Origin of the sequence: Halolamina pelagica, assembly GCF_001307315.1 — an archaeon.
GTDB classification, from domain to species: Archaea; Halobacteriota; Halobacteria; order Halobacteriales; family Haloferacaceae; genus Halolamina; species Halolamina pelagica_B.
The window spans coordinates 1,509,677-1,963,255 of sequence record NZ_LGUC01000001.1; the positions used below are offsets into that span (position 1 = coordinate 1,509,677).

General features: G+C 67.8%; 405 protein-coding genes, 5 tRNA genes, 1 other RNA gene and 87 pseudogenes (1 of these 498 running past the window's edge). 246 read left to right on the forward strand and 252 right to left on the reverse strand.

The features are described from left to right. The first annotated feature begins 82 nt into the window (after positions 1-82). From SY89_RS07975 to SY89_RS18320, 5 genes and pseudogenes are all read left to right on the forward strand, one after another. Positions 83-994: a 3-hydroxyacyl-CoA dehydrogenase family protein gene (locus SY89_RS07975; RefSeq protein WP_054583813.1), complete on the forward strand. Its 912-nt coding sequence runs from the start codon at positions 83-85 to the stop codon at positions 992-994. Beyond that, positions 966-1,772 carry an enoyl-CoA hydratase/isomerase family protein gene (locus tag SY89_RS07980; protein ID WP_054583814.1) on the forward strand — a complete coding sequence of 269 codons (807 nt, stop codon included), beginning with the start codon at positions 966-968 and terminating at the stop codon, positions 1,770-1,772. Before SY89_RS07975 ends, SY89_RS07980 begins: the two co-directional genes overlap by 29 nt. A 42-nt stretch (positions 1,773-1,814) precedes the next feature. Further along, complete coding sequence (locus SY89_RS07985; RefSeq protein ID WP_054583815.1) at positions 1,815-2,195, forward strand: PaaI family thioesterase; 381 nt, start codon at positions 1,815-1,817, stop codon at positions 2,193-2,195. A gap of 198 nt (positions 2,196-2,393) precedes the next feature. Next, positions 2,394-2,735 (forward strand): annotated as a pseudogene (locus tag SY89_RS18315) (PAS domain S-box protein); the annotation flags it as partial. 242 nt (positions 2,736-2,977) lie between these two features. Next, positions 2,978-3,826 carry a sensor histidine kinase gene (locus SY89_RS18320; protein WP_239685551.1) on the forward strand — a complete coding sequence of 283 codons (849 nt, stop codon included), beginning with the start codon at positions 2,978-2,980 and terminating at the stop codon, positions 3,824-3,826. A 12-nt stretch (positions 3,827-3,838) separates the two neighbouring features. Here SY89_RS18320 and SY89_RS18325 read toward each other — a convergent pair whose 3' ends face one another. From SY89_RS18325 to SY89_RS08010, 8 genes are all read right to left on the reverse strand, one after another. After that, the gene (locus SY89_RS18325) at positions 3,839-4,525 is read right to left on the reverse strand and encodes a hypothetical protein (protein WP_239685552.1); all 687 of its coding nucleotides are present in this window, start codon (positions 4,523-4,525) and stop codon (positions 3,839-3,841) included. Next, positions 4,522-4,725, reverse strand: coding sequence for a hypothetical protein (locus tag SY89_RS18330; RefSeq protein WP_239685553.1), 204 nt, complete (start codon positions 4,723-4,725; stop codon positions 4,522-4,524). The genes SY89_RS18325 and SY89_RS18330 overlap by 4 nt, the downstream gene beginning before the upstream one ends. 20 nt (positions 4,726-4,745) lie before the next feature. Next, the gene (locus SY89_RS18335) at positions 4,746-4,991 is read right to left on the reverse strand and encodes a hypothetical protein (protein WP_239685554.1); all 246 of its coding nucleotides are present in this window, start codon (positions 4,989-4,991) and stop codon (positions 4,746-4,748) included. 90 nt (positions 4,992-5,081) lie between these two features. After that, positions 5,082-5,726, reverse strand: coding sequence for a helix-turn-helix domain-containing protein (locus tag SY89_RS08000; protein WP_054584689.1), 645 nt, complete (start codon positions 5,724-5,726; stop codon positions 5,082-5,084). A 203-nt stretch (positions 5,727-5,929) separates the two neighbouring features. Beyond that, positions 5,930-6,058 carry a hypothetical protein gene (locus SY89_RS18340; RefSeq protein WP_239685555.1) on the reverse strand — a complete coding sequence of 43 codons (129 nt, stop codon included), beginning with the start codon at positions 6,056-6,058 and terminating at the stop codon, positions 5,930-5,932. Next, the gene (locus SY89_RS18345; RefSeq protein ID WP_239685556.1) at positions 6,058-6,426 is read right to left on the reverse strand and encodes a hypothetical protein; all 369 of its coding nucleotides are present in this window, start codon (positions 6,424-6,426) and stop codon (positions 6,058-6,060) included. Before SY89_RS18345 ends, SY89_RS18340 begins: the two co-directional genes overlap by 1 nt. A gap of 170 nt (positions 6,427-6,596) precedes the next feature. Then, positions 6,597-6,788 (reverse strand): alpha/beta fold hydrolase, encoded by a 192-nt coding sequence (locus SY89_RS18350; RefSeq protein WP_239685557.1) that lies wholly within the window; start codon positions 6,786-6,788, stop codon positions 6,597-6,599. Positions 6,789-6,861: 73 nt separating this feature from the next. After that, positions 6,862-7,443 (reverse strand): alpha/beta fold hydrolase, encoded by a 582-nt coding sequence (locus SY89_RS08010; RefSeq protein WP_239685558.1) that lies wholly within the window; start codon positions 7,441-7,443, stop codon positions 6,862-6,864. 240 nt (positions 7,444-7,683) lie between these two features. Between SY89_RS08010 and SY89_RS08015 the strand changes: the two are divergent. Both SY89_RS08015 and SY89_RS08020 read left to right on the forward strand, forming a co-directional pair. Continuing rightward, positions 7,684-8,633: pseudogene (locus SY89_RS08015) on the forward strand (LLM class flavin-dependent oxidoreductase). A gap of 69 nt (positions 8,634-8,702) precedes the next feature. Beyond that, positions 8,703-9,428 (forward strand): SDR family NAD(P)-dependent oxidoreductase, encoded by a 726-nt coding sequence (locus tag SY89_RS08020; RefSeq protein ID WP_054583817.1) that lies wholly within the window; start codon positions 8,703-8,705, stop codon positions 9,426-9,428. 18 nt (positions 9,429-9,446) lie between these two features. On the opposite strand, the gene SY89_RS08025 is transcribed toward SY89_RS08020, so the two are convergent. The 6 genes from SY89_RS08025 to SY89_RS08045 all read right to left on the reverse strand — a co-directional run bounded on the left by SY89_RS08025 (position 9,447) and on the right by SY89_RS08045 (position 14,957). Further along, positions 9,447-10,841, reverse strand: coding sequence for a M28 family metallopeptidase (locus SY89_RS08025; RefSeq protein WP_054583818.1), 1,395 nt, complete (start codon positions 10,839-10,841; stop codon positions 9,447-9,449). Continuing rightward, positions 10,838-11,176 carry a hypothetical protein gene (locus SY89_RS08030; protein WP_054583819.1) on the reverse strand — a complete coding sequence of 113 codons (339 nt, stop codon included), beginning with the start codon at positions 11,174-11,176 and terminating at the stop codon, positions 10,838-10,840. Before SY89_RS08030 ends, SY89_RS08025 begins: the two co-directional genes overlap by 4 nt. A 150-nt stretch (positions 11,177-11,326) precedes the next feature. After that, positions 11,327-12,724 (reverse strand): sodium:solute symporter family transporter, encoded by a 1,398-nt coding sequence (locus SY89_RS08035; RefSeq protein WP_054583820.1) that lies wholly within the window; start codon positions 12,722-12,724, stop codon positions 11,327-11,329. Between the two features lie 76 nt (positions 12,725-12,800). Then, positions 12,801-12,932: a hypothetical protein gene (locus tag SY89_RS19060; protein ID WP_275575401.1), complete on the reverse strand. Its 132-nt coding sequence runs from the start codon at positions 12,930-12,932 to the stop codon at positions 12,801-12,803. A 26-nt stretch (positions 12,933-12,958) separates the two neighbouring features. Further along, a complete protein-coding gene (locus SY89_RS08040) occupies positions 12,959-13,624 on the reverse strand; it encodes a hypothetical protein (RefSeq protein WP_054583821.1) in 666 nt (221 codons plus the stop codon). 304 nt (positions 13,625-13,928) lie between these two features. Next, a complete protein-coding gene (locus SY89_RS08045; protein WP_054583822.1) occupies positions 13,929-14,957 on the reverse strand; it encodes a zinc-binding dehydrogenase in 1,029 nt (342 codons plus the stop codon). An 84-nt stretch (positions 14,958-15,041) separates the two neighbouring features. Between SY89_RS08045 and SY89_RS08050 the strand changes: the two genes are divergently transcribed. Beyond that, positions 15,042-15,257 (forward strand): hypothetical protein, encoded by a 216-nt coding sequence (locus tag SY89_RS08050; protein ID WP_054583823.1) that lies wholly within the window; start codon positions 15,042-15,044, stop codon positions 15,255-15,257. A 48-nt stretch (positions 15,258-15,305) separates the two neighbouring features. Here SY89_RS08050 and SY89_RS08055 read toward each other — a convergent pair. Continuing rightward, a pseudogene (locus SY89_RS08055) lies at positions 15,306-17,239 on the reverse strand (aldehyde ferredoxin oxidoreductase family protein). A gap of 178 nt (positions 17,240-17,417) precedes the next feature. Between SY89_RS08055 and SY89_RS08060 the strand changes: the two are divergent. The 3 genes and pseudogenes from SY89_RS08060 to SY89_RS08065 all read left to right on the forward strand — a co-directional run bounded on the left by SY89_RS08060 (position 17,418) and on the right by SY89_RS08065 (position 18,341). Further along, the gene (locus SY89_RS08060) at positions 17,418-17,801 is read left to right on the forward strand and encodes a hypothetical protein (protein ID WP_054583824.1); all 384 of its coding nucleotides are present in this window, start codon (positions 17,418-17,420) and stop codon (positions 17,799-17,801) included. Further along, positions 17,798-18,058 (forward strand): annotated as a pseudogene (locus tag SY89_RS15880) (ubiquitin-like small modifier protein 1); the annotation flags it as partial. The gene SY89_RS08060 and the pseudogene SY89_RS15880, both read left to right, overlap by 4 nt. A 16-nt stretch (positions 18,059-18,074) precedes the next feature. Next, a complete protein-coding gene (locus SY89_RS08065) occupies positions 18,075-18,341 on the forward strand; it encodes a hypothetical protein (protein WP_054584690.1) in 267 nt (88 codons plus the stop codon). 58 nt (positions 18,342-18,399) lie between these two features. On the opposite strand, the gene SY89_RS08070 is transcribed toward SY89_RS08065, so the two are convergent. Beyond that, a complete protein-coding gene (locus SY89_RS08070) occupies positions 18,400-18,753 on the reverse strand; it encodes a hypothetical protein (RefSeq protein ID WP_054583825.1) in 354 nt (117 codons plus the stop codon). Positions 18,754-18,882: 129 nt separating this feature from the next. Here SY89_RS08070 and SY89_RS08075 point away from each other — a divergent pair, with 129 nt between their 5' ends. The 4 genes and pseudogenes from SY89_RS08075 (at position 18,883) to SY89_RS08085 (ending at position 22,389) form a co-directional block, all read left to right on the forward strand. Next, on the forward strand, positions 18,883-20,340 hold the full coding sequence (locus SY89_RS08075; RefSeq protein ID WP_054583826.1) for an amidohydrolase family protein: 1,458 nt from the start codon (positions 18,883-18,885) through the stop codon (positions 20,338-20,340). A 57-nt stretch (positions 20,341-20,397) separates the two neighbouring features. Continuing rightward, positions 20,398-21,608, forward strand: a pseudogene (locus SY89_RS08080) (aminotransferase class V-fold PLP-dependent enzyme); the annotation flags it as partial. Between the two features lie 48 nt (positions 21,609-21,656). Continuing rightward, on the forward strand, positions 21,657-22,040 hold the full coding sequence (locus SY89_RS18355) for an iron-sulfur cluster assembly scaffold protein (RefSeq protein WP_239685649.1): 384 nt from the start codon (positions 21,657-21,659) through the stop codon (positions 22,038-22,040). 91 nt (positions 22,041-22,131) lie between these two features. Continuing rightward, entirely contained in the window at positions 22,132-22,389 is a 258-nt protein-coding gene (locus SY89_RS08085; protein WP_054583827.1) for a hypothetical protein, read from the forward strand. 9 nt (positions 22,390-22,398) lie between these two features. Here SY89_RS08085 and SY89_RS08090 read toward each other — a convergent pair whose 3' ends face one another. Further along, a complete protein-coding gene (locus tag SY89_RS08090) occupies positions 22,399-23,484 on the reverse strand; it encodes a bactofilin family protein (protein WP_054583828.1) in 1,086 nt (361 codons plus the stop codon). A 210-nt stretch (positions 23,485-23,694) separates the two neighbouring features. Between SY89_RS08090 and fdhF the strand changes: the two genes are divergently transcribed. Beyond that, positions 23,695-25,851 carry a formate dehydrogenase subunit alpha gene (gene fdhF, locus SY89_RS08095; RefSeq protein ID WP_054583829.1) on the forward strand — a complete coding sequence of 719 codons (2,157 nt, stop codon included), beginning with the start codon at positions 23,695-23,697 and terminating at the stop codon, positions 25,849-25,851. 36 nt (positions 25,852-25,887) lie between these two features. Here the strand turns inward: fdhF and SY89_RS08100 are convergent, their stop codons facing one another. Then, a complete protein-coding gene (locus SY89_RS08100; protein ID WP_054583830.1) occupies positions 25,888-26,130 on the reverse strand; it encodes a SelT/SelW/SelH family protein in 243 nt (80 codons plus the stop codon). Between the two features lie 98 nt (positions 26,131-26,228). After that, the gene (locus SY89_RS08105) at positions 26,229-27,080 is read right to left on the reverse strand and encodes an SDR family oxidoreductase (RefSeq protein ID WP_054583831.1); all 852 of its coding nucleotides are present in this window, start codon (positions 27,078-27,080) and stop codon (positions 26,229-26,231) included. Between the two features lie 199 nt (positions 27,081-27,279). Between SY89_RS08105 and SY89_RS08110 the strand changes: the two genes are divergently transcribed. Both SY89_RS08110 and SY89_RS08115 read left to right on the forward strand, forming a co-directional pair. Next, on the forward strand, positions 27,280-28,392 hold the full coding sequence (locus SY89_RS08110) for an ABC transporter ATP-binding protein (RefSeq protein ID WP_080506638.1): 1,113 nt from the start codon (positions 27,280-27,282) through the stop codon (positions 28,390-28,392). Positions 28,393-28,499: 107 nt separating this feature from the next. Further along, a pseudogene (locus SY89_RS08115) lies at positions 28,500-29,250 on the forward strand (ABC transporter permease). Between the two features lie 44 nt (positions 29,251-29,294). Here SY89_RS08115 and SY89_RS19065 read toward each other — a convergent pair. Further along, the gene (locus SY89_RS19065; protein ID WP_275575422.1) at positions 29,295-29,426 is read right to left on the reverse strand and encodes a hypothetical protein; all 132 of its coding nucleotides are present in this window, start codon (positions 29,424-29,426) and stop codon (positions 29,295-29,297) included. Positions 29,427-29,500: 74 nt separating this feature from the next. Further along, positions 29,501-29,662, reverse strand: a pseudogene (locus SY89_RS19330) (hypothetical protein); the annotation flags it as partial. 243 nt (positions 29,663-29,905) lie between these two features. Between SY89_RS19330 and SY89_RS08120 the strand changes: the two are divergent. Both SY89_RS08120 and SY89_RS08125 read left to right on the forward strand, forming a co-directional pair. After that, on the forward strand, positions 29,906-30,274 hold the full coding sequence (locus SY89_RS08120) for a PAS domain-containing protein (RefSeq protein ID WP_054583832.1): 369 nt from the start codon (positions 29,906-29,908) through the stop codon (positions 30,272-30,274). Between the two features lie 8 nt (positions 30,275-30,282). Beyond that, on the forward strand, positions 30,283-31,314 hold the full coding sequence (locus SY89_RS08125; RefSeq protein WP_275575417.1) for a PAS domain-containing sensor histidine kinase: 1,032 nt from the start codon (positions 30,283-30,285) through the stop codon (positions 31,312-31,314). Between the two features lie 27 nt (positions 31,315-31,341). Here SY89_RS08125 and SY89_RS17230 read toward each other — a convergent pair whose 3' ends face one another. Then, entirely contained in the window at positions 31,342-31,482 is a 141-nt protein-coding gene (locus SY89_RS17230; protein ID WP_189319137.1) for a hypothetical protein, read from the reverse strand. 189 nt (positions 31,483-31,671) lie between these two features. After that, positions 31,672-31,992, reverse strand: coding sequence for a hypothetical protein (locus SY89_RS08130; RefSeq protein ID WP_054583834.1), 321 nt, complete (start codon positions 31,990-31,992; stop codon positions 31,672-31,674). Positions 31,993-32,547: 555 nt separating this feature from the next. Between SY89_RS08130 and SY89_RS19580 the strand changes: the two genes are divergently transcribed. Next, complete coding sequence (locus SY89_RS19580; protein WP_394325751.1) at positions 32,548-32,856, forward strand: zinc-dependent metalloprotease family protein; 309 nt, start codon at positions 32,548-32,550, stop codon at positions 32,854-32,856. Beyond that, entirely contained in the window at positions 32,802-33,236 is a 435-nt protein-coding gene (locus SY89_RS08135) for a hypothetical protein (protein WP_054583835.1), read from the forward strand. The genes SY89_RS19580 and SY89_RS08135 overlap by 55 nt, the downstream gene beginning before the upstream one ends. Before the next feature lie 82 nt (positions 33,237-33,318). Here SY89_RS08135 and SY89_RS08140 read toward each other — a convergent pair whose 3' ends face one another. The 4 genes from SY89_RS08140 to SY89_RS08155 all read right to left on the reverse strand — a co-directional run bounded on the left by SY89_RS08140 (position 33,319) and on the right by SY89_RS08155 (position 36,277). Further along, positions 33,319-33,951 carry a hypothetical protein gene (locus SY89_RS08140; protein WP_054583836.1) on the reverse strand — a complete coding sequence of 211 codons (633 nt, stop codon included), beginning with the start codon at positions 33,949-33,951 and terminating at the stop codon, positions 33,319-33,321. A gap of 212 nt (positions 33,952-34,163) precedes the next feature. Continuing rightward, positions 34,164-34,670 carry a type IV pilin N-terminal domain-containing protein gene (locus SY89_RS18370; RefSeq protein WP_054583837.1) on the reverse strand — a complete coding sequence of 169 codons (507 nt, stop codon included), beginning with the start codon at positions 34,668-34,670 and terminating at the stop codon, positions 34,164-34,166. Between the two features lie 13 nt (positions 34,671-34,683). Beyond that, positions 34,684-35,151 carry a type IV pilin domain-containing protein gene (locus SY89_RS08150; RefSeq protein ID WP_239685560.1) on the reverse strand — a complete coding sequence of 156 codons (468 nt, stop codon included), beginning with the start codon at positions 35,149-35,151 and terminating at the stop codon, positions 34,684-34,686. A 1,055-nt stretch (positions 35,152-36,206) separates the two neighbouring features. Continuing rightward, a tRNA-OTHER gene (locus SY89_RS08155) sits at positions 36,207-36,277 on the reverse strand. A 241-nt stretch (positions 36,278-36,518) separates the two neighbouring features. Here SY89_RS08155 and SY89_RS08160 point away from each other — a divergent pair. The 4 genes and pseudogenes from SY89_RS08160 to SY89_RS08175 all read left to right on the forward strand — a co-directional run bounded on the left by SY89_RS08160 (position 36,519) and on the right by SY89_RS08175 (position 39,006). Beyond that, positions 36,519-36,985 (forward strand): annotated as a pseudogene (locus SY89_RS08160) (30S ribosomal protein S15). A 223-nt stretch (positions 36,986-37,208) separates the two neighbouring features. After that, positions 37,209-38,141, forward strand: a complete 933-nt coding sequence (locus SY89_RS08165) for a hypothetical protein (protein ID WP_054583840.1) — start codon at positions 37,209-37,211, stop codon at positions 38,139-38,141. After that, on the forward strand, positions 38,138-38,380 hold the full coding sequence (locus SY89_RS08170) for a KEOPS complex subunit Pcc1 (RefSeq protein WP_054583841.1): 243 nt from the start codon (positions 38,138-38,140) through the stop codon (positions 38,378-38,380). The genes SY89_RS08165 and SY89_RS08170 overlap by 4 nt, the downstream gene beginning before the upstream one ends. Then, positions 38,377-39,006, forward strand: a complete 630-nt coding sequence (locus SY89_RS08175) for a 30S ribosomal protein S3ae (protein WP_054583842.1) — start codon at positions 38,377-38,379, stop codon at positions 39,004-39,006. Before SY89_RS08170 ends, SY89_RS08175 begins: the two co-directional genes overlap by 4 nt. A gap of 69 nt (positions 39,007-39,075) precedes the next feature. Here the strand turns inward: SY89_RS08175 and SY89_RS08180 are convergent, their stop codons facing one another. Then, complete coding sequence (locus SY89_RS08180) at positions 39,076-39,516, reverse strand: cupredoxin domain-containing protein (protein ID WP_054583843.1); 441 nt, start codon at positions 39,514-39,516, stop codon at positions 39,076-39,078. 128 nt (positions 39,517-39,644) lie between these two features. Between SY89_RS08180 and SY89_RS08185 the strand changes: the two genes are divergently transcribed. Beyond that, positions 39,645-40,379, forward strand: coding sequence for a protein sorting system archaetidylserine synthase (locus SY89_RS08185; protein ID WP_054583844.1), 735 nt, complete (start codon positions 39,645-39,647; stop codon positions 40,377-40,379). A gap of 19 nt (positions 40,380-40,398) precedes the next feature. Here SY89_RS08185 and SY89_RS19845 read toward each other — a convergent pair. The 3 genes and pseudogenes from SY89_RS19845 to ilvD all read right to left on the reverse strand — a co-directional run. Next, a pseudogene (locus SY89_RS19845) lies at positions 40,399-40,746 on the reverse strand (hypothetical protein); the annotation flags it as partial. A 69-nt stretch (positions 40,747-40,815) separates the two neighbouring features. Further along, positions 40,816-42,086, reverse strand: a pseudogene (locus tag SY89_RS08195) (HEAT repeat domain-containing protein). Between the two features lie 47 nt (positions 42,087-42,133). Continuing rightward, a complete protein-coding gene (gene ilvD, locus SY89_RS08200) occupies positions 42,134-43,885 on the reverse strand; it encodes a dihydroxy-acid dehydratase (RefSeq protein ID WP_054583846.1) in 1,752 nt (583 codons plus the stop codon). Positions 43,886-44,034: 149 nt separating this feature from the next. On the opposite strand from ilvD, the gene SY89_RS08205 reads away from it, so the two are divergent. From SY89_RS08205 to SY89_RS08240, 8 genes and pseudogenes are all read left to right on the forward strand, one after another. Continuing rightward, entirely contained in the window at positions 44,035-45,261 is a 1,227-nt protein-coding gene (locus tag SY89_RS08205) for a LeuA family protein (RefSeq protein WP_080506640.1), read from the forward strand. 241 nt (positions 45,262-45,502) lie between these two features. Then, a pseudogene (gene ilvB / locus SY89_RS08210) lies at positions 45,503-47,321 on the forward strand (biosynthetic-type acetolactate synthase large subunit). Continuing rightward, positions 47,318-48,040: an acetolactate synthase small subunit gene (ilvN, locus tag SY89_RS08215; RefSeq protein ID WP_054583848.1), complete on the forward strand. Its 723-nt coding sequence runs from the start codon at positions 47,318-47,320 to the stop codon at positions 48,038-48,040. Before ilvB ends, ilvN begins: the two are co-directional and overlap by 4 nt. Further along, positions 48,033-49,064, forward strand: coding sequence for a ketol-acid reductoisomerase (gene ilvC, locus SY89_RS08220; protein ID WP_054583849.1), 1,032 nt, complete (start codon positions 48,033-48,035; stop codon positions 49,062-49,064). Before ilvN ends, ilvC begins: the two co-directional genes overlap by 8 nt. 2 nt (positions 49,065-49,066) lie before the next feature. Then, on the forward strand, positions 49,067-49,432 hold the full coding sequence (locus tag SY89_RS08225) for a hypothetical protein (RefSeq protein ID WP_080506641.1): 366 nt from the start codon (positions 49,067-49,069) through the stop codon (positions 49,430-49,432). Further along, positions 49,429-50,855, forward strand: a pseudogene (leuC, locus tag SY89_RS08230) (3-isopropylmalate dehydratase large subunit). Before SY89_RS08225 ends, leuC begins: the two are co-directional and overlap by 4 nt. Then, positions 50,852-51,532 (forward strand): 3-isopropylmalate dehydratase small subunit, encoded by a 681-nt coding sequence (locus tag SY89_RS08235; RefSeq protein ID WP_054583850.1) that lies wholly within the window; start codon positions 50,852-50,854, stop codon positions 51,530-51,532. Before leuC ends, SY89_RS08235 begins: the two are co-directional and overlap by 4 nt. Further along, positions 51,529-52,506 (forward strand): isocitrate/isopropylmalate dehydrogenase family protein, encoded by a 978-nt coding sequence (locus tag SY89_RS08240; protein ID WP_054583851.1) that lies wholly within the window; start codon positions 51,529-51,531, stop codon positions 52,504-52,506. The genes SY89_RS08235 and SY89_RS08240 overlap by 4 nt, the downstream gene beginning before the upstream one ends. Here SY89_RS08240 and SY89_RS08245 read toward each other — a convergent pair. Further along, a complete protein-coding gene (locus tag SY89_RS08245) occupies positions 52,503-53,258 on the reverse strand; it encodes a DUF1405 domain-containing protein (protein WP_054583852.1) in 756 nt (251 codons plus the stop codon). The genes SY89_RS08240 and SY89_RS08245 overlap by 4 nt on opposite strands. Positions 53,259-53,391: 133 nt before the next feature. Between SY89_RS08245 and pdxS the strand changes: the two genes are divergently transcribed. After that, the gene (pdxS, locus tag SY89_RS08250) at positions 53,392-54,300 is read left to right on the forward strand and encodes a pyridoxal 5'-phosphate synthase lyase subunit PdxS (protein WP_054583853.1); all 909 of its coding nucleotides are present in this window, start codon (positions 53,392-53,394) and stop codon (positions 54,298-54,300) included. Between the two features lie 225 nt (positions 54,301-54,525). Continuing rightward, positions 54,526-54,990, forward strand: a complete 465-nt coding sequence (locus tag SY89_RS19405) for an NUDIX hydrolase (RefSeq protein WP_342764358.1) — start codon at positions 54,526-54,528, stop codon at positions 54,988-54,990. 27 nt (positions 54,991-55,017) lie between these two features. Here the strand turns inward: SY89_RS19405 and SY89_RS08260 are convergent, their stop codons facing one another. Continuing rightward, positions 55,018-55,488, reverse strand: a complete 471-nt coding sequence (locus SY89_RS08260; RefSeq protein WP_054583855.1) for a DUF5793 family protein — start codon at positions 55,486-55,488, stop codon at positions 55,018-55,020. A 177-nt stretch (positions 55,489-55,665) separates the two neighbouring features. Here SY89_RS08260 and SY89_RS08265 point away from each other — a divergent pair. The 6 genes and pseudogenes from SY89_RS08265 to SY89_RS08290 all read left to right on the forward strand — a co-directional run. Next, positions 55,666-57,266: pseudogene (locus tag SY89_RS08265) on the forward strand (type II/IV secretion system ATPase subunit); the annotation flags it as partial. A gap of 54 nt (positions 57,267-57,320) precedes the next feature. Beyond that, positions 57,321-59,410: pseudogene (locus SY89_RS08270) on the forward strand (type II secretion system F family protein). A gap of 2 nt (positions 59,411-59,412) precedes the next feature. Continuing rightward, entirely contained in the window at positions 59,413-60,063 is a 651-nt protein-coding gene (locus SY89_RS08275; RefSeq protein WP_054583856.1) for a class I SAM-dependent methyltransferase, read from the forward strand. A gap of 62 nt (positions 60,064-60,125) precedes the next feature. Further along, complete coding sequence (locus SY89_RS08280; RefSeq protein WP_054583857.1) at positions 60,126-60,827, forward strand: competence/damage-inducible protein A; 702 nt, start codon at positions 60,126-60,128, stop codon at positions 60,825-60,827. Positions 60,828-61,064: 237 nt separating this feature from the next. Next, entirely contained in the window at positions 61,065-62,129 is a 1,065-nt protein-coding gene (locus SY89_RS08285; protein ID WP_054583858.1) for an ATP-NAD kinase family protein, read from the forward strand. A 239-nt stretch (positions 62,130-62,368) separates the two neighbouring features. Continuing rightward, positions 62,369-63,412 carry a hypothetical protein gene (locus SY89_RS08290; RefSeq protein ID WP_054583859.1) on the forward strand — a complete coding sequence of 348 codons (1,044 nt, stop codon included), beginning with the start codon at positions 62,369-62,371 and terminating at the stop codon, positions 63,410-63,412. A 6-nt stretch (positions 63,413-63,418) separates the two neighbouring features. Here SY89_RS08290 and SY89_RS08295 read toward each other — a convergent pair whose 3' ends face one another. Next, a complete protein-coding gene (locus tag SY89_RS08295; protein WP_054583860.1) occupies positions 63,419-63,988 on the reverse strand; it encodes a GNAT family N-acetyltransferase in 570 nt (189 codons plus the stop codon). A 111-nt stretch (positions 63,989-64,099) separates the two neighbouring features. Then, a complete protein-coding gene (mvaD, locus tag SY89_RS08300; protein WP_054583861.1) occupies positions 64,100-65,098 on the reverse strand; it encodes a phosphomevalonate decarboxylase MvaD in 999 nt (332 codons plus the stop codon). 93 nt (positions 65,099-65,191) lie between these two features. Here mvaD and SY89_RS08305 point away from each other — a divergent pair. After that, a pseudogene (locus tag SY89_RS08305) lies at positions 65,192-65,697 on the forward strand (DUF21 domain-containing protein). A 27-nt stretch (positions 65,698-65,724) separates the two neighbouring features. On the opposite strand, the gene SY89_RS08310 reads toward SY89_RS08305, so the two are convergent. Further along, on the reverse strand, positions 65,725-65,922 hold the full coding sequence (locus tag SY89_RS08310; protein ID WP_054583862.1) for a hypothetical protein: 198 nt from the start codon (positions 65,920-65,922) through the stop codon (positions 65,725-65,727). Positions 65,923-66,389: 467 nt separating this feature from the next. Between SY89_RS08310 and SY89_RS08315 the strand changes: the two genes are divergently transcribed. Then, the gene (locus tag SY89_RS08315) at positions 66,390-66,713 is read left to right on the forward strand and encodes a transcription factor S (protein ID WP_054583863.1); all 324 of its coding nucleotides are present in this window, start codon (positions 66,390-66,392) and stop codon (positions 66,711-66,713) included. Between the two features lie 45 nt (positions 66,714-66,758). On the opposite strand, the gene SY89_RS08320 is transcribed toward SY89_RS08315, so the two are convergent. From SY89_RS08320 to SY89_RS08330, 3 genes are all read right to left on the reverse strand, one after another. Continuing rightward, complete coding sequence (locus tag SY89_RS08320) at positions 66,759-67,490, reverse strand: tRNA (adenine-N1)-methyltransferase (RefSeq protein ID WP_054583864.1); 732 nt, start codon at positions 67,488-67,490, stop codon at positions 66,759-66,761. Positions 67,491-67,494: 4 nt separating this feature from the next. Next, positions 67,495-67,878 (reverse strand): nascent polypeptide-associated complex protein, encoded by a 384-nt coding sequence (locus SY89_RS08325; protein WP_054583865.1) that lies wholly within the window; start codon positions 67,876-67,878, stop codon positions 67,495-67,497. A 62-nt stretch (positions 67,879-67,940) separates the two neighbouring features. Then, entirely contained in the window at positions 67,941-68,369 is a 429-nt protein-coding gene (locus SY89_RS08330) for a DUF2267 domain-containing protein (RefSeq protein ID WP_054583866.1), read from the reverse strand. A 145-nt stretch (positions 68,370-68,514) separates the two neighbouring features. On the opposite strand from SY89_RS08330, the pseudogene SY89_RS15890 reads away from it, so the two are divergent. Next, a pseudogene (locus SY89_RS15890) lies at positions 68,515-69,267 on the forward strand (creatininase family protein); the annotation flags it as partial. Positions 69,268-69,309: 42 nt separating this feature from the next. Here the strand turns inward: SY89_RS15890 and SY89_RS08335 are convergent. Together SY89_RS08335 and SY89_RS08340 are read right to left on the reverse strand one after the other, a co-directional pair. Further along, positions 69,310-69,981 (reverse strand): O-methyltransferase, encoded by a 672-nt coding sequence (locus tag SY89_RS08335; protein ID WP_054583867.1) that lies wholly within the window; start codon positions 69,979-69,981, stop codon positions 69,310-69,312. A gap of 60 nt (positions 69,982-70,041) precedes the next feature. Continuing rightward, positions 70,042-70,497, reverse strand: coding sequence for a hypothetical protein (locus SY89_RS08340; RefSeq protein ID WP_054583868.1), 456 nt, complete (start codon positions 70,495-70,497; stop codon positions 70,042-70,044). Between the two features lie 148 nt (positions 70,498-70,645). Between SY89_RS08340 and SY89_RS08345 the strand changes: the two are divergent. Further along, positions 70,646-72,330, forward strand: a pseudogene (locus SY89_RS08345) (acyl-CoA mutase large subunit family protein). An 8-nt stretch (positions 72,331-72,338) separates the two neighbouring features. Here the strand turns inward: SY89_RS08345 and SY89_RS08350 are convergent. Then, positions 72,339-72,652, reverse strand: a pseudogene (locus SY89_RS08350) (YbjQ family protein). Between the two features lie 97 nt (positions 72,653-72,749). On the opposite strand from SY89_RS08350, the gene mce reads away from it, so the two are divergent. The 6 genes from mce (at position 72,750) to SY89_RS08380 (ending at position 79,709) form a co-directional block, all read left to right on the forward strand. Further along, a complete protein-coding gene (gene mce, locus SY89_RS08355) occupies positions 72,750-73,142 on the forward strand; it encodes a methylmalonyl-CoA epimerase (RefSeq protein ID WP_054583869.1) in 393 nt (130 codons plus the stop codon). Between the two features lie 91 nt (positions 73,143-73,233). Beyond that, complete coding sequence (locus SY89_RS08360) at positions 73,234-75,396, forward strand: DUF4350 domain-containing protein (protein WP_080506643.1); 2,163 nt, start codon at positions 73,234-73,236, stop codon at positions 75,394-75,396. 124 nt (positions 75,397-75,520) lie between these two features. Then, positions 75,521-76,084 (forward strand): DUF6517 family protein, encoded by a 564-nt coding sequence (locus tag SY89_RS08365; RefSeq protein WP_054583870.1) that lies wholly within the window; start codon positions 75,521-75,523, stop codon positions 76,082-76,084. Positions 76,085-76,138: 54 nt separating this feature from the next. Further along, positions 76,139-77,998, forward strand: coding sequence for a class I adenylate-forming enzyme family protein (locus SY89_RS08370; protein ID WP_054583871.1), 1,860 nt, complete (start codon positions 76,139-76,141; stop codon positions 77,996-77,998). 68 nt (positions 77,999-78,066) lie between these two features. Beyond that, complete coding sequence (locus SY89_RS08375; RefSeq protein WP_054583872.1) at positions 78,067-79,218, forward strand: acyl-CoA dehydrogenase family protein; 1,152 nt, start codon at positions 78,067-78,069, stop codon at positions 79,216-79,218. 209 nt (positions 79,219-79,427) lie between these two features. Further along, complete coding sequence (locus SY89_RS08380) at positions 79,428-79,709, forward strand: hypothetical protein (protein ID WP_144427165.1); 282 nt, start codon at positions 79,428-79,430, stop codon at positions 79,707-79,709. Here the strand turns inward: SY89_RS08380 and SY89_RS18380 are convergent. The 3 genes from SY89_RS18380 to SY89_RS17235 form a co-directional block, all read right to left on the reverse strand. Then, complete coding sequence (locus SY89_RS18380) at positions 79,696-80,340, reverse strand: MFS transporter (RefSeq protein ID WP_239685561.1); 645 nt, start codon at positions 80,338-80,340, stop codon at positions 79,696-79,698. The two genes, SY89_RS08380 and SY89_RS18380, sit on opposite strands and share 14 nt — an antisense overlap. Next, a complete protein-coding gene (locus tag SY89_RS18385) occupies positions 80,337-81,035 on the reverse strand; it encodes an MFS transporter (RefSeq protein ID WP_239685562.1) in 699 nt (232 codons plus the stop codon). The genes SY89_RS18380 and SY89_RS18385 overlap by 4 nt, the downstream gene beginning before the upstream one ends. 111 nt (positions 81,036-81,146) lie before the next feature. Continuing rightward, positions 81,147-81,527 carry a hypothetical protein gene (locus SY89_RS17235; RefSeq protein WP_054583874.1) on the reverse strand — a complete coding sequence of 127 codons (381 nt, stop codon included), beginning with the start codon at positions 81,525-81,527 and terminating at the stop codon, positions 81,147-81,149. Between the two features lie 79 nt (positions 81,528-81,606). Between SY89_RS17235 and SY89_RS08395 the strand changes: the two genes are divergently transcribed. From SY89_RS08395 to pyrI, 5 genes and pseudogenes are all read left to right on the forward strand, one after another. Continuing rightward, positions 81,607-82,473 (forward strand): thiamine pyrophosphate-binding protein, encoded by an 867-nt coding sequence (locus SY89_RS08395; protein ID WP_054583875.1) that lies wholly within the window; start codon positions 81,607-81,609, stop codon positions 82,471-82,473. Between the two features lie 206 nt (positions 82,474-82,679). Next, positions 82,680-83,183, forward strand: a complete 504-nt coding sequence (locus SY89_RS08400; RefSeq protein WP_054583876.1) for a thiamine pyrophosphate-dependent enzyme — start codon at positions 82,680-82,682, stop codon at positions 83,181-83,183. A gap of 34 nt (positions 83,184-83,217) precedes the next feature. Beyond that, positions 83,218-84,994 (forward strand): annotated as a pseudogene (locus SY89_RS08405) (P-loop NTPase family protein). Positions 84,995-85,101: 107 nt separating this feature from the next. Then, positions 85,102-86,025 carry an aspartate carbamoyltransferase gene (gene pyrB, locus SY89_RS08410; RefSeq protein ID WP_054583877.1) on the forward strand — a complete coding sequence of 308 codons (924 nt, stop codon included), beginning with the start codon at positions 85,102-85,104 and terminating at the stop codon, positions 86,023-86,025. Further along, a complete protein-coding gene (pyrI, locus tag SY89_RS08415) occupies positions 86,018-86,479 on the forward strand; it encodes an aspartate carbamoyltransferase regulatory subunit (RefSeq protein ID WP_054583878.1) in 462 nt (153 codons plus the stop codon). Before pyrB ends, pyrI begins: the two co-directional genes overlap by 8 nt. A 125-nt stretch (positions 86,480-86,604) precedes the next feature. Here pyrI and SY89_RS08420 read toward each other — a convergent pair whose 3' ends face one another. The 4 genes from SY89_RS08420 to SY89_RS08435 all read right to left on the reverse strand — a co-directional run bounded on the left by SY89_RS08420 (position 86,605) and on the right by SY89_RS08435 (position 89,735). Beyond that, positions 86,605-87,288 (reverse strand): DUF7546 family protein, encoded by a 684-nt coding sequence (locus SY89_RS08420; RefSeq protein ID WP_054583879.1) that lies wholly within the window; start codon positions 87,286-87,288, stop codon positions 86,605-86,607. 2 nt (positions 87,289-87,290) lie between these two features. Then, positions 87,291-88,691, reverse strand: coding sequence for a heme o synthase (locus tag SY89_RS08425; protein WP_189319138.1), 1,401 nt, complete (start codon positions 88,689-88,691; stop codon positions 87,291-87,293). 82 nt (positions 88,692-88,773) lie between these two features. Further along, on the reverse strand, positions 88,774-89,238 hold the full coding sequence (locus SY89_RS08430; protein WP_054583880.1) for an FAD synthase family protein: 465 nt from the start codon (positions 89,236-89,238) through the stop codon (positions 88,774-88,776). Next, on the reverse strand, positions 89,235-89,735 hold the full coding sequence (locus tag SY89_RS08435) for a Mov34/MPN/PAD-1 family protein (protein ID WP_054583881.1): 501 nt from the start codon (positions 89,733-89,735) through the stop codon (positions 89,235-89,237). The genes SY89_RS08430 and SY89_RS08435 overlap by 4 nt, the downstream gene beginning before the upstream one ends. Before the next feature lie 127 nt (positions 89,736-89,862). Here SY89_RS08435 and SY89_RS08440 point away from each other — a divergent pair, with 127 nt between their 5' ends. After that, on the forward strand, positions 89,863-91,803 hold the full coding sequence (locus SY89_RS08440; RefSeq protein ID WP_054583882.1) for a DHH family phosphoesterase: 1,941 nt from the start codon (positions 89,863-89,865) through the stop codon (positions 91,801-91,803). 236 nt (positions 91,804-92,039) lie between these two features. Here SY89_RS08440 and SY89_RS19335 read toward each other — a convergent pair. From SY89_RS19335 to SY89_RS08455, 3 genes and pseudogenes are all read right to left on the reverse strand, one after another. Further along, positions 92,040-92,528: pseudogene (locus SY89_RS19335) on the reverse strand (phospholipase D-like domain-containing protein); the annotation flags it as partial. After that, on the reverse strand, positions 92,426-93,565 hold the full coding sequence (locus tag SY89_RS08450) for a phospholipase D-like domain-containing protein (RefSeq protein WP_080506646.1): 1,140 nt from the start codon (positions 93,563-93,565) through the stop codon (positions 92,426-92,428). The pseudogene SY89_RS19335 and the gene SY89_RS08450, both read right to left, overlap by 103 nt. A gap of 47 nt (positions 93,566-93,612) precedes the next feature. After that, a complete protein-coding gene (locus SY89_RS08455) occupies positions 93,613-93,900 on the reverse strand; it encodes a DUF7111 family protein (protein WP_054583885.1) in 288 nt (95 codons plus the stop codon). Positions 93,901-93,990: 90 nt separating this feature from the next. Between SY89_RS08455 and SY89_RS08460 the strand changes: the two genes are divergently transcribed. Then, positions 93,991-94,800: a DUF7547 family protein gene (locus tag SY89_RS08460; protein ID WP_054583886.1), complete on the forward strand. Its 810-nt coding sequence runs from the start codon at positions 93,991-93,993 to the stop codon at positions 94,798-94,800. Here SY89_RS08460 and SY89_RS08465 read toward each other — a convergent pair whose 3' ends face one another. Both SY89_RS08465 and SY89_RS08470 read right to left on the reverse strand, forming a co-directional pair. Continuing rightward, a complete protein-coding gene (locus tag SY89_RS08465; protein ID WP_054583887.1) occupies positions 94,801-95,199 on the reverse strand; it encodes an OB-fold domain-containing protein in 399 nt (132 codons plus the stop codon). Next, positions 95,196-96,360 (reverse strand): annotated as a pseudogene (locus SY89_RS08470) (thiolase family protein). The gene SY89_RS08465 and the pseudogene SY89_RS08470 overlap by 4 nt, the downstream one beginning before the upstream one ends. An 85-nt stretch (positions 96,361-96,445) precedes the next feature. Between SY89_RS08470 and SY89_RS08475 the strand changes: the two are divergent. The 3 genes from SY89_RS08475 to ffs all read left to right on the forward strand — a co-directional run bounded on the left by SY89_RS08475 (position 96,446) and on the right by ffs (position 98,018). After that, positions 96,446-96,865 (forward strand): DUF7548 family protein, encoded by a 420-nt coding sequence (locus SY89_RS08475; RefSeq protein WP_054583888.1) that lies wholly within the window; start codon positions 96,446-96,448, stop codon positions 96,863-96,865. A 44-nt stretch (positions 96,866-96,909) separates the two neighbouring features. Then, entirely contained in the window at positions 96,910-97,632 is a 723-nt protein-coding gene (locus SY89_RS08480; RefSeq protein ID WP_204374435.1) for a hypothetical protein, read from the forward strand. Positions 97,633-97,708: 76 nt separating this feature from the next. After that, an RNA gene (gene ffs / locus SY89_RS15900) (signal recognition particle sRNA) lies at positions 97,709-98,018 on the forward strand. Positions 98,019-98,111: 93 nt separating this feature from the next. On the opposite strand, the gene SY89_RS08485 is transcribed toward ffs, so the two are convergent. Then, positions 98,112-99,257, reverse strand: a complete 1,146-nt coding sequence (locus tag SY89_RS08485) for an NADH:flavin oxidoreductase/NADH oxidase (RefSeq protein WP_054583890.1) — start codon at positions 99,255-99,257, stop codon at positions 98,112-98,114. 132 nt (positions 99,258-99,389) lie between these two features. Between SY89_RS08485 and SY89_RS08490 the strand changes: the two genes are divergently transcribed. The 3 genes from SY89_RS08490 to fer all read left to right on the forward strand — a co-directional run bounded on the left by SY89_RS08490 (position 99,390) and on the right by fer (position 102,136). Further along, on the forward strand, positions 99,390-100,223 hold the full coding sequence (locus tag SY89_RS08490) for a hypothetical protein (RefSeq protein WP_054583891.1): 834 nt from the start codon (positions 99,390-99,392) through the stop codon (positions 100,221-100,223). 56 nt (positions 100,224-100,279) lie between these two features. Then, positions 100,280-101,368 (forward strand): hypothetical protein, encoded by a 1,089-nt coding sequence (locus tag SY89_RS08495; protein WP_054583892.1) that lies wholly within the window; start codon positions 100,280-100,282, stop codon positions 101,366-101,368. Between the two features lie 114 nt (positions 101,369-101,482). After that, the gene (gene fer / locus SY89_RS08500) at positions 101,483-102,136 is read left to right on the forward strand and encodes a ferredoxin Fer (RefSeq protein WP_054583893.1); all 654 of its coding nucleotides are present in this window, start codon (positions 101,483-101,485) and stop codon (positions 102,134-102,136) included. A gap of 1 nt (position 102,137) precedes the next feature. Here fer and SY89_RS08505 read toward each other — a convergent pair whose 3' ends face one another. Continuing rightward, entirely contained in the window at positions 102,138-102,500 is a 363-nt protein-coding gene (locus SY89_RS08505) for a hypothetical protein (protein WP_054583894.1), read from the reverse strand. 127 nt (positions 102,501-102,627) lie between these two features. Between SY89_RS08505 and SY89_RS08510 the strand changes: the two genes are divergently transcribed. After that, the gene (locus SY89_RS08510) at positions 102,628-102,972 is read left to right on the forward strand and encodes a cupin domain-containing protein (protein WP_054583895.1); all 345 of its coding nucleotides are present in this window, start codon (positions 102,628-102,630) and stop codon (positions 102,970-102,972) included. Positions 102,973-103,022: 50 nt separating this feature from the next. After that, positions 103,023-103,220 (forward strand): heavy-metal-associated domain-containing protein, encoded by a 198-nt coding sequence (locus SY89_RS08515; RefSeq protein ID WP_054583896.1) that lies wholly within the window; start codon positions 103,023-103,025, stop codon positions 103,218-103,220. Positions 103,221-103,315: 95 nt separating this feature from the next. On the opposite strand, the gene SY89_RS08520 is transcribed toward SY89_RS08515, so the two are convergent. Both SY89_RS08520 and SY89_RS19585 read right to left on the reverse strand, forming a co-directional pair. Then, positions 103,316-103,738: an FtsZ/tubulin family protein gene (locus SY89_RS08520; RefSeq protein ID WP_342764373.1), complete on the reverse strand. Its 423-nt coding sequence runs from the start codon at positions 103,736-103,738 to the stop codon at positions 103,316-103,318. 134 nt (positions 103,739-103,872) lie between these two features. Then, positions 103,873-104,220 (reverse strand): annotated as a pseudogene (locus SY89_RS19585) (cell division protein FtsZ); the annotation flags it as partial. A 441-nt stretch (positions 104,221-104,661) separates the two neighbouring features. Between SY89_RS19585 and SY89_RS17240 the strand changes: the two are divergent. Continuing rightward, positions 104,662-104,874, forward strand: a complete 213-nt coding sequence (locus SY89_RS17240) for a hypothetical protein (RefSeq protein ID WP_189319139.1) — start codon at positions 104,662-104,664, stop codon at positions 104,872-104,874. A 2-nt stretch (positions 104,875-104,876) separates the two neighbouring features. Further along, a complete protein-coding gene (locus SY89_RS08525) occupies positions 104,877-105,617 on the forward strand; it encodes a DICT sensory domain-containing protein (RefSeq protein ID WP_080506647.1) in 741 nt (246 codons plus the stop codon). Here the strand turns inward: SY89_RS08525 and SY89_RS08530 are convergent. Next, the gene (locus tag SY89_RS08530; RefSeq protein WP_189319140.1) at positions 105,581-105,844 is read right to left on the reverse strand and encodes a HalOD1 output domain-containing protein; all 264 of its coding nucleotides are present in this window, start codon (positions 105,842-105,844) and stop codon (positions 105,581-105,583) included. The genes SY89_RS08525 and SY89_RS08530 overlap by 37 nt on opposite strands. Before the next feature lie 205 nt (positions 105,845-106,049). On the opposite strand from SY89_RS08530, the gene SY89_RS08535 reads away from it, so the two are divergent. From SY89_RS08535 to SY89_RS08545, 3 genes are read left to right on the forward strand one after another with little or no spacing between them, the layout of a single operon-like run. After that, a complete protein-coding gene (locus tag SY89_RS08535; protein WP_054583899.1) occupies positions 106,050-107,135 on the forward strand; it encodes a putative sulfate/molybdate transporter in 1,086 nt (361 codons plus the stop codon). A 45-nt stretch (positions 107,136-107,180) separates the two neighbouring features. Then, the gene (locus tag SY89_RS08540; protein WP_054583900.1) at positions 107,181-107,501 is read left to right on the forward strand and encodes a rhodanese-like domain-containing protein; all 321 of its coding nucleotides are present in this window, start codon (positions 107,181-107,183) and stop codon (positions 107,499-107,501) included. 2 nt (positions 107,502-107,503) lie between these two features. After that, positions 107,504-107,914: a desampylase gene (locus tag SY89_RS08545; RefSeq protein ID WP_054583901.1), complete on the forward strand. Its 411-nt coding sequence runs from the start codon at positions 107,504-107,506 to the stop codon at positions 107,912-107,914. Here the strand turns inward: SY89_RS08545 and SY89_RS08550 are convergent. From SY89_RS08550 to SY89_RS08565, 4 genes and pseudogenes are all read right to left on the reverse strand, one after another. Beyond that, the gene (locus tag SY89_RS08550) at positions 107,911-108,309 is read right to left on the reverse strand and encodes a YccF domain-containing protein (protein ID WP_054583902.1); all 399 of its coding nucleotides are present in this window, start codon (positions 108,307-108,309) and stop codon (positions 107,911-107,913) included. The genes SY89_RS08545 and SY89_RS08550 overlap by 4 nt on opposite strands. Positions 108,310-108,354: 45 nt before the next feature. Then, positions 108,355-109,988, reverse strand: a pseudogene (locus SY89_RS08555) (thiamine pyrophosphate-binding protein). Between the two features lie 91 nt (positions 109,989-110,079). Next, on the reverse strand, positions 110,080-110,772 hold the full coding sequence (locus tag SY89_RS08560; protein WP_054583903.1) for a LiaF transmembrane domain-containing protein: 693 nt from the start codon (positions 110,770-110,772) through the stop codon (positions 110,080-110,082). Positions 110,773-110,934: 162 nt separating this feature from the next. Further along, entirely contained in the window at positions 110,935-111,780 is an 846-nt protein-coding gene (locus SY89_RS08565) for an aldo/keto reductase (protein WP_054583904.1), read from the reverse strand. Between the two features lie 136 nt (positions 111,781-111,916). Between SY89_RS08565 and SY89_RS19075 the strand changes: the two genes are divergently transcribed. Continuing rightward, a complete protein-coding gene (locus tag SY89_RS19075; RefSeq protein WP_275575402.1) occupies positions 111,917-112,048 on the forward strand; it encodes a hypothetical protein in 132 nt (43 codons plus the stop codon). Then, positions 112,039-112,530, forward strand: coding sequence for a hypothetical protein (locus tag SY89_RS08570; protein ID WP_054583905.1), 492 nt, complete (start codon positions 112,039-112,041; stop codon positions 112,528-112,530). The genes SY89_RS19075 and SY89_RS08570 overlap by 10 nt, the downstream gene beginning before the upstream one ends. 4 nt (positions 112,531-112,534) lie before the next feature. Here SY89_RS08570 and SY89_RS08575 read toward each other — a convergent pair whose 3' ends face one another. The 6 genes from SY89_RS08575 to SY89_RS08600 form a co-directional block, all read right to left on the reverse strand. Beyond that, positions 112,535-113,023: a cytidine/deoxycytidylate deaminase family protein gene (locus SY89_RS08575; RefSeq protein ID WP_080506648.1), complete on the reverse strand. Its 489-nt coding sequence runs from the start codon at positions 113,021-113,023 to the stop codon at positions 112,535-112,537. A gap of 36 nt (positions 113,024-113,059) precedes the next feature. Then, complete coding sequence (gene gatA / locus SY89_RS08580) at positions 113,060-114,358, reverse strand: Asp-tRNA(Asn)/Glu-tRNA(Gln) amidotransferase subunit GatA (protein WP_054583906.1); 1,299 nt, start codon at positions 114,356-114,358, stop codon at positions 113,060-113,062. Next, the gene (gene gatC / locus SY89_RS08585) at positions 114,359-114,646 is read right to left on the reverse strand and encodes an Asp-tRNA(Asn)/Glu-tRNA(Gln) amidotransferase subunit GatC (protein ID WP_054583907.1); all 288 of its coding nucleotides are present in this window, start codon (positions 114,644-114,646) and stop codon (positions 114,359-114,361) included. Between the two features lie 153 nt (positions 114,647-114,799). Further along, positions 114,800-115,960 (reverse strand): acyl-CoA dehydrogenase family protein, encoded by a 1,161-nt coding sequence (locus SY89_RS08590; protein WP_054583908.1) that lies wholly within the window; start codon positions 115,958-115,960, stop codon positions 114,800-114,802. A gap of 144 nt (positions 115,961-116,104) precedes the next feature. Then, positions 116,105-117,088 (reverse strand): transcription initiation factor IIB, encoded by a 984-nt coding sequence (locus SY89_RS08595; RefSeq protein ID WP_049981489.1) that lies wholly within the window; start codon positions 117,086-117,088, stop codon positions 116,105-116,107. Between the two features lie 304 nt (positions 117,089-117,392). Further along, positions 117,393-118,205 (reverse strand): hypothetical protein, encoded by an 813-nt coding sequence (locus tag SY89_RS08600; protein ID WP_054583909.1) that lies wholly within the window; start codon positions 118,203-118,205, stop codon positions 117,393-117,395. A 205-nt stretch (positions 118,206-118,410) separates the two neighbouring features. Here SY89_RS08600 and SY89_RS08605 point away from each other — a divergent pair. Continuing rightward, positions 118,411-119,753 (forward strand): annotated as a pseudogene (locus SY89_RS08605) (diaminobutyrate--2-oxoglutarate transaminase family protein). Here SY89_RS08605 and SY89_RS08610 read toward each other — a convergent pair. Beyond that, positions 119,754-120,662, reverse strand: a complete 909-nt coding sequence (locus SY89_RS08610) for a DUF7260 family protein (RefSeq protein ID WP_054583910.1) — start codon at positions 120,660-120,662, stop codon at positions 119,754-119,756. 113 nt (positions 120,663-120,775) lie between these two features. On the opposite strand from SY89_RS08610, the gene SY89_RS15910 reads away from it, so the two are divergent. Further along, a complete protein-coding gene (locus tag SY89_RS15910; protein ID WP_080506649.1) occupies positions 120,776-121,096 on the forward strand; it encodes an EthD family reductase in 321 nt (106 codons plus the stop codon). Between the two features lie 275 nt (positions 121,097-121,371). Here the strand turns inward: SY89_RS15910 and SY89_RS18395 are convergent. From SY89_RS18395 to SY89_RS08635, 5 genes and pseudogenes are all read right to left on the reverse strand, one after another. Next, positions 121,372-122,094 (reverse strand): annotated as a pseudogene (locus tag SY89_RS18395) (DUF5305 domain-containing protein); the annotation flags it as partial. A gap of 360 nt (positions 122,095-122,454) precedes the next feature. Continuing rightward, a pseudogene (locus SY89_RS08620) lies at positions 122,455-123,617 on the reverse strand (signal peptidase I). After that, positions 123,614-123,856: a hypothetical protein gene (locus tag SY89_RS08625; RefSeq protein ID WP_144427168.1), complete on the reverse strand. Its 243-nt coding sequence runs from the start codon at positions 123,854-123,856 to the stop codon at positions 123,614-123,616. The pseudogene SY89_RS08620 and the gene SY89_RS08625 overlap by 4 nt, the downstream one beginning before the upstream one ends. After that, positions 123,853-124,479, reverse strand: coding sequence for a hypothetical protein (locus SY89_RS08630; RefSeq protein ID WP_054583913.1), 627 nt, complete (start codon positions 124,477-124,479; stop codon positions 123,853-123,855). The genes SY89_RS08625 and SY89_RS08630 overlap by 4 nt, the downstream gene beginning before the upstream one ends. A 47-nt stretch (positions 124,480-124,526) precedes the next feature. After that, positions 124,527-126,011, reverse strand: a complete 1,485-nt coding sequence (locus tag SY89_RS08635; protein ID WP_054583914.1) for a PGF-pre-PGF domain-containing protein — start codon at positions 126,009-126,011, stop codon at positions 124,527-124,529. A gap of 486 nt (positions 126,012-126,497) precedes the next feature. Here SY89_RS08635 and SY89_RS08640 point away from each other — a divergent pair, with 486 nt between their 5' ends. Beyond that, complete coding sequence (locus SY89_RS08640; RefSeq protein WP_054583915.1) at positions 126,498-127,067, forward strand: DUF7344 domain-containing protein; 570 nt, start codon at positions 126,498-126,500, stop codon at positions 127,065-127,067. Next, the gene (locus tag SY89_RS08645) at positions 127,064-127,630 is read left to right on the forward strand and encodes a hypothetical protein (RefSeq protein ID WP_054583916.1); all 567 of its coding nucleotides are present in this window, start codon (positions 127,064-127,066) and stop codon (positions 127,628-127,630) included. Before SY89_RS08640 ends, SY89_RS08645 begins: the two co-directional genes overlap by 4 nt. Positions 127,631-127,653: 23 nt before the next feature. On the opposite strand, the gene SY89_RS08650 is transcribed toward SY89_RS08645, so the two are convergent. Beyond that, complete coding sequence (locus SY89_RS08650; RefSeq protein ID WP_054583917.1) at positions 127,654-128,859, reverse strand: CaiB/BaiF CoA transferase family protein; 1,206 nt, start codon at positions 128,857-128,859, stop codon at positions 127,654-127,656. Positions 128,860-128,937: 78 nt separating this feature from the next. Between SY89_RS08650 and SY89_RS08655 the strand changes: the two genes are divergently transcribed. Then, positions 128,938-129,771 (forward strand): aldo/keto reductase, encoded by an 834-nt coding sequence (locus tag SY89_RS08655; protein WP_054583918.1) that lies wholly within the window; start codon positions 128,938-128,940, stop codon positions 129,769-129,771. Positions 129,772-129,783: 12 nt separating this feature from the next. Here the strand turns inward: SY89_RS08655 and SY89_RS08660 are convergent, their stop codons facing one another. Beyond that, entirely contained in the window at positions 129,784-130,251 is a 468-nt protein-coding gene (locus SY89_RS08660; protein WP_054583919.1) for an erythromycin esterase family protein, read from the reverse strand. A 98-nt stretch (positions 130,252-130,349) separates the two neighbouring features. Here SY89_RS08660 and SY89_RS18400 point away from each other — a divergent pair, with 98 nt between their 5' ends. Next, complete coding sequence (locus SY89_RS18400) at positions 130,350-130,466, forward strand: hydrogenase maturation nickel metallochaperone HypA (protein WP_239685563.1); 117 nt, start codon at positions 130,350-130,352, stop codon at positions 130,464-130,466. Further along, on the forward strand, positions 130,463-130,888 hold the full coding sequence (locus SY89_RS08665; RefSeq protein WP_054583920.1) for a hypothetical protein: 426 nt from the start codon (positions 130,463-130,465) through the stop codon (positions 130,886-130,888). Before SY89_RS18400 ends, SY89_RS08665 begins: the two co-directional genes overlap by 4 nt. 35 nt (positions 130,889-130,923) lie before the next feature. Here the strand turns inward: SY89_RS08665 and SY89_RS08670 are convergent, their stop codons facing one another. Continuing rightward, a complete protein-coding gene (locus tag SY89_RS08670) occupies positions 130,924-131,118 on the reverse strand; it encodes a cold-shock protein (RefSeq protein ID WP_049981479.1) in 195 nt (64 codons plus the stop codon). Positions 131,119-131,249: 131 nt separating this feature from the next. Between SY89_RS08670 and SY89_RS08675 the strand changes: the two are divergent. Further along, positions 131,250-132,181: pseudogene (locus SY89_RS08675) on the forward strand (acetamidase/formamidase family protein). 146 nt (positions 132,182-132,327) lie between these two features. Beyond that, positions 132,328-133,052: pseudogene (locus SY89_RS15925) on the forward strand (creatininase family protein). 95 nt (positions 133,053-133,147) lie between these two features. Here SY89_RS15925 and argF read toward each other — a convergent pair. The 10 genes and pseudogenes from argF to SY89_RS08730 all read right to left on the reverse strand — a co-directional run bounded on the left by argF (position 133,148) and on the right by SY89_RS08730 (position 143,783). Then, a pseudogene (argF, locus tag SY89_RS08690) lies at positions 133,148-134,073 on the reverse strand (ornithine carbamoyltransferase). A 13-nt stretch (positions 134,074-134,086) separates the two neighbouring features. After that, positions 134,087-135,161, reverse strand: a pseudogene (locus SY89_RS08695) ([LysW]-lysine hydrolase). Positions 135,162-135,187: 26 nt separating this feature from the next. Continuing rightward, a pseudogene (locus tag SY89_RS08700) lies at positions 135,188-136,329 on the reverse strand (aspartate aminotransferase family protein). Continuing rightward, the gene (locus SY89_RS08705; RefSeq protein ID WP_054583923.1) at positions 136,326-137,219 is read right to left on the reverse strand and encodes an acetylglutamate/acetylaminoadipate kinase; all 894 of its coding nucleotides are present in this window, start codon (positions 137,217-137,219) and stop codon (positions 136,326-136,328) included. The pseudogene SY89_RS08700 and the gene SY89_RS08705 overlap by 4 nt, the downstream one beginning before the upstream one ends. Further along, positions 137,216-138,265, reverse strand: coding sequence for an N-acetyl-gamma-glutamyl-phosphate reductase (argC, locus tag SY89_RS08710; RefSeq protein ID WP_054583924.1), 1,050 nt, complete (start codon positions 138,263-138,265; stop codon positions 137,216-137,218). The genes SY89_RS08705 and argC overlap by 4 nt, the downstream gene beginning before the upstream one ends. Beyond that, positions 138,262-139,167 (reverse strand): lysine biosynthesis protein LysX, encoded by a 906-nt coding sequence (gene lysX, locus SY89_RS08715; RefSeq protein ID WP_054583925.1) that lies wholly within the window; start codon positions 139,165-139,167, stop codon positions 138,262-138,264. Before lysX ends, argC begins: the two co-directional genes overlap by 4 nt. Positions 139,168-139,171: 4 nt before the next feature. After that, positions 139,172-139,336: pseudogene (gene lysW, locus SY89_RS15930) on the reverse strand (lysine biosynthesis protein LysW); the annotation flags it as partial. 230 nt (positions 139,337-139,566) lie between these two features. Next, a pseudogene (gene argH, locus SY89_RS08720) lies at positions 139,567-141,047 on the reverse strand (argininosuccinate lyase). After that, a pseudogene (locus SY89_RS08725) lies at positions 141,048-142,279 on the reverse strand (argininosuccinate synthase). A 280-nt stretch (positions 142,280-142,559) separates the two neighbouring features. After that, positions 142,560-143,783 (reverse strand): aminotransferase-like domain-containing protein, encoded by a 1,224-nt coding sequence (locus SY89_RS08730; protein ID WP_054583926.1) that lies wholly within the window; start codon positions 143,781-143,783, stop codon positions 142,560-142,562. A 103-nt stretch (positions 143,784-143,886) separates the two neighbouring features. Between SY89_RS08730 and lhgO the strand changes: the two genes are divergently transcribed. Beyond that, positions 143,887-145,095, forward strand: a complete 1,209-nt coding sequence (gene lhgO / locus SY89_RS08735; protein ID WP_054583927.1) for an L-2-hydroxyglutarate oxidase — start codon at positions 143,887-143,889, stop codon at positions 145,093-145,095. Between the two features lie 92 nt (positions 145,096-145,187). On the opposite strand, the gene SY89_RS08740 is transcribed toward lhgO, so the two are convergent. Then, positions 145,188-145,454, reverse strand: a complete 267-nt coding sequence (locus tag SY89_RS08740; RefSeq protein WP_054583928.1) for a hypothetical protein — start codon at positions 145,452-145,454, stop codon at positions 145,188-145,190. A 179-nt stretch (positions 145,455-145,633) separates the two neighbouring features. On the opposite strand from SY89_RS08740, the gene SY89_RS08745 reads away from it, so the two are divergent. Beyond that, positions 145,634-146,536 (forward strand): hypothetical protein, encoded by a 903-nt coding sequence (locus SY89_RS08745; protein WP_054583929.1) that lies wholly within the window; start codon positions 145,634-145,636, stop codon positions 146,534-146,536. Here SY89_RS08745 and SY89_RS08750 read toward each other — a convergent pair. Next, entirely contained in the window at positions 146,533-147,912 is a 1,380-nt protein-coding gene (locus tag SY89_RS08750; protein ID WP_054583930.1) for a M20/M25/M40 family metallo-hydrolase, read from the reverse strand. The genes SY89_RS08745 and SY89_RS08750 overlap by 4 nt on opposite strands. A gap of 240 nt (positions 147,913-148,152) precedes the next feature. Between SY89_RS08750 and SY89_RS18410 the strand changes: the two genes are divergently transcribed. Continuing rightward, positions 148,153-149,700 (forward strand): histidine kinase N-terminal 7TM domain-containing protein, encoded by a 1,548-nt coding sequence (locus tag SY89_RS18410; RefSeq protein ID WP_054583931.1) that lies wholly within the window; start codon positions 148,153-148,155, stop codon positions 149,698-149,700. Positions 149,701-149,814: 114 nt separating this feature from the next. Here the strand turns inward: SY89_RS18410 and serA are convergent. After that, positions 149,815-151,392, reverse strand: a pseudogene (gene serA / locus SY89_RS08760) (phosphoglycerate dehydrogenase). 164 nt (positions 151,393-151,556) lie between these two features. On the opposite strand from serA, the pseudogene serB reads away from it, so the two are divergent. Continuing rightward, positions 151,557-152,194: pseudogene (serB, locus tag SY89_RS08765) on the forward strand (phosphoserine phosphatase SerB). 190 nt (positions 152,195-152,384) lie between these two features. Further along, a complete protein-coding gene (locus SY89_RS08770) occupies positions 152,385-153,503 on the forward strand; it encodes an MBL fold metallo-hydrolase (RefSeq protein WP_054583932.1) in 1,119 nt (372 codons plus the stop codon). A 56-nt stretch (positions 153,504-153,559) separates the two neighbouring features. On the opposite strand, the gene SY89_RS08775 is transcribed toward SY89_RS08770, so the two are convergent. Next, positions 153,560-153,778: a YgaP family membrane protein gene (locus SY89_RS08775; protein ID WP_054583933.1), complete on the reverse strand. Its 219-nt coding sequence runs from the start codon at positions 153,776-153,778 to the stop codon at positions 153,560-153,562. Positions 153,779-154,020: 242 nt separating this feature from the next. Here SY89_RS08775 and trxA point away from each other — a divergent pair, with 242 nt between their 5' ends. Next, the gene (gene trxA / locus SY89_RS08780) at positions 154,021-154,377 is read left to right on the forward strand and encodes a thioredoxin (RefSeq protein ID WP_054583934.1); all 357 of its coding nucleotides are present in this window, start codon (positions 154,021-154,023) and stop codon (positions 154,375-154,377) included. A 65-nt stretch (positions 154,378-154,442) separates the two neighbouring features. Here the strand turns inward: trxA and SY89_RS08785 are convergent, their stop codons facing one another. The 6 genes and pseudogenes from SY89_RS08785 to SY89_RS08810 form a co-directional block, all read right to left on the reverse strand. Next, positions 154,443-155,618 carry a pyridoxal-phosphate-dependent aminotransferase family protein gene (locus tag SY89_RS08785; RefSeq protein WP_054583935.1) on the reverse strand — a complete coding sequence of 392 codons (1,176 nt, stop codon included), beginning with the start codon at positions 155,616-155,618 and terminating at the stop codon, positions 154,443-154,445. 87 nt (positions 155,619-155,705) lie between these two features. Then, a complete protein-coding gene (locus tag SY89_RS08790; RefSeq protein WP_054583936.1) occupies positions 155,706-156,362 on the reverse strand; it encodes a hypothetical protein in 657 nt (218 codons plus the stop codon). A gap of 328 nt (positions 156,363-156,690) precedes the next feature. Beyond that, positions 156,691-157,596 carry a phosphate ABC transporter ATP-binding protein PstB gene (gene pstB, locus SY89_RS08795; RefSeq protein WP_054583937.1) on the reverse strand — a complete coding sequence of 302 codons (906 nt, stop codon included), beginning with the start codon at positions 157,594-157,596 and terminating at the stop codon, positions 156,691-156,693. After that, positions 157,589-159,195 (reverse strand): annotated as a pseudogene (gene pstA, locus SY89_RS19590) (phosphate ABC transporter permease PstA). Before pstA ends, pstB begins: the two are co-directional and overlap by 8 nt. Next, a pseudogene (gene pstC / locus SY89_RS19595) lies at positions 159,192-160,348 on the reverse strand (phosphate ABC transporter permease subunit PstC). Before pstC ends, pstA begins: the two co-directional pseudogenes overlap by 4 nt. 57 nt (positions 160,349-160,405) lie before the next feature. Further along, positions 160,406-161,539 carry a PstS family phosphate ABC transporter substrate-binding protein gene (locus SY89_RS08810; RefSeq protein WP_054583938.1) on the reverse strand — a complete coding sequence of 378 codons (1,134 nt, stop codon included), beginning with the start codon at positions 161,537-161,539 and terminating at the stop codon, positions 160,406-160,408. A 240-nt stretch (positions 161,540-161,779) separates the two neighbouring features. Here SY89_RS08810 and SY89_RS08815 point away from each other — a divergent pair, with 240 nt between their 5' ends. The 5 genes and pseudogenes from SY89_RS08815 (at position 161,780) to SY89_RS08835 (ending at position 166,929) form a co-directional block, all read left to right on the forward strand. Further along, on the forward strand, positions 161,780-162,091 hold the full coding sequence (locus SY89_RS08815) for an MTH1187 family thiamine-binding protein (RefSeq protein ID WP_054583939.1): 312 nt from the start codon (positions 161,780-161,782) through the stop codon (positions 162,089-162,091). Between the two features lie 136 nt (positions 162,092-162,227). Then, positions 162,228-162,934: pseudogene (locus SY89_RS08820) on the forward strand (metallophosphoesterase family protein). A 145-nt stretch (positions 162,935-163,079) separates the two neighbouring features. Further along, entirely contained in the window at positions 163,080-165,428 is a 2,349-nt protein-coding gene (ppk1, locus tag SY89_RS08825; RefSeq protein ID WP_080506653.1) for a polyphosphate kinase 1, read from the forward strand. A gap of 58 nt (positions 165,429-165,486) precedes the next feature. Further along, positions 165,487-166,422 (forward strand): methenyltetrahydromethanopterin cyclohydrolase, encoded by a 936-nt coding sequence (gene mch / locus SY89_RS08830; RefSeq protein WP_054583940.1) that lies wholly within the window; start codon positions 165,487-165,489, stop codon positions 166,420-166,422. Between the two features lie 3 nt (positions 166,423-166,425). Then, positions 166,426-166,929 carry a hypothetical protein gene (locus SY89_RS08835; protein WP_054583941.1) on the forward strand — a complete coding sequence of 168 codons (504 nt, stop codon included), beginning with the start codon at positions 166,426-166,428 and terminating at the stop codon, positions 166,927-166,929. Here the strand turns inward: SY89_RS08835 and SY89_RS08840 are convergent. Together SY89_RS08840 and SY89_RS08845 are read right to left on the reverse strand one after the other, a co-directional pair. Then, entirely contained in the window at positions 166,926-167,327 is a 402-nt protein-coding gene (locus SY89_RS08840; protein WP_054583942.1) for a hypothetical protein, read from the reverse strand. The genes SY89_RS08835 and SY89_RS08840 overlap by 4 nt on opposite strands. A gap of 46 nt (positions 167,328-167,373) precedes the next feature. Continuing rightward, complete coding sequence (locus SY89_RS08845) at positions 167,374-168,996, reverse strand: GTPBP1 family GTP-binding protein (protein ID WP_054583943.1); 1,623 nt, start codon at positions 168,994-168,996, stop codon at positions 167,374-167,376. 243 nt (positions 168,997-169,239) lie between these two features. On the opposite strand from SY89_RS08845, the gene SY89_RS08850 reads away from it, so the two are divergent. Next, positions 169,240-170,058 carry a ParB N-terminal domain-containing protein gene (locus SY89_RS08850; protein ID WP_054583944.1) on the forward strand — a complete coding sequence of 273 codons (819 nt, stop codon included), beginning with the start codon at positions 169,240-169,242 and terminating at the stop codon, positions 170,056-170,058. Between the two features lie 96 nt (positions 170,059-170,154). Beyond that, a complete protein-coding gene (locus SY89_RS08855) occupies positions 170,155-170,523 on the forward strand; it encodes a winged helix-turn-helix transcriptional regulator (RefSeq protein WP_054583945.1) in 369 nt (122 codons plus the stop codon). Here SY89_RS08855 and SY89_RS08860 read toward each other — a convergent pair. After that, complete coding sequence (locus SY89_RS08860) at positions 170,520-171,488, reverse strand: sensor histidine kinase (RefSeq protein ID WP_054583946.1); 969 nt, start codon at positions 171,486-171,488, stop codon at positions 170,520-170,522. The two genes, SY89_RS08855 and SY89_RS08860, sit on opposite strands and share 4 nt — an antisense overlap. A 124-nt stretch (positions 171,489-171,612) precedes the next feature. On the opposite strand from SY89_RS08860, the gene SY89_RS08865 reads away from it, so the two are divergent. The 3 genes from SY89_RS08865 to tpiA all read left to right on the forward strand — a co-directional run bounded on the left by SY89_RS08865 (position 171,613) and on the right by tpiA (position 173,511). Beyond that, positions 171,613-172,224 carry a class I SAM-dependent methyltransferase gene (locus SY89_RS08865; RefSeq protein ID WP_054583947.1) on the forward strand — a complete coding sequence of 204 codons (612 nt, stop codon included), beginning with the start codon at positions 171,613-171,615 and terminating at the stop codon, positions 172,222-172,224. Between the two features lie 61 nt (positions 172,225-172,285). Then, entirely contained in the window at positions 172,286-172,807 is a 522-nt protein-coding gene (locus tag SY89_RS08870; protein WP_054583948.1) for a multiprotein bridging factor aMBF1, read from the forward strand. 59 nt (positions 172,808-172,866) lie between these two features. Next, the gene (gene tpiA, locus SY89_RS08875) at positions 172,867-173,511 is read left to right on the forward strand and encodes a triose-phosphate isomerase (protein WP_054583949.1); all 645 of its coding nucleotides are present in this window, start codon (positions 172,867-172,869) and stop codon (positions 173,509-173,511) included. A 220-nt stretch (positions 173,512-173,731) separates the two neighbouring features. On the opposite strand, the gene SY89_RS08880 is transcribed toward tpiA, so the two are convergent. The 5 genes and pseudogenes from SY89_RS08880 to SY89_RS08895 form a co-directional block, all read right to left on the reverse strand. Further along, complete coding sequence (locus SY89_RS08880; RefSeq protein WP_054583950.1) at positions 173,732-174,013, reverse strand: hypothetical protein; 282 nt, start codon at positions 174,011-174,013, stop codon at positions 173,732-173,734. Then, positions 174,013-174,150, reverse strand: a complete 138-nt coding sequence (locus SY89_RS17245; protein ID WP_189319141.1) for a hypothetical protein — start codon at positions 174,148-174,150, stop codon at positions 174,013-174,015. The genes SY89_RS08880 and SY89_RS17245 overlap by 1 nt, the downstream gene beginning before the upstream one ends. Next, positions 174,147-174,992: a hypothetical protein gene (locus SY89_RS08885; protein WP_054583951.1), complete on the reverse strand. Its 846-nt coding sequence runs from the start codon at positions 174,990-174,992 to the stop codon at positions 174,147-174,149. Before SY89_RS08885 ends, SY89_RS17245 begins: the two co-directional genes overlap by 4 nt. A gap of 117 nt (positions 174,993-175,109) precedes the next feature. Further along, positions 175,110-176,443, reverse strand: a pseudogene (dinB, locus tag SY89_RS08890) (DNA polymerase IV). A 95-nt stretch (positions 176,444-176,538) separates the two neighbouring features. Next, entirely contained in the window at positions 176,539-177,831 is a 1,293-nt protein-coding gene (locus SY89_RS08895; RefSeq protein ID WP_054583952.1) for an eIF2B alpha/beta/delta subunit family protein, read from the reverse strand. A 107-nt stretch (positions 177,832-177,938) separates the two neighbouring features. Between SY89_RS08895 and SY89_RS18435 the strand changes: the two genes are divergently transcribed. Next, on the forward strand, positions 177,939-178,520 hold the full coding sequence (locus SY89_RS18435) for an MFS transporter (RefSeq protein WP_239685569.1): 582 nt from the start codon (positions 177,939-177,941) through the stop codon (positions 178,518-178,520). Beyond that, positions 178,517-179,170: an MFS transporter gene (locus SY89_RS18440; RefSeq protein ID WP_239685570.1), complete on the forward strand. Its 654-nt coding sequence runs from the start codon at positions 178,517-178,519 to the stop codon at positions 179,168-179,170. The genes SY89_RS18435 and SY89_RS18440 overlap by 4 nt, the downstream gene beginning before the upstream one ends. Positions 179,171-179,355: 185 nt before the next feature. On the opposite strand, the gene lrpA1 is transcribed toward SY89_RS18440, so the two are convergent. From lrpA1 to SY89_RS08920, 5 genes are all read right to left on the reverse strand, one after another. Then, on the reverse strand, positions 179,356-179,784 hold the full coding sequence (gene lrpA1 / locus SY89_RS08905) for an HTH-type transcriptional regulator LrpA1 (protein WP_054583953.1): 429 nt from the start codon (positions 179,782-179,784) through the stop codon (positions 179,356-179,358). Between the two features lie 101 nt (positions 179,785-179,885). Further along, on the reverse strand, positions 179,886-180,824 hold the full coding sequence (locus SY89_RS08910) for a thiamine pyrophosphate-dependent enzyme (RefSeq protein ID WP_054583954.1): 939 nt from the start codon (positions 180,822-180,824) through the stop codon (positions 179,886-179,888). Beyond that, on the reverse strand, positions 180,821-181,168 hold the full coding sequence (locus SY89_RS18445; RefSeq protein ID WP_239685653.1) for a hypothetical protein: 348 nt from the start codon (positions 181,166-181,168) through the stop codon (positions 180,821-180,823). The genes SY89_RS08910 and SY89_RS18445 overlap by 4 nt, the downstream gene beginning before the upstream one ends. A 68-nt stretch (positions 181,169-181,236) precedes the next feature. Beyond that, positions 181,237-182,715: a 2-oxoacid:acceptor oxidoreductase family protein gene (locus SY89_RS08915; RefSeq protein ID WP_239685571.1), complete on the reverse strand. Its 1,479-nt coding sequence runs from the start codon at positions 182,713-182,715 to the stop codon at positions 181,237-181,239. Between the two features lie 139 nt (positions 182,716-182,854). Beyond that, positions 182,855-183,076, reverse strand: coding sequence for a hypothetical protein (locus tag SY89_RS08920; RefSeq protein WP_054583955.1), 222 nt, complete (start codon positions 183,074-183,076; stop codon positions 182,855-182,857). A gap of 133 nt (positions 183,077-183,209) precedes the next feature. Between SY89_RS08920 and SY89_RS16535 the strand changes: the two genes are divergently transcribed. Further along, complete coding sequence (locus SY89_RS16535; RefSeq protein ID WP_144427169.1) at positions 183,210-185,966, forward strand: PKD domain-containing protein; 2,757 nt, start codon at positions 183,210-183,212, stop codon at positions 185,964-185,966. Further along, positions 185,967-186,563: a CAP domain-containing protein gene (locus SY89_RS15945; RefSeq protein WP_080506655.1), complete on the forward strand. Its 597-nt coding sequence runs from the start codon at positions 185,967-185,969 to the stop codon at positions 186,561-186,563. Here SY89_RS15945 and aroC read toward each other — a convergent pair. The 4 genes from aroC to SY89_RS08945 form a co-directional block, all read right to left on the reverse strand. Further along, positions 186,560-187,726: a chorismate synthase gene (aroC, locus tag SY89_RS08930; protein ID WP_054583957.1), complete on the reverse strand. Its 1,167-nt coding sequence runs from the start codon at positions 187,724-187,726 to the stop codon at positions 186,560-186,562. The two genes, SY89_RS15945 and aroC, sit on opposite strands and share 4 nt — an antisense overlap. A 94-nt stretch (positions 187,727-187,820) precedes the next feature. Next, a complete protein-coding gene (locus tag SY89_RS08935) occupies positions 187,821-189,128 on the reverse strand; it encodes an alkaline phosphatase family protein (RefSeq protein WP_054583958.1) in 1,308 nt (435 codons plus the stop codon). A 40-nt stretch (positions 189,129-189,168) separates the two neighbouring features. Further along, positions 189,169-190,473 (reverse strand): 3-phosphoshikimate 1-carboxyvinyltransferase, encoded by a 1,305-nt coding sequence (gene aroA, locus SY89_RS08940; RefSeq protein ID WP_054583959.1) that lies wholly within the window; start codon positions 190,471-190,473, stop codon positions 189,169-189,171. A gap of 179 nt (positions 190,474-190,652) precedes the next feature. After that, positions 190,653-191,918: a Zn-dependent hydrolase gene (locus SY89_RS08945; RefSeq protein WP_054583960.1), complete on the reverse strand. Its 1,266-nt coding sequence runs from the start codon at positions 191,916-191,918 to the stop codon at positions 190,653-190,655. Positions 191,919-192,020: 102 nt separating this feature from the next. On the opposite strand from SY89_RS08945, the pseudogene SY89_RS08950 reads away from it, so the two are divergent. The 5 genes and pseudogenes from SY89_RS08950 to SY89_RS08965 form a co-directional block, all read left to right on the forward strand. Further along, positions 192,021-194,873, forward strand: a pseudogene (locus tag SY89_RS08950) (DEAD/DEAH box helicase); the annotation flags it as partial. 57 nt (positions 194,874-194,930) lie between these two features. Further along, positions 194,931-197,192 (forward strand): annotated as a pseudogene (locus tag SY89_RS08955) (AAA family ATPase). Between the two features lie 90 nt (positions 197,193-197,282). Beyond that, positions 197,283-197,492, forward strand: coding sequence for a hypothetical protein (locus tag SY89_RS08960; protein WP_054583961.1), 210 nt, complete (start codon positions 197,283-197,285; stop codon positions 197,490-197,492). A gap of 83 nt (positions 197,493-197,575) precedes the next feature. After that, positions 197,576-197,725, forward strand: a complete 150-nt coding sequence (locus SY89_RS17250) for a DUF7550 family protein (protein ID WP_189319142.1) — start codon at positions 197,576-197,578, stop codon at positions 197,723-197,725. A gap of 71 nt (positions 197,726-197,796) precedes the next feature. Beyond that, complete coding sequence (locus SY89_RS08965; protein ID WP_054583962.1) at positions 197,797-198,879, forward strand: enolase-like domain-containing protein; 1,083 nt, start codon at positions 197,797-197,799, stop codon at positions 198,877-198,879. 13 nt (positions 198,880-198,892) lie between these two features. Here the strand turns inward: SY89_RS08965 and SY89_RS08970 are convergent, their stop codons facing one another. The 4 genes and pseudogenes from SY89_RS08970 to SY89_RS08985 form a co-directional block, all read right to left on the reverse strand. Beyond that, entirely contained in the window at positions 198,893-200,095 is a 1,203-nt protein-coding gene (locus SY89_RS08970) for a hypothetical protein (protein ID WP_054583963.1), read from the reverse strand. A gap of 44 nt (positions 200,096-200,139) precedes the next feature. Next, on the reverse strand, positions 200,140-201,372 hold the full coding sequence (locus SY89_RS08975; RefSeq protein WP_054583964.1) for a hypothetical protein: 1,233 nt from the start codon (positions 201,370-201,372) through the stop codon (positions 200,140-200,142). A gap of 51 nt (positions 201,373-201,423) precedes the next feature. Continuing rightward, positions 201,424-203,585, reverse strand: a pseudogene (gene purL / locus SY89_RS08980) (phosphoribosylformylglycinamidine synthase subunit PurL). 78 nt (positions 203,586-203,663) lie between these two features. After that, positions 203,664-204,509, reverse strand: coding sequence for a ZIP family metal transporter (locus tag SY89_RS08985; RefSeq protein ID WP_054583965.1), 846 nt, complete (start codon positions 204,507-204,509; stop codon positions 203,664-203,666). A gap of 143 nt (positions 204,510-204,652) precedes the next feature. Here SY89_RS08985 and SY89_RS08990 point away from each other — a divergent pair, with 143 nt between their 5' ends. Continuing rightward, complete coding sequence (locus SY89_RS08990; protein ID WP_054583966.1) at positions 204,653-205,336, forward strand: PHP domain-containing protein; 684 nt, start codon at positions 204,653-204,655, stop codon at positions 205,334-205,336. Further along, positions 205,336-206,450: pseudogene (locus tag SY89_RS08995) on the forward strand (asparagine synthase C-terminal domain-containing protein). The gene SY89_RS08990 and the pseudogene SY89_RS08995 overlap by 1 nt, the downstream one beginning before the upstream one ends. On the opposite strand, the gene SY89_RS09000 reads toward SY89_RS08995, so the two are convergent. From SY89_RS09000 to SY89_RS09010, 3 genes are all read right to left on the reverse strand, one after another. Beyond that, complete coding sequence (locus SY89_RS09000) at positions 206,451-206,918, reverse strand: NUDIX hydrolase (RefSeq protein WP_054583967.1); 468 nt, start codon at positions 206,916-206,918, stop codon at positions 206,451-206,453. Between the two features lie 108 nt (positions 206,919-207,026). Beyond that, on the reverse strand, positions 207,027-207,923 hold the full coding sequence (locus tag SY89_RS09005; protein WP_054583968.1) for an alpha/beta fold hydrolase: 897 nt from the start codon (positions 207,921-207,923) through the stop codon (positions 207,027-207,029). Further along, the gene (locus SY89_RS09010; protein WP_054583969.1) at positions 207,920-209,233 is read right to left on the reverse strand and encodes an NAD(P)/FAD-dependent oxidoreductase; all 1,314 of its coding nucleotides are present in this window, start codon (positions 209,231-209,233) and stop codon (positions 207,920-207,922) included. Before SY89_RS09010 ends, SY89_RS09005 begins: the two co-directional genes overlap by 4 nt. Before the next feature lie 268 nt (positions 209,234-209,501). Here SY89_RS09010 and SY89_RS09015 point away from each other — a divergent pair, with 268 nt between their 5' ends. After that, entirely contained in the window at positions 209,502-209,708 is a 207-nt protein-coding gene (locus SY89_RS09015; RefSeq protein WP_054583970.1) for a hypothetical protein, read from the forward strand. 42 nt (positions 209,709-209,750) lie between these two features. Next, a complete protein-coding gene (locus SY89_RS09020) occupies positions 209,751-209,978 on the forward strand; it encodes a DUF7123 family protein (protein WP_053947813.1) in 228 nt (75 codons plus the stop codon). Between the two features lie 17 nt (positions 209,979-209,995). On the opposite strand, the gene SY89_RS18450 is transcribed toward SY89_RS09020, so the two are convergent. Together SY89_RS18450 and SY89_RS18455 are read right to left on the reverse strand one after the other, a co-directional pair. Beyond that, the gene (locus SY89_RS18450; RefSeq protein WP_321163913.1) at positions 209,996-210,643 is read right to left on the reverse strand and encodes a phosphotransferase family protein; all 648 of its coding nucleotides are present in this window, start codon (positions 210,641-210,643) and stop codon (positions 209,996-209,998) included. Further along, entirely contained in the window at positions 210,607-210,954 is a 348-nt protein-coding gene (locus SY89_RS18455; protein ID WP_239685572.1) for a protein kinase family protein, read from the reverse strand. Before SY89_RS18455 ends, SY89_RS18450 begins: the two co-directional genes overlap by 37 nt. A 123-nt stretch (positions 210,955-211,077) precedes the next feature. Between SY89_RS18455 and SY89_RS09030 the strand changes: the two are divergent. Together SY89_RS09030 and SY89_RS09035 are read left to right on the forward strand one after the other, a co-directional pair. Continuing rightward, positions 211,078-211,511, forward strand: a pseudogene (locus SY89_RS09030) (SRPBCC family protein). Further along, on the forward strand, positions 211,508-212,347 hold the full coding sequence (locus SY89_RS09035) for a carbon-nitrogen family hydrolase (RefSeq protein WP_144427172.1): 840 nt from the start codon (positions 211,508-211,510) through the stop codon (positions 212,345-212,347). Before SY89_RS09030 ends, SY89_RS09035 begins: the two are co-directional and overlap by 4 nt. Positions 212,348-212,590: 243 nt before the next feature. Here SY89_RS09035 and gfo6 (SY89_RS09040) read toward each other — a convergent pair whose 3' ends face one another. Then, entirely contained in the window at positions 212,591-213,691 is a 1,101-nt protein-coding gene (gene gfo6 / locus SY89_RS09040) for a D-xylose 1-dehydrogenase Gfo6 (protein WP_054583971.1), read from the reverse strand. Positions 213,692-213,779: 88 nt separating this feature from the next. Here gfo6 (SY89_RS09040) and SY89_RS09045 point away from each other — a divergent pair, with 88 nt between their 5' ends. The 3 genes from SY89_RS09045 (at position 213,780) to SY89_RS09055 (ending at position 215,610) form a co-directional block, all read left to right on the forward strand. Next, positions 213,780-214,289, forward strand: coding sequence for a cupin domain-containing protein (locus SY89_RS09045; RefSeq protein WP_054583972.1), 510 nt, complete (start codon positions 213,780-213,782; stop codon positions 214,287-214,289). Between the two features lie 91 nt (positions 214,290-214,380). Further along, complete coding sequence (locus SY89_RS09050; RefSeq protein WP_054583973.1) at positions 214,381-214,653, forward strand: hypothetical protein; 273 nt, start codon at positions 214,381-214,383, stop codon at positions 214,651-214,653. 69 nt (positions 214,654-214,722) lie between these two features. Beyond that, positions 214,723-215,610 (forward strand): DUF7351 domain-containing protein, encoded by an 888-nt coding sequence (locus SY89_RS09055; protein WP_054583974.1) that lies wholly within the window; start codon positions 214,723-214,725, stop codon positions 215,608-215,610. A gap of 57 nt (positions 215,611-215,667) precedes the next feature. Here the strand turns inward: SY89_RS09055 and SY89_RS09060 are convergent, their stop codons facing one another. Next, the gene (locus SY89_RS09060) at positions 215,668-217,362 is read right to left on the reverse strand and encodes an NADH-quinone oxidoreductase subunit D (RefSeq protein WP_054583975.1); all 1,695 of its coding nucleotides are present in this window, start codon (positions 217,360-217,362) and stop codon (positions 215,668-215,670) included. A gap of 154 nt (positions 217,363-217,516) precedes the next feature. Between SY89_RS09060 and SY89_RS19080 the strand changes: the two genes are divergently transcribed. Next, positions 217,517-218,110, forward strand: a complete 594-nt coding sequence (locus SY89_RS19080) for a helix-turn-helix domain-containing protein (RefSeq protein ID WP_080506656.1) — start codon at positions 217,517-217,519, stop codon at positions 218,108-218,110. A 12-nt stretch (positions 218,111-218,122) separates the two neighbouring features. Here the strand turns inward: SY89_RS19080 and SY89_RS09070 are convergent, their stop codons facing one another. The 6 genes and pseudogenes from SY89_RS09070 to SY89_RS09095 form a co-directional block, all read right to left on the reverse strand. Continuing rightward, positions 218,123-219,934 (reverse strand): hybrid sensor histidine kinase/response regulator, encoded by a 1,812-nt coding sequence (locus SY89_RS09070; protein WP_054583976.1) that lies wholly within the window; start codon positions 219,932-219,934, stop codon positions 218,123-218,125. Between the two features lie 168 nt (positions 219,935-220,102). Beyond that, positions 220,103-221,629 carry an aldehyde dehydrogenase family protein gene (locus tag SY89_RS09075; protein WP_054583977.1) on the reverse strand — a complete coding sequence of 509 codons (1,527 nt, stop codon included), beginning with the start codon at positions 221,627-221,629 and terminating at the stop codon, positions 220,103-220,105. A gap of 49 nt (positions 221,630-221,678) precedes the next feature. Beyond that, positions 221,679-222,561 (reverse strand): annotated as a pseudogene (locus SY89_RS09080) (RIO1 family regulatory kinase/ATPase domain-containing protein). Positions 222,562-222,680: 119 nt separating this feature from the next. Then, the gene (locus SY89_RS09085) at positions 222,681-222,917 is read right to left on the reverse strand and encodes a hypothetical protein (protein ID WP_054583978.1); all 237 of its coding nucleotides are present in this window, start codon (positions 222,915-222,917) and stop codon (positions 222,681-222,683) included. Then, positions 222,910-223,905, reverse strand: coding sequence for a cytochrome d ubiquinol oxidase subunit II (gene cydB, locus SY89_RS09090; RefSeq protein WP_054583979.1), 996 nt, complete (start codon positions 223,903-223,905; stop codon positions 222,910-222,912). Before cydB ends, SY89_RS09085 begins: the two co-directional genes overlap by 8 nt. Beyond that, positions 223,898-225,330 (reverse strand): annotated as a pseudogene (locus SY89_RS09095) (cytochrome ubiquinol oxidase subunit I). The gene cydB and the pseudogene SY89_RS09095 overlap by 8 nt, the downstream one beginning before the upstream one ends. A 287-nt stretch (positions 225,331-225,617) precedes the next feature. On the opposite strand from SY89_RS09095, the gene SY89_RS09100 reads away from it, so the two are divergent. From SY89_RS09100 to SY89_RS09110, 3 genes are read left to right on the forward strand one after another with little or no spacing between them, the layout of a single operon-like run. Beyond that, entirely contained in the window at positions 225,618-226,601 is a 984-nt protein-coding gene (locus SY89_RS09100; protein WP_054583980.1) for an ABC transporter ATP-binding protein, read from the forward strand. After that, positions 226,594-227,382, forward strand: coding sequence for an ABC transporter permease subunit (locus tag SY89_RS09105; protein WP_054583981.1), 789 nt, complete (start codon positions 226,594-226,596; stop codon positions 227,380-227,382). Before SY89_RS09100 ends, SY89_RS09105 begins: the two co-directional genes overlap by 8 nt. Continuing rightward, positions 227,379-228,197: an ABC transporter permease subunit gene (locus SY89_RS09110; protein ID WP_054583982.1), complete on the forward strand. Its 819-nt coding sequence runs from the start codon at positions 227,379-227,381 to the stop codon at positions 228,195-228,197. The genes SY89_RS09105 and SY89_RS09110 overlap by 4 nt, the downstream gene beginning before the upstream one ends. Here the strand turns inward: SY89_RS09110 and SY89_RS09115 are convergent. The 5 genes from SY89_RS09115 to SY89_RS09135 form a co-directional block, all read right to left on the reverse strand. After that, positions 228,194-228,592, reverse strand: coding sequence for a helix-turn-helix domain-containing protein (locus SY89_RS09115; protein ID WP_054583983.1), 399 nt, complete (start codon positions 228,590-228,592; stop codon positions 228,194-228,196). The genes SY89_RS09110 and SY89_RS09115 overlap by 4 nt on opposite strands. A 200-nt stretch (positions 228,593-228,792) precedes the next feature. Further along, positions 228,793-229,353: a class I SAM-dependent methyltransferase gene (locus SY89_RS09120; RefSeq protein ID WP_054583984.1), complete on the reverse strand. Its 561-nt coding sequence runs from the start codon at positions 229,351-229,353 to the stop codon at positions 228,793-228,795. Positions 229,354-229,471: 118 nt separating this feature from the next. Next, the gene (locus tag SY89_RS09125) at positions 229,472-229,909 is read right to left on the reverse strand and encodes an arsenate reductase/protein-tyrosine-phosphatase family protein (protein ID WP_054583985.1); all 438 of its coding nucleotides are present in this window, start codon (positions 229,907-229,909) and stop codon (positions 229,472-229,474) included. A gap of 6 nt (positions 229,910-229,915) precedes the next feature. After that, a complete protein-coding gene (arsB, locus tag SY89_RS09130; protein WP_054583986.1) occupies positions 229,916-230,968 on the reverse strand; it encodes an ACR3 family arsenite efflux transporter in 1,053 nt (350 codons plus the stop codon). After that, positions 230,965-231,354, reverse strand: coding sequence for an ArsR/SmtB family transcription factor (locus tag SY89_RS09135; RefSeq protein WP_054583987.1), 390 nt, complete (start codon positions 231,352-231,354; stop codon positions 230,965-230,967). The genes arsB and SY89_RS09135 overlap by 4 nt, the downstream gene beginning before the upstream one ends. 206 nt (positions 231,355-231,560) lie before the next feature. On the opposite strand from SY89_RS09135, the gene SY89_RS09140 reads away from it, so the two are divergent. The 3 genes from SY89_RS09140 to SY89_RS09150 all read left to right on the forward strand — a co-directional run bounded on the left by SY89_RS09140 (position 231,561) and on the right by SY89_RS09150 (position 234,147). Further along, positions 231,561-232,472 carry an ABC transporter ATP-binding protein gene (locus SY89_RS09140; protein ID WP_054583988.1) on the forward strand — a complete coding sequence of 304 codons (912 nt, stop codon included), beginning with the start codon at positions 231,561-231,563 and terminating at the stop codon, positions 232,470-232,472. A gap of 109 nt (positions 232,473-232,581) precedes the next feature. Continuing rightward, complete coding sequence (locus tag SY89_RS09145; protein ID WP_054583989.1) at positions 232,582-233,301, forward strand: ABC transporter permease; 720 nt, start codon at positions 232,582-232,584, stop codon at positions 233,299-233,301. Between the two features lie 24 nt (positions 233,302-233,325). Continuing rightward, entirely contained in the window at positions 233,326-234,147 is an 822-nt protein-coding gene (locus SY89_RS09150) for an ABC transporter permease (RefSeq protein WP_054583990.1), read from the forward strand. 9 nt (positions 234,148-234,156) lie between these two features. Here SY89_RS09150 and SY89_RS09155 read toward each other — a convergent pair whose 3' ends face one another. Beyond that, complete coding sequence (locus tag SY89_RS09155; RefSeq protein ID WP_054583991.1) at positions 234,157-234,468, reverse strand: ASCH domain-containing protein; 312 nt, start codon at positions 234,466-234,468, stop codon at positions 234,157-234,159. A gap of 114 nt (positions 234,469-234,582) precedes the next feature. On the opposite strand from SY89_RS09155, the gene SY89_RS09160 reads away from it, so the two are divergent. Beyond that, entirely contained in the window at positions 234,583-234,930 is a 348-nt protein-coding gene (locus SY89_RS09160) for a thioredoxin family protein (RefSeq protein WP_054583992.1), read from the forward strand. A gap of 39 nt (positions 234,931-234,969) precedes the next feature. On the opposite strand, the gene SY89_RS18465 is transcribed toward SY89_RS09160, so the two are convergent. Beyond that, the gene (locus SY89_RS18465; RefSeq protein WP_239685573.1) at positions 234,970-235,152 is read right to left on the reverse strand and encodes a hypothetical protein; all 183 of its coding nucleotides are present in this window, start codon (positions 235,150-235,152) and stop codon (positions 234,970-234,972) included. On the opposite strand from SY89_RS18465, the gene hflX reads away from it, so the two are divergent. Beyond that, a complete protein-coding gene (hflX, locus tag SY89_RS09165; RefSeq protein ID WP_239685656.1) occupies positions 235,072-236,325 on the forward strand; it encodes a GTPase HflX in 1,254 nt (417 codons plus the stop codon). The two genes, SY89_RS18465 and hflX, sit on opposite strands and share 81 nt — an antisense overlap. A 119-nt stretch (positions 236,326-236,444) precedes the next feature. Then, positions 236,445-237,697: pseudogene (locus tag SY89_RS09170) on the forward strand (MgtC/SapB family protein). 42 nt (positions 237,698-237,739) lie between these two features. Here the strand turns inward: SY89_RS09170 and moaC are convergent. Next, positions 237,740-238,297, reverse strand: a complete 558-nt coding sequence (gene moaC / locus SY89_RS09175; RefSeq protein ID WP_054583994.1) for a cyclic pyranopterin monophosphate synthase MoaC — start codon at positions 238,295-238,297, stop codon at positions 237,740-237,742. Next, complete coding sequence (locus tag SY89_RS09180; protein WP_054583995.1) at positions 238,290-239,741, reverse strand: bifunctional ADP-dependent NAD(P)H-hydrate dehydratase/NAD(P)H-hydrate epimerase; 1,452 nt, start codon at positions 239,739-239,741, stop codon at positions 238,290-238,292. Before SY89_RS09180 ends, moaC begins: the two co-directional genes overlap by 8 nt. A gap of 80 nt (positions 239,742-239,821) precedes the next feature. Between SY89_RS09180 and SY89_RS18475 the strand changes: the two genes are divergently transcribed. Next, positions 239,822-240,337 carry a hypothetical protein gene (locus SY89_RS18475; RefSeq protein WP_239685576.1) on the forward strand — a complete coding sequence of 172 codons (516 nt, stop codon included), beginning with the start codon at positions 239,822-239,824 and terminating at the stop codon, positions 240,335-240,337. 68 nt (positions 240,338-240,405) lie between these two features. Beyond that, on the forward strand, positions 240,406-240,651 hold the full coding sequence (locus SY89_RS18480) for a hypothetical protein (protein ID WP_239685577.1): 246 nt from the start codon (positions 240,406-240,408) through the stop codon (positions 240,649-240,651). Positions 240,652-240,663: 12 nt separating this feature from the next. Here SY89_RS18480 and SY89_RS09190 read toward each other — a convergent pair whose 3' ends face one another. Continuing rightward, the gene (locus tag SY89_RS09190; RefSeq protein WP_054583996.1) at positions 240,664-242,064 is read right to left on the reverse strand and encodes a LamG domain-containing protein; all 1,401 of its coding nucleotides are present in this window, start codon (positions 242,062-242,064) and stop codon (positions 240,664-240,666) included. Between the two features lie 246 nt (positions 242,065-242,310). Then, positions 242,311-243,173: pseudogene (locus SY89_RS09195) on the reverse strand (fumarylacetoacetate hydrolase family protein). A 90-nt stretch (positions 243,174-243,263) separates the two neighbouring features. On the opposite strand from SY89_RS09195, the gene xacF reads away from it, so the two are divergent. From xacF to SY89_RS09225, 6 genes and pseudogenes are all read left to right on the forward strand, one after another. After that, entirely contained in the window at positions 243,264-244,700 is a 1,437-nt protein-coding gene (gene xacF / locus SY89_RS09200; protein ID WP_054583997.1) for a 2,5-dioxovalerate dehydrogenase, read from the forward strand. A 96-nt stretch (positions 244,701-244,796) separates the two neighbouring features. Further along, positions 244,797-245,874 (forward strand): annotated as a pseudogene (gene gfo6, locus SY89_RS09205) (D-xylose 1-dehydrogenase Gfo6). A gap of 79 nt (positions 245,875-245,953) precedes the next feature. After that, positions 245,954-246,528, forward strand: a pseudogene (locus tag SY89_RS09210) (LURP-one-related/scramblase family protein). A gap of 75 nt (positions 246,529-246,603) precedes the next feature. Then, positions 246,604-247,470, forward strand: coding sequence for an MBL fold metallo-hydrolase (locus SY89_RS09215; RefSeq protein ID WP_054583998.1), 867 nt, complete (start codon positions 246,604-246,606; stop codon positions 247,468-247,470). 65 nt (positions 247,471-247,535) lie between these two features. Then, the gene (locus SY89_RS09220) at positions 247,536-248,708 is read left to right on the forward strand and encodes a mandelate racemase family protein (protein WP_054583999.1); all 1,173 of its coding nucleotides are present in this window, start codon (positions 247,536-247,538) and stop codon (positions 248,706-248,708) included. A 100-nt stretch (positions 248,709-248,808) separates the two neighbouring features. Then, positions 248,809-249,264, forward strand: a complete 456-nt coding sequence (locus SY89_RS09225; protein WP_054584000.1) for a ferritin-like domain-containing protein — start codon at positions 248,809-248,811, stop codon at positions 249,262-249,264. Between the two features lie 313 nt (positions 249,265-249,577). On the opposite strand, the gene SY89_RS09230 is transcribed toward SY89_RS09225, so the two are convergent. Beyond that, positions 249,578-249,652 (reverse strand) — tRNA-Arg (locus SY89_RS09230). Positions 249,653-249,855: 203 nt separating this feature from the next. Here SY89_RS09230 and SY89_RS09235 point away from each other — a divergent pair. Then, positions 249,856-250,464 (forward strand): RAD55 family ATPase, encoded by a 609-nt coding sequence (locus tag SY89_RS09235; RefSeq protein ID WP_054584001.1) that lies wholly within the window; start codon positions 249,856-249,858, stop codon positions 250,462-250,464. A 37-nt stretch (positions 250,465-250,501) separates the two neighbouring features. Beyond that, entirely contained in the window at positions 250,502-250,930 is a 429-nt protein-coding gene (locus SY89_RS09240; RefSeq protein WP_054584002.1) for a CoA-binding protein, read from the forward strand. Between the two features lie 5 nt (positions 250,931-250,935). Here the strand turns inward: SY89_RS09240 and SY89_RS09245 are convergent. Continuing rightward, positions 250,936-252,308, reverse strand: a pseudogene (locus SY89_RS09245) (phosphohexomutase domain-containing protein). Between the two features lie 93 nt (positions 252,309-252,401). Between SY89_RS09245 and SY89_RS09250 the strand changes: the two are divergent. From SY89_RS09250 to SY89_RS09260, 3 genes are all read left to right on the forward strand, one after another. Further along, on the forward strand, positions 252,402-252,692 hold the full coding sequence (locus SY89_RS09250; protein WP_054584003.1) for an acylphosphatase: 291 nt from the start codon (positions 252,402-252,404) through the stop codon (positions 252,690-252,692). A gap of 69 nt (positions 252,693-252,761) precedes the next feature. After that, positions 252,762-253,490, forward strand: coding sequence for a fumarylacetoacetate hydrolase family protein (locus SY89_RS09255; RefSeq protein WP_054584004.1), 729 nt, complete (start codon positions 252,762-252,764; stop codon positions 253,488-253,490). Continuing rightward, the gene (locus SY89_RS09260; RefSeq protein WP_239685578.1) at positions 253,487-253,837 is read left to right on the forward strand and encodes an antibiotic biosynthesis monooxygenase; all 351 of its coding nucleotides are present in this window, start codon (positions 253,487-253,489) and stop codon (positions 253,835-253,837) included. The genes SY89_RS09255 and SY89_RS09260 overlap by 4 nt, the downstream gene beginning before the upstream one ends. Before the next feature lie 18 nt (positions 253,838-253,855). On the opposite strand, the gene SY89_RS09265 is transcribed toward SY89_RS09260, so the two are convergent. Further along, positions 253,856-254,077 (reverse strand): hypothetical protein, encoded by a 222-nt coding sequence (locus SY89_RS09265; RefSeq protein ID WP_054584005.1) that lies wholly within the window; start codon positions 254,075-254,077, stop codon positions 253,856-253,858. A gap of 108 nt (positions 254,078-254,185) precedes the next feature. Between SY89_RS09265 and SY89_RS09270 the strand changes: the two are divergent. Next, positions 254,186-254,829, forward strand: a pseudogene (locus SY89_RS09270) (hypothetical protein). A 147-nt stretch (positions 254,830-254,976) separates the two neighbouring features. On the opposite strand, the pseudogene SY89_RS09275 reads toward SY89_RS09270, so the two are convergent. The 3 genes and pseudogenes from SY89_RS09275 to SY89_RS09285 form a co-directional block, all read right to left on the reverse strand. Beyond that, positions 254,977-256,850, reverse strand: a pseudogene (locus SY89_RS09275) (carbon starvation CstA family protein). A gap of 111 nt (positions 256,851-256,961) precedes the next feature. Further along, positions 256,962-257,936 (reverse strand): ArsA family ATPase, encoded by a 975-nt coding sequence (locus SY89_RS09280; RefSeq protein WP_054584006.1) that lies wholly within the window; start codon positions 257,934-257,936, stop codon positions 256,962-256,964. Then, a complete protein-coding gene (locus tag SY89_RS09285; RefSeq protein ID WP_054584007.1) occupies positions 257,936-258,232 on the reverse strand; it encodes a hypothetical protein in 297 nt (98 codons plus the stop codon). The genes SY89_RS09280 and SY89_RS09285 overlap by 1 nt, the downstream gene beginning before the upstream one ends. A gap of 131 nt (positions 258,233-258,363) precedes the next feature. On the opposite strand from SY89_RS09285, the gene SY89_RS09290 reads away from it, so the two are divergent. Then, positions 258,364-259,623 (forward strand): CobW family GTP-binding protein, encoded by a 1,260-nt coding sequence (locus SY89_RS09290; RefSeq protein WP_054584008.1) that lies wholly within the window; start codon positions 258,364-258,366, stop codon positions 259,621-259,623. A gap of 2 nt (positions 259,624-259,625) precedes the next feature. On the opposite strand, the gene SY89_RS09295 is transcribed toward SY89_RS09290, so the two are convergent. Next, complete coding sequence (locus tag SY89_RS09295) at positions 259,626-259,850, reverse strand: hypothetical protein (RefSeq protein ID WP_054584009.1); 225 nt, start codon at positions 259,848-259,850, stop codon at positions 259,626-259,628. A 79-nt stretch (positions 259,851-259,929) separates the two neighbouring features. On the opposite strand from SY89_RS09295, the gene SY89_RS09300 reads away from it, so the two are divergent. The 8 genes and pseudogenes from SY89_RS09300 (at position 259,930) to SY89_RS09335 (ending at position 268,491) form a co-directional block, all read left to right on the forward strand. Then, positions 259,930-260,163 carry a hypothetical protein gene (locus tag SY89_RS09300; RefSeq protein WP_054584010.1) on the forward strand — a complete coding sequence of 78 codons (234 nt, stop codon included), beginning with the start codon at positions 259,930-259,932 and terminating at the stop codon, positions 260,161-260,163. 86 nt (positions 260,164-260,249) lie between these two features. Beyond that, entirely contained in the window at positions 260,250-260,549 is a 300-nt protein-coding gene (locus SY89_RS09305) for a DUF5798 family protein (RefSeq protein WP_054584011.1), read from the forward strand. Between the two features lie 68 nt (positions 260,550-260,617). Further along, the gene (locus tag SY89_RS09310) at positions 260,618-261,598 is read left to right on the forward strand and encodes a PLP-dependent cysteine synthase family protein (protein WP_054584012.1); all 981 of its coding nucleotides are present in this window, start codon (positions 260,618-260,620) and stop codon (positions 261,596-261,598) included. A gap of 296 nt (positions 261,599-261,894) precedes the next feature. After that, positions 261,895-262,968 carry a BMP family lipoprotein gene (locus SY89_RS09315; protein ID WP_054584696.1) on the forward strand — a complete coding sequence of 358 codons (1,074 nt, stop codon included), beginning with the start codon at positions 261,895-261,897 and terminating at the stop codon, positions 262,966-262,968. 69 nt (positions 262,969-263,037) lie between these two features. Further along, positions 263,038-264,595: pseudogene (locus tag SY89_RS09320) on the forward strand (ABC transporter ATP-binding protein). Next, positions 264,592-265,707: pseudogene (locus SY89_RS09325) on the forward strand (ABC transporter permease). The pseudogenes SY89_RS09320 and SY89_RS09325 overlap by 4 nt, the downstream one beginning before the upstream one ends. Beyond that, positions 265,704-266,933, forward strand: a complete 1,230-nt coding sequence (locus SY89_RS09330; protein ID WP_080506657.1) for an ABC transporter permease — start codon at positions 265,704-265,706, stop codon at positions 266,931-266,933. The pseudogene SY89_RS09325 and the gene SY89_RS09330 overlap by 4 nt, the downstream one beginning before the upstream one ends. Before the next feature lie 193 nt (positions 266,934-267,126). Continuing rightward, on the forward strand, positions 267,127-268,491 hold the full coding sequence (locus SY89_RS09335) for a geranylgeranyl reductase family protein (protein WP_054584013.1): 1,365 nt from the start codon (positions 267,127-267,129) through the stop codon (positions 268,489-268,491). Between the two features lie 168 nt (positions 268,492-268,659). On the opposite strand, the gene SY89_RS09340 is transcribed toward SY89_RS09335, so the two are convergent. After that, the gene (locus SY89_RS09340) at positions 268,660-269,940 is read right to left on the reverse strand and encodes an amidohydrolase (RefSeq protein ID WP_054584014.1); all 1,281 of its coding nucleotides are present in this window, start codon (positions 269,938-269,940) and stop codon (positions 268,660-268,662) included. A 117-nt stretch (positions 269,941-270,057) separates the two neighbouring features. Here SY89_RS09340 and SY89_RS09345 point away from each other — a divergent pair. After that, a pseudogene (locus SY89_RS09345) lies at positions 270,058-271,601 on the forward strand (Na+/H+ antiporter NhaC family protein). Further along, complete coding sequence (locus SY89_RS09350; protein ID WP_054584015.1) at positions 271,598-271,837, forward strand: DUF7513 family protein; 240 nt, start codon at positions 271,598-271,600, stop codon at positions 271,835-271,837. Before SY89_RS09345 ends, SY89_RS09350 begins: the two are co-directional and overlap by 4 nt. Positions 271,838-271,883: 46 nt before the next feature. Here the strand turns inward: SY89_RS09350 and SY89_RS09355 are convergent, their stop codons facing one another. Beyond that, positions 271,884-272,210 (reverse strand): uS10/mL48 family ribosomal protein, encoded by a 327-nt coding sequence (locus tag SY89_RS09355; protein ID WP_054584016.1) that lies wholly within the window; start codon positions 272,208-272,210, stop codon positions 271,884-271,886. A gap of 119 nt (positions 272,211-272,329) precedes the next feature. Here SY89_RS09355 and SY89_RS09360 point away from each other — a divergent pair, with 119 nt between their 5' ends. Together SY89_RS09360 and SY89_RS09365 are read left to right on the forward strand one after the other, a co-directional pair. Then, positions 272,330-272,788 carry a bis(5'-nucleosyl)-tetraphosphatase gene (locus tag SY89_RS09360; protein ID WP_054584017.1) on the forward strand — a complete coding sequence of 153 codons (459 nt, stop codon included), beginning with the start codon at positions 272,330-272,332 and terminating at the stop codon, positions 272,786-272,788. Between the two features lie 3 nt (positions 272,789-272,791). Continuing rightward, positions 272,792-273,841 carry a DUF5787 family protein gene (locus SY89_RS09365; protein WP_054584018.1) on the forward strand — a complete coding sequence of 350 codons (1,050 nt, stop codon included), beginning with the start codon at positions 272,792-272,794 and terminating at the stop codon, positions 273,839-273,841. Positions 273,842-273,860: 19 nt separating this feature from the next. Here the strand turns inward: SY89_RS09365 and SY89_RS09370 are convergent. Then, positions 273,861-273,931, reverse strand: a tRNA-Gly gene (locus SY89_RS09370). Between the two features lie 879 nt (positions 273,932-274,810). On the opposite strand from SY89_RS09370, the gene SY89_RS16540 reads away from it, so the two are divergent. Continuing rightward, entirely contained in the window at positions 274,811-275,083 is a 273-nt protein-coding gene (locus tag SY89_RS16540; RefSeq protein ID WP_144427173.1) for a hypothetical protein, read from the forward strand. A gap of 91 nt (positions 275,084-275,174) precedes the next feature. Beyond that, positions 275,175-275,741 (forward strand): HBL/NHE enterotoxin family protein, encoded by a 567-nt coding sequence (locus SY89_RS16545; RefSeq protein WP_144427174.1) that lies wholly within the window; start codon positions 275,175-275,177, stop codon positions 275,739-275,741. Positions 275,742-275,794: 53 nt separating this feature from the next. On the opposite strand, the gene SY89_RS16550 is transcribed toward SY89_RS16545, so the two are convergent. Further along, positions 275,795-276,190 (reverse strand): hypothetical protein, encoded by a 396-nt coding sequence (locus SY89_RS16550; RefSeq protein ID WP_144427175.1) that lies wholly within the window; start codon positions 276,188-276,190, stop codon positions 275,795-275,797. A gap of 99 nt (positions 276,191-276,289) precedes the next feature. On the opposite strand from SY89_RS16550, the gene SY89_RS16555 reads away from it, so the two are divergent. Beyond that, positions 276,290-276,802, forward strand: a complete 513-nt coding sequence (locus SY89_RS16555; RefSeq protein WP_144427176.1) for a hypothetical protein — start codon at positions 276,290-276,292, stop codon at positions 276,800-276,802. A gap of 472 nt (positions 276,803-277,274) precedes the next feature. On the opposite strand, the gene SY89_RS16560 is transcribed toward SY89_RS16555, so the two are convergent. The 7 genes from SY89_RS16560 to SY89_RS09385 all read right to left on the reverse strand — a co-directional run bounded on the left by SY89_RS16560 (position 277,275) and on the right by SY89_RS09385 (position 285,182). Next, positions 277,275-277,679: a helix-turn-helix domain-containing protein gene (locus SY89_RS16560; protein ID WP_144427177.1), complete on the reverse strand. Its 405-nt coding sequence runs from the start codon at positions 277,677-277,679 to the stop codon at positions 277,275-277,277. A 227-nt stretch (positions 277,680-277,906) separates the two neighbouring features. After that, entirely contained in the window at positions 277,907-278,605 is a 699-nt protein-coding gene (locus SY89_RS16565; RefSeq protein ID WP_144427178.1) for a bifunctional DNA primase/polymerase, read from the reverse strand. 138 nt (positions 278,606-278,743) lie between these two features. Continuing rightward, positions 278,744-278,920 carry a hypothetical protein gene (locus SY89_RS17255; protein WP_189319143.1) on the reverse strand — a complete coding sequence of 59 codons (177 nt, stop codon included), beginning with the start codon at positions 278,918-278,920 and terminating at the stop codon, positions 278,744-278,746. Between the two features lie 334 nt (positions 278,921-279,254). Then, complete coding sequence (locus SY89_RS16570) at positions 279,255-280,103, reverse strand: hypothetical protein (protein ID WP_144427179.1); 849 nt, start codon at positions 280,101-280,103, stop codon at positions 279,255-279,257. Between the two features lie 1,477 nt (positions 280,104-281,580). Then, on the reverse strand, positions 281,581-282,729 hold the full coding sequence (locus tag SY89_RS15950; RefSeq protein WP_080506658.1) for a tyrosine-type recombinase/integrase: 1,149 nt from the start codon (positions 282,727-282,729) through the stop codon (positions 281,581-281,583). 381 nt (positions 282,730-283,110) lie between these two features. Continuing rightward, positions 283,111-284,136 carry an NAD(P)/FAD-dependent oxidoreductase gene (locus tag SY89_RS09380; protein ID WP_054584020.1) on the reverse strand — a complete coding sequence of 342 codons (1,026 nt, stop codon included), beginning with the start codon at positions 284,134-284,136 and terminating at the stop codon, positions 283,111-283,113. Between the two features lie 71 nt (positions 284,137-284,207). Beyond that, positions 284,208-285,182 carry an MBL fold metallo-hydrolase gene (locus SY89_RS09385; RefSeq protein WP_054584021.1) on the reverse strand — a complete coding sequence of 325 codons (975 nt, stop codon included), beginning with the start codon at positions 285,180-285,182 and terminating at the stop codon, positions 284,208-284,210. A gap of 134 nt (positions 285,183-285,316) precedes the next feature. Here SY89_RS09385 and SY89_RS09390 point away from each other — a divergent pair, with 134 nt between their 5' ends. Further along, a complete protein-coding gene (locus SY89_RS09390) occupies positions 285,317-286,465 on the forward strand; it encodes a DnaJ domain-containing protein (RefSeq protein WP_054584022.1) in 1,149 nt (382 codons plus the stop codon). A gap of 1 nt (position 286,466) precedes the next feature. Here SY89_RS09390 and SY89_RS09395 read toward each other — a convergent pair whose 3' ends face one another. Continuing rightward, positions 286,467-287,102, reverse strand: coding sequence for a uracil-DNA glycosylase family protein (locus tag SY89_RS09395; protein WP_054584023.1), 636 nt, complete (start codon positions 287,100-287,102; stop codon positions 286,467-286,469). A gap of 93 nt (positions 287,103-287,195) precedes the next feature. Here SY89_RS09395 and SY89_RS09400 point away from each other — a divergent pair. Further along, positions 287,196-287,698, forward strand: a pseudogene (locus SY89_RS09400) (DUF5797 family protein). Positions 287,699-287,720: 22 nt separating this feature from the next. On the opposite strand, the gene SY89_RS09405 reads toward SY89_RS09400, so the two are convergent. The 3 genes from SY89_RS09405 to SY89_RS09415 all read right to left on the reverse strand — a co-directional run bounded on the left by SY89_RS09405 (position 287,721) and on the right by SY89_RS09415 (position 290,517). After that, positions 287,721-289,091, reverse strand: coding sequence for an MFS transporter (locus tag SY89_RS09405; protein ID WP_054584024.1), 1,371 nt, complete (start codon positions 289,089-289,091; stop codon positions 287,721-287,723). A 169-nt stretch (positions 289,092-289,260) separates the two neighbouring features. Next, on the reverse strand, positions 289,261-290,061 hold the full coding sequence (locus SY89_RS09410; protein ID WP_054584025.1) for an HD domain-containing protein: 801 nt from the start codon (positions 290,059-290,061) through the stop codon (positions 289,261-289,263). Positions 290,062-290,106: 45 nt separating this feature from the next. Then, the gene (locus SY89_RS09415) at positions 290,107-290,517 is read right to left on the reverse strand and encodes a redoxin domain-containing protein (RefSeq protein WP_321163914.1); all 411 of its coding nucleotides are present in this window, start codon (positions 290,515-290,517) and stop codon (positions 290,107-290,109) included. Between the two features lie 179 nt (positions 290,518-290,696). Here SY89_RS09415 and SY89_RS09420 point away from each other — a divergent pair, with 179 nt between their 5' ends. After that, the gene (locus SY89_RS09420; protein ID WP_054584026.1) at positions 290,697-290,972 is read left to right on the forward strand and encodes a Sec-independent protein translocase subunit TatA/TatB; all 276 of its coding nucleotides are present in this window, start codon (positions 290,697-290,699) and stop codon (positions 290,970-290,972) included. Between the two features lie 45 nt (positions 290,973-291,017). Then, positions 291,018-291,090, forward strand: a tRNA-Arg gene (locus tag SY89_RS09425). An 87-nt stretch (positions 291,091-291,177) separates the two neighbouring features. Here SY89_RS09425 and SY89_RS09430 read toward each other — a convergent pair. Then, positions 291,178-291,768, reverse strand: a complete 591-nt coding sequence (locus SY89_RS09430; protein WP_054584027.1) for an AsnC family transcriptional regulator — start codon at positions 291,766-291,768, stop codon at positions 291,178-291,180. A 103-nt stretch (positions 291,769-291,871) separates the two neighbouring features. On the opposite strand from SY89_RS09430, the pseudogene SY89_RS09435 reads away from it, so the two are divergent. From SY89_RS09435 to SY89_RS09480, 11 genes and pseudogenes are all read left to right on the forward strand, one after another. Next, positions 291,872-294,947 (forward strand): annotated as a pseudogene (locus tag SY89_RS09435) (type II/IV secretion system ATPase subunit); the annotation flags it as partial. A 709-nt stretch (positions 294,948-295,656) separates the two neighbouring features. Beyond that, a pseudogene (locus SY89_RS09440) lies at positions 295,657-297,672 on the forward strand (type II secretion system F family protein). Beyond that, entirely contained in the window at positions 297,669-298,169 is a 501-nt protein-coding gene (locus SY89_RS09445; protein ID WP_054584028.1) for a DUF7287 family protein, read from the forward strand. The pseudogene SY89_RS09440 and the gene SY89_RS09445 overlap by 4 nt, the downstream one beginning before the upstream one ends. A 50-nt stretch (positions 298,170-298,219) precedes the next feature. Then, positions 298,220-298,774 carry a DUF7288 family protein gene (locus tag SY89_RS09450; RefSeq protein WP_189319182.1) on the forward strand — a complete coding sequence of 185 codons (555 nt, stop codon included), beginning with the start codon at positions 298,220-298,222 and terminating at the stop codon, positions 298,772-298,774. Continuing rightward, the gene (locus SY89_RS09455) at positions 298,762-299,709 is read left to right on the forward strand and encodes a DUF7261 family protein (protein ID WP_054584030.1); all 948 of its coding nucleotides are present in this window, start codon (positions 298,762-298,764) and stop codon (positions 299,707-299,709) included. The genes SY89_RS09450 and SY89_RS09455 overlap by 13 nt, the downstream gene beginning before the upstream one ends. Then, the gene (locus SY89_RS09460) at positions 299,702-300,022 is read left to right on the forward strand and encodes a DUF7266 family protein (protein ID WP_054584031.1); all 321 of its coding nucleotides are present in this window, start codon (positions 299,702-299,704) and stop codon (positions 300,020-300,022) included. The genes SY89_RS09455 and SY89_RS09460 overlap by 8 nt, the downstream gene beginning before the upstream one ends. A gap of 64 nt (positions 300,023-300,086) precedes the next feature. Continuing rightward, positions 300,087-300,230, forward strand: a complete 144-nt coding sequence (locus SY89_RS17260; protein ID WP_189319144.1) for a hypothetical protein — start codon at positions 300,087-300,089, stop codon at positions 300,228-300,230. An 81-nt stretch (positions 300,231-300,311) separates the two neighbouring features. Further along, positions 300,312-300,659, forward strand: a complete 348-nt coding sequence (locus SY89_RS15955) for an archaellin/type IV pilin N-terminal domain-containing protein (protein ID WP_189319145.1) — start codon at positions 300,312-300,314, stop codon at positions 300,657-300,659. Next, positions 300,656-301,825, forward strand: a complete 1,170-nt coding sequence (locus SY89_RS09470; RefSeq protein WP_054584033.1) for a DUF7289 family protein — start codon at positions 300,656-300,658, stop codon at positions 301,823-301,825. Before SY89_RS15955 ends, SY89_RS09470 begins: the two co-directional genes overlap by 4 nt. Positions 301,826-301,948: 123 nt before the next feature. Further along, positions 301,949-302,533 carry a helix-turn-helix domain-containing protein gene (locus SY89_RS09475; protein WP_054584034.1) on the forward strand — a complete coding sequence of 195 codons (585 nt, stop codon included), beginning with the start codon at positions 301,949-301,951 and terminating at the stop codon, positions 302,531-302,533. Continuing rightward, positions 302,460-303,095 carry a phosphopantetheine adenylyltransferase gene (locus tag SY89_RS09480; RefSeq protein WP_080506661.1) on the forward strand — a complete coding sequence of 212 codons (636 nt, stop codon included), beginning with the start codon at positions 302,460-302,462 and terminating at the stop codon, positions 303,093-303,095. The genes SY89_RS09475 and SY89_RS09480 overlap by 74 nt, the downstream gene beginning before the upstream one ends. Here the strand turns inward: SY89_RS09480 and SY89_RS09485 are convergent, their stop codons facing one another. The 3 genes and pseudogenes from SY89_RS09485 to SY89_RS09495 form a co-directional block, all read right to left on the reverse strand. Beyond that, the gene (locus SY89_RS09485) at positions 303,096-303,404 is read right to left on the reverse strand and encodes a cyclin (RefSeq protein ID WP_054584035.1); all 309 of its coding nucleotides are present in this window, start codon (positions 303,402-303,404) and stop codon (positions 303,096-303,098) included. Between the two features lie 38 nt (positions 303,405-303,442). Further along, entirely contained in the window at positions 303,443-303,841 is a 399-nt protein-coding gene (locus SY89_RS09490) for an acyl-CoA thioesterase (protein WP_054584036.1), read from the reverse strand. Positions 303,842-303,896: 55 nt separating this feature from the next. Next, a pseudogene (locus SY89_RS09495) lies at positions 303,897-304,079 on the reverse strand (HVO_2922 family protein); the annotation flags it as partial. Between the two features lie 165 nt (positions 304,080-304,244). Between SY89_RS09495 and SY89_RS09500 the strand changes: the two are divergent. Then, positions 304,245-307,322 carry an FAD-binding and (Fe-S)-binding domain-containing protein gene (locus SY89_RS09500; protein WP_054584038.1) on the forward strand — a complete coding sequence of 1,026 codons (3,078 nt, stop codon included), beginning with the start codon at positions 304,245-304,247 and terminating at the stop codon, positions 307,320-307,322. 161 nt (positions 307,323-307,483) lie between these two features. Here the strand turns inward: SY89_RS09500 and SY89_RS09505 are convergent, their stop codons facing one another. After that, the gene (locus SY89_RS09505; protein ID WP_054584039.1) at positions 307,484-308,566 is read right to left on the reverse strand and encodes a pyridoxal phosphate-dependent aminotransferase; all 1,083 of its coding nucleotides are present in this window, start codon (positions 308,564-308,566) and stop codon (positions 307,484-307,486) included. Then, a complete protein-coding gene (locus SY89_RS19600) occupies positions 308,512-309,171 on the reverse strand; it encodes a GIY-YIG nuclease family protein (RefSeq protein WP_394325733.1) in 660 nt (219 codons plus the stop codon). Before SY89_RS19600 ends, SY89_RS09505 begins: the two co-directional genes overlap by 55 nt. On the opposite strand from SY89_RS19600, the pseudogene SY89_RS09510 reads away from it, so the two are divergent. The 8 genes and pseudogenes from SY89_RS09510 (at position 309,109) to SY89_RS09540 (ending at position 318,286) form a co-directional block, all read left to right on the forward strand. Then, a pseudogene (locus SY89_RS09510) lies at positions 309,109-311,444 on the forward strand (DEAD/DEAH box helicase). The gene SY89_RS19600 and the pseudogene SY89_RS09510 overlap by 63 nt on opposite strands. 63 nt (positions 311,445-311,507) lie before the next feature. After that, positions 311,508-312,158: a nucleotide exchange factor GrpE gene (locus SY89_RS09515; protein WP_054584040.1), complete on the forward strand. Its 651-nt coding sequence runs from the start codon at positions 311,508-311,510 to the stop codon at positions 312,156-312,158. Positions 312,159-312,292: 134 nt separating this feature from the next. Then, positions 312,293-314,194, forward strand: a complete 1,902-nt coding sequence (dnaK, locus tag SY89_RS09520) for a molecular chaperone DnaK (RefSeq protein ID WP_054584699.1) — start codon at positions 312,293-312,295, stop codon at positions 314,192-314,194. Between the two features lie 659 nt (positions 314,195-314,853). Continuing rightward, positions 314,854-315,378, forward strand: a complete 525-nt coding sequence (locus SY89_RS19085; RefSeq protein WP_275575403.1) for an aminoacyl--tRNA ligase-related protein — start codon at positions 314,854-314,856, stop codon at positions 315,376-315,378. Continuing rightward, positions 315,327-315,830, forward strand: a complete 504-nt coding sequence (locus tag SY89_RS18485; protein WP_275575404.1) for a His/Gly/Thr/Pro-type tRNA ligase C-terminal domain-containing protein — start codon at positions 315,327-315,329, stop codon at positions 315,828-315,830. The genes SY89_RS19085 and SY89_RS18485 overlap by 52 nt, the downstream gene beginning before the upstream one ends. A 97-nt stretch (positions 315,831-315,927) precedes the next feature. After that, the gene (dnaJ, locus tag SY89_RS09530; RefSeq protein ID WP_054584041.1) at positions 315,928-317,100 is read left to right on the forward strand and encodes a molecular chaperone DnaJ; all 1,173 of its coding nucleotides are present in this window, start codon (positions 315,928-315,930) and stop codon (positions 317,098-317,100) included. Between the two features lie 80 nt (positions 317,101-317,180). Further along, a pseudogene (locus SY89_RS09535) lies at positions 317,181-317,498 on the forward strand (cupin domain-containing protein); the annotation flags it as partial. Positions 317,499-317,548: 50 nt separating this feature from the next. Then, a complete protein-coding gene (locus SY89_RS09540) occupies positions 317,549-318,286 on the forward strand; it encodes an acyl-CoA synthetase family protein (protein WP_054584042.1) in 738 nt (245 codons plus the stop codon). Here the strand turns inward: SY89_RS09540 and SY89_RS09545 are convergent. The 3 genes and pseudogenes from SY89_RS09545 to gyrB all read right to left on the reverse strand — a co-directional run bounded on the left by SY89_RS09545 (position 318,283) and on the right by gyrB (position 325,036). After that, positions 318,283-320,288, reverse strand: a pseudogene (locus SY89_RS09545) (AMP-binding protein). The gene SY89_RS09540 and the pseudogene SY89_RS09545 sit on opposite strands and share 4 nt — an antisense overlap. A 333-nt stretch (positions 320,289-320,621) precedes the next feature. After that, on the reverse strand, positions 320,622-323,102 hold the full coding sequence (gyrA, locus tag SY89_RS09550) for a DNA gyrase subunit A (protein ID WP_054584043.1): 2,481 nt from the start codon (positions 323,100-323,102) through the stop codon (positions 320,622-320,624). Continuing rightward, a complete protein-coding gene (gene gyrB / locus SY89_RS09555) occupies positions 323,099-325,036 on the reverse strand; it encodes a DNA topoisomerase (ATP-hydrolyzing) subunit B (RefSeq protein WP_054584044.1) in 1,938 nt (645 codons plus the stop codon). The genes gyrA and gyrB overlap by 4 nt, the downstream gene beginning before the upstream one ends. Positions 325,037-325,376: 340 nt before the next feature. Here gyrB and SY89_RS09560 point away from each other — a divergent pair. The 3 genes and pseudogenes from SY89_RS09560 (at position 325,377) to SY89_RS09570 (ending at position 330,123) form a co-directional block, all read left to right on the forward strand. Beyond that, a pseudogene (locus SY89_RS09560) lies at positions 325,377-327,840 on the forward strand (DNA topoisomerase VI subunit B). Further along, positions 327,837-328,932, forward strand: a pseudogene (locus SY89_RS09565) (DNA topoisomerase IV subunit A). The pseudogenes SY89_RS09560 and SY89_RS09565 overlap by 4 nt, the downstream one beginning before the upstream one ends. 144 nt (positions 328,933-329,076) lie before the next feature. Further along, complete coding sequence (locus SY89_RS09570; RefSeq protein ID WP_144427181.1) at positions 329,077-330,123, forward strand: serine hydrolase domain-containing protein; 1,047 nt, start codon at positions 329,077-329,079, stop codon at positions 330,121-330,123. On the opposite strand, the gene SY89_RS09575 is transcribed toward SY89_RS09570, so the two are convergent. After that, on the reverse strand, positions 330,120-330,575 hold the full coding sequence (locus SY89_RS09575) for a hypothetical protein (protein WP_054584045.1): 456 nt from the start codon (positions 330,573-330,575) through the stop codon (positions 330,120-330,122). The genes SY89_RS09570 and SY89_RS09575 overlap by 4 nt on opposite strands. A 91-nt stretch (positions 330,576-330,666) precedes the next feature. On the opposite strand from SY89_RS09575, the gene SY89_RS09580 reads away from it, so the two are divergent. Then, on the forward strand, positions 330,667-331,476 hold the full coding sequence (locus tag SY89_RS09580) for a nucleoside phosphorylase (RefSeq protein ID WP_054584046.1): 810 nt from the start codon (positions 330,667-330,669) through the stop codon (positions 331,474-331,476). A gap of 72 nt (positions 331,477-331,548) precedes the next feature. On the opposite strand, the gene SY89_RS09585 is transcribed toward SY89_RS09580, so the two are convergent. From SY89_RS09585 to SY89_RS09610, 7 genes and pseudogenes are all read right to left on the reverse strand, one after another. Then, entirely contained in the window at positions 331,549-332,166 is a 618-nt protein-coding gene (locus tag SY89_RS09585) for a CDP-alcohol phosphatidyltransferase family protein (protein WP_054584047.1), read from the reverse strand. Then, on the reverse strand, positions 332,163-332,702 hold the full coding sequence (locus SY89_RS09590) for an adenylate kinase family protein (RefSeq protein ID WP_054584048.1): 540 nt from the start codon (positions 332,700-332,702) through the stop codon (positions 332,163-332,165). Before SY89_RS09590 ends, SY89_RS09585 begins: the two co-directional genes overlap by 4 nt. After that, positions 332,699-333,788 (reverse strand): annotated as a pseudogene (hisC, locus tag SY89_RS09595) (histidinol-phosphate transaminase). The gene SY89_RS09590 and the pseudogene hisC overlap by 4 nt, the downstream one beginning before the upstream one ends. A gap of 146 nt (positions 333,789-333,934) precedes the next feature. Further along, positions 333,935-334,726 carry a hypothetical protein gene (locus SY89_RS09600; RefSeq protein ID WP_054584049.1) on the reverse strand — a complete coding sequence of 264 codons (792 nt, stop codon included), beginning with the start codon at positions 334,724-334,726 and terminating at the stop codon, positions 333,935-333,937. 108 nt (positions 334,727-334,834) lie between these two features. After that, positions 334,835-335,179: a Rab family GTPase gene (locus SY89_RS17665; protein WP_204374436.1), complete on the reverse strand. Its 345-nt coding sequence runs from the start codon at positions 335,177-335,179 to the stop codon at positions 334,835-334,837. Between the two features lie 2 nt (positions 335,180-335,181). After that, positions 335,182-336,183: an HflX GTPase family protein gene (locus SY89_RS09605; protein WP_204374437.1), complete on the reverse strand. Its 1,002-nt coding sequence runs from the start codon at positions 336,181-336,183 to the stop codon at positions 335,182-335,184. 224 nt (positions 336,184-336,407) lie between these two features. Beyond that, complete coding sequence (locus tag SY89_RS09610) at positions 336,408-337,358, reverse strand: FKBP-type peptidyl-prolyl cis-trans isomerase (protein WP_054584050.1); 951 nt, start codon at positions 337,356-337,358, stop codon at positions 336,408-336,410. A gap of 140 nt (positions 337,359-337,498) precedes the next feature. Here SY89_RS09610 and cyaB point away from each other — a divergent pair. The 3 genes and pseudogenes from cyaB (at position 337,499) to SY89_RS09625 (ending at position 340,446) form a co-directional block, all read left to right on the forward strand. After that, a pseudogene (gene cyaB / locus SY89_RS09615) lies at positions 337,499-338,061 on the forward strand (class IV adenylate cyclase). Positions 338,062-338,120: 59 nt separating this feature from the next. After that, the gene (locus tag SY89_RS09620; protein WP_054584051.1) at positions 338,121-339,335 is read left to right on the forward strand and encodes a methionine adenosyltransferase; all 1,215 of its coding nucleotides are present in this window, start codon (positions 338,121-338,123) and stop codon (positions 339,333-339,335) included. Between the two features lie 39 nt (positions 339,336-339,374). Continuing rightward, positions 339,375-340,446, forward strand: a pseudogene (locus tag SY89_RS09625) (CNNM domain-containing protein). A gap of 11 nt (positions 340,447-340,457) precedes the next feature. Here SY89_RS09625 and SY89_RS17265 read toward each other — a convergent pair. Further along, the gene (locus SY89_RS17265; protein WP_189319146.1) at positions 340,458-340,616 is read right to left on the reverse strand and encodes a hypothetical protein; all 159 of its coding nucleotides are present in this window, start codon (positions 340,614-340,616) and stop codon (positions 340,458-340,460) included. Between the two features lie 80 nt (positions 340,617-340,696). Here SY89_RS17265 and SY89_RS09630 point away from each other — a divergent pair, with 80 nt between their 5' ends. Continuing rightward, the gene (locus SY89_RS09630; RefSeq protein ID WP_054584052.1) at positions 340,697-341,887 is read left to right on the forward strand and encodes a tRNA sulfurtransferase; all 1,191 of its coding nucleotides are present in this window, start codon (positions 340,697-340,699) and stop codon (positions 341,885-341,887) included. A gap of 49 nt (positions 341,888-341,936) precedes the next feature. Beyond that, a complete protein-coding gene (locus SY89_RS09635; protein WP_054584053.1) occupies positions 341,937-342,380 on the forward strand; it encodes a DUF5804 family protein in 444 nt (147 codons plus the stop codon). On the opposite strand, the gene SY89_RS09640 is transcribed toward SY89_RS09635, so the two are convergent. Beyond that, positions 342,381-343,322: a PLP-dependent cysteine synthase family protein gene (locus SY89_RS09640; protein WP_054584054.1), complete on the reverse strand. Its 942-nt coding sequence runs from the start codon at positions 343,320-343,322 to the stop codon at positions 342,381-342,383. A 105-nt stretch (positions 343,323-343,427) separates the two neighbouring features. Here SY89_RS09640 and SY89_RS09645 point away from each other — a divergent pair, with 105 nt between their 5' ends. Next, the gene (locus tag SY89_RS09645; protein WP_054584055.1) at positions 343,428-343,991 is read left to right on the forward strand and encodes a hypothetical protein; all 564 of its coding nucleotides are present in this window, start codon (positions 343,428-343,430) and stop codon (positions 343,989-343,991) included. A 119-nt stretch (positions 343,992-344,110) separates the two neighbouring features. Further along, positions 344,111-344,506, forward strand: a complete 396-nt coding sequence (locus tag SY89_RS09650; RefSeq protein WP_054584056.1) for a thioredoxin family protein — start codon at positions 344,111-344,113, stop codon at positions 344,504-344,506. Between the two features lies 1 nt (position 344,507). On the opposite strand, the pseudogene SY89_RS09655 reads toward SY89_RS09650, so the two are convergent. From SY89_RS09655 to SY89_RS09665, 3 genes and pseudogenes are all read right to left on the reverse strand, one after another. After that, positions 344,508-346,702: pseudogene (locus SY89_RS09655) on the reverse strand (thioredoxin domain-containing protein). A 45-nt stretch (positions 346,703-346,747) separates the two neighbouring features. Further along, positions 346,748-347,014: a hypothetical protein gene (locus SY89_RS17670; RefSeq protein WP_054584057.1), complete on the reverse strand. Its 267-nt coding sequence runs from the start codon at positions 347,012-347,014 to the stop codon at positions 346,748-346,750. Then, on the reverse strand, positions 346,975-348,204 hold the full coding sequence (locus tag SY89_RS09665) for a glycosyltransferase family protein (RefSeq protein ID WP_054584058.1): 1,230 nt from the start codon (positions 348,202-348,204) through the stop codon (positions 346,975-346,977). Before SY89_RS09665 ends, SY89_RS17670 begins: the two co-directional genes overlap by 40 nt. 237 nt (positions 348,205-348,441) lie before the next feature. Between SY89_RS09665 and SY89_RS17675 the strand changes: the two genes are divergently transcribed. The 5 genes from SY89_RS17675 to SY89_RS09690 are packed head-to-tail and all read left to right on the forward strand — an operon-like array spanning position 348,442 to position 351,079. Next, the gene (locus SY89_RS17675) at positions 348,442-349,224 is read left to right on the forward strand and encodes a periplasmic substrate-binding domain-containing protein (RefSeq protein ID WP_054584059.1); all 783 of its coding nucleotides are present in this window, start codon (positions 348,442-348,444) and stop codon (positions 349,222-349,224) included. A 4-nt stretch (positions 349,225-349,228) separates the two neighbouring features. Next, entirely contained in the window at positions 349,229-349,474 is a 246-nt protein-coding gene (locus SY89_RS17680; RefSeq protein WP_054584060.1) for a hypothetical protein, read from the forward strand. Next, positions 349,447-349,794: a hypothetical protein gene (locus tag SY89_RS17685; RefSeq protein WP_054584061.1), complete on the forward strand. Its 348-nt coding sequence runs from the start codon at positions 349,447-349,449 to the stop codon at positions 349,792-349,794. The genes SY89_RS17680 and SY89_RS17685 overlap by 28 nt, the downstream gene beginning before the upstream one ends. Beyond that, positions 349,770-350,222, forward strand: a complete 453-nt coding sequence (locus SY89_RS17690) for an ABC transporter substrate-binding protein (RefSeq protein WP_054584062.1) — start codon at positions 349,770-349,772, stop codon at positions 350,220-350,222. Before SY89_RS17685 ends, SY89_RS17690 begins: the two co-directional genes overlap by 25 nt. Further along, the gene (locus SY89_RS09690; RefSeq protein WP_054584063.1) at positions 350,219-351,079 is read left to right on the forward strand and encodes a phosphatase PAP2 family protein; all 861 of its coding nucleotides are present in this window, start codon (positions 350,219-350,221) and stop codon (positions 351,077-351,079) included. The genes SY89_RS17690 and SY89_RS09690 overlap by 4 nt, the downstream gene beginning before the upstream one ends. A gap of 41 nt (positions 351,080-351,120) precedes the next feature. Here SY89_RS09690 and SY89_RS09695 read toward each other — a convergent pair whose 3' ends face one another. Continuing rightward, positions 351,121-352,314, reverse strand: a complete 1,194-nt coding sequence (locus SY89_RS09695; protein ID WP_054584064.1) for an NAD(P)/FAD-dependent oxidoreductase — start codon at positions 352,312-352,314, stop codon at positions 351,121-351,123. Between the two features lie 113 nt (positions 352,315-352,427). Between SY89_RS09695 and menD the strand changes: the two are divergent. From menD to SY89_RS09715, 4 genes and pseudogenes are all read left to right on the forward strand, one after another. Then, positions 352,428-354,259 (forward strand): annotated as a pseudogene (menD, locus tag SY89_RS09700) (2-succinyl-5-enolpyruvyl-6-hydroxy-3-cyclohexene-1-carboxylic-acid synthase). Between the two features lie 62 nt (positions 354,260-354,321). Next, positions 354,322-355,239 carry a 1,4-dihydroxy-2-naphthoyl-CoA synthase gene (locus tag SY89_RS09705; RefSeq protein ID WP_054584065.1) on the forward strand — a complete coding sequence of 306 codons (918 nt, stop codon included), beginning with the start codon at positions 354,322-354,324 and terminating at the stop codon, positions 355,237-355,239. Between the two features lie 85 nt (positions 355,240-355,324). After that, positions 355,325-356,269 (forward strand): 1,4-dihydroxy-2-naphthoate polyprenyltransferase, encoded by a 945-nt coding sequence (locus SY89_RS09710; RefSeq protein ID WP_054584066.1) that lies wholly within the window; start codon positions 355,325-355,327, stop codon positions 356,267-356,269. Beyond that, on the forward strand, positions 356,266-357,327 hold the full coding sequence (locus SY89_RS09715; protein WP_054584067.1) for a mandelate racemase/muconate lactonizing enzyme family protein: 1,062 nt from the start codon (positions 356,266-356,268) through the stop codon (positions 357,325-357,327). The genes SY89_RS09710 and SY89_RS09715 overlap by 4 nt, the downstream gene beginning before the upstream one ends. 151 nt (positions 357,328-357,478) lie before the next feature. Here the strand turns inward: SY89_RS09715 and SY89_RS09720 are convergent. Further along, positions 357,479-358,833 (reverse strand): annotated as a pseudogene (locus SY89_RS09720) (Na+/H+ antiporter NhaC family protein). Between the two features lie 266 nt (positions 358,834-359,099). Here SY89_RS09720 and SY89_RS09725 point away from each other — a divergent pair. The 4 genes and pseudogenes from SY89_RS09725 (at position 359,100) to SY89_RS09745 (ending at position 363,876) form a co-directional block, all read left to right on the forward strand. Then, on the forward strand, positions 359,100-360,377 hold the full coding sequence (locus SY89_RS09725) for an O-acetylhomoserine aminocarboxypropyltransferase/cysteine synthase family protein (RefSeq protein WP_054584068.1): 1,278 nt from the start codon (positions 359,100-359,102) through the stop codon (positions 360,375-360,377). Beyond that, positions 360,374-361,695: pseudogene (gene metX / locus SY89_RS09730) on the forward strand (homoserine O-acetyltransferase MetX). Before SY89_RS09725 ends, metX begins: the two are co-directional and overlap by 4 nt. Before the next feature lie 75 nt (positions 361,696-361,770). Beyond that, a pseudogene (locus tag SY89_RS16575) lies at positions 361,771-362,331 on the forward strand (TetR/AcrR family transcriptional regulator); the annotation flags it as partial. Positions 362,332-362,362: 31 nt separating this feature from the next. Then, positions 362,363-363,876: pseudogene (locus SY89_RS09745) on the forward strand (MATE family efflux transporter). A gap of 48 nt (positions 363,877-363,924) precedes the next feature. Here the strand turns inward: SY89_RS09745 and SY89_RS09750 are convergent. Both SY89_RS09750 and SY89_RS09755 read right to left on the reverse strand, forming a co-directional pair. Next, positions 363,925-364,170: a hypothetical protein gene (locus SY89_RS09750; RefSeq protein ID WP_054584071.1), complete on the reverse strand. Its 246-nt coding sequence runs from the start codon at positions 364,168-364,170 to the stop codon at positions 363,925-363,927. Between the two features lie 57 nt (positions 364,171-364,227). Further along, positions 364,228-364,986: a TrmB family transcriptional regulator gene (locus SY89_RS09755; protein ID WP_054584072.1), complete on the reverse strand. Its 759-nt coding sequence runs from the start codon at positions 364,984-364,986 to the stop codon at positions 364,228-364,230. 343 nt (positions 364,987-365,329) lie between these two features. Here SY89_RS09755 and SY89_RS09760 point away from each other — a divergent pair, with 343 nt between their 5' ends. Together SY89_RS09760 and SY89_RS09765 are read left to right on the forward strand one after the other, a co-directional pair. Then, the gene (locus SY89_RS09760; protein ID WP_204374438.1) at positions 365,330-367,630 is read left to right on the forward strand and encodes an efflux RND transporter permease subunit; all 2,301 of its coding nucleotides are present in this window, start codon (positions 365,330-365,332) and stop codon (positions 367,628-367,630) included. Between the two features lie 65 nt (positions 367,631-367,695). Then, positions 367,696-368,238, forward strand: a complete 543-nt coding sequence (locus SY89_RS09765; RefSeq protein WP_080506663.1) for a hypothetical protein — start codon at positions 367,696-367,698, stop codon at positions 368,236-368,238. A gap of 36 nt (positions 368,239-368,274) precedes the next feature. Here SY89_RS09765 and SY89_RS09770 read toward each other — a convergent pair whose 3' ends face one another. The 3 genes from SY89_RS09770 to SY89_RS09780 form a co-directional block, all read right to left on the reverse strand. Then, a complete protein-coding gene (locus SY89_RS09770) occupies positions 368,275-368,574 on the reverse strand; it encodes a cupin domain-containing protein (RefSeq protein ID WP_054584074.1) in 300 nt (99 codons plus the stop codon). A gap of 52 nt (positions 368,575-368,626) precedes the next feature. Continuing rightward, the gene (locus tag SY89_RS09775) at positions 368,627-369,925 is read right to left on the reverse strand and encodes a hypothetical protein (protein WP_054584075.1); all 1,299 of its coding nucleotides are present in this window, start codon (positions 369,923-369,925) and stop codon (positions 368,627-368,629) included. Positions 369,926-370,015: 90 nt separating this feature from the next. Continuing rightward, entirely contained in the window at positions 370,016-370,249 is a 234-nt protein-coding gene (locus SY89_RS09780; RefSeq protein WP_054584700.1) for a DUF2249 domain-containing protein, read from the reverse strand. Between the two features lie 303 nt (positions 370,250-370,552). Between SY89_RS09780 and SY89_RS15975 the strand changes: the two genes are divergently transcribed. From SY89_RS15975 to SY89_RS09790, 3 genes are all read left to right on the forward strand, one after another. After that, on the forward strand, positions 370,553-370,876 hold the full coding sequence (locus SY89_RS15975; protein WP_239685580.1) for a helix-turn-helix domain-containing protein: 324 nt from the start codon (positions 370,553-370,555) through the stop codon (positions 370,874-370,876). Between the two features lie 94 nt (positions 370,877-370,970). Then, entirely contained in the window at positions 370,971-371,237 is a 267-nt protein-coding gene (locus tag SY89_RS09785) for a DUF7521 family protein (protein ID WP_054584076.1), read from the forward strand. Positions 371,238-371,363: 126 nt separating this feature from the next. Continuing rightward, positions 371,364-371,558 carry a hypothetical protein gene (locus SY89_RS09790; RefSeq protein ID WP_054584077.1) on the forward strand — a complete coding sequence of 65 codons (195 nt, stop codon included), beginning with the start codon at positions 371,364-371,366 and terminating at the stop codon, positions 371,556-371,558. 142 nt (positions 371,559-371,700) lie between these two features. Here SY89_RS09790 and SY89_RS09795 read toward each other — a convergent pair whose 3' ends face one another. From SY89_RS09795 to SY89_RS18495, 3 genes and pseudogenes are all read right to left on the reverse strand, one after another. Continuing rightward, entirely contained in the window at positions 371,701-372,069 is a 369-nt protein-coding gene (locus tag SY89_RS09795; protein WP_054584078.1) for a hypothetical protein, read from the reverse strand. 299 nt (positions 372,070-372,368) lie between these two features. Further along, positions 372,369-372,733 (reverse strand): annotated as a pseudogene (locus tag SY89_RS19605) (helix-turn-helix domain-containing protein). A gap of 137 nt (positions 372,734-372,870) precedes the next feature. Further along, positions 372,871-373,032, reverse strand: coding sequence for a hypothetical protein (locus SY89_RS18495; protein ID WP_239685582.1), 162 nt, complete (start codon positions 373,030-373,032; stop codon positions 372,871-372,873). Positions 373,033-373,160: 128 nt separating this feature from the next. Between SY89_RS18495 and SY89_RS09805 the strand changes: the two genes are divergently transcribed. Then, complete coding sequence (locus SY89_RS09805; protein WP_144427182.1) at positions 373,161-373,376, forward strand: DUF2249 domain-containing protein; 216 nt, start codon at positions 373,161-373,163, stop codon at positions 373,374-373,376. Between the two features lie 3 nt (positions 373,377-373,379). On the opposite strand, the gene SY89_RS09810 is transcribed toward SY89_RS09805, so the two are convergent. Continuing rightward, the gene (locus SY89_RS09810; RefSeq protein ID WP_054584079.1) at positions 373,380-373,652 is read right to left on the reverse strand and encodes a DUF2249 domain-containing protein; all 273 of its coding nucleotides are present in this window, start codon (positions 373,650-373,652) and stop codon (positions 373,380-373,382) included. A gap of 107 nt (positions 373,653-373,759) precedes the next feature. Here SY89_RS09810 and SY89_RS09815 point away from each other — a divergent pair, with 107 nt between their 5' ends. Beyond that, a complete protein-coding gene (locus SY89_RS09815) occupies positions 373,760-374,194 on the forward strand; it encodes a universal stress protein (RefSeq protein ID WP_054584080.1) in 435 nt (144 codons plus the stop codon). A gap of 4 nt (positions 374,195-374,198) precedes the next feature. Here SY89_RS09815 and SY89_RS09820 read toward each other — a convergent pair whose 3' ends face one another. The 5 genes from SY89_RS09820 to SY89_RS09840 form a co-directional block, all read right to left on the reverse strand. Then, positions 374,199-376,319, reverse strand: coding sequence for a type B DNA-directed DNA polymerase (locus SY89_RS09820; protein ID WP_054584081.1), 2,121 nt, complete (start codon positions 376,317-376,319; stop codon positions 374,199-374,201). Continuing rightward, positions 376,316-376,567 carry a hypothetical protein gene (locus tag SY89_RS09825; RefSeq protein WP_054584082.1) on the reverse strand — a complete coding sequence of 84 codons (252 nt, stop codon included), beginning with the start codon at positions 376,565-376,567 and terminating at the stop codon, positions 376,316-376,318. Before SY89_RS09825 ends, SY89_RS09820 begins: the two co-directional genes overlap by 4 nt. Continuing rightward, a complete protein-coding gene (locus tag SY89_RS09830) occupies positions 376,554-377,243 on the reverse strand; it encodes a hypothetical protein (RefSeq protein WP_054584083.1) in 690 nt (229 codons plus the stop codon). The genes SY89_RS09825 and SY89_RS09830 overlap by 14 nt, the downstream gene beginning before the upstream one ends. A gap of 387 nt (positions 377,244-377,630) precedes the next feature. Next, complete coding sequence (locus tag SY89_RS09835) at positions 377,631-378,665, reverse strand: tyrosine-type recombinase/integrase (RefSeq protein ID WP_054584084.1); 1,035 nt, start codon at positions 378,663-378,665, stop codon at positions 377,631-377,633. Continuing rightward, on the reverse strand, positions 378,658-378,954 hold the full coding sequence (locus tag SY89_RS09840) for a hypothetical protein (protein ID WP_054584085.1): 297 nt from the start codon (positions 378,952-378,954) through the stop codon (positions 378,658-378,660). The genes SY89_RS09835 and SY89_RS09840 overlap by 8 nt, the downstream gene beginning before the upstream one ends. 235 nt (positions 378,955-379,189) lie before the next feature. Between SY89_RS09840 and SY89_RS09845 the strand changes: the two genes are divergently transcribed. The 3 genes and pseudogenes from SY89_RS09845 to SY89_RS09850 form a co-directional block, all read left to right on the forward strand. After that, a complete protein-coding gene (locus tag SY89_RS09845) occupies positions 379,190-379,438 on the forward strand; it encodes a MarR family transcriptional regulator (RefSeq protein WP_189319147.1) in 249 nt (82 codons plus the stop codon). 56 nt (positions 379,439-379,494) lie between these two features. Continuing rightward, positions 379,495-379,776: a winged helix-turn-helix domain-containing protein gene (locus SY89_RS15980; RefSeq protein ID WP_239685583.1), complete on the forward strand. Its 282-nt coding sequence runs from the start codon at positions 379,495-379,497 to the stop codon at positions 379,774-379,776. A gap of 55 nt (positions 379,777-379,831) precedes the next feature. After that, positions 379,832-380,620 (forward strand): annotated as a pseudogene (locus SY89_RS09850) (hypothetical protein); the annotation flags it as partial. 16 nt (positions 380,621-380,636) lie between these two features. Here SY89_RS09850 and SY89_RS15985 read toward each other — a convergent pair. Further along, positions 380,637-381,566, reverse strand: a complete 930-nt coding sequence (locus SY89_RS15985; RefSeq protein WP_189319148.1) for an adenylate/guanylate cyclase domain-containing protein — start codon at positions 381,564-381,566, stop codon at positions 380,637-380,639. A 46-nt stretch (positions 381,567-381,612) separates the two neighbouring features. Here SY89_RS15985 and SY89_RS16580 point away from each other — a divergent pair, with 46 nt between their 5' ends. Next, complete coding sequence (locus tag SY89_RS16580) at positions 381,613-382,155, forward strand: Pycsar system effector family protein (RefSeq protein ID WP_144427183.1); 543 nt, start codon at positions 381,613-381,615, stop codon at positions 382,153-382,155. 234 nt (positions 382,156-382,389) lie between these two features. Here the strand turns inward: SY89_RS16580 and SY89_RS09860 are convergent, their stop codons facing one another. From SY89_RS09860 to SY89_RS09885, 6 genes are all read right to left on the reverse strand, one after another. Then, a complete protein-coding gene (locus SY89_RS09860; protein ID WP_054584088.1) occupies positions 382,390-383,355 on the reverse strand; it encodes a hypothetical protein in 966 nt (321 codons plus the stop codon). Next, positions 383,345-384,181, reverse strand: a complete 837-nt coding sequence (locus SY89_RS09865) for a hypothetical protein (RefSeq protein ID WP_054584089.1) — start codon at positions 384,179-384,181, stop codon at positions 383,345-383,347. Before SY89_RS09865 ends, SY89_RS09860 begins: the two co-directional genes overlap by 11 nt. Then, on the reverse strand, positions 384,178-384,714 hold the full coding sequence (locus SY89_RS09870) for a hypothetical protein (RefSeq protein WP_054584090.1): 537 nt from the start codon (positions 384,712-384,714) through the stop codon (positions 384,178-384,180). Before SY89_RS09870 ends, SY89_RS09865 begins: the two co-directional genes overlap by 4 nt. Before the next feature lie 4 nt (positions 384,715-384,718). Next, entirely contained in the window at positions 384,719-386,254 is a 1,536-nt protein-coding gene (locus tag SY89_RS09875) for a hypothetical protein (RefSeq protein ID WP_239685584.1), read from the reverse strand. A 323-nt stretch (positions 386,255-386,577) separates the two neighbouring features. Further along, positions 386,578-386,973 (reverse strand): hypothetical protein, encoded by a 396-nt coding sequence (locus SY89_RS09880; RefSeq protein WP_054584092.1) that lies wholly within the window; start codon positions 386,971-386,973, stop codon positions 386,578-386,580. After that, positions 386,973-387,287, reverse strand: coding sequence for a hypothetical protein (locus SY89_RS09885; protein ID WP_054584093.1), 315 nt, complete (start codon positions 387,285-387,287; stop codon positions 386,973-386,975). Before SY89_RS09885 ends, SY89_RS09880 begins: the two co-directional genes overlap by 1 nt. Positions 387,288-387,570: 283 nt before the next feature. Between SY89_RS09885 and SY89_RS16585 the strand changes: the two genes are divergently transcribed. Continuing rightward, positions 387,571-388,032, forward strand: a complete 462-nt coding sequence (locus tag SY89_RS16585) for a hypothetical protein (RefSeq protein ID WP_144427184.1) — start codon at positions 387,571-387,573, stop codon at positions 388,030-388,032. A 35-nt stretch (positions 388,033-388,067) separates the two neighbouring features. On the opposite strand, the gene SY89_RS09890 is transcribed toward SY89_RS16585, so the two are convergent. From SY89_RS09890 to SY89_RS09900, 4 genes are all read right to left on the reverse strand, one after another. Next, positions 388,068-389,354 (reverse strand): helix-hairpin-helix domain-containing protein, encoded by a 1,287-nt coding sequence (locus tag SY89_RS09890; protein WP_080506665.1) that lies wholly within the window; start codon positions 389,352-389,354, stop codon positions 388,068-388,070. Between the two features lie 181 nt (positions 389,355-389,535). Then, positions 389,536-389,796, reverse strand: a complete 261-nt coding sequence (locus SY89_RS09895) for a hypothetical protein (RefSeq protein ID WP_144427185.1) — start codon at positions 389,794-389,796, stop codon at positions 389,536-389,538. 102 nt (positions 389,797-389,898) lie between these two features. Continuing rightward, a tRNA-Trp gene (locus SY89_RS16925) sits at positions 389,899-390,074 on the reverse strand. A 48-nt stretch (positions 390,075-390,122) separates the two neighbouring features. Next, entirely contained in the window at positions 390,123-390,347 is a 225-nt protein-coding gene (locus tag SY89_RS09900) for a DUF5795 family protein (protein ID WP_054584096.1), read from the reverse strand. A 125-nt stretch (positions 390,348-390,472) separates the two neighbouring features. Between SY89_RS09900 and SY89_RS18500 the strand changes: the two genes are divergently transcribed. Then, complete coding sequence (locus tag SY89_RS18500; protein ID WP_049981067.1) at positions 390,473-390,652, forward strand: DUF5786 family protein; 180 nt, start codon at positions 390,473-390,475, stop codon at positions 390,650-390,652. Positions 390,653-390,756: 104 nt separating this feature from the next. Here the strand turns inward: SY89_RS18500 and SY89_RS09905 are convergent. The 5 genes and pseudogenes from SY89_RS09905 to SY89_RS09925 form a co-directional block, all read right to left on the reverse strand. Then, positions 390,757-391,902: pseudogene (locus SY89_RS09905) on the reverse strand (NAD(P)/FAD-dependent oxidoreductase); the annotation flags it as partial. A gap of 72 nt (positions 391,903-391,974) precedes the next feature. Beyond that, a complete protein-coding gene (gene kynU, locus SY89_RS09910) occupies positions 391,975-393,312 on the reverse strand; it encodes a kynureninase (RefSeq protein ID WP_054584097.1) in 1,338 nt (445 codons plus the stop codon). A 72-nt stretch (positions 393,313-393,384) separates the two neighbouring features. Continuing rightward, a pseudogene (locus tag SY89_RS19610) lies at positions 393,385-394,403 on the reverse strand (AIR synthase family protein). Between the two features lie 76 nt (positions 394,404-394,479). Next, positions 394,480-394,977, reverse strand: coding sequence for a DUF7528 family protein (locus SY89_RS19850; RefSeq protein WP_463467456.1), 498 nt, complete (start codon positions 394,975-394,977; stop codon positions 394,480-394,482). 14 nt (positions 394,978-394,991) lie between these two features. Next, entirely contained in the window at positions 394,992-396,161 is a 1,170-nt protein-coding gene (locus tag SY89_RS09925; protein WP_054584099.1) for an LEA/WHy family protein, read from the reverse strand. Positions 396,162-396,254: 93 nt separating this feature from the next. On the opposite strand from SY89_RS09925, the gene SY89_RS09930 reads away from it, so the two are divergent. Beyond that, on the forward strand, positions 396,255-396,437 hold the full coding sequence (locus SY89_RS09930; protein WP_054584100.1) for a hypothetical protein: 183 nt from the start codon (positions 396,255-396,257) through the stop codon (positions 396,435-396,437). Here SY89_RS09930 and SY89_RS17695 read toward each other — a convergent pair whose 3' ends face one another. The 9 genes and pseudogenes from SY89_RS17695 to SY89_RS17710 all read right to left on the reverse strand — a co-directional run bounded on the left by SY89_RS17695 (position 396,438) and on the right by SY89_RS17710 (position 405,875). Continuing rightward, positions 396,438-397,094, reverse strand: a complete 657-nt coding sequence (locus SY89_RS17695) for an HAD-IC family P-type ATPase (protein ID WP_204374439.1) — start codon at positions 397,092-397,094, stop codon at positions 396,438-396,440. Positions 397,095-397,162: 68 nt separating this feature from the next. Continuing rightward, positions 397,163-398,242: pseudogene (locus SY89_RS18515) on the reverse strand (HAD-IC family P-type ATPase); the annotation flags it as partial. Between the two features lie 230 nt (positions 398,243-398,472). Continuing rightward, positions 398,473-398,790, reverse strand: coding sequence for a cation transporter (locus SY89_RS17705; RefSeq protein WP_204374441.1), 318 nt, complete (start codon positions 398,788-398,790; stop codon positions 398,473-398,475). Positions 398,791-398,850: 60 nt separating this feature from the next. Beyond that, the gene (locus SY89_RS09940; RefSeq protein ID WP_054584101.1) at positions 398,851-400,365 is read right to left on the reverse strand and encodes an ABC transporter ATP-binding protein; all 1,515 of its coding nucleotides are present in this window, start codon (positions 400,363-400,365) and stop codon (positions 398,851-398,853) included. Beyond that, positions 400,362-401,384, reverse strand: a complete 1,023-nt coding sequence (locus SY89_RS09945; RefSeq protein ID WP_054584102.1) for an ABC transporter ATP-binding protein — start codon at positions 401,382-401,384, stop codon at positions 400,362-400,364. The genes SY89_RS09940 and SY89_RS09945 overlap by 4 nt, the downstream gene beginning before the upstream one ends. Further along, positions 401,381-402,331 (reverse strand): ABC transporter permease, encoded by a 951-nt coding sequence (locus SY89_RS09950; protein ID WP_239685588.1) that lies wholly within the window; start codon positions 402,329-402,331, stop codon positions 401,381-401,383. Before SY89_RS09950 ends, SY89_RS09945 begins: the two co-directional genes overlap by 4 nt. A 473-nt stretch (positions 402,332-402,804) precedes the next feature. After that, positions 402,805-403,851 carry an ABC transporter permease gene (locus tag SY89_RS09955; protein WP_054584103.1) on the reverse strand — a complete coding sequence of 349 codons (1,047 nt, stop codon included), beginning with the start codon at positions 403,849-403,851 and terminating at the stop codon, positions 402,805-402,807. Between the two features lie 126 nt (positions 403,852-403,977). Further along, positions 403,978-405,543 carry an ABC transporter substrate-binding protein gene (locus tag SY89_RS09960; protein ID WP_321163915.1) on the reverse strand — a complete coding sequence of 522 codons (1,566 nt, stop codon included), beginning with the start codon at positions 405,541-405,543 and terminating at the stop codon, positions 403,978-403,980. Next, positions 405,525-405,875, reverse strand: a complete 351-nt coding sequence (locus tag SY89_RS17710) for a twin-arginine translocation signal domain-containing protein (protein ID WP_204374443.1) — start codon at positions 405,873-405,875, stop codon at positions 405,525-405,527. Before SY89_RS17710 ends, SY89_RS09960 begins: the two co-directional genes overlap by 19 nt. A gap of 168 nt (positions 405,876-406,043) precedes the next feature. Here SY89_RS17710 and SY89_RS09965 point away from each other — a divergent pair, with 168 nt between their 5' ends. Next, positions 406,044-407,009, forward strand: a complete 966-nt coding sequence (locus tag SY89_RS09965; RefSeq protein WP_054584104.1) for a metallophosphoesterase family protein — start codon at positions 406,044-406,046, stop codon at positions 407,007-407,009. A 114-nt stretch (positions 407,010-407,123) separates the two neighbouring features. Here the strand turns inward: SY89_RS09965 and SY89_RS19615 are convergent, their stop codons facing one another. Continuing rightward, complete coding sequence (locus tag SY89_RS19615) at positions 407,124-407,468, reverse strand: hypothetical protein (RefSeq protein ID WP_189319149.1); 345 nt, start codon at positions 407,466-407,468, stop codon at positions 407,124-407,126. Beyond that, a complete protein-coding gene (locus SY89_RS19620; RefSeq protein ID WP_054584106.1) occupies positions 407,453-408,415 on the reverse strand; it encodes a DUF6498-containing protein in 963 nt (320 codons plus the stop codon). The genes SY89_RS19615 and SY89_RS19620 overlap by 16 nt, the downstream gene beginning before the upstream one ends. Before the next feature lie 11 nt (positions 408,416-408,426). Here SY89_RS19620 and SY89_RS19625 point away from each other — a divergent pair, with 11 nt between their 5' ends. Next, on the forward strand, positions 408,427-408,789 hold the full coding sequence (locus SY89_RS19625) for an RAD23 family protein (RefSeq protein ID WP_394325734.1): 363 nt from the start codon (positions 408,427-408,429) through the stop codon (positions 408,787-408,789). Positions 408,790-408,912: 123 nt separating this feature from the next. Beyond that, positions 408,913-409,530: a hypothetical protein gene (locus SY89_RS19630; protein WP_394325735.1), complete on the forward strand. Its 618-nt coding sequence runs from the start codon at positions 408,913-408,915 to the stop codon at positions 409,528-409,530. Positions 409,531-410,157: 627 nt separating this feature from the next. Here SY89_RS19630 and SY89_RS15995 read toward each other — a convergent pair. Next, positions 410,158-410,939, reverse strand: a pseudogene (locus SY89_RS15995) (ABC transporter ATP-binding protein). Between the two features lie 167 nt (positions 410,940-411,106). Beyond that, on the reverse strand, positions 411,107-411,463 hold the full coding sequence (locus SY89_RS09995; RefSeq protein WP_054584109.1) for a hypothetical protein: 357 nt from the start codon (positions 411,461-411,463) through the stop codon (positions 411,107-411,109). A 126-nt stretch (positions 411,464-411,589) separates the two neighbouring features. Here SY89_RS09995 and SY89_RS10000 point away from each other — a divergent pair, with 126 nt between their 5' ends. Continuing rightward, positions 411,590-411,988, forward strand: a complete 399-nt coding sequence (locus tag SY89_RS10000) for a CBS domain-containing protein (RefSeq protein WP_054584702.1) — start codon at positions 411,590-411,592, stop codon at positions 411,986-411,988. A 1-nt stretch (position 411,989) separates the two neighbouring features. Here SY89_RS10000 and SY89_RS10005 read toward each other — a convergent pair whose 3' ends face one another. From SY89_RS10005 to SY89_RS10040, 8 genes and pseudogenes are all read right to left on the reverse strand, one after another. Beyond that, positions 411,990-413,111 carry a methyltransferase gene (locus SY89_RS10005; protein ID WP_054584110.1) on the reverse strand — a complete coding sequence of 374 codons (1,122 nt, stop codon included), beginning with the start codon at positions 413,109-413,111 and terminating at the stop codon, positions 411,990-411,992. 638 nt (positions 413,112-413,749) lie between these two features. Continuing rightward, positions 413,750-415,843, reverse strand: a complete 2,094-nt coding sequence (locus SY89_RS10010) for a prolyl oligopeptidase family serine peptidase (RefSeq protein ID WP_054584703.1) — start codon at positions 415,841-415,843, stop codon at positions 413,750-413,752. A 13-nt stretch (positions 415,844-415,856) separates the two neighbouring features. Then, positions 415,857-416,378, reverse strand: a complete 522-nt coding sequence (locus SY89_RS10015; protein WP_054584111.1) for a hypothetical protein — start codon at positions 416,376-416,378, stop codon at positions 415,857-415,859. 67 nt (positions 416,379-416,445) lie between these two features. After that, a pseudogene (locus SY89_RS10020) lies at positions 416,446-417,473 on the reverse strand (ABC transporter ATP-binding protein); the annotation flags it as partial. Further along, positions 417,470-418,747, reverse strand: a complete 1,278-nt coding sequence (locus SY89_RS10025) for an ABC transporter ATP-binding protein (RefSeq protein WP_054584112.1) — start codon at positions 418,745-418,747, stop codon at positions 417,470-417,472. The gene SY89_RS10025 and the pseudogene SY89_RS10020, both read right to left, overlap by 4 nt. After that, a pseudogene (locus SY89_RS10030) lies at positions 418,744-419,774 on the reverse strand (ABC transporter permease). Before SY89_RS10030 ends, SY89_RS10025 begins: the two are co-directional and overlap by 4 nt. Positions 419,775-419,777: 3 nt before the next feature. Then, complete coding sequence (locus SY89_RS10035) at positions 419,778-420,725, reverse strand: ABC transporter permease (protein WP_054584113.1); 948 nt, start codon at positions 420,723-420,725, stop codon at positions 419,778-419,780. Between the two features lie 13 nt (positions 420,726-420,738). Next, positions 420,739-422,403 (reverse strand): ABC transporter substrate-binding protein, encoded by a 1,665-nt coding sequence (locus SY89_RS10040; protein WP_054584114.1) that lies wholly within the window; start codon positions 422,401-422,403, stop codon positions 420,739-420,741. A 254-nt stretch (positions 422,404-422,657) separates the two neighbouring features. Between SY89_RS10040 and SY89_RS10045 the strand changes: the two genes are divergently transcribed. Next, the gene (locus SY89_RS10045) at positions 422,658-424,295 is read left to right on the forward strand and encodes a YegP family protein (RefSeq protein WP_054584115.1); all 1,638 of its coding nucleotides are present in this window, start codon (positions 422,658-422,660) and stop codon (positions 424,293-424,295) included. Positions 424,296-424,316: 21 nt separating this feature from the next. Here SY89_RS10045 and SY89_RS10050 read toward each other — a convergent pair. From SY89_RS10050 to SY89_RS10060, 3 genes and pseudogenes are all read right to left on the reverse strand, one after another. After that, positions 424,317-425,920 (reverse strand): annotated as a pseudogene (locus SY89_RS10050) (TrkH family potassium uptake protein). A 53-nt stretch (positions 425,921-425,973) separates the two neighbouring features. Beyond that, a pseudogene (gene trkA / locus SY89_RS10055) lies at positions 425,974-427,307 on the reverse strand (Trk system potassium transporter TrkA). A 33-nt stretch (positions 427,308-427,340) separates the two neighbouring features. Then, complete coding sequence (locus SY89_RS10060; protein ID WP_054584116.1) at positions 427,341-427,910, reverse strand: SRPBCC family protein; 570 nt, start codon at positions 427,908-427,910, stop codon at positions 427,341-427,343. A 121-nt stretch (positions 427,911-428,031) separates the two neighbouring features. Here SY89_RS10060 and SY89_RS10065 point away from each other — a divergent pair. The 9 genes and pseudogenes from SY89_RS10065 (at position 428,032) to SY89_RS10100 (ending at position 437,742) form a co-directional block, all read left to right on the forward strand. Then, positions 428,032-429,985, forward strand: a pseudogene (locus SY89_RS10065) (ABC transporter ATP-binding protein). A gap of 181 nt (positions 429,986-430,166) precedes the next feature. Next, a complete protein-coding gene (locus SY89_RS10070; RefSeq protein ID WP_239685592.1) occupies positions 430,167-431,873 on the forward strand; it encodes an ABC transporter substrate-binding protein in 1,707 nt (568 codons plus the stop codon). A gap of 19 nt (positions 431,874-431,892) precedes the next feature. Beyond that, positions 431,893-432,834 carry an ABC transporter permease gene (locus SY89_RS10075; protein ID WP_054584117.1) on the forward strand — a complete coding sequence of 314 codons (942 nt, stop codon included), beginning with the start codon at positions 431,893-431,895 and terminating at the stop codon, positions 432,832-432,834. A 3-nt stretch (positions 432,835-432,837) separates the two neighbouring features. Next, the gene (locus SY89_RS18525) at positions 432,838-433,440 is read left to right on the forward strand and encodes an ABC transporter permease (RefSeq protein WP_239685594.1); all 603 of its coding nucleotides are present in this window, start codon (positions 432,838-432,840) and stop codon (positions 433,438-433,440) included. After that, entirely contained in the window at positions 433,398-433,790 is a 393-nt protein-coding gene (locus tag SY89_RS18530) for an ABC transporter permease (protein WP_239685595.1), read from the forward strand. The genes SY89_RS18525 and SY89_RS18530 overlap by 43 nt, the downstream gene beginning before the upstream one ends. Before the next feature lie 23 nt (positions 433,791-433,813). Further along, a complete protein-coding gene (locus tag SY89_RS10085; RefSeq protein ID WP_054584118.1) occupies positions 433,814-434,911 on the forward strand; it encodes an ABC transporter ATP-binding protein in 1,098 nt (365 codons plus the stop codon). Beyond that, positions 434,908-435,921, forward strand: coding sequence for an ABC transporter ATP-binding protein (locus tag SY89_RS10090; protein WP_054584119.1), 1,014 nt, complete (start codon positions 434,908-434,910; stop codon positions 435,919-435,921). The genes SY89_RS10085 and SY89_RS10090 overlap by 4 nt, the downstream gene beginning before the upstream one ends. Positions 435,922-436,034: 113 nt before the next feature. Continuing rightward, complete coding sequence (locus SY89_RS10095; RefSeq protein ID WP_054584120.1) at positions 436,035-437,246, forward strand: M24 family metallopeptidase; 1,212 nt, start codon at positions 436,035-436,037, stop codon at positions 437,244-437,246. A 22-nt stretch (positions 437,247-437,268) separates the two neighbouring features. Beyond that, on the forward strand, positions 437,269-437,742 hold the full coding sequence (locus SY89_RS10100) for a GNAT family N-acetyltransferase (protein WP_054584121.1): 474 nt from the start codon (positions 437,269-437,271) through the stop codon (positions 437,740-437,742). Between the two features lie 21 nt (positions 437,743-437,763). Here the strand turns inward: SY89_RS10100 and SY89_RS10105 are convergent, their stop codons facing one another. Beyond that, complete coding sequence (locus SY89_RS10105; RefSeq protein WP_054584122.1) at positions 437,764-438,456, reverse strand: DUF1028 domain-containing protein; 693 nt, start codon at positions 438,454-438,456, stop codon at positions 437,764-437,766. A gap of 181 nt (positions 438,457-438,637) precedes the next feature. Here SY89_RS10105 and hpt point away from each other — a divergent pair, with 181 nt between their 5' ends. Together hpt and SY89_RS10115 are read left to right on the forward strand one after the other, a co-directional pair. Next, positions 438,638-439,201 carry a hypoxanthine/guanine phosphoribosyltransferase gene (gene hpt / locus SY89_RS10110; protein ID WP_054584123.1) on the forward strand — a complete coding sequence of 188 codons (564 nt, stop codon included), beginning with the start codon at positions 438,638-438,640 and terminating at the stop codon, positions 439,199-439,201. A gap of 41 nt (positions 439,202-439,242) precedes the next feature. Next, a complete protein-coding gene (locus SY89_RS10115) occupies positions 439,243-439,698 on the forward strand; it encodes a hypothetical protein (protein WP_054584124.1) in 456 nt (151 codons plus the stop codon). Here SY89_RS10115 and SY89_RS10120 read toward each other — a convergent pair whose 3' ends face one another. Both SY89_RS10120 and SY89_RS10125 read right to left on the reverse strand, forming a co-directional pair. Then, positions 439,699-441,831 carry a S9 family peptidase gene (locus SY89_RS10120; protein ID WP_054584125.1) on the reverse strand — a complete coding sequence of 711 codons (2,133 nt, stop codon included), beginning with the start codon at positions 441,829-441,831 and terminating at the stop codon, positions 439,699-439,701. It lies immediately after the preceding gene. Between the two features lie 57 nt (positions 441,832-441,888). Further along, positions 441,889-442,854, reverse strand: a complete 966-nt coding sequence (locus SY89_RS10125) for a DUF4349 domain-containing protein (RefSeq protein WP_080506668.1) — start codon at positions 442,852-442,854, stop codon at positions 441,889-441,891. 104 nt (positions 442,855-442,958) lie between these two features. On the opposite strand from SY89_RS10125, the gene SY89_RS10130 reads away from it, so the two are divergent. Next, the gene (locus SY89_RS10130) at positions 442,959-443,744 is read left to right on the forward strand and encodes a YqjF family protein (protein ID WP_054584126.1); all 786 of its coding nucleotides are present in this window, start codon (positions 442,959-442,961) and stop codon (positions 443,742-443,744) included. Between the two features lie 42 nt (positions 443,745-443,786). After that, positions 443,787-444,890: an aminotransferase class V-fold PLP-dependent enzyme gene (locus SY89_RS10135; protein WP_054584127.1), complete on the forward strand. Its 1,104-nt coding sequence runs from the start codon at positions 443,787-443,789 to the stop codon at positions 444,888-444,890. Here the strand turns inward: SY89_RS10135 and SY89_RS10140 are convergent. The 3 genes and pseudogenes from SY89_RS10140 to SY89_RS10150 form a co-directional block, all read right to left on the reverse strand. Further along, positions 444,887-445,249: a VOC family protein gene (locus SY89_RS10140; protein ID WP_054584128.1), complete on the reverse strand. Its 363-nt coding sequence runs from the start codon at positions 445,247-445,249 to the stop codon at positions 444,887-444,889. The two genes, SY89_RS10135 and SY89_RS10140, sit on opposite strands and share 4 nt — an antisense overlap. Before the next feature lie 75 nt (positions 445,250-445,324). Beyond that, positions 445,325-446,115 (reverse strand): annotated as a pseudogene (locus tag SY89_RS10145) (ABC transporter permease). Continuing rightward, entirely contained in the window at positions 446,112-447,077 is a 966-nt protein-coding gene (locus SY89_RS10150; RefSeq protein ID WP_054584129.1) for an ABC transporter ATP-binding protein, read from the reverse strand. Before SY89_RS10150 ends, SY89_RS10145 begins: the two are co-directional and overlap by 4 nt. Positions 447,078-447,248: 171 nt before the next feature. On the opposite strand from SY89_RS10150, the gene SY89_RS10155 reads away from it, so the two are divergent. After that, a complete protein-coding gene (locus SY89_RS10155) occupies positions 447,249-447,836 on the forward strand; it encodes an NAD(P)/FAD-dependent oxidoreductase (RefSeq protein WP_054584130.1) in 588 nt (195 codons plus the stop codon). Between the two features lie 398 nt (positions 447,837-448,234). On the opposite strand, the gene SY89_RS10160 is transcribed toward SY89_RS10155, so the two are convergent. Further along, positions 448,235-448,558 (reverse strand): hypothetical protein, encoded by a 324-nt coding sequence (locus SY89_RS10160; protein ID WP_054584131.1) that lies wholly within the window; start codon positions 448,556-448,558, stop codon positions 448,235-448,237. A gap of 25 nt (positions 448,559-448,583) precedes the next feature. Beyond that, the gene (locus SY89_RS17275) at positions 448,584-449,447 is read right to left on the reverse strand and encodes a type II CAAX endopeptidase family protein (RefSeq protein WP_054584132.1); all 864 of its coding nucleotides are present in this window, start codon (positions 449,445-449,447) and stop codon (positions 448,584-448,586) included. Between the two features lie 106 nt (positions 449,448-449,553). Between SY89_RS17275 and SY89_RS18535 the strand changes: the two genes are divergently transcribed. Continuing rightward, positions 449,554-449,895, forward strand: a complete 342-nt coding sequence (locus tag SY89_RS18535; RefSeq protein WP_054584133.1) for an ArsR/SmtB family transcription factor — start codon at positions 449,554-449,556, stop codon at positions 449,893-449,895. Position 449,896: 1 nt separating this feature from the next. Continuing rightward, the gene (locus SY89_RS10175) at positions 449,897-450,199 is read left to right on the forward strand and encodes a DUF7521 family protein (RefSeq protein WP_054584134.1); all 303 of its coding nucleotides are present in this window, start codon (positions 449,897-449,899) and stop codon (positions 450,197-450,199) included. A 13-nt stretch (positions 450,200-450,212) separates the two neighbouring features. Here SY89_RS10175 and SY89_RS10180 read toward each other — a convergent pair whose 3' ends face one another. Next, positions 450,213-451,004, reverse strand: a complete 792-nt coding sequence (locus SY89_RS10180) for an SDR family oxidoreductase (RefSeq protein WP_054584135.1) — start codon at positions 451,002-451,004, stop codon at positions 450,213-450,215. Between the two features lie 110 nt (positions 451,005-451,114). On the opposite strand from SY89_RS10180, the gene SY89_RS10185 reads away from it, so the two are divergent. From SY89_RS10185 to SY89_RS10205, 5 genes are all read left to right on the forward strand, one after another. Further along, positions 451,115-451,816 carry a dolichyl-phosphate hexose transferase gene (locus SY89_RS10185; RefSeq protein WP_054584136.1) on the forward strand — a complete coding sequence of 234 codons (702 nt, stop codon included), beginning with the start codon at positions 451,115-451,117 and terminating at the stop codon, positions 451,814-451,816. A 339-nt stretch (positions 451,817-452,155) separates the two neighbouring features. Further along, positions 452,156-452,548, forward strand: coding sequence for a hypothetical protein (locus SY89_RS10190; protein WP_054584137.1), 393 nt, complete (start codon positions 452,156-452,158; stop codon positions 452,546-452,548). 6 nt (positions 452,549-452,554) lie between these two features. Next, positions 452,555-452,758: a helix-turn-helix transcriptional regulator gene (locus tag SY89_RS10195; protein ID WP_054584138.1), complete on the forward strand. Its 204-nt coding sequence runs from the start codon at positions 452,555-452,557 to the stop codon at positions 452,756-452,758. 179 nt (positions 452,759-452,937) lie between these two features. Beyond that, positions 452,938-453,519: a CPBP family intramembrane glutamic endopeptidase gene (locus SY89_RS10200; RefSeq protein ID WP_204374445.1), complete on the forward strand. Its 582-nt coding sequence runs from the start codon at positions 452,938-452,940 to the stop codon at positions 453,517-453,519. A 26-nt stretch (positions 453,520-453,545) separates the two neighbouring features. Further along, positions 453,546-453,579, forward strand: partial view of a hypothetical protein gene (locus SY89_RS10205; protein WP_054584139.1) — the 5' portion only. Its footprint extends 152 nt past the window's final position; 34 of the gene's 186 nt are visible here — the first part of the coding sequence; it begins with the start codon at positions 453,546-453,548; its stop codon lies off the right edge, out of view.

Below are 453,579 nucleotides of genomic sequence, written 5' to 3' on the forward strand. Positions count from 1 at the left end.
GGCGGCGAACTGCCGCCGAGGTGGCGGCCCCGACGGGCGCGTGACAGGCGGTTTTTTCTCCGCGCCGCCCCGGCGTTCGGACATGCACGTAGCCGTACTCGGCGCCGGCACGATGGGGCACGGGATCGCCCAGGTGTCGGCCATGGCGGGCCACGACGTGTGGATTCGGGATATCGAACGGGAGTTCGTCGACGACGGGCTCGACGCCATCGCGGAGAACCTCCAAGGCGGCGTCGAACGCGACAAGGTGACCCAGGAAGAGAAGGCAGCGACGCTCGACCGCCTCGCCGGTACCACGTCGCTGGAGGCGGCCGTCTCGGACGCCGACATCGTGATCGAGGCGGTTCCGGAGGAGATGGCGATCAAACAGGAGACGTTCGAAGCCGTTGAGGAACACGTCGACGACGACGCGATCGTCGCCTCGAACACCTCCTCGCTCTCGCTCACCGAAATCGCGAGCGCGCTGGACCGCCCGGAACGTGCGGTCGGTTTGCACTTCTTCAACCCTGTGCACATTATGGAATTGGTAGAAATTGTGGTCGCCGAGCAGACGAGCGAGGCGACCCTCGACGCCGCCCGGGAGTTCGTCGAGGGGATCGACCGAACCCCCGTGGAAGTGACGGACTCGCCGGGGTTCGCGTCCTCCCGACTCGGCGTCGCGCTCGGCGTCGAAGCGATGCGGATGGTGCAGGAGGGCGTCGCCTCGCCGGAGGACATCGACGCCGCGATGGAGCTGGGGTACAACCACCCGGAGGGGCCGATCGCGCTCGGCGACGTGGTCGGGCTTGACGTGCGACTGGACATCCTCGAACACCTCCGGGAGGAGTTGGGCGAGCGGTTCCGCCCGCCGCAGATACTGAAGCGGAAGGTCCGGGCCGGCAAGCTCGGCAAGAAGACCGGCGAAGGGTTCTACGTCTGGGAGGACGGTGAGATCGTGGGCACCAGCGGCGACTGGGGGAGGAGTGATGATCGAAGCCGTCGCGTCCGACTGTGAGACCGTCGACGCCGAGGTGGGCGGTCGGGGCGAGCACGTGGCGACGATCACGCTCCGCCGACCCGACGCGCGAAACGCGCTGAACGCCCAGCTTCGCGAGGAGCTCATCGAGATCGTCGAGGCCGTCCCCGAGAGCGACGTGCGAGTGGTCGTGCTCACCGGCGCCGAGGAGGCCGGCGCGTTCGCTGCCGGCGCCGACGTGACCGAACTCCGAGAGCGGGACGCGTTGGAACAGCGCGAGGCGAGCAAGCGCCCGCGGGTGTACGAACACGTTGCGGACTGCCCGATGCCGGTGATCGCCCGGATCAACGGCCACGCCCTGGGCGGTGGCTGTGAGCTCATCCAGGCCTGCGACGTCCGGATCGCCCACGAGGACGCCAAGATCGGCCAGCCCGAGATCGGCCTCGGGATCATGCCCGGCGGCGGCGGTACCCAGCGCCTGCCGCGCCTCGTCGGCGAGGGGCAGGCGATGCGGCTGATCCTCTCGGGCGACCTGATCGACGCCCGGGAGGCCCACGAGATCGGGCTCGTCGACGAGGTCCACGGCGACGGGGCGTTCGACGACGCGGTCGACGACCTCGCGGCGTCGATGGCGGCGAACAGCCCGGTCGCGCTGGAGTTCGCCAAGGAGTCGGTCAAGGCCGCCTCGCAGTTGGGGCTGGAGGACGGGCTCGATTACGAGGCCGAACTGTTCGCCCAACTGTTCGCGACGGCGGACAAAGACGAGGGGATCGACGCGTTCCTCGAGGACCGCGAGCCCGAGTGGCGCGGCGAGTAGGACCCACAGGGGAGTTTTTGCCCCGTAGCGGGAACGGTGGGTATGGACATCGACGCGTTCTTCGAGGCGATGCCGTTCGCGGACCTGCTCGGCATCGAGATCACCGAGGTGAGCGAGGGTCACGCCGAGGGGCGAATCGAGCTGCGTGAGGAGTTGGCCTGGGACGCCGCGGGAACGACGGCCCACGGCGGCGTGACGTTCACGCTCGCGGACACCGTCGGCGGCGCGGCGCTGGTCTCGCTCGTGGAGCAACCGGTGCCGACCGTCGATATGCGCATCGACTACTTGGAGCCCGGCAGCGGCGACCTGGCCGCCGAAGCCGACGTGGTGAGACTCGGCGACGATATCGGCGTCGTCGAGGTCGGCGTGTTCACCGAGGAGACACACGTCGCCGACGCTCGCGGGGTGTACAAGACGGGGTGACCAGTGCTTGCCGACGGATTAAACCAACTACCACGATACAGAACGCCCCGGTGACCGGGGACGACGACAGATTAGCAGGACCGTACAGCGCACGAGTGCCGTACCGCGCTCGTGGTCCCTGAATCAGCCATCGCTGGTGACCGGATACCTCGCTATCGGAGCATAGCCCCTTTTGTGTGCCCCGGCCAAACGTGGACCATGAAAGACGGTACGGCGCCTGTCGAAAACCACGAGACGGCTGCGTGGTATCGGACGCTCGTCGAGGAAGTAAACGATCTCGCGACGGTTGTCGACACCGACGGGACGATAACGTACGTGAGCCCGGCAGTTACACGGATCCTCGGCTACGAGCCTGATGAACTGATCGGCCACGAAGGGTACGAGTTCGTTCACCCCGACGATCGGGACCGCAACGCCGAGGCGGTGGAGCGCGTGCTTTCGGACGGCAGCGAACCCGAGACTGTCGAAGTCAGGTTCAAGCACGCTGACGGATCGTGGCGATGGATCGAGGCCACGATGCGGAACCGACTCGACGACGGCGTCATCGACGGCATCCTCCTCAGCAGTCGAGATATCACCGAGCGAAAAGCGTACGAACTCGAAGCGCAGGAGCTCGCCGACGAGTACGAGGCCCTGTTGAACAACGTCGAGGACGCGATCTTCCTCGTCGACGTCGCAGGGGGCGAGGACGATGTCACATTCGAGTTCGAACGCCTCAGCCCCTCCTACGAGCGACAAACCGGAATCACGACCGAAGAAGTGCGGGGACGGACACCCGGGAGGTGTTCGGTGAGGAGCAGGGTGCGGGGCTCGAAGCGAACTACCACCGCTGTGTCAGCGCCGGGACGCCGATCTCCTACGAGGAGGAGCTACTGGTCGACGAGGGGGCACGCTTCTGGCAGACGAAGCTGGCCCCGGTCATCAGCGATGGCGACGTTACTCGTCTCGTGGGAGTCACGCGGAACGTCACAGACCGCGTCGAACGGGAGCGAAAACTCCGCCAGCAGAACCAACGCCTCGACGAGTTTGCGAGCGTCATCTCACACGACTTGCGCAACCCGCTCAACGTCGCACAGGGTCGTGCGACGCTGCTCGCCGAAGAGGCCGAAAGCGACCATCTCGAGCCACTGCTCAACGCGCTCGATCGGATGGAGGCAATCGTCGAGGACACCCTGACGCTCGCTCGGCAAGGTGACACGATAACCGATACGGAGCCGGTGAGTTTGACTGACCTCGTGGGGAAGTGCTGGGCGACCGTCGATACCGGCGACGCGACCATCGAAATCGTCGACGATGTGACGTTCGAGGGCGACCCCGACCGATTACGTCACGTGTTCGAGAACCTGTTCCGGAACGCAGTCGAACACGGTGGTTCGGACGTGACCGTCCGTGTCGGCTCCCACGGCGAACAGGGAATTTACGTCGAAGACGATGGGCCAGGGATCCCCGCGGACGAGCGCGAATGGGTGTTCGAAGCGGGGCACTCGTCGGCGAAAGGTGGGACTGGTTTCGGGCTGACCATCGTGAAGCGGATCGTCGAAGCCCACGGCTGGGAACTGGCTGTGACCGACGGAACGGCGGGCGGCGCACGCTTCGAGATCGAGATGTCCGAGGACGGCGAACTGTCGTAACTGGGCGGGCGCCTACGCCAGGATCCACGGCTTCTCGTCGGGGTCGTACTCGCTCATCGCGCCCGAGTGGCTCAGGGTCGCCGGCGAGAGCACGCCGACGTGTTTGAGCTGCTGAACGAAGTTGAACAGGACGTTGTTCCGGATCACGTCCCGCCAGACGGACTGATCGGCGTACAGCCGCCGGGTCTGGCCGCTCTCGATCAACTGCCGGGCCCGAACGGCGCCGCGGGTCGTACAGAACGCCCCGAGAAACACGTTCGGGTACTCGTGCACCAGCCGCTCGACGAGGTCGAGGAAGTGAACGCGCGGGCCCTCGGCGCGAAGCGCGTCGAGCAGTAGCCCGAACTCGGGGTGGCGCGAAAAGGCGTTCCGGAGCAGGATCGCCAGCGGGCGATGGCGTTCGGCGACCGTCGAGCCGCGAGTCTCCGCTTTCAGAAGGCGGAGGTCGTCGAGCGCTTCCACGCCGTAGCCCCGGAGCACCGTCGCGGAGAGTTCACCCTGTTCGGTCAGTTCGTGCGGTCGCTCCCCCGTCAGCAGGCCGAGCGTCCGCGCGCTGGCGACGGCGGCGTCGCCGGCACCGAAGCCGTACTCGTCCGCCAGCGCGTCGACGAGTTCGTCGCGGGCGAGGGGGCCGTGGCGGTCGACGGCGACGACTGGCGCGAGGTAGTTCAGCGGCTGGGCGAGGCTGAGCGTCGTCACGTCGCCGCCGAACGCGTTGCCGCGGAGTCGTACCGCGAGCTGCCCCTCGACGTCGGCGACTTCGGTGTCGGCCTCGACGCTCGGGGGCGGCGCCAGCTGTCGAGTCCCCCGTCGTCGACGCCGATGACGCCGACGCCTTTCGCCCGCAGGAGATCGGTGTGCTGGGCAACGGCGTCGGCGTCGCCGGCGAGGTAGGACACGTGGGCGCCCTGCTGGTAGGTCAGCGCCTGGCCGATCCCGCGCAGGAGGTTGCTCGCCCCTTCACCTCGACCGCGAACACGCGGTTGGCGTTCGTGAAGCCGATCACGTCGGGGTAGCGCCCCCGGATCGTGATCTCGTGGCGCTCGCACCGATCGAGTACGTCGGCGTACGTCTCCTCGTGGGCTGCCGGCACGTGGACCAGCGGCTCGAAGCTCCGGGCAGTGAGTTCGTCGACGACGTGATCGAACACCGCTGGCTCGTCCATACCCCGTGCTGTGGGAGCTGGTACTAAACGTCCCCGGCAGTCGCTCCGGGAGTACCCACCCGAGCAACCGGCCCGCGGTTCGGTGTCGACTCAGTCCACGTCACAGTACGCCCGTATCGCCGCGGCCTCGGCTTTCCGGACTAACTCGCCCGCGGTGCTCGGTGAACAGTCCAGAACGCGTGCGACATCCGTGATGGCTCCATCGCGGGGGACCTCGTAATAGCCCACCGAGATCGCGGCGTCCAGTGCCGCCCGTTGCCGATCGGTGAGCGGTGACGAGGCGTGTTTTCGTTCGAAGACGTCGACCTGCTCGATCGTGACGTCGGCGAGCGCGGTGAGTTCGTCGTAAAACCGACGGAGGGCCGTCGCTTCCCCCACCGCCTCGAACGTCACTGATCCGGTGTCGAGAAACACGACGGGCGGGAGGAAGATCACGGCGGAGTCAGCCATCGTCTCGAGTACGGCTGTCGGGAACTCGTAGGCTGACTGCTGGAGGAAGGCGTACGTCCCGTCGATATCTTGGACCAGATTGCTCGTCACCAACGAGTCGATCTCGTCGATCACCGCCGCAGTAGCCTCACGATCCCCATCGCACCACAACAACGTCGTCGCGTCCGCCGTCGGCGTCCACATGAGCAACTCGGCGCGCTGGATGGGGGTGCCGTCCATGATTTTTCGGTGGAGTGGATGCTTGAACTCCGCCGGATACGTCGCCGAGAACTGAATCCGTTTCATGCCGACCGTGAAGGCGGTTTGGCTGAACGGCATATTAATTAGCGTGATCAGTCGGCGTCGACGCCGCGACCGGTGAGACGGTCCGAGGCTGGACTCCAGCCTGAACCGATCGGACGTACGGAACAGAGCCACGACATCGTCGAATCAGGCCCACCCCGCCGCGACGGTGACGACGTAGGCGAAACAGTTGTTCAGCATGTGCATCAACACCGCCCCGTGAGGTTCTCGTACCGCAGCCGGAGGATCGCCGGGAGGAACCCCCAAACGGCGATGAAGACCGTTCCGGCGACACCGAAGTTCGGGAGGTGGATCACCGCAAACAGTAGCGTCATCAACACCGTCGCGACGACGGGCCCGAACCCTCGCTCGGTAAGCGCTTCGAGTACGAGCCCCGATAGAGGATCTCTTCGGTGATCGGCGCCAGCACGACTGCGCCAACCACGACGACGGCCACCGCCGTCGGATCGCGCAACGAATACGACAGTCCCTGCAGATCGTAGCCGAGCAGGGCGTTCAGTTGGGCCGTCGCCTGATACACCCCAAGCCCGACGACGAAGGCGGCGATCGCCGCAGCCGCCTCGGTCACTGAAGGCCACCGGAAGCGGAATACGGCCGATCGCCCGGTGGGCGTCAAGAGCGTGTACAGCAGTCCGACGACGGCCAGGTTGACCACGCCGTAGAACAGATACCCGGTCGGCATCGAGTACGACCCGGGCGACGTCCCAGTGACGGTGCTGTGGACTGCGTACAGTAGCGAGATCAGCGGAACCGGGAGTACCGTGAGCACGAGGATAGTGCCGAACCGGTCACCGGGCGACTCACTGATACGCACGCTCCGCAGGCGCTCAGGGAAGCTGAGCGAGCCAGCCATCAGTACGTGTTCAACACCTCCGGCGTACACTCGAGGAGCGTTCCGAGATGGTCCGCGTCCTCGATAGCGTGCAACTCGGCGGTCGGTATCGCCGTCGCGAGGCGACGAGCCCCGCCGATCGGGACGTTGGTGTCGTTCTCGCCGTGCCAGAACGTCACCTCGGCGTCGATGTCGGCGTAGTCGATCCCCAATCACTGGCCGTGTGGCGGAACTCTGTCACGGCTCCCTGGCGGCTCTGTGCAAACGCCTCGACGAAGTCTCGCTTCACGACCGCCCCCGTCTCGTGGGGGATGGATCCGTCGTTCCCCCCGTAGTGTACTGTGCAGTGACGAACGACGGGTCGAGCCGATCGGCCAGCCACGCCTGCCCCCTGAACAGGCCACGGAGTATCCTCGGTGTTGTCGTGGCGAGCCCCGTAAGGAGTCGCTGGACGGCAGGCGTCTCGTCGTCAGTGGTCGGCGGTGTGGCGCCGGCGACGACGTCGACTCGCGTAATTCGGTCCGGGACCGTCGCCGCCGTCGCCAGTGCGTAGGGGCTGCCGCCGGAAAACGCCACGAGGCCGGCCGTATCGACGCCGGCGTCGTCGAGAACGGGCGTCAGGAACCGAGGGGCGTCGTTGACGGCTCTCTCGGGCCACGGTGACGATTCACCGAACCCAGGTCTGTCCGGGGCGAGCAGGCGGACCCCGGACTGTGCGGCCGCCGAATCGAACAGCGCTGCCAGGCGACTCGACCCGGGTGTTCCGTGCAGGAACACGACCGGCGAGCCGTTCGGATCTCCGTACTCCGCGTACCGGAGGTCACGGTCACCGGCAATCGTGGTCGTTTCGTGTCGTGCTTCGTCCAACTCCGATATTTCGTCGTGCGCTTCGACGGTCGGTGTCGTCATTCAACAACTGGTACGGGCCGATCGTGGATGTGACTACTCCCGGATCTGTACGGTGGTTTAAGTACTCTCGTGAACCGGACTCACGATTGGGGAGGGGCTGCGGGGTCGTCAAGCCCAGGTGATCGCCTTCGAGGCGACGCCGGGCACCCAGTTCGCCGCGAAGGGTGCCATCAAGTACCAAGAACCGGATATCCACACATGGAGTTCGCCGTCAACGTCCCCGTCTGTGCGGGCAGTTCGGAGTACAGCACGCTCGCGTTCTGCGAGGAGCTCGAGTGGGCGAAACAGCGCGACTACGCCGTCGCCGTCGAGGAGTTGGGGTTCGACGGGCTGGCAGTTCCGGACCACATCATGGCCGGCGCCGGGCCGACGACCGAGGGGTTCTCGACGCTCGCCGGCCTCGCGGGCGCCACCGACGACGTGTACCTCTACCCCAAGACGTTCAACGATCAGCTGCGCCACGGCCCGCTGTTGGCGAAGGCGCTCGCGCAGTTGGACCACGTCTCCGGGGGCGGCTGAAAGTCGGGATGGGCGCCGGCTGGAAGCAGGACGAGGCCGAGGCGTTCGGCTACGACTGGCCGGACGCGCCGGACCGCCTGCGCCGGATGGAGGAGACGGTCGAGGTCTGCCAGGCGCTGTGGACCGGCAGCGACGTGGACTACGACGGCGATTACTACCAGCTCGACGGCGCCGACGGACGCCCGCACCCGGTACAGGATCCCTACCCACCGATCATGATCGGCGGCGGCGGCGAGCAGTTCACGCTCCGCATCGCCGCCAAACACGCCGACACGTGGAACTACTGGGGCGACCTCGAGATGCTCCGGGGGAAACTCGACGTGCTCCGTGACCACTGCGAGACGTACGGCACCGACTTCGACGCCATCGAGAAGTCGTGGTTCGCCCGCTGTGTGATCCGTGAGACCGAGGCGGCGGTCGAGGAACTGCTCGACGCGATCCCGCGGTTCCGTCCGGAGAACTTCGAGGACGACGAGTTCCACCTGGTTGGCACCCCTGAGCAGGTCGCCGCCGACATCGAGCGCTACCGCGAGGCCGGGTTCGAGGAGATCGTCCTCGAGTTCGTCGACTTCCCGGACACGACGGGGCCCGAACTGTTCGCCGAAGAAGTCGCGCCGCAGTTCGACTGACCCCGGCGGTTGGGCGTGGTACGTCACCGCTTGCCGAACACGTAAGGTGACTGGCGCCGACGCACACGTATGACCGACGCAGCCATCGTGACAGGTGCGGCAAGCGGTATCGGGCGTGCGACTGTGGATCTGCTCCGGGAGCGGTACGATCTCGTCGCCGGCATCGACGTCGACGACACCATGCGCGAGGTCGCCGAGGAGTTCGACGACGTGGCGGGCTACGTCGCCGACGTGCGCGACCACGAGCGGATCCAGGAGATCGTCGACGACGTGGAGGAGCGGGCCGACGTGGTCGCCGTCGTCAACAACGCCGCCATCTCCCGGTACGAGTGGATCGGCGACCTCGGCCCGGAGGAGTGGCACGAGATCATGGACGTGAACCTCACCGGGCAGTACAACCTCGTCCACGCCGCGGCGCCGCGGATGTACGAGCGCGAGCGCGGCACCGTCGTGAACGTCTCCTCGGGCGCCGGCAAGAAAGGCTCCGCCAGCGGCGGCGTCCACTACTCCGCCTCGAAGGCCGGCATTTTCGGCCTCACGAAGGGGCTAGCCAAACAGCTCGGCCCCCACGTCCGCGTGAACTGTATCGTCCCCGGACTGATGGAGACCCCGCTGACGACCGACTCGGGGCTCTGGACCGAGGACGGGATCGAGTCGTTCACCGACCGTGTGCCGCTTCAGCGCCTCGGCCAGCCCGAGGAGGCCGCGGAACTGATCGACTTCCTCTGTTCGGAGCGGGCGAGCTACATGACCGGCGCCGTCGTCGACGTCGACGGCGGCGCGGGGCTGGTCTGAGGCGATCGGGCGTCGGCGCTACTGCGTTTCGACGAACCGCTCGGCCGCCTCGCGGGCGTTCCGCAGGCGGTGCCGCAGCCGTGTGACTTCGCGGGTCAGCGTGGTCTCGGCGAACCGTTCCTCTCGCCTCGTGCCGTCGACGCCCGCCGCGCGCCGGAGTTCCGGCAGCGGCTCGTGGGGCAGGGCGGGCTCCTGATCGTAGTCGCGGACGCTGTTGTACAGCGCCGGCACCAGCTCGTTGCCGAGGGCGACCTGCAGATCCTCCGCGGCTGCTGCGGTGTCGGAGCCGACGGCGTCGACGCCCTCGATGACGCCGTAGGCGGCTTCGAGGGCGTCCGCCAACGCATCGAGGTCGTCGTGCACCCCGGCGAACTCCCGGTCGGTTTCGGCCTCGACCGCCGCCACTTGCTCGCGTACGTCCGCGACGGTCGCCCGGAAATCGTGGGGGAGCGTCGGCGAGTCACAGATCCGGCTGGCCAGCGCGACAGCGATGCGGGTCTCCTCGGCCAGCACGCCGATATCGACCTTGTCACGGGTGTCAGCGGGCGTGTGCCACCACCAGCCGCCGCCAACGGGGCCGCCCGCCTCGCCGGGCTCGAGCCGCGCGCCGGAGAGCAGCGAGGTGAGGCCGGCGCCCCAGAACGACTGGTCGGAGTTGCGTGCTGGGCGATCGGCGCCGAGGAAGTTCCCGTCGCCGCCGCCGTCCAGCAGCGGGAGGTCGCCCGCGCTCTCCAGCACGTCGAGATGTTCGTCGCCAAGTTCGGCCATCTCCTGGTGCCAGAGCCCGTCGGCGCCCTGCAGGCCGTTGAGGTCGAGGTGGTAGTAGGCGACGCCGTTCTCCCGAAGGTCCAGCCACTGCTGATCGGCCCACCACGCGCTGCCGGCGTAGCGGCCGGTCGAGTGCGCGGGCCAGAAGCCGAACACCAGGCCCCGTGCGGGCGGGTCCTCGGCGAAGATCCGGGCGAGTTCGAGCGTCGCCGCCATCGCGGTCGCGTTGTCGGTGATCCCCTCGTACCAGGAGTCGACGTGATTGCCGACGACCATGTAGCGGTCGCTCTCGGTGCCGTCGATCCGCCCGACTGGACAGGGGAGCGTCGTGAGCTCGGTCGTGACTTCGGTCGTCACGGTCGCCTCGACTCGCCCCGCCGCACAGCGCTCGCGGAGCCAGTCCCCGGCGTCGTGGGTCACCTGCGCCACGGGCAGGTCGGGGATATCCTCGGCGTCGTCGAGCCCGGGGGTCCCCCACACCGGCGTGACGATCATCTCGTGCAGCTGGTCGGCGTTGACGGACTGGTAGATCACCGCCGCCGCGCCGGCGGCGTCGAGGAGCTGGATCGGCTCGGGGGTCGGCAGCCCCGTGGTGAAAGCGATCTTGCCGTCGAGATCCGCGGCGGCGACGGCTTCCTCGGTCACGTCGTCGACGCGGACGACGTCCCCCGAGACGCCGCCGGGGGCGTACTCGCGCCGAAGGAGGTGGTGATGGCCTCGTCGAACGTCTCCCGGGTCGGTGTGGTCACGTCGACCTGGGCGTCCTCGGGAACGCTGATGTACCCCTCGAACTCGTGGATCTCGGCCTCACAGCCGTACTCTCGCAGGGTCTCGACGACGTACTCGCTGGCCTGCCACTCATCGTCGGTGCCCGAGATCCGCTCGGTGCCGTCGAACGCGTCGACGTGGCGTTGGAGTTCCTCCGGGTCCACTCGGTCTCCGAGCGCTGCTTCAGTCGATCTGTCGATGGGGTCGAGCATGTCTATGTGGTTGGTGAACGTGTGTATAGTCCTTCGTGTGCCGGCTATCAGTCGAACCGCTCTCTCGGGTGGTTGATGCGGGTCGGTCCGGATCGGCTCTTTCGGGACCGCAGCCGAGTGGCTCGCGGTCAGCGGAACACCTCGGGGGAGTTAGGCGTCGAAGAACGGCGCGAGTGCCTCCCGCGAGGGTTCCGAGGTGAGGTAGGAGCCGACGACCATCCCGACCAGGCACATGAGCACGCCCGGCACGACCGGGTCGATCTGTGCCAGGACGCCGGTGATGACGCCGGCATCAGTGCCGAAGTGCCACACGAGCACCGACGCGAAACCCAGGATCATTCCGGCGAAAGTGCCGGGGGTGTTGATGCGCTCCCAGTGTAAGCCCAGCAGGAGCGGCATCGAGAACGTCGCGCCGATGATCGCGGCCTGTAGCAGCACGATGAACTGCACCAGTCCGCCCAGCGCCTCGCCGTACAGCGCCAGGAAGAACGGGACGATCCCGACGAAGATCACCGCGAGCCGGTTCGCCCACAGCTTCCGACTCTCGCTGGCCTCGGGGTTGAGGAGTTCGGCGTAGATGTCGTGAGCGATCGCGCCCCCCGAGACGATCATGATGGAGTCGACTGTGGAGAGCATCGCCGAGAGCACCGCGCCGATGACGAGCGCGCCGAGGATCGGCCCGAGCACGTCGATGCTCATGATCACGCTCGCGAGGTCGGGCGTGGTGAGCTGGGGGTAGAGCACGCGCATGCTCATCCCGACCACCGCGACGCCGGTCGCGATCAGGATCTGGAAGATCAGCGTCGTCCCGATCGCGTACCGGACCGTCTGCTCGTCGCGCATCGAGTAGATGCGGACGATCTCGTAGGGCGCGCCGAGCATCCCGAAGCCGAACGCGAGCGCGATGGTGCCGACCTCGAGCGGCGTGAACGCCCAGCCGATGTACGCCGGGTTGAGCGAGGTCAGCATCAGCTCCAGCTCGCCGATGCCGCCGACGTTGCCCAGCAGGATCGGGATCGCGATGATCGCGCCGACGGTCATGATGATGATCTGGACGAAGTCCGACAGCGCGCTCGCGCGCATCCCGCCGAAGGCGGTGTAGGCGATGATGATCGCGACCATGATCGCCATCCCGACCTGGGTCGAGACGCCGAAGATGGACTGGAAGATCAAGCCGGCGCCGGTGTACTGGGCGCTGATGTACACGGTGTAGGCGACGACGATCAGCAGCGCCGAGAACGCGCGCATCCGATCACCGCCGGCGCCGTCGTCGCCGAATCGTACCGCGATGAAGTCGGGGACAGTGATCTCGCCGAAGCGGCGCATCTGCGGCGCGACGAACACCAGCGAGACCAGCCAGCCCAGCCACAGGCCGACCCAGATGTAGATGAAGCTGACGCCCGTCAGGTAGTGGACGCCGATCGTGCCCACGAACGTTCCGGCGCTCATCTGTGTCGCCGAGAGCGTCGCCGACCCGACAGCGGGCCCGATCTCGCGGTTCGCGACGAGGAAGTCGTCCTCGTCTTGGGTTTTGAGGTAGCCGTACACCCGATCCCGAAGATGACGAGGAAGTACAGCGCCAGGGTGATGACGAACACCCAGCTCACGGTACCGATAACCGCCATCAGCGACCACCTCCACGTTCGAGGTCCTCGCTACCGATCTCCTGTTCCGATACCTCCTGTCCTTTATGTCGTGCCCACAGCATCGCGCCCGTCACGAACAGCAAGCCGACGATGACGAACGGTGCGAGCATTGCGATTAGTGATGCCATGTCTCGTATCAAGCCGTCTTGCGGTCGATTGCCAGTCCTCCCACGACGACGCCGACGATCACAACCACCCCGAGCAGCGAGTAGAGCGTATCCTCGGAGAGGATACCGGGGCCGGATTCACCGTACTCGGCCGCGACGAACCCCGGCACGTGCAGGAGTTCGTAGGTGGCGGTGTTACCGTCGACGGCCGTCGGGCTCGGGAACGCGCTGCCGGAGACGGTCGTGCCCTCGGGCAGCGTCAGGGTGGCGTCGACGACGTTCGCCTGTCCGGGCGTCGAGTACTCCGGCACCCAGAGTGGGACTCTGAGGTCGCCAGCCGGGCCGGCGACCTCGTACTCGAGGGTGACAGTGACGGTGTCGCCGTCGCTAACGTCGGCGACGGGTACCGAGACCGACAAGTGGCGATCTTCCTCGGTAACTGACGCGTCGACGCTCTCGCCGTCGACGGTGGCGGAGATGTCGCCGATCTCACGGTCCGGCAGCTGCCACATCGTGCCGCTGATCGAGGCGAGTTCGTTCTCGCCGCTACCAGCCGAGCCGATCTCGAACTGGTACTCGGCGGTGACGGTGCTGGTCTCGCCGCCGTCAACCGCAATCGACGTCCCCGTCAGGTCGACTGACGGCGAAGCGTCCTGCGCGGCGGCCGTGCTGGGCCCGAGGATCAGTCCAGCCACGAGAAACGCCGCGAGAAGCGCGGTTCCGACGGATCTGCTACAGGTTGGTCGACGAAGCATGGTTGGGTAAGGGACGCATGGTTCGTTGTGGTGCGTTACACAGGGGCATGTACTCTCGATTTATAAATAGATTTTCCCAAATTCTGTATATATTGGGAATACGATTAGTTTCGAGACTGGCAAAATCACCGAGTAACGGAGCTAAAACGGCAAACCAAACAATCGGATTGTGAGCGACAACATGTTTCCCCTATCCGATACGTTTCTCACAACAGCCGGCTTGGCTGTCACACGGTCGGCGCCGTCAGGGCCGGATCACGACTTTCCCGATCACGTCGCGGTCCTCGATGGCGGCGTGGCCCTCGGCGATCTTGTCCAGTGAGAGTACCCGGTCGATCCGCGGGTCGAGTTCGCCGTCGGCGACCAACGAGAGCACGTCCCGGAAATCCTGTCGGTTGCCCATGGGCGCGCCGCGGATCTGTCGGTGGTGTTGGTACACCGACCGGATGTCGATGTCCGGGTCCGGGCCGGAGGTAGCGCCACAGACCACCATCCGGCCGCCCATCGCCAGCGAGTCGATCGACTGTTGCCACGTCGCCTGTCCGACGTGTTCGGCGACCAGATCGACGCCGCGGCCGTCGGTCAGGTCCATCACCGCCTCGTCGAACGGGACCTCGGTGTAGTCGATCACCTCGTCGGCGTACTCACCGACGACGTCGGCTTTCGCCGCGGTCGAGGTCGTGGCGTAGGTGGTCGCCCCGAGCCGATCGGCGATCTTGAGCGCGGCGTTGCCGACGCCGCCGCTGGCGCCGAGGATCAGCGCGGACTCGGCGGGTCTGAGCTCGCCGGCAGTGACGATCATCCGCCACGCGGTCGTGAACGTCACCGGCACCGCTGCGGCGCCGACGAAGTCGAGCGACGCGGGTTTGGGTTCGAGCGTCCACTCGGGGACGACGACGTACTCCGCGAGCCCCCCGGGTCGGTCCTCGCCGATGATCTCGTACTCGGGGCACATCGTGTGTTCACCGGCCATGCAGAACTCACACTCGCCACAGGAGACCCCCGGGTAGACGACGACCTCCTCGCCGACCCACGTATCGTCGGCGTCGTCGCCGACGGCGTCGACGACGCCCGCGATGTCACAGCCCGTCCGCTTCGGGAAGTCGCCCTCGTCGCCGGGGTGACCTGTCCGGGCGAACACGTCGAGGTGGTTGAGTGCGACCGCCTCGACCGCCACGCGCACCTCGTTCGGACCGGGCTCGGGATCGTCCACGGTGGTGACTGAGAGCGCTTCCTCTGGGGTCCCGTATTGGGTAATGTGGGCGGTCCGCATACTCGTAAGTCGCGTGTGCAGGGCAAAAAGCCGCGGGTCAGAACCGCCGACGGGTTTTTGTCCTGTCAGGTTATACTGTCCTCTATGAAGAAACGCATTCAGCACGCGGTTCGACGCGCACAGTTCGCCGCCGCCGGCGCCGCCCTCGGTGGTGGACTCGGCGGGCTGGTCGGCAAGAACGCTGCGAGCACGGGCGCCGGCTTCGGCGCGCTGATCGGCGCTACGGTCGCGGAGAAAGTGGGGCCCGCGGACGAACTGAAAAAGCGGCTCAAGCGCGGCGACGCCGACGCCGCCGAGTAGCGCCGCGCCGCTTCTCAGCGTCGCCGACTGTTCGCGTCGGCGATCACCCTAGTCGTCTGCCGGTGCCGAGCTGTCGGTGGAGACGCCAGTGCCCGGCCCCATGTCGATACCGAGGTCGTGGAGCTTCTCGTCGGGGACGACGCCGTCGACCCAGCCGCGGTGGTCGTAGTACTCTTGCTTCATCGCGTCGAGTTCGCAGAGTTCGCCCTCGATACCGCCGCCGGCAGGCACAGCGTCCTCGTCACCCTCGACGAAGCGCCCCGGCAGCGTGTCGTCGTCGCCGTCGAAGCCGGCGAGGTTGTTGTAGTAGCGTTCGAGGTTGTAGACGCGCTCGCCGGCCTCCATGAGCTCCTCCTCGCCCACGGAGCGGCCGGTCATGCCGTTGTACTGGTCGATGTATTCCTCGATCCCTTCGGCGAAGGCGTTGAACTTGCAGATGTCGAAGGAGTCCGAGATGGCATGCAGGTCCTGGAACGCCGCAGTGAGTTCGCCCTTCCCCTCCCACTCGGTCGGGTCGACCTTCTCCGGGATGCCGAGGATCTCCGCGGCGGGCGTGTAGCCGCGCAGGTGGCAGGCGCCGCGGTTCGAGGTGGCGTAGCCGATCCCCATCCCCTTCATGCCGCGCGGGTCGTAGGCGGCGATCGCCTGGCCCTTCACGTCGAGGCGGCAGTCGTGGGCGTCGAGTGCTTCGGCGGCGCGCTTCTGCCCTTCCGCGAGCGTGTCGGCGAAGTCGCCCTCGCGCTGACCGATCTTCTCGATCATCTCGGTCATCGCGTCCACGTCGCCCCAGTCGATACCGTCAGCGTCGTCGATGTAGCCCTTCTCGGTGGCCTCCATCGCGAACGCGAGGATGTTCCCGGTCTCGATGCTGTCGATGCCCAGATCGTTGCACCGGTCCATCATGACCGCGATCATGTCGCGGTCGTCGTTCATCGAGTTCGGGCCGAGCGCCCACGCGGGCTCGTACTCGTAGGACTCCATCCGGACGTTGAGGTCCTGGCCCTTGTGGTGCACGTCGACCTCGACTTCCTTCTTACAGGCGACCGGGCAGGAGTGACAGGTCGGGTCGTCGACGAGGATGTTCTCCTCGACGTTCTCCCCGGAGACCTTCTCGGAGTCGATGTTGAGGTCGTCGGGCTCCTTTTCGGCCTCCGTGCTGGTGGAGGTGAAGCGGCCGTTCCGGGTCGGCAGGCCGTCCATCTCCTCGGTCAGGTTCATCAGGACGTTCGTCCCGTACACCGAGAGCCCGCCCTCGTTGGGCGCGGTCACGTCGGACTCCTGGATCGCCTGCATCGCGGCCTTGTGTCCCTCCATGAACGTCTCGCGGTCGGCCGGCTTGGGCATCTCCGTGCCCGACTTGACGACGACGGCCTTGAGGTTCTTCGACCCCATCACCGCGCCGGTGCCCCCTCGACCCGAGGCGCGGTCGTCCTCGTTGATAATGCAGGCGTACCGAACCTGGTTCTCGCCGCCGGGGCCGATGGCCATCGCCGAGAGGTTCTTGCCGTAGGCGCCGTCGACCTCCTCCTCGAGGGTGTCGATGGCGTCGTGGAGGCCATCGCCCCAGATGTGGCTGGCGTCACGGAGCTCGACCTCGCCGTCCTCGACGACGGCGTAGACGGGTTTGTCGGCCTTCCCTCGAACAGGAGGCCGTCGAAGCCGGCCCACTTCAGGCGGGCGCCGCTCCACCCACCGTGGTGAGAGTCGGTTACCGTCCCCGTCAGCGGGGACTTGGTGACGACGGCGATGCGGCCGCTCATCGGCGCCTGCGTCCCCGTGAGCGGGCCGTTCATGAACGCCAGTAAGTTCTCCTCGCCCAGCGGTTCGACGTCCGGCCCGTTGTCGAACACGTACTTCACGCCGAGGCCGCGCCCGCCGATGTACTTGCGCGCGTCCTCGTTGTCGATGCTCTCGTAGTCGACATCACCCGCACTGAGGTCGATACGGGCGACGTTGTCGTGGAATCCTCCGAGGTCAGTCATAAGTAATGCTCGTTACTTACATAGGGGCTATCAGCTGTTAGTCGTTCTCACACGATTGTAACCACATTCGTTTACTACCCCACCGGCGAGACCGTGCGGGACTGGGGAGCAATCCGGGCGCTGTCATGCGGTTTCCTGCGCCGGGAGCTTTATCCGCGTTGCCGCCCCACTCACAGCCATGGAGACGGTCACACTCGGCGCTCCGGAACCGATCCTCGATTCCCTGCCCGGTGACGACGACGCGCGCAAGGACATGCGCGAGGCGGTGGCCGGGTGGGAGCGCCGCATCAACGACGCGATCGAGGCGGCGGACGACGACAGCGAGGCGGTCGGCTACGTCCTCGACGCCGTCGAGCGGATCGAGTCACGGATGGAGCGGTTCGACGAGTTCATCCCCGAGCTCCGCGCGTGGGGCCAGTCGCCGATTTACGCCATCTCGTGGCGGAACCTCTACGCCGAACTGATCGCACAGCTGTACGACCACGACGTACTCGGCGAGGCGCTGGACCGCGAGCGCAACCAACGCCTCGTCGAGGACGGCATTCGCTTCGGGGACCGATGAACGTCGAGCTTCGCTTCTTCGCGACGTTCCGGCAGGCCGTCGGGCAGAAAGTCGTCGAGCGGGAGTTCCCCGAAGGGACCACCATCGGCGACGTGCTGTACGAACTGGAGGCCGAGTACGACGAGCTGGCGGGCCAACTGATCGAAGACGACGACCTGCGGCCGCACATCAACGTGCTCAAAAGCGGCCGCGAGGCGCTGCATCTCGACGGGATGGAGACCGTGCTCGAAGACGGCGACCGGCTCAGCATCTTCCCCCTGTCGCCGGCGGATGATGCGCAGGGAGAAGCAGTTCCGGGGGATATCGATGCGGCTCGCGCGGAACTACCTCGAGAACCTCGGCGGCACGGCCGTCGACGACACGACGGTCGAGGCCGACGACTGGCGAGTCGACCTCTCGGCGGAGAAAGTCGCGATCGGCCCCTCGATCGAACTGACCGAGGTCTCCGTGGCGTTCGAGGCCGACGACGAGTTCGGCGAGGAGAACTTCGAGCAGCTCGTCGCGGATTTCTCCCGGAAGGCGATGCGCGCGGGTGGCTGATCGGGCGGTCGCAGCGGGCTGGCGGCTGACCGGACCGTCGCTGCAGGCCTGTGCCGTATCAGGCGGTTTCGAGGCTGTCGAGCACGCGCTGTGAGAACTCTACCTCGGTCATCTCGCCGGCTTCGAGCGCGTCGAACCAGTCGGCGTCGGCCCGCCACGCGCCGAGCCGCTCATCGTCCAGGGCGGTGACCGTCGCCTCCACGTCCCGGACGGGCCAGTCGCGCCGGTCGAACAGCTTCCGGAAGTCGTTGACCACGTCGCCCACCTGCTGGTGGGGGATCTCGCCGTGCTGGTCGGCGGCGGCGGACTGGTAGGTGAGCCGGTAGGCGTCGCCCTCGACGGCGACCGACTGGAGGTAACAGCCGTGGTTGGTGAGGCGGGATTCGAGTGCGAACGTGCGGTCGTCGTCCATCGTCGGAAGGTAGGCGTGCCGATCCATAGGCGTTGCCCACCGAAACAACCAGCCTTGATTGCGGGCGAACTCCAAACTCGCCGACACGATGGTCCCCGAGCGACGCCGATCCGCCGGAGGTGCCAGCCCGTGACGAACGAGATACTGCTCCACGACGCCACTGTCCTGACCGTCGACGACCGGAACCGACTGTTCGAGCGCGGGACGGTCCGCATCGAGGACGGCGAGATCACCGAGGTGCGGACGAGCCGTGATGCTGACCGGGGTGCCGACGCGGACCAGGTGATCGACGCCGAGGGAATGCTCGCGATGCCGGGGCTGGTCAACGCCCACACCCATCTGGAGTTGACGCCCCTCATCGGCGCGTTCAGCGACCTCGAGCTGGGCGAGATGATGGGTAGCATGACGGCGATCTACGAACGGTTCGCGGAGGGCGATCTCCAGTACCTCGCTGACGCCGGCTACGAACTCGCGGCGCTGAACTTCCTGCTGGGTGGCGTGACGACGGTGAACTCGATGGACCTGCGCCCCGCGGCGGGCGCGGAGGCGTTCGGCGACGCCGGCCTGCGAGGCTTCTTCGGACCGGCGATCAGCGATCTGTTCTTCGACGTGCCGGTGGACGAGCAGTTCGCCCGGGCCCGGGCGTTCGTCGAGGAGTACCACGAGAGCTACGACGGCCGTATCCGCGCGACGGTCTGCCCGCACGACGACTGGTCGTGTTCCCGGGACCTCTGGGTGCGGACCGCCGACCTCGCCGCCGAGTACCCCGAATTGCTCGTCCACACGCATCTGCTCGAACTCGACCAGAGCGACACGATGGGCCGGGCCAACGGCGCCGATGACTCGCTGGACCTGCTGGAGGAGGTCGGCCTCTTGAACGAGCGGCTGCTTGGCGCCCACTATCGCGTCGCCGACGACGAGGACATCCGGCGGACCGCCGACGCGGGCGCTTCGGTCGCCCACTGTCCGTCGGTGTTCTGCTACTGGAACCCGGACCCGGAGATGCAGTGGACGCCCGTCCCCGAACTCCGCGATGCCGGGGTCGACGTGGGGCTGGGCATCGACGACCACTACTGGCACGACTCCTACGACCTGTTCGGCGAGGCCAGACAGGCCCGCCTCGCGGCCAACCTCAAGCGGACCGCGGGGCAGTACGACTCGATGGAGCTGGTACGAATGCTCACCACCGAGGGCGCTCGCACGCTGGGCATCGGCGACGAGACCGGCAGTATCGAGCCGGGGAAGCGGGCCGACCTGGTTCTGCTCGACGTGGACACACCGAAGTTCACGCCGTTGACTAACGTCCCGGCACAGGTCGTCAACAACGCCAGCGCGGCGGACGTGGCCACCGTCATCGTCGACGGCGAGTTCGTGCTGCACGACGGCGAGGTGCTGACGATGGACGCCGAGGCAGTCCGGGAGCGCGCGACCGACGCCGTCGACCGCTTCGCAGCCGAGTCGGGCTGGGAGATCGGCCTCGGCGGCGCCGACCCGCCGGGCGCCCGGGAGCTTTTCTCCGACCTCCCGAAGCGGGGGCCCGCACGATTGCTATCCCGGCTCGCACTCCAGTCGCTTCGGGAACGCTGAGGACGGGCGCGGCGACACGCGAGAACATTTAACACGAATGGGAGGTATGGTCGTCGCATGTCCCCGAACGTCGCCGACGTACGCGAGGAGTTCCCCGTCCTCGACCGCGAAGTGAACGGCCATCCACTGACGTACCTCGACAACGCCGCAACCACCCACACCCGCGGCAAGTGTACGAAGTGTTCGAGGAGTTCTACGCCGGCTACAACGCGAACGTCCACCGCGGCATCCACGAACTCAGCCACGAGGCGTCGCTGGCGTACGAAGCCGCCCACGACCGGGTCGCCGCGTTCGTCGGCGCCGAGGGCGGCCGCGAGGAGATGGTGTTCACCCGGAACACCACCGAGAGCATCAACCTCGTCGCCCACGGCCTCGCGCTCCCGGAGTTCGGCCCCGGCGACGCGATCGTCACGACCGAGATGGAGCATCACGCCTCGCTGGTGACGTGGCAGCAGGTCGCCGAGCGGACCGGTGCCGAGCTCCGTTTCGTCCGGGTCACTGACGACGGCCACGTCGATATCGAGCACGCCAAGTCGCTGATCGACGACGACGTGGAACTGGTGTCGGTCCCACACGTCTCGAACGTGCTGGGAACGGTCACGCCCGTGCGGACGTTCGCCGACCTCGCCCACGACGCCGGCGCGGTGCTGCTCGTCGACGGCGCCCAGTCGGCGCCGACCCGTCCCGTCGACGTGACGGATCTGGGCGCGGACTTCTTCGCGTTCTCGGGGCACAAGATGGCCGGCCCGACCGGGATCGGCGGCCTCTACGGCCGGAAACAGCTGCTCGAGGAGATGGAGCCGTTCCTCTACGGCGGCGAGATGATCCAGCACGTGACGTTCGACCGATCGACGTGGAACGGCCTGCCCTGGAAGTTCGAGGCCGGCACGCCGCCGATCGCGGAGGGGATCGCGCTCGGGGCCGCGGTCGACTACCTCGAGGACCTCGGGATGGACTGGGTCCGCGAGCACGAGAACCGGCTCGCGCAGTACGCGCTCGAACGCCTGGCGGCCCGCGACGACGTGGAGACGTACGGCCCCGGCCCGGGCGAGGAGCGCACGGGGCTGGTGAGCTTCAACGTCGACGGCGTCCACGGCCACGACCTCTCCTCCCTGCTGAACGACCGCGGGATCGCCGTCCGCGCCGGGGACCACTGCACCCAGCCGCTGCACGACCGCCTCGACGTGCCGGGCTCGGTCCGGGCGTCGTTCTACGTCTACAACACGACCGAGGAGATCGACCGGCTGCTCGACGCCATCGACGACGCGGCGGCGAAGCTCGACGCCTACCTGCGCTCGGACCGCTACGCGGACCGCCTGTACGAACACCACCGGAACCCGCACAACAGCGGTGGCCTCGCCGACCCGTCGCTGGTCAAGTCCTCCGAGGAGACCGCCTGCGGCGACGAGGGGGAGTTCCACGTCGACATCGCGCCGGACGGGACGATCGAGCGGCTGGCGTTCGAGAGCGAGAGCTGTGCCGTGAGCCGAGCCGTGGCCAGCCTCATCACCGAGTACCTCGAGGGCCGCACCCTCGCCGAGGCCGCCGAGATGGAGGGCGAGGTGGCGGCGATGCTCGACGGCCAGTTCCCTGACCTCCGCCGGGACTGCGTCGTCGGGCCGGAGGAGGTGATCCGCGAGGCCGCTCGCGAATATCTGGACGCCGAGGGGACAGTCGAAGAGTCCCCGTCGGCGACGTAGCGGGCGTCTCGGCACCACAGGGGGCCTCCTCCCGCGGCCCACACGGTTATAGCCCGCCCGGCGAAAGTCGCGGCCACACGAGGCTCTCCCGATGCAGACACACCCCGACACGGTCCGCGTGCTCCACGTGGATCCGGACTCGTCGTTCGTGGACGCCGCCGCGGGGCGACTCGAACGCGAGGACGACCGACTCGACGTGACGACGGCGACCGACGCCGACGAGGCACTGGCACTGCTCGCGAGCGACGCGTACGACTGCGTGATCGAACTCCGGGAGGGCGACGACGCCCGGGAAGTCAGAGTGAAAGGGCTCCCGGGCGCCTCGCGCTCGTGGCGCGCGTTCGATTAGCGTCGCCGCTCAGTCCGTCCCCGTCGTCTCGACGGATCGTCCGTCCCGGTTCTCGTAGCTCTCCCGCAGGCCGAGGGCGAGTGCACCCAGGCCGAGCAGCGTCGCGACGAACTCGCCGAGGCCGCCGACGACCGGGATCAGTCCCAGCAGCAGGAACCCCACGAGTCCGAGGAGGAGAGCGAGCCACCGGTTCTCCGTCTCGGTCAGCGAGAGCAGCCACGAACCGACGGCGTACTTGCCGTACACGCTCGCGATCCAGAGCGTGATCAGGAACCCGGCGAACCCGGCCAGCGAGAACGGGATACCGACGATCGTCACCGCCACGAGTACGAGAAGGATCGGGACGCCGACCAGCGTCAGCAGGCCGACACCGAACGTGACGATGGGTGAACCACCCACCCGTGCCGCGACGCCGGCGGAGAACCGGGGGAAGACGAGCAGCAGGATCGCGCCGAGCAGGAGGCTCGTGACGAACCCGAACGCGGTGTCGAACCACGACGGGGTCGAGAACCCGCCGAAGCCGCTCGACTCGCCACGGAGGCTCTTGTCCTCGACAACGTCACCGGCGACCGACGCGTCGCCGCTCTGGGTGAACTGTTCGGCGTCGTAGCGGAACTCCCCGGCCACGTCGGCGTTCGGGCCGAGCGTTACGGTACTCCCACCCGCCTTGACGTTCCCACCGACCGTGCCGTCGACGAAGACGCTACCGCTGCCCACGTCGAGGTCGCCGCCGATCTCCCCCGTCTCCGTGAGATCGAACGATCCAGCGCCGATCTGCACGTCGCCCTCGACCGTCCCGGCGACGATGACGCTCCCGGCGGCGCCCTGGACGTTGCCGGTAACTGTCCCGGACTCCGCGATCCGGATCGTTCCTGCGGTGCCCGAGAGGTCGCCGTCGACCGTCCCGCGAACCACGATCGTGCCCGCGACGCCCTGGATGCCGTCGACGGTCTCGTTGGGCCCGACGACGATCGTTCCGCCCACCTGTCCGGTGGACTGGGCCGTGGCCACACCGCTCGCGAGCGAGAGAAGCACGACGACGACGGCGGCGAGGGCGGCGATACGGCGACTCCGGTCGCTGTCAGTACGAATCATCTACGTACAGATGAACCGCGCGACATATTAGTACTTTGTAACTACGCGCAGGCGCCCAGATGCGGCGGTCTCAGCCCGGGACACCGTGGTACCGCGCCACTCCATGAGTCGGGCCCGGCGCACGCGCCCGAGGCGGGGTTGCTCGGACAACAGTGAGCGAGATTGGGACCCACCGACACACTAATTGACTGACGCGACCGATTACGACGTATGAACAGCGCGTATCAGGGTGAGCGTCATGGTAACGCCGACGAGCCGGTGAAGACGATCTGTCCGTACTGCGGCGTTGGCTGTGGCATCCGGGTCCGGGAGGGCGAAGAGCGCGGCGAGATGAACTTCATGCCCTGGGGCGATGCGCCCGTCAACGAGGGCAGCGTCTGCATCAAAGGCGGCGCGGCGACGCAGGTCGTCGACCACGAGGACCGCCTGACCGAGCCGTTGATCAAGGAAAACGGCGCGTTCCGGGAGGCGACGTGGGACGAGGCGCTCAGCCGCGTGGTCGACGAGATGGAGGCGATCCGCGAGCAGCACGGCCCCGACGGGATGGGCTTTTTCGGCTCCTCGAAGACGTTCAACGAGGAGAACTACCTGCTCCAGAAGCTCGCGCGCCGCTACGGCACGAACCAGATCGACAACTGCACCAGAATGTGTCACGCGTCGACGGTCTGGGCGCTCCGGACCAGCCTCGGGATGGGCGCGATGACCAACAGCATGGCCGACCTGGAGGAGTCGGCGGACGTGCTGTGGATCCAGGGCGCGAACCCGGGTGAGCAGCACCCCATCGCCAACAGCCAGTACTTCCGGCAGGCGGTGCTAGAGGGCGCGACGGTGATCCAGGTCGATCCCCACGCCAACAAGACGACCGAGTCTTTCGACATCGAGGGCACCGATCGGCACATGCACCTCCAGCTGGAGCCGGGGACGGACATCCCCCTGCTGAACGTCGTGTTGAAGACGATCCTCGAACGCCACGAGGCCGAGCCCGACGCCGGCTGGATCGACGAGAGCTTCGTCGAGGAGCGGACGAAAGGGTTCGACCACCTCAAAGAGACGCTCGAAGGGTTCGACAAGGAGGCCGCCGCCGAGGAGTGCGGCGTCCCGCTCGCGGACATCGAACTCGCCGCCGAGAAGTACGCGATGGCCAACGACGCCGCCATCTTCACCGGGATGGGGATGTCCCAGCACACCTGCGGCGTCGACAACGTCCAGAACGAGATCAACCTCGCGCTGATCACCGGGAACCTCGGGAAGCCCGGCGCCGGCGTGAACCCCCTGCGGGGGCAGAACAACGTCCAGGGCACCTGCGACGTGGGTGCGATGCCGAACGTGCTCCCGGGCTACCAGCTCGTCGACGACGACGAGGCCCGCGAGTCCGTTGAGGAGGTCTGGGGCTTCGAGATTCCCAGCGAGCCCGGGCTGACGAACGTCGAGATCTCCCACGCGATCGGCGACACCGTCCACGGCCTGTACGTGATGGGCGAGAACCCCATCATGAGCGAGCCCGACGGCAACCAGACCGAGCAGCGGTTCCGCGAGGAGCTCGGCTTCCTCGTCGTCCAGGACATCTTCATGACCGAGACCGCGGAGCTGGCGGACGTGGTGCTGCCGGCGACGACGTGGGCCGAGCGCGGCGGCACCGTCACCAACACCGACCGCCGCGTCCAGCGCATGCGCGGCGTCCACAAAGTGCACGAGAACACCCGCCACGACCTCGAGATCCTCTCCGAGGTGGGCACGCGGCTGTTCGGGGAGGGGTTCGAGTTCGACGGCCCCGAGGACGTGTTCGAGGAACTGCGTGAGGTCTGCCCGATCATGCACGGGATGACGTACGACGCGCTGGGCGAGGAGGGGATCCACTGGCCCTGCTACGAGGAGGGCGACGAAGGCGACTCCTACCTCTACGCCGACGACTTCGAGACTGACGACGGGCTCGGCCGCATCGAGGGCGTCGTCCACCAGGAACCGAAGGAGACGCCCGACGAGGAGTACCCGCTCGTGCTCACGACCGCACGGCTGGAGGAACACTACAACACCGGGACGATGAGTCGGCGCTCGCCGACGCTGTCGCGGCAGGAGCCCGAGAACTTCGTCGACGTCCACCCCAACGACGCCGAGCGCTACGGCATCGAGGACGGCGATACGGTGCGGCTGCGCTCCCGCCGTGGCGAGATCACCGTCCGCGCGGACGTGACCGAGGACATCAAGGAGGGCGTCGTCTGGACGACGCCGCACTTCGCGGCCGCCTCGGCCAACCGACTCACCAACGACGTGCTCGACGAACGGGCGAAGATCCCGGAGTACAAGGCGGCCGCCGCGGAGATCGACGTCGGCATCGAGCCCGCCGACGACGCCCCGGCGGACGACTGACCGATCCCCCGCTCCGGGATCGACTCGGTTCGCTTCTCAGGCTGCCGCGCCGACGTACGAGCCAACCGCGTCGACGATCGCGTCGGCGTCGTACTCGTCGTCGTCGATGTCGAACACCTGCTCGCCGTCGACGCGCACCTCGAACACGCCGCCGTCGCCCGTCACCAACGCGACGCGGTCGACCTGCAGGCCGTACGCTTCGAGGATCGCGACTTCGAGCTCCTGTGCTCGCGAGAGGTGACCACACGGGACGCAGTACTCGATTTCCACGGATACCATATCGGTCAGTGGTAGGCTCCGACGCGTGTTAAACCTCTGCATGGGGGTCCCGGGACTCGTTGCGGTGGCGGGCCCTGCCAAGGTGGCCGAACGGCGAGTTAGTACTCGCGTTCGAATTCCGGATCGAACAGCTGTGCCGACATCGGCGCCGGGTCGCCCTCGGTGAGGTTGTACTCGGAGAAATCGGTCACGCCCGCCTCACGGAGGAGGGCTTCGTCGTAGAAGCTGTTGCCCGTACACTCCGACGGATCGCGTGCCAGGATTTCGAGGACGGCGTCGGCGACGATGGCCGGGGTGCGCCAGTCGTCTTCCGTCCCGAGCCCGAAGTGGCGCGTCGCCCGCGTGTCGATGCTGGTCACCGGCCAGAACGTGTTACAGCCGACGTCGTCGCTCGCCAGCTCCTCGGCGAGCGAGAGCGTGGTGAACGACATCCCGAGCTTCGACCACGCGTACGGCGCTTTCCCGGGCGATCGATCCGTCACGACCGGCGGCGAGTTCGACAGGAGCCACGACTCTTCGAGTTCCGCGAGGTGCTCGGCGAACTCGTGCGCGACGAGGTGGGTGCCGCGGACGTTGACCTCGGTCAGGAGATCGAACCGGTCAGCCGGCAGGTCGGCGATGTTCGCCAACTGGATCGCGCTGGCGTTGTTGATGACGATATCGACCTCGCCGAAGTGGTCGATCGCCTCGTCGACGACCGCCTCGACGCGGCTCTCGTCCCGGATGTCGAGTTCGAGTGCGAGCGCCTCGGGCCCGCGATCACGCACCTCCCGAGCCGTCTGTTCGATCGATCCTGCGAGGTCGGTGTCGTCGTCGTCGGTCGTCTTCCCCGTCGAGACGATGTTACAACCCTGCTCGGCGAGTGCGAGTGCGAGCTGTTTCCCGATCCCGCGGGTCGTGCCGGTGATAAACGCCGTCGAGCCTGAGAGGTCGGGGTTCGCAAGTCCCATGTCTTTGGGTTAGGCGACCGACCTATAACTCCCGGTGTCTGGGCCGAGCGCTCGGAGTGCCCCGTCAGTGCTGGGACTTTCACGATCGGCGTTGCCGTCGCCGATCCCCGAGGCGGCCTGCAAGCTGGCAGAACACCGGTCGGAGTAGGTACCCGGACAGTAGGCTTATCAGCCGAAGCGACGAACGAACTGCCATTCGATGGTGAGCGAGCCCTCCAACAACGGCCAGGGTCTCGGGGACGACAGGGCGGCCGGTGGGAGCGACGACCCTGCCGCCCTCGGCCCCGACGAGGCCGCGATATACGTCGACGGGCTCGCGAAAACGTTCGGGAGCGGTGAGAACGCCGTAACCGCGGTCGATGGCGTCTCTTTCGCCGTCGCCCCCGGTGAAGTGGTCGGGTTGCTCGGACCGAACGGTGCGGGCAAGACCACGGCGATCAAGTCGATTCTCGGTCTCGTCTTGCCCGACGACGGCACGGTGCGGGTCAACGGCATCGACGTTCACACCAACCCGCGGGCGGCCTACGAGTACGTCGACGCGATGCTCGAGGGTGCGCGCAACGACTACTGGCGACTCACGGTGCGGGAGAACCTCCGGTACTTCGCCGCGGTCAGGGGACAGGATCCCGATGCCGTGGCCGGTCGCCACGAGGAGTTGCTGGAACAGTTGGATCTCGCGGGGAACGCTGACACGGCAGTCCGGGACCTCTCCCGCGGGATGAAACAGAAAGTGTCACTGGCGAGCGTCCTCGCCGGCGACATCTCCGTCGCCTTCCTCGACGAACCCACGCTCGGACTCGATATCGAGAGTTCGGTGACGCTCCGGAATGAGCTCCGGCGGCTTGCCGAGGAGCGCGGATTGACGCTGGTCATCTCGAGTCACGACATGGACGTGATCGAGGACGTCTGTGACCGTGTCGTCATCATGAACGACGGACAGGTGATCGTCGACGACACCGTCGAAGATCTGCTCGCCGGCTTCGAGACGCGAGCCTACCAGCTCACCGTCAGCGGCGGTACCGACGCAGTTCTCGCGGACCTGCGCGAGCGCTTCGATCTCACCGATGTCGAGCGCACCGGCGACCGGCTCCGCTTCAACGTGGCCGCGGACACGGAGACGTTCTACCGCTTGACCGACGCGATGGAGGCGCACAGCCTGGAGGTGGCAAGCGTCGAGACGGTCCAGCCGGATTTAGCGGAGGCATTCGTCGAGATGACCAACGGGTCCCCGGAAACCGGTCCCGTGAGCGAGGAGGGAGCGTCGAACCCCGCGAAGCCGCAGATGGGTCGATCGCCCCCAGCGATGGGGTGACCGACGGTGACGACCGCCGAGGGAGGAGGTAGTCGAGGCGGAGGTAGCAGTGATGGGCCCCCGCCTCGGGTCAGCGAGCCAGAACGAACCGGGGGTACTACCACCTCCTGAAGGCCGTCGTCTACCGCGATCTCCTGATCTGGGTCCGGTACCCGCTGAACGCGGCGCTCGGGGTCTTCATGGGCGTGTTCTTCTTCGCCCTGATGTTCTACGGCGGGACGCTGGTCGCTGGCCAGGCGTTTTCGGACTCCATCGAGGGGCTGATCGTCGGCTACTTCCTGTGGACGCTCTCGATCGGCGCGTATTCGGGGATCATGAACGACATTCAGTCCGAAGCGAGTTGGGGACGCTTGAGCGCCACTTCATGACGCCGTTCGGATTCGGGCCGGTCGTCGTCGCGAAATCTATCGCCATCGTCTTCCGGACGTTCATGACCTCCGCTGTGGTGCTCGTGGTCATGCTGCTGCTCACCGGAACGAGCCTCGACCTCAACGTCGTGACGGTGCTCCCGGTCGCGACGCTGACCATCGCCGGCGCGCTCGGACTCGGGCTCGTGATGGGGGATTGAGCGTGCTCTACAAGCGGATCTCGAACGTCGCCAACCTCCTTCAGTTCGCGTTCATCGGCCTCATCTCCGCGCCCGTTTTCGACATCCCGTGGGCCCGGTTCCTGCCGTTGGCACAGGGGAGTGCGATGCTGCAACGCGCGATGCGCGACGGCGTCCAGCTCTGGGAGTTCGACCCACTGACGGTCGCCGTCCTCGTTGGCACGTCCGTCGGCTACCTGGCGCTGGGCTACGCGGTTTTCGGCCTTACCACGCGCCGGGCTCGGCGCCTGGGTGTGCTCGGCGATTACTGAACTCCGTCCATCTGCGACGGGCTAGCTGCGTCGCGTCCACGCCGTTACAACGGGAGGAAGTTGCAGGCGAGGAGGTATTTCGCCACGATGTCGCGCCCAAACAGCGCGAACAGGCCCGCCGAGGCGTAGCGCACCCACTGCGTCTTGTTGTGAGCCGAGTTGCGGGATGAAACCACACCGTCGGGCCCACCGGGTCGATGGCGAGCATCCCACCCGCCCGAATAGCCGGGGTTGCGCCGTACAGGGCGGCGACGCCGACCGTAACCAGCTGTGTTTTGTCGCCGAACTCGCCGAACACCATCACCGAAAACGACGGTACGACCGCAGCGATCACTAACTGCCTTTTCTCACCGGGAAGCGCCAGAAGCTGACGGACGAACGCAGTAACCAAAATATCGAGCCAGCCGACCATACGAGTGGTGTATCCCTGAGAAGCGTGCCCCCGTCGGTCCTGATTCAGACGCCCGACGCCCCCGCAGGGCGGCGGTTTCGGGTGACCACCCAGTCCGACGGCCGCAGGACCGGTGTGAACTGCTGCGCGTCGCCGTCGACGAAGCGTGTGCCGCTGTCACTCAGCGATATTGGATACGTGTTCCGAGTTCAGAAAATATGGGTAATCGTATATATGTGAGCGGGCGCATTACTGGTCAACGCCATGGACGAGAGCGAGCGACGGTACCAAGAGCTGATTCAAACGTCGCCCGCTCCGATCAACTTGTTCGACGCCACGGGCGAGATCGTTTGGGGGAACGACGCCGTTTTAGATCTCCTAGCTCTCGACTCCCGGGACGATCTGATCGGTCGTTCCATCTTCGAGTTTATCAGACCAGCGGACCGATTTACGGCGGAGACCGAGTTGGCGGAGGTCGTCGATGAGAAAAGATCCGCCGGCCCGACACAGATGCAACTCAGGACTGATGAAGGGGAGGAGCGGACCATCAGGGTCGCCACTGCGCCAGGCCGGTACAAGGGGAAGACATCGGCCAGGCTGTCGTCATCGACATCACGGAACTCAATCAGATAAAGGCTGAACTGGAGGAAGAGCGGGAGTTCGTCGAAAAAGCGCTCGACACGATCGACGACGTGTTTTACGTGATTGACTGCGGGGGAAATCTCGAACGCTGGAACAAGGCACTCGTGGAAATCTCCGGCTACACGCGTGACGAGGTCCTGGCGAGTGATGTTGAAGATTTCTTCGTCGACAGACACGGGGACCGAATCTCCGAATCGATCTCGCGAGCGTTCGTCAACGGGAGCGACACTACCGAAGCTGTCGTCGAAACAAAGTCCGGGGAGCAGATCCCGTACGAGTTCCGCAAAAAGCGACTGATGAAAGGCGACTCGGTCATCGGGGTCGTCGGAATCGGGAGAGATATCACTCAACAGCGGTCTCGAGAACAACACCTCAAAGCGGTCGATTACCTCCTCCAACACAACCTTCGGAACCACTTGAACGTCATTCGTGGCAACGCCGATGAGCTAGTGGGTCGTGAGAAGGAGTCAGACAAACGGCGCATCGAGACGATACACCGGTCCGTCGACAAACTTCTGTCCTTGTTCGACCGTCACCAACAGATCGTCTCGCAGGTGCTCGAGGAGAACAGCAGAGAGCAGATCGATATCGTTGCCGTTCTCGAGGGCCTGTTCGAAGAGTTCAGGGAGCTCTACCCACGGGCTGTATTTAGCCTCTCCGCCCCTAAGACGGCACAGGTCCTCGCCTCTCCCTCAATTGAGCGTTCCCTCCGCGAGCTGATTGTGAACGCTGTGAAACACAACAGTTCTGAGACACCAGAGGTCACCGCCGTCGTCGAAGCCGAGTCAACGCCGGTCACGATAACCCTGCGAGATAACGGGCCACAGATATCCAAAGACGAGTACGAGTTCATCGAGAACCCCGAAGCCCTCAGTTCGACGTCCCATCCGACAGGGCTGGGCCTCTGGGCCGCCAACCTTGCCGTAACGTACTCACGCGGAACGTTCACGATTCGGGAGGCCCCCAAGGACGGGAACGAGATACCCATCGAACTCCCGGTCACAGCGGACGACTGGGAGGACAGAAAGTGACCTAACCGCGTTCTCGTAGTCCCTGCTTTACGGGCTGCCGCGCGCCCCGACGCTGCCGACGAGATCCAAGCCGAACCCGCCCGCTCGGACGATACGGAGGTCGAAGCACTCGTCCAGTTGGCTGAGGTTTTCGGACTCGACGAGGGTGGCGGCGAGATCATCGACCACCTCGATGTCTTACTCAAGGAGGAACTCGATATCTACGAGACTGACGGTCGTGAGCAGCGGGACTTCATCGGCGGAATGGGCCGGGGAAGGACCAAGATCGGCCCCATCCGATCGGGTGCGGGCCAGAGGTTCGCCGAAGAGGTCGAGCCCTCTGCGAGTGGATCGGTCGCGATCGGTGAGCGCACCGGTCTACTCCATCTGCAGCATCACGTCCGCCACTTCCTCAGTGACGGGCGTCATCCACACCGGCAACTCGTCGACGTTCGCGCGCATGCCCTCTTCGTAGGCGCGCACGATCTCGATGCCCTGGGTGCTGATCCGGAAGTCGAAGCTGTACCGCCCGGCCGGCCCGGCTGCCAGAATCGCCATCTGTGTTTGCGCGGTGGCGGTGACCTCGACGAGGACGTGCGACGGCGTGTCGTCGTCGACGGAGTCGGCGTCGGGGCGCTCGCGAGGGTTGATCGTGAACTCGACTGTGCGGCCGGACTCGGTCTGGCTTTTCGTCGCCATGTTCTGACACAGTCACGGTTCCGACAAGAGTGTCGCCCGGGGTGTTCCGAACGGTTCCGATAGGGTATAATCGAAAGACGGTGTCGGGTTCCTAGACTTCCGATCGACCTTCCACTCGTGTTTTTATCATTGTGGAAAACAATTAATTGGCTCGTGATCGATTTGATGACCAATGAAACAGAGGACTGTACTGGTAGCCCTCCTACTCATCCTTTCAGGATGCGGTTCAGGCGTCAATACCGGCACGTCCCAGACCGTAAGTGAGGCGCCCTCCCCGACGGCGACGGGAACGCCTACTGAGGCCCCAACACCGTCGCCCACGCCAACACCCACAGCAACGCCCACTCCAGTACCGCCTCAGAACCCGTGGCTGTCGGATCCAGTCACAGTAGCAGTAACCGACACCACGGACTCGAACAGAAGTTGGGCTCCGTTGGTTCGGGAGGCGATTAGTTTCTGGAACGGAGATGGGGGCAGTACACCGACTACGAGTACCAGTTCAAATACGTAAACTCGACCGCTGAGGCCGATGTCGTAGTTGAGGTCGTCGACAAGATCAGCTACTGCTCTGGCTATGATGAGTCGACAGTCGGCTGTGCACCGGTCTATGAGTACGTCGGTGCTGCTGATGACGACAAAACTGAGATCGAGATTGAGGACGGCTACACGAACGAGTCCACAATCACGACAATCGAACACGAGTTGGGACATACGCTCGGCCTCGACCACGACGACGCCGATCGGCTAGAACTGATGAACGCGACCAGTGTCATCAACGAAACCTCGATTACCGATGCAACTGAACGTGAATGGCCCTGGAAACAGACAAACTTCACCGTCTACGTGAAGGCCGGAGGGGTGTAAGTGAGCAGCGCGCTGATCGGGAGGCGAAGCAGGCCCTCGACTACTACGAAAACGATCCCGATGATTGGCTCCCCCGGGAGATCTCTTTTGAGATGACGGAGAACGTGTCCGCTGCGGATCTTGTGATCGAGATGCGAGCGAGCCCGGACTGCCTAGGTGGGGAAGGGGTTTGCTGGAGTCAATACGGATACAGCCCCGACGGTGATCCGGCTTTGGAGTACTACACCAGCGCGAACGTGACCGTTGTCGGCGTGAGTAAGGACTACTACGGGTGGTATGTTGGATATGGGCTTGGGCGCGTCTTTGGAGCTGAAGAAGAATCGGAACTGCCGCCGCCATTCGCGGATTCTGACAACGCCGACGATCGCTGGTTCAACTGATCAGGCCATCTGAGCTTCGCTTCCAAGGCCCGCAATACTGAAAAGCCAGTGAAGTTAGCGCAAAGTGACAACTTGGGGTCGCTTAAGCCAACCCCAGCTCCCGCACTGCGTCCGCTGAGACGGTCACGCCCTGCTCGAACACGTTGGCCGACTCGCCGGTCACCTCCTCGATCAGGTCGGCCACGTCGAAGAAGTACTGCCGGCTGCGGCGGGTCTTGATGAACCGCGTATCCCGCCGGTCAGTCTCATACCCGCGACCGCGGACGAGTAACAGCGCGAACGTCTCACGCGCCTCGTCTGGGGCATCATCCACCCAGTTCGGTAACTGTCGGACGGTCTCGTCGTTTTTGTGGCCAACTGGTGCGTTTATGACTGACAGCGCCCGCCCGAGGTACGAGGCTCCGTCGGTGGGTCGGATCTGCGCGGTTTCCTCGCCGTTCGGGACTGACCGATAGCCAGTCCCGACCTGTTCGAGCGCGGCCTCGACGACGGCCTCGTTATCGGGCTGGGTGCGCGCCCACGTCGGCAACAGCGTGTCCGTCTCGATCGAGCCGAACGCGAAGATGCTGACGGCCAGCTCGGCGAGCGCGATCGTCGTCGGCGTCCACTCCTCGGCAAGCCAGCCGTGGTCTCTCGCGAACTCGATCGCGTGGACGGCATCGGGCTTGCTGTCGCCGTCGACCCAGCGGGAGATCTCGCCGCGTGAGACATCCATCCGCCGGGCGACTTTGCGCGAGCCCCAGTTATCGGGGTAGGTTTGACTCTCGCGATAGAGTTCGACACCGTCCCACGGGTCAACGCGATTTGGAGGGTCATATGTGCGGGCAAGCGATTTCTGATCCAGTAACTGCATTTTGTGGTTCCTGCCTGCTGCTAGTGGCCGGTTTGAAAGAAAATCGCGGGTGTTAGATGAGGGTTATGCCAGGGTTAGACCTCAGCCTCTCCCTCTGCAATGATCGAGTCACTCGGCGTGTGGATGATCTGGATGCTGTACGTTCCAGCACGGGCATCTCCACCCATAACCTCGATAGTAATCTCGTTGCCAACCTTGAACTCTCCAGGATTGACGTTGTCGACGATTTGGACTGTGTCACCATCTACGTCGACTTGGCTGGCAGTTCCACCTTCAAGCACCGTCTTGTACGTCCCTGTTCCGTTTTTCTGGACCTGGATCTGGTAATCGCCATCCGGAAGCGGATCGCCGCCATTGTGACTAATTGCCACTATACCATCACCAGAGTTCCCTGCACTAGCTGCTGCCGGGTCGACCGAAATCTGGCTACTGGGTGCACTCTCCAAGCTATCGCCGAGTCCGAGGACGAACCCGCCGATAACCGCGGCTAAAATGACGGTGATAGCCACCATTAGGATGACTCCGATCACCGGAGAGACACCACGATCGTCGTCGGAGATTGGGATATATTTAGTATACATTATCAATCAATATTTAGACCTCAACCTCAGTTTCAAGGAGGATCGACTGAGACGGGTCGTGCACGACAGTGATCGTGTATGGACCGGTAGTACCGTCGAATGGGCTACCAACAGTAAGCGTATCGCCAACTGTGAATTCGTCGCCAGACCAACCTGAGATTGTGCTGTAGGAAACGTTATTCCCATTACTATTTTCGGCACGAATCGTAATATCTGCTTTTGCTAGCGCATCCCCACCGTTGTGGTTAATGAGGATATCATCGCTCCCGCTAGCAGCCTCCGCGTCCAGCTGCGCCTGCGGCGCCTGTTCGAGACTGTCGCCCAGGCCGAGAACGAACGTCCCGATCACAGCCGCTAAGATGACGGTGATAGCCACCATCAGGATCACTCCGATCACCGGAGAGACACCACGATCGTCGTCGAGTACTGCTTTGAGTTTGGAAATCATGTCTAGTTCATAACCCGGCAGTAGGGGCAGCATACCACATGTGGGCGCGGCCCCTGGGCTACCGCGTCTACCTGAACAGACTCAGAGTCAGTATAAAAAAGCGCTGACCAAATTATCAACGTCGAAAAACCAGTATGCAACTGCTACTCGGTGACAAACAGCACCCGGGAGGCGGCCATCCCCCGGACTGCCGGGTTATGAGACATGCCCTCGTTACTAGAGGGCTACTGGAAATTTGGGTAGGGGTGCTAAAATGGCATCGGCCCGTCTATCGGTTGTGATAGTGTGATCGACCAGACAGTATCGATCTGGCGCCCAAATATCTCGAACTGCGTTTTTAAGCGCGGGCTGAGTTGTGAGACCAACGGCTCCGCTGGAGCCATCCCGGCTGTAGCGATGACGTGCGCCGCGGATTGACCCTGGTTAACAGACTGGGCGATTTTCGGGGGCTCCCCGTCGGGGCATCGCCGGCCGGTCGCGACAGCAACGCGTACCCTCATTATGCCACGAGTCACTCAGAAGCAGCGCGAGCTGCACGTCCACGACGAACTGGACTTTCTCTCGGCGTCGGCCCACGCCGCCGACGCCAGCGCCAGCCCATACCGTCGCGGCGGTCACTGGGGCGAAGATCTCTCCGACGGCGACGTGGCAGTGGCGAAGCTGGCCCAGCTCGAGCGGGCGAAGACGCCCGGACCTCTGGATTGGGAAGACGGTCCTACGTCGGGAGGCCAGGTGACCCTGCCCACACCGTCAAGAGAACGAGCGCGCGCGAGCGTTGAACTACGGGAACTGCTCGCCGCGGCTCATGGCCGACACCTCCCATCACCGAGTGCAGCGCGCTGTTGATCCGAGTTCGTGATCGGAAGCCCGCAGAACTCGCAGATGAGCGGCTCTTCGTCGGGAAGCGCGCTCATGCGGACCACCTCGTCCCCCCGCCCGCGGTGCCAGAGGGCGGCGACCCACCCTCCCTATAGGGAGCTAATCTCTTTGAAAATGGGACATTCTGAAAAACGCAAGTGCCGAATTCGGCCCGTAGAGGGCGCAGAGAGCTGAAACTCTGGGCTCCTTGCACGCCGGTAAAATTCGAGTGGACTCGCGGGGATTTGAACCCCGGGCCTTCCCCGTGCCAGGGGATGATCTACCACTGATCTACGAGCCCTCGAACGCATCCAACTGTTTCCCGGTTTCGTTATTAAGGGCTTCGATGCCAGACGGCGTGTGCGTCGACGCCACATCGACCCGCCCCGGATGGAAAGCCATTAAGCCCCTCGACGGCCACTCATCGTTGGGAACAGCACGGCCGCAAATCTGACTCGCTCGGACGGACCGAGCTTGGGATTGCGGAAGTGTACCGACGTGTAGTCGGTCTTTTCGCGGTCAGTGCCGTTCCAACTCAGACAATGGCACGAATGCACACACGCCGCCGCGGGTCGTCCGGTTCGGACGCCCCCGTGGCAGACGAGCCGCCGGAGTGGAGCGACGTCGACGCCGAGGAGATCGAATCCCGCGTCGTCGAACTCGCAGAGCAGGGCCACGATCCCAGTCAGATCGGCCTGAAACTGCGCGACGAGGGCGTGAAGGGCACGCCCATCCCGGACGTGAAGCTGGCGACCGGGAAGAAAGTCACCGAGATCCTCGAGGAGAACGATGCCGACTCCGACCTCCCGAGGACCTCCGGAACCTGATGGAGCGCGCAGTCCGCCTGCGCGCCCACATGGACCGGAACCCGCAGGACGCCCAGAACAAGCGCGCCCTGCAGAACACCGAGTCCAAGATCCGTCGCCTGGTCGACTACTACCAGGGCGACGAGCTCGACGCCGAGTTCGAGTACGACTACGAAACCGCCGAAGAGATCCTCGAAGGATAGATGTCGAGCGCCCGCCCAGTCGAGGAGCCACTCGCCGACACCCTGTCGGCGGCCCCGTTCGTTCGGGTCGCCGCCGCCAGCGACGGCGACAGCCTCGCGGCTGCCGGCCTCCTCGCCCGGGCGTGTGCCGAGACCGCCACCCCGTTCCAGCTCCGCCTCGACGACGAGGCGGCCGCCGCCACGGAGGACGCCGTCACCGTCGCCGTCGGGCCGACCGCCGTCGATGGTGACGCGAGCCTCGACCGGCCGGCGAGCCCCAGCGCGTTCGCGCTGGCTCGTCGAGTCGGCGCCGATCCGGATCCCGTCCTCGCCCTCGCCGGCACGATCGCCGCGGGGGGACGGTCCGGACTGCCGACGCGGCACTCGAGGCCGCCCAGGCGGCCGGCCGACTCGACCACGAGCCCGGAATCGCGATCCCGACCGAGGGGTCCCGTCCGGACTCGCGGCGTCGACGCTGCTACACGGCCCGTTCTCGGGCGACGGGGACGCGGCCGCTGCGCTGGTCGCCGAACTCGAGACGGCCGAGGGCGCGGACCACGCCGCCGGCGACAGTGCCGGCAGCGGCGAAGAGTTCGACCGCCGACTCGCGTCGCTGGTCACCATCGATACGGTGGCCGCGGCGGGGGCGACCGAGCGCGCCAGCCGAGCGGTCGAGCGCGCACTCCGCCCCTACCGAACCCCGGACGCGCCGTTCGACACGCTCGGCGGCTACGCCGACGTGTTGGACGCCGTCGCCCGTACCGCACCTGCCGCCGGCATCTCGCTGGCGCTGGGCGAGCGGGCCGCCGGGAACGAGGACGTGCGCGACGCCGCGCTCGCCGCGTGGCGGAAGTACGGGACGGCCGTCCACGAGGCGTTGCAGACGGCGGCGACTGCCCGGCACCACGGTGTCTGGGTCCTCGAACTCGGGGACGCCGACGCCGCGATACTGCCGGCGGTTGCCCGCCTCGCGCGGGACTTCCGCGCGCCCGAACCGGTCGCGCTGGCGGTGGCCGACGGGGCCGCGGCCGCCGCGGGCGAGTCGGGGATCGGCGACGCCGTCGCGACCGCCGCGAGCGCGGTCGACGGCACGGGCCACGGCACGGACGACGCCGGCTGGGCGCGCTTCGACACCGAGACCGAACAGTTCACGGACGCGTTCCGGGAGGCGCTATGAGCGAGGCGACCCACGAGGCGACGCTCTCGACGACCCACGACGAGCCGCGGGTCGTGGCCGCCGCGCTCGCTCCCGACAACACCGATGCGATGACGACGGCCGTCGACGGCGACGCGGTCCGGACCACCATCGTCCGCGAGGACGCTGGCGGGCTGGCCGCCTCCGTCGACGACTACCTCGTCAACCTGACCGTCGCCGACGCCGTCTGCGAGACGGCGCGGGACACCGACAACACATGAGCGAGAAATCCACCACGATCGAAGGCAAACGATGGTACACCGTGCTCGCGCCCGAGCAGTTCGACCGGGCCGAGATCGGTGAGACCGTCGCAGAGGAACCGAACCAGGTCGTCGGCCGAACCATCGAGACCACGCAGGGCGAGATGGAGGGCGACCAGGGACAGAACAACAGCAAGCTGACGTTCAAGATCAACGACGTGGGCAGCGACGCCGCCTACACCGAGTTCATCAAGTACGAACTCACGCGGGACTACCTGCGCTCGCTGGTCCGCCGCGGCGCCTCGAAAGTCGCCGCCACGGTCACGCTGCTGACCACGGACGACTACCGCGTCAAGATCCAGCCCGTCGCGCTGACGACGCAGAAGGCCGACCGCTCTCAGGAGCAGGCGATCCGTTCGGTGATGACCGACATCGTCGAGGACGCCGCCGACGAGCGCACCTTCGAGCAGCTGATCGACAGCGTCGTCGAGGGCCGGGTCTCCTCGGCCATCTACGGCGAGGCCAAGGAGATCTACCCGCTGCGCCGCGTCGAGGTCCAGAAGCTGACGCTCGAAGCCCGACCCGCTGAGGTCGCGGCCGAGGAAGAGGCGTCGGTCGACGTGGACGAGGAAGACGTCGAAGAGTAGCGTCGTCCGACAGCGGATTCACGCGCTTTTCGCTTTTTCACTCGCTGCCAGCGACGGCGCCGTCGCCCGCTACTCCGGCGGCGTCGGCGTGCGGTCCTCGACGATCACGGTCCCCATCATACCGCCGCTCTCGTGGGGGATGCAGAAGTACTTGTACTCGCCGGGGATCTCGAACGTGTAGCTGAACTGCTCGCCGTTGCTCAGCGCCCCGCCGGCGCCGTTGGCCCACGCGTCGCGGGCGGCCTGCTCGCTCTCGTACTCGCCGGAGGCGAAGAAGGCGGCCCCGTCGGGTAGCGACGCCTCGTAGGCGGTGACGGTGTGGTCGCGGGTGCCCGTGTTCTCCCAGACGACCTCCTCGCCACGCGCGACGGTGATCGTCTGTGGGTCGAACGCGGTCGGGCGCATCCCCACGTCGAACTCGTTGTTCTCGCCCCGAGTCAGCCCGAGACAGCCCCCGAGACTCGCCGCGGCGGCGGTGCCCGCGGCGACGAGATATCGTCGGCGCTCCATGTCTCGGCGTAGGAACCCGAGCGATTTAGGCGGCGTGATTCTGGCACACCAGCCGGGGGCGATCAGGCCGCCCGGCGGCCGTCGGCCGGATGTAAACACGTAAACCGGGGCCGGTCGACGCACCGGACATGCGCTCGCGGTTCCTCGGCCGCCTCGGGCTAGCCGACGCCGTCACCGTCGGGAACGCCGCGCTGGGGTTTCTCGCGGTCGTCGCGGTGACCGTCGACATCGGGCTCGCGGCCCGGCTCGTGCTGCTCGGCGCCATCGCCGACGGCCTCGACGGCGTCGTCGCCCGGAAGTACGGCGGCACCGAGGCCGGCCCCTACCTCGACTCGCTCGCCGACGTTGCCACCTTCGGCGTCGCGCCCGCGTTCCTGGTCGCGGTGGTCTCCCTGCGGGAGTGGGGGACGCCGGCGTCGCTGCTCGCCGGCGGCGGCGTCGACGGCCTCCTCGCCCTGGCTGGCGTCGCCGTGCCTGCACTGTACGTCGCCGCCGCAGTCACGCGGCTCGGACTGTACACCGCCTACGACAGCGATAGCGACGAGACCGTCGGCGTCCCGACGACGCTCGCGGCGACCATCTTCGGCGCCATCGTGCTCACGGGCTACCGGACCAGCGAGACGGTGCTTGTGGGGTTTCACGACGCCGGGTTCCTGCTGGCGCTCGCAGCCGTGTTGACGCCGCTGATGCTCTGTGACGTGGTCTACCCCGACCTCCATGCGCAGGACGCGCTGGTGATGGGCGTCGTCCAGGCCGGCGCGATCCTGCTCCCCGGCCTCTACGGCCGGGGATTCGCCTTCGGCCTGCTCTACCTCGCGCTGGCGTATCTCGTGCTCGGGCCGGTGCTCTACTGGCGGCGCTGAGGGGGGACAGCACGCGCTCACACGCGGCGATGAACTCGGAGAGGTTCTGTGCGACCCCAGTGTCGAGCGTGATCACGACCCCCGACTGCTCCTCGAGTTGGAGGTGGATCATGACGGCCTCGTCGTGGATCGCCACCGACGCCCGGTGTGCTCCCATCCCGGGGTAGTCCTGCTCACGGACGAGCGGTTCGTGTCGGCGCGCGCGCTCGGCGAGGGTGGGGACCACCGCTTTGAGCTGGTCGGTCGCGATGTCGGAACGGACGTACAGCGGGGTCCAGTCGTCGCTGTCGTAACAGAAGGCCGCACGGAAGCTCTCCCCTGCCTGCGCTTTGACCAGCCGGACTAGCTGCTGGGCGGACGCGTTCACACTGGCGGTGGGCCTGTTAGCTACTTAATTATTCAGCTTCGGGCGAAAGCAGTCGCGGCCGGCAGCCGATCAGGCTTCGACGGCCGCGGCGTCGTCGGCCTCGAGCGCCTCGCGGGCCTTCTCGGCTTCGGCCTGCAGGGTGTACTCCTGGGCGTCCTCGTACTCGGCTGCGGCTTCGAGCGCCTCACGGGTGCCGATCTGGCGGAGCGCCCACGCCGCGGCGGTGCGGACGGTGCGCTCCTCGTCGTCGGCGACCGTGTCGGCCAGCGGCTCGATCGCTCGGGTGTCGCCGATCAGGCCGAGCGCGCGGGCGGCGAGCGGGCGCACGTTGTCGTCGTCCATCACCAGCTTGTTCGCGAGCGCCTGGGTCGCTTCCTCGCTGCCGATCTCGCCGAGCGCTTTGAACGTCACTTTCTGGAGCTGCGGGTCGGAGTCCTCGTCGACGTACTCGAGCAGCGTCTCGACGGCGTCCTCGGCGCCGGCGCCCATCTTCCCGAGCGCCTCGATCCCGGGCTTGTCACGCTTCTGGGCACGCGCGTGCATCTCCTCGAACGCGGCGGGGTCGCCCATCCGGGTCAGCGCTTCCATGCAGTGGCGCTCCATGAACTCCGACTCCAGCGCGTCGAGCGCGCGAAGCACCTGTTCGACGTTGCCCTGCTGTTCGTGCTCCTTCAGCGCGGCCCACTCGACGGGGTAGTCCTTGTAGTGGCCGAGCACGTCGTAGAACCCCTCCGCCTGGAGCTGTTCGTTGGTCTGGAGGTCGTCCCACTCCTCGGCGTCGTCCAGACCGCTCTCGAGTTCCTCGGTCGCTTCGACTAGCGCCGCCACGGCGTCGGCGTCCGCGTCGGGGTCGAGGTCGGCATCGTCGATCGCGTCGGCGACGGCGTCGAGGGCGCCGGCCAGCGCCTCGGGCTCCTCGTCGTCGGCGGCGGCGAACTCGGTGTCGAGCGCGTCGCCCGCGGCGTCGAGATACGCCGCGACGGCCTCGCGGATCGACGGCAGGCCGTTGGCGGTCCAGCGCGTGTCAGTGAGCTGGGTCTGGGCCGCCTCGATATCGTCGAGCACGTCCTCGGCGTAGGGGCCGCGCTTCTCCTCGATCCCCCGCGGAGCTCGTCGATCCGGTCCTGGATCGCCTCGGCCTCCTCGTCGTCCTCGGCGAAGTCGGCCGTCTCGAACGCGCCGGCAACGCGGTCGACCGTGGCCTCGACGTCGTCGAGGTCGGCCTCGGTCTCGGCGTCCTCGAGCGCCTCGCTGGCCTCCTCGAGGCGGGACTCCATCTCCTCGGTGGAGAGCTGAAGCGCCTCCTCCTCGGTCTCGGTCGGCTCCTCCTCGTCAGTCATACCTGTGACTGGGTTCGAAACTGATTAAGGCGTTTCCCTTCCGAACGCTACCGCTCCCGCCTCAGCGCGGGGTTGGTGACGGCGCCGTCGGCGGCGGAGCCGAACGCGGCGCCGTACTTCCCGAGGACGCCCCCGGTGAAGGCCTGCTCCGGGCGCTCTCGTTCGTCGAGCCGGTCCGCGATCTCGTCGTCGCCGAGTTCGACGGCCAGCGTGCGCTCGGGGATGTCGATAGTGACGTGGTCGCCGTCCTCGAGGGCCCCCAGCGGCCCGCCGACGTACGACTCCGGGGCGACGTGGCCGATCATCGGGCCCCGTGTCGCCCCCGAGAACCGGCCGTCGGTGACCATCGCCACGTCGTCCTCGTGGCCCTGCCCGACGACGGCGGCCGTGACGCCCAGCATCTCGCGCATCCCCGGGCCACCGCGTGGCCCCTCGTTACGGATCACGATCACGTCCCCGGAGGCGATACCGCCCTCCTGGACGTACTGCATCGCGTCCTCCTCGCTCTCGAACACGCGGGCCGGCCCCTCGTGGTGGAACTGGTCCTCGCCGGTGACTTTGAGCACGGCGCCGTCGGGCGCGAGGTTGCCCTGCAGGATCTTGATCGCGCCCTCCTCGTGGAACGGGTCGTCGACGGGTCGGAGGAAGTCGGTGCCGTCCAGCGTCTCGTCGGCGGGCAGATCGAGTTCGTCCAGTTCCTCGCTGACGGTGCGTCCGGTGACAGTCATCGCGTCGCCGTCGAACAGCCCCGCGTCGACCAACCGGCGGATCACGACCGGGACGCCGCCGGCGTCGTGGAGATCCTTCATCACCCGCGAGCCGCCGGGCTGGAGGTTGGCGATCTTCGGCGTGCGCCGACTGATCTCGTCGAAGTCGTCGATCGAGAGATCGATCCCGGCCTCGGCGGCCAGCGCGAGCAGGTGGAGCACGGCGTTCGTGGAGCCACCCATCGCGACCTGCACCGCGATCGCGTTCTCGAAGGACGCCCGCGAGAGGACGTCGGAGGGGCGACGGTCGTGTTCGACGGCGTCGAGCGCGAGTTCGCCCGCGCGCTCGGCGACGGCGGTTCGGCCCTCGCTCTCGGCCGGCGGCGACGCGCTCCCCAGTGGGGCGAGTCCCAGCGCCTCGCTGATGGAGGCCATCGTGTTCGCGGTGAACATGCCGCCACAGGAGCCGGCGCCCGGGCAGGCGTTGCGCTCCAGCTCGTCGAGCTCCGCCCGACTCATCTCGCCCTGTGCGTACGTCCCGACGCCCTCGAACACGTGCTGGACGGTCACGTCGCGCCCCTCGTGCTGCCCGGGGAGAATCGAGCCGCCGTAGAGAAACACGCTCGGGAGGTCCGTCCGGATCGCGGCCATCAGCATCCCGGGGAGGTTCTTGTCGCAGCCGGCGACGGTGACCAGCGCGTCGAGGCGCTCGCCGAACGCGACCAGTTCGACGGAGTCGGCGATCACCTCCCGCGAGATCAGCGACGCCCGCATCCCCTCGGTGCCCATCGAGATGGCGTCGGAGATGGTGATGGTACCGAACTCGACGGGCATGCCGCCGGCGTCGTCGACGCCGGCGATCGCGCCGTCGGCCACGTCGTCGAGGTGGACGTTACACGGCGTCACGTCCGCGGCGGGGTTGGCGACGCCGACCATCGGCGAGGCGAGGTCGTCGTCGTCGAACCCCATCGCGCGGAACATCGCGCGGTGTGGCGCGCGTTCGGGGCCCTCGGTCACTTCGCTGCTCCGCAGCGCCGGGGATTTCCCCCCGCTCGGAGGGTCGTTCTCCCCGGGTGTGTGCTGTCGACTCATACCGTCACCCACGCCCGGGGGCACTTAACTCCGTCCCGGGCGTGGGATCAATACCCACTCTAAGTGGGGTTCATCCCTATTAACCGTAATGGATACCTGCGACAGGTTTATGCCACGGCACGAAATAGCGTGGGACGCAATGTCTCACGATATCGAGGGAGCGTCGGAATCCCCGGCGGATCGAGTTCTCCCAGGGCACGCTGAGAACTGATCCCGAGTTCGCCACGGCTCGGATCTTCGACACCACTCTGCGAGACGGTGAACAGTCGCCCCGTACGTCGTTCTCCTACGAGGACAAACGCGAGATAGCCGCGGCGCTTTCCGCCGCCGGCGTCGACGTGATCGAGGCGGGCTTCCCCGTGAACTCCGACGCGGAGTTCGCGGCGGTCCGCGACATCGCCTCGGCGGCCGACACGACGGTCTGTGGGTTGGCTCGCGTCGTCGAGGACGACGTGGAGGCCGCGATCGACGCCGGCGTCGACATGGTCCACACGTTCGCGTCGACCAGCGACGTGCAGATCGAGGACTCGATGCACGCCAGCCGCGCGGCCGTGCTCGAGCGTTCGGTCGCGAGCGTCGAACGCGCCGCCGAATCCGGGGCGGAAGTGATGTTCTCCCCCATGGACGCCACGCGGACCGACCCCGACTACCTCTTCGACGTGGTCGAGGCGGTCTCGGCGGCCGGCGCCGACTGGATCAACGTCCCGGACACCTGCGGGGTCGCGACTCCCGACCGGTTCACGGCCCTGATCCGGGCGATCCGGGAGCACACGGACGCTCGGATCGACGTGCACACCCACGACGACTTCGGGCTCGCGAGCGCGAACGCGCTGGCGGGGTTCGAGGCCGGCGCGGACCAGGCGCAGGTCTCCGTCGGCGGCATCGGCGAGCGCGCCGGCAACGCCGCCTTCGAGCAGGTCGTCATGGCCGCCGAAAGCGTCTACGGCGCCGACACCGGGATCGACACGACCGCGATCACCGACCTCGCGCGTACGGTCGAAGCACACAGCGGCGTCGACCAGCCGCCCAACGCGCCGGTGATCGGCGACAACGCGTTCGCCCACGAGTCCGGCATCCACGCCGCGGGCGTCATCGAGAACGCGGCGACGTTCGAGCCCGGCGTGATGACCCCGGAGATGGTCGGTGCCGAGCGCGAACTCGTGTTGGGGAAACACACCGGTACCCACTCGGTCCGTGAGCGCCTGCACGAGGCGGGCTTCGACCCGACCGACGAGCAGGTGCGCGCGGTCACCCGCGAGGTGAAAGACCGCGGCGCCGACGGCGACGAGATCACCGACGACACGCTCGACGCCATCGCCGAGGCCCACGACGTGGACCGGGAACCCCAGCGGGTCACGGAGGGCGCGGCTCGATGATCACGACCGAGCGCGCGCCGCGACAGCCGCGGCGCCCCCGATCGTGTCACGCGCCACCATGCCGTGAAAAGAGTTATCACAGTCGCAATCCTCGGGTCGATTATGACGCGTCGACGCCACACTCGTTCGCTCGGCGTCAGCGTCTCGCTCATCATTGTAGGGGCTGCCTGACCCCTACACTACCCACTTCTGACCCGACCGTCGCATCACCCGACCAGCGAGCCTGCAGTCACCAGACACGATGAGCGAGCCAGCACCCGCCGCGGCCCGACCCGCCGAGGGGGAACCGGAGCCACGGCACGACGACGACCGAGCGGAACCGAGCGACGAACAGCCGGCCGACCACGACGAGCCGTCCACGGCGACGACCGGCGCCGACGCCGCGATCGCGGCGCTCGAGGCGGCGGGCGTCGAGTACGTCTTCGGCGTGCAGGGCGGCGCGATCATGCCCGTCTACGACGCGCTCGCGGAGGCCGACGCGGCGCCGACCCACGTCACGATGGCCCACGAGCAGGCGGCCGCCCACGCCGCCGACGCGTACGGGCAGGTGACGGGGACCCCGGGCGTCTGCATGGCCACCTCCGGTCCGGGCGCGACGAACCTCGTCACGGGGATCGCCGACGCCGACATGGACTCCGACCCTCTCGTCGCGCTGACGGGCCAGGTGCCGACAGCGTTCCTGGGCAACGACGCGTTCCAGGAGACCGACACCGTCGGCGTCACCCGGCCGATCACGAAGGAGAACTACGTCGCGGGCGAGGCCGACGCCGTCGGCCCTGCGGTCGGCGAGGCGGTCGAACTCGCCGGCGCCGGCCGTCCCGGGCCGACGCTGGTCGACCTGCCGAAGGACGCCAGCACGGCCGCGATGACGACCGACGCCGATCCCGCGGCCGGGCTCCCTGAGTACTACGAGGCGCCCGAGCGCGCCGACGGGGCCGCGGTCGACGCCGCGGCCGACGCGTTCGCCCGGGCGGAGCGCCCGCTCGTGCTCGCGGGCGGCGGCGTCGTGAAGGCGGCGGCCAGCGAGGAGCTCCGGGCGTTCGTCGAGCGCTTCGACGTGCCCGTGGTGACGACGATGCCGGGCCTCGGGCGGTGCCGGAGGACGACGAGCGCTGTCTCTCCTTTGCGGGCATGCACGGCACCGGCGCCGCGAACATGGCGATCTCACACACCGACTGCCTGTTCGCGATCGGGACGCGCTTCGACGACCGCCTCACGGGCGGCATCGAGACGTTCGCCCCGGAAGCCGAGGTGATCCACGCCGACATCGACGCCGCCGAGATCTCGAAGAACGTCGAGGCGGACTACCCGCTGGTCGGCGACGCCGCGGCGGTGGTCACCCAGGTCCACGACGCGATCGACGCGCGGTCGGAGACGGACGGCCACGCGGCGTGGCGCGAGCAGTGCCGCGAGTGGGAGGAGACCTACCCCATGACGTACGCGGCGCCTGACGACGAGCCGCTGAAGCCGCAGTTCGTCGTCGAGGCCGCCGATGCGGCGACGCCAGAGGACGCGATCGTCACCACCGGCGTCGGCCAGCACCAGATGTGGGCCGCCCAGTACTGGACGTACCGCGACCCGCGCTGCTGGGTCTCTAGCCACGGGCTGGGAACCATGGGCTACGGCCTGCCGGCCGCGATCGGTGCCAAGGTGGCCGCCCCGAGCGGGAGGTCGTCTGCTTCGAGGGCGACGGCTCGTTCATGATGACGCTGCAGGAGCTCTCGGTCGCCGCGCGGGAGAACCTGGACGTGACGGTGATCGTCCTCAACAACGAGGCGATCGGGATGGTCCGGCAGTGGCAGGACGCCTTCTTCGAGGGCCGCCACACCGCCTCGGAGTACGGTTGGATGCCCGAGTTCGAGGCGATCGCCGAGGCGTTCGGCGCGAAGGGGTTCACCCTCGAGCGCTACGACGCGGTGGCCGACACGCTCGAAGCGGCGTTCGCCCACGACGGCCCGTCGGTCGTCGACGCCCGGATCGACCCGGACGAGAACGTCTACCCGATGGTTCCGAGCGGCGGCGACAACAGCGGCTTCGCGCTCTCGGAGGCCCAGTTATGAGCCGGGAGCGCGCCGACGCTGAGTTCGCGACCCGCGACGCCAGCCGGGACGGCCTGACCGGGCCGGGACCGGACGATCGCGACCGGCCGCGCGGGCGACGCTCGTCGGAGGGCGTCCGGGTCGACCCCGAGGCCGAGGCCAGCCACCCGGAGCGACGAGCCACCATCTCGGCGCTGGTCAAACACGAACCCGGCGTGCTGGCGGAGGTCGCGGGGCTGGTGAGCCGCCGCCGGTTCGACATCGACTCGCTGACCGTTGGCCCGACGACCAACCCCGAGACCGCCCGGATGACGCTGACGATCGAGGAGCCGGAGCCGGGCGTCCGGCAGGTCGAGAAGCAGCTGGAGAAGCTGGTGCCGGTGATCTCGGTTCGCGAGCTGGGCCGGGATGCGGTCCGGCGCGAGCTGGCGGTGCTGAAAGTCCACGACGACCGGCCCGCCGCCGTCGAGTCGGTCGCCGAGATGTTCGACTGCCGAGTGCTCGACGCCGAGCCCGGGACGGTGACCGTCGAGGCGACGGGGAGCTCCGCGGAGATCGACCGGGCGATCGAGGCGTTCCAGCGCTTCAGCGTCCGGGAGCTGACTCGAACCGGGACTGCGGCGCTGGCCCGCGGGACCGAGTGGACCACCGACGCCGAGGAGGAGCGCTACGAACGACCGCGGATCGACGCGGCATCGAGCCACACAACGGCGCCGAAGGCGCCGACGACCGATGACTGAGAACACGATCTACCACGACGACGACGCGGCGCACAGCTACATCGAGGAGAAGACGGTCGCGGTGCTCGGCTACGGCAGCCAGGGCCACGCCCACGCCCAGAACCTCGCGGAGAGCGGGGTCGACGTTATCGTCGGCCTTCGCGAGGGGTCGGCCTCCCGCTCGGCGGCCCGCGAGGACGGGCTCACCGTCGCGACGCCGACCGAGGCCGCTGCCGCCGCCGACGTGGTGTCGATGCTCGTCCCGGACACCGTCCAGCCCGACGTGTACGCGGCGATCGAGTCGGAACTGGCGGCGGGGGATACGCTCCAGTTCGCCCACGGGTTCAACGTCCATTACGACCAGATCGAACCGCCCGAGGACGTGGACGTGACGATGGTCGCGCCGAAGGGGCCGGGCCACATCGTCCGCCGGCAGTACGCCGCCGGCGAGGGGACGCCCGGGCTGCTCGCGGTGTACCGCGACGCCACGGGCGAGGCCAGACAGGAGGCGCTGGCGTACGCCGACGCCATCGGCTGCACCCGAGCGGGCGTCATCGAGACCACGTTCCGCGAGGAGACCGAGACCGACCTGTTCGGCGAGCAGGCGGTGCTCTGTGGCGGCGTCACCGAGCTCGTGAAGGCGGGCTACGAGACGCTGACCGACGCCGGCTACAGCGAGGAGATGGCGTACTTCGAGTGTCTGAACGAGCTCAAACTCATCGTCGATCTGCTGTACGAGGGCGGGATGAGCGGGATGTGGGACTCCGTCTCGGACACCGCCGAGTACGGCGGGCTCACCCGCGGCGAGGTGGTCGTCGACGACCACACGCGCAAGCAGATGGAGACTGTCCTCGAGGACGTTCAGAACGGCGAGTTCGCCCGCGAGTGGATCGCCGAGAACCAGGCCGGCCGGCCGTCCTACGGCCAGCGCCGCCGCGCCGAGAAGGCCCACGACATCGAGGACGTGGGCGAGGAGCTCCGTGGCCTGTTCGCCTGGAGCGAGGAGTCGCACCGAGAGAAAGCCAACGCGCCCGCAGACGACTGACAATGCCACGACACACCGACAGCCGAGACACGACGACCCGAGACGAAACCGAGAGCCAGCAGACCGACGACCGGCCTCCCGCCGAGCACCAGACGATGGCCGGCGTGAGCCACACCAACCCCATGACCGGCGAGACGTTCGGCGACTCGCAGGTGTTCGAACGCGGGAAAGTCGCCGTCGTCGACGGCGGCGAAGCCGACGCCGAACCGGCCGACGAGGAGGAGGCGGAACCGATGGGTGACGTGGACCACACGCCGCGTCACGACGCCCCCGACGCCGCCCAGGTGTACGACCGCGGCGTCGAGCGGGCCGACGACGACGGGGCGGCCGAGGACGACTCGGAGCCGGACCCCGGGGCCGACGTATGAGCGAGGGGACGCTGTACGACGCGGTCTGGGACCGTCACCGCGTCCGACGGCTTCCCAGCGGCCAGGACCAACTGTTCGTCGGCCTCCACCTGATCCACGAGGTCACCAGCCCGCAAGCGTTCGGAATGCTGGCCGAGCGCGACCTCGAGATCGCCTACCCCGAGCGCACCCACGCGACCGTCGACCACATCGTCCCGACCGACGACCGGGCGCGCCCGTACGACGACGACGCTGCGGAGTCGATGATGGCCGAACTGGAGGCCAACGTCGCCGACGCCGGCCTGACGTTCGACCACCCCGACACCGGCCGGCAGGGGATCGTCCACGTCATCGGGCCGGAGCAGGGGCTGAGCCAGCCGGGGATGACCGTCGTCTGTGGCGACTCCCACACCGCGACCCACGGCGCCTTCGGCGCGCTGGCGTTCGGGATCGGCACTTCCCAGATCCGGGACGTGTTCGCCACCGGCACCGTCGCGATGGAGAAGCAGGCGGTCCGTCGGATCGAGGTCACGGGCGAACTCGGCGACGGCGTCACCGCGAAGGACCTGATCCTCACGATCATCGGCGAACTCGGCACCGACGGGGGGTCGGCTACGTGTACGAGTACGGCGGTCCGGCCGTCGAGTCGCTGTCGATGCCCGGCCGGATGACCCTCTGCAACATGTCGATCGAGGGCGGCGCCCGCGCGGGCTACGTCAACCCCGACGAGACCACTTACGACTGGCTCCGCGACACCGACGCGTTCGAGGACGACGCCGAGCAGTTTGCCGAGCGCAGGCAGTACTGGGAGTCGATCCGCTCGGGGGAGGACGCCACCTACGACGACGTCGTCACCATCGACGCCGACGCGATCGAGCCGACAGTGACGTGGGGGACGACGCCGGGCCACACTGTCGGCGTCTCCGAGCCCGTCCCGGCACCCGAGGATCTCCCGCCAGCTGACCGCGCGGTCGCCGAGCGCGCACAGGAGCACATGGGCGTCGAGCCGGGCGAGCCGATGGCCGGCTTCCCGGTCGACGTAGCCTTCCTGGGCTCCTGTACGAACGCGCGCCTGCCGGATTTACGCGCCGCCGCCGAGATCGTCGAGGGCCGCGAGGTCGCAGACGGCGTCCGGGGGCTCGTGGTCCCCGGCAGCCAGCGCGTGAAAGCCGCCGCCGAGCGCGAGGGCCTGGACGCGGTGTTCCACGACGGCGGCTTCGAGTGGCGCGACGCGGGCTGTTCGATGTGTCTCGGGATGAACGACGACCAACTCGAGGGCGACGAGGTCTGTGCCGCCTCCTCGAACCGGAACTTCGTCGGGCGCCAGGGCAGCGCCGACGGGCGGACGATCCTGATGAGCCCGGAGATGGTCGCCGCCGCCGCGGTGACTGGCGAAGTCACCGACGTGCGCAACCTGGCAGCGACCCCGGAGGTGGCGCGATGAGCGGCGCCGACGGCGAGGCCGCGAGTGACGGCGGCGTCGACGCCCCGGCCGTCGAGCGCGTCGTGGGGACGGGGGTCCCGGTCCGCGGGAACGACATCGACACCGACCAGATCATCCCCGCGCGGTTCTTGAAAGTGCTCACGTTCGACGGGCTCGGCGAGTTCGCGTTCTTCGACCAGCGTTACGAGACCACCGACCCCGACATGGCCATCGACGCCGAGCACGAGGTCGCCGAGAACCCCACGGACCACCCGTTCAACGACGAGTGCTTCCGGGACGCGACCGTGCTCGTGGTCAACGCCAACTTCGGCTGTGGCTCCTCGCGGGAGCACGCGCCGCAGGCGCTCCAGCGCTGGGGGATCGACGCGATCGTCGGCGAGTCGTTCGCGGAGATCTTCGCGGGCAACTGTCTCGCACTCGGGATCCCGACGGTCACCGCCGATCCCGAGGAAATCGAGGCGCTGCAGGACCACGTCGACGCCCACCCAGACACCGAAATCACCGTCGAGGTGGCCGACGAGGTGGTGCACTACGACGGCCACGAGATCGCCGCCAGCGTCGACCCGGCCCAGCGGCAGTCGCTCGTCGCCGGGGAGTGGGACAGGACCGCGCTGCTCGGTTCGAACTCCGAGCAGGTCGCCGAGACGGCCGCCTCGCTCCCGTACACGGACAAATGACCGAGGAGATCGCGGTCGTTCCGGGCGACGGGATCGGGCAGGAGGTCGTCCCCGCTGCAGTCCGGGTGCTGGAGGCGGTGGACCCGGGGTTCTCCTTCGTCGAGGCCGAGGCCGGCGACGCCGTCGCGGCGGCCCGCGGAACGCCGCTTCCGGAATCGACCGTCGAGACCGTCGAAGCCGCGGACGCGACGCTGTTCGGTGCCGCCGGCGAGACGGCAGCGGACGTGATCCTCCCGCTCCGGGAGGCGGTCGGCAGCTTCGCGAACGTCCGGCCGGCGCGGGCGTATCCGGGCGTCGACGCGCTCCGGCCCGAGACCGATCTGGTGTTCGTCCGGGAGAACACCGAGGGCGTCTACGCGGGCCACGAGAGCGACCTCGGGGAGGGCGTGACGACGCTCACCCGGGTCGTCACCGAGTCCGCCTCGCGGCGGATCGCCGAGTTCGGGTTCGCGTACGCCGCCGAGCGCGGCGCCGACGTGACCGTCGCGCACAAGGCGAACGTGATGCGGACAACCGACGGGCAGTTCCTCCACGCCGTCGACGCCGTCGCCAGCGAGCAGGGCGCGACGTACGACACCGAACTGCTGGACGCGATGGCGACGAAACTCCTGCTCGATCCGAGCCAGTACGACGTGATCGTCTGTCCGAACCTCGCGGGCGACGTGCTCTCCGACCTCGCGGCGGGGCTGGTCGGGGGACTGGGCCTCCTGCCCTCCGGCAACGTCGGCGCCGAGAACGGCCTGTTCGAGCCGGTCCACGGCACCGCGCCGGATATTGCCGGCGAGGGCGTCGCGAACCCCTCGGCGGCGATCCTGAGCGCGGCGATGCTGCTCTCCCACCTGTGCCACGACGGCGAGGCAGCGCGCGTCCGCTCGGCGGTCGAGGCCGTGCTGGAAGACGGGCCGAGAACGCCGGACCTCGGCGGCTCGGCGACGACCGACGCGGTCGCCGGCGCCGTCATCGACCGGCTCTAGCGGTCGGGCTCTGCGAACAGCTCCAGCTTCTTCACCCGCGTCGACAGCGTCAGGAACGTGGCGGTGAGCGTGAGTACGACTGCGCCCGCGGCCGCGAGCAGGTGGATCTCCGAGGGGTGCGTGAGGAACCCGTCGGCGCCGACGATCTGGCCCGGGATCAGGGTGTGATGCGGCGTGCCAACCACCGGGACGAAGTAGTCGACAAGGTCGTTCAGGCCGTACCACAGCACCGCGACGGCGACGGCCCGGACCGGGAAGTCCGAGATCCGGTGGAGCACGAACGCCTGCAGCACCATCGCGAGGTGGCTGAACAGGAGGAAGAGGTACATCGGGAGCGGGTTGACTGCCCGGAACCCATCCGCGAACACGAGTAGGACGTACGGCGTCCAGAGGCCGAGCTTCCAGCAGCCGAAAAAGGCGAGTGCGTTCAGGTACTCGCTGTTCCGTCCGAGCGCCCACGCGCCGAACGCGAGCGCGATGAACAGCGTCGCCACCGGGCTGTCGGGGACGAGCGGCCACATGAGCGCTGGCTCCGCGGCGAGTTGCCCCACGATCAGCGGGTCCGAGAGCGGCAGCGGGTGGACGCCGTAGTACCAGAAGCCGAAGGCGGTGCCGACGAGGTTGATCGCGACGACGAGCCACACCGCTTGCAGCCCGAGATCCTCGACGGCCTGCGGGACGGGGGCGAGCCAGCGCGGGAGCGCGTCGCGGTCGGGCAGGCGCGAGCGGGGGAGTAGGCCCGGGAGCGTCATGGATGCTCGACTGGCCGGGGACGGCAAAGGGCTGCCGGTGCCGGTGCGCCGTGACGGCCGCGCCCCGGGGGCAACTCCCGGCCGAACGGGCCGAAGCCACCCCCCTTAAGTCCCGTCCGCCGTAAGGGAACGTATGGACGAAGTAGACGACATCGAGGAGCTCAAACGGGGAACCGACCTCGTGAAGCGGGGGTTCGCGAAGATGCAGAAAGGCGGCGTCATCATGGACGTGGTCAACCGCGAGCAGGCCCGGATCGCCGAGGACGCCGGCGCCGTCGCGGTGATGCATCTCGAAGCCGTCCCGGCGGACATCCGCAAGCGCGGCGGCGTCGCCCGGATGGCCAACCCCGCCGACATCGGCGAGATCACCGACGAGGTCTCGATCCCGGTGATGGGGAAGGTCCGGATCGGCCACCGGAAGGAGGCCGAGATCATGGAGGCCGCGGGCGCGGACATGGTCGACGAGAGCGAGGTGCTCACTCCCGCCGAGGAGAAGTACCATATCGACAAGCGCGACTTCACCGCACCATTCGTCTGCGGCGCGCGCAACCTCGGCGAGGCGCTCCGGCGCATCGACGAGGGCGCGGCGATGATCCGCACCAAGGGCGAGGCCGGCACCGGCGACGTGAACCAGGCGGTTCACCACCAGCGCAACATCAAGAGCGCGATCCGCAAGCTGGAGGGGATGACCCACGAGGAGCGCGAGATGTGGGCCCGCGAGAACGAGGCGCCCCGCGATCTGGTCCACGAGACCGCCGACCTCGGCCGCCTGCCGGTCGTCAACTTCGCGGCCGGCGGGATCGCGACGCCCGCCGACGCCGCGCTGATGATGTACCACGGCTGTGACGGCATCTTCGTCGGCTCGGGGATCTTCGGCGCGGAGAACCCCGAGGCGATGGGCAGCGCGATCGTCGAGGCCGTCAACAACTGGGACGACCCCGAGGCGCTGTTCGAGATCGCCGCCGACGCGGGCAGCGGCATGCGCGGCGACGCCAACGTCGACCTCCCCGAGGAGGAGAAGCTGCAGGGCCGCGGGAACTGAGCGGCGAGATACTTTTTTCCGGCGGCAGTCCGACCGCGCCGCTATGACGTGGCTCGCCGGCGGCGCAAGCCCGCCCGCCTACTGCCCCCGCTGTGGCGCCGAACTCCCGACGGTCGTCGCCGATCCCGACTTCGACGACGGCAACGATCCCGCCGCTGCGGCGCACGTGATCGACCGCGACGCTGGACACAGTGCGAACGTTTCGAAATTTCCAGACACTCTCGAGTGTTCAGACTGTGGCGCAACCCCACGCCGGGCGCCAGTTCCGAGTGCCCGCGTCGCGGTGATCCGGCGAGAGCCGGGGGTGCCGCCGGGCCGGCGGTTCTCCTCGTACAGATGCGATCCGGGGACGCACCGGGGGCGTGGGTCCTCCCGGGTGGGCACGTCGAGGCAGGCGAGTCGCTCCCGACGGCCGCTGTACGGGAGCTACAGGAGGAGACGGGGCTGTCGGCCCCGAAGGAGGGCCTCCGCACGGTAGGGACTGGAGTAGTTCGATACGACTCCGGCGCGCTGGCTGTCGGCGTGAACTTCACGATCAGTTACGCCGCCACGACGGGGGCCGTCACGGCCGCCGACGACGCCGCCGCGGCCCGCTTCTGGACGCCGGCGGAGATCCGATCCGGTGGGGGTGATGCGTTCCTCCGATTCTCCGGGCGGGAGCAGCTGCTCGACGCGATGGAGAACCACTGAGCGGTAGAAGCCGGCTGCGTGCCGGCCTCAGAGCTCGACGCCCGGCGGGATGAGGCTCCGTTCGCGGAGGAACTCGCCGTCGGCGTCGTAGACGAGGAACGTGTCTTTTTCGTACTCGACCATCTCCTCCCCGTCGATGGAGACGATCACGCGGTAGCCGTCGGCCTCCTTGGCCTCGGTGTACGCTCGCGCGGCCTCGATGAACGCCAGCACGTCCTCGGCCTGTTCGTTGAGTTCGAGGACGTACTCCCCGGTCACGCGGTTCGTGACGGCGACGACGCCCGGCACGGGCTCGCCGGCGTCGAGCTCCTCCTGGAGGCGGAACGCGACGTCGACGTCCTCGCCGGCGAGCAGCTCGCCGTCGGTGTCACTGAGGCGCTCCCGAAGGTTCTCACCGGGCCCGCTGAAGTCGATCTCGACCAGCGGCTGGGCGGGCTCGGCACCCTCCGCCGCCCAGTCGACGTTCGTCACGTCAAGTTCGAAGTAGTCGCGCCTCATTCGATAGCGGAACGTTAGCGATGGGTACCTAAAACCGTGACGCCCGTGGGTGTCGAAGTAGACAATTTCCAGCCCCGTTGGCGGACCGATCAGGAACTGGCGCAGTGGCGCCGAAGGCGGACGCCGGTGTGCGTACAGTTTTAAGGCCGCCCCACCGGTAGGTGACGTAACCACCGTATGTCGGGGGATCGCATCGACGGGTCGGAGACCGATACGACGCTCTCAGGACTCAAACGCCGGATCAGCCGCACGCTTGAGCTACTTCGCGGCGCCGAGCTCGAGACCCGGCCGTTTCGCCCCGGCGAGGACGGGCCGCTGGCGTCGTTCGACGTGCCGGAGGGCCACGAAGAGGTCGACCGCTACTGGGTGAACGCCCCGTACGCCTACGTGGTGATCACCCACGACCCGGCAGCGAGCGAACACCAGTACCACGCCGTCGAGCCGACGCTGGACGAGTTCGAGCGCCTGGTGCTCCAACGGGTCGTTGAGGACATCCGCGACCCGCTCCTCTACCGGTCGGCCGACACCGACGCCGACAGGGAACTCCTGGGCGAGGAGCTATCCACCCTGCTCGAACAGTACGGCGTCGACGCCGACATGGCGACGTTCCACTCCCTGCTGTACTACCTGATGCGTGACTTCCGGCGCTACGGGAAGGTCGATCCGCTGTTGAACGACAGCCACATCGAGGACATCTCGTGTGACGGCTACGACCTCCCGATCTTCGTCTACCACGACGAGTACACCGACATCGAGACGAACATCTCCTTCGAGGCGAACGCGCTGGACAACTACGTCATCCGTCTGGCCCAGCAGTCCGGCCGCCACATCTCCGTCGGCGACCCCATCGTCGAGACGACGCTGCCAGACGGCTCCCGGGCGGAACTGGCGCTGGGCGAAGAGGTCACCCCCCGGGGGTCGGCGTTCACCATCCGTCAGTACGCCGAGGAGCCGTTCACGCCGATCGACCTGATCGACTACGACACGTTCACCATCAGCGAGATGGCGTACTTCTGGCTCTGTATCGAGCACAACAAGTCGCTCATCTTCGCCGGCGGGACGGCCTCGGGGAAGACCACGTCGATGAACGCGGTGTCGATGTTCATCCCGCCGCGAGCGAAGGTGCTCACCATCGAGGACACTCGCGAGCTCTCGCTGTACCACGACAACTGGCTCTCCTCCATCACGCGCGAGCGGCTGGACGAGGGGACCGACATCGACATGTACGACCTGCTGCGCTCGGCGCTGCGACACCGGCCGGAGTACATCATCGTCGGCGAGGTGCGCGGGGCGGAGGCAGTCACGCTGTTCCAGGCGATGAACACCGGCCACACGACGTTCTCGACGATGCACGCCGACTCCATCGAGACCGTGATCAACCGACTCGAGAACGAACCGATCAACGTCCCCCGCGCGATGGTCCAGAGCCTCGACATGATCTCGATCCAGGTGCTCACCCGGAAGGGGAGGAGCGCGTCCGCCGCGCGAAAACCGTCGGCGAGATCGGCGGCATCGACCAGCGGACGGGCGAACTGGACTACTCCGCGGCGTTCCAGTGGGACGCCGAGACGGACTCGGTTCGACGCCGGGACTCCGCGCTGCTCGAAGAGATCCAGGACGAACGGGGGTGGAGCCGGGCGGAGCTGCTCCAGGAGATCCGCGACCGTGAGCGGTTCCTCGAGTTCCTCCAGAAGCGCCGTATCACCGACTACCGAGCGTTCACGGCGCTGGTCAACGAGTACTACGCCCACCCCGACCGCGTGATGGACCGGGTCGAACGAGCCGACGTGGAGCTCTCGGCGGGGACGGGCTCGCCGACACGGTGGAGTGAGATGCTCTGGGCGCTCCCCCTCGTCGTCGCCATCATCCTCCTGGTCCCGGTCGCGGCCGAACGCGTGTTTCGCCCCGCGAAACTGTTGCTCACTCGCGTCTCCATCTCGCTGTTCGGTGACTACGTCGCCGACGAGAGCCCGCGCAAGCGCGATCAGCAGTCCCGGCTTCGGGCGGCCCACGTCCAGACGACCCATCGCGTTTACGCCTCGCGAACGCTGCTGTACAGTCTCCTGCTGGGGGTCAGCGGCAGCATCATCGGCGTCTACGGCGCCGCCGCGCTGCTCTGGACGCTCCGGATCAGCGGCGACACGGTGCGGGCCGCGCTCCCGGCCGCACTCGGGTTCCTGGCAGATCTGACCCACGTCACCGAACTCGGACTCACGGACCTGTTCGTCCTCATGTTCGTCTCCAGTGCGACCGTGGGGACGGCGCTGGCGCTCGGGACGTACTACCTGCGGTGGGCGATACTCGACGAGCGCGCCAGGGAGCGCGCCAGCGAGATCGAGGCGACGCTCCCGCGAACGATCGCCTTCGTCTACGCGCTCTCGCGATCGGGGATGGCGTTCCCCCGATCCTGGATACGTTGACCCGGAACCGTGACGTGTACGGCGAGGCGGCAGTGGAGATCGGCGTCGCCGTCCGCGACATGAACACGTTCGGAACCGACGTGTTGACCGCCCTGGACGGGATGGCCGACCGCACGCCCAGCGACAACCTCGACGAGTTCGGCGAGAACCTCGCCTCCGTGCTCGGCTCGGGGCAGTCGCTTTCGAACTTCCTCAAGGGGCAGTACGAGCGCTATCAGGAGGAGGCCGAGGCCCAACAGCGCCAGTACCTCGATCTGCTGTCGACGTTCGCCGAGGCGTACGTGACAGTGCTCGTCGCCGGCCCGCTGTTCTTGATCACGATCCTCGTCGTGGTCGGCCTCGTCCTGCAGGACACGCTCGATCTCCTCCGAGTGGTGGTGTATCTCGGCATTCCGCTCGCCAGCCTGGGGTTCATCGCGTACATCGACAGCTCGACCAAAACGGTCAGCAGCACGCTCGGGGACATGCGGTCTGAGGTCCCGCCGGTCCAGGTCAGCGGCATCACCGACGTGGAGACGACGGCTGCACTCACCGACGGCGGCACCGTCGCCGACGGCTGGCGCGAGAGCCGCGAGCGACTCGAACTGTACGAGACGTACGAGTCGGTGCTGGGCTGGCTGCGCAGCCCCGGCCGGACCGTGCTCCGCAACCCGGAGTACAGCTTCGCGGTTACGGTCCCGATCGGCCTCTGGTGGGTGGCGATCCGGTCGGGCTCGCTCCCGCTTGCGCCGGTGGCGGCCCTCCGGACGGTCGACAGCCCGTTCGTCGAGGCGACGCTGTTCGTCACGGGCGTGTTCGCCATCCTGTACGAGATCGACAAACGCCGCGTACGGGCGATCGAGCGGGTAATCCCCGACTTCCTCGATCGCTTCGCCAGCATCAACGAAGCCGGGGTGAGCGTCGTCCAGAGCATGGAGCGGCTCACGCAGTCCGATCTCGATGCGCTGACCCCCGAGCTCGAGCGGGCCTGGGAGGACGTGCGCTGGGGCGCCGACGTGCGGGCGGCGTTCCGCCGGATGGAGCGCCGGATCGACTCGCCGATGATGACGCGAGCGACGGTGCTGATCACCAACGCGATGGCCGCAAGCGGAGAGATCGCACCCGTCCTAGAGATCGCCGCCGAGGAGGCCCGGTCGAGTCGCCGGCTCCAGCGCGAACGCCGCCAGGAGATGGTGACGTACATGCTGGTCATCTACATCTCCTTTTTCGTGTTCATCGGGATCGTGTTCGCGCTCTCGACGTCGTTCATCCCGGCGATCGAGAGTGCGGATCTGGGCGGGGGCAGCGGTGGCCTCCCCAGCGGGGTCTCGACCGGGGTGTTCAGCGGCCTCGGCACCGTCGACACCGCCGCCTACACGCTGCTGTTCTACCACGCCGCCGTCATGCAGGCGACCTTCTCGGGGCTGATCGCCGGCCAACTCGGTGAGGGGTCCCTCGCCGACGGCGCGAAACACGTCGTGATCCTGCTCACGATGACCGTCATCGCGTTCGCCTTCCTCTAACGATGCCCGAGGAGAGCTCTCACGCCGGCCGGACGTACGACCGCATCGCCGGCCACTTCTCACAGACCCGCGAGTACCCCTGGCCCGAGATCGAGTCGTTCCTCGCGGGTCGCGCCGGCGCGGTCGGCCTCGATCTCGGCTGCGGCAACGGCCGCCACGCGGAGGTGTTGGCCGACCACGCCGACCGCGTCGTCGGCGTCGACGCCAGCACGGGGCTGCTCGCGGAGGCCGCCGACCGCGCCGCCGAGCGGGGGTTCGAGGCCGAGCTCGTCGCCGGCGACGCGGCATCGATCCCGCTGGGGGCCGACGCCGTCGATCTCGCGGTGTACGTCGCCACGCTCCACCACCTGCGACCGCGGGCGCGCCGACTCGCGAGCCTCGACGAACTGGCTCGGGTGCTCGCGCCGGGCGGGCGGGCGCTCGTGAGCGCGTGGAGCACCGCTCACGACCGGTTCGTCGACGAGGAGACGGGCGGCTCGGGGCTGGACACGGAGATCAACTGGACGCTCCCGGGCGGCGAGACCGTCGGGCGGTTCTACCACGTCTACGACCCCGCGGAGTTCGAGGCGGACCTCGAAGAGAGTGACCTGCGCCTCCTCGAGTGGGAGCTCTCGAGCGGGAACTGTTACGCCGTGGTCGGCCCGCCGGAGTGAGCCAGCGCGCCGGCCAGCCACCGCCGTCGCGCTTTTCCCCGGCTCGCACCTACCGGGGGTAGATGGACGTCGCAATCGTCACCGTCGGCGACGAACTGCTCACCGGCGACACCGAGAACACCAACGCCACCTGGCTCTGTGCGCGCCTCGACGACCGTGGCGTCACAGTCGAACGCGTGACGACCGTGCCGGACCGCGTCGGCGACATCGCCCGCGTCGTCAACGAGTACCACGCCGAGTACGACGCCGTGCTCGTCACCGGCGGGCTCGGCCCGACCCACGACGACGTGACGATGGCGGGCGTCGCCGCCGCCTTCGGGCGCGAGGTGGAACGCAGCGACGAGGCCGTCGACTGGCTCCGGGAGGAGGGGGGCTACGCCAGCGAGGACCTCGTGACCGGCACCGCCGAGCTCCCGGCCGGCTCGCGGCCGCTACACAACACCGAGGGCGTGGCCCCGGGTGCGGTCGTCGAGTCCTGTTACGTGCTCCCGGGCGTGCCCGCAGAGATGAAGGCGATGTTCGCGACCGTCGCCGACGAGTTCGACGGCGAATCGACGTACATCGAGCGCGTCGAGGCCGCCGAGCCCGAGAGTGCGCTGCTCGATCGGCTCAGCGAGGTACAGGACCGATTCGACGTGACGGTCGGCTCCTACCCCGGGGAGACGGTGACGCTGAAGGTCACCGCGACCGATCCGGAGGAGGCAAAACGCGCAGCCGGGTGGCTGGCCGACCACGTCGACCAACTCGACGAGAACGCGGCGTAGTTAGCGGTAGAACGCGAGCGTCCACGCGACCGTCACCACGATCCCCAGCACGAGCGCGACGGCGCCGGTCAGCGCCGGATCGAGCGACACGCCTTCGACTGCCGTAGCCTGAAGCATACGCCTGGCTTCGTCGGTCCGGCGCTTAGCTCTGGTGGTCTCGGGCGTCGACCCCCGGGACGCGGCCGTGCCCGTCGCCGCCTTCGCGGCCGTTTTCCCGCTCCCGGCCGAAGCGCCTCCATGCACGTTGGCTTCGTCCTGAACCCGATCGCGGGCATGGGTGGCCGCGTCGGGCTGAAAGGCACCGACGGGAAGGTGGCTGCGGCCCGCGCCCGCGGCGCGGAACCGCGCGCCCCCCAGCGCGCCCAGCGCGCGCTCGACGAACTCCGGGAGCGCCTGCCGGACGCCGAAATCTCGACCTGGGGCGATCCGATGGGCGAGCAAGAGGTCCGCGCGGCCGGGTACGAGCCGACCGTTCTCGGTCAGCCGGCCGGCGAGGAGACAGACTCCGAAGACACCCGCGAGGCCGTCGAGGCGTTCGTCGACGCCGGCGTCGACCTCGTCCTCTTCGTCGGCGGCGACGGCACCGCGGCCGACGTGGCCGAGACGCTCGAGGGGACCGACACGCCGATGCTGGGGATCCCGGCGGGCGTGAAGGTCTACTCCTCGGTGTTCGCGGTCTCGCCGGAGGACGCCGCCTACATCGTCGCCTCCTACGAGCGAACGGAGCGACGCGAGGTGATGGACATCGACGAGGACGAGTACCGCGAGGGCGAGGTGAACCCCGAACTCCGCGCGGTCGCGCGAGTCCCGGTGGGCGAGCAGATGCAGTCCTCGAAGCAGTTGGGCGGAGGAACCGTCGAGGCGCTCGCCGAGGGCGTCGCCGACGACATCCGGGCCGAACCGGGGAAGACGTACGTTCTCGGCCCCGGCTCCACAGTCGGGACCATCAAGGACGAACTCGGCTTCGAGGCCTCGCCCATCGGCGTCGACGTGTGGCGCGACGGCGAGGTGCTCGTCAGCGACGCGAGCGAGGGGGAGATCCTGGACGCGCTGGGCGAGGACAACGTCATCGTCGTCTCGCCGATCGGCGGTCAGGGGTTCGTGTTCGGTCGCGGGAACCCCCAACTGTCGCCCGACGTGATCCGGCAGTGTGACGTGACGATCGTCGCCTCCCGGGCCAAACTTGACGGCGTAAGCGTGCTGCGGGCGGATACGGACGACCCGGACCTCGACGAGGAGCTGCAGGGCTGGTGGAAAGTCCGCGTCGGGAAGTTCGAGACGCGGATGATGAAGCTCGTCTGAGGGTTCGATACTGGTTTATCGCTGACTCGACTACCGGCGCCCGATGACGAACGCCTCGCTGCGGCGGTGGTGGCCGTGACCCGCCACACCGTCACGACCCTCCTGACAGTCGCGCTGCTCGTCGTCGCCGGCTGTAGCGCGCCCTCCGCGACCCCGAGTCAGCGACGGCGTCACCCACACAGGGATCGACGGAAGCGCCGGAGGCCACGCAAACACTGACGCCAGCGGGTGAGGTCGCGGTGTACGGCGATCTCCCGGTGAACGCGACGCTGGTCTGGCAGCGCGTGGAGTCGATACTCGGCGGCGAGTACGACCCGCCGGCGGTCTCGGTCCGAGACGGAGCGCTGGAGCCACAGACGGACGATTTCGCTGCCCACCTCGGCCTCGGCGACGGTGTCGAGACGTTCGACGCTGACCGTGTTCGCGCGAGCTACTCCCAGCGGACGGGCCGGGTCCGTATCTCGCCGGGGAACGGCTCGGTCGCGCAGGTGACCCGTATCCTCGCCCACGAGTACGTCCACGTGGTCCAGTTCCGGCGCGTCGACGGGAACCGGACGGTGTTCCTCGACCGTGTCTCCGACCGAGAGTCGTTCGGGATCCAGCGCGCCCTGATCGAGGGCAGCGCAGTCTACCTCGAGGACGCCTACACGCGGCAGTTCTTGGGTTTCTCGGCGATCGAGCGGCGCTGTGGGGAGTACCGAAACGGCACGCACTACGAGCGGTACGCCGGCCAAGCGTACTGCTTCGGCGGGCAGTACTTCGCGGCGCAGTTGGACTCCCCGGGCGAGGCCTTCTCGCCGAACACGAGGCTCCCGAACACGACCGAACAGCTGCTCCACCCCGGAACGACGGAGCCGCCGGCGAACCTCACCGTCGTCGACGAGACGCCGACCGACTGGTACACGCCCGCCTCGTTCGCCCGCCGTGGCGAACTGTTCGCCCGGACGGTGCTCGGCACCGAACTCCCCGAGGACCGCGCGGCTGAGGCGGCGGCAGGCTGGGGGAACGACCGGCTCGTGGCCGTCACGGGTGACACCGAGGGCTACGTCTGGGTGCTCCGCTGGGACACCGATGCCGACGCGCGGGAGTTCGAGCGTGCGTTCGCGGACTACCTCGACGCCCGCGGGAACCGAACCGCCGAGGGCTGGCGCGTCGACGGCGAGTACTACCGACTCGCGACCGTCGACGACCGCACGGTCGCCGTCGTCACGGGGAACGAGACGTTCGTCGACGCGGTCTCGGTCGGCGGGGCGGGCGAGAAGGTGGCTGTCGCCGCTGCGTGAGGCGAGTCAGGCGCCGTCGAGATCCGTCGCGAAGATATAGATCGCCTCGGGATCACCGAACGACTCTCGGACCGCGTCGAGGTGTGCGGCGTCTCCGTCTCCGGGATCGACGTAGAGTTTCCGCGTGTCACCCTCGACGCGCTCGTCCATCACCTCGAACCCGGTCTCCGGTTGCGGCCCGTCGACATCGAACCGGACCAGCACGCTCTCTGGTTCGTAGCCGTTCTCGCCGTAGAAATCGTCGACGTAGCCGCCCGCGGAGCCGAGTGTCACGCGCTCGAAGCCGGCGCCGGCGGCGCGCTCCTCGAAGGCGTCGAGCAGGGCCGAGCCGATCCCCTGCCGGCGGTGGGATTCGACGACGGAGAGGCCGGCCAGTTCGACCTCGTTCGCGGCGTGGGGGCGCCCGAGTGCGTGGCCCACGAGTTCGCCGTCGTCGTACGCGCCGACGAGCAGGTCGGAGTGCTCGTCGTGCCACTCGCGGACGGTTTCGAGGGATTCGTCGCGGTCCACGTAGCGGTTGTGGAGCCGGCGGACCGCGGGGAGGTCGGACCTCTCGACGGTCCGTATCTCGACCATGTTCGTGATACCGCGAAGCGGCGGAAAAAGTCGGTGGCCCCTACACAGCCACGGCGTTCGCTCTGAAAGGGGCGACACCGAGGTCGCCATCGGTCGCGCGCCGTGGCTGGCTTAGAACAGCGCTTCGCTCTCGTCGAGCAGTTCTGCGGGCCCCCCGACCTCCCAGACCTGCGTCTCGACGCCCGTCTCGGCTACCTTCTCCTCGACAACGTCGGCGTAGTCGGCGGTCGTGTTCACGTACACCGACGCGCCGGTGTCCGTCGAGAAGTAGACGGGGACGCCCGTCTCCCGGAGCTCCCGCACGGCGTTGAACACGGCGATAGTCTCGGGCTTCCAGTACACCCAGCCCGACGGGCCGGTCATCGTCGTCGCCGTCAGCGACAGCGAGTCGTGCTCGGCGGTGCCGAAGATCCGGTGGAAGTCGCCCTCCCGCAGCGCGTCGCGCATCTCGACCAACTGGTCCTGGACGTGCGCCAGGCGTGCGTCGAACATGTGGCTCGCCTCTGCCTCCGTGTGCGCTTCCTCGGTCTCCTTGTAGGCGGGGACGAGCGCGGTGACGATCCGGAGGTCCTCCTCGGGGTCGAACCCGTCCTCGCCCGTCCCGGTGGCGAGGCGGTGAGAGCGACAGTCCTCGTCGTTCAGGCCGGCCGAGAGGTCGGAGAAGGCGCCCGTAACCGCACGAGCGGCCGACGAAGATCCCCGGCGGGCGATGGTCGAGATCTCCGGTCGGGTGAGGTCCATCCCCGCGGCCTCGCTGGCGGCCATCGCCAGCGCCGCGAAGCCGGAGGAGGAGGAACCGAAGCCGACGTTCGAGGGGAAGGAGTTCTCACTCTCGACTCGGGCCGCGTGGTCGATGCCCGCGAGCGCGCGAACGTGATCAAGCACGTGGCGGATGCGCTCGGCGCCGCGGCCGTCGACGCCCTCGCCGTCGATGATGTACGTGTCGTCGCCGGCGTCGGGCAGGAACTCGACGGTGGTGGTGGTGTTCGACGGCGCCGTACAGACGCTGATCGAGTCGTGGTAGGGGAGCCGAAGCTCCTCGTCGCGCATCCCGTGGTACTTCACGAGCCCCTGGATGGGGTGGGCCCGCGCGGTGGCTTTGAGCGACATCTCTGGGCGCAAATGCTCGGCGCCCCGGGTTAGACGTGTCGGTGCCAGTCGGGCCGCCGCCGGCTTCATTATCGCCCCGGCGGGAGAGGCTCCATGGTCGACCCCCTCGTCGTCGGCGGCGTCGTCGGTACAGTCGCGCTGCTCGCCTGTAGCGCCTTCTTCTCCAGTTCCGAAACGGCGATCTTCTCGCTCCCCTCGGCCGCCGAAACGACCGGCGACGACGACCCCGGGAGCGGACGCTAACCGCGCTCCGCGAGGATCCCCACCGGCTGCTCGTGACGCTGCTGGTCGGGAACAACGTGGTCAACGTCGCGATCTCGAGCATCGTCACCGTGCTGGTCGCCCGCTCGCTCGATCCCGGCCCTGCGGTCGTCGCCGCCACGATACTCACGAGCATGTTGGTCCTCGTTTTCGGCGAGATCGTCCCGAAAGCGTACGGGTTGGGCAACGCCGCGGAGTGGTCGCTCCGGGTCGCCCCCGTGATCGCTGTCGTCGAGCGGGGGCTCTCGCCGGTGATCACCGTCTTCGACTGGGTGACCAGCGCGATTACGGAGTGGATCGAAGGCGAGCCCGATATCGAGCGCCCGTACGTTGACTGAGTCCGTTACGAGCCAGGGGAGGGGCGCTTAGAAGAGGCCGACGTTGAGTGCCAGCGGCCAGTCGACGCCGCCGAGGGCGAGGAACGCAAGCGAGCCACCGAGCAGCGCGGCGTTCTTGAGGAAGTGGGTCATCTCGCCCTGTGTGTCCTCGGCGTTCCAGAAGTCGTGCATCAGCGGCGTCGCGACGACTGCCGGCGCGGTCGTCGGCGCCCTGCTTGCGCCCATCGTCGAAGATCGATCGTTGGGCGCCACAAACGCCGTTGGGCTCCTGCTCGCTGGAGGAACCTGGGTAGCAGGGGTCGAACTCGGGAGCGTGGTCGTGACGGCGGCACTGTTCGGGCTTTCCCGGATCCCCGTCGGCGTGTACAACGTCGGCGTCCAGGCGACGATGCAGACTGGCGTCCCCGACGACCGGCTCGGCCGGGTGACGGCGACGGTCAGCAGCCTGAGCAACGTCGTCGGCCCGCTGGGGCTCCTCCTCGGTGGCGCTGCCGGTGCCGCTGTTGGCGCACGGGCGGTGCTGCTGGCCGGCGGCGTCGGTATCGCGCTCACGGGAGTGTTCTGGGCGGTCGTCCCCCGCTGCGGCAGTTCGGCGCGCCGACCGGGGTGCGCCCGGGTGCGTTCGGCTGAATCCCGACGCTGCGGCGACGAACCCCGGCGCTTAAACCGGGTGGCCCGCTACGCTGCCGATAATGAAGTTCTGCGACGAGTGCGGCTCGATGATGAAGGCCGACGGCGACGAGTGGGTCTGTGGCAGCTGTGGCTACACCGAGGCCCGCAACGAAGCCGAGGAGAGCGACATGACCACCCAGCAGGACCAGGAGGAGAGCGACATCGTCGACATGTCCGACGTGGGCGAGGAGGCGATGGGGCCGACCACCGAGATCCGCTGTCCCGAGTGTGGCAACGACCGCGCGAGCTACGAGATGAAGCAGATTCGCTCGGCCGACGAGTCCGAGACGCGGTTCTTTACCTGTACGGAGTGCGGCCACAAGTGGCGCGAGGACGACCACTGAGAACGGGTTCGAGCAGGCTGTACCGAAACCGTCCCGCCGTACTGCTTACTCCTTCCGCGCGAACGTCAGGTAGCCAGTGTGCCCGACGCCGGCCGTCGACGGCCGCGTCCCGCGGTCGCTCACGTCCATCCGACGCTGGATCGTCTCGAACGTCCGGATCTCCGTGAGCCCGTCGCGGGCGGCCTCGACGGTCTCCCGGACCGACTCCACGAACGGCGAGTAGACGGCGACGAACCCGCCGCTCGTCAGTAACTCCGGCGCCCGTTCGACGACGGCCGCCGAGTCCCCGGTGTCGAGGGTGAGCACGTCGAAGGGGCCCTCCTCGACGAGTTCGTCGAGCTGCTCGGTCACGTCGCCGGTTCGCACGTCGACGCGGTCGTCGACGCCGCCGAGGGCCATGTTCTCGCGGGCCACGTCGGCGAACGCCGGATCCGTCTCGTACGTCGTCACCTCGGCGCCGGCCCGGGCGAGGTAGGCCGCGAGCACGCCCGTGCCGGTGCCGGCGTCGAGCACGCGGTCGCCGCCGCCGGCGCCGGTGTGGCCCATCACGAGCCCGGCGTCGCGGGGCATCATCGGGGCGCCGGTGCGTTCGAAATGCTCGAAGAGGTCGGGCCCGCGGAGTTTCTGGGCGACGAATCGCTCGCCCAGGTGGGTCTCCAGTTCGTCGCCGTGGCGCACGTCCTCGGGTACGTCGAGCACGCCCAGGTCGGTCTGGAGCTCCTCGCCGGGCTGTCGGACGTACTCACGGTCGCCATGAACCAGTAGAACGGCCTCCACCGGACTACTCCAGCTGCGAGACGGCCGCGGCGAGGTCGCCGTCGTTCTCCTCGAGCGCTTCCCGGGCGGTGGACTCGGTGACGCCGGCGCGCTGGGCGACGATCTCCACGTCGGCTTCGGGGATGCCGCCGTCGTCGGCCGCCGCCTCACCTTCCTCGAGCGCGTCGGCCTCGTCGGCGCCCGTCTCGCGGACGTTGGGCTCGCCGACGATCTGGTACGTCTCCTGCCCCTGGGCGTCCATCTTGGTGACCTGGGCGCCGTCGAAGTAGAGCTCCTCGTCGCCGGTCCGGATGATCACTTCCTCGGCGTCGAGCTCCTCGACGTCGATCCCCATCTGCTTCATCATCTGCTGCATCTTGCGCGGGTTGAGTCCGCCGCCTCCAAACATAGTTCTCAGTCGGTGGGGCGGCGTCAAAAGCGTGGCGAAGGGGCCCGAACCACCGGGAATCGTTACGCCGACGACTCAGCCTGCCAGCCGCCGGAGTCGATGACGCCGAACAGCTTCCCCCAGTTCTCGTCGTCCTCGCTCTCGGGGAGCGAGTCGCGGAGCTGGCGGAGATCCGACGGCGGCACCTGCGACGCCACGAGGTCCATAATGACCTGGGCGTGATACGCTGCCTCCTGTCGCTCGACGTGCTCGACCTCGCTAACCCGGGAGACGAACTCCGCCCAGTCGAACCGCTGGCCGTGTTCGTGGACGGCACCCGTCATGTACCACTTGACCTCCATCGGGAGCGAGGCCGCCAGATCCTCCGCGTTCCCTTCGGGGATCCGTTGGCCGAGCGCCATCAGCGTCGCCCGCGTCGCCCGAACTGCCTCCCCAGTTCCTGGTAGCTCGAGTCGGTGCTGGACCTCACCTGTGAATTCATCGAAGTTCATTCATTTCTGATACGCACGCCTCCGTTATAGTTACCCGGGGGATACAGCACGGCGAAGCCACTCGTCGACCGATTGTGACCGAAAGCGGCCGTGGCCGTTGCCTACGCACGGGAGGTTTTTGCCCCCGGCGAGCCAGCGTTAGGCCGTGTATCTCGCCGATCAAACGTGGCCGGACGTCGCCACCGCCGACACCGGCCCCGTCGCGTTCGTCCCGCTGGGTTCGACCGAACAGCACGGCCCCCACCTGCCGCTCTCGACCGATCACGTGATCGCGGAGGGGCTGGCCCGCGCGGCCGCCGAGCGAACTGGCTTCCTCTGTACGCCGACCGTCAACATCGGGGTCAGCGACCACCACCGACAGTTCCACGGCACGATGTGGGTGTCGCCGTCGTCGTTCCGGGACTACGTCGAGGATCTGACCCGCAACCTCACGTATCACGGAATCGACCGCGTGGTGTTCGTCAACGCCCACGGCGGGAACGAACAGCATCTCCAGGAGGTCGGCCGCCGCGTGCGCGCCGACGAAACCGCGTTCGCGACGCCGTGGATGTGGGACAACTCGATCCCCGACCTCGTCGACGAGCTGTTCGAGACCAACGGCCCCCACGCCGGGCCGAAGGAGACCTCGATGCTGCTACATCTCGATCCGGAGACGGTCAAGCCCGGACAGTTCGAGGGTGCCCGCGACGGGGGGCTGACTGACCTCGCCAGTTCGGGCCACAGCCGTCACGGCGCACGGATCCACTACGACACGGTCGAGAACTCCGGCAACGGCGCCTTCGGCGACCCGACCGACGCGACCGCGGAGAAGGGTGAGCGGATCTTCGAGGCGGCTTGTGACGAACTGGTCCAGTTGGGCGAGTGGCTGGCCGATCAGCGCTTTCGGGACCTGATGCCCCCGAACACGTCGACGCGGCCACCGGGACCGAGCTGTAGGGCCCTACTCCTCCCCTCGCGGCGTCACCCGCGTACTCAGACAGAGCCCCGAGCCGACCGGGAGGACGAACGACTCGAACGCCGGGTCCGCGTGGACGTGTTCGACGTAGTCGGCGATCCCCTCGGTGCCGTCGCTGGCGTCGTCCGGCAGCGGCTCCTCGTCGGCGAAGTACGCCGTCAGCGCGTCGAGATCGATCGGGCCGCGGGTCATGTTGTCGGCGACGATCACGCCGCCTTCGGGCACTTTCTCTCGGGCCTTGTCGAACCCCTGTGCGTAGCGCGGTTTGTCGTGGTCGATCAGGACCACGTCGAACGGACCGCCGTACGCCTCGACCAGCTCCAGCGCGTCGCCGTGTTCGAACCGTGCGCGCTCGGCGACGCCGGCGCGGTCGAGAAACTCTCGGGCCATCTCGAGTTCGTCGTCGTCGATCTCGGTGAGCACGACCTCGTCGGCGCCGCCGGCGAGGAACCACGAGGCGCTGTAGCCGTAGCCCGAGCCGAACTCGAACACGCGCCCGGCGTCGGTCAGGCGCGCGAGCATGCGCAGCACCGCGCCCGCGTCGGGGCCGATGATCGGGAAGCCGTTCTCGTCGGCGTAGTCGGCCATCTCCGCCTGTATCTCGCTGTGGCTGGCGCCCGTTGCGCGGACGTATCGTTCGACGGTCTCAAGATCCATGCGCGTCGGTTCGACGGCGGAGAAGTAAGCGTTTGGTCAGGGAACGCGTCCCGGAGTGGATCAGACGAGCGGCTGGGAGAGGTAGCCGCCGAGCAGCAGCAGCACGACCGAGAACGTCGCGGCGACCTTGATGAACGTCTCGGTCTCGCGGCCGGCGGTCTGGATCCGGCCGTCGCCGAGGTGGGGCTGCATCTTCCCGATCGCCATCTCCAGCAGCCCGGTCACGACCAGCCAGAGCGTGAGCATCCCGAGCACGGCGTGGCCCATCGGGTCGCTGAACAGGCGTCCGTCGCCGTAGCCCGTTCCCGCCATGTGGCCGCCGGTGACGACGAACACCACGGCGCCGATCCGGGTGAGCCAGCGCAGCCCGGTCGTGATCGACATCGCGGACGTGGCGTCGATCTCTCCTTCGCTCAGCAGCGGGTGGATCCGCCAGGCGTAGAAGACGGTCGTCCCGGACCAGATCCCGGCGAACAGCACGTGCAGCATACCGAACGCAGTGTCGATGAGTGCCATGTGCCGGCTGTCGACCGCGGACCCGATAAAGCCGGGTGACTCCGGAGCCTCGGCGTCGGGATCGACGGCTGGCGGCGGCGTCGACGGCGGCCGACCTGCCGGCTGTCGTCTCCCCATGCTTAAGTCCGAACCGGCCCCAGTTCGAGGCATGTTCGACGAGGCGGACCTCGCGGCGATCCGTGAGGGGAAGGAACACTGGGAGGAGGAGACCTACGGCCCCACCGTCGACCGGTTCGGCGAGCGGAAGGAGCCTTTCGAGACCGACACCGGCGGCCAGGAGGTCCAGCCGTTGTACACGCCGGCGGACGTGGCCGACCTCGACTACGAGGAGGATCTCGGCTTCCCGGGGCAGGAGCCCTACACCCGCGGCGTCTACTCGACGATGCACCGCGGTCGGCTCTGGACGATGCGGCAGTACGCCGGGATGGGGACGGCGTCGGAGACCAACGAGCGCTTCCACTACCTCCTCGATCAGGGCCAGACCGGGCTCTCGATGGCGTTCGACCTGCCGACACAGATGGGCCACGACTCCGACGCCGACATGGCCACCGGCGAGGTCGGGCGCTCGGGCGTCGCCATCGACTCGATCGAGGACATGAAGACCGTCTTCGAGGGGATCCCGCTGGACGAGGTGTCCACGTCGATGACGATCAACGCCCCCGCGAGCGTGCTGCTGGCGCTGTACATCGCCGTCGGCGACGAGCAGGGCGTCGATCGCGAGGAACTGCGCGGGACGATCCAGAACGACATCCTGAAAGAGTACGCCGCGCGGAACACGTACATCTACCCGCCGGAGTCGTCGATGCGGCTGATCACGGACATCTTCGAGTTCTGTGCCGAGGAGACGCCGAACTTCAACACGATCTCCATCTCGGGCTACCACATCCGCGAGGCGGGCTCGACGGCCGCCCAGGAGGTCGCGTTCACGCTCGGCAACGGGATCGAGTACGTCGAGGCCGCCATCGACGCCGGCCTCGACGTGGACGAGTTCGCCCCCAGCTCTCCTTCTTCTTCAACGCGCACAACAACATCTTCGAGGAGGCCGCGAAGTTCCGCGCCGCCCGGCGGATGTGGGCGACGATCATGGAGGAGCGATTCGGTGCCGAGAACCCCAAGTCGAAGCAGCTGAAGTTCCACACCCAGACCGGCGGCTCGACGCTCACGGCCCAGCAGATCGAGAACAACGTCGTCCGCGTCTCCTACCAGGCGCTCGCCGCCGTCCTCGGCGGCACACAGAGCCTCCACACGAACGGGAAGGACGAGGCGCTCGCGCTCCCGACCGAGGAGTCGGTCCGCACCGCGCTTCGCACCCAGCAGATCCTCGCCCACGAGTCCGGCGCCGCCGACACGATCGACCCCCTGGCCGGCAGCTACTACGTCGAGAGCCTCACCGACGACATCGAAGCGGAGGCGTTCGAGATCCTCGACGACGTGGACGAGCGCGGCGGGATGCGCGGCGCCATCGAGGACCAGTGGGTCCAGCGCCAGATCCAGGAGGTCGCCTTCGAGCGCCAGGAGGAGATCGAGGAGGGCGAGCGGATCATCGTCGGCGTCAACGAGTTCGAGGTCGAGGACGCCGAGCCGGAGATGGAGCTGGAGTCGGTCGACGAGGAGGACGAGCAGCGACAGATCGACCGCCTCGACGACCTGCGCGAGGCGCGCGACGACGACGCCGTCGAGGCGGCGCTCGACGACCTGCGTGACGCCGCCGAGGGCGACGAGAACGTGATGCCGTACATCGTCGACGCCGTGAAGGCGAAGGCGACCGTCGGCGAGGTCTGTAACCTGTTCCGCGACGTGTTCGGCGAGTACCAGCAGGGCGTGTCGGTCTGAGCGGTCGCTTACTCCAGTTTCACCGCCGTCCCGTAGGCCAGCATCTCCGCGCCCGTCCCGGCGATCTCGGAGGTTTCGAAGCGCATCTCGACGACCGCGTCGGCGCCCATCGACTCGGCTTCGGCCAGCATGCGCTCCTCGGCCTGCTCACGGGAGTCCGACAGCAGTTCGGTGTACGCCTTCATCTCGCCGCCGATAAGGTTTCGCAGGCTCTGGGTGAAGTCCCGGCCGACGTTGCGGGCCCGCACAGTGTTCCCCGGACGGTGCCGAGCGTCTCCGCGATCTCCGCGCCCGCGATCGAGTCGGTGGTGGAGGTCTGCATGCCCGGGAGTGTGCCCGACTGGCCCATAATCGTGTCGGCGAGTAGCAGGCTCACCGAACGACCCACGCTTTTGGGCTGTCGGCGCGCAGTCACACCCATGGAGTTCGACCACGCCGGCGTCGCGACCGACGACGCCGCCGAGACCGCGGCACTGTTCGGCGACCTGCTCGGCGCCGAGAACGTCCACGAGGAGACCGACGAGGCCCGCGGGATGCGCTTCGTGTTCCTCGACCTCGGCAACGGGTACGTCGAAGTGATCGAACCGCTCGACGAGAGCAGCACCATCGCCGACTACGTCGCCGAGAACGGTTCGGGGCTGCACCACGTGGCCTTCGCGACCGACGACGCCGCGGCCGCGCTCGACCGCGCCCGCGACCTGGGGATCGAGACGATCGACGACGAGCCACGACCGGGCGCGTGGGGACACGACATCGCCTTCCTCCACCCACGGGATACCGCGGGCGTGCTGGTCGAGTTCGTGGAGCACTGACGGCTATATAGCGTTCTGAGCCCTCAGTGCGGTATATATTCGTGTAGTTCGACGGATGATTTATTGGCCGATGGCCGTAATGTCGGCCCGCATGCGACGACGGCTGTTTCTCAAGGCGACGGCTGCAGGGGCACTGCTCGGGGGCGTCGGCGTCAGCGCGAGCGGGAGCGCGCTGGCGGCGACAGCCGAGATCGAACCGCTCGCGTTCGACTCGACGGCGAGTCAGCTGAACGCGAAGCGCGAACCGCTGACCGACGACTCGCTGGTGGCGGTCTGGGCGAGCGAGACGGCCATCAACGTCGACGAGGACGGGGCGGAGGACGCTATCGACTACCCCGACGACGCCGACATCCCGCTGGTCTCCAGCGACGGCGGCGTCGTCGGCTTCGGCGCGCCGATCGTCGAGAACGGCGCCGATTTCGCCACCGGCAACGAGGAGTTCGTGCTGAACGTCCTCGACGCCGAGGCCGACGGCCCGGCGGTGGCGTTCGACGACGGGCACGGCCAGTACTACGACAGCGACAGCTTCTCGCAGTTCCTCAAGTACGCCGAGGACAACGGCTACCAGACGACCGCGACGGACGACCTGGCTAGCGCGCTTCCGGACGCGGACGCGGCGATCGTCACCTCCCCGTCGGAGGCGTTCACCGACGACGAACTCGACGCGCTCGCGACGTTCGTCGACGACGGCGGCGCGCTGCTGCTGTTCGATCAGTCCGACTTCCGCAACTACGACGCGACGGCCAACCTCAACGAGATCGCGTCGGCGCTCGGCCTCGGCTTCCGGTTCAACGACGACCAGGTGCTCGACGAGGAGACCAATGCCGGGATCGGGTTCGTGCCGAAGACCGAGCGCTACAACGCCGACGCGTTCGACTACTTCGCCGACCGGCCGGGGATCGCCCCGCCCGACCTAGCGAAGGGCGAGCGCTACGAGGTCGACGTGCGCTCGGTCACCGACGGCGACACCATCGACGTCCAGTTCCCCAACGGCTACATCGACACGGTCCGCATCCTCGGCATCGACACGCCCGAGACAGGAGATACCGAGGAGACCACCCAGGAGTGGGAGGGGATCGGCGACGAGCCGTACCTCAAGGCGCGCGGCGACGACGCCACGGCGTTCGCCGAAGCGCTACTGGGCGACCAGACGGTCTCGATCCGGTTCGACGACGAGGAGCCCCTGCGCGGGGACTTCGGCCGCCTGCTCGCCTACATCGACGTGGACACCGATGGGAGCGGGAGCTACGACACGCCGTACAACCGCGCGGCGGTCCGTGAGGGGTACGCCCGCGTCTACGACTCCGGCTTCGGCCAGCACGACAGCTTCCTGCAAGAGGAGTTCGCCGCCCGGCGCGAGGGGAAGCGGCTCTGGGGCGAGAGCGACCCCGACGCCTCGGCGACGATCCGGAACGGGGACGTGGAGCAACTCTACGCCCCGTACGCAGCCGGCGTTCGGACGACCGACGGTCGGCTGGACGCCAAGCGCGTCCCCGTCGCCGCCGAACCGACGGCGACTCAGCTCGGCGCCGATCTCGCGTACACGGACGGCGTTCCACTCGTCGGAATCGACCAGCACGCCCGCGTCGCGATGACCGGATCGAGCCTGATCGACGAGGCGTTCGAGGACGACGAGTTCCCCGACGACGTGTCCGGGTACGGCAACTACGCGTTCCTCACGAGCCTGCTCGACCGGCTCGCCGACCGCGAGGGAGACGTACTGATCGACGGCGGCCACGGCCAGTTCGGCGCCGAGCGCAGCGTCGGCGCGGAGGACGCCGCTAACTACCTCCGGTATCTCGAGGGCGTCGGCCTCGGCTTCGAGCAGGTGAACGATCTCACCGGCGACCTGCTGGCGCGGGGTCGTGCGCTGCTGATCTCAGCGCCCGCCGAGCCGTTCACCGACGCCGAACTCACCCGCCTGCGAGAGTTCGTCGCCGACGGCGGCGGCGTGGTGCTACTGGGCGGCGACGTGCCGACCGAGCACCGCGAGCATCTCGACGCCGTCGCCGAGGCGCTGGCGACGGATCTCCGACTCGGGAGCGGGCGCGTGATCGACGAGCAGTCGAACCTCGCCGACCGCGCGAGCCTCCCCACGACCGGCAACGTCGACGACTGGTACCGTCTGTTCGACGGGTACGACGCCGACGCGACGTACAAAGGCCCCCGAGCCGGGCCGGGCGTCCCCGGCGAGAGCGAGAACGGACCCGGCAAGGGCAAGGGCAAGGGCAAGGGCAAGGGTCACGGCGACTGACCCCACTCCCGATCGCCGTTTTTTGCTGGCGTTCGAGCGTGTCACGAAGGAGAACAGTTATCCCGGCTGCTTCGTAATCCGGGCCCATGCTGCGGAGAGTTCTGTCACTCGTTCTCGTCGCGGGGTGCTGTTCGCGGCCGTCGGCGGCGGCTGGCTCGTCGCCGGCGGACCGATGCGCGGGGCCGCCGACGCGCCGCTGACTGTCGACGCCGACACCGCCGCCGAACACGGGTTCGGCGAGCCGAGCGTCGAACCGATGCAGTTCCAAGAGCGCCTGCGCGTCGGCGGCATCGAGAAGCAGGTCGACCTCTCGGCGTACGTGATGACGACTACTCACGAGGAGACGGGGGCGGCGGTAGTCACGGTGAGTCTCCCGGGCTGGAGCGTCGGCGGCGTCTCGCTGAACCCGCTGACGTACGCGCCGCTGAAGCAGGCCGTCACGTACGTGCTTCCGTACCTCCCGATGGACACGCCCGAGGTGACGTGGGCTGGCGAGGCGACCGTCGATCTCGGCGGTGAGAGCGTGACTGCCGGCGAGTACGAGGTCGAGGGCGACGCCCCGCGGCTCGTCGTCGCCCGGGAGACGATGGACGGGGACACCGTGTTCGCGGTGGGCGTCTACTCCGCGGAGCGCCCGGGGAGTCGCGACGCCGTCGACGCGCTGTTCGCGGCGCTCACCCACGGCTGATCGGTCGCGGGCGTGTGCCAAGAGGCAAGTACCAGTAGTCCCGTGGAGGGAAATATGCACGACTGGCTGGCCCACCGGGTACGGAGCACGCCCGACCGGGAGGCCCTCGTCAACGCGAGTTCCGGCAACGCTTGGACGTACGCGACGCTCGACGAGACCGTCGCGGAGATGGCCGGGCGGCTCTCCGCGCTGGGTGTCAGCGACGGCGATCACGTCGCCGGCGTCCTGGAGACGGGCGTCGAGGCGGTCTGCCTGATCCACGCCACGATGCGGCTGGGCGCCGTGTTGGTGCCGCTGGCGCCGGAGTTCACGCCGCCGGAGCTGGCCGACCGCATCGACCACGCCGACGTGGACACGGTCGTCTGTGACGAAGCCACCGAGTCCCAGGTTCGATCGGCCGCCGAGCAGGTCCCGAGGTCGCCCCCGACGCTCAGCATCCACGAGTCCGGGCGCGACGACGTGACGCCGCTTTCGACAGTCGAGCGCGAGGAGATCACGCCGAGAGCGTGGGACCGTGCGGACACCCAGCTGCTTCTGTTCACCTCCGGGACGACCGGCGATCCGAAGGCGGTCCGACTCACGATGGGGAACCTGCTCGCGAGCGCGACCGCCAGCGCGTTCCGGCTGGGCGTCGATCCCGAGGATCGCTGGCTGGTGCCGCTCTCGCTCCACCACATGGGCGGGATCGCGCCCGTCCTCCGGTCGGCGCTTTACGGAACGACCGTGATCGTCCGGGAGACGTTCGATCCCGGCGGCACCGTCGACGACATCCGCGAGTACGATGCGATCTGTGTCTCGCTGGTGCCGACGATGCTGCGCCGGATGCTTTCGGCCAGAGGGACGCTCCCCGGCTGCCTGCGGTTCGCGCTGGTCGGCGGCGCCCCCACCCCGGCCGAACTCGTCGAGCGCTGCCGGGACTACTCGGTCCCGATCTGTCCGACCTACGGGATGACCGAGACGGCGTCACAGATCGCCACCGCACGCCACGGCGAAGCGTTCGACCACCCCGAGACGGTCGGGAACTCGCTGCTCTGGACCGACGTAACCGTCGTCGACGAACACGGCGCCCCGGTCGAGGCGGGCGAGTCGGGCGAACTCGTGGTGCGCGGACCGACAGTCACCCCGGGCTACTACGACGATCCCGTGGCGACGGGCGAGGCGTTCGGCGAGCACGGACTCCACACCGGCGACGTGGGGTACCGCGACGAGGACGGGCGCTTCTACGTACTGAACCGGCTCGACGACCGGATCCTGACCGGCGGCGAGAACGTCGATCCGGGCGAAGTCGTCGACGCGATCCGGGCCCACCCGTCGGTCGACGAGGCGGCCGTCGTCGGACTCGCCGACGAGGAGTGGGGCGAGCAGGTCGCCGCCCTCCTCGTTCCGGACGGGGAGACGGTCGACGTGGCCGACCTCGAAGCCCACCTGCGCGAGCGCCTGGCTGGGTTCAAGCTCCCGCGAACGATCGGCACCGTCGAAGAGCTCCCGCGGACCGTCTCGGGCACGGTCGAGCGCGACGCCGTCCGTGACCGCCTGCGGGAGGGCGAGACGATGTCGATCGAGCGCAGCCACCCCAGCGCCCGGGCCGCCAGCGACACCGAAAGCGTCCGCGCGGTCGCCGACGATGGGGTCGCCTCGCCTGCCCGATCGGCGGCCGACGACCCGGACGACGACGCCGACAGTGTCCCTGCCGCGAACCGGGAGCTGACTGATTCGGTCGACAGCGAAGCAAGCGACGCGGGCGAATCGGATGATGACGGCGACGATGGCGAAGCGGACACCGATGGGGCAGCGAACAGCGGTGATGAAGCGAACCAGGACGGTGAAGTGGTCGATGACGGCGGCGACACCGGCGACGACGCGAACGGGGCGAGCGAAGCGGGCGACGACGTGTCGAGTGCCGACGAGCACTGACCGGAAACGGGGGACCACGGAGCGGCAGTTCTGAGTGCCTTTTTGCGTGCTGGCTGCGTGTGTGCAGTATGGACTTACTCGACGAGGGACCCGTCCCCGAGCACGCACGCGAGGCGAAAGCGGAAGCCAGAGCGTTCGCCGAGGCGGAGATCGAACCCGTCGCGGCGGAGCAGTACGCCGCGGGCGAGTACCCGTGGGACGTGCTGGAGGCGGCGATGGACGCCGACCTCGTCGCGGCCGATCTGCCCGAGGAACTGGGCGGGCGCGGCTTCGACATCGAGCAGATCCTCGCCATCGGCGAGGAGTTCTTCCGCGCCGACGCCGGCATCGGGCTGACGCTGATGCTCGCCTCCTTCGGCTGTGAGCTGGTCGAGCAGTACGGCACCGAGGAGCAGCACGAGCAGTACCTCCGCCCGGTCGCCCAGAACGACCAGCTCTCCGGGCTCGCGGTGTCCGAGCCCGAGACCGGCTCCGACCTCGCGGGGATGACGACGAGCGCGGAGAAAGACGGCGACGAGTGGGTGCTCAACGGCGAGAAGTACTGGGTCGGCAACGCCGTCGAGGCCGACTGGCTCACCGTCTACGCCAAGACCGGCGACCGCGACGACCGCTACGGCAACTACTCGCTGTTCATCGTCGAGACCGACAGCGAGGGGTACGAAGCCGAGCACATCCCCGAGAAGATGGGGATGCGCGCCTCCAAGCAGGGTCACATCGTCTTCGACGACTGCCGCGTCCCCGAGGAGAACCTCGTCGGCACGGAGGGCGGCGGGTTCTACGCGCTCGCGGACTTCTTCAACCACGGCCGCGTCGTCGTCGGCGGCCACGGACTCGGGCTCGCGGCCGCCGCCATCGAGGAGGCCGAGGCGTTCGTCCACGAGCGCGAAGGGTTCGGCCGCAACATCAACGAGTTCCAGGCGGTCCAGCACATCCTCGCGGACATGCAGACGGAGTTCCAGGCCGCCCGCACGCTGAACTGGCGCGCGGCCCGGCAGGTAAAAGAACACGACAACCCCGGCTACTGGGCGGCGATGGCCAAGACCAAATCCACCGAGACCGCCGTCGACGTCGCCGAGCGCTCGATGCAGCTCCACGGCGGCCGCTCGATCTTCGCTGATCGCCGCATCGCCCGCGTCTACCGCGACGTGCGCATCCCGGTGATCTACGAGGGCGCAAACGAGATCCAGCGCAACCTGATCTACCGGCAGACGCCGCGCTAGCCAGCCACGGCGAGCGACCTGCTGGACGCTCCGTCGCACAGTCACGGAGCCGACGCCGTGGCTGTGAGGCCAGAACCCTTCCGACCCGAATTCGCTGCCGGACACGTCGGCAACGAGTCAGTTTTTGCGGCGTCCTCCAGGTATTCTCCACCGAATTCATTACTAAATTTATCAAACATTCACAAGGCTCGATCGTCGGTATGGCGACGATGCCTGCGCATCGGAGCGCCCTCGGTTCGGTGTCGGCCGCCGCGAGTCGCATCGTCGACGTGGCAACCACCGTCGCGGTCGCCGTCGGATTGGTCGGCTGGACGCTGTTCTGGTCGAACCTCGCGAGGCTCCACTACGCTCACGGTGAGCTCCCCTCGGCGCTGTTCACCGCCGGCGCCTTCGTCGCGCCAGCGCTCGCCGCGCTCGTCTGGTACGTCGGCGAGGGCGTCGGCGCAGACATGCCCACCCCGAGTTTCGGGCCGAGCATCACGAGTAGCTGAACCGCGCGGTCGGTCCCCGGACGAGCGACCTACCCCCGACCGCAACCCCGTTCTCCGCCGGCAACAGCGTGCGCTCGAACGCCAGCAGTCCCACGCCCAGGAGCACGGTTAGGCCGATCAGTGTCGGCCAGAGCCACGCTGCCAACCCGTAGTCGAAGAACACGCCGCCGACGAAGGAGCCGATCCCGAAGCCGGCGCGCTTGGCGACTTCGAGCATCGACAACTGCGCCCCGCGCTCGCCGTCGCTCCCGAGCGCGCTCATCAGCGACGTGGTGATCGGCGAGTGCAGCACCTCGCCGATCGTTCTCGCGACGAGATGGAGGCCGAGAAGTGCCACGCCGGCCGCGAGCAGCGGGTGTCGGCCCGCGGCCGCCGGCCCCAGATCCAACAGGTAGACGAGCCACACCACCGCCATCGACGCCGTCCAGAAGCCGACCGACAGCAGCAGTCCCCGCGTTCGTCGCCACTCCGAGACGGCGTCGACGAGCGGGATTTGGAGCAGCACCAGCGTCAGCGGGTTCAGGACGAACAGCGTCCCGATCTCCGCGGACGACAGCCCCAACTCCGCTTCGGCGACGACGGGGACGGTCGTCTGCATCTGGGCGTACAGCACCGCGAAGCAGACGTTCAACGCCGCGAGACCGAGTACGCGGCGCTTGGTGATCGCTGCCCCCAATCGCCGACGGAGTCCCGGAGTGCAACGTCCTGCTGGCCGGCGTGGATCCGCGGTACCAGCGCGAACAGGACGACCGCGACGATCGCCGAGGTCGCGCCGTCGGCGAGGAACACGGTCACTTCCGCCCACTCGTACAGGAGGCCGCCGACGACGAACCCCGTGCCGAAGCCGACGTTGTTGCCGACTTTCAACAGCGAGTACGCCCGGTCGCGCTCGGCGCCGTCGGTCAGGTCGGCGATGTACGCCTGCCCGGCCGGGGTGTAGAGCCCGTTCGTGGCGCCCGCGAGCGCGGAGACGCCGATGAACGCCCCCGCTGGATCCAGCGGTGCGATCGCCGCCGCGATCGCGGGCACGAACGCGTAGCCCGCGAGCGTGACCGCGTTGCCGGCCATCGCCGCCACCATCACCGGCTTGCGGCCGATCCGGTCGGCGAGGTAGCCGCCGACGGTTGTCGCGACAGCGGTGCTGACGTTCTTCACGAGCAGCCCAACCCCGACGAGCGAGAGCGCGATCCCGACTTCCAGGTGGAAGTGAATGGTCGCGAAGGGGTACACCAGCCCGGAGCCGAACACGTTCAGCAGTTGGCCGAGGGCGACGACGTACACCGCGCGATCGAACCCACGCACGGCGTCGAGTGGGAACCGGGACACGGCGGATGCAGAAGGAGGCGGGATTTATCGGTAGGGGTTCCGGCGACGCTCCGGGCATCGCCGCCCTACGACAGCCAGTCGACCGTCGCAACCAGCCGCAGTCGGGACGGGCTACTTCCGGAGTTCGTTCTGGACGATGTCGATGCCGTCCTCGACGGCCGCCATCGACACGTTGTCGTCGCGCTCGACGGAGAACAGACAGCCCCGCTTGGCGCCGTCGGCGACCCGCGCGACCCAGGAGCGTTCGAACGTCCGTACGACCGCTTCGAGGCTCCCCAGCCTGAACGACTCCTCGACGGTGGGGGCGTCGAGCTGGTGGACGATACTGTTGTCCACGAACGACCTGATCTCCGACTCGCTGTACTGCGCCGCCACGTCGGCCCGGAGCGACTCGTCGATCCGCTTGCCGTCGTACACGATCACCCCTCGGAGTGCGGTGCCGAGCCGGTCGGCGAGCGCGGTGTGGATGGGCTCGGCCGCCAGTTCGCTCATAGGGGCCTCCTCCAGCCCGGGACGCAAAAAACTCCGGTCGGAGAAAGAACTACGGGGGTTCACGCGTGCTCTTCGTGGTATGGACAGACACACTGGCGGCGAGGCGGTCGTCGCACAGCTCGAACGTGAGGGCGTCGACGTGGCCTTCGGGATCCCGGGCGTGCACACCCTGGAGATCTACGACGCGCTCCTCGACAGCGGAATCGACCACGTCACGACCCGTCACGAGCAGGGCGCCGGGTTCGCGGCCGACGGCTACGCCCGCGCGACCGGCCGCGTCGGCGTCTGCCTCGTCATCACGGGGCCGGGGCTGACCAACGTCGCGACCGCGGTCGGCCAGGCGTACTCGGACTCCTCGCCGCTGCTGGTGATCTCGACGACGAACGCGACCAACGAGGCGGGCCGCGGGAAGGGCCACCTCCACGAGCTCAAAGACCAGCAGGGCGTGATGGAGTCGGTCGCCGCCGAGAGCTACCACGTCGACCGCGTCGCCGATGTCCCCGGGACGATCGCCGACGCGTTCGACCACCTCGAGAGCGACCGCCCCCGGCCGATCCACGTCCAGATCCCGACCGACGTGCTCGAACGCGCGGAGCCGGTCGAACTGGTCGACCGCGGCCGCGCCGCCCCGCCGGGCCCGGATACGGCGCGTGCCGACGAGGCTGTCGAGCGGCTCGCTGGCGCCGAGAGCCCCCTGCTCGTCGTCGGCGGCGGGACCCTCGACGCCGCCGAGCAGGTACGCACGTTCGTCGACGAAACGGGGATCCCGGTGATCACGACCGCCGCGGGGAAGGGCGTCGTTCCCGCCGACCACGACTGCTGTGTCGCGACAGCGCTCGGCCACGATCCGGCCCACGAGTTCGTCGCCACACGCGATCTCGTCCTGGCGGTCGGGACCGAACTCAGCGCGCAGGACAGCGCCGACACGCCGTTCCCCAGGAGCTGATTCACGTCGACATCGACCCGCGGAACTTCGGTAACAACCACGAGACGGCGCTGGGAATCGTCGGCGACGCGGGGGCGACCCTCGAGGCGATCCACGACCGCGCGAGCGAGCGAGGGCTGCGGTTCGACGGCCCGGCCGAAGCCGCCGAGGCGGGCCCGGAACCGCTCTCTGTCGACGCCGAGGACGACCGGCTCAAGCTGTTGGCGGTGCTCCGCGGGGCGCTCGACGACGACGCGGTGGTCGTCAACGACATGACGAAGGTCAGCTACGCCGCCCGCACGCGGTTCCCGACGGGCGCGCCGCGGTCGTTCCTCTTCCCTCGCGGGTTCGGGACGCTGGGGTTCAGCCCGCCGGCGGCGTTCGGCGCCGCGATCGGAAGCGACCGCCAGGTGGTGTCGCTCGTCGGCGACGGCGGCTCCCTGTTCACCGTCGGGGAGCTCGCGACCGCCGTGCAGTACGACCTCGCGGTGCCGATCATCGTCTGCAACGACGACTCCTACGACATCCTCGAGGACGTTCAGCGCCGGGACTACGGCCGGACGATGGCGACCGACATCGAGAACCCCGACTTCGTGGCGTTGGCCGAGAGCTTCGGGGCGGCTGCCCGGCGGATCGAGTTCGACGCCGTCGACGCCGAACTGCCCGGGGCGCTCTCGGCGGCGTTCGCGCGGGATCGGCCGACGGTGATCGAGATCCCCGTCGAGTTCTGACAACGCTCAAGAGCCCCCGGCCACACCACCACCCATGCGACTGCAGGAGTACTGGGGCGTCGGCCCGAAGACGGCCGAACTGCTCGAAACCGAACTGGGCGTCGAGCGCGCCGTGCGCGCCATCGAGTCCGCCGACGTGGGGACGCTGGTCGACGCCGGCCTCTCGCGGGGGCGGGCGACCCGGATCCTCCGGCGGGCCACGGGCGCGGCCGGGCTGGACACGCTGGGCACCGGCGACGCCCGCGACGTGTACGGCGACCTGCTCGAACTGGCTGCACGGGACGCGCTGACCGACGGCGCCGCCGACCGCATCCGGGTGCTCACGCCGCTGTCGAGCCAGGCGGCCGCCGCCGACCGACTCGACCGCATCGACGCCGCACGCGAGGTGTGGTCGGGGCTGGACGACGACGGCCGTGAGTCCGTCGTCGCCACCTTCGACCGCTACGACGAGGCCGGCGCGGGTCGCCGCGCGGCGGTCGAAGCCGCGCTCGACCTCCGCGAGGTCGGCGCGAGCGAGGGTGGCCCGTTCGACCGGCTCGCGGATCTCGACGCCGACGCGCTCGACGACGCCGTCGACGCGCTGGGCGCGGTGGAGGGCGGGTTCGGCGTCGAAGGTATCGACGAACCGCTCGCCGTCGGGGAGGGCGCCGACGACCAGCTCGACCGGCTCTGGACCCAGCTCACTAGCGCCAGGCGGCTCGACGACGCCGCGCTGGACGTGCTGGAGACGGTCCGCGGGCAGGGCGTCCGCTCGCTGGAGGAGTTCCAGAGCGCCGTGATCGCCTACGTCGCCGAGGAGACGGGCGTCACCCCCAGCGAGGTCAGGGCGGTCGCGCCCGACGAGGCCCGCGACGAGACCGACTTCGTCTCGGCGACGCTGCGCGGGCTCGTCGGGGACCTGGAGGGGCAGGTCGCGGACCGCGAGGCCGCCGTCGCCGACGAGCTCCGGGAGACCCTCGACACCGCGGGCGAGCAGATCGAGGCCGCCGTCGATGCGGTCGACGAACTCGCCTTCGACCTCTCGCTCGCCCGCTTCGCCGCCGCCCACGACCTCACGCGCCCGACGCTCGTCGACGACGGGCTCGCGGTCCGTGGCGCGCGGAACCTCTTCCTCGACGGCGAGATCCAGGCCGTCAGCTACGGCGTCGGCGACCACGCCGTGTCCGGGGCGCCCGGGGCACCGACCCGCCCTCGGGCGACCGGGTGGCGGTATTGACGGGCGCAAACTCCGGGGGAAGACGACGCTGCTGGAGACACTTTGTGGCGTCGCGCTCCTGGCGTCGATGGGGCTCCCCGTCCCCGCCGAGGCGGCCGAGGTCGGTCGGTTCGACGCGATCGTGTTCCACCGCCGGCACGCCTCGTTCAACGCGGGCGTACTGGAGTCGACGCTGCGCTCGGTCGTGCCGCCGCTGACTGGCGAGGGGCGCGCCCTGATGCTCGTCGACGAGTTCGAGGCGATCACGGAGCCGGGCCGGGCGGCGGACCTGTTGAACGGGCTGGTCGATCTGACCGTCGACCGCGGCGCACTCGGCGTGTTCGTCACTCACCTGGCCGAGGATCTCGCGCCGCTTCCGGAGACCGCCCGCATCGACGGCATCTTCGCCGAGGGGCTGACCGACGACCTCGAACTGCGCGTGGACTACCAGCCGCGCTTCGGCACGGTCGGGCGCTCGACGCCGGAGTTCATCGTCTCGCGACTGGTGGCGAACGCGGGCGACCGCGACGAGCGGGCGGCGTTCCGTTCGATCGCGGCCGCGGTGGGCGAGGAGGCGGTCCAACGGACGCTTTCGGACGCGGAGTGGCAGGGCTGACCTTTCGAGATTCGCAACCCCGCCCATCGCTTGCTGCATCGACGTGAACACTGGTCCGGACCGGCGAGCCGAGAGTTTCAAGGTCGTGCCCAACCCGGTCTCGACTGATGCGTCAGGACCACCTCGTCGCCGCGGGCCAACTCTCGCGGGCCGACGTCGAGCGCGTGCTCGACCGGGCTGCCGAGTTCGACGCCGCGCTGGAGAGCGGTGAGTCGCTCCCGGCCCGGTACCCCGAAACGGTGCTCGCGCTCTGTTTCTACGAACCGAGCACACGAACGAAGATGTCGTTCGAAACCGCGATGAAGCGCCTCGGCGGCGACGTCGTCGACATGGGGAGCGTCGACGCCTCGTCGGTGAAGAAAGGCGAGAGCCTCGCCGACACCGTACGGGTGATCGAGGGGTACGGCGACGGGATCGTGCTCCGACACCCCCGGGAGGGCGCCGCCCGGATGGCCTCGGAGTTCGTCGACGTGCCCGTCGTCAACGCGGGCGACGGCGCGGGCCAACACCCGAGTCAGACCCTGCTCGACCTCTACACGATCCGCGAGGCGGCGGGGCTCGACGACCTCACGATCGGCATCGTCGGCGACCTGAAGTACGGCCGCACGGTCCACTCGCTGGCGACCGCGCTGACGGAGTTCGACGCCCACATGCACTTCGTCAGCCCCGATTCGCTCCGCCTGCCCCGTTCGGTCCGGTTCGACCTCCACGAGGCCGGCGCGCAGGTCCGGGAACACACCGAACTCGACGACGTGCTGCCGGAGCTCGACGTGCTGTACGTCACCCGAATCCAGCGCGAGCGCTTCCCCGACGAGGACGAGTACCAGAAAGTCGCCGGGGAGTTCCAGATCGACGCCGACACGCTCGACGCCGCCAGCGACGACCTGACGGTGATGCACCCGCTGCCACGCGTCGACGAGATCGCCCCCGAGATCGACGACACCGACTACGCGAACTACTTCGAGCAGGCCCACAACGGCGTGCCGGTCCGGATGGCGCTGCTCGACCTCCTGCTCTCGAACCATGAGTGATCACGAACTCCGCGTCTCGAAGATCCGCGACGGCACCGTACTCGACCACCTCCCCGGCGGGAGCGCGCTCCACGTGCTCGCGCTGCTGGGGATCGACGGCAGCGAGGGGACCGGTGTCAGCGTCGCGATGAACGTCCCGTCCGACCGAATGGGCACCAAGGACGTGGTGAAAGTCGAGGAGCGCGAACTCTCCCAGGCCGAGGTCGACGTGCTCTCGTTGATCGCGCCGCGGGCGACGGTGAACATCGTCCAGGAGTACGCCGTCATCGAGAAGAAACGCGTCGAACGGCCCGAGTCGGTCGCCGGCGTACTCGCCTGTCCCAACAGCAGCTGCATCACCAACGCCGACGAGCCGGTGACGACCCGGTTCGACGTGCTCGACGACGGGTTGCGGTGTAGCTACTGCGAGGAGATCATCCGCGAGGGGATCGCGGACCACCTGGACGTCGGCTGACGGCAAGCCGGACTCCGCACGCAGTTTCTTGCCGAGAAGTCACCTCGGGAGCCCCGACACCGTCTCCGCACGGATCAGGCACGCGGCGGCGCTCCCGGAATCATTGCGAAGTTACCGCTGTGGGGTCACCGCAGCGAGCCCAACGACGGTCGCCAGGACAGCAACGCCACCGTCAGCAGGAACACCGCCGTCGACACGTCGTAGGCGTAGGTCGTCGTCGCCACCGCGACGAACGAGCCGCCGCCGAAGGCCACAGTCGCGATGGAGGCGAGGATCGGCCACGAACAGGAGACACAGGAGAACAGCCCCAGGAGCCCCGAGACGGCCGATCGCGACACGTCGACGACCGTGACGAACACGAGGTACGCGAGCGCGAGGTAGCCGACGACTTTCGCGGGCATCAGGATGAGCCGCACGAACTCGTTTTTGAACGTGATCGCGGGCCCCCAGCCCGGGGGGAGCCAGAGCACCGAGAACCCCGCAGTGTAATCGAACGTCGTGGGGATCCCGGGGGCGACGACGCCGCCGGTGTACGCGAGCACTGCGAGGTAGCCCAGAGCGAGCACGCCCGCACGGCGGGCGGTCGATCGGCTCGTGTCCGGTACGTCCGTACGGAAGAACACCCACAGCGAGACGTTGATCCAGAGCAGCCCGTACAGTGCGAACCGGGGTTGGCTGACCGACGTTGTGTTGCCGAACAGCCAGTAGCCCGTCAGCGCCATCACCTCGACGTAGAGAACGCCAGTCCACAGCAGGACGGTCCGCGGTTCGGGGAGGTCGTCGACGCTGGGGACGGCGAACGCCGACATCGTCACAGGACGAGCGTGTCGAGCACGACGGCGAGCAGCACGCCGCCGAGGTAGGCGTTCGAGGCGTGGAACGCGCGGAACGCCGCGGCCTCGGTGCGCTCGAAGTGGAGGCGGACGACCGCCCAGAGGAACACGCCCGCGAGCGCGATCCCGAACGCGACGAACAGCCAGTCCAGTCGGGCCGCGAGCGCCAGCGCGGCCGTCGCCGCGAGCGTCGCACCGAGGTACCAGACGATGTGTCGCCGCGTCGTCGTCTCGCCGCGGACGACGGGCATCATCGGGAACCCGCCGGCCGCGTAGTCGTCCTTGTACGCCAGCGCGAGGTTGTAGAAGTGGGCTGGCGTCCAGAGGAACACGACGGTCGCGAGGCCGACGCCGCCCCAGCCGATCTCGCCGGTGACTGCCGCCCAGCCGATCAGCGCGGGGAGCGCCCCGGCGGCGCCGCCGATGACGGTGTTCTGGACCGTGTTGGGCTTGAGGATCAGCGTGTAGACGACGCTGTAGAACGCGATGGCGGTCACCCCGAGCACCGCCGCGAGCAGGTTGATCGAGGCGAACAGGCCGACGGAGATCGCCGCGAGCGCGAGGCCGAAGGCGACGGCGTTGCGGACCGGCACCAGATCGACCGCGAGCGGGCGATCGCTGGTGCGCTGCATCCGACGGTCGACGTCGCGTTCGAGCACGTGGTTGAACGTCCCGGAGGCGCCGATGGCGAGTGCGCCCCCGACGAGCGTCTTGGCGACGACCGGCACGGTGAAGTTGGCGCCGCCGGCCAGCGCCATCGCCGCCGAGGCGACGAGACAGAGCAGCCACATCAGTCGCGGCTTGGTCAGGCGGGCGTACGCCGCCAGTTTGGCTTTCGTCCGGGGCCAGCCCGGTGCCGGGAGGTCTGGCGAGCCGGAATCCTCGACGGCCGCCGGCGCGTCCGACAGCGGGTCGGTCGGTTCGTCGTCGGGGTCACCGGTGGCGGCCTCGAGCGCCCACGCGAGCGCCGCGAGCACGCCGCCGAAGATGACGACGCCGATCCCGAGGTGGATGGTCGAGACGGCTGCGGTCGGCGTAACGGCCGTCGTGGCGATCACGGCGCCCAGCACCGACTGCAGCGGGAACAGGACGAGCGCGAACAGTAGCGACGCCTTCACACGCCGGGACTCGTCGCGACGCCACGCCATGGCCGTCGTGCCGAGGAGCAGCAGGCCGCTGGCGAGGGCGGCGACGCGGTGGCCGAGGGCGAACCAGCCGTCGGCGGTGGTCGGGACGCCGAAGCCGCTTCCACAGGCGGGCCACCCGCGACAGGCCGTCGCGGCGTCGGTCACCGCCGTGGTCGCGCCGATGGCGACGAGGAGGTACACTCCCATCGCGGTCGCCGCGAGCAGGCCGGCGAACTGGCGGTCGGAACTCACTAACCGAGTTTGCGTCCCGCGGTACTTATCGGCTTCGCGTTTCCCCTCACTCCGGGAATCCACGTCCGACCAAACCGCTGCCTCAGCCCCGCCGTTCCAGGATCCGGTCGATGATTCTCCCCGTCGAGAGCAGTTCGTCGTCGTACTTCGGCTCCCGTGGCCCGGCACGGTCGACCTCGCAGTCGAGGCCCCGGTCCGCGAGCGCGTCCGAAAGCGCCGCCTCGTCGTGGTGCTGGTCGTAGCCCAGCACGATCACGTCCGGGTCGATGCGTTCGATGGGGACGAAGATGTCCGACTCGTTGCCCAGGTGGGCCTCGTCGACGGCGTCGATGGATTCGACGACGTCCCGACGCTGGCGGGCGGCGAGTACGGGATCGGCCTTGTGGGAGACGTTCGCGCTCCGGGCGACGATGACGTGGAGCTCGTCGGCCATCGCCGCGGCCTCCCGGAGGTAGTGGACGTGGCCAGGGTGGACCAGGTCGAACGTCCCCTGTGCGACCGCACGGGTGGGCTCGTCGGCGCCCGTAGCGTCGTCGCCCCCGCTCATAGCTCGTCACCGTCGATGCCGAGTTCGGCGTCGATGTCTTCCTGCGTGAAGTCGAAGAAATCCTCCGGGTCGTCGAGGTCCACGTCGTACACCGGGAGGCTGCGGCGCTTCCCCTCGCGGTCCAGCGCGACCCAGTCGTCGCGACCGTAGGGGTGGCCGACGATGATGTGGACCTGCCCCTTGCCGAACGTCGCGAGGTCGGCTTGAGAGGGTTTGAGCACGCCGTTGGGGTGGGAGTGGATCGAGCCGACCGAGGAGAAGTCGTTGGGCACCATGCTGGTCTTCACCGTCGCACTCACCGGGTTCGACTCCGTGCCGGGGATGATCAGCACGTCCGTGACGAGCAGGCCGTCGTGGCCGATGTCGAACTCGCTGGCGGGTTCCCCACGCAGTAGCCCCATGTACTCGTCGGGGTGGCTCTCGCGAGACGCTTCGAGCGCGAACGTGAGGGCGTCGTCGGCGATGCCGACAACGTCGCCCGACCGGGACAGTCCCATTTCCCCGTACTCGGTGGCGGCGCCAACTAAGGATTCCGGGACGGAGCCGTCGATAGTGAGCCCCGATCGTGACGCGCCAGCGAACCGAACTGGAAGACTTAACACCCGCGACCGCCGAGTTTTCCGTATGACTGATGACTCCGCCGGCGAGGACGCCGGCAGCCCCGAGGGCGGTTCGCCCTCGGCCCGTCGGGATGTTCCCGACGACGCGACCGTGGTTTACGATCTCGACGACGACTGCACGATCGACGACGTGGCGGAGGGTGCGCGCTACCTCGCGACCGTCAACGGCGTCGTCGACTACGGCGTGTTCGTCGACGTGACGGACACCGTCTCGGGGCTAGTCCACGAGTCCGGCCTCGACGGCGAGTACGCGGTCGGCGACGAACTGGTCGTCGGCCTGAGCGAGATCCGGGAGAACGGCGACCTCGCGTTCGAGGAGGTCGACCCCGCGGACAATCGGGTCGTCCACGTCGAACACGAGCCGGATATCACCGCCATCGACGACCTCACCCGCGGCGAGACGGTGACCGTCGAGGGCGAACTCACCCAGATCAAACAGACCGGCGGGCCGACGATCTTCCACGTCGGGGACGAGACGGGGATCGTCGCCGCCGCGGCGTTCGAGGAGGCGGGCGTGCGTGCCTACCCCGAAGCCGAACTCGGCGACGTGGCCCGCGTCACCGGCGAGGTCGGCCTCCACGACGGCGTCCGCCAGCTGGAGGTCGAAGACGTGACCGTCCTCGACGGTGAGAACGCGGCAGCGGCTCGCGAGCGCCTCGACGAGGCCCGCACGGAGCGTGCCGGCCCCGAGGCCGTCGACACGCTGGTCGAGTGGCCCGAGTTCGAGAAGCTCCGCAGTGACCTCGAGGATCTCGCGCGACTGCTCCGCCGGACGGTGCTCGAGGGGCGCCCGATCCGCGTGCGCCACCACGCCGACGGCGACGGGATGTGCGCAGCGATCCCCGTCCAGCGCGCGCTGGAGAACTTCATCCAGGAGGTTCACGCCGACCCCGACGCCGGCCGCCACCTGCTCAAGCGGCTCCCCTCGAAGGCGCCGTTCTACGAGATGGAGGACGTGACCCGGGACCTCAACTTCGCGCTGGAGGGGCGGGCCCGGCACGGCCAGCAGCTCCCGTTCCTGCTGATGCTCGACAACGGGAGCACCGAGGAGGACACCCCGGCGTACCGCAACCTCGCACACTACGACATGCCCATCGCCGTCGTCGATCACCACCACCCCGATCCGGAGGCGGTGAACCCGCTGCTCGACGCCCACGTCAACCCCTACCTCTACGACGAGGACTACAGCATCACCACGGGGATGATGTGTGTCGAACTCGCGCGGATGATCGACCCTCAGATCACCGACGACTTGCGTCACGTGCCGGCTGTCGCGGGCGTGTCGGACCGCTCCCGCGCCGACGCGATGGCCGACTACGTCGAACTCGCCGAGGCCGAGGGGTACGACCGCGGCGACCTCGACGACGTCGGCGAGGCGCTGGACTACGCCGCCCACTTCCTGCGGTACTCCAGCGGCCACTCGGTCGTGAACGACGTGCTCAACGTGGGGTGTGACGACCGGGACCGCCACGAGGAGCTGGTCGAGTTCCTCTCCTCGCGAGCCGAACGCGACGTGGACGAGCAGCTCGACGCCGTCGAAGACCACGTCGAGCACGAGACCCTCGAGAGCGACGCCCACCTCTACCGGATCGACCTGGATCAGTGGGCGCACCGCTTCACCTACCCCGCACCGGGCAAGACCACCGGCGAACTCCACGACACGAAAGTCGAGGAGACGGGCGACCCCGTCATCACGATCGGCTACGGGCCGGACTTCGCCGTGCTCCGGAGCGACGGAGTGCGACTGGACATCCCGGAGATGGTCGAAGAGCTCAACGAGGAACTCCCCGGCGCCGGCGTCTCCGGCGGCGGCCACCTCGTCGTCGGCTCGATCAAGTTCGTGAAGGGCCGGCGCGAGCAGGTGATCGACGCGCTGGTCGAGAAGATGGGCGAGGCCGAGATCGACGAGGCGCTCTCCTCGACCGCCGCGGCGCTGGACGACTGATCATCACGGCGCGGGTCGGCCGTGATGGACGACTGAGCGACCCCCTCGGTCCTACTGCTCCCACTTCTCCACTGTCGCGAACGAGAGCGACCGCATCGCGACGAGGGCGGCGACGACGACCGCGGCTGCCGCACCCGCCGCGAAGAGCCACGTTCTGCCCGCCCCGCTCCCCCTGCCCAGTCGGCATCGAAGCTCTCCCGGAAGTACGCGACTGGTTCAGGCCCGGCGAGTGCGAGCGCCACCTCGCGGTTCCGGGTCGCGCTGTTCTCGTTCCAGTTGAGCGAGCCGACCACCGCGAGATCGTCGTCGACCAGCAGTCCCTTCGCGTGGATTTTCTCGTACCGGCCGCCGGGTTCGGCGACGCGGGCCGACAGCGGCGCGTCAGTGCGGGCGGCCCAGTCGTTCAGCCACGCGACCACGGCCTCGTTCTCCTCGGCGACGTACCAGGCACCCGAAAGCAGGATCCGGACTTCGACGCCGCGCTGAGCGGCTCGCAGCGTCGCGCGGACGAGTGCGTTGTCCTGTCGGCCGAGACTGGGCTGGAGCACGTCCACCCGGGTTTCGGCGGCGTCGATGGCCCGAATCAGTGCGGACTCGGCGTTGCCGGGCGCGGTCAGGAGCGTCACGTTCGTCGCCGTGACCCGTTCCGGGGGTAGTTCGTGGGGTAGCTCCCGTTCGCGCCGGGGGCCGACTCGAACTGGCGGTTCCGGCGGAACGTCTCCCACGCGGTGGTGTCGGCCGCGTCCGCATCGGCCCGGAACAGCGCGGCGAGTTCCTCGGCCGTCGTGCCGTTCTCGACACGCACGCCCCAGCCGCGGCTGGACGCGCCGCCGACGCCCGCGGGTTTCCAGTTCTCCGAGAGCACGAGCGCGCGACCGTCGGCGACGGCGTATTTCGGGTGGTGGTAGTTGAACCGGTCCGCGCCGACGCCGACCACGCGCACGTCGACGCCCGCGGCAGCGAGGCGGTCGAGCACCCGAGCCTGCCCGGCCGTGGCGCCGTTGACCGGCTCGGCCTCGACTAGCACCCGTACGTCGACGCCGCGGGACGCCGCGGCGACGAGGGCGTCGGCGACGCGCTCGGAGGTGAACGTGTAGCCCGCCAGCAGAATGCGGTCGGTCGCGTCACGGAGTGTCGACAGCGGGACCTGGGGCGAGTCCGGAAGCAGGAACACGGTGGCGTTGGCCGCGCCAGTCGCGATCGGCGGACGGGGGTCGAGGCCGCGCGGGCGCCACTCGTCGATCGCGGGGCGGTAGCGCTCCCCTTCGACGGTTTCGCCGTAGCGAACGCGGTGGACGGCCTCCCCGTCGCGACGGAGAACGACCGTCTCACCCGTGTTCGCCAGCGAGATCGAGCCCTCGACGACCACCGTGTCGGCGTCGACGTGGTCGCCGAGAGACCCGGGCTCCGGGGTGACCAGCACTCGTCCCGAGTGATTGCGCAGTCGGACCGGCGACTCATCGTCGGAAACGCTCCAGTTGCCGGCGTGTGGGAGGCTGAGAAGGATATACTCGCCCGTATCCCCGTTCCGGACTGGGTCGGGGTAGAGTTCGACGACGACCCCGGAGGCGTTCGAGACGCTCTCAGCCTCGACTGACGGGTCGGGCGCGGCCGAGACCCCACCTGCGGCGCGTTCGGCGCCGACGTGCCCGACGCTCGCTACGAGTACGCACGCGAGACAGAGGAACAGCGCTGTGGCCACCAGCCACTGGCTGCTGGCGCCATGCAGTCGACCCTCGGTTGAACGGTGCTGTCGCGCCACGGGCCGGGTGGTCCCCGATCCCTGATAAGTTCTTGCCGGCGCGGCCGCTACATGCCCATGTCTGTGGCTGGCTCGGGGACGGGGAGGTCGTCGACGCCGACGCCGAGCAGTTCCGCGGCGTGATCGAGCGCCATGTCGAAGCCGTAGTAGCGTTCGAGCTCGTCGCCGTCGGGGCCGGTCCGGACCTTCAGCATCGCGTAGCCGTCGATGTTCTGCGCGATGGAGGCAGTGCGCCCCTCCCGGTCGAAGTCGAGCCGGCGTTCGCCCGCTTCCTCGACGTAGCGGGCGGTTACGTCGGCCGCCGTCAGTTCGCTCGCGCCGTCATCATCGCTCATGGCCGACGGTTCGATGGCCCGTGAGTAAGAACCGTCGGTGTCGGTAGACCGCGGTGCAGGCTTATGGGTCGCCGGCCCCAACCGGGAACCATGACCGACCGCCGCGACCCCGACCCCGACCCCGAGGAGCTACGCGAACTCCTCGCGGACCTGGAGTCGACGCTCGTCGATCTCCGGGCCGAGCTGGGCGACGATCGACGCGACGTGCCGCGAATCCCCCGCGGGCTCCCGGGCGGTGGCCGCCCCGCTCCCCGGCCACCACGACTCCGTGAGGTGCTGCGGTTCACCGAGGAGTACACGATTCCCACGCTCATCTCGATCCTGGAGGCGAACATCCGGCTGCTCCAACTCGGCGGCGCCGCGCTCCGGGCGCTCGATCCGGATCGCTCGGCGGTTCCCGGCAGTCCGGACGGTGAGGGCGCTGTGAGCCAGGCGATCGACGCCGGACGGGGGCTCTCGGCCGACCGACTCGCGACCAGCCTCGACCAACTGAACGACGCGATCGCGGGGACCGACGCCCCCGATCCCGAGGCCCGAGAGCTCCTCTCCGAGGCCGAAGCGCTCTCCACGGAGATCCAGGAACGCCTCCGGGCGGCGAGCGACCGCGTCGAGACGCGTTCGGACCGGGCGACCGGGGAGGCGGACGACGCGGTCCACCTCGACGTCGCGGACGGGAGCGCCGCCTCCTCGAACGCGGGGGACGAGAGCGAGGGCCCCACGAACGAGGGAGCCACGACCGCGGCGTCCACGGACTCGCCGGCGCCGGATGTCGACGCAGAGCTCGACTCGATCCGCGAGGAGGTCAGGGGATCGGCCGGGAACGGCGACGACGAAGGGGCCGCCGAGGACGAGGCGTCTCCGGACGACGAGAACGGCACGGACCGCGACGAAGCCGAGTAGCTACTCGACGGGGCGGAAACGAAAGCCGTCCCAGGATTGGCTCGCCGGTTCGCGGATCCCCACCTCCGGGTCGCGGAGTTCGTCGACGTGGACGGGCTCGACCGTGTCGCCGATGGCGACGTTGCCGTCTTCGAGTTGGCCCAGCGCGCGGACCGGCCGGCCGTCGACGTCGAACTCCACGATCGCCAGGTGGTTGGGCTGGCGAACGCCCGGCGGCGTCGCGGTCGACGTGGTCCAGGTCACCACCTCGGCGGTGTACTCGCTGAGGTCGACGGTCCCCACCGGCTCCTTGCCGTCCGGGCCGCGCGGGTGGCCGGGGTAGGTGATGCTGCCGTCCGAGTAGCGGTACGCGGTCAGTTCCGGCTCCTCGCTCGCCGTATCGTCGTTCTGGTCAGTCATTCTGCCTCCGGAGTTTCGAGGATGGTGGTCGTCACGCAGTTGCCGAAGCCGCCGACGTTGCAGGCCAGCCCGACTTCGGGGGCGTCGAGCTGTCGGTCGCCGGCTTCGCCCAGTAGCTGTTCGTACACCTCGACGGCTTGCGCGACGCCCGAGGCGCCGAGTGGGTGGCCTTTCGACTTCAGGCCGCCGGAAGTGTTGATCGGCAGGTCGCCGTCGCGTTCGGTACGGCCTTCCTCGATCGCCTTCCAGCCCTCGCCCTTCTCGGCGAAGCCGAGGTCCTCGAACTGCAGGAACTCGAGGATCGTGAACATGTCGTGGAGCTCCGCGAAGTCGATATCTTCGGGTCTCGATCGGCCATCGCGTAGGCCTGGTCGCTCGACTCGACGACGCCGCGCATCGTCGTCGGGTCCGCGCGCTCGTGGACGACGTGGGTGTCCGTCGCGCCCGCGACGCCCGAGACGACGACGTACTCGTCGGTGAGTTCACGCGCGACGGACTCGGGGCAGAACAAAAGCGCCGCCGAGCCGTCGGTGATCGGGCAGAAGTCGTACAGCCGCAGGGGATCGGCGACGATGGGGGAGTCGAGGACAGTCTCCAGATCGACCGCCTTCCGGAACTGCGCCTTGGGGTTGTCGACGCCGTTTCTGTGGTTCTTCACTGCGACTTTCCCCAGACTCTCGCGGGGCGCGTCGTACTCATCGAGGTACAGCCGCGCCGTGAGTCCGGCAAACGAGGGGAGCGTAACGCCGTGTTTGTACTCGACGGGGTGGGTCAGCGAGGCGATCACGTCCGTCGCTTCGCCCGTCGTCTTGTGGGTCATCTTCTCGCCGCCGACGAGCAGCGTCATCTCGCTAGCCTCGGAGGCGACGGACTGCCACGCGGCGTAGATCCCGGCGCCGCCCGACGACGAGGTCTGATCGATGCGTGCAGTGTACGCTGGCTGGGCGGCGAGATCGTGGGCGAGCATGTTCGGGGCGCCGGTCTGTCCCTCCAACTCGCCGCTGGCCATGTTCGAGACGTACAGGTGGTCGACGGCGTCGGCGTCGACGCCGGCGTCGTCGAGGCAGTCCGCGCCGGCCTCGGCCAGCAGGTCGCGGAGCCACTCCCCTCGCGGTCGCCGAAGGGGGTCATCGACGCGCCGACGATTGCGACTCGGTCCATACCGGGGGCCCGGCCGCGGGTCGCTTACGCGTTTCCCTTCGCGGAACACGAGCGATTTATGGCCGCGCCGGCGCCACCACCGGCCATGAACCTCTCAGAGCCCGCCGACGCCGGGAAGCTTGCCGCCGTCGTCGCCGCCGCTCTCGCCGTCGTGATCTTCGCGCCGCTGGTGATGGTGACCGGGGCCGGCGAGACACTCGGTGCGTACTACGCGGCCGGACCGTTCGGGCTCACCGCAGTCGGCCTGTTGGCGGTCGTCGCCGCCGTCGTGTTCCTCTCGGTCGGTCGGCCGCACACCGACACGCTGACGCTCTCCGGCGTCGGCGCCGTCGTCGCGCTGAGTGTGGTGCTGACCGCAGCCGCGTGGGTGATCACGATCGACCCGACGGTCCTGTTCGGTTTCCCGGCCGAGTACGCCTGGATCGAGAACCACCGGTGGGTCGTGCTCGGGGGCGCGCTCGGGCTCGCGGCTGTCTCGGGGCTGCAGGCCCGGACGGTGCTGTGAATCGTGACCGCGAGCGTTATCTTCCTCTCCGGTGAAAGGAACCCGTGACTGATTGGCCACCGGTGGACCCGACCGACGCAGCAGCGATCGCCGAGCGCCGCGACGAGATCGTCGGCGCCGTCGCCGACCACGCCGGCGAGATCGCCTACCAGCTCGCGCGCCTCCAGGGCGGCGACTACGGCCGTGAGACGTTCGACACGCCCGGCGGCGAGTGGACGGTGAAACACGAGGCCGGCGAGCTCGACTTTCTCAAGTTCGACCCCAAGAGCGGCTCCGAGGTGTACGTGGTCTCCACGAAGCGCCAGCCCGACCCCGAGCCGCTCGCCGCCGCGCTCGCGGACTACGCGGCGTTCGTCGACGCCTACGACGAGTACGTCGAAGCGGCCGAGGATACCCTCGCGGGCGTCACCACGGAGTTCCCGGACACCGAGACCACCGAGGCCGCTGTCGCGGAACGCCGACGCGTCCTCGACCGCGTCGAGGAGGTCTGCGACCGGATCGCGGGCGAACTGCACCGCTTCGAGGGTGGCGACTACGGCACCTACGCCGAGCGGATCGACGGCCTGCGCTGGGAGCTCAACTGGGACCGTGACGGCGTCTCCTACCTGCGGGTGGGCGGCAGCGACGGCGTCTACCTGGTCTCCCAGTATCAGCCGCCCGAACCATCCGACGTACGGCGATTCGTTCCGCAGTTCCCGGCGTTCGTCGACGCGTACAACGAGCACGTCCACGACCTGGAGGCGACGCTCGAACCTGTCGAGCTCTGAGTTCTCGCGGCGCGGGTCACGTCTCGCGTGGGTATCTCTGTCCCGAAAGGGCCTTAAGTTCGACCGCGTTAGAAGGAACTGGACTAGGTCGGGCGGTTAGGCCCCGCTCGTCACCCCGAGATAGTCTTCAGGGGGGACCGAACCCCGGGCTCGTCCGGCAGACCGGCACGGGCCTCGGGAGCCGACGTGGAAGCCTCGTCCGCCGGGGACAGCGGTCCACGACGCCCGCCCGCAGGGGCGGTCCGTCGTGGTTCATCGACGGTACCGGGTCAGGCGCGGAAGCGAGCAGCCCACCGTCGGACGCCCGTCGCTCGTCGGGTCGCGGGGTGGAGGAGGCAACCGAGACTCCCCGTGTCGGAACGCCGGGCAAATCCGGCTGTCCGCCATTCATTTCGTTCTCAACTCCCGAGCCGGTGGCTCGCGGTGTACCCATCGGAGAAAGCGGAGAGCGTCAGAAAATTCTGGACTGTGTAAACTGCTCAGGCTCGCTTGTACTGGTCCGGCCACTCCGGCGCGTTCTCGGCGTCGAGTTCGCGGCCGGCGTGGAGCGTGAAGTACGGATCACGGAGGTGTTCGCGGGCGAGCAGCACCGCGTCGGCGCGCTCGTTGCCGACCAGCGCCTCGGCGTGGGTGGCGTCGGTGATGCCGCCGACGGTGCCGACCGCGATCTCGTCGCTGCCGACGGCGAGCGTATCGCCCGAGAGCGTCTGTCCGTCCTCGGCCAGTACCTCCCGGATCGTCTCGGCGTACTGGACCTGATAGCCGGGGCCGGCTCGGGGCACCTGCTGGTCGGGGTGGATTCCGCCGGAGGAGACGTCGAGGAAGTCGACGCCGAGTTCGGCGAGCTCGCTCGCGAGGCGGGCAGACTGGGCCACGTCCCACGATTCGCGGTCCGGGAGCCAGTCGGTCGCGGAGATCCGGACGAAGATCGGCTTCTCGTCGGGCCAGACCTCCCGGACGCCCGCACAGACCTCCCGGAGCAGTTTGGTGCGCCCCTCGAAGTCGCCGCCGTACGCGTCGTCGCGGGTGTTGCTCACCGGCGAGAGGAACTCGTGCAGCAGGTAGCCGTGGGCGGCGTGGATCTCCGGCACCTCGAAGCCGGCGTCGAGGGCGTACTCGGCGGCGTCCACGAAAGCGTCGATCACCTCGTCGATGTCGTCCTGATCCATCCGCTCGGTCGGCGCCGTGTTCTCCTCGTCGCGGGGGTAGGGCTCCTCGGTGGGGCCACGTGGCGTCCAGCCGCCCTCGTCCTGTTTCACGAGGCGGGAGCCGTCCTCCCACGGGCGCCGGGTGCTGGCTTTCCGGCCGGCGTGGGCGAGCTGGATCGCCGGGACGCTGCCCTGCTCGCGGATGAACTCGGCGGTCGGCGCCAGCGCGTCGGCGTGCTCCTGGCTCCAGATGCCGAGATCCTCCGGCGAGATGCGCCCGCGGGGCTCGACGGCGGTGGCCTCGGCGATCACGACGCCGGCGCCGCCGACGGCGCGGCTCCCGAGATGGACGTGGTGCCAGTCGGTCGCCAGCCCGTCGCGGTCGTCACAGGAGTACTGGCACATCGGCGACACCATCACGCGGTTCGGAATTGTCGTCTCACGCAGCGTGAGCGGTTCGAACAGTGAAGCGTTCACGCTCGACGGTTCGCCCGCGCGGGAAAAGCGCTGTCGGCTCGTGTCCGAATTGCCGATTTCGGCGACGGCGACCCCGTCGGCGCCGCCTGCCGGATTCGAGAGCTTTTCACCGCCGCCGCAGGGATGGTGGGTATGGCACTCTCAACGGAAGAGATCATGCAGATCAGTCTGGACCTCGTCGGCTGGGACGAGGTGCCGGCGGACAGCGGGATCCACGTCCCGGGCGACGAGCTCGAAACCGCGCTCGTCGGGATCGACCTCGAATCCCCGGAGATCCAGCTCGCCGAGCGCGAGGGGTACGACCTCGTGCTCGCCCACCACCCGCCCGGCGGCGATCCCCGCGTGAACTTCGCGCCCGTGCTCGACAAGCAAGTCGAGTTCATGACCGCCCACGGCGTCCCCCAGGAGCGCGCCGAGGCGGCGGCGTCGGGGATCATCTCCGGCATGGAGCACGCGGGCCACAGCGCGAACTACCGCCACGACCCCTCCATCGCCGAGCATCTCGACATCCCGTACATGAACGTCCACCTCGCACCGGACGAGCTCGGGCGCCGACGGTTCCGCGAGGTCGCCGACGAACTCGACGACGACGCGAGCGTCGGCCAGTTCGCGGACGCGCTGGGCGAGATTCCGGAGCTCGACGAGGCGATCACCGACGTGGAGCTCCGCCTCGGCGAGCGCGACAACGACCTCGGCGAGGTGGCGATCCACCACGCCGCGGGCACCAACGGCGGCAGCGACGTGGCCAGCGCCTACTTCGACCACGGCGTCGACACGGTACTGTACATCCACGTCGGCGCCGGCGACACGGCGGAGCTTCAGGAGGAGTACGGCGACAGCGAGAAGAACCTCGTCGTCACCGGCCACATCGCCAGCGACGCGATCGGGATGAACGAGTTCATCGACGCGCTGGAGGCGGAAGGACTCGACTGCGACACGATCTCCGGCTGCGGTATCGGCCGGTAAACCCCGCCGACTGCCGGGCGTAACGTTATAGGCCGCGCTCGAGTATCCGTGACGCAATGGGGGAACGCGGAAACGACCGAGGGAGAACCGGGAGGGACCCACAATCGATCCGGGGGGACCACGCGGGCGAGCAGGCGGCGTCGGCCGAGGCCGACGCCGCGACGACCGAGGAGGATCGCGACCGGATCGCGGCGCTCGAGGCCCGGCTGGACCGGCTGGAAGCTGCGAGCGACGAGCGAGCTGCTGACTCCCGAAACGACCGCGTCGGCGACCTCGCCGAGGAGGTCGCGGCGCTGCGTGAGACGACCGACCGGCTGGAGTCGACGCTTTCCGACGCCGTGGCCGAACTCGATACGATCCGGCAGTCGGAGTACGGCGCCATCGACGAGAAGCGCGAGCGACAGTTCGAGACGGCGGTGAAGTCGATGGTGGCGTTCCACCAGCTCGCGACCGACGTGCTCGACGTGCAAGTCGAGAACTACGAGCCGGCTGCCGGCCACGCCGACGCCGAGCGCGTCGAAGCCACCCGGGAGCGGATCGCGGACGCACTCGGCGTCGGGCAAGCGGCCGATACGGGCGACCGACTCGAGATGGACGACGAGGCCGAGTGGCCGGACCCGGAGGAGGCCGCAAGTGGGGGGCGTGTCTTCGGCGACGACGCCAGCGACCGCGGCGTCGACGAGCCACCGGCGCCTGGTGCCACGGATCCCGATGAACCACCGGAGTCAGACGCCCCGGAGACGGGGTCTACCCACCGATCGGAGGCGACGGCGGGTCGGCGTCGGCGGATGGTCCGCGGGCGCCGAGCGACGACGGGCCAGCATCGCCAGGCGACGACGGGTCGAGGTCGCCAGATAACGACGGGTCGGCCGCTTCTGCCGCCGCCGATGCGGTCGAAGCGGGTGCACTCCCGGAAAGCGTTCGGCCCGACATCGACGACGCGGACCCGTGGCGCCTCACCGAGATCGAGCCGGCGACGGCCAGAGACGTTCGTGCGGCGATACAGTCGTCCCGGGCATCGTCGGACGGACCGACGGCCTGGCCGCCCGAGGGGAGGCGTACGCGCGGATCGTCGGCGATTCGCCGAGCGGGCACACGATCGAGCCGTCCCCGGCGAGTGGCGCGGAGACCGCCACCGTCGTTGACGAGCAGTCGCCAGCGACTGACGACGACGATTGACCCCGTCTCAGTACCGGGTTCGACTCAGGGCCGAACCCCGGTTTCGTTCTGCTTAACTCCGCGCACGAGCAAGCCAGCGTGTGGATCCCTTCGACGTGCTCGGCGTCGATCCCGACGCCGACGACGCGGAGATCTCTCGGGCTTACCGTCAGCGCGTGAAGGAGACGCATCCGGACCAGGGTGGCTCCCGCGAGGCGTTCATGCAGCTCCAGCAGGCGTACGCCGCAGTCAGGGAGGGGAAGGTCGAACTGAACGAGGACGGTTCGATCGCCGACTCGACCGACGAGGCCGACGCCGCGGCCCGCAGCGAACCCCAAGGACCCCCGCCTGGCACATCGCGGATGGAGTATCTCGACTACGACGTGCTGGCGGACTACGGCTGGGAGATCGACGACGACGACCTGTTCGAGGCGGCGTCGAACGCCGACCTCGGCCCCGGGGAGTACGGCCGCCTGCTCGTCGATCACGACGAGACGCTGCTCGAGGCCGCCGAGCGCTGCGGCTTCGCGTGGCCGTACGCCTGTCGGGGCGGCGCCTGTGCGAACTGTGCGGTACTGCTTCGGGAGGGGGAAGTCGAGATGGCCAACAGTCACGTGCTCCCCGAGGGGATGGTCGAGGAGGGGATCCGACTCTCCTGTCTCTGCCGGCCGCGGAGCGACGAGCTACAGGTGGTTTACAACGTGAAGCATCTGCCGGGGCTGGACGAACTCCGCCTGCCGTCCCAGCAGTTCTGAGCTATCGGCGCCCGCCGGCGGGGTGTTTTCGGCGCGGTTCGATGGACGGGTTCGTCCACGCCCAGTCGCCTTCGACGTGATCGAACGCGCGAGCGGGGTCGTCGACGGCCTGCCCCAGCGGGCGGGCACTCCCCAGATCCGGGCCCACGTCGGTGATCCGGACCGCCGCGACACAGCGCGTCCGCTCGGAGTAGTACACCGCCTCGTCGGCGCCCGCCAGCACGCCGACGAGCGTTCGGTTCCCAACGTCGGCGTCGTACAGCAGGTCGGCCGTTCGCTTGCGGACGCTCACGTCGGGGGTTCGGGGGCGCAGCGCCCGGACGAGCGCGTCGAACGGCGTCGTGGTACGCGTTCGAGTAGCCATACACCCCAGTCGGGAGCACAGCCTAAAGGGAGTGAGCCATCCCCGGAGTGAAAGTGAAGGAAACGGCGAAAGTAAACGCGGTTGCCGGACGCACAACAGTGATGTAGCGCCCCGCCGACTACTCGGTATGGAGTACGTAGCGTTCGACGACGCCGAAACGTACGAACCCGACGAAGGCTGGCAGCGACGCGCGCTTGCCGGTAGCGACCAGTTCACTTTCGAGTGGTTCGAAAAGCCGCCGGGGCACTCCTCGCCGATGCACGACCACGAGAACGAGCAGGTCTGTGTCTGTCTCCAGGGCGAGCTCACCGTCCACACCGAGGACGAGTCGGTGACGCTCTCGGAGAACGACTCGGTCCACCTGGCGTCCTGGGAGTCCCACCGCGTCGAGAACGCGAGCGACGAGCGCGCCGTCGGGCTGGACGTGTTCGCACCCGGACGCGGCTTCGACTTCTGGACCGACCGCGAGTAACCACTGCGGCGACCGAAACGTTCTCCACCGGGCCGTTCCTCCGATCGCCTATGGCTCAGACCACGCTCACCGTCGACGGAATGGCGTGTGGCAGTTGCGAAGAGACAGTCGAAGACGCAGTGGCGGCGCTCGACGGCGTCGACGCCGTGACCGCGGACAACACGACCGATACGGTCGAAATCGAGGGCGACGTGGACGGCGACGCGGCCGCGGCCGCGATCGAGGACGCCGGCTACACCGTCGCCTGAGCGCCGTCAGTCGTTTTCTCCGGACGCCGCGCCAGCCTGTATCAGCGACGCGACACGCTCCGGCCGGTCCATCCCGGCACAGAGCGTCAGCATCGTCAAGTGGCGGCCGTCCTCGATCGGCGTGTCGCCCCCGCGGACCCCCCGCCCGCGATCGCCTCGTCGAGGCTGCGCCGCGCGTCGACGATGGCCTCGCGGTTGAGCCACGCTGGCGGCCCCATCGTGACCAGCAACGCTCGCGTCGCCCGGGAGAGGTCGGCTTCCGCCGAGCGGTGGCGGAACAGCGAGCGCCGGACCGCGGTCTCGATGGTGCTGTAGCTCTCGATCTCGTCGGGCGTCTCGGTGGCCGACAGCAGGCGGCCGAGCAGCGAGGGCGGCTCTCTGACCTGTTCGCGCCAGTGGCCGATGGTGGCGTACCCGCCCTCCCCCACCGTGGCGATGATCTCACTGGCGTCGACGACGGTCTCGCCAACCGCCGCGGCGTCGGCGGCTTCCCCGCGCCGAACAGCGCGGCGGTCCAGTCGGCGATCGTCTCGTTCGTGGTTCCGTAGGCCTCGGCAGCCTCCGCGTCGGTGGGGCGTTCGGCGGGGGCATCCAGTTCAGCGTTATCGAACAGGAGCTGTGCGTCGGCCGTGGCTTCGAGGCCGCGAAGCCCGGCCCGGGCGTTGGCGGCGACGCCCGTCTCCTCGGCACCCGGGAGCACAGTCAGCGCGTACACCGGGCGATCGACGGCGTCTCTGAGCGTGTCGATCAGTATCGGTGCGGCGCCGGCGCCGGTCGCCCCGGCGACGCCGACGGGGACGAGCACCGCGTCGGCGGCCGCGGGGACGGCGTCGGTGGCTGCCCGGCTGAGCTCCCGGACGTTCGACTCCGCGGCCGTGCGGACGGCCGCAGCGTCGCCAGTCGATCGGGACGTGGTGCCGAACGCGTGGCGATGCTCCCGGGGCACGTCGATCTCGTCGAGCGCTTCGGGGTCGGTGTCGAAGGCGGCGACGGCGGTCACGTACGGGCGGTCCTCCGGGTCGGCGGCGGCGAGCGCTGCCGCCAGCCGCCCCCGGCACCGCCGACGCCGAGCACGGCGAGTTTCACGGTTCGGGGTTGCCCGCCGAGGGGATAGTTGCTTCGTCGCGGACCCTGGCGCCACGCCATCGACGGTGAATCGCCGCCGGGCCCCCGTGATAGCGGTCAAAACCACCGATTTATTCCGATTACATACTGAACGAATCAGTACAAAAATGCTATATCACTACGGAACAAATGTTTCCACAGTGAGAGATATGAAGGAGGACGGATCGCAGACGGACGAGACACGGGAACACCCGTCTCGGCCGTTCGACCACCAGTTCTACCGGGCGATGGCTTCGCGAGATCGTCGCCGACTCCTCTACGTGCTGCTCGACGGTGAGGAGCGTGCCGTCGAGGAGGTCGCGACGGTCCTCGCCGGGTGGGACGCAACCGAGTCCGGCACCGTCGCGCATCCGGACGACCGGAACCTGGTGCTGCTCCGGCTGGTGCACATCCACCTCCCCTGCTCGATGACGCCGGCCTGGTCGCCTACGACGACGAGCGCGGGACAGTCCGACTGGCGTCGCTCGACGAGACCGCGCGTGAGTACATCGAAGGGGGCATCGACGCGAAGCCCGAATCGACGACGTAGCGATGTTCGACTCGATGCTGGCGAGCGTCCAGCAGTCCACCCACCGGTTTACCGTGTACACCGCGGACGACGCTCCGGGCGACGACGACTGGTTCACCAACCACAGCGTCGCGGTGGACCGACAGCCGCTGTTCCCAGGGGGGCCGGATCCGTTCGTCGCGATCGAGCGAAACGGCGAGTTCGCTGGGGTGCTCCCCGTCGCGGTGATCGAGCGACTGCTCGAACCGCCGGTCGTCAGGCCAGAGACCACTGACGGGCTCTCCCCGGCGTACCGAGCGCTGTTCGAGGTGCTCGACGATACCGTCTACACGTCGTTGGCCAGAGGGGAGCTGCTCGCGGTCAGCCGCGAGATCGAGGATCGCGCGGGCCGCCTCGGCACGGGGAGCCTCCACGTCAGCTTCCAGCGGTTGTCAGTGTTCCGGACCCAGCTACCGGCTTACAGTAAACTCGCAGAGACGGGTGTGACCATCCACGTCTACGGCGAGCACGACTGGACGCCGCCGGCGATCCCCGGCGTGATCTATCACCCCGAGTCGGCTGGATCGATGGGAGAGTACTGGGTGGTCGCGTTCGACGGGGGCGACAACCCGCCCGAGTCGTGTGCGCTCGTCGCGCGAGAAGAGGCCGACGGCTACCGTGGGTTCTGGACGAACGACGACGAGATGGTCGCCCGAATCAGGCGGCGATTGGAGACAGTCGACCCCGATCAGTCGCTCACTGAGGGCGACTCCACGCTCCGGTAGCCGACGCCGTCGGGTTCGACCGTGACCAGTCCCTCGCCGGTCACGGAGACCATGCAGTCGGCGTACGTGAACACGATCTCTCCGCGACGCATCCCCTCGACGAGATCAGTCAGCGCGTCCGGATCGACCGCCTCGTACAGCGGCGGCAGCTCCACCGGATCCGTTTTCGTGGTGGTCGCGACCGCCTGAACGGTTCGGTCCGCGACCGAATCGGCGTGGTCCTCCATGTGAGTCATATACACACTATCTGTGAAAAATACTCGTCAGACACACATAAATTGCCGATCATTTACTGCTCGGGCTCGCCCACCAACCCAGGCATTCAGATCGAGCTACGTTTTGGCGTGCGATAACCGTTTCCAGTTACTCACCGTGCCGCCCTCAGTAGCGGAGTCCGAACGTTGATACGGGTAGGGTCGATAGGGCGCGACAGTGGATACTGAAGCCCGACCGTTCCGAAGCTGGGAGCTCTCGTTCTCTCTCAACGAGCTGACTGGCGCGTTAGGGGATTCGGTTACTGTCCTCCCGATCGTCGTCGCCGTGGGAGCGCTCACGGAGCTGTCGCTGGCGCGGATGCTGCTCGGGTTCGGCGCGTTCCAGATCGTTTGGGGGCTCTGGTACGAGCTTCCGATATCCGTCGAGCCGATGAAGGCGCTGGCGGCGCTGGCGATCGGCGGCGTACTGGGCGTCGACGAACTCCTGGTCGCCGGGCTGCTCGCCGGCGTGGTGCTGCTCGGCGTGGGGACGACCGGCGCCTTGGGCCGGCTCGTCCGGTACGTCGGCGAGCCGGTCACGCGGGGCATCCAGCTGGCTGTCGCGCTGATCCTCTTGGAGACCGGCGTCGGACTCGGACTGGGTGCGCCGACGCTGGCGCTGGCCGGCGTCGCCACCGCGGGCGTCGTCGTCCTCGCGGGCTACCGGCGCGCGAGCGCGCTGGTCGTGCTCGCACTCGGGCTGGCGGTCGCGCTCGCGAGCACGGGCGCCCCGACGCCGTCGCTTCCGTCGCTGGGGCTCGCGCTCCCCGACCCGAGTGGGCTCACCCGGGGCGCTGCCGAAGCGACCGCCGCGCAGTTGGCGATGACGGTCGGCAACGCCGCGGTCGCGACCGCGCTCCTGCTCTCCGAGTACTTCGACGCCGACGTGACCCCGGACGAACTGGCGACGAGCATGGGCGCGATGAACCTCGCGGCGATCCCCTTCGGCGCGCTTCCGATGTGTCACGGCAGCGGCGGCGTCGCCGGCAAGTACGCCTTCGGCGCCCGGACCGCCGGCGCGAACGTGCTCCTCGGCGGCCTGTACGGCGTCGCCGCGCTCGGGACGGCCGTCGTGACGGCGTTCCCGATGGCCGTTCTGGGCGTCGTACTCGGCCTCGTCGCGCTCGAACTCGGGCGTTCCGCGTTCGAGAGCGGCCATCTGCCAACGACGCTCGCTGTCGGCGCGATCGGGCTCCTCACCAACGTCGGCCTCGCGTTCGTGCTCGGCGTCGCCTGGTGGGTCGCACGGGATCGCTTCCTGTAACGGGTGCCGAAAGCCGGATGCGTCTCGATGGCGTAGCCACCGGTGATGGCCGACGAACTCGCTCCCGAAGCGCTCCGGCGCAAGCTGGACGACGGCGACGAGCCACAGCTGATCGACGTACGCGACCGGGAAGCGTTCGAGCAGGGGCATCTCCCCGGCGCCGAGAACGTCCCGATGACCGAGCTCCCGACCCGGATCGACGAGATCGAGTTCGCCGACGAGGTCGTCGTCGCCTGCCAGATCGGGCAGGCGTCGCTACAGGCGGTCCGACTGATCGAGAGCTACGAAGGGGCGGCTGGATCGTCGGTCTGGAGCCTCCAGGGCGGAATGGAGCGCTGGAACGGCGAGACCGAGGCCGACGCCTGAGCGTGCTGTCGCTCTCCCGATCGGGCTACGACGAGATCCTCTCCCACGCCGACGCCGGCGGCGAGGAGGAAGTCTGTGGCGTGCTCGCCGGTGAGCGGTGTGAGGACGGAACCGCTCGCGTCGACGCCGTTCACCGCGCCGAGAACGTCGCCGACCAGCCGCGAACTCGCTACCGGATCGATCCGGAGGCGCAACTGGCGATCATCGAGCGAATCGAGGCGGCCGGGCGATCGGTCGTCGGGTTCTACCACAGCCACCCGACGGGCCCGCCGGTCCCCAGCGAAACGGACGCCGAGCGCGCGGCCTGGCCGGGCTACTCGTACGCGATCTGTCTGCCCGGTGACCGACCGTATCTGGGCTCCTGGCGCTGGACCGGCGAGCGGTTCGAGCGGGAAGCGGTGGCCCTGCGCTAGTACTCGTACAGCGACACCACGAACGGCAGTTTGTTGTACATCATCACTGCGATCGGGATGCCGACGATGCTGACGGTGAACACGTAGGCGACGGCGGTCCAGAGCCCGCTGGCCCACCAGCCGACGAGCAGGAACCACGCCCCACGGACGACCAGCCCGTAGCGCTGCTCGCCGGGCTGGCCCTCGCTGTCGACGAACTCCCGCTCCTTCAGCGAGAGCACCTTCGGGGTCGCGTTGATCATCTTGATCCCCAGCGGGAGCCCGATGATGGTGACGTTGAGGAACCACGCGATCCCCAGCCAGATGCCCGTGGCCCACCAGCCGATCAGGAGGAACCACGCCGCTCGAACCGGGAGGGAAGGAGCGCCGTCGCCGCTGTCGGTCGTCGAACTCATACCGCAACCGAGGCGGCTCGCGGGGAAAGCCCTGACGGGCACCGGTTACTTTCCGGAGAGGTAGTCGCTGGCCTGCGGCTCAGCGGGGTCGGTCGGCACCTCGACCAGCCGGGGCTCGTCCGCCTCGACGGCGTCGGCGACGGCCTCGCGCACCTCCTCGGGCGTGGCCGCCCGGGTCGCGGCGACGCCCATCGACTCCGCGAGCGCGACGAAGTCGATGGGGGCGTCGCCCCACGCGTAGGAGCCCGGCGGGAGACCGTGGTCGCGCTCGGCGCCGTCGCTGATGATCGCGTAGTCCTCGTTCCGGAAGACGACGGTCGTCACGGGGAGCGATTCGGCCGCGGCGGTGTGGAGTTCGTGGATCGCCATCATCAGCCCGCCGTCGCCGGCGAGCGCGACCACGTCGCTGTCGGGGTTGGCGGCCTGTGCTCCCAGCGCCGACGGGAGGCCGCTCCCCATCGTCGCCCACGAGCCGGGGTTGACGTAGGATCGCGGCCCATCGCGGGGAACGTCGCGAGCGCCCAGATCCGGAAGCCGCCGGCGTCGGCGGCGACGATCGCGTCGTCGGGGGTCGCCGCACGGACGGCCCGCAGGGCGCCGGGCGAGGAAAGCGGCAGATCGCCGTCGACGAGGTCGTCGACGCGCCGGGCCACCGACTCCCGGAGTCGGTCGGCGACCGCCGCCGCGTCGTGATCGGAGACCGGCAGCTTGCCGTTCAGCGCCGCGAGCGTTGGCTTGGCGTCGGCGACGATGCCGACGGCGGGGTCGTAGTTCGTCCCCAGATCGTCGGGCGAGAGCGTGACGTGGATCAGCTCCCCCGGGATCTCCAGGCTCCGCCCGCGGGTGACGAGCTCGTCGAAGTCCGTGCCGACGGCGAGCACCGCGTCCGCTTCTGCGACGTACTCGTGGATCTCCGGCGTGGTCGCGCCACAGAGCACGCCCGCCGAGAGCGGGTGGGTCTCCGGGAGCACCCCTTTCCCCTTGTACGTCGTCAGCACCGGGGCGTCGTAGCGCTCGGCGAACTCCCGGAGCTCCTCGCTCGCGTTCGCGCTCCGAACCCCGCCGCCGGCGACGATCGCGGGGGCGTCAGCATCGGCGAGGGTCTTGGCCGCGTCGGCGACGGTGTCGGCCGGCGGGCGGACTGGCTCGTCGGAGCCGGCGTCGCCGACGCCGCCGTTCGGCGTCGCCGCCGGGAGGTACGACTTCGGGATGCCGAGCCGGACCGGCCCCTTCGGCGCGGTCGTCGCCGTCTCCACGGCGCGTTCGACCGCCGCGAGGACGCCCTCGGGGTTCTTCACCACTCGGTTGGCTTTGGTGACGGTGTCGTACGTCTCCGGCGGCGTCTCGTGGATGCCGTCGCGGCCCCGAACCTCGGGGTCGGTCTCGACGGCGATGTGGACCAGCGGCGTGTTGTCGTTGTAGGCGTTCTTCAGCCCGTTCATCGCGTTCATGTCGCCCGGGCCCGGGACGACGACGGTCGCGGCGGGCCGCCCGGAGGTCTCGGCGTACCCCCACGCCTGCTGGGAGACCGCGGTCTCGTGGCGGGCCATCACGAACCGTACGTCGTCGCGGCCGTCGATGGCCTCGTTCAGCGGCAGCGTCTGCTTGCCCGGAATCCCGAACACGGTGTCGATCCCGTTGGCGACGAGTCGGTCGATAACGGACGCGGCGAGAGTCATGGTTGGTGTGGCACACGGCGGGGGAAAACTGTATCTCACTCCGTACGCTCGTCGGAACGGTCGACGAAATACGACAGCCGGGGGTCCGGCCTCAGTCGGTGATGGTCACGCCGCCGAAGGCCGCAAAGCCGCTGACGACCAGGTCCACGTCCTCGTTCCGGTGTTCGGCGCGGGCGCGGTCGTCGGAGGCGCCGCCGAGGACGGGCAATACGTCCAGTCGGACGTTCCACTCGCGGGGGACCACCACATCGACGCCGCCGAACAGGGCGACGGCGTTGACCTGGGCGGGGCGGTCGGCGATCGCGGCGTCCCGTAGGTCGAGTTCCGTGCCGCCGAAGATCGCGGTCAGGTCGCCGCCGGTGAACTGGGTCGAGGTGTTGCGCTTCTCGACGCCGCCGAAGGCCACAAAGGAGTTCGTGTAGTCGTCGTTCGTCTCCCGCACCGCCGAGCGGTACTGGCCCAGCAGCACCGAGAGGCCGAAGACGATGACTAACACGGGCCAGAACGCGACGACGTCGTCGACGGTTGTGTAGTCGAGCACGACCAGTTGCCACGCCCCGGCGACGCCGATCAGCACGACGGGGCCGACGAGGTTCCGGAGCCGGCTCTGTAGCAGCGACCACACGCCGACGAGGACGAACAACGACGGGACGTACAGCAGTGCGTCCCTGGTGGAGACAACGCCGGTCGTCTCGAGGAGGAGCAACACCCCCGTCAGGACGATGATACCGCCGAAGAGGAGCTGCCCGGTCGGGACGCGTCGTGAGCGATTCGAGGAGGCCATACGTGAGAGTACGGCAGGTGACACGATAAAGCAGTACGCTGTTCCCCGGCGGGCGGGACCGACGGGAAGCGAACGGCAGCGCGTTTTTCGCCCGCTCGATCGCTCACGACCCGGATAGTTCCGGGGACCACGACGGCCTGACGGATCAGGTGACGAAGCCGATTACTGGTTCCACGCGGCGCCGTCCGGGTCGATCAGGCGGCGCTCCTCGTCGATCCCGTCGATGGTGGCGACGTCTTCCTCGGTCAGGTCGAGTTCGGTGGCCTCCACGTTCGCCCGGATGTGCTCGGGATCGGTCGACTGCGGGATCGGCACCAGCGCCTCCTTCTCGACGGCCCACGCGATACAGACCGCGGCGGCCGTGGTGTCGTGGCGCTCGGCCACCTCCTGGATTTCGGGCGTGTCGAAGATCTCGCCCTGGCCGAGCGGGCAGTAGCCGACGACGGTGTGGCCGTGTTCGGCGGCGTACGCCCGGAGTTCGTCCTGCGGGAACAGGGGGTGACACTCCACCTGGTGGGCGGCGATGTCGGCGTCGAGGATCTCTCGGGCCTCGTCGAGCAGCTCCGGCGTGAAGTTCGACACCCCGACGTTGCGGGCGACACCCTCGTCGTGGAGCTCCTGCAGCGCGCGCAGGCTCTCCTCGGGGTCGTAGGCACCGGTCGGCCAGTGGACGTACAGCAGATCCACCGCGTCGACGCCGAGGCGGTCGAGGCTCTCGTAGCTGGTCCGCTTTGCGTCCTCGTAGCCGAGGTTGTCGGGGAGGATCTTGCTCGCCAGCACCACGTCCTCGCGGTCGCCGGACTGCGTCCGGCTGCCAGAGGGACTACGTCCCTCGCTGTCCACGTCCGAGAGGCGGAGTCCCGCGCCGACTGCGGGCTCGTTGTCGTACATCTGTGCGGTGTCGACGAACCGGTAGCCGGCGTCGAGGGCGGTCCGCGTCGCGTCGGCGCAGTCGTGGCCTTTCGCGCCGGACGTGCCGAACCCGATGTCGGGAAGGTCGAGACTCATAGCTGTAGCAGGTGCGTCGTGTTCCCGGCGTAAAGAACTCCGCTTCCCGGCGGTTTTACTGGCGTCTCCCACCCTGTCCACCGAGCCGACACCCCCGGGCGTACTGCTAAGGGCGAAGCGGGCCAATGTGTTGGGTATGGTCCCCGATCCCCGAACGACGAGCCGCATCCTCGCCGCACTCGCCGTGGCGGCTGCCGTCCTCGCTTCGGTCGTCCTGTTGACCCCCGGCCCCTCGCCGACGCGTTCTTCGCGGGGATCGTGCTCCTGAGCCCGCTGTTCGCCGCCGTCGGCGCCGTCGGCGCGTGGACGAACCGGTCGCCGGTGGTGTGGGTCGCCGCGCTGCTGTCAGCTGTGCTCTCGGTAGCGGGGATGCTGTCGATCGGCCTGTTTCTCGCCCCGGTAACGTTGTTGCTCCTCGGCGCCGCCGTCGCCGCACAGGTGGCTGCCCCAGGCGCTGGCGCCCGGGAGGCGATCCTCGCTGGGGCACCGAGTCGACCTGAGCGATTGCTGCGGGCCGCGGGCGGACTGGCGAGCGTCGCCGTCGGCGTCGCGCTCGTCGACGCCGGCGCGTTCGACCGTGAGCTGTTCGGCTCCTGTGCACAGGAGACGCTCGCCTGCGCGCTCGGAACGACGAACTGGCTCGCAGTCGGGCTGACGCTGCTCGGGTTCGGCGCCGTCGCCGCGGGCGCGTGGCTCGTCTGGAAACAGGTGTACGTCTCCCGAGTGCTCCGGACGACGCGAGCCGGCTAACGCCTCACCACGGCCGAATCGGGAGCAGCGCTTCGGCCCGAACCGTTCGGAGCGCGCCGTCGCCGTCACCAGCGTCGGACTGCTCGGTGGCAGTCGAGAGCTCGTGGCTCCCGTCGACGGGGACGACCACGCGCATCTCGGGGTTGTAGTCCGCGAGGAGTTCTCGACAGACGCCACAGGGCGGGATCGGGCGCGCATCGTCGGCGTCATGCTCCGGCATCGGGTACGCCACCGCGACGCAGGCCTCGATGTCGTCGTGGCTGTGACCGTCCGCGATCGCCGCGCTCACCGCGCCCGGTTCGGCACAGGTCGACGCTCGCCCGATGCTCGCCGGGAGGCTCACGCCGTCGTACACCGCGCCGTCGGCGGTACGGACGCTCGCGGCGACGATGTGGGCGCCGTCGAAGAACTCGGCGTCGAAGGTCTCGCGGTTCAGGTCGGTCGCGTGGTCGAGGAGGGCGTCGTCGGCGTCGGTAAGCGGAGACGTGTCCATACCCACCGGGCCGGGGCTGTCGGTAAGTGCTTTCCCCTACTCCAGTGCGCTCGCGGCGCGGACGATGGTCTCCTCGCCGTACTTCGGGCCGATGAACTGCAGCCCCACCGGCAGGCCGTCGGCCTCGCCGGCGGGCACCGAGATCGCGGGCAGGTCCGCGAGGTTCACGGGCACCGTGTTGGCGTCGGCGAGATACATCGTCCGCGGGTCCTCGAGCCCCTCGCCCAGTTCGAACGGCGGGACGGGCATCGTCGGCGACGCGAGCACGTCGGCCGCTTGCAGCGACTCGTCGAAGTCCTGCTTGATCCACGCTCGGGCGTCCTGGGCCTTCCCGTAGTAGCGATCGTGGTAGCCCGCCGAGAGCGCGAACGTGCCGAGCAGGATCCGACGTTTGACCTCGGGGCCGAACCCTTCCTCGCGGGCGGTCGCGAACGCCTCGTTCCAGTTGCCCGCCTCCGAGAGGTCGTCGTAGTCGCCGGCCTCGACGGCGTTGAGGCCGTAGCGCGTCCCGTCGAAGCGTGCGAGGTTCGAGGAGGCCTCCGACATCGCGATCACGTAGTACGCCGCGACCGCTTTCTCGACGGAGGGCATCGACACTTCGACGTACTCGGCGCCCTGAGCCTCCAAGTCCTCGATGGCGTCCCAGAACGTCTCGACGACGCCCTCGTCGGCGCCGTCGAGCAGCTCCTCCGGGACTCCGATCGTCATCCCCTCCACGTCGCCGTCCGCCGCGGCCGCGTAGTTCGAGTCGTCGCCCGCCTCGACCGTCGTCGCGTCGCGGGGGTCGGAGCCGGCGATCACGTCGAGCAGGCCCGCCGCCTCCTCGACCGTCTGGGCGATCGGGCCGATCTGTTCCAGCGAGTTGGCGTAGGCGACGAGCCCGTAGCGGCTCACGAGCCCGTAGGTGGGCTTGATGCCGACGACGCCACAGAACGCGGCGGGTGCGCGGACCGAGCCGCCGGTGTCGCTCCCCAGCGCGAGGTCGGCCTCGCCGGCCGCGACGGCTGCCGCGGAGCCCCCTGAGGAGCCGCCCGGGACGCGGTCGGTGTCGGCCGGGTTCAGGGTTGCACCGAAGTGGGAGGTCTCGGTCGTCGTCCCCATCCCGAACTCGTCCATGTTCGCCTTCCCGTTGATCGTCGCGCCGGCCGCTTTGAGGCGCTCGACGACGGTCGCGTCGTACGGCGGGACGTACCCCTCGAGCATCTTCGACCCGCAGGTGGTCTCGACGCCCTCGGTGGAGATGTTGTCCTTGACCGCGACGGTTTTGCCCGCGAGCGGGCCGTCGTCGGCGCCGTCGATACGCGCTTTGGTGATGTAGGCGTTGAACTCGGCCATCTACGACACCCGGGGCCCTTTGAAGTAGCCGTCCTCGGTCTCGCTCGCGTTGCTGAGGGCTTCCTCCTGCGTGAGGCCCGCCTCGACCTCGTCGGCGCGCATCACGTTCACGAGATCGGGCTCGCTCTCGATCTCGGGCACCTCGTCGAGCGTCTCGAAGTCCGCGAGCACCGCCTCGAACTGCTCGGCGAACGTCTCGACCTCTTCGTCGTTCAGATCCACCCGCGCGAGGTCCGCGACGTTCCGGACCTCCTCGCCGGTGACCGCCGGCTCGTCTCCGTCGCTCATACCTCACGGTCGCTCGGGACTGGGAGTAAGGGTTTCGGTGAGGCGCGAGCCGGCTGCGCGCCTGCGTTCGTCCGCCGCGGGCCGGGAGTCGACGCCGACGGCGGCGCCGTTTGTCGATCGCTGCGTCAGTGAGAGAAAAGCCGTCTCGACGCCTTAGAGGCCGATCTCGCGGCCGATCACGAGGTGTTGGATCTCGCTCGTCCCCTCGCCGATCTCCATCAGCTTGGCGTCGCGGTAGAACCGCTGGGGGGCGAAGTCCTCGGTGTAGCCGTAGCCGCCGAGCGTCTGGACCGACTCCTCGGCGACCTCCCGGGCGGCCTCGCTGGCGTCGAGCTTCGCGAGCGCCGATTCCCGGCTCACTGACTCGCCCTGATCGTACGCCCACGCCGCCTTGTGGGTGAGCAGGCGGGCGCGCTCGATCTTCCGGTGCATGTCCACGACCTTGTCCCGGACCGCGTCGAACTCCGAGATCGGCTGGCCGAACTGCTCGCGTTCGGTGGAGTAGTCACGCGCGGCCTCGTAGGCGCCCTGTGCGAGCCCCGTCGACAGTGCGGCGATGCTGATCCGCCCGCCGTCGAGCGTTTTCTTCGTCTGCTCCCAGCCTTCGCCCTCCTCGCCGAGGAGGCGGTCCGCCGGGATGCGCACGTCGTCCAACTGGATCTCACAGGTGGGCGAGCAGTTCAGCCCCATCTTCTCCCAGACCGTCGAGATCTCGAACCCGTCGTCGTTCTCGGGGTCGACGATGAACGTCGAGATGCCGTCGTAGCCGGCGTCGGGGTCGGTGACGGCCTTCACGAGCACGCTGTTGGCGACGTTGGCGTTGGTGATGAACTGCTTCGTGCCGTTGAGTACGTACTCGTCGCCGTCTTTCACGGCCATCGTGTCCATGTCGGAAGCGTCGGAGCCGCTGCCGGGTTCGGTGAGCGCCCACGCGCCCATACCCTCGCCCGACGCGAGCGGCTCGAGCCACTCCTCTTTCTGTGCCTCGGTGCCGAACATCTCGATCGGCTTGGAGCCGAGCGAGACGTGCGCGGCGTAGGAGAGCCCGATCCCGCCGGAGACGCGGCCGAGCTCTTCGGTGACCAGCGCGTACATGAGCTGGTCGCCGCCGAGGCCCCCGTACTCCATCGAGACGGGGACGCCCATCATGTCCAGTTCACCCAACTGCTCGAAGATCTCCTCGGGGAACCGGTGTTCGTTCTCGACGTCCTGTGCGATGGGTTCGATCTCCGCTTCACAGAACTCCCGGACGGTGTTGCGGATCATCCGGTGTTCCTCGCTGTCGACGACGTCCAGCAGACCCTGCTCGCTCATGCACGGGCCTTTGGGCGAAGCAAGCAAAAACCCCGCCGGTCCATGGCCGCCGCCGGCCCCGGCGACGAGCGACGCAGCCGCGGCTGGTGAGTGTCGAACGACCCGAAAAGCTGGATCAACGAGTGCGGTGTCTCCCCACCCGTCTCAGGGCATGTGGATGCTCTCCTCGGCCTCCAGCAGCTCGTGGTAGCGGTTGCGGATGGTGACTTCGCTGATGTTGGCGACTTCGCTGACCTCGGACTGGGTCACCTTCTCGTTGGTCAGCAGCGACGCGGCGTAGACGGCGGCGGCCGCGAGGCCGACCGGCGACTTCCCCGAGTGGACCTCCTGTTCCTTCGCGGTCTGGAGGAGCTGTCGCGCACGGCGCTCGGCCTCGTCTGAGAGCCCGAGGTCGCTGGCGAAGCGCGGGACGTACTGTTCGGGGTCGGCGGGCTGGATCTCGAGCTTGAGTTCGCGGACGACGTAGCGGTAGGTCCGGGCGATCTCGTCCTTCTCGACCCGGGAGACCGCGGAGATCTCGTCGAGGCTGCGCGGCGTGCCGGCCTTTCGGGCGGCGGCGTACAGACTCGCCGTGGAGACGCCCTCGATGGAGCGTCCGGGGAGAAGATCCTCAGAGAGTGCGCGGCGGTAGATCACGGAGGCGGTCTCGCGGACGTTCTCCGGGAGGCCGAGCGCGGAGGCCATCCGGTCGATCTCGCCGAGTGCCTGCTTGAGGTTCCGTTCCTTCGAGTCACGGGTGCGGAACCGCTCGTTCCAGGTCCGCAGGCGCTGCATCTTCTGTCGCTGGCTGGCCGACAGCTGGTTGCCGTAGGCGTCCTTGTCCTGCCAGCCGATGTTCGTCGACAGCCCCTTGTCGTGCATCATGTTCGTCGTCGGGGCGCCGACGCGGGACTTCTCGTCTTTCTCGCGGGAGTCGAACGCGCGCCACTCGGGACCGTGGTCGATGCTGTCCTCGTCGACCACGAGACCGCAGTCCTGACACACCGTCTCGCCGTGTTCGGTGTCAGTCGCGAGGCTGCCGCCACACTCCGGACACTGGAGCTCGTCGACGGACTCCTCCTCGGTCTCTTCCTCGCTCTGTGCGGCCTCGGCACGCTCACTGGTGTACGCTTGTACTTTGTCGCTCATTGGATGTGGGGGAGAGACAGATGCGTCTGGACTGCAGTCGTCTCACTTCCGGATAATGCGCCAAGGGTTTTAACTCTACTGGCTGATTTCCCGTAGCCAGTTCTGGAGAAGAAGCCGGTAGAACCGCTGAAACGAGCGAATCGGCCGAAACGTGGCGCCACCGGGTTTCACCGGATGCGGGTGCCGTCGGCTACTTGAGGGTTTCGCCCGGCTGAGCTCCGCCTTTATTGAGCGTTTCGCCCGCAGGAACCGGCGGCGACGCCGGTCACAAACCCGACTCCAGGGTCCCGTCACCGGGGGCCTGTCAGTTGGCCGCCGGGGCGTAGAAACTGGCCCGGAAGAGGCTCCCGCCGTACCACACGATCCGGCCCGTCGCCGACTCGTCGGGGTCGAACCCCAGCCCCGCCAGCAGCGCTTCGAACGCCGAGGATAGTTCTCCTGTCTCGGTGTAGGCGCCGCGACTGATCGCCTCGTCCAGCAGATCGCGGGCGTCGGTCGAGAGGCTGACCGTGGCGAGGTCGGCGTCGACGACCGACGCCAGCACCACGTCGCGGAACGCCTCGCGCGAGTCGGCGACTTCGACGGCCTGCACGGTGTGTTCGGTCAGGGTGAGTTGCTCGCGGCGAACCTCGACGCGCTGGGCGAACGCCCCGTCGTCGGTCATCGTCACCACCTCCCCGTCGAGTTCAGTCGCGAGACGGCTGTCGCGTTCAGCCGGCCGTGCCATCACGTAGGCGTCGCCGCGGAGCAAGTCTGACGCGGCGGAGTCGCCGCCGGTGATGGCGTGTGAGTGGAGGATCTTCAGCGGCCGGGCACTAGGCTGGTCGAGCGAGTCGATCAGCACCGCGTCGTCGGGCACCGCCTCCCCGTCGACCTCACTCACCCGGACCACGGGTCGCGACAGTTCGGCCCGGCCGGTGACGAACGTCACGGTCCGGTAGTACCGACCGTCGTGTTCGACGTAGTTACCGTCCTGGAGTGCCTCGTAGCCGTGCGTGGTGTACTGTCCGTCCGGGAGGATCGCGTCGAGGGCGGCACGGGCCGGCTCGCCGAACAGGTCACCGTTCGGCGGGTCGTACAGCGCGAACGCGACGGGGTCCTGTGTGATTCGGTCCACGTGGAGCTCGTGTTCGGGGACGCCTCGGTACCCACGAGGCTGGACGAACAGCCGGCGAGGGCGGCCAGGACCGCGGTACCGGCGAACTGGAGGGACTGACGGCGAGAGACCATAGCGGCCGTTCCGGGGACGACCACTTGGGCCTATCGGCGCTGTTTTGCCGCTCCCGTCGGGTTTGATAGGCCACCACCACCTACTACCACCAGTGACACCTGACCCCGACGCCACCAACGAAGCGTACTTGGACCGACAGGCTGCGCGGGAGTCGAGCGCGCGAACCTACCCCACTACCTCCCGATGGCGGCCGAGCGCGCCGAGGGCGTGGAGCTGATCGACGTCGAGGGCGAGCACTACATCGACTGCCTCGCCGGCGCCGGCTCCATCCCGCTGGGCCACAACCACCCCGCCATCGTCGACGCCATCGAGGGCGTGCTCGACGACGCGGCGCCGACGCACACCCTCGACATCACCACGCCCCAACGCGAGGCGTTCCTCGACTCGCTGCTGCCGACGCTCCCCGCCGAACTCCGGGAGCACGCCCGCGTCCAGTTCTGTAGTCCCGCCGGCACTGACGCCGTGGAGGCGTCGCTCAAACTGATGCAGAAAGCAACCGGCAACCGCGACGTGATCGCGTTCCGGGGCGCCTACCACGGCATGACCGCCGGATCGATGGCGCTGATGGGCGACACGGACCCCCGCGAGGGAGTCGCAGTGCCGGGAAACGTCCACCACGAACCGTTCCCCTACGACTACCGGCCGCCGCTGGGCATCGGCGGCGCAGCCGAGCACGAGGCGCTCGCGACGGAGTTCGAGACGCTGCTGACCGACCCCGAGTCCGGCGTCGGGGACCCCGCGGCGGTCATCGTCGAACCCATCCAGGGCGAAGGCGGCTCGCTCCCCGCCCCGGACGGCTGGCTGCGGGAGATCCGGCGCATCACCCGCGAGCAGGGCGTCCCGCTGATCCTCGACGAGATCCAGGCCGGCGTCGGCCGCACTGGGGAGATGTACGCCTTCGAGCACGCCGACATCGTCCCCGACGCCGTGCTGCTCTCGAAAGCCGTGGGCGGCGGGGTGCCGCTGTCGGTGCTGGTGTACCGCGAGCGCTTCGACGAGTGGGAGTCGGGCGACCACGTCGGGACGTTCCGTGGCCACCAACTCGGGATGGCCGCCGGCCGTGCCGCGCTCGACTACGTCGTCGAGAACGATCTGCCCGGCCACGCCGCCGAGATGGGTGCGCGCCTCCTCGACCATCTCGACGCGACGGCGGCGGGTCGACCCGAACTCGCGGACGTTCGCGGCCGGGGGCTCCTGCTCGGCGTCGAGGTGGTCGACCCGACGGCGGCAGCGACGCCGACGGGTGCACAGCCGCCGGACGCGGAACTGGCCGAAGAGATCCAACGAGCCTGCTTCGACCGCGGGCTGGTGGTCGAACGCGGCGGCCGCGAGGGCGCGACGGTCAGGTTCCTGCCGCCGCTGGTGATTTCCGAAGCGGAGATCGACACGGTGGGTGAGCGCTTCGACGCCGCGGTGTCGGCGGCGCTGGACTGACTACGCCTGCGCAGTCAGCGCGGTGGTGAGCCGGTGTTCGACGGCGTCCATCCGCTCCAGCAGGCGCGTCCCGTCGGCGAGAACGGGGTAGGTGGCGTCGATGTCCTGATACAGGTAGCGGTACACCGACTCGCTGTCCCGTCGCTGCCAGCCGAACGCGACGCCCGCTTGGATCTGCTCCTGTCGGCGGTCGAGCGTCGCCGTCAGCGAGTCGCGAGCCGTTTCGAGTCGGGTGTAGCGCTGTTGCAGCTCCTCGAACGAGCGCCGGCGGAGTCGCTGGCCGTCGACGGCCTCACAGCGGGTGGCAGCGTCGTCGAGGGCGTTACCTGCTGCTTCGAGTCGGTCGCGCTCCCTGTCGAGCGTGTCGAGATAGCGGTCCCGGCTGGTCACTCCCTCCTGTGCGCTCGCGATCACGGCGCGTTTGACCTGTGGCGAGAGCGCGTCGTTGGCCAGCACCGCGCCGCCCACGCCGTCGCCGAACTCGTTGACGATGTTGACAGGGAACGACTCGCCGTAGTCGCGCTCGTAGTGGGGCACGTCCATCACGGTCTCCCGGTAGGCAGTCCGCACCTCCCCCATCCCGCCGGCTTGGCCCGTCGTCGCGCCGACGACACCGACACCGCCCCCCTCGACCGTCGACTTGAGGCCGGACGGCGAGAGCTGTTCGACCCGGGAGACGAACGCTTTCAGGGCGTCCTGCTCGGCGGTGATCGCCTCGTACTCCACTCGGAGCGCCTCGAGCGCCGCCCGCACGTTCGTTCGCGGGGCGAACAACAGCCCAGTCGCGAGCCCCGCCCACAGCACGAGCGCCACGATCGAGCCTACGAGTGCTTCCAGACAGCCAAGCGCGCCGCTACAGGCCGCCATCTCCCCTTCGATCCGCGGCGCGAGACTGTACGAAGCGGGCATCTACTGTGTGAATAACTACCGTGGAGCTACTTGAAACAACCGCCTCCGGCGACGATCACCCGAAGCCGGGCGGATCGACAGAGCGAAGGTCCGCCCTTCCGACACCACTCGACATGGTCAAGATGGTCGTCCTGCTGGTCCGGAAGGAGTCACTCAGCTACGAGGAGTTCCTGACCTACTGGGAGGAGGAACACGTGCCGCTGGTCGAGGCGCTCCCGGGCGTCGAGCGCTACGTCACCTCCCACCCGACCGACCCCGCAAAGAGCGCCTACGACGGCGTCGCCGAGGTGTACTTCGAGGACATGGAGACGCTGGGCGCCGCCTTCGACTCGGAGGCCGGCGAGGCGCTGCTGGCCGACGCCGAGGCGTTCTCCGACCAGGAGGCCGGCGAAGTGCTGTACATGTCGGAGGAGACGCGCTTCACCGCGGAGTGAGGCTCACCCCCTTGGACTGTCGGCCGACGACTCGTCGGTGAGATCGGACTCCGTTGGCGCCCCGTCCCCCCGTCCTGGGCGCCGGTGTCGTCGGCGCGGCCGTCGTCGGTGCCGTCGATAGCCTCGTTCGCAGCCGACCCGCCGTTCGTCGACGGTCCGTTCTCGTCGGGGAGGGAGACGCCCGCCACGTCGGCCAACACGCCGCCGTCCCCGGACTCGTTCGCATCGTCGCCGATCGATTCGCGTGCGAGCCGCGGCGGCTCGTACACGAGCGCCACCTCTTCGCTGAGCGCGTAGAACCGACCCGAGCCCGGATCCTCGATGACGCCGGTTCCGGCGTCGATGGCGAAATCGACCACGTCCTCGAGCGACGCCGCCTCCGCGCGTGTCCGCCCGTCGAACGTCGGCGAGAGCCGGGCACGGACGACCCACTCGTCGAACTCCGCGCGGTCGTCCTGAAACGCCAGCAGGTCGCGCTCCGCCTCGGAGAGGCTGAACGCCTCCCGCCGCCGACCGACAGCCAGCCCCGCGAGCCCCGCGGCGCCCACGAGGAACAGCAGCGGACCGCCGAGCGACCAGAACGGACCGTACTCCCGGGGAGTGCTAACGGTCGTGGTCGTCGTCATCGGTTGGCTCCCCGCCGTTTCCGGGCCGACAGTGTACGAACCGCCGCCGATGCTCACTGGGAGCCGATGCGTGAACGAGAGATCCGCCGACCCCCCGTCGACGGCGCTCGCGACCGTCACGTCGACCGCCACGAACGTCGATATCTCGCCCTGGGTGTCCCCCAGCGCCGACTGGATCTCCGCCCGACGGTCGGCCACCTCGGTGGCGTTCAGCGTGAAGTCGACTGTCGCCGACTCGCCGGCCGCAAGCGAGTCTACCTGCGTCGAGTCGAGCGGCGTGCGATCGGTCCAGTAAACCCCCTCCTCCCCGCTCGACTGGACCACCAGCGACGCGTTCAGCCCCACCGTCGCCGATGCCGCGTCCCGACCCATGTACGTCAGCACGTACTCGCCGTCGAGCTCCGGCGACACGCCGGTGTAGTACGTCGACCGATTCGAGAGGGTCGACCCGACTGGGAAGATCGGGTTCTCGCGGGTCACGTCGGCAGTGTGGTAGAAGCTGCCGTCGGCCGTCCAGTGCGTCCGCTCGACCTGCTCGGTCGTTTCTCCCGGATCCACGTGGGCAGTGTAGGCAGCAGCACCCCCACGAGCACGAGGGCGATCAGTACCGCTGCGAGCACAGCGAACCACGACCCCACGATCGCCCGCCCCCGAAGTTTGCTCCTCCCCTGAGTCATGGATTTGATTGTGGGATGACGTTACATAGGACTATTGGTCAGCCGACAAGACTGTTCACCGCGTGAGATAGCGAAGGAGTCGACGCCACGTCGATCGATTGTGGCGGGAGCTCCGGTTACGGACCCGCACGCGGCGGCCGCCGAGCAGGACGAGCCCCAGCAGCGCGACGCCGCCAGCCAGGCCGGCATCGATGGCCAAGATCGGGAGCCACGGGTGGACGTCGTACAGCGTGTCGATCACCGGCATCGGGAGGAGCGCGAGATAGCGGTGTTCGGTCACGAACCGACGGTAGTAGCCGGTCTCCGGCGGCGCCGACAGCGTCATCTCGACTGTGGCCTCGCTCCGGCCACCCACGCGGACGCGTTCCGGCTCGATCGCGACGCCGTCGCTCCCTGGCTCGACGTAGGCCACGACGGGCACCAACCCCGCGTTTGGCACGGTGTAGGGGAGCGTCGTCGACTCCCCCTGCTGGATCACGGTCGGGTTCTCGGACGCGAACTCCGCGCTCACGACGCCGAACTGTTGGGTGCCGGCTGGCACCACCATCGCAGCCGTGGCCGCCGCGACGAGCATCCCGGCCAGGAGGAGAACCACGAGCGCGGGGGAGAGCCCCTGATCCCGGCTGCGATCACGGTCGCGATCCCGCTCTCGCCCATCGTTGGCGACGAGATCGTAGAGGTACAGCAGCGCCGAGAGCCCGAGCAGGAGGTACGCGAGCCCCTGTGTCCCCAGTAGCGCCCGGGAGCCCGTCAGCACGGCGAGCCGCTGTTGGACTGCCGAGAAGGCCCCTGGAGCCCAGTGACCAGCGTGCCGAGGTTGGGGATCACCACGACGCTGCCGCCGATCTGGAGCGCCTCCGCGACGATCTGTCCCTCCTTCACCGGTGGCTCGTTGCCGTCCTGATCGGTGAAGGGGTTGGCGTCCCCTCGCGTGATGTACCCCCGTTCTGTTTCGCCGACGACACGGTGGGTCGTCAACCCTCCTCCCTGCAGCTCCTCCGCCCGGAAAACGATCACGTCGCCCTCTTCGACGTCGCCAGTGACGGCGGCGGGGACGGCGACGAAGCCGTCACCCGGTTCGAGCGTCGGCTCCATACTCCCCGTCTCAACGTAGCCGAGCAACACGGGCGTGCCGAGCACCTGGCCGAGCAACAGCGACGCGACCACGAGCACGAGCGCCGCTTCGGCGCCGAGCGTCAGGAGTCGGCGGGGAGTCATTCAGTCAGTCGAAGGGTTGTGTCAGTCTGACAAAAACCCTCGGTCGGCGCCGTCGTCGACGACGCCCGCCACGACCGCGCTGTAGGGACGATGAACCCCAGACAGAAGCCGAGCAGGTGCACGTAGACGTTTACGACGCCGCCGTCTGCCGTCACCGTGCTGAAGCCGACGTACTGGTACCCCAGCAGCGCGACCGCACCGAGCACGCCGGCGTCGAGCCACCCGGCCTGCACGTTCACGGGGGGTTGCCCCGCGGCGATCGGTGGGCCGCGATCACGTAGAGCGCAGCTAACACGGCGCTCGCGACGGCCACGCCGCGGGCCGCACCGTCGGGGAGCGCGACGAGCGATATCGTCACGATCACTGCGAAGAAGAGCGCCGGCGCGTCCCGGACGCGGATCCGGCCGTCGAGTCGGGCCCCGTAAGCCACGAGGACCAGCGCGAGGAGCCCCGAGAACGCCATATTCACCCCTGAAAGTCCGTACCCGACGGCGTCGCGGGGCACCGCGAGGTTCAGCACCGACAGCACGGGGGGAAACGCCACCAGGAACGTCGCGGCGGTGACCCCGAACAGCCGCCGATGCCCCGCGAGCCCGGCGAGCACGTACGCGAACCCGGCCACGAGCACGTAGCCGAGCAGGTTCGCGGCGAGGTGGCTGGCCTCGAAGTGGACGACGTGTGCAGTGTAGGCAGTGAGTAGCGACGGGTCCCGGTAGACGAACGCTAGCGACTCCCGGCGCCCGATCGGGAGCGCGAACGTGGCAAGTGCCAGGGCGGGTACTACCGACAGCGCGAGACAGTCCCGGAGTCGGACGGCGTCCCGCAGCGCCGCCGTAAACGACCTATCGCCCGGCCGAACCATGTGTACCCGAACGATCTAACCTGTCAAAAGCGTACCTGCTCGGCTGGTCACGGCCCCGGCGTGCGGCGGGCGAGTACCAGCACCATCGCGAGGATGGCCAGCAAGCCGACCAGCCCCAGCAGACTCTCCAGCCCGAAGCCACCTGGTTCCGCTACAGGGGTGTCAGTCGCCGAGGCCGTCGACGGTGGCGCAGTCGTTTCGGTCACCGTTGCTGTCTGTGGCGTGTCCTCGGCGACGACGGTGAAGCTGCCCGTCTCGACGCCGTCGACGCTGACGGTGTACTCCCCGGTCTCGTTCCGCACGACGGGGACGGTAACGGTCTCCGTCGCGCCGGGCGCCACCTCGACTGTTCGGGTTGCGGCGATTTCGTCGTTCACTCGCACCGTGAGGGTGCGGTTCCCAGCGAGTGTGCCGTTGTTCGACACCGACGCCGTCACCGTGACGCGCTCGCCGGGTGCGACTGTCGTCGCGGAGAGATCGGCGTCGCTGAGGGCGAGCTGGGGATGCTTGACCGCAACGACGAACGTCGAGAACCCGGGTGTTTCGGCCTCGAACGTCAGCCGGTTGTCCCGCTCGCCGGTCGCCGTCGTGTCGAGTTCGGTGAGGGAGCCGTCTGCGTACCGATAGACGGCGAGGTTCGCCATCTCGACCTCCCGTTCCGCTACGAACGACTTCGCGGCGCTGAACTCCATCGTCGCACCCGAGATCGTGCCGCTGTCGACGGTCATCTGGACCGCGCCCAACGGCTCCGCGCCGGCGTCGACGACGACCGACTCGGCCGCACCGACGCCAGAGGTGTCCGCTGTCAGCGAGTAGGACCGGTTTTCGCTCGTCGTCGAGATCCGGTCTAGTGTGAGTGCCCCGGACGGGTCGAGCGCCAGCCGACTGGCGTTGAACTCGGTCGAGCCGGGGTCGCCGCTAAGCAGGACGAACCGCCGCGAGTGTTCGGTCGGTGCCGTGACCCGTTTCGCGAAGCCGTCGATCGACGGCGTTTCGCTCGTGTCGGCGGTGTCGGCGCCGCCAGTGTTGCCGCCGCCGGTGTCGGCGGCGACCGTCTCGGGCTCGGCCACCAAGGAGTGGATCGTGATGTCGTCGACGAACCCGTCGGCGCGGCCGGTCGTGTCGACCGTGAGCGAGACGGCGACCGACTCGTTGGGCGCGAGGGTGACGTTGTTCGCCTCGGACTGGATCGGCTGGCCGTCGACGGCGAACGTCACGGCGTCGGAGCCGTGTGTCAGCCAGACGTGTGCGTACTGGGAGCCGTCGTACCGGATACGAAACACGTCCTGAATGGTCGTCCGTCCGTCGGCGTTGACGCCCTCGGCATCGAGATCGGGGTTGGTCGGCGAGAGGTCGACCACCAGTTCGTCGTCGGCATCGAGATACGCGTAGTCGCTGCTCGGTGCGAGCTCGATTTCGTCCCCGATCTGGTCCGTGGGTCCGGCGAACAGCGAGGCCGCTGTCGACGGGAACGCGAAGCTCCCCGCGACGACGAGCGTGAGGGCGAGCGCAATCGTTCGGCGGTTAGTCACTTGGGGGTCACCTGTTTAGCGCCGTATCGCCTCCTCGGAGGGCGAACGTACTCCTCAATTACTAGGCATATACCGTAGTATTGGTACTGCTGAACTGGTTCAGGGAGTGCTTGTACCGGCGATCACCCGTATTTGGTGATGGTAGCAACGTCCATCCGCACGCTCGTCGACGCTGAAACAGTTCCCAGCGTCGACAGGTGACTGACGCACGTCTGACGTTGTATGTGTGTCCCAACGCCGAAAACAATCCCGGCCGAGTCTATGGGTTTTGCTCCCAAGGTGTATTAGTATCACATTACGATACAAGATACGAAAGTAGAAATATGCAGTTCAGGGGCTTCTTGATGCTATTTCACGTGATTTCGTTACTAATGAATACCCTACCTATCTTCTAAACTATACCTAGTGTTTATGTGGCACTAAACTAACACTCTATATGTGTCATCCTCAACTCAGAGTCGGCAAAATGGGGAGGTTGCCGGCGAGGTGGGCTCGGGGCCGATCAACGGGGAGTCCCCGAACATCTCGGACGACGAGCTGTTCGAGGTGCTCTCGAACCGCCGTCGCCGGTACACTGTCCACGCCTTGGAGGAAACGAACGGCGCCGCAGAGATCGGCGACGTCGCGGAGCAGGTCGCCGCCTGGGAGTACGACGTCGACGTAGAGGAGGTGTCCTACGAGGAGCGCAAGCGCGTGTACACGGCGCTCCAGCAGTCGCATCTCCCGATGATGGACGACGCGGGTATCGTGAAGTTCAACAAGGACCGAGGGTTGGTCGAGCCGACGGAGTCGCTGAACGACATCGAGGTGTACATGGAGGTCGTGCAGGGCAACGAGATCCCCTGGAGCGTCTACTACCTCGGGCTCTCAGGCGTCGCCGCCACGCTCACGGCGGCGGTCTGGCTCGACGCCTGGCCGTTCGCGATCTTCCCTGACGTTGCGTGGATGACGGCGCTCACCGCGATGTTCGCCGTCTCTGCAGTCGCGCACACGTACTACGCACGCGGCCAGCGTATCGGCGAGACGGACAAACCACCCGAACTCAGGCAAGAATGAACTACCAGCGCGCGGTCAGTGTGCTGCTCGCGGTAACGGCAGCGTCGATGCTCGTCACGGGGAGCTTCGGCTTCACCAGCGTCAGCGCCGACCGCGGCGTCTCGGTCGCCGTCGTCGACTCCGAGAACGCGTACGTTGGTGTCTCCGTCTGCGAGAAGGACAACGGTAACGAGAACGGCGCGAACCCGGTGAAGGTCACCGTCACCAACCAGTTCTCCGAACAGTTTACCGTCGACAGGATCAGTTGGAGCGACTCCGCCCATCCGAACAAGTCCGCGTTAAATCCCGAGGTAACGCTAGATTCGGGCGATTCACACACGTTCAACAACGCCTTCGGTGACCAGGTGGTAACTGTCGAGGTGTCCGACGGGCTGGAGGCGACCGTGAACGCGGAGGTTCAGGATCGCTCGACCTGCAAGACGAATGGAGTTGGTGGCGAGGCCCATGCGGACGGCGATAAACAAGGTAAGGAAAAGACGGAGACGCCGGAACCTGACGAGGAAAAGACAGAGACGCCGGAACCTGACGAGGAAAAGACAGAGACGCCGGAACCTGACGACTGAACACCGACCGGTGCCCCTCCCTTTCAGACCGCGCCCTCTTCCTGCAACCGTTCGATCTCCTCGTCGCTGTACCCCAGTTCCGCGAGCACCGTCTCTGTGTGCTCGCCAAGCAGCGGCGGGTGGCGGCGCGCGGCCGCGGTGTAGTCCTCGAACTGCATCGGCGACCCCGGCAGTTCGATCTCGCCGGCAGTCGGGTGGGAGACGCGCTGGCGCATCCCTCGCGCCTCGGCCTGGGGGTCGTCGAACGCCTCGAGCACGTCCCGGATGCGCCCGACCGGCACGTCGTTGGCCCGGAGCAGGTCGACGACTTCGTCGACCGTGTTCTCGGCGAACGCCTCGGTCAGGATCGACTCTAGTTCGTCTCGGTTGGCGACGCGCTTCTCGTTGGTCTCGAAGCGCGGATCGTCGACGAGCTCCGGGCGGTCGAGCGCCTGACAGAGTCGGTACCAGATAGCCTGGCTCGCGCAGGCGACGACTACGTAGCCGTCGGCGGTCTCGAACGCCTGGTACGGTGCGATGTTGGGGTGGCGAGAGCCCATCCGTTCGGGTGCCTCACCGGAGGCGAAGCCGTCGGTCGCCATGTAGCTGAGCCAGCCCAGTAGCGCGTCGAACAGCGCCACGTCGATGCGGTCCCCGCCCTCGTCTGCGAACTCCCGGCGGAACAGTGCTGCCAGGATCGACTGCGTTGCGTACATCCCCGCCGCGAGGTCGGCGACGGCGACGCCGACGCGAACCGGCGGGCGGCCCTCCTCCCCGGTGATGCTCATCATCCCGCCCTCGGCCTGCATCATCAGGTCGTACGCCGGGCGCTCGGCTTTGGGGCCGTACTGGCCGTAGCCAGTGATGGAGCAGAACACCAGCCCCGGGTTCCGCTCGCTGAGCGTCTCGTAGTCGAGGTCCCACTCCGCGGCTTTCCCCACCCGAAAGTTCTCCAGCACCACGTCGGCCTCCGCGGCGAGGTCGCGGAACGTCTCGCGGCCCGCCTCGGTGGTGAGGTTGAGGGTGATCGAGCGCTTGTTCCGGTTGATGCTGGCGTAGTACGAAGCGACCTCGTCGCCGAACGCCGGCGGCGTCCAGTGTCGCGTCTGGTCGCCGCCGTCGGGGCGTTCGACCTTGATCACGTCGGCACCCAGGTCGCCGAGCTGCATCCCGCAGAACGGGCCGGCGAGCACGCGCGAGGCGTCGAGCACGGTGACACCGTCGAGCGGGCCGGTCGGATCGTCGCTCATGGCACGACCCGAGCGGGCCAGCGCCTTAGTGGCGCCGTTTTCCGGCACTGTTTTCTCGCTGTCATCCACAGCGCCGATATGGAGTACGTCGACGCCGGCGGCGCACGCATCCCGAAGATCGGCCTCGGAACCTGGCAGAACGAGGGGCGGGCGTGCGTCGATGCCGTCCGGACCGCGCTCGATCTCGGCTACAGACACGTCGACACCGCACAGATGTACCAGAACGAGGCCGCCGTGGGACGGGCCATCGACGCCGCCGACGTTCCCCGGGAGGAGCTGTTCCTCACCACGAAAGTGTGGCGTACGAACCTCCGACACGACGACGTGATCGATTCCGTCGAGTCGAGCCTCGCGGATCTCGGCGTCGACTACCTGGACCTGCTCCTGATCCACTGGCCCCATCCCCGCATCCCGGTCGAGGAGACGCTGACCGCGATGACCGAACTCCGGGAGGCTGGCAAGGTCCGCCACCTCGGCGTCAGCAACTTCACGGCCTCGCAGCTCCGGGACGCGGTTCGGGTCGCCGACAGCCCGATCGTCGCCAACCAGGTCCTCTCCCACCCGTACACCGATCAGTCTGAACTGCGCGCCGTCTGTCGGGAGCACGACGTGGCACTGACGGCGTACAGCCCGCTCGCGAGGGGTGCGGTGCTCGACGATGACGTCCTGGCCGAGATCGGCGGCCGATACGGGAAGTCGGCGGCGCAGGTCGCGCTCCGGTGGCTCGTCCAGCAGGACGGCGTCGTCGCCGTTCCGAAAGCGTCGAGCCGCAGTCATCTCGAAGCGAACCTGGCAGTGTTCGACTTCGAACTCTCGGCCGCGGAGGTCGAACGGATCGACGCGCTCACCCCCGGGCTCCGAACGCGGCTCTACAACCTCAGCCCCGCGATCATGCGCCGGAATCCCTTCTGAGCGAGCCGATAGTCACGCGTGGTCGACCGAGGGGGCGTTCCGGACCTGCGCCGACAGCGCACGTCCGGTGTTGAACGCCTCGAGCCACTCGAGCAGGTCGCGGACGGACTCTGTCCGCCACTGCCACATGTCGAGTTCGGCCAGCGCCGCCGCCGCGTCCGCAGAGGCTGTCGAGAGCGCGCTCCCGTCCCGGACGAACGCGTCCAGTACCGTCGCTGCGGCGGCGTCGACCTCGAACGCGACGGTCCGGACGCCGCATTCGGTCACCAGGGAGCGAATCAGCCGGTCCTTGTGCTCGAAACACTCCCGCGTGCCGTGGGTCGCTTCGCCGAGGCCGACGAGACTGGCGTCTGCAAGCGACCGTGCTAGCGCGGGCGGGGACGTCCTCGGGCCCTCCGGTGCTGTCCGGTCGCACAGCGGCGCCGAGTCGAGCGGGATAACGTGCTCCCGGAACGCTCGGAGGCGAGCGGCGGGACCCATACGGCCCCGATGTCGCCAACGACCCATGAACGGCAGGGGGGAACGTGATCGCATACCGCGACAACATTTACCAATGTCGAGCCCCGTAGTCCGAGTCAATGGTCGGCCCCCAGTTTGTCTGTGCGGAGTGTGCCCGGACGGTGAGTAACCGCTCCTACCGTGCGGTCTGCCCCGACTGCGGCGGGGAGCTCGACCGGCAGCGGCCGGAGGCGTGAGCGACGAGTCGGCCGACCCGCGGCGGATCCGCTCGCTGGCAGTCCACCGCGACGACGTGGTGACGGCGCTCGAAGCCCGCGAGCGGGGCCGCAAGCCAGCGGTTCTCCGCGTCGTGGCGCCGTTCTCCGGGCGGATGCGGGCCCGCCTCCACGTCGCCGACACGGCGCCCGGCCAGGGCGAGATCCACGTACAGCCGTCGACGTTCGTCGCCGATCCGCCCCCGTTTCCCCGCGTCGACGAGACGGCGGACCGGCTCCGGGAGCACGGCTCCTACGACGTTGAACGCCACCGTGAAGCCCACGGGCGGGCGGTCGCGCGGTGGCGGGAGACGATCTCGGAGCGCCTCCGTGACCGCATCACGCTCCCGACCGGCGCGGGCGGCGACGACGGCCACGAGGTGACGGTCAGCTACTTGGGGTGAGCTGGCGTCGAAAAGTGGAGTCGCTGCCGGCGCGACTACAGCCGTGTGAGGTTCGTCGCGCGCGGTCCCTTGTCTGCCTGTTCGATGTCGAACTCCACCTCTTGGCCCTCCTCGAGGTCGGGGCCGCCGACGTCCTCCATGTGGAAGAACACGTCGTCGTCCGCGTCCTCGGTCTCGATGAAGCCGTACCCTCCGGTGTCGTTGAAGAACGCAACCTTGCCTGTCGCCATCGCTATCTCCGGTTCCCTAATTCCGTGTGCTCGGATAAATATGTGTGGGTCAGTAGCACGGTCTCTCCTCACGCCACACTCCCACCGGCTGCCGGGCGGACCTTTTTGCTCACAGGAGCCGACCCACGCGTATGGCCAGAGAGACCATTAGCGACGATACCCACGGCGTCGTCTACGAGTTCGCGCCCGAGATGGAGCCGGTCCGAACGGTCGAGCCCAACACCAGCCTCACCTTCGAGACGCGGGACAGTTTGAACGGCGCGATCCAGACGGACGACGACCTGCTCGAGGAGATCCCCGAGGAGGTCAACGCCGCCACGGGCTCCGTCGCCGTCGAGGGCGCCGATCCCGGCGACGTACTCCGGGTCGAGATCGAGGACGTGCGGCTCGCGGAGGATCACGGTCGCGTCGTCACCACCCCTGGGTTCGGCCTCATGCAGGACGACGAAGACGTCGAGGCGCCGTTTACCCGGATCACGCCCGTCGAAGACGGGGAGAACTACGACGACGGCCGCCCGCGGGTACGGTTCGGCGAGCGATCGATCCCGGCGGACCCCTGCATCGGCACGATCGGCGTCGCACCCGCCGAAGAGAGCTACACGACGCTCGTCCCGCACGATCACGGCGGCAACCTCGACACCAACGACGTGACCACTGGGTCGGTGCTCTACCTGCCGGTGTTCCAGTCGGGCGCGATGCTCGCCATGGGCGACTCGAAGGCGGTGATGGCCGACGGCGAGATGTGCGGCACCGGCGCGGAGATCGCGACCGACGTGGACGTGACCCTCGACGTGATCTTCGACCCCGAGTTTGATCTCGAGCGACCGTTGATCGACACGGGTGACCACTGGAAAACGGTCGCCAGCGCGGAGACGATGGAGGCGGCGACCAAGCTGGCCCACAAGGACGCGATGAAGCTGCTCTCGGAGGAACACGGCTACAGTCCGACCGAGGCCCACACGTTCGGCAGCCTCGTCGGGGGCTGGAGATCTCCCAGGTCGTCGACCCGCTGGTGACGGTACGGAACGCGATCCCGAGCGAGCACGTGTCGTCGCCGTTCTGAGTTGCGGGCTCGTCCACTGGCGAGGGACAGTTCCGGATTCGGCGCCGGCAGAGCATGGACCGACGACGGACGCCCCACAACCTTTTCAAATCCGGCAGGTCAGTGGCAGACGCATGTCTTCTCGCGGGTCACCACTCCTTGAGGAGATGGTATGGCCGGAAGTCGAATCGGCACTCGAAGCCGGCACGCGCACGGCGATCGTCGCCGTCGGCTCGATCGAACAGCACGGCCCACACCTGCCGCTGAATATGGACACGTTGGACGGGGACGAGCTCTCTCGACGCATCGCGTCGGCGTTGGGGGACGCGCTCGCTGCCCCGACGATCCGTCCCGGCTGTTCGGGACACCACATGGAGTTCCCGGGGACGATCACCGTCCCCCCGAGACGCTGATGGACCTCGTCCGGTCGTACTGTCGCTCCCTCGACGATCACGGGTTCGAGTATATCGTCCTCGCCCCGACTCACGGAGGGAACTTCGGCCCCGTAAAAACCGTCGCGCCCGAGATCGCCCGGGAGATCGAGGCTGCCGTGATCACCCTCGCCGACCTCGACGAACACATGGAGCTACTGAACGAGGGACTCACCGAGGCCGGTGTCGAGTACGAGCAAGACGTGATCCACGCCGGGGCGGCCGAGACGGCGATGGTGATGGCCATCGACGAGGGGCTCGTCAGGGAGGATCAGTTCGAACCCGGCCCGGAGGGGGATTTCTCGCCCGCACGCCTCCTCAGCGAGGGGTTCCGGTCGATCACCGAAAACGGCGTGCTCGGGGACCCGACCGAAGCGACCGCCGAAGCCGGCGAAACGATCATCGAGCGGGTCGTCGAGGCGTACGTGGACCACATCGAGGCCGAACGGCAGTCGATCTGATCGACGGGGGGCTAATCGGTGCGGACGCTGGTTGATGCACACGACCGTGGAACAGTCCACCGTTCGTGGTTCAGACGGTCTGGTGGGGGCCCGTGCTACCGACGGCGGTCGAGCAGTTCCAGCAACAGCGCCTGCTGGGTCGGCATCCGGTTGCCAGCCTGCTGCCAGACGACCGACTGCTCGCTCTCCAGCGCGCCGTCGGTCACCTCGCGGCCGCGCTCGGCGGGGAGGCAGTGCAGCAGTTTCGTGTCGCCGGCGAGCAGTTCCTCGCCGACCTGGAACCCCTCGAACGCCGGTAGCTTCTCCGCGCTCTCGCCCATGCTGACCCACACGTCAGTGTAGACGGCGTCCGCGCCGGCGACGGCGGCCTCGGGGAGTCGAACAGCGCGGGCTCGCCCCCGGCAGCACGGGCGGCGGCGATGGCCTCGTCGTCGACGCCGTACCCCGCGGGCGTCGCCACGCGCAGTTCCACGCCTGCGAGGGCACAGCCGACCACGAGCGAGCGCGCGACGTTGTTGCCGTCGCCGACCCACGCGAGCGTTGTATCGTCGAGCTGCGCCCCCGATTCGGCCGCGATCTCACGGAGCGTCAACAGGTCCGCGAGCGTCTGACAGGGGTGGGCTTCGTCGGTCAGGGCGTTCACCACCGGCACGTCGGCGTAGGCGGCCAGTTCCGTGAGGTCGTCGTGGCTGTGCAGGCGCGCGACGATGGTGTCGACGTACTGCGAGAGCGCGCGGGCGGTGTCCTTGATCGGCTCGCCGTGGCCCAGATGGATGTCGTCCTGACCGAGGAACGTCGGGTGACCGCCCAACTGCGTCACGCCGGCCTCGAAGGAGGTTCTGGTGCGCGTCGAGGGGTTCTCGAACACCATCGCCACGGTCCGATCGGGCAGCCGCCCCGCCTCCTCGCCGGCCTTGATCGCGGCCGACCGGTTCAGGAGTCGCTGGAGCGCCGCGGGCGAGAGCTGGTCGATCGTGAGGAGATCCGTCGGGAACGTGGGTTCGGTGTCGTTGTCGTACATCGGTTTCAGTCGGTCAGTCGGTGAGCTGTGCACAGGCGGTACCCAGCACGGTCACGGCACGGTCGAACGCGGCGAGCGGCAGGCGTTCATCCGGCGCGTGGTCGAGCGCGGCGTCGCCGGGGCCGTACGTGACCACCGGCACCCCCCACGCGTCGGCGTAGAGGTTCGCGTCGGCGGTGCCGGTCTTGTGGAGGTGAGTCGGCTCGCCGCCGGCGTCGCGGATCGCCCCCTGACCGCCGCCGGAAGCGTGCCGCGGGGCGAGGCAACGTGGGCCGGGATCGACTGGCCCCAGGAAACCGTGCCCGTGCGGCAGCAGTCGTCGACGAGCGAGCGAACCGAAATGGGGGTCTCGCTCGGCGGCACGCGGAACCGCACGGTCATCGAGGCGGTGACGGCTGCGCCGTCGGCGCTGAGCCCGCCCTCGATTGCCTCGGCGGTGGCGGTGACGGTGTCGAAGCCACCGGACTCTGCATCCGCGTTCGCGTCGTCGACAGCCCCGCGAACGCGCTCCCACCACGCGGTCGCCCGGTCGATCGCGTTCGCCTCCGGACGTGCGCCGTGGCTCGCCGGCGTCGTCGCGGTGTACTCGCCGCCGACGATGCCCCGGTAGCCGAGCGTGACCGCGTCCCAGCCCGAGGGTTCGCCGTTGATCACCGTCTCGGGGGCGTCGCGCTCCTCGACCAGGTACCGCGCGCCGCGGGAGTCGGTCTCCTCGCCGACGACGCCGACGAAGGAGGCGCCAGTTTCGACGGCCGCGACGACCATCGCCGCCAGCGCGCCGGTCGCGTCGACGCTCCCGCGGCCCCAGAGCACCGGGCCGGGGACGCCGAGGTCGGCATCCCCCGTCTCGACGCGGACCGAGATCTCGCCAGGCACCGTGTCGATGTGTGAGGTCAGCAGGACCGAGTCGTCGCCGGGCGCACGAACGTTACCGACATCGTCGATCCACGCTTCGCGGTCGTGCTGTTCGAAGAACGCGAGGAGGTGGGCTGCGGCGGTGCCTTCCTCCCCGACGGCGAGGGGATGGCGACGAGTTCGGCGAGCAGTTCGCGTGCCGGCGTGTCGAGCGCGTCGGCGGCGCCGAGAATCTCGCCGGCTGCGTCGCGGTCGGTGCTCACGAGAGCACCTCCACGAGGCTCTCGACGACGCTGTCGGCGTGCTGTTCGTCGATGATCAGCGGGGGTAGCAGCCGCACGACCGAGCGCCCCGCGGGCAGCGCGAGCACGCCCTCCTCGATCGCCAAGTCGCGCAGCACACGCATCGAACCGCGCTTGACCTCGACGCCGATCATGAGCCCCTCGCCGCGCACCTCGCGCACGGGGAGGTCGTGGGCGTCGACGGCCGCGCCCAGTTCCGCGCGCAGGTACTCGCCCACGGCGGCCGCGTTCGCGGGCACGTCGCGGGACTGAATCCCGGCCAGGGTGGCGCCAGCCGCGGCGGCGACGATCGGGTTACCGGCGAACGTCGAGCCGTGGTTCCCGGCGCCCTCGGCGATCCAGTCCGCACAGAGCGTCACCCCAGCGGGAGGCCAGAGGCGACGCCCTTCGCGGCCGTGAGCACGTCCGGCACGACCCCCGCCGACTCGCACGCCCACATCGTCCCCGTGCGGCCGAGTCCGGTCTGGATCTCGTCGAGCACCAGCGCCGCGCCCGCGTCCTCGGTCACGTCGCGAGCAGTCTGGAGGTAGTCGACGCTCGCGGGGTGGACGCCGCCTTCGCCCTGAATCGGTTCGAGGAAGACGGCCGCCGTCTCGTCGTCGACGGCGGCGGCGAGCGCCGCCGCGTCGCCGTAGGGGACGAACTCCACGCCGCCAGGGAGCGGACCGAACGGGGCGCGGTACTTCTCCTTCCAGGTCAACGAGAGCGCGCCGAGCGTGCGGCCGTGGAAGGCGCGCTTGGTGGCGACGACGTTCTCGCGCCCCGTCGCGGAGCGGGCGAACTTCAGCGCTGCCTCGTTCGCCTCGGTGCCGGAGTTCGGGAGCCACACCTTCGAGAGGTCGCCGGGCGCGACCGCCGCCAACTCCGCCTCCAGCGCCGTGCGCGTCGCGACCGGGTAGGAGCCCTGCACGTAGAGTAGCTCCTCGGCCTGCTCGCTGATCGCGTCGACGACCGCCGGCGGCGAGTGTCCCAACGGCGTGCAGGCGTAGGAGGCGCCGAAGTCGAGATACTCGGTGCCGTCCGTAGCCGTGAGCGTGGCGCCCTCGCCGTGCTTGATCGTGATGGGCTTCTCCGAGAACACGAACCCCTCGCCGCTCACGCCGACTCACCCCCAGTTCCGTCGCCGGCGGAGTCGACGACGGCCGCCGGGTCGATCCACGTCCCGTGCCCGTCGAGCGCGCCGAGCAGCGGCTTGCGGAGCCCGGCGTCGGAGACGACGACGCCCGTGGCGCCGCCGGCGAGGGCCTCCTCGGCGGCGTGAACTTTGCGGCTCATGAACCCCGTCGCGGCCGCTTCGACGGTGTCGAACTCGGCCGGCGTCGACGCCTCGTCGATGAGCGTCTCGGGATCGTCCGGATCCCCGTAGACGCCGTCAACGTCGGTCAGCAGCACCAACTCCGCCCCGATCGCCGCGGCAAGCAGCGCAGCCACCCGGTCGGCGTCGGCGTTGACGGCGGTGTCGTCGTCGGCCAGCATCGGCGGCGAGACGGTCGGCACGTAGCCGTCGGCGAGCAGACTGGACAGGAGATCGCCGTTGACCGACTCTGGTTTGCCCGCGTGGTCGCCACGGCGGATCTTCCGCTTGCCGTCCTCGACGATGCGGACCGCCGACTTGCGCGGGCCCGTGAGGAGGCCGCCGTCGACGCCCGAGAGCCCGACGGCGTTGACCCCCGCCGCGCGGAGGTCGGTCACCAGCTCGGTGTTGAGCTTCCCGGGGAGCACCATCGAGAACACGTCCATCGTCTCGGCGTCGGTGAAGCGCCCCGAGACGCCCGCGGGCGTCTCGACGTACTCCGGCTCCGTCCCCATCGCTTCGAGCGTGTCGTCGACGGCCGTCGAGCCGCCGTGGACGACGACGACCTCGCGGCCGGCGGCGACGATGTGGGCCACGTCCTCGATCACGCCAGCCGGATCGACCGCACGCGCGCCGCCGATCTTGACCACCAACGGCGGCTGTCCCGGGTCGACCGCGGCGTTGGACTCGCTCATGGCGATCCCACCGGGTGCAGTCCCGTCTGCGTCAGCCCCGCTGTCTCCTCGAGGCCGAACGCCAGGTTCGCGGCGTGGACGGCCTGCCCGGCCGACCCCTTCATCACGTTGTCGATGGCCGCGAAGGCGACGACCCGCTCGCCGTCGGCCGCGAAGCCCACCTCCGCGAGGTTGGTGCCGGCGACCGCTTTCGGCTCGGGGTAGCGGTAGACGCCGCCGCCGCCAGCGACCAGACGGACGAACGGCTCCGCCTCGTACGCGTCGCGGTAAGCGCTCCAGAGTTCGGGCGTCTCGATGCCGCCGTCGGCCGCGGTGCCGCCCGTCGGGAACGTGTGGCAGGTCGCCGCCGCGCCGCGGACCATCTCCACCGCGTGGACCGTAAAGGAAAGCGAGAGCCCGAGTTGCTCCTCGATCTCCGCCTCGTGGCGGTGACCCGTGGGCGCGTACGGGCGGACGACGCCCGAGCGTTCGGGGTGTGACGACGCCGCGCCGCCACCGGCGCCGCCCTCCGAGGAGCCCACCTTGAGGTCGGCGACGACCTGGTCCGACGGACGGAGCAGGCCGGCGTCGAGAAGCGGTTTCAACGCGAGCATCGTCGCTGTCGCGTTGCAGCCGCCGGCGGCGACGATGTCGGCGTCGGCGAGCCCGTCACGGCTCAACTCGGGCAGCGCGTAGGTCGCCGCGTCGAGATACGCCGGCGCCGTGTGCCCGTCGTACCACTCGTCGTACGCCGCCTCGCTGCCGAGGCGGAAGTCCGCCGAGAGGTCGATCAAGGTGTCGGCGGCAGCGAGATACTGCTCGACGTTCCCCATCGAGACGCCGTGGGGCGTCGCCGCGAACAGCGCGTCGACGGACTCGAGGTCGGCCGGATCCGAAAAACGGAGGTCGAGTTCGCGGAGGTTCGGGTGGACGTACCCCACCGTGCGGTTCTCGTACTCACGGGAGGTCGCTTGGCGAAGCTCGAACTCGGGGTGGCCCGAGAGCAGACGGAGCAGTTCCCCGCCCGCGAAGCCGGAGGCGCCGACGACGCTCGCGGTGAGCGTCACGGCCCCACCTCCGCCGGCGTGGCATCGCTCGCGGCGTCCGAACCCGCGACCGTCGCTTCGAGCCAGTCGACGACCGCCGCCGCCACGTCCACGTCGACCGCGGCGTTGAGCGCCTTGAACTCGACGGTGTGGTTGACCTCGTGGACGGTGTAGCCGGCATCGGCGCCCTCGCCACCCAGCTCCATCAGGTCGACGCCCAACAGGCCGCCGCCGACGGCCTGGCTGGCCTCGTGGGCCAGTTGCTCCGCCTCGGGGTCGAGATCGAACGCGCTCGTCTCCGCGCCCGCGGCGGCGTTGGTGAGCCAGTGGTCCGAACTGCGGCTCATCGCCGCCACCGGCTCGCCGTCGAGCGTCAGCATGCGCAGGTCACGCCCCGGCTTCTCGACGAACTGCTGGACGTAGAACACGCTGTGCTCGTAGTGGCCAAGCGTCGCCTTGTGTTCGAGCACGGCTTCGGCGGCCGAGCGGGAGTCGAGTTTGGCCATCAGTCTGCCCCACGACCCGACGACAGGCTTCAGCACGCAGGGGTAGCCGAACGCCTCGATCGCGTCGAGCGCTGCCTCGGTCGTGAACGCGACGGTGGTCTCGGGCGTCGGGATCCCGGCCGCCGAGAGCGCGAGGGAGGTTTCGACCTTGTCCGAGCACAGCGTCGCCGTCTCGGGGCTGTTGACCACGGGCAGGTCGTAGTGGTCGACGAACCGGCTCGCGTAGCGCGAGCGCGAAGTCGCCAGACAGCGGTCGAGGACGACGTCACAGTCGCCCAGCGGCTCCGGCGGTGCGTCGAGGCCGAACGTCACCTCGCGCACGTCGACCTTGTGGACCTCGTGCCCCCGCTCGCGAAGCGCCGTCAGCAGGAGCTTCTCGTCCGGGCGAATGCGGGAGTAGAGCAGACCGACCTCCATCACTCCCCCAGTCTTCTGCGAGCTCGGGCGCCTTCGCCAGTTCGGCGGGATCGACGCCCACGACTTCGAGTTCGGTGCCACAGCTCCCGCAGTCGACGATCTCGCCGATCTCCACGTCGTCGGGCAGTGCAACGCTGTCGCCGCAGGTTACGCAGTCTGCTTCTGGCATCGTACCCCGAGAGAGGCGAGGGGTGTACTTTAATCCATCTACTCTAGTTTTGCAAAATAAATGTATAGGGCACTCTAGTCGGCGGTTTCGGACGAATCGGTGCCGCGCGGCAAACCGGCCGCGACGGCGCGAAGTGAGTCATGGCCCGGGTGGGCCGCGGCCGCCGACCCCGCCGCCGGAGCCGGGGCTGCGGGCGCGGGAGTGGCGTCGGCGAGACCGTGCAGGCCCCCTCAGGCATACTCGCGCACCTCCGCAGCGAGGCGATCCTCGGCGGCTGCGAGCGACTCGCGGTGGGCGTCGACGGCCGACGAGTGTTCGTCGTGGGCGTCGCGCAGGCGGGTCAGCGACTCGGTGAGCGCCGACGCCGCGGGGCCGCCACGGGAGTCACGCGCGGCGACGCTGCCAGCGGGCGAGAGCAGGGCCGCGAGCGTCTCGCGATCGACGTACGCCGAGAGCGACTCGTCGAGTCGGTCGGTGGCCGCGGCGTCGACCGCGTCGACCTGCTCGTCGACGGTCGCGCTGTCGTCGATCTCGCCGGCGGCCGCCGCGACCAGTTCGTGGGCGGTACGGAACGGGAGTCCGCCGGCTGCGAGCGCGTCCGCGACGCCCGTGGCGGTCGAGAAGCCCGCACCGGCGTCGGCCGCGCAGGCCTCGGCGTCCCACTCGGCGGTGGCGACCGCACCCGCGGTGACTTCGGTCGCCTCCGTGGTGATGTCGACGGCGTCCCACGCGTGCGGCGTGGCGCGCTGGAGGTCGCGGTTGTACGCGCGGGGCAGCCCCTTCAGCGTCGTGAGCAGCCCCGTCAGGTCGCCGCCGGCGTCGCCGGCGACGGCGCGGACCAGCTCCAGCGAGTCGGGATTCTTCTTCTGGGGCATGATCGAGGAGGTGGAGGCGTACGCGTCGTCGAGATCGACGTGGCCGTCCTTCGCGCCCTCGATCAGGTCGGTCGCCAGCCCCGAGAGCGTCGCCGAGAGCGCGGCGAACGCACCACAGCCCTCGATGAGGAAGTCCCGTGCGGTCACCGCGTCGGCCGCGTTCTCGATCACGTCGTGAAAGCCGAGCAGGCCCGCGGTGCGCTCGCGATCCACGTCGAACGTGGTGCCGGCGAACGCGGCGCTCCCGAGCGGTGAGCGGTTTGTGCGCTCGAAGGCGGCGAGCAGGCGCTCGGTGTCGCGGGCCACGGCGCCCGCGTAGGAGGCGAGCAGGTGACCGACGGTGGTCGGCTGTGCGTGCTGGCGGTGGGTGAACCCCGGGACGACGGTCTCCGCTTCCTCGGCGGCCGCGTCGAGCAGCGCCGCGCGGAGGTCGAGGCTGGCTTCGGCGGTGTCGAGCAGGTCCTCGCGGAAGCGGTAGCGGATGCAGGTCGCGACCTCGTCGTTGCGCGAGCGCGCCGTGTGCATCTTCCCCCGACTGGACCGACCGCGTCGACGACGGCTGACTCGATCGCCTCGTGGACGTCCTCACCGTCGGGGAGCGCGTCGTGGCCCGCGTCGGCTACCGCATCGAGCGCGTCCAGGATGGCCGCGGCCTCGTCGGCGCCGACGATCCCCCGCTCGGCCAGCATCACCGTGTGGGCGCGGTCGACCGCGAGGTCCGCCGCGAAGATGCGGGCGTCGGCGTCGAGGCTCGACATGAACGAGCGCGCGGGGCCGCCGGCGAAGCGCTCGCGGCGGATCACGGTCTCCGCGGCCCCGCTGGACTCCTCCGACATCTACGCCCCGCCGTCGGTGGAGAGCGTCGCTTTCTCCTGGTCGGCCTCGGTTACCGCCTTCTCGGCCACATCGTTGGCCAAGCGCTCCTGGAAGCCGTGGTACTTCGCGACGCCAGTGGCGTCGGCCTGTTCGATGCCGTCGACGGTCTCGGTGTTGAACGAGGCGGCGTTCTCGGAGTAGACGCCGTACTCGGACTCGCGGGCGACAGGGCGGACGTGTCCGCCCTGCAGCTTCACCGTCACCGTCCCGGTGACTTTCTCCTGGGAGGCGTCGAGGTAGCCGTTCAGGCTCTCCGTCAGCGGGGAGAACACCAGCCCGCGGTAGGCCTGTTCGGCCCACTGCTGGTCGATCTGGGGCTTGAAGTCGCGCTCGGGCTTCGTGAACACCAGCTGTTCGAGCGCCTCGTGGGCGGTCAGGAGGACAGTCGCCGCCGGGTGTTCGTAGTTCTCGCGGACTTTCAGGCCGAGCATGCGGTCCTCCAGCATGTCGGTGCGGCCGACGCCGTGGGCGCCCGCCAGTTCGTTGAGCTCCTCGATCAGGTCGACGGGGTCGAGCTCGTCACCGTCCAGCGTGACGGGGTACCCCTCGTCGAACTCGACCTCGACGAGCGCCTCGCCGCCGCTTGGGGTATCGGTCCACTCGTAGATCTCCTCGCTGGGGACGTGGCTCGGGTCTTCGAGGTCGCCGCCCTCGACGGAACGGGACCAGAGGTTGGTGTCGATGCTCCAGGTTCCCTCGTTGCCGGCTTCGACCGGGAGGTCGCGCTCGGCGGCGTACTCGACCTCCCACTCGCGGGTGAGCCCGAGTTCGCGGACGGGGGCGATCACTTCCAGGTCGGAGCCGCGCCAGACGGTCTCGAAGCGGAGTTGGTCGTTCCCTTCCCCGTACAGCCGTGGGCGATCGCGTCGCAGTTCTCGGCCTCGGCGACCTCCAGGATGGCTTCGGCGATCACTGGGCGGGCCAGCGCGGTCCCGAGCGGGTAGCCCTGGTAGGTGGCGTTCGCGCGCACCGAGTCGAAACAGAGCGACGCGAACGCTTCGGTGGCGTCGACGACGTGGATATCCAGCCCCAGGGCGTCGGCGGTCTCGCGGGCCTCCGCGAACTCTGCTTCGGGCTGGCCCACGTCGACGGTGACTGCCAGCACCTCGTCGTGGCCGTACTCCTCTTTCAGTAGCGGGACACAGACGGTGGTGTCCAGTCCACCGCTGAACGCGAGCGCGACTTTCGTCATACACCACTCTGACGGCCGCTACCAGATAAATACAGCGTTCTCAAGTTTGTAAGAAATTGTGCTACGACACGCTACCCGGACGAAGCAGTGGTAAACAACGGCGAAACGGTACTGGGGGATGAGGTGGAGTTGGGCCTAAGCGGCCCGCGGCCGGAACGCGACCCGTCGCTGTCGGACGGCACCGACAGCGGTGTCGACGGCGGACGTGCCGTCGACGGCGGTGGTCGCGTGAATCACGAGTGATGCTGTGAACCGCGAGGACATAGATGTTTCGTCGACGCTAATCGAGATACCGCTCGGTCGCGCGCGCAAGCGCCGCGATCCCCTCGTCCAGTTCCGCGGGCGAACAGTGGCTGAACGAGAGGCGCGCCGAGCGCGTTCCGCGCCCGGAATCGTCGACGAAGAACCGCTCGCCGGGGAGGTACGTCACGCCCTCCTCGGCAGCCAGCGGGAGCATCTCCTCGGCGTCGACGCCCTCGGGGAGCGTGACCCACAGGAAGAACCCGCCTTCGGGTTCGGTCCACGACGAGCCCGCCGGCAGGTGGCGCTCCAGCGCGTCGAGCATCGCGTCGCGTCGCTTCTCGTAGCCATCGAGCAGGCGCTCGAGCGTCGGCCCGTAGTGGCCGGCGTCGATGTAGCGCCCGAGCACGCTCTGGGTGAACGTGTTCGTGCCGCCGGCGACCATGGTGCCGATCTGCTCGGCCAGCGGCTCGGCGGCGACGATCCAGCCCGTTCGCACGCCGGGGGCGATCGTCTTCGACACCGTCCCGACTCGGATTACCCGGCCCGAGTCGTCCATCGCCGCGAGCGGCGGCGGCGACTCGCCCGCAAAGCGGAGCTCCCCGTAGGCGTCGTCGGCGACGATCAGGAAGTCGTACTCCGCGGCGAGTTCGAGTACGCGCTCGCGGCGCTCGCGGGTGAGCGTCGCCCCGGTTGGGTTCTGGAACTCCGGGATCGTGTACAGCAGCTTCGGCGTCGGCTCGCCCGCGGCCTCGCGGGCTTCGAGGGTCGCTTCCAGCGCGTCGGGATCGAGCCCGTTGTCGTCGAGCGCGACGCCCGTGAGTTCGGCGCCGCGGTTGTCCAGCACCGAGAGACTCCAGACGAACGTCGGCGACTCGACCAGCACCTCGTCGCCGGGGTCGACGAACGTGGACGCGATGGCGTCCAGTGCGTAGGTGGCTCCGTTCGTGACGATCAGCTCCTCCCGCGAGGCGTCGATGCCGCGGTCGTGTTCCCGGGCCAACAGCCCGTCGTGGAGGCGTTCGGCGTACTCGCCGCCACCGTACTGCAGCACGTCGGCCGCCTCCTCTTCGAGAACGGTCTCGGTCGCCGCGACGAGTTCGGCCGTCGGGAACGATTCGGGGTAGGGGAAGCCGTACGTCAGCGGGACCGCGTCCTCGGCCGCCGGCGAGGCACTGCCGCCGTACCGCCCGCCGTCGAGACGATCGCGCACCGTCGACGCGAACAGGTGGTCGAACCGCTCGTCGCGCGCTTGCTCGGCCATGGAGGCAGTCGTCGGCGCCGCGGGATAAAGCCACCCGTGGCGGAAAGCGGTGACTGGGTGGGTGAGCAGCAACTATATGCGCACCCTGTCGCTAGCCACGGCCATGATGCGCCACGACGTCGCCATCGTCGGCGGTGGCTGCGTCGGGCTCTCGGTCGCGAAACATCTCGCGGCGGCGACCGACCTCGACGTGGCCGTCCTCGAGAAGGAACACCACCTGGCGAGCCACCAGAGCGGCCGCAACTCCGGCGTCCTCCACCCGGGGTTCAACTACCCGCCGGGGTCGAAGAAAGCCCGCTTCGCCACCGAGGGCACGGCCCGAATGAAGGAGTACTGCGACGCCCACGACATCCCCTGTGAGGAGTGGGGCGTGCTCGTCGTCGCCAAGAACGACGACGAGGCGCGCCGACTCGACGAGCTGGCCGACCAGGCCGACGCAAACGGCGTCGCCTACGAACGCCTCGACTCCCAGGCGGCGATCCGGGAGCACGAACCGTACGCCGAGGGGCAGGCGGCGCTGTACGCGCCCGAAGCGGCCTCCGTCGACGCGGAACAGTACGTCTACGCGCTCGCCAAGGAGGTCCGGGAGTTGGGCGTGACACTGTACACCGGCTACGAGGTCCAACAGCTCACACGGACACCTGCCGGCTACCGCCTCGAGACCAGCAACGGCCAGTTCGACGTGTCGATGCTCGTCAACGCCGCCGGGCTCCACGCGGACACGCTGGCCCACCAGGTCGGCGTCGGCGAGGAGTACCAGGTCGTCCCGTTCCGCGGCGAGTACTACGAAGTCCGGCCCGAACGCGCCGAGCTCTGTGAGACGATGATCTACCCGACGCCCGACCCGGAACTCCCGTTCCTCGGCGTTCACTACACTCGACGCGCCGACGGGAAGGTGATCGTCGGGCCCAACGCCGTGCTCGCGTTCGGGCGCGAGGCGTACGAGAACACCGACCTGAACCCCGCCGAACTGTTCGAGACGCTCACCTACGAGGGGTTCCGGAAGCTACTCACTTCGAGGAAGATGCTCGGCGTCGCGTGGGACGAACTCAACAAGTCCTACCGGAAGTCGAAGTTCGTCGAGGCCTCCCAGCGGCTGGTGCCCGACGTGCGCGGCGAGGACCTCAACAAGAGCTACGCCGGCATCCGCGCCCAACTGGTGAGCGACGACGGCGAGCTCGTGAAGGACCCGCTGTTCGTCGAGCGCGACGACGCCGTCCACGTTCTCAACGCCGTCTCGCCGGGGATGACCTCCTCGCTGCCGTTCGGTGAACACATCGCGGAGACCATCGCCGACAAACACGATGCCTGAAGGGCCCGAATCACCCGTCGAGGACCGGTTAGGCGGCGACCTGCCGCTGGTCGACACCGAGGCCGCCACCTCGGCCGATACCGGGTCTTCGGTCAGGCCTCGGCCCAGTCCCGGAGCGCGTTCCGGACGGCCGCGAGGTCGTCGGTGTCGCCGGCGACGCGGTCCTCGACGAGCACCCACCCCTCGTCGTCGCGATAGCCGATACCGTAGAGGCGGTCGTTGGCCTGCAGAGCGAGGTGCCGGATACCGTCCTCCGCCTGAGCGAGCGCGGCGGCCTCGACGAGGGCGTCGCTGTCCCGCAGCGCGCGCAGTTCCGTCTCGGTCAGCGGGCGGGCAGGCAGCGAATCGAGTTCGAACATGCCATCCGATAGCGGCGATTGCGTAAAACGGGTTCCGAATCTGACTGCGGTCAGAACTGTCCACGTCCCAACTCAGTATCCTCCACTAGACCCTGAAACGGGTGTTTCGGCCGAATCGGCAGTCAGGCTGACAACGAAACGGCAACAACGGTTTTCCCTCGGCAGGCGGAACAGGCGCCATGGTCTCCCTCACGAGACGGACCGCTCTCCGAACCGGTGCTGTCGCCGCCCTGGCTGGGCTGGCAGGCTGTTCGGGCGGGATCGGTGGACGCGCGAGTACGACTGTCTACGGCGAGTGGACCCCCGAGCGCGAGGGAACTGGCGCCGAATCTGGCGGGGAATCGATGTGGGCGATGGAGCCCGCCGACTTGGCGGAGGCCCGCTACGCGCTCGGCGACCGCTACGACCTGATGGCCGCCTTCCTCGAGCCGCCGGTGCCGACGATGGAGTTCGGCGAACTCGACAGTGTGTACTACACGGGCGGCTGGACCACTTCGCTGTACGGCGTCGAAGCCGACTTCGACCAGTCGTCGATGGTCACGGCCTACCAGGAGGAGCTGGGCGCCGAAACCGTCAACAGCACCTACAACGACTACGAACTCTACCGGGTCGACGCCACGCTGCACTCCTACCTCGTCGGCGTCGGCGAGGGGCGGATCGCCATCGCCGCCAACGGCGACCGCGACCGCGCGGCGCTGGAGGAACTGATCGACGCCCGCGAGGACGGCGAGCGGCGAGTCGAGAACGACGGCCCGCTGGCGTCGATCCAGTCGGCGGTCGGCCAGGAGTCGTACACCCAGATCTCGATCGGCGACGAAGTGGGGGTGCAGGTCGGCGAGACGACCCCGACCGCCGTCGCGACGGGGTTCACTGTGTCGGACACCGAGGAGGAACTGGTCGACATCACCACCGGGTTCGTGCTCCCGGAGACAGTCACCGACCCCGAAGCCGCCGTGGAAGCCCGGGTCAACGGCGACGCGTCCGTGGGCGTGCTGAGCTTCGGGGACGCCGAGATCAGCACCGAAGCCGGCGTCGTGATCGCGAGCGAAAAGCGCCCGATCGCCGACGCGATCTCGCTCTAGGCGCGGCCGAACAGTTCGACGCTGGTCAGCACGCCGCTCCGGAAGCAGTCGAGCGCGAGGTTCTCGTCGGGCGAGTGGTTGTTCTCGTCCTCGTTCGCGTAGGGCACTGTCACGCAGGGGAGTTCCAACTCACGCTCGAACACCGCCGTGGGAAGCGAGCCGCCGAGGGTCGGCTTCAGGATCGGCTCCGTCGGCCACGCGGCGCCGACGGCGTCCATCACGGGCTCACGAACCGGGTGATCCAGCGGCGTTCGCTGGGGGTACATCTGCCCCATCTTCGTCACTTCCACGTCGCAGACGCCGGTAGCGTGCTCGTGGACGTGGGCCTCGAACGCCTCGTAGATCGCCTCGGGGTCCTGATCGGCGACGAGGCGCATGTCCATCTTCAGGGTCGCCGTCGACGGCAGGACGGTCTTGCTCCCCTCGCCGCCGTAGCCCGAGGTGAACCCGCAGATGTTGCAGGTCGGGTAGTACAGCAGCTTCTCCAGGTAGCTCTCGCCCGGCCCCTCGGCGAACGCCGGGATGTCGAGATCCGCCTTGATCGCCTCGGCGTCGAACGGCATCGCCGCCAGCGCCTCGCGGTCGCGCGCCTCGATCGGCCGCACGTCGTCGTAGAACCCGTCGATGGCGACGCGGCCGGTCTCGTCCTTCAGCGAGGCGACGATCCGGACCAGTTCCCACGCGGGGTTCGGGACCGGGCCGCCGTAGTTGCCCGAGTGGAGGTCGCGGTTCGGCCCGGTCACGTCGACCTGGACGTACTGCATCCCTCGGGCGCCCATCAGCACGTGTGAGCGGCCCGACTCGTCGATGGGCCCGTCGGCGACGTACGCCAGGTCGGCGTCGCCCAACACGTCGGCGTACTCCCGGACGACGCTGTCGAGGTTGGGACTGCCGCTCTCCTCCTCCCCTTCGAGGAGGAGCGTCACGTTGGTCGGCAGGCCAGTCGTCTCCCGCAGCGCGCGGACCGCACAGAGGTGGGCGAACCACTGGCCCTTGTTGTCGCCGGCGCCGCGGGCGTAGATCCGCTCCCGGCCGTCGGGCCCCTCGCGGATCGTCGGGTCGAACGGCGGCGTCGTCCACTCGTCGGGGTCGGCCGGCTGCACGTCGTAGTGGCCGTAGACGAACGTCGTCGGCGCCTCGCCGTCGACCGCGGTCCGATCGGCTTCGGCGCGTGCGATTACTGCCGGCTGCCCGGGCGTCTCGACGCGCACCACGTCGTCGAAGCCGTACTCGAGACAGCGCTCGTGGACCAGGTCGACGCAGTCGGCGACCCCCTCGCCGGTCGCGCTGATCGACGGCTGGGCGAGGAGTTCGAAGAGGTCGTCCAACTGCTCGGCCTCGTGGTCGTCGACGAACTCCCTCGCGGCCGCACTCATCGGCGCTCACCTTCGGTCGTGTGCATGGGTACGCGTCACAGGGGGCGGGGTAAATCCCCATCGAACCCGGCGATCCCCCGGCCACTGGACGAACGCGGATCGATGAGGCGACACGGCAGGGGAGTGACGGGTCCCCGCTATGGAATGCAACAACCTTTTTTATCGGATTCGGAGAGTTTCCCACAGTCGTATGTGGGAGCCGCCGGAAGGGGGTAGACGAATGCCACCGGAGGACTGGTGATGCAGTACACGCTGGGCGTCGGTCTCGCTACAGCGACGGCGATCATCACGACGCTCACGGCGGCCTTCTTGTTGAACCGGAGCCGGTCGGCGGAAACGGTCTCGTTGGTTGGTTTCAACGTCGCAGTCGCGGTGTGGACTGGCGGCAACGCGTTGCAGGTCGCGTCGACGACGCTTACCGGGAAGCTGTTCTGGGTGAACGTCCAGTACGTCGGGATCGCGCTGCTGCCGGTCTCGATTTTCGCCTTCGCCGTCTACCTCTCCGGCGCGGACGATCGGGTCACCCGAACCCACTTGGGGCTGCTCGCGGTGCCGATGGCCGCTCTGGCGCTGCTGTCGTGGACCAACGGCGTCCACGGGCTCGTCCGAACGAGCGTCGGGCTCGCCGTCGTCGACGGCGTCGTCGTTCTGGAGCGAACGTTCGGCCCCGCGTTCTGGCTGGGGTGGGTGTACAGTAACCTCCTGAACCTCACAGCGACCGTTCTCGTCCTTCGATCGGTGGTGTACGCCGACCGAATCATCGAACGCCGGGTGCTGGCGCTCCTGATCGGACCGCTCGTGCCGTGGGTGGCACAGTTCCTCTACCTGACCGGCGCCCACTCGATCGAGCCCGAGACGTTCTTCGCGTTCACCGCCGTCGCGTTCGCCTACGCGGAGTACTCCTGGGACTCGATCGAGTCGGCACAGAGCCGCGACGCCGTGCTCGAACTGCTGGAGGAGGGTGTCCTCGTCGTCGCGAGCGACGGCCGGGTCGTCGACCTCAACAGCGCCACCCGTGAGCTGCTCGCGCTCGGTGACGCCGTCGCGGTGGGTGAGCCGATCGACGACGTGCTCGACGACTATCCGACACTCCTCGAGGCGTATCGCGAGGGCGAAGCGACGACGGATCTGACTATCGACGCCGGCCAGACACGGCGGCACGTTGACGTCCAGTTCTCGTCGTTCGCCGGCAACGTCGGGAACCCGGACAAGGTGGTGGTGCTCACGGACGTGACGGCGATACGGGAGCAGGAGCGTGCGCTGGAGCGCCAGAACGAGCGGCTGGAGTCGTTCGCCAGTATGGTGAGCCACGACCTCCGCAACCCGTTGAACGTCGCCCAGGGACGCGTCGAGTTGGCGGAAGCAGAGTGTGACAGCGAGCACCTGCAGATCGCTCAGCGCGCCCACAACCGCATGGCCGGGTTGATCGACGACATCCTCACGCTCGCCCGTCAGGGACAGTCCGTCGAGTCGGTCGAACCGGTCGATCTGGGTTCGCTGGCCCGTGCCACGTGGGAGATGGTCGAGACGCCCGAAGCGAGCCTCGAGGTCGAGACCGACCTCGTGATCCGGGCCGACAGAAGCAGGCTGCAACAGCTGTTGGAGAACCTCTTCCGAAACGCCGTCGAGCACAACGACCCGGGCGTCACCGTCACGCTCGGGCGGTCACCCGACGGCTTCTACGTCGCCGACGACGGGACGGGAATTCCCCCGGACGAGCGCGACGACGTTTTCGAGGCAGGGTACTCCACTCGCGACCGGGGACCGGACTGGGCCTCAACATCGTGAGAGAGATCGCCGAAACACACGGCTGGACGGTGGGCGTGCAGGAATCCGCCGAGGGTGGCGCCCGGTTCGACATCGCGGGTGTCGACGCCGCGGCCGACACCGACGACTGACGCCTCAGCCCGAGAGTTCCAGCTCCCGCACCTCGATGATCCGGTCGTCGCCCATCAGCTCCGACAGCGCCGACTCCGGCACGTCGTCGTCGAGACTGTACACCGTCAGCGCCTCGCCGCCGATGGTCTCCCGGGCGTTGTACATCCCCGCGATGTTGACGTCGTGGTCGCCGAGGACGGTGCCGATGTGGCCGATGACGCCGGGCGCGTCCTCGTTGCGCGCGACGAGCATGTTGCCGTGGGGAGCGCGTCCACGCGGTAGCCGTCGATCGAGACCAGCCGCGGCTCCGCCCCGTGAACAGCGTCCCCGACACCGCGAGCTCGTCGGTTCCGTCGCCGACGGTGACGGTCAGCAGGCTCCGGAAGTCCTCGGAGCTCCGGGTTTTGGTCTCGGTCACGTCGACGCCGCGCTCCTCGGCGACGCGGGGGGCGTTGACGGCATTGACCTGCCACTCGAGCGGTTCGAAGGCGCCCTGGAGGGCGCTGGCGGTGATCAGTTCGACGTCCTCCTCGGCGATCTCGCCAGCGTAGGCCACCTCGATCTCCTCGACCCGGCCGTCGAACAGGCCGGCGGCGACCTGTCCGGCGGTCGCCGCGAGCCCGATGTACGGCTCGATCCGCGGAAAGGCGCTCTCGTCGACCGACGGCGCGTTGAGCGCGTTCATCACCGGCTCGCCCGCGAACGCCGCGAGCACCTGCTCCGCGGTGGCGACGGCGACGTGCTCCTGAGCCTCCGCGGTGGACGCACCGAGGTGGGGAGTGAGAACGATGTCCTCGACCTCGCGCAGTCGGGACCCCTCGGGCAGTGGCTCGTCGGCGAACACGTCGAGCGCCGCCCCGGCGACGACGCCGTCCTCGACAGCCTCGGCCAGCGCCGGCTCGTCGACGACGCCGCCGCGGGCCACGTTGATCACGTAGCCGCCTTCCATCCGTGCCAACTCCGCCTCGCCGATCAGTCCCTCGGTCTCGTCGGTCAGCGGGACGTGGACGGTGAGGAAGTCGGCGCGGTCGATACACGCGTCCAACTCGACCAGTTCGGCGCCGATCTGATCGGCGCGCTCCTCGCTGATGTAGGGGTCGTACGCGACCAGCTCCATCCCCAGCGATCCCAGCCGCTTTGCGGCCTCCTGGCCGACGCGGCCGAGCCCGACGATGCCCAGCGTCTTCCCGTTCAGTTCGGTGCCGAGGAACTCCCCCTTTGCCCACGCGCCGTCGACCATGCGCCCGTGGGCCTGCGGGATCGAGCGCGCGGTCGCGAACGTCATTCCAACGGTGTGTTCGGCAGCTGCGCGGACGTTCCCTCCGGGGCGTTGGCGACGATGACGCCGTGGTCGGTTGCGGCGTCGATGTCGATGTTGTCGACGCCGATGCCCGCACGGCCGACGATCTGGAGATCCGGCGCGGCCGCGAACAGTTCCTCGGTCACGTCGGTGCCGGAGCGAACGATCAGCCCGTCGGCGTCGGCGACGGCGTCCAACAGTGCCGTTCCGGCGGCGTCGTACGCCGTGACTACCTCGTGGCCAGCCGCCCGAAGTCGCTCGATCCCGGCGTCGGCGATCGGATCCGTAACGAGTACTCGCACGAGCGGAGTGAATCCCCGGCCATGGTTAACGCTTTCTCCGCCATGCCACGAATTGGCACGGGAAATTGGACACATTCGTGCTTGTTTCTTGTTTGAGAAAACTTCGACTATCCAGACCCATGTACTTTCACAACAGGAATAACCCCCGCGCCCAGAGAAGGGGTATGAGTCTCGTTGCCTTCGACTTCGACGGCACGCTCTCGGACTCGGAGATGCTGATCGCGCTGGGTAAGCGCCACGGCGTCGCCGACCGGATCGGGGAGATCACCGCCCGAGCGATGCGAGGGGAGATCTCCTACGCCGAGAGCCTCCGCGAACGCGCCACGATGGTCGGGGGCTGCCCGAACACGAGGCCGCCGCGGCCTACGAGGAGACGACGCTCCGGCCGGGCGCCGCGACCGTGATCGACCGCCTCAACGACGCCGGCCACACGACGGCCATCTTGACCGGCGGGTTCACGCCGGGGGTCGAGGCCGCGCTGACGCGTGACGGCGCGAGCGTCGACCGCATCGTCGCGAACGCACTCCCGGTCGCCGACGGCGAGCTCACCGGCGAGGTCGAGGGGCCGTTGATCGAGGGGACCAAAGACGACGCGCTGCGGGATCTCTGTGAGACGTACGGCGTCGACGTGGCGAACACCGTCGCGGTCGGCGACGGCGCGAACGATCTGCCGATGCTCCAGGCGGCGGGCCACGCCGTCGGGTTCGAACCGAAAGACGCCGTCGAACCGCACTGCGACGACGTGGTGACGACGATGGACGCGCTGGAGGAACTGTTCGAGCGTACCGGCCTCCTCGACTGAGTGCCGCCCTGGGGCCCTGCCGAAGCTGAACGCTGTTCACCAGCAGTCCCCTCGGAACTGTGTTGGGCCGTTATCGCCGATGTCGCCGACCGATGCCTCGGCGTGTTTCGGAGGTATTTGTCCGTACTTTGGCTGAAACTGGCCCTTGCCAACAAATTTATACCGACGGAAATTCGTAATATTGGACGTAATGAGCAAGACCGAAATCGACGCTGCGACGGTCGCCCGTCGCATCGCAGAAGACGACGAGCTGTTCGTGCTGGACGTACGGAACGAACCTGACTACGAGGAGTGGCAGATCCCGGGGAGCACCAACATCCCGGTGTACGACGAACTGCGCTCTCACAACTTCTCCGGGCTGGAGGCCCACCTCGACGAACTCCCCGACGACGCCGAGATCGCCGTCGCGTGTGCCGCGGGTGTCACCTCGGCGCGGGCGGCCGAGTTCCTCCGTGGCCGGGGGTACGACGCCAAATCCATCCGGGACGGGATGAACGCCTGGGGCCGGGTCCACCGCGAGTACGAGGTCGAGGACGCAGACGGCGTCGTCCAGATCGTCCGCCCCGGCACCGGCTGTATCTCCTACATCGTCCACGACGATGGCGAGGCCGTCGTCGTGGACCCGACGCAGTATGTCGATCGGTACCTGCACGCGGCCGAGGAACGCGGCCTCGACATCGTCGGCGTCGCCGACACGCATGCCCACGCCGACCACGTCTCCGGCGCGCGGCAACTGGCCGGCGACTTCGACGTCCCCTACTACCTCCACGGCGCGGACGCCGGCGAACTCGACGGCGTCACCGAGATCGAAGACGGCGACAGCATCGCAGTCGGCGACCGATCGCTCGACGTGCAGTTCACCCCCGGCCACACGCCCGGCAGCGTCTCCTTCCTGTTCGGCGACGCGCTCCTCTCGGGTGACACGCTGTTCCTCCGGAGCGTCGGTCGCCCCGATCTGGAAGACAGCGACGAGGACGCAGTTCGCGAGGCGGCGAGCCAGCTGTTCGACAGCCTCGAGGGGCTGACCGAACTCGACGACGACACCGTCGTGCTTCCGGGCCACTTCAGCGACGAGGAGATCCGCCCGCTCGCGACGAAGCTCGGCGAGCTCCGGGTCGAGACGACGAACGAACTCCTGAGCTACGTCGCCGACGGCGACGAGACGGCGTTCGTCGAAACCATCGTCGAGAGCCTCTCCGACGAGCCGGCGAACTACAACCGGATCAAGCAGATCAACTGGGGGAAAGAGCAGCCACGCGGGGACGTGGAGTCGCTCGAACTCGGCCCGAACAACTGCGCGGCCAACTGATCGGGCCGATCAACGGCGGGAAGAAACGGACTGCACCGGTGAACAGTTCGACTCGCCTACCGGCCCGAGAACGTATCGAACCCGAACACGCGGTGGATCAGACACCGCTGTGTGAGCCCGGTTCCAGTGAGCACGGCCCCGACGACGAGCAGGACGGCGCCGACGGCCATCCCGCCGGGAATCGTGTCGAGCAGCGCTGCGACACCCACCAGCGCCAGCAGCGGTCCGGCGACGAGACGCGCGGTACGGTCGAACCCGCCGACGTTTTTGTCCATACCCGAACGTTCGTCCGCGAGAGCATAAATGTTGGCTGTGTTGTGAGGTACGATCAACACTCCCGCCGAACGAGGCGCCGGGGGACGACGTGTCGCGAACGACATCGCTGCCGATAGCTGTGATATCTTCCGCTATCTCGGACAATAACGGGTTGGCCGTTCATCGAGACCTAACGCCGCGACAGACAGTATTGCCCGGTGAGTCCAAATCTATAAACGCCTGGGCGGCGAACTCGGAGTCGATGGCAACCGAACCTTCGGACGGACACGCCGCAGCGACTGGGGAACCGATCTACGTCGACGGTGAGGAGGCGCTGGACCAGATCGTCGCCGAGAACGACGTGGTGCTGGCAGACTTCTATGCGGACTGGTGTGGCCCGTGTCAGATGCTCGAACCGATCGTCGAGACGCTGGCAGAGGAGACCGAGGCGGCAGTGGCGAAAGTCGACGTGGACGCGAACCAGATGCTGGCCAGCTCCTACGGCGTTCGCGGCGTCCCCACGCTCGTCCTGTTCGCCGACGGTGAGCAGGTCGAGGAGATCGTCGGCGTCCAGGGCGAGGACCGCCTTCGCTCGCTGATCGAGAGCTACACGAACTGATCGCTCGCTACTGATCCGGACGTAGTCACCCGGACACTCGATATCTGGTGCGGCGGCCGGGTCGACTACCGGTCGAGCGCTTCTCTCGCAGTCTCGACGGCGTCGGGTACCGCTACGTCGACGCCGACGGCGTCGAACGCCTCGCCGATCGTCCTGATCCCGCGAAGCAGCTGCTCGTCGGTGATGTTCCCCATGTTGCTCACTCGGAAGATCTCGCCGCCGAGGTGGGCCTGGCCGCCCGAGATCGACACCCCTCGGTCGGCGACCGCGTCGAAGAACGCCTCGCTGTCGTCGTCGCGGGCGCCCTCGGGGAGTTCGATCGCGGTGAGCGTGTTCGAGTACGCTGTCGCGTCGTTCAGCTCCGGGAACGACTCGAGCCCCATCGCCCACATCGCCTCGCGGAACGCCGTCGACTGCCGGCGGTGTCTGGCGATCCGGTCGGGCATCCCCTCGGCCTCGATCTCCTCGACGGCGACGGCGAGCCCGCGGAACAGCGGGACCGCGCTGGTGAAGGGCGTCTGGTGCTGGCTCGCCTTCCGGCTGTGCCAGTCCAGATCCTCGTAGAACGGGGCCGCCTCGCCGTCCACGTGGGCGTCGACGCCGTCGGCGACGTACAGCGCGGCGACGCCCGGCGGCGCCGCGAGCGCTTTCTGGCCGTCGGTGATCGCGATGTCGACCTCCCAGTCGTCGATCCGGAACGCGTCGCCGCCGATGGAGGTGACACCGTCAACGACGAACCGGGCGTCGTGGTCGGCCGCGATCTCCCCGATCTCCGCCACGGGGTTCAGCAGCCCCGTACTGGTCTCGTTGTGGACGACAGTGACCACGGCCGTCTCGTCGTCCACCGCGTCGGCGACGGCGTCCACGTCGATCGGCGCTCCCCACTCGAACTCCACGGCAGTGACCGTACAGTGGCGCTCGGCGATGCGCTTGAACCGTCGGCCGAACTTCCCGTTCACGACGGCGACGAGTTCGTCGTCGGCGTCGACGAGGTTGGCTACCGCGGCCTCCATGCCCATCGTAGCGGTCCCGTTGAGGATCAGCGCCTCCCCGCCGCTTGCGGTCCGCTCGCCGTCGAGGCTGGACTGTTCGAACACGTACTCGAGGCCGTCCTGTGCGCGCTCGTACACGGCTTCGAACGCCGCCGAGCGGTGGGAAACCATCGGTTCGCTCATCGCCTCGCGAGCGTCGGGACTCATCGGTACCGGGCCGGGGTTGAGCAACAGGAACTCGTCGTCCATGTGTGTGGGCAATTCTCTGGGGGCGTGTTAAGCCCGCCGCCCGAGATAGGTATGTTACCACAACCCACTCCCGGCGGTTGGGGCGGCCTACGGTCGGACGCGCCGCCCGAGGGCGATCTCACCGACGCTCTCGGCGTGTCGAACGGTCCGGCGGACGCCGTCGAGTACCCGGGTGAGGAGCACAGCGTCCGGCGGGTCCGCCGTAGCTACGGTCTCCTGGAGCGTCCGTGTCGACTCGGCAGTTGCGTCGGCGCCGTCCAGCACATCCTGCACCGTCGTGGTCGAACCGCCGTCGGTGACTGCGTCCGTCGCCGCCTCCACGGCCTCGCGCGCGTCGGCACCGACACCGCGGATCTCCTCGACGAGGTCTGTCGACGCGGCCGGCCCCAGTCGGTCCACGGCCTGCGCGATCTCGGCAGCCTCGCGAGCGACGCAGTCGAGCTCGTACGCGGTCCGGTACCCTGCGAACAGCCGCGGACGGGTCGCATCGAGCCGGTCGAGTTCGTCGAACAGCACCATCGCCCGGGTGTACAGCCGCTCGATCAGCCGGCGGATGCGGTCCGTCTCCTCGATCCGGTCGGTGATGTACTCCGCCTCGGCAGTCGCGCCGGCGACCGACGCCATCGCCGCCTCGTGCATCGACGCGGCGACGAACCGGAGTTGGCGGACCGACTGGTGGATCGAGAGTTCGCCGGCGTCGAGCAGCCACCGAACCGTCACGTGGCCCTCCGCCTCCTCGGCCACGTCGACGCCGATCAGCGTCCGCGCGCGGTCGGCGATCGACTCCCGCTGTGCCTCGGCGGCGGTGTGCAGCGTGATCCGGTCGAAGCCGGCGCCGTAGGCGGCGTCCAGCGTCCGCGCGGCGGCGTCGGCGCTCTCCGCGCCCAGCTCGATATCGATCGCGCCGAGCGCGCGCTCCTCACGATCACCCCAGCGGACGACCAGCGAGCCGTCCCGGTGGGTGTAGAGGTAGGCGGTCTCGCCGGCCTCGATATCGTGCTCCTCGGCCCACGAGATGGGGATCGAGACGGTGTAGGTCCCCCGCCAACCTGCTGGACTTTCCTGGTCTCCATCATCCGAACTTGCCGGTGATGTAGTCCTCGACGCGCTGACTCCGGGGGTGCTCGAAGATCTGGTCGGTCTCGCCGTACTCGACGAGTTCGCCGCCCGTCAGGAACACCGCGGTCTGGTCGCTGATGCGGGCGGCCTGCTGCATGTTGTGGGTGACGACGACGACCGCATACTCCTCTGCCAGCTCCTCGATCAGGTCCTCGATCTTTGCGGTCGCGATGGGGTCGAGCGCGGAGGCTGGCTCGTCCATCAGGATCACGTCGGGGTCGACCGCCAGACAGCGGGCGATGCAGAGGCGCTGCTGCTGGCCGCCGGAGAGGCCGAGTGCGTTGTCGTCCAGGCGGTCGTTCACCTCCTCCCAGAGCGCGGCCCGGCGCAGCGCGCGCTCGACGAGTTCGTGCTCCTCGTCAGTATCGTCGCGGCCGAGCAGGCGGGCCAGCAGGCCCGTATCGAGGTCGCCGTGCTTGCGCGGGCCGTAGGAGATGTTGTCCTTGATCGACTTGGGGAAGGGGTTCGGCTCCTGGAACACCATCCCGACGCGCTTGCGGAGCTCCACGAGGTTCACGCCGTCGCTGTAGATCTCCTCGCCGTCGAGCGTGACCGACCCGTCGACGCTCGCGCTCTTGATCCGGTCGTTCATGCGGTTGAGACACCGCAGGAACGTCGACTTCCCGCAGCCGGAGGGGCCGATGAGCGCGGTCACCGACTCGTCGGGCACGTCGAGAGAGACGCTCTGGAGCGCCTTCTCCTCGCCGTAGTACACGTCGAGGTCCTCGGCGGCGATCTTGGCGTCGCCGGCGAACTCGTAGTCGGTCCACTCCTCGCGGACCTCCTCGCTGCTCTCGCCGGTGGTCGTCACTCGCTGCTCGGGCTGGGCCGTGCTGTTTCTGGATTCCGTCTCACTCATGGTGTAGTTTCCGTCGGAAGTAGAGTCGGCTGCCGACGCCGATGGCGTAGAGGCCGACGACGACCAGCAGCAGGACGAGCGCGGTCCCCCACCCGAACTCGGTGTTGGTGAAGATCTCCTTGGGGAACACGCCCGCCGTGATCGTCGAGTACAGTTGGTAAGGCAGTGCGCTCGCGGGCGACAGCAGCGCCTCGTTCGTGACGAACGGGGGCTGGGCGGTGAGTGTGAAGCTGGTCAGGACGTTCGGCGTGTTGCTCGGATACGGCGACCCACCGAACACCAGCAGGAGGGGAGCGGTCTCGCCGGCGATGCGGCCGACGCCGAGGATGACGCCGGTGATCGTGCCCGGCATCGCCGCCGGGAGCACGACGCTCCGGATCGTCTGCCACTTCGTCACGCCGAGGGCCGCGCTCGCGTCGCGGTGGGCGTCGGGGACGGCGAGGATCGCCTCCCGGCTGGTGATGAGCACCAGCGGCAGCAGCATGAAGCCGAGCACCAGTTGGCCCACGACGATGGAGTTCCCGCCGCTGATCCGCGGGACGAGAAACGCCAGCCCGAACAGGCCGAAGACGATGCTCGGCGTGCTCCAGAGCCCGTTGGTGGCGATCTCGACGACCTGCGTGAACCGGCCGCGCTCGGCGTACTCAGTCAGGAACACTGCGGCCCCGATGCCCAGCGGCACCGTGAAGCTGACCGCGCCGAACACCAGCCACAGCGTGCCGATCACTGCGGGTAGGACCCCCGGGATCTCGACGTACAGCCCGCCGGTCTGGTTCATCAGGAACGGGAACTCCGGCCACGGGAGGCCGACGCCGACGAACGGAACGGTGAACTGCCCGCCGAAGAGGCTCGTCCCCGTGAGCATCGTCTGGAGGCCGTTGGTGACGATGAACGCGATCAGCAGCGCGAGCACGGCCAGCATCGCGAACACGACCGAGCCGATGAGGTAGTACGCGCCCGCCTGGCGCCCTTCGGCGCCGAAGCCCTCCTTGGCCTTGCCGGCGCTCCACGCACCGAGGAGGGTGCCGAACACGACCAGGATCGGGACGAGTTCGCTGCCGGGGAACTCCGCGGAGGACCACGCTGGCGACCACGTCCAGCCGGCGCCGATCCCGCCGGTGACGATGAACCCGCCGAGCAGCAGCAGAATCGCCGCCACGGGGATCGTCGACCCCACGTCCTCGCGGGGAGCACCGCGCCGAGGAAGCCGCCGATGCCGAAGACGGCGGCGACAGGCAGCCAGAGTACGGTTGCGTCACCGAGCGCGAGCGTTCCGACGAGTCCGCCGAGAATCGCCCACAGCAGGCCGAACACTGCGCCGACGACGACGCCCGCGGTCGACGACGGCGCCGTGTCGACGTAGTCGAGTCGCGATCCCACACCGACGAACGCGAGGCCGCCGCCGATGACGACGAGGCCGACGCCGAGCAGGTTCAGGACGGGCAGCCCAGCGACCGTCGCCGCCTCGTCGACCCACTGCAGGAGCAGCAGCCACGAACCGACGAACGTGAGCACGGCGGCGCCGAGCACGCCCAGCGACAGGAGGTCGCCGGTCGTGGAGTCCGCAGCCGCCAGCTCGGTCCGGTTGACGTTGCTCATTGGTCACCGCCGAGCTTCTGGTACATGCGCCACTCGACGTACTGGGAGCCGATACTCAGGATCATCACCATCACGAACAGGACGACGCCCGCGGCGAACAGCGCGCTCATGTGGATGCCGCTGGCGTTACCGCCCTCGAAGGCGATGACGGTGGTCAACGTCTCGCCGTAGTTCGAGAAGGCGTCGAACACCGGCGAGGGGAACCCTTTCGTGTGGGTCAGCATCACCGTCGCCGCCATCGTCTCGCCCATCGCCCGGCCGATGCCGAGCAGGACGCCCGCGGAGACGCCGGAGAGCCCGGCCGGGATGGTGACGCTCTTGGTGGTCTGCCACTCGGTCGAGCCCATCGCGAGCGCGCCGCTTTTGATCGGCTCCGGAACGGCGTTGAGCGCGTCCTCGGCGACGGTGACGACCGTCGGCAGCGCCATGATGCCGATCATCAGGCCGGCCGCGAAGTACGTCCCGATCGTCGGGGTACCGAACTCGATGTAGAAGTACTGGTTCACGATCGTGAGGCCGATGAACCCGTACGTGATCGAGGGATGCCGGCCATCAGCTCGATCCCGGGTTTGACCACCTCGCGAACGCGCCGCGGGGCGATCTCGCTCACGAACACGGCGCCGGCGATCCCGATCGGCGCCGCGATCAGCGTCGCGATGACGGTCGTGATCGCGGTGCCGAGCATCATCGGCGTCAGCGACCAGACGCCGTTTCGGCCCCACAGATCTTTGCCGAGCGCCGGGTTCTCCATTGCGGGGTTGCGAACCTGCGTGAACAGGTCGATCCCCATCGCCCTGACCGCGGGGACGGACTCGAGCAACAGGAACGCGACGATCAGCGTCAGAATCGACACCGTGGCGACGGTCGTAAGGAACGTCAGTGCTTTCGCGGCCTCGGCTTGGTAGCGGTACCAGCCGACACCCATGGTCGCGAGGAACGCCAGGACGGGGACGACGGTCCACTGGGAGCCGGCGAGGAACAGCAGGAACGTCGTCAGTACCGACCCGAACACGAGGCCGTGCATCGCGATGGCGCCGTCCTCGGTCCGTGAGCGGTAGTCGCGTGCCCACTGTTTCGTCGCTTCGGCGCGCCGGGTGGCGGCCGTTCGCAGTTCGGTCGGGAGGTGTCCGACCGACGGGAGTGATTGGGTCATGAATGTATACGTGCGTTAATAAATCCGCGATGGGGGCCAACAGCGGGAGCCGGCGGTCTACTCGTACTTCGAGGCTGCGACCTTCTCGCGCTGGGCCTCCAGCCGGTCGCTGGGAAGCTTGAAGTAGTTGTTCCCGGCGACGAACACCTCCTGACCGAAGTCGCTCAGACAGAAGTTGATGAAGGCCGCCTCCTTCCGGGAGGTGTCCTCGTACGTGTAGGCGTGCAGGTCACGCGAGAGCGGGTAGTCCTGGGCGCCGAGGTTCTTGCCGTACTCGTACAGGGTGCCGTCGATCTCGAGCCCGATCGGCGGCGTCCCGCCGTCTTCCTCGACGAACGCCAGCGCGATGTAGGCGATGGCGTTGTTGGCCTGCCCGACTGCCTGCTGGAGCTGCTGGTTCTGGCCGAAGCGCTGGTCGGGGCTGATGGGCTCTTCGGGGTCGCCGTAGACGTTGTTCCGGAACGCGGTGTCGGTCCCCGAACCCTCGGCGCGACCCAGCGCGAGGATCTCGCGGTCGGGGCCGCCGACCTCGTTCCAGTTGGTGATCTCGCCCTTGTAGATACCGCGCAGTTCGTCGATGGTGATCGACTCGAGCCCCGCATCAGCGATCTCTGGGCTGACGACGATCGGCTGGCCGTCGACGCCGACGACGTGGTCGACGAAGTCGTCGAGACCCTCGGCGTCCTCACCGAGTTCCGACGCCGCCGAGGAGCTCGCGTCGCCGATGTCGACGCGACCCTCCATGACGCCCTCGATACCCGTGCCAGAGTGGCTCAGCGCGATACTCACGCGGAACGGCGGCACGGAGCGGTCGCCGGTCTCCTCGTAGCCGTAGTCCTGCGCGAAGAAGTCGGCGAGCCGCATGTCGGTGCCGTACTCGTCGGCCCACTCCTGGGGCCAGTAGTCCTCGTCGCCGGCCTCGGGGTTGGAGTTCCAGTAGCTCGAGGCGGTGTTCGTGATCGGAAACACCGTCGAGGAGCCGTCGCCAGTGAGAACCGAGGTGTCCAGTCCGCCAGAGCCGCTGTCGGTGCTCTGACTCCCGGAGTCGTCGGAATCGTCCGAGTCGTCGTCGGCCGGCGTGTCGGTGCCGCTGCCGCCGGAACAGCCCGCGACCGCCGCCGCGCCAGCGGCGCCGGTGGTAGCGATGAACTTGCGTCGCGACAGTCGCCCTGCCTCTGGGTCGGGTGCCATCACCTGAATCGGGGCAGTGTACAAGTAAAGCGGTTTATAATAGGGGTACTGACCGCTACAATAACTCCACAGCACTCCACCGTCCGGGGACGAGTACACGTGACACATGTATCGCTATATACCTCTCCCGATCGCTCAGAAACCGAGCAGTTCGCCCGCTCACCCCCGCCGGTCGAGGTCGGTGGCCGCAGCGTCGTGGTCGCCGGTAGAGCGAAGGGCGGCCATCCCCAACACGCGGCTATGACTGTAGTCGCGTTCCTCTCCGTGGCACCGGCGACCGACGAATCGATGGGCTCCGAAGTCGCGAAAGCGGTGGCGGCGCTGGAGGAGTTCGACGTGAGCTACGAGACCACCCCGATGGGGACGACCATCGAGGCCGACGAGATCGGCGAGATCTTCGCCGCGGCGCAGGCCGCCCACGAGGCCGTCGACGGCGACCGGGTGGGGACGTTCCTGAAGATCGACGACAAACGTACCAGCGACGCCGACGCCGCAGCGAAAGTCGAGGCGGTGGAAGCAGCGCTGGGTCGGGAGGCCAAGCGGGAGCGCTGAGCCCGCGCAGCATAAGCGGATGGATGCGGTATATAGCCGTACGGGGTGTTCATAGCAACGACTTACCCCGCGGCAAGCTGCTCTTACTCAGCGCCCGAGCCGCGTCGACCGCGGGAGAGCCGCCCCTCAGACCACAATGACCACGCCACCGCAGTTCAACGACGACGTCGAGCCCCACCACCGCCGACTGGCCGCCGATGAGTACGACGAACTGTACGTCGTCGGCGACGTTCACGGGAGCTTCGCCGAACTCGAAACGCTGCTTGAGGAGCTGTCACTCGGCCCGAACGATATGGTCGTCTTCGTCGGCGACCTCATCAGGAAGGGGCCCCACAGCCCCGAGGTGATCGACCTCGTCCGCGAGCGTGACGACCTCATCAGCGTGCGCGGCAACAACGAACAGAAGCTGCTCCGTGGCGAGAAAGACCCCGACTGGCTCCGCGAGGGCGACCGCCCGTTCTTCGAGTCGCTCCCGGTCGCGATCTCCTTCGAGGACGCGCTCGTCGTCCACGGCGGCGTCGACCCGTCGCGGCCACTCGCCGAGCACTCCATCGAGGACCTACTCACCATGCGGGCGCCGGCCGGCGACGGCTACGACGGCCCGTTCTGGTACGAGGCGTACGACGGCCCACACCGCGTGTTCTTCGGCCACACGGTCCACGAGCGGCCGGTCGTCCGCGAGCACGCGGTCGCGCTCGACACCGGCTGCGTCTACGGGGGACGCTCACCGCGTACGACTACCGGTGCGACTCGGTGGTCACCGTCGACCCATCGGTGACACACGAGGGCCGGTGCGACTCGAAGTTCGTCGAGCCGGCCGGGCAGTCCGTCACCCCGACCTGAGACGCTCCCGTTGTCGACGACCGGTCGACCGCATTCCCACGATGACACACGATACCCACTGGCCCGAGAGCCACGCCGACGCAGCGCAGCCGTTCCGAAACCAACAGTTATCACGCACCGCACCGTCCGTTCACGGAGTTGTCACATGACCGAGCCGGCGTTGACTGACCCCGAGTACTACCTCAACCGGGAGCTGTCCGAACTCGCGTTCCAGGAGCGGGTGCTCGCGGAGGGGACCGACGAGCGAAACCCGCCGCTTGAGCGACTCCGCTTTCTCGCGTACTTCACGAAGAACACGGACGAGTTCTTCATGAAGCGCGTCGGCGGCCTCAAACAGCAGATCGACGCCGGCGTGACCGAAACGACCCCCGACGGCCGAACCCCCGAGGAGCAGTGGACGGAAGTGCTCGAGCGGGCCCGCCCGCTGTTCCGCCGCCAGACGGAGTACTGGCAGTCGACGCTCCAGCCCGAGTTGGCCGACGCCGGGGTCGAGGTGCTCGACTACGGGGACCTGACCGACGACGAGAGCGCGGCGCTGCGGCGCTACTTCGAGGAGACGGTGCTCCCGACGCTGACGCCGCTGTCGTTCGATCCGGCCCACCCGTTCCCGTTCATCTCGAACCGATCGCTCTCGCTGGCGGTGCTGTCGCGTGGCGTCGACGGCGACCTGACGTTCACCCGGATCAAGATCCCGAAAAACCAGTCCCGACTCGTCGAGGTGCCCGACGACGGCGGGCGGTACGTTCTACTCGAGGACCTGATCGAGGCGAACCTCGACCTCCTGTTGCCCAACCTCGAGATCGTCGACGTCTCGACGTTCAAGGTCACGCGCAACGCCGAGGTGCGCCGCAACGAGGAGGTCGCCGAGGACCTCATCGACATGATCGAGGAGGTGATCGAGCAGCGCCGGTTTGCGACCGCGGTCCGCCTCGAGATCGAGCCCGGGATGGCCGAGCGCTCCCGATCGATCCTGAAGGAGAACCTCGACGTGACCGAGCAGGAGGTGTTCGAGCGCGAGGGCCCGATCGACTTCGAGGACTTCTTCGAGTTGGTCGACCTCCCCCGGCCGGAGCTCAAACTGCCGGCGTGGTCGCCGAAACCCCACCCGCGGCTTCGCGCGGTCGACGACGCCGCCGACGGCGAGGGCGGCATCTTCGCGGAGATCCGTCAGGGGGACATCCTGGCCCACCACCCGTACCACTCCTTCGAAGGGACGGTCCAGGATTTCCTCGACGCGGCCGCGAACGACCCGAACGTGCTGGCGGTGAAAGCCGCCATCTACCGCACGGCGAGCGACTCGAAGGTGATCCAGAGCCTCATCGACGCCGCCGACAACGGCAAGCAGGTCGCGGTGATGGTCGAACTCAAAGCGCGCTTCGACGAGAAGAACAACCTCGAGTGGGTCCGCCGGCTGGAAGAGGAGGGGATCCATGTCGCCTACGGCACCGTCGGGCTGAAGACCCACACCAAGACCGCGCTCGTGGTCCGCCGGGAGGACGACGGCGTCAAGCTCTACTCCCACGTCGGAACGGGGAACTACCACTCCGGTACTGCACAGGGGTACAGCGACCTGGGGCTGCTGACCGCCGACCGAGACATCGGCCAGGACCTCACCCGGCTGTTCAACTTCTTCACGGGGCCGTCACTCGACGAACAGTTCCGCAAGCTGCTGATCGCGCCGGTGACGATGCGGGACCGCTTCGTCGACCTCGTGCGCCGCGAGGCCGACCACGCTCGCGAGGGCCGGCGCGCCCGGATCGTCGTGAAGGTGAACGGGCTGGAGGACCCCCAGATGGTCGAGGAGCTGTACCGGGCGTCGATGGCCGGCGTGGAGATCGACCTGATCGTGCGGGACATCTGCCGGCTCCGGCCGGGGCTGGAAGGGATCAGCGAGACCGTCACGGTTCACTCCGTCGTCGGCCGGTTTCTCGAACACGCCCGGATCTTCTACTTCGAGAACGCCGCCGATCCGGAGTGGTACATCGGCTCGGCCGACTGGATGACGCGGAACCTCGACTATCGTGTGGAGGCCGTGACTCCCGTCGACGACCCGACGCTGCGCGAACAGCTCCGGTTCGTGCTCGAGGCAACGTTCCACGACAACCGTCGCCGCTGGCTGATGCAGCCCGACGGGAGCTACGAACGGGTCGAACCGGCGCCCGACGAGCCGGTCCGTGACGTTCAACAGTTGCTCATGGACGCGACGACGGCGGCCGTCAAGGACGGGTACGGCCCGGGGATGCGCGTCGACGACACGGTCGTCGATGGGGAGCTGTTGATCGAACCGACCGAGACGGCGACGGAAGAGCCCAGGAGCGAGAACGAACACGAGACGACCGACGACCGAACGCTGTTCGACACCCACCCAGATCAGTGGTACCGCCCGGACAGCGACGAACACGACTGGGCGGTCCGGACCGCCGACGGTGGCCGTCGTTACTTCAAGACCCGCGAGGGCGCGCTCGACTGCCTGCGCCGGGAGCACGGCGACTGATCGGGCCGGGTCGGTACGGGACTGAAAACCCTTTACGCGGTGACGCGGGAGTACGCGTATGGAGAGCATCAACCGGATGGCGGTCGAGCTCGTCGACGAGGCGCTCGACTTCGCCGACGAGCTCAACGTCACGCCCTACGAACTCGACTCGGGCGCGACCGTGCTCGACTTCGGCGTCGAAGTCGACGGCGGCGTCGAGGCGGGCGTGCTACTGGCAGAGATTCAGACGGCGGGGCTGGCGACGATCACGACCCGGACGGGCCGCGTCGACGGCGCGCCGGTCCCCCACGTCGAACTGTCGACGGACCACCCCGGCGTGGCGCTGCTCTGTTCGCAGAAGGCTGGCTGGGAGCTGGACTTCGACGTGTACGACGGGCTCGGCTCCGGGCCGGCCCGTGCGCTGGTCGGCCAGGAGACCGAGTTCGAAGCGGTCGGCTACTACGACGAGTTCGACCTGACCGTCCTGGCGGTCGAGAGCATCGATCTCCCCGACGAGCGGGTCGCGAGCCACGTCGCCGACCTCGCGGGCGTCGAGGAGAGCGGCGTGTTCCTGCCGACGTTCGCCCTCGGGTCGATCTCGGGCAGCGTCGCCGCGGGCGCTCGCGCCCCGGAGTCGGCGGTCTGGCAGCTGTTCGAGGCCGGCTACGACCCCGACGACGTGCTCTCGGTCTCCGGGAGCGCGCCCGTCGCGCCGGTCGGCTACGACGAGAGCGAGGCGATGGCCCGTACCAACGACGCGCTGGCCTACGGCGGCGAGGTCCACCTCACGGTCGCCCGCGACGACGCCGACGCGTTCGAGGCCATCACCTCGGCGGCCGGCGCGGAGTTCGGGGCGCCGTTCGCCGACATCTTCGCGGCCCACGACTGGGACTTCGAGGCGCTGCCGGAGTCGGTGTTCGGCCCCGCGGCAGCCACCGTCGACGTGGTCGACGGCCCGACGTACCGCTTCGGCGGCCGCGACGAGGCGCTGCTGGCGGAGAGCTTCGGCTTCTGAGGCATGCGGCTCAAACCGCTCCCCGAACCGCCCGCTGAGTCCGAAGGCGGCGTCTTCGACGCCGTCGCCGCCGCGCAGTCGGCGGTGCCGCTGGTCCCAGGGTCGGAGAACGACTGCTGTGCCCGGCTGATGCGCCGCGAGGGGTATCAGAGCCGCGACGTGGCCCGAGAGTGGCTGACGTTCCTCCGAGCGCTCGAGCTCGCCGAGGAGACGGGCTCCGGCTTTCGCCGAACGGACCGCGAGCCGACGCCGGAGCACGTCCGCGAGTCGTTCCGCGAGCGCGTGTTCGGCGCCCGCGAGACGGTGGCGGTGCTTCGGGAGGCAGACGACCCGCTCACCGCCGAAACCGCCTTCGAGCGGCTGCGGGAGACGGTTCCGGGATGGGAACGCCACCGTCGGAACTCGTGGGTCGACCACTGGACTGCCCGAACCGAACGGCTGCTCGACTGGCTGGTGCTGCTCGATCTCGCCGCCCGCGCCGACGGCGGCTACACCACGAAAAACTAGCTCGACTCCTCGTCGACGGCTTCCCGGCCGAGGACGAGCGCACGGCCCACAGTCCCGCCCAGGTACGTCGCTGCGGCGCCGCTGCCGACGGTGAGCATCGTCCCCATCTCGAGAGTGAGCAGGAACGCGACGGCGCCGACGCCGGCGGCGATACCGACCCCAGTTTCGGCCAGCGCCAACAGCACCCGGGTGCGGAGCCGCTCCACGTGGGTGACCGCCGGGTACGCGCCCGCGAGCAGCAGCGGCATCGCGACACCGAGTCCGACGGCGATGGCGTACACGTCGGCGTCGACGATCCCCCAGGCTTGCAGCAGGAACTGGGTACCTCCCGTCACGGTCGCCGTGAGCAGGACTCCGCCACCGAACCGCGCGACGCGTCGCTTCGCGGTCGACTCCATTCCCTTCCTCGGTGGCCGGCCGGTGCGAAAAGCGTTCGGGCCCGGCTCAGTCGGTTTCGATCGACCTGACGGTGCCGACGCCCTTGCTCTGGCCCTCCCGGAAGACGAACCGCTGGCCCTCCTCGATCAGGTAGGGGCGGAATTTGAACCGGATCCTCGTCCGACCGTTGTCGCCCGGGAGCAGGCGCCCTCCCTCGGGCTTGAAGATCGCGGCCTCGCTCAGCGTTTCGAGATGGACGACCGGCTCGTACCCCTCGCCGATCTTCGTCGGGTGGTTCAGCACGACCACCTCGGCCTCGAACTCGCGGACCGCTTCGGGGTCGGCGTCGCGGGGGAGCAGCGCCATCCCGCGTTCGAGTTCGGCCTCCTCGACGCCTTTCAGCGCGATGCCGACGATCTGGCCCGCGCTCGCCTGGTCGACGCGGTGGTAGTGCATCTCGATCGAGCGGACCTCGACCTCCCGGAAGCGGCCGTCAGCCATCGGGCCGAGCAGGAGTTCGTCGCCGGCTTCGACCGTGCCGGCGTTGACCGTTCCGGAGGCGACGGCGCCGACGCCGGTGACGCTGTAGGAGCGGTCGACGTACATCCGGAACGGCGCGTCGGCGTCGGACTCGCGCTTGGGCAGCGCCTCGAACAGCGTGTCGAGGTCGTCGAGCCCGGCGCCCGAGACCGCGCTCGTCCGGAGGATCGGGACTGTGGTGCCGATCTCCTCGATCGCGGCGTCGACGCCGTGGCGGGCGACCGGGAGGGGGGTCTCGCCCACCTCCCGGAGCATCGCCTCCACCTCGTCTTCGACGGCCTCGACGCGCTCGTCGTCCACGGCGTCGACTTTGGTGATCGCGACCATCGTCGGTAGTTCGGTCGCGAGCAGGATCCCGAGATGCTCGCGGGTCGTCTTCGTCGGGCCGTCGTCGGCTGCCACCACGAGCATGCCGTAGTCGAGCTTCTGGCCGACAAGGCCGCGGATCGTCGTCCGGAGCCACGGCTCGTGACCGACCGTGTCGACGAAGCTCACGAGTCGGTCGGCCTCCCGAACGACGCGAGCGCGGTCGGTCTTGCGGTCGGGGTTGTCCATCCGGACCGGCCCGTCCTCGTCGTCGAAGCCGTACACCGCGTAGGAGAGGTCCGCGGAGAGCCCGCGCTCGACCTCGTGTGGCTGGACGTCGAGGAACGAGCGCGTGCCGCCCTGGCCGTCGTCGCGCTCGCCGGTGACGAGCGTGCCGACGAGGGTGGACTTCCCGTGGTCGACGTGGCCCGCGGTGCCGACGACGACGTGGTCGTCGTCCTCGGCCTGATCGAGCATCGCGCCCTCACGGAGCGTGGCGAGGCCGACGAGGCCGTCCGCGGCGTCGTCGCGCTGAATCCCCCACGTCTCCACGTCCTCGATGTGGGCGTCAGCCTCCTCTGCCAGGAGCGAGAGCACGTCCATGGACTCCGAGAACGCCTCGGGGGAGATGCCCGCGATCGCGCCGTCGTCGTCGACGCCGACGACGTACGTCGCCTCACCGTCGCCAGAGAGCACGCGGTGACGGAGTTGGGCAGCCAGCGACTCCATCCGTCCGTCCGCGAGATGGGTGTCGCGGGTGAGCCGCGTCTTGAACTCGATCGGGCCGCCCTCCTCCTCGCCGCGCTCCAGGGCCCGCCGGAGCGAGGCCCGGTCTGCGCTCATGGGGCGGGGTAGGCGCCGCGGGCGATATATGCCTTTTCGTGTCGTGGTTCACCATCCCATGGACAGGCTCACACACCCCACCGAGTTCGTCGAACGAGCCCCGCTTTCTCCACGTAACCGCTCCATAACTAACACCGCGACGGCTGACTATCGCGTCGATGCGAACCCGAACGATCGATCGTCCTGGGGGAGCCGGCGCCGAGAGCGATCCGAACCCACCCGGCGGGGACGAGTAGCGCCGGGATGGATGCCGCCGTCTCCGCCGTCGACGACAGGCTCCGAGCCGTCGGCCAGCGACTCGTCGACCGCCACCCGCAGTGGGAGTCACTGCTCCTCCGAGCCCGCGACGGCTACGCGCGGGGCACTGTCCGACTCAGGTGGGTCTCGAACCGGCTCCGGTACGCCGCGCCGCCGGCCCCCTACCGGCTCCTGCCGGTCGACCCCGCCGCGATCGAACGCACGGTTCCGGTGCCGGGCCCGAAGTTCAAACACGCCGGCGCGGTCGTCGGCGGCGACTGGGACCGGGGCGGAGCCCGCTTCGCGGAGTTGGACGTGTTCCGGGCGTACGAGCGCCACTTCGAGGCCGGCGTCCCGTGGCAGGAGACCGCGTTCTACGACCGCGTCGTCGACCAGATCGAGGCCGGCAGTCCCCAGTGGGGCTGTCGAACCCGACGGGAGTTCGACGAGCGCTGTGAGCGCCTCGACACGCTGTACGACCGCATCGCCGCCGACGGCTACCGAACGCAGGCCGAGCTACACGACGGGGCGGCGAGCGATCCGATCGAGGGCGACGACAGCCACGATCGGCGCGCGCTGAAGACGGAACGGTTCAAACACGAGATCGCGGTGCACGTCGACCGAGACGGCGAGCTGCTGTTTGCCGACGGCCGGAACCGGCTGTCGATCGCGAAGCTGCTGGGGCTCGATACGGTCCCGGTTCGGGTGCTCCGCCGCCATCGACGCTGGCAGGCTGTTCGTGACGCCTGGGTGCGCGGCCACCAGGTTCCCCCGCCCCACCGAAACCACCCCGATCTGGCGGGACTGGAGCGTGGCGACCGCTGATGGGCGGGGTTGTATGCACGAATCGGTGGGTCGTCGAACAGCGCGTGGCTCGACAGGGGAAGCCGTTATGGCTGTCGGCGTACAACCGGGTAACAGATGTCCACCGATATCGAGGAAGGCGGGACGGCGCCGGAGCGACAGGCCGACAACGTCTGCCCGGTCGTCGACGCGGTCGAACAGATCGGCTCCCAGTGGCGGCTCGTGGTGCTCCACGATCTGACCGAGGGCGAGAAACGGTTCAACGAGCTCAAGCGCTCGACGGAGGCCAACGCCCGCACGCTCTCGCGCGTGCTGGACGACCTCCAGGAGTCCGGGTTCGTCGACCGCCGCCTCGAGGAGGATTCGCCGGTCGCGACCTACTACTCGCTGACGGGGAAAGGCGAGTCGTTGGCGCCGGTGTTCGACGAGATCGAGTCGTGGGCCAACGAGTGGATGGACAGCTGTCAGGCCGCCGCTGACGATTAGTCGGTTCTGAGTTCGACGCGCGCGCCGTCATCGCTGCTCACGACGATCTCCCAGCCGTGTGCGTCGGCGATCCGCTGCACGATCCCGAGCCCGGCACCCTGTCCCCCGTCGGTGGAGTAGCCCCACGCGAACGGGTCGCCGCCGCCGAAGCCCGGGCCGTCGTCGACCACCGCGAAGCCGGCGTCGGTGTCGGTCACGCGTACGGTCACTCCCGCGTCGGCCCCCTCGCTGCTCCCGTGTTCGACGCTGTTGCGAATCAGGTTCTCGAGCAGGAGCGTCACCAGTTCGGGGTCGCCCGCAACGCGGTCGTCGGCGTCGACCTGGATCGACGACTGGGGCGATCGGACGCGGGAGGCGGCGTCCTCGGCGGCCGTTTCGAGCGACACCAGTTCGGGGTCGTCGACCTCGCCGGCGGCGATGGCTGCCGCCTCGTCGGCCAGCCCCTCGAGCCGGTCGAGCGCGTTGTGTACCTGTTCGACCGTCGGGCCGTCGAGGGAGTCGACGGCGAGCCTGGCGGCACTCAAGTGGTTCCGGAGCTCGTGGGAGACCGTCTCGCCGTAGGCGGCGAGTGGGTCGTGGTCGACCGCCGGCTCGGCTTCGGTGGCCGTCGCCGCGAGCAGGCGCTGCCGGATCACCGAGGCGGCCGCCTCGGCGCCCGCAGGCGCCTGTTCGACGCCCGGTGGAAGCTCCCGGGCTTTCGAGCCCACGAACACGCCCTGGGGTTGGTGACCCCGACGTGCAGCGGCGCCGAACACGTCGCCGGGGCGCCACTCACCCCCATCGACGACGACGAACAGATCGATCTGGACGGCGTCGAGCGTCGCCAGTGCCTCGGGGGCTGCCGCCGTCCGCGTCGCGTCGACGCCGTCGGCCGCAAGCGTGCGCACGAGCGCCGCCGCTCTGTCGTCGTTCCCGAGAACGAGAACGCGACGGTCGGCGAGCGACGACTCGCGAGTCCGCGTCACACGGGGTGGTTCGGCCCCATCCGGAATAAATACTCGCTCCGAATCCGAGATCTGATAGCTGAATCGTGCGGTGTGTTCACTCGGGTCCGGAAGCGATTTGCCCCCTCGCTCGCGACACCGCCGCGTGGACGAACGCCGATCGACGGTCCGGACGGGCTACGACGCGATGGCGGCGACCTACGACGACCAACGAACGAGCGATCCGGCGGAGAACGACGGGCTCCAAACCCTCCGTGAGTCGCTCCCTGCCAGCCCGCGGGTGCTGGACCTCGGCTGTGGCGCCGGCGCGGGGCCGCTCGAGTTCCTCCCCGCGGAGCGCGCCGTCGGGCTGGACTTCTCGTCCGAGCAACTCCGGCTCGCCCGCGACCGCGTCGACGCCGATCTGGTGGCCGGGGAGCTGACCACGCTCCCGTTCGAGGCCGACAGCTTCGACGCCGTCACCGCCTTCTACTCCGTGATCCACCTGCCGATCGACGCTCACGCCGACTGCTACGAGGAGGTCGCCAGGGTCCTGAAGCCGGGTGGGGAGTTCCTGTTCAGCATCGGCGACGACTGGGCCGGTGAGAACGACGACTGGCTCGACACCGGCGAGCGGATGGTCTGGTCGTTCCCGCCGCTCTCGGAGACCGAGCAGCTGCTGGCGGCCGCGGGACTCACCGTCGAGGACCGATACGCCGTCGAGAGCCGGATGGACGACGTCGAGTGGCCGTTTCTGCGGTGCCGGCACCGGGACTGATCGCCCCGTCGCCTGCTGGCCCTGCCGGTTCCTTTTTACTGCCAGACCCGGTAGATCGCGTATGGCCCAGTGTGAGATGTGCGGCGCGGAGAAGTCCTCGCTCACCACGACGAAAGTCGAGGGCGCGGAACTCGAACTCTGCGACGACTGCAAGGATTTCGGCACGGAGGTCAAAACGGAGTCGAGTTCGACGACCTCGACGAAGTACTCCACTTCCTCTTCCGGCGGGAGCTCGTCGTCGTCCTCGAGCGGTGGCACCAGCACCGGCGGCAGCAGCCGTCGACGCGACATGTTCGACCAGATGGACGAGATCGCGGGCGACTACGACGAGCAGATCCGGAGCGCCCGCGAGCGCGAGGGGCTGAGCCGCGAGGACCTCGCGAAGGAGCTCAACGAGAAGGCCTCCCTGATCAGCAAGCTCGAGCGCGGCGACATCCTCCCGAGCGACGACGTGCGCGGCAAACTCGAGAAGCGCCTCGGCGTTTCGCTCTCTGAGGGCTCCGACGACGACACCACCGACTGGGAGACCGACTCCTCGATGACCCAGACCCTCGGCGACGTGGTCGAGCGGAAGGGCGAGTAACGACCCCCGCCCCGCCGAGAACCGCCTACCTATTTGCTGGTCGGGCCCCGCCTCCCGACGTGTTCATCCTCGTCAACCTCAAAGCGTACGACTGTAACCCAGTGAGCGTCGCCGAAACCGCCGCCAGGGTCGCCGACGACACCGGCGCCCGCATCGCGGTCGCCCCGCAGGCGGCCCGCCTCGGCGCCGTCGCCGAGACGGGCGTCGAGACGTGGGCCCAACACGTCAGTCCCGTCGACCACGGCAGCCACACTGGCAGCACCCACACCGCCGCGGTCGAGGGCGCGGGCGCCGTCGGGACGCTGCTGAACCACTCCGAGAACCGGCTGAAACTCGCCGATATCGACGCGAGCCTCGACGCAGCCGACGCGGCGAGCCTGGAGACGGTCGTCTGTGCGAACAACCCCGACCAGATCGCGGCCGCGACGGCGCTGGCCCCCGACGCGGTCGCGGTCGAACCCCCGGCGCTCATCGGCGGCGACGAGTCCGTCGCCACCGCCGACCCGGAGATCGTCCGCGACGCGGTCGACGCCGCGGCCGCGGTCGACGACGGCGTCGAGGTGTTCTGCGGTGCCGGCATCGCGACCGGCGAGGACGTGGCGGCCGCCCGCGACCTCGGCGCCGACGGCGTGCTGCTCGCGTCGGGCGTCGCGCTCGCCGACGACCCCGAGGCGGTGCTGCGGGATCTCGTCGACCCGCTCTGAGTAGGACTAGAGCAGTGTGGGGTTTCATCGTTCGAAAGCCACTCCGGACCGGGCGGTAAGTAGGGTTGCAGGTCGAGCATCCGGGCGCGACCAGCGGGAGCGAGCGGTTCGCCGCCGAAGCGTGGTGAAACCTCGCGAATGCGGCCTTTTGACATCAACGGGTTTTACCGGGGTCCTCCCTCGCTTCGCTCGGTCGAACCCCGGTAAAAGAGGTTGAGTTTCAGTCCTCCCGTTCCGCGATCACGTAGTGGTCCTCGCCCTGCTCGACCAGCGTGCCGCCGTCCCGGAGCGTGACGGCGTACCCAGTCGGCGTGTGTTCGATCTCGTGGGGCGGGCGCACCCGGACGAGGTTGCCGATAAACTGCGCGGCGGGCGGTTTCTGGGCGGCGCCGCAGTCGTACACCGTCACCAGTTCGTCGCCGGCGTCGGCCTCGTACACCACCAGCCGTGCGTGACGATCCAGTCGCCAGCGACCCGGGCCAGTCTCGGGGAGCGCGCGCATCAGTCGAGGGCCGCCCTGGCCTCGATGGCGGCGACGGCGTCGTCCACGGTCCGGTCGCCGGCGTTGCCGTCGAACGCCTCCGCCACGAGATCGGGAAGCGCGTAGCGATAGCGGCCGGCGCCGTCGTGTTCGATCACGCCCGCCTTCCGGAGCGTGCGGTTGCGCGCGTAGGCGTACTGGCGCTCGCCCGACCCCCGGCGGCGACGTGGGCGTCGACGGGCGCCGCGTCGCCGACCGCGCGGTAGTGTGCCAGCATCGCCCGCGTCACGTCGTCGAGCGCCTCGATCCCCTCGACGAAGGCGTCGATCACCGCGTCCGCGTCACGGCGCTCGGCACGCCGGACGAGTCGGCTGAGCCGTTCCCCGCGGTCGGCAGTCGGGTCCGGGCGGGCAGTCCCACTTGTCGAGTCGGCGGCGTCGGCCTCCGCGTCGTCCGAGGCACCGGTCTCACTTCCGCTCTCGGGCTGCGTTATCCGTGCGGAGAGCGCGTCGGTGGTGCTGCCGAGTGAGCCGCCCGTGAGATCCGATCCGGCCTCCATCGTCACCCCCGTGGGTTCGTCGGGGTCGAGCGTGGGCTCTACCGCCGGTGGGTCACCCTGCTTCGAGCAGGCGGTGCGAACGGGTGCGAGCCCCGAATCGTCGGCGGCGGTCGACTCGCGCGTTGGGGAGGCGCGGTCCCGGCCATCGTTCGCGGTCGTGCCCTCAGTCTGCTCGAGGGGGTCCGTCGCCGGTTCCCAGTCGCCGGGCGATCGGGGGTCGGTGTCGTCGGTCGCGTCTCCCGTCCGCTCGGCCGCATCGTTCCCGGCCCGCGCGTGCTCGTCGGGATCGAGATAGCGTCGGTCGAGCTCCGCCTCGAGCCGTTCGATGCGGTCGGCTTTCGCGTCGAGTTCGGCCTCGAGCGCCGCGAAGGAGTCGATGAGCGGGAGCGAAACGGCGCGGTCGTCGGCGGCGTGGCCGTCGTGGTCGGTGTCGTCGGTCATGGTGGTGGCGTCGACCTCCCCCGGCGGTGACGCCGGGCGAACGGCGGTGAGCGACCGTGTCGGTCGCCGGAGTCGTCGTAATCCACCACCCGTGGCCACATAGGGTTTCCGACGGGGCTACTCGAACTCCTCGAGCGAGAACTGTCCCGAGCGGTTCTTAGCGGGCGTTGATCGCTCCACTTGCTCCGTCGTCGTCCCCCCGGCGTCGTCCGATTCACCGCTGTCGTCGGCGACAGTTCCGTTCCGGGACCCGGCCGCGTCGAACCCGTCGAGGCTGGCCTGTTCGTCCGCGGTGAAACTCAGCTTCGAGACGCGGACGCCCAGCTTTCGGACCTCGCTGTCGACGAACTCATCGAGCAGCGAGAGCGCCACCTCCGCGACGAGATCCGGCTCGTCGACGGGGCCCGAGAGCGATTCGGCCCGCGTGTTCACGTCGTACGGCGTGGTGACGACTTTGATCCCGATGGTGCGATAGAGCGCCCCCTTCGAGCGGGCGCGTTCGGCGACCGCGGCCGCGAGCGCGCGGAGCTTCTCCCGCATCGCGTCGCTGTCCGTGGTCGCCGCCGAGAACGACGACTCACGCGAGAGACTCTTGGGCAGCCCCGTGGGCGTGACCGCCCGGTCGTCGACGCCGCGGGCGCGGTCGTACAGCTCCCGGCCCCGGTCGCCGAAGCGGTCCTGGAGCGTCGCGGGGTCGGCTCCCGCCAGGTCGCCCGCGGTGTCGATCCCCATGTCGCGGAGTTCCCCGGCACGGACGGGGCCGACGCCGTGGATCTCTTCGATCGGTAGTGGCGCGAGGAACTCGGCGACGGTCCCGGGCGGCACCACCGTCAGCCCGTCCGGTTTGTCGTGGTCGCTCGCGACCTTCGCGGCCGCCATGTTCGGCGCGACGCCGACGCTCGCCGGGACTCCCACCTCGCGGGCGATGCGCTCGCGAACGTGCCGGGCGAACCCCTCCGCCAGGGTTCGCTGCTCGGCGGCGCCCGACGCCCGTGCAGGATCGTCGACGCGCTCCCAGGACGTGCGGTCGGTCACGTCGAGGTACGCCTCGTCGATGCTCACCTCCCTGACCGTGTCGGCACAGTCGTGGAGGATCGTCTTTACCTCGCTCGCGACCGACTGGTAGAACTCCATATCCACCGGGCGGTAGTGGCCGCGAACGTCCCCCCGGTGCCCAAATCGGGACGTTCGACGGGCGGCAGTCGCTCCACGGCTTGGGAGATCGGTTGGGCGGAATCGACGCCGTACTCCCGGGCCTCGTAGGACGCGGTCGCGACGGCGCCGATGGTCTCGCCGGCCTCGTACCCCATCCCGACGACGACTGGCTCGCCGCGCAGTTCGGGCTCTCTGCGGCGCTCGCAGGAGGCGTAGAAGCAGTCCATGTCGACGTGGAGCACCACTCGATCTGGCGACTCGTCGTCGCCGGTTCCCGGGAGGGTGCTCCCGCTCATAGCGCAGATTGGGAGCGGGACGGAAAAGAGGGTTTCCCGAGCACGGCGGAAGTAGAACGCGAAACCGGTGGCGACGTCTGGAGGGCCGAGAACCGCTACCGCTCGGCCCAGTCGGCACGTCGCCGATGTGCGGTAGCGACCGCCCTGATGCCATCGCGGTCGAGCAGGCCGTCTTCGGTGACGATCGCGTCGAACCGCGCCGCCGGGGTCGCGCCGAACGTCGGGTTCTCGACCGAGATCTCCGCGTCGCCGTCGTACACCGCTGCCGGGTCTCGCTCCTCACGGTCGAAGTCGAGGCCGGCAGCACCGGCCTCGGCCGGCCGAACCTTGTCGGTCGTCGTAACGACGTAGCGGGCGGCGCCCTCCGCGCTCGCGACCGCGACTGCCCCACGAGTGCCGACCTTGTTCACGACGCGCCCGTCGGGGAGCACCGCGTCGGCGCCGACGAGCAGCGCGTCGATCTCGCGGGCGGCGAGCAGTTCACCGAACGCGGCGTCCCCGCCCACCGCTACCGCGGCGTCCGTCTCGGCCCCGATCCGCTCGGCAGCGTCGACGCCCTCCCGGCCCGGCCGGGACTCGGCGACGAGCACGAACTCGGGGGACGCCTCAGCGAGCGCGGCCAGCACCGTCCCGGATCGGGAAAGTGTGGCCACCCGGTCGGGCAGGCGCTCGGCCGCGCGGGCGACTGCCCGCTCGTCGGCCGCGAGCCCGCGGTCGATCCCAGCCGTCGCTGCCCGTTCGACGGCCGCCGGGGTCGCTTCGTCGATCGCGTCGAACATCGCGCGGTTCACGCGGTTCGCGATCACGACCATCGAGGGGCGAGCATCCCGGAGTGCCCGTGCCGTGGCGGCGAGGTCGTCCCAGTCGGTCGCCCCGCGGTCGGCAGCCAGGGCGGCTTCGTCCCGGAGGTGCTGGAGTGCCCGCAGGGAGAGCGTACTCGACCCATGTTCACGATCTCCCGCGACCGTCTCCACAGTCGGTCGAACGCAGTCGTACGAGGTCCACAGCGCCGGAACTGTCTCCCGGCGGAGGATCTCTGTCGGCGGGACCCAGTCGTGTTCGGTCGTCTCGTAGTTGGTCGTCACGTCACGAGTCCGAGCGTCGAACAGTGAGGGGTGTACCACCCACCGCGTACCGAGGTCGTCGTCGACCACCTCGAACGGCGCCCCGCGGCGGACGAGGGTAACGTCGGCGCCCGGATCGAGCGCCGTCTCCTCCCTGATCTCCTCGCGAGCGGCAGCCTCGGGGTCACCCTCGGCGTGGCCCGCGACCGCCCCCCACTGCCCGCTGTAGGAGCCGACGGCGTCGCTACGCCGCAGGAGGAGCACGCCGGCGCCGTTGCGGAGGAACACCGTGACGACCTCGGTCGACTCGCTGTCGGCAGCCATACCGGGCGTTCGATCCCGAGCCGTATCAGGCATCGCACATTTGTCAAGGAATCTACTTAAACTGGCTGCCGGGAACGCCCTTGGCGTCCGGGAGTCAACAGTCGATTATGATCTCGATCGTCAAGCGGTACTACGCCTACCGTGCGACGCTCACGAACGGGTTCTACCTCCCGGTGTCAGTGATATACATGGAGGCACAGGGGCTGGGGCTGGCCGAGATCGGGTTCGTCCAGGCTGTCTTCCTGTTCGGGATGGTCGCGGGCGAGCTGCCGACCGGCTATCTGGCCGACTACCTGGGGCGACGGAAGACGCTCGCACTCGGAAACGCCGTCACCACGACGGTGATGGCGGGGTTCGTGGTCGCGTCGTCGACGGGCGCGTTCACCGCGTTGATGCTGCTGTGGTCGCTGGCGTGGACGTTACGTAGCGGGACCAGCGACGCCTGGCTGTACGAACTCCTGGCCGATAAGGATCTCGAGGGCGAGTTCGCCCGCCTGAGTGGGCGAGCCGAGTCCGTGATGCTGGCCGTCTCGGCGGGCGCGGCGCTCACTGCCGGCTTCTTGTACACCGTCGATCCCGCGATCCCCTTCACCGCCAACGCCGCCGTCGCCGCACTCGGCCTGCCTGTCCTGTTCACGCTCCCCGAACTGGCGGAACGCCCGACACCGCTGCCGACGAGCCGTCGATGACCATCAGGCGGGCAGCCTCACTGCTCCGAGAGCAGTTCACCCGCCCCTCGATCGGTTGGCTGGTGCTTTACGCCGCGCTGTTCAACGTCGTGTTCTCGGTGACCCGGGTGTTCGAACAGCCCGCCCTCCGATCCGTTGGCGTCCCCGTCGCCGGGCTCGGCGCCCTCTACGCGGGGTTCAAGATCGTCTCGGCGATCGCCACCGGCGTCGCGGGGGCGGTGCAGGATCGCTTGGGAACGCGCGGGGTCATGCTGTCGCTGGTTCCGGTCTTCGGCGTCCTCTACGCGAGTTTCGCGGTCTTCCCGCTCCTGCTCGTGCCGGCGGTGTTCACCCGTCGCGCCGTCTCACAGCTGGTCCGCCCGGTCCGGAACGAGTACCTCAACGACAGACTCGGTGATCTGGGCCGGGCCACCGTACTGTCGGGAGTGTCGATGGCGCTCTCGCTCGCGTCGGGGACCGCGAACCTGCTCGGTGGCCGCGTGGCCGAGGGGCTCGGCGCAGTGACGTTCCTCTCGGCCACCGGCGTCGCCGTCTCCGTCGTCGCCGGAGCGCTCTGGCTGCTCACCTCACCCGTGCGCGAGGACACCGGGCCCGCGACGACGACTGCCACCGGATCGGCCGACTCATCGTCGAGCGTCGCCGATCCGTAGCGCTTCTCCCCGAACACAGTTCCTCAGCGCACACGGACACGCCACGGATACGGAAACGCGCCACGGATACGAAAACACGATGCGGTTAGCACGGCCTCTGACAGGCCGGCCCGGCTCGGGACGATGGCGACAGCCGGGATTGATCGGCTGCCTGCGGCGTCCGGCGGCGAACGAATCGGGATCGGCTACTTCAGTCGTTCCTGCAGGAAGGTGGGGTGGGCTGCGGTCAGCCCGTCGATTTCGAGCACCTCGTCGTTGATCACGTCACCGAGCGCGTCACCGTTCTCGGCTCGGATCTCCGCCATCAGCATGTGGTCGCCCGATGAGCTGTACAACGACTCGACCGCGTCCAGCTGTTTGAGCGCGTTCGTCGCGTCGACGTACTGCTCGCTGTCGACGTCCATCCCGACCAGCGCGATCGACTGTCCCGTGAGCTTCTTGGGGTCGACCTCGGCGGAGTAGCCGACGATGACGCCCTCCTCTTCGAGCTGGCGGACGTACTTTCGGACCGTCGGCTTCGAGACGTCGGCGCGCTCGGCGATCTCGGAGACCGACGCCTGCGCGTCGTCCTCCAAGATCTGTAGGATTCGGTCTTCCGTGGCCGACGTAGTCATGGAGTAGGGTTCGGCGTGCGAGGAAAAATGCCTTGCGAAGCGGAAAGCGATGGTCGAACGGAACGAACACCCGGGAGCAGCGCGCTCCCGAGCCCTGGCGTTCACTTGTGGTCGTCGATGAACATGTCGGCGGAGCGCTCCCAGTCGTAATCGTCGTCGAAGTAGCGCTCGGCCAGCGGCTCCTCGGGCATCTCGCCGATCTGCTGTTTCTCCTGCTGGTAGGACGGTCGGCTGTCGTCGACGTAGAACTTCCCGGTGAGCACCTCACCCTCGTAGAGGGCTTCTTCGGCCTCACGCATCATCGACGCGGCCTCGTCCCGGTTCGTCGGATCGAACTCGTAGTCGTCGTTCTCGTTGACGTCGATGTACGGGACGTACTGCTTTGCGTCCTTGTTCCAGGTCGGGCACTGGGTCAGGAAGTCGATGTGGGCGAACCCGTCGTGCTCGATGGCCTCCTTGATCAGCTCCTTCGCCTGGTTCGGGTTGACGGCGGCCGTGCGGGCCACGAACGACGCCCCCGAGGTGAGCGAGAGCGAGAGCGGCCGCACCGGCTCCTTCGCCGAGCCGTGGGGCTGAGTTTTCGACTTGTGGCCCTTCGGGGAGGTGGGCGAGGTCTGGCCCTTGGTGAGGCCGAAGATCTCGTTGTTGAACACGATGTAAGTGAAGTCGTGGTTCTCCCGGGCGGTGTGCATGAAGTGGTTCCCGCCGATCCCGTAGCCGTCGCCGTCACCGCCGGCGGCGATCACTTCCAGTCCGGGGTTCGCGAGCTTCGCGGCTCGCGCCACGGGCAGTGCGCGCCCGTGGATCGTGTGGAACCCGTAGCTGTTGAAGTAGGAGTTCAGCTTGCCCGAGCAGCCGATCCCCGTCACCGTCAGGGTCTCGTCGGGCGTTCGCCCGGCTTCGGGCAGGGCGCCTTTCAGCGCCTTGAGGACGCCGAAGTCGCCACAGCCCGGACACCACGTCGGCTGGGGCTCGATGCCCGGCGTGTACTCGTCCTGGTCGATCTCGCGTTCTTCGCCGATTGCGCTGAATGCACTCATAGGTCAGTCACCCCCGCGGGTACGAACGTCGTCTGGTGGTCAGTCGTTTCCTCGCCGGCGACCGTGTTGTGGAACCCTTCGACGATCTCGCCGGGTTCGAACGGGTTGCCGTTGTACTTCAGGAGGCTCGACAGCTTCGGCCCGTACTCACCCAGGTGTTTCTGGGTGAGGCCGCGGAACTGTGCGGAGGCGTTCATCTCGACGACCATCACGCGGTCGACGCTCTCGATGAACTCCCGCACCTGTCCCTCCGGGAACGGAGCGAGCTCGCCGACCGCGAGCGCCTTCACGGACTCGCCGTCGTCGTTGAGCCGGCCGACCGCCTCCTCGACGGTGCCGACCATGCTGCCGAAGGCGAGCACACCGTAATCGGCGTCCTCGGGGCCGTAGGTGACGTTGAGACCGTCCTGGTTCAGCTCCTCGCGGATCGACTCGAGCTTCCGGTTGCGCCGGTCGACCTGTGCGACGCGGTTGTCGGGGTCCTCGCTGATGTGGCCGGCCTCGTTGTGCTCGTTCCCGGAGGCGAGGAACCGACCGCCCTTCTGGCCCGGCACCGAGCGCGGCGAGACGCCGTCCTCGGGGTCGTGGCGGAAGCGGTGGAACTTCCCGCCGGGCTCGTGGGGTGCGTCGGCGATCTCCGTCTCCGTGAGCGTCTGCCCGATATCGGGGTTCGGCTCGCGATCGAAGTGGGAGGCCGGAACGTTGCGGTACTCCCCGAGAGCTTCTGGTCGTAGAGGATGATCGACGGGATCTGGTACTCGTAGGCGATCTGGAACGCTCGTCGCGCGTGATCGTACGCCTCCGCGGGATCCGCGGGCGCGAACACGACGCGGTTCGAGTCGCCCTGTGACGTGTACAGGACGTGCTCCAGATCCGCCTGCTCGGGCTTCGTCGGCATCCCGGTCGACGGACCGGCTCGTGCCGCCTCCAGCAGCACGATCGGCGTCTCCGAGATCTCCGCCAGTCCGAGCGGCTCGGACATCAGCGCGAAGCCGCCGCCGGACGATCCGGACATCGCCTTCACGCCAGTGTGGGCGGCGCCGATGGCCAGCGACGCGGCGGCGATCTCGTCCTCGACCTGCTCGGAGATGCCCCCCACGTCGGGGAGGACCTTCGACATGATCGTGAACACTTCCGTCCACGGCGTCATCGGATAGCCGGAGATGAACCGGCAGCCCTCGTCGAACGCGCCGTAGGCGATCCCCTCCGACCCGTTGACGAGCACCTGTTCCTCCTCGTGCTCGCCCTCGGGGCAGGAGACCTCGACGCCGCTGAGGTCGTAGTCCTCCAGCACCGCGTCGTAGGCCTCGTTCAGGATCTCGAGGTTGGGTTCGAGGATCTTCTCGGGCATCGCGTCCGTCATCAGTTCCTCGATCGCCTCGACGGGAATGTCGGCGATAGCGCAGGTGGCGCCGACGCCGGCGGTGTTCCGCATCACCTCGCGACCCTTCTCGCGGGCCAGCCCGCGGAGGTCGAGGGGGAACACGTGCCAGTTGTTCTCTTCGACGCGCTGGTCGAAGTTCGGTACCTCGTCGGCGTCGATGAGGCCGGAGTCGTAGACGATCACCCCGCCCTCCCGGAGATCGTCGAGGTTCTCCGAGAGCGGCTTGATCTCCTCGGTGCCGTAGTACGCCTCCTCCTGCGGGTTCCGCGCGAAGGAGTCACCGAGCGCCAGGAGGAAGTCGTAGCCGTCGCCCCGTGAGGTCACGCCATCGGGCGCAGCGCGTACTTCCGTGTACGTGTGGCCGCCGCGGATCCGCGACGGGTAGTGTCGGTGGGTGAACACGTCGAGCCCCGACCGCATCAACGCTTTCGCGAAGTTCTGGCTGGTCGAAGCGATTCCGTCCCCGGAACCCCCTGCGATCCGCCAGATGAGTTCGTCGTCAGTCATGAGTGGTACGGCGACCCACGTCAGGTCGCGTCTTCATGGGTCTTCCCACGCCGAACTCAAAGCACTTGCTATGAGTTGTCGTGGAAAGATCGTGAGGAATACCCCGCGGGAGAAGAAACGGTCGATCGCGCAGCCAGCCTCAGTGGCCGTCGCCCTGATCCGGCAGCTGGTCCAGATAGCGAGCGAGCAGCAGGACGCCGACGACGATGACGGCGCCTCCAACAGCCTGCAGCGGTTGGGCGAGCTGTGCGTTGTGCATCCCCATCTCGGTGCCGAGTTCGACGCCCACGAGTAGGACGGCGAGTCCGGCGGTCATCGCACCCGTGAGCAGGTAGGGCATCGAAGACTCGTTCTCGACCATGGCCGTAGACCGGGGGCGAAGGATAAATAACGCACGGACACGCCGCCACCGGACCCTCGCCACGCCGGTGGTTGAATCACCCATACTCCACGGAATTTAAGTACAATAGCGATAAGAAGAATCTCCTGTCTCGATGAAACTACGTTCGCTCGCGTTGGCAGTCCTCCTCGTGTTCGCAGGCGTGACGGCACCGGTCGCTGCTGGCGACGACGGCCGGCCGCTCGCCGATGCCGGCCTCGATCAGACTGCGACGGTCGGCAGCACGGTGTATCTCGACGGCGGTGGCAGTCTCGACCCCGACGGCGAAATCGTCGCGTACAACTGGTCGATCGAAACGCCGGATGGGGCGACGATCACGCCCGCCGATCCGACTTCGGCGACGACTCGCTTCATCCCCGAGGAAGTCGGACGGTACTACGTCACGCTGACCGTCACCGGCGACGACGGAAAGCGCCACAGCGACACGCTGTACGTCGACGTCGAACGGTCGTCCGACCCGCCGGCGCCTGCCCCCGGAACGGCGACTCCGTCGGAAACGACGACGGCAACTACGACGCCCACCACGGGCTCGAACGGGGAGACGACGCCACGTTCGGAGCCGACGCCGAGCGCGGAATCGACGCCGAATCAGGTCAGGACTGCAGAGCCCGAGCCGACGGCACAGAACGCCCCGGACAGCACGACTGCGTCGACGAACCAGCCACCGAATGGTGCCATCCGCGGCCCCTCATCGGGCGCCTCGGGGTCGTCGGTGACCTACACGATCGACGCGACCGACCCGGATGGCGAAATCGTCGATCGGTGGTGGCTCCCGACGGCGCTGTCCGCCTCACCAGCGGCGCAGAGCGAACTCCGGAGCCGCACACGCAGCCTCACGGTCGACGGAACGCCCGGGACGACTGCGGAGATCTCGGCGATCGTCGTCGACGACGACGGCGCGACGGCGACGCTGACGAAGAGCGTCGACGTGCGGAACACCCACCCGAGCGCCTCGATCGAAGGCGACAACACGGCGGTCGTCAACTCGACGAAAACGTATCGGCTCGTAGCGTCCGATCCGGACGGGCAGATCACGTCGGTGAGTCTGACGAGCGACGACGGGTCGGTCGAGGCGGTGGCGCCGATGCCGTGGCGCGGGCCGACCAGCAGCGGCGAGTGGGCACGCTCGTTCCGGTTCACGGAGATCCCTGCGGATGATGGAACGGTGACGTTGGAAGCGACGGTTCGAGACGAGCATGGCGGCGTGACGCGGGTAGAGAAGGTGGTGACTGTTGTTGACAGTTCGAATAATTTCGGTCAAGACCCACTCAACGAACACATCCCAAAAATCCTCAGCTTGGAAGCATCTTTCATTAATGACAAAGAAGGTACTAATAGTAGACAAGTCTTATTTACCGCTGAAGCAACCGACCCTGATTCAAACCGACTGACTTTCGACTGGCGAATCGGTGACGTTGCGATGCTCAGCAATAGAGCAAGTGGCGACCCAGCACAAGCGAATATTTCGTATTCGCTTGAAGACTTGCAATTTGAGGACGGAACAGTCTCCGTTTCTCTAATAGTCACCGACCAAAATGGTAATGATCAAAAACTACAGAAAACCTTCGAACTGGAACGTCCTATCCCGATTGGTGGGAATATCGGACGGGCTAACCAAATCCAGATCTCGCACACTCAGGGAAGGACGGTTTACGGCAGGTATCAGATGAACTCAATCCATGCAGGTGAACAGATATTCATTAGCTTTGGTGATGAACACTCAGAGTCATATACGCTGGGGAACACGCGGTCCCATCAATTTAAATACGAGTATTCTTCAGCGGGACGATACGCTATCTCCATTAGCCCCAGTTGGACTTCTGATAGCGCAACAGCTCCAGTAAATATATCTCAACGAACATACACGGTCTGGCACTACGAACAGAACAAAACAGAAGTACTCAGAACAAAAGCCGCTGAAAGCCCCGGGGAAGATTGGGCACGGGACGGAATCGCTCGTATCGATCGAAAACAGATCGGTGTCGAGACCACGAAGACACGCGCGATCGACGATAGAACGATAACGAGCCCTGGCCAGGAGTGGGCCCGGATTGGAACGACCATCGAGTATCACACCGAACAGCGGAGGACTGAAAGCACCAGCCATCCAGGCGGGAACTGGGCTCTCGCGGAACGGAACATCGATCGGAAACAAGTATTCATCGGCTGGGAACACACAACGGTTCCTCGGCGTGGACTCCTCGGGACTGACTGGGAATACGTCAAGGCAGTCCCGTATACCGTCCAAGAAACCGAAACACAACGATCTGCGGACCGACCGAGCGGAAGTGGATGGAGCCGCGGTGAGCAAGTAGGAAAAACACAGGTTGATTATAGCACGCGGTGGGTCGACTATCGGTTCCACGCAAACGCAGACTGGCAGTACCTCGGAGCGGATCGATACATCAGTGGCTACGACAAGACGACGACGTGTGTCGAATATATCGAACTCTACCAGACCCGACACTGTGTCGAAGAGGAAACCAACTACCATCCCGAGTACGACTATCGCTACGAATATCGCGTCCCGGAGTATGACCCGGTTTACGAATGGGAACGTAGTGTTGAGGAGACAAACTACGACTACCGTTACCGCGCAGCCACGTACGAAGCGGAAGCGATTCACGCGTATACGAAAGAGGTCCGCGTAGGGACCGAGTACATTCAGTGGAAACGACCGGTCTTCGAAAAGAGGAACATCTATCGATGGAAGAACACACAATACACGTGGCACGAAACTAGGGCATTCAGTAAGCCGTCCGGTGACGTACGTAATCTCACTAAAGTAGTGAAGCAGTGTGGAACTGAACCCGCAGACCAGGAACCGAACATCTGTTCTGAGGGGGACTAAATGAGAGTTGTAACGATCGCAGTTTGTCTGCTGGTACTCACTGCTGGCTGTGTCGGGAACGGCAAAATTCCGGTCGGTGCTGACGAAACCGAAGAAGTGGCTACGGAATCAGAACTAACACTTCAAGAACCGAAGACACCGTCGCCAGCTAAGTACAACGTAGATGTGGATCGAATAGAGAATCTTATTCACGAGAAAATGAACGAGCGACGGAAAGAGAACGGACTAGAACCGCTTGCTCGGAACCAGACGCTAGACGCTGCCGCTCGGTACAAGTCATGGGACATGGCACAACGGGACTATTTCGCACACATAGGCCCAAACGGGACTAAGGTAGGTGTGAAATTTATCAAAAGGCATATCCGGTGTAATTCAATTGGAGAAAACTTACATAGGGCAGGATATGGTGAAAGTGTGGCATATCCCGGTTCAGAACTGCCTAGAGATAGTAAGATAGCCACTGACGCCGTCGATGCCCTCCTCAACTCCCCGGGCCACCGCGCGAACGCCCTCTCCCCCAACTACGACTCACAAGGAATCGGGGTTTTCGTCGACGAAAACGGCACCGTCTTCGTCACCCAGGAGTTCTGCGGTTAGTCGTTCCGCGGGCTGCTCGGGTGGTACGGCGTGTCGTACGCCCCGGGGTTGTCGTCGAGCCGGTCAGGGTTGATCCGGCCGCCGAGCAGCATGAAGTCGAGAATCGTCAGATACAGCATCGCTTCGACCACCGGGACGGCTCGGGGTGGGAGCACCGGATCGTGACGCCCCACGACCTGGATATCCTTCTCCTCGCCAGTCTCCCAATCGGCGGTCTTCTGAGTTTTCGGAATCGACGTGGGCGCGTGGAGGGTGAGCTCGCCGTAGATCGGCTGGCCGGTCGTGATGCCGCCCTGCAACCCGCCGTGGTCGTTGCCCACAGGCGTCGGGTCGGGGTCGTCCTCGCCAGCCGGGAACTCCCAGTCCTCGTTGCGTTCCTTACCAGTGACTTCGCGTGCCTCCTTCCCGAGTCCGTACTCGATCCCCGTCGTCGCCGGGACCGAGAGCATCGCCTGCCCGAGTCGAGCGGGGAAGCTGTCGAACCGTGGCGAACCCAGTCCACGGGGAACACCCTGGGCCTCGAAGGCGACACTGCCGCCGATGGAGTCACCCGCCTCCTGGTACTCGTCGATCAGATCGCGCATCGCTTCGGCGGTTTCGGGGTCCGCACAGCGCACTTCGTTCTCCTCGCTGTGTTCGAGCATCTGATCGAAACTGACCGCCGGCGCCTCGATATCGCCGATCTGGCTGACGTGTGCCTTGACCTGCACGTCGTACTCGCTCTGGTCGAGCACCTGCTTCGCGACGGCGCCGGCGGCGACCCAGTTCACCGTCTCGCGCGCGCTGGAGCGGCCACCGCCGCCCCAGTTCCGCGTGCCGAACTTCGCGGAGTAGGTGAAGTCGCCGTGGCTCGGCCGCGGTGCGGTGACGAACGGCTCGTACTTCCCCGATCGGGCGTCCTTGTTCTGGATCGTCATCCCGATCGGCGTCCCGGTCGTGTAGCCGTCTTGCAGGCCGGACTGGATCGAGACCTCGTCCGGTTCGCCGCGGCTGGTGGTGATCATCGACTGGCCGGGCTTGCGCCGGTCCAGGTCGCGCTGGATGTCCGCTTCGTCGAGTTCGACGCCGGCCGGGACGCCGCTGACGGTACAGCCCATCCCCGGACCGTGACTCTCGCCGTAGGTGGTCACCTGAAACAGGCGACCAAAGCGATTGCCGTTCATGGGCAAACCTAGAGAGCCGGGCATATAGTCGTTGCAGAAGCGGCCGGTCACCACGGCGTCAACGCTGGCGAGGCGGTGAGAACGGGCGGAGCAGTCAGCTCTGCAGGTCGCTCGCCCGAGCGGCAGCGAAGGGAACGATCATCTCCGCCGGCGTCATCCCGCCGTGGACGCCGATCTTGTCGTCCGCCTCGTGCCACATCGGCGATTGGCGGTGGACTGCCAACAGATCGGGGGCACGGCGGTCGAACGTCTCGCCCGGCTCGGCGTGGTTGCTGCCGAAGAGTCCGCGTTCGCGGTACTCCGTTTCGGTGAAGAGGAGCACGTCCTCGCCAGCCTTCTCTTCGAGATACTCGCGGAGCGTCCCGACGCGGCCGTCGGCGACGTGGAACTGGACGTTCCGTGGGCCGCCCTGTGGCGGAATCGCTTCGTCGTCGGCGTCTCGCTCGAGACAGTCCTGCACCGCCGGGACCGAGAGATCGACCGCGGCCGACTGCTCGACGTTCGTGTGGCCGTGATCAGCCGTCACCAGGAAAGCGGTTCGCTCGGCCGTGTCTGGGTCGAGTTCCTCGAGGAACCCCGTTCGGATCGCCTCGGTGACCATCCTGACCTGTGCGTCGTATCGGGCCGTCTCGGTCCCGGTCACGTGGGAGATCGAGTCGACGTTGGGGACGTAGGCGGTGACGTGTGTCGGCTCGTCGCCGTCGGCAACCACGTCGCGGAGCGTGACCGCCATATCGGCGACGTTCCAGTAGCCGTGGGTTTCCGCGCCGGCCGTGGTCAGTTCGGAGGAGATCGAACCGGCGATATGCTGGGGCTGAGTGACGTGGGTGTCGATTCCCTGTCCCTCGGCGTCGCCGTAGATTGCGTCCCCCTCGAACAGTTCGCGGGGGTTCGCCAGCGGGTACTCGTCCCGCACCGGCGTCCCGTCCTGGAGACTATACGGGAGCGTCTGGATCGACTCGTCGATCGAGTCGAGGTACTGGTTCCAGCCCAGCAGGCCGTGTTCGGCCGGAAGGAGCCCCGTGTGAAGGGTCGTGATCGCGGCCGCCGTCTCGGACGGGTACGTGGAGGTCAACGGGGTGACGGTGCCGTCGCGCTCGAACGACTCGAGCAGTCGGAGCTCGCTCCGGAGGCGAGTCCACTGACCGAGGCCGAAGCCGTCGACGACCAGGAGGACGACGTTCTCGATCTCGCCGTCGAGCAGCCCCGCGAACGCCTCGTCGGGGAGGTTCCGCGGGAACGCGTCCGAGAGCAGCGAGAGCGCGCTCTCGGGGCGTCGGCGAAACAGCGGTCCCGGTACGCCGGGTAGACGTAGCCAGCGTCCTCGTACGCCGTGCGGAGGGCGGGGGCGAGTTCGTTCACGGGCGTACTCGCGGACAGACCGAAAAAGGGCTACCGACACACCGACAGGGAGTTGCCCGCTGCGGGAGCGACCGCCGCGGTCAGGCGTCGGTGACGTTCGCGCCGAGCTCGTCGAGCACTGCCCAGAACTCGGGGAACGACACGTCGACGTGTTCGGCGCCCGAGATGGTCGTCGTTCCTTCGGCCACGAGCCCCGCAACGGCCAGCGCCATCGCGATCCGGTGGTCGCCGCGGCCGTCGACGTCCGTGCCGACGAGCGAGGAGTCGCTCCCGTGGATCGTGAGCGTGTCCGTCTCCTCGGTCACTTCGGCGCCGAGCTTCCGCAGCTCCTCGGCCATCGCGCTCACACGGTCGGTCTCCTTCAGTCGAACGTGCTCGCAGTTCACGATCCGGGTGTCGCCGTCGGCGACGGCGCCGACCGCGGCGATCGTCGGGAGGAGATCGGGCGTGTCGCCCACGTCGACCTCGACCCCAGAAAGACTACCGCCCGCAGCGCGGAGTTCGCCGGCCGCTCGGTCCCAGTCGATGTCGGCGCCCATGCGGTCCAGTACGTCGACGATGGCGGTGTCGCCCTGGGCGCTGGGGTGTGCGCCGTCGATGGTCACGCCCTCGCTCCCCGATTCGGCCGCGACGGCGCCCGCCGCCGCGAGGTAGGAGATCGAGGAGAAGTCGCCGGGGACCGCGTAGCTGCCGCCCTCGGGCGAGTACGACTGGCCACCCGCGACTCGGAATCCCGAGTCGGTTCGTTCGGCGTCGACGCCGAACGCCTCGAGCACTTCGACCGTGATGTCCACGTACGGCGCCGACTTGAGCTCGGTCTCGAGGCTGATTTCGACCCCTTCCCCCGTCACTGCGCCGGCCATCAGCAGCGCGGTGACGAACTGCGAGGACACGTCGCCGGGCATCGAGACCGTCCCGCCAGACAGGGAGTCGCCGACGACCAGCGGTGCTTGCCCGTTCCGGCGGGTGCTCTCGGCACGGCCGCCGAGATCCCTGACGGCGTCGAGCAGCGGCCCGTGGGGGCGCGAGCGGAGCGAGTCGTCACCGGTGAGCACCGTCAACCCGTCGGCGAGTGCGCCCGCAGCGGTGACGAGGCGCGTCGTCGTTCCGGAGTTCTCGCAGTTGATCACGTCGTCAGGGACCGCGGGTCGGCCGTCGAACCCGTCGACGCGCAGCGTCCCACTGTCTAGCTGGGACCGGTCCACCGTCCCGCCGAACGCCGAGACAGCGCGCATCGTCGCCCGCGTGTCGGCGCTCACGAGCGGGTCCTCGACGGTTGCCTCGTCCGCGTACCCAGCCGCGAGAATCGCCCGGTGCGTGTAGCTCTTCGACGGCGGCGCGCGACAGCGCCCGGAAACCCGAGAGCGCGAAACGTGTTTCTTCATACGCCGGAGTCGGGTCGGGGGAAGATGAGTCCACCGGAGCAACGATTCAAGTACGATGCCGGGACCAGACCGCCCGTGCGTTGAGAACTGTCGCGGGACGGTTCGCGGCTGTGCGGCCAGCCGTCTCGCGTCCGCGGCTCGGCCGCCTGTTCGCCAGTTCTGGGCTCGCCAGCCCCGCGCTACGCTTCGTCGGCGTCGACGCCGGCCGACTCGGCCATCGCGCCGGCGAGCACTCGCGTCGCGTTCGCGCAGTCCTCCCAGTCCGTCCACTCCCGGGGATTGTGGCTGATGCCCTCCTGTGACGGCGCGAACAGCAGCGCCGCCTCGGTCACGTCGGCGACGTGCATGGTGTCGTGAGCGGCGCCGGAGTGGAGATCCATCGTCTGAACGTCTGCGGCCGCTCCCGCGCGGTGGGCCGCCTCGCGTAGCGACTCGCTCATCGGCGTCGGCTCGAGATCGAACGGGCGAGCGAACGAGGTCTCGACGCCGCGGTCGGCCTCGACGATCGCGAGACTCGACCGCGTGGCCTCCACGATGGTCTGCATCGACTGGTACTCCACGTCCCGGATGTCGACACCCAGCTCGACCGTCCCCGGGACGACGTTGGTCGCGTTCGGCGACACCGAGAGGGATCCCACGGTGCCGACTGCGGTCTCGCTCTCCGTCTCGACCACGTCGGTCGCCGCCGCTTCGACGTCCAACACCACCTCCGAGGCGGCCGCGAGCGCGTCGGTTCGCTCGTCCATCGGCGTCGCACCGGCGTGGTTAGCCTCACCCAAGATCTCCACCTCGCAGTGGGTGATGCCCGTGATCGTCGTGACGACGCCGACGGGGACGTTCTCGCGTTCGAGTCGGGTGTCCTGCTCGATGTGGAGTTCGTACCACGCCTCCCACTCGCTGGCGTCGAGTCGGCCCTCGCCCCGAAAGCCGATTCGCTCCAGGGCGTCCACGAGGGCGATCCCGTCGTCGTCCTCGATGGCGAGTGCGTCTTCGACCGACCGGTCGCCTACGGCTACCGAGGAGCCGAGGAGCCCGTCCGCGAATCGCTGGCCCTCCTCCTCGGTGAAGGAGACGACCACCAGCGGCCGCGCCGGCTCGACGCCGGCGTCCTGCATCGCGCGGACCGCCTCGAGCGCCGCGTACACGCCCAGTGGGCCGTCGAAGATGCCGCCCTCGGGGACCGAATCGACGTGGCTCCCCGCGGCGACAGGGGGTGCGTCGGGGTCGGCCGATTCGGGGGTCCACGTGCCGGCGATGTTCCCGACGGCGTCGACAGTCACGTCGAGTCCGGCGGCTTCCATCCGGCCGACGAGGGTTTCCCGCGCGGCGCGGTTCGCGTCGGTCCCCGTCAGCACCGTCCGGGCGCGCCCGTCCGCGACCTCGATCTCGCCGTGCTTCGCGTTGGCCTCGATGTCCGCCTGCAAGCGGTCGGTGTCGATCTCCATAGCCGACCGTGGCGGGGCAGTGGCCTTACGTGTACGCTTCGGGGCAGACGAGTCCGCCGGAGGCGTGGTGCTTAACCCCGACGACCACCTGCGTTCGACCGAATGGAGAACGCCGGCGCCGACGCGTTCACCCACCTCAGCCCGGCGGTCCGGGAGGCCCTCTCCAAACGAGGGTTCTCGACGCCGACGGAGCCACAGCGGCGGGCGATCCCCCCACTCGCGGCGGGCGAGAACGCGCTGGTGATCGCACCCACCGGCACTGGCAAGACCGAGACGGCGATGCTGCCAGTACTGGACCAGATCGCTGCGGCAGAGGAACGTCACGGCATCTCGGCGCTGTACATCACCCCGCTTCGAGCACTGAACCGCGACATGCTGGAGCGGTTGGAGTGGTGGGGTGAGACCCTCGACCTGGCGGTCGACGTGCGCCACGGCGACACGACTGACTACCAGCGCAGCAAGCAGGCCGACGACCCGCCGGACGTGCTGATCACTACCCCCGAGACGGTCCAAGCAATGTTGACTGGGGAGAAACTCCGGCGGGCACTCTCGGACGTGGCACACCTGATCGTCGACGAGGTCCACGAACTCGCCGCCTCGAAGCGCGGCGCACAGCTGACGATCGCGATGGAGCGCGTCCAAGAGCTCTCGGGGCCGTTCCAGCGGATCGGCCTCTCGGCGACCGTCGGCGACCCCGACGAGGTGGCGAAGTTCCTCACCGGGGCGGTACAGGGCGAGCGCCGGACCCAGCGCGACTACCGCATCGTCGAAGTCGACGCCGGATCGAAGATCGATCTCGAGGTGGTCCGACCGGAGATCAGGGATTCGGACCGTTCGTTGGCGGGCGAACTCGCCACCGAGCCGGAGATCGCCAGCCACGTCCGGTTCATCCGGGACGTGGTGGCGGCGAACGAGTCGACGCTCGTGTTCGTCAACACCCGCCAGACGGCGGAAGCGCTGGGATCTCGCTTCAAGAGCCTCGGCGCCCCGATCGGGATCCACCACGGCTCACTCTCGAAGGAGGCCCGGATCGAAGTCGAGGAGGCGTTCAAAAGCGGCGAGATCGACGGCCTCGTCTGCACCTCGTCGATGGAACTCGGGATCGACGTGGGTCGCGTCGATCACGTCGTCCAGTACGGCTCGCCGCGGGAGGTCGCACGCCTGCTCCAGCGGGTCGGCCGCGCTGGCCACCGTCGCGATCAGGTCTCGAACGGTACGGTCGTGGTCTCGGACGCCGACGACGCCGGCGAGGCGATGGCGATCGCCCGCCGCGCCGCGGCCGGCGAGGTCGAACCCGCGGGTATCCACGAAGGAAGCCTCGACGTGCTCGCGAACCAGATCGTCGGCCTCCTCATGGACGAAAGCGAGATCGACGCCCGCGAAGCGTACGAGCGGGTGACGCGGGCGTACCCGTTCCGCAACCTCCCCGAGGAAACGTTCCGAGAGGTCGTCCGCGAACTCTCCTCGAACCGGCTGCTCTGGCTGGAGGAGGACCACGACCGCATCGAGAGTTCGGGCGGGACGTGGCAGTACTACTACGCCAACCTCTCGATGATCCCCGACGAGGAGAAGTACGAAGTGTACGACGTCTCCTCCCGGCGGGGGATCGGAACGCTCGACGAACGGTTCGTCGTCAACTTCGCTGAGCCGGGGTCGGTGTTCGTCCAGCGCGGCGAGATGTGGCGCGTCGACCGCGTCGACGACGAGGAGGAGCGCGTCGAGGTCTCGCCCGTCCAGGACCCCGGCGGCGAGGTGCCGACGTGGGTCGGCTCGGAGATCCCCGTGCCCGCAGCCGTCGCGAACGAGGTCGGTGAGCAGCGCGAGGTGGCGGCCAGCCAGTTCGAAACCGGCGCGACCCTGCCGGCGGTCGCGTCCGAGTTCACCGGCCGCTACCCCGTCGACGCCACGACGGCCGAGACCGCGCTCGAACCGGTCAAACGGCAGGTCGAGACCGGGGCGCCGGTCCCGACCGCGGAGCGGCTCGTGCTCGAGTCCCAGGGCCGCACGGTCGTGCTCAACAGCCCGTACGGTCACCAGGTGAACGAGACGCTCGGGAAGCTCTGCTCGGCGCTCGTCGGCCAGCGGACCGGCTCCTCCGTGGGGATGGAGGTCGATCCCTACCGGGTCGAGTTCGAGGTCCCGGGCGGCGTCGGCGTGGCCGCGTTCGACGAGGTGCTGCGGGAGACAGATCCCGACCACGTCGAAGCGATCCTCGAACTCGCGCTGAAGAACTCGGACGCGCTGAAGTTCACGCTCAGCCACGTCGCCGCCAAGTTCGGCGCGCTCAAGCGCTACCAGGGGCAGGGCCGGTTCGGCGCCGATCGGCTACTCGCCGCGTTGGAGGACACGCCGGTGTACGAGGAGGCACTCCGGCAGGTGTTCCACGAGGATCTCGCCGTCGACGCGACGAAGGAACTGCTCGGCCAGCTCCAGTCCGACGACGGCGCCGTGGCACTAACGTCGGCTCGGGAGCGAACCCCCATCGGCGCCGGCGGGCGCTCCGCGGGCGGGGAGTTCCTCGTCCCCGACGACGCCGACGCGAGCGTCATCCAGACCGTCCGGGACCGACTGGAGGGCGACCGCGTACTGCTGTTCTGTGTCCACTGTAAGGACTGGCACCGGCGGCAGGAGGTCGGCAAGATCCGGGAGCCGATCAAGTGTCCCCAGTGTGGCTCGACCCGGATCGCCGCCCTGAACCCGTGGGCCGACGAGGTGGTGAAAGCGACCCGCGCCGACGACAAGGACGAGGAACAGGACCGCATGACGCGCAAGGCGTTCAAGTCCGCCAACCTCGTTCAGGAGCACGGCATGAAGGCCGTGCGGGCGCTGGCGGCCCGCGGCGTCGGCCCGCAGACAGCGGCGCGGATCATCTCGAAGTTCCGGGAGGACGAGGCCGACTTCTACCGTGACATCCTGGAGCAGGAGCGCCAGTACGCGCGAACCAAGAGCTTCTGGGGTAGCCCATCACGTTACTCCGGCAACGCTTTGGGGCACCCGACCCCACCCGCGTGCATGACCGACTCCCTCCGTCTCACCGTCCGCGCGGCCGAGAAGCGCGACGCCGGTCGCGGCATCGCCCGGCTGCCGGAAGCCGCCAGACAGCAGTTGGGGCTGCTCTCGGGCGACACCCTCCTGATCGAGGGTGAACGAGAGACCGTCGCGAAGCTCTGGCCGGCCCGTGGCGACGTGCCCGCTGGCGTCGTGCGCATCGACGCCGACAGCCGGGCCAACGCCGGCGTGAAAGTCGGCGACACCGTACGCGTCGCTGCCGCCGACCTCCCGGCGGCCAGACGCGTCACGCTCCGTGCGCCGGCGGCGCTGGCCGACGTGGACGTGGAACGGGACGCGATCGAACGCCTCGTCGGCGAGGACGTTCGCAACCGGCCCGTGGCACCCGGCGACCAACTGCATCTCGAACGCCTCTCGGGAATCGGGTTCACTGTCGACGACACCGACCCCGACGGGCGGGTCAGAGTCACCGACGACACCGACGTTCGGGTGGTGATCGAGAGCGATGCGGCTGGGCATCTCGGCGAGACCGGCCAGCCAGATGAGTCGCCGACGGGGTCGTCGGGAGCGGACGCCGACGAGTCGGCGTCTAGCGGGGCGAGCGTCGAGGTGGCGGGCAGCGAGGGGGAAACCGACGGCACTGGCGACACCGCGAGCGGCGTCGCCTACGAGGACATCGGCGGCCTCGACGAGGAGCTGGACCTGGTACGCGAGACGGTCGAACTCCCGCTGTCGAACCCCGAACTGTTCGCCCGACTGGGGATCGACCCCCGAAGGGGGTGCTGCTCCACGGCCCGCCGGGCACGGGGAAGACGCTGATCGCGAAAGCCGTCGCGAACGAGGTCGACGCGACGTTCATCTCCATCTCCGGCCCGGAGATCATGAGCAAGTACAAAGGCGAGAGCGAGGAGCGCGTCCGCGAGGTGTTCGAGGCCGCCCAGGCGGACGCGCCGGCGATCATCTTCTTCGACGAGATCGACTCGGTCGCCCCCAAACGCGAGGACGGCGGCGACGTGGAGAGCCGCGTCGTCGGCCAACTCCTCTCGCTGATGGACGGGCTGAACGCCCGCGGGGAAGTGGTCGTCATCGGCGCGACCAACCGCGTCGACGAGATCGACCCCGCGCTCCGGCGCGGCGGCCGGTTCGACCGCGAGATCGAGATCGGCGTCCCCGGCGAGAAAGGCCGGCGGGAGATCCTCGACGTACACACCCGGAACATGCCCCTCGACGACGACGTGCGCGTCGACCGACTGGCCGAGCGAACCCACGGCTTCACCGGCGCGGACCTCGCCTCCGTCGCGAAGGAGGCGGCGATGTCCGCCCTCCGGCGAGCGCGACGACAGGGCACGGAGACCGCCGACGCGCCCCCGAGACCGCGATAGCGACCGCCGACCTCACGGTCACCCGGTCGGACTTCGAGTCGGCGTTGGCGGCGGTCGAACCCAGCGCGATGCGGGAGTACGTCGCCGAGTCGCCGGCGGTCGACTTCGACGACGTTGGGGGCTGGACGACGTGAAGGAGACACTGGAACGAGCGGTCACGTGGCCGCTGACCTACGGGCCGCTGTTCGACGCGGTCGAGGCGTCGCCGCCGACCGGGATCCTGCTCCACGGGCCCCCCGGAACCGGGAAGACGCTGCTCGCCAGAGCGATCGCTGGCGAGAGCGGCGTGAACTTCCTGCAGGTCGCCGGGCCGGAGCTGCTCGATCGCTACGTCGGGGAGAGCGAGAAGGCCGTCCGGGAGCTGTTCGAGCGCGCCAGACAGGCCGCGCCCGCGGTGGTGTTCTTCGACGAGATCGACGCCGTCGCAACCGCCCGCGACGGCGGCAACGACTCCGAAGTCGGGCAACGCGTGGTCTCGCAGCTGCTGACCGAACTCGACCGGGCCGCGGATAACCCGAACCTGGTGGTGCTCGCCGCGACGAACCGGAAGGAGGCGATCGACCCGGCGCTGCTCCGGCCCGGGCGGTTCGAAACGCACGTTCACGTCCCGGCCCCCGGCGAGGACGCTCGGCGGGCCATCCTGTCGGTCCACGTGGCGGGGAAGCCCCTCGGCGACGACGTGGATCTGGATGCGGTCGCCGCCGCGATGGCGGGCTATACGGGCGCGGACGTGGCCGCGGTCGTCCGCGAAGCGACGCTGCTGGCCGTCGAAGACGTGGCGAACCGCTACGAGGGTGAGGAGGCCAACGAACACGCCGACGAGATACTGTTGACTGCCAGCCACTTCGAGCGGGCGCTGGAGGCGGTCGCGCCGTCGATCTGACAGCTGTCACAGCCAGTCCGGTGGCGTCGCCGGAGCCGAGACTGGCCCGGTGTCGGGTGGCTTATGCCCTTCCGCCTGTAGCGTCCGGTAATGGTGTTCGGCCTCAGCAGGCGCGCGACCGTCGCCGCCGTCGTCGTCGCGTTGACGGTGTTCGGGATGACCGTCGGAACGGTGCTGCTGCTGGCGACCGGTCGGACGAACGTCGGCTGGTTCATGTTCGTGCTCTCCTTCGGCGCGTGGATGTTCGCCGCCGTCGGCGGCATGCTGTTGGTCTGGGACTCGGGGTATCTGGATCGATAGCTGCCCTTCGGGCCCAGCGCGGCGTCCGGACCGAACGGCACGGTTCCGATAGGCCAAAGTGGACGCCCGCCGGACTCCCCTCCATGGACGATCACGACCACGACCACGGCGACGACGAGGGGCGCGTGACCGCACCGATGCAGGAGTTCTCCACCAGCCAGGTCGGTATCGGCCTCGCGGTGCTGGTCCTCGGCCTCCTGCTGACGTTCGGCGTCGCGCTCACGCTCGCCTGACGCGGGCGGTTGGCCTCGCGCCGCTCCGCGCTGCCGCCGGAGTTAACCTCCAGCGCTCGCTCCCTTCGACGATGACCGACACCGCTCGCCCGACAGCGTACCGTGCGATCGCCGACCTCCCGCTGGTGGTTGCAGGCGTCGACGCCGAGCAGTTCGAGCAGGACACGTCCTCCGGGTTCACCCGGGTCACGATCGTCTTCAAACTCCGCGGCGACGGCGTGACCGGCCGCGGCGAGGACGTTACTTACGACACCGAGGACCACGACCGGCTGGCGGCGGCGATCGACGACGGGGCGTTCGCGCTCCCGACCGGATCGTTCACCTTCGCTGAGTTCTCGGCGGCGCTCGACGGCGTGGAACTGTTCCCGCAAGACGGGCCCGAGCGGCAGGACTCGCGAGACTACCGGCGGTGGGCCGTCGAGTCCGCGGCGCTGGATCTCGCGCTGAAACAGAACGACACCACCCTGCCCGGTCTGCTCGACCGACGGCACCAGCCGGTCCGCTTCGTCGCCAGCACGCGGTTGGGCGATCCGCCGAGCGCCGACCGCGTCGACGCGGTCCGCGCCCGGAACCCCAGTATCGGCTTCAAGCTCGACCCGACGCCCGCGTGGGGCGACGACCTGATCGACGAACTGCGGGCCCGCGACGCCGTCCGGATCGTCGACCTGAAGGGCCACTACGAGGGGACGGATGTCGACAACGACGCCGACCCCGCGTTCTACCGTCGGATCGTCGACGGGTTCCCCGACGCGGTCGTCGAAGACCCGCAACTCACCGACGAAACCCGCCCGGTGTTCGAAGGCGAGGAGGGGCGTGTCTCCTGGGACAGCCCGATCCACGGGCTCGACGACGTGGCGGCGCTGCCGTGGGAGCCGTCGTGGCTCAACGTCAAACCCTCCCGTTTCGGCACCGTCGAGTCGTTGTTCCGGACGATCGAGTGGGCGCTCGAGGCCGGGGTGAACTGCTACGGCGGCGGCCAGTTCGAACTCTCGGTCGGTCGGGGGCAGGCACAGGAACTCGCCGCGCTGTTCTACCCAGACGGGCCGAACGACCTCGCGCCCAGCATCTACAACGAGTCGTCGCTGCCGCCGGAACTCCCGCGCAGCCCCATCGCCGTACCGGCGCCCGACGATCACGCCGGGTTCGGGTTCTGAGCGGCGCTCGCGGCTACGCGGCCCCGTCGCCGGCCTCGATGGTCACGTCGCCGTCGCCCGACGCCGTCGCGGTCGCCGATCGGACGAAGGACTCGTCCCCGAGGTAGACGACGACCGTCTCGTCGCCGACTCGCTCCACGCGGTAGGTCGCGTTCACGTCGTCGCCGCGCCAGAGACCGTCCTCCGCCGTCGCCTTCGCGTCCAGGTACTCGGTGAAGGCGACCGCGAACTCGCTCGCGTTCGCGGCGTCGTCCCAGCGCAGCACCCACGCCGTGGCGACCTCGTCCTCACGGACGAACGTCACGCGCCGGTCGTTCCCCCAGCCGTGGGCGGCGCCGACGGCGCTCGATCTGTTCAGTTCCGTCCGCAGCGCGATGCGCAGGAACAGTTCCCCCTGTCGGTCGCGGTCGCGCTCGACCCAGCTGCCGGTCTCCTCCGTCTTGAGGGTGAGGTTCGCCACGGGGTCCTGGGAGTCGTGCAGCACCTGCTCGGTCGACGTCGGCGGGTCGCGGTGGAGCGTCTCGAGCCCCGCGGGCGAGTCGACGCGCTCGGCGACGTACTCGGCACCGAAGTGGTAGCGGGCGAGCAGCAGCCGCGCGTACGCAGAGGCGTTCTCGTAGGCGGCTTCCTGGTGGGCCATCGACGACCGCCGGTCCGGCAGGAACCGGCGCTCGTACGCCGTCTGGGCGTACGTCGCCGCGCCCTCGCGCAGGAGGGCGTACGTCGTCGCGCCGTCGTAGCTGAGCCCGCCGCCGACGCGGGCCTGTCGGCGGAGCGCCGCCTCGTCCCAGCCGTGACGGAACTGGACGACGTGGACGAACTCGTGTGCCAGCGTGGTCTCGGTCAGCTCGGGGGCGTCGAGCGCCCACTCGTAGACGGTGACCGACTCGCCGTCGATCGCGGTCGCGGCGTGGGTTCGGACGTGCGGACCGGTTGGGTCGGACTCGTTGTGTGGAGTGATCCCGAGCGCGACCGGGAACTGCGGCAGGTCCGGCGCCGACGCGCGGGGCGCCGACTCGACGGTCACCGCGGGCGCCTCGGCGCGCTCGCCGGTGAGGTTCAGCACGCGCAGGAACACCGGCGTCGGCTCGACGGGGAGGTCGCCGTCGACGGCAACGCCGGTCGCGGCGGGCTCGGTCGGCGTCGGTCCCGGAGCGATCGCGCCGCCACAGCCGGCGAGAACCAGCAGCGTACACGCGAGCACGGCACGGCGCATCGGCCGACAGTCACCCCGCACTACGGAAAGCGTTGGCGCCGCGGTCAGCCCGCGACCCCGATGTCGACGGCGTTCTCACCCGTCGCGTTCACCGTCGCAGCGCGGACGAACGTCTCGTCGCCGAGGAGGACGACCGTCGTCTCGTCGGTCGCCTCGACGACGCGGTACGTCGCCGGCCCGTCGGTCTGCTCCCAGACGCTCCCGTTCCGCGTCGCCTTCGACTCGAGGTAGCGGTCGAACGCCGCCTCGAACTCGGTGGCGTTCTCGGCGTCGTCCCAGTGCAGCGTCCACGCTGTCGCCGTCCGGTTCCCGCACTCGAACGTGATCCGGCGGTCATCACCCCAGCCGTGGGCGGCGTCGACGGCCGTCGAGCGGTTCAGTTCCGTGCGGAGCGCGACCCGGAGGAACAGTTCGCCCTGCCTGTCCCGGCCGCGCTCGGTCCAGTCGCCCGTCTCGGTGGTCGTGACGGTCAGGCTCTCGACCGGGTCGGTCGAGTTGTGGAGCACCTGTTCGGCGGACTCGGGCGGGTTGCGGTGGACGGTCTCGAGGGCCGCCGGCGAGTCGACCCGTTCGTCGACGTACTCCGCACCGAGGTGGTAGCGCGCGAGGTTGAGGCGTTCGTACGCCGAGGCGTCCGCGTACGCCGCGGCGAGGGCGTCGCCGTCTGCCATCCCGGGCACGAACTGCCGGACGTACCGCGTCTCGACGTACGTCGCCGCGCCCTCGATCACGAGGTAGTAGGTGAGCCGTCGGTCGTAGCTGATGCCGCCGGCGTCGAACGCCGGATCGACGTTCCACACCGACTCCTGCCACCCGTTGCGGAACTGCACGGTGTGGACGAACTCGTGGGCGACTGTCACCTCCGCGCGCGTCCCGTTCGCCAGGATCGCCTCGTTGACGTGGACCGCGTTGCCGTCCGCCGGCGCGTACGCCGCCAGCCGGAGGCGCTCTGAGCTGTTCCGTGGCGGCGGTTCGACCCCCAGCGCCGCGCGGAAGCCTGAACGGCGGGTGTCGAGGATCGACCGCTCCATCGCCGCGGGCGACTCGACGTACACCACCGGTCCGTCGACGCGCTCGCCGGTGAGGTTCAGCACCCGCTCGAACGCGGTCGTCGCGTCGAACGGCAGGTCGCCGCCGATGACCTGCACGTCGGTCGTGGGGGTGTCCGTGGGCGCCGGTGTCGGGTCGTCGGGCGGTTCGGTGACCGCCACGTCGGCCACCCCGCCACAGCCGGCGAGGACGACCAGGAGGGCGGTGAGGAGGGCAGCGCGGCGCACGGTCGTACTGTCAGCCAACAGGGGAAATAAGTTGTGCGGGACGGCCGTCGATCAGTCGAGTTCGCGGGCCAGCACGTCGCGCAGGTCGGCGATCTCCTCGACGTCGACGGCGAGTGACTCTTCGCCGACCGTGAGCGACAGTTCGCCCGCCGCCGTCGCGGTGCCCAGCTCCGTCACCGCGGCGTCGTCGCCGACCGCCTCGCGGAGCGCGTCGGCGTCCGTCGTCTCGACGACGACGCGGCCCGGCGCCTCGCTGAACAGCGCCGCGGCGTCCTCGAGTTCCGCGTCGACGCCGGCGGACTCGGACACCATCTCCGCGAGCGTCACCGCGAGCCCGCCGTCGCTCACGTCGTGAGTGGCGAGCGTCGCGTCGAGGTCGGCGGCGCGACCGAGTGCGTCCACGAGCGCGCCCGGTGCCGCGGGCGCTGCAGGGAAGCGGTCCGAGCCGCCGAAGTTCTCCAGCAGCAGCGATCCGCCCAGAGCGTGGGGGTCGTCGCTCCCGATATCGGAGCCGGCGACCCACTCGGCTGGCTCGACGAGCACCAACTCGCCCTCGCCGCTGACCGTCGTCGGCGGCGCGGTGTAGCCGTTCTTGGTGCCGAGCAGCGCGAGCGTGGGCGTCGGCGCCACGGGCCCCGTTTCGGAGTCGTTGTACAGCGAGACGTTGCCGCCGACGACCGGCACCGAGAGGTCGACACACCCCTCGGCCAGCCCCTCGACCGCCGACGCGAACCCGTCGTACGTCTCGGGGTCTTCGGGGTTGCCGCCGTTGAGGCAGTCGACCGCCGCGAGCGGCGTCGCCCCCTTCGCGGCGAGGTTGGTCGCGTTCTCGACGGCGACGGCCCGGGCGCCAGCCTCGGGGTCGCAGTCAGTCCAGTTCGGGTTCGCGCCCGAGGAGAGCGCGATCGCGTACTGTTCGTCCTCCTCGCCGGCGTCGTGGAGTGCAAGCACGGCGGCGTCGTCGCCGGGCTCGACCGCGGTCCGGAGGCCGACCTCGTGGTCGTACTGGCGGTACACCCACTCCTTGCTCGCGGCGGTGGGGTCGGCGACGACTGCCTCGACCGCCGCGGCGAGGTCGAACTCGGGCAGGTCGCGTTCTGGCTCCGGAGCCGGTTCGCGGGCGAGATCGTTCAGCGGCGCGCCCTCGGCGAGGTAGTCGGCGTCGGCGTCGACGACCGTCTCGCCGTCGAACTCGCAGACGTAGTTCCCCTCGGTCACCTCGCCGATGTCCGAGCAGCCGAGGTCGAAGCGCTCGGCGATCTCCGCCACGCGCTCGACGTTCTCCGGGGCGACCTCGTAGCACATCCGCTCCTGTGACTCGGCGAGCAGGATTTCGGTCGCGTTCATCCCGGGCTCGCGGGTGTGGACCGCTTCGAGGTCGATCTCGGCGCCGAAGCCGCCTTTCGCGACCAGCTCCGACGACGCGCCGCCGAGGCCGGCAGCGCCGAGGTCCCGAGCCGACTCGATCAGCCCCTCGTCGATCAGGGCTTCGTTGCACTCGATCAGCAGTTTCTCCGAGTAGGGGTCGCCGACCTGCACCGCGGGTCGGTCCTCGGTCTCGGCGTCCTCCGCGAGGTCTTCGCTGGCGAAGGAGGCGCCGCCGAGCCCGTCACGGCCGGTCGCGTTGCCGAGGAGGACGAGTCGGTTCCCCGCCTCCTGGGCCTCGGCAGTCACGAGTCGGTCCGGGGTGGTCTGCCCGACGCAGGCGACGTTGACGAGCGGGTTACCGACGTTGCCTTCCTCGAAGGCGACGCTGCCGGCGACGGTCGGGACGCCGATCGCGTTGCCGTAGTCGGCGATCCCCTCGACGACGCCGTCGAGCAGGTAGCGCGAGTGCTCACGATCGAACGGCCCGAAGTACAGCGAGTCCGCGAGTGCGATGGGGTAGGCGCCCATCGAGAGCGTGTCGCGGACGATGCCGCCGATCCCGGTAGCGGCGCCGTCGTAGGGGTCGACGTAGCTTGGGTGGTTGTGGCTCTCGATCCCGAAGGTCAGCAGCGTCTCGGTGTCGGGCACGCGGACGACGGCGGCGTCGTCCCGGGGCCGATCTCGACATACTCGCTCTCGCTCCCGAACGTCGAGAGCAGCATGCGCGAGGAGCGGTAGGCACAGTGCTCGCTCCAGAGGTTCTCGAACAGGTGTTCTTCGGCCTGGGTTGGCTCGCGGCCGAGTTCATCGACGACGAGATCGTGGTCCGCATCCGCGAGAGGCATTCACCTGTGTGGTCAGCGCCGGGGTGCAAAGGGGTTTCGTTGTGCACGTTCGTGGCTACCGGCGCCTGCGCCGCGGCATCAGACCGAGAGCAGCGGGAGCATGGCAATCACGCCCGCGACGAAGCCGATCACCAGTGCGCCCCGCCCGCCGTTCGGGAGCTCCCGCCCGGTTTCGAGCGCCTCGGGGATGAACTCAGTCGCGACCAGGTACACCATCGCGCCGGCGGCGAACCCGTAGCCGAAGGGGAGAAACGCCTGTGCCCAGCGGACGAACGCGAACGCGATCACGGCGCCGACGGGCTGGGGGAGGCTGGAGAACACGGCCGCGCCGACCATCCGCCACTTCGAGAGCCCCATCGCCCGCATCGGGATCGCGATCGCGGTCCCCTCCGGAATGTTGTGGATCGAGATGGCGACGGTCATGAACACCGCGAGGAGCGGGACCGCGAACCCGAAGACGGGGACGCCACCCTCCAGGCCCAGTTCCGCGAAGGAGACGCCGATCGCGACTCCCTCGGGGAAACTGTGGACCGTGAGGATCCCCAGAATGAGTATGAGCGTCTTCGGGTCGCCCTCCGCGAACGCTTCCGCCTCCAGGCGGTGCTCGTCGTCGTCGCCGTCACCGTGGTCGTGGCCCAGATCCAGCCACTGGAGGATCCTGTCGGAGAGTTCGACGAGCACGGCCCCCGCGAGCAGGCCGGCCGCGAGCATGAGTGGCAGCCCCGACGTGTAGGCCATCCCCTCGTTGAGCAGCCCGAACATCGACGCCGAGACCATGATCCCCGACGCGATCCCCCAGAGGCCGACGTTCCAGCGGTCGCTGAACTCTTCGACGAAGAAGAACGGCAACGCCCCGATCCCCGTCGCCAGCGCGGTGATGAACCCGGCGACGAAGACGATAACGAAGTTCCCGATGATCGACATACGTCACCTCGGATACGCCGAACGATTAGTGTTTCGGAATCGCGAAATAAATTTGGCTATCCTAAAAACTCGGTTGCTTCACCACGCCACGGCGCTCGCCCCCTATCGGTTTCCTTTTTACCGGCGGCTGTCAACCTCCGTCCGTGCTTTCGGCCGAGCTGCACTGTCACTCCGAGCGTTCACACGACGGCCGGGACCCGGTCGACCTCCTGGTCGAGCAGGCCGCGGCCGTCGGGCTGGACGTCATCGCCGTCACCGACCACGACGCGATCGACGCGAGTATCGAGGCCGCATCGCTCGCCGAAGAGTACGGCCTCGTCGGGATCGTCGCGATGGAAGTGACCTCCGCAGCCGGCCACGTACTCGCACTGGGGATCGAGGAAGCGATCCCGCCGGGACTCAGCTACGACGAGACGCTCGACCGCATCCACGAGCAGGGCGGGATCGCCATCGTCCCCCATCCGTTCCAGAGCTCGCGCCACGGCGTCGCCGCCCATATCTCCGACGAGCAGCTCGCCAGCGCCGACGCGATCGAGGTGTACAACTCCCGGCTTCTGACGGGGCGATCCAACCGACAGGCCGAACGGTTCGCGACCGCCCACGACGTGCCCAAAACCGCCGGCAGCGACGCCCACATCTCCGAGATGGTCGGCCAGGCGATCACCGAGATCGGCGTCGAGGAGCGCAGCGTCGACGCCATCCTCGACGCCATCGTTGCGGGGCGAACCAGCGTCGTCGGCCAGAAGACCCCCTGGCGGATCTCGTTCCGCCAAGCCGCCGGCGGCGTGAAACGCCGAGTCCAGCGCGGCGTGCGCGAACTGTTCTGATGCCCACGAGCCTCCGCGGCGCCGACGCGGCGACGGTTCGGACGGCGATCGAGTCCGACGACCCGCTCCCCGGAACCGCCGGGTTCGCCGGCGAACTCGACGGGGCGCTCGTCCGGGACGTGCTCGGTCGGCAGCCGCTGTACGTCGATGCCGCCAGCCGCGACTGGAGCTTCGACCCCACTGCGTTGGGCGAGCCCGAACTCCTGGACGCCGGAACGGTCGTCGACGCAAGAACGGTCGCCGAGGGCGATCGACGCGTGGCGTGGTCGCTTCCAACCCCCGACGTGGAGTCCGACCACGCGGCAGCCGTCGACGCGGTCAGCGCCGCTATCGAGACGAGTATCCGCGAACCGGATCCCGAGGGGCTCGCCGTCGCCTTCTCCGGCGGGGTCGACTCCGCGCTGGTGGCCGCAGGGGTTCCCGAGGCACCCTGCTACGTCGCGGGCTTTGCGGGCGCGGAGTCCCACGACGAGGCGGCTGCCCGCGAGGCCGCTGCGGCGATGGGTCGCGATCTCCGGGTGGTGGCGTTCGACCACGACGACATCGTGCGCGCGGTGCCCGAGATCGCCCGTGCGACCGGGCGGACGAACGCGATGGACGTCCAGATTTCGCTCCCGCTGTACTTCGCCGCCGAGGCGGCCGCGGCCGACGGCTACGACCGGCTCGCGGTCGGACAGGGCGCCGACGAACTGTTCGGCGGCTACCGGAAGGTGGTCGATCCTGCCGACGACCACCGCGTCGACGCCGACAGCGTCCGCGGCGCGACGCGGGAGGTGATCCGGACGCTCCCCACCAACTCCCGCGGGACGTGCTGACGCTCCGGGCCGCGGGGGTGGAGCCAGTCGCGCCGCTGCTCCACGACCGCGTCGTCGACGCCGCGCTCCGCCTCCCAGCCGATCTGCTGGCGACCGGCGACGAGCGGAAGATCGCCCTCCGGCGTGCGGCCGAGGGGCTGGTCCCTGAGTCAGTGCGGCACGCCGAGAAGAAGGCGGTCCAGTACGGCACCTACGCCGCGCGGGAACTGGACCGACTGGCCCGCCAGGCCGGCTACAAGCGCCGGATGGAGGACCACGTCGGCCAGTACATCGAGGCGCTCGTGGCGGGCGAGGCGTAGCTACGCGTTCTCCGCCGCGTCGATGGCTCGCTCGGCCAGCGCTTGCGTGTCGGCGTCGACGTTGCTCTCCCGGAGCTCCTCGCGGTCGTACCACGCCCAGGCGTCGACGCCGGCTTCGCCAGGTTCGGGGTCGATATCCCGACTCGGAACGGTCGCGAAGTAGATGTGGTCGATATGCTGGTGGTAGACGCCGTCGCCGTCGCCGTCGATGTTGTACAGTAGCTGTTCCCGCGGTCGCGGGAGCGTCTTGCCCGCCGGCGCGCCGACGGGGTCGGTGTCGTCGAGCAGCGTCGGTTCGAGCCCGATCTCCTCGCGGGTCTCCCGGAGGCCGGCCTCGTGGGGCAGTTCGTCGCGGTCGACGTGGCCACCGGGCGGAATGTGGATCTCCAGTTTCGGGTGGTAGTGGAGGGCGGCGGCGCCGTCGTTGACGACGTAGACGGTGGCGGTGAAGTGACGCGTCGTCTCCATGCCTCGGCGTTGGCGTGGCGGGGTTTCCGGATTACGGTTCACTGTCGCGCCACCCCCTGCGGGCGGTTCGTCGACCGGGGAGCCATCCGAGTCACACCCGGCGCCGACTCAGCTGTCGAGATGCGCCAGCAGCGAGTCGATCACGCGGTCGGTCGCTTCGTGGGGGAGCCAGTGGGTCGCCTCGGGGAACCGCTCGAGCCGGCCGTCGGCACAGTAGTCGATGCTCCGTGGCGCCATCTCCGGGAGCAGTGCCTGGTCGTGCTCGCCCCAGAGTACGAGCGTCGGGGCGGTAACTGTCTCGCGTGGCGGCTCCTCGTTGTGCCGGAACAGTGCCCGGTACCAGTTCAGCATCGCCGGCAGCGCCCCCGGCTCCGCCCACGCACGCCGGTAGCGCTCGAAGTCGGCCGCGTCGAAGGTGCCCGGGTTCGACCCGTCGGCCATCGCCGAGACCATGAAGGCGTACTCGTTACGTTGCACGTACCAGTCGGCCACCCCCGTGAGCTGGAAGAAGAACATGTACCAGCTCTTCCGCAGCTGTGTGAGGTTCGAGCGGAGGGTGGCCTCGAACACCGTCGGGTGTGGGACGTTGACGATGCCGAGCCGATCGACCGCGTCCGGATGGCGCAGTGAGAGGTCCCACGCGACGGCGGCCCCCCAGTCGTGGCCGACGACGTGTGCGCGCTCCCGGCCCTCGGTTCCGATCAGTTCGACGACGTCCCGCGAGAGTTCGCTGACCCGGTAGGCGCGGACGCCCTCGGGTTTCTCGCTCCGGTTGTAGCCACGCTGGTCGGGGACGAGGACGCGGTAGCCGGCGTCGACGAACGGCTCGACGTACTCGCGCCACTCGTACCAGAACTCGGGGAACCCGTGGAGGAACACCACGAGCGGCGCGTCCGGCTCGCCGGCGGCGACGACGTGCAGCGAGACCCCGTTCACCTCGCGGACGGACCGTTCCGCGCTCGATCCCTCCGGCAGCGGCGCGTTCGCTTCGGTATCGTGACTCATGCTCGGTCGTTCGGCAGCGCCGATCTCCCCGCGCTGAACCCGCCGACGCCCGGAGCGGGTCGAAGCGCCCGCCACACCGTACTGGGGCGGAGCAACGCCGTCGGGGGTTCCTCCATCCCGACGACCCTGTAGTACGCCTCCGCGAGCTGCTCGTCGGTGTGCGCTCGACGCACCAGCCTGTTCAGGTACCGGTTGAACAGCCCGGCGCCGGTCGGGGTCGGCCCGGACGTGGCGTCGAACTCGCTGTCGGCGCCGACGGCCATCGACCACGCGATGTCGACGACGTTCGACGCGGCCGCGAAAAAGCGGGGGCCGATCGCGTCGGTGTCCCCCGAGGCGAGGAGGTGGTGGAGTTGGACGGCCTCCAGCGCGGCGACGGACATGCCCTGCCCGTAGATAGGGTTGAAGCTCGCGATTGCGTCCCCGATCACGACGAGCCCGGCCGGGAAATCGTCGAGCGCCTCGTACCGCCGCCGGCGGTTCGAGGGGAACGGGTACCGATCGACGCCGTCGGAGACGACCCGGCGCTCGGCGACGAGTTCACGGATCCCGTCGGCCGGAAGCCGGTCGGCGTACGTCTCGAACCCCGCCACCGTCGACGGCGGGTCGGCGTCGTGCATCCCGCCGAGCGTCACGATCCACTCGCCGTCCTCGATGGGGAACGCCGCCCCACCGCTCGTCCGCGGCGCGGACTGTGGGACGAACAGCATCCGGCGGTTCCCCGCGGGTCGGTCGATCCGGATGGTGCTGTACGTGAAGTCGATCTCGACCTCGACGGTGGGCGGCGTGTCGTACCCGTGTTCCGACAGCCACTGGGGCGTGCGACTGGTTCGCCCCGTCGCGTCGACCACCAGGTCGGCCGGGATCGTCTCCGTGGCGTCGTCGCCCCGGACGCGGACCCCCTCGACGCGCCCGTCGTCGACGACGTACTCCGTGAACTGACAGCCTCCACGGAGTTCGACGGGGTCCCGCGCCGCCAGCCGCTCCCGGGCGACGCCCTCCAGTAGCGGTCGGCTCGCACAGTACATCTCCATCCGCGTCGCTGGCGACGCCAGGAAGCCGCCCGCCTCGTACTGTTCGAGGTCCTCGCCGACGTTTATGATCAGTCCGCCGGCGTCGATCAACGCCTCCCCGTAGCCGGGAAAGAGGTCACAGAGCGTGGCCCGGCCGGCTTCGAGCAGCACGTGGACGTGATGGCCCTGGGGGACGCCGCGCCGGGGCGTCGGCGCCGAGGGGAGCGTGTCGCGCTCGACCACCACTACCTCGTCGTAGGCGTCCGAGAGCACGCGTGCCGCCAGGAGCCCGGCCATACTGCCGCCCATTACGACCGCCCTGTCCCCTGTCGACGCACCCGATCTGGATCGTAGCGTGTTGTTGTAGCGAGCGTCATCGTCTTCCGTCGATCGATCCGAGGTCCGGAGCCTCTCGAATATCGTGCTATTAGTTACCAAGGCATCATAAGTGCTGTCTATTTTTTCATCGCTACCGGCGTTGAGCTACCGGGCTTGACCGGGTCACCAACTCAGGTCGGATGCGGCGTTCGCAAGAACTACTTGCCGGGCCGCCGGAGGAGGGAGTATGGCACACGAAAGCTCGTCCGATCTCGGCCTGGGCGTCGGCGTCACTCTCACCGTGGTGGCGCTGGCCGCCGCGGCCTGGCTGGCGCTGGCCTCCCCCAGCGCGACGTTCGACAGCGGGATGCACGTGGCGGCGGTCCCCTTCGCCATCGCGATGACCGTCGGCGTCGGCGCCGTCGCCGCGATCCACCTCCTCTGGGGAGAGTAAGCGGGAAACCGTTAAGACCGCGAACCCCCTATCCTTAGGCGAATGACCGACTACACCGAGGAGGAGGCACGCATCGTCGCGTACCTGCGCCACAGCGTCTCCTCTGGGGACCGGTACTTCCGGGCCAAGAACATCGCCGAGTCCATTGGCCTCTCGGCGAAGCAGGTCGGCAGCCGGCTGCCGACGCTGGCCGAGAAGTCCGACGACGTGGAGATCGAGAAGTGGGGGCGCTCGAAGTCCACGACGTGGCGAGTCGAGCCCCAGGGGTAGGGACCGCTCGCGAACCGTCAGCGAATCACCGACAGCCGCCGCTCTAACTCCGCCGCCACCGCGTCGGCGATCTCCTCCGCCGGCCGATCGTCGTCCGGCGCCCACTTCGAGAAGAACCCCGCCCGGCCGAGGTAGCCGACCGCCTCGTAGATCTCCCGTCGTTGCTCGAACCCGTCGGGCAGCGACCCCGCAGCCTCCCGGTACGCATCGAACAGGACCGTCTCCAGTTCGTCCGCCACGTCGAAGTACTGCGATTCGAGGAGCTGGCGGCGCGCCCGATGGAGCTCCCGTGCGGGGTCGCCGACGTGAGCGATCTCCCAGTCCAGCAGCCCCACGCGGCCGTCCGCGAGGAACCCGTTGGGGTGGGCTGGGTCGCCGTGGAGCAGCGCCGCCGGCGCACCGTCGAGCAGCTCCCGATTAGCCGCGACGGCGTCGATGACCCGCTCGAAGCAGTCCGGAAACCGCTCGCCGGGCGCGATGCGGCGCTTCTGCTCGATCTGTTCGATCAACACGTCGGTCCACGACCCTGGTTCGAGCACGAGGCCCTCGGCGTCCCCGCCGACGATCGTTCCGTGGTGGTCGAACCGCTCGGCGTGCAGCGTGGCGAACGTCCGGCCGAGTTCGGCGATCAGCTCACGGCGCTCGGGGTGTCCGCCGCGGCCCAGCGGCGGATGAGGCTCTCCCCGTCGACGGCCGGCGTGGCGAGGTAGGGGACCGCGGCCGTCGGGTCCGCGGCGGCGATGGTCGGCACCGGCACGTCGACAGCGGCGCCGACGTAGGCCAGCAACGCCCGTTCGCGGGCGATCCGACCGCCCGCGCCAGTCGTCGAGATTTTGAGGTAGACCGTCTCACCGTCGGCGAACGTGAGTTCGACCGTCCGGTTCAGGTCGTTCCAGGAGGGACCGGTCGACCCGACCTCGGCGACCGACCGGTCGGGAAACGCATGCTGGAGGGCGGTTTCGAGCTGCTCGTCCATGCTCCCGGATGGCCCGACCCCGGAAAGGGTTTTGTGGTGGCGCGGGGGGCGCTACCGTGTCGGCGGCGGTTCCGGGCCACCGGAGTCCCTACCCGTTATCACCCCCCGCCCCGTAATCAGGCTATGACCGTCCGTGTCGAACGGACCTTCACGTTCGATGCCCCGGCCGAGCAAGTGTGGGAGTTCATCGCCGACCCCGCCAAGCGAGCCGAGGCCATAAGCGTCGTCGAATCGTACGAAGTCACCGACGAGGACGGCCGGGAGGCGGTCTGGCAGGTCAGCCTGCCGATCCCGGGCATCGGCGCCACCGTCGCCGTCGAGACCGAAGACGTCGAGCGCGACCCCCGAAGTACGTCGAGTTCGTCGGCCGATCGAAGGCGCTTCGCGTTACCGGCAGACACACCATCGAGTCCGAGGGCGAGGCGACGACGCTGCGCAACGAGTTCGTCGTCGACGGCCGACTCCCCGGCGTGGAGCGGTTCTTCAAGAAGAACTTCGAGAAGGAACTCGACAACCTCGAAGCCGCGCTCCGGGCGGATCTGGGACTGACGCCATGACCGAGCCCATCGGGCACGACGACGCGATCACGGTCGCGCTGGCACAGCACCGAATCGAGGCGGGGCGGCTCGACCGGAACGTCGACCGCGCGATCGCGGCCATCGAACGTGCCGCCGCCGAGGGCGCCGACCTCGTCTGCCTGCCGGAGATGTTCAACGTCGGCTACTTCGCGTTCGACGCCTACGCCCGCAACGCCGAACCGATCGACGGGCCGACGCTCGGGCGGATCGCCGACGCCGCGGCCGACCACGGCGTCGCCGTCCAGGCCGGCAGCTTCGTCGAGGACCTCGCTGCCAGCGCCGAGGCTGGGTTCGACACGCCCGAGCCCGATGGGCTAGCAAACGCCTCCGTGTTCCTCGATCGGGCTGGCGAGGTGCAGGGCGTCTACCGCAAACAACACCTGTTCGGCTACGACTCCGCGGAGACCCAGCTACTCACGCCCGGCGAGTCCCTGCCGACCGTCGAGTTCGAGGGGTTCACCGTCGGCATGACGACGTGTTACGACCTGCGGTTCCCCGAACTCTACCGCCAGCTCGCCGACGAGGGCGTCTCGCTGGTGCTGGTCCCGAGCGCGTGGCCGTACCCCCGCGTCGAGCACTGGCGCACGCTCCCGCGCTCGCGAGCCATCGAGAACCTCGCGTACGTCGCCGCCGTCAACGGCGCCGGCGAGATGGGCGACGACGAACTCGTCGGTCGCTCGACGGTGTACGACCCGTGGGGAACCCCGATCGCGACCTGCGACGACGACCCCGAACTGGTGACCGCCGACCTGTCCCCCGGTCAGGTCGACGACGTGCGCGAGGAGTTCCCGGCGCTGCGCGATCGCCGGCTGTAGCCGGGTCGCTGGCGGGGCTGGTCGTTCACGGACCGGGACCCGTGGATTTATGTCCATGACTCGGGTAAGGGCTATCGTCGACTGCCACGGCGCTTTTCTCGCCGTAACGTCGACAGCAAACCGCGCTCGACCACGTGGCGAGGGGTCCGCCACCATCGGCGCACGGTCGGACCGACTTACGGGGGCCACCCGGTCCGACACAACTCCGCCTTCCCGCCACCCTCTCCACCCTTTCCCAACCGCTCAGCGACGGGTGAGCTCGACCCGGCTGCCCGACTCGGCCGCCTCGTAGGCGGCGCCCATGATGGCCACGTCGGTCAAGCCGTCGCGCCCGTCGGGTTCCGGCGGCGTCCCCGTCAGCACGCAGTGGGCGAAGTAGTCGAACTCCTCGCGGGTCTCGTTTGCGCCGACGCCGGAGAACTCGATCTCGCCGGCGTCGCTACTGATCCGGACGGTGCGCTCCCCGTCGGGCACGAACGCGTTCTCGATCCGGACGCGTCCGTCACTGCCGACCAGCTCCAGCCACGTGTCGGCCTCGCCACTGAAACTCGCCGTGAACTCCCCGACGACGCCGTCGGGGAACGCGGCGAGGACGTGGACGTGTTCGTCGGCGAACCGCGGGCTGTCGGGGTCCGCTGGCCGATCGCCGAACGGGTCGTCCGCCCGCGCCATCGCCTCGACGGCGCCGGGGTCGGCGCCGAGCAGGTACCGGGTCGTGTTCAGCGGGTACACTCCCACGTCCATCAGCGCGCCGCCGCCGGCGAGTTCGGCGTCGAGGCGCCACTGCCCGGGCCCCTTCGAGCCGGCGAGGACGGGAAAAGTGAACTCGCCCATCGCTTTGGTGGGCTCGCCGATGCCGCCGGCAGAGACGAACGAGGCCAGCGCCCGGATCACGGGGTCGGTCTGCATCCGGTAGGCGGTCATCAGCGTGACGCCGGCCGCCTCGCAGGCGTCGACGGCCGCGACCGCGCGCTCGGTCGTCGCCTCCAGGGGCTTCTCACAGATCACGTGCTTGCCGTGGCCCGCCGCGGTGCGGATCTGGTCGAGATGGAGCCGGTTCGGCGTCGCAACGTAGACCGCGTCGTAGGCGTCGACGGCGTCGCCCTCGGCGTACCCCTCGTAGTCGAGCACCACTGCGTCGTGGGCATCGGCGACGCGAGCGGCCTTCTCCGGATCGCTGGAGACGACAGCGCCGAGGTCGGTGTAGTCGCCCGCCTCGATCGCCGGGATCGAGACGTTCCGCGCGTAGTTGCCGAGGCCGACGACAGCCAGTGAGACGGTGCCGTCGGGGTCGGCGTCCCAGTCGCGGGTCGACGCGGCGTCGACGAGTGCTTGCAGGTCCATGTGTGTGACTTGGCAGCACTCGGGAAAACGGTTGCCGAACCGGCCGGGTCGGGGGGAGAGTTTTCACCCGCGAGTCGTACGCCCACCTATGGAGCCAGTGAACGAGGCAGCGATCGCGTGGGAGGAGACAGCACACGGGGAGACCGGGTTTCGGCGGAAGAAGCTCGCTGCGGCCGCCGCGGCGCAGGGGGCGGACGGCGACGGGGCCGGGCCCGATCTCGGCTGTAGCCTCTACGAACTCCCGCCGGGGAAGCGTTCGTGGCCGTACCACTACCACACGGGCAACGCCGAGGCGTTCTACGTGCTCAGCGGCACCGGCCAGCTCCGAGCGGGCGAGGGCGAACATCCGCTGGAACCCGGCGACTACGTCGCCTGTCCCGCGGGCCCCGACGGGGCGCATCGCGTCGTCAACGACGGCGACGACGAGCTGCGGTACCTCGCGTTCTCGACGATGCGGGACCCCGACGTGACGGTGTACCCCGACTCCGGGAAGGTCGGCGTGTTCGCCGGCGCGCCCCCGGGCGGCGAGGGCGAACGCGACGTGTCGGGCTACTACGAACGGGACAGTGACGTGCCGTACTGGGACGACGACTGCTGACCGCCAGTGGTTAACTCTGCTTCAGTAACGACGGTTACAAAAGCATAATTCAGATTACTATTTTGGGGCGTCGGCCCCTCCGTCTACGTGCATGAGCAACACTGATCCAGCCGTTCCACGGCTCGATACAGTCGGCACGCGGGAACCGCTCCGGGGTGATCCGCCGCGCACGCTCGGCGGCACGTTGGCGACGACGGCGCTCCTACTGGGCGGCCTGTTCGCCGCCGCGGCGTCGCCAGCGGTACTCGTCGGGTGGCTACTCGGCGTCGCCGTCGGCGTCGGTGCGGCCGTCGTCGGGTGGCGTGACACCGACGAGGCGACACGGATCTGCCTCCCGCGGGCCGGCGTCTGTATCCGACTCTGAACTAGTTGCACTGTTTACACAAACGGAGTTCACCGAACACTTTTTCGGGTGTGCCCCGTGGTTCTGTCCATGAGCGAGAGGCTGCAGTCGATTCAGGAGTGTGGCGACTGCGTCGAACCCGCCGACGCGTTCGGGCTGGTGGCCAACGAGACGCGCCTCTCGATCCTCGAGGCGCTGTGGACCGCCGACTCGTCGCCGGTTCGGTTCACCGATCTCCGGCAGGCCGTGGAGATGCGTGACAGCGCGCAGTTCAACTACCACCTCGACAAGCTGACCGACCAGTTCGTCCGGAAGGTCGACGACGGCTACGAACTCCGGCACGCCGGCGAGAAGGTGGTTCGGGCAGTGTTCGCGGGCTCCTTCACCGAGCACCCGACGATCGACCCCATCGACGTCGGCGACGCGTGCGTGGAGTGTGGCGCCGACCTCCGCGCAATCTACGACGACGAACAGCTCTCGATCCAGTGTCCAAAGTGTGGCTACGGCCACGGCGAGTACGCGTTCCCGCCGGGCGGCCTGACCGACCGCGACGACGACGAGATCCTCGCGGCGTTCGACCAGCGCGTGCGCCACCTCCACTGCCTCGCGAAAGACGGCGTCTGTCCCGAGTGCAGCGGCCGGATGGAGACCACCGTCGAGCACGCCGACGCCTGCTGTGTCGGGAGCAGCCTCACCGCGACCCACCGCTGCTCACAGTGTAACCACCAGCTCTGTTCGGCGATCGGCCTCGCGCTCCTCGACGACAGCGAAGTGGTCGGGTTCCACCGCGAGCACGGCGTTTCGCTCTCCGAGCGCCCCTACTGGACGCTCCCCTGGTGTGTCACCGACGAGATGATCGAACTCGCCAGCGAGGAGCCACAGCGCTTCGAAGTCACCATCGGCTGCGAGGACGAGGCGCTGACGGTGACGCTCGACGGCGACCTGACGGTGCTCGACACCGAGCGCTCCCCTGCCTGAGGGACCGCCACCACGCTCGGACTCGCTGTCGCCGACGGCTCGAACGTCGTTCGACAGCTACCGGTCGACTTCGCCCATGATCGTGTCCAGACTGCCCAGCGTCGCGATCAGGTCCGGGACCATGCCGCCGTTGGCCATCTCCGGCAGCGCCTGGAGGTTCGAGAACGACGGCCCGCGGATATTGAACCGGCCGGGTTGCTGGGTGCCGTCGCTGCGGATGTAGATGCCCAGTTCGCCTTTCGCGGCCTCGACCGTCTCGTACACTTCGGCGCCCTCGGGCGGCTTGATGGTCCGCGGGACGCTGGCCTGGATCGTCCGGTCGGCGTCGGGCCACGATTCGAGCAGATCGGTGCACTGATCGACGATCTTCGCCGACTCCTCTAGTTCCCGCAAGCGGACGAGCAGCCGCGCGTAGTTGTCACAGCCGTCCTCGACGGGGACTTCCCAGTCGAGCTCGTCGTAGTAGCCGTAGGGATCGTCCCGCCGGATGTCGTAGTCGATGCCGGAGCCACGGGCGACCGGGCCGGTACAGCCGTACTGTTTGGCCGTCTCGGGGTCGAGGTGGCCGGTATCGACGGTCCGCATCTGGAGGATCTCGTTCGCCGTCAGGAGGTCGTGGAACTCCTGGACGCGCTCGGGCACCTCGGCGAGGAACGTCCGGACCGATTCGAGGAACTCCTCGCGAGGTTCGGGTAAGTCCCAGACGACCCCACCCAACCGGAAGTAGTTGAACATCAGTCGCTGCCCCGTGATATCCTCGAGGATATCCTGGACGCGCTCGCGGGCCTGGATCGCGTACATGAACGTCGCCGTGAAATCGCCGATCACGTCGAGCGCGTAGGCGCCGACGGCGAGGAAGTGGCCGAGCATCCGGCTCAGCTCGGCGGTGAACGTCCGGAGGACCTGTGCGTACTCGGGGACCTCGATATCCGCCAGTGACTCCGCCGCGCGGGCGTAGGACCACTCGTTGCAGAGGCCGGCGCCGCTCCAGTCCCACCGATCGGGGTAGGGCATGATCTGGTGGCGGTAGGTGCCGGACTCGCACATCTGCTCTTCACAGCGGTGGATGTAGCCGATGTCGGGCTCCACGTCGACGACCTGCTCGCCGTCGAGCGTCGCCTCCAGATGCATCACGCCGTGGGTCGCGGGGTGGTGCGGCCCGATGTTGAGAAACATCGTGTCGGTGCCGCCCGCATCGCCAGCGCTCGCTGGTCGGTCCGTCGGGGACTGCTCGTTCTCTCGGAACGGGACGATCTGGGGGCGATCCTGATCGTACGCCCGACTCAGCGGGTGGCCCTGCCAGGTCTCGGGCAGGAGGATCCGCCGGAGATCCGGGTGCTCGTCGTACTCGATACCCATCAGGTCGTACGCCTCCCGCTCGTGCCACGCTGCGGTCCGATACGCGTCGGCGCCGGACTGGCTCCGCTTCTGCTCGAGTGGCACCGGGACGGCGACGCCGAGCGCCCGAGTGGGGTCGTCGTACGACCGGAGGAGGTAGACGCTCTCGGCGTGGGTGTCGTACTCCTGGCCGACCACAGACGAGCAGTGATCGAGTGCGAGCCCCGTCCGGAGCGCGTCGAGCACCGCCGACACCGCGTCGGCGCGGATCTCCAGCGTCGGGATGTCGCCGATCTCTCGCGAGCCCACGACGGCGCCCCGCAAGCCGGCATCGGCGATGGTCCGTCGGGCGTCGGCGGCGAGCGAGTCGGCGTCGTCGGCAACCGTCTCGGTAGCCGGGACTTGCTGAGACACGCGCCCAGGTTCGTGCTCGTTCTACTGACAGCTTCTGCCTCACTTGATCGGTCATTTTTAACCCGGATCCGCCCAACCGCGTCGTCGATGAAGTACGTTCGCCTGCGTGTCAGGTTCTCGGCCGAGACGATCAACCCCGTCCACGAGGCGATCTGTGAGTCCTCCCGCGTGGAGCGGGACGTGCTGCTCTACGAGGATCGCTCGGGGCGGGCGGAACACGCTGCTGTACCGCGTCGACGGCGAGCCCGACGCGTTCGCCGGGATGCTCGAGGCGGCACCGGGGGTGCGCGAGTGGGAGTTCACGTCGACGGCGGACGGGACGTTCTACGCGTTCGTCGAGGAGGAGACGCCCGACGGCGACGAGGAGATCCTCGATGCGCTCTCCCGCACTGGTATCATGACCGTCCCGCCGATCGAGTTCGCGGCCGACCGGACGGCGACGTTCACGCTGATCGGCACGTCGGGGGCGATCCGGCCGGCGTTGGAGGAGTTACCCGACGAGATGGGGATGGACGTGATCCGGGTCGGGGAGTACGACCGCCGGCGGGAGCTGTTCGACTCGGGGCTGACGGGCCGCCAGCGTGAGGCGGTCGCCGCCGCGGTCGACGCCGGCTACTACGACAGTCCGCGGCGCGGATCGATCGATGACGTGGCGCGGACGCTCGACGTGGCGGCGTCGACGGCCGCCGAACACCTGCGGAAGGCCGAGAGCCGCGTGATGGCGACGGTGCTGGACATCGACGACTGATCCCCGGTGCCCTCAGCCCTCGTCGACGCCCGAGAACTCGAAACGGACGCCGCCGTCGTCGCTCTCGGTTAACTCGACGGCCCAGTCGTGGGCCTCGGCCACCTGTTCGACGATGGCGAGGCCGAACCCCGTCCCGTCGCTGGTGGTGTAGCCCGTCTCGAACACCGAGTCGCGGTGATTCCCCGGAATCCCGGGGCCGTCATCGGCGACGTAGAAGCCGTCGTCGAGATCGCCGACCGTGATGGTGACGTCGGAGCCGCCGTGCTCGACCGAGTTGCGAAAGAGGTTCTCGAACAGCTGGGCGAGGCGACTGCGGTCGGCCGAGACGCTGCCCGTGACCGCCAGTTGGAGGTGGGCGTCGTCGGTCGGGACGCTCGACCACGCGCGCTCGACTGCGTCCGCGAGATCGATCCTTTCGAGGTCGGTCGCGAGGTCACCCTCCTGGGCCAGGCTGAGGAGGCTGTCGATCAGCGCGTTCATGCGCTCGTGTGCGTCGGCGACGTGGTCGAGGTGCTCGCTGTCGCACTCCTCGGCGGCCAGGTCGACGCGACCCTGGGCGACGTTCAACGGGTTTCGCAGGTCGTGGGAGACGATCGACGCGAACCGCTCCAAGCGGCGTTCACGCTCCTTGCGCTCGCTTACGTCGCGGCTGATGACAGCAAACAGCGCCTCGTCGGCGGTGTCGATGCGCCGGATGTTGACCTCGACGGGGAACGTCGAGCCGTCGGCGCGCTCGTACTCGCTCTCGAGGCGGCGGCTGTCGCCAGGCTCCATCTGGTCCCAGACCTCTGCCGCCGACGCCGAGTCGATCGAGCAGTCGATCTCCCAGACCTTCATCCCGATCAGCTCCTCGCGGTCGTAGCCGGTTTTCTCACAGAGCCGTGCGTTGGGTTCGGCGATCGTGCCGTCGGCGTCGTGGAGGTTGATCATGTCCGGCGACTGCTCGAACAGCGCCTCGAGCCGTGCGCTGCTCTCCTGGAGCCGGCTCTCCCGACGCTCACGCTCGGTCACGTCGGTGATGAACCCCTCGATGCGGGTCAGGTCGCCGTCGTCGTCGTAGACGCCGCGGCCGCGCTCCCACATCCACCGCGTCTCGCCGTCGCGCGTACGGATCCGGTAGCTGAGTTCGAACCGGCCGCGCTCGTCGAGGGAGTCCTGAACGCGGGCCCAGGTCTCCTCGCGGTCGCCGGGGTGGATCACGTCCGAACCCCACTGCACGTCGCCGTGCTCCAGCGATTCGGCGTCGTAGCCCGTCATGGCGGCGACCTCGCCCTCGACGGCCTCCATCGGCCACTCGGGCTCGTTCCGGCAGCGGTACACCATCCCGGGGAGGTTGCTGATCAGCCGTTCGAGCCGGCGTGTTCGACGGGTCAACAGCGTCTCGGACCGGTACGCCTCGACGGCGTTCTCTATACGGTTCGCCAGCACCGCGTACTGGCCGCTGCCGCGTTCCTTCTGGAGGTAGTCGGTGACGCCGGCGGAGATGGCGTCGCTGGCGATCTCCTCGCTCCCCCTGCCCGTGTAGAGGATGAACGGCAGATCGGGGTACGTCTCGCGGACCGCTTCGAGCAGTTCGATCCCGTTTTTCTCGGGCATCTCGTAGTCGGAGACGACGCAGTCGATCCCGTTTTTCTCGGGCATCTCGTAGTCGGAGACGACGCAGTCGATCCCGTCGTCGAGGCGTTCGAGCGCGGCTTCGGCGCCGATCGCCGTCTCGACGGTGAACTGATCGTCCTCGCGCTGGAGATACGTCGCCGTTATCGTTGCGAGGTCGGGATCGTCGTCGACGAGGAGGACGCGGATCGGGGCGGGGAAGTCCTGCATCGCTGTACGCCGTCGTGGAGTGCCTCTGTCGGGAAAAAGGCGTGGATGGGCCGATCTGTCGGTGGTTCGTGGGTATTCGGCGGACCACACGACGCGCGCCCCCGGCCGAGTCAGCCGTCGCGAGCGAAACCGAGAATAGCGTGGTCGCTCCCGAATCGGTCGCAGGCGCTATTCGTCGTTTCCGGTCTTGATGTCCGCGCTCAGCCCCTGTGCCATCTCGATCTCCTTCGAGTTGTTCAGGGTCCAGGCGGTGCGCTCGGTGACGGCCTCGATGACCTCCCGGGCGCTCGGGTAGCCGTTGCCGGACTTCTTCACGCCGCCGAAGGGGAGCTGCACCTCGGCGCCGATGCAGGGGAGGTTGCCGTAGGCCAGCCCGACCTCCGCGTTGTCGCGGTAGTAGTTGATCTGGCGGTAGTCCTCCGAGATGATGGCGCCCGCGAGCCCGTACTCGGTGTCGTTGTGGATCTCGACGGCGTCCTCGATGTCGCCGCTGTACTCCAGCAGGGCGACGTGGGGCCCGAACACTTCCTCGTGGGTGCAGCGCAGATCGGCCTCGGCGTCGGCCTCGTAGACGAACGGCCCGACCCAGTGGCCGTCCTCGTGGCCCTCGGGGATCTCGTCGTCGTCGAGCTCCTCGCGGTCGACGAGCACGTTCACGTTCTCGTCTTTCGCGAGCTGGTTGTACCGGGAGACTTTCTCGACGTGCTCCTCCTCGATCAGCGGCCCCATGAACGTGTTCTCGTCCAGCGGGTCGCCAACGGCGACGCTCTTTGCGTTCTCGACGAAGCGCTCCTTGAACTCGTCGTACACGTCCTCGTGGACGATCAGGCGCTCGGAGGAGACACAGCGCTGGCCGGTCGTCTTGAAGCTCGACATGACCGCCGAGTGGACGGCAACGTCGAGGTCCGCCTCCTCGGTGATCACGATGCCGTTCTTGCCGCCCATCTCACACGCCGCGAGCTTGCCGGGCTCGCCGCCGACCTTGGAGGCGATCTCGTGACCGACCGCGGCGCTGCCGGTGAACAGCACGGTGTCGACGCGGCTGTCGTCGGTGATGGCCGCGCCGGCGTCGCCGAACCCCTGGACCATGTTGAACACGCCGTCGGGGATGCCAGCGTCCTCGAACATCTCGGCGATGATCTGGCCACACCACGGCGTCTGCTCGGCGGGCTTCCAGACGACGGTGTTGCCCTCGACCAGCGAGACGGCCATGTGCCAGAACGGGATGGCGACCGGGAAGTTCCACGGGGTGATACAGCCGACGACGCCTCGCGGCTTGCGCCGCATGTAGGCGTCCTTCGACGGAATCTCGGAGGGGACCACGTCGCCCTTGGGGTGGCGAGCGTCGCCCGCGGCCCACTCGACCATGTGCCAGGCCTCGGTCACGTCGGCTTTCCCTTCGGAGATCTCCTTCCCGCACTCCATGGAGACGATCTCGCCCAGCTCCTCGTGGCGGTCCTTGAGCTCGTGGTAGATGTCCCAGAGGTACTCCGCGCGGTCGATGTGGGAGAGCTCCTTCCACTCCTCGAAGGAGTCCTCGGCCGCCGCGAGGGCGGCGTCGACGTCGTCCTCGGTGCCGCGCTCGAACTCGCCGAGCGTCTCGCCGTTGGCGGGGTTCTGGCTCGTGAACGTCTCGCTGCCGGTGCCTTCGACCCACTCACCGTTGATGTAGTGCTGGTAGGGTTCGCTACTCATGTGTCCGAACAGTGGGAGCGTAGTCGTGATAAAGCCTGCCGGTCGCCGCTCACTGACCCTCCCGCTCGGCCTCGTCCGCACGGGTCTCGATCTCCCCTTTCAGCGCCGTGAGCGCGAACGTGTGGTCCGGACGGACGCTCACGAAATCGAGGAACTCCCGGGCCTCGAGCAGTGCTTTGGCGTCGTAGTGAGCCAGCGCGGCGTCGACGGCGTCTTTCGCGCCGATCAGCGGTTCCAGCGCCGCGAGCGCACACGCGAGGTCGTACGACCGCGCCGCCGCCATCGTCGCGCCGCCACCCTCGTCCTCGCGGACGTTCGTGGCGTCGATGACGTAGATCTCGCCGTCACCGGGAGCTCGGGGCTCCCGGTTGCCCGAGGACCGTCGCTCCTCGCTGTCGACCACCAGCACGTTCTCCGCCCGGAGGTCGCCGTGGGCGAGGCCGTGCTCGTGCATCCGGTGGAGCGCGCCGAACACCTCGGGGCGAGGCGTCGTTCGGCCGGCTCGTCGAGTTCGTCCAGCGTGTCGAACTCGGGCAGGTACTCCATCACTAGCACGCCCATCCCCTCGATCTCCAGCGCCTCGACCGGTTCGGGGCGTTCACGCCCACTTCCCGGAGCCGCTCGGTGGCCTCCAGTTCGTGCTGAGCCATCTGGTAGGGGGTGCCGTAGTGGCCGAAAAACCCCTCCGTCCCCGAGGAGAACGCGCCGAGGTTCCGCGTCGCGGTGAACAGCGCGTGGACAAGCGAGTTCTGTTCGGTCACCAGCTTCACGAAGTACTCGTCGTCGAGCACCAACGGCGTCGAGAGCCAGTTGTCGGCGTCCAGAAACCGGACGTGGACGCTCTCACGGTCGTAGCGCGCCGCGAGTTCGCGTACGACCGACTCGATCCGGGACCACTCCGGCTGGCCCCGGACGAGTTTCCGTAGTTCCATCACGTCGGTGTTGGGCGAGCGCGGGCTTAAACGACTAGGCCGGAGTACCGGCTCGGGATTTCTCACAGTCGGCACAGCGCAGAACGTTCGAACGGTGTGAACGTCCCGGCCAGCGTCGACTACTCGTCGAGCCGGGCGTCGATCGATCGCTGGACGAGCACGTGGACGTTGTACAGCAGGATCGCGACCGAGAGGAGCGTCGTCGCGAAATACACCACTAACGCGGGCGGCCCACCGAGACTCGTCCCCAGCACCCCGCCGGCGAGGCCGAGAACGGTGAGCTCCGCCCACGTCACGACGACGCGCGAGCCGAGGTTCGGCGACGCACGCCCCGAGGACGCACTCGCCTCAACCATACGTCTCCCCGCTCTCGATCGGGCCGCTGAACACCGAGTACAGCACGCCGAAGTACGAGAGCACGATCGGGAGCAGCAGCGCCATCATGATCGTCATGATGTTCAGGGGGAGCGTCGAGACGATCCCCTCCGTGACGGTCAGCCCCGTGGCGCGGTCGACGACCGGGAACATCGTGACCGCAATCACCGTGACGAGTCCGAACACGAGGCCGGCGGCCGACGCGAACGCGGCGAGATACTCGCCGCGGCGCGTGGCGACGACGTAGCCCGCGACCAGTACGGCCGAGAGCAGGACCAGCGCGATCACCGGCAGCGAGAGGAGCGCCGACTGAAGCGCCGGCGTCGTGACGTAGATGGCCACGAGCGTCAGCGCGACGAGGCCGAGATACGCCACCACCGCACGGATGCCGTACGCGCTGGCGTCGTCACGCAGCGAGCCGCGCGTTTTGAGCCCGAGGAAGGCGGCACCGTCCGCGACCGTGAGCGCGACGACGGCGAGGCCACCGAGCACCCCCGGAACCGAGACGATGCCGGGGACGCCGGTGAGCCAGTTGATCGCGAACATCCCTAGCAGGAACGGCGTCAGGGCGCTCCCGACGACGAACGCCCAGCCCCAGTAGCGCCGCCACTGCTCGTCCTCACGTTCCTCGTACATCTCCGGGGAGAGCCCGCGCAGGCCGAGCGCGGCGAGGATGGCGAACATCAGCAGGTAGTAGCGGCTGAACAGGTTGGCGTACACCTCGGGGAACGCCGCGAACAGCGCGCCGCCGAACACGACCAGCCACACCTCGTTGCCGTCCCAAAACGGCCCGATGGCGGCGAACAGCGTCTCCTTCTCGTGGTCGTCCTCGCGAGTCGCGAACAGGATCCCGATCCCGAAGTCGAACCCGTCGAGGAACAGGAACATCGCCAGTATGAAGAAGACGAGCCCGAACCAGATCTCCGGCAGCGGCAGGCCGAACAGCGTCGAGCTCGCGAGATCAGTCATCGACGCTCACCTCCGCCTCCGGCGGGGTGTCGGTGCCGGCGTCAGTTTCGACGGGTCCGCCCTCGATTTCGGGCGGGCCGTGCTGGATGATCCGGCGGATCACGTAGGTGTACAGCGCGAGCAGCAGGACGTAGCCGCCGACGAAGCCCGCGAGCGTGAACGTCGCCTCCGCCCCCGTCAGGCCCGGGGAGACGCTGTGCTCTGTGAGCATCACGTCCTGGATCACCCACGGCTGGCGGCCCACCTCCGTGACGATCCAGCCGGTTTCGACGGCGACGATGCCCAGCAGCGACGAGCCCATGAACGCCTTATGCAGCAGGTCGTCCTCGACGAGCTCCCCGCGGTACCACCGGTAGCTCGCCCAGAAAGCGAGGAGGATGAACCAGAACCCCAGCCCCACCATGATGCGGAACGCCCAGAACACCAGAGCAACCGGCGGCGCCTCAGTCTCGAAGGAGTTCAGCCCCTGGATCTCCGCCTGCGGGTCGCCGCCGCTTGCGAGCCACGACGCCCCGCCGGGGATCCCGATCCCGAGGAGCTCCTTCGCACGCGGATCGAGGATGTGAGAGAGGTCAGTCGGGAACGCGACGATGTACTCCGGAACGTACGTGTCGGTCTCCCAGAGCGCCTCCATCGCGGCGAACTTCTGTGGCTGGGTCTCGTACACGTGTCGCGCGTACAGGTCGCCGTGGATCACCTGCAGCGGCGCCGTGATCACCAGCGCGACGATGGCGATCTTCAGCGTCTTCACCCAGAAGGCGGCGTTCTCGACCTCGTCGCCGCGGACGTAGTGTTTGTAGACGAAGTAGGCGGCGACCCCGGCCATGAACAGCGCGACCGACTCCACGGCCGAGTTCTGCATGTGGAGGAACATGTACTGGAACCGTGGGTTGAAGTACGCCGCCAGGGGTCAGTCAGGTGGACCACCTGCTCGCCCCCCTCGCTGACGAGTTCGTACCCGCGTGGGGTCTGCATCCAGGAGTTCGCGATCAGGATCCAGACCGCCGAGAGCCAGGTGCCGAGCCCGACCAGAACGCTGGAGAGGAAGTAGAAGGCGTCGGAGACGCGATCCCGACCGTAGATGAAGATGCCCAGGAACGTTGCCTCGAGCATGAACGCCATCATCCCCTCCGTCGCCAGCGGCCCGCCGAACAGCTCGCCGGCGAACGTCGAGAACGCGGCGAAGTTCGTCCCGAACTCGAACTCGAGAACGAGCCCCGTCACGGTCCCGACCACGAAGCTCACCGCGAAGATCTTCACCCAGAACCGCCGGAGCTGCTCGTAGATCTCCTCACCCGTCCGGATCTCCTTCCACGTGAAGTAGATCAGGAACGGAGCCAGCCCCATGCTCATCACCGGGAACACGATGTGCACGATGGTGGTGACCGCGAACTGGAGCCGACTCGCGATGACCGGATCAACCATCGACGGCGCCCCCACGTTCGGGTTGACCGACGCCGGATCCCAGTGATGGGAACGGGACGGCTACCTGTCTAACGGTAGTTCGCTCGAGAGACATTACTCTATGTCGCATATAGGGCGAGAAACAGTTAACTTTGACTGGTACGATCATCGAAAATCGCCACCCGAGGGGTCATCGAAACGTCAGGACTACGGCCCGTCGATGACCCAGTTACGCACCGGCCTAACCCGCTTCAGGTGTGCAAACGGGCGGTAGGTTGATGGCGGTCCTGTCCATTCGTTTATACGAAATGGTCGTAATCCGGACGGACAATCTGACCAAGTACTACGGCGACGTTCGCGGTGTCGAGGATCTCTCCTTCTCGGTCGAGGCGGGCGAGGTGTTCGGCTTCCTCGGCCCCAACGGCGCCGGCAAGACGACGGCCATCCGAACCCTGCTGGGGTTCCAGTCACCGACAAGTGGCTCGGCGACGGTGCTGGACGCCGACGTGGCCGACGCCGCCGCGCTGCGGGACGCCCGCGCACGGGTGGGGTATCTCCCGAGCGAACCGGCGTTCGACGACCGGGTGACCGGGCGGCGCCTGCTCTCGTACCACGGCGCGCTCCGGGGCGACGTGCGCAGCGACGAACTGCTCGATATGTTCACTCCCCCGCTCGATCGCCCCGTTGGGGACTACTCGAGGGGGAACCGCCAGATGCTCGCCATCGTACTGGCGTTCATGCACGACCCCGACCTGCTGATCATGGACGAGCCGACCTCCGGGCTCGACCCGTTGAAACAGGAGACGTTCCTGGAGTTCGTCCGGACCGAACGCGAGCGGGGGACGACGTTTTTCTTCTCCTCACACGTCCTGAGCGAGGTTCGGAAAGTCTGTGACCGGGTGGGAATCATCCGGGACGGCCGGCTCGTGGAGGTCGCCTCGGTCGACTCGCTGCTCCATCGCAGCGGAAAACACGTCCGACTCACGCTCGGCGACAGCGTCGACGCCGACGCGTTCGACCTCCCCGGCGTTCACGACGTGACCGTCGGCGGCGGTGCCCGGCGCGAGCCGGCCGACCGCGGTGACGACGTGACCACCGTCTCGTTCACTTACACCGGGGCGTACGAGCCGTTGCTCCGACGCGTACTCGAGCACGATCTTCGCGACCTCTCCATCGAGGAGGCGCCGATTGAGGACGTGTTCATGCGGTTCTACGACGAGGCGGCCCAGGAGGCTGCTTCGGAGCCGGCGGCCGGCGGCGACGCCGCCGACGGGGAGGCCGAGGATGCTTGAGACGGTGCGCTACGAGGCCGAGAAGCGGCTGCTCGGCTCCCTCGCGCTCGCGGGCGGGTTGGCGGGGTTCGCGGCGATGATGACCCTCCTCGCTCCGAGCGTGCTAGGCGAGGTGGACGTGGCCGCCCTGGCCGAACAGCTCCCGCCGTCGTTCGTCGAGGCGTTCGACCTCGAACTCATGGGCTCGATCGAGGGCTTTCTCGCGATCGAACTGTACGAGTTCCTCTGGCTCGTCGGGCTCGGGGCCTACATCGCCTACAGCGCGGCCGGCACGCTCGCCGGCGATATCGAGACCGGACGGATCGACACACTGCTCGCGGCACCGATATCGCGGGAACGACTGGTGACGGAGACGTATCTCGGCTTGTTGCTACCGATCCTGCTCGCGAACGTCGCCGTGTTCACGACCGTGTTCGCTGGCACGCGGTTCGTCGGCGACCCGATCGCCGCCGTGGATCTCCTCGCCGTCCACGCGCTCTCGGTGCCGTACTTCTGTTGCTGTGCCGCCTTCGGCATGCTCGCCTCGGTCAGCGCGCCGGGCAGAGTCGTCGCCGAAGGCGTCGCCGCGGGCGGAGTCGTCGGCGCCTTCCTCCTCCAGACAGTGAGCGAGGCCGCCGGGCTCTCCTGGGTCGGTGCCGTGGCGCCGATGCGTTACTACGACCCGACGGCCGTCCTGACGGCGAGCGAGTACGACCTCGCGGGCGCCGGGATCCTGCTCGGGGCGGCGATCGTACTGCTCGCCGGTAGCGCCCTGTGGTTCCGGGAGGTGGATGTGTCGTGACTGGGCCCGCCGATCAGCGTCGCTCGACGACACTGGCCGTCGCGCGGTTCGAGGGGCGCAAGCGGCTCCGCACCACTGCAGTCGCCGCGGCGGTGCTCTCGGCGTACGGGATCCTGTTCGTCTGGGTGGGCCCGGATCTCGTCGGGGGTGAGGAGCTTCAGGTGCTACTCGACGCGATGCCGCCGGTGCTGGTCGAACTGCTCGGGTTCGAGAGTCTCGCGTCGCTTGCGGGGCTGCTCGCCGGGGAGTACTACACGTTCGGCTGGCTGGTCGGGCTCGCGGGCTACGTCGCCTACACCGCCGCCAGCGCCGTCGCCGGCGATATGGAGACCGGACGGATGGACACCCTGCTCGCGGCCCCAGTGTCACGGAGCGCCGTCCTCCTGGGGAGCTTCCTCGCGCTGTTGGTGCCGATCGTCGGCATCAACGCCATCACCGCCCCCGTGCTGTATCTCGCGACCGTCGCCGTCGGCGAACCGCTCTCGTTCGCCGACCTGCTGGCGCTGCACGCGCTCTCGGTGCCGTATCTCCTCTGCTGGGGCGCGGTCGGGCTCCTGCTCGGGGTGGTCGTCGGGCGCAGTCGGACCGCCGGCCGAGTCGCGCTGGCGCTCGTGTTCGCGTCGTGGCTCACCGAGTCGCTGCTGGACGTGAGCGACTACGCGTGGGCCGGCGCCGTCACGCCGACGCGGTATCTGGACACGTCAGCGGTGCTCGTCGACGGGCAGTACGACCTCGTCGGCGCAATACTGCTGCTCGCGGCGACCGTTCTTCTCGTGGCACTGAGCAGTCGCGCGTTCGCCCGGCGCGACCTCTAGCTCTCGGCGACGGCAGTCTGCTCGTCGCCGTACTTCTCGGTGAACTCGCCGATGAGGTTCCCCATCTTCGCGTACCAGTCGTTCAGCGTGCGCTGCATGTCCTGTGCGATCTTCTCGGCGTCGCGCGGGTGGTAGACGTGGTGGTACCCGCCCTGCTCGTAGTTCTCCTGCTCCTTCTGGATGAATCCAGCCGAGAGCAGTCGCTGAACCGATCGGTAGGCAGTGGACCGCTCGCGGTCGACGCCGTCGGCGATCTCGTCGACGGTCAGCCCCGCAGATCGGTCGTTCAGGAGCCGGAACACCTCCTTGTCGATCCGTTTCAGGTCGTGGAAACACTCCAGCAGCCCTTCACACTGCATATCTGACTGGAGCATTTCGCGCATGGAGTCGGCCATTATCTATCTGAACTATCGTGGCGCTGCTTCAAAAGTGTTTTGTGTGGTTACCACAATACTGCACATGGGAAGGGACGTGTCGCCTGCAGTATCCTCTCAGGGGCAGGTGAACACTCCGTAATCAGAGGCGGCTCGCGAGCGGTTGCAGCGGGCAGTCGGCGATTCCACGTTCGACTCCCGATCCGACGATCGGAAGCGTTCTACGGTGCGCGAACCACGAGGAGGAACGTCTCCGAGCGGTCCGCACCGAACTCGATCTCGAAGCCGCCGGCACGGAACTGCTCTTTGGCCTCCTCGAGGCTGAACCGCTCCGAAGCCGGTGGGCCTGCCTCACCGTCACCCGTGGCCGACCAGTCGGCGACGGCGACGCGCCCGCCGGTTTCGACGACGCGAGCGACCTCGCCGATCGCATTCTCCGTCGCGAACTCGTGGAACGTCATCGTCGAGAACGCACCGTCCAGCTCGCCGTCGGCGAACGGCAGATCCGCCACCTCGGCGGCGACGAGTTCGACGTTCTCGGGCGTCCCCTTCTCGCGGTAGTACTCGTGCATCTCCGCCTGAACGTCGACGCCGTACACTGTTTCGGCGTGGGCCGCCACGTCGTTGGTGTAGAACCCCGTCCCGCTGCCGAGATCGGCGAGTACGTCGGCCTCGTCGGCGCCGGCCGCCCAGACGAGCTCTTCGGCCGACACGAACCGATATCGTGAGGCGGGGTCGTCGAGCTTCTCCGCGTTCGCCGCATCGAACGTGTGGAATCCCATCGGTTTGACCTCGGATCGAACGGGGAAATGGATACCGTTCTCTGCGGAACGACAGGGGGACCCATCGCCGTTCCGGAGCCGACGACATGGAGTGATCGCCGGTGAGAAACCCGCCGGCTCAGTCGGCCGCGACTTCGTCGAACAGCGCCCCGACACGGCGCTCGATCTCGTCGCGAATCCGTGCGACCGTCGCCGGCGGTTGGTCGTCCGGATCGTCGAGGTCCCAGTCACGGCTCTCGCCGCCCCAGCCCGCAGGACAGACGTCCGCGGCCGAACAGCCCATCGTGATCACGTACTCGCTCTCCCGGAGATCGTCGACGCCGACCTCGCGAGGCGTCCGATCGGTGATGTCGATCCCGATGTCGTCCATGGCGTCGACGACCGCGGGGTGGACCTGGTCGGCGGGCCGGGTCCCGCCAGTCACGAGGGCGATCTCCCCACGGAGCCCCTGCCGTTCCCGCTCCCGTTGGGCGAAGGCGTACGCCATCTGGGACCGCCCGGCGTTCTGGACGCAGACGAAGGCGATCGTGGTCGTGTCGGCTGGCTCGTCGGTCATTGTGGATCAGTCCCCCGTAATCGGGGAGCTAACGCCACTACTTCCCGGGAACAGTCGGTCTTTCGTCGCCAGTGCGACCCGCACGAGCGCGAGCATCACCGGCACCTCGATCAGCGGGCCGACCACGGTCGCGAGCGCGACGTTGCTCCCGACGCCGAAGACGGCGACGGCGACCGCGATCGCGAGTTCGAAGTTGTTCGAGGAGGCGGTGAACGCGACACTGACGCTCTCGGTGTAGGAGAAGCCCAGCGCCGCGCTGACGCCGTAGGCCAGCGCCCACAGCCCGGCAAAGAAGATGAGGAGTGGGACCGCGATCAGCACGATCTGCCCCGGGTTGGCGACGATGTAGTCGCCTTTCAGTGCGAACATCACGACGACGGTGAACAGCAGGCCCAACAGCCCGAACGGGCTGATCCGCGGGATCACCCGGCCGTAGTAGGCCTGCCGGCCGATCGTTCGGAACGCCGCCTTCTGGGTGAGGTAGCCAAGCAGCAGCGGCAGCCCGAGGAACACGCCGACCATCTGGGCGATCAGCGACATCGACACGTCGACGGCCGTGCCGCGCATCACCGTCAGAAAGAGGAACGCGTAGGGGACGAACAGCGCGATCTGGAGCAGGCTGTTGACGCCGACACAGACCGCACAGAGCTCCTGGTTCCCCGCGGCGAGTTCGTTCCAGATCAGCACCATCGCGATGCAGGGCGCGATCCCGACCAGGATCAGCCCCGTGACGAACCCCGGCCGCCCGCCGAGGAACGTCGTCGCGAGCCCGTACATCACGAACGGCGCGATCAGCCAGTTGAACGCGAGCGTGAGGGCGATCTCCGAGCGCGCGGTCCGCGTAACCGTCGGGACCCGGCCGTAGTCGATCTCGGCCATGATCGGGAAGATCATCACGAACAGCCCCACCGCGATGGGGAGACTCGTGCCGTGCCACGTCACGGCGTTCAGCGCGTCGACAAAGCTGGGCGCGAACCGCCCGAGCCCGACGCCCAGCACCATCGCCAGCCCGATCCAGACAGTCAAGTAGCGGTCGAGAACCCCCAGCGAGTCGCTCACGACTCCGCCTCCCCGTCCGCGACCGCGAGCAGGTCGTCGGCGAGCGCGGTGCTGTCGTAGTAACGCCAGTTCCCCTCCTTCCGGCGGGTGGCGAGCCCGGCGTCGACGAGGTCGGACAGCGCGTGGCTGACCGCGCTCCCGCTCACGTCGACGACGGGCTCCAGCTCACAGACACAGAGTTCGCCGTCGGCGGCCGACAGGATGCGGGTCAGGCGGTTGCGCGTCTCGTTCCCCAGTGCGGCGAAGGCCTCGCGGGTCGCGTCGTCGGTCGAGGCGGACGCCGCGAGGCCGTCGAGTTCGGCGAGACGCTCCTCTACGTCGGCGTCACAGCACTCGCCGACCTCGTCGGCGATCCGCCGCCGGAGCCGCTGATCAGTGTCGCTCATCGACCGCTGTTTGAGAGAGTATTCAGATAGGTGTTTCGGTATGAACAGCTGTTCAGATAGCTATCGGCCGACTCCCGGCGTCACAGTCGTCGATCGCGGATGGGAATGTCGTTGGGGTTGGTTGGCCAACAGTCATAGTCGTCGGGGTGATAGGCAGCGACAACTACAGCGTTTAACACCTCGCCCCTGGAGGGAAACGTATCGGGATGCCCGCTATACAAACTCACGAGCTCTCCAAGCGATACGGCGACGTGACCGCCGTCGACCGCGTCGACCTCACGGTGGACGAAGGCGAGATATTCGGCTTCTTGGGCCACAACGGCGCCGGGAAGTCGACGGTAATCAACATGCTGTTGGACTTCGCGCGGCCGACGGAGGGCCAGGTCGAAGTGTTTGGGATGGACTGTCGCGAGCACAGCGTCGCCGTCCGGGAACGCATGGGGGTGCTCCCGGAGGGGTACGACGTGTACGACCGGCTGACGGGGCGCCAACATCTCCAGTTCGCGGCGGAGTCCAAAGGCGTCGAGATCGAGCCGATGTCGATCGCCGAACGCGTCGGCATCCGTGACGCCGTGGACCGGAGAGCCGGCGACTACTCGAAGGGGATGGCCCAGCGGCTGGTGCTCGGGATGGCGCTGATCGGGGACCCGGACCTGCTGATCCTCGACGAACCGACCTCGGGCCTGGATCCCGGAGGCGCCCGGCGGATGCGCGAGATCATCCACGAGGAGAACGAGCGCGGCGCGACGGTGTTCTTCTCCAGCCACATCCTCGAACAGATCGAGGCGGTCTGTGATCGCGTCGGAATCATGCACGAGGGGCGCCTCCAGGCGGTCGACACTATCGACGCCCTCCGGGAGTCCGCCGCGGGCGGGACCAAGCTCCAGATCAGCGTCGACGACCCGAGCGAGACCCACCTCGACACCATCGAGGCCGTCGACGGCGTCGATTCGGCGTGGATCGAGGACGAGACGTTCGCGGTCACCTGTCCGAGCGACGTGAAGATGGACGTGCTGGTCGCGCTCGACGCGGCGGGCGTCGACGTACTCGACTTCTCGACGGAGGAGCCGTCGCTCGAGGACCTCTTCGTCGAGTACACCCGTGAGGGAGGGCAGTGAGTTGGACCGTCGTTGCCCGGAAGGAGCTTCGGGACGTGTGGGGATCACGGCGCACGCGCTGGCTCCTCGGCGCCGTCGCGTTCGCCTTCATCGCCGGGGGTACGCCATCGTGCTCTCGGGGTTTCCAGAGCCCTCGAGCGCCGACTACGCCTCGTACATGGTCGGCGTCGTCGCGCTGCTGGTGCCGCTGGTGGGGCTGTTGCTCGGTCACCGCACCATCGTCGGCGAACGCGCCTCGGGCGAGATGACGCTGCTGCTCTCCCTGCCGTACGACCGGCTGGACGTGGTGGTCGGGAAGTTCCTCGCCCGGGCGATCGCACTCGGCACCGCGGTGGCGGTCGGTATCCTCGGCGGCGCCGCGCTGGTGAACTACCCGTTCGGGAGCTTCGAGGCCGGCACCGTCGCGGCGTACACGCTCGGGACGGTGCTGTACGGTGCGGCGTTCGTCGGCGTCGGGCTGGCGGTGTCGACGGCGACGACCTCGACGGCGGTCGCCAGCAGCGCCGCATTCGGGGTGTTCTTCCTGTTCGTGGTAGTCTGGTCGCAGCTCCGCGGGTGTTCGTCGCCGCGCTCGGCTATCTCGGGCTGGCCGACGGGCGGCTGCCGACCTGGGCGCTGTTCCTCTACGGCGCCGAGCCGGGGATGCTGTACCGCCGGCTCGTGGACGGCTTCTTCGCTGGCGTGGAGCAGGGACCGTATCTCGGGCCGGAGGCCCCGTGGTTCCTCGGGGAGTGGGTCGCCGCAGCCCTGCTCGTCGTCTGGGCGCTCGGTCCCGCGACGCTCGGCTACCTCCGCTTTCGCTCGACCGACCTATGACCCGGAACAGTGACAGCGAGCGGACGGGGGCGAACCGATGAGTTGGCGCGCCATCGCCCGGAACGATCTCCGGGGCGCGCTCGCGACTCGCGGGGTCTGGGCACTGACGGCTGGCCTGCTCGCGTTGTTCGCGGGGCTGGGGTACGCCGTCCCGCGACTCGCGGGATCGTCGGACGTGCCGTTCTCGGTGTACCTCGAACTGCTCGTAACCGTCGTCGTGCCGCTGTTCCCACTGGTCGGTCTGGTTCTCGGGTACCGCGCGGTCGCCGCCGGCCGCGACTCGGGAACTGCGGCGTTGGCGCTCTCGCTTCCGAACTCCCGGCGCGATCTGGTGCTCGGGAAGTTCCTCGGCCGTGCGGGAGCGCTGGCCGGCGCGCTCGCGGTCGCGGGCCTGCTCGGAGGCGGCTACCTCTTCGTCGGCTACGGCGACTTCGCGGCGGGGGACTACGCCATCGTGCTCCTGTCGACGTTCGGCTACACGCTGGCGTTTCTCGGTATCGCAATCGGCCTGTCGGCCGGGCTGGCCAGCGTTCGACGCGTCATCAGCGCCACCTTCGGGGTGTACGCGCTGCTGGCGATGCTCTGGCGGACCGTCGTGGACGTGATGATGCTGGTACTGTTCCGGTTCCGGCGACCGATGGAGTCGCCGACGTGGGTGGAGTTCGCGCGGTTCGTCGAACCCGGCACGAGCCTCCAGTACCTGCTCGGCACCGAGTTCGACATCGGTACCGCGCCGCCCGAGGCAGTCGTGGGGACAGAGCCGTTCGTCTCCACGGCGGGCACGGTGACGGTGCTACTGGCGTGGACCGTCGTTCCGGTCGTGCTGGGGTACGTGCGCCTGAAGCGCAGCGAGCTCTGAGCCGACGAGTCAGACTCGCTCGAAGCGGTGCCGGACGATCTCGCTGTCGTCGTCCCACTCGAACTCGTCGTGGGACATCCGGAGGATCTGCTTGTAGTGGTCGAGGTCGCGTGCGCCCTCGGCGCGGGCGTCCTCGTCGGTCAGATCGCCGAGCGTGCGCTCGGCCACCTCGACGACCTCGAACTGCTCCCCGTCGATGTCGAACCGATCCCCTTCCGCGGCGTAGCGCTGGCCACGGTGGATCTGGGTCACCTCACCGTCGAGTGCCTGTTCACGCATCCGTTCGCTCGGCAGCAGTGTGTCAGCGTGAGCGTCGCTCATCGACCTGAACTGGGCCCCCAACGCGTAAATAGCTCCGGACACCGGACTGCCGCGCTCGCGCGACGCCCCCCACTCGGGCGGGGGACGTAAGCCGCTCCAGCCCCTACCGTCGGTATGGCCGAAACGTCCGAGAAGCCGCACCGACTCGAAACCGGCGACGACCTCGACGCGCTCGTGGCGGACCACGACGTCGTGCTCGTAGATTTCTACACCAAGGGCTGTCCCGTGTGTCAGTCGATCGAGCCGATGGTCGGGAACGTCGCCCGCGCGACGACCGCGACGGTGGGGATGCTGAACCCCCAGACCGAACTGGGCCTCGTCGAGGAGTACGACATCCAGGGCGTCCCCACGCTACTGCTGTTCGAGGACGGCGAGATCGCCGGCCGGATGGCCAGCGGCTTCGAGGGCACCGAGTCGATCGTCGGGTTCGTGACCGAGAACAGCTCCGCAGAACGGCGGTGAGTCGTCGGACCCACCGCGGGATTCATGCACGCGGATCACTTACGTCAACCATGGACGAAACCGGGGTGACAGCCAGCTATCCCTGCTGATCGTGCCGTCGTCGCCAAGCGCGTCGACGAAGGCGAGGCCGACCTCGAGGAGATCACGGAGCTGACCCGCGCCGCCGACTACGAGGTCGTCGGCGAACTCACCCAGCGGCGCACACAGGACGCCGCCTACCACTTCGGCGAGGGGAAGGTCGACGAACTGGCCGCCCTCGTTCGGGCGACCGACGCCGACACTGTCGTCGTCGACAACGAGATGGGCCCGTTCCAGACGTACAACGTGGGCCAGAAGCTCCCCGAGGGCGTCGACGTGCTCGATCGCTTCACGCTCATCCTCGAAGTGTTCGGCCAGCGCGCCCAGACGCGCAAAGCCCAACTCCAGGTCGAACTCGCGGAACTGCGCTACGAACTACCGCGGGCCGAAGCCAAAGCCAGCCTCGCCAAGCGCGACGAGCGCCCCGGCTTCATGGGGCTGGGCGAGTACGACGAGTCGCGCGAGCAGGACATCAAAAACCGCATCTCCCGAATCTCGGAGGAGCTCGATCGGATCGCCGAGAAAGAGGAGAAGCGCCGGGCCCAGCGCCGCGACCAGGGGTTCGACCTCGTGGCGCTGGCGGGCTACACCAACGCGGGCAAGTCGACGCTGCTGCGCCGACTCGCCTCGGAGTTGGATGTCGACGAGAACGAGGACCGACACCCGGACCTCGACGAGACCGCGGAGTCCGAAGACCGGCTGTTCACCACCCTCGGTACCACCACCCGCAAGGCCGACACCGGCACGCGCGAGGTGCTGCTGACCGACACCGTGGGGTTCGTCTCCGACCTGCCCCACTGGCTGGTGGAGTCGTTCAAGTCGACGCTCGACTCCGTCTACCACGCCGACCTCGTGTTGCTGGTCGTCGACGCGTCCGAGCCGGTCGAGGAGATGCGCCAGAAGCTCGTCACCTCCCACGACACGCTGTCGGACCGCAACGAGGCGCCGATCGTCACGGTGTTCAACAAGGCCGACAAGCTGACCGACCCCGAGATCGAGCGCCGGACGCGCGCGCTCTCGGCGCTGGCGCCGAACCCCGTGATCGTCTCGGGCAAGACCGGCGAGCACGTCGACGCGCTCCGCGAGCGCGTCGAGCGCGAACTGCCGGACTGGGAGCAGGAGCGCCTGCTCCTCCCGGTCAGCGACGAGGCGATGAGCGTCGTCTCCTGGATCCACGACAACGGCAACGTCCACGAGGAGTCCTACGGCGACGAGCAGGTCGTCGTGGAGTTCGAGGCGCCGCCGGCCGTGGTGTCGAAGGCGCGCTCGAAAGCCGCGGAACTGGAGCCGCCGACCGCCGAGGCCGGCGAGGCCTGACCGCTCGGGCGCGCCGTTTCTCTCCCGAGGACGATACGAGGCACCGATAGCCGCAGGGTGGATCCGAGTCACTCGTCGATTCCGTAGTTTGACGTTCTGGCTGCTCGAACCGCAAGTCGATGGTCGACCCACTCACCGACCCGCTCACCGAGGTCCTCGTACATCTCCTCGTCGGCGTCGCACTCGGCGCACTCGTGGGGCTGGAACGGGAGCAGAGCGAGTCGGGAGGGACGTTCGCGGGGAGTCGGACGTTCCCCCTGTTCGCGCTTTACGGCGGACTCGTCAGCGGCTTCTTCCCGAGGCTGCTGCCGATCGCGCTCGGCCTCCTCGTCGTCCCGCTCACCGTCGCCTACGCCGGGAAGGTCTGGCAGGAGGGGACCTCGGGCTGACAACTCTGATGGCCGCGCTGCTCACCGCGGTACTGGGTGCTACTGCGATGCACTCCGACTCGGGGGCGATCACCGCGATAATCGGCGGCGGCGCCGTCACGGTGCTCCTCTCGGTCAAGGAGCAGCTCCACGAGTTCGCCGACCAGTTCGACGAGACCGAACGCCTGGCGTCGATGAAGTTCGTCCTCGTGGTCTTGGTCGTTCTCCCGGCGCTTCCGGGGCGGTCACTCGACGTCCTCTACGGACTGAACCCGCGGTTCATCTGGCTGATGGTCGTGTTCGTCACCGGACTGGGGTTCGTCGCGTACGTGCTCGGACGGTTCCTCGGGCCGACACGGAGCATCGCGGTTACCGGGATCGTCGGCGGCTTCGTCTCCTCGACGGCGACGACGGTCTCGATGGCGGGGAAGGCGACACAGAACGAGGGACTGTATCACGTCTGTGCGTTCGCGGTCGTGGTCGCGTCCATCGTGATGTTCCCACGGGCGCTCGTCGAGGTTGCGGTCGTCAACCCGCGTCTGCTCTCGAGTGTCGCGGTTCCGTTGGGAGTGATGACGTTCGTTGGGGTCGTCGCCGCGGGAGCGTTGTACTGGCACACGAGAACCGACGAGACGGTCGAACCCGACGAGCTGCGGAACCCGTTCCGACTTCGGCCGGCGCTTCTCTTCGGCGCGATCTTCGCCGTCGTGCTCCTCGTTTCCGAATCCGCACACGAGTGGTTCGGGACGTCGGGCATCTACGCCACGGCGTTTCTCTCCGGGCTGGCGGACGTCGACGCGATGACGATCACGTTGAGTAAACTCGCTGCCGACGGAACGATCTCGACACGTGTCGCCACCACGGGGATCGTCATCGCCGCAACTGCGAACACGTTTCTCAAGGCGGCGTTGGCGTGGGCTCTCGGTACCGACCGGCTGGGTCGGCTCGTCTCCCTGGTCCTCGGTGTGGTCGTCGCGAGTGGACTCGTTCTCGTCGCCGTGTAGCGTCCCCGCAGGCTTCAATACGGTCCGAGTGGGGCCCGACGACTACCCCGACGGCTCCCGTTTCTCCTTGCTCACCACTTCGACGCCCGAGATCTGCGTCCCGGGGTAGCCGCTGGCTTCGACCGCGTCGCGCTCCTCGACGACCTCCTTCTCCGCCGCCTTCACCATGTCCCAGACGACGCCGAGCCCGGTCGTCACGCCCTGGATCGCCTCCATCTCGCAGCCGGTCTTGCCGGTCGTTTCGACGGCGACTTCGAGTTCGATCCGGTCGGCTTCGACCGTGAACTCGGTGTCGACGTTCGTGATCGGGATCTGGTGGCACATCGGGACCGTCTCCCAGGTGTGCTTGACGGCCTGGATCGCGCCGATGCGGCCGGTCGCGAGCACGTCACCCTTCCCGATCTCGTCGGCGCGGACGGCGTCGATCGTGGACTCGGTCAGGTGTATCTCGCCACGCGCGACCGCGCGACGGCCCGTGTCTGGTTTCTCGCCCACGTCGACCATCTGTACGTCGCCGCTCTCGGTGGTGTGGGTCAGTTCGGTGTCGGAACCGGCGCCGGTGGCGCCACCGGCGTCGTCGGGATCGGCGTTCTCACTCATCGGTTCCTCCCTCGAGCGCCAGCGGGATGGTCTCTTGGAGTTCCGTCGCGCGCAGGCCGTCGCCGCGATCCAGCAGTTCCGCGGCGCGACCGTTGACGTAGCTGCCCACGCAGGCGGCTTCGAACGGCTCCGCCCGGGCGAGCAGCGCGGCGACGACGCCCGCCAGCGTGTCGCCGGTGCCACCGACGGTCATCCCGGGCGTCCCAGCGCCGCAGCGCCGGTGGGTCTCGCCGTCGGTGATCACGTCGACGGCGCCTTTCGCGAGGATCGTGTGCCCGAGATCGGCGGCGAGCTCACGGATCTCGTCGGCCTGGGCGACGAGGTCGTCGGTTTCGGGGCCGCCGAGCGCCGCCAACTCGGAGCGGTTCGGCGTGAGCACCAACTCCGCGTCGGTGTCGACCGCCGGCACCAGCGCCAGCGCGTCGGCGTCGACGACCGCGGTCCCCGAGAACGCCGCGAGGAACTGCTCGGCGGCCGCTTCGGTCTCCGGATGGCGACCCAGTCCCGGCCCGAGAATCACGATGTCGTCGTGAGCCTCGGCCGTCTCGACCAGGTCCGGGACGTGCTCGGGCGCGAGGTGGTCGGCTTCGCTCTCGTCGCCGGCGCCGCCGTAGGGCTGCACGATCAAGTCCTCGGAGTAGCCCGCGATCGGGTCGAACACCGACTGCGGGCAGGCGACGAACGCGAGGTCCGCGCCGGCCGACAGCGACGCCCCGGCGGCGAGCGCTGGCGCGCCGGTGTAGGGGCCGCCGCCGATCACGAACGTCCGGCCGCTGTCGCCTTTGCGGTCGCCGCCGGCGCCCAGAACCGCGAGATCACCCGGCCCGACTGCCCCTTCCGCGTCGGCCGGGATCCCGATGTCGGCGACGGTCACGTCCGAGTGGTCGGCGAGCCCGGGCTTCAGGTCGTGGAACGTGACGACGTGTTCCGCCTCGACGGCGCCAGCGGCGGCCGCCCCGGTGTCGGGATCGACCCCGGAGGGCACGTCGACCGCGAGTACGGGCGCTTCGGCGTCGGTGATGGCCTGGGCGACAGTCGCTTCCGGTTCACGGAGGTCGCCCGTGATCCCCGTTCCCAGCATCGCGTCGACGATCAGGTCCGGATCGTCGAGAGCAAACCCGCGGGAGTCCGTCACCAGCGCTGCCGCCGTCGCTCCAGCCTCGAGCACGTCCCAGTTCGCGCGGGCGATCTCGGTGGTGATGCTCTCCGGGCGCCCCAGGAGCTGGACCGTCACGTCCCGATCGTCGAGGAACCGGGCCGCCACGAGGCCGTCACCGCCGTTGTTCCCGCGTCCGCAGATCAGCGCCACGCGGTCGCCGCGGCTCGTGAGTTCGCGAACCCGTCGGGCGACAGCGTTGCCCGAGGACTCCATCAACGCCCGGAGCGGCACGCCGAGCGCCGCGGCGTTGCGGTCGACCGCGGCCATGCGCCTGCTCGTGATCATACATCCGGCTTCGGCGTGGGCCGGATTAAGGGTGTGGGCAACGCCGGAACGCATACCGGGCCGGCCGCCCGAGGCCAGGTGTGAAGCAGTTCCCGCCGCTGCCGGTCATCGACGACGATGCGGCGCCGACGTTCGAGGGGCATCTCTGGCTGCTGGAAGTTGTCGAAGGGACGCCGCTCCGGTTCCAACTGCAGCAGTCCGGCGCGATCCGCTTCGGCGGCGCCCACGGGACGTGGGCCGACGATGCCATCCCTCGCCCCTGCCGGCGTGCAGTTCGGCACGTCCGGGAGCGACTCGACCGCCGGGCGCTGCGGCGTGCCGTCGACGACGTGACGGCGCTGACGTTTCTGGGGCGGGCGACCCACCGGGAGCGGATCGACTACGACTGGGAGCGCCTGCCGCCGTTTCTGGGGCGGACGTGTGGTCGAGCGACGCCGACGCGTTTCGCCCGCCATCGGCGAGCGAGGCCATCTACGACCGGCTCGGTCTCGACCCGTACAACCCGATCGCACAGGAGGTCAAGGGCCGCGACTTCGACCCGACTGCGTACGACCGTCCGGCGTCAGCGTGGTACGACGGCCCAGTGGCGGCGGTAGAAGTTCGCGACAAGCGCGGGAACCGTGGACTGCTCGAACATTCTGAAAGTTCTGTACAGTCCAGCGGTGTGGTCGACGCGACGGACGCCGAATCGCTGGCCGAGGCGGTTGCGACGGCGCAGCGCTTCGAACGAGTCGTGGCACGGCTGCGAGATCGCGGTCGGCAACCGACCGTCGACGAACTGCGGGAGCGCGTGCTGGAAGACGTCTACCGTGAGGACCACGGCCGGCTGTTCGACCGGGAGCAGCCGATCGACGAGTCGGCGTTCCGCGCGGCCGTCGCGACGCACGCTCAGCGGTTCCTCCGTGAGTGACGAGCCGCCGCGTCAGGCGCCGTCCCACACGACCGCTGTGGGGTCCGTCGTCGAGACGAGCCGCTCGATGTCCGGGGCAGCGAGCGCCTCGCCGTACAGGCGGGCGTCGTAGAGCCGCCCCTCGTACGTCGGGTCGTGGACGCCGGTGTCCCTGTCGCGGTAGTGATACCCCAGCGCGGCGCCGATCTCGGCGACGTGCAGCGGGTAGCCGTCCTCGGTCTCGTCGACGAGTTCGCCGTCGAGGTACAGCCGGGCGACCGACTCGTCGTACGTGTACGCGACGTGCTGCCACCGGCCCTCCACCAGGCTACTGAGCGGGACGGCGGTGAAGGCACGCTGCTCGGCGTTATCGGGGTCGTACACGGTGCCGTGAAGTTTGCCCCGGCGGAGCGCGACGGCGAGGTAGTCCCACTTCAGCAGGATCTGCCACCCGCCGCCGAGATCAGTCGGCCGCATCCAGAACGCGACCGTGCAGGCGTCCTCGGTACCGTAAGCGGGCGTCCGGAGCTTCCCACCGTCGATCGCGTAACCGCTCGCGAGTAGCGCCTCCGCCGGCCCGTCGGGCTCGCCGGAGTCGGCGGCGACCGCCGAGGTCTCGCCGAACGGCGGCGTGGCGTCGCCGATGCCGCCGAACCGGGCGTCGGCGTCGAGTTCGCGAACCTGCTCCTGATGGTCCGTCGCGTCGCGCCGAATCGCCCTGAAGCGCTCCGTGGCCCACGCGGCCGCCGCGCCGTCGTTTCGGAGGACAGCGTGGAGTCGGCCGTCGTCGTAGGTGAGCAGGAACGCCTCCCGTTCGTCGCCGGCCCGACAGATGGCGAGCGCGTACTCCGGAACGCTGCCGACCGAGACCCTCCCGTTCTCGCCCAGCGCGACCGCCCGGAGCCACCCGGGAAACGTCGACGACAGCGTCTCGAACAGCGACGGCGAGACGACCAAGTCGGTGTCGCCGCCGTCGTTTGCCCGCTCGTAGAGCGTCTCGAGCTGCTCCGGACGGGCGATCTGTGAAGCCACCGCCTGGACCTCGTCGGCGGTCCGAAGCGCCGAGCCCAGTGCCGCGAGCAGCCGCATGCCGTCGGCCGCGGCGACCAGCGATACGTCCGCGCCGCGGAGGAACTCGACGGCCACATCGCTCTCCTTCCACAGCGGCGTCAGCGCCGGCGCCGCCGTCGCGATGGCGTCGGCGTCGCGCTCGAACTCGCGGGAGCACTGGAGGGCGAGCACGCCCACGAGCGTGGTTTCGTAGCCGCCGCTGACCTGGCGGACCATCTCGTTGTCGATCAGTTCCTCGATCGCGCGGTCGATGGTCGAGCGCGATGCAGCAACCCGATCCAACAGGTCCCGCTTGGCGAGTGGGCCGTCCCGGAGGTAGTCGAGGATCGTCGACCGACGCTGTGCGATGTGGAGTATCGTCATGTGGAGCGAAACCGAGCGAACGAACCCGCGTCGCGAAGACCGATAAACCCGTTGACAGCGCCGGCCGTTCACGCGGTGACGAACTTCGCCACACGATGGGGTAACGAGGTTGAGTCACTGACCTCGGTACGTCGCCGTAGGGAGGTGGGGACCGGCGACGTGCAACCCGACGGACCACCGTCGCCGCGGCTGTGCTGCAGCCCGCGTCGACGACGAGTTTTCCACGTTCCGACCGCTGGGTACTGGTCAGACTTCCACGACCGGGTTCACCAGCTCGCCGATGCCTTCGATGTCGATCCGCACGGTGTCCCCTGGCTGGAGTGTGAACGCCTCGTCGGGGACGAGCGAGGTGCCAGTGAGCAGTACGCCCATCTCCGGCACCGCGTTGTGCGCCCGCCAGTATCCGACGAGCTCCTCGCAGGTGCGGGCCATCTCGGCGGTCGAGGTCGCGTCGTCGAACACCGTCTCGCCGTCGCGCTCGATCCGCATCGACATCCCGAGATCGTGGGGGTCGTCGACCCCGCCGGCACCGACGACGCAGGGACCGAGCGCACAGCAGCGGTCGTACACCTTCGCCTGCGGGAGGTACAGCGGGTTCTCGCCCTCGATAGCGCGGCTGCTCACGTCGTTGCCGACCGTGTAGCCGACGATCTCGCCGTCGTACAGCACCAGCCCGAGTTCGGGTTCGGGGACGTTCCAGTCCGAGTCCCCCTGACGCCGACGGCTTCCCGTGGTCCGACGGTCCGGCTCGGGGTGGCCTTGAAGAAGATCTCCGGCCGCTCGGCGTCGTACACGTCGAGGTACACGTCCGCCATCCCGCTCTCCGCCTCGCGAGCCTGCTCGCTGATCTCGTAGGTCACGCCCGCGGCCCACACTTCTTCGGCCCGAACCGGGCGTTCGAGGTCGACGATGGAGAACTCGACGACGGGGGCGTCGTCGAGCAGGTCGGCGGCCAGCGAATCGACGCGAGCGCCGGCCACGTCGGCGGCCGCGGCGAGATCGCGGAACGACCGCAGTCGGGGCTTGACCGCGGTGAGGTCGTGGGCGCGGTCGCGGGCGACGACGAGCAGGTGCGCGTCGCCGTTGCGTTCGGTGCGGTAGTAGCGCATGCGAGACCTGCGGTCCGTGGTGGGCATAAATCTCCTGTCACCTGGCACCCGAGGTAAAGCATTATGCCCGGACCGCCACAACGTGAGTGTATGACGAAGCGCTCCAACCTCATCGACGGCGAGTGGACCGACGCCGAGAGCGGCGACACGTTCGACACGTACGACCCCGCGAGCCCCGACGAGGTGGTCGGAACCTACCCCGAGTCGGCGGCCGCGGACGCCGAGCGGGCCGTCGAGGCCGCGGCAGCCGCGACCGAGGAGTGGGGCTCGACGCCCGGCCCGAAGCGCGGCCGGATCCTCTCGCGAGCGAGCAGCATTCTGGCCGACCGCAAGGGCGAACTGGCCGAACTGCTGGTCCGCGAGGAAGGGAAGACCGAGCGCGAAGCCGGCGGCGAAGTCCAGCGCGCGATCGACATCTTCGACTACTACGGCTCGAAAGCGCGCGACATCGGCGGGAAGGTGAAAGGCGCCAGCGGCGCCGACACGGTGCTCCGGACCAAGCAGGAGCCGGTCGGCGTCGCCGCCCTCATCACGCCCTGGAACTACCCCGTCGCCATCCCGGCGTGGAAGATCGCGCCCGCGCTGGCGGCGGGCACCACCGCGGTCATCAAGCCCGCGACGCTCGCGCCGGGCTGTACCCACGCCATCGCCGAGGCGCTCGACGAAGCAGGGCTGCCCGACGGGGCGCTGAACGTCGTCACCGGCCCGGGGAGCGAGGTGGGCGACACCATCGCGAGTCACGACGCCGTCGACGCCGTCTCCTTCACCGGCAGCACCGGCGTCGGCAACGCGGTGTACGACACCGCGACCGCGGACGGCAAGCGCGTCCAGTTGGAGATGGGCGGCAAGAACCCGACGATCGTCTCCGACGCCGCCGACGTGGGGACGGCCGCCCGCATCGCCTCGTGGGGCGCCTTCGGCGTGACGGGGCAGGCCTGTACCGCCACCTCCCGCGCCATCGTCTACGAGGACGTGTACGACGAGTTCGTCGACGCCATCGTCGAACAGGCCGACGGGATCGAGCCCGGCGACGGGTTGGCTGGCGGCGACATGGGCCCGCAGGTCACCGAGGACGAACTGGAGGGCACCCTCGACTACGTCGAGATCGGCCGGACGGAGGGTGCGACCCTCGAAACCGGCGGCGAGGCGCTCGAGCGGGAGGGCCATTTCGTCGAGCCGACAGTGTTCTCGGACGTCGACCCCGACAGCCGACTCGCCCAGGAGGAGATCTTCGGGCCGGTGCTCTCGGTGATACAGGTGAGCGGCTACGAGGAGGCCCTCGAGGTGGCAAACGGCGTCGACTACGGCCTCTCGGCGGGGATCGTCACGAACGACCACCACGAGGCCAACAGCTTCGTCGAGGATATCGACGCCGGCGTCGTGAAAGTCAATCAGCAGACCACCGGCGTGGAGCTCCACATTCCCTTCGGCGGCATGAAGGCCTCCTCCAGCGAGACCTACCGCGAGCAGGGTGAGGCCGGGATCGACTTCTACACCATCTCGAAGACGGTGTACGACAGCTACTGAAGCCGGGTCGGCGTCGACGCCCCCGTCGCGTTTTTCTTGCTGTCCCGTCTTCCGACTGTCACAACGCCTTTGCTCTGTCGCCACGACGACGCGGCTATGGATATCGAGACGCTCGCCGACGAGTTCGACCGGCGGGACTGGCAGGAGATCGAGGCGACCGACGACCCGGTTCGCTTCGCGATGGTCGGCGTGGGCTGGTGGACCCGCGAGCAGGCGATGCCCGCCGTCGAGAGCGCGGCGTTGTGCGAGACGACGGTGCTCGTCAGCGGCGACCGCGAGAAGGCCGAGCGCGTCGCCGCCGACTCGGAGACCGTCGAGCACGCGATCACCTACGACGAGTTCCACGAGGGTGCCGCGAGCGACGCCTACGACGCCGTCTACGTCGTCACCCCAACGCCTTGCATCTCCCGTACGTCGAGACCGCCGCCGAGCTGGGGAAGGCGATCCTCTGTGAGAAGCCGATGGAGGCGACTATCGAGCGCGCCGAGGGCATGGTCGAGGCCGTCGACGCGCACGACGTTCCGCTGATGATCGCCTACCGGATGCAGACCGAACCAGCCATCCGGCGAGCGAAGGAGTTCATCGACGAGGGGCTGCTCGGCGAGCCGATCTTCGTCAACGGGAACATGACCGAGCCGATCCTCGAACTGGTTCCCGACCCGGATCAGTGGCGGCTGGACGGCGAGCTCTCGGGCGGCTGTGCGGTGATGGACATCGGCCTCTACCCGCTGAACACCGCCCGGTTCCTGCTCGACGCCGACCCGGAGCGTGTTCGGGGGAGCGTGGCCTCGGTGGCTCCGGAGTTCGACGACGTGCCCGACGAACACGCCGCGTTCCAGCTCGACTTCCCTGGCCACGTGTTCGCGGTCTGTACCGCCAGCCAGAACGCCCACATGGCGAGCCACATCGAGGTGTTGGGCACCGAGGGTCGGGTCCGAGTCGAGCCGGCGTTCTACCCGTGGGACGATCGCGCGCTCACGATCGAGCGCGGGGGACCAGCGTCGACGTTTCCTTCGAGCAGATCGACCAGATGGAGGAGGAGTTCGAGTACTTCTCACACTGCCTGCTGAGCGGCGAGGACCCCCACCCGGACGGCGAGCACGGGCTGACCGACATCCGGACCATCAAGGCGGTGTACGAGGCCAGCGAAACGGGCGAGACGGTGGAGCTGTAGCCGGTCATACTGTCCAGCGACCGCCGCGTCCCCCGGATCGGCCCAACGCCTTAAGTGTGATAGGGCAGCATCTCCGCCCATGACCGACGACTACGCGATCGAGGGCATCGACCTCTCCGGCGATCGCTACACGGTCGAGCAGGGGCTGATCCGGAACAAGTTCCGCGCGCTCGACGCCGACGGGGACGTGGTACTGCGCGGGAAACAGAAGATGCTGAAGCTGAAAGAGCAGTTCCCCTTCGTCGACGCCGACGGGACCGAGGTGTTCGAGGTCAACGCCGGCAGCATGCTCGATGTGGCAGGCGACTACACTCTGACCGACGCCGAGACCGGCGCGGACGTGGTGATCCTCGACAACGACTACTCGCTGCTGCAGGACACCTGGAAGATCCGCGACGCCGACACCGAGGCCAAACTCGCGGAGATCAACTCCCGTGGCGCGCTCACGACGATGGCGCGCAACACGCTGCCCTTCGGCGAACTGATCCCCACAAGTACGAGATCACCGACGCCGACGGGAAGCACGTCGGCAGTATCGAGGGGCAGTTCTCGCTGCGCGATCGCTACGACGTGACCATCGACGACGCCAGCGACGTCCCGACCGAACCGGTCGTCGCCGCCGCGATGGTGATCGACGCGATTCAGGACCACTGACGGGCCCGCCGACACCGTCAGCCGTCGCCTGCGGCCGGCGCCAACGCTTTGCCACCCCGACCGAACCTGTCGGCCATGGTTCACTCGACGTGGGGCGACTGGTTCGTCCGCGAGGAGATAGAGGCGGCCGACCCGGGTGACGGCGTCATCGGCTGGTACCTCGGCTGTAACGGGTTCGTGCTGCGGTCGGCGTCGACGACGCTGTACGTCGACCCCTACTTCGGGGACGGCGACCCGCCGAACATCGTCCGGATGATCCCCGTCCCGATCGATCCGGCTGACGCGACCGACTGCGACGCCGTGCTCGTCACCCACGAACATATCGACCACATGCATCCACCCTCCTACGGCCCGCTGGTGACGGATCTCGACGCCGACCTCTACGCGCCCGCGGCGTCCTACGAGTCGCCGGACTACGAGGGCGCAATGCGGGCGCCCCCGGATCAGCGCACCGTGATCGCGGAGGGTGAGGCGTTCGAGGTCGGCGACTTCACCGTTTACGTCCGCGGAGCGAACGACCCGGACGCGATCGAACCGGTGAGCTACGTGATCGAACACGAAGCGGGGACGTTCTTCCACGCCGGCGACAGTCGGCCGGCCGACGCCTTCGAGCACCTGGGCGAGCGCTTCGCCATCGACGTGGGGGCGCTCGCCTTCGGCTCCGTCGGGGAGATCTACAAGCCGGAACGCGGCCGGGGCGAGCGGACGCGCTGGTACATGGACGAGAACCAGATCGTCGAGGCGGCGAACCAGCTCGAACTCGATCGGCTGCTCCCCTCCCACCACGACATGTGGCAGGGCGTCGGCGCCGACCCGAAAGTGCTCCACGAACACGCCGCCTCCTTCCGCTACCCGCGGGTGCTCGAGGTGCCACACGTCGGCTGCTCGTTCCGACTCGACGAGCCCGGGTTGCGGCGTATGGGCGCCCTCAACGGTCAGTAGGTGGTACGGGCGACAGAACGGTCGATGCCGAGGTGTTTTACCACAGGCCCCCGGAGGAAACGGGCATGCCACCCACTATCACGAAAATCGTGAGTCGGGAGTTCGAGTACCCCCTGGAGGACGTGGGCACCGACGAACACGGCTTCAACCTCGTCTACGAGCCCGGCGAGACCACCTACCGCAAGCTGTTCGGCGTCAAGATCCACACCGACGAGGGGATCACCGGGGAGTACGTCGGCGGGAACTCCCCCGCGGCGGCGCAGTACAACATCATCGCGAAGTACCTGATCGGCAAGAACCCACTGGAGCGCGAGAAGCACTGGTCGGAGATCAAACGCGCGCTCCGGAAGTACGATCGGATGGGGATGGGCCCCATCGACATCGCGCTGTGGGACTTCGCTGGCAAGTACTACGACGCGCCGATCCACGAACTACTGGGCACCTACCGCACGGAGGTCCCCGCGTACGCGTCGACGTACCACGGCGACGACGCCGGCGGCCTCGACTCCCCCGAGGCGTTCGCTGACTTCGCCGAGGAGTGCCGTGACCAGGGGTTCGGCGGGTTCAAGATTCACGGCTGGGGCGGCGGCGACGCCTCCCGCGATCTCGATCGGGAGGTCGAGGCGGTCCACGCCGTCGGCGAGCGCGTCGGCGACGAGATGGACCTGATGCACGATCCCGCCTGCGAACTCGAAACGTTCGCCGACGCGCTCGAACTCGGGAAGGCGATCGACGAGCAGGACTTTTTCTGGTACGAGGACCCGTTCCGCGACGGCGGCATCTCTCAGCACGCCCACCGCAAGCTCTCTCAGAAGCTCGACACGCCGATCCTCCAGACCGAACACGTCCGCGGCCTGGAGATCAAGTCCGATTTCGCCGCCAACGACGCGACGGACTTCCTCCGGGCGGATCCGGAGTACGACGCCGGGATCACTGGCGCGATCAAGGTCGCCCGCGTCGCCGAGGCGTTCGGGCTCGACATCGAGTTCCACGCGCCCGGGCCCGCCCAGCGTCACTGCATCGCCGCCTGCCGCAACTCCAACTACTACGAGATGGCGCTGGTCCACCCTGACTGCCAGAACACCCAGCCACCGGTGTACGAGGGCGGCTACTCCGACATGATGGGGGCCGTCGAGGACGGAACCGTCTCGGTGCCGGAGGGCCCAGGGCTCGGCGTCGACTACGACTGGGCGTACATCGAGGAGCACACGACCGGGCAGGTCCACACCTACGAGTAGGTCGTACACGGTCGTGTGTCGTTCCTCACAACGGGGGGTTTCTGCCGCGATCCGAGAACCGTCGACGGATATATCGTTGTTTAGACGTAACTACGGACGTATGAGTTCTGAGACAGTCATCGACCTGCTGCGCAAGGCCTACGCCGACGAGATTGAGACCGTGATGAACTACCAGACCAACGCGATCGTCCTCGACGGCGTCCGCGCCGAGGAGATCAAGGAGAGCCTCCAGGCGGACATCCAGGAGGAGCTGGGCCACGCCGAACAGCTCGGCAACCGGCTCAAACAGCTCGACTCCCGCCCGCCCAGCTCCGCGGACTTCGTCGCACGACAGGACTCCCTCCAGCCGCCCGAGGACTCGACGGACGTGCTCTCGGTGATCCGCGGGGTGCTCGACGCCGAGGAGGACGCCATCGACACCTACCGCTCGCTCATCGACGCCGCGGAGGCCGCCGACGACCCCGTCACCGAGGATCTCGCGGTGACGATCCTGGCCGACGAGGAAGCCCACCGGACCGAGTTCCGCGGGTTCGAAAAGGAGTACCAGACCGACTGATCCTGGCTGCTCGGGGGCGCTGCCCGTCCCTGCGTGATGGGTGCTCCCCAGATCAGCACTTGGTGACCGGCGAGAAAGGACAACCCCAGCAGGCACCGCCCTTGAAGCGAGTGAATTCCGCGCTTTCAGCTGCGTTGGTTAGCCGAGCAGTCCGAACGAGGGGGACCGCTGATGATGTCGCTGGCGAATGTCTTTGGAGAGTGGCGTGATCGCCGCGGGTAGGGGCGAAACCGAAAACCGGGAAGGGTGAGGATTGCCCCGAGCCCTGAGCCGTCTTCACTCAGCGTTGGCTCCGAATCGTGTTACAACGGGATGGGCGCTGCAGGATTTGAACCCGCGACAGCTTGGTCCGAAGCCAAGTACTCTGTCCAGGCTGAGCTAAGCGCCCGACACGCATTCGTACTGCCGACCCATAGTTAAGTCACTCGGTTCAGTCTGGTGGTTCCGTCCGGCGGCGACGTCGACGACCACGGGCAATCACAAAGAATAATAACGCATCAAATCATTCTTCACACATCCGATGAATCTCGGGCGTCTTCTGGATCGCGCGACTGGAGGCTCTATTCCCGCTGTTTCACCCCTCCCCGCGTGATGTACGACCTCCACCCACATCTCGACGCGGAGGTTCAGCCCGGGACAAACATCCTCCTCACCGGCCCGCCACTGGCCGGAAAACGGGCACGCTGTCTCGACCTCCTCGCCGCCGGCACCGAGCAGGGTGAGGGCTCGATCGTCGTCACCACCAAAGACAGCGCCGACCGGATACTGGAGCAGTTCGCCGAGCGGACGAGCTACGAGAGCCGACCCGTCGCCGTCGTCGACTGCGTCACCAAACAGCAGGGTGACGAGGTGCCCGAGCGCGATCGGGTCAAGTACGCCTCCTCGCCGGTCGACATGACGGGGATCGGGATCCAACTCTCGGAGTTCCTGCAGGCGTTCTACCAGGACCGGAACATCGAGCGCAACCGCGTGATGCTCCACTCGCTGACGACGCTGTTGATGTACTCCGACCTCCAGACCGTGTTCCGCTTCCTCCACGTGTTCACCGGCCGCGTCCAGAGCGTCGACGGCCTCGGGCTCTACTGTATCGACGAGACGGCCCACGACCAGCAGACGCTCAACACGCTCAAACAGCTGTTCGACGGCGTCGTCGAGGTCCAGGAGCACGCCGACCCAATCGTCCACCTCGCGGACGCCTGACCCACCCCTTTTGCCGGTAGCGGCGCAACCGTCGGCCATGCCGATCACCGACGACGACCGCCTGCGCGACCTGCTCGACGCCGACACCATCGCAGTCGTCGGCTGCTCGACCACCGAGGGCAAAGCCGCCCACGACGTGCCGCGGTACCTGCAGGCGCACGGCTACCGGATCGTGCCGATCAACCCCTTCGCCGACGAGATCCTGGGCGAGACGGCGTACGACTCGCTCGCCGACGTGGAGCCGGAGATCGACCTCGTCGACGTGTTCCGCCCCAGCGAGGAGACGCCGGCGGTCGTCGAGGCCGTCGTCGACCGTCACGAGGCCCGCGGCGACGCCGGCGCAGTCTGGCTGCAGTTGGGGATCGCCAACGACGAGGCCGCGGAACTGGCCGACACCGCCGGGCTCGACTTCGTCCAGGATCGCTGTATCAAAGTCGACCACGGTCGGCTGGCCGCCTCCGCGTAGGTCGCTTACGCCGCGTCTGTGATCGCATCCTCGACGACCGTCTTCGCCGCTTCCGCGAGCGTTTCGACGTCGTCGCTCTCCGCGTAGATCCGGAGGTACGGCTCCGTCCCGCTCGGGCGCACGAGCACCCACGACGCGTCGGGAAGCTCCAGTCGAACCCCGTACTCGTCGTCGACGCTGGCCGCAGGGAAGCGCTCGGGCAATGTCTCGGTCAGCCGCGCCATCGCGTCGACCTTGGCGTCGTCGGCACAGGGGACGCTGATCTTGGTGTACGGTCGCTCGGGGATGGGCTCCCGGCGTTCCGCAAGCGGGATCTCGGCGACGAGCCGCGCCAGCACGGCCGCGGAGGCGACGCCGTCGATCCACCCGCCGAAGCGCGTGTGGACGTGCTTCCAGGGCTCGGCAGCGAACGCCACGTCGGCGCCGCCGTCGCGGGCGTCGGCGATGCCGTCGTGGAGGTAGCCCAGCGCGACGCGCTCGACGCGACCGCCTGCCGCGCGGACGCGCTCGTCAATGCGTGCGGAGGCGTTGGGCGTCGTCACGACCGTCGGCTCCTCGCTGTCGGCCGCCGCGACGTACTCCTCGGCCAGCATCGCCAGCACGGTGTCCTCGTGGACGACCTCGCCGTCACCCGTCATGACGACGATGCGGTCGGCGTCCCCGTCGTGGGCGATTCCGAGGTCGAACGAACCGTCCGCCATGAAGCGCAGACAGTCACCCAGCGTCCCCTCGGTCGGCTTGCTCCCGCGGCCGGGGAAGTGACCGTCGACGTTGCCGTTGAGCGTGACGACCTCCGCGCCGAGTTCGCGGAGCACCTGCGGCGTCGCCAGCGACGCCATGCCGTTGCCGCAGTCGACGACGATCCGGAGCCCGTCGAGGTCGGCGCCGAACTGCCGGGCGTAGGCGACGACCGCGTCACGGTAGTCCTCGAGCACCGCGGCACGCTCGCGGGTGCCCCACGCATCCCACTGCGTCGGTTCGGTGCCGGCGTCGATGTGGCCCTCGATGCGAGCCTCGGCCTCGCCGCTGTACTCGACACCGTCGGCGAACAGTTTGATGCCGTTGTCCGCCGGGGGTTGTGCGAGGCCGTGATCGCGACGCCGTAGCGGCCCCGACTCGCGTACGCGAGCGCCGGCGTCGGCGCCTGGCCGATCTCGATCACGTCCACGCCGGCCGAGGCGAGCCCCGACGCCATCGCGTCGACGAGTGCCTGCCCCGTCTCACGGCCGTCGCGAGCGAGCGCGAACTCGACCGACTCGTCCGATCCCGCCTGCTGCAGCGCGTCGACTGCTGCCGCCTGGCCGACGCGCATGGCCAGCGACGGCGTCACCCGCTGACGAGCGTCGCCGCGGATCCCCGCAGTGCCGAACAGTTCCATGCTCGACCGGTCGGTACGGGGCTACTTTGCCTGCCCGGTTCCGGGCCGGCGCCCGACACCGGAGTTAAGTATCGCTCAGTCGATTCATCGACCATGAGCGAAGCCGACCGCGTCCGCGCGCACGTCCACGTCAGCGGGAACGTACAGGGCGTCGGCTACCGAGCCAACACCGAGGAGACCGCCACCAGGCGCGGGGTTGACGGGTGGGTGCGCAACCTGGACGACGGCCGCGTCGAGGCGGTGTTCGAGGGCGACCCGCGGTCGGTGGAGTCGATGATCGGCTGGTGTCACACCGGGAGCCCGCGGGCCAGCGTCGACGGCGTCGAGGTGGCGTACGAGGAGCCCCAGGGCGTCGACGGGTTCGAGGTTCGCTGGTCCGGCTGATCGTCGACGCTCCAGCCACGTTCGCCGCAGTCGGAACGACTTAGCCACGGGGGAGCGACGCTCCCGGTGATGCGACACGCACGCTTCCGAGACCCCAGCGGCGCGGTACGACGCGGCGAGTGGCACGGCGACGCGGTCAGCTTCGCGGACGAGGAGTACGCCCTCGACGAGATTGATCTGCTCGCCCCCACCGAGCCGACTAAGGTCGTCTGTGTCGGCCGAAACTACGTCGCCCACGCCGAGGAGCACGACGCCGACGTGCCCGACCGGCCGCTCCTGTTCCTGAAGGGGCCGAACACCGTCGCCGGCCACGGCGACACCGTTACGCTCCCCGCGGGGAAAGAGCGCGTCGAGTGGGAGGCCGAACTCGGCGTCGTGATCGGGAAACAGGCAAAACACGTCGACGCCGAGGACGCGATGGCGTACGTCGCGGGCTACACCTGCGTCGACGACGTGTCGAACCGCGACGACCAGCGCAGCGAGTCCCAGTGGGTCCGCGGGAAGGCGTTCGACGGCGCCGCCCCGATCGGTCCCTGCGTCGTCGACCCCGAACACGTCCCGGACGATGCACAGATCCAGACTCGTGTCAACGGCGAGGTGAAGCAGGACGCCACCATCGACCAGATGGTGTTCGACGTGCCGGCGCTGATCGAGGAGGCGACCCAGTACATGACGCTCGAACCGGGCGACGTGATCGCCACGGGCACGCCCGAGGGCGTGGGCCCCTTCAAGGACGGCGACACGGTCGAGATCCAGATCGGTGGCGTCGGAACGCTCGAACACGAGGTTACTCGGTGAGCGGGAACGGGGCAGACGACGGGGACGACCTGATCGTCCGCGTCTGGCACGGCTGGACCGACCCCGAGGACGCGGACGCGTACGAGCAGTTTCTCGCCGATCCCGACGACGGACTGCTCGCGACGATGTCGGGCGAGGGATTTCTTGGCTCCGACCTGCTCCGGCGCGACGCGGGCGAGGAAGTAGAGTTCGTGACCCAGATCTGGTTCTCGAACTACGACGCCGTCAGGGAGTTCGCCGGCGAGAACTACGAGAACGCCCACGTCCCCGAGCCGGCTCGCGAGCTACTCGCTCGTTGGGACGACGAAGCGACGCACTACCACTGTCGGGCGAGTCAGCGGCGCTGAGCCGGCGGCGCTGTTAGACTACTCCCCGTACGTCAACCGCTTCACGGCGGCGTTCAGCCGGCCGATAACTTTCCCCATCCACGCGACCGGCGACACGCGCCGGATCGCCGACTCATCGACCTCGATGCGTTCGTCGCCGAAGGGGTCACGGTCCGGGCCGTCGTTGTTGGCGTCGACGGCGTCGACGACGGTGGTCATCGAACAGCGCCCGCACGCTTCTGTCGGCTGTTCGTCGCTCATGAACGTGTGTTACAGTTCCCTAGTGATAGATGTGCCGCCGCCGGCCACGCGACGGGCTTTTGAGCGAGGGTGTGTCACAGTCGGCCATGACTCACCGAACCGCCGCGGATGACCGCGACTGGGCCGTCGGAGGCCGCCGATGACCGAAGCCGAGGCGCGCGATCCGGAGGAGCTCCCCCGGAGATTCGGGAGGAGGTGCCGACGTGGGACGACGAGTACTTCGACCGGGTCAGCGGTCGGCTGATGTTCAGCTACGACCTCGAACGGGACTACCGCGTTCGGGGCGAGTCGTTCGATCTCTACGGCGAGTTCCGAGTGCGGACCCAGAAGCAGTTCTTCCACCCCGCGCTAAGCTACGCCGATCACGACCGCGCGGAGTACCTGTTCGCGCGGCGGGTGGCTCGCCCGGCCGTCGACGACCTCGAGTCACTGGTCGAGCTGGGCCACGACCTCGCCGACGACTGGATCGTCCCCAGCGAGGAGCATTTCGGAACGGAGTTCACGTTCGTCGTCGTCGCCGACGAGCTCACCGAGTCGGTCCGGGAGTTCGTCGAGGGGTTCCGCGAGCGAGAACTGCTCGCGTACGGCTACTACGGCCACTACGAGATCAACCTCGTCGTCGTCGCCCCGACACGGAGACGGTTATCGCCAGCACCGAGGCCGACACCGCGGAGGCGTTCGCGCTCTGGGGCGACGTCGAGCGGCCGAGCGAGAGCTTCCTCTCACGGTTCGCCAAGCGGTTCTGGACGTAGCTGTCGCTGGCGTGTTCTTGCAGAGGGAAGGTAATCGGGGACCGTGACGGTTCGGCCGCCCGGTGCGGCCGACCCGTGTCGCAGTGTCCGTCGCCGCCTACCGGCGACCGTCAGTCGTCGCTCGGTACGACGGAGTGACGACAGCCGTCAGTCGTCACTCGGTTCCGGCGTCGCACCGCTGCCGCCGCGAACGTTGCTGATGTTGTCGTACCCGATCTTGACCAGCGAGAGGGCCAGGTACATCAGCACCAGCGCCAGCAAGACCCGGACCGACGCGGAGACCTGGGCACCGAGCCCGCTCGCGCCGCCCATGATCAGCTGGTCGTACAGCTGTTCTTTGAACGCGACCCACGAGAGGCCGAGCACCGTGATCGTCACCATCAGCACCATCGGGACGCCGGTGCTGATCAGCTGCTTGGACTCGTCCCAGTTGGCGAGCCAGACGGTCGCGGTCAGTAGCGCGAGCGCGGCGAGCAGCTGGTTCGCGCCGCCGAACAGCGTCCACAGCGTCGCCCACTCGCCCGAGATGACCAGCACGTAGCCGAGGCCACACTGGATGATCGGGTTGGTGTACCGACCGCGGGCGAAGGAGCTCAGACCGCCGGAGAGCCCGGTTTCCGTCCCGCTGCCGGGCGTGCCGATGATCTCCTCCATCATGTATCGACCCAGGCGGGCCGCGGTGTCCGTCGACGTGAGCAGGAAGCTCACGAGGACGAGCGCCATGAACGGCGCGCCGAAGCTCGTCGGGATCCCCAGACTGGTGAGGATGATCCCGCCGCCGGACGCAAAGTTCGGGAGTGCGCCGCCGATCCCGCCGCCGGCCGCCGCTTCGGCGCCGCCGGCGATCGCGAGCGTCGACAGCGCCACCGCGGCGAGCAGCCCCTCGCCGAGCATCCCGCCGTAGCCGATCAGGCGGGCGTCGCTCTCCTTGTTGAGCTGTTTCGCGGTCGTCCCGGAGGAGACCAGCGAGTGGAACCCGCTGATCGTCCCACAGGCGATCGTTACGAACAGCATCGGGAACAGCGGGAACGGCGAGACCGCGGGCACCCCGAGGAACCCTTCGAACGCGGCGATGCTGTCGGCGACCACCAGCGGCTGGCTGGCCGTGCCGAGCAGCGTGCCGGCGATGATCGCGATCAGCGCACCGCCGACCCCCGCGTACAGGAGGAACGACGACAGGTAGTCACGCGGCTGGAGCAGCGTCCACACGGGGAGCGCGCTCGCGACCGCCGCGTAGATGAGGATCGCTGGGACCCACCCGGCGACGTTCGGCGTGAGAATCGCACTGGAGTCCATCACCGCACCGGGGAGCCAGGCACCGTCGCCGAGGAAGCCGAGCAGGATGATCGTCCCGTCGGGGTAGGCGCCGGCCTCGACGGCCGGGAACAGCGCGACGGGGTTGTTGATACCGAACCAGACGCCCGCGAACACGCCCGTGACGAACACGATCGTCCCGGGGATGAACGGGCCGTCGAGCTGGTAGAGATAGACGCCGAACACCACGGCGAGTGCGATGTACACGAAGCTCGCGGTGGCCGCCGAGGGGAACGCGTTCAGCACGATCCCGACGACGAGCGCGAACACCGCGACGACGAGGATGATGGTGAGGAACGCGAACCACAGCAGCAGGTTCTTGCCCCGTTCACCCACGTACTCGCCGATGATGTAGCCGATCGACTTCCCCTCGTGTCGCATCGATCCCGAGAGGGAGACGAAGTCGTGCACGGCGCCCATCAGGGGTTGCCGATGGCCACCCACGCGAGGGCGGGGACCCAGCCCCAAATGGCGCCGGCCGTGATCGGGCCGACGATCGGTGCGCCGCCCGCAATGCTCGAGAAGTGGTGCCCGAGCAGCACTGGTTTCTTGGACGGGACGTACTCCTGACCGTCTTCGTATTTGTGGGCCGGCGTCTCACGTGAGTCGTCGAGGTCGACGAACTGCGAGAGGTACTTCGAGTACCCCACGTACCCGACGGAGAACGTGATCAACACCGCCGCCACGATCCAGATTACCTGAGTCATTGTGTCACGTACCTTCGTGATAGAGATTGTTGTACAGGACTTAAGCCTTGGCCAATCGTTCCACTACGTCGCTTCGCTGTCAAAAAGATACGGTGCCTCAGTCGTCGCCGATCAGATGAACGTCGGCTCCTCGACGGCGACGGACACCTCGAGTTCGGCGGCCACCTCGGCGAGCAGGTCGCCCCTGATCTCGCGGGTTCGCGTCTCGATCTCCGCCAACAGCGGCGGGGCCAGCGACTCCCGGACCTGATCCAGCCGGTCCGTCTCCGTCTCGATGCGGTCACGGAGGTAGCGGGCACCGCGGCCGTTCTCGTCGTCGTCGGGCGCGGGCGTGAGTTTGTTCGCGATCAGGCCGTCGACGCCCAACCCCTCGGCGTCCATGTCGTCGATCGCGCGGGCGGTCTCGTTGACCGAGAGCTGGTCGGGGTTCAACACCAGGAAAAAGGCGGCGTCGTTCCGGAGCGCCCCGCCGGCGAACTCGAAGAACTCCTTGCGGTCCTGCAGCCGTTCGAGAACGGGGTCGCCATCCATCACCCGCCGGGGCTCGTTGTTCCCGATCGCGGCTTTCTCGAACAGGTCGATGCTCTGTCGGCGCTTGTACATCAGCCGGTCGACCCAGTCTTCGAGGAACTCCGGGAGCCCGAGCAGGCGCAGCGTCGATCCCGTGGGTGCGGTGTCGAACACGACGCGGTCGTAGGGGTCGCTCCCCTTCATCACCTCGACGAACCGATCGAACAGCGCCGACTCGTAGGCGCCCGGCGTCTGGTGGGCCATCTCCAGCTGTTTGTTGATCTCGTTCACCATCGACGCCGACACCTGATCCGAGAGCCGGTTCCGGATGTCGTCGAGATGGGCGGTCACCTCGTCCTCGGGGTCGATCTCGAGCGCGTCGAGGCCGTCGACGCCCGCCACTGGCTCCGGGACGTCGCCGAACTCCTGATCGAACACGTCGGAGACGGAGTGGGCCGGGTCAGTCGAGACGACGAGCGTGTCCACGCCCGCCTCGGCGCACTTCCGCGCGTACGCACACGAGACGGTCGTCTTGCCGACCCCGCCCTTCCCGCCGAAGAACACGAATGGCTTCATCAGAAGTGGTACTGCTGGCCCTTGCGTTCGAGCATCGTGTTCCGGTCCCAGAGCCGTCGCTCCCACGCCTTGAACTCGTCTTCGATGTAGGGCAGGATCTCGGCAGTGTAGTACGACACCGGCGACGGGATCCCGAAGGCGTCGGGGAAGCACGCGAGCATGAACGCGTCCTCCAGATCCTCGGCCTCCTTCTCGATCTTCTCGTACGCCGGATGGCTGATCATCCCGTGGTAGAGCCCCCGGAGCCACTCGTCGAGTTCCGCGAGGAACCGATCGATCCGTTCGGAGAGGTCCATCGTCTCTGGTGGTACGAGTTCACGCGGTAAAAGCTGTCGTAGCCGCGGGCGCCCGTTCGGGGCCACCGACGCCCGAAGCGGCGTCGGCCACTGCCGAGGGGTTGAAAGGCGAGTGGCACCCACCCACACGCATGAGCGATCGTATCCCGGTCACGGTGCTCTCGGGGAGCCTGGGCGCCGGGAAAACCACGCTGTTGAACCACCTGCTGACCGACGCCGGCGACCGCGACATCGCGGTGCTCGTCAACGACATGGGCGACGTGAACGTCGACGCCGAGCTCGTCGCCGAGGGGTCGGACACCGACGTTGCCGGCGGGGTCGAGGAGCTCTCGAACGGCTGTATCTGCTGTGAACTGCAGGACGACCTCGAGACGGCCGTCGTCCGGCTCGCACAGAACCGGGAGTTCGACCATCTCGTGGTGGAGTCCTCGGGCATCTCCGAGCCCGCGCCCGTCGCGCGACTGTTCACCACCGAGTCCGCCGCGGCGGCGCGCTACCGCGTCAACGGGCTGGTGACCGTCGTCGACTCGCGGCTGTTCGTCGACACCTTCGGCGGCGAGGGGACTCCCGAGCGCACGGCCGCCGAGGAGGACGACCGGCCGCTGTCGGACCTCCTCGTCGAGCAGATCGAGGTGTCGAACGCGGTCGTACTGAACAAAGCCGACCTCTGTACTGCCGACGAACTCGACGAGGCCGAGGCGCTGGTCGCGGCGCTCCAGCCCGACGCCGACACTGTCCGCACGTCGTTCTCGTCGGTCGATCCGTCGTGGCTGCTCGACGTAGCGCGGTTCGAGGAGCGCGAAGTGAGCGATCTCCCCGGCTGGAAACGGGCGCTGGCGGAGGTACAGAGCGATCACGACGGACACGATGAGGCGGGTCACGACAGCGACCACGACGACGATCATCACCACGGCCACCGCCACCAGGACGACGTGTACGGCATCTCCTCGTTCACCTACCGGCGCCGACGCCCGTTCCACCCCGAGCGCCTCGCCGCGGTGCTCCGCGATCTCCCGGCGGGCGTGGTGCGCTCCAAAGGGACGCTCTGGGTCGCCGGCAACGACCTCCGCCAGACTGTCGGGCAGGCGGGTCGATCCGTTCGCGTGGAGGCGCGCGGCCCGTGGATCGCCTCGCTGCCCGAGATCGAGCAGGATCTCTACCGATCGAACCGGCCGAACCTGGAGTGGAACGAGGAGCACGGCGACCGGCGCACGGAGTACGTCGTGATCGGGACCGAGTTCGACGAGGACGCGCTGCGGACCCGGTTCGACGATGCGCTGGTCACCGACGCGGAGTGGGAGCGACTCGACGAACTTCCCGCGGGGCCGTTCCCGACCACGAACGAGGAGGAGACCGCGCTACGAGAGCCGACCCCCGCAGCGGTCGAGTAGCGTCAGCAGGCACAGCCGTCGGCGTGGGCGCGCTCGAACCGCATCGCCGACCCGCAGTCTGGACACTGCGGCGTTCCGTCGTCGTCGCGGTCCAGTCCCTCCGACTCGACCGCCACGTCCCGAACCCGCACGTCGCAGTCGTCACACCAGTACGCGCCGTTCGATGTCGCTTCCGTCGACGCTGACTCCCGCGTCAGCGCGTCGTGTATTGTGCCAACGATTCCCATAGTCTCCCTTTTCGACTCGACCGACTTCACTCTCCCGGCGGCGACCAACAGCTAAGTGGCCCGGACTCTGGCTACGTGTATGAGCGAGGAGGACGACGGCCCGACGGGTCGGGAGGGGTTCGAGGCGGCGACGGAGCGCTCCGCGGGGAACCCGTGGGTCGTCCACGGCTTGAACCTGGTACTGTCGACGGTGTTCGCGGTCACGATCATCTGGGGGCTCGACTTCGTCGGCAGCGTCGCGTTCACCCCGGTCAACGTCGCGACGGCGACGGTGCTCATCTTCACCGCCGCGTACCTGATGTCCGTACGCTAGCGCCGGGCGTCGCGAGGGGCGGTCCAGCGGTCGGCCGAGCAACACTCACCGGAAGCGACACATGCCTCCGCCCCTATCAGTCGGATATGGTCGGACTCGGAAGCACCGCACAGAAGCTGCAGACCGTCGCGGAGAAAGCGGAGAAGGTGTACGAGCGGATGAACAAACTCCGGGAGGAGGTCGAGGAGACCCAGCAGACCGTCGACGAGACCAAGGAACGAGTCGGCACCGTCGAGGAGGAGCTGGCCGAACAGCGCGCCGTCCTCGACGCCATCGCGGATCAGCACGACATCGACGTCGACGCCGTCGCCGCCGAGGCCCACATCAGCGAGGCGGAGGACGGCGAGGCGTCGTCGGAGGAGGACGCGGCGACCACCGACGACTGAGCGTCCTCGGTCGCGGGGTCGCTTTTACAGATGATAAACTACACAACGGCTACCCTCCACGACCCCGTATGAGCACTCATCGAGAACCCCTGGACTCGGTTCTCGACACCATCGGCGAGACGCCGCTGGTCCGTGTCCACGATAGCCCCGACGCCGTCCCAGTGTACGCGAAACTGGAGTCGTTCAACCCCGGGGCCAGCATCAAGGACCGCATCGGGAAGTACATGCTCGAAGGGATGCTGGAGCGGGGCGACGTGGACCCCGGCGGCACGGTCATCGAACCCACCGCCGGCAACACGGGCATCGGTATCGCCGTCGCCGCCCGCCAGCTCGATCTCGACGCCGTGTTCGTCGTCCCCGAACGGTTCTCCGTCGAGAAACAGACGCTGATGCGCGCACTGGGCGCCGAAGTGATCAACACGCCCAGCGAGGACGGGATGCCCCGCGCGATCGAGCGCGCTCACGAACTCGCCGAGGAACTGGACAACGCCGCAGTCCCCCAACAGTTCTCGAATCCCCTGAACGCCGAGGCCCACTACGAGACCACGGCACCGGAGATCTATGACGCCCTCGACGGCGAAGTCGGTGCACTCGTGGCTGGCTGCGGGACGGCAGGCACCCTGATGGGGCTGGCCCGGTACGGACGCGAGCAGCACGGGGACACCCACGTCGCCGCCGTCGAGCCCGAGGGGTCGCTCTACGGGACGCTCCTCGGCGAGGAGCGCGAGGAAGGCGAGTACAAGACCGAGGGTATCGGGACCCACGACACCTCGACGAACGAGCTGTTCGAGCCCGACCTCGTCGACGAGGTCCACGCCGTCCCGGACGAGGAGTCCCACGCCGAGGTGCAGCGCCTCGCCGCCGAGGAGGGCCACCTCGTGGCCTCCAGCTCCGGCGCGAACGCGATCGCGGCGAAACAGGTGGCGGAGCGGATCGCCGACGGCGAGATCGACGCCCCCTACGACGCGGTGGTGACGGTGTTCCCCGACTCCAGCGAGCGCTACCTCTCGAAGGGGCTCTACGGCGAGTACGAGGAGTGGGAAGGGTAGCCCCCCACGGCTTGCCGGCAGGTGCGGCCGAGCGGATCTGACGCCGTGCTAACGAGCCCCAAATCACGTCGTACGTGGCCGCTGGCGACGGATCGCCCGTCGCGTTCGCAACGGCGCCGATGGTGAACTACACGTTCGTGCATGTTTTCCTCGCCGTGGCCGAAGAACTCCCGCGACGCCGGCGAAGACGTACCCAGTTTGGCTGCAGACAGGTTACTTTGCTAACCCAACGGAACAGCGAAACGATGGGCTTAACCTCCGTTCCAAGGGAAAAACCGGTAACGATGCGCGAGCACATCGACCGGCGGACGTTCGTCGCGGGCGCGACCGGCGCAGCACTGACCGGGCTGACTGGCTGCCTCGGCGGCAGTGGCGGTGACAGCGCCGAGGCTCACGTCGGCATGGTCTACTCCCTGGGCGGCCTCGGGGACGAGGCGTTCAACGACATGGCCCACGCGGGTATCCAGAAGGCCGAGGAGGAACTCGGCATCGCCTACGACAACACCGAGCCCGAGGGCCAGAGCGAGTTCGGCACCTTCCAGAGCCAGTTTGCGAGCTCGTCGGACCCCAACTACGACCTCGTGACCTGTATCGGGTTCTCCCAGCGGACCGCGCTCCAGGAGAACGCCGATGAGTACCCCGATCAGAACTTCATGCTCGTCGACGCCGGACTCGACGCCGACAACGTCGCTTCCTACCGCTTCCGCGAGCACGAAGGCTCGTTCCAGGTGGGCCACCTCGCCGGCCTCCTCTCCACGCGCGAGTTCAGCCACGAGGGGAGCTACAGCGGCACCGAGAAGACGTTCTCCAGCGACCCCGACACCAAGACGGTCGGCTTCGTCGGCGGCAAAGAGAACCCCCTGATCAAGAAGTTCGAGGCCGGCTTCATCGCCGGCGTCCACCACGCAGACGCCGACATCGACGTCCGCTCGGCGTACGCGGGGTCCTGGAACGACCCGGGCCGCGGACAGGAGATCGCCGGCTCGATGTACGACGAGGGCGCCGACATCGTCTACCACGCCGCCGGCGCCACCGGGAGCGGCGTGTTCAACGCCGCGGGCGAGCGCGGCCGCCTCGCCATCGGCGTCGACAGCGACCAGTCGCTGAGCAGTGACGCCAGCCACACCATCGTCGCCAGCATGGTCAAGCACGTCGACACCGCGGTGTTCAACGCGACGAAGGACGTCGTGAACGACGAGTTCAAGGGCGGCTCGACGGTCTCGCTCGGCCTGGAGGACGGCGGGGTTGAGGCCGTCATCGGCGCCGATTACGAGGGTGAGATCCCGCAGGAGGTTCTCGACGCGCTCGACTCCTCGCGGGAGGCCATCCAGAACGGCGACATCGACGTTCCGACCGAACCCGAAAACTGAACCCCGAGCGATCGTCCGACCCCTCCCGGCGTCGGGGCGAACCACCCTCCACCCTCTCGAACTAAATAGATGACTGCGCCAGCGGTCGACCTCAGACAGATCACCAAACAGTTCCCGGGCGTCCTCGCGAACGACGAGGTCGACCTGACCGTCGATCGCGGGAGCGTCCACGCCCTCCTCGGCGAGAACGGGGCGGGCAAGACGACGCTGATGAACGTTCTCTACGGGCTGTACAAGCCCACCTCCGGAACCGTCGTCGTCGACGGCCAGGAGCGGACGTTCGACTCGCCCCGGGACGCCATCGACGCCGGCGTCGGCATGATCCACCAGCACTTCATGCTCGTGGAGCCGATGACCGTGACCCAGAACGTCGTGCTCGGCAACGAGCCCCGCAAGTGGGGCGGGCTCGCGGTCGACCGCGAGCGAGCCCGCGAGGCGGTGGCCGAACTCGCCGAACGCTACGGCTTCGACGTCGATCCGACGGCGACCGTCGCCGACCTCTCGGTGGGCGAGCAACAGCGCATCGAGATCCTGAAGGCGCTCTACCGGGGTGCCGACGTGCTCATCCTCGACGAACCGACCGCGGTGCTCACCCCCAGGAGGTCGAGGAGCTGTTCGAGGTGTTCGACGAACTCACCGAGGCCGGCAAGACGATCATCTTCATCTCCCACAAGCTGAGCGAGGTGACCGCCGCCGCCGACGAGGTGACGGTGCTGCGTGACGGGGAGAACGTCGGCACCGTCGACACCGACGACGTCGACGACACCGAACTCGCGGAGCTGATGGTCGGCCGCGAGGTGCTGTTCGACACCGAGAAGTCGCCCGTCGACGCCGGCGCGGTGGGGCTCGCAGCCCGTGACCTCGTGGTCGAAGACGACCGCGGAGTCCGGGCCGTCGACGGCGTCGACCTGGAAGTGGCCGAGGGCGAGGTGTTCGGCGTCGCCGGCGTCGACGGCAACGGCCAGTCCGAACTGGTCGAGGCGCTCACCGGCCTCCGAACGCCGAGCTCCGGGCGTGTCGCGCTCGGGGCACGGACGTGACCGACGAGTCGCGGCGCCAGCGCATCGAAGACGGGATGGCGTACGTCCCGGAGGACCGCCAGGCCCGCGGGCTGGTGATGTCCTACGACCTGACCGAGAACGGCCTGCTCGGCAGCCAGCGCGACCCGCAGTTCGCCGACGCCGGCCGCATCCGCTGGGACGACGCCGAGGCCCACGCCGAGGAGATCGTCGCGGAGTACGACGTGCGCCCCGCCGACGCGGGCGCTGAAGCGCGCTCGCTCTCGGGCGGGAACCAACAGAAGTTCATCGTCGGCCGTGAGTTCGCCCGCGAGCCGGAGGCGGTCGTCGCGTCCCACCCGACGCGGGGTGTCGACGTGGGGAGCGTGGAGTTCATCCACGACCGCCTGCTCGACCTCCGGGAGCAGGGGGCGGCTGTGTTGCTGGTCTCCTCGAAGCTCGACGAGGTCCGGAGCCTCTCCGACCGACTCGGCGTGATGCACGACGGGGAACTGATCGACGTGGTCGACCCCGCGGAAGTGACCGAGGAGCAGTTGGGGCTCCTGATGGCGGGCGAGCGGCCGCCGGACGTGCCACGAGCGACCGTGCGGGCCGGAGGTGACGTATGAACTCCGACCGCCTCCCCGACTCGGTCGCGGGCGTCATGGGTCGGTTGGTCGACGCGTCGGCGGGGAGCGGCTGATCGTCAGCGTGGCCGCGCTGCTCACGGCAGTCCTGCTCGGCGGCGTCGTCACACTGGTCGCGGGGTGTTCGCGGAGTGTTCGGCGCTGTTCTGTTACAACCCGCTTGCGGTGTATCGCTACTTGTTCCTCGCGCCCCTGTTCGACTCGTTCGTGCTCCAGCAGACGCTGAAGAACTCCGCGCTGCTGCTGTTCACCGGGCTCGCCGTCGCAGTGTCGTTCCGCGCCGGCCTGTTCAACATCGGGACGCAGGGGCAGTTGGTGCTCGGCGCACTCGCGGCGGCGCTCGTCGCCGTCCGTGTCGGCCCCGCGGCGCCGGAGGGGCCGCTCGGCGGCGTCCTCATCGCCGTCGTGGCGATGGTCGCCGGCGCCGTCGTCGGCGGCCTCTACGCCGCCATCCCGGGCGCGCTGAAAGCCTACGCCGACGCCAACGAGGTGATCACGACGATCATGCTCAACTTCATCGCCAGCGACGTCGCCTTCTTCCTCGTCTCGGCGTACTTCCAGAAGCCCGACAGCGGGAGCGTCGAGACGCGGGACGTGCCGGCCGCCGCGCGGTTCGGCCCGGAGCTAGCGCTCCTGCTGGCCGTCGTGCTCGTCCTCCTGATGACGTACGTGCTCTGGGGACCGCTTTCGGCTACGACCTGCGGACCGCCGGCATCCAGCCCGACGCGGCGGACTACGCCGGCGTCGACGCCAAACGGATGGTCGTCACCAGCATGACGCTCTCGGGGGCCATCGGCGGCCTCGGCGGCGCAGTATGGGTCCTGATGTCCGTCGGCCGCTGGGTCAACGGCGTCCCCTCGCTGGGCTTCGACGGCATCACGGTCTCCGTGCTCGCGAGCAACAACCCACTCGGCGTGCTGTTCGCCGGGCCGCTGTTCGGCTCGATGCAGGCAGGGAGCCTCTCGATCGACTTCCAACTGGGCGTGCCTCGGCAGCTCGTCGGCGTCATCCGGGGGCTGGTGATCCTGCTGGTCGCCATGCCCGAGTTCTTCCGGACGCTCGGCGTTCGCTGGGACCTGGGGGGTGACCGATGAGCGCGCTCAAGCGGTTCGGGCTGGTCGCCGCCGGCCCGCTGCTGCTGGGGGTCGCGGTGCTGATCGCCAGGCTGTTCCCCGAGACGGCGGCGGGCGAACTGGCGAGCGTCGTCGACGGCCCGTACGTCGCCTCCGCGCTGCGGCTGTCAGTCCCCATCGCCTTCGCCGCGCTGGGCGGGATCTTCGCCGAACGCGCGGGCGTCATCAACATCGGCCTGGAGGGGCTGCTCATCGTCGGCGCCTTCGTCGGTGTCGCGGTCGCGCACTGGCTGACCGGCGACGCCGGCGCGGGCGTCGGTGCCGGCCTCGTCCTGCTGTTCGTGGTCGCAATCAGCCTGGCCATCACCGGCGCCGCACTCGGCCTGCTCGGGGACGCTGCGGGGGAGATAGCGCTCCGGGGCGGCGGTGGCGTCGTCGCGACGGTCGCCCTCGGCGGACTGACCGCCGCCGTCACCGGGCCGACCCTCGCGGCGACCTGGATCGCGTTCTACGTCGCCGTGCTCGTCAGCGCGGCGTTCTCGCTGCTGTTCGCGGTGGTCACCATCGAGTACCGCGCTGATCAGGTCATCGCGGGGCTGGCCGTCTGGCTCATCGCCCTCGGCGCGGCGCCGTTCGCGAGCAACGTCATCTGGGGCGCGGTCAACTCCCCGGGCGTGGACACGTTCGGAACGTGGACGACGCCGCTGCTCTCCCAGCTACCGGCAGTCGGCACCGTGCTGTTCGACGCCGAGCCGCCGGTGTACTTCGTGCTGCTGGCGACGCCGCTGTCGTGGTACGTCCTGACCCAGACCTCCTTCGGCTACTGGGTGCGGGCCAGCGGTGAGAACCCGAAGGCGCTGGACACCGCGGGCGTCGACGTGCGTCGAGTGCGCTACGCCGCGGTGCTCATCTCCGGGGTGTTCTCCGGCATCGGCGGCGCCGGCCTCTCGCTCGGTCGCGTGGGGAGCTTCGTCGGCAGCGGCACGACGATGGTCGACGGCCGGGGGTGGATCGGCATCACCGCGATGCTGTTCGGCAACTACAACCCCTTCGGCGCGTTCGGCGCGTCGCTGCTGTTCGCGTCGCTGGACGCACTCCAGTTCCGGCTCCAACAGCTGAACTACGCCGTGCCGGACTCGCTCATCCAGACGGTGCCGTACGTCACCGTCATCGTCGTGCTGGCGCTGGTGGGTCGCACCCGAACGCCAGACGCCGCCGGCGAGCACTACGACTCCGACGAGGACTGACCGCGACGGCCACAGCCAGGCTGTCGTGTGCGTTTCCGACGGGCTCCCGGACCACCGACGACCAGCAGTCCGGTCTCCTCGTCGTGATCGATGTCCCCCGCCACGGAGGGGCGGCGAAAAAGTCGCGTCGTCGACAGTCGCCCCCTTCGCTCGTGATAAAGAGTTTTGCACCCTCCCACCCGAGAGTTGGGAAATGAGTACCCACGAGTACGACATCGTCGTCGTCGGCTCCGGCACGTCCGGCTGTTACGCGGCCGCGACGGCCGCCCGCGAGGGGCTCGACGTGGCAGTCGTCGAGCGCAAGAGCGAGGCGGAGGCGGGCCACATCGCCTGCGGCGACGCGCTGAAGGGTGCGGACTCGTTCCCCGACGCGATCCCGAAGTCGAAGATCGAGTCCTCGTTCACCAACACCGCCGTCGACCACGGCCGCTTCGAGATCCCCTCCGAGGACACGGTGCTCGACATCCCGGTCCCGGGCGAGCTCGCGGTCATCGACCGCTGGGAGTACGGGCGGAAGCTCATCGACGGCGCCACGGAGGCCGGCGCGGAGTTCCACTACGACACGGTCGTCAACGACGTGCTCCAGGAGAACGGCCGCGTCGAGGGCGTTCGCGGGAAGCACAAGGGCGAAGTCGAGGAGTTCCACGCCGAGATCACCGTCGACGCCGCCGGCGCGCTCTCGGTGCTGCAGGACAACGCCGACTTCTCCGACGCCACGTTCGACACGAACGTCTCCTACTCGCAGTTCTGCTCGGCGTACCGCGAGATCGTCGAGGTCCCCGAGCCGGTCGAGTGGGACGACGCGCTCGTGTTCAAGCCGACGGATCGCGCGTCGGGCTACCTCTGGTACTTCCCGCGCACGCCGACGACGATCAACGTCGGCCTCGGGTTCCAGATGACCGAGGAGCCGATGAAGCTCGTCCAGGACCTCCGGAACGACCTCCGGAGCCGCCCCGAGTTCGAGGGCGCGGAAGTGAAGGACAAGCTCGGCGCCGCGCTCCCCACCCGCCGGCCGTACGACTCCGCGACCGCACCGGGGTTGGTCGCGGTCGGCGACGCCGCGGGGCTGGTCAACCCCACCACCGGCGGCGGGATCGCCGGCGCCGCCTACTCCGGGCAGTACGCCGCCGAGGAGGCGATAGCGGCCATCTCGAACGGCCGGATCGACGAGGAGCTCTGGCGGTACAACGAGCGCGTGATGGACCACTTCGGCGCGCGCTACGCCGCGCTCGACGTGTACAACGTGCTCTCGACGGCCGTCGAGGTCGACGAACTCACGTCGATGCTTGCCTCGCTCCCGGGCGAGCCGATCGCCGAAGCGCTGTACTCCGGGAAGACGTCGATCAGCCCGGGCGTCGCGCTGAAGACCATCCGCGGGGCGATCGGCCACCTCGGCCAGCTCTGGGAGATCTACCAGGTCCGGAACCTGGCCGAAGAGCTGCTCGCCCACTACGAGAGCTACCCGGACCGGCCGTCGGCGCTGCCGCGCTGGCAGGACCAGCGCGACTCCATCATGGAGCGCGTCTACGAGCAGACGGGCGCCGATCCGAAGTACTAGACGACCTTTTGCTACTCGACCTTTTGCAGCGGGCCCCGGAGGGCCTTGCAAAAGCTCGACCAAAAGCCTGCGTCGACCCCTCCGGGGTCTCCTTGGCCCACGCACTGCCGACGGCCGTTCGTGGCCGTTCTGCCTTGGCACTCCACAGCGGCCGCTCCGCCGAGGGCCTCACTCCTCGTTCGAGAGCGCCTCGATCGCGCCGGCCAGCGTCTCGACGCCGATGCGGAGTGACTCCTCGTCAACGTCGAACGTGGAGGTGTGGTGGCCCCCGGGGTGGTCGGTGCCGAGACCGACGTAGCAGGCGTTGCCGCCCTGCTCTTGCACGCGGTTCATCAGGAACGTCGCGTCCTCGCTCCCGCCGAGGTCGTCGTGGTCCATGACCGAGTCGACGCCCTCGACGCCGTCAGCCACGTCGGCGACGACCGCCGCGAGCTCCTCGTCGCTCTCCGCAGACGGGGCCCGGGAGTTGCGGGTTCGCTCGACGTCCACGTCGTGCATGTCCGCGGCGGCGTCGACGACGCGACCAGTCTCCTCCCACATGTACTCCATCAGTTCGGTCGTCTGGCCGCGGACCTCACACTCCATTCTGGCCTCCTCGGCGATGATGTTCGAGGCCGTGCCGCCGTCGACGACGCCGGCGTTCACGCGGGTCGGCCCGTCGGCGTGACGCGGGATCGCGTACATGCTCGTGATCGCTTCGGCCATCGCTTGGATCGCGTTGTCGCCCTCCTCGGGGTGGGCGCCGGCGTGGGCCGGCGTGCCCGAAAACGTCGCTTCGAAGCCGGAGACCGCGAGGAAACCGCCGACGCCGGCGACGATCTCCCCCGTCGGGTGGTCGAGGCCGATGTGGACCGCATAGAGGGAGTCCACGTCGTCGAGGTGGCCCGACCGCGACATCGGTCCGCCGCCGGCGACGCGCTCCTCGGCCGGCTGGAAGAACACCTTCAGCGTGCCCGAAAAGTCGCTGTCGAGCACGGCGTCGATCACGCCCAGCCCGAGCGTCGCGTGGGCGTCGTGCCCGCAGGCGTGCATGTACCCCTCGTTCTCCGAGCGGAACCCCGCCGCCGCGGGGGTGTGGTCATCGTCGTCGGACTCGGGGATCGGCAGCGCGTCGATGTCGACGCGGAGGCCGACCGTCGGGCCGTCTCCCTGTTCGACGACCGCGACGGCACCGGTGTTGCCGCCGTCGAGGCGATCGACGAGATCAGCGTCGGCGCCGGCGTCGACGGCGCGCTCCGCCCACTCGTCGCGGGTGGCCTGATCGGGGAGGGACATCCGCGGCTCGTCGGCGTCCTCGAGTGCGTCCGGGCCGACGTGGAGTTCGTCCACGTCGCGGGCGCGCAGTTCCTCGACGATCCGGGCGGTGGTGTAGAACTCACACCACGCCGGCTCGGGGTGGCGGTGGAGATCTCTGCGGAACTCGGTCAGCGCGTCGGCGTCTACGTGCACGACGAATCGGACGGCTGGGAGGCGCTTAAACCTCGGCGTGGCGGCAGCAGATGTCCCCGACCCCGCGGGAACGCTGTGGCGGTTGATTTATGAGAGGCCGTGCCGCCACCTCGGGGTATGGAAGAGGAGCCAACGATCGAGTCAGGGCAGGGCCGAAGCCTCGACTTCCGGGGCGGGCCAGCCGCCAGCGCCATCCCGATCGGGGTGTTCATCGTCTGGGCCGTGTTCCAGTCGGGCGTACTCGGCATCGGCGACACGTCGGGTCTCGTCGTCGGGATGCTGGTCGGCCTCATCGCGGGGCTGCCGTTCGTCCGGGGCGACTGGAAGACGTACGCCGACGCCATCTTCGAGGGGATGACCCAGGAAGTGGCAGCGACGGCCGCCGTCGCGTGGCTCTGGGCGGGGATGTTCGCGAACACCATCCAGGCCGGGGGTTCGTCGACGGCCTGGTGTGGGCCGCCAACGCCGCCGAGGTCGGCGCCGCGCTGTTCCCGGCGGTGACGTTCCTGCTCGCGGGACTGCTCGCGACGGGGATCGGGACGGGCTACGGGACGACGATCGCCTTCGTGACGCTGGTGTTCCCGGCCGGGCTGTTGCTGGGGACGAACCCGATCCTCCTGTTCGGGGCGATCCTCTCCGGCGCCGTGTTCGGGGACAACCTCGCGCCGGTCTCGGACACGACCATCGTGAGCGCGGTGACCCAGGACGCCGACATCGGCGGCGTCGTCGCCTCGCGGGTGAAGTACGCCGTCGCCGCCGCGGTGCCGGCGTTCGCCGCGTTCCTGATCGCGGGGGCGACGATGACGACGACTGATCCGGCGGCCGGGTCGGGCGTGACCGCCGGCGCCGCGTGGGGGCTGCTCCACCTGATTCCGGTCGCGATCGTCATCGGGACGGCGATCCGGGGTCGCCACATCGTCGAGGCGGTCTCGTGGGGGCTGTTTACCGCGTTCGTGCTCAACGTCATGCTCGGCTACTTCGACCTGGTCGATGTCGGCGTCAGCGACGTGCTGGTGTTCATGGCGCCGGAGTCCGGGCTGGTGACAGCCCTCGACACCGCGCCCCTGATCGGCGCGGTGATCGAGACGGTGCCCGCCGGCGAGGCCGGCGTCGGCGGCAGCCTCTACAACGGCGCGGTGGGCTTCTTCCCGCTGATCGTCCTCACGCTGCTGATCGTCGCCGGCGCGCAGATTATGCGCCAGGGCGGCGGGTTCGAGGCGCTGCAGCGCTGGCTGCTCGACACCGTCGCCACGACGGTCCGGCGCGCGGAGGTGACGATGGTGCTCGGGACCGCGATGGTCAACGCGATGGTCACCATCAACACCGCCGCCGAGATCGCGATCGCGCCGTACATCCGGACGCTGGGTCGGCGGTTCAACATCAACGGCTACCGCCGGGCCAACATCCTCGACGCCAACACCTCGGCGCTGGGGTACATCTTCCCGTGGGGCGGCGGCGTGCTCGCGGGCTACTCCGCGATGCAGACGCTGCCCGACGAGTACGGCTGGTTCACCGTCGACATGGTCGTCAACCCGGCCGCGGTGTTCCCGTACGTGTTCCACGGCTGGTTCCTCGTGGCGGTGTTCCTGATCGCCGCGGTGACCGGCTTCGGCCGTGAGTACGTTAGCGACCGCGAGAGCGAGGAGGTGAGCCGCGTATGAGCCGCTTCGACGCCTTCCTCGCGGGGTTCGAGTTCCGGACCGCGACGCCACAGTACGAGCCCGGCGACGAACTTCCGGTGATCATCACCGGCCGGGACGGCGACGACGCGCTGGTCCGGATCGGGGATACGCGACTCCGCCTGCCGGACACGGACGTGGCCGTCGACGACGAAGTGCGGATCCGCGTGACGGCGTTCGACGCCGACGACGCGACGGGCGAAGCCGAACTGCTCTGAGTCGGCGTCGCCAGTTTTTCAGAGAGAAAGGTGAATCGACGACCGATCAACGGTACGCCTGGCTCGCGCGGCGTTCCACGTCGACTTCGACGCGGATCGAGTCCGGGAGGTCGGTCGCGACGACTTCGCGGGCGATGTGGTCGGAGCCGTGGATCTCCAGCCAGCGCGTGTACACCGTGTAGTTCCAGGGGTCGCACTGCTCGCCCGGCTGGCAACGGCTGTACAGCGGGACGGTGTGGTGATCGGGCTGTTCCTGATGGGGGCCTTTGCACTCGGCGCCCTTCCGTTCGACCTGCTCTTTCAGCCCGGTGACGGTGTCGTCGAGGACGGCCCGGTCCCCGCTCCGGAACGTCAGCGTCGTAACGAAGGTCATACCCGGAGATTGGGTTCGAGCGTGAAAAGCGCATCTACCGGTGGCCGGGGAGGCTGCTGCTGAACCGCGGTTTTGCCCCACCGAAGCCAATTTAAGAGCGTGATACGTAGCCGAACGCAATGACGGTCGAAGCGACGTCTGCCGGAGCCATCCTCTTCCGCGACACCCGCGGCGAACGGGAGTACCTGCTCCTGAAGAGCCGACCCGGGGACTGGGAGTTCCCCAAGGGCGGGGTCGAGGGGGAAGAGGAGCTCCAGCAGACCGCGATCAGAGAAGTGACGGAGGAAGCCGGTATCGAGGACTTCAGACTCATCGACGGCTTCCGCAAGGAGTACGACTACGTGTTCGAGGCCAACGGGAACACGATCCACAAGACGGTCCACCTGTTCATCGCCCGGTCGTTCGAGGCCAGCGCCGAACTCTCGGCCGAACACCGCGACATGCAGTGGCGGGACTACGACCAGGCGCTCAACACGATCACGCAGGACGGCCCCCGCGACATCCTCGAAGAGGCACACGAGTACCTCGACGACGTGAAGGAGGCCGACGGCGAAGGGTACGTCGGTACGCCGGCGTAAGCGGTGCCGACGCCCACCGTCGACTCGGAGTTCAGTTTCGAGCTGTTGGTCTGTCGCTGGGCCGAACTCGGCTGGCCGCCGACCGAGCGCGGCGCAGTCGACGCCAGCGACACTACTCGTCCCGACGCCGACGGACCGCCAGTGATCGTCTCGCGCCAACTCGGCACCCAGCGGCGCCGCTGGGACACCATCGTGATCGAGTGCGACCCCGAGGGGCTCGCCGCCCGCCGCGAGTTCGGCGAACGCGAAATCGACGGCGACCTCCTCCCGGTCGTTCGCCACGCGCCCGCGGACTGGGCGTACTACCGAGACGCGCTCCCCGATCCGGGCTACCCGTGGCGCTACGTCCGGGAGGCGATCCACCGCGCGGCGGCACGGGGGCTCGTGGACAAACGCAAGCAGGGCAATCGAATCGAGATCCGGCGGAAGCGCCCCTACCCCGACTGGGTCGAACGGATCGTCGCCGTCGAGAACAAGCCCGACCTCAACGCCAGCGCCGCGGCCGCGCTCTCGGACCAGCTGGAACACGACGTGGAGACTGCGCTGGCCGACGAGGTGTGGCTCGCGACCGGGCGCACGGGCGAGCGCGTCGAGCCGGCGCTACTGCGGCAGTTCCCGGTCGAGGCCGGCGTGCTGACGTTTGACTTCGGCGGGAGTGACAGGACCGGTGTCGACGCCGACGCCGCGACGGTCGACTGGCTCCCCTCGGAGCTCGACGTGACGGCGCCGACCGAGCGCTTCGACGCCACCGAGAAGGCGCGGCGGCGCCGCCTACTCGCCGAGCGAGCCTACGGGAAGGGCTGGCGCTCGATTACGGAGACGATGCGACCCGACTGTCGGTGGTTCGAACTCGAGCGCGCGGGTCGCGGGATGGTTCCGGTGTGTGGCGCGAAAGGACGCTGTCAGACACAGAGCGAGTGCAGCAGTCGGTGTGATTCCTTCGAGCCGGAGCCGCCACAGTGGCGGACGAAGGGGTGGCCGATCGACGGCGGTCCGGGACAGGGGGTGCGGGAGTTACTGGAGCGTCGACGCGAACGGGCGCGGGAGCAGTAGCCGAAGCCGTCCTGCAGAATGCACCGGCCGGGATTTGAACCCGGGCCATGAGCTTGGAAGGCTCAGGTCCTGCCACTAGACCACCGGTGCGCACTCGAAGTAACCACACCCAGAAATAAGGGCGTTCCCCTTCGCGATTTTGGGCTGCGTGTGAGTTGGGAGACATTTTCCCGATCTACCTCTCTCAGGCTACATCTATTCTACACTAACAGTCTGTGAAAAGTGTTTCTGCGTGTAGAAGAATTGTGTTGATGAGCATAGGATACTACACTAATCGCTCACAGACCCCACAGCCTACCTTGTGTTCAGCACAGTAACCTCCGTCTCTTTCTGAATGGTTTTGCCCCCATCAGGATCTAGATGCTCAGAGCTACAGTACAACCCCAGAAAACCTACCCCGGTGCTTGATATTGGCCCCTCAAGCAAGGGTGGTTCTTGAGCGACTTATTGCCGCCAAGGAACTGACTTTTCCTTCAGGTGGAAGGAGGGACGGACCATGCCGCCCCATTATTTCAGTACGTCTTTCACGAATTTAATAGTTTCTGATTTCTGATGGGAAATTCTTACTTTATATATCAAGCTCTACAGGGATTGGGCTCTTTACGTCGCTCACCTTGGAACCACCCCGAGGTATCCCAATTCTTTCCTATGTCCTACTCACAGGCTGTCTCCCTTCAGAATCCCTTTGATAATATACTGTGGTTCCCCCTGTATCGGTGTTTAAGACCCCTGAGCCTCATTAATTATATATAATTAGGCTCTTCGAACGGCCAATTATAGGTAGTAACCCCCTCAGAGCTATGTATGATCTGGCTCTGAACCCTTCGCAATATGGTGATTTTCGCCTTATAATGTTTCGAATCCTATTTGATATACCAAACTTTTTCTCATCAAATAATGGAGGCAAATAGCTGTGTTCTGTAAAATTGCCGAAATAGTTAAAAACATATATTGAATACTAACTATAGAATGGTTGAGCCAGCAACCACAATTGTCGGTGCGTTAATCGGCGCGGTTATTGGTGTTATTTGGAGTGATCCTTATAGGGATAATCTGGGGAGATACACAACTAGAAGAAATGGATTTGGCAGTTGGGTCTGGCAAGCGGTAATGGGAGGGTTTCTCGGAGCTATTTTCATCCGGCCTGCAATGATTTTGATAGCTTCTAATCCACTTTTCGGAATACTCGGAGGTCTTGTGATATTGTATATGACTTATTCTATGATGGTCGATCCACGATAGTAATATGCCACTTTAATAGGTTGAATATCCTGAGAAAAGTAACCATCTAGTTATGGGCAACCCTTACCCATATCGAGGAAATGTTGCTGTTATGATCGAGAAAGCAGGAAAATGGGTGGGTGAGAATAAGAAAGCGAAATTATCGCTTACCCTCCTTGGGGCTATTTCTGTAACTATTGGTTCTCTTTCTCTAGGATCTACTCTTAGCGCGTTTTTGCTCCCACTCGGCATTCTCATGGAGGTATTCAATGTCTATGCAATCTCTGTCGTTACTGAAGAGACTAGGCAGGAAATCGAATATAACCGTTCAGAGATATATGATATGCTTGAGCAAACGAAGCAACTTGATGAGAATATTGAAGAGAACCAGTCGAAGGTTACAGAGACTGTTGAAGAAATGAGAGATCTTGACGAGAGTATCCAAGAGAATAGTAAAGAGATCAGCCAAATGTTGAGTGAGATGAGCGAACTTGGTGAAGATATTGAAGATTCTAAGAGCGAACTCTGGGATATTAAAAACGAGATAGAGGAACATCAAAAAAGGATATCCCAAACTGCAGAGAAAGCGGAAGAAGCTAGCGAAGAAGCTGTTTATGCCAGAGAAGAGGCTGAAGATATAAAAAGACAAATTGAAAGAGCAGCTAGGGGACGCTTTTAATCGCCCCAAACGTGAGCGACAGTTTCATAGTGGTGAGCTGAAGTGAATCTCTGTTATTCATCTATGTAATCATCAGGATGAAGCGTTTCTCTTGCAGTCAATTTCTTCCAAAACTCGGGGTGCCAAGCAGCATTCATATCGGAAGGACTGATCGTGATTCCTGCTGCTGCTGAAAAGAAGACAAGCCATTCAATATGGTACCAAGCTGCTACAAAGAGTAGAACTAGGAATACATAGGGCCATCCCCCTACCAGCCGAACCTGCCAGTTCTCCATTTCTTTAGGAGTCGCAAAGTCAATCTGTGAGGGAATTCCGAAATAGTACTCTGAGATAGAAGGCTTTCCTCCGAAGATCCAGCCAAGCACATAATGGCCCGCTTCATGGGCTATTGCACCTAATATTGCTAGTAGGACCGGCGAGATCTCAATCAGTATCTGAGGTATTTCCATTTCCGATTACTGGAATCTCCCCGTCAAAATAGTTAGTGGTAAGACTATTTTCTAGATTTCCTCCCAAACGCTAAGTCGGATTTTCTACAATAGCGAACCATGGGAGAACCCGACTGGGCTACGGTATTGGAAACTATCTATGAGGAGGATATCTATTGGGGAGAACAGGAAGAAATCGATGAAAACCATCCCGTAGTTCAAGAAGTGGATATGGACCCTCAAAATGTTCAGAATACTCTCGCATATTTATCGCAAACAGGATTGATTGGGAATGTTAAGGCAGGAATGACAGCTGACATTCCTAGGCCCGGCAAAGAAGGAGAAGTCCCAATAACAGATGCTGATAGAAGAAGTGGACTCTATCTTGGATTAACTTCAAAGGGCTTTGAGGTAGCACATGATAGAGAGCAGAACCAAAGAAGTCAGAGAATTAATCGCGCTTTAGTAATGTTGACTTGGATTCTCGCTACATCAGCTATGATTCAAGCTATAGCCCCCATTTTCACCGTAAGTGGTTTAGATCAGTTGATGTTCTCTATAATTGGTGTAGCTCTTTTGATTCTAGCCTATATTGGGATTAAGTACACACAGCATGATCCGATCATCTCGTAACACCTAGAGACCACAATGATCGGGCAACAAACGCTTCTAATAGTCGAAAATCGAATCTGGATGTGCGCTACAAATCGGACAATAGTATTCTGAAGCCTGTGAGTCGTAAAGTGGCTCTCTGCCACAGGAATGTACCATATCGAAATCCCATAACTCCGAAAGCGAACTATCCTGAGCAACCGTCAAATTTGACTGAAGGTGGTCAGAAGCTACACGTTCGAATTGATCCGTGATATCGGACCATTCCTCTTCCCGAATGTCCGGAGTGATACAGTCCAAGTTTACCCGAATCTGTTCGACTCTGAAGCCTTCAGGAACCACAGTATCAATCTGTCGTGAGATATAGGTCATATTCAGCTGAGTCATGCTTCACCCCTATTTAAATGGATGTGGAGCCCTCCGGCGTTTTCACCAAAAATTCTCACGTTAACAAAGGAATAGTTAGAATTTATTCCATACATTATATTGCCTATCATCCGACATTACTGTTATTAGTTGAAACATCTATGCTTTTCGGATGCCGATCTGGGTTATTCTTTTGAGTCACATTATACAATCTATTGAGATATCCTTCTGTGATTCCCGTATTTCGATACTCCCCTTTGCCGATTTTTTCGATCACTCCCTCTGCCTGTAGGATATCTAGGGTTCGATAAACAGCATCTTCTTCACGGGTTGTATTGTCGGTTATCTCTGCTACAGAGGTAGTATCCTCGCGCCAGAATTGGAGCGCCGTAGCATATTTAGCATCAAATGATACTTTCTCACAGAATACCCATTCTTCCCCAGAAGCCCAATTGAGTAGCTGCTTACGGTGACTTGGATACTTCTGATAGTATGAATCGAACGGCAGAGTAGACATTAGGAATTGAATCATACTTTGATTCCTCCCCATGAAGAAGCCGATATAATTTGCTAACTTGCACTCTGCCCTTCCTTGTTTATTGGAACCCGGAATAGCCGAGAAATCCCCATTCCAAAGCCGAGAGAATAGCTCTTGACCGTCCCAATCTCCCCATCGCATATACTGGTATCGTTCGGTGAAATCATGCTCTACAGAGGGTACGTTTTCCTCAAATTCCTTCTGAGGGTCTACCTTCGGATCTACTGGGGAGCTTCAGAATTTTCATTCCCTAAAGGTATTTCACTATCTCGGGGTTCCTGAGCCTCAATCCCTAACAGCTCTCCTAATCTCCTAACCGAATCAAGATCCATAGCGGGAGCCTCAGGATTGATGGATTCTAGGACATACCTCCCCGTCCCTTCTCCATCGCACCCTTCTTTAGATTCCGGGCAATTTGTGTGATCTATCTCAGAGGGAGGAAGTGGGGTTCCTGTGTTAGTCAACAGTTCAAAGTCTGCCGACTCCCGTTCTCTGATATCGCTAATGGTCGTATCGAAGGAATCCAGTAGATCGTAAGCTTCCCTACTGTCAATCCGAACAATTCGATTCATTCCCCCGTGGGTTGTTTCCTCAGTTAGCAGAGAGTGAGAATCAACTATCGAACGGATATCTTCGGGGAGTATGCCGGCTTCCTCAACATCGAATAGGACATAGGTAGATCCATTGAACCACTTCCCGATTACCAACCCGACATTCCCACCTTGCTTAAGGTGTTTCTCGGCTTCCTCAGGAGGAATCAGATTTCGTTTCTCATTCCATCCTGTATCAAAGCTATACTTCTTCCCCGGTTCTAACGGGATGAATACGTTATTGTCGAAAAGATCGGAGATTTGTTCACCTGCCGGTACTACCGAATCGCTTATATTTCCGGAACTATTAGATAAAGTGGATAGAGTCATATTCCTTCTCCCCGGTTCAGCTTAGGACTGAACCGGACTTTTGCTTACATTCTGAGAGACTTCATTAGGTCAGTTTGTCATTTCTTCGGCATGGTGGCTTAAATGTGGATTGGTAGTTAGTTTTTCCGAGAGATCTAACTAGTAGATATATGACAAATTGTCTGTGAGATTTTCGGAGATATCTACGATCACCTTAGCCCCTTCAGAGTCCTTCTCGTAAATTGCTACGACAGATCCATCCTTTTCAAGCTCTTCAATGTGCTTGTCTGTCTGTAGTTCGATCAGCCCGGGAGCAAGTTCTCTTACTTCAGTCATTGGAGAGTAGTAGTATAGTCGCGTTCGAAGCCACAAGAGCATGCAACTGAGCATTCAAATTTCATCCGAGCATTGCCCCACAGATAGGCGGAAAAGTCTCCCCTGAGAGAGCGATTACACTCCGGACAATCGCTAGCAAGTTCAAACGGTAATTCATTAGCCATATCAATCACATCTCTCACAGTATGAGCGAACGTGGATCAGCTTCCCATCCCGGCGTTCCATCTCGTTAACCCGCGAATTGTTCCCACACTTGGGGCATTCATTTCGCGTCTCTAGGATATCCTCTTCCTCATCTTCAGAATCTCCGAAAATCCTCTGGATCATAGATAGATCACTCTCCGGAGACAGTAGCCACGACAGTATTCCCGGTATCTCTATGGATTTTGACTTTTCCGTCAAATCCAGATGGATTTCTCAGAGCCTGCTTCAGTTCCTCCGATTCTGTTGTTAACTTCCTCCCACCTTCAGTAGACTCATACCTCGTTTTAGAGTCAGAATCACGTATGTCATCGGCTATGTCTAACCAAGCCGAATTTTTGTGTGCACGATTCTCGAAGGCTTCAGCAGCTAGCTCTGCTTCTTCAGAATCTAGCCGATTTTCTACTTCGGGCACTTCCCCGGCAATTCCTAGAACCTCTTCAAGATCGATATCAGCAGCTTCCTCCATTTCTTCTTCAGTATCAGGCTCCGACATAGCCTCGCTCATAGCCCGCTTAAACTCGGCTCCCGTCATTTCAGACACTTGCTTAGTCTCGTGAGCGGGCTTCATCCAGTCCTTGGAGTCCTTCAAATTTTGAGCCTTATTGAGCCGATCTTCCTTCAGTTCCTGCTTGTAGATCTCCTGAACTTCGGATTCAACCTCGCTCCAGATCTGGTCCATGTCTTTCCCGGACAAGTCTTCCTTATCCGGATTCTGAAGCTTCTCGGCTTCCCTGAGCTGCTCTATCTCACTTTCGGAGAAAAACGCTGAAGCCTTCTCACTAGACAGATCAACCCCAATCACCTTTTCTCCCTCTTCCTTCTCTCTCAGCCGACCCTCTGATAACTCAGTCACAACTCCGTTGCCAGTTAGCTTGGCTTCCCGGATATCCTCCGGAGCCGACAACTCGGCTACCTCTGATTCGTTATCTGTTTGCTCGTTACTCTCCTTCTTTACAAAATTAGGTCCGTAGATTCCCATAGGTTATTCCTCCTTGTAATTCGCTAATTCGTCAATCTCACTAGTCAATAATTCCTCAAACGACCGGAAACCCCGGTCTATCTTCATATGACTAAGCGCAGAATGCGTATCTTCGCTTAGCCCAACCGTCTTTTCTTTTCCCATTGCGACTAGTAATAAACATTACAAGTTTATATATTTGTTCATTTAGATTAAGAAAAATAGAAATAAGGTAGAAAGTTGGTCAAACAGTCGGGAATACTCTATTAAGACCTCCAGTTGGGGGCTTTAGTTAGATGGGTACAAGGACAAGAGAAAACGACTTGTCTATGGCCTATGATTTCCGCATATGCCCACATGGGAACCACAGAAGGCAATGACGACACTTTCGTATCTTAAGTTCAAAGCTGGTTTGTGGGCAGAGGTAGATGATCTGCCTGATTGGGTGACAAATAGAGAACCTACGTACACGGAAGGGCGCGCTCTATCTCACGAAAGTGACCGCACGTACTGTGAAAAGGAAGTCTGGGTTGGGGAGAGTCTGAAGTATATGATAAAGTGGGAACCAGTTGCTCAGAAGGATTTGGAATTGGCAGGGATGTATGCGAAAATCAAGTGACATTACTCTGGTAACGCTATTAGCTGTACTTACGGATGCAGATTCAGAGGTTGGTATCCTGTTCAGAACCAATATCTCATAGATTTTGAATCCGACATTTATGCGACAAAGAATTAGAAGGCTCATTAGCGGGAAAGTCGCACCGTGACCACAGTCCCAAAAGAATAAGAAAATAGCCTGAGAGTCGGTGATATCAGTTCTAGATAATTGCTCCTAAAATAGATTGAACCAAAGACTTTGCTGTCCTTTGCCAGACTTGAGACAGACTTCACTCAGCTATAGAGACTTTGCTCTGTCTTGCGATTCTTCTTTCATTCTTCTTCGGTTCTCTCAGCTGTAGCAGATTCCTCTTCTTCGGTCAATGATCTACTCTCTACCTCTGATTCCTCCCACAGTCTCACGTATAGCCATAGAGTCCATGCTATGAGCCTGAGTTAGAATGTTAGTGGAATGCCCTATCCTACAGAGAAACCTGACTAGCCGCTTAGAGACAAAGCTAGCAGACCCTCAAGAGCAAATGAGTATCAAGTCTAATTATGTCTCAAAAATCGAACCGACCTTACTTCACCCAATCCCCTACCCCGAGAGTTTGATTTGCCCAGATCGAAGCTCAAGCCAGATATCTGGATCCGCCATACTTGTATTCTATTCAAGGACATAATCAGCGTATAAGCACAAAGATAACTGATAGGTTGCCTTTGGATATTCCTTACTTCCCAAAAGATATGAATTGAAGCCCATTACAGAGTCTGAATCCAGAGCTATCTTGCGATATTTCGCTATACTCTGTGTTGGTACCGGATTTGGAGATTACTGAGCGAATCCCACTAGGTCCGGACCACAAAAGTAGTGGCCAAAAGAAAGATAGAAGCTAGAAAATTACCACATTTCGTTGGCCATTTGGGCCCTACGACCACTCTCAGATTTCACATAGCGAAGGGTAGTCTCAAGATTTGAATGCCGAAGCTGTTCCTGAGCAGCTTCGATCCCTGCATCACTTGCCCACATAGTAGCAGCCCCCCGTCGAATAGCGTACCAAGTCAACTGCCGACCATTGGGTTGGATATCTGTCTCTGCTAGCAAATCATCTAGGAGGCTGTTGAGCGAGCTTGACCCATACGGATTCCCGTACTTGGTGAGCCACAATTTGTCTGAGTCGGCATATCGATCATACCGCTCTCGTTCCTCAAGCCAGCGTTTCAGAGCCCGAACAGAGCGAGTAGACAAAGCGCATTCCCAAGGTTCTGAATTCTTGGTAGATTCTTCTCTGGGAATCCGTACCTCTTTATCCTGAAGATTGAGCCAACCCGTATTAGCCCGACCAACCTCTATCGGGCGGAGCCCCAGATCGGCACTAACAGAGAAAAGCGAGGGAAACTTCCATGAATTGGCATTGTCGAATTCCTCCGGTCCTACCTCTTCTTTGGGAATCTCCATTCTCTGTGCTAGGTGAGTCTTGATTTCATCCCTCTCTTCGGGGCTCATTCCCTTGTTGTGATAGCTGCGAACAGAGCTAATTTCGACAGCAGCATCATAGAGGCTGGATAGCTCCCACGCGCGAAAGTAGTGGATACTCTTGTCTGAGGTTTCATCCTTCAGTTGATCCTTATGCTCGTATTCCCAGTCATAGTCTGTATTTCGAGAGTCATTGAACCACTTGAATAGCCGCTTGAGCGATTTGATGAAGATAGATATCTCATTGTCCGTCTTTGGGCTTCGACGGACTAGATCATTCAACAGTTGATCAGCATCCTCTGGGGTGAATCCAGTACGATACTCTCCGTGAGTATCCCAGAGCCACCGATATGCAACCTCAATTTTGTAATGGGTGGTTTGGACTGTGGTATCCGCGTACCCATCTCCCCGGAATGGTCGCTTCCCTCTAGTCGAAAGCCAAACGAGGAAGTCGTACTTGAAATCCTCATAATCCTCTGCTTGGAGGGGAGCGAATTGCTCTAGCGCCGTTTGATTGGGCTCACTTACAACTGGGACGGGCAACTCCACATTGTCTTGCGGTTTGTCGAACATGGTTGTTATCCTGAGCCCGAGAGATTCAGCAAGCCCACGCCGTACTCCGATTTCTCGTTTAGTGTTGCGACGTGTGTTTTTCTACTTGCGTACTTAGGTTTACAACCGGGAAAATGTCGAAATCCCGCGTTAGCAGGATTGGTCCGATGGGTGGGTTGACGCTTCCATTCCGCAATCTTGGAAGGCTCAGGTCCTGCCACTAGACCACCGGTGCGCACTCGGAGTAACCACACCCAGAAATAAGGGCGTTCCCCTTCGGATCGACCCGACGTTCAAGTACGATGCCGGGACCACCCCCGGTGTGCGCTGAGAGTCACCGCGGGACGGGTCGCGGTTGTGCGGCCAGCCGTCTCGCGCCGGAGTCGGGCCGCCTGTTCGCGATCAGTCGTCCGCAGCCGTGGATTCGGCGCCGTCACGCCGGCGGGCAGCCTCGCGGATCTCGTCCGAGACCGCCGGCGTCGACGCCGGATCGACCGACTCGCCGTCGAGTTCGGCCAGCGACTTGGGGAACTCCCGCAGGTCGTAGTGGATCGCGATCCCCGCCTTCGCGCCCTCGCCCATCGCGACCGGGATCTGACTGTGCCCCGGCGTGAGGTCGCCCACCGCGAACACGCCCTCGACGGATGTCCGGCCGTGGTCGTCGACCTGGACGGCGCCGCCGTCTGTCCGCTTCAGGTCGAGCACCTCGGCGAGTTCGGCGTGGTACTCCGCCCCGAACATCGGGAATCCGCCCTTGTACTCTCGGGTCGTGCCGTCCTCGAACTCGAACGACTCCAGCCAGCCGTCCTGGTCCGTGTTCATCCCCGTGATCTCCTCGTCGATCACGTCGATCGGGTGGGCACGGAGCTGTCGGTCAGTTTCCTCGCCCCACTCCGGTTCTTCCCCGCGGAGCAGCAGGTCCACCTCGTCGGTGAAGTTGAGCATGATCATGGCGACGTGCGCCGAGCTCTCGTTGGTGCCCATGACGTACACCGACTCGTCGATGAACATGTAGGCGTCACAGTGGAGGCAGTAGTGGAGCCCGCGGCCAGTTCGGGGCAGCGGCGGCTCCGGCCGATCGTCGGAGAAGCCGGTCGCGAGCACCACCCGTTCGGCGGTGTACGTCTCCTCGCCAACGTCGAGACGGTACGACCCCGACGAGCCGTGGATGTCCGAGACCAGCCCCCGAACGGTGTCGGCGCCGTAGGACTCGATCTGTCGTTTGGCAGTCTGGATCAGTTCGTTCCCGGAGACCTCCTCGGTGATGCCGATGACGTTGTGGGTCTCCTGCATCATCGCCGCCCGGCCGCCGCCGCGATCGATCAGCACCGTATCGTGCCCGAGTCGCGTCGTGTACAGTGCGGTCGTCAGTCCCGCCGGGCCGCCGCCGACGACGGCCACTTGGTAGTCGGGGTCGACTTCGCTCATACCCCCACTCCGGACTTGCAACCTAAAAGCACACCACTCGTGGCATCGCTCGCGAGAACCCGTCGGGAGGCTTACGGGTCGGGGAACAGCGCGTCGATCTCCGGGTCGTCGACGACGAGTCGGTAGTCGGTCGCCTCCCGCTCGACGACGCCGTGGCGTTCGAGGTGATCGAGGTGGGCGAACGCCTCGCCCGGGCCGTGGAGAATGTGGATCGTGTCCAACTCGCCGAACAGGTGGTGGCTCACGGTCCAGGCGTCACAGCCGCCGTGGCGCTCGAGTACGTCGATGACCCGTTCAGTCCGCTCACGGTGATGGCTGATGATCTCCCGCGCGCGCTCCGCAGGCTCCTCGATGGGGTCGCGGTGGCCTGGCAGTGCACGGTCCCAGTCACGCTCGACGACCTCGACGAGGCTGTCGACGTACTTCGCCAACGGCGACGCTACTCGGACGTCCGCGCCGCCGACGTTCGGCGTGTACTTCGGGAGGATGGCGTCGCCGACGAACGCCTGTCGCTCACCGTCGTCCTCGAAGGCGAACGCCGAGAGGCCGTCGGAGTGGCCGGGGAGGTGGATCGCTTCGAGTTCGAGATCGTTCACCTCGAACCGGTCGCCGCCGGTGAAGGGCGTCACGTCGACGTCGTCGCCGGCGAGTTCCGCGTGGCCCTCGAGGAAGGAGAGAAGCTCCTCCCGCGGGCCGTCCGGTAGCTGCCACGCCTCGAACGTCTCCTGCTGTAGCGCCCGGTCCTCGATGAACGTCGCCTCCGCGCCGGAGACGAGCGATGCGTCAGCTTCGTGCACGTGGACGGTCGCCCCGCCGGCCTGCTGGATCATGCCCGCCAGGCCGGCGTGGTCGTAGTGCCAGTGAGTGAGGAACACGCGATCGATGTCCGCGGGCGTGACGCCGAACGACGCCAGCCCGTCGACGAACTCCTGGCGAGTCGGATCGGTGGCGACGCCGGCGTCGACGAGCGCCGTCTCGTCGCCCTGCAGAAGGTAGACGTTGTTCTCCCCTTCGAAAACGGTGTTCCCGAGCCGAATACGCTCCATACATGACCTGCTCGGCGGGCGCCAAAGAGGGTTCCCACTTCGGTGCGTTCCCGAAGAATCGCCGCAGGGACAGGAGCTGTCGTCGGCGACCGTCGGGCGGTAGATTCAAACACGGACTGGGTGTAACGGGGACCATGCCGGCGGACCTCTACGACGTTCTCGGCGCAGCCGACGACGCCGCCGCCGAAGAGATCAAACGCGCCTACCGGGACCGCGTCCGGGAGTACCACCCCGACGTGAACGACCACCCGGATAGCGACGCGCAGTTCAAACTCATCCGAACAGCCCACGACGTGCTCTCGAACCCGGCCGAGCGCAAAACCTACGACCGGCTGGGCCACCGCGAGTACGTCGAGAAGAACCTCGACAACCTCCCGCCGGTATCCGTGTTCCCGGACGAGGAGCTGCCGGACGGCGTGACGGCGGCCGAAACGGAGCCAGGAACCGAGTCCTCGTCCACAGGCCGAACGACGACGGACACCGCCTCGACGACCAGTACCTCGACCACCAGTAACTCGACGACGGCCAACACGACATCGCCGACCGGAGGGGCCAACAGCACCCGATCCGACACCCGGACGGGGACCGACACAGCCGCGGATCGCTCCTCGACCGGGCGACGCAGTGACGGGAGCGATACGTCGGCCACCGAGGCGGCGGGGAGGAGCAGTACGGCGACGACTGACGCCACCAACCAAACGAGCGAGCAGAAATCGACGACCACCGGCTCGGACGCCAGCAGTTGGGAGGCCGCGACGAACTCCGCACAGTCCGCAACGTCGTCGTCGACGGTTCCGGCCGGCGTTCGGCGCCGACGCGGACTGAAGCGCTGGTACGGCGTCGTCGCGCTCTCCCTGTTCGTCTACCTCGGTGGGCTCGGTGTCTACGCGCTGCCGCGGCAGGCGGCGCTTCGAAGCGCCGTCGCCGACGCTGTCGCGTCGCCGGTGTCGACGCTCCTCGGTCCGTTCCCGCTGGAGTCACCCGCCGCATATCTGCTCACGGCCGTTGAGACGATGCAAGCGGGAACGCCGGCGCTCGGCGGTGTGTTGCTCGCAGGGGCCGTTCTCCTCCCGCTGGTCGTGCTGACGACCGTCGGCCGGTTCGGCCGTGGCGCCGCGTGGATGTACGCGGTTCCCTCGCTGGGGCCCGCGGTCACCCTCGCGGTCTGGCCGGTCGTCGCTGTCCCGACGTGGGCGGCGCTGGTGGGGCTGATCCTGCTGCCCGTGCTGAGCGGCGGCGGGTTCCTCGTCGACGTGGGGCGGTATCTCCGGGCGACGCGCTGAGCTACCGGACGTGGTAGGACTCGCCGCCGGGCAGGAACCGGCCGAGATCGCTCTCGCGTCGGTAGTCCGTGGCCTGCAGCGTCTCGAGTGCCTCGACGAGTCGATCGTCGTCGTCGTCCGCCCAGTCGGTCGGGTCCTTGATCGGGAGCACCAGCCAGCCGCTACCGAGCAGTTCGGTGCCGTGGAGCTGGTCCATCTCCACGTCGGTCCGATACGCCTGCGCCGTGTAGGTCTCGAGGACGTGCCGCGTCGCGTGCTCGCCGACGGGGAGGAGGACGTGGGCGGCGATGGCGCGAAGTTCGGCGTCGAAGTAGCGCTCCATCTCCGCGTACGCGTCGTCCGTCGGGGTGGTCCCGCCCTCGGGCACGCACATGTGGAGGTAGGAGAGGAACGTCCCGGTAGCGTCGGGCTCGTCGCCGACGCTCTGGAGCAGCCCGCCGTCGGCGAGCGCGGTTTGGAGTCGCTCCGCCGCGGCCGACCCCGTGAACGGGACACCAGTATCGACGCCGCCGTGGACGCCGGGATGGTCGCCCACCACGTGGAAGTCCGCGTTGGCGTCGCCGTAGCCGGGAACGAACTGATCGCAGGGCGGCTCCATGCCGAATGGGTTCGACACCCGGTCGGTGACGTGTCGCACGTCGCCCCATAGCGGGTTGGGACGCTTAGCTACCGTGGTTCCGGCCCGCCGGGACCGGAATAGCCATACGCCCCGACGCCCCAGCCTCGCCCAATGAGTCTCAGCGACGAGGCCAAATCACGCCTCGCCGACATCGTCACCCTCCAGCCGACCAAGAACAAGGAGCTACAGGATCGCTGGGGATGGAGTCGGGAAGCGAGGTCCACCAGTATCTCGAGAACGAGCTGGGCGACTACTACTACCGCGACGACGACAGCCTGATTCGCGCGACCGAGGAGGGCGTCGAGCTCGTCGACGTGGAGCCGAGCGTGCCGCCGGAGGAGACCGGCGGCGTGCCCGACCGCATCCGCGTGCCGGAGCTCCACGCACAGATCCTCGACGTGATTGCGGGGCCCGAGGAGCGCTCCGAGAGCGTCGTGAGCGTGCTCCAGAAGCTCCGGGCGTCGTTCGACATCGATCCCGAAGTCGAGTCGGTGCGGGACGCGCTGGGAAGCCTCCGCCGGAAGGACGTGGTCGAAGTCGAGTACCGAACGGTCCCGACGTTCCGCCTCGCCGTCGAGCGCTCGGCGTTCGAAGTCGAGACGATCGAAGACTGACTGCGCCGGCGCCTGAGCGCAACTAATCCCCCGGAGTCGGATCGGTGCCGGGCGATCTCGACATGGTGTGGGTGAGCCAGAACAGCCCGGTCGCGAACACCACGAACCCCGACGCGGTGAGGAACGCCTCGACGGTGCCGACGAAGTCCTTGATCAGCCCGACCCCGAGCGGGCCGGCGGTCTGTCCGATCTTCCAGGAGATCGAGCGCAGCGACATCGCGCTGGCGACGGAGTCGTACGTCTCGCCTTCCTCGACGAACAGCGCCATGCTCGCCGGCAGGCGGATCGAGTCGCCGATCCCCATGACCGCGTAGGCGAGAAACAGCACGAGGAACCCGCCGCCCAGCTCCTGCCCGTGACCGAAGTAGCCGAGGTAGAAGCGTCCAACGGCGTCCTCGGCCGGGAGCGACAGCGGGATGAGCGCAATCCCGAGCCCGTACACCAGGGCGCCGACGGCGACGAACTTCGCGCGGTCGCCGATCCGGTCGGTGAGGTCGCCGACGTACCCCTGGAGCAGCGCCTTGGTGATCTTCCCGCCCGCGAGGATCCAGCCGATGGCGAACGCGCCGATGCCGAACTCCGTGCTGGCGAGGATCGGGAGGAAGATGATGACCGCCATCTTCCCCACCGAGAACGCCAGCCGGAACAGCACCAGCGAGCGCAACATCGGCAGCTTCAGCAACTTCTTGATCGTCCCGACCCCCGACTGGGCCTCGGGGTCGTCGACGCCGCCACCCGGGTCGTCGCGGAGATTGAAGTAGACGAGCACGAACGCCCCCAGCGTGACGGCGGCGAGGATGGCGAACACCACGCTCGACTGGAGCGGGTCGTACATCGAGAGCAGCAGCCCGCCGACCACGTCGCCGGCCAACGAGGAGAACGCCGCGACCTGATTGTACGAGCCCAGCCAGCGACCGCTCTCGTCGTCGGGCGAGATCTGCCCGACGACCGTCGAGCCGGTGATCCAGAGGATGCTGGCACCGATCCCCTGTACCATCCGGACGTAGATGACTTGGATCGACCCGCTGGTCGTCCAGAGGGCACCCGCCCCGACCCCTTCGAGAGCGGCGACGATATCCGCATGGACGGGGTGCCCGATGAGCATGTACCCCACGAACACCAGGACGTTGATCAGGAGGCCGGCCAGCAGCCACCGCTTGGCGTTCCCGGTGTCGATCTTGCGGCCAAGCGGGAGGACGATGAACAGCTGGACCAACGCGAACGCGGTCCCCCACAGCCCCTCGATGAACCCGGAGGTGCCGAACGCGTCGGCGTAGAGGGCGAGCGCGATGATGATGGTCGAGTACGCCTGGCTCCGCGCGAACGCCGTCCCCGCAAGCGAGAGGAACTCGCGGTTCCTGAGCAGGGCGACCGAGTTTCCGAACCGGGCCACGGGTGATCGGATCGAACACGACAGCGACGGATAAAGGAATCCATCTCTGCAGGCGTTTCCGACGACGAGCGGCAGGATTTGCCGGATCGTTGCGGCCCGGTCGAGCGACTGCTGCGACCGACAGTGCCACCGGCGAGTGACGTGCGACTCGGCGACCGCTTGCCCGGGGTTAGAGCTCGATCCGTTCGACCAGGCCGGCGTCGCTCTTCGTGTTGACGGCGACGATCCGGACCGCGTCCTCGAGCATCGAGTCCCGGAGCTTCGACTTGAGGAGATTGTCGACCTGGTAGACGCCGGCGGCGTTGACCATCTCGATCTCGACCATCACGGGCGTCCCGTTGCCCGGCTGGAGGCTGACCTCGCGAATCGCCTGGCTGGAGAGCGTGTTGATGCCCCGGCCGCCCTCCTCGTAAGGGATACGCGAGCGACCCCGCTCCATGTCGAGCGCGTCGGCGACGCGAATGACGCCGGCTTCCCGGGTCAGCGGCGTCTCCTCGGTGTGGTGACAGAGGATCGCATGGAGCACTTCGGCCTTGATTCGGATCTGTTCGGGAGTCTCGTAGAACTGATCGAGGAACTCGTCGAGGAAATCAGCCGCCAGCGGAATCGAGTAGTAGACGTGGTCGTCGCGGTGGACGACGTGCCCCACGTCGTGAAGCGTCGCCGCCAGGGCGATGATGACCGGCTCGTCGGCTTCGTCGAGCCCCTGGTCGGTCGCGCCGTTGAACGGCACGTTACCCGCCTTCAGCAGGTCGTAGAGCCGGAGCGCGCGGTTCCGAACGATCTCGATGTGCTTGGTTCCGTGATCGTTGTACCCCTTCCGGGTGACCGCGTTGACGTTCTGAGCCTCGAGGTAGGCCTCGACTTCCGGGTGCTCGACCAGTTTCGGCAGCACCTCGTTCAGTCGCTCGTCCGGGAACGCGTGCTCCTCCGCGGGGTCGTATTTGTGTCCGGTGGTCTCGCTGGCCATCGACTCACAACCACGATGCGGACCGAAAAAAGACCGTCGGGTGGGTCAGATGTCGGCAGCAGCGTCGACGGCGGCCGAAATAGCCTCGTAGTCGGGTTCGGTCCCGGGATCGTCGGCCAGCCACCGGTACGTGACGGTGCCGTCGGCGTCGACGACGAACACGGAGCGCCGGGCGACGCCGTCCATGTCGAAGCGTTCGTACGTCGTCCGCACGCCGTACGTCTCGCAGATCGAGCCGTCGTTGTCGGCGACCAGCGGGAACGGAAGCGACTCCGCCTCCCGGAACGCCGCGAGTGCCCACGGGAGGTCGGTGCTGATCCCGAGCACGGTGGCTCCGCCGGTCGCCAGCGGGGTGAGACTGTCGCGGAACGTACAGAGCTCGGTCGTACAGGTGCCCGAGAACGCCGCCGGGAAGAACGCGAGGACCGTCGGTGTCTCGCCCAGATACGCCGTCAGGGGGCGGGGGTAATCCCGTCCGCGTCGGCGACGGGGGCGGAGAACGTGGGCGCGTCGGTACCGACTGTGGGCACGGTGTCGTCCATGTTGATGCCCGGGGCGGCCGCGGGAAAAGGGCTCTCCCCCGGTCCATATTTCCAAAAGGCCTATAGTCGGTTGTGGGGTACATCAGCATAGAGATGTTCCAGACTGCGCCGCTTCAAGTACCGATTCCCGGGGGACCAGAGCTCATCATCATCCTCCTCGTGCTCGTGTTGCTGTTCGGCGCGAACAAGATCCCCAAGCTGGCTCGGTCGACCGGGCAGGCGATGGGTGAGTTCCAGAAGGGCCGCCAGGAGCTGAACGAGGAGCTCGAAGAGATGAAGGAGGGCCCGGATTCGGACGACAGTTCCACCTCCTCGACGGCGTCCGAGGACACCGACGAGGCGGAGACCGAGAGTTCGACGAGCGAGTAGCGCAGAAGCGTGTTCTTTTGTCCCCCGACCCGGTAGCGGCGGCTAGGGCGTGTGGCCTAGCGGACAGGGCGAGGGGTTCCTAACTCCTCGATCGTGGGTTCGAATCCCACCACGCCCGTTTTCCGGCGAACGAAGTGGACCGTGGAACCGGCTCGGAGGGGTCGAAATCCGCTACACCAGTCCTCCCTGCGAGTCCGTGGGGCCGTTACTCCGCTCCGGCCTCCATCCGCTCGTAGCGCTCGACGAACCGGGAGCGACACGACGGGCAACAGAAGTGGTACACGTCGTCGCCGAGCCGTTCGGTTTCGCCCTCGCTGTCGACCGTGTTGCCGCACTCGGCACAGGTGAGCGCGAACTCCACGCCGCCGAGAGCTGGCGTCCACGCCACGTCGTCGACGACCGAGATCTCTCGCTCGGCCACGTCGGCGTCGCCGATCAGCTCTGCCAGCCAGTCGCGGACGCCGTCGGCCTGCGCCCGGCCGTAGAACAGCAGCTCTTCCTCGGCAGTCACGAACAGGTGTTCGACGGCGCTCGCCGCCGCGACGCGTTCACGGAGGGCGTCCATCCCGCTATCGACGGCGAGACGTACGAACACCGGGACGCCGGCACGCAGCTGCGACCGATCCACGTCGACGGTGAATCGCTTGAGGACGCCGGAGTCCTCTAGGCGCGTGACGCGGTCGGAGACCGCCGGCCCCGAGAGCCCCACCTCGTCGCCGATGTCGCTGTAGGGCCGGCGGGCGTCCGCTGCGAGCAGTTCGATGATTCGAAGGTCCGTCTCGTCGAGGTCGCGCACAGCGGGCGTACGGCCACCGAAAGGATATGGCTTCCGCGGGCCGTTCTCCGGACTGATACTCCCAGGGGAGATTTTTTGCGTACGGGGATAGAGCGAGTAGTCAATGGCTACCGACGAGGGTGACTCCACTCCGAGCCCGCTTGACGGCGAGGTCGCGGAGCCGGTCGAGCCCACCGACGACGGACCGGACGCTGTCGTCGGATCGTACACGTGGGACGATTTTCTTCGTGAGCACGGCGAACCGGACGCGGCACGGACGCTCTACCAACGCTTCGACGAGACGCCCGGGAGCGACCGCTGGGGCGAAGGGGAGCGGGCGCTCACCCGTGAGGACTGGGAGCGCACCGATTTCGATCCCGACGAGTACCTGGGGTTCCCCCCTGGGAGATCGAGGCGCGGATCGGCGCCGCCGGCCGGGTCGCACAGGACATCACCGAGTACTCGGATTTGATCGGCTACGACGAGACGCCGGTCATCAAGGACATCTACGGCTGGGAGGACTACAAACGGGAGTACTTCTACGACGAAGGCGGCGATCCCCCGACCGACGCCGAGGGCGAACCCGAGACGTTCGACGCCGAGGAGGCACTCGGGTTCCCGCCCGAGACGATCGGCGCGACGATGGCCGACTGCGAGCGCGCCGGCGAGGAACTGCAGGAACTGATCGACGAGCGCACGGTGGACGTCGACGACCAGGTCGACGAGGACGCCTTCTTCTCCGATCCGCAGGGGCGAACCACCGTCGCCAACCGCTACGACCTGGAGAAAACGGTCCCATTGGCGAAGAAGCACCACTTCGTGGAGCGGGACCGCTACTGGGTCAACAAGCCCTACTCCTTCGTGGTGATCTTCCGCTCCACGAAGGAGAACGAGATCAAGTACTACGTCGTCCAACCCACCTCACCGAGATCGAGTCGGAGCTGTCTGCGTATCTGACCGACAAGCTCCGCGCGTCGATCAAGTACGAGGACGAGGGCGCGACCGCCGGCGACGAGGACCACCGGCGGTCGGTGATCGAGACCAAAACCCGGGAGCTACTGGATCGCTACGACCTCTACGACGAGCCCAACGACGACGGCCAGGGCGGCGGCCTCGGGAACCACGTCGCCGACGCGTTCGGGATCGACCCCGACGGCGGCGTCGGCGGCCGCGTCATCGATCTGCTGGGGTACGAGGAGCCCGTCGACGGCGTCCGTGATCTAGAGGGTATCGAGGTTCGACCGGAGCCGGTGCTGCTCGAAGAGGACGCCGACATCCTCAACGAGTACCAGGTCGAGAAGCTGCTGTACTACCTCGAACGGGACTTCATCGGCTACGAGCGCATCGACGGCATCAAGCACGACATCAACGTCGAGGACATCTCCTGTGACGGGTACAACTCCCCCGTTTTCGTCTACCACTCCGACTACGAGCAGATCATCACCAACGTCTACCACGAGGAGGATGAGCTCGACGACTTCGTCGTTAAACTCGCCCAACGCTCCGGAAAGGGGATCTCCAAGCGCCGACCACAGGTCGACGCCACACTCCCGGACGGCTCGCGTGCCCAGCTGACGCTCGGGCGGGAGGTGTCAGACCACGGGACGAACTACACGATCCGACAGTTCAAGGACGTGCCGTTCACCCCGGTCGACTTGATCAACTGGCAGACGTTCAGTCTGGACGAGATGGCGTTCCTGTGGCTCTGTATCGAGAACCACAAATCGCTCATCTTCGCCGGCGGGACGGCGTCCGGGAAGACGACCTCACTGAACGCGGTCTCGCTGTTCATCCCGTCGAACACGAAGATCGTCTCCATCGAGGACACCCGCGAGGTCGAACTGCCCCAGCGCAACTGGATCGCCTCCGTGACGCGCCCGTCGTTCTCCGACGACGACAAGGGCGACGTGGACGAGTTCGACCTGCTGGAGGCCGCGCTCCGACAGCGTCCCGACTACATCGTGATGGGCGAGATCCGTGGCGAGGAGGGGCGCACACTGTTCCAGGTCATGTCTACGGGACACACGACGTACACGACGTTCCACGCCGACAACGTGGGCGAGGTGCTGAAGCGGTTCACCACCGAGCCGATCAACGTCTCGAAGACGATGTTCACGGCGCTGGATCTGGTGTCGATCCAGACGTCCACCCGTGTCCAGGGGCAGAAAGTGCGCCGGAACAAGTCGCTGACCGAGATCAACCACTACGACGCCGAGAACGACGAGATCAACGTTCAGGACGTGTACCAGTGGCAGGCCGAGACGGACGAGTTCCTGAAGATGGGGAACTCGAACACGCTGGAGGAGATCATGTTCGATCGCGGGTGGGACCGCGAGAAGCTCGATCTGGAGATCTTCAAACGGCAGACGGTGCTTGCCTACCTGATCCACGAGGGGCTGAACACGTACACGCAGGTGGCGGCGACGTTCCAGGCGTTCATCAACGACCCCGAGACCATCCTCTCGCTGATGGCCAACGACCAGCTCGAGGCCTCACTCGAGGATCTCCGGGAGATGGAGTCCGTGCTGATCGACATCGACCCCGAGAAGGAGGAGATGGTCCCCCGGCCCGACCCCAACGACGAAATCCTGGCCGAGACACGGCAGATCCTCGACCGCGCCGAGGAGGAGCTGTTCGAGCAGTACTACGGCGAGACGCCGGACGGCGTGGCGGACGCTCTGGTCGAGACGCAACCCCAGGGCAACGTCGAGGCCACTACCGACGCCGCCGGCGAACTCCCAGCCGGGGCCGAGTCGGTGGGCGCCGACGACGGCCCGGACCGCGACGCGATCGACGCCGGGAGCGACGACCAGGAAGCGATCGACGACAGCCCGGACGAGGAGCCGATGCCCGAACTCGGACCCGGCGACGACGAACCCGACGGCGCTTCTGCGGGGGACGACGGCGAGGCAGCCACCGACAAGCCGGCGGCTGGGCCGGAGCCCGAGTCGGTCGACGAGGCGTTCGACACGTCGTCGACGACACCGACCACCGACGACGGCGAGCCCGATGGCGAATCGGCGGCGGAGCCAAGCGACGAGGGGCAGTCCGCGGACGACCCGTCCGTCGGAAACGGGTTCGGTACCACCACGCCTACCGACGAGGCGTTCGAAGCCGGCCCCGAGGTCGACGACGAGTTCGGTGCGCAGCCGCCTACTACCGAGCGGTTCGACGACGCTCAGTCCAGCGGCGACGGGGTCGGCGATCAGCCGTCCGGCGACGATCAGTTCGACGACGAGCAGCCGATCGATGACCCGTTCGCTGACGATCCGGCCGGCGACGGCCAGCCCGGGGAGGATTCGGCCCTGCGCCACCAGTCCGAGGGGAACCCGGCCCCGATGGAGGGGCAGGCGACGAAGCCGGTTCGGACCGGCCGATGGCTGACGAGGAACCAACCGCTGACGATCCGTTCGACGGCGATCAAGCCACTGACGACCCCTCGAAGACGAACCGGGTACCGACGATCCGTTCGACGACGGCCCGGCCACGGACGGGTTCGACGACGATCCTCACACAGACCACCCGTTCGGGACCGGAGCAGCCACCGACGGGTCAGACGAGGAGGAGGAATCCGGCGATCGGGCTGGCGACGAACCGCTCGAGTGGGACGACCACGACGACTCGGACCAACCACCCATTCAGTTCGGTGGCGAGTCCGACGACGCCGGCGACGACGAGTCGGACGAGCCGGCGATCCAGTGGGAGGAAGCGCCGTCCGACGACTGGGACGACCCGAGCGATCTGACCTTCGACGCCGGCGACGACGACCCGCTGTTCGATTCCGACGACGCCGACGACCCCGACGACCTGTTCCTCGGCGTGCCCGAAGACGAGGACGACTCGGGCGAGGAGTCCGAGAGCGGTGTCGACGTCGACTCGTGGTCACTCGACGAGGAGGGCGACGAGTAGATGAGCCTCGAACTCGGCGAGGGGCCCGACAGCGACTCCGGCGCGCTGGCGGACGCGTTCTACCCGCTGTACGAGCTGCTGTTCGAGTCGGAGAGCGACTTCGTCAGCGACGTGGAGGGGAAGCTGACCGAGGCCCGGATGAACCAGGCGGTCGAACTCTACCTCTCGCGGGCGCTCGCCGTCGGCGTCCTGATCGGTGGCGCGCTCTGGCTGGTCGGGAGCCTGCTCGGGTGGGCGGTGTTCGAACTCGGGCTGATCACACCTGAGACCCTCAGCCTCGGGATCCCCGCCGGAAGCGCCGAGATGGCGGCGACGCTGAAGGCAGCGACGGTGCCGGCGGTGATCCTCCTGTCGGGGCTCGTCTTCGGGAGCATCGGCTTCGGCATGGGGTTCGGCACGATCGTCGCGATCCCCTACTCCCGGGCATCGGCGCGCGAACGGGAGATCAACATGCTGCTCTCGGACTCGGTCTCCTACATGTACGCGCTCTCGGTCGGCGGACTGAACCAACTCGAGATCCTCGAGTCGATGGCCGACGCCGACGACACGTACGGCGAGGTCGCAAAGGAGTTCCAGAGCATCGTCAACGAGACGGAGTACTTCGGCACCGACTACCGGAACGCGGTGCGCAAGCAGTCGATGGAGACGCCGAGCGACGAGCTCTCGCAGTTCCTCACGGACATGCTCTCGATCATCAACTCCGGCGGGGATATGGAGCAGTTCCTCTACGACAAGAAAGAGAAGCACATGCGCACCGCCAAGCAGGAACAGGAGACGACCCTCGAGACCCTGGAGCTGTTCGGCGAGATGTACATGACGCTCTCGCTGTTCCCCTGCTGCTCATCATCATTCTCGTCGTAATGAGCATGATGGGCAGCGGCCGGGAGCGGTTGATCTACGGGACCGTCTACGCCCTGATCCCCTGACCGGCGTGGGCTTTCTGGTGATGATCTCGACGGTGAAGCAGGACGAACCCGGCGACGGCTACCTCTCGCCGGGGCAGGGGAACGAGCGGCTCGAGGCTAGTCGCGACGAGGGGCTGTTCCACCTCGGGCTGATCGAGGCGTTCACCGGTGGGTTCGACGTGTTCAACCGGATCAAGTCCCGCGAGGGGAACTACAAGACCAAACAGCTGCTTTCGGCCCCCCAGCTGTTCTTCCGGGACAACCCGCTGTTCACGCTGGCGCTCACGGTGCCGACGGCGCTGGCCGTGATGGGCGTGCTGTTCACCGACGGCTCGATGCCGACGACGTGGGAGGGGATGATCGCGAACCCGATCTGGGGACGTTCGTCTGGTTCTACGTCCCCTCGTACATGACGCTCGTGCCGCTGGCGTTCTTCTACGAGTGGAACGGGCTGACCCGACGGTCGATCACCGGGAAGCTCTCGGAGAACCTGCGGAAGCTCTCCTCGGCCAACGACACGGGCCAGACGCTGCTCGAGTCGATCCAGACCGTCGCCGACACGTCGACGGGGAAGCTCGCCGACGAGTTCGAGGTGATGTACGCGAAGGTGAACTACGGGATGAGCCTGCGGGAGGCGATGGTCGAGTTCAACAACAAGTACCACATCCCCCGGCTGGCGCGGACGATCAAGCTGATCGCGGAGGCCCAGGAGGCGTCGAGCCAGATCACCGACGTGCTCTCGACGGCCGCACAGTCCTCCGAGAACCAGGACGATATCGAGCGCGAGCGGAAATCCCGGACGCGGATGCAGGTGGCGATCATCCTGATGACCTACCTCACGCTGCTGGCGGTGATGGCGATCCTGAAGGTGCAGTTCCTGGACACGATGGCGGGGATGGGCGGCGGGGGCGGCAGCGCCGGCGGGCTGAGCTTCGGCGCCAGTATCGACACCCAACTGCTCTCGCTACTGTTCCTGCACGCCGTGACGCTACAAGCGGTGCTCTCGGGGTTCATCTCGGGGTACATCCGCGACGCCCAGATCATCTCTGGCGTGAAGTTCGTCGTGATCCTGCAGACGCTGGCGCTGGCGGTCTGGGTGGTGGTAGTGTGAGCCGCCTCGTCGACGACGAGCGCGGGCAGACGGTGCTCGACTACGCGATCGGCGTGGGGATCTTCCTCGTCGCGGTCACGTTCGTCGTCGCCACCATCCCGGGGATGTTCGCCCCGTTCGTCGGCGCCGGCGACGCCCAGATCGCCGATCGGGTCGCCACCTCGCTGTCGACCGAGCGGCTCGGGTCCCCCGACGAGCAGTACCTGCTCGACCGGAGCTGTACGGTCGCGTTCTTCGAGCAGTTGGACGGCGGAGCCGCCGTTCCAGCGGACTGTCGCTTCGACAGTTCGGCGACCACTATCCAGGAGATGTTCGCCCTCGATGACGGGCAAGCGGTTCAGATCACCGTCGAGAACGCGAGCGGCGGCGCCGCCGTCGTCGACGGCACGACGCTCTCGGCCGGGGACGACCCGCCCAGCAGCGTCTCGGTCACCACGGCCCGCCGGACCGTCGCCATCGACGGGACGACGTACTGGCTGGAGGTGCGTGCGTGGTGACGGGCGGCGATCGCGGGCAGGCCCACGCGCTCGAGGCGATCACGGCGGGGATGTTGCTGCTCGCCAGCCTGCTGTTCGCGCTGCAGGTCACCGCGGTGACGCCGCTGACCGGGAGTACGTCGAGCCAGCACATCGAGAACCAGCAGGCGAAGCTCGCCGAGGGAGTGCTGGCCGCGGAGGCCGAGAACGGGACGATCGTGCCGACGGTGCTGAGTTGGAACGAGTCGGGTCAGTTCAACGGGGCCGAGCAGGGCGGGTTCCACGGCGGCGGCCCGCCGACGGCGTTCGGGAACGTGCTGGACCGGACGCTGCGAGAGCGCAACATCGCGTTCAACGTGAACGTCTACTTCATCACCGGGGACGGGGAACGGAGCCGCCACCCGGTACAGTTGGTGGATCTGGGATCGCCCTCCGACCACGCGTCGACGGCCTCGCGGTCGTTCACCGTGTACGACGACGACGTACTCCGGGAGACCAACGAGAGTACCGAGTCGACGAATCGGACGGACACGACGCTCGCGGAGGCGGACTTCTTCGCACCCGACGCCCACGACAGTCGGGTGTACAACGTACTGGAGGTGGAGGTGGTCGTATGGCGGATGTAGACGACCGCGGGCAGTTGTTGCTCGTGGGCGCGCTCACGCTCGCGGTGATGCTGGTCGCGCTGGCGGTGCTGCTCAACGCCGCGATCTACACCGGCAACGTCGCGACCCGCGACGCCGGCACCGGGGCGGGCGAGGCGATCGAGTACGAGAACGAGGCGACGACGATGGCGCAGGCGAGCATCGACGGCGTCGACGGCGACACCTACGCGGCGGTCCGGAGCAACTTCACTGACAGCGTCACGGGGTGGAGCGAGCTCGCCCACACTCACTCGGGCGCGTCGCTGACGAGCACGAACCTGACGACCGTCGACATGACCAACGGCAGCCGGATCGCCCAGCAGACCGACCGGAACTTCACCGACGACAACGGGAATTCGACGTGGACCGTCGCCGAAGACAGTCACGTGCGGGCGTTCCGACTCAACGTTACGCAGGGCGACCTCGCGTCGAGTGCGACGGACGCATTCCAGGTGACCTTCAACGACGGCACCGACGAGTGGGGAGTGTTCGTCCATTCCGACGGGAGCGGGAACGTGGCCGTTACCGTGGAGGACGAGACCGACACCGAGGTCGGCGACGGCTGCACGGTCGATCCCGGCGCCGACGACCGGGTGGTGGTCGACATCACCGCCGGCACCGTCGCCGGGGAGGACTGTCCGGAGCTGCGGTTCTTCGGGAACCTCTCGGGGACGTACACGGTTGGCTACGTCGACGCTCTTGACGGCAGCGATAACGAACAGGTCAACGGCACCTACTCCCTGGTCGTCGACGAACCAACGAGCAGTCTCGTGACCGGCGCCGACGAGGACGCCGGCGCGCCGACGGTCTCCCCCGCGCTGTACAGCGCCGACCTCAACGTCACCTACCGCTCGGCGGATCTGTTCTACCAGTCGGAGTTCCGGGTCGCTCCCGGGGAGGCGGGCGCTGATGACTGACGACCGCCCGACTGGCGGCGTTCGCGCCCTGCTCGGCGACGACCGGGCGGTGTCGACGACGCTGGCGTACACGCTCACGCTGTCGATCACCGCGGTGCTGGTCTCGGGGCTGCTGATCGCCGGCGGCGGGCTGATCGAGGACCAGCGGGAGGCGATCACCCGGGACGAACTGACCGTCTCCGGCCAGCAGCTCGCCGGCGGGCTCGAGGACGCCGACAGGCTCGCCGGCGCGGCCGAGAACGGCATCGTCGAGGTGGACATCTGGCTCCCCGCGGACGTGGGGCGGGCGGCGCGTACACGCTGGAGTTGCTGAACCAGTCAACCCCTCGGACCAGCCGGCCCGAGCGACCATCGTCGTCAGCGCCGAATCCGTCGACGTGAGCCGCAACGTCAGTTTGCGGACCGAGTACCCCGTCGCGAACGGGACGCTCCCTGGCGGCCCGGTGACGATCGTCGTCGAGGACGACGACGGCGACGGGACCCGGGAGCTCGTTGTGTACGAGGAGGGTGAGACGCCGTGATCGACCGTTCACGCCGTCGTGACGTTGATCTAACCGGTTCGTGGGGTGGACCTATCACCGTGGAGGTTCTACGTCGACATGATGGGATCGGAGAGTGATCGCGGCCTCTCGAGCGTCGTCGGGGTGGTGTTGCTTTTGGGCATCACCATCATCGGCACCGGCGTCGTCGTCGGCCTCGGGTCGCAGGCGTTCGCCGACGCCGAGCGCGGCGCGACGGTATCACAGGCGGGCCACTCGCTGACGCAGTTCGACTCCAAGGCCGCGATCGTCGCGCTCGGGAGAGTAGCTCCCAGCGCGTCGATCTGGGCCCCTCAGGCGACGGCGAGTTCGTCACCGACGCAGACGCGGGGTGGCTCCGGATCGTCCACCACAACGCGACTGGCTCCAGCAACAACGAGACGATCTACAACGCCTCCCTCGGGTCGGTGAGCTACAAGAACGGCGACGTGGAGATCGGCTATCAGGGCGGCGGCGTCTGGGAACGCCGCGGGAACGGCAGCGTGATGCGCTCGCCGCCGGAGTTCAACTACCGGGGCGCGACGCTGACGCTGCCGGTGATGCGGGTGACTACGGACTCGCGTGAGTCCGGGCCGACGACGGCAGTCGTCACGCGCCAGAACGACTCCCGCCAGGTGTTCCCGAACGCGTCCGCGTCGGACGCCGGCGAGAGCTGGAGCGACGAGGGTGCGCCGTACGGCGACAACACCGCCTACGAGAACCCCGTCACCTCCGGGAACGTAAGCGTCACCGTCCAGAGCCAGTTCTACCAGGCCTGGGCCGAGTACTTCCGGACTCGAACGACCGGCGAGGTCTCCGTCGACCACGCCCGCAACCGCGCGAGCGTAAAGCTCACGACCGTCGACACGATCGGCGAGTTCACGCTCAACGACGTGATCTCCAACGACCGCCTCACGGCTCGCGGACAGGCGCCGGGGCACAGTCTGACCGACTTCAACGTCACCTTCGAGACGGATAACCAGGGAAGCGGGTTCAACAACTACTACGGAGGGTTCTACCTGGAGTCCGAATACTACCAGTTCGAGTACCTGGTCCACGTCCCCGGCGGGAGCCCCGACCACCTCGAACTCCACATGTTCTACCGGGATACGCGAACCGGCGAGCAACACGAGTGGTCGAACACGAACGTCGATATCGACACTGGCCCGGTCCGGGTCGACGATAGTGGCAGCTCCTCGAAGCTGATCGTCGACCTCACGGCGGGCGACGAGAACAGCGGGCTGAACCTCACGTACGGCAGTGCAGATCCGACGGAGACGAAACTCGATTGGGAAGAGCCGGTCGACCACGACATCGAGTTCGGGCACGACGGCGAGGACGGTGAGACGCGGACGTTCGGCACCGACGCGGGCGATAGCGACTCGGCGACGACGTACCTGCTCAGCCGCCACTACGTCGCCAAGTTGGGCGACGAGTTCACCGTGAACGCTCACGGGACGACCGGGGGCAACGGGCGCGGCGTCCACCTCGACCACGCCGCCTCGAAAGGCATCCTCGACTACGACTCCGGCGCCGGCGGGACGTACATCACCTACCTCCACGTGACCGAGAACGAGATCGAAGTCGAGCTGGACTGACCTGCTGCAGGCCGATCTCCGTCACTTTCCACCCCTGTCGATTGACGCGTTCGGCGAGCGGCGACGGTCTGTGTGTCGGCAAACGTTTTTCAGCGCGGAGTTCTGACCTTTGGCCGAACACACATGTCTGGAGAGCCCGAAGACGACACGATCGAGGAGTCCGAGCTCAGTTCGGCACGGGAACGACTGGAGGAGGGTGCCGACAAGGCGATCGGCGAGTTCGACCAAGGCGTCGTCGACCTGCTCGCGTGGCTGCTCGACACCGAGACACGCGCGCGGATCTACGTCTACCTGCGACAGCACCCCAACAGCACCAGCGAGGAGGTCGCCGAGGGGACGGGGCTGTACCCGAGTACCGTTCGGGAGGCGCTGGCGGAGCTCCACGAGGAGGAGACCGTCTCCCGTGGGAAACGGGAGAGCGAGGGCGCCGGCAACAACCCCTACGAGTACGAGGCTATCTCGCCCAGTGAGCTGGTGTCGGGGGCGGTCGGGCAGGTCCAAAGCCAACTCAACGCGGTGTTCAACCTCGACGACAAGCTGGCCCGGAACGACGACGGCGACGACGACGGCCCGGTGACGATTTCGGTCAGAGACGCCGAGGACGACGCGGCCGACGCCGAACCAACCGACGGCGATGAGGACGCGAGCGACGCGGATCGGGAGGACGCGAGCGACGCGGATCGGGAGGACGCCCCCGAGAACGAATGACCGCGCTTTAACCCCCGGCGCGCGGAAGCCGGGGTATGCAGGTCGCCATCGGGGGACGTTCGACCCCGTCCACGACGGTCACCGCAAGCTGTTCCGCCGCGCGTTCGAACTCGGCGATCTGACCGTCGGTCTCACGTCCGACGAGCTCGCCCCGGAGACCCGTCACGTCGAGCGATACGTTCGCCCCTGGGAGGATCGCAAACGAGATCTCGAAGCGGAACTGGAGCCGCTGGCCGAGGAGTACGGCCGCGAGTTCGAGATCCGCCGACTGGACGAACCGACCGGGATCGCGACCGAGCCCCAGTTCGACGTCCTGATCGTCTCGCCGGAGACTCGCGAAGGCGGCGAGCGAATCAACGAGATCCGGGAGCAGCGCGGCCGCGACCCGCTCCGGATCGAGGTCGTCGACCACGTGCCCGCCGAGGACGGCAAGCGCATCTCCTCGACGCGCATCGTCACGGGCGAAATCGACCGCCACGGCAACGTCACGCCCGAACGTGAGGGACGCGGGAAGTTCCCGCCGGAGAGCCCGAAGTCGACCTCCGCCTGCGACTCCGAGTAGTCACCACGACGGGGGACGGAACCCCGCCTCCTCGAGGAGTGACTTCCACCGCTGTTGGACCGAGAGCCGGGAGACATCCATCGCGTCGGCCACTTCTGTCTGGGCTCGCTCCTCGCCGGAGAGCAGCGCGGCCGCATAGAGCGCCGCCGCCGCGACCGCGGGTTTGGATCGTTCGGCCTCGGGCACGTTGCTCAGAAACAGGTCCTCGGCCGTGGACCGCGCCTCGGCGCTCAGTCCCAGGCTGTCGGCGCCGCGATCCAGCTCCGCGAGCCACTCCTCTTCCTCGACACGGTCCCGCGCGCTGTACACGGTTGTCCGTTAGTGCGCGGCAGAATAAAGCTCCGGGCTCAGAGGCCGTGGTACTCGGTGATCGTCTCGCGCCAGGCGTTCGGAATCGGGACCGACTCGCCGGCCTCACGGTCGTAGGCGACCTGCACGCTCTCGATGCTGGCGGCGAGTTCCCCGTCGACGGTTCGGATCTCGTACTCCATCGGCAGGCTGGACTCCCCGAGCCGGGGGACCGACACCGCGACGGTGACCGGGCCGTCGTCGAGTTCGACCGGTCGGTGGTAGTCGATCTCGATCCGGGCGAGCACCGAGGAGATGGCGGAGAGATCCTCGTCGAGCACGTCGGCGAAGTAGTTCGCCCGAGCCTGTTCGGCGTAGGTGGCGTAGACGGCGTTGTTGACGTGTCCCATCGCGTCGATGTCCCGGAAGCGCACGTCGAGGGTCGTCTCGTAGCTCATGGATGGAGCAGGTGGGCGAGTGAAAAAGGGACACCGATCCGGACGGGCCGCCGGCTCAGTCGTGCTCCTCGACGTCGGCGCCTGCCGCGTTGTTCTTGACGCTCTCGATCCCCTGGCGCGCTTTCTGCTTGCTCGCGTACCCCTCGCCGCTGTCGGCGACGATGTTGCCGTTGTCGTGGCGGAGCCGCCAGCGGTACTGCCCGGCTTCGTCCTCGAACAGCTCGAAGGTCGCTTTGGACTCGGACATCGATTGGTGGTCGTTCGCATACGGGAAACCTCTTCCGGCTATCGCGATCACGTGGGGCGGCGACGCCGATCGGCTCCCGACGCAGTGCAGTCGACGTGACTGGTCTCGTTCACCGGAGGGCGTGCGTTTTTCCCCGGTCTGGTGCAACCACTACGTATGGCAGCGGATCCCGACCCGTCGACCGACGGCGACTTCGACTACCAAGGTGGCGACGTGGCTCGGCCCGGACTCGTCGCGGACCTCGAGCGCCTCGTCGACGGCGACGTTCGCTTCGACAGCTACTCCCGCCAGCTGTACGCGACCGACGCCTCGGCCTACGAGGTCACTCCGATCGGCGTCGTCCTCCCAGAATCGACCGCCGACGTGGCCGCCGCCGTCGAGTACTGCGCCGAGCGGGAGATACCCGTGCTCCCCCGCGGCGGCGGCACCAGCCTCGCCGGCCAGACCGTCAACGAGGCGGTCGTGCTCGATATGACCGCCGAGATGGACGGCGTCCGCGAGGTCGACGCCGAGGCGGCGACGGCGACCGCGGGGGCGGGCGCGATCGTCGCCGAGCTCAACGCCGCCTGCGCCCCACACGGGCTGAAGTTCGCGCCGGACCCGGCGTGGCGGGACAAGTCCGCCCTCGGCGGCGCCATCGGCAACAACTCCACGGGGTCGCACTCGCTGAAGTACGGGAAGACCGACGCGTACGTCGAGTCCTGTGAGGTCGTGCTCGCCGACGGCACCGTCACGCGCTTCGGCGAGGAGCGCGTCGGCGACCTCCGGGAGCGCGCCGACCCCGCGGGTGACCTCGAGGCCCGCATCGCCGCGGGGGTCGTCGACGTACTCGACGAGCACGCCGACGAAGTCCGGGACCGCTACCCAGAACTCAAGCGGAACGTCTCGGGGTACAACCTGGACGTGCTGGTCGAGGAGGCGACCGTCGACGGCGAGGTTTCCGAGGACGCCACGGTGAACCTCGCGCGCCTGCTCGCCGGGAGCGAAGGGACGCTCGGGATCGTCACGGAGGCGACCGTCTCGCTCGAACCAGTCCCGGCCACGAAGGCGGTCGCGCTGCTCGCGTACGACGACCTGATCGCGGCGATGGAGGACGTGAGCGCCGTGCTCGAACACGACCCCGCGGCCGTCGAGGTGATGGACGACACGCTGCTCGACCTCGCGCGGGACACCCAGGAGTTCGCCGACGTGGTGGGGCTGCTGCCCGAGGGGACCGACTCGGCGCTGCTCGTGGAGTTCTACGCCGACACCGACGACGAGGGCCGGCGGAAGGTCGCCGACCTGCTCGCGGACCGCAAACCCGGAACCGAGACCGCCGGCGAACCGAGCGACGACCCGCCGAGCGCGGGCGACCCCGTCCACGCGATGGCGGCGATGGAGGCCCACGACGCCGACACCAGAGAGCGCTTCTGGAAGATGCGCAAGGCCGGAATGCCCATCCTGCTCTCGCGAACGACCGACGAGAAACACCTCTCCTTCATCGAGGACTGTGCGGTGCCACCCGAGAAACTCCCCGAGTACACCCGGCGCTTCCAGGGGATCCTCGACGACCACGACACGTTCGCCTCCTTCTACGCCCACGCCGGTCCGGGAGTGCTCCACGTCCGGCCGTTGATCGGCACGAAGACCGACGCCGGCGTCGAGCGCTTCGAGTCGATCGCCGACGCCGTCAGCGACCTCGTCGTCGAACTCGGCGGCAGCGTCTCCGGCGAGCACGGTGACGGTCGCGCGCGCACCCAGTGGAACCGGAAACTGTACGGCCAAGAGCTCTGGGCGGCGTTCCGCGACCTGAAGTCAGCGTTCGACCCCGACTGGCTGCTCAACCCGGGACAGGTCTGTGGCTACGCGCCCGACGAGACACGCCCGCCTGCGTTCCCAGCCCGCGCCGACGCCGTGGAGATGACCGAGAACCTCCGGTTCTCTCCGGAGTACGAGTTCGACGCCGGCTTCGACCCCGAACTGCGCTGGACGAACGACAACGGGTTCCAGGGGATGGCGGAGCTCTGTCACGGCTGTGGCGGCTGTCGCGGGGAGCAGGAGACCACCGGTGGCGTGATGTGCCCGACCTACCGCGCGGCCGACGAGGAGATTCAGGCCACCCGCGGGCGTGCGAACCTGCTCCGACAGGCGATGAGCGGTGATCTTCCCGAGGAGGAAATCTTCACCGAGGCGTTCGAAGACGAAGTGCTCGACCTCTGTATCGGCTGCAAGGGCTGCTCCAAGGACTGCCCGAGCGAGGTGGACATGGCGAAGATGAAGACCGAGATCGAGCACGCACGCCACCAGCGTGAGGGGAGCAGCTTCCGGGAGACGCTGTTCGCAAACGTCGACGCCCTCTCGCGGATCGGCAGCCGGCTCGCACCGCTCTCGAACGCCGCCGCGAAGCTGCCGGGCACTCGACTGCTGCTGGAGAAAACCGTCGGCATCGCCGCCGACAGGAGCCTCCCCACGTTCCACCGCCAGCGCTTCGAGGACTGGATGGCCGACCGCGAGCCGGGCGTCCCCGAGAGCGAGGCCGACCGGAAGGCGCTGCTCCTCCCGGACACGCACACGAACTTCAACGCGCCCGACCAGGGGAAAGCCGCCGTCAAGGTGCTCGAAGCCGCCGGCGTTCACGTCCGCCTCGCAGCGGAAGCCGGACCGAGCGGTCGGCCCCCGCTCTCGAAGGGGTTCGTGGGCCAGGCCCGCGACCACGCGCGCCGGAACGTCGACGCGCTCGCCCCGCGAGTCCGCGACGGCTGGGACGTGGTCGTGGTCGAGCCCTCCGACGCGGTAATGCTCCAGTCGGACTACCACGACCTGCTCGCCGGCGACGGCGTCGACGCCCTGTCGAGTGCGACCTACGGGCTGTTCGAGTACCTCGACGTGTTCAGACTCGACGCGGCGTTCGACGCCGGCGGCGACGACGCGCTCGTCTACCACGGCCACTGCCACCAGAAGGCGACGAAGAAGGACCACCACGCCGTCGGCGTTCTCCGCCGCGCGGGCTTCGACGTGGAACCGCTCGATTCGACCTGTTGTGGGATGGCCGGCAGCTTCGGCTACGAGGCCGAACACCACTCGATGAGCCGGGCGATCGGTCGGATCCTGTTCGACCAGGTCGACGACGCCGACGCGGAGGAAGTCGTCGCGCCGGGTGCCTCCTGTCGCACCCAGCTCGCCGATCGCCCGGGCGCCGACGCGGAGCCGCCCCACCCCGTCGAGAAGCTCGCTGCTGCGGTGGTCGAGGACTAACCGCCTGCACCGACCCGCGCCCAGTTTTAAATGCGAAAGCGCGAGCAGACGCCCCGTGACCTGAGACCCGCGGCGGGGCAGCAGCGGGAGTGTGGCACCTGCCTCGCCGAGCGAACTGCCACCTGTTCGCCACTTGCCAGCGACCGCGTCAGTGACCGGACTCAGAGATCGTCGAGAACCTGGCCCAGCTCCGCCAGCGCCGCCTCGATACGCTCCGGATGTCGTCCGGCAGAGAGCCGGATACCGGCCGGCGACTCGAAGAACCGCCCCGGGACGACGAGTACCCCGGCCTCCAGCGCTGCCTCGGTGAGCGCGTCGCCGTCGACGCGTTCGTGCTCGACCAGCCCGAACGTACAGCCGTCGGCGATCTCGCCGTCGAGATCGTCCCTGCCGTCGACGAACGACGCGAGCAGGTCGTGGTTCCGCCGGAGGTGGGCCCGGGAGTCCGCCACTAGTTCGTCCCGGTGGGCGAAGAAGCGGCGAGCGAGCGCCCGCGACGGCGCCGCGACCGACGGGACGTACATGAACACCTCCCGAGCCCGGTCAACGAACGACTCATCGGCGATCAGCCAACCGATCTGGAGCCCGCCCAGGCCGTGGAACTTGGTGAACGAGCCGGTCGCGATCGTGTTCGGCAGCCCCGCCGCCGTGACACCGCCGAACGCGCCGCCGGATCGGGACTCGGCCGTGTAGGGGCCGTACACTTCGTCGACGAGGAGGCGCGCGTCCGTCTCCGCTACGGCCTCGGCGACAGACGCCAGCCCCTCGCGCGACGTGAGCCGCCCGGTCGGATTGTGCCGGTTCGTGACAGTAACCAGCGCCGTCTCAGGGGATGTTGCTTCTCCGATCGCGGCCGGAAGCAGCGGGTAGCCCGAACTCGCCGGGCGGTCGAACCGCCGAACCTCTCCGCCGACGCCGGCCGGCGTGTGGACTAACGGGTCGTAGCCCGGTCGCTCGACGAGGACCTCGTCACCGTCGGCGAGCGACAGCGCCGTGGCGGCGGCGAGAAAGTTTGCGTGTGTCGCGCCCGCCGTTACCAGCACCTGGGAGGCGTCGACGCCGTACTCCGCGGCGATGGCGCTCTCGATCGCCGGAGAGTTAGTCGGGTCGGCGAGCCCTTCGAGCGGCGACGGGACGACCGGCCCCTGTGAGCGATCGGTACGGAGGTCGCTCGATCCGAGGTCGTGTGTCACCGTCTCGGGCCGGCCGTGGATCCACTCCAGATACGGCATCGGTTCGAACATGCGACGAGTCTCTCCGTGGAGCGGCTAAGAGCCACCGGCTCGTCGCCCGCCTTGCCGGAATCAGCGACGGTGGGCGTCGCGGGCCCGTTGCCTCGCGGCGTCGACGTCCCCGAACCACGCGAGATGGGTCTCGCAGTCGCAGTCAGACGCGCCGAAGCCGGACACGGGGCCGGCCCCAGCGACTGCGCGACTGTGCACTCGCAGTCCCGGCCCGGCGTCCGCTCGACTGCGACCAGCTCCACGGCCGGGTGACCGCCGAAGTAGTCGACGTGCCAGTGACGCACGTCGTGCTCGCCGGCAGCGACACGTCGATGGCGGTCTATCCGGGAGAAGCCGCCGCTGCCGAGTGCGCTCCCACTGTAACAGTAACCACCGGCTGGGAACCGCTGGGCACCCAGTGCACCGACCTCGATCGTCGTAGCGGTCGGCAGGGAGAACACGAGCGTGTACGTCCCGCCCTCGGTCATACGTGACCGTAGGCACTGCCGCCCAAAAGCGACCTGGACCAGAACCGTCATGGCCCGCGAGCGCCGATCGGGCGCGTGCACGACCCGCTCGACTGGCTCCGGGAGCGTCCGTACTACCGGGATCAGGTGGCCGCCCATCGGCGCGTCCCGCCTCGCGAGCCGCAGTTCGGGGCGCTCGAGCTCGAACCGCGCCTCGAGGACGCGCTCGCCGAGCGGGGGATCGAGCGGCCGTTCCGCCACCAGGCCCAGGCGATCCGCGCTGTCCGCGACGGCGACGACGCCGTGATCGCGACCGAGACCGCGAGCGGGAAGAGCCTCGCCTACACCGTTCCCGCGTTCGAGAACGCGATGGATCACGGGGGACGAACGCTGTACATCGGTCCGCAGAACGCGTTGATCGCCGACCAGCTCGAGACGCTCACGGAACTGGCCCGTGGACTCGGCTTCGGCTCCCGGGTCACCGTCGACCAGTACACCGGCCGGCTCTCGGAATCCGAGAAGCGCGACGTGCGGAACCGCCGGCCGACGATGCTGCTGTCGAACCCCGACATGGTCCACTACGCGCTCCTCCCCCACGCACACCGGCTCTGGGAGTGGTTCTTCAGTTCCCTGGAACTGGTGGTGATCGACGAGATTCACAGCTACCGAGGCGTGTTCGGCTCACAGGTCGCGCTCCTGTTGCGCCGACTCAACCGGATCTGCGAACGCTACGACGCCGACCCAAACTACGTCTGCTGTTCGGCGACCATCGGCAACCCCGTCGAGCACGCGGCGACCGTCACCGGGCGGGACCCGTCCGGGTTCACGCTCGTCGACGACGACGCCTCCGCGACCGGGCCCCGAGACTGGGTGCTCTGGAACCCACCGGAGTACGAGCAGGACCGCGGGACGGGCCGTCGACGATCCAGTCACACCGAGTCGATGCGCCTGTTTGCGGATCTCGTCGAGGCGGGCGAACAGACGCTCGTCTTCACCCGGAGCCGGCAGACCGCCGAGCGGTACGCCGAGGAGTCGGCGAAGGAGCTCCGGAGCCGCGGGGCGACAGCGCTCGCGAACCAGATCGGGGCGTATCAGGGCTCGCTCACCGACGACCGTCGCCGGGAGCTGGAGTCACAGCTCCACGACGGCGAGCTCCGGGGTGTCTGGAGCACGAACGCGCTCGAACTCGGCGTCGACGTGGGGGGACTGGACGCAGTGATCATCGACGGCTACCCGGGCACGCGGATGGCGGCGTTCCAGCAGGCGGGGCGGGCGGGGCGGGGCGAGGAGCCGGCGCTGGTGGTGCTCGTCGCCGGCGAAGATCAGTTAGACCAGTACCTCATGGGGAGTCCCGAGACGTTCTTCGAGGGAGCCCCCGAGGACGCGATATCGAACCCCGAGAACGACCAGCTCCTCCCGGGGCACGTTGCCTCGGCAGCAGCCGAGAACTGGCTCTCGCGGGACGACGAACGCCACTTCGGCGAGCCGTTCCCGAATGTCGTCGCCGATCTGGAAGCCACGGGCGTGCTCGCGCGCCGCGATACCGCACAGGGAGTCCGCTGGACCCACGACGGCGACGAGAGCCCGCAGCACGCCATGAACCTCCGGACGATCGACGACCGCGAGGTCGACCTGCGGGACGCCCGTTCGGGCGAGGTGATCGCGTCGCTCTCGTTCTCGGACGCGCTCCGGGACGCCCACCCCGGTGCGATCTATCACCACCAGGGCCAGCGCTACGAGGTCGCGGAGTTGGACCTGGATCGGGATACGGCACGGCTCCAGCCGACCTGGGCCGACTACCACACCCGGGTACTGACCGAGAAGGACGTAACAGTCCACGAGGACCTGCGGGAGAAACCTCTCTCCGCCCGGCCCGGGACGGCGGTCCGATTCGCGGACGTCTCCGTCACCGAGCGCGTGACGGGGTTCGAGCGTCGCGATGCCGCCTCGGGCGACACGCTGGGCCGAGAGCTGCTGGATCTCCCGGAGACGACCCTCCGCACGAAGGCGCTGTACTGGACCGTGCCGGCGGACGTGGAAGGCGAAATGCGCGCGATGGCCGCCGAGGACGGCGATCCGGAGTACGGCTTCAACGGCGGCATCCACGCGGCCGAACACGGCGTCATCTCCCTGTTCCCGCTGTACCTCCTCTGTGACCGGGGGACATCGGCGGGCTCTCGACGCCGTATCACGCCCACACCGACCAGTCGACGGTCTTCGTCTACGACGGCCACCCCGGCGGCGTCGGGCTCGTCAGCCGCGGGTACGACCGGATCGAGGAACTGCTGGCCCGGACGGCCCGACTCATCGACGACTGCGACTGCGCCGACGGCTGTCCCGCCTGCGTGCAGTCACCACACTGCGGCAACGCGAACGATCCACTCTCGAAACCCGAGGCGGTGTTCATGCTCGATGCGCTGACCGAGGACTGATCGCGCGCCGACCGACGGGGCGGTTTTGCAACGCTTAAACCCACGGCCGCGCTTCGTTCAGCTATGACCGACGACGCCGACGCGGCAGCCGAAGAGCCCACCGATGCCGAGGGGAACGTCGACGCTCGGGACGCCGTCGAGGGACGGGAGCCGGCGGCCGAATCCGAGGCTGACGAGACGGAGGCGGAACAGGAAGCGAGCGCGGAGGAGGCCCTCGACCGGTCGCTGATCGAGCGCGTCGCCGAGCACGACGAGGACCTGGCTGAGGCGGTCGAAACCGAGCGAGCCGACTACGAGGAGCGCATCGACGATCTCGAGAGCAAACTGGCCCGGAAGCAAGCCGACTTCCAGAACTTCAAGAAGCGCCAGCAGAAGAAGCTCGACCAGCAGCGAGCCCGCGCGACGGAGGATCTCGTCGAGCGGCTCCTCCCGGTTCGGGACAACCTCGCCCGCGCGCTGGATCAGGACGGCGACGCCGACATCCGCGAGGGCGTCGAGCAGACGCTCGACGAACTGGACCGCGTCCTCGACGACGAGGGTGTCGAGCGCATCGAACCCGAGGCCGGCGAGGATCCCGACCCGGAGCGCCACGAGGTGCTGATGCGCGTCGAGAGCGATCGACCCGCCGGCGTCATCGACGAGCTCTACCGCCCCGGCTACGAGATGGGCGAGCGCGTGATCCGGACGGCACAGGTCACGGTCAGCCAGGAGTAGCGGTCGTCGGACGGTTCGGCATAAATCCTTCTCCGTACCCCCTCGCCGGCTGGTAGAACCGCAAGCGGGCGTTAGGGTCGTCTCCGGGCGCTAAAGCAACCTTTAACCGACTCAACCCGGAAGGTATGACCAAGATGGCGAGCAACAAGATCCTCGGAATTGACCTGGGGACCACCAACTCCGCGATGGCCGTCATGGAGGGTGGTGACCCAGAGATCATCGTCAACAGCGAAGGCGATCGCACCACGCCCTCCGTGGTCGCGTTCTCCGACGACGGCGAGCGACTCGTCGGCAAGCCCGCCAAAAACCAGGCGATCCAGAACCCGGAGAACACGATCGCCTCGATCAAGCGCCACATGGGTGAGGAGGACTACACCGTCGAGGCCGACGGCGAGGAGTACACGCCCGAGCAGATCTCGGCGATGATCCTCCAGAAGCTCAAGCGCGACGCCGAGGAGTACCTCGGCGACGACGTGGAGAAGGCGGTCATCACGGTCCCCGCCTACTTCAACGACCGACAGCGGCAGGCGACCAAGGACGCCGGCGAGATCGCCGGCTTCGAGGTCGACCGCATCGTCAACGAGCCGACGGCGGCGTCGATGGCGTACGGCCTCGACGACGACTCCGACCAGACCGTCCTCGTGTACGACCTGGGTGGCGGGACGTTCGACGTCTCGATCCTCGACCTCGGCGGCGGCGTCTACGAGGTCGTCGCGACCAACGGGGACAACGACCTCGGCGGCGACGACTGGGACGAGGCGCTGATGGACCACCTCGCCGACGAGTTCGAGAACGAGCACGGGATCGACCTCCGCGAGGACCGGCAGGCGCTCCAGCGACTCAAGGACGCCGCCGAGGAGGCCAAGATCGAGCTCTCGAACAAGAAGGAGACGACGGTCAACCTCCCCTTCATCACCGCGACCGACTCCGGTCCGGTCCACCTCGAGCAGTCGGTCACCCGCGCGACGTTCGAGTCGCTGACCGAGGACCTGATCGAGCGCACGGTCGAGCCGACCGAGCAGGCGCTCGAGGACGCCGGCTACAGCAAGAACGATATCGACGAGGTCATCCTCGTCGGCGGCTCCACCCGGATGCCCCAGGTCCACGACCAGGTCGAGAGCCTGGTCGGCCAGGAGCCCAAGAAGAACGTCAACCCCGACGAGGCGGTCGCGCTGGGCGCGGCGATCCAGGGCGGCGTGCTCTCGGGCGACGTCGACGACCTCGTGCTGCTCGACGTGACCCCGCTCTCGCTGGGGATCGAGGTCAAGGGCGGCCTGTTCGAGCGCCTGATCGAGAAGAACACCACCATCCCGACCGAGGAGTCGAAGGTGTTCACCACCGCCGCGGACAACCAGACGTCGGTGCAGGTCCGGGTGTTCCAGGGCGAGCGTGAGATCGCCGAGGAGAACGAGCTGTTGGGCGAGTTCCAGCTGACCGGCATCCCGCCGGCGCCGGCCGGGACGCCCCAGATCGAGGTCACGTTCAACATCGACGAGAACGGGATCGTCAACGTCGAGGCCGAGGATCAGGGCTCGGGCAACGCCGAGTCGATCACCATCGAGGGCGGCGCCGGCCTCTCCGACGAGCAGATCGAGGAGATGCAGCAGGAGGCCGAGCAGCACGCCGAGGAGGACCAGAAGCGCCGCGAACGCATCGAGGCCCGCAACGAGGCCGAGGGCGCGATCCAGCGCGCCGAAACCCTGATCGACGAGAACGAGGAGAACGTCGACGACGCGATCGTCGACGACGTGGAGGCCGCGATCGAGGACGTGGAGGAGACCCTCGAGGACGAGGACGCCACCGCCGAGGAGCTCGAGGAAGTCACCGAAGCGCTCAGCGAGGAACTGCAGGAGATCGGCAAGCAGATGTACCAGGAGGAGGCCGCTGCCGGCGGCGCTGGCGGCGCCGGAGCCGCGGGCGCAGGGCCGGGCGGCATGGGTGGCGCCGGCCCCGGCGGCATGGGCGGCGAGCCCGAGGGCGACGACGAGGAGTACGTCGACGCCGACTTCGAGGACGTCGACGAGGACGAGTCGTAGACTCGTCTCGTCTGCTCACGAGAGCTTCGCTCTCGTGAACGTCGACGAGGACGAGAGCGACGAGGAGTAACACCGCTCTCGTCGGCTGACGAGCGACTCTCTGACTTTTCGCCGACCGGCGAGAAGCGTACGTTCTGAGCTTCTCACTGATTCGCCGGTGTGCGATTGAGACACACTCACAGAGTACGCTTTTCTCTCATGGGGTTGACCACAGTCTCGATGCGTTGCACACGCAGCATCCGTGGGTCACTCACGGCCCGTGGACGCGTTCCGAGACGGTACTGAGACGCGGCTGTTCCTGTCGAGCCTCGCCGCCGGGGTGTCAGCGACCGGCGTCGCGACGGTGGTGACCGATGCGACGTAGCGACCTGTTCCTGCCCGCCAGCCGCGAGCACCGCGGCGAGTGGACCGGCGCGACGCGGCTGCTGGTCCGGGCCGGGCTGATACGGGAGTTCGGCAGCGGCCTCTGGGGCTCACGCCCGCGGGCGAGCGGGTCCGGACGAAGCTGGAGCGCCGGATCCACGACGCGATGCGGGCGGTCGGCGCCCAGGAGGTCAGCCTCCCCAACCTCCAGTACAGCGAGCGCTGGCGCGAGAGCGGCCGCTGGGGCGCCTTCGAAGGGAGATGTTCAGCCTCTCGAACCGCGAGGGCCGGGCGATGTGTCTCGCCCCAGCCACGAGGAAGGGGTCGTTCACCTGCTCGACGGCCTCGTTCGCTCCTACGACGACCTGCCCGTCGTGCTCTACCAGGTCGACGCGAAGTTCCGTGACGACCACGCCCGCGCCGGCCTGCTGCGCTGTAAGGAGTTCACGATGAAGGACGCCTACAGCGCACACGTCGACGCCGACTCCCTCCGAGAGACCTACCGCGAGATGCGGGCAGCCTACCTCCGACTCTTCGACGACCTCGGGCTGACTGTCGCCGTCTGTGGCGCGGACAACAGCGTCATGGGCGGAGATCGCTCAGAGGAGTTCGTCGCGCCCGTTGCCGAGGGGAGCTGCCGGCTCACCCACTGCACCGCCGACGGCTGTCGCTGGGGGTCACCGACGAGGCAACGACGTTCGACGAGTACGCGGCGGGCGAGGACTGTCCCGACTGCGGCGGCCGTCTCGACGCCGACGGCGGCGTCGAAGTGGGCCACGTCTTCGAACTCGGCACACGCTACGCCGACGCGATGGGGCTGACCGTCGACGACGGCGACGGCGGGTCGGTGACGGTGGAGATGGGGAGCTACGGCATCGGCGTCTCCCGACTGCTTCAGACCATCGTGATGCAAGGCGCGTGGCAGCGAGACAGCGGCCTCGACTCGCTGCACTGGCCCGCCACCGACTGGGGCTCGGTCGCCCCCTACCGCGCCGCGGTGGTTCCCATCGGTGACGACGACGTGGTTCGAGAGGCTGCAACAGGTGTTCACGACGCCATCGGCGCCGACTGCCTCCTGTTCGACGACGACGGCCAATCGGTCGGCGAGCGGTTCGCCGAGAGCGAGCTACTGGGGATCCCCGCGAAGGTCGTCGTGGGCAACCACTACCGCGAGACCGGCGACGTGGAGATCGAACACCGGAACGGCGAGAGCCGGTCGGTCGCTCCCGAGCGCGTGGCCGACGCCGTCGAGCGGTTCGCGGCGGGCGACTGAACGGCGTGGGCCGGACGCGACTCGCGCCCAGCGGGGGCGCGGGGACGCCGGAAGCCACGCGATTCAAATACGCCGAGCCAGTTATCCCCGATAACGAATGAGCGAGGACTTCTACGAGGTACTGGGGGTCTCCCGGGACGCCGACGAGGACGAGATCCAACAGGCGTTCCGCCAGAAGGCTTCCGAGTACCACCCCGACGTGAGCGACGACCCCGACGCGGAGGAGAAGTTCCGCAAGGCGAAGAAAGCCAAGGAGGTGCTCACCGACGAGGAGAAGCGCCAAGCGTACGACCAGATGGGCCACGAGCGCTTCGAACAGGCCGAGAAGCGCGGCGGCTTCGACCAGGGCGCCGGTGGCGCCGGCGGGATGGGCGGCGGCCCGTTCGGCGGCGGGATGGGCGGCGGCGGCGGTGGCGGCTTCGAGGACATCTTCGAGCAGTTCTTCGGCGGCGGTCGCGGCGGCGGCCGCGGCGGTGGCGGCAACCGTCCCCAGCAGGGTCGGGATATCCGCACCGGCATGTCGATCACGCTCGAAGAGGCCTACGAGGGCGTCAGCAAGGAGTTCACGATCGAGCGCCCCGAGGAGTGTCCGGACTGCGGCGGCGCCGGCCACCCCGAGGACGCCGACGTGGAGACCTGTCCGGAGTGTAACGGCCAGGGGCAGGTCACGCAGGTCCAGCAGACGCCGCTGGGTCGCGTCCAGCAGACCCAGACCTGTCGGCGCTGTGGCGGCGAGGGCGAACTGTACTCCGAGGAGTGTTCGACCTGCGGCGGCGACGGCGTCGTCCGGCAGGAGGCCACCCTCCAGGTCGACGTACCCGCCGGGATCCAGAGCGGCCAGAGCCTCCGGATGGAGCGTGAGGGCGCCCCCGGGGAGAACGGCGGCCCGAAGGGCGACCTGCTGATCGAGGTCGAGGTCGAGGACCACCCCGAGTTCGAGCGCGACGGCGCTGACCTGCAGCACCGCCACGCCATCTCGTTCCCGCAGGCGACGTTCGGTGCGACCGTCGAGGTGCCGACGCTCGACGGCCCTGTCGAACTCGACATCCCCGCCGGCACGCAGTCCGGCGAGCGGTTCCGACTCCGCGACAAGGGGATGCCCCGGCTGCGCGGCCGCGGCCAGGGGGATCTCTACGTCGACGTGCAGATCGTCACCCCCGACAGCCTCAACAAGGAGCAGCGCGAGGCGCTCGAACAGTTCGCGGAGGCCGGCGGCGAGGAGGTCGACGTGGATCGCGGCTTCTTCGAGAAGCTGCGGAACTCGCTCTGAGACGGCGCGCTGGCTGACGGGAACTGGGGGGCGCGTCTGCCCCTCGATTTTTGCCGCTGGCGACCTATTGGGCGGCCGTAATGAGTCACGACACCGCGGCCTACGACGACGTGGAACCGAAAGCGCCCGGGATGTACTTCCTCCGGGACGCGCTCGACTGTGAGGACCTCGGCGTCACCGTCGTCGAGGCCGACGCCGGCTGGGAGGGGATGGAGCACGACCACGAGAGCGACGGGCAGGAGGAGGTGTACCTCCTGCTCGATGGGTCGGCGAAGCTCACCGTCGAGGACGGGACAGTCGACCTCGATCCGGGTGACGCCGTGCGCGTCGACGCCGGCGACTCCCGGATGCTCCTGTTCGACGAAGACGACTCCCGAATGGTGATCGCCGGCGCCCCTGAGACCGGTCGACCGCCGGAGCCTTGCCGCTCCGCCCCGACTGTTCGGCCATGGACGCCGTCGGTGATCTGCTCGCCCGCGACCGACGCAGCGACCGCCCCGCGCTCGTCGTCGGCGACGACCGCGAGCGGAGCTACCACGAACTGATCACGAACGCCTACAAAGCCGGAAACGTCCTCCGCTTTCACGGCGTTGCAGCGGACCGGACCGTCGCCGTCGCGCCCGTCCCGGCGCTGCCGCCGGTGCTCGCGTTCCTCGGCGCCGCCCAACTCGGCGCGGCGACCCGGTTCGATCCCGCGGCCGGCGCCGACGCCGGGGACCGACTGCTGCTCGTTCCCGGCGCCGAGCAGGCCGCCTACGACCCCGGGCCCGGCACCAAACTCGCCGTCTTCGGGGGCGACGCCGACGCGGCAGACACGATCGACTGGGAGGAGTCCGTCTGGAGCGAGAACCCCGCGTTCCCGCCGACCACCGTCGCCCCCGAGACGCCCCTGCTCGTCGACGGCGACCGATCGGTCAGCCACGGCGCCGCGCTCGCGGCCGCGGCGGAAGTGGCCGACGTTCGCGGCCTCGACGGGGACAGTCGTGTCGTGCTGCGGAGCTCGCTCGCCGAGCCGGGCGCCGTCGTCGCCGGCCTGCTCGCGCCGCTGCTGGTGGGTGGATGTGCGGTGCTGTCGGACCCGGCGACCACGGCCGGCGCGCCAGGCGGTGACCTCGCGGTGACGAGCGGCGACGCGCCGGAGCCGGAGCGGATCGATCCGGAAGAAGTGCCGCTGTCGGGCGATTAGCTGGCGTCCCGTAGCGCTTCGAACGCCTCGGGGTTCTCCATCGAGGAGAGATCCCCGGGGTCCTCCCCGCGGTAGGCTGCCTCGATCGCCCGGCGAATCACTTTGCCCGACTGCGTTTTCGGGAACTCATCGACAAAGAGGATCTCCCGTGGCCGGAACGGTTTACCGTGCTCTTCGCCCACGAGCGCGCGGAGCTCCTCCGCCAAGTCGTCGTCGGGGGTGGCGTCGGCCTCCGGGACGACGTAGACGACGACGGCCGTGCCGGTCGTCTCGTCCGGGACGCCGACCGCGGCGGCCTGGTTGACGGCGTCGTGCTCGACGAGGACGGCCTCGATCTCGGCGGGGCCGACCTTCCGGCCGGCGACGTTGAGCGCGTCGTCGGCGCGGCCATGGAGGAACCAGAACCCGTCCTCGTCCTTCTGGGCGAAGTCGCCGTGGTCCCAGAGATCGTCCCAGGTCGACCAGTACTCCTCCAGATAGCGGTCGTCGCCCGACCAGAGGCTCTTCGTCATCGAGGGACAGGAGTCACGCGCGACGAGGAACCCTCGGTCGTGGCGCTCCTTCACCGACTCGCCGTCGACGTCGACGATGTCGATATCCATCCCCAGGCCGGGTCCGCCCAGCGTGCCGGGTTTGAGGTCGTTGATCGGCATGGGCATCAGGAAGCAGCCACAGATCTCCGTCCCCCCGGAGATGTTGATGATCGGCGCCTCGCCGCCGCCGACCTGGTCGTAGAACCACAGCCACGACTCGGGGTCCCACGGCTCGCCCGTCGACCCGAGCAGGCGCAGACTCGAGAGGTCGTACTGTTCGACCACGTCGTCGCCGTGCTTGCGCAGCGCGCGGATCGCGGTCGGCGAGACGCCGAAGGTGGTAATCCGGTGTTCCTCGATCATCTCCCAGAACCGCCCCGGATGCGGGTGGTCGGGGGCGCCCTCGTACATGAACGTCGTGCCCGCGAAGTGGTGGTTGCCGATCAGCGTCCACGGGCCCATCATCCAGCCGATGTCGCTGACCCAGAAGAACCGATCCTGGGGCTTCTGGTCGAAGCCGAAGTGGATCTCCTTCGCACACTGCATGAGGACGCCGGCGTGGGTGTGGACGATCCCCTTCGGCTCCCCCGTGGTCCCGGAAGAGTACAGCAGCATCGACTCCTGGTCCGACGGCAGGGACTTGGTGTCGTACTCGCCGGCCTGGGGGCAACGGCGTCGTCCCACCACTCGTCGCGGTCGTCGTTCCACGGCACGGCCACGTCGGGGTTCTCGCGGTCCCCGAGCCGGTCGTAGACGACGACGGTCTCGACGTGGCCGGCCTGCTCGATGGCTTCGTCGGCGCCCTCCTTCAGCCGGACCGGGCTGCCGCGGCGGTAGAAGCCGTCGCCGGTGAACAGCACCGACGGCTCGGCGTCGTCGAGACGGGTCGCCGTCGCCTCGACGCCGAACCCGGAGAAGATCGGCACCGCGATGGCGCCGACCTTGAAACAGCCGTAAAGGATGCTGATGACCTCCGGCACCATCGGCATGTACAGGCCGACGGTGTCGCCGGTCCCGATGCCGGCGTCTTCGAGGTAGTTCGCGACGCGGTTGGCCTGCCGGTAGAGGTCGTGGAACGTCTCCTCGCGCACGTCTCCGTCCTCGCCCTCCCAGATGCAGGCGACTTTGTTCCGCTCGGGCGCGTCGACCTCGGCGTAGCGGTCGAGCGTGTTGTGGGCGATGTTAATCTCGCCGCCGGGGTACCAGTCGGTGAACTGCGGGCCGTCGCTGTCGTCGCGAACCGTGTCGTAGGGCTCGTAGAACTCCACATCGAGGTACGCCGGGAGCTCGTCCCAGAACCAGTCGACGCCGGAGTCGGGCTCGCCGTCGATCTCCGTCGTCGTTCGCTCGATCAGTTCCTCGTAGTCGTCGATGCCGTACGTCTGCATGAACTGCCAGACGTTGGTCGACTCCACGAACTCTCGGCCCGGTTCGTGAACGACCTCGTCGAACCCCTCGGTCGCGTCCATACGCGCGAGGTTTTGGCGGCGACGGGAAGTAACTTTCTCGACGGCCTTTTGCTGCGGTCGGCGGCTGCGAGAGAGCAAAGCTCTCCCATGCTCCCGCTCACTCCGTTCGCAGGAACTTCGGCGCCCCCCCTGGGAAAACTCGACCAAAAGCCTCGTCGCTCCTTGCAGTCGCTCCTCGGGCCCGCTCGCTCACTTCGTTCGCTCGCGGTCGGTAATCGGACAACACAGACGACACCTGCAGGGCCTGCGGGCTGTAGAATTTTGGAATGTTTAGAATTCTCGAGCTACCCAGACGCTGTCGACCGTCAAAAATCGGAAGAAACCGCGAACTGCTTACTCCTCGTCGTCGCTCTCGATCCGCTCGGCGTCGACGACGTCGACAGCGGCGACGCGGTCGCCGGCCTCGAGATCCATCACCGTCACGCCCATCGTGTTCCGGCCGACGATCGAGAGGTCCTCGACCGGACAGCGCATGATCTGGCCCTGCTCGCTCATCGTCACGAGGTGGTCGCCCGGCCCGACCGCGTCGAGCGCGGTCACGCCGCCGTTTCGCTCGTTGGTCTTGATGTCGATCAGCCCCTTCCCGTTGCGGGACTGGACGCGGTAGGCGTCGAGGTCAGAGCGCTTCCCGTAGCCGTTCTCGGTCACGGTCAGCAGCCACGAGTTCCGGGACTCGTCGATGCCCGCGACCGCGGCCACCTCGTCGTCGCCCTCGAGGTCGACCCCGCGGACGCCGCGTGCGGTCCGGCCCATCGCGCGGGCCTCGGTCTCGTCGAACCGGATCGACATCCCGTTCCGGGTGGCGATCACCACGTCCTGGGCGCCGTCGGTGACCTCCACGTCGGCGAGCCGGTCGCCGTCTTCGAGGCTGATCGCACGGATCCCCGTCGAGAGGATGTTCTGGAACTCCGAGACGCCGCTGCGTTTGATGTAGCCCCCACGGGTGACCATGGTGAGGAACTGCTGTTCCTCTGCCTCGCCGTCGTGCTCGATGTCGGCGGTGTTGACGACGGACTCGATCTGCTCGTCGTCGTCGAGGTCGAGCAGGTTCACGGCGGACTTCCCGCGGGCCGTCCGGGACATCTCCGGCACCTCGTACGTCTTCAGCTTGTACACCTGCCCGTGGTTGGTGAAACAGAGCAGGTAGTCGTGGCTGTTGGCCACGAACACGGAGGCGACGGCGTCGCCCTCCTTGAGCCCGGTGCCGATAATCCCTTTCCCGCCGCGGTTCTGGGCGCGGAACTCCGAGAGCTCCATCCGCTTGATGTAGTCGTCCTCGGTCATCACGACCACCTGCTCGGACTCGGGAATCAGGTCCTCGTGGGTGACCGAGCCGGTGTCCTCGATGAAGCCGGTCCGGCGCTCGTCGCCGTACTGCTCGGCGACCGCTTCGAGCTCGTCGACGATGACCTGATCGAGCTCCTCGGCGCTGCCGAGGATCGTCTCGAGGCGGTCGATCGTCGCCTGCACGTCCTCGTACTCCTCCTCGATCGACGCCCGCTCCATCGAGGTGAGCGACCCGAGCTGCATTCGCACGACGTGGGCGGCCTGCTCCTCGCTGAACGCCCACTCCTCCTGGAGCATCGCCCGGGCTGCGTCGCGGTCGTCGCTGTTCCGGATCGCCTCGACCACGTCTTCGACGTTGTCGAGCGCCTTCAGCCGGCCTTCGAGGATGTGGGCACGGTCCTCGGCCTCCCCCAGATCGTACTTGCTGCGCCGGCGAACGACTTCGCGGCGGTGCTCGATGTACTCCTGGAGCGTCTCTTTGAGGTCCAGCACCCGCGGCTGGCCGTCGACGAGCGCGAGGTTGATGACGCCGAACGTGGTCTCGAGGTGGGACTCGAGCAGCTGGTTTTTCACCACGTCGACCATCGCGTCCCGCTTGAGTTCGATCACGATGCGGATGCCGTCGCGGTCGGACTCGTCGCGCAGGTCGCGAATCCCCTCGATCTCGCCCTCGTTCACGTCGTCGGCGATGCGCTCGATGATCCGGGCCTTGTTGGCCTGGTAGGGGAGTTCGGTGACGACGATCCGGCCCGCCTCCTCGTCGGTTTCGAACTTGGCACGCAGGCGGAGCCGCCCGCGACCCGTCTTGTACGCCTGGTGGACGCCGTTCCGCCCGACGATGTTCGCGCCGGTCGGGAAGTCCGGCCCCTTGACGTGCTCCATGAGGTCCTCGACGGTGGCGTCGGGGTTCTCGATCAGCTCGATCGTCGCGTCGACGACCTCGCCGAGGTTGTGCGGCGGGACGTTCGTCGACATCCCGACGGCGATGCCCGAGCTCCCGTTGACCAGCAGGTTCGGGAACGCCGACGGCAGCACTTCCGGCTCCTGCAGCCGGTCGTCGTAGTTACTCGCGAAGTCGACGGTGTCCTTCTCGATGTCGTCGAGCAGCTCCTCGGCGATCGGCGACATGCGCGCCTCCGTGTAGCGCATCGCCGCCGGCGGGTCGCCGTCGATGGAGCCGAAGTTCCCCTGGCCGTCGACCAGCGGCTCCCGCATGGAGAAGTCCTGGGCCATCCGGGCCAGCGCGTCGTAGATGGCGCTGTCGCCGTGGGGGTGGTAGTCCCCCATCGTGGTTCCGACGATGGAGGAGGACTTCCGGTGGCCGGAGCCGGAGGTGATGCCGTCCTCGTGCATCGCATAGAGGATCCGGCGGTGGACCGGCTTCAGCCCGTCCCGAACGTCCGGCAGGGCTCGACCCGCGATGACCGACATCGCGTAGTCGATGTAGCTCTGCTCCATCTCGTCCTCGACGCGGACGTGTTCGATGCGTTCGGCAACGTCGTCGTCGTCAGGCGTGTCCGTACTCATATATCCACCCACTCGGCGTCCTCGGCGTGGTCTTTGATGAACTGCTTCCGCGGGTCGACGGCGTCGCCCATCAGCACCGAGAACATCTTGTCGGCGGCGGCGGCGTCGTCGAGCGTGATCTGCTTGAGCACCCGGTTCTCCGGGTTCATCGTCGTCTCCCAGAGCTGTTCGGGGTTCATCTCACCCAGGCCCTTGAACCGCTGGACCTGCGTCGGGTTGCCGTCACAGACCTCTTCGACCACCTGGTCGCGCTCTTCTTCGGTCATCACGTCGTACGTGTCGCCCCGGTAGCGGATCCGGTACAGCGGGGGTTTCGTCGCGTACACGTAGCCCGCCTCCAGCAGCGGCTTCATGTGTCGGTAGAGGAACGTCAGCAGGAGCGTCCGGATGTGGGCGCCGTCCACGTCGGCGTCGGTCGCCATGATGATCTTCTGGTACCGGGCGTCCTCGATGTCGAACTCGTCGCCGATGCCCGTCCCGATGGCGGTGATCAGCGCCCGGATCTCGTCGTTCTCCAGCACGCGATCGAGCCGGTGTTTCTCGACGTTGAGGATCTTCCCCTTGATGGGCAGCACGGCCTGGAACGCGGCGTCCCGGGCCTGTTTGGCGCTGCCCCCCGCGGAGTCACCCTCCACGACGAACAGTTCGGCGTCCTCCGGGTCGCGGCTCTGACAGTCCGAGAGCTTGCCGGGCAGCGCCGTCGACTCCAGCGCCGACTTCCGGCGAGTCAGCTCTTCGGCCTTCTTCGCGGCCTGGCGGGCCTTCGCGGCTTCGGCCGCCTTGGCCACGATCTTCTGGGCGGTGTCGGGGTTCTCCTCGAGATACGTGCCCAGCCCCTCGTGAACCGTGCTCTCGACGATGCCCCGGACCTCGCTGTTGCCGAGTTTGGTCTTGGTCTGGCCCTCGAACTGCGGGTCGGGGTGTTTCACCGAGACGACGGCGGTCAGCCCCTCGCGGACGTCCTCGCCCTTGAGGTTGCCGTCGACGTCGCCGATGAGCCCCTCCTCGTTGGCGTAGTCGTTGACGACGCGGGTGAGCGCCGTCTTGAACCCGGTCAGGTGGGTCCCGCCCTCGCGGGTGTTGATGTTGTTCGCGAAACTGTGGACCGAGCCCTGGAGCTCGTCGGTGGCCTGCATCGCCACCTCGACCTGGATCCCCTCCTCCTCGTCCTCGAAGTACACCACGTCCTCGTGGATCGGGGTCTTGGTTTCGTTGAGGAAGCGGACGAACGCCCGAATCCCGCCCTCGTAGCGGAACGTCTCCGAGCGGGCCTCGCCGTCCTCGGCCGCCTCGGGGCGGTCGTCGGTGAGCTGGATGCGGACACCGCTGTTGAGGAAGGCGAGTTCGCGGAGCCGGCTCTCGAGCGTGGTGAACTCGAAGTCCGTCGTCTCGAAGATCTCCTCGTCGGGCCAGAACCGGATCGTGGTCCCGGTCTCCTCGTCGTCCTCGAGGTCCCGGACGCGGTCGATGTCGCCCTGCGGCTCGCCGCGTTCGAACTCGTGGCGCCAGACGGCGCCGTCGCGTTTGACCTCGGCGGTCAGACGCGACGCGAGCGCGTTCACCACGCTCACACCGACGCCGTGGAGGCCACCGGAGACCTGGTAGGACTTGTTGTCGAACTTCCCGCCGGCGTGGAGGACGGTCATGATGACCTCCAGTGCGGGGCGGTCGTACTCCTCGTGGGTGTCGACAGGGATCCCCCGGCCGTCGTCGGCGACCGAGACGGAGCCGTCGTCGTGGATACTCACCTCGATGTGGTCGCAGTAACCCGCCAACGCCTCGTCGATGGCGTTGTCGACGACCTCGTAGACGAGATGGTGGAGCCCACGGTCGTCGGTGGACCCGATGTACATGGCCGGGCGTTTCCGAACGGCCTGGAGACCCTCCAGGACCTGGATCTGGCCCGCGCCGTAGTCGGCGTTCTCTTCTGACATAGCGCGTACTACGTGAGAGGCGGTCCCGCCGGATAAAGGGCCCGCACGCGCGGGCCCGCGCGCGAAGAAAAAATGGCCTACTGCATACGGGAAGTTAGAGATTCCCAAATCGTTTCGGCGCTGTCGAAAAGGAAGTTTTGGGGTGTCTGTTCACGCCCGAGACCGGGGCAAATCGGGGCGCGCGCGAGACTCGCGACCGGTCCGTCGACGCCGTCACCGCCGCGAGGCGGCGTCGGCGACGCGGCCGCAACCCCGGGTGAACCGGTCGCCAGCGTGGAGTTTCAGTTTCACCGAGCTACGAAAGGGACTTTACGTGACGGCCGGGTAGGCCACCTACAGAATGACCTCGCAGCAGACGACACTCGGCGAGGGCGCCACCACGGCCGAGGAGCTGGCCGAGGGGCAGCGCGAGATCTCCATCGCCGAGTTCTTCGAAAAGAACAAACACATGCTCGGGTTCGACTCGGGCGCCCGGGCCTGGTGACGGCGGTGAAGGAGGCCGTCGACAACGCCCTCGACGCGACCGAGGAGGCCGGCATCCGACCGGACATCTACGTCGAGATCCGGGAAGTCGGCGACTACTACCGGCTCGTCGTCGAGGACAACGGACCGGGAATCACCAAAGAGCAGCTCCCCAAAGTGTTCGGGAAGCTCCTGTACGGCTCACGGTTCCACAAGCGCGAGCAGAGCCGAGGCCAGCAGGGGATCGGGATCTCGGCGGCCGTGCTCTACTCACAGCTCACCTCCGGCAAGCCCGCGAAGATCACCTCCAGAACCGAGGGCAGTGCCGAGGCGGAGTACTTCGAACTCATCATCGACACGGACACCAACGAGCCCGAAATCGGGACCGCGGAGACCACCTCCTGGGACCGCAGTCACGGCACTCGCATCGAGTTGGAGATGGAGGCTAACATGCGGGCCCGAAGCCAACTCCACGACTACATCAAACACACCGCGGTCGTCAACCCCCACGCCCGAATCGAGCTCCGGGAGCCGGGGCTCGACGAGCCGCTGAAGTTCGAACGCGCGACCGACCAGCTACCAGCCGAAACCGAGGAGATCCGCCCCCACCCCCACGGCGTCGAACTCGGGACGCTGATCAAGATGCTCGACGGGACCGACTCCTACTCGGTCTCCGGGTTCATGCAGGGGGAGTTCACCCGTGTCGGGAAGAAGACCGCCGACAGCGTCGTCGACAACTTCCGCGATCGCCACTTCGGTCGGGAGCTCGGCTGGCCCGCCCGCAACGGCGCGCCCGCCGCCGACGTAGCTGCCGACATCAAGAACGCACTCCGGGAGGCGGTTTCGAACAAGGGCGCCGACGCGACCGACACGTTCGCCGAGCGCGTCGCCAACAGCCTGACCGAACGCGAACGGACGAGCTACTCCCAGCTCGTGGATATCGTCGCCACCGTCGCCGAGGAAGTGGGCACTGACACGGGCAAGACGTTCGGGGCGACGGTCCGGGAGAACGCAGTGGAAGCGGCGTGGGCAGAACTGACTTCGTTCGGCCAGAAGGGCGTCGACGAGAACGGCGAGGACGCCGATCTCGACCGCCTCACCCCCACGCTGTACGAACTCGTCGACGACGCCACCTCGACGCGGAAGGACGACGCCGCGGTCCACGGCCTCGCCGAACGGCTGGCTGAACGGTTCGTCGCGCTCGGCGACGACGGCCCCAACCGGATGCGACTCCCGCTCGACGATCTGAAGACGCTCGTCCACGAGGCCGCCGACACCACCGAGGAGTACGACGACGAGACGTTCGGCGACACCGCCCGCGAGAACGTCGTCGAGGCGCTCTGGTCGCGGATGGTGACGGTGTCGGCCGATCCGCCGAACGTGGCCGAGATCGCCGGCGACCGGGACACCGCCTCCGAACTGCTCGAGGCGATGCGGGAGACCGACATCCTCTCCCCGCCGACGGACTGTCTCGCGCCGATCACGGCCGAACTGGTCGAGGCCGGCCTCCGCAAGGAGTACGACGCCGACTTCTACGCCGCCTCGACGCGGGACGCCGAAGTTCACGGCGGCGACCCGTTCGTCGTCGAGGCCGGCATCGCCTACGGCGGCGACATCCCCGCCGACGGGAGCGTCGAACTGCTACGCTTCGCCAACCGGGTGCCGCTGGTGTACCAACGCGGCGCGTGCGCGACGACCAACGTCGTGAAACGCATCGGCTGGCGGAACTACGGGCTCGATCAGCCCGGGGGCTCGGGGATGCCCAGCGGCCCGGCGGTCATCTCGATCCACGTCGCCTCGACGAACGTCCCCTTCACCAGCGAGTCGAAGGACGCGCTGGCGTCGGTGCCGGCGATCGAAGACGAGATCGAACTCGCGATCCGCGAGGCCGCCCGCGACCTCAAGTCCTACCTCAACAAGCGCCGATCGATGGCCAAGCGCCGGGAGAAACAGGACGTGCTCGGGCGCATCCTCCCGCAGATGGCCGACAAGGTCGCCCAAGTCACGGGCCGGGATCACCCCGACATCGAGGGGCGATGGCCCGGATCATGAACAACGTCGGCGTCGATCGCGAGCGCGACGGCGAGACGGTGACGCTGAAAGTCGCGAACCACTCCGACCGGAACGAGAGCCTGGAGATCACCGAGATCGTCTCCGCCGAGCCGGACGGACTGCCCGATGCCGTCGACCCGATCGAGATGGACGGCGAGTGGTTCCTCAACTGGAACCCCGAGGTGAGTTCGGGCGAGACGGTCGAACTCGAGTACAGCCTGCCGACTGACGCCGACGCCGACGCGACCGTCGACGGCGTCGACGACGAGAAACTCACGGTGAACGCATGAGCAGCAAAGACACCACCGACGCGGAGGCACGGGAACAGCTGATCGATCTGGCCGCGGAGTTCTACGACCAGTTCGCGGCCGGCGAGATCCCCCGGATGGAACTGCCCACCCGGACGAAAAGCAACATCGAGTACGACCCCGAGAAGAGCGTCTGGGTGTACGGCGACCGCACGTCGACGCGCTCGGCAAACTCCGTCAGCGGCGCGCGGAAGCTCCTCAAAGCCGCCTACACGATCGAGTTCCTCGCGAACCAGTTGGACGAGGACCGCTCCTCGACCCTGCGAGAACTGTACTACCTCTCCGAGTCCTGGGACAACGAGGAGGCCCAGTTCAACGGCCAGGACGAGTCGAACAACCTCGTCGAGGACTTGGAGATCGTCACGGGCGTCACCCGCGAGGACTTCCACATGCGCCCGGAGGAGTCGGGGGCGACCCTGATGGGGCCGCTCGAACTCCGCGAGCAGACCCGCCGCGGCGAACGCGAGATCCACTGTCAGCTCGACGTTGGCGAGGGGGGTACCAGATCCCCAACAACCCGGACACGATCGAGTTCCTGGATCACGATATCGACTTCGTGCTCTGTGTCGAGACGGGTGGGATGCGTGACCGCCTGATCGAGAACGGGTTCGACGACGAGTACAACTGCCTGATCGTCCACCTGAAGGGCCAGCCGGCCCGGGCGACCCGCCGCATCACGAAGCGGCTCCGCGACGAACTCGATCTGCCCGTGATGGTGTTCACGGACGGCGACCCCTGGTCCTACCGGATCTACGGCTCGGTGGCGTACGGCTCGATCAAGTCCGCACACCTCTCGGAGTACCTCGCGACGCCGGAGGCGGAGTACGTGGGGATCCGCCCCAGGACATCGTCGACTACGACCTGCCGACGGATCCGCTGTCGGACTCCGACGTGAACGCCCTGGAGTCGGAACTCGAGGACCCGCGCTTCCAGACGGAGTTCTGGGAGGAGCAGATCGAACTCCAGTTGGACATCGGCAAGAAGGCCGAACAGCAGGCGCTGGCCTCGCGCGGGCTGGACTTCGTAACCGACACGTACCTGCCCGAGCGACTGGAGACGATGGGCGTCCTGTAGCCGGCGGTTCTCCCCGGTACGTTTCCGCTTTTCCCGCCACCCCACAAGCTGGGGTATGCAGTTCCCTGACCCCCACGACGCGGGCGGCTTCGACCGGGTTCCCCCGAACAGGTCGATATCGATCCCCAGGCCGTCGAGGACGCCGTGAACTTCCACCTCACGCACGGCACCCCCGACGAGACTGTCGAGTACCACATGCCCGACCTCGAGCCGTTCGACGAGACGGAGGGCGAGTTGGGCGACTTCCTCGGGCCGGTTCCGGACCGCCGCGGCGGTCCCGCGGGTATGATCCTCAAGCGGGGCCAGGTCGTCGCCGAGTGGGGCGACACCGAGCGCGTCGATCACTGCTTCTCGTGTGCGAAATCGTTCCTGAGCATCGCCGGCGGCGTCGCGTGGGACCAGGGTCGGTTCGAACTGGCCGATCGGGTCGCAGAAGATATAGCGGATGGCGGTTTCAACAGCGAACACAACCGCCAGATAACGTGGGAACAGCTGTTTCAGCAGACCTCCGAGTGGGAGGGCGAACTGTTCGATCGCCCGGACAGCATCGACCGCAACCGCGGCGTGGGGAAAACCGACGGGCCGGGCAAAGAGCAACCTCGGGAGCTGGAGGAGCCCGGCACGTTCTGGGAGTACAACGACGTGCGGATCAACCGGCTCGCGCTCTCGCTGCTGCGCTTGCACGCCAAACCCCTCCCGCGGGTGCTCGCCCACGAGGTGATGGACCCCATCGGCGCCTCCCGAACCTGGGAGTGGCACGGCTACTACAACTCGAAGGTCGACGTCGAGGGGCGGACGATGGAGTCAGTCTCCGGCGGCGGCCACTGGGGCGGCGGCTTCTGGTCGTCGACGAAGGATCTCGCTCGCGCCGGTCACCTGATGCTCAACGACGGCGAGTGGGACGGCAAACGCCTGCTGAGTGAGGCGTGGGTGGAGAAGGCGACCGAGCCCTGTGACGTGTACGAGAACTACGGCTACCTGTTCTGGCTCAACACCGACAACACCCTCTGGCCCTCGGCGCCGGAGTCGGCCTACGCCTTCCTCGGCCACGGGCAGAACGTCGTCTGGGTCGACCCCGAGCACGAACTGGTGGTCGTGCTGCGCTGGCTCGATCTGGCGGACGATCGCGACGAACGGGAGGATCAGGTCAACCAGGACCGCTTCCTCGAGAAGCTGTTGGCTGGGGTCTAAGAGCGTATTCGATCAGCCGAGAGTGACGGCCCCCATTCCGCCCGTGCGACAGTAGCCGCGGCTAGGCCGCCCACGTAGCCGGTGATAGCGATCGGGACGGCGAGTTCGGGAACGTCGTACAGGAGGTCGTCGACGAACCGGTCGAGCAGTGATCGCTGACTGCTAGCTCCCATCGCCACGGCGCGCCACATCCCCGTGATAATCCGTCCAGTCATGACGAACAGATACGAAAGCGCGAACGCGACCAGCGGTGAGTGTCGCCGGTAGCCAACCACTGCGGGCGATCCGAATATCGCGATCAGGGTCAACGCGAGCTTTAGCTTCCCCATCGGACCAGTTCCGCCCGGACGCACCGACGGCGGGAGGTACAGGGCGACGAAGAGGAGGGCGTAGAGGGCCGCGTGAATTCGGAGGTCGGACCGGTCCGGGACCTGCCAGAGCACAGAGGACATTTCGTTCCCACCGGAAATCCGGCGAGAAGAAATAGCTTCGGCTCGTCGAAACACGACAGCCTTACGCCCGGTTGCCCGGAACCACGGAGGTATGTCCGACGCCTCCGACGAGATGCAGTATCACGTCGAACTCGAGCCCGGCGACGTCGCCGACAGCGTCCTCCTCCCCGGCGACCCCGAGCGCCTGGACAAGATCACGCCACTCTGGGACGACCACGAGGAGGTCGCGTACCACCGCGAGTACCGTACTGCGACGGGCACGTACGACGGCGCCGACATCTCCGTCACGTCCACCGGCATCGGCTCGCCCTCGGCGGCGATCGCCGTCGAGGAGCTCGCCCGCGTCGGCGCGGACACGTTCATCCGCGTCGGCTCCTGTGGCGCCATCCAGCCCGAGATGGACGTCGGCGATCTCGTGATCACCCGCGGCGCCGTCCGCCAGGAGGGAACGAGCAAGGAGTACGTCCGCGAGGACTACCCCGCCGTCGCCGACGAGGAGGTCGTCTCCGCGCTCGTCGCCGCCGCCGAGCGACTCGGCCACGACTACCACGTCGGCCTGACGATGTCGGCGGATTCGTTCTACGCCGGCCAGGGCCGCGAGGGGTTCGAGGGGTTCGAGGCCGCCGGCAGCGAGACGCTCGTCGAGGACCTCAAGAACGCGAACGTGATGAACATCGAGATGGAGACCGCCGCGATCTGCACCCTGGCGAACATCTACGGCCTGCGGGCCGGCGCCGTCTGCTCGGTGTTCGCGAACCGCACCACGGGGGAGTTTATGACCGAGGGCGAGTCCGTCGCCGCCGAGACGGCGAGCCTGGCGGTGAAACTGCTCGCGAAGATGGACGAGGTCAAGGCGGAAGCCGGTGCGGACCGCTGGCACGCCGGCCTGAGCCTGGAGTAGGCGCACGATCGACGGCGTCGATCTCCGTGGGACTGCCGACTCGTTCCGGAGCTGGTGACGTGTTTCGTGAGATCAGGAGAGATCCGACCACGCGCCCCAGAACCGCTGCAGCGCGGTCACGTGGCCGACGACCGCGAACAGGACCAACAGGAGTTCGACGGCGCCGAACCCGGCGACGATGCTGCCGGGGACGACGAAGGCGACGACGCCGACGACGCCGACGAGCGCGAGTCGGTCCGCGCGCCCGAGCAGGCCGCCGTACTCACGACCCAGCCCCACGGCCTGAATCTGCGTGCCGAGGTAGGAGGTGAGTAACACCCCTGTGACCGCGAGCAGGCCGAGCGCATAGGCGTCGGCGCCGGCGGCCAGGCCGGCGATGATGAGCACGTCCGCGTACCGATCGAGCACGTGATCCAGCAGGTCGCCGCCTTTCGAGTCGGTGCCGAGCTGCCGAGCGAGCGCGCCGTCGACCAGGTCCAACCAGCCGTTCGCGAACACGAACAGACTCGCCGCGAGGTAGAGCCACACCGGCCCCTGCCCGCCCGCGAGGGCGAACGCGCCCCCGGCCGCGCCGGCGAAGCCGAAGGCGATCACGCTCACGCCGTCCGGCGTGAGCCCCAGCGCCTTCGCGGCGTCGACGAACGGGACGAGCATGCGATCCGCGATATCGCGGTACTGATCGAGCGTCACAGCGCCCCCGTGAAGTCGACCGTGCCGGCCGACGGCTCGCGCTCGCCCCGGAGGACGGCGAGCACGTCGTCGACCACCGCCTCGACCGGCCGGTCGGTGGTGTCGATCTCGTAGACGTTTCCGTCGCCGTACGCCCGGACCGCTTCGCTGAGCACGATATCCAGCGCCTCGCTCTCGGCGTTCTCGGCGATCTTGGCTTCCGGTTCGTCGCGGTCCCGCAGTCGCGCCTCCAGCTCGTCGGGGTGACAGCGCAGAACCACCGCGGCGTCGGCCTCGAAGTGGTGGGCGAGGTGGGAGTCGAGCAGCCCGGACCAGTCGCCGAGGTACGCCTCGATCGCGTCGAAGTCAGCGACCAGCGAGCCGCGCTGCTCGTCCTCGCCCTCGTGGAGCCCCTCCTCGCGGATCAGATCATTCAGGTGGTGGACGGGGATCCCGAGGCGGTCGCCCACCTGCTCGGCGACGGTGGTCTTGCCCGTCCCCGGCGTCCCAGTCAGCGCGACGCGGTCGAACGCGAGCGCCTCGTCGGCGTCCGTCATACTTCGGCCGCCTCCAGCTCCGCCAACACGTCGTTCAGCGTCTCGACGGCGCGACGCGTCTCGGCTTCGGTGCCACAGGAGATCCGGATACAGCCCGGCAGGCCGAACGAGCTGCAGTCCCGGACGATCACGCCCTCCTGCTGGGCAGCCTCGGCGACGGCGCCCCGTCGCCGACCGCACAGAGCACGAAGTTCGCCTCGCTGTCGAACGTCGGCGCCTCGAGCTGCTCGTGAATGTGCTCGCGAGCCCACGCCGCGCTCTCGACGGATTTCTCGACGTGTGCCTCGTCGTCGAGTGCGGCCATCGCCGCCCGGAGTGCCGCCTCGCTGGCGGCAAAGGGAGTCGAGACTTTGGCGTACGCGTCGGCCCAGGCCTCGGGCACGAGCGCGTAGCCGATCCGCAGGCCGGCGAGCCCGTACGCCTTCGAGAACGTGCGGAGGACGGCGAGGTTGTCGTAGTCGTCGAGGAGCGCCGCTGCGGACGGTTCCTCGGCGAACTCGCCGTAGGCTTCGTCGACGACGACGAGCGTCCCCTCGTCAACGCCGGAAAGCAGCGACTCGATCTCCGACCGGGCCATCGTCGCGCCCGTCGGGTTGTGCGGCGAGGTGACGAACACGATCCGTTCACCGTCGTACGCGTCGAGGACGGTGTCGGCGGTCATCGCGAAGTCGTCGGCCTTCGAGAGCTCGTAGCGCCGCACGTCGCCGTGGTGGTAACGCGCGCTCATCCCGTAGTACGAAAAGCCGGGATCGGGCACGAGCACCGGATCGGCCGGATCGAGCATCGCCCGCGAGAGGTAGTCGATGGCGCCGTCGGCGCCGGGGCTGACCCAGACCTGTTCGGTCCCGAGATCCCACTTCTCGGCCAGTTTGGCCGTCAGGTCGGTGTGGGCGGCCTTGGGGTAGACGGATATCTCCGCGGCAGCGTCGCGAACCGCGTCGACGGCCGCGGGGCTCGCGCCGTGTGGGTTCTCGTTCGAGGAGAGTTTCACCAGCGCCTCCGGGTCGAGACCGAGGTCGCGAGCGACCTCCTCGACCCCCGTCCTGGAACGTACTCGACGTGGGCAGAGAGGTCCCGTGGTTGCATAGCGCGACGTTCTCGGTGATGGGGGATAAGGCTCCCGCCCTCCAGTCAGTCGGCTCGACGCGTTCGTCGTCGCTCCGGACGGACTGCCGGATGAAGGCGTCGGAAAATGATCGTTCGCAGTCGCCTCGTCTTCGATGAGGTCGGGCCTAGTCGGCCCGCTCCTCGATGAGCCGCGTCTCGACGGCGGCCTGCACGACCTCGGACACGTCGCCGAGGCTGTTGGAGTTGTTCGCCACGACGCCGTTGAGTAGCGCCTCGTGGTCACGCAGGCCGGCGACTACCAACGTGTCCTCCTCGGGCACGTCGTACGCCTGTGCGACCGCCGCGGCGACCACGTCGCCCTGGTCCTGCTCGTCGTCGGCGACGGCGTCGAGTAGGCCGCCGAAGATCTCGTCGGCGTCGACCTCGACGCGTCGCTTGAGCGTACCGGGCGACTCCACGTCGCCGCCGAGCAGCCCCGCGAGGTACCCCTTCACCGAGCCCACGATGTACTCGTCGAGGCTGTCCTCCCCGACCTGTTCGGCACGCCGCGCCGCGAACGCGCGGACGAACTGGTCCATCTCGATCTCGAGCGCCGAGCGCTCGTCGACGTCCTGCTTACGCGTCTCGAAGGAGCCGTCGTCCTCGTCTGTCTCGTCGGCACCGGCGTCGTGCTCGCTCGCGGCGTCCGAGCGCTCGTCGTCCGCATCGGCGTTCGGGTCGCCCGCGTCCGCCCCGTTCTCGCCGCGGTCGTCGCTGGTGGCGGCCCCGTCGTCGGCCTCCTCGTCCTCGGTCACCGAGGCGCCGGCGACGATCTCGTCGGCGTCGTTGGCGTTGTCGGCGTCGTCGGATCGGCGCCGGCGGCTGCTCTCGCGACCGCTCACGCCGTTGCCCGTGCCGAGCGTGTTGATTCGCCCCTCGATATCCCGTCGTCGGTCGTTGCCGCCGTTGTCAGTCATGGTTAGCACCGCGTGCGTTGTCGCGGGCTGCCCCAGCGGGCACCCACGCCCCTTTCCCGCACACACAGGGTCCGTCGGTGTAGAGTGAGAAAAAGTCAGCGGAGAGTATCAGTCGGTCCTGATCCCCGCCGCGCGGGAGCGCGCCCGCTCGACGACCGCCGGGCGTGCGGAGAACTGCACGCTGACGCGCTCGCCCGCGTACTCGGCACTCACGCGCCCGTGGTCGTGAGCCCACGCGAGGAACGCCTGCGTCGCGCCCGTGTTGGGCAGGTCGAACGTCGCCCGCTCGTTCGGTAGGGCATCGACGACGGCGTCGGCCAAGCGCTCGGTGCCGCGCCCCTCGAGGGCGCTGACGGCGACGGTCCCCGCCACCTGCTCCCCGGCGACCGCCTCGACTGCGCGCCGTCGAGCGGTGAGCTCCTCGTCAGTCACGAGGTCAGCCTTGTTGAGCACGATCAGTAGCTCACCCCGGGGGCGTCGATTTCGGCCAGCGATACCCGGAGCTTGCTACGCATCGCCGCGACCGGGTCGCTCGCGTCGACGACCAACAGCGCGGCGTCGCTGTCGGCGACGGCGTCGAGCGTCGCGCTGAACGAAGCGACGAGGTCGTGCGGGACCCCGTCGACGAGGCCAACCGTGTCGGTCAACAGGACCCGCCGGCCGTCGATCGTCGCTCGTCGAGTGGTCGTCTCGAGCGTCTTGAACAGGCGATCCGCGACCTCGGCGACGCCGTCGATGTCGTCGTGGTCGGGTGCCAGCCCCGCGATGGAGAGGTCGTCGGCCAGGCGGTGCAGCAGGGTGGACTTGCCCGCGTTCGTGTAGCCCGCGATGGCGACGAGGTCGAACCCCTGTGCCCGGCGCTCGGCGCGTCGGTCGCTCGCGCGGTCGCCCAGCGCGTCGAGTTTGCGCTCGACGGTCCGGATCCGCTTCTCGATGTCGACCAGCTGGGAGCCGGTCTCGGCCGCGCGCTGCATGTGGGTCCGCTCCTCGGTCTCCCGGACCCGCGGGCGCTCGTAGCGGAGTTTCGCCAGTTCGACCTGGAGGCGGGCGGCCTTGTCGCCGGCGCCGTCCTCGAAGATGTCCAGGACGAGCCGGTGCCGGTCGATGATCCGAACCCCGTCGGGGAGCAGCGCCGTCAGGGAACTGTACTGGCCGGGCGTGAGTTCGGCGTCGAACAGCACCGCGTCCGGCTCGGTCTCGACGACCCGGCGCGCCAGCTCCTCGGCCTTGCCGCGGCCGACGTTGTACTGACTGTCCTCCTCACGGCGCTGGGTGACCGCGTCGACGACCGCGTACGTCGCCGCGGCCGCGAGCCGCTCGATCTCGGTCGTGTCCGGGTCCTCGGGGTCCCGGGCGACGACGATCGCCGTCCGGTCGGCGTCCTCGATATCGGTTCGTGAGTGCTCAGCGCTGTTCGTTCGCTCTGCGTCCGTCTCGGCGTGTGGTGAGTCTTGCAACGTTCGGTAAGGGAGGGTCCCCCACCGATGCCGGACCACAAACGGCGTCGCCCCCGCCGGCAGCGGGAGACCCGAGGCTGTCTGGGTACGGTGCCTCAGTTGGTCTCCCGCCGGCGCTCACGGCGTGGTCGTGTGAGCGACGCGGGCTCAGTAGAAGTCGAGCTCCATCGGCTATTAACTGCTTCAGTGGCCGCTCGCAAAAAGCTACCGTCGGTGTGGGAACCTTACTCGTCTTCGAGTTCGTCGACGATCTCCTCGGCGTCGACGTCGGCGTCTTCGAGGTCACCCTCGATGTCCTCGAGCTCCTCTTCGAGCTCCTCGGCACCGCCCATGCCGCCCATCATGCCGCCCATGCCGCCCATCATGCCGCCGGCGCTGCCGTCGAAGACCTCCTCGACGACCACGCGGTCGAGCCCCAGCCGGTCCATCAGGTCCTGCGCGACCTGCTGCTTCTGGAACATCCACTGCTGGTTCATCTGCATCTGCTGGGTCGCCTCGATGTAGAGGGAGCGCTGCTCGACCTCTTCGGTCTCGGTGGTCTCCTCGCCCTCGTCGTCCTCGACGGTGACCTCCTCCTCGACCGTCTCGGTCTCGATGCGGAGCTCCGGCTCCATCTGGAGGTACATCCCCAGCAGGCCGGCGGCCTTCTCCTCGTCGTCGTCGACCACGTCGACGATCTCGTACTCGTACTCGAGATCCTCACCCGCCAGCGGGTGGTTGAAGTCGACGCGGGCGCGCCCGCCGATCACGGTCTCGACGTAGCCCTGCTCGCCGTCGATCTGGACCTGAGCGCCGGGGCGGCGGTCCTCCTCGTCGAGCTTGTTCGCGCTGACGGTGCGGACCTGGTCCTGCTCGTACTCGCCGAAGCCGTCCTCGGCGTCGATCTCGACGGTGCCCTCGTCGCCGACCTCGCCGCCGAGCAGCGCGTCGTCGACGCCGGGGAACACGTGGCCCTCGCCGACGACGATGATGCGCGGGGAGAAGTCGTACTCGTCGTCGTCGATGCCGGCCTCCTCGGCGACCTCCTTGCGGGTGGTGTCGACCACGCGGTCGTCGCTGACGGTGCGCACGTCGTAGTCGATACGGACGAAGTCGCCGTCCTGGATACCGGATTCGGTCTCTGCCTCGGCCTCGTTCGCCGCGTCGGCCTCGGCGTCGGCCTCGTTTTCGCTCATACCTCTACGGTCTCGTGTTCCACTCTTAAGGTCAACGTTTCGGGCCCAGACGCCGCCGAATGGGTAGTTTGCCGGCGCTGGCTGCCAACACGCCGCCACGAGAGGCCAGCCTTTTCGTCGCCCCCGCCGACCATCGAGCCATGTACGAGGTCGAGCTCAAAGTCGAGGCCGACCACACCCGCGTGCGCTCGGCGCTGTCGGGGGCGGGTGCCACCCCGGTCGATCACGTCCGACAGGTCGACACCTACTACGACGCCCCCACCGCGAGTTCGCCGAAACCGACGAGGCGCTGCGCCTGCGCGAAGAGACCACGCTCGATGACGGCGAGCCCGTCGAAACAACGACAAAGATGACGTACAAAGGCCCGCTCGTCGAACAGGCATCCAAGACCCGCGAGGAGTTCGAGACCGCCGTCGACGACGGCGACGCCGCCGCGGGCATCCTCGACGGGCTCGGGTTCGAGCCCGCCGCGACCGTCAGCAAGGAGCGCGAGCGGTTCGAGCTCGACGAGTACACGGTCACGCTGGATCAGGTCGACGAAGTCGGCTCGTTCGTGGAGGTCGAGCGGGCGGGGACTGAGTCGGAGATCGAACAGCTCCGCTCCGGCGCACAGTCGCTCCTGCGCCGCCTCGGGCTCGATCCGTCGGCGCAGATCCGGACCTCCTACCTCGGACTGTTGCTCGCCGAAGATACCCAGGAGTAATTTCCCCGGGCGAGATCGTTTCCGAAGGTTATAGAGTGTACCCCGCGGAACAGCCAGCAATGACGCGGAACATCCAGGTCTCCGAACTCGACCGGCAGGCGGTCGAGGACCAGCAGGTCGAAATCGTCGAGCGAAAGGGGCTCGGTCACCCCGACTCAATCTGCGACGGGATCGCCGAGAGCGTCTCGCGGGCGCTCTCCCAGCTCTATCTCGATCGCGTGGGGAAGGTGCTCCACTACAACACCGACGAAACGCAGCTCGCCGCGGGGCGGGCGGCGCCGAAGTACGGCGGCGGCGAAGTGATCGAGCCGATCTACATCCTCCTCGTCGGCCGTGCGACGAAGACCTACGAACACGAGGGCGAGGTCCTCGAACTCCCCGTGGACTCGACGGCGCTCGCGGCCGCCCGCGAGTACCTCGAGGAGAACATCCCGGAACTGGAGTACGGGACCGACGTGGTCATCGACGTGCGCCTCGGCGAGGGCAGCGGTGACCTCCAGGACGTGTTCGGCGAGGACGAGGTGCAGGTGCCGATGGCCAACGACACCTCCTACGGCGTCGGCCACGCGCCCCTGACCGAGACCGAAACGATCGTCAAGGAGATCGAGAACGGCCTCAACGGCGAGTACGCCGCCGAGAACCCCGAGGTCGGCCCGGACGTGAAGGTGATGGGCAAGCGCGAGGGCGACCGGATCGACGTGACCGTCGCGGTGGCGATGGTCGACGCCTACGTCGACGACCTCGACGCGTACAAGCGCGCCGTCGCCGACGTGCGTGCGTACGCCGAGGAACTGGCCCACGAGTACACCGACCGCGAGGTCGGCGTTGAGGTCAACACCGCCGACGACTACGAGGAGGGCTCGGTCTACCTCACCGTCACCGGCACCTCCGCCGAGCAGGGTGACGACGGCTCCGTGGGCCGCGGGAACCGTGCGAACGGCCTCATCACGCCGAACCGACCGATGAGCATGGAGGCGACCTCGGGGAAGAACCCCGTCAACCACATCGGGAAGATCTACAACCTGCTCTCGACGGCGACCGCCGAGGCCGTCGTCGAGGACGTCGACGGGATCCGGGACCTCCAGATGCGCCTGCTCTCCCAGATCGGCCGCCCGATCGACGAGCCCCACGTCGCCGACGCCCAGATCGTCGTCGAGGACGACATCGACGTCGCCGACATCGAGGAGGACGTGAGCGAGATCGTCGACGAGAAGCTGGCGAACGTCACCGACATCACCCGCGAGGCGATCGAGGGAGATATCTCCACGTTCTAGCCACCGCGCATTTATCCCGGGCGGTCGAGAGCCATCGGCATGGAAACGTTCGAACTGACCGCCAGACTCCTTGCGGGGGTCGGCCTCATCCTCGCGAACGGTTTCTTCGTCGCCATCGAGTTCGCGCTCACCCGGGCACGCCAGTTCTCGAAGGAGGAGTTCCTCGGGACGGGGGAACAAAGCCCTCGAACGCGCCTGGGAGATGACCAACGACCTGGAACTCTACCTCACTACCTGCCAGGTCGGGATCACCGCCTCCAGCATCGCGGTCGGGATCGTCGCCGAACCGGCGCTGGCGGCCATCTTCAAGCCGGTGTTCCAGCCGGTGTTCGAGGGGACGATGTTCGCCAGCGCGGGGGCCGGCGCGGTGCTCGCGTTCCTGATCATCAACCTCGTCCACCTCACCCACGGCGAGCAGACGCCGACGTACCTCGGCGTCGAGCGCTCGCGGATGGTGTGTCGGTACGGCGCGACGCCGCTGTACTGGTGTAACCGCCTGATCCTCCCGATCATCAAGCTGGGCGACTGGGTCGCGAAGGCCACGCTCGGCCTGTTCGGCGTCGAGATGACCGGCGCGTGGCTGGAGACCGAGGAGGACGTCATCGAGTCCCGCGCGGATCTCCACAAGCGACTGGGGTCGGTGCTCTCGAAAGGGGAGATGTCCGAGGAACGCCGCGAGGAGGTGCTGAACGCGCTCACCATCGGCGACCAGCAGGTGCACGACGTGATGGTGCCCACCGACGACATCGTCGCGCTCTCGACGGCGGTCGACACCGAGGAGAACTTCCGCCGGATGGAGGAGCATCCCCATACCCGCTACCCGCTGATCGGCGAGGGGCTCAACGACTTCCGCGGCATCGTCTACTTCCCGATGCTCGCCCGGTACCGCGACAGCGTCGCCGAGGGCGACGTGGACTTCACGAACCTCTCGGCGCCGCCGATGACGATGTCCCACGACACCAGCGTCAGCGACGCGATCGACCAGTTCCAGGTTGAGCGGCAGGAACTCGCGCTCGTGCTGGAGGACGGCGAGGTGGTCGGGATGGTCACCGTGACCGATCTGCTGGAGTCGATCACCGGCCAGATCGAGGACCCGATCGACGTCGCGTAACGAAGACTGGCTCAGTCCCCGCTACCGAGCGTCCCGTACAGCGATCCGACGTAGCCGGCGGCGACGAGCCCGAAGCCGAGGGCCGAGAACGCGGTCGCCCACCTGTTGAAGCCGGCGTCGTACGCGATCAGTGCGATACCGACGAGGATCGTGTCCGTCGAGAGGGCCATGGGGCCGGATCAACCGAACCGTGAGTAAGCGTTTCGGCTCGGAAGGAAACACCCATGCACCCCCACCGGGTAGCTCGCCCGTGCAGCAGTCCCCGGATATCGCGGTCGTGCGCTACGGCGAGGCAGGTATCAAGAGCGACAAGGTCCGCGGGCAGATGCTCGACCGCCTCGCGGAGAACGTGCGGGCGATCCTCGACGACCGCGGCATCCCCGGCGCAGTCGAGCGACACTGGTCGCGGCTGTTGATCCGCCCGCCGGCGACGGCCGCGGACGGCGAGTTCGACGCCGACGCCGCCGCGCGGGCCGCCGCCGACGCGTTCGGCGTCGTCTCCACCCGACCCGCGATCACGACCCCGCCCGCGGCTGACGCGCTCGCGGAGGCGGCAGTCGCGCTCGCCGCGGACCATCCCGGGGGCGCCACGTTCGCGGTCCGGGCGAACCGCGCCGGGAAACCGGAGATCCACCCGTTCACGAGTCAGGAGGTCGCCAGCGAGGTCGGCGCCGCGATCGGCGACGCCACCGGAGCCGCCGTCGACCTCGACGCGCCGGACCGCGCCTACCGCCTCGACATCCGCGAGGACGAGGCGTTCGTCTCCGCCGTCGAGTACGGCGGGCCGGGCGGCCTTCCGGTCGGTACCCAGGGGACGACGGTCGCGCTGTTCTCCGGCGGGATCGACTCCCCCGTCGCGGCGTGGGAGCTGTTCAAGCGCGGCCTCGAGGTCGTCCCGGTGTACCTCGACCTCGGCGATTACGGCGGCTCGGACCATCTCGCCCGCGCGGTCGAGACCGCCGGCACCGTCGCGCGCTCGGCGCCGCACGTCGATGCGCGCCTGCGGGTCGTGCCCGCGGGCGGCCTCGTCGACGACCTCGTCGCCGCGACCGGGCCGACCCGGATGCTGTCGCTCCGGCGCGCGATGCTCCGGGTCGCTGAGGCGGTCGCCGACGACGTGGGCGCCCACTCGGTCGCGACCGGCGAGTCGATCGGCCAGAAGTCCTCCCAGACCGGGCCGAACGTCCGCGTCACCGACGCCGCCGCGTCGCTGCCGGTTCACCGCCCGCTCCTGACGCGGGACAAGCCCGAAATCGTCGCACAGGCCCGCGAGATCGGGACGTTCGTCGACGCGACGATGAACGTCGGCTGTGAGCGCGTCGCGCCGGAGTACCCCGAGACGAACGCGACGATCGAGAGCGTCGAGGCGGCCGAACCCGACGACCTGCTCGCCCGTGCCGAGGCGCTGGCCGAGGAGCGCTACGTCGTCGACGGGAACTGAACGACGGCGGACCGCAACCCACTTCATTCGCGCCGGCGACCGCCCGACAATGGCGCAGGTCTGTCTGTTGGGCGACCCCGAGAGCGACCTCCGGTACGAACTGCTCTCCCGAGAGACCGCCCGCGAGGCGCTCTCGACGTACGATCTGCGGGAGCCCTACGTGAACAGCCTCGCGCTCGACACCGTCTCAATCGGCGCCGCGGTCTCGCTGTTGAACGACCTGAACTGGTACCTCGTGCGCTTTGCCAGCGCGGCGCTGGTGCAGGCCGACTCCGTCTCGGAGACGGAGTGGCTCTCCCGCGACCTGGCGACTGCGGTCCGGGACGGCGACGTGGCGCCCGATGACACTGGCGAGTTCGTGAAACTGTACGGCGTCGACGACGGCCGCCCCGAGAACCCGGCCTACGTCGAGCGGGACGGCGACTTGACGCCCGAGCGCGAGGGGTACGACGAACTGTTGGTGGTCCGGGTCACCGAAGCGGAGTTCGAGTAGCTACTCGTCACACTCCCACGGGCACTCCTCACCCTCCACGGCGTCGAACAGTCCCGTCGACATGTATCGCTCGCCGCTGTCGGGGAACACCGTCACCACCAGCGGGTCCGGGACGCCCTCCTCGGCGAGTCGTTCGGCGGTTCGGCGCGCGGCGACGTTCGCGGCGCCGCTCGACTGGCCCACGAGGATTCCCTCCTCGCGAGCGAGACACCGGCACTCCCGTTCGGCCGTCTCCAGCTCGACCGCCTCGACGGCGTCGACCAGTTCCACGTCGAGGTTCGGGGCGACGAACCCTGGGCCCATCCCCTGGTAGTCGTCGTCGCCGGATTCGCCGGTCGACAGCACGGCGTTCTCGGCGGGCTCGACCGCGACCACTTCCACGTCCGGGAACGCCTCGCGGAGGCGCCGACTCGTTCCCGTCAAGGTGCCACCCGTGCCGACGCCGGCGACGAACGCGTCGATCTCGCGGTCGTCGACCTGGTCGAGGATCTCCGGCCCGGTCGTCTCGTAGTGGGCGCGGGGGTTGGCGCCGTTCTCGAACTGCCGGACCTGCACGTAGTCGCCGGTCGCTTCCAGTTCGTCGGCGCGGTCGCGGGCGTCGCTGATGTCGCCGTCGACGACCTCGATGTCGGCGCCGTAGGCGCGCATGAGCCGCCGGCGCTCGGGCGACTTGGAGCCGGGGATGACGATGCGCACGTCGTACCCCTTCACCGCGCCGATGAGCGACAGCCCGATCCCGGTGTTGCCGCTAGTGGGTTCGACGATCGCGTCGCCGTCGGTGAGCTCGCCGGCCTCCTCGGCTGCCCGGATCATGTACAGCGCCGGACGGTCCTTCGCCGAGCCGCCGGGGTTTTTCGACTCCAGTTTGGCGGCGACGGTGCCGGCCGGCGACGCCACTTCGACGAGCGGCGAGCCGATGCTCTCGATCACGTTCGCGTCCATCTACCCCGGCGTATCCGGGTCGAACCTAAATGGGTAGCGACACCGGCCGCATCAGTTCCGAAACGGCCGTTAGTAATTTTTGTGCTCGGCGCAACGTGGGCAACGATGAGCACATCCAGTATCACCGATCGGCTGCCGCTCGGCGCCGCTGCCGGCACCGGCGTCGCCGCATACCTCCTGGGGTATCTCCTCACGTACGTCTGGCAGAGCGGCTCCGTCGAGGAGCGCCTGGCGGGGTACAACTTCGTCACCGAACTGTTCGGCGGCGAGCCGATCGCCGTCTGGCAGGGCGTCGGCTGGCTGTTCTACAACGCCCACTTCGTCGACACCCGGATCGACGCGCTGGGCGGCACGCAGTCACAGAACTTCATCGCCGGGAGCGACGGCGGCTCGCTCGCGCTGCTGTACCTCGTCCCGGTCGTGCTGCTGCTTGCGGCGGGGCTGCTGACCGCCCGCCTCGGCGACGCCGACGAGCCGGCCGACGGCGCCACCGCCGGCGCCGCGGTCGCGATCGGCTACTTCCCGCTGGCGCTGATCGGTCGGTTCCTCTTCTCCTACCAGGGCTCGGCAGCGCCGGACCTCGTCACCGGCGTCCTGCTTGCCGGGCTGGTCTACCCGCTCGTGCTCGGCGCTGTCGGCGGCGTCATCGGCGGCGCTGTCGGGGAGTAATCACTCACTGCGGGAGGTTTTCTGTGGCGGCGACGGCCAGCCGCCGACGTGCGTCCTCGAAGGCGGCGACGGCCAGCCGCCGACGTGTCACTTATCCCCCGCGGGAGCCGTGTTCGGGTATGAGCGACGCCGAACAACCCGAGTCGACGCTCTCGACGCTCCAACCCGACCCCGCGTGGGACGCCGAGTCCCACGCAGACGCCGTCGACGCGCTCGCGACGGACGGCCTCACGTTCCGCATCTGGGGCGGCGACTGGTGTGGCGACTGCCGCCAGCTCCTCCCCGCGTTCGCGGCCGCCCTCGAGGCCGCGGGCATGCCCGACGAGCGGATCCACGCCCACGCGGTCGAGCGTGAGGACGGCGAGAAAGTCGGCGAGGGTATGGCGGAGAACGGGGTCGAACTGATCCCGACCGTGATCGTCGAGCGTGACGGGACGGAGATCGCGCGGTTCGTCGAGAGCGAGGGCCGGCCGATCGCGGAGTATCTCGCCGACGCGATCGACGCCGCCGAGTAGCTCAGAGGTTCTTCTCGACCCAGTCCAGCGCCGCTTCCAGATCCGTCTCCGGCGGCGAGCAGGTACGGGAGCGGCAGGCGTACACCGTCGGCTCGCCGTCGCGGGCCTCGCGGCCGGCCCAGATCGGCGGCGCCTCCGCGAGGCCGAGTTCGTCCAGCCACTCCTCCAGTCCCGACTCCGTCGGCGGCCGGCGGGCGAGCACGGCACCCGGGAGGTGGCGGTCGGCGAGCGTCTCGCGCCAGTCGGCGGGCAGTTCGTCGGCAGCGACGGTGAGTTCGAGCGAGCCACGGCGGGCCGCGTCGGCGGCCATCGCGAGCGTCCCGTGCTCGACGGGGCTGGCCTCGATCCGGCCGCGGTGGGTCGCGAGCGTCTCCCGCGCGACGGCGCCCAGATCCGTGTCGGTGAAGTGGTCCAGATCCAGCAGCAGCGACGCCGCGGCGCCGACGCTCGACGGCGTGGACTGGTCGGTCAGCTCCTGGGGGCGTGCGACCAGTTCCTCGCCGTCGTTCGCCGAGAGGTACAGCGTCCCGTCGGTCTCGTCGTAGAAGGAGTCGGCGATGACCCCGGCGAGGTCGAGCGCGAACGCGAGCGGTTCGACCGTGCCCGTCGCCTGGTACAGTTCGAACGCGCCGCGGCCGAGGAACGCGTAGTCCTCGAGCGCGGCGTCGACCCCCACGTCACCGTCCTTGAAGCGGCGCGCGAGCCGCCCTTCTTCGGCGTCCCAGAGCTGCTCGCGGACGAAGGCGAGTGCCGACTCGGCACGGCCGATCCGCGCGTCGTCGCCGAACACGAACCCCGCGCGGGCGAACGTCTCGATCAGCAGCCCGTTCCAGCCCGCGAGCACTTTCTCGTCGCGGGGCGGGCGCGGGCGTCCCTCCCGAGCGTCGAACAGCCGCTCGCGGGCGTCGGCGAGCAACTCACGGATCTCGGCCTCGGAGTCGGGCGCGTCGACTGTCTCGCCGGCGACGTCCATCTCCGTGCCGACGAGCTCCGCGACGGGGACGGTCTCGTTCAGCACGCTCGTCCCGCCCTCGAAGTTCCCCCCGGCGACGACGCCGTAGCGCCGGCAGAACAGCGTCGCCGCCGGCTCGTCGAGCAGCGCACGGACCTCTGCGGGCGTCCAGACGTAGAAGGCGCCCTCCTCACGCTCCGCTTGTTCGTCCTCGTCGAGCCGGGAGGCGGGGGTGTCGCTCCGCGCGTCGAGCGTGCTGAAGAACCCCCATCGGGGTGGGAGAGTTCGCGCTCGGCGAAGTCGAGGCTCTCTTCGACCACGTCGGCGTAGCGATCCCGGCCAGTGGCGCGGTAGCCAGCGAGGAACGCCGCCGGGATCGTGGCGTTGTCGTAGGCCATCTTCTCGAAGTGCGGGACAGTCCAGTCCTCGTCGACGCAGTAGCGGTTGAAGCCACCGCCGAGGTGGTCGTACAGCCCGCCGCTGGCCATCGCGTTCAGCGCGTTCTCGGCGACCGTCAGCGGCTCGGTGTCGTCGGCGAGGGTGGCGACGCGCAGCAGGAGTTCGACCCGCCCGGGCTGGGGGAACTTCGGTCTTCCCTGCCCGAACCCGCCGTGCTGGCGGTCGGCGCCGCGGATCGCCGCCGCCGCGGCGTCGTCGAGGATCTCGCTACTCGGCGGCTCGCTGTCCTCGGGCGTTCCTGTCGGCGCCATGCGGTCCTGGGCGGCTGCGGTCCACTGCTCGGCGCGGGTCTCCATCTCCGGGCGCTCCTCCGGGTCGGCCCAGGAGTCCGCGATCTGCCGGCAGAGCTGTTCGAACCCCGGAACATTGCGCCCCGGCGGTGACTCCGGCGGGAAGTACGTGCCAACGTAGAACGGCTTGCCCTCCGGGGTCAGGAACGCCGACAGCGGCCACCCGCCGCCGCCGGCCACCAGCTGACAGACCGTCTGGTAGACGCGATCGAGGTCGGGGCGCTCCTCGCGGTCGACCTTGATCGGGACGAAGTTCTCGTTGATCGTTTCGGCCACGTCGGGATCCTCGAAGGACTCCTCGGCCATTACGTGACACCAGTGGCAGGCCGAGTAGCCGACCGAGAGGAAGATGGGCACGTCGCGCTCGCGGGCCTCCGCGAGCGCGTCCTCGTCCCAGGGCTGCCAGTCGACGGGGTTGTCCGCGTGTTGCTCGAGATACGGGCTGGCCGCCTCGGCGAGGCGGTTCCGGCCGTCGCCGCTCGACGATTCAGTCATTGTCGAAGCAAGCGCGCCGAGGGGAAGTAGCCGGTGGTCGCGGCCCTACTCGACAGCGCGGTAGACGACCACGCCGTCGTTCTCGTAGGCGCACTCCCAGTCCGTCGATGCCGCAAACGAGCGATCGAGCGAGCCGAACGTCACCGCCGACTCGCCCCGGACCGTGTACGCCCCTTTCGGGAGGTAGACGTAATCGGGGTCGGCGTCGACGCGCGAGAGCTCCCGTTCGACGCAGTCGACGCCGTCACACCGCGACAGCGCCTCGAACGTCGTCAACTGCGTCTCGTAGGCGTCCGGGCCGCGCCACTCCACCCCCAGGGGCCGATCAGGATCGTCCGATTCGCCATCGTCGGGAACCACTCCGCAGCGTCGCCGAGGACGACGAACGTGGCGTCGGGGCGGGTCTCTGCCTCGGCCCACGCCATCGCCCCCACGTCCTCGTCGTCGAGAAACGCCGGCGTCGAGGGGTCGCTCGGCAGCGTCATCTCGTAGGCGAGATAGCCGCCGCCCGCGACGCTCGCGAGGAGGAGACAGGCCGCCGCGGCGACGGCCCGGCGCTCGACGGTGCCGTCGCCAGGCAGCGAGAGCCGCCCCTCCAGCGACGGAACTCGGCGCGCCACGTCGACGGCTGCGACGCCAGCGACGACGCTCCCGACGGTGAACGCGAAGCGTGGCTGGGCGAACAGCAGTTCCGCGGCGACGGCCCACGCCGCGAGGAAGTACTCCCGGCGGGCGACGAGCAGGTACGCCGCGCCGAATAGCGGGAGGACCGTCGCGGAGAGGCCGATCGTCGCCGCGCCGCCGCCGATGCCGCCGTGGGTGCCCGCGGCGCCGGTGAGCACGTCGAACCCGTGGGTGCTCGTGAGCCAGATCAGCCACGGCGACGCGACGAGCGCGCCGCCGACACCGACGACCGCACCGCGAGTCAGTCCGGCGAGCGAGCGATCCCGTACGCCCCACAGTAGGAGGTAGGTGACGACCACGAACAGCGAGTAGGTCGGGTGGGTGAGCACGGTCGCACCGAACGCCAGCGCGCCGACGGCGACCGCGCGCCGCGAGCCGTTGACGAAGACGTGATAGCCCGCGTAGATCGCGGCCATCGCGTAGCAGAACGCGAACGCGCGGACCAGCCCGCCGGCGGAGACGTGCCACTGGAGCAGTTGCGGGTTCAGCGCGACGGCGACGCCGGCAGCCGCGCCGGCGGGTCGCGAACCCGCGTAGTCACGCCCGAACAGGTAGACAGGGACGAGTGCCGCCAGGACGCCGACCGACGGGAGCAAGCGCGCGAGAGTGATGGGGTTGGCGCCCAGGTCCAGCAGCGCCGCGAGCACGTAGAACTGCAGCGGCGGGTAGGCGAAGGGCACGCCGTCGGCGGTGTATCCCAGGATTCGCGCGGGCGGCGCGTAGCCATCGGCGGCGACAGCGTCGGCGATCCGGAGGTACAGCCCGGCACCGTAGGCGGGGTAGGAGTTCGTCGCGAGGTAGATCGCGACGGCGAGCAAGCCTGCAGCGAGCGCTGCGCCGAGCCAGGGGCGTCCTCGCGCGAGATCGGGACGGGAGCGAGGCGACTCATTTCCGGCGACGTTGGATGGGGGCCCGTAGCGTCCGTCTCGGGGCGTCCATCGTCCGATGAGTGCCGTGGCGGGGGTAAAAGCTGTCCCCCAGTAGGGTACTCGCTCGGGCGGTCTGGAAGGTACAGCACAATCCATATGTCTATAGACCGCACATTTTGAGAGACGATGCGTCAGGAGTCGGGCGTCTCCACGGACCGGCGATCGGTCCTCGCAGCCCTGGGGAGCGGCGCGACCGCCCTCGGCGCCGGCTGTCTCCAGCGGGCTCGCAACCTCACCGGCTGGCGCTCGACCCAGCCCATCACGTTCCGGATCAAGACGCTGCCGGCCGACGCCGACCCGTACGCGCTCGCGCTCGCCCGCCAGATCGCCTCGTGGTTCCGAGCAGCCGGGATCGAGACCGACGTGCTCCCGATGGCGGAACAGGAGCTCAGGCGCCAGAGCCTGCTCCGGACCGAGTTCGACCTGTTCGTGATGCGGCTGCCCGAGAAGTTCCGCGACCCCGACGCGCTCACGACGCTGCTGCACTCCCGCTTTGCCGACGCACCAGGGTGGCAGAACCCGTTCGGCTACACCAACTTAGCCGCCGACGAGGCGCTCGAACGCCAGCGACGGACTGACGGCGCCGTGCGCCGCCAGGCGCTGGAAGGGCTCCAGCGGACGGTCGCCCGGACCCAGCCGTTCACGCTGCTCACCGTCCCGGACGACATCCGGGCGGCACGGAGCCCCGCCGGGCCGAACTGGCAGGCGACTGATTTCCGCTCGCCGGTGGGGTTCCTGCGGCTCGCCGGCGAGTACGATAGCGAGTCCGAGGCGCCGGTGCTCCGGGTGGTGAGCACCGACCGCAGGCCGACGACGAACCTCAACCCTCTCGCCGTCGAGTTCCGGCGCAGCGGCGTGTTGACCGGCCTGCTGTACGACCCGTTAGCCCGACGGATCGAGGGGAGCTGACGCCGTGGCTCGCGAAGTCGATCGACGTCGTCGACGGCGCTCCCCGACGGCGCGAGTCGCGCTCCGGGAGAACGTGACGTGGCACGACGACGAGGCGCTGACGGCGGCCGACGTGGCGTTCACCTACGACCTGCTCGCGGACACGACGCTGGGCGACGGCGAGGACGCCGACGTTCCGTCGCCCGAGTTCCGGGGCAGCGCAGCCTTGTCGACGACGTATCCGTGGTCGACGACCGACGGCTCGACGTGACGTTCGCCGACGCCGATCGAGCCGTCGTGCCGCGCGCGCTCACCGTCCCGATCCTCCCGAAACACGTCTGGCGCGACCGAACTGACGCCGCCGCTATCGGCGGGATCCCCGTCGGGACGGTGACTGAAGCGCTCGTCTCCAACAACATCCCGCCGATCGGGAGCGGCCCGTTCGCGTACGTCCGAAACACCCCCGCGAGCGCCTCAGGCTCGAACACATCGAGGGGCACTTCTCGACTCGGGAGGCGGCCGACTTCCCCGACTGGATCGCCGAGCCCGCGATCGACGCGCTCTCGGTGCAGGTCGTCGGCTCCGACGTGACTGCCGTCGAGACGGTCGCCGACGGCGAGGCGGACGTGACCGGGACCACCGTGGGCGCCGGGACGGTGCCGCGGATCGGCCGCGCCGAGGACGTCGAGCTGCTCGTTCGACGCTCGGCGCGGCCGTACGTGCTCGGCTACAACACCCGGCGGGCGTATCTCGACAACCCCCGGTTTCGGAACACGCTCGCCCGACTCGTCGACGAACGGTTTCTCGGCCAGCACGTCCTCGACGGCTACGCCCGGCCCGCGGTCGGGCCGCTCCAAGGGACCGAGTGGTACCCCGCAGATCTCGAGTGGGACGGCGGAAACCCCGTCGTCCCCTTCTTCGGCCGCGATGGCGAGGTGACCGTCGACGCGGTGCGCGAGGCGTTCCGCGACGCGGGGTACCAGTACGAGGACGGCACGCTCGTGGGAGGTGGCCGATGACGCTGTTGACCGTGGTGACCCGGGTCGTCGTCGTGGTGTTCGTGCTGCATCTGCTGGGTCTCGGCGCGGTCTGGCGACGCACGGGCACACCCCTCCGGCGCGGATCGATCCGACAGAACGTCCGGACGGTCGGGCCGACCGCCGTTGCCCTCGGCGTGTTGCTGCTCGCCAACGGCGCCGTCCGCGACGTGGGTGTCGAACTCTCGTGGCTGATCGGCGTGAACATCACGGGCACGATCCACGCCCTCGAAGGGGCGTTCGTCGCGGACCTGCAGTCGCTGTCGACGCCGGCGCTGACGGCGTACTTCAGCTTCGTCTACGTGTTCGGCTACGTGTTCCTGTTGACGTTCCCCGTCGTGCTATACGCCATCCACCACGACACGCGCCCGCTCTCGGCGACGCTCGTCGCGTACGCACTGAACTACGGCATCGGGCTGGTCTGTTACGTGCTGTTCGTCGCGTACGGCCCGCGGAACTTCATGCCCGGCGCGGTCGAGTCGCTACTGTTCACCAACTGGCCGGAGGTCCAACACCTGACGAGCCAGGTGAACGAGAACACCAACGTGTTCCCGTCGCTGCACACGTCGCTGTCGGTGACCGTCGCGCTGCTGGCCGCCCGCTATCGCCGGGCGGCACCGGGGTGGCTCCCGGTCGCCACCGTCGGCGCCACGTCGGTCGCGGTGGCGACGATGTATCTGGGGATCCACTGGCTGACGGACGTTCTCGCCGGGATCCTTCTCGCCGCACTCAGCGTCGCCGTCGGTGTCCGCGTCGCTGAAGACGAACAGATCGGCGAGCGAGAAGCGGTCGAAAACGAGCGAGCGCCCGCAGGCGGGATCGAGCAGTTCAGGCGATAGTTCGCGTGAGAAACGGCTCGGGGGTCGGCTGTCCCCGGCGCCTACATGTCGCTCCACGCACTCATCCCTCGCCCGAGCGAGGAGATGGAGGCGATCCACCGCACCGCAGCCGCCTTCTTCAGGAATTTCGCGCCCGGCCCGCCGAACGTGCCGAACGGGAGCGAGTCGATGTCGTGAGCGATCGCCTCGTCGCCGACGGAGATGAGCGTCCCTTTGTCCTCGTACGTCCACGTCGAGAGCGGTTCGTCGAGCACGGCGTGGACGAGGTTCTCGCCGGCCACTTCGGCGGCGGTCCACGCGGCGACGGCCGTCGGCGGCGCCACGTCGTCCCCGCCCTGGTCGATCAGCGCGGTGTCGCCGATGGCGAACACGCGGTCGTCGCTGGTCCGGAAGTCACGATCGGCGAACACGCGCCGGGAGCGCTCGTCTTTCTCCAGGTCGGTGTTCTCCAACTCCTCCCGGCCGGTGATGCCGCCGGTCCAGACGAGCACGTCGTACGGCATCTCCTCGGGCGCCTCGTCCTCGCCGCCGCCGAGGTACACCGTCTCGTCGTCGACTTTCGAGATGAACTCGCCGCACTCGATGTTCACGCCGGCGTCCTCCAGACGGCTCCGGATCGCCTGCTGCACGTCGTCGGGGTTGTTGGGGAACACCTCGTCCAGCCCCTCGACGAGGTGGACGTCGACGGGCGCGTTGTGCTCGTCGCGGTAGGCGGCGATCTCGCCGGCGGCCTGGATGCCGGAGAGGCCGGCGCCGCCGACGATCACCTGTGCGGGGTCGGCGACGGAGGCGTCCGCGGCGGCCTCCCGCACCGACTGGTGGATCTCCCGGGCGTCGGCGAGGCTCTTGAGCGTGAGCGCGTGCTCGCGCAGCCCCTCGATGCCGAAAAAGGCCGTCGCGCTCCCGACGCCGAGCAGGAGGTAGTCGTAGTCGACAGGGTCGCCGGCTTCGAGTTCGACGGTCTGGTCGTCGGTGTCGAGCCCGACGACGCGGTCCTGGACGAACTGGCCCCAGTCGGGGAGCATCGACTCACAGGGGACCGTGATCTTCGACGCCACGCTCGGGTCCCGGATGACGCGGTGGGACTCGTGGAGCACGAGGTGGTAGTCCTCCTCGTTGATCCAGACGAGCTCCACGTCGTCTTCCAGCCCCGCGTCGGGCACTTCGTCCTTGAGCGAATCGACAGTTCCGGCGCCAGCGTAGCCAGCACCGACGACGACGATGCGATCGGTCATGGCCGGAGGTGACACGGGCTCCGGTAAAGTCGCTACGGAACCGCCGCGACGCCGCCCCAGCGGGGAAATCCGGGAACGCAGGAACCAACAGTCCCGCCCCCCTCACGCCGACAATGACCGCACCGAACCGCAACACGCTCTGGGCCCGAACGATCGTCGACGAGCTCGCTCGGAGTGGCGTCACCGCGGCCTGCGTCTCGCCGGGCTCGCGCTCGACGCCGCTGACTGTTGCCTTCGCCGAGCACGAGGACGTTCGGGTGTTCTCCCACCTCGACGAGCGCGCCGCCGCCTACTTCGCGCTGGGACGGGCCCGCCGGACCGGCGAGGTCACGCCGCTGGTCTGCACCTCCGGCACCGCCGCCGCGAACTACCACCCCGCGGTGTTGGAGGCCGACCAGTCGCGGGTCCCGCTGCTCGCGCTCACGGCCGACCGCCCGCCGGAGCTCCGCGACTCCGGGGCGAACCAGACAGCCGACCAGGAGAAGCTCTACGGCGACGCCGTCCGGTGGTACAAGGATCTCCCCGAGCCCGAGGCCGAGGCACGGAAGCTCCGCTCGCTGCGGACCAGCGTCGCCCGCGCGCTCACCGCGGCCGAGGGGACCGACCCCGGCCCGGTCCACCTCAACGTCCCGTTCCGCAAGCCGCTGGAGCCGACCGAGGTGCCCGGCGACGTGCCCGAGGGTCTCGAACCGCTGGCTGCAGCGGGGCGACCGACTGACGCCCCGGGAGCTGGCGGCGCCGCCACGCCCGGTGCCGTCGGCGCCGCGGGCGCCGCCGGACCGTCGGCGCCGCCGTTCGTCGAGCGCACACAGGGAACGCCGGAGCTGCCGGACGGCGAGATCCGCTCGCTCGCCGACGATCTCGGCGTCGAGCGGGGGCTGATCGTCGCCGGCCCCGCCGACCCTCACGAGATCGATCCCGAGGCCGTCGTCGCGCTGGCCCACGCGACGGGGTTCCCGATCCTCGCGGACCCTCTCTCGGGCCTCCGGTTCGGCGGCCACACGCGGGTCGCACCCGTCATCGGCGGCTACGACGCCTATCTCGACGAAGCGGTCACCGCAGACTGGCCCGACCCCGAAGCGGTGCTCCGGATCGGCGCGTCGCCAACCTCCAAGCCGCTGCGGAAGTATCTCGCCCGAACCGACGCCCAGCAGCTCGTCGTCGACCCCGCCGGGAAGTGGCGCGAGGCGGAGTTCACGGCCAGCGACCTCGTCGTCGCCGACCCCTCGCGGCTGGCCGAGGCGCTCGCGCGGGTCGTCGCCGGCCCGGATTCGGCGGCGTGGCGCGACCGATGGGCCGAGGCCGAACGGACTCACTGGGACGCCGTCGACGCAGCAGAGGGGCTGTTCGAGGGGGGATCGTCGCCGACGCCGTCGACGCCGCGCCGGAGCCGACGACGCTGTTCGTCTCGAACTCGATGCCCGTTCGGGATCTCGATCGCTTCGCACGGCCGAGTCCGGACGCGGTGACCGCACTCGGGAACCGGGGCGTCTCGGGCATCGACGGCATCACCTCGACGGCGCTCGGTGCGGGGTCGGCGACCACCGACCATCTCACGCTGGTGATCGGCGATCTGGCGTACTACCACGACATGAACGGCCTGCTCGCGGTCGCGCGGTGTGACGTGGACGCGACGATCGTCCTGCTGAACAACGACGGCGGCGGGATCTTCCACATGCTCCCGATCGAGTCGTTCGAGCCGCCGTTCACCGAGCAGTTCAAGACGCCCCACGGGATCGACTTCGAGCCGACCGGCGAGCTGTACGGCCTCGAGTACACCCGCGTCGACTCCCGCGAGGCGTTCGTCGACGCCTACACCGAATCGGTCACGGGCGGGGGCACGACGGTCGTCGAAGTCGTCACCGACGCGGCCGACTCCCACGAGACCCGCGACGAGCTCCGGGCGCAGGTGATCGACGACCTCGCGGGCGAGTCGACGGACTGAACGCGCCAGGCGACGGCCGCGACGACCGCGGGGTTTTTGCGGGCCGGCGTCGCCGTTCCGACATGGTCTCAGAGCTGTTCGACCCCGACCGCTGGGAGCAGGTCGACGGCGCCGGCGAGTTCGACGACATCACCTACCACCGCGGTGTCGACTTCCCCGCGGTCCGGATCGCGTTCGACCGGCCCGACGTGCGCAACGCGTTCCGGCCGGGCACCGTCGACGAACTCCACGCCGCGCTCGACCACGCGCGCAAGCAGGCCGACGTCGGCGCCGTCCTGCTCACCGGCAACGGCCCCTCCGAGAAGGACGGCGGCTGGGCGTTCTGCGCCGGCGGCGACCAGTCCGTCCGCGGCGGATCGGGCTACGAGTACCGCGGCGACGACGAGGCCGCCGAGGACGAGTCCGAGGCGGTCCGGAGTGCGAAGGCCGGGCGGCTCCACATCCTCGAAGTCCAGCGACTGATCCGCTTCATGCCCAAGCCCGTCGTCGCCGTCGTCCCGGGCTGGGCCGTCGGTGGCGGTCACTCGCTGCACGTGGTCTGTGACCTCACGCTCGCCAGCGAGGAGCACGCGAAGTTCCTCCAGACCGACCCCGACGTGGCCTCCTTCGACGGCGGGTTCGGGTCGGCGTATCTCGCCCGCCAGATCGGCCAGAAGAAGGCTCGCGAGGTGTTCTTCCTCGGGAAGACCTACTCGGCCGAGGAAGCCGTCGACATGGGGATGGCCAACGAGGCCGTTCCCCACGAGGAGTTGGAAGCGACGGCCATCGACTGGGCCGAGACGATGACGAGCAAGAGCCCGACGGCGATGCGGATGCTGAAGTTCGCGTTCAACATGGCCGACGACGGGATGGTGGGCCAGCAGGTGTTCGCCGGCGAGGCGACGCGGCTGGGGTACATGACCGACGAGGCCACGGAAGGCCGGGATGCGTTCCTGGAGGGCCGCCAGCCGGACTTCTCGGGCTACCCCTGGCACTACTGAGCCGACTCGACTCCCAGCAAAATCTCCAGTTCGCCGTCGGCCGAGAACCAACCCTTCATGGCCCGTCCGCCCCGAGCCTTCGACAATGAGTACGGAGACGAGTGGCGCCGAGATCTCTCGGCAGCGCGCGTGGGTGATGGCCGCCCGGCCCCAGACGATGCCGGCGGCGATCGCGCCCGTTCTCGTCGGCGTGGGCGTCGCCGTCCACGAGGGCGTGTTCGCACCGCTCCCGGCCGCTGCAGCGCTGGTCGGCGCGATCTTGATCCAGATCGGCACCAACTTCGCGAACGACTACTACGACGCGGTCCAGGGCGCCGACACCGAGGAGCGCGAGGGGTTCACTCGCGTCACCGCGGGCGGGCTGATCGAACCCCCCGCGGTCAAGCGGGCGATGTGGCTCACCTTCGCCGCCGCGATACTGCTCGGCACCTACCTCGTGTGGGTCGGCGGCGTCCCAATTCTCGTGATCGGGCTGCTGTCGGTCGCCTCCGGGATCGCGTACACCGGCGGTCCCTATCCCCTCGGCTACCACGGACTCGGCGACCTGTTCGTGTTCGTCTTCTTCGGTCCGGTCGCCGTCGCCGGGACCGTCTACGTGCAGGCCGCAGCAGCCGTCAGCGGGGTTCCGACCGGGCTACCGGCTGGGACTGTCCCCGCGCTGGCGCTGCTGGCAAGTCTCCCGATGGCTAGCCTGACGACCAACGTGCTCGTCGTGAACAACGTTCGGGACAAGGAGGAGGACAGCCAGACCGGGAAGCGAACGATCGCCGTGCGGTTCGGCTACGGCGTCGCCCGCGCGGAGTACGTCGCGATGCTCGTGCTCGCCTACGCCGTTCCCGTGTACCTGTTCACGCAGTCCTTCGGCGCAGTCGTCCTGCTGCCGCTGCTCTCGCTGCCGTTTGCGGGAGTCGTCGCCCGAACCGTGGTCACCGAAACCAGCGGCGAGGCGCTCAACCCAGCGCTGGAGCGGACCGGCCAACTCCTCGCGCTGTATGCGGCGCTGTTCGCCGCCGGGTTAGTCCTCGGATGAGTCACGAGCGCAGGCCGTTCGAACTCGAGCTGTCGGAGCCGCTGTCGACCGCCGACGGCGTGATCGAACAGCGGCGCGGCTTCCTCGTCGGCGTCGAGCGGTCGGCAGACGGCGATACGGTCCGCGGCCTCGGCGAGGCGACGCCGCTGCCGGGATGGACCGAGTCGTACGACGCCTGCACGACAGCGCTGGAGAACCCGCCCGACGCGTGGGGGCACGTCGCCGACACGATCGGCGAGAGGCGGCCGTCGACGCCGGCCGCTCGCCACGGCTATCGGCTGGCGGTGCTCGACGCCGCCGCGCGGGCGAGCGACCGATCGCTCGCGGCGCTGCTCGCCGACCGTGGCGACTTCTCCACCCCCAGCGAGTCGGTGCCAGTCAACGCCACCGTCGGCGACGGTAGCGTCACGGAGACCGTCACCGCCGCGCGCGAGGCGGTCGAGGCCGGGTTCGACTGCCTGAAACTCAAAGTCGGCGTTCGGTCGTTGGATGCCGATCTCGATCGCGTTCGAGCGGTCGCGGACGCCGTCGACGCCACGATCCGTGTCGACGCGAACGGCGCGTGGCGCCGCGAATCGGCCACGGCGGCCGTCGACGCGCTCGCCGCAATCGGGGTCGAGTACGTCGAGCAGCCCGTTCCCCCAGAGGAGCTCTCGGGACTGGCTGCGCTGCGCGGGCGGGGCATCGAGATCGCCGTCGACGAGTCGGTCCGAGACTGCGGCGTCGACGCCGTCCTGGACGCCGAAGCGGCCGACGTGGCGATCCTGAAACCGATGGCGCTCGGCGGGCCGGACGCCGCGACCGACATCGCGCGGCGCTTCGTCGACGCCGGCGTCGATCCAGTCGTGACGACGACGATCGACGGCGCCGTCGCTCGCGCTGCCGCCGTCCACGTCGCCGCCGCGGTGCCGGGGACCCGCGCCTGCGGGCTCGCAACCGGGGAGCTGCTCGCTGCGGATCTAGGGGCAGATCCGGTGCCGGTCGTCGACGGGGCGATCACCGTCCCCGACGGGCCGGGGAACGTCGGAGCGGCGTTCGACGACCGACTCTGGGACTGAGCAGCCGCTAGCCGGAGTCGGACCATAGCGAACAGGCGACACGGTCGCCCGCGGGGTGGTGTGTCGCACTCCCGCCTCGTTCACCCCGCGACGGAGGTTAGGGCACACGGCGGGTGGTCCCCCGATCCCTGATAAACGCTTGTCTCGGGGCTCAGTCGTCGGCGGTGACGGCCGCGTCCGACTGCGCGTCGGCTCCACCACGGGGCGGCGTGGAGTCGAGGCCGACGCCGGCGAGCGTCATGACCACTAACACCAGCGGCGAGAGGAACGCGAAGAAGTAGTACGGCGCGTACTCGGTGAGGATCAGGAACGACGTCTCACCCTGCAGCCCGAACACGCCGGCCATGAACACGCCGCCGGCGTGCCATGGGAGGAGCGCGCCGGTGGGCGTCCCCGCGGACTCGACGGCTCGAGAGAGCACGGAGGTGTCGAGGTCGTGTTCGTCGAACAGCTCTCGCAGCGTCATCCCGGGGACGACGATGCTCATGTACTGCTGGGCCGAGAACGCGTTGACGAGGAACGCCGACGCGCCCGTTCCGATGACGAGACTGCGTTGGCCCGTGATGACGCCCGCGAGTCGGGACGCGAGCGTCGAGAGCACGCCCAGGTGATCGAGCAGGCCCCGAGCGCGAGCGCGAGCACGACCACGGAGATCGTCCACGCCGAGCCGGCAAGGCCACCGCTCACGAGCAGGTCGTTCACCAGCGTCACCCCGGTCTCCGGCGCGGTACCGTTGAGGAAGACGGCCCAGGCGTCGGTGAACGCGGTTCCCTGGACCAGTATCGTCGTCCCGGCGCCGGCGAACACGCCTGCGACGAGCGAGGCGAGCGCGGGCACCCCCCGGATCGCGAGCGCGAACGTGACCAGCAGCGGGAGGAAGACGAGGATCCCCAGATCGTACGTGCCCGCGAGCGCGCCGCGGATATCGGCGACCCGACCAGCGGGGATGGCGCCGCCGGCCCGGAGCCCAAGCGCGGCGTACAGTAGGACCGACAGCCCGAACGCGATCGCGGTCCCGAGCCGCATCGAGAGGATGTGGTCGTAGAGGTCGGTGTCAGTCACCGCAGCAGCGAGGTTGGTCGTGTCCGAAAGCGGCGACTGCTTGTCGCCGGCGTAGGCACCCGAGAGGACGGCGCCAGCCGTCATCGGGATAGGGATCCCCAGGCCGGAACCGATACCGGTGAACGCGACGCCGAGCGTCCCGGCGGTAGTCCACGAGGAGCCGATCGAGAAGGCGACGACCGCCGCCAACAACGCCGTCGCCGGCAGGAACGTCTCCGGCGAGAGGATTCCGAGCCCGTAGTACATCAGCCCGGGGATCGTCCCCGCGGCTATCCATGTCGCGATCAGCGCGTAGATCGTGAACAGGATCAGGATCGCCTGTAACCCCATCTTGAGACCGTGTTCGATCCCCTCCGTGAGGTCGTCGTACCTCACACCGATCCAGTACCGCCCCACGACGCCGGCCAGCACCACGCTCCACAGCAGCGGCGCATGGGGTGACATCCCCAACAGTCCGGAGCCGAGCCCGAGGAACAGCACCACTCCGAGCGTCGGTACGAGCGCCTGCGACAGCGTCGGGGTGTCGTTGTCGAGCCGTCCGTCGCCGAGTTATTCACTGAGGACATTTCTATGCCTGTCTAAATTACCTTGGGAAATAAATACCCGTTGGGACGGGAGCTGTCTGGCGTTTGGTAGCGAACACCGAGCGACGTGGGCGACGCTGTAACAACTGCAGCGCATTTTTATCTCTAGAGGTATGCGTTACGAGCATGACCCGCGGGTTCCGCAGCCGAACACTCCACGGTGGTTACGAGCCAGCCGCCGAGGGTGGCTCGTACGCACCACCGATCCACCAGACAACGTCGTACCGCTTGGGGAGCGCTGACCGCGCCGCCGATCTCTACGCGTTGGAGGCCGACGGCGACGTGTACAGCCGGATTTCTAATCCGACTGTCCGGACGCTGGAACGGCGGCTGGCGTCGGTCTCTGGCGGCGTCGGCGCCGTCGCGACCAACGCCGGGATGGCCGCGATCGACGCGCTGACGACGGTCCTCGCCGAGGCGGGCGACAACGTCGTCACGGCGGGCGATCTCTACGGCGGGACGACGACGTACTTCGCGCACACGGCCACGCGACGCGGGGTGGAGATCCGGACCGTCGACACGCTGGCGTACGACGACTACGCCGACGCGATCGACGAGGACACCGCCTTCGTCCACGTCGAGACGATGGCCAACCCCTCACTGGTGACGCCGGATTTCGACCGCCTCGCCGGGATCGCCCACGACCACGCGACGCCGCTGGTCGTCGACAACACGTTCGCCTCCCCGGCGCTTTGCCGGCCGATCGAACACGGCGCCGACGCCGTCTGGGAGTCCACGACGAAGTGGATCCACGGCTCCGGCACCACGGTCGGCGGCGTCGTCGTCGACGGCGGGGCGTTCCCCTGGGACCACCCCGACGCCGACTACCCCGAACTAGCCGGCGAGAACCCCGCTTTCGGCGTCGACTTCTCGGAGCGCTTCGGCGAGGAGGCGCTGACCCACGCGCTCCGGCAGCGAGGGCTCCGGCCGCTCGGTGCCCAACAGACCCCCTTCGACGCCTGGGCCACGCTGCAGGGGCTCGAAACGCTCGGTCTGCGGATGGACCGTCACTGTGAGAACGCCCGTATCGTCGCCGAGCACCTCGTGGACCACCCCGAGGTGGCCTGGGTCACCTACCCCGGGCTCGCCGACCACCCCACCCACGACAACGCGGCGCGCTATCTCGACGACTTCGGCGGAATGCTCGCGTTCGGGCTCGAAGGCGGGTTCTCGGCGGGCAAGCAGTTCTGTGAGGCGGTCGATCTCACGGGGTTCGTCGCCAACGTCGGCGACGCACGCACGCTGGTGATCCACCCGGCGAGCACCACCCACGCCCAGTTGAGCGAAGCCGAACAGCGCGCTGCGGGGGTCTCGCCCGACCTCCTGCGGCTCTCGGTCGGGCTAGAGGAGCCCGAAGACATCGTCGCCGACATCGACGCCGCCATCGAGCGAGTGACAGCATGACCGGCAACACGGACGACACGCCCGCGCCACCGCACACACAAACTACCCGCTCGCTGGGCAGCTTCGAGTTCGAGCGCGGCGGCTCGATCCCGGATCTCGAAGTAGCATACGAGACCTACGGCGAGCACGACCCCGAGGGCGGCCCGGAGGGCCGAGGCAACGCGGTGCTGATCTGTCACGCCCTCACCGGGAGCCACCACGTCGCGAGCGTCCCAACCGACGGCGACGGCGCCGCCGGCCAGGCTCGCGCGTGGTGGGACGACGTGGTCGGCGCCGGCCAGGCCATCGACACGACGGAGTACTTCGTCGTCAGCGTGAACGTCCCTGGCTCCTGCTACGGCTCGACGGGCCCCGCCAGCCCGCATCCCGACGGCGGCGTCTGGGGGAGCGCCTTCCCGGCAGTCACCGTCGGTGACTGGACCAGGGCCCAGCGACGCCTCCTCGACGAAATCGGGGTGGAACAGCTCCACGCCGTCGTCGGTGGCAGTGTCGGCGGCATGAACGTCCTGGACTGGATCCGCCGCTATCCCGACGCCGTGGATCGCGCGGTCCCGATCGCCACGGGCCCCCGGCTCGACACCCAACTGCTGGGCCTCAACGCGGTCGCCCGCCGGGCGATCCGGAGCGACCCTGACTGGCACGGCGGCGAGTACGCGGCAGCGGGCACCCATCCCGACCGAGGCCTCGCCCTGGCGCGCCAGCTGGGCCACCTCAGCTACCTCTCGAAGGCGTCGATGGCCCGGAAGTTCGACCGCGGCGAGAGCGACTACGACGTGGCGTCGCCGTTCCCCCCGGACCGGCCGACGGCGCGTTCGCCTACGACGAGGTCGAGTCCTACCTCGACCACCAGGGGTCGACGTTCGTCGACCGGTTCGACGCCAACAGCTACCTCTACCTGACCCGGGCGATGGAGTCGTTCGATCTCGCGGCGGGCCACGACTCCGCGGCGGACGCCCTCGCGGAGTTCGACGGGGAGGCGCTGGTGCTCTCGTTCACGGGCGACTGGCACTTCCCGGTCGAGGGCGGGGCGACGATCGCTGCGGCGCTCGAACAGACCGGGACACCCGTCACACACCACGTCGTCGACTCCGACCACGGCCACGACGCCTTCCTCGCCGAACCCGAAAACGTCGGCCCGCCGGTTCGGGAGTTCCTCGCGGCGGGCGTCGACGCGTCGGGGGCCGGGAAGGGTCGAACGCGCGGCGACGCCGGCGACGCCCCCGGCCAGGGGGCCGAGTCCGACGACGGTCGCGAGAGCGAATCCGACGACGCCGTTTGCGGCCCGCTGGGCACGGCGGGTTCGCTACTGAGGGGTTGATCGCACCCCTGACAGATTTGGCCGAACCACAGCGCTTTTGGCTGACCGTACAGTCTGACTAACTAGTCAGTCAGTATGAGTGCCGAAGAGTCGACCAGCGATATCACCGAGGGGACGTACCGCGCCCTCTGCAAGTACGGGTACGCGGACGTGACCATGGAAGATATCGCCGCCGAAACGGACAAGAGCAAATCTGCCCTCCACTATCACTACGACAGCAAGCACGACCTGTTGGTCTCCTTCTTCGACGATCTGCTGGAGGGGTTCACCGAACGACTCGACGCCGTCGAGGGCGAGACGGCCTACGAACGGCTCGTGAGCCTGATCGACACGATCTTGCTCCCGCCTGACGACGACGCCCCCGACCGAGGGTTCCAGACGGCCGTCCTGGAGATGAAGGCACAGGGCCCCTACGACGAGGCGTTCCGCCAGCACCTACAGGCCCACGACCGGACGCTTCGAGACCACGTCGAGAAACACCTCGCCGCCGGCGTCGAGAGCGGCGAGTTCCGGGCGGACCTCGACGTGGAGGCGTCGGCGGACTTCCTCGTCACCGTGTTCAACGGCGCCCAGACTCGCAGCGTCGCGGTCGGCCGGCCGGTCGAGGAGACCCGTGAGACCCTGCGGGCCCACATCGACTCGATGATCGTCGCCGACGGGGTGCAGAGTGAGCCTCCGCGATCAGCTGTCGGGCGTGCGGCGCCTGTTCGAGCGCGCGTTCAACCAGGAGGAACTGGACCTCACCGAGGGGGCATCGCCAAGCCGCTGTTCATCCTGGCGATCCCGATCGTCATCACGAACCTGTTCCAGACCGCCTACAACCTCGCGGACACGTTCTGGGTCGGCCGGTACAGCACCGACGCGCTGGCCGCCATCAGCTTCGCGTTCCCGATGGTGTTCCTGCTCATCTCGCTGGGGATGGGGCTCTCGGTCGCCGGGAGCGTGCTGATCGCCCAGAACATCGGCGCCGGCGACGAGCGGCAAGCGGACTACGCCGCCTCCCAGACCGTCTCGTTCGCGGTCGTGGTGTCGATCGTGCTGGGAGCCGTCGGCTACTTCGTCGTCGACACGCTGGTCCAGATCTACGGCGCCTCGCCCGACGTGAGGCCGCTCGCGGTCGACTACATGGAGGTGATCTCGCTGGGGCTGGTGTTCATGTTCGGCTTCTTCGTGTTCATCTCCCTGATGCGCGGGGCGGGTGACACGGTGACGCCGATGGTGGTGATGGGCATCTCCGTCGTCGTCAACATCGTGCTCGACCCGTTCCTCATCTTCGGGTTCGAGAACAACCCGCTGTTCGCGATCATCGGGATGTCCGGCCTGGAAGAGCAGCTGTTCGCGATGACGGGGTACACCGGCGACGGCCTGCGCGGCGCCGCCATCGCGACCATCTTCTCGCGGGCGCTCGCGTTCGTGATCGGCTTGGGGATCATGTTCCGCGGCAACCAGGGCGTCCAGATCCGGCTGGGCGACATGGCTCCCGACCCCGAGTTCGCCAAGCGCATCCTCGAGATCGGCGTGCCTGCCTCCGTCGAGGGCGTCGGCCGGGCGCTCTCGGTTAACCTCCTGTTGATCGTCGTCGGCCTGTTCGCGACGCCCGTCGTCTCGGCGTACGGGATCGGGACGCGCGTACTGTCGGTTGTGTTCATGCCCGCGATCGCGATGGCTCGCGGCGTCGAGACGATGAGCGGCCAGAACATCGGCGCGGACAAGCCCGACCGCGCCGCCGCGACGGCGGCGTTCGCCTCGAAGGCGTCGTTCCTGATCCTCTCGGCGGTGGGCGTCATCGCGTTCGTCTGGGCCGAGCCGATCGTCTCGATCTTCGTCGGCGCCGACCAGCCCGATGCCGGCCGCGTGATCGAAGTCGGCGCGCAGTTCATGCGGTTCGTCGCCCCCACGTTCGGCTTCATGGGGATCATGCGCGCCTACAACGGGAGCTTCCGTGGTGCCGGGAAGACGACGACGGCGGCGATCATCTCGGTGGGGACGTTGATGGTGTTCCGCCTCCCGGTCGCCTGGCTGGGCTCCCAGACGTTCTCGCTCGGGTCCGACGGCCTCTGGCTCTCCTTCGCGCTGTCGAACGCCTTCGGCGCGACGCTTGCGTACCTCTGGTACCAGCGCGGGACGTGGCGCGACGTGAGCCTGGACCGGACGCCCGGGCCGACGCCGGGCGACGACTGACCGTCGCCGTCCACGCCGCTCACCGCCACACCCTCCCGCAGAACCAGCCTACCGCACGATCCGACAGCGTTCGCCGGCGCGCTCGACGTAGCCCGCGGACTGCAGCGAGCGCAGCGTCGGCAGGAGTTCGATCAGCTTGAGATCCAGCGATTCCGCGATGCTGTCGACGGTCGTTTCGACGACGGACGAGAGATAGACGTACACCAGTTTGCCCGCGGTCGAGTCGACGTCCGCGGGCGGTTCGGTCGACAGTTCCGTCGTTCCATCAGCTCGTGCTGGCCGGGTCTGTGTCATTGCCTACGCCAACTACTTCGACATCCGTAAAGGTTGGTTACAACGATCGTCGAACAATTAGCCGTCGGTGCGCTCCATCCCGGAGTCGAGCCCCGACTGCATGAACTGTGCGAGGATCCGGCCGATACTGCTCTCGGCAGTCCACATCGCCTCCTCCCCCACGGCGTCGGCAGTGACCGCCGACAGCAGCACCGTTCGCTCGTCGACCATCAGCGCACGCCCTGCGAAGTCGCCGGGGTTGTCCTCGTCCATCACGAACACGCGGACCGGGCTGTCCGCGAAGCGGTCGCGCTGGTCCGGCTCGGCAGTGACGACGACGACCGCGACGCCGTCACGGGCGCGGTCGCGGAGTGTCTCGGCTAACGCCGTCGGGATCGATCGCGAGTCGGGCGCGACGAACACCACTCGCTGCTCGGCTCGCCGGAGCAGATCGCCGAGCCGGTCGTCGATCGGCTGGCGGCCACGAAGCGTCGCGACGGCGCCGGTTGCATCGTCACCCTCGGTCTCGGTGCGGAGCTCGTGGAGGTTCTCGAACGCCCGATCCTGCTCGCGGTCGAGCCGCTGTGAGAGCTGCTCCCGTGCCGTCTCGAGGCTCACCGGCCGGTACTCCTTCGGCGAGGAGGCGACCAGTTCGACCAGTCCCCGTTCGACCAGATCGTCCGCCGCGCCGTACACCTGCGAACGGGGCACCTCCGAGTGGTCGCTGATCTGCTGTGCCGTCCCCGTGCCGAGGCGCTGTAGCGCCGCGAACACGCGGGCCTCGTAGTTCGACAGTCCGAGTCGCTTCAGCGCGTCGACGGCGTCTCGTGTACTCATGAGCCCCGGATCCTCCGATCGACTGTCGGTTCGGCGCCGGCCGGTATGAGTGGCCGGGATCCGGTGTGCGGATATTTTGTACTTATCTACAATATTTATTTCCCTCGGGCGAGTTGCGTTGATCAATGAAGCTCACCGAGCGCTACGCCGCCGCCGTCACCGACCACAGCAAACTGGTGATCGTCGCCGTCCTCGTCGCAACACTCGTCGTTGGCGCCGGCGCCGGGAGCGTCGACGGGGGCTCACCATCGCCGGGTTCAGCAGTGACTCACCGGAAGCGGCCGCGCTCGACGACGTCGAGCGGAACTTCTCGGTCGCCGGGGAGAACACGACGACCGCGCAGGTGGTCGTCCGCGGCGAGAACGTCCTCACGAAGGAGTCCTTGCTCGAAACGCTCCGCCTCCAGCGGACGATCAGGGAGAACGAGTCGATCAACGCCACGCTGCGTGACGGACAGCCGACCGTCGGCGTCGGAAACGTCGTCGCGACGGCGGCGTACTACGAGGCCCGGGGCGGTGGCGGCCCGCCGCCGTCGCTGGACGCCCAGATCGACCAACTGGCGTCGATGTCCGAGGCGGAGGTCGAAGCGACCGTCGACCGCGTGCTCGACCCGGAAGCCGACACGCGCGGCGACCCCTACGCGCTGCTCGCGACGAGCTACGAGCCGGGATCGACGACCGCCTCCAGCCGGATCGTCCTCGTGTATCAGGACACCAGCGGCGCGCCCGCCGACAGCCTGCCCGAACCCGTGACGGCGGCGCAGCTGGAGCTACAGGACGCCGCCGCCGCGGAGCTCTCCGGGACCGACCACTTCGTCTTCGCGCCGGGGATCGTCGACGAGGAGAGCGGCCAGGCCACCGGCGAGAGCTTCGCGCTGATCTCGCCGGTCGCGCTCCTGCTGATCCTCGGCGTGCTCGGGATCGCGTACCGAGACGCGATCGACGTGCTGCTTGGCCTGCTCGGCGTCGCGCTCGTACTCGTCTGGATGGCTGGCTTCCTCGGCTGGGCGGGCATCGGCATCACCCAGATCCTGATCGCCGTCCCGTTCCTGCTGATCGGGCTGAGCATCGACTACGCGCTCCACGTCGTGATGCGCTATCGCGAAGCGAACGTCGACGATCCCGGCCTGGACCCCCGGACGGCGATGCGGCGCGGACTCGCCGGCGTCGTCGTCGCCATCGGCGCCGCGACGTTCACGACGGCAGTCGGTTTCCTGTCGAACGCGGTGAGCCCGATCGTGTCGATCCGGGAGTTCGGGCTCGTCAGCGGCTTCGGCATCGCCGCGGCGTTCGTCGTGTTCGGGCTGCTGTTCCCGGCGCTGAAGCTGGAGATCGACCGACTCCGTGGCCGGCTCGGCTGGCCACCGAACCAGTCCCCGTTCGGCCGCGGCAAGCGCGTCGGCCGTCTGCTCAGCGTGGGGCCGGAGCTGGCCCGCCGCGCGCCGTACGTCGTGATCGCCGTCGCTGTCGTCCTCGCTGCCGGAGGCGGCGTCGCGGCGACGGGGATCGACACCACGCTCGACCAGACCGCGTTCCTCCCGCAGGACTCGCCGGACTGGATGAACGTGCTCCCGGCAGCGATCCAGCCGAGCGACTACGACCTCAAGGCGAACGCGATCTTCCTCAACGAGAACTTCGTCCAGTCACGCGGGAGTTCGAGCGCGGAGTTCCTGATACGCGGCTCCGTCACCGATCCCGGGACGCTCGACGCGATCGCGACCGGGCGCGACGCACTCCGTGACACCGACTCCGCGGCCGTCCGCGCCGACGGCAGCCTGCAGGTGACAGGACCGCTCGCGACCATCGAGGCCGTCGCCGCCGAGAACGACACCGTCGCCGCGATGGTCGACGACGCCGACACCGACGGCGACGGCGTGCCCGACGGGAACCTCGCGGCGATCTACGACGCCGTGTACGACGCCGACCCGGCGGCCGCAGCCGAGACGATCCACCGCGACGGCGGCGAGTACCGCTCGCTCCGGCTCTCCGTCGCGCTCTCGGGGACGACCGACACCCGGACGATCACCGAGGAGATGCGCGGCGTCGCAACCGGGATGGAGTCGGAGAACGACCTCGACGTGGTCGCGACCGGCACGCCGATCACGACCGAACTCGTCCAGCGCTCGCTCCTGCGCACGCTGGTCGAAGGGTTCCTCATCACCTTCGGCGTGATTCTCGCCTTCCTCGCGATCATCTTCCGACTGCGGTACGGCTCGGCAACGCTGGGCGCCGTCGTGCTGTTCCCGGTCGTGCTCGCCCAGGCGTGGCTGTTCGGCACGATGTATCTCGCCGGGTTGGCGTTCACGACCGAGACCGCGATCATCGCCGCCATCGGGATCGGGATCGGCGTCGACTACGCGATCCACATCGGGGAGCGGTTCGTCGACGAACGCGGGTCGGGCCGCGACCCGATCGCGGCGCTGACACGGACCGTCGAGGGGACCGGCGGCGCGCTGCTGGCCAGCGCGGCGACGACGACCGCGGGCTTCGGGGTCCTCGCGCTCGCGCTCGTGCCGTCGCTCCAGCGCTTCGGCTTCATCACCGCGGTCGCGATCACCTACGCGTTCCTCGCGAGCGTGCTGGTGCTACCGAGCCTGCTGACGATCTGGGAGCGACTCAGCGGGACGGCGGACGCCGCGACCTGAGGGGCCCACCGCTCCCGGAGATGTTCGGGACCACGGGTAGGGCCCGAGGCCCCGTACGGTCGTTCATGCCCGGACTCTCCCCGTTCGGCGGCGGTCGTGACGACACGACGTTCGACGAGGCCGACGCGTTCGTGCCGGCACACCTCCCCAAACCCGGTGCGTTCCTCGCCGACCACGAGGTTCTCGTCGGCGACGCCCACGTCGCAGTCCACCGGCTCGCACACGACCTGTTCGAGGACCGCGGCGTCTACGACATGACGTTCGGCTACAACCTCGCACGGCTCGATCTGGACACGCGCCACCCCGATGCCGGCTTCCGATACGCCGAGGAGGCGAGGGAGCCGCAGGTGTTGCGCGCCGAGTTCACCCCGACGACGGCGTTCTGCCCGCAGACCCACACGCTCACCGTCGGCGCGTTCCGGGCCTGGAACGGGCTCGCCGACCGTCACGAGTACGAGGTCGTCCGGGTCCGCGCGGCGCCGATGCACCAGGAGAGCGACGCCGTCAACGCCCAGTTACGGTCGCTGGAGCAGTCCTACCGGGAGACAGGAACGGTTCCGGACGACCCCGGAGAGCCGTCGTCGGACGTGCCGGACGCGCCGTTCTGAGTCGAAACGCCCGCGGCGCCGCCCCCGTTGAACCCGCTACTCCGCCGGCGCGAACACGATCAGCGCCGTGCTCGCCTCGATTGCGTGGGGGAAAATCTCGCGCTCGCCGCTGAACCGCGCCACGTCGCCGGGGGCGAGTTCGTGTATTTCGTCGTCGAGCGAGAGGTGGAGACGCCCGTCAAGCAGGTGGAAGACGACGTTCGTCCCGGGGTGGGTGTGGGCCGAGACCTCGTCGCCGGCGTCGAGTCCGAGTCGGACGACGCGTGGCTCGCGACGCTCGAACAATTCGGCGTGTGGCGTGTCGGTCAGGTCGTCGACGGCGGTGATCTCGGGCATCGACGCTACTCGGCGCGCCGCGGGCCTGTGCGTTCGCCCGAACTCGTTCGGGTCAGTCTCCTTCGGTCGTTGGCGCGTCGCGAGAGTCGATTTCGACCCAGCCGCCGAACACTACCGTCGCGAGCGACCCCGGCGCGTGCTCGCGGACGACGCTCGCGACGTTCGCGACGAACAGCACGCTGCCGAGCAGGACGGCGACGCCGCCGACGAGCAGGCTCCAGAAGTCCGCCGCGGCGACGCGGTCGTCGTAGAGGTCGTCGACCATCGGCACGGGTTCGTAGCCGAGGCGGTCGCTGTAGCGGTGGACCCAGACGACGAACGGGACGACGTGGTAGACCGTCCCGAGGACGACGAACCCCACGACCCCGAGCAGGAGCAGGTGGGTGGTTCCGGCGGCGCCCAGCAGACGCGACCGCGCCAGCGGCTCCGCGAGCCACGCGGGCAGCGCCAGCCCGGCCCACAGCGCCGTCGCCGCGGCGACGACGGCGTACCGCGAGAGCATCGGCGTCCGGTCGACGTGGGTCTGCCAGAGACGCCGCGCGAGCACGAGCGCGAACGCGAGCAGCGCCAGCGCGACGAGCGCGCCGCCGACCCGCGCCACCGGCGCCGAGCCGACGAGCCGACCCCCAGCCAGCAGCAGGACGCCTGCCGGGAAGCCGAGCGCCTCGACCCGTTGCAGAGGCTCGTCGACGCCGTGAAGTTCCGTCTGGGTGAACATCGTCGCTAGCTGGTACAGCGCGCCGAGAACGGTCGTGAGCACCGCGCCGAAGACGGCCAGGGTCGCGTGGGCGGCGACGACGCGCGGTCGCGTCACGGGGGTGCCAGCGAAAAGTGGGTGCGTGAAGTCGATCGCCAGCAAGAGTCCGAGCAGCGGCGCCAGCACGAAGAACCCGAGTGCCAGCGCGAAGTGGCGCTCGGTGGTGTCGAACGGCCGCGCGTGGGCGAGCGTCCGGCCGACGTTGTAAACGAACAGCCAGAAGCCAAGCAGCAACGTCCCGCCGAAGACCGGCAGGAGTGTGAGTCGGATCAGGAGCAGGCTGGCTGCAAGCCCCACCAGCCCGCCGGCGAGCAGCGGGAGTTGGAGCGCCGCGAGCCGCGTCGAGTGGAGGTCGACGCCCGACCAGACTGGCACGAACTGCGTCATCGCGCCGGCGATGGTGAGACAGACCCACCCGACGAGCAGCAGGTGAACGTGGGCGAGCGAGAGCAGCCCCAGCCGCAGATCCGCGGCGGCGGCGACGCCGACCAGCACGCCAAGCGGGAGGAACGCGCTCGCGACGAGGAAATGTCTGAGCGGTACCGTCATCGGCGGCTGTCGGTCGGGGTCGACGTCGCCCGGGATCGCGCTCATGTGCTCGAAAAGGGAGTCCAGCCGCCTCCCGGTGGCTCCGAACACGTTCGGGAGCCGGGTTCAGCACGGCCGGGAGCCGAGCTTCGGCGGCTACAGTTTCGGGAACCGCGCCACGTACTCGTCGGCGGCGCGCTGTTCGACCGCGTAGCCGTCGGCGTCGAACCCCTCCACTTCGGCCTGCATCTCGTAGAACAGCGGTTTGGGCTCGTGGTCGTTGACGATCACCAGCTCCTCGCCGCTGTCGAGGGCCGCGAAGGCGTCGTGAATCTCCGAGTGGCGGTCCGCCGGCGGCACGTCGCGAACGTCGAGAGTCGTCTCGGACATCAGCCCTACTCGGACGCGCCGGGACCAGAGGGTTGCTCCGAACGTGTTCGCCACGGGGGAGGCGCGGGCGACCTAGCCGAACATGTTCGGCACCACCGACTGGTGTCCCAGGGGAGTAGCGTGACTCATCGATGCCATGGGCCAACGATACGGTCTCTCTCCACGACCTGCGCGGACCGGCAGTCACTCTCGGCGGCGGAGCCGCGGGCCGCTCGACCGAATCGAGGCTGTCCCCGCAGCCATCTCGATAGCCGCCGATGCCGGCTGTATCGCCCCGTCGATCGCCCGATTACTCCCAGACAGATGACTGGCTACCTGCGCGACACGACGCGAGGCACCGAGGAAACGACGATGACGACTGACCCGCTCGCCACCGAGACGCCGACGCTGCAGACGGTGTTCGACGCGCTCGAGGACCAGGACTGTCGGGCCATCCTCGAACAGCTCGACCGGCCGATGGCCGCAAAAGAGCTCTGTGAGGCGTGTGAGATCCCCAATCGACCACGTACCGGAAGCTGGACATCCTCAGTGACGCCTCGCTGGTCGAGGAGCGCACCGAGATCCGGGAGGACGGCCGCCACACCACGCGCTACGTCGCCGACTTCGACGAGATCAACGTCTCGCTGACGGAGGAGGGGACGCTCGATCTGTCGATCGACCGCACGGAGTCGTCGCCGGAACAGCGCCTCTCGAAGCTCTGGTCGGAGGTGCGCACGGAGACATGAACGCCGCCGTGGTCGCACTCAAGACGCTCACGCTCGTCCTCGGCGGGTCGATCACGTTCTACGCGTACCGCGCCTCTCGGCGCAACGGCTCGTCCGCGCTACGGGCGCTCGCGGTCGGCTTCGGCGCGATCACGCTGGGCGCGTTGGTGGCGGGCATCGTCGACCAACTCCTCCCGGTGAACCCCGACTTCGCGCTCGTCGCCGAGAGCGCGTTCACGACGCTCGGTTTCGCCGTGATCCTCTACTCGCTGCACGTGGAGTAGCGGGCGCCGAAGCGCCGGCTGGTAGTTTTGTACGGGGATCCCCGAACGATCAGACGAGAGTCACTAGCAACAAAATCGCCCGAATATTCTTGTAGGGGGATCCCGAACAGACTTGTTGGATTATTAATGGGTGGGGCAACCGCCGAATGCTCGAACTGCGGGAACCGGGCCGGGGAGGCTGTAAAACACACGCTCGAAATAGCGAAACGCGACGGGACGACGACCGACGTGGCCATTGCGCTCTGCGAGGCGTGCCTCGAGAGCCTGCTAGCGCTCGACTGGGTGACGCGAGTGGAACCGGTTCCCGTCGAGGAACACTGAGAACGAGTTACCCGCCTCGCCGCCGCCTGAAGTACGCTTCCCGCCCCTGCAGTTCGGTCCCTGCCTGGCCGCTTGCCTCGCCGACTGATCCCTTACCGGCAGTGATACCCACCGGCGGCGACGCCGCACCGACGAGCGACGCTCACACGCTCCGCCGCGCGATCAGTCGACTCGCCAGCCACGCCCCCGCGACGCTCCAGGCGACCAGCGCCGCCGCGAGCACCGGCGTCGTCACCCCGGATCCCACCAGCACGTCGGCCATCCCGCCGGTGACCGTCGGCACCGACTGGAGCGCGAGCACGCGGAACGCCGTTGCGGGGTTCGCCAGCACGAACACCGGAAGCCAGTTCGGCCCGACCACGTCCGCGGCGATCAGGCCGACGGAGACGAGGTCGTGGACCAGCGCGACCCACACCCACAGCAGCAGCAGCGCGCCGCCGAGGGCGTGGGTCGTCGCCGCCGCTGTTCGACTTCGTGTCGGTGTTGGTTCCCAGCTCGCCCGTGCCCGCACAGCCCGTGAGCCCGATCCCGACCCCCGTCGACGCTAGTGCGACCGCGAACCGTCGGCGCGAAATGTCCTCAGTCATGCTCTACACGCCGGCGTTGGAGAGTCCACTACTAGAACTGCCCCGCGAATTCCCCCGGTATCAGAACTCACGAACGCGTTCGGGCGGGGGTTTATCCGTAAATCCGGCGCGAACGCGGCGGCTGTTCTCTCGGTTTAGAAGGCGTCGAAAACAACGTCGATCCCGGGCTCGATCCGGCCCGAGCCCGGCCGCGGTCGACTCGCGCGCAGTCGGGACCCCGTTCCTACCGGCCGACGGCGGCCTGCGGCTCTGCCTCCTCCAGCGCTGCGGCGGCGAACTCCTTCATCACGCGCTCCTCCGCGCGGTGGAGCGTCTCGCTCGCCGTCGACTTCGCGAGCCCGACGGCGTCGGCCAGTTCGGTCAGCGAGCACTTGCGGGGGTGTCGTAGTAGCCACGGTCGATCGCCGCGCGGACGATGGCACGCTGGCGGTCGGTCAACAGGTCCTCGGAGCCCCCAACTTCCTGTTGGAGGTAGTCGACGGTGAAGGCGATCCCCAGCGCCGAGAGCTGGTCGCCCAGCTCGGAGATGGCGTCCTGTGAGGCGGTCAGCGTCCACGTCGCGTCGCCGTCGCGGATCTCGAACGGCATCTCCAGCGGGAGCCCGGAGTCACGCGCGGCCAGCAACAACAGCGGGAGGTGGGTTCGGAACTGCACGAGACACTCGTCGTCGCCCCGCTGGAGCACCTCCAGATCGTCGACGGAGCCGTGTGTGCGAACGTCCGCGATCACCGGGCCGGGCTCGGGGCGGAGATCTCCGCCAACCCGACCCCGGCGTCGGGCTCGGTCATCGCCGCCAGAATCCTGATCGTCGCGTCGTCGTGGGCCCGGGAGATCTCGCCGGGCCAGGTCCGCTCCGGGATCGTGAGCGTGAGTTTCGCTTCGGGCATTGCGCTACGTTCGCGTTACGGACGGATAACCCAGACGATACGCCCGAACATGTTCGGGTTTGTCGGCTGTGCGCGTGTCGACCATGTTCGGCACAACCCCCACCTCCGCGGACGGCGTGGATCGGCCCATGCCCGAGAGGACCCTCGACGTGCGCGAGGTCGACGGCGAGCCGTTCGGCCGCATCGTCGACGAACTGGAGGCGCTCCCGGCGTCGGAGACGCTCGTGTTGATCAACAGCTTCGAGCCCGAACCGCTGTACGCCGTGCTCGACCAACGCGGGTTCGACCACCGGACCGAACAGGTCGCCGAAGCGGAGTGGCACGTCGAGATCAGCCACAGGTGAGCCTCACGCCTCCCAGATCGCGGTGACGACGGCGTCGCCACTCTCGGTCGTCTCGTAGGCGTACCCGCGCTCCGCCAGCCGCGGGTAGAGGTGCTGCGGTGCGCGGTCGTTCGTCTGGACGAGCACGGTGTCGGCGTCGATCCCGGCGAGCCGTTCGAGCGTCTGCCGGAGCGGCTCGGGCGGCGGCAGCTCCCGCGCGTCGAGGTGATCGAGCGGACGGTCGGCGGGCGCCTCGTCGAACCGGTCGTCGATCTCCGGGCGCGGTGGGGGAGACATGGTCGCATCGAGGGGCGGGGCCGCTGGGAGCGTTGTGCCGAACGCGTTCGGGGTGGGAAGCGACCCTGCCCCGTACGTTTATCTCCGCTCAATCCACTGGAGCCGGTATGTACGGACGGATCCTCGTCCCGGTCGACGGGAGCGACCACAGCGAACGGGCCGCCGAGCACGCGCTGGATCTCGCCGAACAGTTCGGCGCGGCCGTCGACGCGCTGTTCGTCGTCGAGGAGGCGGGCCCCAGCGGCCACTGGGACTTCGAGGTCGAGAAGCAGGAGGCTGCCGGCGAGCGGGCGCTGGACGCGGTGGCCGCGATGGCCGACGAACGCGGCGTCGCCGTCGAGCGACATCTCCGCCGGGGGACGCCGGCCGAAGAGATCGTCGACGCCGCCGCCGACTACGGCGTCGGTCTGATCGTGATGGGGACACAGGGCCGAACGGGCTTCTCGCGGATCGCCACCGCCGGGAGCACGACGGAGCGAGTCGTTCGGCTGACCGCGATCCCGACGCTGGTCGTCGGCGGCGCGGGCGTCGACGCGGTGTGACCAGTCAGTCGTCCGGCCCCGTGCCGAACGCCGAGAGCGAGCCGTCCACCCGGTCGGCCAACTGCGTCTCGATCCCCTCGCGTCGAACGCCGGCCGGCGCCAGCACGGAGGCTGCGGCGCGACACAGGCGGTCCCGGTAGTAGTCGGCGTCGTACTGGGTCGGATCCTCGCGGACGAGGGCGACCCGCGCCCGCCCGGCTTTCTCGTCGTCGACGACGACGTACTCGACGCTTTGGCCGGGGCGTTTCTCCAGCCCGAGATCGGCCGCCCGCTCCAGGGCGGCGACGTTCGTCGTCGACTGGGAGTACTCCTCGACGCGCTTCGAGACACGGTTGGTGATCGCCAGCCGTGACGGCGCCACGTCGCCGGCCCGCAGGCGGTCGACGAACGTCCGGAGGCGTTCACAGACCGCTTCCGGCGAGCGGGTCCGGCCGAACTCGCGGATCAGCGCCAGTTGGGCGTCGACGATGAACGGCGAGGTCGAGCGCTGCCGGGCCTCGATCCCGCGGCGCTTGTAGCTCGCCGTCTCGTCGGCGGGCTCGCCGGCACGCTTTCCGAAGTAGCGGGTGAGCGCGCCGGCGTCGTCGTTCCGGCGCGGGCAGAACGCGATCCAGTCGTAGGCCGCCTCGTACTCCAGCCTGATCCCGGCGCCGTCGGTGATCTCCTCGGCGACGGCCCCGAGGTCGGTCTGCTCGCGGTCGGCCATCGGCGTCACCCACAGCGAGTCGACGATGCCGTGGACGACGCGCCAGCCGTGTCGTTCGAGCGTCGCCTTCGCGTCGAGGAGGATCTCCCGGGCGAACGCGTTGATCGCCTCGTGGCACTCGATCCGGCCGAACTTCGCGTTCGAAAACCCCTGGTAGCCGAAACAGGAGACGAGGATCCATTTGATCGCCGACGCCGCGCCTTCGAGCGCCTCGGTGTCGCCCTCGCCAGCCCGGATCCGCCGCTTGTACTCGTCGCGGTCGTCGATCAGCGGCTGCAGCACGTCGGGGAGATAGCCCGGCTCGGGGCAGATGCTGTACCCCAGTCCGGGCACGTCCTCGCGATCGGGGTGACAGTCACAGCAGACGGTCTCGGGCGAGACGTTCCGCGTACACATGATGTTCGGGTAGAGGCTCGAGAAGTCGAGTTCGTGCACGTCCTCGTGGACGCCGACGGCCGGCGAGAAGGTGAAGCCGCCGCGGTCGGCCGCCGCGAGCGTGCTGGCGGTCTTGAACCGCTCGGCCCGCCAGGAGCGCCAGGGGACGAGCACGTCCCGGGCCAGCGCCTCGCGGATCTGGATCGCGGTGAGCACGTTGCCGATCGAGGCCCACGCCGCCTCCTGCAGCGGCTTGTGTGAGCGTGCGACCAGGTCCAGGATCCCCTCGGTGCCGGTCTCCCGCAGGAAGAAGGAGTTGCCGGCGTCGACGATCGCGCGGCCGGGGACGGCGTACCGCGCCGGCGAGTGGCCGACCTGGCCGTAGCTCTCGTAGCTGCTCGCGGCCGCGAGCTGGGTGTACCCCGGCTCCCGACCCAGCCGGAGCGCCCCGTCGACGGCGTCGAACAGCGCCGGGACGAGCCGGCCCGTGGACAGTTCCAACACGTCGGGCTCCGTCTCCTCGATCAGCGCCTCGACCCCGCGGGCGATCGTCGCCGGATCGGCGTCGAAACAGCGTGTCTCCCCGCCCGTCGTCGCCGTCACGGGCTCGAGCCCGGCGTCGCCGATCGGCGGCGCCGCCAGCCGGAGCACGCGTGGCGACCGGTTCGGCGTCGGATCCACGCCGGTCTCGACGCAGTAGCGGAACTGCCGGGAGAGATCGACGTTGAAACAGCGGTACTCGCCGGGGCGGCCGGCGCTCGTGATCGTCGACGCCAGCCGCGCCACTGCGTCGGGCGTCGTCACCGCGACCGCCAGCATCGGCGTCGGCTCGTGACGCCAGCCGGGGCGGTGGTGCTCGACCTCGACCGCCGTCACCGCCGGATGCGGGCGGATCGCGTCGGCGATCTCCGCGAGCGAGCCGGCCCCCGTCGCGCGGACGTAGAACCGCGGGTGGTAGGCAACGGTCTCGCGCTCGACGCCCGACGCGGTCAGCGACCACTCGACGGCCGTCCCCGGTTCGGGGAAGTCGACGCAGTAAGTCACGAATCCCCCTCCAACTCGGCTTCGAGCGCGGCGATCCGGCGCTCCTGAGCGAGCACGATCGAGACGAGCGCGAGGTCGAGCGTGCGCTCGGTGTTCTGGTAGCCGGCCGCGTCGGCGTGGGCGGCGGCGTGCTCCCAGAGCCGGTCGAAGTGGGCCTGGTCGCGGTGGCGGAGCGCCCGACGGTAGTCGCCCCAGCGCTCCTCCAGCCAGCGCAGGCTGTCGCGGTGGGTGGGGTTAGACCGTCCCACGGGCGAACACCTCCCCGGAGATCGTCGCGGTGTCGTGGATCGGCTGCCGGGCCGCGAGCACCCGCTCCCAGAAGGCGATCGTCGTCTGGACCCAGCCGTCACCGAGCTCGTAGCGCAGCGTCTCGAACGCCTCCCCGACGAACCGCGGGCCCATCGGCGTGTCCCGGACCGTCAGCGTCGACGCCGCCGCGGCGGCGATCGGCTCGCTGAACTCGTCCGCGCGGGAGCGGGTACAGAGCACCGGGATCTCGTACTCGCGGGCCACGGCGGCCACCCGAGCCAGCGCCCGGACGAGCATCGTCCGCCCGTCGTTGCCCTGGAGGTCGTCACCGCGATACTGCGCGTCGATCTCGGGCAGGGCGATCACGGCCGTCCGCCCGTCGACGTGGGCCGCGAGCTCGTCGAGCAGCGCGGCGTGCTGGTACGGCGTGAACCCGCGAGCCACGTCGACGCGCTCGAGCACGCGCCGGTCGGGCGCGACCTGCGCGAGCGTGTCGGTGCTGCAGTACCGGCCGGTGCCGACCCAGACGCCGCGGCCGCCGGCCAGCAGGAGGTGGTCGACCAGCAGCGTCTGCAGCGGTATCCGGGGGTCGCCGTCGGCTTCGAGCAGCGTGATGCCCGCCTCGAGCGACGGGAGTTCGGGAGTCGTGAGCGACTGGTCGTCGGTGGGCGCCATACCTCCCCGTTCCGGCACCTGGACCATGAGTGTCGGCCGGGGCGTTCCGATCGGTTCCGGTCGGGACGGGACCGAGGGACAGGAGCGGGTTGTGGGAGTTCCGAACGGTGTTCCGATTGGGTGTTCGGTGGCTGACTACGGCTGTTCGAGGCGGGAAAGTCGACAGTTACCCGTCGCTAGCGAGGTGAGTATCGACGAGAAGTGGGGACGGAGGGATTGTGAACCACGAGAACTCGCTACGCTCGTTCTCTGGGTTCAAACTCTCCGACCGGACATTTCGCAGTCGCTCACGGTGTTCGCGACAGCGAAAAATGGGGACGGAGGGCAAAGCTTCGCCAGTAGAGCGCCCAACGGTCCCGGTTTCGAGGACTTCGAGACGAATCTCGCTCATCGGTCCACCTCACGATTGAGGACATCCATGCCCTCGGTGTCCGGTCGGCGCCGGGCGAGCTGCTCGTCGTAGTCCGGCTTGTCGTAGTAGCGCCGGATGGTCTCAGGCGAGGCAGCCACGCGCTCGGCGACCCGGACGTAGGACAGTCCGCGGTTGAGTTGCCACGTGATCGAGCCGGTGCGGACCGCGTGGGGTGCGCGGCTCGAGGGACACTTGGACGACTTGGACCGATCGGTGTACGGGCAGGAGGGTCGATCGCGGTTGTGCGGACACTCCCGGTAGAGGCACGGCTGGGTAGCGAGGTACGACCAGAAGCGGATCGTCGATTCGGACGCCCGGCCGTGGTTGGTGGTCAGCAGCGGCTTCCGTCCGTTGTCGTCGCGCTTCTCCGGTCGCTCGCGCTCTATCCAGAAGTCGATCGCCTCGGCGACTCCCTCGGAGACGACAACGTTCCGTTCGTGTTCGGTGCCGTCCTTCAGTCGCGTCGGCGGTCGGTGGCGGAACTCGAGCTTCCGCTCGTCGGGGTACCAGTCGCCGAGGTCGAGCGCGCGGAAGCAACTGATCCGGCCGCCGACGTGCCACATCAGTTCGAGCAGGACGTGATTCGCGGTCCCGCGCTGGCGCGGGGAGTTCCGGAAGTGTTCGAGCAGTCGGCTGGCCTCGTCGGCCTCGAGCTTCTCGTCGCTGGTCTCCTCTTCCTTGGTCAGCGTGGGGAGTTCGACCTTCTCGTGAAGCCCGTCTTCGACGACCTCGAGCGACTCGCAGTACTTGAGCAACTGGGTCAACGCAGTGAGTTTGCCCTTGATCGTGGTCGGGGCGTTCTCGCTGGCTTCCAGGTACTCGCGGTACTCGTCGATCGCCCAGCCGTCGAGATCGTGCATGTGGTCGATCCCGTACTCGTCGGCCCACAGGAGGAAGTCCTGCAGGCGGTTCGAGTAGCTACGGACCGTGTTCTCGGTCCCGTCGTGGCGGGAGACGAACCGCCGGACGGCCTTCTCGGGGGAGACCTTCCGGCGCTGTCGGTCAGTCATCCAGCGCCCTCCGTGCGGCTTCGGGAGCCGGGACGAACTCGTCCGGGCCGTCGGGGATCTCGTAGCCGTCGGGACCGCGGCCCATCTGTCGAAGCACGTCCTCGAGGCGAGGTGCGGGGCCGTCGCGGGAGAGCGTGAAGCAGGCTTCCCGAGCTCCGGCGACTGCCTCGGCGGCGGCGACCTCTTCCCCGGTTGGCTCAGGCGGTGTGGGCCGGTCGCTGTCGTTATCTGTAGTCGGTTCGTCTCGGTCGGTGCGGGGTTTCGGCCCCGCGGCGCTGTTTCCGGACATCTCAGGTGTCCGCGAAACCCGTCCTCGGCGTCGTGCTGGAACACGGCGCCGAGTGCTACTGATTCTCGCTAGCCGTGGGTATCGGGCTTCGCACCATACTCCAGTATGCCACACCATATAGTAGTTATGTCTGAAACAACTAGAGTAACCCAGTCATGGCAGCTAATACTCCCGGGGATACTGGAAGTGTATGAGACAGTCGGCGCGTTGGATGGTACTGCTGGACGATCGGATCATGGAGTTCATCGACGAGAACGGCCCGTCGCTTCCCTCCAACATCGCCGACGACGACAGGATCCCGTACGGTTCACAGCACATCGGTAACCGCTGTCGGAAGCTCGCCGAAGTCGGTCTGTTAGAAAATCTCGGGACCGGGGTGTACGTCCTCACAGCTGAAGGGAAGTCGTACCTCGAGGGCGAGCGCAGCGTGGAAGAGACGCCCGAATCGAGCGAAGAGAGTGAGAAGGGGACTAACGGAGTCTAATTTAGATGGCCCTCCGCAAGATGGCGCGATGGATGGATAGTGTCGACGAGAGAATCTTGGAGTACCTCGACGAAACCGACGGCGCGGTCACCGCATGGGAGATCGCCCACGACCTCGAGGGGACGACGCGTCTACGAGCTCGTGAACGGTGCCGTGTACTGGCCCGTGCCGGTTTCACGGTGGTCGTGCCGCGGGAACCACTCACCGAGAAGTACGACATTACCGGCTGTGGCCAGCGATACCTGCTCGGAGAAGTCGACGCCAAGCACCGACGTCCGCTTCCGGCAGCACGTCCTCCCGAGGCTGTCCGGCCCGGTTGGTACGCTGGGTTCGGATAGACACCGGGCTGTTTGATAGGAATCTATAACTTCCTGTCTGCCACTTCTGCGGATAGTGTATCAGTTCACGCCGGACGAAATAGACCGAGTGCGGGCAGATTACCAAGCGAAGCAGCAGGGTGCCGAGGATGTGGGGAGTAAGCGCGTCGGGAACCTCGGCGAGATCGCGTTCGAGCAGTTCTGTCGAGAGTACCTGCCGACCGAGATGTGGGAGTGGGAGAACGAAGATGCGATCCGGCGCTGTAACCCCGAGAGTTTCTCGGGACACGACTTCGAGGTATTCGGGTACGAGGTGGACGTGAAGACCTCGCGGGACGTTTCTGCCTTCCTCCCAGAGACGCTAGTCGAGAACGACTCGGACGACGACATCATCGTCATGGCGTGGCACCGTGACGCTGAAGACTCCCTGATCCTGCTGGGCTGGGAGCACGTGGCCGTCCTCGAGTCGAAAGTTCGAACGCAGGAGAACTTCTCCGGACAGGAGCCGGCCAAGCTCCAGCACTTGGCGAGCCAGCCGATGAACAGCCTGCAGGACCTCGGACCGAACACGGCAAACATGAACCAGACGCCGGACAACCCGTTCAGCCCGGGTGATCGAGTCCAGCGGAAGGGTGACGATGACGCTTCCGAGGCGATCGTCGTCGAGGTGCTGCCACCCGAGACGCAGATCGAATTGTACGGGCAGGAGATTGACGGCGAGGCTGTGCGGGTCGCGTTCCCGAGTTCACTGGACGAAGGGCCGGGCGATTGGCGGGATATCGACTCGGCGTTGCTGTCCTCGTACTGCGACGATCAAAAAATCAAATTATATACATACAAGCATGGGAACCTGAGTTATTCTAAAAAATAGTCGAAAATGACTATTTGGAATCAAGAGAATAGATCGAATACCGAGTATCTCCCTCTGAAAACTGCCATTCTCGTGAATCTGTGACCTCGCGAGTAGAATCTCGATAGGTAGTATGAAGGTTACGTTCAGTCATCTCACCCATTATTATCTCGTTGGATTGTGCCGCACTCTCCATTTTTCCAGCTAAATTCATTGTTACACCCATAATATCGAAACTCTCGCGCCCGTCAGGTACGATATCAGGATGACCAGAGTCTAGACCGATTGATACATCTACGTCTCGATATCCGTTTTCAGTTAGGGCTAATCCCAGGACTTCGGAAATAATCGTCTTGATACGGAGTGCGCAAAGTGCAGCATTATCATGTTTACCAGTGGTATCGGGTGAGGGAAAAAATCCGTAAATCCCGTCTCCTTCTCTCTTCAAAAAGAATCCATTATGTCTCCTAAGAAGGTCAACAACAAGATATTCAAATGCAGCAATGATTCGTAAATACAGAGTTTTATTATACCTCATTGATAGTTCAGTAGATCCAACTAAGTCGACCTTCATAATTACAAAAGGCATGATAGTTTGCTGTTCATCCGCATATTCTTCGAGTAAATCATGGTCTGGCTCAGCAGGCAGTATAACCCCTTCCTGTTCAAAAATAGAATAGATTTCACTATATTTCTCAGATATATACCCGTCCCAATCATCAATACTATCGGGGGAATAATATAGAGGAATATCCTCATCCCTTCCTTCCCACATATCAGCCATAGTGTCATCTGAAATATATACATCATCATGAGTGTCAAACCAACCCTTTTGCTCACCATCGTCCACACGCTCGTATCGTTCAGGATCTGGTCTCATCGCCTGTTGAACGATGACTCCATCTTCGGTTTCTTCCTTAACTTCAGCCTCGATCATTTCTAAATCCATTCTGAACTGCATACCGTCCTTACCAGGGGGATTAGAATCATTTGGACCGTCGGACATAATGATCTCAATTCTACGTTATCGTGCAGGGATTTATCATTTCTCACGCCTACCTACTTCAGTAATGTCACGTGATACTCGACTAGAGTTGCTAACACAGACAAAAGACCACTTTAACCATTATATAAATCAAGCAGACCAAAAAGCAGCAATACTGATTTCCGGCCACCTAGCCATCCTTGGATTTCTAACGAACTCGAATGAGATGATTGGAAGCAATATATGCACTTATTTGTTGATAGTATTTTCTTCCGCTAGCATCCTCACAGGAGTTATCACGATATTCCCAAGACATGAGGACGGCAATAGTGATACACCAAAATTAGGAAATCTAAACTGGAAGAAAGTAGCCAAAGAAGACAGTAATCAATATATTCAGACAGTCCTCTCAGATGAAATAGATAATGGGTTAGATAGCATTGCTGCAAGTAACCACGCGCTATCAAATGTATTGGAAAGAAAATACTACTGGCTGAAAGTTTCTATGGTGGGGACAGTAGGGACATTAATCACAATAATTTCTTTGATCGTAGGCCAATTATAATAAGATAGGTCTGTCAGCACACGTTCTCGGTCCCTTCGGTCCCTCGGTGGCGCGTCGAGGTCGGGTCGGCCCCCATGGCAGGGGGCCGCTTCCGCTCCTCGCCGCTTTGATCCACGTGGAGCCGAGCGTCGGGAGCAGGAAGGAAAGCCAGCGCGACCCCCGCGAGGAGGGGCCGCGCTGGCAGGAGACGACCACCCGAGAAGGACGGGGGTGGGTCGGTCGGTGGGTGGGTAGTTACTCAGCGGGACCGCGTTGCCGGAGTTCCTGGAGGAGCTCGTCCCAGCCGAGATCGAGCGTGAACAGTTCGGGCTCGAGGTCCCACGACCACGGTGCGGAGTCGTCCGGGGAGTAGTCGACACCGCTCTTCTCGAGGGCGTCGATCTCGCCGCCGAACAGGAGGTCGGTCGGCATGTCCGCGTCAGCAGGCCAGTTCTCGTAGAACTGGGCGACCTTCTTCTCGGTCTTGAAGAACGGGAGTGTAGCCATCCGCTTGGCCTCGGGGTGGAGGTCCTTCCCGGTGTGGATCACGATGCCGCAGGCGTCGACGTTGATCTTGGCGAAGCGCTTGGCGAGTGGCGTCCACTGGGTCGACACCTCGTAGGAGTACGTCCGGGCGTCGAAGTGGGTACTGCCCTCGTCGATCAGGACGAACTTCGGTCGGTCCCGGTGCTCGAGGAGCGTGACGGCGAGGTCGTGCGCCGAGGTGACCCGCTCGTCGGTGATCGAACTGTCGAAGTTGGCAACGACGAGGAGATCGTCGACTGCCGCCTTTCGCAGTTCGGCGAGCAGCAGCATCGTGTTCGTCTTGCCCGTGTTCGGGTTCCCAGCCGCGACGGGGAACGCCGGGGCGTCGTTGTTGTCCAGCTCGTCGAGGATCTTCATTGGCAGCCGGATCGCGGAGCCGTCGAGATCCTGCTCGGTCACGCCGACCAAGTGAGAGAGCACGGTCGAGTTGTTCTCGGAGACCGCACGGGTCGCCCGATCGGACCGGAACTTCGAGAGGAGCTGCTCTCCGGTCTCGGTGTCGAAGAAGGAGCCGTCGGTCGCCGCCTCGAGGAAGGAGAGGTTGGCGCGGTGCTGGTCGTCCTCGACGATGCCTGTGTGGTCGTAGTGTTCACCGTGGCCGTCCAGTTCGCCCTCGATCTGCTCGCGTAGCTTCGCCGCCGTGAGCAGATGCTCGTCGATTCCACTACCAGCCATCTGGATCACCACCCGATTCTTTCTGGTTCTCGATCTCCTCGAGGTCGAGGTCGATATCGAACTCGCCGGTGGAGTCGTCGGGTTCGGTCTCGGGGTCGCTTTCGAGATCGTCGACGATCGCTCCGAGGTGATCGTCGAAGCCGAGGTCGTCGAGCCGTTCCTCGATCGCGTCGGTCACGGCATCGCCTTCGTCGGGCAGGGTTCCCGCCTCGATGGTCTTCATCAGGGAGTCGATCTCCCCGCGAAGCGCGTTGGAGACGATCGCCGGAGCAGCCGTCTCGATGGCGAAGCCCCGTTGGGCCTTGTCCTGTAGTTCGCCGCGGCAGCGCCGGACGGCCGCGAGCGACCGAGCGAGTTCGACGTCGTCGAGCGTACCGCGCCACGTCCCGACGACCGTTCCCTCTTCCTGGTCGAGTTGCTTCCCGACGTAGAGGTTGGGAGTCAGTTCGGTGAGATCGTAGTCCACGTCGGGGTTCCCGTCCTCGTCGGTGACCTGGAGGTCACGGAACTCGTCGAGGGACAGCCGGAAGATCGCCCCGTCGACTTGGCGGGCGTCGAGGTCGACGAGCCATATCTCGCGGGGGTTGTGCAGCCACGAGGTAACCTTCGTCCCGACCGCGAAGCCAGCCGGGAGACCGGAGGCGATGAACGCCGCGCCGAAGATCGTCCAGTAGCGCGGAATTGATGGGTCGACTCCGAGATAGAGCAGGACGCCCACGACGATCAGCGCGAAGCCGATCAGCGACCAGAAGCGTGTCTTGACGAAGTCCAGCAGCAGGTGCGAGATAGGTGGCTGCTGTTCGTTTGGGAGCTCCGCGTCAGTCATGCGACCCTCTCGATGCCGCCCTCGCGGCCGTAGATCGTTCGCAGCGTGAGCAGGAGCACGACAGCCGCGGACCCGATGCCGCCACCGAGCGCAGCAGCTTGGGTATCGGCGTAGTCCCACGGGCCGCCGATCAACGTCGACGAGGTCTCGAGCGGAACGCCGTAGAGCGTTCGCCCCGTGTCGATCGTCACGCCGACGAAGCCGTTGGCCTTGGTGACGGGCATCCGGACGGTCGATCGTCGATCCGAGCGCAGGACGTAGTCCTTCCGCAGGATCTCGCCGCCGTTCATGATACCACCTGCGTCGGTGACGGTGATCGTCTCGGGGCGATCGCTCCGGAGTTCGAGCACGACCTCACCGTCTCGGTACTCGGCAGAGCACAGGGAGACGTGTTGGTCGATGTGGACCGTACACTCGTCACCCGTGAGGTCCTCAGCCTCGAGGCCAGTGTCCGTCGCGTTCTCCTGTGCCGCGACAGGGGCCGCGAGCGATGCAACTACCAGCGCCGTGATAAGCAGAAAAGTTGGTCGCATGGGTCTACTTGCTGTTACCGTATAGGAGCGCCGCAGCCCCGGCGCCGACAAGCGCGACGATCTCGCCCGGCAGCCCGAACATATCGAGGCCGCCGAGGTCGATACCGCCGCCGCCGGTGTTCTGACTCTCCTCGTACTTCTCGATCAGCTCTCGATTTTGTTCCTGGAGCTGTTCCCACTCCGATTGGGTGATGTAGTTGTTGTCGGTCTGGGGATCGGCCTTCTCGAAGCTCGCACTCTCGACCTCTTCACCGGACTCGGCGTTCTCGATCTTCTCGACCGTAAACTGGGAGTCGAGCTTGATCGTTTCCATCCGCGACTCATTGACATCGGCGAAAAAGTCGACCTCGTTCACGTTCGCGATGTCGTTCTCGAGCTGGTCGGACAGGTCGACCTCCCATGCAGCAACGCTCGAGTTGTGCGGTTCGACCGGGTTCCCGCTGCTGTCGACCGCAGTGAAGTTGCCACGGCTGACGGTGACCGTCTCGTTCTTCGAGGTCGTGAGCTCGTACTGCGTCTTCTCATAGGGCGCTTCGGTGAACGTCGCGACCCCGCCGTCGATGCTCTCCTCGTACGCGGACCAGTCACCCGATCCGGTGGCGACGTTGTACGTGAAGAACGCATCGCCGGAGAACGTGTTCGCGCTCGGGTCGTACGTCGAGCCCGACTCGATCGTCTGGCTGTCATCGGTGACCGCGAGTGTCCCGCGGAGAGTCGCTCCGGTATCGGCCATCGTTATCTTGTACTTGTTGCCGGCGTCTACGGGGATGTTCAGGGCCGCGAGGTCAGCAATCGCTTGCGCGGCGCCGTCGTCCGCAGCGATCATTTTAGCCCGCTCGCGCGGTGTGATGAGTTCGGACACCTCGATCGCACCAGCCTGGACCTGATCGTAGACGTTGTTGACCCACGTCGTGAGTCCAGACTGAACGTCAGTAACTGCCGTCTCGAGATCGTTCAGTACAGCACTCCAGTCGGCGGAGTTGAGGTAACTGACGCTCCGATCAGGAACATGGATCCATATCTCCGTCGGGGGAGTAGAGGACGTGTTCCCGTCAGTCATCGTTATCTCAGTCGGGTTGTAGTACATCGGGGTGTGCTGACTCTGCATCAGCACGGACTGAAGAGACATGGTAGCCCCATCAGGGAGCGTATAGCTGTGAGCCATATCGCTCCGAGGAGTACCAGTTTCGGACTCCGTGAGGAGTTTACCAGTTCCAGCCTCTCGATCAGCGTTGGCCTTCAGGTACGTGTCCGATACCTCGGTGTGGCCGAACATCGTCGACCGGAGTGAGTACAGTTCACTTACTGTCTCATTCCACGACTTGAGGAAGTTGCTGATGACGGTCGAGGCGTACTTGTTCATGGCATTGTGAGCAGCCGTCTCAACGTCGGCCTTCGCAGCCTCTTGGTTCAGCTGCTCGATCGCCGCGATCTTCCCCTCAGCGTAGAGCGTGTTCGGCAGACCGCTGTTGATGATGTTCCGGTTGTCGACGAACGTAGATGCGTTGGTCGACTTACGAGTTCGGACCGTCTCGTACACGTCCTGCTTGAGTGCGCCAGCAGTCAGTCCCTCAGCAGGCGGGTTCGACCCGATCACCTCGTACTCACGGACGGCCCAGCCGACGACCGCGGCTCCCGCAATCGCACCACCAACGACAACGGGAGCGATCGCTTCGGCGTCGTCGACTATTCCGTAGTCCGAGCCGAGCGCGACCGCGCCGGCCGCGCTGGCGCCGATCCCCTTCATCAGGGTACGGCGGCCCACAGGACTGCCGTCCAGCAGCCCATGACTGCCAGCATCCACGTCGTCAGTAGCACGAGTGTCCGCGTCTGACTGACGGCGAGGCGAGCTTGAGCCATCAGTCATCGGACCGCAACACCCCACGCAGCCAGCGTGATGACGAACGCGAGGATGCCGCCGGTCGGGGAGTTGTTCGCGATCGCGTCGGTGACGAAGCCGACGTACTGGTGGCCGACGATCAGCACGGGGCCAGCAGCGATGACGACCTTCTCCCAGTCCTCGTAGTAGTCGAAGCTCTTGGTCTCGCTCGAGGCGAACGCGACGACGAACGTCCCGAGGGAGACGAGCATGGCGTGCTGGGTGGTCAGCGTGTAGCTGATCCATGTCAGTTCGACGGTGGCGATCCCACCGAACTGGTAGAGGCTGGTGAGTGCGAACACGATCCCGAGGATCGCCGGGATGGTCCGCAGGTTCGCGTAGTCGCTGACGAGGTCGCTAGGAGCGTTCCGGGACGCCATCAGTTGACGAACACCTCGTAGTTGACGCACTCCTGATCCTCGCCGTCGATGTCGGTCGTGTAGGTGCCGGTGCCTTCGAGCAGCACCTCGTCACCGGGAGTGATGTTGTTGTGCGTGATCGTCCGGTCGATGCTGCCGTTCGACCACATCAGGACGACGGGACCGGCGACCTCGCCATCTCTGTTGGTCTCGTCTTCGTAGTCGTCCGTCCGACGCAGCTTGTAGAGCGGTGAGTCGAACTCGCCGGCCTCTTCGGTGCGCTCGAGGAGGATGCCTTGGATGGACTCACCTTCTCCGGGGCGATCGACCCACACCGCGTCGTCATCGGGGTTTGGTCGTTATCAGGCGATTCTGCCTTCTGGAAGCCGGACTTGTCTTGGGCTGCCATTACGAATCTTTGTACGAACTATGCTAACATTGCGCTTTGACGGTCCCCTATACCATATCTGATTTAGTATATAAGTGAACGTGAGTAGTACTCCAGTCAAATCAAGTTCTATGAGACAGTTATGATTATAAAAGCTAAAGCAGAATACCCACCTGCCCAATTGAAATTCCAACAGACATTAATTGTCAGAATATGATTAATCGTCAACTATGATCGGAGGGGTTCTGACACTGTTAGGAGCGGTGATCAGCCTTTTAGGGCTCATTGTGCGTGTTACCCCTGGGTTAGATCGGCCAAAGAGAAGATACATGTATAAACATCTTCCAATTACTAAGAGTCTTTTCCAGCTTCGTCAATCTACGAATAAAGGAAGAACTCCAGACAAAGTGAATGATAAATGGATCATACGAGAGTTTTTAGATCACATTGATAACCATCTAACGAGAGATACTCCGGAAAAAGCAGTTGTTGCAGTCACACCCTATGCTGCGGATTTCAGGGTTCACTTTTCAGATGGAGAACAAGATTCCTATGGATTAGGCCGGCCCTCTCACGATGTTTTTGAGACGATTGTTTCAGATGCTATGCAGTCAAAATGTCAATGGTGGGGACTCGTCACTGCGGTTATAGGGGCATTGATCACCGGAGTTGGGATATTGGTTAGTCTATGATGTATAAAATATCCTATTGACTGTTTCCACCGATATTAGCCAATGGGAACACCGAAGTGTTGTGCGCCATCGGACCAGTTCGCGGGCATCTCTGACCACTCGGCAGCGCCGACGAACTCGAAGCTGTAGAAGTCGAACTGGGACGGATCGCCGACGATCTCCTTCATGCGCTCGGCGAAGTCAGCGGAGATCCCCTCGATCGCGGCCAACTCGTCCTCGTCGACGAGCCGAACGTCCGACAGCGTGTGAATCCCGGCTTCGTTCAGCCGTTCGAGTTTCACCTCACCGAGCCCGGGCATCTCCTCGAGGCGATCGGGGTCGGGACGGTCGTCCTTGAGGTCGTGCGACGAGCTCCAGAACTGCCGGCCGGTCGCCCAGTACAGCGCGAGCTTCCACAGCTCCGAGGAAGCCCAGTCGCCGCCCTCTTCCCACGAGTCGAGCTCGGCAAATAGTTCGTCCGGGTCGTCGCCGATGGACTCGAAGGTCTTGCTGAGGTACTTGCCGAGGTAGCCGGCCGCGCTCTTGCCCTCGTGGACGCCGGACTGCATCACCCACGACTCGGCGCCGCGTTTGTTCATGCCGTGGATGTGGACGATCTCGCCCTGGCGATCGGCCCAGTAGTTCGAGAGCCAGCCGTGATCCACGTAGGGGACGCCGAAGACGCAGACGTGTAGGTGCGGGAGGCCGATGTGGTTGGATTTCTCCGAGCCACCGAATTCGAGCGCGCGGATGAAGTCGAGTCGCTGGTCTTCCAGGTATCGCTGGTTCAGTGTTTCGTGGAGATCCTGCCATGCTTCCATCAGGCCGTCGACCATCGCCGCGATCGAGTCGTACCGCTTCGGGTCGGTGGTCAGCGTGAGCATCACGCCGCGCTCGTACTTCTCGTCGGCACGTTCCCACGCAGCGTTGTAGCGCGCCCACTGCTCGCTCTTCCGGTGATCGTTGTTGAAGCGAGTGTGGTAGGGCATGGTCAGTTGCACGTCGTGATCGGGCTCCTCGAGCATCAGCCGGCGCTGGTCAATCGAGTCGAGGTAGGTAGCGAAATCTCGCCCGAGCAGACGGGCATCTTTGACATCGTTCAGCGACCAGATTCCACGGGTAAGAGCGTCAGCACGGTCCTTCGCGTAGCTGGAGGTATGCTCGCTTGGAATTTTACTTTCTCGCGTCAAGTGAAAGGCCGCAGGTGTGGGGGAAGCGCTCAAAACGTCGCCGTCGTCGTCTAACGTGGCGTATTCCGTACGATCGAAAAAGCGTCGAGCGAACTGGTAGTCGGTGTTCGAGTATTCGCGGTCAGCGATGCGATCTTCCGCGGTCGAGGGCATGACAGCCTTCACAGAACGGGCGACTGGGACGCTCTCCGGGTGGTAGGTGAGCCACTTTATTAGCCGGCTCTTGTCGTCGCCGCGATCGTCGTCGGCGAAGCAGTCGAACGGCTCGAAGGGGGTTCACCCCCCACATCTTGACACGGGTCCGAGCCGGTCAGTCCCTCGACGAGCTCCTGCATCAGTCCCAGCGCGAGGAGAGTCGTCCGCGGACGTGACCGTGGGCCGCGTAGTGGACGTGACACTCCAGACAGACGCCCGCTTCCTCGAGCACCGACCGCCGCGGGTTGATGCACCGCTCTTGGCAGCGGTCGCACTGGTACTCGACGAGATCCGCGTCGAGATCAGTAGTGAGCGAATCGAGGATGCGCGCGCGGACGACCGCCTCGAGCGAGTCGTCGTCGGCTTCGGGGGAACGCCGACGGCGGTCTTGGACCGCCATCAGCGACACCCCGCGAGCGGGGCGCTAACCCGAGGTTAGTAAGGTTATTAGTAGCCGCAGAAGTCGCTAATGACTTTTCTTTCGCAACCGTTAAATCTGAAATGGGGACGGAGGGATTTGAACCCCCGATCGACTGATATCTCCGGTGCGCCTCGGTCCTCCAGAGGGTCGTCGTCGCCGGCGATGATCAGTCGCCGACTCGGTATATCAGTCTGGAGTTCGTCACCGGGCGCGTGGCCTCTGGAGTCAGTCGCCATCCCGGGCTTGGCCACGTCCCCTTGCATCCTTCGCTACATCCGTTCGGTGTAAAGGGATTTCGATCCGATTCAGTCCCGGTCGACCTCGGCCCAGTCACACTCCTGGCACTTGTACGCGGTAACGAACGCCGTCACGCTCGGCATGTAGCCGACGCTGATCACGTCGCCGCCACACTCCGGGCAGTCCCGGTCGGCGTCCTCGATCGGTTCGGCCTCCAGGATCGACTCGCCCTCGACCTGTTCAGCCAGCGATTCGGGGGTCACCATCCGGCCCTGCACGACGCGGTTGCTCATACCCGTCCCTGGTTCTGCCTGCCGTAATTCCTGTCGGTCCGTGCGGGCCCGGAACGCCGCGAGAACCTCCCTCACGGGACCGACAGGTCCACAGGGTTTTTGCGCTCCACCACGTGCCGCCAACTATGGGATTTGGATCGTACGACGAGTCAGAGCAGGAGAACCAGAACCAGGACACCGACGAGCAGGCCGAGGGCGTCGACGTCGACGGCGGCGAGGAGGGCGACCTCTCCTTCGAGTCCACCGAGTCCACCGACGAGCTGGTCGGCAAACTCGACGAGATGCGCGACGACGACGACGAGTAGGGCCGTGACCGCCGCCGTCGCCGCCCCCACTTCTTGAGCGAGCGATCCGCCAGCGCCGCCTCAGAGCTGTTCGAGTAGCTCGGCGAAACTCCCGTGTCGTCGGCCTCCTTCCGGAGCACGTCCAGCGCGCGCCGGAACGATCCGTGCTCCGCGAGGTAGGTGATCCCGACCGCGGACTTGAGCGCGTTGGCCGGCGCGCCGGTCAGCACCGTCGGCCCGACCTGCGCGACCGCGTCGTCGCCGATCGAGATCAGCCAGCCGGGGCTCTCCCAGCGCCACTGCGCCACGTCGACGAACCCACCATCGGCGGTCGCCGCGGCGACGAGGTTTCGCGCGACGGTCTCCGAGGCCCGCACGGCCGCGGACGCGCTCGCCGGCACGGGCTCGCCGTCGGCGTCGACGATCCGCACCGCGTCGCCCAGCGCGAACGTCCGGGCGTCGAGCCGGAGATCACCCCGCACCGCCGGGCGATCGCCGCCCATGGCTTCGTTACCGCGGATGCCGCCGGTCCAGACGAACTGGTCGTACTCGATCGAGCCACCCTCCGTCGAGATCTGCGCCTCGTCGGCCGCGGTCACGGTCGTCCCGGGGCGCACGTCGACGCCCTGTGCCACGAGCCGCTCGTGGGTCGCGTCCTGGAACCGCTCGGGGAACCCGGGGGCGACGGTGTCGAGCTGTTCGAGCAGGACGATCTCGATATCGTCGGCGACCCCGCGCTCCCGGGCCATCGTCGCCAACTCGCCGGCGACCTGGACGCCCGAGAGGCCGGCGCCGCCGACGACGACGGTTCCCGCGGTCTCGGCAGCCGTGGTGGGGTCCTCGTGGCCGAACTGGTCGATCACCGCCTCGAACTCCCGGCGGATCGTCGCGGCGTGTTCCAGCCGCTTCAGCGGCGTCGCGTGCTCCTCGAGACCGGGGATGTCGTAGAACGCGGTCTCGGCGCCCAGCGCGACGACGCAGTAGTCGTAGTCGAGTTCGTCGCCGTCGGCCAGCGAGACGGTGTGAGTGGCCCGATCCACGTCGGTGACGCGAGCCTCCCGGATCGACGCGCGGTCGAGGATCTCCCCGAGCGGTACGTCGATGTCGTCGACGTAGTCGGGCTTTCGGATCGCCCGGTGGAGCTCGTGCTGGACCAGATGCGTCCCGGTGTCGTCGACGAGCGTGAGCGTCGCCGACTCCGGGAGCCGTCGCTCCAGCTTCCGCGTCACGAGGAGCCCTGCGTAGCCGCCGCCGAGAACGAGCACGTCCATACTGGGACGAGGGGGCCCGAGGACAAAACGGTGTTTGCTGCGGTAGCCGACAGTGTTGCCGGCGGTGGCGCGCTACGAGACGCCCTCGCTCGCGGCGAACGCCTCGTGATCGCCCGACTCGATCACGTCCCGGAGCTGCTCGGCCACCGCGAACACGTTCTCGAAGCCGACGTACAGCGGCGCCGGGCAGATACGGACCACGTTCGGCGGCCGGTAGTCGACGACCACCCCGCGCTCTCGCAGCGCCTGACTCACGCGGTCGGCGTCGGGGTGCTCGACGGCGACGTGGCCGCCGCGGCGCGCGCCGTCGCGTGGCGTGCCGACCGCGTACTCGTAGCCCGCGTCGGCGAGGTCCTCGACCAACGTCGCGAGCAGGTCGGTGAGCGCCAGCGACTTCTCGCGGACGCGCTCGATACCGGCCTCGTCGAGCAGGTCGAGCGACCCCTCGAGCGGCGCCGCCGACAGCATCGGCACGGTGCCGATCTGCCACGCGCCCGCGGACTCCGCGGGCCGGTACGCCAGTTCGAGGTCGAACTGGCTCTCCTTCTCGTTGCCCCACCAGCCGGGTAGCGCGGGCGCGAGCCCGTGGTAGCGCTCGTTCACGTACAGCCCCGCGATCGACCCCGGGCCGGCGTTGAGGTACTTGTAGGAACACCACACCGCGAAGTCAACGTCCGCCGCGGCGAACTCGTGGGGCACCGCACCCACGGTGTGGGCGGCGTCGAACCCCGCGAGTGCGCCGTGGTCGTGGGCGAGTTCGGTCAGCGCTTCCACGTCGAACAGCTGGCCCGATCGGTAGAGCGCGGTCGGCATGAACAGGATCCCCACGTCGTCGTCCATCGCCTCGGCGATGTCCGCGAGCTCGATTGTCCGGCCGTCGCGACTCTCGACCAGCCGGAGGTGCTCGTCGGGGTCCAGCCCGCGCTGGCGGAACTGCGCGCGGATCGCGTAGTGGTCGGTCGGGAAGTCGAGCTCGTTGGCGACGACGACGTTGCCCGACGCGTCGACGGCGTCCTCGACCGTGTCGGGCGCGTCGAGCTCCCGTGCCGGCACGTCGGCCACGCGGTCGAGGAACGTCCCGATCAGCGTGTGAATGTTGACGGTGGTGGAGTTGGCGACGACCACCTCGTCGGCGTCGGCGCCGACGTACGGTGCGAGGCGCTCGCCGAGATACTCGGCGTACTCCCACCACGGCTGCTCGCCGTCGGTCCAGCCCTCGATGCCGCGGTCGCGCCACTCGCCGACCACGCGGTCGAGCGTGCGTTCGGCGTCGTCCGAAACCGGCCCGAGCGAGTTGCCGTCCATGTAGAGGTCGCTCGGCAGGTCGAACCGATCGCGGAACGGTGCCAGCGGGTCGGCGGCGTCCCGCGCGGCAACGTCCTCGCGGGAGACGGAGAAGGGGCTGCTCATGTGCGACACTCCGGCGGCGCCGACAAAGGCGTTGTCACACCGGCCGCCGTGGCCGCCGCTCGCGCTACCGGGCTACCCCGTCCCGGCCAACGCCGCGTACGCGTCCCAAGACTCGTCCCGCGGTGGCTCGGTCCACGTCTCGCCGCGGAACTGCACGCCCGAGCCCTCGACGACCCGCCCAACGTCGGCCACGGGCGTCCCGCGGGCATCGATCGCGCGCCGAACCGCCGCGGCGTCGGCGGGCGGGACCGCGAGCACGAGCGTCCCCGAGCTGGTCGTCTTCCACGGATCGATCCCGAGCGCGTCACAGACCGCCTCCACGCCCGAGCGCAGCGGCGCCGCCTCGGCGTCGATCTCGAAGCGGACCTCCGCGCTCGCGGCCATCTCACAGCACGCGCCGAGCAGCCCACCTTCGGTCGCGTCGTGCATCGCCGACACGTCGCCCGCCTCGGCGGCGGCGACGGCGTCGCCGACGAGTCGCGTCTCGTCGATCCCCGCGGCGGCGTCGGCGACCGTCTCGGGGGCCAGTCCGCGTTCGCCCAACGCCTCGGGGTACAGCGAGGCGAACAGGCCCGCGGTCTCGACGGCCGGCCCGCGGGTCACGAGCAGGCGGTCGCCCGGGCGCGCGCCGTCCGGCCGCACGACCGCCACGGGGTCACAGACGCCCATCGCCGTCGCGGCGCCGACCCACGGGAACTCGGCGCCGGGGTAGCGCGCGGTGTGGCCGGTGACGATGCTCGTCCCAGCGCCGCACACTCCTCGTGGATCCCGGTCCAGAGCGCGTCGAACTCGGCGTCGCTGATCGACTCCGGGAGGGAGAAGGAAATGGCGAGGTGGCTCGGGGCGACGCCGGCGACGGCCACGTCCGAGAGCGCGACGTGGAGGGCGAACCGGCCGGCGCGCTCGAACCCCAGTGCGGGCAGCACGGAGATGGGGTCGGTCGCGACCGCCAGCCCCGTCCCGTCGAACTCGAGCAGGCCGAAGTCGACGCCGGCGGTCGGTCCAAGCGCCACGTCGTCGCGCTCGGCGCCGAGTCGGGGCGCGATCCGCTCGGCGAAGAAGGCGCGGTCGATCTTGCCGCGGTCGGACATGCGTTGGGCTGGGAGCGACGCCGCTGTATGCCTACCGACTGCGGGCGCGCAGACGGCTGGCATGCCGTGGCCGCACTCATCCCTCAACCTTCTCGGCTCGCAGCGGCCGCTCGCTCACGAGCGCACAGTCGAACGCCGGATGCTCAGCCAGGTGGCGGACCACCAGGTGGCGGCGCGACCCGGTGACCCCCTCGTCCCCAACCGCCTCGGCGCCGAACTCGGCCGGGAGCGACGCGAACAGCGCCCGCAGCGCCGCGAACGAGTCGAACACCTGCTCGTTTCCGGGCGTGTCGGCGGCCCGGCGGGCGACGGCGTAGCTCCCGTCCCGGCGGTAGCGACCGGCCGTGCGGAAGAACTCCACGCGGCGCTCCAGCGCGTCGCCGACTGCAACCCGGAGCGCAAGCGCCTGCTCGCGGCTCAGGCGATGGGTCTCGCCATCGACGCACAGGTGAACGGTCGCTCCGTCACGTTCGACGGTGACTGGTGACGCCTCGCCCGGGGAGAACGCGATCAGGAGGGTGATGACTCCGCATGCTCGAAGACAGGGCGGAGGCCGCCAAGAACGTGTCGGCAGTCAGAGAACTGTTCTCACACGGCAGGGCCGGCCACCGAGAGGATGCCGTCGTCGGTGGGTGTCGGCGTCGGCGTCGGTGTGGCCGTCTCGTCGTCGCCCGGCGTCGACGTGCCGTCCGGCGTCGCCGTTCCGTCGCCGGCGGTCGGGGTCGCCGTGCCGTCGCTTTCGCTGCCGTCGGTGGGCGTCGGGGTGCCCGCGCTCTCGCTGCCGTCGCCCGCCCCGTTCCCGCCGGCCTTGTTGCCGAAGATGTCCGTCTCGATGGTGCGCTCGATCGAGTCGAGTCGGATACGGACCGTGTCGCCGCCGAACGACGAGAGGTCGACCCGGGCGTAGAACGTCACCTCGAGCTGGGTGGTCTGCTCGTTCTGCAGGTGCGTGACCCACCACTCGTCGAGGTTCTGGTTCCGGATCGCGGTCGTCGCCCGGACGGTCTCCAGCTCCCCCGGGGCGATCGCGACGCCCTTCTCCGTCGTGCCTTCGCCCATCGTGACGTTGTTCATCCGGATCTCGTAGCCGATCTCGGAGATGGCGACGGGCGTCGGGTTGGGGTTGTACAGCTCGAACGCGGTGTCGATCTCGGTGGTCTCGTTGCTCACGTCGCCCCACTGGCCGCTGGTGCTGTTAAGCCAGAGCACCGGGTCGGGCGCGACTGGCTCGTCGACCTCGATCGGCCGGTCCTCCTCGCTGTTGAAGCCGCCGATGAGGTTCGTCTCGACCGAGCGCTCGATCTGGGGGTTGAACTCCCGGCCCAGCAGGTCGGAGTGGATCGAGGCGTCGACGGTGAGTGTCGTGTTCTCGCCGTTCTCGACGTGGCTGATCCACCACGGCGGGATGCGGTCGTTGTTCATCCGCGTCGTCAGCGGGATCGAACTGTTGCCGCTGGCGTTCACGCCGAGCCCCTCGCGCCCGCCGGTGGCCATCCGCACGTCGTTCATCTCGACGGCGTAGTCGATCGTCAGCCCGCCCAGCTGCACCCCGAACGGGTTGGGGTTGTTGACGACGATCTCGGACTCGATGGTGGTCGTCGACTCGTTCACCGGGCCGAAGGCGTTGTCGACGCCGGCTACCGACGGGGCGCCGATGATGCCGACGGCCCACGCACCGCCCAGCGAGAGCGTCACGACGCCGAGCACGGCGACGACCGCTTTGAGCGTCGATGCGGCGACGAGGTTCCCACCCAACATAGCCCGGCATGAACTGCGCTGAGTCTTGAATCATCGGATGTCCGGTCACGCGGAAGCGTATGGCTCAAGACGGCTCGTCCCGGAACTACGGGCATGGACGGACGCACGCGCACGGCGGTCGGACTGGCCGGGGCCGCGCTGCTCGTCGTCGCCGGCACGCTCGCGACGGGGTATCTCCCGAGCCGGCCGCGGTCGCAACTGCTCGCCGGCGGGTTGATCGTCGCCGGGTTCGCGCTGGGGTTTTTCGTACTCGGGGAGTTCGACCTCCCGGACTGATCAGGCGACACGCGACGCCCGGAAGGCGTTGGCCGCGACGAAGCCACAGCACACCACCGCCGCGGCCATCGTGAACAGCGGGTTCAACAGTCCCGCCAGGGCGAGCGGGATCGCGAGCACGTTGAACAGGAGCGCGCCGCCGTCGTTCCACCGACGCCGCCGGTAGCTCTCCGCCGAGAGATCGAACGCCGCAGCCACGCCGCCGAGATCGTCGTCGACGACCGCCAGGTCCGACGCCTCGGCCGCGAGCGCGGTGCCGCTCCCCAGCGAGATCCCCAGATCGGCGGCCGCCAGCGCCGGCGCGTCGTTGGTGCCGTCGCCGACCATCGCCACCGGGCCCGACGCCCGAAGTCGCCGAACTGCCGCGGCTTTCCCGGCCGGGGGCACCTCGGCGAACACGTGATCGACGTGGGGGCTCGCCGCGAACTCGGCGGCGGCGGACTCGTCGTCGCCGGTGAGGACGACCACGTCCAGCCCCCGCTCGCCGAGCCGGTCGAGGGTCCGTTCCCAGTCGGCCCGTGACTCGTCGCCGACGGCGACGACGCCCACGGCGTCGCCGGTCGATTCCGCGGCCGGGTCCGGCGCCGATCCGACCAGCACCGGCAGGTGGCCGGACTCGCGAACGTCGCGGGCGCGCTCCCGGACCGCGTCGGGCACCCCCAGCCCTGCTCGGCGAACAGGTCGGGGTTGCCGACGAGCATGCGCCGGTCGCCCACGACGCCCTCGACGCCCGTCGCGTGGCTCGTGAACGACTCGACGGTCGGCGCGTCGGCGTCGCCGAAGGCGTCGACGATGGCCGCCGCCGCGGGGTGGGCGGCCCGCCGCTCCAGTTCGGCGGCCGCACCGAGCAGGTCCTCCGGCACGTCCGCGCCGAGCGCCTCCATCCGGCCGGTGGTGAGCGTCCCGGTCTTGTCGAACACGACCGTCTCGACGCCGCGTAAGCGCTCGAACACCGTCTCGTCGAACACCGCGACGCCGCGATCGAGCGCGCGCTCGACGCTCGAGCCGGCCGACAGCGGCGTCGAGAACCCCAGCGCCCACGGCGACGCCGCCAGCGGGACGGTGAGCGTCGCGACGACGGCGCCGGCGGCGCCCCGGCCGAGGGCGAGCGCGCCGACGCCCGCGAGAAGCGACAGCGCGAGCAGCGCCGGCGTCACGCGCTCGGCGATACGGTTGGCCCGGCGCTGGCCGCCGTGGGTCGCGCTCTGGAACCCCCAGACCGACGACGCGAGGCGGTCGACGCTGCTTCGAACGTCCTCGCCGACCGAGACGACTGCCGCGCCGGCGGTGACGACGGCGCCGCCGATCAGTTCGTCCCCCGCGTGCTTCCGGACCGGCGTCGACTCCCCGGTGACGACTGCCTCGGCGACGGTGCACTCGCCCTCGGCCAGCGTGCCGTCCACGGGCACGCGTTCGCCCTCGGGCACGAGCACGCGGTCGCCCGGGGCGAGCTCCGCGACGGGGACGGTCTCCGTCCCGGCTTCGGTCTCGCGGGTCGCCTCCTCGACGCGGGAGACGGTCAGATCGGTCAGCGCGCTCGCGGCTTTCCGCTTTGCGAGCGACTCGTAGAACGTCGCGCCGGTGACGGTCGCGACCGACACGACCGCGAGGTCGTAGTAGGCGTGGGTGCCGCCGGCGAAAAACGCCGCCGTCGCGTAGAAGTACGCCGCGAAGGCGGTCAGCGTCACCAACAGCCCCGTGTTGGGCGTGCGGAGCTTCAGTGCGATGTAGGCGTCCCGGAGCACGGGCGCGCCGGTGACGAAGATGACCACCAGCGTCAGCACCAGGAACACCGGCAGCACCATCGCGATGTTGCCCTCGCCCGCCAGCGGGTCGGTGCCGCCGAGCAGCGAGGCGAGGTGGGAGGGGTAGAACACGACCGTGTACGGGATGAGGAGGAACGAGGCGAACACGACCCCGGCCGCGTAGCGGTAGCCGAGCGCCCCGTCGACGACGCCCTCGGCGGACTCGCGCTCCTCGGGCGTGCGCTCCTCGCGCGGGGTGGCGTCGTAGCCGAGCCCCGAGAGCGCCTCCGTCAGGCGCTCGGTCGGGGGTCGCCGTCGCAGTCGACGCGAACTGACTCGGTCACGTAGCTCGCGTCGGCGTCGACGACGCCGTCGATCCCGCGGGCGACGGCTTCGAGATACGCCTCGCAGGTCGCGGAGTGCATCCCCTCGACCGCGAAGAAGGCCGACGTGGTCCCCGCTTCGGCGACCGCCTCGGCGGCCGCTTCGGGGGCGTCGTCGGCCGGAAGCGTCCCGGCGACCGACCGACAGCCGTCAGAACAGAACTGGCTCTCGCGGTGCTCGGGGATCGGGCTGTCACAGAGCTCGCAAGCGGGCGAACCGGACACGGTCGCACGTGGGTTCCCGTGGCGTAAGCCCTGTCGGTTCCCGGTCGAAAACGGCGGGGGTCAGTCGCTGCGGTAGCGCTGCTCGATCACCGGGCCGGGGTCCTCGTACGCCTCGCGGTGGCGCAGACACCGGCTGGTTCGGCCCGCGCCCACGTCGTTGGCGTCGGGATGCTCCTCCGAGCAGACGCTGCCGAACGCGTCGTCGAGGCGCTCGGCGGCGCCGGCCTCGTCGCCGGCACGGGCCAGTTCGGCGGCCTCGTACACGACGGCCGCGGCGTCGTCGGCCATATCGATCGTGATCCCGCCGTCGCCGTCGCGCTCGGCGTCGAACAGCTCGAGCAGCAGTTCGTCGACGGTGGAGACGTCCTGGATCCCCAGTCGCTCCTTCACCACGTCGACGATGCCTTTCTCGGCGTTCGACCGGGCGCGGAACACCGACTGAAGCTGGTCGAGCGCCTCCCAGTGCTCGCCGGTGACGCTGTACTCGTCGGGGCAAATCTTCGCCGGACAGCGCGAGGAGAACCGGCAGCCGCTGGGCGGATCACGCGGGCTCGGCGGCGTCCCACGGAGCGTGATGCGCTCGCCCGTCTCGACCATCGAGCCGGGGATCGCCGACAGCAGCGACTCGGTGTAGGGGTGCGCCGGATCGGTGAACACCTGCTCGGTCGGGCCCAGCTCCATCACCTCGCCCAGATACATCACCGCCACGCGGTCGGCGATGTGCCGGACGACGCTCAGGTCGTGGGCGATGAACAGGAACGTGAGCCCGAGCTCGGCCTGCAGATCCTCCAGCAGGTTGATGATCCGGGCCTGGACGCTCACGTCCAGCGCCGACACCGGCTCGTCGAGCACGAGGAAGCGCGGTTCGAGCGCGAGCGCGCGAGCGATTCCCACGCGCTGGCTCTGGCCGCCCGAGAACTGGTGGGGGTAGCGGTAGAAGTGCTCCTCCCGCAGCCCGACCTGTTCGAGCAGGCTCCGCACGCGGTCCTCGCGCATCTCGGCGGCGTGTTTCTGCAGCGTCACGTCGACCCGTCCGCCGTCGGCGTCGACGGTCAGATCGTCGGTCGAAAGCGGCGCGCCCTCGCGGACGGTGACGCTGCCGTCGGCGTCGACGGTCAGGTCGGGGCGCTCGTCGCCCTCGGCGCGGTGGACGCGCTTGCCGGCCACCTCGCGGTCGCCGGCGACCGCCACCGCGAGGTTCGGCCAGTCGTGGGCGTCCAGCGGCTCGCGGATGATCTCGCCGACGGTCATCCGGTCGTTCAGGCTGGCGTCGGGATCCTGGAACACCATCTGGGCGTGACTCTGCCACCGGCGGAGCTCACGGCCCGAGATGCTGGTCACGTCGGTATCGTCGGCGAGCACTTCGCCCTCGGTCGCCGTCTCCAGGTTCAGGATCGTCCGCCCCAGCGTCGTCTTCCCGCAGCCGGACTCGCCGACGAGCCCGAGCGTCTCGCCCTCGCGGATGTCGAAGCTGACGCCGTCGACGGCCTTCACGGGGTCGCCGCCGAACAGGCCGCCGTCGTCGTAGTACTTCTTCAGGTCGCGCACTTCGAGGAACGGCTCTGCCTCGCTCATACGGTCTCACCCCCGTCGGCCACGACGCCGTCCTCGGGCGGCGACTCCTCGAACTCGTCGTCGTAGAGGAGACAGGCCGTCTCGTGGTCCGCGTCGGGGTCGCCCACGGCGATCCGCTCGGGATGGACCTCCCGACAGGCGTCGAACGCGTGGGGACAGCGCGGCGCGAACCGACACTCGGTCGGCTCGCTCGTCGAAGTCGGCACTTCCCCCTCGATGGTCGGGAGCCGATCCCCGCCAGCAGTCCGACCGGGAATGCTCGCGAGCAGTCCCTTCGTGTAGGGGTGTTTCGGGGCGTCGAACAGCTCGTCGACCGGCGCGCTCTCGACGAACTCGCCGGCGTACATCACGTTCACGCGATCGGTCGTCTCCTCGATCACGCCCATGTCGTGGGTGATGAACAGCACGCCGAGATCCTCCTCGCGCTGGAGCTCGTCCAGCAGTTCGAGGATCTGGGCCTGGATCGTCACGTCCAGCGCCGTCGTCGGCTCGTCACAGACCAACAGGTCGGGGTCACACGCCAGCGCGATCGCGATGACCGCACGCTGGCGCATCCCCCCGGAGAACTGGTGGGGGTACTCCGAGACGCGCCGGGCGGCGTCGGGGATTCCCACGTCCTCCAGCAGTTCGATCGCGGCGTCGGTCGCCTCCTGCCCGCGGAGCCCCTGGTGGATGCGCAGCGCCTCCTTGATCTGGTTGCCGACGGTGTAGACGGGGTTGAGCGAGTTCATCGGGTCCTGGAACACGATCGCGATGTCGCCGCGGTGTTCGTCCCAGTTGCCGCCGACGAGCTCGTCGCCGCAGAACTCGATCGACCCCTCCTCGATCACGCCGGGCTCCTCGACGAGCCCGAGCACGGAGCGGGCGGTGACGGACTTGCCCGAGCCGGACTCGCCGACCAGACCGACCGTTTCGCCGCGCTGTACGTCGAAGCTCACGCCGTCGACGGCGCGGATCGTCTCCTTCTCGGTGTGGAACACGGTCCGGAGGTTCTCGACCTCGAGCAGGGCGTCGCTCATGCGCCACCCCCTGCGCCAGCGGTCTCGCCGCCGGCGCTGTCGGACTGCGGGTCGATCGCGTCGCGGATCCCGTCACCGAGCGCGTTGAACCCGGTCACGACCAGCGTGATCAGGATGCCGGGGATCAGGGAGATGTGCCACGAGCCGGTTCTGACGTAGTTCTGGCCGAGGTTGACCGCCCGCCCCCACTCGGGGGTCGGCGGCGCCACGCCCAGCCCGAGGAACGAGAGCCCCGCGATGGAGATGATCGCCCCGCCGAGGGTCATCGAGCCGTAGATGAGCAGATAGCCGGTGACGTAGGGAAGCATGTGTTTGCGCATGATCGTCGTCGGTCGCTGGCCGAAGCTTCGGGCGGCGTCGATCCACTCGCGCTCGGAGATCTGGAGTGCCGGCCCACGGATCGACCGCCACATGTACGTCCAGCCGGTGAACGCGAAGATCAGTGCGAGCAGGAAGCCGCCGCTGTACACCTCGTTGATCCACGACTCCCTGAGTACCGTCGTCAGCATGATCAGGAGTAGCAGCTGGGGCATCGCCATCACGGCGTCGGAGATCAACACCATGCTGAGGTCGACGCGGCCCTTGTAGTACGCCGACGTCAGCGCGAGCGTGGCGGCGATAGAGGCGCTCAGCGCCACGGAGAGCACGCCGATCACCAGGGAGATCCGTGACCCGACCACGAGGAAGGTGAACAGATCACTCCCGTCCTGCATCGTGCCGAAGGGGTGGAACCGCCCGTAGTCGTCGTACGTCCACGGGCCGATGTTCCGGTCGTTGCCCTGCGAGAGCGAGCCGAGGTTCGCGTCGCCGACGAGGATCGTCTCGACGGAGCCGGAGTCGCTGTCCCAGTACTTGGTCTCGTAGCCGTAGGAGTTGCGCATGTTCTGGTCGACGGTGGTCGGCCCGAGCGCGGGCGCGAACACCGCCATCGTGACGAACATGAACACGATCACGAGCCCGAAGATCCCCCACTTGTGACTGCGGAAGCGGTCGAGTACGTCGTCGCGGGGGTCCAGTCCGCGGCACGGTACTCACTGCGGTAGATCCGGTAGCCCCAGACCCCCAGCCGAAGGCCGCAAACGCGTAGGCGTACACCAGCGTCGCACGCAGCGCCCACGCCATGGCGGGCGAGAGGCCGAGGAACGTCCCCTCGTACCCGCTGCCGTTGTAGTACCCGCCGTTGGGGATCGTCTCCCGGGAGAGCAGCGTGGGGATCTGCTGAACCGCGTTCTCGACGGCGGTCAGGACGCCGGCGCCGTCGACGCCCGGGATCGCGAGGAGGCCATCGATGGTCAGGCCGACGACGAAGTTGGCCAGCGCCCCGAACTCGAGGGCGAGCAGGAACAGGCCCACGAGCGCCCACAGCGCCGTGCGACCGTCGGTCAACGCGTCCGTGATGCGGGAGCTGGATACCGACATCTCACTCGCCCTCCAGCCCGACGCGCGGGTCGATCAGCGTGTACAGCACGTCCTGTATCAGATTGATTCCGACGATCATGAGGATGAATACGTACATCAGCGTCCCGACCAGCGGGAGATCGCCCTGGATAGCCGCCTGGAAGAACAGGTAGCCGATCCCGTTGATCCCGAAGACGGACTCCACGAGCACGCTCCCGCCGATGAGCAGGAACGCCTCGCTGGTGATGATCGGGACCAGCGGCACCAGCGCGTTCCGGAGGATGTGTTTGTAGACGAGCGCGCGATCGGAGACGCCTTTCACTTTCGCGAGTTCGACGTAGTCCTGGTTTTTCACTTCCAGCACGGCCGTCCGACCGATACGCATCTCGTTCCCCATCGACGCCGACCCGAGCACGATGGCGGCGGGGGCCACCTTCTTGATCGCCTCGAGCGTCGCGTCGATGTTCGTAAAGAAGGCGAGCGGGTCGCCCGCCATGTAACTGAGGTCGGGGTTGCCGGAGATGCCGGAAGTCAGGTTCGGGCCGAGCGTCTCCCAACTGAACCCGAAGATCGCCTGCGAGCTCCCCAGGACGGCGAGCAGCATGATCCCGAGCCAGAAGTTCGGCATCGCCCGCCAGACGATCCCGCCCATCGACGCGACGTAGTCCGAGACGGTGTTCGATCGCATCCCCGCGTAGAACCCCAGCGGGACGCCGACGAAGATCGCGATCAACACCGACCAGAACCCGAGCCAGAGCGTCCGGGGCAGGAAGTCCATGATCAGCGCGTTCACGTTCGACCCCTGGTACAGCAGCCACGTTCGGCCGAGGTCGAAGGTGATGAGGTTGCTCAGCCAGTCGAAGTAGTGTTGGAGTGGCGGCTGGTTCAGTCCCAACTGGGTCTGTGCCGCCTCGTAGGCGGCGGGGTCGCGGGTCTGGCCCTCGCTCAACAGCCGCGTCGCGGGATCGATGGGGCCCATGAAGATGATGTACCACGTCATCGAGGTCCCCAGCCAGACGACCGGGATCGCCATGAGCAGGCGCTTCCCGAGATACCGGGCTCTGCTCACGTCTGGCCTCCGTCGGTCGGCTGTTCAGTGTGTCCGTTCCGGAGGTCGAGACGGCGTGTTTCGTGCATTCGTGTACGTTCGAAAAAGCGTAGGAAGGTGATGTTGAAAAGCCGGCGGATTACCGCTCTAGCGACTGAGCGTCAGCTCAGTGAACGTCTGGTTCTCCATCACACCGTACATCTCGACGTCGACGTCAGTGTGCCAGAAGCGCTGACTCGCCGGGTTGACGATCGGCAGCTCCTGCATCGAGAGCCAGTTGCCCTCCTCGATGGTCTGGAACGCCTCGGCCTCGCTCTCCGGGGTGGAGTCCTCGGGCTGGTAGTTCTCCTGCCACGCGTCGATAGTGCTCTGGCGCAGGTCCTCGTCGTAGTCGCTTCCCTCCGCGCCCCAGCGGGTGAACTGCGTCTCCGGGCTGCCGCCCCAGAGGAAGCGCAGGAAGTTCTCCGGACCGGGGTACTCCATCCCGTCGCCCAGCGCGAACACTTCCATGCTGCCGCTGATGGCCTGACTGATGATGGTCCCGAACTGCGCCTCGGTGATGTCCATCTCGATGTGGGCCTGGCGGAGCTTGGACTGCAGGCGGGTCAGCACCTCCCGGTACGCGCTGTTGCCGGAGATCGTCGTCGCCGTGATCTCGAAGGTGTTGTCCGAGCCGTAGCCGGCGTCTTCCATCACCTGCTTTGCGGACGCGATGTCGGTCTCGGCGTAGCCGTACGGGTAGCCGTCGGCGGCGCCTTCGAGGTTGGACTGGTACCCCTCCTCGGCGTGGCGGGTGTACGTCTCGCTCGGGGAGACGCCCTCCTCGAACGACGGGTACGCCGCCGGCGGCACGATGTGGTAGGCCGGCGTGGCGGTTCCCTTGTACACGTTCTCCGCGACGGAGTGCTGGTCCAGCGCGTAAGCGAACGCCTTGCGGACCGGGATCGGCACCTTCATCGTGTTGAACACCAGGTACTCCGTGGTCAGCGCCGGAATCTGGCCGTAGTTGACCTCGGTGCCGCCGAGGTCGTACGTCCCGACCTGCTTGGCGCCGTCCTGTTCCTCGATGTTCACACTGCTCGGGGTGAACGACGCCGTCGGCATCCCCTCGAGGATGTCGGCGTTGCCGTTCTCGAACCGGTTGAGCCGGGTGTTGCCGTCGGGGACGACCGTGAACACGATCTCGTCGATCTCGGGCTGGGTACCGTAGTAGTCCTCGAACGCCGACAGCGTGATGGAATCACCCTTGCTCCAGGAGTCGACCTGGAACGCGCCGGCGCCGGCGAAGGTGGGACCGTCGCCCTGCGTGCTGAAGAACTCGTTGTAGGAGTACTCGCCGTCGTACCCCTCGATGTCGCCGACCGAGTTCTCGGGCAGGATGGCGAACGTGCCGCCCGCGATCTGGAACAGCGTCCACGAGAACGCGCTCTCGAGGGTCATCTCGACCGTGTAGTCGCCCGTGGCCTCGATCTGGAGCGACTCCGGGACGATGTCGTCGAGCGTCTTCTCGTCTGCAGGTTCCGCGATGGTCGCGTCCTTCTCGTGGGCGATCGTCATCGTCTCGCCGATGATGTCGTCCTTGTTCCGGGAGTTGTCGGACTCCGCGAGCCGCCGGAAGGAGTAGACGACGTCCTGTGCGGTCACGTCGTCGCCGTTGTGGAACGTCGCGTCCTCACGCAGCGTGAACGTGTACGTCAGGCCGTCCTCGGACAGCTCGTAGTCCTTCGCGAGCGCCGGCTCCGGGGGTACTCCCCGTCCGGGAACTGGAACAGCTGCTGGTTGTACTGGTTGTAGCCGGCACCGGACCCCTTCGCGTTGATCGGGTCGAGCGTCTGGATCGAGCCAGTCGCCATCATCTGGAGGGTGCCGCCGGCCATCGGCGTCGACTCCTCCGTCTCCGTGTCGTCGGACCCGCCCTCCGGCTCGTCGGTAGGCGATTCCGTATCTGTCTGATCCGGTGCGTTGCCACCACAGCCGGCGAGCGCTGCCGCAACGCCGGTACCTGCCGCCGCCAAGAACGACCGCCGAGTTGTCTCCTCGGGCATCACCACAATAGGTTCAGCGCCGACAAAAATAGTTTGCCCTATAGGACCGCTATCGCGACACATTCCGAGTGAAACAGAGGTTTTGCCAACGGTCTATAGGGATATATAACGCCCCACCGAACGAACCAAGCTCCACAGGTTTATGAACGGTGTCGGCTCAATCCCGGTATGGCTGACGGACCCGTCGACCACAGTGGTACCACGCCGGGGAACGTGATGGCACGGCTGGAGCGGCCCCGAAGCGAGGAGCGGACCCGCATCGCCGTCGTCGCGGACCCCCACATCTCGACCCGCGAGGAGGGCACCTCGAAGCTGTTCGAACACACCCAGACCCACCTCCGGAGTGCGGTGGCGGACATCAACGACCGCGAGGTCGACTACACGCTCTGTGTCGGCGACATCACCAAGGACGGCGAGCGCTGGAACTACGACGCCGCCGACGAGATCCTCGCCGACCTCGACACGCCGTTCCGGGCGGTTCCGGGCAACCACGACGTGTTCAAGGAGGGGTACGATCACGAGAACCTGCCACTCGCGGAGTTCGAGGAGCGCTACACCCCCGACGGCCTCCCGTTCCACGAGCGCGTCGGCGGCGTCGACGTGGTCGGCCTCAACAGCTCGGGCGGCGACGACTGGCTCACCGACTCCCACGACGGCCTCGTCACCGAGGACCAGCGCGAGTGGCTCGACGAGACGCTCCCCCAACTCGAGAACCCCCTGATCGCGGTCCACCACAACCTCCCGACGATGTCCGAGCAGTTGGTCCAGCACCGCGACAACAACGAGCCGGAGATGGCGATCCCGCCGACGATGCGCGAGCCCGACGCCTTCCTCGACCTCCTCGCCGAGCACGACGCGCCGCTGCTGGTGACGGGCCACCTCCACCTCCCGTCAGCGACGAAGGAACGCGGCGTCCGCGAGATCATGTCGCCGACGACGTGTTCGTTCCCGCAGTCCTACCTCGTGTTCGACGTGGGCCCGGACGGCACCGAGATCCGGCTGATCCCCGTCGCCGATCACGGCGGGATGATGCTCGGTCACTACGAGCGCCACACCGACTCCGTCACCGGGAAAGGGCTGACCGACATGGCCGCGATCCGACTCGCGCAGTTCCCGCTCGTCGACGAGAGCTGATCAGCTCCGCGCCGACGGTGTTTTCAGCCGCGGGACGGGCCAGAGAACCATGGTCTCCACACGACTCCTCGCGCTCGCCTGTTTCTTCGGCTTCTTCCGGCTTCGCCGGCGCGACTAGCCGTCCCGTTCGAGGACCCACGCGACGCCGAGCGTGTCGACGATCACCTCGGGCTCCCGGACGTGCGCCAGGTTGCGCGGTCGGTCCTCGTCCACGCCGTCGGCCGGTTCCGCCTCGGGGTCGGGGAGTCCCGGCTCCGGCGTCGTGTCCGGGCCCTCCGCGTCGAGGACGAGCGTCTCGGTGTCGAACAGCCGGTCGGCGAAATCCCGCTCGATCGTCACGCCCTCGACGGCCTGGCGACGGAGTCGCGCCTGGCCGGCGCCGAGCAGCGTGCTGTGGACCACGAGCAGCCCGTCGTAACACCGGTACTCGACGGCGCCGTAGGTCAGATAGCGGGCCACCGCCCGTGCCACCGCGAACGGGAGCAGGACCACCGCCCCGACCGCGACTCCAGCGCCGAGGCCGCCGACCAGTCCCGCGACGACGGTGAGCAGGATGCCGAACCACGTCGGGCCGCTCGTGACGAGGTAGGCGAGTCCGCGGCCCGCGGCGTCGACGACCGCCGCGGCTCGGGCGGGTCGCACGCGGCGAACCGGTTCGGTGTCGGGCTCGTCGATGGGCTCGGGATCGATCTCGATCTCTTGGCCCCGAACATCCTGGCGAGCACGCCGTACCGGTCGTCGTCCGCCTCGATCCGGAGCCCACGAACGTCGAGCGCTGCCTTCCCGACCGCGAGCACCGCGAGCGTTTCGGCCGCGCGGACCGTGTCGCCGAGGCCGGCGGCCTCGAGCGTCAGCGCCGCGACGAGCAGCACCGCCAGCCCGAATGCGGCGACGACCGGTTCGAAGAACGCCGAGCGCGCCGAGTGCTCCCGGTAGCCGCCGTGGAGAAAGTACTCGACGACGGTCTCCGCGGCGCGAAACAGGAACACGACGACGAACCCCAGCCCGATCGCGGTCGCCTCGCCGTCGGCCAACCCTTCCGACGCGACGGCGCCGACCACCGCGAGCGCGATCACCACCCCAATCGTGCCGAACACGACCCCGCCGAGCAGCGGCATCGCGTTCCGCGGGTACACCGGCGGCAGCGGGCCTGGGAGCGATATCGACCCCCGGAGTCGATGCAGGAGTCCGGCGACCCGCGAGCGGTCGACGGCGCCGCCGCGAGGTCGCATTGCGGCGAACGGCATCTTCACCAGCGACCAGCAGACCAGCGCGGTGAACTCGGCGGCCAACACGCCGAACAGCACGGTCGCCGACCAACCGAGCAGAAACACCCCCGCCGGCGCCACGAGGTTCGACGCGATCACGGCGGCGACCGCGTCGCGGTCCGGCGTGTCCGCCGCCATCAGTACGGTTCGTGGCTGTCGAACCGGCGGACCGCCTCACGGTAGGCGACCCAGCCAGCCAGCGCGCCGCCGGCGACCAAGAGCCCCCGAGCCCGGCCTGGATCGCGGTCGGCGGCAGCGACCTGATACCCGCGCCGACGGCCTCGAACGACGAGACCACTCCGGCCAGCGTGCCCGACTCGCCGACCCAGAGCCCGAGTACGGCGGCAGGCACCGAGCCGACACCCGAGGCCACGAGCCGGACGAGCTCCGGCGCGACCACGACGCCGACCAGCGCCGCGCCGGGGACGAACACGCTCGCGGCGTGGAGCATCCCGGCGAGCAGCCTGGGCGGCCGCACGTCGTCGCTGTTACCGATCCGGATCGCGCTGTAGCGGGGGAGCCACATCCCGACCGCCGGCGCGATCGTGGCGCCGACACCGGCCAGCAGACAGCCCACCAACGCCAGCGTAATCGCCGAGACTAGCCCGTAGCCGCCAGCGATCGACGCCCCGAACGTGAGCGCGGCGACGGGCGGGAGCGCCAGCAGCACCGGCGCGATCAGGCCGCGGACGTACGCCTGCCCGGAGACGGCAGTGAGCGTCACGGGCAGCACGGGCCCTTCGTCGCCGAGCGGGTTGAGGGCGAACGCCGCGCCGCCGATCCAGCCCGCGAGCAGCGCGACCCCGGGCCCGGCCACGGAAAGGGACGCGCTTCCCTGGATGTACAGGTTCAACAGCCCCGAGGCGCCGCCGAACACCGGCACCATGAGGAAGTTCAGCCGCTGGGGCTCGCGCCTCGCTCGCAACAGCGTCCACCGAGCGACCTGCTGGGTCGGCCCGGACAGGAACGGCACCCGGAGCGGGCTGATCGCGTCTTCGAGCGCCCCGACCGGCGAGCGCTCGCCCATTTCGGTCGGCGGCCCCTCGTCGCCGGCCGGATCGACCTCGTCGCCGAACCAGAGCGAGGCCGCGATCCGGATCGCGAGCCAGCCGCCGATCACGGAAACCGCCGTGACCGCGGCGATCCCAGCCGCGGCGTGGCCGAGCGACCACCCGATCGGCGTCCCGAGCGCGAGCAGCTCGACGCTCCACCCCAGCGGGACGACGGCGAGCAGCGCGGGGTCGAGCGAGTAGGGGATCATCGGGAGCTGGAACAGCATGTAGCCGCCGAAGAACCCGAGGGCGAGGACGCTGCTGAACGCAGTCCGGTGCCGGGCGACGAACGGAACACGGGCGGTCAGCCACGCGGCCGTGTAGCCCGCAGCCCGGCTGGCGACGACGGCGCTCGCGAGCAACACCGAGCCGACGAGCGGCACCGTGAGCAACGGCGCCGGCGACGCGAACGCGTACGCACCCGTGAGCGTGACGAGCACGGCGGGCGGGAGCGTGTACGTCACCACCCGAAGCCACTCCGCCAACGCACCGCCGACGACGGCGGTCCGTGGCGAGACTGTCGTCAGGACCAACGGCGCGGCGACCGGCTCGCTGTGGACCCCGGCCGCTCGCTGCGAGAGCAGGAACACGCCGAACAGCCAGAACAGCACGGCGGCGCCGCGGAGTGCCGGCGGGACCGCGATGTCGGTCGGAACGGACCCCCGGAGCTCTGGCGCGAACAGCGCCACGATCCCGCCGAGGGCGACTGTCGGCAGGAGGACGCTGACGGCCAGCAGCACGAACCGCCCCGTGTCCGCACGGATCGCTCGAACCGAGCGTCGGTACTCGAACAGGCCGACCCGGAGCGAGTGCCGAAGCCAGTTCGCTTCAGCCATCGCTGCGCTCCCCGCCGGTCGCTTCGGCCCCGGCGGCCGCGGCGTCGTCGGTCGTGAGTTCGAGGAACGCGTCCTCCAGCGAGCGCGCCTCCCCGGTCTCCGCGCGGTGTTTCAGGTCGTCCGGCGACCCCTCCGCGACGAGGTCGCCGTCGTAGAGGATGCCCACGTCGTCGGCGACCTCCTCCACGACCGGGAGGATGTGCGTCGAGAGGAACACGGTCGTGCCGCCCTCGGCGAGGTCGACGACGAGCTCCCGAAGCGTCCGCGCCGCACGCGGGTCGAGGCCGGACGTGGGCTCGTCGAGGAACACCACGTCGGGCTCGTGGAGGATCGCCTGCACGTAGGCCACCTTCTGGCGCATCCCCTTCGAGTAGTCGGCGATACGTGTCGCCGCGTCCTCGGGCGGGAGATCGAGGCGGTCGAGCAGGCGCTCCGCACGCTCGCGAGCCGGCTCGGGGGCAGGTCGCGCAGGCCGGCCGCGTAGTCGAGCTGCTCGTAGGCGGTCGCGTGATCGTACAGCGGCGGCTCCTCCGGCAGGTAGCCGATGCGGGGGCGGAGCGCGTCGCGGTCGGTCACGTCGGCGCCGGCCACGGCCGCACGACCGCGCGTGGGGCGCACGAGGCCAGTCAGCATTCGCATCGTCGTCGTCTTGCCGGCGCCGTTGGGGCCGAGAAAGCCGAACACGGTTCCGCGCTCGACGGCGAGGTCGAGGCCGGCGACGGCGACGGTGTCTCCGTACTGCTTGGTCAGATCAGTGGTTTCGATGGCGGGCATGGTGGGATGTCGCGGGGAACGACGGCGTAGGCGTTCCTGACGGCGCCGCTACCAAATGCGTATCGACCTACAGGAACCCCGTCAGCAGCCAGCCTACAGGAACCCCGTCAGCAGCCAGCCTACAGGAACCCCGTCAGCAGCCAGCCTACAGGAACCCAGTCCCGCGGTCAGACGACTTTCGCGCCCGCCCGGAGCACCGCATCCGTCCAGACGCCGACGACGATGGCGAGCTCCACGACCGGCGGGAGCCCCTCGGGGAAGAACACGTAGACGGTCATCGCCAGCGCGAGGAAGATCGCCAGCGGCGGCACGTCGTCGAGCCGGGTCGAGCGCGTTCCGCGGTAGTAGAACGCCGCGCCGGCGACGAGGCCGAGACCGATCCCCAGCGCGATCTCGCCGGCGTCGAACGCCGGCAGCGACCCGCCCCAGAGTTCGAGGTAGATCAGCGCGGTCGCGACCACCGCGATCAAAAGCGAGATCGACACGGACTCGGACACGTCGCTCTCCGCGTTCCCCGTCTCCATACCGGCCCCTGTTCCTGCCCGCTCAAAAGCGTGCCCACTCCCCGTCGGTACCGCGATCGCCGGCGCCGGCCACGGCGGAGGGGAAGGGTTATGCCCAGTGTCGTGCACTATGTTGACATGGACGACATCGACGATCTATTCGTTGCGAGCCTGATGACCAACGACGTGAAAACTGTCACCCCGGAGACGCTGGTCGAGACGGCCGCCGACCTGATGCTCGACCACGAGATCGGGTCGGTCGTCGTCGTCGACGACGACGGGGCTCTCCGCGGGATCCTCACCCGGACGGACTTCGTCGCCATCGTCTCGGGGCAGAAGCCGAAGGACCAGACGCCCGTCTCGGAGTACATGACGACGGACGTACAGACGGCAAAGGGCGGCGACTCGATCCGCGAGGTGGCCGATCGGATGATCGACGCCGGCATCCACCACATGCCCGTCGTCGACGACGGCGAAGCCATCGGGATGATCACCACTTCCGACCTCACGGCGTACCTCTCGACAGTCCAGACGCCGAGCCCGTAGGCTACGGGCGAGCGGCAACCACGACGTGTTCGTCGCCGGTGTCTCGAACCGTCACCGAGCCGTAGCCACGGAGGTGCGGTCGGAAGTCCAGGTCGCGGTGGTGAACAGCCAGTAGCACGCCGCCGGCCCGCAGCACCCGGCGCGCCCCGTCGAGGAGCGACGCGAGCACGCCGTCGCCGGCGTGCGTCGGGGGGTTGCAGAGCACGCGGTCGAAGCGCTCGCCGCTGACGCCGTTGACGCCGTCGGCGGTGACCACGCGGCCGTCGATACCCGCCGCTCGGAGGCTGCAAGCGGCCGCACGGGTCGCGACCCGGCTGTCGTCAGTGAGCGTCACCGAACAGTCCGCGACTGTCCCAGCGTGGATACCCAGCGGGCCAGCGCCACAGCAGAGATCGAGCACGCGATCGCCGTCCTCGACGGTCGCGTTCGCTGCCAGCAGGCGCGTGCCGTCGTCGAGGCGGCCGGCCGCGAACATTCCCGGAACCGTGACCAGCGGGACGGCGGCACCGTCGACGCCGACCTCGAACCGCGTTGGGGTGACGTACCGCGGCGGCTCGAACGACGCCGGCCGTTGCGCGACCAGCACCGAGCAGCCGTCGGCCGTGGTCACGGTTCGGCAGTCGCCGGTCAGTTCGGTCAGACAGCGCTCGTAGCGTGAACGGCCGGCTCCGTCCGTCGCAGCGACGAACAGTCGGCCGTCGGGTCGGAGCGCCGTGAGCGAGTCGGCGATCCGTTGTTTCCCGACCTCGATGGGGGTGTGGCTCTCTGGCGCGTAGGAGGCAGTGTCGTACCCCCCGTCGATCCGCCGGAGGTCGGCGACGACAGTGGTCCGCGCGGCAGCCCCGTTCACGGCGGCGTTGCGCCGACAGAGCCGCGCCCGCCGGGCGCTGGCTTCGGTCATCCGGACCGACGCCGCCGAGGCCGCGAGCACGACGCCGACGACGCCGTAGTTCGACTGTACGGAGAGGTGGTCGCCAGGGGCAGTACCGTGAATCGCGCGTAGCAGGAGGAGTTCGGCCGCCCTGAACGCTTCCACGGAGGCGACGCCGTCAGCGGTGTGGAAGCGGTAAGTGTCGGGGCCCTCGGGAACGTGGGCGCCGAGTTCGAGTTGGTCGCCGGTCATCGGCGCCCCTCCGTCGAGTCGCGGGTCGCCTCACAGCGGGTCGTGTGGCTTGGATCGGTCGGTAGCCGGTGCGTTCGTGTCGTCGGGGGTGCGTGCATTCGGTGAACATCGGACTCGTCAGTTTCCGAGCGGGATCAGCCACGCCGGCGGACCGGGAGAAAGCAGGTGCTCACGGCGATGGCGTGGCACCGGGTACCGAAAGCGAGACGCCCGTCCGACCCGGCGTTCCGGGCCACGACGACAGGCGACCACAGTCGGCAAGCCGGCCGAGTCCCGGGTCGCCCCCGAGCTAGCTCGACCGAGAGCCGTAGTTCACGCAGTCGTCAGCTGTCGCTGACAGAACTTGACGTTATCGCCTTTGAGTTGGTCCCCGTGGCCACACGAATCAACAGTTCCGGCGACGCCGGGCTGGCTGTGAATAACGGGATCGAACTCGGTCCCGTGGGACGGTCGGCGACCGCCACCGGTGAGCCGTTCGGTGCCCGAGGCGACCGTGATCGGACGCCGTTACGAGAACCACACGCCTCAGGTCGAGCCGGCCGGCGGGTCCGACCCACGGCGCCGCGGCGAATCGCGCCGTGGGGCCGCCGATGAGGGAGCGTCGACAGCCCTACAGCGTTGGCCGGCAGCGAGACCCCCTACTGCCCCACGTCCGCGCCGAGCCGATCACACAGCCACGTCCACTGATCGACCTGCTCTTCGACGATCATCTCGGTTGACTTGCCGACGCCGTGGCCCGTATCGGTCTCGGTCCGGAGCACGATCGGTTCGTCGCCCGTCTGGTGTTCCTGCACCAGCGCAGTCATCTTCCGGGCGTGGCTCGGGTGGACTCGGGTGTCGCCCGCGGCGGTTTTGAACATCGTCGCCGGGTAGTCGCGTGCCTCGACGTTGTGGTACGGCGAGTACTCGCGGATATACTCGAACGCGTCTGGGTCCTCGGGCGAGCCGTACTCGACGGTCCAGGACTCACCCAGCAGGAAGCGGTGGAACCGCAGCATGTCGAGCAGCGGCACCGTACACAGCACCCCGGCCCAGAGATCCGGCCGCTGGGTGAGCGCCGCGCCGGTGAGCAGGCCGCCGTTCGAGCCGCCGTAGGCGCCGAGGTGGTCCGTATCGGTGTAGCCCGCCTCGATCAGCCCTTCGGCGACGGCGTAGAAGTCGTCGAACACGTTCTGCTTGTCCTCGCGCATTCCGGCCTCGTGCCAGGGCTCGCCGTACTCCGTCCCGCCGCGGAGGTTGGCGACGGCGAACACCCCGCCAGCGTCGAGGAACGGGCCGGCGAAGCGCCAGAAGCTCGGCGTCTGGGGGATCCGGAAGCCGCCGTAGCCGTACAGCACCGTCGGCGCCGCGCCCGCGGGGTCGAGCCCCTCGCGGTGGACGACGAACGCCGGCACCTCGGTCCCGTCCGCGGACTCGAAGAACTCCTGGCTGACGGTCACGTCGACGCCGAGTTCGACGTCGGCCTGTCCGACCGTCTCGGGCTCGGTGTCGTCGCCGTCCAGTCGATATCGCGTGACACGGTCGGGCGCCTCGAAGTCGTGGACGACGTAGAACAGCTCCTCGCCGTCGTCGGCGTCCGAATCGACGCCGTCGATGGTGCAGAACTCGGGGCTTGGGAGGCGCTCGACGGCCTCGCCGTCCTCCCAGACCGACAGCTCCGAGGAGGCGTCGCGGAGGTGGTTTGCGACGAGCGAGTCGCCCGCCACCGTCAGGTCCTGCAGAACCGTGTCCGTCTCGGGGATCGACTCCGCGAACTCGTCGGGGTCGAGGTCCTCGCCGGTCGCGAGCGTCTCGACATCGGCGGTGAGCACCCGCGAGAAGTCGGCCTCGTAGTTGGTGAGGAAATGCACCTCGCCGGTGTCGGAGGCGACGTGCGGGGCGAACGTCGCGTCGTAGTCGGTCAAAAGCGGCGTGAGCGGCTCGTCGGCCTCGGGATCGACCCGGTAGAGATCGGTGTGGGTCGTCCCCTCGTGGACCGCCGCGAGCAGCGTGTCGGTGTCGGCATCGTACGCCAGTTCGGGCCAGGCGTGCTCGCTGAAGGCGTCGGTGAGCAGTTCGTCTCCGTCCGGATGGTCGTCGTGATCGTGGCTGTACAGCGCCTTCTGGAGCTGTTCGCCGTCGCCGGGGCCGCCCGTGCGGATCGAGTAGAAGCCGTCGTCGGTCCACGCGAACCCGCCGGGGTTGACGCGGCCGGCGTCGGGCACCTCGTCGATCAGGCCGCCCGTCTCGGCGTCGACGACGCGCACGTCGTACTGCTCCTGGCCGCCCTCGTCGTAGCCGTACGCGACGCGCTCGCCGTCCGGACCGACGGTGAACCAGTTCATCGACGCCGCCTCGCCGTCGAACGCGTTGGGGTCGACCAGCGCCCGTGGCTCCTCGTCGAACGACTCCCGGACGTACAGCACGCCGTGGTCCTCCTCGGGCTCCTCGATCGTCTGGAAGTAGCGGCCGCCGGCGGCAGTCACCGCGCCGTAGTCGGTGACCCGGGCCACGCGTTCGAACTGCGGGCGCAGGGCGTCGCGGGTGTCGGTGTCGAGCACCGCGTCGGCGTACTCGTTCTGGGCGGCGACCCAGTTCTCGACCTCCTCGCTCTGCTCTTCCAGCCAGCGGTACGGGTCGACGATCTCCTCGCCGTGGAGCTCCTCGGTGACGGGCCGTTCCTCGGTGTCAGGGGGCTGTCGCGCATACGGGAACGGGCCGCGGCGAGGGCTTAAAAGACCGGCAAGCGGCAGGCCCGACGGCGGCCTACTCGATGTGGAACGTCGTCTCCGCCCGCAGGTTCTCGGCGCCGTGGACGGCGTCGATCCCGACGGTGAGAGTGTGCTCCCCCCGTTCGGCCTCGCGCCACTCGCGCTGGTCGATGCGGACACGGCCGGACCACGAGCGGCGGAACCGCTTGCGCTCACTGCGGCCGAAGCGGAAGAGGCTGCGCTCGTCGGGGTGGTTCGGCGACAGCTCCGAGCCCTCGGCGTTGCCGTCGATCGCCCACCGCCACGGTTTGGGCGTCTCCGTGACGATCGTGACCGGGAGCGGGAAGCGGTTGTAGAAGGTGACGCCGAAGTGGATCTCCTCGCCGGGGTCGTAGCGGTCCTTGGAGGTCTGCACGTCGACGGCGATCGCCCGCGAGCGCAAGAACTGCGGCACGAGCGCGTGGCTGACGTTGGTCCAGTTGACGTGGTTCCGACTGGCCCCCTCGTCGTTCTCGACGGGCGAGAACGGGTCCTCGTCGTCCCGGCGCAGCGCCTCCGAGTCGTAGACCCGACGCATACGCTGTCGAACGCGGGCGACGCGGAAAAAGGTCTCGTGAGCGGGGCCGTCAGTCGGCCGTGGACTCGGCGCCCGTGGAGTCGGCCGAGGAGCCGACCTCCTCCTCGATCTCCTCGTGGAACGGGCAGCCGATCCCGTGGGTCTCGCTCACTTCCTCGAGCTCCGGATGGTCGTCCCACTCCGAACACTCCTCGTGCGCGATCGGACACCGCGTGTGGAACTTACAGCCCGACGGCGGATTGATCGGGGAGGGGACCGTCCCCTCGAGGATGATCCGGTCGCCCTCCCACAGGGGGTCAGGCTCGGGGATCGCCGACAGCAGCGAGCGCGTGTAGGGGTGGTACGGCGGGGAGAAGATCTCCTCGGTCGTCCCGACCTCCACGATCTCGCCGAGATACATCACGGCGATGCGGTCGGCGATGTGTTCGACCACGCTCAGGTCGTGCGCGATGAACAGGTAGGAGAGGCCGAACTCCTCCTGCAGGTCCTCGAGCAGATTGAGGATCTGGGCCTGGACGCTCACGTCCAGCGCCGACACCGGCTCGTCACAGACGATGAACTCGGGGTCGACCGCGAGCGCGCGGGCGATCCCGATCCGCTGGCGCTGTCCCCCGAGAACTCGTGGGGGTAACGCGAGGCGTGGCTGGCCTGGAGGCCGACGGTCTCGAGCAGCTCCTCGACGCGCTCCTTGCGCTCCTGGCCGGAGGCCAGGCCGTGCACGTCGAGCGCCTCGCCGACGATGTCGCTCACCGTCAGACGCGGGTTCAGCGACGCGAACGGGTTCTGGAACACGAACTGGAGATCCTTCCGGTAGTCCCGGAGTTCGGCCGAGGAGAGCTCCGTCAGGTCCTGACCGTCGTAGTAGACGGAGCCGTCGGTCGGCTCCTCCAGTCCCAGCATCGTCCGACCGAGGGAGGACTTCCCGCAGCCGGACTCCCCGACCAGGCCGAGGGTCTCCCCCTCGGCGATCTCGAGGTCGACGCCGTCAACGGCTTTCACCGAGGACGGGTCGCCGATGATTCGATCGAGCAGCCCCTCGTCGGTCGAGTAGTGCTTCGTCAGCCCGTCGATCTCGATCAGTGGGTCGGCGCTCATACTGACTCACCTCCGTCGGCTGCGGCGTCCTCACGGATCTGCACGTCGAACTCGACGCCGTCCTGCAGGTCGCCCGTGTACTCGAGACACGCGGCGGTGTGGATGTCGGCGTCGGGCTCCTCGATCGGCTCGCCGGTCTCCGTGTCGACCAGCGGCGGTTCGTGTTGGATGCAGGCGTCCTCAGCGTACGGACACCGCGGGTGGAAGCTACAGCCCGAGGGGAGCTGGACGAGGTCCGGCATCGTCCCCGGGACGGTATCGAGCCGATCGCGGTCGTCGCCGATCCGCGGGATCGAACTCATCAGTCCCACCGTGTAGGGGTGTTTGGGGTCGTAGTACAGCTCCTCGACGGAGCTGCGCTCGACCGGTTTGCCGGCGTACATCACCATTACGCTGTCACACAGCTCGGCGACGACGCCGAGGTCGTGGGTGATCAGCTGGATCGCCACGTCCTCCTCGTCGGAGAGCTCCTTCAGCAGGTCGAGGATCTGCGCCTCGATCGTCACGTCCAGCGCCGTCGTCGGCTCGTCCGCCACGATGAGCGACGGGTCACAGGAGAGCGCGATGGCGATCACCGCGCGCTGCTGCATCCCGCCGGAGAACTCGTGGGGGTAGTCCGAGTAGCGCTCCTCGGCGTCGGGGATGCCGACGCGGTCGAGCATCTCGATCGCTCGCTCGCGGGCGGCCGCATCGCCCATGTCGAGGTGTTTCCGAACCGCTTCGGCGATCTGTTCCCCGACGGTGTAGACGGGGTTGAGCGCCGTGTGCGGGTCCTGGAAGATCATCGCGATCTCCGCCCCGCGCAGCTCCTGCATCGCCTCGTCGGGCGCGTCGAGCACGTCGACGTGGCCCGCCTCGACGTGGAGGCTGCCGTCGTGGAGGCTGGTCGCGACCTCCGTCGGCCGGTCGCGGACGGTCGCGCCCGGATCGCTCCCCACGCTGCCGGACTCCGCGCGGAGCTCGTCGACGTGGATGTAGCCCGAGCGGTTCTCGGTGGCGACGCCCTCCGGGAACTGCCGGGCGAGTTTCGCCACTGCGCTGGTCGAACGGAACGTCACGTCGCCGCCCTTGATCCGGCCGGGGTCGTCGATCAGCCGCATCAGCGAGAGGCTGGTGACCGACTTCCCCGCACCGGACTCGCCGACGACGGCGAAGCGCTCGCCGCGGTCGATCTGGTACGAGACGTCGTTGACCGCTTTGACCTCGCCCTCCTCCGTGTAGAAGGAGGTCTGGAGGTTGTCGACCGACAGCAGCGGTTCGTCGTTGGCGCTCATTCTCGCACCCCCGCACCGCCGCTGGTGTCACCCTGCGGGTCCACGGCGTCGCGGACGCCGTCACCCACGAGGTTGATCGAGAGCACGAACAGGAAGATCGCCAGCCCGGGGAACACCGTGATCCACCACTGGCCCTGGATCAGGCTACTGCGACCGCGGGCGAGCATGCTGCCCCACTCGGGGAGCCCGGTTCGAGCCCCAGCCCGAGGAAGCCAAGCGCCGCCGCGTTGAGCACGACGGTCCCGATACCGAGCGTCGCCTGCACGATCACGGGCGCCATCGCGTTGGGCACCACGTGCCGGAAGATGATCGAGCGGTCGCGTGCGCCCAACGCTTTCGCGGCGGTGACGTACTCGTTCTCCTTGACGGAGAGCACCTCACCGCGCAGCAGACGGGCGTAGCTGATCCAGACGACCAGCACCAGCGCCGTGATCATGTTCCAGAACCCCTGGCCCAGCACCGCGATCAGCGCGATGGCGAGCACGAGGAACGGGAACGCGTACAGGATGTCGACCAGGCGCATGATGACCTCGTCGATCCATCCGCCGTAGTAGCCCGCGAGGGCACCGAGCGGGACGCCGACCGAGAGCGCGATACTGACGGTGATCACGCCGATCGTGAGGCTGTATCGGCCACCGTACATCACACGCGAGAGGATGTCCTTCCCGGACCAGTCGGTCCCGAAGGGGTGGGTGGCCGTCGGCGCTTCGTTGAGCGCGGCGAAGTTCGAGTTCGTCGGATCGAACGGCGCCAGCGAGAACGGCTGGACCGTGATCCCCTCGATCACGATCGGCCGCGCGAAGATCGTGGTGAACAGCATCAGGGCGATGATCGACAGTCCCACCAGTGCGGTTCGGTTGCGCTTGAACCGCTCCCACGCGCGGGTCAGCCGGTCCCGGGAGACTGTGCTCTCGTCCTGTTGCCAGTCGAATCGCTCATCGCGGTCCTCGAACACGGAGGTGTCGAACCCGGTCACCCGGATTCGCCCGCGTTCAGTCGTCGTCGTTCGCTGTGATTCGTGAGACATGTGTCAGTATCGGATACGTGGATCGAGCCACGAGTAGAGCAGGTCCGCAACCAGATTGACGAACACGATAGTGACGGCGATCATCAGGACGATCGCCTGCAGTACCGGCAGGTCTCGCTGGGTGATCGCGTCGATGAGCAGTCGACCCACGCCGGGCCAGGAGAACACCTGCTCGACGACGACAGAGCCGTTGACGATGAACGCGACCTGGATCGCCGCCACCGTCACGACCGACACCATCGAGTTGCGCAGCACGTGCTTCACGATGACGGTGCGCTCGGAGAGCCCCTTGGCCTTCGCCGTGCGGACGTAGTCCTTGTTCAACTCCTCGACCATCGAGGAGCGGGTCAGTCGCATGATCAGCGCCGACGACGCCGTTCCGAGGGTGATCGCCGGCAAGATCACGAACTTCAACATCGCCGGGCTCAACACCGCTTTGTCCGGCGGGATGACCCTGAACAGGCCGAGCTGGACGCTGAACACCAGCAGGAGCATCAGGCCGAGCCAGAAGTTCGGCGTCGCGATCCCGATGAGGGCCGCGACGCGGCTGGCCTCGTCGACGGTGTTGCCGTTGTTGATGGCCGCGATCACGCCCAGCGGGATCCCGATCGAGATCGCGATCGCGAACCCCATGAACCCCAGCAGCAGCGTTTTCGGGAGCCGGGTCAGGATCGCTCCGGAGACGCTGCGATCGGAGATCAGCGAGTCGCCGAAGTCGAGCATCACCGCGTCCCGCAGCCACAGCCAGTACTGGATGTACACCGGCTCGTCCAGGTTGAACTGTGCGCGGAGCTGGTCACGCAGCCCGGGCGTCGTCTCCTGAAACTGCAGGATGTAGTCGACCGGCGAGCCGGGCAGCATCTTCGTAAGCGAAAACGTCAGTAGAGTTACACCAAACAGTACTGGTATCATCACCAGCAGCCGCTTGATTAGGTATCGTTGAAGAGACATGGAGGGGAGGTCGCTATTCTTCTGAGAGGTAGGTGAACGCGCCGTCGGCCGGCGAGAAGATCCCCTTGAACTCGCCACCGTTGATCGGGTAGGTACGGAAGCCTTTCACGGCGGTGTTGTCGTACACGTCGGTCTCCTCACCGAACCGGATGTACGTCATCGGCGCGTCCTCGGCGAGAATCTCGACGAGGTCCTTGTAGATCTGGTTCCGCTCTTCCAGGTCGTAGGTGTTCGTCCCGTCCTCGAGCAGCTGGTCCACTTCCTCGTTCTTGTAGTGGCCCATGTTGAAGCCGTTCGGCGTGAACTGCTCGCTGTCGACGAGGTCGCCGACGTACGCGTCGGGGTCCCAGCCGCCGGACCAGCCGACCGCGATGACCTCGTTGTTGCTGGCCGAGGACTCGCCGGCGATCTTGCCGACGTACGTGTTCCACTCGTACTGCTCGACGGACACGTCGAAGTAGTCCGTGCTGTTGAGGCTCTCGGCGATCAGCTGCACCCACTGGACACGCTGGGGGTTCTGGTTCGTGATGATCGTCGTCTCGAACGGGGCTTCGATACCGGCCTCGTCGAACCCTTCCTCGAGGAGCGTGCTGGCCTGCTCCTCGTCGTAGCCCATGTACTCCTCGCCCAGTCGGTCGTTGAGGTCCTGCCACTCCTCGGTATCGAACACTGCGGAGATCTGGGAGATGGCCATGTACGCCGGGACACCGAGCCCTTCGTACACCGCGTCGACGATCTCCTCACGCGGGACGAGCCGGGAGATGCCGCGTCGGACTTTCTTGTTCCCGTAGGGCTCCACTTCCGTCGGGAAGTACATCAGGTCGTAGCCGCCGGCGAGTCGGCGGTTGACCGTGTAGTCCTCGTTCTCCGCGAAGTCGCTCAGGCTCGGGGCGGGCGGCGTGTTGGCGAGGTGGATGTCGCCGCTCTCGAGCGCGGCCTGCTGTGCGGACTGCTCGGTAATCACGCGGTAGGTGATGTCCTTGATCGGCGGCGTCGACGGCACGCTGTCGTCGCCCTCGAACCAGTAGTCGTCGTTGCGCGTGATGCGGAACAGCTCGTCGGGCTGGTGCTCGACGAACTCGTAGGGGCCGGTCCCGACCGGGTTCTCGGTGATGTCGAGGTCGCCGGTTTCGACTTCCGCCGGAATGATCGGAATGGCCGAAATGTCGAACTTCAGCGGCGCGTAGTCGTTCTTGAGCGTGAACTCGATCGTGTAGTCGTCGATGATCTCCGAGGACTCGTACCACGAGAACACGTCGGTCGCGTTGACCTTCCCCTCGTAGCGCTCGAAGGTGACCTGAACGTCCTCCGCGGTGAGTTCGTTGCCGTTGTGGAACTTGACGCCCTCACGCAGCTCCGCCCGCCAGACGCCGTCACCCACTTCCTCGAAGGTGTGGGCAAGCGCGTTGTTGATGCTGCCGTCGAAGCCGACGGTGAGCAGCGTCTCGTAGGTCAGACCGAACGCCTTCACCGAGGTGGTGTCGGCGGCCTTGGCCGGGTCGAACTGCGCCACGTCGGCGCCGAAGGAAGCGATCAGCTCGCCGCCCTCCTGCGCGTTGTTCGGGTCGGCCGGCGTCGTCGTCCCACCGGGACGGGCGGGCGTCCCCTCCGTCTCCGTGCCGTCACCGCCCATGCAGCCGGCGAGCCCCGCGACCCCTGCGACCCCGAGGGACTTCACCAAACTACGTCGGTTTAGACTAAAGTGTCGTTCCGTGTCATCTGATCGCATGTGTGGTAGAGTGGCGGAGTCCGCACCGTATGAAGGTTTCGCTGGCGATTTCGTGTTTCGAACCGGAACATTGCTCCGAGATTCGGCGGTCTAACCCGGTGTAGACCATTATGATCAATCGTGATAGTCCGCTTTTAAACGAACGTGCCCAAATTCGGGGCGAGCTATAAGCCCTCGGGGAATCAACAAATCTGTGAGGCACGATGGCAAGCCACAAATCCGACGAGAGTACGTTTCAGTCCCTGTATCGAACCCACGTGGGCGACCCCGAAACCGACGACGAGGTCCGGGGGTACTGGCTGTTCGTGGTCGGAGTCGTCCTGGCCGTCGCCGGCGTCCTGTTGTTCCTGGCGAGCGAACCGCAGGGTGGGGTCAGACAGCTGTCGATCGTCATGGTCGGCGGCAGCATGCTCCTGCTGCTCGTCGGTCCGGTCCTCCGGCTGCCACTCAAACCACGGGCGACGACGCTCGTCTACGTCGGCGCGACGATCGCGACGATAGGGATCGTCTACTTCGTCGCGGTGTTCCCGGGTGGCTGGTCGCTCCGGAACGGGAACACCGCAGTGATCGGCATCTACGGCCTCGGACTGCTCGTCGCCGGTGCGGGTGGGGTGCTCGTGCCGCTACTGGCCGAACCCGAGTCGGCGACCCCCGAGTCGGCGACCGACCCCGGGGAGCTCCGGCGCGAGCTTGCGGCTCTGGACGACGTGCTGGAGGACACGGCCGCCGACGAGGCCGACCTCGCCGCCGAAATCGCCGACCTCAGGCGGGCAGTGGGGGCCTCGGACGATGCCGTCGCCACGCTGAGCCACGCAGTGACGGCGCTCTCGCAGGATCTCGCCGATGCCGAGACGGACCGGGACGAGCTCGCCGAACAGCTCTGGGGGCACCGAACGAGTCAGGCACGGTTCGAACTCTACGAGGACCGGGGCGGCGAGTTCCGCTGGCGGCTCCGCCACAGGAACGGCCAGATCGTCGCGACGAGCGGGGAGGGGTACACTCAGCGCCACAACGCCCAGAACGGGATCGAAAGCGTCCGAGACAACGCCCTGGGGGCGATGGTGCTCCGCATCGAGTCCGAGGCCGAACTCGCCGATGCGGGGGAGCGGTTCGAACCGGTCGAGGAGACCGAAAGCCAGACGGCGTTCGAGCTGTACGAGGACCGGGGCGGCGAGTTCCGCTGGCGGCTCCGCCACGACAACGGGAACGTCGTCGCCGACGCCGGCGAAGGCTACAGCCGCCGTCGCGACGCCCGCGCTGCGCTCGAGCGCGTCCAGACCCTCGCGGGCCCCGCGGAGTACCTCCGCATCGACCCGACCGGCTTCGAGATCTACCGCGACGCCGCCGAGGAGTGGCGCTGGCGGCTCGTCCACCGGAACGGGAACGTGCTCGCCGACGGCGGCGAAGGCTACAGTAGTCGCCGCGGCGCCCGCCGCGCCGTCGACCGGATCCGGGAGGGGATCGACGACCTGACGTTCGAGACCTACGAGGACGCGGCTGACGAGCACCGCTGGCGGCTCAGAGCGTCGAACGGTCAGCTGGTCGCCGACAGCGGTGAAGGCTACAGTCGGAAGTCGGGCGTCGACGACGCCGTCGAGCGGGTGCGAGCGTACGCGCCCGAAGCCGACGTGCTGAACGTCGGGTTCGCGGCGTTCGAGGTGTACGAAGACAACGCCGGCGAGTTCCGCTGGCGGCTCCGCCACCGCAACGGGCAGATCGTCGCCACCGGCAGCGAGGGGTATACAGAGCGCTCCAAGGCCGAGAACGCCGTCGACCGGTTCAAGCTGAACGCCCCGGGATCGGCGATCGAGGACCTCGACGAGGCGTCCGAAACGGCGTAGTCGGGGCTCGGTATTCGGGCCCTACTGCCGCCAGTACTCCGGGGTGAAACAGACAAGCAGCGGGAGGATCTCGAGTCGGCCGGCCCACATCAGGCCCACCATGAACAGCTTCGAACTGTTCGGGAACTGGAGATAGCCCCCATCGGCCCGAGCCGGTAGAACGCCGGCCCGACGTTGCCGAGCGTCGACGCCGCCCCGGAGATGACTTCGAGCACGGTGAAGTCGACGCCAGCACGTGTCGTATCGAGGAACAGGACGAACGACGCGAGGAAGAAGATCGCGATGTAAAACAGCGTGAACGAGAGGATGCCGCGGATCGCCCGTTCGTCGAGGCTGCTCCCGCCCAGCCGAACGGGGCGGACTGCCTCGGGGTGGGCGCTGGTGAACAGCTCCCGACGGATCACTTTGGCGACGACGATCCACCTGATGACTTTCACGCTCCCGCCGGTCGACCCCGCGGAGCCGCCGACGAACATCGCGAACAGCAGGGCGTACTGCGCCGGCGCGCCCCACACGTCGAAGTCCATGCTGGCGTACCCCGTCGTGGTGACGATGGACACTGCCTGGAACAGCGCGTGCCGCAGCGACGGCTCCAGACTCCCGGAGAGTGCCCGCGCGTACTCCTGCAGGTAGGCGGCGTCGAACGTCGCCCCCGCCGGAACGCCCGAGGTGAAGCCGCCAGTGAACAGCAGGCCGGTGATGACGGCCGTCAGCACCGCCATCGCCCCGAGATAGCCGCGGAACTCCGTGTCCTCGAACACGTTGCGTGGGGAGCCGGCGACGGCCTGCCAGACGAGCGCGAAGTTGGTGCCCGCGATCACCATGAAGGGGATGATCACCCACTGGACGGCGGCCGAGAACGCCTCGATCGAGCGGGCCTGCGGCGAGAACCCGCCGGTCGGCATCGTCGTCAGCCCGTGGGCGACGGCGTTGTACGCGTCCATGTTCGGCCCCGCCATCCCCGCCAGGTCGAGCCCGTACAGCAGCAGGATCTCGACGACGGTGATCACGAAGTACGCGCCCCAAAGCACGCGGGCGGTCTCGGCGATCTTGGGCGTCAGCTTCTCGATACCGGGGCCGGGCGCTTCAGCGTCCATCAGCTGCGCCCCGCCGACGGAGAGTTCGGGGAGGATCGCGACTGCCAGCACGACGATCCCCATCCCGCCCAACCACTGGGTGAGCTGGCGCCAGATCATCACGCCCCGGGTGTGGTCGGTGACGTTGATGCTTCCGAGCACGGTCGCACCGGTCGTCGTGAACCCGGACATCGCCTCGAACAGGGCGTTGGCGGGGTTGCCCAGCGTCGATCCGGGGTGGATCGGCTCTACCAGCAGCGGGATCCCGTGGGCCTCGATCAGGTACGGGATCGTCCCGACCAGCGCGACCGCAAGCCACGTCGTCGCGACCATCAGGAACCCCTCGCGGGCCCGGATATCCGGATCGTCGGTGAGCCGTTCGAGGCCGGCCCCGAGGAGGAACGTGACCGCGATCGCCGGGAGGAACGGTGCGAGCGTCTCGCCGTACGCCAGCGCGACCACGACCGGGACGAGCATCGGTACCGAGAGGTACTTCAGCACCGTCCCGACGAGGCTCAGGCTTGCACGATAGTCGACGCGTATCGACACAGTTGGGCGGAAGGTATCTCGTTCGACGCTTCAACCTACTGTTTTTCGTGTAGCTACAGTCGTGACGACACCTCGTCCGCGTGCTTGGCCTCGACGAACAGCACGACGTGATCGCCGGACTCGATCACGGTCTCCCCGCGCGGGACGACGTACTCCCCGCCCCGCGTGATCGCGCCGATCACCACGTCCGTCGGGAGCGACTGGATCGACTCCCGGATCGGGTCGCCCACGAGCGGGCTGTCGGCGGTGATCTCGATCTCCAGCACCTCCGCCCGGCCGTTCTCAATCAGCGCGACGTTCTCGGCGCCGCCGTCGCGGGTGAACCGGGTGATCTCCTCGGCGACGACCTCGCGGGGGTTGACCCCAACGTCGATTCCGACCGCCTCGAACAGGTCCACGTAGTCGGCCTGATCGATCACCGCGACGCTGCGCTCGGCGCCGACGCGCTTGGCCAGTAGCGACGCGAGCAGGTTCTTCTCGTCGGAGTCGAGCGCCGCGACGACGACCTCGGCGTCGCCGACGCGTTCGCGCTCGAGGAACTCGATGTCGGTGGCGTCGGTCTCCATCACCATCGTGTCCGGGAGCTTCTCGGCCAACCAGTGCGCCCGGTCTGGGTCCTGCTCGATCAGGCGTGCGGAGATACCCCGCTCGGAGAGCATCCGCGCGACGTGGTAGCCGATCTCGCTGCCGCCGATGATCACCACGTCGCCGGAAAGGGCGCCGTCCTCGGGCGCCACGTCGCCGGCAAACGAGCGAACGCTCCGCGGGGTGCCGATGACGACCAGCCGGTCGCCGGCCTGGATCTCGGTGCCGCCGGTGGGATCAGCATCTCCTCGTCCCGCACCAGCGCCGCGAACGTGAGTGAGTCGTACGTGTCGGCCGCCGCGACCGTCTGGCCCGCGATCGGCGATCCTGGGTCGACGTCGAACTCCGCCATCTCGACGCGCCCGTCGGCGAACAGGTCCGCGTCCCGTGCCGCCGGCAGGCCGACGACGCGCACGATCGACTCCGCGGCCTCCAGGTACGTACAGACCATGAAGTCGATGCCGAAGGCGGTCGTCGACCGGCGCCAGGTCTGGAGGTACTCGGTGTTCTTGACGCGGGCGATGGTGAACGCGTCCGAGACGGCTTTCACCGTCGAACAGATGACGATGTTCGTCTCGTCGTCGTCGGTCGAGGCGATCACCATGTCCGCGTCAGCTACGTCGATATCGTCGAGTACGGAGACGTTCGTCCCGTCACCTTCCACCGCGAGCACGTCGAGGCTGTAGTTGAGCTCCTCGACGCGGTCAGGGTCCTGCTCGACGATCACCACGTCGTGGGCGCCGCTCAGGTCGGCAGCGATACTCTCTCCGACCTGGCCGGCACCGACGATGATCACGCGCACGGGTATCACCGGGAACGACTAACCGACACCGTATCACCCTTTCTCTTCGGGCGGGAACGGGGCTCGTTCCGCGTTATCGCCCGTCCCGACGGTCAACTCGACCGATCGGTGCTTCCCTTCGAGGTCGGCGGCCGCCCGCTCGACGACGGTTTCGGCCTCCCGTTCGATCAGCGGCTTCACCTTCTCGATCACCCAGTCGAGCGACACCAGCCGCGGCAGATCGACGAGCCCCGAGTGAGCCGTTTCGGGGGCGTACTCCACCTCGAACCGGACTGCGGTCGCCGTCTCCGCCCAGTCGGGCGCGTTGTCGGGGAGGTCGCAGTCGGCGACCAGCCAGCGACCGCCCGCATCGAACTCACCCAGTACCTCCCACTCGATGCGCTCGTTCTCGATCAGTTCGGTCACCGCCGACCGCGCGGTGTACTCGAGTTTCCACCACGCGAACCGCAGCGCGTACCGCGCGTGCTCGTCCGGGGCAGCGTCGAGTTCGTCCACGCGCGCCAGGTACTCGGAGTAGTTCGCGTACCCCGGAAACTCCCGGAGAAACTCGTACACCTCATCGGCAGGGCGATAGACGACCGTGTCCACGACGAGGCGCTCCATGCCACAGCCACGCGGCCGGAGGCTCTTAGCGTCGTGGGTTCGGGCACTGACGGCGCTCCCGTGCGGGAGGTGTCACCCGGCTTCGGTGGGTTCTTCCGGACACCCAGTGTTTCGCTTCGTAATGAGTGCGGAAGAGGGGAGCGTCTTCGACGTGTATCGCGAACGCGTCGAGCGACCGCTCTATCGGCTGTTTATGGAGTACGGCCCCGGGCGACTGAAGTGGATGGTCGTCGGGATGATCGCCAACATCGTCGGGGGGGGCGAGCCTGCTCCCGCCGCTGGTGCTCGGGGTCGCCATCGACAGCGTGATCGACGGCGACTCGCCGTACACGCTCCCGCTGGTGCCGAACGCGTGGCTCCCGACCGCCGACGGCGCCCAGTTCTGGTTCTCGGTGCAGGTGATCGTCGCCGCGTTCGTCGTGACCGGCGTGTTCACGTGGATCTACGGCGTCGCCGCCAACAACTTCGCTCATCGCGTGATGCACGCCGTCCGGACGGACAGCTTCTCGACGATGCAGCGCCTGGACATGACCTTCTTCGACGACAAGCAGACCGGCGAGGTCATGTCCGTGCTGAACAACGACGCCAACAACCTGGAGAACTTCCTCGACAACGGCCTCCAGAACTCGGTGCGGCTCTCGGTGATGATCCTCGGGATCGCGTTCATCCTGTTCTCGCTCAACTGGCAGCTCGCGCTCGTGACGCTCGTCGCGGTGCCCGCGCTGTTCGGGCTGACGGTCTGGTTCATGAAGGCGGTCGAGCCGCGGTACGTCGACCGGCGGGCGAGCGTCGGCAACCTCAACACGCGCCTGGAGAACGCGCTCTCCGGCGTCGAACTGGTCAAAACCAGCGGCACCGAGTCCTACGAGACCGAGCGCGTCGAGGGCGCCTCCTGGCGCTACTTCCGGGACACGATGGCCGTGCTGCGGCTCAACTACGTCTACCGCCCGGGGATGGAGATGCTGGCCGGGCTCTCGTTCGCCGTGACGTTCATCGTCGGCGGCCTGTGGATCTTCCAGGGTGAGGCGCCGTGGATCCTCACCGGCGACCTCCGGACGGGGGAGTTCGTCACGTTCCTCTTCATGACCCAGCGGTTCGTCACGCCGCTGTCGCAGGTGTCGAACATCGTCGACCAGTACGAGAACGCCAAGGCCTCGAGCGAGCGCATCTTCGGGCTGATGGACATCCCCTCGATGATCACCGAGGCCGAGGACCCCGTGGCCCTCGACGATCCCGAGGGCCGCGTCGAGTACGACCACGTCGACTTCGGCTACATGGGGGTCGATGACGACGAACCCGAGGAGATGGTGCTGAACGACGTGAGCTTCGGGGCCGAACCCGGGGAGACCGTCGCCTTCGTCGGCCCCACGGGGGCGGGGAAGTCGACGCTGCTCAAGCTCCTGATGCGGCTGTACGATCCCGTCGACGGCGCGGTCCGCATCGACGGCCACGACGTTCGTGAGCTGTCGCTCGAGAGCCTGCGGTCGACGATCGGCTACGTCTCGCAGTCGACGTTCCTGTTCGACGGCACCGTCGCCGAGAACATCCGCTACGGCCGCTTCGACGCCGAACGCGAGGCGGTCGTCGACGCCGCGAAAGCCGCCGAGGCGCACGAGTTCATCGAGTCGCTGCCCCAAGGGTACGACACCCGGATCGGCGAGCGCGGCGTGAAGCTCTCGGGCGGCCAGCAGCAGCGGCTCTCGATCGCGCGGACGATCCTCCAGGACCCCGAGATCCTCGTGCTCGACGAGGCCACTAGCGCGGTCGACACCGAAACCGAGATGCTGATCCAGCGCAGCCTCGACCGACTGAGCGCGGACCGCACGACGTTCGTGATCGCCCACCGCCTCTCGACGGTTCGGGACGCCGACCGAATCCTCGTGCTCGAAAACGGCGAGATCGTCGAACGTGGCGATCACGACGAACTCATCGACGCCGACGGCCTCTACGCCAAGCTCTGGGGCGTTCAGGCCGGCGAGATCGACGACCTCCCCGAGGAGTTCGTCCAGCGCGCTCGCGAGCGCGCCGCCGAGCGAACGGACATGCTCGAAGACGTCGACGCGGCCGACGACTGACGGGCTCACAGGCTGGGGCCGCTACTGACGCCATCCCACTGCCCCACCGTTCTCGGTATCGTGGGCCGTATTAACCCAAACAGAGTGTTAGTTGAGAGACGTTTCTGAACGCTAACTACCACGAAGCCGGCGATATTGGACATCGCCGCCAACCAAAGAACTATTAGCAGACAGTCGAGGGATGAGAACGAACACCATGACAGATAACGACTCACGCGACCGAATCAGCCGCCGCCGATACCTCGAGACGATCGGCGTCACCGGAACGGGGGTCGCCCTCGCTGGCTGTACCTCCGGGTCGGGCACGCCGACGACCGAGGGGAGCGACACCGACAGCGAGTCGGGCGGCGGCTCCACTCCCTCCGCCGGCGGCACGTTCGTGATCGGGAGTTCGAGCAAGGCGTCGACGCTCGACCTCCACAAGGCGACGCGGCGGCCGGAGCAGACGATCCTCTCGGCGATCCACGAGCCGATGTTCCGGATCAACCCGGAGCTGGAGCCGGAGGCCCACCTCGCGTCGGACTGGTCGATGAACGACGACGCCACCGAGTACGTGTTCACCCTCGAGGAGGGGATCACCTTCCACAACGGCGACGAGCTCGACGCCGAGGAGGTCGTCTGGAGCTGGGAGCGGTTCGTCGAGAACTCCCCGCAGTCGTACCTCCTCTCGCCGGCGGACTCCTTCGAGGCGACCGGCGACTACGAGGTGACTGTCAGCTTCAATGACCCCTACCCCCTGCTGCCGCGCTATCTCACGAACCCCCTGACGGGCTTCGTCTCGCGGTCCGCGGTGGAGGACGCCGAGAACTACGGGCAGGACATCGCGGTCGGCACCGGCCCCTACACGTGGGAGAGCTGGGAGCGTGGCACCGCGATCACCGTCTCCCGGTACGAGGAGTACGACTGGGCGCCCGACTTCGTGTCGAACCAGGGTCCCGGCTACCCCGAGGAGTTCCGGTTCGAGCACCACCCCGAGGCGACGACGCTGCTGAACGAGCTCACCGACGGCGGCGTCCACGGCTCGTCGTACATCACGCTCACCGACACGGGCGAGGTCGAGAGTTCGAGCGACGCGAGCCTGGTCCGGAAGGAGTACACCCGGCCCGGGTTCCTCGCGATCAACACCCAGAAGGAACCGACAGACAACGTGAACGTCCGCCGGGCGATCAACCACGCGGTCAACAAGCAGCCGGTGATCGAGGCCGCACTCGGCGGCGAGGGGTACCCGATCTGGAGCATCGTGCCGGAGATCGCGGTCAACGGGCTCTCCGAGGACCGGGCCAAGGAGCTGGGCGAACAGTACAGCCAGAGCAAGGCCCGCGAACTGCTCGAACAGGAGGGCTGGACCAACTCCTCGGAGGGCGAGACCCGGACGAAAAACGGCGAGGAGCTGACCCTGACGTTCTACGCGTTCACCATCCCGCGGTACGCTCAGATGGGCGAGGTGATCGCGCCGATGCTCGGCGAGGTCGGCATCAACGCCGAACTCGAGGTGCTGGAGGCGGGGACGCTGTACAACAACCTCGAGTCCGGCAACCACCACATCACGACGATGGCCTACGGCGGCAACTGGGCCGTCAACGCGACCGAGCCGATCCTGCTCGGCGAGAACACCGCGACCGAGGGCGGCACCAACTACTCGCTGTGGCAGAACGACGAGTTCGACGAGCTACTGAACCGGGCGAAGACCAGCCCCGACGAGGCGACCCGCGAGGAGGCGATCACGGAGGCCCAGGAGCTGATCCTCGAGGAGGCGCCCGTGACGCCGATCTGTGCGTTCAACAAGATCTACGGCTACAAGAACGAGGTGGCCGGGATGGACAACTGGACCGAACACGACTGGTGGCCGGACCAGGAGTGGATGAACCGCCTCGAACTGGGCCTGTAACCGGCCTCCCTCCACATCCATGCTCAAGTACGTCGCTAGACGGCTACTCGTAACGATACCTGTCCTGATCGGGGTGACGATCGCGATCTCCCTGATCATCTATCTCGCCCCCGGCAACCCCGCACGCATCGCGCTAGGGATGAACGCCCAGCCCGAGGCGGTCCGGGAGCTCGAACGACAGATGGGGCTGAACCAACCGCCGTGGATCCGCTACCTCGAGTGGCTCTGGGGCGTCGTCAACCTCGAACTGGGGGAGTCAGTCCGCACCGGTCGGCCGGTGACGGCGATGATCGCCCGTCGACTCCCGCCGACGCTCGAGCTCGCGGTCGGCTCGATGTTCCTGACGCTGATCATCGCGCTCCCGCTGGGCGTCATCAGCGCCGTCAGGCAGTACTCGTGGGTCGACACCACGTCGATGCTGTTCGCCATCTTCTGGCTGTCGATGCCCTCGTTTTGGCTCGCGCTGATCCTCCTGCTCCTGTTCTCGGTGCAGTGGAACATGTTCCCGATATCGGGCAGGGGGACGCCGGTGTTGACGATGACGTGGCTCACCTCGCTGATCCTGCCGGCGGTGGCGACCGGGACCAGACGGGCCGGGTTACTCACGCGGATGACCCGCTCGTCGATGCTCGAGATCCTCAACGAGGACTACATCCGCACCGCCCGCGGGAAGGGGATCGGTGAGCGCGCGGTGATCTACACGCACGCGATGAAGAACGCGATGATCCCGATCATCACGCTGATCGGCCTCCAGATCCCGTTCATCTTCTCGGGCTCAGTCATCATCGAGACCGTGTTCTCCTGGCCCGGGATGGGGCGGCTGCTGGTCAACTCGGTGTTGCAGCGCGACTACCCGATCGTCCAGGGACTCGTGTTAGTGTACGCCGTGATCGTGATCCTCTCGAACCTGTTCGTGGACATCATGTACGGCTACTTCGATCCGCGCATCGAGTACGAGTAACAAATGACTACTGACACACTCAACGACACGACCGACGACGCGAGAACCGACGGCGGCACGGCGACAGTGACCGACGACGCCGGCCAGACAACTGACGCCGGCCCGGCGACGGGGCGCATCGCCCGATCGAAGATCGTCTTCATGCGGGTCATGCAGAACCGGTTTGCGGTGTTCGGCCTCGGGGTCGTCGTCCTGCTGCTTTTCACCGCGATCTTCGCGGACTTCATCGCGCCGTACGAGCCCGCCGCACAGAACTACGAGGCGCTCAAGGAGCCGCCGAGCCTCGACCACCCGTTCGGCACCGACCAGTACGGCCGTGACGTGTTCTCCCGGGTCGTGTACGGCTCGCGGTACGCCGTGTTCCTCGGCGTCGTCATCGTCGGCATCGAGATGGCCCTCGGCGTGACGCTGGGGCTGATCGCCGGCTACTACGGCGGCCTGATCGAGTCGACGATCATGCGGGTCGTCGACATCGCGCTGTCGATGCCCGCGCTCGTGCTCGCGCTGGCCATCGCCGGCATGCTGGGGGTGGGCTGTTCCCGCTCATCGTCGCGGTCAGCCTCGTGGGCTGGCGCGGGTTCGCCCGCCTGGTTCGCGGCGACGTAAAGAGCGTCATGGAGGAGGAGTACATCGACTCCGCGGAGGCCGCCGGGCTCAGCGACTTCCGGACCATCACCCGGTACGTCCTCCCCAACGCCGCCTCGAGCATCATCGTCTACGCCACGCTGACGATCCCGACGGTCATCCTCTGGAGCGCCGGCCTCTCCTTCCTCGGGATGGGCGTCCAGCCACCGAAGCCGGAGTGGGGCGCTATCCTCGCCGCCGGTCGCGGCGAGATCGACTCCGCGTGGTGGATCGCCACCTTCCCCGGGCTCGCCATCATGGTGACCGTGATCGGCTTCAACGGGCTCGGCGACGGCCTCAGAGACGCGCTCGACCCACGACAGGTCCGCTAACAATGTCCGAACAACGAACTCCGATGGAATCGACGCGACCCCGAACCGCCGACGAGCCGCTGCTGTCGATCGACGACCTCCAGGTCCACTTCCACACCGAGGAGGGGACCGTCGAGGCGCTCGACGGCGTCTCGCTGTCGATCGGTCGCGACGAAGTGCTCGGCGTCATCGGCGAGAGCGGCTGTGGCAAGTCAGTCACCGCGCTCTCGACGATGGGGCTGTTGCAGTCGCCGCCGGCGGAGATCGTCGGCGGCTCCATTACCTACGACGGCACCGAACTGCTCGACCTGACCGACGAGGAGCTCAACGAGATCCGGGGCGACGAGATCACGATGATCTACCAGGACCCGATGTCGTCGCTGAACCCGGTGTTGACCATCGGCCAGCAGGTGAAGGAGCCGCTGCTCGCCCACCGCGACGTGACCGACGAGGCGGCCCACGAGCGGGCCGTCGAGATGCTGGAGTCGGTGGGGCTCGCCGACGCCGAGCGGCTGATGACCGAGTATCCGGACGCGCTCTCCGGCGGGATGCGCCAGCGCGTCGTGATCGCGATGGCGCTCATCACCGAGCCGAAACTGCTGATCGCCGACGAGCCGACGACGGCGCTTGACGTGACGATCCAGGCCCAGATCATGGACCTGCTGACCGACCTCCGCGAGGAGTTCGAGATGAGCGTGCTGTTCATCAGTCACGACCTCGCCGTCATCTCGGAGATCGCCGACCGCATCGGCGTGATGTACGCGGGCAACGTCGTCGAGCAGTGCGAGATGCGGACGCTGTTCGAGTCGCCGCTGCATCCCTACACCCGGAAGCTCGCCGAGAGCATCCCCTCCATCGAGGACGAGGACGACCGGCTCCCCACGATCGAGGGGACGGTTCCGGAGCTGATCGATCCGCCCTCCGGCTGTCGGTTCGCGGGCCGGTGCCCGCAGTACATCGGCGAGGTGTGTGACACGGTCGAACCGCCGCTCGAGACGCCGTCGGCGATCGACGACGGCGACCAGAAGGTCGCCTGTCACCTCTACGACGACCAGCGCGAGGCGGGGCCGCCGTGGCCGGTCGGTGACGAGGCGCCGAGCGACACGGACGGCGGTGCCCGAACGGGGGTGGACGGCTCGTGAGCACCCAGCTCCCGGGCGTCGTCGACGACGTCGATCCCGACGACGGGCTGCTGGTCGCCGACGAGGTCCGGAAGTACTTCCCCGTCACCGGCGGCATCCTGCGGCGCCGGGTCGGTGACGTGAAAGCCGTCGACGGCGTGAGCTTCAGCATGGAGCGCGGCGAGACGCTGGGGCTCGTCGGCGAGTCCGGCTGCGGGAAGTCGACGCTCGGCAAGACGCTGGTCCAACTCCACGACGCGACCGACGGCGAGATCTACTTCGACGGCGAGGAGATCACCGACGCGTCGAAAGACCGGCTGCGCGAGCTCCGCCGCGACGTGCAGATCATCTTCCAGGATCCGGGGTCGTCGCTGAACCCGCGGATGACGGTCGCCGACCTCATCACCGAGCCGATGCGGGCCCTGACCGACTGGGACCGCGAGAAGCGCCAGGCTCGGCTCCAGGAGCTCATCGAGGAGGTCGACTTACAGGAGAACCACCTCAAGCGCGCCCCCCACGAGTTCTCCGGCGGCCAGCAGCAGCGCATCGCCATCGCGCGGGCGCTGTCGGTGAACCCGTCGCTGATCGTCGCCGACGAGCCCACGAGCGCGCTCGACGTGTCCGTGCAGGCGAAGATCCTGAACCTGATGGACGATCTGCAGGACACCTACGACCTCACGTACCTGTTCATCAGCCACGACCTGAGCGTCATCCGGCACATCTGCGACCGGGTGGCGGTGATGTACCTCGGCGAACTGGCCGAGGTGGCGCCGGCCGACGAACTGTTCGACAACCCGAAACACCCCTACACCCGCGCGCTGCTGTCGGGACTGCCACGGGCGTCGCCGGAGCCGATGACCGACCGGATCATCCTCGAGGGCGACGTGCCGAGCCCGGAGGACCCACCCTCCGGCTGCCGGTTCCACACGCGGTGTCAGGAGTACATCGGCGAGGTCTGCGAGACCGACGACCCGGAGCTTCGCGAACTGGCCGACAACCACGTCTGCGCCTGTCACCACTACACCGACTGAGCGGCCAGGCGGACGACGCCCACGGCGTCGGCCCTTCGTCCGTTCCGAACCGGTAACGCGTCCGATTTGCCCGTTACCGTAACGTTATGTGGCGAAGTTCGTTACGCACCCTCATGGTACTCACTAGCGTGCCAGCCGAGGAGTTCGAGGCCCGCATCGAGACCGTCCGCGACGAACTGGCCGCCGAGAACTACGACGCGCTCTGTCTGTTCTCGGGGACGAGCATCGAGTGGCTCTCCGGGTTCCACCATCTCCAGACCGAGCGGCCGGTCTGTCTGGCCGTGACCGCCGACGCCGTCGAAGTGACGGTGCCCCGGCTCGAAGCCGACCGGGCCGAGAGCGACGAGTTCCCGCTGATCGATGAGGTGTACACCTACTTCGACTATCCGGGCGACAACGGCGGCGAGTACTACGTCAACCCGGGTCGGACCCCCGAGGACACCATCGCGCTGATGCTCGACGGGCTGGAGGTCGACACGGTCGCCGCCGACTCGAACGGCGCGCCGGGCTTTTGGGGCTACTCGGGGCCGAACCTCGACGAACTCGCCGACGTGGACGTCGAGACCGTCGAGTGGATCACGGAGATGCGCAAGGAGAAATCCTCTGTCGAGTTCGACCTGATGCGTCACTCCGCGGAGTGGGGGAACCTCGCCCACCGGAAGCTGGCGGAGTACGCCGAGCCCGGGAAACACGAGCTCTGGGTGGCCAAACGGGCGAGCCTCGACGCCTCGATGTCGATGCTCGACGCGCTGGACGACCGGTACGACTCCCACCTCCGTGGCGGGTTCCCGGCCAGCTGTGGGTTCCTCTCCGGGCCGAACACGGCACTCCCCCACGGGCTGACTGAGAACCGCCGACTGGCGGAGGGCGACGTGCTCGTCACTGGCGCCAGCGCCAACGTCGGCGGCTACAAGAGCGAGCTCGAACGGACGATGTTCATGGGCGAGCCGACCGACGAGCAGCGCAACCGCTTCGAGATCATGCTGGAGGCCCAGACCATCGGCATCGAGGAGAGCGGCCCGGGGGTCCCCTGCTCGGCGGTCGATCAGGCCGTTCACGACTACATGCGCGAGCAGGGCGTGCTGGAGTACGCCCAGCACCACACCGGCCACAACCTCGGGATGGAGGCCCACGAGCGGGAGTTCATCGACCGCGGCAGCGACGAGGTGATGCAGCCCGGCCACGCCTACTCCATCGAGCCCGGCATCTACTACCCCGACGATGCCGGCTACCGCCACTCCGACACCATCCTCATCACCGAGGACGGCGTCGAACAGATCACCTACTACCCGCGGGACCTGGAGTCGAACGTCATTCGCTGGTAACTGCGGGCCAACGTCGAGAACGATGGTCACGATCGAACGCGACACCACCGGCGCCCACGTCGACGACTGCCACACGCTCGCCCGCGGCCTCGATCGGGGGTTCAACGAGGCCGGGCTCGACGCGATGGCCGAGACGCTCCCCGAGCAGACGCAGTATCTCGCGTTCGACGGCGGCGAGTTGCTCGGGTTCGCGTCGATCGACGAGCACGGGCCGACGGTCGCGGAGCTGGCGTGGCTCGCAGTCCGGCCGGCGGCGCAGGGCGCCGGCGTCGGGAGTCGACTGCTCGACGGCGTCGCCGACCGACTCGCCGCAGACGGCGTCGAACTGCTCACCGTCAAAACGCTCGCGGCGACGGCCGACAGCGAGCACTACGCCCGCGTGCGGTCGTTCTACGAGGCGGCGGGGTTCCGCCACGTCGAGACGATCGACCCCTACCCCGAGTGGGAGCCGGGCAACCCCTGTGCGATCTACGTCAAGCCGCTCGCCGTGGACTGACTCGGCCGACGACGCTCGGAGTCAGTACTTCATCTGGAAGTCGACGATCGACTCCTCGAACCCCTCGCCCCACTCCGCGGCCATCTCCTCGGGGTCGTCGACGGCCTCGGTGTGCTCGCGAGCGACCTCGTAGGCGTCCCAGAGCCCGTCGATGGGGTCGCCCGGCTGGTCGACCCGCATGTTGTGCGTGAGGTTCGGCTCCGGGGCGTGGACCAGCACCGCCGCGCTGAGGTTGTCGCCGCGCTTGTCGCCGCCCGCGTTCTCGCCGGCAGTCAGCGCGGTCAGGAGGCGTTCGGCCAGCGGGCCGTCGGCGTCGACGAACGCCTCGTGCATCCCGGTGACGACCGCCTCGCCGGCCAGGGTGTTGCCCGCGGCGGTGTGGTCGTCGCCGACGACGTGGCCGGCCCAATCGGTCGCCTTCTCCCCGGTGTAGGCGTACGTTTCGCCGTCGGCCGCGGTGCCGTGAAGCTGCGTGCCGGCGCTGCCGGGGCGGTTGTCCAACACGGCCGCCGCGGCGCTCTCGAGGCTGATGTCGCGGGCCGTCATCTCCAGCAGCGGCTCCCCGTAGTCGGCGCCGGAGTCCCACGCCTGGGTCGACAGCGCCACGTGTTCACTCGCCCACGGGCAGACGGCCCCGACCGACGGGAACACCGACGCGATGGCGACGCCGGTGGCGCCCGTCGACGGGTCGGCGGCGGTGATCGAGAACGTCACGACGCTCCCCCTTCGCGATAATTGAGTGGTACCATACCACGCGGTTCGGTTGGGCCCGTATCACTCTTTGCATCGTGGAAATCGGCGGCAGTGGGCGCTCCGAGTGGGCTGCGGCGTGTCCACCATTCACGCCACCGACGAAGACCGCCACGTTTTACCCCTCACCTCCGGAACGGGCGACATGGATCAACTCCGTCGGTCGCTCCTCGAAGCGCCGATCATCGAGAAAGGCGAGTACCAGTACTTCGTCCACCCGATCAGCGACGGCATTCCGACGCTTCATCCGAGCCTCCTGCGCGAGATCAGCATCAAGATCGCCCGGAAGGTCGAACTCGAAGACGTCGACAAGATCGTCACCCCGGCGGCGATGGGGATCCATATCTCCACGGCGCTCTCGCTGATGAGCGACGTGCCGATCGTGGTCATCCGGAAGCGCGAGTACGGACTCGACGGCGAAGTATCGCTCTCCCAGCAGACCGGCTACTCGGAGTCGGAGATGTTCATCAACGACGTCCAGGAGGGCGACTCGGTGCTGGTGATCGACGACGTGCTCTCGACGGGCGGCACGCTCTCGGCGATCTGTGAGGCGCTCGACGGCATCGGCGCCGAAGTGTCCGACGTGCTCACCGTGATCAAGAAGGCCGGCGAGAACGAACTCGACGGCGAAGTCGACTACAAATCCCTCATCAACGTCCGCGTCGAGGACGGCGAAGTCGTCATCGTCGACGAGGACGGCGACGGGTAATTCAACGAACACGTTTTAGGGCTTCCCCCGTCAGCAGAGGCATGACCAGCGTGCCGTGGCTGCCGGAGCGCCTGAACCGCTGGCTGACCGTCGAGCAGCCGGTGACGTACTGGTCGTTCTGGGCGGCGCTCCTGCGACTGGTGCCACTACTCGTCGTTCCCTTCGTCGTCGTGTTCGTCGCCGTCGGCGGGGGGTTCGCGCTGCGGTCGTTCGCGCCGGTGCCGTTCGTGTTCGTGGCGGCGACGCTGGGCTACGCGGTCAGGGCGTTCGACGAACTCGGCGTGCTGCTCTCGCTGATCGTCGCTGCGGTGTACGGCTTCCTGCTCTGGGCCTCCGGCGTCGGGATGGCGGTGCTCCGACAGCCGACGCCGCTACTCTCCGTACTCGCGGTGCTCGCGTTCGTCGCCCTGGTCGCGGGGTTCAGCGCACCGACGCTCCACGGCCAGCGTGGGGAGGGCGGGCTCGAACGGGCCCGCAGAAAGTGGCAGGAAGAGTGACTACTCCTCGGCCGCCCGGTCGTGGGGATCGTCGGCGTCGGGATCCGTCACGTCGGGGTCGTGGCGGCGGTACCACGACGTAATCTCCTCCAGTCGGTGGATCGCGCGGTCCGGATCGCCGACGTTGTGGTGTTCGTCGCCGTAGACGACGAGCCGACACTCCGCGCCGGCCTGCTGGGCGGCGACGTAGAGCTGTTCGGACTGGGAGGGCGGGCAGCGCCAGTCCTCGCCGCCGGCGGCGACGAGCAACGGCGTCTCCACGTTGCCGATGTCGGTGATCGCCGAGGAGGCGTCGATGGCGTCCTGGTTCTCCCACGGGTAGCCGTACTCGTTCTCCATCCAGATGTGGGAGTCGTCGGTGCCGTAGGCCGAGCGCAGGTCGTAGATCCCGTGTTCCGGGGCCGCGGCGGTGAGCAGGTCTGGGTACTGGGTGACCAGGTAGCCCTGCGCGATCCCGCCGTAGGAGAAGCCGTGGCCGAACACGCGGTCCGGGTCGGTCCAGCCGCGGTCGACGAGATCCTCGATCCCGGCGGCGATGTCGCTGGCTTCGACGGTCCCCCACTGGCCGTGGAGCGTCTCACAGAACTTCCGGCCGAACGAGGAGCCCCCGCGGTAGTTCGGGCGGAAAACGAGATAGCCACGCGAAGTGAACGCCGCGTGGGTGAAGTCGAACACCGGCTCGTCGTAGGAGACGGGGCCGCCGTGGATCGCACACACCGTCGGCGCCGGGTCGGACTCGCCGGGCTCGTACTCCGGCGGGTGATACAGCACGCCGGATATCTCCCAGCCGTCGTTCTCGAAGGTGACGCGCCGAACCTCGGGCATCTCGTACTCCTCGGTCAGGTCAGCGTTCACCGCCGAGAGGCGGGTCAGCGACTCCGGCTCCTCCGCGGCGTCGAGATCGTCGACGGGCAGCGCGTACGGATCGTGCCCCTCGCTGGGGTGGGAGAGCCCCAGCACGGCCGTGTCGCCGTCGATCGAGAACCCCGCGACGGCACGGTCGTCGCCCTGGGCCTCGAACGTTCGCTCCCAGTCGGCGTCGACCGCGTCGCACTCGAGCACCCGGGTTCTGGCTTCGTCGCCGACCAGCGTGTAGAACGTCTCGTCGTCGACCCACTGGAACGACGAGCCCCGGGCGAGCGTGCGGTCGAGGTCGTCCGTGACCGAGACGTGCTCCTCGCCGTCCCAGACGCGGGCCTCCGTCGGGATGCACCAGTTCGTGTCGTCGCCGGCCGAGAACGCGAGCCGCTCGCCGTCGGGCGACCACGTCGGACTGTTGCAGGTCATGTCGCCGTCGGTGATCGCCGTCGCCTCCCCACCCTCCGGCGAGACGGTGAACACGTCGGTGACGAGCGTGCTGTCGGGATCCTCGCCCCGGTAGGAGACGAAGGCGATCCCGTCCTCGCCCCAGTCGGGCTGGAGGCCGCTCAGCCCCTCGAACGCCCCGCGGCCGTAGGCGTCCTCGAGCTTCCGTGCGGACTCGGCGTCCGCGGCGTCGCCGCCACGGACGGCGTCCTCGCCGACGACGAACAGGTAGCTGGTGACGGTGTCGAGGTAGCCGGCGCCGTCGAGTTTGTGCTGGACGCGCTCGGTCTCGACGGGGCCGCCGTCCCGGCGGTTCTCGAGGTACGCCGATTCGGCGTCGGTCGGGTCACGAGCGGTGACGACGAGGCGCTCGCCGTCGGGCGCCCAGTCGAACTCGCGGACGCCCTCCTCGAACGCCGTGAGCTGGGCGGCGTCGCCGCCCAGCGCGAGGTCGAACGTCCAGACCTGCGACTTGGGCTCCTCCTCGCCGTTGGCTCCGTTTCCGCCGTTCTCGCCTTCGTCGTCCTCGTCCTCCTCGTCCTCGCTCTCCCGCCCGACCCGGAGGTCGTTGTCCTCGTCGCGGGCCGCGAGGAAGGCCAGTCGGTCGCCGTCGGGCGACCACTGCGGGCTGCTCGCGCCGGCGACCCGGGTGAGTCGGTGCGGGTCGCGGCTGCCGTCGGTGGGGACGACGAACAGCGAGGCGACCGACTCGTCGGCGTCGGGGTCGTACTCGGTGGTCGTGAACGCCGCCCGCTCCCCGTCCGGGGAGACGGCGACCTCGCCGACCTGTGTGAGGTCGTAGTACGCGTCGAGTGGGAGTTCGCTCATCACCCGCGACGTTAGCCGGCATCGCGAAAAGGGTTCGGCAAGCGGTAGGGCGTGGGACTACTCGGACTCGTCGTCGCTCGGCGGCGCCGACTCACTGGGTGGCGCTTCTTCGTCTGGCGGTGCTTCCTCGCTCGCGTCGCCGCCCCGGATCGAAGGGCGCCCGCCGACGACGAACCGCGTGAACACGAGTCCGAGCCCGATCAGCGGGACGCCGAAGGCGATCAGGTACGGGAGCGCGTAGGCGATCCCGACGACCAGCGCGCGGAGCGCGACGATCGCCCCGTCGACTGACTCGAGGAACGCCGCCACCACACCGGTGTCGTACCAGCGGTCGCCGGCGCTCGGGTCGTCCGGTCGCTCCTCGCGGAGTTCGACGGTGACGGTCGCGTAGGCGACGCGGTTCTCCAGACTCTCGAGGCGGGCCTCGGTGCGTTCGATCTCGCCCTGGACGTCGGAGAGTTCGCGCTGGACCGCGAGCACGTCTTCGGTGTCGTTGGCCTGCTCGTACAGTTCGCGCAGTCGGTCACGCTCGGCGCGGAGGTTCTCCAGTCGAGCCTCCAGGTCGGCGTGCTGTCCGGTCACGTCCTGGACGTTCTCCTCCTCGCGGACGACCGCGCCCTCCGCGCGGACGGCCTCGAGGAACGCCGAGTAGTTCTCCGCGGGGACGCGGTAGGTGAACTCCCCGTCGCGGTAGGTTCGATCGCCCCGCTCGTTGGTGAAGATCTGGGAGTTCCCGACGTAGCCGCCGTGGGTCGAGACAGCCGTCGAGAGGTTCGACCGACTCGCCTCGAACGCGTCGACGCGGACCGTGAGCCGGGCGGTGTAGATCCGCATCCGCTCGCTCGCCGACGCCGCGTCGTCAGCCTTCTCGACCGGCGTCCCGGTCGCCTCCTCGTACTCGGGGTCGTCGCCGTCGAGTGACGCCTGGGTAGCGCCGTCGCCGCCGTTGCCCGCGCCCGTACAGCCCGCGAGCACGAGCAGGAAGGCGAGCCCGACCGCGGCGAGTGCGCGATTCCGTTGCATACCGACCTCTGTGTCCGGGACTGGGTAAAGGGTTGGCTAGCCACAAAGAACCGTTTGACTCATGCCACCGACACCGGCAAAGGGCCCTCGACCGTACAGCCGCTATGGAGCGCCACTACGTCTCGATGGACTGGCGAGACGCGCTGTTCGCCCACTGGCCCGTCGACGCCGCCGTCGTCGAACAGCGGCTGCCACCGGGGGTCACGCCCCGCACCCACGACGGCAGCGCGTGGCTGGGCATCGTCGCGTTCGTGATGGAGGATATCCGGCCGCGTGGCGTCCCGCGGCCGCTGGGGCTCAGTTTCGGCGAAGTGAACCTCCGGACGTACGTCGAGGGGCCGGACGGTGCCGAGGGGATCTACTTCTTCAACCTCGATGCGGCCGACCGGGTCAGCGTCCGGGTCGCGCGGCAGTTCTACCGGCTCCCGTACTACCGCGCGCACATGGCGATCGACCGCACCGGCGCGTACCCGGGCGAGACCGGCCCCTACGAACGCCACGTCGACTTCACCAGCCACCGCGCTCACCAGGGCGAACCGGACGCGTACTTCGACGCCAGCTACGGCCCCGAGGGCGACCGGTTCCTCCCCGAGGCGGGGACGCTGGAACGCTTCCTCGTAGAGAACTACCGGTTCTACCTCGCCGAGGGGGACGTGGATTCGCCGGGCAGCGGCGAGGCCAGGGGGGATGCCGCTGGAGGAGCGACCGACCCGGAGCTGTTCTACGGCGACGTGGCACACCTCCCCTGGGGCCTGTACGAAGCCGATCTCGACCTCCGGTCGACGAACCTCTTCGCCGCCAACGGGTTCGAGCGCCCCGACACCGAGCCGTTGGCCCACTACTCGCCCGGGATCGCCGTCGAGGCCGATCGGATCCGGCGAGTCGACTGACGGCGACGGCAGATTCAGGTGGCTCCGGTTCGGAACGCCTCCATGACCCCCGAGGAACTCCGAGCCGACATCCCCGTCTGTGAATCAGGGACGTACCTCAACACGGGCGCGTCAGGGCCCGCGAGCCAGTCAGTCGTCGACGCCGTCTCCGAGTTCGTCGCCTACCACGAGACCGAGGCGCCGGTGAACGAGGGCGCCTACCCCGCCGCCTTCGGCGCGCTGGACGGCGCTCGCGAGACGTTCGCCGACTTCCTCAACGCCGACACCGAGGAGATCGCACTCACCGAGAGCACCTCCGACGGGATCGCCCGGATCGCGGCCGCGATCGACTGGGAGCGCGGCGACACGGTCGTCCGGACGGATCTGGAGCACAGCGCGGGCATTCTCCCCTGGTGGAACCTCCGGGACCGCGGCGTGGACGTGCGGGTCCTCGAGACCGAAGGCGGCCGTATCGATCTGGACGCGCTGAGCGAGGCCGTCGCCGACGCGCGGCTGCTCTGTCTGAGTTCGATCACCTGGAACTACGGCACGGCGCTCCCGATCGCGGAGATCGTCGAGATCGCCCACGACCACGACTGTCTCGTGCTCGTCGACGCGGTCCAGACGTTCGGCCAGCAGCCCCTCGACGTTCGGGAGTGGGGTGCCGACTTCGTCGTCGGCGCCTGCCACAAGTGGCTCCTCGGCCCCTGGGGCGCGGGCGTGCTCTACGTCGACCGCGAGGTGGCCGAGACGCTCCGGCCGGCACAGGTCGGCTACCGATCTGTCGACGATCCCGGTGCCGACGAGCCGGCGTTCAAACCCGGCGCGATGCGGTTCGACGTCGGCACGACCAGCCCCGCCCCCTACGTCGGCGCCGAAGCCGCGATCGAGATCGTCGAGTCGATCGGCTTCGACACGGTCCAGTCCGAGATCGAGCGCCTGTCCAACCGACTGAAAGTCGGGCTCGGCGATCGGCTCATCTCGCCGAAGGCGTACGAGTCCGGGCTGGTGACGTTCGCCGTCGACGACCCCGAGGCCACGGTCGATCGACTCGCGGAGAAGGATATCTACGTCCGGACGGTGCCCGACCCCGACGCGGTTCGGGCGTCGACCCACGCGTTCAACACGGCCGACGAGGTCGACGAACTCCTGGCGGCGCTCGACTAGCGGAACGTCTGGAACTCCGCCGTCCGGCCGTCCGGATCGGTCGCGAAGAACTGGTAGATGTCGTACGTCTCGTTCTCGTGTGGCTCCTCGTCGGCCGCCTCGCCCACGCGCTCGTGCATCGCGTCGACGGTCGCGGCGTCGTCGTACACGAACGTCAGGATCCCTTCGGTCTCCGTCTCCTCGCCGTCACAGAACCCGAACCGGAACCCCTCGAACGCGAGGATCGTACAGCCCGGCTGTTCGAGCCACGTCTCCGCACCGACGGTGTCGCGGTACCAGTCGACCACCTGCTCGCGGTGCTCGGTTCGGAAGAACACGATACCCCCGGCCGCCTCGGGCGGGCGCTCTGGCTCGGCCATACCTCTCCTGCTCGCGGCGGTCGTATAAATCTCGGCGCTCCCAGCCGCGGCGGGCGACGAGCCCGGCCCGGGAGTTCAGTCCGTCCGCGGCACGGCGTAGGCGCCGACGACGAAGAACACGAGCGAGAGCACTGCCAACACGCCCAGTTGGAACAGCGCGAGCGTCGTGGGGTCCGTCGCGCCGACGACGGGGACCGAACCCTGCTCGTACGTCAGATAGCGGACACCCCGGGCGAAGTAGGTGAGCGGCGAGAGGTTCGTGATCGGGCGGAACCACGACGGGAGCAGGTCGGGCGTGACGAACGTCTCCGAGAGGAACAGCAGCGGCAGCGCCACGGAGTTGCTCGCGGCGATGACGCCGTCCTGGGAGTCCGCGAGCCGGCCGAGGATCGCCCCGAGCCCGCAGAACAGCGCCACCCCAGTGCGACGAAGGGCACCAGCAAGAGGAGGTGGGCGCCGACGGCGATCTGAACGTCGACCAGCGCGACCACGAGCCCGAAGATCAGCAGCGAGGCGGCGCCGATGACGAGCACGTTCACCAGGGTGTGCGCGAACAGCCACTCCCAGCGCCGGAGCGGCGTCGTCGCCAGCTTCTCGAAACGGCTCCCCTCGCGGTGGCGCGCGAACTCGCTTCCCACCCGCGACAGCGGCGTGAACAGCACGACGACGGCGAGATAGCCGGGGAGGTAGTAGCCCGGCGGCTCCGCGAACAGGCCGCCGCCGGTGGGCTGGGTGCCGACGAGCACGCCGAAGATGAGGACGATGATCACCGGGAAGAAGAAGGTGAAAAACACCGCCGTCCGCCGGCGCAGGAACGCCTTCGCGCCCGCCCGGGACTCGCTGGCGATCCGCCCGAGTCGGCTCATCGCTCCACCTCCGCGGGTTCGGCGTCGGGCTGTGGCGCCGATGTCTGCTCACCCGCCGATCCGCTCGCTGGCCCGCCCCGGAACGCTCGGCCCGTGAGTTCGAGGTACACGTCCTCGAGCGTCGGCTCCGTCCACGTGAACGACTCGTACTCGATCCCCGCGGTCGTGAGCGCGTCGACGGCGTCGTCGATCCGTGTCGCGTCGACGCCGTGGAACGTGAGCCGGCCCGCCGAGGCCTCGACCCGGAACTCGGTGTCGGCGAGCCGGTCCGCGCTGGCCTCGGTTCGGACGACCAGCCGCGAGTCGCCGCCGTGTTCGGCGACGAGCGCGCTTGGCGTGCCCTCGGCGATCACCCGGCCGTCCGCGAGCATCGCCACCTGATCGGCGAGTCGCTCGACCTCGTCCATCGAGTGGCTGGTGAGGAAGACGGTGGTGCCCTCGGCCGTGAGATCCTCGATCAGCGTCCAGAGGTCACGCCGGCCCGTGGGGTCGATCCCGGTGGTCGGCTCGTCGAGGAACAACACGTCGGGGTCGTTGACCAGCGTGATCCCGACGCAGGCCCGCCGTTGCTGCCCGCCCGAGAGCTCCTCGTACCACGTGTCCGCCGCGTCGTCGAGGCCGACCTCGGAGAGGACCGAGTCCACGTCACGCGCCTCGTCGTAGAGGTTCGCGTAGTAGCCCAGCAGCTCCCGAACCGTCAGGCGTTCCGGCGGCGAGAACGACTGCGGGAGGAGCCCGATCCGGGCGCGCTCGACGTGCGTCGGCTCCGAGCCCAGCAGCGACACCTCGCCCGTAGAGTCGGTCGTTCCGGTGAGACAGCGCACGAGGGAGGTCTTGCCGGCGCCGTTGGGGCCGATGAGGCCGAACACCGTCCCGGCGGGCACCGACAGCGAGACGTCGTCGACGGCGACGGTGTCGCCGTACTGCTTCGTCACGTTCTCAGCGACGACTGCCGCGTCCATAGTCGAGATGTGCTGCGACGGCGGGTAAAGCGTTCGCTCTCGTCGGCCGGGCGGGCAGGCCGACACGGCCCCGGCGGCCAGCGAGAAGGGCCCGACGGCGGCCGCGACTGCGTCGCGTTCACACCTGCCACCGTGGAAAGAGTTAGGGGCCGAGCGGCCGAACTAGCGGCCGTGACTGACGTAATCGTCGTCGGCGGCGGCCCCGCCGGCCTGAGTGCGGCACTGTTCGCTGAGAAGAACGGGCTCGAGACCACGGTGTTCGACACCGACGAGACGTGGATGCACAAGGCCCACCTGTTCAACTACCCGGGTATCGGGTCACAGGACGGCAGCGTGTACATGGACACCCTCCGGAACCAGGTCGACAACTTCGGCGTCGAGCGCAAGCAGGGCGAGGCGGTCACCGGCGTGGCCGAGAGCGGCGACGGCTTCGGCGTCACGACCGAGGCCGGGGAGTACGAGGCGCCGTACGTCGTGCTCGCGACCGGGGCGAGCCGTGACCTCGCGGAGGAGTTGGGCTGTGCGCTCACCGACGAGGGGGTCGTCGACGCCGACGTGACGATGGAGACCAGCGTCGACGACGCCTACGCGACGGGCGCGATGGTCCGCGCCGAGGAGTGGCAGGCGGTGATCTCCGCGGGCGACGGCGCCGCCGCCGCGCTCAACATCCTGAGCAAGGAGAAGGGCGAACACTTCCACGACTTCGACGTGCCCGCCGACGCCGACTCGGCGTTCGGCGGCATGGTCGACGAGGCGTAAGCGCCCGCCGTCGAGAACGGTTACGGCAAACGGGGTTCTCCCGAGCGGCCGAACGGCTGGCCATGGGCGACGACGCGTGCTACCGGGCGTACTGCCCGGCGTGTGACCGCGAAGTGACCATCGTCGATACGGAGTGCCCGGGGTGTGGGGAGCCGCTCCCGACGGAGTAGCTCGCGTTCCCGGGCGCCGAGCCCCGCGGCCCGTTTTCGGGTCGGTGTATCGGAGGGGTTTTGTAGCGATAGCGGGGAGTGAGAGGTGGACGGCACGGTCAGCAGTCCCTTTCGCCCCGCGTGCTCTGCACGTCGGGTAGGCTGACTGGCCTACCCCGTCCGCTCAACACACTGAGCGACAGCCGTACGCCGTTCTCCGCGTCGTCCCACCAACTACGTGCCCCCGAGTCAGAGATTGACCACGAGCAGCCACGCCTGCCCGACCGCCAGTGACGCGAGCACGAGGTGGGCCAGCAGCTCGAACAGGCGGGCATCGACGCCGACCGCCCCGTCGACGACGAGGCGCGTGGTCCGGAGCGCGACGTACAGCGTGGCCGAGACTGCAGGGATCGCGGTCAGTCCGAGCAGGCGGGGGCCGCGCGTGAGCCTGATCTGCCCGTCGATCCCCACGTGCCAGCCGACGATCATCTGCTCGGGGAGCGCGGGCGCGACGAGGACGCCGGCAGCGACAGTCGCGACGACCAGTCCGAGCGAGGAGAGCTCTGGAAGCATGCGGCGTGCCGGTCTCACGCCTCGCTCACCGCCGTTGTGTCGACCGCCGATCCTCGATCAGCCTGGTCACGCGGCCACGCCGGGGATCTCCAACGTCACCAGCGAGTGACTTGGGACCGTAGCTACCCACGAGTACGAGCGCCAGGAGGCCGAAGCCGCCGACGAGCAGCGCGCTAAACGGGACAGGCAGCGCCGACGGACCGCCGACGACCTGCAGCGGAACGTTCACGCTCGCGTTGAGCGTCCCGTGCATCAGGACTGCTGCGGGCACGCAGCCCCGAGAGCTGTTGTACAGCCACGTGAACAGGACCGAAGCGACGACGACGAACGCTGCGTACCCCGCCGGCGACATGTCGTACACGCCGAAGGCGAACATCGGTGCGTGCCACAACGCCCAGACGGCACCGACGACGACGCTCGCGGACAGCGCGCTGTAGCGCGCCTGCAGATGGGGGAGGGCGAACCCACGCCAGCCGAACTCCTCCTGTCCGCCGCCGAGGAGCGTGGCGAACACCACGTTGATCGCGAAACCGCCGAGTGCGGGCGCGACCCTCGACTCGTCGACGCCGCCAGTCAGTGCGATCATGACGGCGCCCATCGCGACACTGACGCCGATGGGAACCGCCAGCGCGGCAGCGTACCACCGCGGCGAGCGCCGCCAATCGAACGTCGATGCGAGCCAGTCCCGGACTGACTCGCCGCGAAGGCGGATCACGACGGCGGCGGCCGCCAACGGCCCGAACGCACCCGGGATCGCCGCGATTCTGCCCATCGGCCCGTCGACCGCCGAGAGGAGGGGGAGCCACACGCCCCACGAGAGAGCGAGCGTGAGTCCGAAGTACGTTACCGCCGGATACCGATCGACTGCGTCGAGTGAGCGGGACACCATCGGTACACCCGGCTTCGAGGCGGCGCTCCATAGACCCGGAGCCAGCGCTTCAGCCGCTGAAGCGTTCGATAGCTCTTTAGGTACTTTCGGCGACAACTGGGCCACAGTGAGTGAGGTGGAGATCGAAGCCGTCGCGGGGGTGCTGGAGGACGAGACAGCCCGGGCTATCCTCACTCGGACGAGTCGAGAACCCATGTCCGCAAGCGAACTCGAACAACGGTGTGACGCGTCGGGGCCCACCATCTACCGCCGGCTGGAGCGGCTCCGGGAGCACAACCTGATCGAAGAACAGACCCGGCCGGATCCGGTGGACGGACACCACAAACAGGTGTACGCGCCGAACCTTCGGCGCGTGACCGTCGAGCTCGTCGACGGCGAACTCCGGCTCGAAATCGACCGCCGGGAGGACATGTCCGACCGGTTCACCCGACTGATCGAGGGGATCTGAGATGCTCGGACTACTCCAGATCGGCGAGACGCTCCGTCCGTTCCTGCAGGCCTACGAGCTGGTCGGCGCGGCGCTGGGTCTGTTCATCGCCTACCTCGCCTACCGTGGCTACCGACGCAACGACAGCCGACCGATGCTGTATCTGGCGATCGGTTTCGGCATCATCCTCGGTCTCCCCCTCCCGGTCGTGGCGGTTTCGCTCCTGTTCCCGTCGCTCCCGGCGCCGGTCGTGCAGACAGTCATCCAGACGCTCGAAATCGGGGGGCTGCTCTGCATCATCTACGCGCTCCGGATGGAGCCGTAGCCTCCAATCAGCCTTAGAGGTTGCTCGCGCCGGCACCGCCCTCGATGGGCAGCGCGACGCCGTTGATGTAGGAGGACTTCGGCGAGGAGAGGAACGCGACGGCGTCGCCCAGCTCCATCGGGTCGCCGATGCGCTCGACGGGGATGCCGTCGCCCCAGTCGGCTAGCCCCTCCTCGTAGTTCTCGTAGTCGCCGCGGTCGACGGCCTGCTCGACCAGATCCTCGATCCGGGAGGTCTCGTGGGGGCCCGGCAGCACCGCGTTCGAGCGGACCTCGGGCGCGAGCTCCCTCGAGAGCGTCTTCTCGAGGCCGATCACGGCCATCCGGACGGAGTTCGACAGCACCAGCGAGTCGATGGCCTCCTTCACCGAGCGGGAGGTGACGAACGTCATCGTCCCCTGATCGGACTCCTTGAGGTGCGGGGCGGCGGCTCGAACCGTCCGGACCGCGCTCATCACCAGCAGGTCGAACGCCTGGTACCAGTCCTCGTCGTCGGTGTCCATGAACGCCCCGCTGGGCGGGCCGCCGGCGCTGGTGACCAGCGTGTCGATGCCGCCGAACTCCTCGACGGTGCGCTCGACGAGATGCTCGATGTCGGCTTTCTCGGTCAGATCGCCCTGGACGCCGACGACCTCGCCGTCGCCGACGGCGTCGATCTCGTCGACGGCCTCGGCGAGTCGCTCCTCGTCGCGGCCGTTGACGACGACGTTCGCGCCCTCGCGGGCCAGCGCCGTCGCCGACGCCTTGCCGAGGCCGCTGCTCGATGCCGTCACTAGCGCACTCGTGCCGTCGAGTTCGAGATCCATACCCGACCGTTGCCCCGTGAACCCTTAAAGCCGATTCGCTCCGGAAACGTCTGGGGGGTTTCTCGAGGCTTTTCGGCAAGCCTAAACCAGTCCGGACCGACGATCGATCCATGAGCGACTACGGGCTCGAAGACGTAAGCGTCGTGATGGGCAGTTACAACGAGGCCGAAGCGATCGGCCCAGTGCTGGAGGACATCGAGGCGGCGACCGACGGGCAGGCGGAGGTCGTCGTCGTCGACAGCTCCACCGACGGCACCGCCGAGATCGCCCGCGACCACGGCGCGACCGTGATCGAGCAGGAGCCCCAGGGGTACGGCTACGCGGTCTGTAAGGCGCTGCTCTCCGCCACCAACCCCGTGCGGATCACGACCGACTGCGACGGCACCTACCCGATGGATCGCATCCCGGATTTCCTCGACCTGATCAACGAGGGGTACGACGTGGTCAGCGGCGATCGACTGTACCACGGCGCCGACACGATGCCGGCGCTGAACCGCTTCGGCAACTACGCCTTCGCCGGACTGTCGAGCGTGCTCGCCGGCGACCACATGCACGACGTGACGACGGGGATGCGTGCCTACCACGAGGACGTGATCGAGGAGATCACCTGGACGGAGAACACCGGGCTCTCCGCGGAACTGCTGATCCGTCCGGTCATGCGCGGCTACGACGTGCGCGAGGAGCCGATCGCCTACGACGAACGGCTCGGCGAGACGAAGCTCGATCCGTTCTCCGGCGGCGCGGAGATCGCCGGCTCGATCCTCCGGGTCTGTGCCCAGGAGCGCAAGCGGCAGTTGACGCATCTCTTCTGAGCGCCGGATCTCGCAGCCGCCAGCGCGCCGGCTCGTGTCGTCGACACCGACGGGGGACGACTGCCGACAGGCGGACCTACCGGGACCGGGAGCGCGGAACCGCCGCCTCGAACGTAGTCGGCGGCCGTCGGTTCCGGCGATCGTGACGGAACGACGCTCCCTCACTAACCACGCCGATCACCTCGTTTTCTCCGCTACCGGCCGTTCCCCATCGAGGCGCGCGATCGTTGATAGCGGCTGCCACCTCCCCGGGACGACAGCTATATGCGACTGAATGGAGCCCCTACGCCACATAATGGAAAATGCTTATTACACTATGTCAGGTACACCCGACACACGATGGTGACAGTACAACGGGACGTTCCGATCGTGTTGATGGTGATCGGCATGGGTCTCGCAACCGTCGGCGCCGATCTGGCGTCGTCGCAGCGGCTCGCCGTCGGCCTCGTGCTCGGTGGCTCGGCTCTCGCTTGGGGGACGATCCTCGTGATGGCGCTGTTCCTCGACGACAGGGCGTGGGGTCGCCTCATGAGCGACGAGCGCATGAGCCGCCTCACCTTTCGGGCCGGCGCCGCAGCGTGGATGAGTACGTTGGCGACGCTCGTGACGTTCGCGGGGCTGCTCGACTACGCCGACCCGGGAATCACCACCCAGTACGCGCTACTCGGGGCCGCAGTCGTCGCCATCGGGTCGTTCGTCGGCGCGCTGGGGTACTACAGCCGGCAGATGTGATCACTCATGGAGAACGACCTCAAAGTCTGGCGCGCGAAGGCCGACGTGACCCAAGAGGAGCTCGCAAAGGAGCTCGACGTGGCGAGACAGACGATCAACGCGATCGAACGGGGGCGGTACGATCCCTCGCTCGAACTCGCGTTCGAGCTCGCCCGCTACTTCGACTGTTCGATCGAGGACGTCTTCACGTACGAACCCGACGACGACTGACTCACTCGAACGACGATGGCATCCACGACTCACAGTTCGGACGTATCGACCGACGACCGCTCGACCCTCCGCCCGATCAGTGTCGCGATCGGGCTGGCGGTGGCTGGCTTGGCTATCAACTTCGGCACCGGCTTCGTCGGGGGGTAGTCGCCGCCGTCGCCCTCGGCCCCGAGGCGTTGATGAACGACGGGACGCTCCAGTTCGCCCTCGGGCTTCCCGGGCAGCTGCTGGTGTTCGGGTTCGCACTCGGGTACCTCCGCTGGCGGTCGCTGCCGGTCCCCGTGAGTCTGCCGTCGCGGACCGAGTCGCTTCTCGTCGGCGCGAGCGTCCTCGCGTCGGTCGTTGCCGCGCTGGGCCTGACGGCCCTCCGGCGGACGCTGGCGGGGAGCGTCACGTCGACGATCGGTGGGATGGTCGCCGGGAATCCCTCGCTGGCGCTGATGATCGGGGTCGCATCGGTGATCCTGATCGCCCCCGCGGAGGAACTACTGTTCCGCGGTGCCGTGCAGGGCCGCTTGCGGGAACGCTTCGGCGCGTGGCCGGCAATCACTGGCGCGAGCACGCTGTTCGCGGGCTGGCACCTCCTCAACTTCGGCGGGTCGGCCATCGGCACGATACTCGCCGCAGGGGTGATCGGCGTCGTCTCGCTGCTCTGGGGGTACGCCTACGAGCGAACCGGCAACGTCGCGGTGCCGGTGCTCACCCACGGGCTGTACAACCTGACGCTGATGGTGATCAGCTTCGCCGAACTGACCGCGTAACCGACGACCAGACGATCCATCCAGCGATGACCGACAAATCCGTTCTGAACGTCTCGATCG

Bases quoted from the DNA above. Each gene is read 5' to 3' on its own strand.
- SY89_RS07975 (WP_054583813.1), top strand. From the start codon at position 83: ATGCACGTAGCCGTACTCGGCGCCGGCACGATGGGGCACGGGATCGCC.
- SY89_RS07980 (WP_054583814.1), top strand. From the start codon at position 966: ATGATCGAAGCCGTCGCGTCCGACTGTGAGACCGTCGACGCCGAGGTG.
- SY89_RS07985 (WP_054583815.1), top strand. From the start codon at position 1,815: ATGGACATCGACGCGTTCTTCGAGGCGATGCCGTTCGCGGACCTGCTC.
- SY89_RS18335 (WP_239685554.1), bottom strand. From the start codon at position 4,991: ATGGACGAGCCAGCGGTGTTCGATCACGTCGTCGACGAACTCACTGCC.
- SY89_RS08000 (WP_054584689.1), bottom strand. From the start codon at position 5,726: ATGAAACGGATTCAGTTCTCGGCGACGTATCCGGCGGAGTTCAAGCAT.
- SY89_RS18340 (WP_239685555.1), bottom strand. From the start codon at position 6,058: ATGACGCTACTGTTTGCGGTGATCCACCTCCCGAACTTCGGTGTCGCC.
- SY89_RS18345 (WP_239685556.1), bottom strand. From the start codon at position 6,426: ATGCCGACCGGGTATCTGTTCTACGGCGTGGTCAACCTGGCCGTCGTC.
- SY89_RS08020 (WP_054583817.1), top strand. From the start codon at position 8,703: ATGACCGACGCAGCCATCGTGACAGGTGCGGCAAGCGGTATCGGGCGT.
- SY89_RS08030 (WP_054583819.1), bottom strand. From the start codon at position 11,176: ATGCTCGACCCCATCGACAGATCGACTGAAGCAGCGCTCGGAGACCGA.
- SY89_RS19060 (WP_275575401.1), bottom strand. From the start codon at position 12,932: ATGCTCGCACCGTTCGTCATCGTCGGCTTGCTGTTCGTGACGGGCGCG.
- SY89_RS08045 (WP_054583822.1), bottom strand. From the start codon at position 14,957: ATGCGGACCGCCCACATTACCCAATACGGGACCCCAGAGGAAGCGCTC.
- SY89_RS08050 (WP_054583823.1), top strand. From the start codon at position 15,042: ATGAAGAAACGCATTCAGCACGCGGTTCGACGCGCACAGTTCGCCGCC.
- SY89_RS08060 (WP_054583824.1), top strand. From the start codon at position 17,418: ATGGAGACGGTCACACTCGGCGCTCCGGAACCGATCCTCGATTCCCTG.
- SY89_RS08065 (WP_054584690.1), top strand. From the start codon at position 18,075: ATGCGCAGGGAGAAGCAGTTCCGGGGGATATCGATGCGGCTCGCGCGG.
- SY89_RS08070 (WP_054583825.1), bottom strand. From the start codon at position 18,753: ATGGACGACGACCGCACGTTCGCACTCGAATCCCGCCTCACCAACCAC.
- SY89_RS08085 (WP_054583827.1), top strand. From the start codon at position 22,132: ATGCAGACACACCCCGACACGGTCCGCGTGCTCCACGTGGATCCGGAC.
- SY89_RS08090 (WP_054583828.1), bottom strand. From the start codon at position 23,484: ATGATTCGTACTGACAGCGACCGGAGTCGCCGTATCGCCGCCCTCGCC.
- fdhF (WP_054583829.1), top strand. From the start codon at position 23,695: ATGAACAGCGCGTATCAGGGTGAGCGTCATGGTAACGCCGACGAGCCG.
- SY89_RS08100 (WP_054583830.1), bottom strand. From the start codon at position 26,130: ATGGTATCCGTGGAAATCGAGTACTGCGTCCCGTGTGGTCACCTCTCG.
- SY89_RS08105 (WP_054583831.1), bottom strand. From the start codon at position 27,080: ATGGGACTTGCGAACCCCGACCTCTCAGGCTCGACGGCGTTTATCACC.
- SY89_RS08110 (WP_080506638.1), top strand. From the start codon at position 27,280: ATGGTGAGCGAGCCCTCCAACAACGGCCAGGGTCTCGGGGACGACAGG.
- SY89_RS08120 (WP_054583832.1), top strand. From the start codon at position 29,906: ATGGACGAGAGCGAGCGACGGTACCAAGAGCTGATTCAAACGTCGCCC.
- SY89_RS08130 (WP_054583834.1), bottom strand. From the start codon at position 31,992: ATGGCGACGAAAAGCCAGACCGAGTCCGGCCGCACAGTCGAGTTCACG.
- SY89_RS08135 (WP_054583835.1), top strand. From the start codon at position 32,802: ATGGCCCTGGAAACAGACAAACTTCACCGTCTACGTGAAGGCCGGAGG.
- SY89_RS08140 (WP_054583836.1), bottom strand. From the start codon at position 33,951: ATGGATGTCTCACGCGGCGAGATCTCCCGCTGGGTCGACGGCGACAGC.
- SY89_RS18370 (WP_054583837.1), bottom strand. From the start codon at position 34,670: ATGTATACTAAATATATCCCAATCTCCGACGACGATCGTGGTGTCTCT.
- SY89_RS08150 (WP_239685560.1), bottom strand. From the start codon at position 35,151: ATGCTGCCCCTACTGCCGGGTTATGAACTAGACATGATTTCCAAACTC.
- SY89_RS08165 (WP_054583840.1), top strand. From the start codon at position 37,209: ATGGTGACGCGAGCCTCGACCGGCCGGCGAGCCCCAGCGCGTTCGCGC.
- SY89_RS08170 (WP_054583841.1), top strand. From the start codon at position 38,138: ATGAGCGAGGCGACCCACGAGGCGACGCTCTCGACGACCCACGACGAG.
- SY89_RS08175 (WP_054583842.1), top strand. From the start codon at position 38,377: ATGAGCGAGAAATCCACCACGATCGAAGGCAAACGATGGTACACCGTG.
- SY89_RS08180 (WP_054583843.1), bottom strand. From the start codon at position 39,516: ATGGAGCGCCGACGATATCTCGTCGCCGCGGGCACCGCCGCCGCGGCG.
- SY89_RS08185 (WP_054583844.1), top strand. From the start codon at position 39,645: ATGCGCTCGCGGTTCCTCGGCCGCCTCGGGCTAGCCGACGCCGTCACC.
- ilvD (WP_054583846.1), bottom strand. From the start codon at position 43,885: ATGAGTCGACAGCACACACCCGGGGAGAACGACCCTCCGAGCGGGGGG.
- ilvN (WP_054583848.1), top strand. From the start codon at position 47,318: ATGAGCCGGGAGCGCGCCGACGCTGAGTTCGCGACCCGCGACGCCAGC.
- ilvC (WP_054583849.1), top strand. From the start codon at position 48,033: ATGACTGAGAACACGATCTACCACGACGACGACGCGGCGCACAGCTAC.
- SY89_RS08225 (WP_080506641.1), top strand. From the start codon at position 49,067: ATGCCACGACACACCGACAGCCGAGACACGACGACCCGAGACGAAACC.
- SY89_RS08235 (WP_054583850.1), top strand. From the start codon at position 50,852: ATGAGCGGCGCCGACGGCGAGGCCGCGAGTGACGGCGGCGTCGACGCC.
- SY89_RS08240 (WP_054583851.1), top strand. From the start codon at position 51,529: ATGACCGAGGAGATCGCGGTCGTTCCGGGCGACGGGATCGGGCAGGAG.
- SY89_RS08245 (WP_054583852.1), bottom strand. From the start codon at position 53,258: ATGACGCTCCCGGGCCTACTCCCCCGCTCGCGCCTGCCCGACCGCGAC.
- pdxS (WP_054583853.1), top strand. From the start codon at position 53,392: ATGGACGAAGTAGACGACATCGAGGAGCTCAAACGGGGAACCGACCTC.
- SY89_RS08260 (WP_054583855.1), bottom strand. From the start codon at position 55,488: ATGAGGCGCGACTACTTCGAACTTGACGTGACGAACGTCGACTGGGCG.
- SY89_RS08275 (WP_054583856.1), top strand. From the start codon at position 59,413: ATGCCCGAGGAGAGCTCTCACGCCGGCCGGACGTACGACCGCATCGCC.
- SY89_RS08280 (WP_054583857.1), top strand. From the start codon at position 60,126: ATGGACGTCGCAATCGTCACCGTCGGCGACGAACTGCTCACCGGCGAC.
- SY89_RS08285 (WP_054583858.1), top strand. From the start codon at position 61,065: ATGCACGTTGGCTTCGTCCTGAACCCGATCGCGGGCATGGGTGGCCGC.
- SY89_RS08295 (WP_054583860.1), bottom strand. From the start codon at position 63,988: ATGGTCGAGATACGGACCGTCGAGAGGTCCGACCTCCCCGCGGTCCGC.
- mvaD (WP_054583861.1), bottom strand. From the start codon at position 65,098: ATGTCGCTCAAAGCCACCGCGCGGGCCCACCCCATCCAGGGGCTCGTG.
- SY89_RS08310 (WP_054583862.1), bottom strand. From the start codon at position 65,922: ATGGGCGCAAGCAGGGCGCCGACGACCGCGCCGGCAGTCGTCGCGACG.
- SY89_RS08315 (WP_054583863.1), top strand. From the start codon at position 66,390: ATGAAGTTCTGCGACGAGTGCGGCTCGATGATGAAGGCCGACGGCGAC.
- SY89_RS08325 (WP_054583865.1), bottom strand. From the start codon at position 67,878: ATGTTTGGAGGCGGCGGACTCAACCCGCGCAAGATGCAGCAGATGATG.
- SY89_RS08330 (WP_054583866.1), bottom strand. From the start codon at position 68,369: ATGAACTTCGATGAATTCACAGGTGAGGTCCAGCACCGACTCGAGCTA.
- SY89_RS08335 (WP_054583867.1), bottom strand. From the start codon at position 69,981: ATGGATCTTGAGACCGTCGAACGATACGTCCGCGCAACGGGCGCCAGC.
- SY89_RS08340 (WP_054583868.1), bottom strand. From the start codon at position 70,497: ATGGCACTCATCGACACTGCGTTCGGTATGCTGCACGTGCTGTTCGCC.
- mce (WP_054583869.1), top strand. From the start codon at position 72,750: ATGGAGTTCGACCACGCCGGCGTCGCGACCGACGACGCCGCCGAGACC.
- SY89_RS08360 (WP_080506643.1), top strand. From the start codon at position 73,234: ATGCGACGACGGCTGTTTCTCAAGGCGACGGCTGCAGGGGCACTGCTC.
- SY89_RS08370 (WP_054583871.1), top strand. From the start codon at position 76,139: ATGCACGACTGGCTGGCCCACCGGGTACGGAGCACGCCCGACCGGGAG.
- SY89_RS08375 (WP_054583872.1), top strand. From the start codon at position 78,067: ATGGACTTACTCGACGAGGGACCCGTCCCCGAGCACGCACGCGAGGCG.
- SY89_RS08380 (WP_144427165.1), top strand. From the start codon at position 79,428: ATGCCTGCGCATCGGAGCGCCCTCGGTTCGGTGTCGGCCGCCGCGAGT.
- SY89_RS17235 (WP_054583874.1), bottom strand. From the start codon at position 81,527: ATGAGCGAACTGGCGGCCGAGCCCATCCACACCGCGCTCGCCGACCGG.
- SY89_RS08395 (WP_054583875.1), top strand. From the start codon at position 81,607: ATGGACAGACACACTGGCGGCGAGGCGGTCGTCGCACAGCTCGAACGT.
- pyrB (WP_054583877.1), top strand. From the start codon at position 85,102: ATGCGTCAGGACCACCTCGTCGCCGCGGGCCAACTCTCGCGGGCCGAC.
- pyrI (WP_054583878.1), top strand. From the start codon at position 86,018: ATGAGTGATCACGAACTCCGCGTCTCGAAGATCCGCGACGGCACCGTA.
- SY89_RS08420 (WP_054583879.1), bottom strand. From the start codon at position 87,288: ATGTCGGCGTTCGCCGTCCCCAGCGTCGACGACCTCCCCGAACCGCGG.
- SY89_RS08430 (WP_054583880.1), bottom strand. From the start codon at position 89,238: ATGAGCGGGGGCGACGACGCTACGGGCGCCGACGAGCCCACCCGTGCG.
- SY89_RS08435 (WP_054583881.1), bottom strand. From the start codon at position 89,735: ATGGGACTGTCCCGGTCGGGCGACGTTGTCGGCATCGCCGACGACGCC.
- SY89_RS08440 (WP_054583882.1), top strand. From the start codon at position 89,863: ATGACTGATGACTCCGCCGGCGAGGACGCCGGCAGCCCCGAGGGCGGT.
- SY89_RS08455 (WP_054583885.1), bottom strand. From the start codon at position 93,900: ATGAGCGATGATGACGGCGCGAGCGAACTGACGGCGGCCGACGTAACC.
- SY89_RS08460 (WP_054583886.1), top strand. From the start codon at position 93,991: ATGACCGACCGCCGCGACCCCGACCCCGACCCCGAGGAGCTACGCGAA.
- SY89_RS08465 (WP_054583887.1), bottom strand. From the start codon at position 95,199: ATGACTGACCAGAACGACGATACGGCGAGCGAGGAGCCGGAACTGACC.
- SY89_RS08475 (WP_054583888.1), top strand. From the start codon at position 96,446: ATGAACCTCTCAGAGCCCGCCGACGCCGGGAAGCTTGCCGCCGTCGTC.
- SY89_RS08490 (WP_054583891.1), top strand. From the start codon at position 99,390: ATGGCACTCTCAACGGAAGAGATCATGCAGATCAGTCTGGACCTCGTC.
- SY89_RS08495 (WP_054583892.1), top strand. From the start codon at position 100,280: ATGGGGGAACGCGGAAACGACCGAGGGAGAACCGGGAGGGACCCACAA.
- SY89_RS08505 (WP_054583894.1), bottom strand. From the start codon at position 102,500: ATGGCTACTCGAACGCGTACCACGACGCCGTTCGACGCGCTCGTCCGG.
- SY89_RS08510 (WP_054583895.1), top strand. From the start codon at position 102,628: ATGGAGTACGTAGCGTTCGACGACGCCGAAACGTACGAACCCGACGAA.
- SY89_RS08515 (WP_054583896.1), top strand. From the start codon at position 103,023: ATGGCTCAGACCACGCTCACCGTCGACGGAATGGCGTGTGGCAGTTGC.
- SY89_RS08525 (WP_080506647.1), top strand. From the start codon at position 104,877: ATGTTCGACTCGATGCTGGCGAGCGTCCAGCAGTCCACCCACCGGTTT.
- SY89_RS08530 (WP_189319140.1), bottom strand. From the start codon at position 105,844: ATGGAGGACCACGCCGATTCGGTCGCGGACCGAACCGTTCAGGCGGTC.
- SY89_RS08540 (WP_054583900.1), top strand. From the start codon at position 107,181: ATGGCCGACGAACTCGCTCCCGAAGCGCTCCGGCGCAAGCTGGACGAC.
- SY89_RS08550 (WP_054583902.1), bottom strand. From the start codon at position 108,309: ATGAGTTCGACGACCGACAGCGGCGACGGCGCTCCTTCCCTCCCGGTT.
- SY89_RS08560 (WP_054583903.1), bottom strand. From the start codon at position 110,772: ATGGCCTCCTCGAATCGCTCACGACGCGTCCCGACCGGGCAGCTCCTC.
- SY89_RS08565 (WP_054583904.1), bottom strand. From the start codon at position 111,780: ATGAGTCTCGACCTTCCCGACATCGGGTTCGGCACGTCCGGCGCGAAA.
- SY89_RS19075 (WP_275575402.1), top strand. From the start codon at position 111,917: ATGGTCCCCGATCCCCGAACGACGAGCCGCATCCTCGCCGCACTCGCC.
- SY89_RS08575 (WP_080506648.1), bottom strand. From the start codon at position 113,023: ATGGACACGTCTCCGCTTACCGACGCCGACGACGCCCTCCTCGACCAC.
- gatA (WP_054583906.1), bottom strand. From the start codon at position 114,358: ATGGCCGAGTTCAACGCCTACATCACCAAAGCGCGTATCGACGGCGCC.
- gatC (WP_054583907.1), bottom strand. From the start codon at position 114,646: ATGAGCGACGGAGACGAGCCGGCGGTCACCGGCGAGGAGGTCCGGAAC.
- SY89_RS08590 (WP_054583908.1), bottom strand. From the start codon at position 115,960: ATGAGCGAGCAGGGTCTGCTGGACGTCGTCGACAGCGAGGAACACCGG.
- SY89_RS08595 (WP_049981489.1), bottom strand. From the start codon at position 117,088: ATGAGCGACAAAGTACAAGCGTACACCAGTGAGCGTGCCGAGGCCGCA.
- SY89_RS08610 (WP_054583910.1), bottom strand. From the start codon at position 120,662: ATGCCCGCTTCGTACAGTCTCGCGCCGCGGATCGAAGGGGAGATGGCG.
- SY89_RS15910 (WP_080506649.1), top strand. From the start codon at position 120,776: ATGGTCAAGATGGTCGTCCTGCTGGTCCGGAAGGAGTCACTCAGCTAC.
- SY89_RS08630 (WP_054583913.1), bottom strand. From the start codon at position 124,479: ATGGTTCGGCCGGGCGATAGGTCGTTTACGGCGGCGCTGCGGGACGCC.
- SY89_RS08645 (WP_054583916.1), top strand. From the start codon at position 127,064: ATGAACTACCAGCGCGCGGTCAGTGTGCTGCTCGCGGTAACGGCAGCG.
- SY89_RS08650 (WP_054583917.1), bottom strand. From the start codon at position 128,859: ATGAGCGACGATCCGACCGGCCCGCTCGACGGTGTCACCGTGCTCGAC.
- SY89_RS08655 (WP_054583918.1), top strand. From the start codon at position 128,938: ATGGAGTACGTCGACGCCGGCGGCGCACGCATCCCGAAGATCGGCCTC.
- SY89_RS08660 (WP_054583919.1), bottom strand. From the start codon at position 130,251: ATGGGTCCCGCCGCTCGCCTCCGAGCGTTCCGGGAGCACGTTATCCCG.
- SY89_RS18400 (WP_239685563.1), top strand. From the start codon at position 130,350: ATGGTCGGCCCCCAGTTTGTCTGTGCGGAGTGTGCCCGGACGGTGAGT.
- SY89_RS08670 (WP_049981479.1), bottom strand. From the start codon at position 131,118: ATGGCGACAGGCAAGGTTGCGTTCTTCAACGACACCGGAGGGTACGGC.
- SY89_RS08705 (WP_054583923.1), bottom strand. From the start codon at position 137,219: ATGAGCGAGTCCAACGCCGCGGTCGACCCGGGACAGCCGCCGTTGGTG.
- lysX (WP_054583925.1), bottom strand. From the start codon at position 139,167: ATGGAGGTCGGTCTGCTCTACTCCCGCATTCGCCCGGACGAGAAGCTC.
- SY89_RS08730 (WP_054583926.1), bottom strand. From the start codon at position 143,783: ATGGCCGAGCAAGCGCGCGACGAGCGGTTCGACCACCTGTTCGCGTCG.
- lhgO (WP_054583927.1), top strand. From the start codon at position 143,887: ATGATGCGCCACGACGTCGCCATCGTCGGCGGTGGCTGCGTCGGGCTC.
- SY89_RS08740 (WP_054583928.1), bottom strand. From the start codon at position 145,454: ATGTTCGAACTCGATTCGCTGCCTGCCCGCCCGCTGACCGAGACGGAA.
- SY89_RS08745 (WP_054583929.1), top strand. From the start codon at position 145,634: ATGGTCTCCCTCACGAGACGGACCGCTCTCCGAACCGGTGCTGTCGCC.
- SY89_RS08750 (WP_054583930.1), bottom strand. From the start codon at position 147,912: ATGAGTGCGGCCGCGAGGGAGTTCGTCGACGACCACGAGGCCGAGCAG.
- SY89_RS18410 (WP_054583931.1), top strand. From the start codon at position 148,153: ATGCAGTACACGCTGGGCGTCGGTCTCGCTACAGCGACGGCGATCATC.
- SY89_RS08770 (WP_054583932.1), top strand. From the start codon at position 152,385: ATGAGCAAGACCGAAATCGACGCTGCGACGGTCGCCCGTCGCATCGCA.
- SY89_RS08775 (WP_054583933.1), bottom strand. From the start codon at position 153,778: ATGGACAAAAACGTCGGCGGGTTCGACCGTACCGCGCGTCTCGTCGCC.
- trxA (WP_054583934.1), top strand. From the start codon at position 154,021: ATGGCAACCGAACCTTCGGACGGACACGCCGCAGCGACTGGGGAACCG.
- SY89_RS08785 (WP_054583935.1), bottom strand. From the start codon at position 155,618: ATGGACGACGAGTTCCTGTTGCTCAACCCCGGCCCGGTACCGATGAGT.
- pstB (WP_054583937.1), bottom strand. From the start codon at position 157,596: ATGAGTGAGACGGAATCCAGAAACAGCACGGCCCAGCCCGAGCAGCGA.
- SY89_RS08810 (WP_054583938.1), bottom strand. From the start codon at position 161,539: ATGGCACCCGACCCAGAGGCAGGGCGACTGTCGCGACGCAAGTTCATC.
- SY89_RS08815 (WP_054583939.1), top strand. From the start codon at position 161,780: ATGACTGTAGTCGCGTTCCTCTCCGTGGCACCGGCGACCGACGAATCG.
- ppk1 (WP_080506653.1), top strand. From the start codon at position 163,080: ATGACCGAGCCGGCGTTGACTGACCCCGAGTACTACCTCAACCGGGAG.
- mch (WP_054583940.1), top strand. From the start codon at position 165,487: ATGGAGAGCATCAACCGGATGGCGGTCGAGCTCGTCGACGAGGCGCTC.
- SY89_RS08835 (WP_054583941.1), top strand. From the start codon at position 166,426: ATGCGGCTCAAACCGCTCCCCGAACCGCCCGCTGAGTCCGAAGGCGGC.
- SY89_RS08840 (WP_054583942.1), bottom strand. From the start codon at position 167,327: ATGGAGTCGACCGCGAAGCGACGCGTCGCGCGGTTCGGTGGCGGAGTC.
- SY89_RS08845 (WP_054583943.1), bottom strand. From the start codon at position 168,996: ATGAGCGCAGACCGGGCCTCGCTCCGGCGGGCCCTGGAGCGCGGCGAG.
- SY89_RS08850 (WP_054583944.1), top strand. From the start codon at position 169,240: ATGGATGCCGCCGTCTCCGCCGTCGACGACAGGCTCCGAGCCGTCGGC.
- SY89_RS08855 (WP_054583945.1), top strand. From the start codon at position 170,155: ATGTCCACCGATATCGAGGAAGGCGGGACGGCGCCGGAGCGACAGGCC.
- SY89_RS08870 (WP_054583948.1), top strand. From the start codon at position 172,286: ATGGCCCAGTGTGAGATGTGCGGCGCGGAGAAGTCCTCGCTCACCACG.
- SY89_RS08880 (WP_054583950.1), bottom strand. From the start codon at position 174,013: ATGCGCGCGCTCCCCGAGACTGGCCCGGGTCGCTGGCGACTGGATCGT.
- SY89_RS08885 (WP_054583951.1), bottom strand. From the start codon at position 174,992: ATGACCGACGACACCGACCACGACGGCCACGCCGCCGACGACCGCGCC.
- SY89_RS08895 (WP_054583952.1), bottom strand. From the start codon at position 177,831: ATGGCTGCCGACAGCGAGTCGACCGAGGTCGTCACGGTGTTCCTCCGC.
- SY89_RS18435 (WP_239685569.1), top strand. From the start codon at position 177,939: ATGATCTCGATCGTCAAGCGGTACTACGCCTACCGTGCGACGCTCACG.
- SY89_RS18440 (WP_239685570.1), top strand. From the start codon at position 178,517: ATGACCATCAGGCGGGCAGCCTCACTGCTCCGAGAGCAGTTCACCCGC.
- lrpA1 (WP_054583953.1), bottom strand. From the start codon at position 179,784: ATGACTACGTCGGCCACGGAAGACCGAATCCTACAGATCTTGGAGGAC.
- SY89_RS08910 (WP_054583954.1), bottom strand. From the start codon at position 180,824: ATGAGTGCATTCAGCGCAATCGGCGAAGAACGCGAGATCGACCAGGAC.
- SY89_RS18445 (WP_239685653.1), bottom strand. From the start codon at position 181,168: ATGGTCGGCACCGTCGAGGAGGCGGTCGGCCGGCTCAACGACGACGGC.
- SY89_RS08915 (WP_239685571.1), bottom strand. From the start codon at position 182,715: ATGACTGACGACGAACTCATCTGGCGGATCGCAGGGGGTTCCGGGGAC.
- SY89_RS08920 (WP_054583955.1), bottom strand. From the start codon at position 183,076: ATGGTCGAGAACGAGTCTTCGATGCCCTACCTGCTCACGGGTGCGATG.
- SY89_RS16535 (WP_144427169.1), top strand. From the start codon at position 183,210: ATGAAACTACGTTCGCTCGCGTTGGCAGTCCTCCTCGTGTTCGCAGGC.
- SY89_RS15945 (WP_080506655.1), top strand. From the start codon at position 185,967: ATGAGAGTTGTAACGATCGCAGTTTGTCTGCTGGTACTCACTGCTGGC.
- aroC (WP_054583957.1), bottom strand. From the start codon at position 187,726: ATGAACGGCAATCGCTTTGGTCGCCTGTTTCAGGTGACCACCTACGGC.
- aroA (WP_054583959.1), bottom strand. From the start codon at position 190,473: ATGAAGAAACACGTTTCGCGCTCTCGGGTTTCCGGGCGCTGTCGCGCG.
- SY89_RS08945 (WP_054583960.1), bottom strand. From the start codon at position 191,918: ATGGAGATCGACACCGACCGCTTGCAGGCGGACATCGAGGCCAACGCG.
- SY89_RS08960 (WP_054583961.1), top strand. From the start codon at position 197,283: ATGGTGTTCGGCCTCAGCAGGCGCGCGACCGTCGCCGCCGTCGTCGTC.
- SY89_RS17250 (WP_189319142.1), top strand. From the start codon at position 197,576: ATGGACGATCACGACCACGACCACGGCGACGACGAGGGGCGCGTGACC.
- SY89_RS08965 (WP_054583962.1), top strand. From the start codon at position 197,797: ATGACCGACACCGCTCGCCCGACAGCGTACCGTGCGATCGCCGACCTC.
- SY89_RS08970 (WP_054583963.1), bottom strand. From the start codon at position 200,095: ATGCGCCGTGCCGTGCTCGCGTGTACGCTGCTGGTTCTCGCCGGCTGT.
- SY89_RS08985 (WP_054583965.1), bottom strand. From the start codon at position 204,509: ATGTCGATCATCGGGAACTTCGTTATCGTCTTCGTCGCCGGGTTCATC.
- SY89_RS09000 (WP_054583967.1), bottom strand. From the start codon at position 206,918: ATGGAGACGACGCGTCACTTCACCGCCACCGTCTACGTCGTCAACGAC.
- SY89_RS09005 (WP_054583968.1), bottom strand. From the start codon at position 207,923: ATGAGTCACGATACCGAAGCGAACGCGCCGCTGCCGGAGGGATCGAGC.
- SY89_RS09010 (WP_054583969.1), bottom strand. From the start codon at position 209,233: ATGGCCGGGCTCCTGGCGGCACGCGTGCTCTCGGACGCCTACGACGAG.
- SY89_RS09015 (WP_054583970.1), top strand. From the start codon at position 209,502: ATGGCACACGAAAGCTCGTCCGATCTCGGCCTGGGCGTCGGCGTCACT.
- SY89_RS09020 (WP_053947813.1), top strand. From the start codon at position 209,751: ATGACCGACTACACCGAGGAGGAGGCACGCATCGTCGCGTACCTGCGC.
- SY89_RS18455 (WP_239685572.1), bottom strand. From the start codon at position 210,954: ATGGACGAGCAGCTCGAAACCGCCCTCCAGCATGCGTTTCCCGACCGG.
- SY89_RS09035 (WP_144427172.1), top strand. From the start codon at position 211,508: ATGACCGAGCCCATCGGGCACGACGACGCGATCACGGTCGCGCTGGCA.
- gfo6 (WP_054583971.1), bottom strand. From the start codon at position 213,691: ATGGACCTGCAAGCACTCGTCGACGCCGCGTCGACCCGCGACTGGGAC.
- SY89_RS09045 (WP_054583972.1), top strand. From the start codon at position 213,780: ATGGAGCCAGTGAACGAGGCAGCGATCGCGTGGGAGGAGACAGCACAC.
- SY89_RS09050 (WP_054583973.1), top strand. From the start codon at position 214,381: ATGAGCAACACTGATCCAGCCGTTCCACGGCTCGATACAGTCGGCACG.
- SY89_RS09055 (WP_054583974.1), top strand. From the start codon at position 214,723: ATGAGCGAGAGGCTGCAGTCGATTCAGGAGTGTGGCGACTGCGTCGAA.
- SY89_RS09070 (WP_054583976.1), bottom strand. From the start codon at position 219,934: ATGCAGGACTTCCCCGCCCCGATCCGCGTCCTCCTCGTCGACGACGAT.
- SY89_RS09075 (WP_054583977.1), bottom strand. From the start codon at position 221,629: ATGAGTAGCGAACCCTACCAGCACTACATCAACGGTGAGTGGGTCGAA.
- SY89_RS09085 (WP_054583978.1), bottom strand. From the start codon at position 222,917: ATGGTTGAGGCGAGTGCGTCCTCGGGGCGTGCGTCGCCGAACCTCGGC.
- cydB (WP_054583979.1), bottom strand. From the start codon at position 223,905: ATGACTGATCTCGCGAGCTCGACGCTGTTCGGCCTGCCGCTGCCGGAG.
- SY89_RS09100 (WP_054583980.1), top strand. From the start codon at position 225,618: ATGGTCGTAATCCGGACGGACAATCTGACCAAGTACTACGGCGACGTT.
- SY89_RS09105 (WP_054583981.1), top strand. From the start codon at position 226,594: ATGCTTGAGACGGTGCGCTACGAGGCCGAGAAGCGGCTGCTCGGCTCC.
- SY89_RS09115 (WP_054583983.1), bottom strand. From the start codon at position 228,592: ATGGCCGACTCCATGCGCGAAATGCTCCAGTCAGATATGCAGTGTGAA.
- SY89_RS09120 (WP_054583984.1), bottom strand. From the start codon at position 229,353: ATGGGATTCCACACGTTCGATGCGGCGAACGCGGAGAAGCTCGACGAC.
- SY89_RS09125 (WP_054583985.1), bottom strand. From the start codon at position 229,909: ATGACCGACGAGCCAGCCGACACGACCACGATCGCCTTCGTCTGCGTC.
- SY89_RS09135 (WP_054583987.1), bottom strand. From the start codon at position 231,354: ATGAGCGACACTGATCAGCGGCTCCGGCGGCGGATCGCCGACGAGGTC.
- SY89_RS09140 (WP_054583988.1), top strand. From the start codon at position 231,561: ATGCCCGCTATACAAACTCACGAGCTCTCCAAGCGATACGGCGACGTG.
- SY89_RS09150 (WP_054583990.1), top strand. From the start codon at position 233,326: ATGAGTTGGCGCGCCATCGCCCGGAACGATCTCCGGGGCGCGCTCGCG.
- SY89_RS09155 (WP_054583991.1), bottom strand. From the start codon at position 234,468: ATGAGCGACGCTCACGCTGACACACTGCTGCCGAGCGAACGGATGCGT.
- SY89_RS09160 (WP_054583992.1), top strand. From the start codon at position 234,583: ATGGCCGAAACGTCCGAGAAGCCGCACCGACTCGAAACCGGCGACGAC.
- moaC (WP_054583994.1), bottom strand. From the start codon at position 238,297: ATGAGTGAGAACGCCGATCCCGACGACGCCGGTGGCGCCACCGGCGCC.
- SY89_RS09180 (WP_054583995.1), bottom strand. From the start codon at position 239,741: ATGATCACGAGCAGGCGCATGGCCGCGGTCGACCGCAACGCCGCGGCG.
- SY89_RS09190 (WP_054583996.1), bottom strand. From the start codon at position 242,064: ATGACGATACTCCACATCGCACAGCGTCGGTCGACGATCCTCGACTAC.
- xacF (WP_054583997.1), top strand. From the start codon at position 243,264: ATGACGAAGCGCTCCAACCTCATCGACGGCGAGTGGACCGACGCCGAG.
- SY89_RS09215 (WP_054583998.1), top strand. From the start codon at position 246,604: ATGGTTCACTCGACGTGGGGCGACTGGTTCGTCCGCGAGGAGATAGAG.
- SY89_RS09220 (WP_054583999.1), top strand. From the start codon at position 247,536: ATGCCACCCACTATCACGAAAATCGTGAGTCGGGAGTTCGAGTACCCC.
- SY89_RS09225 (WP_054584000.1), top strand. From the start codon at position 248,809: ATGAGTTCTGAGACAGTCATCGACCTGCTGCGCAAGGCCTACGCCGAC.
- SY89_RS09235 (WP_054584001.1), top strand. From the start codon at position 249,856: ATGTACGACCTCCACCCACATCTCGACGCGGAGGTTCAGCCCGGGACA.
- SY89_RS09240 (WP_054584002.1), top strand. From the start codon at position 250,502: ATGCCGATCACCGACGACGACCGCCTGCGCGACCTGCTCGACGCCGAC.
- SY89_RS09250 (WP_054584003.1), top strand. From the start codon at position 252,402: ATGAGCGAAGCCGACCGCGTCCGCGCGCACGTCCACGTCAGCGGGAAC.
- SY89_RS09255 (WP_054584004.1), top strand. From the start codon at position 252,762: ATGCGACACGCACGCTTCCGAGACCCCAGCGGCGCGGTACGACGCGGC.
- SY89_RS09265 (WP_054584005.1), bottom strand. From the start codon at position 254,077: ATGAGCGACGAACAGCCGACAGAAGCGTGCGGGCGCTGTTCGATGACC.
- SY89_RS09280 (WP_054584006.1), bottom strand. From the start codon at position 257,936: ATGAAGCCATTCGTGTTCTTCGGCGGGAAGGGCGGGGTCGGCAAGACG.
- SY89_RS09285 (WP_054584007.1), bottom strand. From the start codon at position 258,232: ATGGACCTCTCCGAACGGATCGATCGGTTCCTCGCGGAACTCGACGAG.
- SY89_RS09290 (WP_054584008.1), top strand. From the start codon at position 258,364: ATGAGCGATCGTATCCCGGTCACGGTGCTCTCGGGGAGCCTGGGCGCC.
- SY89_RS09295 (WP_054584009.1), bottom strand. From the start codon at position 259,850: ATGGGAATCGTTGGCACAATACACGACGCGCTGACGCGGGAGTCAGCG.
- SY89_RS09300 (WP_054584010.1), top strand. From the start codon at position 259,930: ATGAGCGAGGAGGACGACGGCCCGACGGGTCGGGAGGGGTTCGAGGCG.
- SY89_RS09305 (WP_054584011.1), top strand. From the start codon at position 260,250: ATGGTCGGACTCGGAAGCACCGCACAGAAGCTGCAGACCGTCGCGGAG.
- SY89_RS09310 (WP_054584012.1), top strand. From the start codon at position 260,618: ATGAGCACTCATCGAGAACCCCTGGACTCGGTTCTCGACACCATCGGC.
- SY89_RS09330 (WP_080506657.1), top strand. From the start codon at position 265,704: ATGAGCGCGCTCAAGCGGTTCGGGCTGGTCGCCGCCGGCCCGCTGCTG.
- SY89_RS09335 (WP_054584013.1), top strand. From the start codon at position 267,127: ATGAGTACCCACGAGTACGACATCGTCGTCGTCGGCTCCGGCACGTCC.
- SY89_RS09350 (WP_054584015.1), top strand. From the start codon at position 271,598: ATGAGCCGCTTCGACGCCTTCCTCGCGGGGTTCGAGTTCCGGACCGCG.
- SY89_RS09355 (WP_054584016.1), bottom strand. From the start codon at position 272,210: ATGACCTTCGTTACGACGCTGACGTTCCGGAGCGGGGACCGGGCCGTC.
- SY89_RS09360 (WP_054584017.1), top strand. From the start codon at position 272,330: ATGACGGTCGAAGCGACGTCTGCCGGAGCCATCCTCTTCCGCGACACC.
- SY89_RS16540 (WP_144427173.1), top strand. From the start codon at position 274,811: ATGGTTGAGCCAGCAACCACAATTGTCGGTGCGTTAATCGGCGCGGTT.
- SY89_RS16545 (WP_144427174.1), top strand. From the start codon at position 275,175: ATGATCGAGAAAGCAGGAAAATGGGTGGGTGAGAATAAGAAAGCGAAA.
- SY89_RS16550 (WP_144427175.1), bottom strand. From the start codon at position 276,190: ATGGAAATACCTCAGATACTGATTGAGATCTCGCCGGTCCTACTAGCA.
- SY89_RS16555 (WP_144427176.1), top strand. From the start codon at position 276,290: ATGGGAGAACCCGACTGGGCTACGGTATTGGAAACTATCTATGAGGAG.
- SY89_RS16560 (WP_144427177.1), bottom strand. From the start codon at position 277,679: ATGATTCAATTCCTAATGTCTACTCTGCCGTTCGATTCATACTATCAG.
- SY89_RS16565 (WP_144427178.1), bottom strand. From the start codon at position 278,605: ATGACTCTATCCACTTTATCTAATAGTTCCGGAAATATAAGCGATTCG.
- SY89_RS17255 (WP_189319143.1), bottom strand. From the start codon at position 278,920: ATGACTGAAGTAAGAGAACTTGCTCCCGGGCTGATCGAACTACAGACA.
- SY89_RS16570 (WP_144427179.1), bottom strand. From the start codon at position 280,103: ATGGGAATCTACGGACCTAATTTTGTAAAGAAGGAGAGTAACGAGCAA.
- SY89_RS15950 (WP_080506658.1), bottom strand. From the start codon at position 282,729: ATGTTCGACAAACCGCAAGACAATGTGGAGTTGCCCGTCCCAGTTGTA.
- SY89_RS09380 (WP_054584020.1), bottom strand. From the start codon at position 284,136: ATGAGCGAAGTCGACCCCGACTACCAAGTGGCCGTCGTCGGCGGCGGC.
- SY89_RS09385 (WP_054584021.1), bottom strand. From the start codon at position 285,182: ATGGAGCGTATTCGGCTCGGGAACACCGTTTTCGAAGGGGAGAACAAC.
- SY89_RS09390 (WP_054584022.1), top strand. From the start codon at position 285,317: ATGCCGGCGGACCTCTACGACGTTCTCGGCGCAGCCGACGACGCCGCC.
- SY89_RS09410 (WP_054584025.1), bottom strand. From the start codon at position 290,061: ATGGCCAGCGAGACCACCGGACACAAATACGACCCCGCGGAGGAGCAC.
- SY89_RS09420 (WP_054584026.1), top strand. From the start codon at position 290,697: ATGTTCCAGACTGCGCCGCTTCAAGTACCGATTCCCGGGGGACCAGAG.
- SY89_RS09450 (WP_189319182.1), top strand. From the start codon at position 298,220: ATGTTGCTGCTCGCCAGCCTGCTGTTCGCGCTGCAGGTCACCGCGGTG.
- SY89_RS09455 (WP_054584030.1), top strand. From the start codon at position 298,762: ATGGCGGATGTAGACGACCGCGGGCAGTTGTTGCTCGTGGGCGCGCTC.
- SY89_RS09460 (WP_054584031.1), top strand. From the start codon at position 299,702: ATGACTGACGACCGCCCGACTGGCGGCGTTCGCGCCCTGCTCGGCGAC.
- SY89_RS15955 (WP_189319145.1), top strand. From the start codon at position 300,312: ATGGGATCGGAGAGTGATCGCGGCCTCTCGAGCGTCGTCGGGGTGGTG.
- SY89_RS09475 (WP_054584034.1), top strand. From the start codon at position 301,949: ATGTCTGGAGAGCCCGAAGACGACACGATCGAGGAGTCCGAGCTCAGT.
- SY89_RS09480 (WP_080506661.1), top strand. From the start codon at position 302,460: ATGAGGACGCGAGCGACGCGGATCGGGAGGACGCGAGCGACGCGGATC.
- SY89_RS09490 (WP_054584036.1), bottom strand. From the start codon at position 303,841: ATGAGCTACGAGACGACCCTCGACGTGCGCTTCCGGGACATCGACGCG.
- SY89_RS09500 (WP_054584038.1), top strand. From the start codon at position 304,245: ATGGCAGCGGATCCCGACCCGTCGACCGACGGCGACTTCGACTACCAA.
- SY89_RS09505 (WP_054584039.1), bottom strand. From the start codon at position 308,566: ATGTTCGAACCGATGCCGTATCTGGAGTGGATCCACGGCCGGCCCGAG.
- SY89_RS19600 (WP_394325733.1), bottom strand. From the start codon at position 309,171: ATGGGCGGCCACCTGATCCCGGTAGTACGGACGCTCCCGGAGCCAGTC.
- SY89_RS09515 (WP_054584040.1), top strand. From the start codon at position 311,508: ATGACCGACGACGCCGACGCGGCAGCCGAAGAGCCCACCGATGCCGAG.
- dnaK (WP_054584699.1), top strand. From the start codon at position 312,293: ATGGCGAGCAACAAGATCCTCGGAATTGACCTGGGGACCACCAACTCC.
- dnaJ (WP_054584041.1), top strand. From the start codon at position 315,928: ATGAGCGAGGACTTCTACGAGGTACTGGGGGTCTCCCGGGACGCCGAC.
- SY89_RS09540 (WP_054584042.1), top strand. From the start codon at position 317,549: ATGGACGCCGTCGGTGATCTGCTCGCCCGCGACCGACGCAGCGACCGC.
- gyrA (WP_054584043.1), bottom strand. From the start codon at position 323,102: ATGAGTACGGACACGCCTGACGACGACGACGTTGCCGAACGCATCGAA.
- gyrB (WP_054584044.1), bottom strand. From the start codon at position 325,036: ATGTCAGAAGAGAACGCCGACTACGGCGCGGGCCAGATCCAGGTCCTG.
- SY89_RS09575 (WP_054584045.1), bottom strand. From the start codon at position 330,575: ATGTCCTCTGTGCTCTGGCAGGTCCCGGACCGGTCCGACCTCCGAATT.
- SY89_RS09580 (WP_054584046.1), top strand. From the start codon at position 330,667: ATGTCCGACGCCTCCGACGAGATGCAGTATCACGTCGAACTCGAGCCC.
- SY89_RS09590 (WP_054584048.1), bottom strand. From the start codon at position 332,702: ATGACGGACGCCGACGAGGCGCTCGCGTTCGACCGCGTCGCGCTGACT.
- SY89_RS09600 (WP_054584049.1), bottom strand. From the start codon at position 334,726: ATGACTGACAACGGCGGCAACGACCGACGACGGGATATCGAGGGGCGA.
- SY89_RS09610 (WP_054584050.1), bottom strand. From the start codon at position 337,358: ATGAGCGAAAACGAGGCCGACGCCGAGGCCGACGCGGCGAACGAGGCC.
- SY89_RS09620 (WP_054584051.1), top strand. From the start codon at position 338,121: ATGACGCGGAACATCCAGGTCTCCGAACTCGACCGGCAGGCGGTCGAG.
- SY89_RS17265 (WP_189319146.1), bottom strand. From the start codon at position 340,616: ATGGCCCTCTCGACGGACACGATCCTCGTCGGTATCGCACTGATCGCG.
- SY89_RS09635 (WP_054584053.1), top strand. From the start codon at position 341,937: ATGGCGCAGGTCTGTCTGTTGGGCGACCCCGAGAGCGACCTCCGGTAC.
- SY89_RS09640 (WP_054584054.1), bottom strand. From the start codon at position 343,322: ATGGACGCGAACGTGATCGAGAGCATCGGCTCGCCGCTCGTCGAAGTG.
- SY89_RS09645 (WP_054584055.1), top strand. From the start codon at position 343,428: ATGAGCACATCCAGTATCACCGATCGGCTGCCGCTCGGCGCCGCTGCC.
- SY89_RS09650 (WP_054584056.1), top strand. From the start codon at position 344,111: ATGAGCGACGCCGAACAACCCGAGTCGACGCTCTCGACGCTCCAACCC.
- SY89_RS17675 (WP_054584059.1), top strand. From the start codon at position 348,442: ATGCGTCAGGAGTCGGGCGTCTCCACGGACCGGCGATCGGTCCTCGCA.
- SY89_RS09690 (WP_054584063.1), top strand. From the start codon at position 350,219: ATGACGCTGTTGACCGTGGTGACCCGGGTCGTCGTCGTGGTGTTCGTG.
- SY89_RS09695 (WP_054584064.1), bottom strand. From the start codon at position 352,314: ATGACCGATCGCATCGTCGTCGTCGGTGCTGGCTACGCTGGCGCCGGA.
- SY89_RS09705 (WP_054584065.1), top strand. From the start codon at position 354,322: ATGGTCTCAGAGCTGTTCGACCCCGACCGCTGGGAGCAGGTCGACGGC.
- SY89_RS09710 (WP_054584066.1), top strand. From the start codon at position 355,325: ATGAGTACGGAGACGAGTGGCGCCGAGATCTCTCGGCAGCGCGCGTGG.
- SY89_RS09715 (WP_054584067.1), top strand. From the start codon at position 356,266: ATGAGTCACGAGCGCAGGCCGTTCGAACTCGAGCTGTCGGAGCCGCTG.
- SY89_RS09725 (WP_054584068.1), top strand. From the start codon at position 359,100: ATGACCCGCGGGTTCCGCAGCCGAACACTCCACGGTGGTTACGAGCCA.
- SY89_RS09750 (WP_054584071.1), bottom strand. From the start codon at position 364,170: ATGACACAGACCCGGCCAGCACGAGCTGATGGAACGACGGAACTGTCG.
- SY89_RS09755 (WP_054584072.1), bottom strand. From the start codon at position 364,986: ATGAGTACACGAGACGCCGTCGACGCGCTGAAGCGACTCGGACTGTCG.
- SY89_RS09765 (WP_080506663.1), top strand. From the start codon at position 367,696: ATGCCCGGACTCTCCCCGTTCGGCGGCGGTCGTGACGACACGACGTTC.
- SY89_RS09770 (WP_054584074.1), bottom strand. From the start codon at position 368,574: ATGCCCGAGATCACCGCCGTCGACGACCTGACCGACACGCCACACGCC.
- SY89_RS09775 (WP_054584075.1), bottom strand. From the start codon at position 369,925: ATGAGCGCGATCCCGGGCGACGTCGACCCCGACCGACAGCCGCCGATG.
- SY89_RS09780 (WP_054584700.1), bottom strand. From the start codon at position 370,249: ATGTCCGAGACGACTCTCGACGTTCGCGACGTGCCGCCGGCGGACCGC.
- SY89_RS15975 (WP_239685580.1), top strand. From the start codon at position 370,553: ATGACTGGCTACCTGCGCGACACGACGCGAGGCACCGAGGAAACGACG.
- SY89_RS09785 (WP_054584076.1), top strand. From the start codon at position 370,971: ATGAACGCCGCCGTGGTCGCACTCAAGACGCTCACGCTCGTCCTCGGC.
- SY89_RS09790 (WP_054584077.1), top strand. From the start codon at position 371,364: ATGGGTGGGGCAACCGCCGAATGCTCGAACTGCGGGAACCGGGCCGGG.
- SY89_RS18495 (WP_239685582.1), bottom strand. From the start codon at position 373,032: ATGCCCGAAGCGAAACTCACGCTCACGATCCCGGAGCGGACCTGGCCC.
- SY89_RS09805 (WP_144427182.1), top strand. From the start codon at position 373,161: ATGCCCGAGAGGACCCTCGACGTGCGCGAGGTCGACGGCGAGCCGTTC.
- SY89_RS09810 (WP_054584079.1), bottom strand. From the start codon at position 373,652: ATGTCTCCCCCACCGCGCCCGGAGATCGACGACCGGTTCGACGAGGCG.
- SY89_RS09815 (WP_054584080.1), top strand. From the start codon at position 373,760: ATGTACGGACGGATCCTCGTCCCGGTCGACGGGAGCGACCACAGCGAA.
- SY89_RS09830 (WP_054584083.1), bottom strand. From the start codon at position 377,243: ATGGCGCCCACCGACGACCAGTCGCTCACGACTCCCGAACTCCCGTCG.
- SY89_RS09835 (WP_054584084.1), bottom strand. From the start codon at position 378,665: ATGACTGACCGACAGCGCCGGAAGGTCTCCCCCGAGAAGGCCGTCCGG.
- SY89_RS09840 (WP_054584085.1), bottom strand. From the start codon at position 378,954: ATGTCCGGAAACAGCGCCGCGGGGCCGAAACCCCGCACCGACCGAGAC.
- SY89_RS09845 (WP_189319147.1), top strand. From the start codon at position 379,190: ATGGAGTTCATCGACGAGAACGGCCCGTCGCTTCCCTCCAACATCGCC.
- SY89_RS15985 (WP_189319148.1), bottom strand. From the start codon at position 381,566: ATGCAGTTCAGAATGGATTTAGAAATGATCGAGGCTGAAGTTAAGGAA.
- SY89_RS16580 (WP_144427183.1), top strand. From the start codon at position 381,613: ATGATCTCAATTCTACGTTATCGTGCAGGGATTTATCATTTCTCACGC.
- SY89_RS09860 (WP_054584088.1), bottom strand. From the start codon at position 383,355: ATGGCTGGTAGTGGAATCGACGAGCATCTGCTCACGGCGGCGAAGCTA.
- SY89_RS09865 (WP_054584089.1), bottom strand. From the start codon at position 384,181: ATGACTGACGCGGAGCTCCCAAACGAACAGCAGCCACCTATCTCGCAC.
- SY89_RS09870 (WP_054584090.1), bottom strand. From the start codon at position 384,714: ATGCGACCAACTTTTCTGCTTATCACGGCGCTGGTAGTTGCATCGCTC.
- SY89_RS09880 (WP_054584092.1), bottom strand. From the start codon at position 386,973: ATGGCGTCCCGGAACGCTCCTAGCGACCTCGTCAGCGACTACGCGAAC.
- SY89_RS16585 (WP_144427184.1), top strand. From the start codon at position 387,571: ATGATCGGAGGGGTTCTGACACTGTTAGGAGCGGTGATCAGCCTTTTA.
- SY89_RS09890 (WP_080506665.1), bottom strand. From the start codon at position 389,354: ATGCCCTCGACCGCGGAAGATCGCATCGCTGACCGCGAATACTCGAAC.
- SY89_RS09895 (WP_144427185.1), bottom strand. From the start codon at position 389,796: ATGGCGGTCCAAGACCGCCGTCGGCGTTCCCCCGAAGCCGACGACGAC.
- SY89_RS09900 (WP_054584096.1), bottom strand. From the start codon at position 390,347: ATGAGCAACCGCGTCGTGCAGGGCCGGATGGTGACCCCCGAATCGCTG.
- SY89_RS18500 (WP_049981067.1), top strand. From the start codon at position 390,473: ATGGGATTTGGATCGTACGACGAGTCAGAGCAGGAGAACCAGAACCAG.
- kynU (WP_054584097.1), bottom strand. From the start codon at position 393,312: ATGAGCAGCCCCTTCTCCGTCTCCCGCGAGGACGTTGCCGCGCGGGAC.
- SY89_RS09925 (WP_054584099.1), bottom strand. From the start codon at position 396,161: ATGTTGGGTGGGAACCTCGTCGCCGCATCGACGCTCAAAGCGGTCGTC.
- SY89_RS09930 (WP_054584100.1), top strand. From the start codon at position 396,255: ATGGACGGACGCACGCGCACGGCGGTCGGACTGGCCGGGGCCGCGCTG.
- SY89_RS09940 (WP_054584101.1), bottom strand. From the start codon at position 400,365: ATGAGCGAGGCAGAGCCGTTCCTCGAAGTGCGCGACCTGAAGAAGTAC.
- SY89_RS09945 (WP_054584102.1), bottom strand. From the start codon at position 401,384: ATGAGCGACGCCCTGCTCGAGGTCGAGAACCTCCGGACCGTGTTCCAC.
- SY89_RS17710 (WP_204374443.1), bottom strand. From the start codon at position 405,875: ATGCCCGAGGAGACAACTCGGCGGTCGTTCTTGGCGGCGGCAGGTACC.
- SY89_RS09965 (WP_054584104.1), top strand. From the start codon at position 406,044: ATGGCTGACGGACCCGTCGACCACAGTGGTACCACGCCGGGGAACGTG.
- SY89_RS19620 (WP_054584106.1), bottom strand. From the start codon at position 408,415: ATGGCGGCGGACACGCCGGACCGCGACGCGGTCGCCGCCGTGATCGCG.
- SY89_RS09995 (WP_054584109.1), bottom strand. From the start codon at position 411,463: ATGGAGACGGGGAACGCGGAGAGCGACGTGTCCGAGTCCGTGTCGATC.
- SY89_RS10005 (WP_054584110.1), bottom strand. From the start codon at position 413,111: ATGACCGGCGACCAACTCGAACTCGGCGCCCACGTTCCCGAGGGCCCC.
- SY89_RS10015 (WP_054584111.1), bottom strand. From the start codon at position 416,378: ATGCGTCGGGTCTACGACTCGGAGGCGCTGCGCCGGGACGACGAGGAC.
- SY89_RS10025 (WP_054584112.1), bottom strand. From the start codon at position 418,747: ATGAGCGCCAACGACGAACCGCTGCTGTCGGTCGACAACCTCCAGACC.
- SY89_RS10035 (WP_054584113.1), bottom strand. From the start codon at position 420,725: ATGTCTCTTCAACGATACCTAATCAAGCGGCTGCTGGTGATGATACCA.
- SY89_RS10045 (WP_054584115.1), top strand. From the start codon at position 422,658: ATGGCAAGCCACAAATCCGACGAGAGTACGTTTCAGTCCCTGTATCGA.
- SY89_RS10060 (WP_054584116.1), bottom strand. From the start codon at position 427,910: ATGGAGCGCCTCGTCGTGGACACGGTCGTCTATCGCCCTGCCGATGAG.
- SY89_RS10070 (WP_239685592.1), top strand. From the start codon at position 430,167: ATGAGAACGAACACCATGACAGATAACGACTCACGCGACCGAATCAGC.
- SY89_RS10075 (WP_054584117.1), top strand. From the start codon at position 431,893: ATGCTCAAGTACGTCGCTAGACGGCTACTCGTAACGATACCTGTCCTG.
- SY89_RS18525 (WP_239685594.1), top strand. From the start codon at position 432,838: ATGACTACTGACACACTCAACGACACGACCGACGACGCGAGAACCGAC.
- SY89_RS10085 (WP_054584118.1), top strand. From the start codon at position 433,814: ATGGAATCGACGCGACCCCGAACCGCCGACGAGCCGCTGCTGTCGATC.
- SY89_RS10095 (WP_054584120.1), top strand. From the start codon at position 436,035: ATGGTACTCACTAGCGTGCCAGCCGAGGAGTTCGAGGCCCGCATCGAG.
- SY89_RS10100 (WP_054584121.1), top strand. From the start codon at position 437,269: ATGGTCACGATCGAACGCGACACCACCGGCGCCCACGTCGACGACTGC.
- hpt (WP_054584123.1), top strand. From the start codon at position 438,638: ATGGATCAACTCCGTCGGTCGCTCCTCGAAGCGCCGATCATCGAGAAA.
- SY89_RS10115 (WP_054584124.1), top strand. From the start codon at position 439,243: ATGACCAGCGTGCCGTGGCTGCCGGAGCGCCTGAACCGCTGGCTGACC.
- SY89_RS10120 (WP_054584125.1), bottom strand. From the start codon at position 441,831: ATGAGCGAACTCCCACTCGACGCGTACTACGACCTCACACAGGTCGGC.
- SY89_RS10125 (WP_080506668.1), bottom strand. From the start codon at position 442,854: ATGCAACGGAATCGCGCACTCGCCGCGGTCGGGCTCGCCTTCCTGCTC.
- SY89_RS10130 (WP_054584126.1), top strand. From the start codon at position 442,959: ATGGAGCGCCACTACGTCTCGATGGACTGGCGAGACGCGCTGTTCGCC.
- SY89_RS10135 (WP_054584127.1), top strand. From the start codon at position 443,787: ATGACCCCCGAGGAACTCCGAGCCGACATCCCCGTCTGTGAATCAGGG.
- SY89_RS10140 (WP_054584128.1), bottom strand. From the start codon at position 445,249: ATGGCCGAGCCAGAGCGCCCGCCCGAGGCGGCCGGGGGTATCGTGTTC.
- SY89_RS10150 (WP_054584129.1), bottom strand. From the start codon at position 447,077: ATGGACGCGGCAGTCGTCGCTGAGAACGTGACGAAGCAGTACGGCGAC.
- SY89_RS10160 (WP_054584131.1), bottom strand. From the start codon at position 448,558: ATGCTTCCAGAGCTCTCCTCGCTCGGACTGGTCGTCGCGACTGTCGCT.
- SY89_RS17275 (WP_054584132.1), bottom strand. From the start codon at position 449,447: ATGGTGTCCCGCTCACTCGACGCAGTCGATCGGTATCCGGCGGTAACG.
- SY89_RS10175 (WP_054584134.1), top strand. From the start codon at position 449,897: ATGCTCGGACTACTCCAGATCGGCGAGACGCTCCGTCCGTTCCTGCAG.
- SY89_RS10180 (WP_054584135.1), bottom strand. From the start codon at position 451,004: ATGGATCTCGAACTCGACGGCACGAGTGCGCTAGTGACGGCATCGAGC.
- SY89_RS10185 (WP_054584136.1), top strand. From the start codon at position 451,115: ATGAGCGACTACGGGCTCGAAGACGTAAGCGTCGTGATGGGCAGTTAC.
- SY89_RS10190 (WP_054584137.1), top strand. From the start codon at position 452,156: ATGGTGACAGTACAACGGGACGTTCCGATCGTGTTGATGGTGATCGGC.
- SY89_RS10195 (WP_054584138.1), top strand. From the start codon at position 452,555: ATGGAGAACGACCTCAAAGTCTGGCGCGCGAAGGCCGACGTGACCCAA.
- SY89_RS10200 (WP_204374445.1), top strand. From the start codon at position 452,938: ATGAACGACGGGACGCTCCAGTTCGCCCTCGGGCTTCCCGGGCAGCTG.